Origin of the sequence: Haemophilus parainfluenzae, from assembly GCF_014931395.1 — a bacterium.
Lineage (GTDB): Bacteria > Pseudomonadota > Gammaproteobacteria > Enterobacterales > Pasteurellaceae > Haemophilus_D.
The window spans coordinates 1,800,579-2,177,054 of sequence record NZ_CP063120.1 but is presented as its reverse complement, the minus strand read 5'-3'; the positions used below and the strand labels follow the sequence as shown (position 1 = coordinate 2,177,054).

At 39.1% G+C, this 376,476-nt stretch carries 333 protein-coding genes, 8 tRNA genes, 3 rRNA genes, 1 pseudogene and 3 riboswitches (1 of these 348 cut by a window edge); of the genes and pseudogenes, 223 read left to right on the top strand and 122 right to left on the bottom strand.

What is annotated here, in order from left to right; all coding sequences use genetic code 11:
* The first annotated feature begins 318 nt into the window (after positions 1–318).
* The 11 genes from rpmH to rlmC all read left to right on the top strand — a co-directional run bounded on the left by rpmH (position 319) and on the right by rlmC (position 9,692).
* Positions 319–453: a 50S ribosomal protein L34 gene (rpmH, locus tag INP94_RS10765; RefSeq protein ID WP_005539760.1), complete on the top strand. Its 135-nt coding sequence runs from the start codon at positions 319–321 to the stop codon at positions 451–453.
* A gap of 12 nt (positions 454–465) precedes the next feature.
* Positions 466–834 (top strand): ribonuclease P protein component, encoded by a 369-nt coding sequence (rnpA, locus tag INP94_RS10760; protein ID WP_014064016.1) that lies wholly within the window; start codon positions 466–468, stop codon positions 832–834.
* Positions 789–1,052 (top strand): membrane protein insertion efficiency factor YidD, encoded by a 264-nt coding sequence (yidD, locus tag INP94_RS10755; protein ID WP_005695569.1) that lies wholly within the window; start codon positions 789–791, stop codon positions 1,050–1,052. The genes rnpA and yidD overlap by 46 nt, the downstream gene beginning before the upstream one ends.
* Entirely contained in the window at positions 1,052–2,680 is a 1,629-nt protein-coding gene (gene yidC, locus INP94_RS10750; protein ID WP_197543626.1) for a membrane protein insertase YidC, read from the top strand. Before yidD ends, yidC begins: the two co-directional genes overlap by 1 nt.
* Before the next feature lie 127 nt (positions 2,681–2,807).
* Positions 2,808–4,166 (top strand): tRNA uridine-5-carboxymethylaminomethyl(34) synthesis GTPase MnmE, encoded by a 1,359-nt coding sequence (mnmE, locus tag INP94_RS10745; protein WP_197543625.1) that lies wholly within the window; start codon positions 2,808–2,810, stop codon positions 4,164–4,166.
* Between the two features lie 10 nt (positions 4,167–4,176).
* Positions 4,177–4,734, top strand: coding sequence for a manganese efflux pump MntP (locus INP94_RS10740; protein ID WP_197543624.1), 558 nt, complete (start codon positions 4,177–4,179; stop codon positions 4,732–4,734).
* Between the two features lie 66 nt (positions 4,735–4,800).
* Entirely contained in the window at positions 4,801–6,678 is a 1,878-nt protein-coding gene (gene ppiD / locus INP94_RS10735) for a peptidylprolyl isomerase (protein ID WP_197543623.1), read from the top strand.
* Between the two features lie 100 nt (positions 6,679–6,778).
* Entirely contained in the window at positions 6,779–7,129 is a 351-nt protein-coding gene (hinT, locus tag INP94_RS10730; RefSeq protein WP_005695575.1) for a purine nucleoside phosphoramidase, read from the top strand.
* On the top strand, positions 7,129–7,476 hold the full coding sequence (locus tag INP94_RS10725) for a DUF1425 domain-containing protein (protein WP_005698418.1): 348 nt from the start codon (positions 7,129–7,131) through the stop codon (positions 7,474–7,476). The genes hinT and INP94_RS10725 overlap by 1 nt, the downstream gene beginning before the upstream one ends.
* A gap of 3 nt (positions 7,477–7,479) precedes the next feature.
* A complete protein-coding gene (gene nagZ / locus INP94_RS10720) occupies positions 7,480–8,523 on the top strand; it encodes a beta-N-acetylhexosaminidase (protein WP_197543622.1) in 1,044 nt (347 codons plus the stop codon).
* The gene (gene rlmC / locus INP94_RS10715; RefSeq protein ID WP_197543621.1) at positions 8,520–9,692 is read left to right on the top strand and encodes a 23S rRNA (uracil(747)-C(5))-methyltransferase RlmC; all 1,173 of its coding nucleotides are present in this window, start codon (positions 8,520–8,522) and stop codon (positions 9,690–9,692) included. The genes nagZ and rlmC overlap by 4 nt, the downstream gene beginning before the upstream one ends.
* A gap of 35 nt (positions 9,693–9,727) precedes the next feature.
* Here rlmC and INP94_RS10710 read toward each other — a convergent pair whose 3' ends face one another.
* The 6 genes from INP94_RS10710 to INP94_RS10685 form a co-directional block, all read right to left on the bottom strand.
* A complete protein-coding gene (locus tag INP94_RS10710; RefSeq protein WP_232087402.1) occupies positions 9,728–10,561 on the bottom strand; it encodes a metal ABC transporter permease in 834 nt (277 codons plus the stop codon).
* The gene (locus tag INP94_RS10705) at positions 10,554–11,405 is read right to left on the bottom strand and encodes a metal ABC transporter permease (protein ID WP_197543620.1); all 852 of its coding nucleotides are present in this window, start codon (positions 11,403–11,405) and stop codon (positions 10,554–10,556) included. The genes INP94_RS10710 and INP94_RS10705 overlap by 8 nt, the downstream gene beginning before the upstream one ends.
* 3 nt (positions 11,406–11,408) lie before the next feature.
* A complete protein-coding gene (locus INP94_RS10700) occupies positions 11,409–12,305 on the bottom strand; it encodes a manganese/iron ABC transporter ATP-binding protein (RefSeq protein ID WP_197543619.1) in 897 nt (298 codons plus the stop codon).
* Positions 12,305–13,186 carry a metal ABC transporter substrate-binding protein gene (locus INP94_RS10695; RefSeq protein ID WP_111387504.1) on the bottom strand — a complete coding sequence of 294 codons (882 nt, stop codon included), beginning with the start codon at positions 13,184–13,186 and terminating at the stop codon, positions 12,305–12,307. Before INP94_RS10695 ends, INP94_RS10700 begins: the two co-directional genes overlap by 1 nt.
* A 153-nt stretch (positions 13,187–13,339) precedes the next feature.
* Positions 13,340–14,215: a D-alanyl-D-alanine carboxypeptidase family protein gene (locus INP94_RS10690; RefSeq protein ID WP_197543618.1), complete on the bottom strand. Its 876-nt coding sequence runs from the start codon at positions 14,213–14,215 to the stop codon at positions 13,340–13,342.
* Between the two features lie 5 nt (positions 14,216–14,220).
* Positions 14,221–14,490 (bottom strand): hypothetical protein, encoded by a 270-nt coding sequence (locus tag INP94_RS10685; RefSeq protein ID WP_197544308.1) that lies wholly within the window; start codon positions 14,488–14,490, stop codon positions 14,221–14,223.
* Positions 14,491–14,517: 27 nt separating this feature from the next.
* On the opposite strand from INP94_RS10685, the gene rlmN reads away from it, so the two are divergent.
* From rlmN to INP94_RS10650, 7 genes are all read left to right on the top strand, one after another.
* On the top strand, positions 14,518–15,666 hold the full coding sequence (rlmN, locus tag INP94_RS10680) for a dual-specificity RNA methyltransferase RlmN (RefSeq protein WP_049363743.1): 1,149 nt from the start codon (positions 14,518–14,520) through the stop codon (positions 15,664–15,666).
* Positions 15,667–15,735: 69 nt separating this feature from the next.
* Positions 15,736–16,278 (top strand): type IV pilus biogenesis/stability protein PilW, encoded by a 543-nt coding sequence (gene pilW, locus INP94_RS10675; protein ID WP_197543617.1) that lies wholly within the window; start codon positions 15,736–15,738, stop codon positions 16,276–16,278.
* Positions 16,279–16,353: 75 nt separating this feature from the next.
* Complete coding sequence (locus INP94_RS10670) at positions 16,354–17,382, top strand: RodZ domain-containing protein (protein ID WP_197543616.1); 1,029 nt, start codon at positions 16,354–16,356, stop codon at positions 17,380–17,382.
* A gap of 18 nt (positions 17,383–17,400) precedes the next feature.
* Positions 17,401–18,507, top strand: coding sequence for a flavodoxin-dependent (E)-4-hydroxy-3-methylbut-2-enyl-diphosphate synthase (gene ispG / locus INP94_RS10665; protein WP_065243889.1), 1,107 nt, complete (start codon positions 17,401–17,403; stop codon positions 18,505–18,507).
* A 9-nt stretch (positions 18,508–18,516) separates the two neighbouring features.
* Positions 18,517–19,788, top strand: a complete 1,272-nt coding sequence (gene hisS / locus INP94_RS10660; RefSeq protein ID WP_197543615.1) for a histidine--tRNA ligase — start codon at positions 18,517–18,519, stop codon at positions 19,786–19,788.
* An 18-nt stretch (positions 19,789–19,806) separates the two neighbouring features.
* Positions 19,807–20,421 carry a YfgM family protein gene (locus tag INP94_RS10655; protein ID WP_197543614.1) on the top strand — a complete coding sequence of 205 codons (615 nt, stop codon included), beginning with the start codon at positions 19,807–19,809 and terminating at the stop codon, positions 20,419–20,421.
* Between the two features lie 51 nt (positions 20,422–20,472).
* Positions 20,473–20,916 (top strand): methyltransferase family protein, encoded by a 444-nt coding sequence (locus tag INP94_RS10650; RefSeq protein ID WP_197543613.1) that lies wholly within the window; start codon positions 20,473–20,475, stop codon positions 20,914–20,916.
* A gap of 52 nt (positions 20,917–20,968) precedes the next feature.
* Here INP94_RS10650 and sodA read toward each other — a convergent pair whose 3' ends face one another.
* Entirely contained in the window at positions 20,969–21,613 is a 645-nt protein-coding gene (gene sodA, locus INP94_RS10645; protein WP_005695594.1) for a superoxide dismutase [Mn], read from the bottom strand.
* A gap of 283 nt (positions 21,614–21,896) precedes the next feature.
* Here sodA and ccmA point away from each other — a divergent pair, with 283 nt between their 5' ends.
* The 12 genes from ccmA to INP94_RS10585 all read left to right on the top strand — a co-directional run bounded on the left by ccmA (position 21,897) and on the right by INP94_RS10585 (position 30,026).
* Positions 21,897–22,538, top strand: coding sequence for a cytochrome c biogenesis heme-transporting ATPase CcmA (gene ccmA, locus INP94_RS10640; protein WP_197543612.1), 642 nt, complete (start codon positions 21,897–21,899; stop codon positions 22,536–22,538).
* Between the two features lie 6 nt (positions 22,539–22,544).
* Positions 22,545–23,210, top strand: coding sequence for a heme exporter protein CcmB (gene ccmB / locus INP94_RS10635; protein ID WP_049372896.1), 666 nt, complete (start codon positions 22,545–22,547; stop codon positions 23,208–23,210).
* Between the two features lie 67 nt (positions 23,211–23,277).
* Positions 23,278–24,018: a heme ABC transporter permease gene (locus INP94_RS10630; protein ID WP_049374621.1), complete on the top strand. Its 741-nt coding sequence runs from the start codon at positions 23,278–23,280 to the stop codon at positions 24,016–24,018.
* 29 nt (positions 24,019–24,047) lie between these two features.
* Positions 24,048–24,251, top strand: coding sequence for a heme exporter protein CcmD (gene ccmD / locus INP94_RS10625; protein WP_197543611.1), 204 nt, complete (start codon positions 24,048–24,050; stop codon positions 24,249–24,251).
* Positions 24,248–24,778, top strand: a complete 531-nt coding sequence (gene ccmE, locus INP94_RS10620; protein ID WP_049374622.1) for a cytochrome c maturation protein CcmE — start codon at positions 24,248–24,250, stop codon at positions 24,776–24,778. The genes ccmD and ccmE overlap by 4 nt, the downstream gene beginning before the upstream one ends.
* Positions 24,778–26,727, top strand: coding sequence for a heme lyase CcmF/NrfE family subunit (locus INP94_RS10615; RefSeq protein WP_197543610.1), 1,950 nt, complete (start codon positions 24,778–24,780; stop codon positions 26,725–26,727). The genes ccmE and INP94_RS10615 overlap by 1 nt, the downstream gene beginning before the upstream one ends.
* Before the next feature lie 51 nt (positions 26,728–26,778).
* Positions 26,779–27,324: a DsbE family thiol:disulfide interchange protein gene (locus INP94_RS10610; protein ID WP_197543609.1), complete on the top strand. Its 546-nt coding sequence runs from the start codon at positions 26,779–26,781 to the stop codon at positions 27,322–27,324.
* The gene (locus INP94_RS10605; protein WP_041918183.1) at positions 27,324–27,788 is read left to right on the top strand and encodes a cytochrome c-type biogenesis protein; all 465 of its coding nucleotides are present in this window, start codon (positions 27,324–27,326) and stop codon (positions 27,786–27,788) included. Before INP94_RS10610 ends, INP94_RS10605 begins: the two co-directional genes overlap by 1 nt.
* The gene (ccmI, locus tag INP94_RS10600) at positions 27,788–28,705 is read left to right on the top strand and encodes a c-type cytochrome biogenesis protein CcmI (protein ID WP_197543608.1); all 918 of its coding nucleotides are present in this window, start codon (positions 27,788–27,790) and stop codon (positions 28,703–28,705) included. Before INP94_RS10605 ends, ccmI begins: the two co-directional genes overlap by 1 nt.
* Positions 28,705–29,103: an SMU1112c/YaeR family gloxylase I-like metalloprotein gene (gloA2, locus tag INP94_RS10595; RefSeq protein WP_178165112.1), complete on the top strand. Its 399-nt coding sequence runs from the start codon at positions 28,705–28,707 to the stop codon at positions 29,101–29,103. The genes ccmI and gloA2 overlap by 1 nt, the downstream gene beginning before the upstream one ends.
* Before the next feature lie 22 nt (positions 29,104–29,125).
* Positions 29,126–29,719, top strand: coding sequence for a DUF8095 domain-containing protein (locus INP94_RS10590; protein WP_197543607.1), 594 nt, complete (start codon positions 29,126–29,128; stop codon positions 29,717–29,719).
* 4 nt (positions 29,720–29,723) lie between these two features.
* Complete coding sequence (locus INP94_RS10585) at positions 29,724–30,026, top strand: hypothetical protein (protein ID WP_178165114.1); 303 nt, start codon at positions 29,724–29,726, stop codon at positions 30,024–30,026.
* A 56-nt stretch (positions 30,027–30,082) separates the two neighbouring features.
* Here INP94_RS10585 and hda read toward each other — a convergent pair whose 3' ends face one another.
* The 6 genes from hda to ffh form a co-directional block, all read right to left on the bottom strand.
* Entirely contained in the window at positions 30,083–30,778 is a 696-nt protein-coding gene (gene hda / locus INP94_RS10580) for a DnaA regulatory inactivator Hda (RefSeq protein WP_197543606.1), read from the bottom strand.
* 71 nt (positions 30,779–30,849) lie between these two features.
* Positions 30,850–32,097, bottom strand: a complete 1,248-nt coding sequence (locus INP94_RS10575) for a nucleobase:cation symporter-2 family protein (protein WP_197543605.1) — start codon at positions 32,095–32,097, stop codon at positions 30,850–30,852.
* A 120-nt stretch (positions 32,098–32,217) separates the two neighbouring features.
* Positions 32,218–32,844 (bottom strand): uracil phosphoribosyltransferase, encoded by a 627-nt coding sequence (upp, locus tag INP94_RS10570; RefSeq protein ID WP_005695610.1) that lies wholly within the window; start codon positions 32,842–32,844, stop codon positions 32,218–32,220.
* A gap of 121 nt (positions 32,845–32,965) precedes the next feature.
* Positions 32,966–33,304, bottom strand: a complete 339-nt coding sequence (locus INP94_RS10565; RefSeq protein ID WP_193451353.1) for a PM0253 family protein — start codon at positions 33,302–33,304, stop codon at positions 32,966–32,968.
* 182 nt (positions 33,305–33,486) lie between these two features.
* On the bottom strand, positions 33,487–35,730 hold the full coding sequence (locus INP94_RS10560) for a nitric-oxide reductase large subunit (RefSeq protein WP_197543604.1): 2,244 nt from the start codon (positions 35,728–35,730) through the stop codon (positions 33,487–33,489).
* A 242-nt stretch (positions 35,731–35,972) separates the two neighbouring features.
* The gene (gene ffh, locus INP94_RS10555) at positions 35,973–37,364 is read right to left on the bottom strand and encodes a signal recognition particle protein (RefSeq protein ID WP_197543603.1); all 1,392 of its coding nucleotides are present in this window, start codon (positions 37,362–37,364) and stop codon (positions 35,973–35,975) included.
* A gap of 139 nt (positions 37,365–37,503) precedes the next feature.
* Between ffh and INP94_RS10550 the strand changes: the two genes are divergently transcribed.
* The 3 genes from INP94_RS10550 to selD all read left to right on the top strand — a co-directional run bounded on the left by INP94_RS10550 (position 37,504) and on the right by selD (position 40,736).
* Complete coding sequence (locus INP94_RS10550; RefSeq protein WP_197543602.1) at positions 37,504–38,289, top strand: cytochrome C assembly family protein; 786 nt, start codon at positions 37,504–37,506, stop codon at positions 38,287–38,289.
* 78 nt (positions 38,290–38,367) lie between these two features.
* On the top strand, positions 38,368–39,636 hold the full coding sequence (locus INP94_RS10545; protein WP_197544306.1) for an HlyC/CorC family transporter: 1,269 nt from the start codon (positions 38,368–38,370) through the stop codon (positions 39,634–39,636).
* 62 nt (positions 39,637–39,698) lie between these two features.
* A complete protein-coding gene (selD, locus tag INP94_RS10540; RefSeq protein WP_197543601.1) occupies positions 39,699–40,736 on the top strand; it encodes a selenide, water dikinase SelD in 1,038 nt (345 codons plus the stop codon).
* A gap of 47 nt (positions 40,737–40,783) precedes the next feature.
* On the opposite strand, the gene INP94_RS10535 is transcribed toward selD, so the two are convergent.
* Positions 40,784–42,601, bottom strand: coding sequence for an AMP-dependent synthetase/ligase (locus INP94_RS10535; protein WP_197543600.1), 1,818 nt, complete (start codon positions 42,599–42,601; stop codon positions 40,784–40,786).
* Positions 42,602–42,862: 261 nt separating this feature from the next.
* On the opposite strand from INP94_RS10535, the gene INP94_RS10530 reads away from it, so the two are divergent.
* Complete coding sequence (locus INP94_RS10530) at positions 42,863–43,417, top strand: flavin reductase family protein (RefSeq protein WP_005698447.1); 555 nt, start codon at positions 42,863–42,865, stop codon at positions 43,415–43,417.
* A gap of 65 nt (positions 43,418–43,482) precedes the next feature.
* Here the strand turns inward: INP94_RS10530 and gap are convergent, their stop codons facing one another.
* Positions 43,483–44,502: a type I glyceraldehyde-3-phosphate dehydrogenase gene (gene gap / locus INP94_RS10525; RefSeq protein WP_005698362.1), complete on the bottom strand. Its 1,020-nt coding sequence runs from the start codon at positions 44,500–44,502 to the stop codon at positions 43,483–43,485.
* A 217-nt stretch (positions 44,503–44,719) separates the two neighbouring features.
* On the opposite strand from gap, the gene gmk reads away from it, so the two are divergent.
* From gmk to rrf, 9 genes are all read left to right on the top strand, one after another.
* Positions 44,720–45,346: a guanylate kinase gene (gene gmk / locus INP94_RS10520; RefSeq protein ID WP_049371920.1), complete on the top strand. Its 627-nt coding sequence runs from the start codon at positions 44,720–44,722 to the stop codon at positions 45,344–45,346.
* Positions 45,347–45,405: 59 nt separating this feature from the next.
* A complete protein-coding gene (gene rpoZ / locus INP94_RS10515; RefSeq protein WP_049372912.1) occupies positions 45,406–45,672 on the top strand; it encodes a DNA-directed RNA polymerase subunit omega in 267 nt (88 codons plus the stop codon).
* 75 nt (positions 45,673–45,747) lie between these two features.
* Positions 45,748–47,868 carry a bifunctional GTP diphosphokinase/guanosine-3',5'-bis pyrophosphate 3'-pyrophosphohydrolase gene (gene spoT, locus INP94_RS10510; protein WP_197543599.1) on the top strand — a complete coding sequence of 707 codons (2,121 nt, stop codon included), beginning with the start codon at positions 45,748–45,750 and terminating at the stop codon, positions 47,866–47,868.
* A complete protein-coding gene (recG, locus tag INP94_RS10505) occupies positions 47,868–49,949 on the top strand; it encodes an ATP-dependent DNA helicase RecG (RefSeq protein WP_197543598.1) in 2,082 nt (693 codons plus the stop codon). The genes spoT and recG overlap by 1 nt, the downstream gene beginning before the upstream one ends.
* Positions 49,950–49,979: 30 nt before the next feature.
* On the top strand, positions 49,980–50,771 hold the full coding sequence (murI, locus tag INP94_RS10500; RefSeq protein WP_197543597.1) for a glutamate racemase: 792 nt from the start codon (positions 49,980–49,982) through the stop codon (positions 50,769–50,771).
* Positions 50,772–51,091: 320 nt separating this feature from the next.
* Positions 51,092–52,631, top strand: a 16S ribosomal RNA gene (locus INP94_RS10495).
* Between the two features lie 112 nt (positions 52,632–52,743).
* A tRNA-Glu gene (locus tag INP94_RS10490) sits at positions 52,744–52,819 on the top strand.
* Positions 52,820–53,001: 182 nt separating this feature from the next.
* Positions 53,002–55,899, top strand: a 23S ribosomal RNA gene (locus INP94_RS10485).
* A 143-nt stretch (positions 55,900–56,042) separates the two neighbouring features.
* Positions 56,043–56,158 (top strand): 5S ribosomal RNA (gene rrf / locus INP94_RS10480).
* Together the 16S, 23S and 5S rRNA genes with 1 tRNA gene alongside form the textbook arrangement of a ribosomal RNA operon.
* A gap of 173 nt (positions 56,159–56,331) precedes the next feature.
* Here rrf and glnE read toward each other — a convergent pair.
* The 8 genes from glnE to orn all read right to left on the bottom strand — a co-directional run bounded on the left by glnE (position 56,332) and on the right by orn (position 65,102).
* Positions 56,332–59,265 carry a bifunctional [glutamate--ammonia ligase]-adenylyl-L-tyrosine phosphorylase/[glutamate--ammonia-ligase] adenylyltransferase gene (glnE, locus tag INP94_RS10475; protein WP_420026408.1) on the bottom strand — a complete coding sequence of 978 codons (2,934 nt, stop codon included), beginning with the start codon at positions 59,263–59,265 and terminating at the stop codon, positions 56,332–56,334.
* 3 nt (positions 59,266–59,268) lie between these two features.
* A complete protein-coding gene (miaA, locus tag INP94_RS10470; protein WP_197543596.1) occupies positions 59,269–60,222 on the bottom strand; it encodes a tRNA (adenosine(37)-N6)-dimethylallyltransferase MiaA in 954 nt (317 codons plus the stop codon).
* A 1-nt stretch (position 60,223) separates the two neighbouring features.
* Positions 60,224–62,068 (bottom strand): DNA mismatch repair endonuclease MutL, encoded by a 1,845-nt coding sequence (gene mutL / locus INP94_RS10465; protein WP_197543595.1) that lies wholly within the window; start codon positions 62,066–62,068, stop codon positions 60,224–60,226.
* Positions 62,069–62,076: 8 nt separating this feature from the next.
* Positions 62,077–63,690, bottom strand: coding sequence for an N-acetylmuramoyl-L-alanine amidase (locus tag INP94_RS10460; RefSeq protein ID WP_197543594.1), 1,614 nt, complete (start codon positions 63,688–63,690; stop codon positions 62,077–62,079).
* Positions 63,691–63,701: 11 nt separating this feature from the next.
* The gene (tsaE, locus tag INP94_RS10455) at positions 63,702–64,172 is read right to left on the bottom strand and encodes a tRNA (adenosine(37)-N6)-threonylcarbamoyltransferase complex ATPase subunit type 1 TsaE (RefSeq protein ID WP_197543593.1); all 471 of its coding nucleotides are present in this window, start codon (positions 64,170–64,172) and stop codon (positions 63,702–63,704) included.
* 116 nt (positions 64,173–64,288) lie between these two features.
* Positions 64,289–64,364: transfer RNA gene (locus tag INP94_RS10450), tRNA-Gly, on the bottom strand.
* A 20-nt stretch (positions 64,365–64,384) separates the two neighbouring features.
* Positions 64,385–64,460 (bottom strand) — tRNA-Gly (locus INP94_RS10445).
* A gap of 93 nt (positions 64,461–64,553) precedes the next feature.
* The gene (gene orn / locus INP94_RS10440; protein WP_197543592.1) at positions 64,554–65,102 is read right to left on the bottom strand and encodes an oligoribonuclease; all 549 of its coding nucleotides are present in this window, start codon (positions 65,100–65,102) and stop codon (positions 64,554–64,556) included.
* 76 nt (positions 65,103–65,178) lie between these two features.
* Between orn and rsgA the strand changes: the two genes are divergently transcribed.
* The 6 genes from rsgA (at position 65,179) to INP94_RS10410 (ending at position 73,423) form a co-directional block, all read left to right on the top strand.
* Positions 65,179–66,216, top strand: a complete 1,038-nt coding sequence (gene rsgA / locus INP94_RS10435) for a small ribosomal subunit biogenesis GTPase RsgA (protein ID WP_197543591.1) — start codon at positions 65,179–65,181, stop codon at positions 66,214–66,216.
* Between the two features lie 162 nt (positions 66,217–66,378).
* Positions 66,379–66,636 (top strand): phosphocarrier protein Hpr, encoded by a 258-nt coding sequence (gene ptsH / locus INP94_RS10430; protein ID WP_005695633.1) that lies wholly within the window; start codon positions 66,379–66,381, stop codon positions 66,634–66,636.
* Between the two features lie 78 nt (positions 66,637–66,714).
* A complete protein-coding gene (ptsI, locus tag INP94_RS10425) occupies positions 66,715–68,442 on the top strand; it encodes a phosphoenolpyruvate-protein phosphotransferase PtsI (RefSeq protein ID WP_197543590.1) in 1,728 nt (575 codons plus the stop codon).
* Positions 68,443–68,501: 59 nt separating this feature from the next.
* Positions 68,502–69,002 carry a PTS glucose transporter subunit IIA gene (gene crr, locus INP94_RS10420; RefSeq protein WP_049374055.1) on the top strand — a complete coding sequence of 167 codons (501 nt, stop codon included), beginning with the start codon at positions 68,502–68,504 and terminating at the stop codon, positions 69,000–69,002.
* A 73-nt stretch (positions 69,003–69,075) separates the two neighbouring features.
* Positions 69,076–70,275 carry a mannose-6-phosphate isomerase, class I gene (manA, locus tag INP94_RS10415; protein WP_197543589.1) on the top strand — a complete coding sequence of 400 codons (1,200 nt, stop codon included), beginning with the start codon at positions 69,076–69,078 and terminating at the stop codon, positions 70,273–70,275.
* 121 nt (positions 70,276–70,396) lie between these two features.
* Positions 70,397–73,423, top strand: coding sequence for a glycoside hydrolase family 2 TIM barrel-domain containing protein (locus tag INP94_RS10410; RefSeq protein ID WP_197543588.1), 3,027 nt, complete (start codon positions 70,397–70,399; stop codon positions 73,421–73,423).
* A 49-nt stretch (positions 73,424–73,472) separates the two neighbouring features.
* On the opposite strand, the gene INP94_RS10405 is transcribed toward INP94_RS10410, so the two are convergent.
* The gene (locus INP94_RS10405) at positions 73,473–73,736 is read right to left on the bottom strand and encodes a GrxA family glutaredoxin (protein ID WP_005695639.1); all 264 of its coding nucleotides are present in this window, start codon (positions 73,734–73,736) and stop codon (positions 73,473–73,475) included.
* A 130-nt stretch (positions 73,737–73,866) separates the two neighbouring features.
* Between INP94_RS10405 and INP94_RS10400 the strand changes: the two genes are divergently transcribed.
* The gene (locus tag INP94_RS10400; protein ID WP_197543587.1) at positions 73,867–74,766 is read left to right on the top strand and encodes a RimK family alpha-L-glutamate ligase; all 900 of its coding nucleotides are present in this window, start codon (positions 73,867–73,869) and stop codon (positions 74,764–74,766) included.
* A 37-nt stretch (positions 74,767–74,803) separates the two neighbouring features.
* On the opposite strand, the gene INP94_RS10395 is transcribed toward INP94_RS10400, so the two are convergent.
* Entirely contained in the window at positions 74,804–75,406 is a 603-nt protein-coding gene (locus INP94_RS10395; protein WP_197543586.1) for a chalcone isomerase family protein, read from the bottom strand.
* Between the two features lie 111 nt (positions 75,407–75,517).
* Positions 75,518–76,912, bottom strand: a complete 1,395-nt coding sequence (gene fumC / locus INP94_RS10390) for a class II fumarate hydratase (protein WP_197543585.1) — start codon at positions 76,910–76,912, stop codon at positions 75,518–75,520.
* Positions 76,913–77,150: 238 nt separating this feature from the next.
* On the opposite strand from fumC, the gene INP94_RS10385 reads away from it, so the two are divergent.
* The 8 genes from INP94_RS10385 (at position 77,151) to INP94_RS10350 (ending at position 83,893) form a co-directional block, all read left to right on the top strand.
* The gene (locus tag INP94_RS10385) at positions 77,151–77,582 is read left to right on the top strand and encodes a DNA polymerase III subunit chi (protein ID WP_005695644.1); all 432 of its coding nucleotides are present in this window, start codon (positions 77,151–77,153) and stop codon (positions 77,580–77,582) included.
* A 32-nt stretch (positions 77,583–77,614) separates the two neighbouring features.
* Positions 77,615–78,208, top strand: coding sequence for a hypothetical protein (locus INP94_RS10380; protein ID WP_197543584.1), 594 nt, complete (start codon positions 77,615–77,617; stop codon positions 78,206–78,208).
* A 75-nt stretch (positions 78,209–78,283) separates the two neighbouring features.
* Positions 78,284–78,592: a N(4)-acetylcytidine aminohydrolase gene (gene yqfB / locus INP94_RS10375; RefSeq protein ID WP_197543583.1), complete on the top strand. Its 309-nt coding sequence runs from the start codon at positions 78,284–78,286 to the stop codon at positions 78,590–78,592.
* A gap of 24 nt (positions 78,593–78,616) precedes the next feature.
* Positions 78,617–78,922, top strand: a complete 306-nt coding sequence (locus tag INP94_RS10370; protein WP_197543582.1) for a hypothetical protein — start codon at positions 78,617–78,619, stop codon at positions 78,920–78,922.
* The gene (locus tag INP94_RS10365; RefSeq protein WP_197543581.1) at positions 78,919–79,245 is read left to right on the top strand and encodes a YceK/YidQ family lipoprotein; all 327 of its coding nucleotides are present in this window, start codon (positions 78,919–78,921) and stop codon (positions 79,243–79,245) included. Before INP94_RS10370 ends, INP94_RS10365 begins: the two co-directional genes overlap by 4 nt.
* A gap of 85 nt (positions 79,246–79,330) precedes the next feature.
* The gene (gene valS / locus INP94_RS10360) at positions 79,331–82,195 is read left to right on the top strand and encodes a valine--tRNA ligase (RefSeq protein ID WP_197543580.1); all 2,865 of its coding nucleotides are present in this window, start codon (positions 79,331–79,333) and stop codon (positions 82,193–82,195) included.
* Positions 82,196–82,508: 313 nt separating this feature from the next.
* Positions 82,509–83,585 carry a porin gene (locus tag INP94_RS10355; protein ID WP_197543579.1) on the top strand — a complete coding sequence of 359 codons (1,077 nt, stop codon included), beginning with the start codon at positions 82,509–82,511 and terminating at the stop codon, positions 83,583–83,585.
* A 101-nt stretch (positions 83,586–83,686) separates the two neighbouring features.
* Positions 83,687–83,893, top strand: a complete 207-nt coding sequence (locus INP94_RS10350) for a hypothetical protein (RefSeq protein WP_197543578.1) — start codon at positions 83,687–83,689, stop codon at positions 83,891–83,893.
* A 72-nt stretch (positions 83,894–83,965) separates the two neighbouring features.
* Here the strand turns inward: INP94_RS10350 and hemH are convergent, their stop codons facing one another.
* Genes hemH through ydiJ form a run of 3 tightly spaced genes read right to left on the bottom strand, consistent with a single transcriptional unit; the run spans position 83,966 to position 88,437 of the window.
* Positions 83,966–84,934, bottom strand: coding sequence for a ferrochelatase (gene hemH / locus INP94_RS10345; RefSeq protein ID WP_197543577.1), 969 nt, complete (start codon positions 84,932–84,934; stop codon positions 83,966–83,968).
* The gene (locus INP94_RS10340; RefSeq protein ID WP_197543576.1) at positions 84,931–85,347 is read right to left on the bottom strand and encodes a hotdog fold thioesterase; all 417 of its coding nucleotides are present in this window, start codon (positions 85,345–85,347) and stop codon (positions 84,931–84,933) included. Before INP94_RS10340 ends, hemH begins: the two co-directional genes overlap by 4 nt.
* A 15-nt stretch (positions 85,348–85,362) precedes the next feature.
* Positions 85,363–88,437, bottom strand: coding sequence for a D-2-hydroxyglutarate dehydrogenase YdiJ (gene ydiJ / locus INP94_RS10335; protein WP_197543575.1), 3,075 nt, complete (start codon positions 88,435–88,437; stop codon positions 85,363–85,365).
* Between the two features lie 399 nt (positions 88,438–88,836).
* On the opposite strand from ydiJ, the gene ompA reads away from it, so the two are divergent.
* From ompA to bioB, 9 genes are all read left to right on the top strand, one after another.
* Positions 88,837–89,937 (top strand): porin OmpA, encoded by a 1,101-nt coding sequence (ompA, locus tag INP94_RS10330; RefSeq protein WP_197543574.1) that lies wholly within the window; start codon positions 88,837–88,839, stop codon positions 89,935–89,937.
* Positions 89,938–90,039: 102 nt separating this feature from the next.
* Complete coding sequence (locus INP94_RS10325) at positions 90,040–90,621, top strand: LemA family protein (protein WP_070868113.1); 582 nt, start codon at positions 90,040–90,042, stop codon at positions 90,619–90,621.
* A gap of 9 nt (positions 90,622–90,630) precedes the next feature.
* Entirely contained in the window at positions 90,631–91,080 is a 450-nt protein-coding gene (locus INP94_RS10320) for a TPM domain-containing protein (protein WP_197543573.1), read from the top strand.
* On the top strand, positions 91,073–91,873 hold the full coding sequence (locus INP94_RS10315; RefSeq protein ID WP_070868112.1) for a TPM domain-containing protein: 801 nt from the start codon (positions 91,073–91,075) through the stop codon (positions 91,871–91,873). The genes INP94_RS10320 and INP94_RS10315 overlap by 8 nt, the downstream gene beginning before the upstream one ends.
* Before the next feature lie 75 nt (positions 91,874–91,948).
* Complete coding sequence (gene grxD / locus INP94_RS10310; protein ID WP_005699458.1) at positions 91,949–92,275, top strand: Grx4 family monothiol glutaredoxin; 327 nt, start codon at positions 91,949–91,951, stop codon at positions 92,273–92,275.
* 144 nt (positions 92,276–92,419) lie between these two features.
* Positions 92,420–92,512: riboswitch (TPP riboswitch) on the top strand.
* Positions 92,513–92,547: 35 nt separating this feature from the next.
* Positions 92,548–93,546, top strand: coding sequence for a thiamine ABC transporter substrate binding subunit (gene thiB / locus INP94_RS10305; protein ID WP_197543572.1), 999 nt, complete (start codon positions 92,548–92,550; stop codon positions 93,544–93,546).
* A 5-nt stretch (positions 93,547–93,551) separates the two neighbouring features.
* Positions 93,552–95,156 (top strand): thiamine/thiamine pyrophosphate ABC transporter permease ThiP, encoded by a 1,605-nt coding sequence (gene thiP, locus INP94_RS10300; protein WP_197543571.1) that lies wholly within the window; start codon positions 93,552–93,554, stop codon positions 95,154–95,156.
* Positions 95,149–95,778, top strand: a complete 630-nt coding sequence (gene thiQ, locus INP94_RS10295; protein WP_197543570.1) for a thiamine ABC transporter ATP-binding protein — start codon at positions 95,149–95,151, stop codon at positions 95,776–95,778. The genes thiP and thiQ overlap by 8 nt, the downstream gene beginning before the upstream one ends.
* 73 nt (positions 95,779–95,851) lie before the next feature.
* On the top strand, positions 95,852–96,868 hold the full coding sequence (gene bioB, locus INP94_RS10290) for a biotin synthase BioB (RefSeq protein WP_197543569.1): 1,017 nt from the start codon (positions 95,852–95,854) through the stop codon (positions 96,866–96,868).
* Between the two features lie 44 nt (positions 96,869–96,912).
* On the opposite strand, the gene suhB is transcribed toward bioB, so the two are convergent.
* Complete coding sequence (suhB, locus tag INP94_RS10285; protein WP_197543568.1) at positions 96,913–97,713, bottom strand: inositol-1-monophosphatase; 801 nt, start codon at positions 97,711–97,713, stop codon at positions 96,913–96,915.
* Between the two features lie 199 nt (positions 97,714–97,912).
* Here suhB and INP94_RS10280 point away from each other — a divergent pair, with 199 nt between their 5' ends.
* From INP94_RS10280 to yfbR, 9 genes are all read left to right on the top strand, one after another.
* Entirely contained in the window at positions 97,913–98,431 is a 519-nt protein-coding gene (locus INP94_RS10280) for a prepilin-type N-terminal cleavage/methylation domain-containing protein (protein ID WP_197543567.1), read from the top strand.
* Positions 98,428–99,144 carry a PulJ/GspJ family protein gene (locus INP94_RS10275; protein WP_197544304.1) on the top strand — a complete coding sequence of 239 codons (717 nt, stop codon included), beginning with the start codon at positions 98,428–98,430 and terminating at the stop codon, positions 99,142–99,144. The genes INP94_RS10280 and INP94_RS10275 overlap by 4 nt, the downstream gene beginning before the upstream one ends.
* Positions 99,141–99,827 carry a DUF2572 family protein gene (locus INP94_RS10270; RefSeq protein WP_197543566.1) on the top strand — a complete coding sequence of 229 codons (687 nt, stop codon included), beginning with the start codon at positions 99,141–99,143 and terminating at the stop codon, positions 99,825–99,827. The genes INP94_RS10275 and INP94_RS10270 overlap by 4 nt, the downstream gene beginning before the upstream one ends.
* On the top strand, positions 99,820–100,107 hold the full coding sequence (locus INP94_RS10265; protein WP_197543565.1) for a DUF5374 domain-containing protein: 288 nt from the start codon (positions 99,820–99,822) through the stop codon (positions 100,105–100,107). Before INP94_RS10270 ends, INP94_RS10265 begins: the two co-directional genes overlap by 8 nt.
* Positions 100,108–100,144: 37 nt before the next feature.
* Positions 100,145–103,504, top strand: coding sequence for an exodeoxyribonuclease V subunit gamma (gene recC, locus INP94_RS10260; RefSeq protein ID WP_197543564.1), 3,360 nt, complete (start codon positions 100,145–100,147; stop codon positions 103,502–103,504).
* Positions 103,505–103,581: 77 nt separating this feature from the next.
* Positions 103,582–104,031 (top strand): transcriptional regulator NrdR, encoded by a 450-nt coding sequence (gene nrdR / locus INP94_RS10255; protein WP_005695670.1) that lies wholly within the window; start codon positions 103,582–103,584, stop codon positions 104,029–104,031.
* Between the two features lies 1 nt (position 104,032).
* A complete protein-coding gene (gene ribD / locus INP94_RS10250) occupies positions 104,033–105,163 on the top strand; it encodes a bifunctional diaminohydroxyphosphoribosylaminopyrimidine deaminase/5-amino-6-(5-phosphoribosylamino)uracil reductase RibD (RefSeq protein ID WP_197543563.1) in 1,131 nt (376 codons plus the stop codon).
* A gap of 3 nt (positions 105,164–105,166) precedes the next feature.
* Positions 105,167–106,189, top strand: a complete 1,023-nt coding sequence (gene degS / locus INP94_RS10245) for an outer membrane-stress sensor serine endopeptidase DegS (protein ID WP_197543562.1) — start codon at positions 105,167–105,169, stop codon at positions 106,187–106,189.
* A gap of 9 nt (positions 106,190–106,198) precedes the next feature.
* A complete protein-coding gene (gene yfbR, locus INP94_RS10240) occupies positions 106,199–106,792 on the top strand; it encodes a 5'-deoxynucleotidase (protein ID WP_197543561.1) in 594 nt (197 codons plus the stop codon).
* A gap of 52 nt (positions 106,793–106,844) precedes the next feature.
* Here the strand turns inward: yfbR and modE are convergent, their stop codons facing one another.
* A complete protein-coding gene (modE, locus tag INP94_RS10235) occupies positions 106,845–107,612 on the bottom strand; it encodes a molybdenum-dependent transcriptional regulator ModE (RefSeq protein ID WP_197544303.1) in 768 nt (255 codons plus the stop codon).
* Between the two features lie 134 nt (positions 107,613–107,746).
* Here modE and modA (INP94_RS10230) point away from each other — a divergent pair, with 134 nt between their 5' ends.
* From modA (INP94_RS10230) to modC, 3 genes are all read left to right on the top strand, one after another.
* Positions 107,747–108,511, top strand: a complete 765-nt coding sequence (modA, locus tag INP94_RS10230; RefSeq protein WP_197544302.1) for a molybdate ABC transporter substrate-binding protein — start codon at positions 107,747–107,749, stop codon at positions 108,509–108,511.
* 121 nt (positions 108,512–108,632) lie between these two features.
* Positions 108,633–109,322, top strand: a complete 690-nt coding sequence (gene modB / locus INP94_RS10225; protein ID WP_070775575.1) for a molybdate ABC transporter permease subunit — start codon at positions 108,633–108,635, stop codon at positions 109,320–109,322.
* Complete coding sequence (modC, locus tag INP94_RS10220) at positions 109,309–110,364, top strand: molybdenum ABC transporter ATP-binding protein ModC (protein ID WP_049366088.1); 1,056 nt, start codon at positions 109,309–109,311, stop codon at positions 110,362–110,364. The genes modB and modC overlap by 14 nt, the downstream gene beginning before the upstream one ends.
* 59 nt (positions 110,365–110,423) lie before the next feature.
* Here the strand turns inward: modC and dnaJ are convergent, their stop codons facing one another.
* The 4 genes from dnaJ to dnaK form a co-directional block, all read right to left on the bottom strand.
* Positions 110,424–111,560, bottom strand: a complete 1,137-nt coding sequence (gene dnaJ, locus INP94_RS10215) for a molecular chaperone DnaJ (RefSeq protein ID WP_014065657.1) — start codon at positions 111,558–111,560, stop codon at positions 110,424–110,426.
* Between the two features lie 251 nt (positions 111,561–111,811).
* The gene (locus INP94_RS10210; protein WP_178165374.1) at positions 111,812–113,080 is read right to left on the bottom strand and encodes an O-acetylhomoserine aminocarboxypropyltransferase/cysteine synthase family protein; all 1,269 of its coding nucleotides are present in this window, start codon (positions 113,078–113,080) and stop codon (positions 111,812–111,814) included.
* Between the two features lie 73 nt (positions 113,081–113,153).
* Positions 113,154–113,552, bottom strand: coding sequence for a GyrI-like domain-containing protein (locus INP94_RS10205; RefSeq protein ID WP_178165372.1), 399 nt, complete (start codon positions 113,550–113,552; stop codon positions 113,154–113,156).
* 120 nt (positions 113,553–113,672) lie between these two features.
* A complete protein-coding gene (dnaK, locus tag INP94_RS10200) occupies positions 113,673–115,574 on the bottom strand; it encodes a molecular chaperone DnaK (protein ID WP_197543560.1) in 1,902 nt (633 codons plus the stop codon).
* 269 nt (positions 115,575–115,843) lie between these two features.
* On the opposite strand from dnaK, the gene INP94_RS10195 reads away from it, so the two are divergent.
* Complete coding sequence (locus INP94_RS10195) at positions 115,844–117,343, top strand: YdgA family protein (protein WP_197543559.1); 1,500 nt, start codon at positions 115,844–115,846, stop codon at positions 117,341–117,343.
* A gap of 73 nt (positions 117,344–117,416) precedes the next feature.
* Here INP94_RS10195 and mgsA read toward each other — a convergent pair whose 3' ends face one another.
* Positions 117,417–117,875, bottom strand: a complete 459-nt coding sequence (gene mgsA, locus INP94_RS10190) for a methylglyoxal synthase (protein WP_197543558.1) — start codon at positions 117,873–117,875, stop codon at positions 117,417–117,419.
* A 307-nt stretch (positions 117,876–118,182) separates the two neighbouring features.
* On the opposite strand from mgsA, the gene aceE reads away from it, so the two are divergent.
* The 4 genes from aceE to INP94_RS10170 all read left to right on the top strand — a co-directional run bounded on the left by aceE (position 118,183) and on the right by INP94_RS10170 (position 125,071).
* Complete coding sequence (gene aceE / locus INP94_RS10185) at positions 118,183–120,849, top strand: pyruvate dehydrogenase (acetyl-transferring), homodimeric type (RefSeq protein ID WP_197543557.1); 2,667 nt, start codon at positions 118,183–118,185, stop codon at positions 120,847–120,849.
* A gap of 87 nt (positions 120,850–120,936) precedes the next feature.
* Positions 120,937–122,841 carry a pyruvate dehydrogenase complex dihydrolipoyllysine-residue acetyltransferase gene (aceF, locus tag INP94_RS10180; protein ID WP_197543556.1) on the top strand — a complete coding sequence of 635 codons (1,905 nt, stop codon included), beginning with the start codon at positions 120,937–120,939 and terminating at the stop codon, positions 122,839–122,841.
* 91 nt (positions 122,842–122,932) lie between these two features.
* Positions 122,933–124,357 carry a dihydrolipoyl dehydrogenase gene (gene lpdA, locus INP94_RS10175; RefSeq protein WP_197543555.1) on the top strand — a complete coding sequence of 475 codons (1,425 nt, stop codon included), beginning with the start codon at positions 122,933–122,935 and terminating at the stop codon, positions 124,355–124,357.
* A gap of 162 nt (positions 124,358–124,519) precedes the next feature.
* Complete coding sequence (locus INP94_RS10170) at positions 124,520–125,071, top strand: NlpC/P60 family protein (protein ID WP_005695690.1); 552 nt, start codon at positions 124,520–124,522, stop codon at positions 125,069–125,071.
* 78 nt (positions 125,072–125,149) lie between these two features.
* Here INP94_RS10170 and INP94_RS10165 read toward each other — a convergent pair whose 3' ends face one another.
* Positions 125,150–125,599 carry a LexA family protein gene (locus INP94_RS10165; RefSeq protein ID WP_075875252.1) on the bottom strand — a complete coding sequence of 150 codons (450 nt, stop codon included), beginning with the start codon at positions 125,597–125,599 and terminating at the stop codon, positions 125,150–125,152.
* Between the two features lie 273 nt (positions 125,600–125,872).
* Here INP94_RS10165 and sstT point away from each other — a divergent pair, with 273 nt between their 5' ends.
* From sstT to INP94_RS10135, 6 genes are read left to right on the top strand one after another with little or no spacing between them, the layout of a single operon-like run.
* Positions 125,873–127,114, top strand: a complete 1,242-nt coding sequence (sstT, locus tag INP94_RS10160) for a serine/threonine transporter SstT (RefSeq protein WP_197543554.1) — start codon at positions 125,873–125,875, stop codon at positions 127,112–127,114.
* Positions 127,115–127,171: 57 nt separating this feature from the next.
* On the top strand, positions 127,172–128,620 hold the full coding sequence (gene modF / locus INP94_RS10155) for a molybdate ABC transporter ATP-binding protein ModF (protein ID WP_197543553.1): 1,449 nt from the start codon (positions 127,172–127,174) through the stop codon (positions 128,618–128,620).
* Between the two features lie 45 nt (positions 128,621–128,665).
* Positions 128,666–129,580 carry an SPFH domain-containing protein gene (locus tag INP94_RS10150; protein WP_049366068.1) on the top strand — a complete coding sequence of 305 codons (915 nt, stop codon included), beginning with the start codon at positions 128,666–128,668 and terminating at the stop codon, positions 129,578–129,580.
* Positions 129,581–129,632: 52 nt separating this feature from the next.
* The gene (locus tag INP94_RS10145) at positions 129,633–130,088 is read left to right on the top strand and encodes an NfeD family protein (RefSeq protein WP_197543552.1); all 456 of its coding nucleotides are present in this window, start codon (positions 129,633–129,635) and stop codon (positions 130,086–130,088) included.
* Positions 130,085–130,687: an NAD(P)H-dependent oxidoreductase gene (locus INP94_RS10140; RefSeq protein ID WP_197543551.1), complete on the top strand. Its 603-nt coding sequence runs from the start codon at positions 130,085–130,087 to the stop codon at positions 130,685–130,687. The genes INP94_RS10145 and INP94_RS10140 overlap by 4 nt, the downstream gene beginning before the upstream one ends.
* Positions 130,688–130,713: 26 nt before the next feature.
* Complete coding sequence (locus INP94_RS10135; RefSeq protein ID WP_197543550.1) at positions 130,714–131,271, top strand: TorD/DmsD family molecular chaperone; 558 nt, start codon at positions 130,714–130,716, stop codon at positions 131,269–131,271.
* Between the two features lie 99 nt (positions 131,272–131,370).
* Here the strand turns inward: INP94_RS10135 and gyrA are convergent, their stop codons facing one another.
* Together gyrA and ycaO are read right to left on the bottom strand one after the other, a co-directional pair.
* Positions 131,371–134,016, bottom strand: a complete 2,646-nt coding sequence (gyrA, locus tag INP94_RS10130; RefSeq protein WP_197543549.1) for a DNA topoisomerase (ATP-hydrolyzing) subunit A — start codon at positions 134,014–134,016, stop codon at positions 131,371–131,373.
* A gap of 153 nt (positions 134,017–134,169) precedes the next feature.
* Entirely contained in the window at positions 134,170–135,933 is a 1,764-nt protein-coding gene (gene ycaO / locus INP94_RS10125) for a 30S ribosomal protein S12 methylthiotransferase accessory factor YcaO (RefSeq protein ID WP_197543548.1), read from the bottom strand.
* 179 nt (positions 135,934–136,112) lie between these two features.
* Here ycaO and INP94_RS10120 point away from each other — a divergent pair, with 179 nt between their 5' ends.
* The gene (locus tag INP94_RS10120; RefSeq protein WP_005695704.1) at positions 136,113–136,451 is read left to right on the top strand and encodes a YegP family protein; all 339 of its coding nucleotides are present in this window, start codon (positions 136,113–136,115) and stop codon (positions 136,449–136,451) included.
* On the opposite strand, the gene INP94_RS10115 is transcribed toward INP94_RS10120, so the two are convergent.
* On the bottom strand, positions 136,452–137,168 hold the full coding sequence (locus INP94_RS10115) for a class I SAM-dependent methyltransferase (RefSeq protein ID WP_197543547.1): 717 nt from the start codon (positions 137,166–137,168) through the stop codon (positions 136,452–136,454). It abuts the gene before it with no gap.
* A 10-nt stretch (positions 137,169–137,178) separates the two neighbouring features.
* Here INP94_RS10115 and gloB point away from each other — a divergent pair, with 10 nt between their 5' ends.
* From gloB to INP94_RS10080, 7 genes are all read left to right on the top strand, one after another.
* Positions 137,179–137,880 (top strand): hydroxyacylglutathione hydrolase, encoded by a 702-nt coding sequence (gene gloB / locus INP94_RS10110; protein ID WP_197543546.1) that lies wholly within the window; start codon positions 137,179–137,181, stop codon positions 137,878–137,880.
* 135 nt (positions 137,881–138,015) lie between these two features.
* Positions 138,016–139,338, top strand: a complete 1,323-nt coding sequence (hemA, locus tag INP94_RS10105) for a glutamyl-tRNA reductase (protein ID WP_197543545.1) — start codon at positions 138,016–138,018, stop codon at positions 139,336–139,338.
* On the top strand, positions 139,322–140,065 hold the full coding sequence (locus INP94_RS10100) for a phosphodiester glycosidase family protein (protein WP_197543544.1): 744 nt from the start codon (positions 139,322–139,324) through the stop codon (positions 140,063–140,065). The genes hemA and INP94_RS10100 overlap by 17 nt, the downstream gene beginning before the upstream one ends.
* Positions 140,066–140,188: 123 nt before the next feature.
* Positions 140,189–140,265, top strand: a tRNA-Met gene (locus tag INP94_RS10095).
* A 5-nt stretch (positions 140,266–140,270) separates the two neighbouring features.
* Positions 140,271–140,355, top strand: a tRNA-Leu gene (locus INP94_RS10090).
* 27 nt (positions 140,356–140,382) lie between these two features.
* Positions 140,383–140,457: transfer RNA gene (locus INP94_RS10085), tRNA-Gln, on the top strand.
* A gap of 47 nt (positions 140,458–140,504) precedes the next feature.
* A tRNA-Gln gene (locus INP94_RS10080) sits at positions 140,505–140,579 on the top strand.
* An 86-nt stretch (positions 140,580–140,665) separates the two neighbouring features.
* Here INP94_RS10080 and INP94_RS10075 read toward each other — a convergent pair.
* Together INP94_RS10075 and prfC are read right to left on the bottom strand one after the other, a co-directional pair.
* Positions 140,666–141,097 carry a hypothetical protein gene (locus INP94_RS10075; RefSeq protein ID WP_197543543.1) on the bottom strand — a complete coding sequence of 144 codons (432 nt, stop codon included), beginning with the start codon at positions 141,095–141,097 and terminating at the stop codon, positions 140,666–140,668.
* A 51-nt stretch (positions 141,098–141,148) separates the two neighbouring features.
* Entirely contained in the window at positions 141,149–142,732 is a 1,584-nt protein-coding gene (prfC, locus tag INP94_RS10070; RefSeq protein WP_197543542.1) for a peptide chain release factor 3, read from the bottom strand.
* 219 nt (positions 142,733–142,951) lie between these two features.
* On the opposite strand from prfC, the gene INP94_RS10065 reads away from it, so the two are divergent.
* From INP94_RS10065 to argG, 3 genes are all read left to right on the top strand, one after another.
* Complete coding sequence (locus INP94_RS10065; protein ID WP_197543541.1) at positions 142,952–143,812, top strand: phosphoribosylaminoimidazolesuccinocarboxamide synthase; 861 nt, start codon at positions 142,952–142,954, stop codon at positions 143,810–143,812.
* Between the two features lie 72 nt (positions 143,813–143,884).
* Positions 143,885–144,715 (top strand): Rossmann-fold NAD(P)-binding domain-containing protein, encoded by an 831-nt coding sequence (locus INP94_RS10060; protein WP_197543540.1) that lies wholly within the window; start codon positions 143,885–143,887, stop codon positions 144,713–144,715.
* 51 nt (positions 144,716–144,766) lie between these two features.
* On the top strand, positions 144,767–146,101 hold the full coding sequence (argG, locus tag INP94_RS10055; protein WP_197543539.1) for an argininosuccinate synthase: 1,335 nt from the start codon (positions 144,767–144,769) through the stop codon (positions 146,099–146,101).
* A 55-nt stretch (positions 146,102–146,156) separates the two neighbouring features.
* On the opposite strand, the gene INP94_RS10050 is transcribed toward argG, so the two are convergent.
* Genes INP94_RS10050 through cysT form a run of 3 tightly spaced genes read right to left on the bottom strand, consistent with a single transcriptional unit; the run spans position 146,157 to position 148,897 of the window.
* Positions 146,157–147,233, bottom strand: a complete 1,077-nt coding sequence (locus tag INP94_RS10050; RefSeq protein ID WP_197543538.1) for a sulfate/molybdate ABC transporter ATP-binding protein — start codon at positions 147,231–147,233, stop codon at positions 146,157–146,159.
* Between the two features lie 17 nt (positions 147,234–147,250).
* Positions 147,251–148,066 carry a sulfate ABC transporter permease subunit CysW gene (gene cysW / locus INP94_RS10045; protein ID WP_178161287.1) on the bottom strand — a complete coding sequence of 272 codons (816 nt, stop codon included), beginning with the start codon at positions 148,064–148,066 and terminating at the stop codon, positions 147,251–147,253.
* Between the two features lie 9 nt (positions 148,067–148,075).
* A complete protein-coding gene (gene cysT, locus INP94_RS10040) occupies positions 148,076–148,897 on the bottom strand; it encodes a sulfate ABC transporter permease subunit CysT (protein ID WP_197543537.1) in 822 nt (273 codons plus the stop codon).
* Between the two features lie 257 nt (positions 148,898–149,154).
* Here cysT and INP94_RS10035 point away from each other — a divergent pair, with 257 nt between their 5' ends.
* The 7 genes from INP94_RS10035 to cysI all read left to right on the top strand — a co-directional run bounded on the left by INP94_RS10035 (position 149,155) and on the right by cysI (position 158,459).
* Positions 149,155–150,162, top strand: coding sequence for a sulfate ABC transporter substrate-binding protein (locus INP94_RS10035; protein WP_197543536.1), 1,008 nt, complete (start codon positions 149,155–149,157; stop codon positions 150,160–150,162).
* 11 nt (positions 150,163–150,173) lie between these two features.
* Positions 150,174–151,604, top strand: a complete 1,431-nt coding sequence (cysG, locus tag INP94_RS10030) for a siroheme synthase CysG (RefSeq protein ID WP_197543535.1) — start codon at positions 150,174–150,176, stop codon at positions 151,602–151,604.
* Between the two features lie 10 nt (positions 151,605–151,614).
* Positions 151,615–152,349, top strand: coding sequence for a phosphoadenylyl-sulfate reductase (locus INP94_RS10025; RefSeq protein ID WP_197544301.1), 735 nt, complete (start codon positions 151,615–151,617; stop codon positions 152,347–152,349).
* A gap of 20 nt (positions 152,350–152,369) precedes the next feature.
* Entirely contained in the window at positions 152,370–153,293 is a 924-nt protein-coding gene (gene cysD / locus INP94_RS10020) for a sulfate adenylyltransferase subunit CysD (protein ID WP_049362808.1), read from the top strand.
* Positions 153,294–153,540: 247 nt separating this feature from the next.
* A complete protein-coding gene (gene cysN, locus INP94_RS10015) occupies positions 153,541–154,824 on the top strand; it encodes a sulfate adenylyltransferase subunit CysN (RefSeq protein ID WP_197543534.1) in 1,284 nt (427 codons plus the stop codon).
* 57 nt (positions 154,825–154,881) lie between these two features.
* Positions 154,882–156,675 (top strand): assimilatory sulfite reductase (NADPH) flavoprotein subunit, encoded by a 1,794-nt coding sequence (locus INP94_RS10010; RefSeq protein WP_197543533.1) that lies wholly within the window; start codon positions 154,882–154,884, stop codon positions 156,673–156,675.
* Between the two features lie 17 nt (positions 156,676–156,692).
* The gene (cysI, locus tag INP94_RS10005; protein ID WP_197543532.1) at positions 156,693–158,459 is read left to right on the top strand and encodes an assimilatory sulfite reductase (NADPH) hemoprotein subunit; all 1,767 of its coding nucleotides are present in this window, start codon (positions 156,693–156,695) and stop codon (positions 158,457–158,459) included.
* Between the two features lie 93 nt (positions 158,460–158,552).
* Here cysI and fur read toward each other — a convergent pair whose 3' ends face one another.
* The 3 genes from fur to INP94_RS09990 form a co-directional block, all read right to left on the bottom strand.
* Positions 158,553–158,987, bottom strand: a complete 435-nt coding sequence (fur, locus tag INP94_RS10000; RefSeq protein WP_049366031.1) for a ferric iron uptake transcriptional regulator — start codon at positions 158,985–158,987, stop codon at positions 158,553–158,555.
* 33 nt (positions 158,988–159,020) lie between these two features.
* Positions 159,021–159,545: a flavodoxin FldA gene (gene fldA / locus INP94_RS09995; protein WP_049362803.1), complete on the bottom strand. Its 525-nt coding sequence runs from the start codon at positions 159,543–159,545 to the stop codon at positions 159,021–159,023.
* Positions 159,546–159,671: 126 nt separating this feature from the next.
* Entirely contained in the window at positions 159,672–160,457 is a 786-nt protein-coding gene (locus INP94_RS09990; RefSeq protein WP_197543531.1) for an alpha/beta fold hydrolase, read from the bottom strand.
* Positions 160,458–160,527: 70 nt separating this feature from the next.
* Here INP94_RS09990 and seqA point away from each other — a divergent pair, with 70 nt between their 5' ends.
* The 10 genes from seqA (at position 160,528) to INP94_RS09940 (ending at position 173,362) form a co-directional block, all read left to right on the top strand.
* On the top strand, positions 160,528–161,169 hold the full coding sequence (seqA, locus tag INP94_RS09985; protein ID WP_197543530.1) for a replication initiation negative regulator SeqA: 642 nt from the start codon (positions 160,528–160,530) through the stop codon (positions 161,167–161,169).
* Positions 161,170–161,173: 4 nt separating this feature from the next.
* A complete protein-coding gene (menE, locus tag INP94_RS09980; RefSeq protein ID WP_197543529.1) occupies positions 161,174–162,526 on the top strand; it encodes an o-succinylbenzoate--CoA ligase in 1,353 nt (450 codons plus the stop codon).
* A 13-nt stretch (positions 162,527–162,539) separates the two neighbouring features.
* A complete protein-coding gene (gene mscK, locus INP94_RS09975) occupies positions 162,540–165,884 on the top strand; it encodes a mechanosensitive channel MscK (RefSeq protein WP_197543528.1) in 3,345 nt (1,114 codons plus the stop codon).
* 15 nt (positions 165,885–165,899) lie between these two features.
* A complete protein-coding gene (gene aroC / locus INP94_RS09970) occupies positions 165,900–166,973 on the top strand; it encodes a chorismate synthase (RefSeq protein WP_197543527.1) in 1,074 nt (357 codons plus the stop codon).
* A gap of 63 nt (positions 166,974–167,036) precedes the next feature.
* Positions 167,037–167,909: a penicillin-insensitive murein endopeptidase gene (mepA, locus tag INP94_RS09965; protein ID WP_197543526.1), complete on the top strand. Its 873-nt coding sequence runs from the start codon at positions 167,037–167,039 to the stop codon at positions 167,907–167,909.
* 10 nt (positions 167,910–167,919) lie between these two features.
* Positions 167,920–168,687: a TSUP family transporter gene (locus tag INP94_RS09960; RefSeq protein ID WP_005699456.1), complete on the top strand. Its 768-nt coding sequence runs from the start codon at positions 167,920–167,922 to the stop codon at positions 168,685–168,687.
* A gap of 9 nt (positions 168,688–168,696) precedes the next feature.
* A complete protein-coding gene (lpxM, locus tag INP94_RS09955; RefSeq protein WP_197543525.1) occupies positions 168,697–169,656 on the top strand; it encodes a lauroyl-Kdo(2)-lipid IV(A) myristoyltransferase in 960 nt (319 codons plus the stop codon).
* Positions 169,657–169,769: 113 nt separating this feature from the next.
* Positions 169,770–170,312 carry an adenine phosphoribosyltransferase gene (gene apt / locus INP94_RS09950; protein ID WP_197543524.1) on the top strand — a complete coding sequence of 181 codons (543 nt, stop codon included), beginning with the start codon at positions 169,770–169,772 and terminating at the stop codon, positions 170,310–170,312.
* Between the two features lie 16 nt (positions 170,313–170,328).
* A complete protein-coding gene (dnaX, locus tag INP94_RS09945; protein WP_197543523.1) occupies positions 170,329–172,473 on the top strand; it encodes a DNA polymerase III subunit gamma/tau in 2,145 nt (714 codons plus the stop codon).
* Positions 172,474–172,513: 40 nt separating this feature from the next.
* The gene (locus INP94_RS09940; RefSeq protein ID WP_005695749.1) at positions 172,514–173,362 is read left to right on the top strand and encodes a DUF808 domain-containing protein; all 849 of its coding nucleotides are present in this window, start codon (positions 172,514–172,516) and stop codon (positions 173,360–173,362) included.
* 66 nt (positions 173,363–173,428) lie between these two features.
* Here the strand turns inward: INP94_RS09940 and proA are convergent, their stop codons facing one another.
* Both proA and INP94_RS09930 read right to left on the bottom strand, forming a co-directional pair.
* The gene (gene proA, locus INP94_RS09935) at positions 173,429–174,682 is read right to left on the bottom strand and encodes a glutamate-5-semialdehyde dehydrogenase (RefSeq protein ID WP_197543522.1); all 1,254 of its coding nucleotides are present in this window, start codon (positions 174,680–174,682) and stop codon (positions 173,429–173,431) included.
* A gap of 15 nt (positions 174,683–174,697) precedes the next feature.
* The gene (locus INP94_RS09930; protein ID WP_111315437.1) at positions 174,698–175,360 is read right to left on the bottom strand and encodes a trimeric intracellular cation channel family protein; all 663 of its coding nucleotides are present in this window, start codon (positions 175,358–175,360) and stop codon (positions 174,698–174,700) included.
* A gap of 133 nt (positions 175,361–175,493) precedes the next feature.
* Here INP94_RS09930 and INP94_RS09925 point away from each other — a divergent pair, with 133 nt between their 5' ends.
* Together INP94_RS09925 and INP94_RS09920 are read left to right on the top strand one after the other, a co-directional pair.
* Entirely contained in the window at positions 175,494–176,294 is an 801-nt protein-coding gene (locus tag INP94_RS09925; protein ID WP_014065614.1) for an HI_1241 family integral membrane domain, read from the top strand.
* A complete protein-coding gene (locus INP94_RS09920; RefSeq protein WP_197543521.1) occupies positions 176,294–177,172 on the top strand; it encodes a DMT family transporter in 879 nt (292 codons plus the stop codon). The genes INP94_RS09925 and INP94_RS09920 overlap by 1 nt, the downstream gene beginning before the upstream one ends.
* Positions 177,173–177,224: 52 nt before the next feature.
* Here the strand turns inward: INP94_RS09920 and INP94_RS09915 are convergent, their stop codons facing one another.
* Positions 177,225–177,443, bottom strand: a complete 219-nt coding sequence (locus tag INP94_RS09915) for an HP1242/YdcH family protein (protein WP_005698801.1) — start codon at positions 177,441–177,443, stop codon at positions 177,225–177,227.
* A 239-nt stretch (positions 177,444–177,682) separates the two neighbouring features.
* Here INP94_RS09915 and serS point away from each other — a divergent pair, with 239 nt between their 5' ends.
* Positions 177,683–178,972: a serine--tRNA ligase gene (serS, locus tag INP94_RS09910; protein WP_197543520.1), complete on the top strand. Its 1,290-nt coding sequence runs from the start codon at positions 177,683–177,685 to the stop codon at positions 178,970–178,972.
* Positions 178,973–179,129: 157 nt separating this feature from the next.
* The gene (gene tehA / locus INP94_RS09905; protein WP_197543519.1) at positions 179,130–180,074 is read left to right on the top strand and encodes a dicarboxylate transporter/tellurite-resistance protein TehA; all 945 of its coding nucleotides are present in this window, start codon (positions 179,130–179,132) and stop codon (positions 180,072–180,074) included.
* 78 nt (positions 180,075–180,152) lie between these two features.
* Here the strand turns inward: tehA and INP94_RS09900 are convergent, their stop codons facing one another.
* Positions 180,153–180,866 (bottom strand): GntR family transcriptional regulator, encoded by a 714-nt coding sequence (locus tag INP94_RS09900; protein ID WP_178410566.1) that lies wholly within the window; start codon positions 180,864–180,866, stop codon positions 180,153–180,155.
* 192 nt (positions 180,867–181,058) lie between these two features.
* Between INP94_RS09900 and malQ the strand changes: the two genes are divergently transcribed.
* Genes malQ through INP94_RS09880 form a run of 4 tightly spaced genes read left to right on the top strand, consistent with a single transcriptional unit; the run spans position 181,059 to position 187,309 of the window.
* Complete coding sequence (gene malQ / locus INP94_RS09895; protein WP_197543518.1) at positions 181,059–182,564, top strand: 4-alpha-glucanotransferase; 1,506 nt, start codon at positions 181,059–181,061, stop codon at positions 182,562–182,564.
* Positions 182,564–184,831 (top strand): glycogen/starch/alpha-glucan family phosphorylase, encoded by a 2,268-nt coding sequence (gene glgP, locus INP94_RS09890; protein ID WP_197543517.1) that lies wholly within the window; start codon positions 182,564–182,566, stop codon positions 184,829–184,831. Before malQ ends, glgP begins: the two co-directional genes overlap by 1 nt.
* 11 nt (positions 184,832–184,842) lie before the next feature.
* Positions 184,843–185,634, top strand: coding sequence for an endonuclease/exonuclease/phosphatase family protein (locus tag INP94_RS09885; RefSeq protein WP_197543516.1), 792 nt, complete (start codon positions 184,843–184,845; stop codon positions 185,632–185,634).
* 10 nt (positions 185,635–185,644) lie between these two features.
* Positions 185,645–187,309: a PTS transporter subunit IIBC gene (locus INP94_RS09880; RefSeq protein ID WP_197543515.1), complete on the top strand. Its 1,665-nt coding sequence runs from the start codon at positions 185,645–185,647 to the stop codon at positions 187,307–187,309.
* 210 nt (positions 187,310–187,519) lie between these two features.
* Here INP94_RS09880 and rnb read toward each other — a convergent pair whose 3' ends face one another.
* The 3 genes from rnb to INP94_RS09865 form a co-directional block, all read right to left on the bottom strand.
* Positions 187,520–189,499 carry an exoribonuclease II gene (gene rnb / locus INP94_RS09875; RefSeq protein ID WP_197543514.1) on the bottom strand — a complete coding sequence of 660 codons (1,980 nt, stop codon included), beginning with the start codon at positions 189,497–189,499 and terminating at the stop codon, positions 187,520–187,522.
* A gap of 66 nt (positions 189,500–189,565) precedes the next feature.
* Complete coding sequence (locus tag INP94_RS09870; RefSeq protein ID WP_007242104.1) at positions 189,566–190,354, bottom strand: enoyl-ACP reductase FabI; 789 nt, start codon at positions 190,352–190,354, stop codon at positions 189,566–189,568.
* A gap of 85 nt (positions 190,355–190,439) precedes the next feature.
* Positions 190,440–191,195 (bottom strand): Nif3-like dinuclear metal center hexameric protein, encoded by a 756-nt coding sequence (locus INP94_RS09865; RefSeq protein ID WP_197543513.1) that lies wholly within the window; start codon positions 191,193–191,195, stop codon positions 190,440–190,442.
* Between the two features lie 451 nt (positions 191,196–191,646).
* Between INP94_RS09865 and INP94_RS09860 the strand changes: the two genes are divergently transcribed.
* The 3 genes from INP94_RS09860 to dag1 all read left to right on the top strand — a co-directional run bounded on the left by INP94_RS09860 (position 191,647) and on the right by dag1 (position 193,913).
* A complete protein-coding gene (locus INP94_RS09860) occupies positions 191,647–191,964 on the top strand; it encodes a hypothetical protein (RefSeq protein WP_197543512.1) in 318 nt (105 codons plus the stop codon).
* A 13-nt stretch (positions 191,965–191,977) separates the two neighbouring features.
* Positions 191,978–193,150, top strand: a complete 1,173-nt coding sequence (locus INP94_RS09855; protein WP_197543511.1) for a leucine-rich repeat domain-containing protein — start codon at positions 191,978–191,980, stop codon at positions 193,148–193,150.
* 160 nt (positions 193,151–193,310) lie between these two features.
* Positions 193,311–193,913, top strand: a complete 603-nt coding sequence (gene dag1 / locus INP94_RS09850) for a Dag1 family anti-phage DNA glycosylase (protein WP_197543510.1) — start codon at positions 193,311–193,313, stop codon at positions 193,911–193,913.
* A 62-nt stretch (positions 193,914–193,975) separates the two neighbouring features.
* Here the strand turns inward: dag1 and INP94_RS09845 are convergent, their stop codons facing one another.
* The gene (locus INP94_RS09845) at positions 193,976–194,911 is read right to left on the bottom strand and encodes a Kdo(2)-lipid IV(A) acyltransferase (RefSeq protein ID WP_178164552.1); all 936 of its coding nucleotides are present in this window, start codon (positions 194,909–194,911) and stop codon (positions 193,976–193,978) included.
* A 97-nt stretch (positions 194,912–195,008) separates the two neighbouring features.
* Between INP94_RS09845 and hldE the strand changes: the two genes are divergently transcribed.
* Positions 195,009–196,439 carry a bifunctional D-glycero-beta-D-manno-heptose-7-phosphate kinase/D-glycero-beta-D-manno-heptose 1-phosphate adenylyltransferase HldE gene (gene hldE, locus INP94_RS09840; protein WP_197543509.1) on the top strand — a complete coding sequence of 477 codons (1,431 nt, stop codon included), beginning with the start codon at positions 195,009–195,011 and terminating at the stop codon, positions 196,437–196,439.
* A gap of 51 nt (positions 196,440–196,490) precedes the next feature.
* Here hldE and INP94_RS09835 read toward each other — a convergent pair whose 3' ends face one another.
* Both INP94_RS09835 and INP94_RS09830 read right to left on the bottom strand, forming a co-directional pair.
* A complete protein-coding gene (locus INP94_RS09835) occupies positions 196,491–198,479 on the bottom strand; it encodes a TonB-dependent receptor plug domain-containing protein (RefSeq protein WP_197543508.1) in 1,989 nt (662 codons plus the stop codon).
* Complete coding sequence (locus INP94_RS09830) at positions 198,448–198,963, bottom strand: hypothetical protein (protein WP_111386449.1); 516 nt, start codon at positions 198,961–198,963, stop codon at positions 198,448–198,450. The genes INP94_RS09835 and INP94_RS09830 overlap by 32 nt, the downstream gene beginning before the upstream one ends.
* 145 nt (positions 198,964–199,108) lie before the next feature.
* On the opposite strand from INP94_RS09830, the gene INP94_RS09825 reads away from it, so the two are divergent.
* The 12 genes from INP94_RS09825 to rpsO all read left to right on the top strand — a co-directional run bounded on the left by INP94_RS09825 (position 199,109) and on the right by rpsO (position 208,933).
* The gene (locus INP94_RS09825) at positions 199,109–200,107 is read left to right on the top strand and encodes an iron ABC transporter substrate-binding protein (protein ID WP_197543507.1); all 999 of its coding nucleotides are present in this window, start codon (positions 199,109–199,111) and stop codon (positions 200,105–200,107) included.
* A gap of 2 nt (positions 200,108–200,109) precedes the next feature.
* A complete protein-coding gene (locus INP94_RS09820; RefSeq protein ID WP_160222398.1) occupies positions 200,110–201,123 on the top strand; it encodes a FecCD family ABC transporter permease in 1,014 nt (337 codons plus the stop codon).
* Entirely contained in the window at positions 201,120–201,869 is a 750-nt protein-coding gene (locus INP94_RS09815) for an ABC transporter ATP-binding protein (RefSeq protein WP_197543506.1), read from the top strand. The genes INP94_RS09820 and INP94_RS09815 overlap by 4 nt, the downstream gene beginning before the upstream one ends.
* 88 nt (positions 201,870–201,957) lie before the next feature.
* On the top strand, positions 201,958–202,692 hold the full coding sequence (modA, locus tag INP94_RS09810) for a molybdate ABC transporter substrate-binding protein (RefSeq protein WP_197543505.1): 735 nt from the start codon (positions 201,958–201,960) through the stop codon (positions 202,690–202,692).
* Positions 202,667–203,464 carry an ABC transporter permease gene (locus INP94_RS09805; protein ID WP_049376327.1) on the top strand — a complete coding sequence of 266 codons (798 nt, stop codon included), beginning with the start codon at positions 202,667–202,669 and terminating at the stop codon, positions 203,462–203,464. The genes modA (INP94_RS09810) and INP94_RS09805 overlap by 26 nt, the downstream gene beginning before the upstream one ends.
* Position 203,465: 1 nt before the next feature.
* Complete coding sequence (locus INP94_RS09800; protein ID WP_197543504.1) at positions 203,466–204,065, top strand: ABC transporter ATP-binding protein; 600 nt, start codon at positions 203,466–203,468, stop codon at positions 204,063–204,065.
* Between the two features lie 9 nt (positions 204,066–204,074).
* On the top strand, positions 204,075–204,920 hold the full coding sequence (modD, locus tag INP94_RS09795) for a ModD protein (protein WP_197543503.1): 846 nt from the start codon (positions 204,075–204,077) through the stop codon (positions 204,918–204,920).
* An 89-nt stretch (positions 204,921–205,009) separates the two neighbouring features.
* Positions 205,010–206,050 (top strand): ABC transporter substrate-binding protein, encoded by a 1,041-nt coding sequence (locus INP94_RS09790; protein ID WP_197543502.1) that lies wholly within the window; start codon positions 205,010–205,012, stop codon positions 206,048–206,050.
* Positions 206,040–207,053, top strand: a complete 1,014-nt coding sequence (locus INP94_RS09785; protein WP_197543501.1) for a FecCD family ABC transporter permease — start codon at positions 206,040–206,042, stop codon at positions 207,051–207,053. Before INP94_RS09790 ends, INP94_RS09785 begins: the two co-directional genes overlap by 11 nt.
* Positions 207,046–207,822 carry an ABC transporter ATP-binding protein gene (locus INP94_RS09780; RefSeq protein WP_197543500.1) on the top strand — a complete coding sequence of 259 codons (777 nt, stop codon included), beginning with the start codon at positions 207,046–207,048 and terminating at the stop codon, positions 207,820–207,822. Before INP94_RS09785 ends, INP94_RS09780 begins: the two co-directional genes overlap by 8 nt.
* Positions 207,815–208,531, top strand: a complete 717-nt coding sequence (modA, locus tag INP94_RS09775; protein WP_197543499.1) for a molybdate ABC transporter substrate-binding protein — start codon at positions 207,815–207,817, stop codon at positions 208,529–208,531. Before INP94_RS09780 ends, modA (INP94_RS09775) begins: the two co-directional genes overlap by 8 nt.
* Before the next feature lie 132 nt (positions 208,532–208,663).
* Positions 208,664–208,933, top strand: coding sequence for a 30S ribosomal protein S15 (rpsO, locus tag INP94_RS09770; protein WP_005628925.1), 270 nt, complete (start codon positions 208,664–208,666; stop codon positions 208,931–208,933).
* A 112-nt stretch (positions 208,934–209,045) separates the two neighbouring features.
* Here rpsO and prlC read toward each other — a convergent pair whose 3' ends face one another.
* Complete coding sequence (gene prlC, locus INP94_RS09765) at positions 209,046–211,085, bottom strand: oligopeptidase A (RefSeq protein WP_197543498.1); 2,040 nt, start codon at positions 211,083–211,085, stop codon at positions 209,046–209,048.
* A gap of 230 nt (positions 211,086–211,315) precedes the next feature.
* On the opposite strand from prlC, the gene INP94_RS09760 reads away from it, so the two are divergent.
* The 4 genes from INP94_RS09760 to INP94_RS09745 all read left to right on the top strand — a co-directional run bounded on the left by INP94_RS09760 (position 211,316) and on the right by INP94_RS09745 (position 217,457).
* Positions 211,316–211,678 carry a YbaN family protein gene (locus tag INP94_RS09760; RefSeq protein ID WP_049370318.1) on the top strand — a complete coding sequence of 121 codons (363 nt, stop codon included), beginning with the start codon at positions 211,316–211,318 and terminating at the stop codon, positions 211,676–211,678.
* Positions 211,671–213,233: a peptide ABC transporter substrate-binding protein gene (locus tag INP94_RS09755; protein WP_197543497.1), complete on the top strand. Its 1,563-nt coding sequence runs from the start codon at positions 211,671–211,673 to the stop codon at positions 213,231–213,233. Before INP94_RS09760 ends, INP94_RS09755 begins: the two co-directional genes overlap by 8 nt.
* A 136-nt stretch (positions 213,234–213,369) precedes the next feature.
* Positions 213,370–214,011: a MerR family transcriptional regulator gene (locus tag INP94_RS09750; protein ID WP_197543496.1), complete on the top strand. Its 642-nt coding sequence runs from the start codon at positions 213,370–213,372 to the stop codon at positions 214,009–214,011.
* A complete protein-coding gene (locus tag INP94_RS09745) occupies positions 214,008–217,457 on the top strand; it encodes an acyl-[ACP]--phospholipid O-acyltransferase (protein WP_197543495.1) in 3,450 nt (1,149 codons plus the stop codon). The genes INP94_RS09750 and INP94_RS09745 overlap by 4 nt, the downstream gene beginning before the upstream one ends.
* A gap of 64 nt (positions 217,458–217,521) precedes the next feature.
* Here INP94_RS09745 and INP94_RS09740 read toward each other — a convergent pair whose 3' ends face one another.
* Positions 217,522–218,553, bottom strand: a complete 1,032-nt coding sequence (locus INP94_RS09740) for a branched-chain amino acid aminotransferase (protein WP_070775505.1) — start codon at positions 218,551–218,553, stop codon at positions 217,522–217,524.
* A 482-nt stretch (positions 218,554–219,035) separates the two neighbouring features.
* Between INP94_RS09740 and INP94_RS09735 the strand changes: the two genes are divergently transcribed.
* Together INP94_RS09735 and rlmM are read left to right on the top strand one after the other, a co-directional pair.
* On the top strand, positions 219,036–219,926 hold the full coding sequence (locus INP94_RS09735; RefSeq protein ID WP_049367416.1) for a transcriptional regulator GcvA: 891 nt from the start codon (positions 219,036–219,038) through the stop codon (positions 219,924–219,926).
* Entirely contained in the window at positions 219,923–221,011 is a 1,089-nt protein-coding gene (rlmM, locus tag INP94_RS09730) for a 23S rRNA (cytidine(2498)-2'-O)-methyltransferase RlmM (RefSeq protein ID WP_197543494.1), read from the top strand. Before INP94_RS09735 ends, rlmM begins: the two co-directional genes overlap by 4 nt.
* A 59-nt stretch (positions 221,012–221,070) precedes the next feature.
* Here rlmM and cmoB read toward each other — a convergent pair whose 3' ends face one another.
* Positions 221,071–222,036, bottom strand: coding sequence for a tRNA 5-methoxyuridine(34)/uridine 5-oxyacetic acid(34) synthase CmoB (gene cmoB, locus INP94_RS09725; protein ID WP_197543493.1), 966 nt, complete (start codon positions 222,034–222,036; stop codon positions 221,071–221,073).
* Entirely contained in the window at positions 222,036–223,550 is a 1,515-nt protein-coding gene (putP, locus tag INP94_RS09720) for a sodium/proline symporter PutP (RefSeq protein ID WP_197543492.1), read from the bottom strand. Before putP ends, cmoB begins: the two co-directional genes overlap by 1 nt.
* A gap of 117 nt (positions 223,551–223,667) precedes the next feature.
* Between putP and rng the strand changes: the two genes are divergently transcribed.
* A complete protein-coding gene (gene rng, locus INP94_RS09715) occupies positions 223,668–225,143 on the top strand; it encodes a ribonuclease G (RefSeq protein ID WP_197543491.1) in 1,476 nt (491 codons plus the stop codon).
* Positions 225,144–225,179: 36 nt separating this feature from the next.
* On the opposite strand, the gene mnmC is transcribed toward rng, so the two are convergent.
* Complete coding sequence (gene mnmC / locus INP94_RS09710; protein ID WP_197543490.1) at positions 225,180–227,189, bottom strand: bifunctional tRNA (5-methylaminomethyl-2-thiouridine)(34)-methyltransferase MnmC2/FAD-dependent 5-carboxymethylaminomethyl-2-thiouridine(34) oxidoreductase MnmC1; 2,010 nt, start codon at positions 227,187–227,189, stop codon at positions 225,180–225,182.
* Between the two features lie 182 nt (positions 227,190–227,371).
* Here mnmC and fabB point away from each other — a divergent pair, with 182 nt between their 5' ends.
* The 3 genes from fabB to ilvN all read left to right on the top strand — a co-directional run bounded on the left by fabB (position 227,372) and on the right by ilvN (position 231,178).
* A complete protein-coding gene (fabB, locus tag INP94_RS09705; protein WP_005698496.1) occupies positions 227,372–228,592 on the top strand; it encodes a beta-ketoacyl-ACP synthase I in 1,221 nt (406 codons plus the stop codon).
* 370 nt (positions 228,593–228,962) lie between these two features.
* Positions 228,963–230,687, top strand: coding sequence for an acetolactate synthase 3 large subunit (locus INP94_RS09700; protein WP_197543489.1), 1,725 nt, complete (start codon positions 228,963–228,965; stop codon positions 230,685–230,687).
* Positions 230,687–231,178 (top strand): acetolactate synthase small subunit, encoded by a 492-nt coding sequence (gene ilvN / locus INP94_RS09695; RefSeq protein ID WP_014065217.1) that lies wholly within the window; start codon positions 230,687–230,689, stop codon positions 231,176–231,178. Before INP94_RS09700 ends, ilvN begins: the two co-directional genes overlap by 1 nt.
* Positions 231,179–231,271: 93 nt before the next feature.
* On the opposite strand, the gene yedE (INP94_RS09690) is transcribed toward ilvN, so the two are convergent.
* Complete coding sequence (gene yedE / locus INP94_RS09690) at positions 231,272–232,333, bottom strand: YedE family putative selenium transporter (protein WP_197543488.1); 1,062 nt, start codon at positions 232,331–232,333, stop codon at positions 231,272–231,274.
* Positions 232,334–232,703: 370 nt separating this feature from the next.
* On the opposite strand from yedE (INP94_RS09690), the gene INP94_RS09685 reads away from it, so the two are divergent.
* Positions 232,704–233,207 (top strand): hypothetical protein, encoded by a 504-nt coding sequence (locus INP94_RS09685; protein WP_049365917.1) that lies wholly within the window; start codon positions 232,704–232,706, stop codon positions 233,205–233,207.
* A gap of 43 nt (positions 233,208–233,250) precedes the next feature.
* On the opposite strand, the pseudogene INP94_RS09680 reads toward INP94_RS09685, so the two are convergent.
* The 9 genes and pseudogenes from INP94_RS09680 to INP94_RS09640 form a co-directional block, all read right to left on the bottom strand.
* A pseudogene (locus INP94_RS09680) lies at positions 233,251–233,367 on the bottom strand (DUF484 family protein); the annotation flags it as partial.
* Positions 233,368–233,392: 25 nt separating this feature from the next.
* Entirely contained in the window at positions 233,393–234,451 is a 1,059-nt protein-coding gene (locus INP94_RS09675; RefSeq protein ID WP_049365916.1) for an ABC transporter ATP-binding protein, read from the bottom strand.
* 17 nt (positions 234,452–234,468) lie between these two features.
* Positions 234,469–236,163 (bottom strand): ABC transporter permease, encoded by a 1,695-nt coding sequence (locus INP94_RS09670; protein ID WP_014065220.1) that lies wholly within the window; start codon positions 236,161–236,163, stop codon positions 234,469–234,471.
* An 11-nt stretch (positions 236,164–236,174) separates the two neighbouring features.
* Positions 236,175–237,245, bottom strand: coding sequence for an ABC transporter ATP-binding protein (locus INP94_RS09665; RefSeq protein ID WP_197543487.1), 1,071 nt, complete (start codon positions 237,243–237,245; stop codon positions 236,175–236,177).
* Between the two features lie 19 nt (positions 237,246–237,264).
* A complete protein-coding gene (locus INP94_RS09660; RefSeq protein ID WP_178410842.1) occupies positions 237,265–238,260 on the bottom strand; it encodes an ABC transporter substrate-binding protein in 996 nt (331 codons plus the stop codon).
* Positions 238,261–238,423: 163 nt separating this feature from the next.
* A complete protein-coding gene (locus INP94_RS09655) occupies positions 238,424–239,089 on the bottom strand; it encodes a DUF484 family protein (protein ID WP_197543486.1) in 666 nt (221 codons plus the stop codon).
* Positions 239,090–239,153: 64 nt separating this feature from the next.
* Entirely contained in the window at positions 239,154–240,452 is a 1,299-nt protein-coding gene (gene purA / locus INP94_RS09650; RefSeq protein ID WP_049372489.1) for an adenylosuccinate synthase, read from the bottom strand.
* 129 nt (positions 240,453–240,581) lie between these two features.
* Positions 240,582–241,934 carry a lysine-sensitive aspartokinase 3 gene (lysC, locus tag INP94_RS09645; RefSeq protein WP_197543485.1) on the bottom strand — a complete coding sequence of 451 codons (1,353 nt, stop codon included), beginning with the start codon at positions 241,932–241,934 and terminating at the stop codon, positions 240,582–240,584.
* 167 nt (positions 241,935–242,101) lie between these two features.
* A complete protein-coding gene (locus tag INP94_RS09640) occupies positions 242,102–242,800 on the bottom strand; it encodes a SanA/YdcF family protein (RefSeq protein ID WP_197543484.1) in 699 nt (232 codons plus the stop codon).
* Positions 242,801–242,957: 157 nt separating this feature from the next.
* Here INP94_RS09640 and metX point away from each other — a divergent pair, with 157 nt between their 5' ends.
* Positions 242,958–244,043 (top strand): homoserine O-acetyltransferase MetX, encoded by a 1,086-nt coding sequence (gene metX, locus INP94_RS09635; protein WP_197543483.1) that lies wholly within the window; start codon positions 242,958–242,960, stop codon positions 244,041–244,043.
* 40 nt (positions 244,044–244,083) lie between these two features.
* Here metX and INP94_RS09630 read toward each other — a convergent pair whose 3' ends face one another.
* A complete protein-coding gene (locus INP94_RS09630; RefSeq protein WP_197543482.1) occupies positions 244,084–244,638 on the bottom strand; it encodes a nitroreductase family protein in 555 nt (184 codons plus the stop codon).
* Positions 244,639–244,748: 110 nt separating this feature from the next.
* Between INP94_RS09630 and sppA the strand changes: the two genes are divergently transcribed.
* Positions 244,749–246,611: a signal peptide peptidase SppA gene (gene sppA / locus INP94_RS09625; RefSeq protein ID WP_232087400.1), complete on the top strand. Its 1,863-nt coding sequence runs from the start codon at positions 244,749–244,751 to the stop codon at positions 246,609–246,611.
* 166 nt (positions 246,612–246,777) lie between these two features.
* A complete protein-coding gene (locus tag INP94_RS09620) occupies positions 246,778–247,473 on the top strand; it encodes a hypothetical protein (protein WP_197543481.1) in 696 nt (231 codons plus the stop codon).
* A gap of 45 nt (positions 247,474–247,518) precedes the next feature.
* On the opposite strand, the gene INP94_RS09615 is transcribed toward INP94_RS09620, so the two are convergent.
* Genes INP94_RS09615 through INP94_RS09595 form a run of 5 tightly spaced genes read right to left on the bottom strand, consistent with a single transcriptional unit; the run spans position 247,519 to position 252,923 of the window.
* Positions 247,519–248,322: a peptide ABC transporter ATP-binding protein gene (locus tag INP94_RS09615; RefSeq protein ID WP_197543480.1), complete on the bottom strand. Its 804-nt coding sequence runs from the start codon at positions 248,320–248,322 to the stop codon at positions 247,519–247,521.
* The gene (locus INP94_RS09610; RefSeq protein WP_178165347.1) at positions 248,322–249,377 is read right to left on the bottom strand and encodes a peptide ABC transporter ATP-binding protein; all 1,056 of its coding nucleotides are present in this window, start codon (positions 249,375–249,377) and stop codon (positions 248,322–248,324) included. The genes INP94_RS09615 and INP94_RS09610 overlap by 1 nt, the downstream gene beginning before the upstream one ends.
* A 3-nt stretch (positions 249,378–249,380) precedes the next feature.
* Positions 249,381–250,268 carry an ABC transporter permease subunit gene (locus INP94_RS09605; protein ID WP_197543479.1) on the bottom strand — a complete coding sequence of 296 codons (888 nt, stop codon included), beginning with the start codon at positions 250,266–250,268 and terminating at the stop codon, positions 249,381–249,383.
* Positions 250,258–251,223 carry an ABC transporter permease gene (locus INP94_RS09600; RefSeq protein ID WP_197543478.1) on the bottom strand — a complete coding sequence of 322 codons (966 nt, stop codon included), beginning with the start codon at positions 251,221–251,223 and terminating at the stop codon, positions 250,258–250,260. Before INP94_RS09600 ends, INP94_RS09605 begins: the two co-directional genes overlap by 11 nt.
* Positions 251,223–252,923 carry an ABC transporter substrate-binding protein gene (locus tag INP94_RS09595; RefSeq protein WP_197543477.1) on the bottom strand — a complete coding sequence of 567 codons (1,701 nt, stop codon included), beginning with the start codon at positions 252,921–252,923 and terminating at the stop codon, positions 251,223–251,225. The genes INP94_RS09600 and INP94_RS09595 overlap by 1 nt, the downstream gene beginning before the upstream one ends.
* A gap of 88 nt (positions 252,924–253,011) precedes the next feature.
* Here INP94_RS09595 and INP94_RS09590 point away from each other — a divergent pair, with 88 nt between their 5' ends.
* The 3 genes from INP94_RS09590 to INP94_RS10850 all read left to right on the top strand — a co-directional run bounded on the left by INP94_RS09590 (position 253,012) and on the right by INP94_RS10850 (position 255,464).
* A complete protein-coding gene (locus tag INP94_RS09590) occupies positions 253,012–254,421 on the top strand; it encodes a YcjX family GTP-binding protein (RefSeq protein WP_197543476.1) in 1,410 nt (469 codons plus the stop codon).
* 109 nt (positions 254,422–254,530) lie between these two features.
* A complete protein-coding gene (sodC, locus tag INP94_RS09585) occupies positions 254,531–255,091 on the top strand; it encodes a superoxide dismutase family protein (RefSeq protein ID WP_005695896.1) in 561 nt (186 codons plus the stop codon).
* A 151-nt stretch (positions 255,092–255,242) separates the two neighbouring features.
* Positions 255,243–255,464 (top strand): hypothetical protein, encoded by a 222-nt coding sequence (locus INP94_RS10850; protein ID WP_193451065.1) that lies wholly within the window; start codon positions 255,243–255,245, stop codon positions 255,462–255,464.
* Positions 255,465–255,617: 153 nt separating this feature from the next.
* Here the strand turns inward: INP94_RS10850 and INP94_RS09580 are convergent, their stop codons facing one another.
* From INP94_RS09580 to INP94_RS09570, 3 genes are read right to left on the bottom strand one after another with little or no spacing between them, the layout of a single operon-like run.
* Positions 255,618–255,896: a heavy-metal-associated domain-containing protein gene (locus tag INP94_RS09580; protein WP_049384933.1), complete on the bottom strand. Its 279-nt coding sequence runs from the start codon at positions 255,894–255,896 to the stop codon at positions 255,618–255,620.
* A gap of 9 nt (positions 255,897–255,905) precedes the next feature.
* The gene (locus tag INP94_RS09575) at positions 255,906–256,268 is read right to left on the bottom strand and encodes a mercuric transporter MerT family protein (RefSeq protein ID WP_197543475.1); all 363 of its coding nucleotides are present in this window, start codon (positions 256,266–256,268) and stop codon (positions 255,906–255,908) included.
* The gene (locus INP94_RS09570) at positions 256,243–257,349 is read right to left on the bottom strand and encodes a transglutaminase-like domain-containing protein (protein ID WP_197543474.1); all 1,107 of its coding nucleotides are present in this window, start codon (positions 257,347–257,349) and stop codon (positions 256,243–256,245) included. The genes INP94_RS09575 and INP94_RS09570 overlap by 26 nt, the downstream gene beginning before the upstream one ends.
* A gap of 181 nt (positions 257,350–257,530) precedes the next feature.
* Between INP94_RS09570 and INP94_RS09565 the strand changes: the two genes are divergently transcribed.
* Positions 257,531–258,598, top strand: coding sequence for a TIGR01620 family protein (locus tag INP94_RS09565; RefSeq protein WP_197543473.1), 1,068 nt, complete (start codon positions 257,531–257,533; stop codon positions 258,596–258,598).
* Between the two features lie 96 nt (positions 258,599–258,694).
* Here the strand turns inward: INP94_RS09565 and INP94_RS09560 are convergent, their stop codons facing one another.
* Positions 258,695–260,092: an MATE family efflux transporter gene (locus tag INP94_RS09560; protein ID WP_197543472.1), complete on the bottom strand. Its 1,398-nt coding sequence runs from the start codon at positions 260,090–260,092 to the stop codon at positions 258,695–258,697.
* A gap of 44 nt (positions 260,093–260,136) precedes the next feature.
* Between INP94_RS09560 and INP94_RS09555 the strand changes: the two genes are divergently transcribed.
* The gene (locus tag INP94_RS09555; RefSeq protein WP_197543471.1) at positions 260,137–260,748 is read left to right on the top strand and encodes a riboflavin synthase subunit alpha; all 612 of its coding nucleotides are present in this window, start codon (positions 260,137–260,139) and stop codon (positions 260,746–260,748) included.
* 69 nt (positions 260,749–260,817) lie between these two features.
* Here the strand turns inward: INP94_RS09555 and INP94_RS09550 are convergent, their stop codons facing one another.
* Positions 260,818–261,426, bottom strand: coding sequence for a DedA family protein (locus INP94_RS09550; RefSeq protein WP_197543470.1), 609 nt, complete (start codon positions 261,424–261,426; stop codon positions 260,818–260,820).
* A gap of 226 nt (positions 261,427–261,652) precedes the next feature.
* Between INP94_RS09550 and rplY the strand changes: the two genes are divergently transcribed.
* From rplY to folC, 4 genes are all read left to right on the top strand, one after another.
* A complete protein-coding gene (rplY, locus tag INP94_RS09545) occupies positions 261,653–261,940 on the top strand; it encodes a 50S ribosomal protein L25 (protein WP_005698823.1) in 288 nt (95 codons plus the stop codon).
* A 103-nt stretch (positions 261,941–262,043) separates the two neighbouring features.
* On the top strand, positions 262,044–262,838 hold the full coding sequence (truA, locus tag INP94_RS09540; RefSeq protein WP_197542169.1) for a tRNA pseudouridine(38-40) synthase TruA: 795 nt from the start codon (positions 262,044–262,046) through the stop codon (positions 262,836–262,838).
* Between the two features lie 65 nt (positions 262,839–262,903).
* Entirely contained in the window at positions 262,904–263,794 is an 891-nt protein-coding gene (gene accD / locus INP94_RS09535) for an acetyl-CoA carboxylase, carboxyltransferase subunit beta (RefSeq protein ID WP_197542168.1), read from the top strand.
* 4 nt (positions 263,795–263,798) lie between these two features.
* Positions 263,799–265,103, top strand: a complete 1,305-nt coding sequence (folC, locus tag INP94_RS09530; RefSeq protein ID WP_197544299.1) for a bifunctional tetrahydrofolate synthase/dihydrofolate synthase — start codon at positions 263,799–263,801, stop codon at positions 265,101–265,103.
* Positions 265,104–265,159: 56 nt separating this feature from the next.
* Here the strand turns inward: folC and gltS are convergent, their stop codons facing one another.
* The 5 genes from gltS to queC all read right to left on the bottom strand — a co-directional run bounded on the left by gltS (position 265,160) and on the right by queC (position 272,660).
* Positions 265,160–266,374: a sodium/glutamate symporter gene (gene gltS / locus INP94_RS09525; protein WP_178165327.1), complete on the bottom strand. Its 1,215-nt coding sequence runs from the start codon at positions 266,372–266,374 to the stop codon at positions 265,160–265,162.
* Between the two features lie 36 nt (positions 266,375–266,410).
* Complete coding sequence (gene parC / locus INP94_RS09520; protein WP_197542167.1) at positions 266,411–268,666, bottom strand: DNA topoisomerase IV subunit A; 2,256 nt, start codon at positions 268,664–268,666, stop codon at positions 266,411–266,413.
* A gap of 11 nt (positions 268,667–268,677) precedes the next feature.
* Positions 268,678–269,871, bottom strand: coding sequence for a copper-containing nitrite reductase (gene nirK, locus INP94_RS09515; RefSeq protein ID WP_197543469.1), 1,194 nt, complete (start codon positions 269,869–269,871; stop codon positions 268,678–268,680).
* Between the two features lie 16 nt (positions 269,872–269,887).
* Complete coding sequence (gene parE, locus INP94_RS09510) at positions 269,888–271,786, bottom strand: DNA topoisomerase IV subunit B (protein ID WP_197543468.1); 1,899 nt, start codon at positions 271,784–271,786, stop codon at positions 269,888–269,890.
* A 196-nt stretch (positions 271,787–271,982) separates the two neighbouring features.
* Positions 271,983–272,660, bottom strand: a complete 678-nt coding sequence (gene queC, locus INP94_RS09505; RefSeq protein WP_197543467.1) for a 7-cyano-7-deazaguanine synthase QueC — start codon at positions 272,658–272,660, stop codon at positions 271,983–271,985.
* A gap of 1 nt (position 272,661) precedes the next feature.
* A riboswitch (PreQ1 riboswitch) is annotated at positions 272,662–272,706 on the bottom strand.
* A gap of 124 nt (positions 272,707–272,830) precedes the next feature.
* On the opposite strand from queC, the gene INP94_RS09500 reads away from it, so the two are divergent.
* Complete coding sequence (locus INP94_RS09500; RefSeq protein WP_014065561.1) at positions 272,831–272,974, top strand: hypothetical protein; 144 nt, start codon at positions 272,831–272,833, stop codon at positions 272,972–272,974.
* Positions 272,975–273,019: 45 nt separating this feature from the next.
* Here the strand turns inward: INP94_RS09500 and ribA are convergent, their stop codons facing one another.
* Entirely contained in the window at positions 273,020–273,667 is a 648-nt protein-coding gene (ribA, locus tag INP94_RS09495) for a GTP cyclohydrolase II (protein ID WP_049365785.1), read from the bottom strand.
* A 67-nt stretch (positions 273,668–273,734) separates the two neighbouring features.
* Here ribA and INP94_RS09490 point away from each other — a divergent pair, with 67 nt between their 5' ends.
* From INP94_RS09490 to INP94_RS09480, 3 genes are all read left to right on the top strand, one after another.
* Positions 273,735–274,460 (top strand): phosphatase PAP2 family protein, encoded by a 726-nt coding sequence (locus tag INP94_RS09490; RefSeq protein ID WP_049365786.1) that lies wholly within the window; start codon positions 273,735–273,737, stop codon positions 274,458–274,460.
* A 143-nt stretch (positions 274,461–274,603) separates the two neighbouring features.
* Positions 274,604–275,521 carry an N-acetylglucosamine kinase gene (nagK, locus tag INP94_RS09485; protein WP_197543466.1) on the top strand — a complete coding sequence of 306 codons (918 nt, stop codon included), beginning with the start codon at positions 274,604–274,606 and terminating at the stop codon, positions 275,519–275,521.
* Between the two features lie 136 nt (positions 275,522–275,657).
* A complete protein-coding gene (locus INP94_RS09480) occupies positions 275,658–277,097 on the top strand; it encodes an alanine/glycine:cation symporter family protein (protein ID WP_197544298.1) in 1,440 nt (479 codons plus the stop codon).
* A gap of 73 nt (positions 277,098–277,170) precedes the next feature.
* Here the strand turns inward: INP94_RS09480 and INP94_RS09475 are convergent, their stop codons facing one another.
* Genes INP94_RS09475 through INP94_RS09465 form a run of 3 tightly spaced genes read right to left on the bottom strand, consistent with a single transcriptional unit; the run spans position 277,171 to position 279,700 of the window.
* The gene (locus tag INP94_RS09475) at positions 277,171–278,361 is read right to left on the bottom strand and encodes a Bcr/CflA family multidrug efflux MFS transporter (protein WP_041918277.1); all 1,191 of its coding nucleotides are present in this window, start codon (positions 278,359–278,361) and stop codon (positions 277,171–277,173) included.
* A 1-nt stretch (position 278,362) separates the two neighbouring features.
* Complete coding sequence (gene rsuA / locus INP94_RS09470; protein WP_197543465.1) at positions 278,363–279,061, bottom strand: 16S rRNA pseudouridine(516) synthase RsuA; 699 nt, start codon at positions 279,059–279,061, stop codon at positions 278,363–278,365.
* Positions 279,062–279,070: 9 nt separating this feature from the next.
* The gene (locus tag INP94_RS09465; protein ID WP_197543464.1) at positions 279,071–279,700 is read right to left on the bottom strand and encodes a DUF1919 domain-containing protein; all 630 of its coding nucleotides are present in this window, start codon (positions 279,698–279,700) and stop codon (positions 279,071–279,073) included.
* Positions 279,701–279,900: 200 nt separating this feature from the next.
* On the opposite strand from INP94_RS09465, the gene INP94_RS09460 reads away from it, so the two are divergent.
* The gene (locus INP94_RS09460) at positions 279,901–281,175 is read left to right on the top strand and encodes a malic enzyme-like NAD(P)-binding protein (protein WP_197543463.1); all 1,275 of its coding nucleotides are present in this window, start codon (positions 279,901–279,903) and stop codon (positions 281,173–281,175) included.
* Between the two features lie 146 nt (positions 281,176–281,321).
* A complete protein-coding gene (locus INP94_RS09455; protein ID WP_197543462.1) occupies positions 281,322–283,247 on the top strand; it encodes an LTA synthase family protein in 1,926 nt (641 codons plus the stop codon).
* A gap of 66 nt (positions 283,248–283,313) precedes the next feature.
* On the opposite strand, the gene ytfE is transcribed toward INP94_RS09455, so the two are convergent.
* Positions 283,314–283,988 (bottom strand): iron-sulfur cluster repair protein YtfE, encoded by a 675-nt coding sequence (ytfE, locus tag INP94_RS09450; RefSeq protein WP_197543461.1) that lies wholly within the window; start codon positions 283,986–283,988, stop codon positions 283,314–283,316.
* A gap of 221 nt (positions 283,989–284,209) precedes the next feature.
* Here ytfE and INP94_RS09445 point away from each other — a divergent pair, with 221 nt between their 5' ends.
* Positions 284,210–285,061 carry an endonuclease/exonuclease/phosphatase family protein gene (locus INP94_RS09445; RefSeq protein ID WP_197543460.1) on the top strand — a complete coding sequence of 284 codons (852 nt, stop codon included), beginning with the start codon at positions 284,210–284,212 and terminating at the stop codon, positions 285,059–285,061.
* A 59-nt stretch (positions 285,062–285,120) separates the two neighbouring features.
* On the opposite strand, the gene INP94_RS09440 is transcribed toward INP94_RS09445, so the two are convergent.
* Positions 285,121–286,596: a leucyl aminopeptidase gene (locus tag INP94_RS09440; RefSeq protein ID WP_197543459.1), complete on the bottom strand. Its 1,476-nt coding sequence runs from the start codon at positions 286,594–286,596 to the stop codon at positions 285,121–285,123.
* Positions 286,597–286,700: 104 nt separating this feature from the next.
* Between INP94_RS09440 and lptF the strand changes: the two genes are divergently transcribed.
* Both lptF and lptG read left to right on the top strand, forming a co-directional pair.
* The gene (lptF, locus tag INP94_RS09435; protein ID WP_197543458.1) at positions 286,701–287,792 is read left to right on the top strand and encodes an LPS export ABC transporter permease LptF; all 1,092 of its coding nucleotides are present in this window, start codon (positions 286,701–286,703) and stop codon (positions 287,790–287,792) included.
* 11 nt (positions 287,793–287,803) lie between these two features.
* The gene (lptG, locus tag INP94_RS09430; protein ID WP_374042032.1) at positions 287,804–288,877 is read left to right on the top strand and encodes an LPS export ABC transporter permease LptG; all 1,074 of its coding nucleotides are present in this window, start codon (positions 287,804–287,806) and stop codon (positions 288,875–288,877) included.
* An 86-nt stretch (positions 288,878–288,963) separates the two neighbouring features.
* Here the strand turns inward: lptG and fbp are convergent, their stop codons facing one another.
* Complete coding sequence (gene fbp / locus INP94_RS09425) at positions 288,964–289,968, bottom strand: class 1 fructose-bisphosphatase (protein WP_014065548.1); 1,005 nt, start codon at positions 289,966–289,968, stop codon at positions 288,964–288,966.
* A 212-nt stretch (positions 289,969–290,180) separates the two neighbouring features.
* On the opposite strand from fbp, the gene pxpB reads away from it, so the two are divergent.
* From pxpB to INP94_RS09400, 5 genes are all read left to right on the top strand, one after another.
* On the top strand, positions 290,181–290,822 hold the full coding sequence (gene pxpB / locus INP94_RS09420) for a 5-oxoprolinase subunit PxpB (protein WP_197543457.1): 642 nt from the start codon (positions 290,181–290,183) through the stop codon (positions 290,820–290,822).
* The gene (locus INP94_RS09415) at positions 290,819–291,748 is read left to right on the top strand and encodes a 5-oxoprolinase subunit C family protein (RefSeq protein ID WP_197543456.1); all 930 of its coding nucleotides are present in this window, start codon (positions 290,819–290,821) and stop codon (positions 291,746–291,748) included. Before pxpB ends, INP94_RS09415 begins: the two co-directional genes overlap by 4 nt.
* Positions 291,735–292,472 (top strand): 5-oxoprolinase subunit PxpA, encoded by a 738-nt coding sequence (gene pxpA, locus INP94_RS09410; protein WP_197543455.1) that lies wholly within the window; start codon positions 291,735–291,737, stop codon positions 292,470–292,472. Before INP94_RS09415 ends, pxpA begins: the two co-directional genes overlap by 14 nt.
* Before the next feature lie 48 nt (positions 292,473–292,520).
* Entirely contained in the window at positions 292,521–293,714 is a 1,194-nt protein-coding gene (locus INP94_RS09405) for an NRAMP family divalent metal transporter (protein ID WP_197543454.1), read from the top strand.
* A gap of 178 nt (positions 293,715–293,892) precedes the next feature.
* Complete coding sequence (locus INP94_RS09400) at positions 293,893–295,038, top strand: 5-methyltetrahydropteroyltriglutamate--homocysteine S-methyltransferase (RefSeq protein WP_197543453.1); 1,146 nt, start codon at positions 293,893–293,895, stop codon at positions 295,036–295,038.
* A gap of 136 nt (positions 295,039–295,174) precedes the next feature.
* Here the strand turns inward: INP94_RS09400 and lysS are convergent, their stop codons facing one another.
* The 8 genes from lysS to INP94_RS09360 all read right to left on the bottom strand — a co-directional run bounded on the left by lysS (position 295,175) and on the right by INP94_RS09360 (position 304,325).
* Complete coding sequence (lysS, locus tag INP94_RS09395; RefSeq protein ID WP_197543452.1) at positions 295,175–296,683, bottom strand: lysine--tRNA ligase; 1,509 nt, start codon at positions 296,681–296,683, stop codon at positions 295,175–295,177.
* A gap of 299 nt (positions 296,684–296,982) precedes the next feature.
* Positions 296,983–298,113 carry a class Ia ribonucleoside-diphosphate reductase subunit beta gene (nrdB, locus tag INP94_RS09390; protein WP_014065539.1) on the bottom strand — a complete coding sequence of 377 codons (1,131 nt, stop codon included), beginning with the start codon at positions 298,111–298,113 and terminating at the stop codon, positions 296,983–296,985.
* Between the two features lie 11 nt (positions 298,114–298,124).
* The gene (locus INP94_RS09385; RefSeq protein WP_070590844.1) at positions 298,125–298,322 is read right to left on the bottom strand and encodes a hypothetical protein; all 198 of its coding nucleotides are present in this window, start codon (positions 298,320–298,322) and stop codon (positions 298,125–298,127) included.
* A gap of 110 nt (positions 298,323–298,432) precedes the next feature.
* Positions 298,433–300,703, bottom strand: a complete 2,271-nt coding sequence (gene nrdA / locus INP94_RS09380; protein WP_197543451.1) for a class 1a ribonucleoside-diphosphate reductase subunit alpha — start codon at positions 300,701–300,703, stop codon at positions 298,433–298,435.
* A gap of 274 nt (positions 300,704–300,977) precedes the next feature.
* Entirely contained in the window at positions 300,978–301,559 is a 582-nt protein-coding gene (gene dolP, locus INP94_RS09375; RefSeq protein ID WP_197543450.1) for a division/outer membrane stress-associated lipid-binding lipoprotein, read from the bottom strand.
* An 84-nt stretch (positions 301,560–301,643) separates the two neighbouring features.
* Positions 301,644–302,228, bottom strand: a complete 585-nt coding sequence (locus tag INP94_RS09370; protein ID WP_049365806.1) for a D-sedoheptulose-7-phosphate isomerase — start codon at positions 302,226–302,228, stop codon at positions 301,644–301,646.
* A 12-nt stretch (positions 302,229–302,240) separates the two neighbouring features.
* A complete protein-coding gene (locus INP94_RS09365) occupies positions 302,241–302,600 on the bottom strand; it encodes a YraN family protein (RefSeq protein ID WP_197543449.1) in 360 nt (119 codons plus the stop codon).
* A gap of 3 nt (positions 302,601–302,603) precedes the next feature.
* Positions 302,604–304,325: a penicillin-binding protein activator gene (locus tag INP94_RS09360; RefSeq protein WP_197543448.1), complete on the bottom strand. Its 1,722-nt coding sequence runs from the start codon at positions 304,323–304,325 to the stop codon at positions 302,604–302,606.
* A 69-nt stretch (positions 304,326–304,394) separates the two neighbouring features.
* Here INP94_RS09360 and rsmI point away from each other — a divergent pair, with 69 nt between their 5' ends.
* From rsmI to INP94_RS09335, 5 genes are all read left to right on the top strand, one after another.
* A complete protein-coding gene (gene rsmI / locus INP94_RS09355) occupies positions 304,395–305,243 on the top strand; it encodes a 16S rRNA (cytidine(1402)-2'-O)-methyltransferase (protein WP_197543447.1) in 849 nt (282 codons plus the stop codon).
* 79 nt (positions 305,244–305,322) lie between these two features.
* Complete coding sequence (tldD, locus tag INP94_RS09350) at positions 305,323–306,771, top strand: metalloprotease TldD (protein ID WP_197543446.1); 1,449 nt, start codon at positions 305,323–305,325, stop codon at positions 306,769–306,771.
* A 307-nt stretch (positions 306,772–307,078) separates the two neighbouring features.
* Positions 307,079–308,620: a Re/Si-specific NAD(P)(+) transhydrogenase subunit alpha gene (gene pntA, locus INP94_RS09345; protein WP_197543445.1), complete on the top strand. Its 1,542-nt coding sequence runs from the start codon at positions 307,079–307,081 to the stop codon at positions 308,618–308,620.
* A 10-nt stretch (positions 308,621–308,630) separates the two neighbouring features.
* Positions 308,631–310,010, top strand: a complete 1,380-nt coding sequence (gene pntB / locus INP94_RS09340; RefSeq protein ID WP_197543444.1) for a Re/Si-specific NAD(P)(+) transhydrogenase subunit beta — start codon at positions 308,631–308,633, stop codon at positions 310,008–310,010.
* Positions 310,011–310,129: 119 nt separating this feature from the next.
* A complete protein-coding gene (locus tag INP94_RS09335; protein ID WP_197543443.1) occupies positions 310,130–310,969 on the top strand; it encodes a hypothetical protein in 840 nt (279 codons plus the stop codon).
* A gap of 103 nt (positions 310,970–311,072) precedes the next feature.
* Here the strand turns inward: INP94_RS09335 and yedF are convergent, their stop codons facing one another.
* The 4 genes from yedF to moeA all read right to left on the bottom strand — a co-directional run bounded on the left by yedF (position 311,073) and on the right by moeA (position 315,117).
* Positions 311,073–311,342 (bottom strand): sulfurtransferase-like selenium metabolism protein YedF, encoded by a 270-nt coding sequence (yedF, locus tag INP94_RS09330; RefSeq protein ID WP_005696304.1) that lies wholly within the window; start codon positions 311,340–311,342, stop codon positions 311,073–311,075.
* 42 nt (positions 311,343–311,384) lie between these two features.
* Positions 311,385–312,608, bottom strand: a complete 1,224-nt coding sequence (yedE, locus tag INP94_RS09325) for a selenium metabolism membrane protein YedE/FdhT (RefSeq protein WP_197544296.1) — start codon at positions 312,606–312,608, stop codon at positions 311,385–311,387.
* Between the two features lie 569 nt (positions 312,609–313,177).
* Positions 313,178–313,900 (bottom strand): molybdopterin-synthase adenylyltransferase MoeB, encoded by a 723-nt coding sequence (gene moeB / locus INP94_RS09320; protein ID WP_197543442.1) that lies wholly within the window; start codon positions 313,898–313,900, stop codon positions 313,178–313,180.
* Complete coding sequence (gene moeA, locus INP94_RS09315) at positions 313,900–315,117, bottom strand: molybdopterin molybdotransferase MoeA (RefSeq protein ID WP_197543441.1); 1,218 nt, start codon at positions 315,115–315,117, stop codon at positions 313,900–313,902. Before moeA ends, moeB begins: the two co-directional genes overlap by 1 nt.
* 155 nt (positions 315,118–315,272) lie before the next feature.
* Here moeA and folE point away from each other — a divergent pair, with 155 nt between their 5' ends.
* Together folE and INP94_RS09305 are read left to right on the top strand one after the other, a co-directional pair.
* A complete protein-coding gene (gene folE, locus INP94_RS09310) occupies positions 315,273–315,929 on the top strand; it encodes a GTP cyclohydrolase I FolE (protein WP_197543440.1) in 657 nt (218 codons plus the stop codon).
* 110 nt (positions 315,930–316,039) lie between these two features.
* A complete protein-coding gene (locus INP94_RS09305; RefSeq protein ID WP_197543439.1) occupies positions 316,040–317,212 on the top strand; it encodes a multidrug effflux MFS transporter in 1,173 nt (390 codons plus the stop codon).
* 84 nt (positions 317,213–317,296) lie between these two features.
* Here INP94_RS09305 and aroA read toward each other — a convergent pair whose 3' ends face one another.
* The 3 genes from aroA to INP94_RS09290 all read right to left on the bottom strand — a co-directional run bounded on the left by aroA (position 317,297) and on the right by INP94_RS09290 (position 319,907).
* Positions 317,297–318,595, bottom strand: coding sequence for a 3-phosphoshikimate 1-carboxyvinyltransferase (gene aroA / locus INP94_RS09300; protein WP_197543438.1), 1,299 nt, complete (start codon positions 318,593–318,595; stop codon positions 317,297–317,299).
* Complete coding sequence (gene purU / locus INP94_RS09295) at positions 318,595–319,431, bottom strand: formyltetrahydrofolate deformylase (protein ID WP_197543437.1); 837 nt, start codon at positions 319,429–319,431, stop codon at positions 318,595–318,597. Before purU ends, aroA begins: the two co-directional genes overlap by 1 nt.
* A gap of 71 nt (positions 319,432–319,502) precedes the next feature.
* Positions 319,503–319,907: an H-NS family histone-like protein gene (locus INP94_RS09290; RefSeq protein WP_049365820.1), complete on the bottom strand. Its 405-nt coding sequence runs from the start codon at positions 319,905–319,907 to the stop codon at positions 319,503–319,505.
* A 298-nt stretch (positions 319,908–320,205) separates the two neighbouring features.
* A riboswitch (Lysine riboswitch) is annotated at positions 320,206–320,383 on the top strand.
* Between the two features lie 59 nt (positions 320,384–320,442).
* Here INP94_RS09290 and INP94_RS09285 point away from each other — a divergent pair.
* The gene (locus INP94_RS09285; protein WP_197543436.1) at positions 320,443–321,963 is read left to right on the top strand and encodes a Na+/H+ antiporter NhaC family protein; all 1,521 of its coding nucleotides are present in this window, start codon (positions 320,443–320,445) and stop codon (positions 321,961–321,963) included.
* A 63-nt stretch (positions 321,964–322,026) separates the two neighbouring features.
* Here INP94_RS09285 and cls read toward each other — a convergent pair whose 3' ends face one another.
* Positions 322,027–323,487 (bottom strand): cardiolipin synthase, encoded by a 1,461-nt coding sequence (gene cls / locus INP94_RS09280; RefSeq protein ID WP_197543435.1) that lies wholly within the window; start codon positions 323,485–323,487, stop codon positions 322,027–322,029.
* Positions 323,488–323,505: 18 nt separating this feature from the next.
* On the opposite strand from cls, the gene INP94_RS09275 reads away from it, so the two are divergent.
* On the top strand, positions 323,506–324,183 hold the full coding sequence (locus tag INP94_RS09275; RefSeq protein WP_197543434.1) for a TIGR01621 family pseudouridine synthase: 678 nt from the start codon (positions 323,506–323,508) through the stop codon (positions 324,181–324,183).
* Positions 324,184–324,193: 10 nt separating this feature from the next.
* Here INP94_RS09275 and INP94_RS09270 read toward each other — a convergent pair whose 3' ends face one another.
* Positions 324,194–325,504: a cation:proton antiporter gene (locus INP94_RS09270; RefSeq protein ID WP_070712647.1), complete on the bottom strand. Its 1,311-nt coding sequence runs from the start codon at positions 325,502–325,504 to the stop codon at positions 324,194–324,196.
* A 232-nt stretch (positions 325,505–325,736) separates the two neighbouring features.
* On the opposite strand from INP94_RS09270, the gene xthA reads away from it, so the two are divergent.
* Entirely contained in the window at positions 325,737–326,540 is an 804-nt protein-coding gene (xthA, locus tag INP94_RS09265; protein ID WP_049365824.1) for an exodeoxyribonuclease III, read from the top strand.
* 9 nt (positions 326,541–326,549) lie between these two features.
* On the top strand, positions 326,550–327,323 hold the full coding sequence (locus INP94_RS09260) for a TIGR01619 family protein (RefSeq protein WP_049373387.1): 774 nt from the start codon (positions 326,550–326,552) through the stop codon (positions 327,321–327,323).
* Positions 327,324–327,455: 132 nt separating this feature from the next.
* Here the strand turns inward: INP94_RS09260 and INP94_RS09255 are convergent.
* Positions 327,456–327,531: transfer RNA gene (locus INP94_RS09255), tRNA-Asn, on the bottom strand.
* A gap of 400 nt (positions 327,532–327,931) precedes the next feature.
* On the opposite strand from INP94_RS09255, the gene uvrB reads away from it, so the two are divergent.
* A complete protein-coding gene (uvrB, locus tag INP94_RS09250) occupies positions 327,932–329,968 on the top strand; it encodes an excinuclease ABC subunit UvrB (protein WP_197543433.1) in 2,037 nt (678 codons plus the stop codon).
* Positions 329,969–330,258: 290 nt separating this feature from the next.
* Here uvrB and INP94_RS09245 read toward each other — a convergent pair whose 3' ends face one another.
* Positions 330,259–330,777 carry an Hcp family type VI secretion system effector gene (locus INP94_RS09245; protein ID WP_197543432.1) on the bottom strand — a complete coding sequence of 173 codons (519 nt, stop codon included), beginning with the start codon at positions 330,775–330,777 and terminating at the stop codon, positions 330,259–330,261.
* A gap of 227 nt (positions 330,778–331,004) precedes the next feature.
* On the opposite strand from INP94_RS09245, the gene tssB reads away from it, so the two are divergent.
* From tssB to INP94_RS09160, 17 genes are all read left to right on the top strand, one after another.
* A complete protein-coding gene (tssB, locus tag INP94_RS09240) occupies positions 331,005–331,505 on the top strand; it encodes a type VI secretion system contractile sheath small subunit (protein WP_197543431.1) in 501 nt (166 codons plus the stop codon).
* A gap of 34 nt (positions 331,506–331,539) precedes the next feature.
* Positions 331,540–333,021 carry a type VI secretion system contractile sheath large subunit gene (tssC, locus tag INP94_RS09235; RefSeq protein ID WP_197543430.1) on the top strand — a complete coding sequence of 494 codons (1,482 nt, stop codon included), beginning with the start codon at positions 331,540–331,542 and terminating at the stop codon, positions 333,019–333,021.
* Between the two features lie 8 nt (positions 333,022–333,029).
* A complete protein-coding gene (tssE, locus tag INP94_RS09230; protein ID WP_197543429.1) occupies positions 333,030–333,470 on the top strand; it encodes a type VI secretion system baseplate subunit TssE in 441 nt (146 codons plus the stop codon).
* Between the two features lie 5 nt (positions 333,471–333,475).
* Positions 333,476–335,293, top strand: coding sequence for a type VI secretion system baseplate subunit TssF (tssF, locus tag INP94_RS09225; protein ID WP_197543428.1), 1,818 nt, complete (start codon positions 333,476–333,478; stop codon positions 335,291–335,293).
* Positions 335,257–336,297 carry a type VI secretion system baseplate subunit TssG gene (tssG, locus tag INP94_RS09220; protein WP_197543427.1) on the top strand — a complete coding sequence of 347 codons (1,041 nt, stop codon included), beginning with the start codon at positions 335,257–335,259 and terminating at the stop codon, positions 336,295–336,297. Before tssF ends, tssG begins: the two co-directional genes overlap by 37 nt.
* A gap of 2 nt (positions 336,298–336,299) precedes the next feature.
* Positions 336,300–337,541: a type VI secretion system-associated FHA domain protein TagH gene (gene tagH, locus INP94_RS09215; protein ID WP_197543426.1), complete on the top strand. Its 1,242-nt coding sequence runs from the start codon at positions 336,300–336,302 to the stop codon at positions 337,539–337,541.
* On the top strand, positions 337,542–338,096 hold the full coding sequence (gene tssJ, locus INP94_RS09210; protein WP_197543425.1) for a type VI secretion system lipoprotein TssJ: 555 nt from the start codon (positions 337,542–337,544) through the stop codon (positions 338,094–338,096).
* Between the two features lie 4 nt (positions 338,097–338,100).
* Positions 338,101–339,450, top strand: a complete 1,350-nt coding sequence (gene tssK, locus INP94_RS09205) for a type VI secretion system baseplate subunit TssK (RefSeq protein ID WP_197543424.1) — start codon at positions 338,101–338,103, stop codon at positions 339,448–339,450.
* A 1-nt stretch (position 339,451) separates the two neighbouring features.
* On the top strand, positions 339,452–340,198 hold the full coding sequence (icmH, locus tag INP94_RS09200) for a type IVB secretion system protein IcmH/DotU (protein WP_197543423.1): 747 nt from the start codon (positions 339,452–339,454) through the stop codon (positions 340,196–340,198).
* A 9-nt stretch (positions 340,199–340,207) separates the two neighbouring features.
* The gene (gene tssH / locus INP94_RS09195; RefSeq protein ID WP_197543422.1) at positions 340,208–342,871 is read left to right on the top strand and encodes a type VI secretion system ATPase TssH; all 2,664 of its coding nucleotides are present in this window, start codon (positions 340,208–340,210) and stop codon (positions 342,869–342,871) included.
* The gene (vasI, locus tag INP94_RS09190) at positions 342,856–343,527 is read left to right on the top strand and encodes a type VI secretion system-associated protein VasI (protein WP_197543421.1); all 672 of its coding nucleotides are present in this window, start codon (positions 342,856–342,858) and stop codon (positions 343,525–343,527) included. Before tssH ends, vasI begins: the two co-directional genes overlap by 16 nt.
* 3 nt (positions 343,528–343,530) lie before the next feature.
* A complete protein-coding gene (gene tssA / locus INP94_RS09185) occupies positions 343,531–344,973 on the top strand; it encodes a type VI secretion system protein TssA (protein WP_197543420.1) in 1,443 nt (480 codons plus the stop codon).
* A gap of 17 nt (positions 344,974–344,990) precedes the next feature.
* Entirely contained in the window at positions 344,991–348,503 is a 3,513-nt protein-coding gene (gene tssM, locus INP94_RS09180) for a type VI secretion system membrane subunit TssM (RefSeq protein ID WP_197543419.1), read from the top strand.
* 73 nt (positions 348,504–348,576) lie between these two features.
* Positions 348,577–351,567, top strand: a complete 2,991-nt coding sequence (locus tag INP94_RS09175; RefSeq protein ID WP_197543418.1) for a type VI secretion system Vgr family protein — start codon at positions 348,577–348,579, stop codon at positions 351,565–351,567.
* Positions 351,568–351,606: 39 nt separating this feature from the next.
* Positions 351,607–351,927 carry a DUF4176 domain-containing protein gene (locus INP94_RS09170; RefSeq protein WP_197543417.1) on the top strand — a complete coding sequence of 107 codons (321 nt, stop codon included), beginning with the start codon at positions 351,607–351,609 and terminating at the stop codon, positions 351,925–351,927.
* A complete protein-coding gene (locus tag INP94_RS09165; RefSeq protein WP_197543416.1) occupies positions 351,924–352,223 on the top strand; it encodes a DUF4176 domain-containing protein in 300 nt (99 codons plus the stop codon). The genes INP94_RS09170 and INP94_RS09165 overlap by 4 nt, the downstream gene beginning before the upstream one ends.
* Before the next feature lie 66 nt (positions 352,224–352,289).
* Entirely contained in the window at positions 352,290–352,658 is a 369-nt protein-coding gene (locus INP94_RS09160) for a hypothetical protein (RefSeq protein ID WP_197543415.1), read from the top strand.
* Between the two features lie 785 nt (positions 352,659–353,443).
* On the opposite strand, the gene INP94_RS09155 is transcribed toward INP94_RS09160, so the two are convergent.
* On the bottom strand, positions 353,444–353,779 hold the full coding sequence (locus INP94_RS09155) for a hypothetical protein (RefSeq protein WP_197543414.1): 336 nt from the start codon (positions 353,777–353,779) through the stop codon (positions 353,444–353,446).
* Between the two features lie 173 nt (positions 353,780–353,952).
* Between INP94_RS09155 and INP94_RS09150 the strand changes: the two genes are divergently transcribed.
* The 9 genes from INP94_RS09150 (at position 353,953) to cysB (ending at position 364,626) form a co-directional block, all read left to right on the top strand.
* The gene (locus INP94_RS09150; RefSeq protein WP_005699490.1) at positions 353,953–354,615 is read left to right on the top strand and encodes a Bax inhibitor-1/YccA family protein; all 663 of its coding nucleotides are present in this window, start codon (positions 353,953–353,955) and stop codon (positions 354,613–354,615) included.
* A gap of 124 nt (positions 354,616–354,739) precedes the next feature.
* Positions 354,740–355,444: a ComEA family DNA-binding protein gene (locus INP94_RS09145; protein ID WP_197543413.1), complete on the top strand. Its 705-nt coding sequence runs from the start codon at positions 354,740–354,742 to the stop codon at positions 355,442–355,444.
* A gap of 149 nt (positions 355,445–355,593) precedes the next feature.
* Positions 355,594–358,401 (top strand): 2-oxoglutarate dehydrogenase E1 component, encoded by a 2,808-nt coding sequence (gene sucA / locus INP94_RS09140; protein WP_197544295.1) that lies wholly within the window; start codon positions 355,594–355,596, stop codon positions 358,399–358,401.
* 56 nt (positions 358,402–358,457) lie between these two features.
* Positions 358,458–359,684 (top strand): 2-oxoglutarate dehydrogenase complex dihydrolipoyllysine-residue succinyltransferase, encoded by a 1,227-nt coding sequence (odhB, locus tag INP94_RS09135; RefSeq protein ID WP_197543412.1) that lies wholly within the window; start codon positions 358,458–358,460, stop codon positions 359,682–359,684.
* A 123-nt stretch (positions 359,685–359,807) separates the two neighbouring features.
* Complete coding sequence (gene sucC / locus INP94_RS09130; RefSeq protein WP_197543411.1) at positions 359,808–360,974, top strand: ADP-forming succinate--CoA ligase subunit beta; 1,167 nt, start codon at positions 359,808–359,810, stop codon at positions 360,972–360,974.
* Between the two features lie 2 nt (positions 360,975–360,976).
* Positions 360,977–361,846 carry a succinate--CoA ligase subunit alpha gene (gene sucD, locus INP94_RS09125; protein WP_197543410.1) on the top strand — a complete coding sequence of 290 codons (870 nt, stop codon included), beginning with the start codon at positions 360,977–360,979 and terminating at the stop codon, positions 361,844–361,846.
* 122 nt (positions 361,847–361,968) lie between these two features.
* On the top strand, positions 361,969–362,592 hold the full coding sequence (locus tag INP94_RS09120; RefSeq protein WP_070592197.1) for an L-threonylcarbamoyladenylate synthase: 624 nt from the start codon (positions 361,969–361,971) through the stop codon (positions 362,590–362,592).
* 39 nt (positions 362,593–362,631) lie between these two features.
* Positions 362,632–363,642, top strand: a complete 1,011-nt coding sequence (rluB, locus tag INP94_RS09115; protein WP_080970263.1) for a 23S rRNA pseudouridine(2605) synthase RluB — start codon at positions 362,632–362,634, stop codon at positions 363,640–363,642.
* Positions 363,643–363,654: 12 nt separating this feature from the next.
* Entirely contained in the window at positions 363,655–364,626 is a 972-nt protein-coding gene (gene cysB / locus INP94_RS09110) for an HTH-type transcriptional regulator CysB (protein WP_197543409.1), read from the top strand.
* Positions 364,627–364,685: 59 nt separating this feature from the next.
* Here cysB and INP94_RS09105 read toward each other — a convergent pair whose 3' ends face one another.
* Both INP94_RS09105 and prmB read right to left on the bottom strand, forming a co-directional pair.
* Positions 364,686–365,750, bottom strand: a complete 1,065-nt coding sequence (locus INP94_RS09105) for an MFS transporter (protein WP_197543408.1) — start codon at positions 365,748–365,750, stop codon at positions 364,686–364,688.
* 97 nt (positions 365,751–365,847) lie between these two features.
* Positions 365,848–366,792: a 50S ribosomal protein L3 N(5)-glutamine methyltransferase gene (gene prmB / locus INP94_RS09100; protein WP_197543407.1), complete on the bottom strand. Its 945-nt coding sequence runs from the start codon at positions 366,790–366,792 to the stop codon at positions 365,848–365,850.
* An 84-nt stretch (positions 366,793–366,876) separates the two neighbouring features.
* Between prmB and smrB the strand changes: the two genes are divergently transcribed.
* Positions 366,877–367,386 (top strand): endonuclease SmrB, encoded by a 510-nt coding sequence (gene smrB / locus INP94_RS09095; RefSeq protein WP_049384268.1) that lies wholly within the window; start codon positions 366,877–366,879, stop codon positions 367,384–367,386.
* 34 nt (positions 367,387–367,420) lie between these two features.
* Here smrB and argS read toward each other — a convergent pair whose 3' ends face one another.
* Entirely contained in the window at positions 367,421–369,154 is a 1,734-nt protein-coding gene (gene argS, locus INP94_RS09090; protein ID WP_197543406.1) for an arginine--tRNA ligase, read from the bottom strand.
* Between the two features lie 88 nt (positions 369,155–369,242).
* Here argS and INP94_RS09085 point away from each other — a divergent pair, with 88 nt between their 5' ends.
* From INP94_RS09085 to dapD, 4 genes are all read left to right on the top strand, one after another.
* Positions 369,243–369,812, top strand: a complete 570-nt coding sequence (locus INP94_RS09085; RefSeq protein WP_197543405.1) for a VOC family protein — start codon at positions 369,243–369,245, stop codon at positions 369,810–369,812.
* Positions 369,813–369,816: 4 nt separating this feature from the next.
* Positions 369,817–370,116, top strand: a complete 300-nt coding sequence (locus INP94_RS09080; protein ID WP_005695975.1) for a hypothetical protein — start codon at positions 369,817–369,819, stop codon at positions 370,114–370,116.
* Positions 370,117–370,139: 23 nt separating this feature from the next.
* Positions 370,140–370,604, top strand: coding sequence for an outer membrane lipoprotein (locus tag INP94_RS09075; protein WP_049365852.1), 465 nt, complete (start codon positions 370,140–370,142; stop codon positions 370,602–370,604).
* A 151-nt stretch (positions 370,605–370,755) separates the two neighbouring features.
* Entirely contained in the window at positions 370,756–371,583 is an 828-nt protein-coding gene (gene dapD / locus INP94_RS09070) for a 2,3,4,5-tetrahydropyridine-2,6-dicarboxylate N-succinyltransferase (RefSeq protein WP_005695977.1), read from the top strand.
* Positions 371,584–371,653: 70 nt separating this feature from the next.
* Here the strand turns inward: dapD and tehB are convergent, their stop codons facing one another.
* Both tehB and metG read right to left on the bottom strand, forming a co-directional pair.
* Positions 371,654–372,514: an SAM-dependent methyltransferase TehB gene (gene tehB / locus INP94_RS09065; RefSeq protein ID WP_197543404.1), complete on the bottom strand. Its 861-nt coding sequence runs from the start codon at positions 372,512–372,514 to the stop codon at positions 371,654–371,656.
* Between the two features lie 104 nt (positions 372,515–372,618).
* On the bottom strand, positions 372,619–374,667 hold the full coding sequence (metG, locus tag INP94_RS09060) for a methionine--tRNA ligase (protein WP_197543403.1): 2,049 nt from the start codon (positions 374,665–374,667) through the stop codon (positions 372,619–372,621).
* A 161-nt stretch (positions 374,668–374,828) separates the two neighbouring features.
* Here metG and apbC point away from each other — a divergent pair, with 161 nt between their 5' ends.
* A complete protein-coding gene (gene apbC, locus INP94_RS09055; RefSeq protein ID WP_197543400.1) occupies positions 374,829–375,941 on the top strand; it encodes an iron-sulfur cluster carrier protein ApbC in 1,113 nt (370 codons plus the stop codon).
* A gap of 75 nt (positions 375,942–376,016) precedes the next feature.
* Here apbC and INP94_RS09050 read toward each other — a convergent pair whose 3' ends face one another.
* On the bottom strand, positions 376,017–376,476 hold the 3' portion of the coding sequence (locus tag INP94_RS09050) for a histidine phosphatase family protein (RefSeq protein ID WP_197543399.1). It continues 170 nt past the right edge of the window; only the last 460 of its 630 coding nucleotides appear in the window; the start codon falls outside the window, past its right edge; it ends in the stop codon at positions 376,017–376,019.

Below are 376,476 nucleotides of genomic sequence, written 5' to 3'. Positions count from 1 at the left end.
GATAAATTATCCTTATGTTATATGCGTATAAAATAAAAGCCGCAAAAGTGCGGTTAAAAATCGAAGAGAATTTTACAATAATTTAGGCAAAAGATCTTCTGTTGGTCGTCAAAAAAAGACAAAAAGGTTGCTTGAGATTTTGTCCAAAATCCGTATAATCCCCACGATTTTAGAAGAAACGGAAGATTATTTCGGAATTTTCTCTTTTCTTATTTGACGAAAGCCCAATTTATGATTAAAATTGCGGTCTATTTTTTATAACCCTTGTTGTGTTTTGAATATCAAAACAGTAAACCATTTTGATTTAGGTAGATTACAATGAAACGTACATTTCAACCTTCTGTATTAAAACGTAGCCGTACTCACGGTTTCCGTGCTCGTATGGCAACTAAAAACGGCCGTCAAGTTTTAGCTCGTCGTCGTGCTAAAGGTCGTAAGAGTTTATCTGCATAATCACCGTTTTTAGTGATTAAGCTAAACTTTTCTCGGGAGTTACGATTGCTAACTCCCACTCAATTCAAAAATGTCTTCGAACAACCGTTTCGAGCAAGCACCCCTGAAATTACCATTCTCGCACGCAAAAATAATCTTGAGCATCCACGCTTAGGTTTAACTGTGGCTAAAAAACATCTTAAACGAGCGCATGATCGTAATCGTATTAAACGTTTAGTTCGTGAAAGTTTTCGTTTATCTCAACATAATTTGCCTTCTTGTGACTTTGTCTTTGTGGCGAAACGTGGCATTGGTCAGCTTGATAATCAAACGTTTTTACAAACTTTGGATAAATTATGGGCACGTCACATTCGTTTGGCACAAAAATCCTCATCGCTTTAATTAAGTTTTATCAAGTAGCGATTAGCCCTTTAATCGGGCCACGTTGTCGTTTTGTGCCAACCTGTTCTTGTTATGGTATTGAGGCGTTAAAAACACATGGATTGTTAAAAGGTAGTTGGCTTACGCTAAAACGTGTATTAAAATGTCACCCCTTAAGCGCCGGTGGATTCGATCCTGTTCCGCCGAAAAAGATTAATAATAACGATGAGAAAAAATAATGGACTCAAGACGTAGCCTATTAGTGCTTGCACTACTCTTTATTTCTTTCCTTGTTTATCAGCAATGGCAACTTGATAAAAATCCACCTGTTCAACAACAGACCACTGAACAAACAACAGCCGCCTCTTCTGATGTCCCGGCAAGTTCTTCTTCATCTGCTGAAGTAGTGGCAGATTCACAAACAAAAGGTCAAATTATCACATTAGAAAATGATGTACTCCGTTTGAAAGTGGATACATTAGGTGGTGATGTAATCAGTTCTGAACTATTAAAATATGATGCAGAATTAGGTTCAAAAGAACCTTTCGTCTTGTTAAAAGATACAAACGAGCATGTTTACATTGCACAAAGCGGTTTAATTGGTAAAAACGGGATCGATACAAAAGCAGGTCGCGCGCAATATCAAGTTACTGGCGATAATTTCAAATTAGCAGAAGGTCAAAATGAACTTTCAGTGCCATTAACATTTGAAAAAGATGGTGTGACTTATCGTAAAATCTTTGTGTTAAAACGTGATAGTTACGATGTCGGTGTTAACTTTGAAATTGTGAACCAAAGTGGTAGTGCAATTGAAGTTGAACCTTACGGCCAATTAAAACACACATTAGTTGAAAGCAGCGGTAACGTGGCAATGCCTACTTATACCGGTGGTGCGTATTCTTCTTCAGAAACCAATTACAAAAAATACAGCTTCAGCGATATGAAAGATAAAAATCTTTCTATCGATACCAAAGCAGGTTGGGTTGCTATTTTACAACACTATTTCGTATCAGCTTGGATCCCAAATCAAGATGTAAATAACCAACTTTATAGTATTACAGACAGTAAAAATAACGTTGCGTCTATTGGTTATCGTGGTCCAGTCGTTTCTATTCCAGCAGGTGCAACAGAGACTATTGCCAGCTCATTATGGACAGGTCCGAAATTACAAAACAAAATGGCTGAAGTGGCTAACCACTTAGACTTAACTGTCGATTATGGTTGGGCATGGTTCATCGCGAAACCATTATTCTGGTTATTAACTTTCATTCAAAGTATTGTATCTAACTGGGGTGTGGCAATTATTTGTGTCACCTTAGTGGTTAAAGCGATTTTATATCCGCTTACAAAAGCACAATACACTTCTATGGCGAAAATGCGTATGTTGCAACCGAAAATGCAAGAAATGCGCGAACGTTTTGGTGATGATCGCCAACGTATGAGCCAAGAAATGATGAAACTTTACAAAGAAGAAAAAGTAAATCCACTTGGTGGTTGCTTACCATTAATCCTTCAAATGCCAATTTTCATTGCATTATACTGGACGTTTATGGAAGCAGTTGAACTTCGTCATGCGCCATTCTTTGGTTGGATTCAAGATTTATCGGCACAAGACCCTTACTACATTCTCCCAATCTTAATGGGTGGATCAATGTTCTTGTTACAAAAAATGTCACCTACACCAGTTGCCGATCCAATGCAACAAAAAGTGATGAATTTCATGCCGTTGATCTTCATGTTCTTCTTCCTCTGGTTCCCGGCAGGTCTAGTACTTTACTGGTTAGTGTCTAACTTAATCACTATCGTACAACAACAAATGATCTACCGTGGTTTAGAGAAAAAAGGGTTACATACCCGTAAAAAATAACAGATAGAAGGCATCGAAAGATGCCTTTTTTCTATCATTGATTGATATATAATCACATGGGCGTATTAATGCGCCCTCTCATTTTTTTATCGCAGATAAAAGTGCGGTCAATTTTTAGTGAGTTTTTATGAAAGAAACAATCGTCGCACAAGCGACAGCACCAGGACGTGGCGGTATTGGTATTTTGCGTGTATCAGGCCCCAAAGCGGTTGAAGTTGCACAAGCAGTACTAGGTAAATGTCCTAAACCTCGAATGGCAGACTATTTACCTTTTAAAGATGCTGATGGCACAGTTTTAGATCAAGGTATTGCACTTTATTTTAAATCACCGAATTCCTTTACTGGTGAAGATGTATTGGAATTGCAAGGTCATGGCGGACAAGTGGTATTAGATTTGTTGCTAAAACGAATTTTACAACTTGATGGTGTTCGTCTTGCACGTCCAGGTGAATTTTCTGAACAAGCTTTTTTAAACGATAAATTAGATTTAGCTCAAGCAGAAGCCATTGCCGATTTGATTGATGCGACTTCGGAGCAAGCCGCTCGTTCTGCATTAAAATCATTACAAGGTGAATTTTCTAATAAAGTGAATCAGTTAGTAGATTCTGTGATTTATCTTCGTACTTATGTGGAAGCCTCGATTGATTTTCCCGATGAAGAAATTGACTTTTTGGCAGACGGTAAAATCGAAGCAAAATTACGAGAAATTATCAATCAACTTGATTTAGTCCGTAGCGAAGCAAAACAAGGCTCGATTTTACGTGAAGGGATGAAAGTGGTGATTGCCGGTCGTCCAAATGCAGGTAAATCTAGTTTGCTGAATGCTTTAGCGGGCAGAGAAGCGGCCATTGTGACAGATATTGCAGGAACAACGCGTGATGTATTGCGTGAGCATATTCATATTGATGGCATGCCTTTACATATTATTGATACCGCAGGGCTTCGTGAAGCGACAGATGAAGTTGAACGTATCGGGATCTCGCGTGCTTGGACTGAAATTGAGCAAGCCGATCGTATTATTTTAATGTTAGATAGCAGCGATCCTGATAGCCAAAATATTGAAAAAGTGCGGTCAGAATTTTTATCAAAATTGCCAAATAATATGCCGGTAACCATTGTTCGCAATAAAGTAGATTTAAGCGGCGAGGCAGTTGGAATAAAAGAAGAAAATGGAACAACAACCGTTTGTTTATCTGCTCAAACACATCAGGGTGTAGATTTGTTGCGAGAGCATTTAAAACAGGCAATGGGCTTCCAAACCGGGATGGAGGGCGGTTTCTTAGCACGCCGTCGCCATCTTGATGCCTTAGAAAAAGCGGCCGAACATTTGCAAATTGGGTTAGTCCAATTAACTGAGTTTCATGCAGGTGAATTATTGGCTGAAGAACTTCGTTTAGTTCAAGCTAACCTGAGTGAAATTACGGGGCAATTTACTTCGGATGATTTACTCGGCAATATTTTCAGTTCTTTCTGTATTGGAAAATAAACTTTAGTTTATGACTTTTCATATGTTGTGGGTCATTGCTCTTGGTCTTTCGATGGATGCCTTTGCAGTTTCCATCTCAAAAGGCTTAGCAATGCGAGCTTTTCGATGGCAACAAGCATTAGCTATTGCATGCTGCTTTGGGTTATTCCAAGGCATCATGCCGGCAATCGGCTATGTTGTCGGGCTACAATTTAGTCAGATGATTCAAAATTGGGATCATTGGATTGCCTTTGTTTTGCTCGCTCTCATCGGTGTGAATATGATTCGAGAAGGACTTAGCTCGGATGATGAACCCGCTCCCTCATTGATTAGTTTAAAACACTTGCTAACACTTGGTGTGGCAATGAGTATTGATGCGTTAGCCATCGGTGTCTCTTTTGCTTTTCTTTCCGTGGATATTTTATTGGCCGTCTTCATCATCGGTTTAACAACCTTTGTCATCTCTTTTATTGGTGTAAAGAGCGGTCATTTTTTAGGGAAAAAATTCAAAAGCAAAGCAGAAATTTTTGGCGGTTTAGTGTTACTCGTTATGGCTATAAAAATCCTACACGAACACGGTGTTTTTTAAGTGCGAATTTTCGCCTTTTAGATTATAATCTCATGAACTTTGTCTTTTTAAAAGGGTAATAATTGAATGTTAATTGAAAAAATGCATGGCATCGCCCATAGCTTTATCGGAAAAGCGATCTTTGCTTTACTTCCAGTTTCATTTTTAGTTGGTGGGATGTCAGGTTATTTGTATGGCGGCAGTGAGAGTTTTGCCGCAAAAGTAAATGGCGAGACCATCTCTCAACAAGATTTCTTAAATCGTTATAACCAAGAGTTTGAAGCGCGAGCTCAACAAGAAGGCGAGAGTTTCTTAGCGAAAACTGACTCTGTGGAATTTGTGACTGCACTTCGTCAAAATTTAATTCAACGTTTGGTGGATCAAGAATTAATCCGTCAATATGCGAAAGAATTAAAATTAGGTGTCAGTGATGAGATGATCAAACGTGCGATTGTGAGCGATCCTAACTTACAATCTAACGGTAAATTTGATAACGCGCGTTATCAACAATTATTGGCTCAAAATGGTTTAACATCCGATACTTATGCGGCTATTTTACGTAATGCATTAACACTTGAACAAATGCAAAATGGTTTGGCAGACAGTGAATTTGTTGTACCAGCCCAAGTAAAAGATAACGCACAAGTCTTTTTCCAAAAACGTATCGCTCGTCTTGCAACACTTCCATTAGCTGATGAAATTGCAAAACAAAAAGTAACGGACGAAGAAATTAAAGCGTATTACGATGCGAATGCGAAATCACTTGTTCAACCTGAACAAGCGAAAGTGCAATATATTAGCGTTTCAGCAAATGCATTAGGTAAATTACAACCTGTAACAGAAACTCAAATTGCGCAATATTATCAAGAAAATAAAGCGCAATTCATTAGCCAAAAATTAGCACATATTCAATTATCAACTGAGAAAGAAGCGGATGCCGTTTATCAAGAATTGCAAAAGGGCGCTGATTTTGCTGAGTTAGCAAAATCAAAATCTCTAGATAAACTTTCTGGTGCTCAAGGCGGTGAACTAGGTTGGGTAAAAGACAACGAATTACCGAAAAACTTTGAAGATGCAGCATTATTATTAAATGTAGGCCAATACAGCACACCGGTTAATGTGGATGGGGCTTACCATATTATTTTAGTACAAGATCGTAAAGAACGTACTTTAGAAGAAGTGAAAGAACAAATCGCAGAGACTGTACGTAAAAACTTAGCAGAAAGCCGTTTCCAAGCGGTAGAAAAAGCGGTTCGTGAAAAAGCAGCAGAAAGTAGTGATTCTTTAGCTGCGGTAGCTGAAGCTGCTGGTGTGAAAATGGAAGAAACGGATTACTTTGGTAAAAATAATGTCCCTGCGGCATTAAATTTCCCAAATGTGACTTCTGCTATTTTTGAATCTGATATTGCAAACGGCGGTGCAAATTCTGAGCCATTAACGGTAGGTGAAAATGAATTTGTAGTGGTACGTGTCGTAGATCACAAAGATGAAGGTTTACAAAGCCTTGATGAAGCAAAATCAACGATTGAGCAATTCTTAAAACGTGAAAAAGCCGATAAAGTATTAGCTGAAAAAGCAGAGCAAGCGGTTAAAGCACTATCAACTGATCCTACCAAATTACCAGCAGGTATTAGTTTTAGTGAACCACAAACCTTTACATTAATGGATAATAAAGATCCAATGCTTTATGAAGGTATATTTGCTATTGCTAAACCACAAGATGGTAAGGTAGCTTATCAAGTTGCTCGCAACAGCAAAGGTGACGTAGTTGTGGTTGCTCTTGAACGTGTAGAAGAACCTACTTTAACTGAGCAAGAATTAGCGAAATTTAGCACTCAACTTCTTCTTGCACGTCAAGGTGAATTGCAAGGACAGTTAATGCAAGCATTACGTGAAAAAGCACAAATTGAGATTAATAATACCTTTATTAATCAAGATGATTCAGAAGAAGGTGCGGCTCACTAAGCCGATTGAAATGTCATTCATCATCAATTTCTGATGGAAAATAAAAGCAAAGTGCGGTAAATTTTGACCGCACTTTTTTATATAAAACAAGGAGAAGACTATGGCTCAAGAAACCATTTTCAGCAAAATTATTCGCAAAGAAATCCCTGCCAATATTGTTTATCAAGATGAATTAGTGACCGCATTCCGAGATATTTCACCGCAAGCGAAAACCCATATTTTGATTATCCCAAATAAAGTCATTCCAACGGTTAATGATGTGACAGAACAAGATGAAGTTACTTTGGGTCGCTTATTTACTGTCGCGGCTAAAATTGCTAAAGAAGAAGGCATTGCCGAAGATGGTTATCGTTTAATTGTGAACTGTAATAAACACGGTGGACAAGAAGTATTCCATATTCATATGCATCTTGTTGGTGGTGAACCTTTAGGTAGAATGTTGGCGAAATAATGAAAAAGATCCTCATTACAGCAACGGTATTATTTTTAACGGCTTGTTCATCTGCACCAAATATTGTGGGAACCAATAAGCCAATTTTAAATATGGCGGCAAATTTAGCACCCGCTTTAGATGTTGATTTGTCTGATAATACGGCAGCTTTAAAAAATAAAACCACGCAACAACTCAATGTGCTTTACCATCTTTATTGGTATAACACACAAGGTGTGACACAGGTTTGGCCGAATCAGCAAGAAAGCCAATCAGGCAATATTTTATTGCAACCACAAGAAAAGAAAGTGTTTGAACTACCAAAACCAAGCACAGAAAGTACTAATTATCGTCTTTATTTACAATAGTTTATGTCCACACTATTAATTGACCTTGAAGGTCATGAGCTCAAACAAGAAGAAGTTGAATTACTGGAACATCCTTTAGTTGCTGGTTTGATTTTATTTACCCGCAATTTTTATGATCGTCAGCAAGTTCAAGCGCTAATTAAATCCATTCGTCAACGAGTGAAAAAGCCTTTATTGATTACGGTCGATCAAGAAGGTGGTCGCGTGCAACGTTTCCGTGAAGGTTTCACTCAGCTCCCCGCGATGCAAGCTTTTGCGGCATTAGTTAAGGATTCAACTCAGCAACAACAAATAGCAAAAGAAGCGGGCTGGCAAATGGCGGCTGAAATGGTGGCGCTAGATATTGATTTGAGTTTTGCTCCCGTGTTGGATTTAGGGCATGAATGTCGTGCGATTGGCGATCGTAGTTTTGGCTGTGATGTAAAAAGTGCGGTCAATTTGGCGGCGGCTTTTATTGATGGTATGCACCAAGCAGGCATGGCAACAACAGGAAAACATTTCCCAGGACACGGCCATGTTTTAGCCGATTCTCATCTTGAAACCCCTTATGATGAGCGAGCAAAAGAAGTGATTTTTAATCATGATATTTTGCCATTTCAGCAATTAATTCAACAAAGTAAGCTTGATGCGATTATGCCGGCTCACGTTATTTATACGCAATGTGATAGCCAGCCAGCAAGCGGTTCGCGTTATTGGTTAAAAGAAATTTTGCGTAAACAGTTGGGTTTCCAAGGGGCGATTTTCTCTGATGATTTAGGCATGAAGGGAGCTGGTTTTATGGGAGATTTTGTGGCCCGTAGTGAAAAAGCCTTGAATGCTGGTTGTGACTTATTATTGCTTTGTAATGAACGTGAAGGTGTTATTCAAGTGCTTGATAATCTCAAGTTAGAGGAAACAACGGAGCATTTTGCAGCACGCCAAGATCGCTTGAAATCGCTCTTTAAACAAAAATCCTTTGATTGGTCAGAACTCACAAAAACTTCGCGTTGGATTGAAAATCATCAAAAACTGACCGCACTTCAACAAGAGTGGCTTGCTTCTAAATGATTGATTGCCATCATTATCAAAAAGGCGATTGCCGTTCTTGTCAATGGCTTGAAATGCCTTATGAACAGCAACTCGCCAAGAAAGAAGAGCATCTTAAACAACAACTTGCCAAATTAGATTGTGATAATTTAATTTGGCATCCGCCTTTTTATTCCTCCGAGTATGCCTTTCGTAATAAAGCGAAAATGGTGGTAAGTGGCGCGGTGGAACGTCCTATTTTAGGTATTTTACAAGACCCGAATGATCCACAAAGTGCGGTGGATTTATGTGATTGCCCGCTTTATCCGCAACGCTTTGTAGAGCTATTCCCAATTCTAAAAGATTTTATTGGGCGCGCGGGTTTAGTCCCTTATAACGTGGCTAAGCAAAAAGGTGAGCTCAAATATATTCTGCTCACAGAAAGCCAACATACAAAAAAATTGATGTTGCGTTTTGTATTGCGTTCAGAAACTAAATTGCCGTTAATTCAACGTGAGTTTACAGGGTTATTGGAAAAATTACCACAACTTGAAGTGGTGAGTGTGAATATCCAACCTCAACACGCTGCGATCTTAGAAGGTGAGAAAGAAATCTTTTTGACGGATCAACATACTTTATCGGAAAGTTTTAATGGTATTCCGTTGTTTATTCGTCCTCAAGGTTTCTTCCAAACAAATCCACTTGTAGCGCAAGGATTATATGCAACAGCACAAGATTGGGTACAAGATTTGCCGATTACTAAACTTTGGGATCTCTTTTGTGGCGTTGGAGGCTTTGGACTTCATTGTGCTAAAGCTTTGCAGGATAAACATCAACAAGAAGTGGAATTAACGGGAATTGAAATTTCGCCATCCGCTATCCAAGCGGCGGCTCAATCCGCTCAAGTGTTAGGGCTAAGTAACGTTAAATTTCAATCTTTGGATGCCGCTAATTTTGCTTTAGCACAAGATGAAAATAAACCGGATTTGGTGATCGTCAACCCGCCTCGTCGAGGTATCGGAAAGGAACTAGCTGAATTTCTCAATGAAATGCAACCGCACTTTATTCTTTATTCCAGCTGTAATGCTATTTCCATGGGAAAAGATTTGCAGCATCTAATCAATTATAAACTTACTCAAATTCAATTATTTGATATGTTCCCGCATACAGCGCATTATGAAGCGCTGACATTGTTGGAGCTCAATCCTTAATAAAAAAAGCTAACATCTCTGTTAGCTTTTTTTATTTAGAAATTTAACCGCACTTTTATTTTGCTATAAATTAGCGCAATCAAGAAAAATACGGCCTGTAATAAAATAATGCATGCACCAGTGGATGCATCAAAATGATAGCTAAGTAGCACGCCTAATAGACTTGCAGTTACAGCGCTGATGATTGCGATAACCAGCATTTTATCGAAGCGATTTGTTAGGGTTAGCGCAGTGATCCCTGGTGCAATGAGCATCGCTACAACCAAAATAACTCCAACGACTTGCATTGTACTCACAATGGTGAGTGCGAGTAATGTGAGCAAGCCATAATGCAATAATTTAGGCGAAAGACCTGCAACACGGGCATGGCTCGGATCAAAGCAGTAAAGAAGGAAATCACGACGCTTTAATCCAAGCAAAATAAAAATGATCAAGGCGATGATAGCCGTTTGAATCAGCTCTTGTCGGCTTACACCCAGTACGTTACCGAATAAGATGTGTGTGAGATGTTGTGAGGTTTGGATTTTAGTGAACAGCACTAAACCAATGGCAAACATTCCCGAAAATACAATCCCCATCGCGGTATCTTCTTTGATACGACTGTTTTCTTTTAAATAACCTACCCCTAAGGCGCAGGCAATACCTGAGACAAAGGCGCCAAGCACTAATGGAATACCCGCTAGAAAAGCTAATACAATGCCAGGTAGGACAGCATGAGAAATGGCATCCCCCATCAATGACCATCCTTTCAACACCAAATAGCAAGAGAGTAGTGCACAGATGACGGCAACCACTAATGCCGTGAGTAGCGCATTTTGCATGAAGGCAAATTGAAATGGCTCAACGAAAATGGCGAACATCTCAGTCATAATCCACCACCTTACGTCGTTTTTGACTGATTAATCCGTATTTGGGTGAGAATAGAAAAGCCAATAAAAATAACAAGGTTTGTAATGTTACGATGACACCACCTGTTGCGCCATCCAGATAATAGCTTAAATAGACACCGACGAAACCAGTGATTGCGCCTAATGCTACGGCAATTTTGATAAGAGTTTTGAACTTGTCAGTAAGTAAATAGGCGGTTGCGCCTGGTGTGATTACCATCGCAATCACTAAAATCGCCCCGACAGTTTGTAATGCCGCAACGACACAAGCACTCAAGAGTGTAAAAAAGAGAACTTTGTAAAACAGTGGTGAAAGTCCAACTGTAATTGCTTGTGTTTCATCAAAGAAAATCAGTAACAGATCCTTCCAAAAAATAAGCAATAAGACCAAGCAAATCAACATAATGATGGCTACTTGATAAATATCTTCATCGGCAATCCCGAGGATATTACCGAGAATAATATTTTGCACGTTTATTGAGGTTGGATTAAGGGAAATAATTAACAATCCCAAAGCAAAAAAGGTACTGAAAATAAACCCGATAACGGCATCTTCTTTGAGTTTAGAAATAGATTTGATCCATAAAATGGAAAGTGCGGCCAAAATGCCGGCAAAAAAAGCACCTAAAGCATAGGGGAGTGAAAAGGCATAAGCTATCGCTACACCAGGTACCACGGAATGAGAAAGCGCATCACCAATTAATGACCAACCTTTCAACATTAAATAGGCAGAAAGGAAGGCACAAATGCCGCCGACTGCAGCACTTATCGACATGGCTTTTTGCATATATTCATAGGAGAAAGGTTCCAGTAAATATTCAAGCATAGCTTATTCCTTGTCAGACGGAGGCAGACGACAAGATTTTACAGCCGTTGCTGGCGGATCATTTTTGGTTTCGCCATAGAAGATAACCGGGCGTTCATCATCGGTAAGCACGGTGACAGCACGTTTATCTTCATCATTATGCAGATCTTCACCCAATAATTTGATGTGTCGTAATACACCACCAAAGACTTTTTCCAAATTATGCTGATTAAATGTATCTTCCGTTTTACCAGCGGCAATCACAGTACGGTTAATCATCACCACTTGATCACAGAAATCGGGTACAGAGCCTAAGTTATGAGTAGAAACTAAAATTAAATGGCCTTCAGAACGTAATTGGCGAAGGAGTTCCACAATGGCATTTTCGGTTTTAACATCCACACCTGTAAAAGGTTCATCGAGCAAGATAATTTTACTTTGTTGTGCTAATGCACGAGCCAAAAATACGCGTTTTTTCTGCCCACCAGAAAGCTCGCCGATTTGCCGTTCAGCTAAATGCTCAATGTTTACCCGCTGCATCGCTTCTAGCACTTTTTGTTTGTCTTCAGCCTTTGGAATGCGTAGGAAATTCATGTAGCCGTAACGCCCCATCATGACAACATCATAAACGGAGACTGGAAATTGCCAATCGACTTCTTCCGCTTGCGGCACATAGGCAACCAAATTTTGTTTCAATGCTCGATTAATTGGTAAACCACAAAGCGCAATATTGCCTTGCTGTGGCTTGATTAAGCCCATGATGCTTTTGAATAGCGTTGATTTTCCGCTCCCATTTACGCCGACAAGAGCACAGATTGTCCCCCCTTGTAATGCAAAGGCAACATCATAAATTGCAGTGTGCCCGTTGTTGTAACGCACGGTTACATCATTAACGGAAATAGAAGCGGAAAGTTCAGTCATTATTTTTCAAATCCTTTGACTATGGTGGATACAGTGACATTCAGTAAGTCAATATAAGTTGGTACAGGACCGTCAGCGGCAGAAAGAGAATCGACATAAAGTACGCCGCCGTACTTAGCACCGCTTTCTTTCGCTACCTGTTGAGCAGGTTTGGCTGACACGGTACTTTCACTAAATACCACTGGAATGTGATTTTTTTTCACTAAATCGATAAGTTTACGCACTTGTTGAGGCGTACCTTGTTGTTCAGCGTTAATTGGCCATAAATAGCCTTCTTTGAGATCGTAATCTTTCGCTAAATAACTAAAAGCGCCTTCACTGGTGACTAACCAACGTTGGTCAGCAGGAATTTGTGCGAGTTTTTCACGTAAAGGTTTATCGAGTTGTTTAATTTTTTCTGCATACGCCGCTGCATTTTTTTGATAAGTATCAGCATTTTGCGGATCGTATTTAACTAATGCATTTTTAATATTTTCGACATAAATCAACGCATTAGATGGCGACATCCAAGCGTGTGGGTTAGGGGCATCTTTATAAGGACCTTCATAAATAGAAAGTGGCGTGATGCCTTCGGTTACCACAACGGCTGGTTTATCTTTGATATTTTGGAAGAAACGCTCAAACCAACGCTCTAAATTTAATCCGTTCCATAAAATTAAATCAGCAGATTGAGCTTTTACAATATCTTTAGGGGTCGGTTCATACTCGTGAATTTCTGCACCAGGTTTGGTGATAGATTCCACCGTCGCGGCATCGCCCGCAACATTTTGTGCGATATCCTGAATCACAGTAAATGTGGTCACCACTTTAAATTTCGCTTCGGCTTGTAAAGCTGCTAAACCTAGAGCGATAACAGATAGGCTTTTAAATAAATGCTTCATGAGATGTCCTTAAAAATAATGATTGATTAGCATTCTGCAGAATAATATCATTTTTTATAAGGTTTTCAAGTGAAAATAATTATCAAATCGATAGGTGATTAAAATTAAAAAGCGGAAAATTTTGTGCAAAATTGACCGCTCTTTTTGAAATGATTAACCACCAACTTGTTGGATTAGGCGATCCATACCCGCTTCATCATAGCCTTCTTCATATTGGGCTTCATCAACGGTAAAGTTGTGCATGCTACGTCCTGCGATACAACCGTATTGTTCTAATTTTCCTTTAGTAAAGTTAGTACGAAACGCAGATGAATGGTTATTTAAACTGATCACCCCAATGGTCGCGCGATTACATGGATTTTTATTCACAAAGACTAAATTATAGCCAGATTCGCGAATGTAACCGGTTTTATTAATTGCTGCATCAAACACTTCTTCACGCACTAATTTATTGGTGTTTTTAACAAAAACACTGCGTCCGCCTGCTTGAATGAAAGCACTTGGCATATTCGAGATGTTTTTGATTTGTGCTTTGTTAAGAGAGTATTTAGCCAATTTAACCAGATCCATCACACTTGAAATGTTACTGTCAGATAAACCTGAGCTATCTGAAAAGCGGGTAGAGCGCATACCTAATTCTCTCGCTTTCTCATTCATTTTTTGGATAAATTGCAAACGACTCATGCCCGCAGAGCGAGAAAGGGCATGAGCAGCATAGTTGTCAGAATGGACAAGCATCGCTTTTAATAATTCATTACAAGAAATCGGCGTGTATTTTGGTAATTTTGTATGTGTGCCTTTAATGTAATCGTAATCGTCGTCAGTAATCGATGCAGTACAATTTGCGTTTCGATTATTTTCAAGAAACACATTTGCAGTCATTAACTTGGTGACGGATGCGATAGGTTGAACGTGATTCGGTGAGCTACTTTCGAGCACGCGATCATGGGTGAAATCATACACGACATAAGATTGTGCTGTTGCCATTGCTGGCACTAAACACAATACAGAAAGCACTTTTTTTAACATATCTTTTAATATAGCCAACTTAGAGAATAAAACAAAGCTTGTATTCTATCAGTTTTTGTAAGGGTTTGGGATGTGTGAAAGAGAAAAAATTTAAAGTTTTTTAACCGCACTTTTTTCTTTTGTTTTTTTGATTTTTGCGATAGCGATCGCAAAGAAGTGCGGTCAAATTTTTCTTTGTTTTTCAAATCTGCTAGCTTATCCGTCGGTAAATCTGTAAAATCTCGGCTCATTTTTAATATGCGAATTTTTTGTTGCTCAATTCTGAGTAACATCATCGCCGTAATGTGTAATAACGAGGCTTTATGTTAGAACAACCCCTTTCATCCGAAACGAATACAAAAAAGATTAACTTAATGGATTTAACGCGTCAGCAGATGCGTGAGTTTTTTGCTGAATTAGGCGAGAAACCATTTCGTGCGGATCAATTAGTAAAATGGATTTATCATTTTGGCGAAGATAACTTCGACAATATGACCAATATTAATAAAAAATTACGAGAAAAATTAAAAGCGGTCGCGGAAATTAAAGCGCCAGAAGTAGCGGTTGAACAACGCTCTGCGGATGGCACCATTAAATGGGCGATGCAGGTAGGTGAACAGCAAGTTGAAACGGTCTATATTCCTGAAGCAGATCGTGCGACACTTTGTGTCTCTTCTCAAGTAGGCTGTGCCTTAGCTTGTACCTTCTGTTCAACAGCACAACAAGGCTTTAACCGTAATTTAACGGTGTCTGAAATTATTGGTCAGGTTTGGCGTGCATCAAAAATTATTGGTAATTTTGGTGTGACGGGTGTTCGTCCGATTACCAATGTGGTGATGATGGGCATGGGTGAGCCATTACTGAATGTTGCCAATGTTGTACCTGCGATGGAAATTATGCTAGATGATTTCGCGTATGGATTATCTAAACGACGCGTGACGTTATCCACTTCAGGTGTTGTGCCAGCGCTCGATATGTTACGTGATAAGATTGATGTAGCATTAGCGATTTCACTTCACGCACCGAACGATGAATTGCGTGATGAAATTATGCCGATCAATAAAAAATATAACATCAAAATGTTGATGGATTCGGTACACAGATACTTAGAAGTATCAAATGCTAACCATGGTAAAGTGACTATTGAATATGTGTTATTAGATCATGTGAATGATGGTACAGAGCATGCGCATCAATTAGCTCAAGTATTAAAAAATACGCCATGTAAAATCAACTTAATCCCATGGAATCCGTTCCCGGAGGCGCCTTATGGTAAAAGCTCAAATAGCCGTGTCGATCGTTTCCAAAAAACCTTAATGGAATACGGCTTTACTGTTATTGTGCGCAAAACCCGTGGTGATGATATTGATGCCGCTTGTGGTCAGTTGGCGGGCGATGTAATCGACCGAACCAAACGTACAGCAATGAAGCGTAAGTTTGGCGAAGGTATTGACGTAAAAGCTGTTAACTAAGCTAAACATAGCAATACTTGTAAAGGGAAAATGGCCTGGAGAAGAGTGATAAGATAGAGGAGTGATAAGATGAAATTAATCCCAATTAACATTCTAAGTGCGGTCATTTTTCCTTTTGTTTTTTCTGCTTGCGTTTCTCAATCTTCAGTCGATTTTAATAAACAACAAGCAGCCAAAGCGCGCGTTGAGTTGGCATTAGGCTATCTGCAACAAGAGGATTTTGTTCAAGCAAAACTGAATTTAGATAAAGCCTTTGAACATGATGAACGCTATTATCTTGTGCACTCGGCACTTGCGCATTTTTATCAATTACAAGGAGATACGGAAAAAGCGAAGCAAGCTTATTTACAGTCGATTAAATTAGACGATAAGCAAGGTGATGTGTATAACAACTTTGGTGCATTTTTATGTGGGCAAGGTGAGTTTGAACAAGCTTATTCACAATTTAATGCGGCACTTGCAGCACCGAATTATTATCATCAAGCTGATACTTACGAAAACATAGCACTTTGTGCTTTTGCTGGAAAACAAACCGACGTTTATCAACAAGCGTTGGATAAATTACGCCAAGTTGATCCTTCTAGAGCAGAAAAGCTCCACACGCTCAAATAATCATTGCCAAAAGCCCCTTTCGACTTTAAAATTTGGTATTTAGTTTTTTATTTCTATTTCTCTATTTTTATACCTATGAATACAATCGTCGAACAAACTGAAACAACTAAAATCTCCTTTGGGGATAAACTTCGCCAAACACGCGAAGCATTAAATCTTTCTTTAGAAGATGTGGCAAAAGCCATTTCTTTACGTCCAAACATTTTGGCAAAATTAGAAAATAATGAATTTGTCCAAAAAGATGTACCATCAACCTTTTTGAGAGGTTACGTTCGCAGTTATGCGAAATTTTTACGTATTCCTGATGCTGAATGGGCTCATTTAACTTTTGGTGAAGCACATAAAAATGATTTAAGTAAAAATACACGTGCGACGCGTTCAGTTAACCAATATTCTTCTCACAGCCGTTGGGTAGGCACACTCACAACAATTATTTTACTCGCTGCTGTTGGAATGACTGGCTTATGGTGGTGGCAAAATTATCAAAAATCAAACGAAGAACGTGATAATTTAGTGCAAACCTACGTTGAAAAAGAAAAAACAGCAGAGCTACCGGCTACTCATTCGAATGAAATTCCAGTAACAGTAAATAGTCAGCCTGCGGTGTCAAGCAATGAAACTACGTCTGTAGCGGAAAAAACAAATAATGCTGCTGAACCCGCTGTTTCAACGACTCAAGAAAATCAAGCTCAAACAGGAAACACAGAAGTTTCAACCTCAGCAACTTCAGCACCTACCGTTGAACAAGCGCAAGCACCTGTTGTGGAACAAACGTTACCTAACACAGAACCAACAACAGAGAAAACCGTGCCAGATACACAAAGTGCGGTTGAAAACCCCGCTATTTCTGAAGCACCAACTACAGTGAAAGGCGATCTCGTTATTGAGATCACGAAAAATTCAAGCTGGATTAGTGTAAAAGACAAAAACCGTAAAGTATTAGCGCAAAAAGAATATAAACAAGGTGAAACCTTAACCTTTAATGGTGATGAATATGCCTTGATTATCGGTGCGCCAGGTAACGTTCGCATTACTTATAAAGGCGAAGCGTATCCGCTTACAGTTGATGGCCGTGTGGCTAAATTTAAATTACCAAAACCTTAACGAATAATTTACGAAAGAATGTCAGCAGTAAAACCTACTATCAAACGTCGTGAATCGACAAAAATTTATGTGGGCAATGTACCAATCGGTGGTGATGCACCGATTGCCGTACAATCCATGACAAATACTCGCACAACTGATGTTGAAGCGACCGTTGCACAGATTAAATCTTTGGAGCGTGTCGGTGCAGATATTGTGCGTGTTTCTGTACCTACCATGGATGCCGCCGAAGCCTTTAAAATCATTAAACAGCAAGTGAATGTGCCATTAGTGGCGGATATTCATTTTGACTATCGCATTGCGTTAAAAGTGGCTGAATATGGGGTGGATTGCTTACGTATTAATCCAGGCAATATCGGTCGTGAAGATCGTATTCGAGCAGTGGTGGATTGCGCGCGTGATAAAAATATCCCGATTCGCATCGGTGTCAATGCTGGCTCATTAGAAAAAGATATTCAAGAGAAATATGGTGAACCAACACCAGAAGCCTTGTTAGAATCAGCGTTACGCCACGTTGAGATCTTGGATCGTTTAAACTTCGATCAATTTAAAGTGAGCGTAAAAGCATCAGATGTCTTCCTTGCGGTGGAATCTTACCGTTTATTGGCAAAAGCCATTAAACAGCCGTTGCATTTAGGCATTACGGAAGCCGGTGGCGCGCGAGCGGGCTCAGTGAAATCTGCAATTGGTTTAGGTATGCTGTTGGCGGAAGGTATTGGTGATACCTTACGTGTCTCTTTAGCCGCCGATCCTGTAGAAGAAATCAAAGTTGGTTTTGATATTTTGAAATCGTTACGTATTCGTTCTCGCGGGATTAACTTTATTGCTTGTCCAACTTGCTCTCGTCAAGAGTTTGATGTGATCGGCACGGTGAATGCACTGGAACAACGTTTAGAAGATATTATTACCCCAATGGATGTGTCTATTATTGGTTGTGTGGTAAATGGCCCAGGTGAAGCATTAGTGTCTGATCTTGGCGTGACCGGTGGTAATAAGAAAAGTGGCTATTATTTAGATGGCGAGCGTCAAAAAGAACGTTTTGATAACGATGCGATTATTGACCAATTAGAAGCTAAAATTCGTGCGAAAGTTGCACAACAAGATCCAAAAAATCGAATTATTTAAGGAAAACTCGTGGCAAAAAATATTCAAGCAATTCGTGGGATGAATGACTGTTCCCCAACTGAATCTCCACTTTGGCAATGGATTGAAGGACAGGTTCGCCAAATTTTAAGTAGCTACGGCTATTCAGAAGTGCGTATGCCAATCGTGGAAAGTACGCCATTATTTGCTCGTGCAATTGGTGAAGTCACAGATGTTGTCTCAAAAGAAATGTACACATTCTGGGATAATGATGAACAATTAACACTTCGTCCAGAAGGTACAGCAGGATGCGTGCGTGCTGCGATTGAACACGGTTGGATTTACAACAATGAACAACGTTTATGGTATATGGGGCCGATGTTCCGTCATGAACGTCCACAAAAAGGTCGTTACCGTCAATTCCATCAAGCGGGTGTCGAAGTATTTGGTATCGCAACCCCTGAAATTGATGCGGAGTTAATTATTTTAACGGCACGTTTATGGAAAGCGTTAGGTATTGATCAACATGTTTCACTTCAATTAAATTCGATTGGTTCACTAGAAGCACGTGCAAACTATCGTTCTGCATTAGTGGCCTTCTTAGAAAATCACCAAGATTTAATGAGCGAAGAAGAGAAAGAACGTCTTGTAAAAAATCCATTACGTATTTTGGATACTAAAAATCAAGCATTACAAGATGTATTGGACGGTGCGCCAAAATTATTGGATTATTTAGACGATGAAAGTCGCGAGCATTTTGCGCAGTTATGCGGTCTATTAGATACGGTTGGTATTCAATATGAAATTAATCCAAAATTGGTTCGTGGTTTAGACTATTATAATAAAACCGTATTTGAATGGGTGACATCAGCATTAGGTGCGCAAGGGACCGTATGTGGTGGTGGACGCTATGACGGCTTAGTTGAACAACTTGGTGGCCACGCAACAAGTGGTGTTGGTTTCGCAATGGGCTTAGAGCGTTTAGTGCTACTCGTTCAAGAAGTAAATAAATCGATTCCAGTAAAAAGTGCGGTAGATATTTACGTTGTTTATCAAGGTGAAGGTACTACATTAGCCGCATTCCAGCTCGCGGAAAAACTTCGCTCAGAATTACCGCACTTAAGCACAATGTTGCATTGCAGCGGCGGTAACTTTAAAAAACAATTTAAACGCGCAGATAAGTCTGGTGCGACTTTAGCCCTTGTACTTGGCGAAAGTGAAGTGCAAAATAATCAAGTGGTGGTAAAACACTTACTTGGCGCAGCTGAGCAACAAACCATTGATGTGGCCAATTTAATTGAATACGTGAAAGCTCAATTTTAATTTTAGAAGGATAGGAAAATGGCATATACCATTGAAGAAGAACAAGAACTGAATCAGTTAAAAGAGTGGTGGAAAGACAATGGCAAAGCCATTATTGCTGCTTTCATCCTTGGCGTAGGCGGGATGTTGGGCTGGCGTTATTGGCAGTCTTATCAAGCTAATCAAATCATGCAGGCGTCTGCTGAATATGATGCTCTAGTTTATACTGCAAACAAAGATGCCACAGCACAACAAGCTAAAGTGGCTGAATTTGTGAAAGCACATGATAAAACCAGCTATGCGGTATTTAGCTTATTAGATGAAGCAAAAGGTTTTGTTGCAAAACAAGATTACGCCTCTGCTGAAAACAGTTTGAAACAAGCGATTGCTCAATCACAAGATGATATCTTAACGTCTCTTGCTGCACTTCGTTTGTCTGCCGTGCAATTCCAACAAGGTCAATTTGATGCAGCATTAGCAAGTCTAAATCAAGTGAAAAGCCAAGGCTTTAGTGCGCGTAAAGATCTTTTAGCGGGCGATATTAAAGTCGCAAAAGGCGATGTGAATGGTGCTAAATCAAGCTTTGAGAATGCACAGAAAAACGGTAACCCGTTAGAGAAACAAATGGCGCAGATGAAATTAAATAATCTGTAATATTTTAATTAGCCCGAATTGCTCGGGCTTTTTTATTGGATTTTTGATCTGATGATTCAGAAACCGATTGTGCCGCCTCCCGTCATTTTTCTTGGTTGTGCACTTATCATGGCATATTTGCCCAATCCTTATCCGTTATCAACCAATGTGCTTTTTGTTTATTTGCTCGTATTGATTTCTTCCTTTGCTGCTTTTTTCAGCCTTTGGCAATTCTATAAAAGTAAAGCAAATATTAATCCAATTCACTTGGAAAAAAGTGATGTGTTTGTGGCAAATGGTATTTATCGTTTGAGCCGTAACCCAATGTATTTAAGCTTAGCAGGTTTGTTAGTGGCATGGGCAGTTTATTTGCAAAGTGCGGTCAGTTTTCTCGGTATTTTTCTGTTTATTTATCTCATCACACAATGGCAAATTAAGCCTGAAGAATACTGGTTAGAGAAGAAGTTTGGAGAGTCTTATTTAGCTTATAAGAAAAAAGTCAGACGTTGGATTTAACCAATAAAAAAAATCGCCCAATATAGGCGATTTTTTACATTTTGAGAAGCGATTATTTAGCTGCACAGCAGTCTGCGACTTTTTTCGCAAAACGATCTGCAACGAAGTCCCAGTTTACGACATTCCAGAATTCTTTGATGTAGTCTGGACGACGGTTTTGGAATTTCAAGTAGTAAGCGTGTTCCCAAACGTCTAAACCTAAAAGTGGGAAACCTTCACAACCTGCGATTTCTTTACCCATTAATGGCGAATCTTGGTTTGCGGTAGACACAACAGATAATTTACCTTGATTAATCACTAACCATGCCCAACCAGAACCGAAACGAGTTGCCGCTGCTTTTTCAAATTCAGCTTTGAAGTTTTCTACAGAACCGAAATCACGTTCGATAGCGGCTTTTAAATCACCTTGTAAAGTAGTGCCTTTTTTCAATGATTTCCAGAATAAGCTGTGGTTTGCGTGACCGCCTGCGTTGTTACGTAATGCAGTACGTTTTTCAGCTGGGATTTTATCTAATTGGCTGATTAATTGACCTGCACACATTTCAGAAAATTCAGCGGGTAAAGTTTCTAATACCGCGTTTGCATTATTTACATAGGCTTGGTGGTGTTTAGAGTGGTGAATTTCCATTGTTTGCGCATCAAAATGTGGTTCTAGCGCATCATAAGCGTAGCCTAATTCAGGTAGAGTATAAGACATAATATGTTCCTTTTTAAAATGAAGTTAAGGTAATGTTTTTGATAAAACAACATCAAAAAGTAACTAAATAGTAGCAGAAAATTTGATTTAGATCATTAAATCTTTTAATTATTTGATTATCCGATGAAAAAGCTAGGAAAATTTAGTTTGTTTTAAATCAATAAATACACCGATCTACTCCTAAATAGTTATGCCTTTGAGTCCTTAAAATCTCGTCAAAATTTCCTCTTGTGGTAGAATACCTGCTGATTTTTCACAAGATTTTATTTTTAAGGCTGAGACTATGTTTCCTGCTCATCAACTTCAATTAGAACAATTAGCGTGTCAACGTGGCGATCGCGTATTGTTCACTGATCTTTCACTGCAATTTCAAAGTGGTGATTTCGTGCAAATTGAAGGGCACAATGGTATCGGTAAAACAAGTTTATTGCGGATTTTAGCCGGCCTTGCACAACCTGTAGAAGGTAAAGTGCGGTGGAATTCAGACGAGATTACAAAACAACGCGAAGAATACCATCATCAGCTACTTTATCTCGGCCACCATTCTGGTGTGAAACCTGAATTAACGGCATGGGAAAATTTAAAATTTTATCAGCAGATTAGTCAAAGCCAGCAAGGCACCGATATTTTATGGGATGTGCTGGAAAAAGTGGGCTTACTCGGTCGCGAAGATTTACCGGCTGCCCAACTTTCAGCTGGTCAGCAAAAGCGAATTGCCTTGGCGAGATTATGGATCTCTGAAGCGCCACTTTGGATTTTGGATGAACCTTTTACAGCAATAGACAAAAAAGGGGTTGAAGTTTTGACCGCACTTTTTGAAAATCATGCTAAAAAAGGTGGAATGGTCATTTTAACGAGCCACCAAGAAGTGCCGAGTACATTATTGAAAAAAATCAATCTTGCTGATTATAAATATAACTCTTAGATTTTTATGATATTTTTACAGATTATAAAGCGTGAGCTGAAGATTGCGACCCGTAAACAAGCGGAAATATTGAACCCGCTTTGGTTCTTTTTAATCGTGATCACGCTGTTTCCATTGGTAATTGGGCCGGATCCTAAACTACTTTCTCGCATTGCACCCGGGGTTGCTTGGGTGGCGGCATTGCTTTCTGCGTTGCTATCTTTTGAACGTTTATTCCGAGATGATTTTATTGATGGCTCTTTAGAACAATTGATGCTTACGGCTCAGCCTTTAGCCCTAACGGCGCTTGCAAAAGTTGTTGCGCACTGGTTATTAACAGGTTTGCCGTTGATTCTGCTTTCTCCTATTGCCGCTTTATTGCTCTCATTAGAAGTGAATATTTGGTGGGCATTGGTGCTTACACTCTTAGTGGGCACGCCGATTTTAAGCTGCATTGGTGCAATTGGTGTGGCATTAACGGTGGGGTTGCGTAAAGGTGGCGTATTGCTTAGTTTACTTGTGGTACCATTATTCATTCCGGTTTTAATTTTTGCTTCAGCAATTTTAGATGCCGCTACGTTAAATCTCCCTTATGGTGGACAGCTTGCTATTTTAGGTGCAATTTTGGCTGGCGCAATAACCTTATCGCCTTTTGCTATTGCCGCGGCACTACGAATTAGTTTAGATAATTAATCATCATGACGGTGAAAGTGCGGTCAGATTTTTAACTGTTTTTTATTTTTTGAATTAAGGATCTTTTATGTGGAAGTGGTTACATCCTTACGCAAAACATGAAACCCAATATCATTTATGTGGCAAATTAAGTCCATTTTTTGGTGTGATTGCGGTTCTATTATTGGCTGTTGGCATCGTTTGGGGCTTAGCTTATGCTCCGGCAGATTATCAGCAAGGCAATAGTTTCCGAATTATGTATGTGCATGTGCCGGCAGCGATTTGGTCAATGGGTGTCTATGGTTCGATGGCTGTTGCTGCCATTATTGCGTTAGTTTGGCAAATTAAAGCCGCTCATCTTTCAATGATAGCCATGGCGCCGATTGGTGCAATGTTTACCTTTATTGCTTTGGTAACGGGTGCAATTTGGGGTAAACCAATGTGGGGAACTTGGTGGGTATGGGATGCACGTTTAACTGCTGAACTCATTCTTTTCTTCTTATATATCGGTGTATTAGCGCTTTATTCTGCATTTTCTGATCGTGCCGTGGGCGCAAAATCAGCGGGTATCTTGTGTATTGTTGGTGTGGTGAATTTACCAATCATTCACTTTTCCGTAGAGTGGTGGAATACCTTACATCAAGGCGCAAGTATCACGAAGTTTGAAAAACCGTCGATTGCAACGCCGATGTTAATTCCACTGATTTTATGTATTTTTGGATTTTTATTTTTATCCATTTGGTTTACGCTTGTGCGTTACCGCGTTGAATTGCTAAAAGAAGACAGTAAACGTCCATGGGTAAAAGCGTTAGCAAGTAAGCTGAAATAGTTTTTTATTTTTATTTTAGGGAGCGGAAAATGTTTTTCCAAAGTTGGAGTGATTTTATCAATATGGGAGGCTACGGTTTTTATGTGTGGCTTTCCTATGGCATTAGCCTCGTGGCAATGATCATTTTGGCGATACAAAGCGTCAAGGGGCGTAAAGCAGTATTAAAAGAAGTGTTACGCGAGCAACAACGTGAAGCCCGTTTAAACCAAGCAAATAAAGGAAATATGCTATGAATCCAAGACGTAAATCAAGACTTTCGATCATCATCTTTGTGATTTTAGGTATTTCGATTGCGACAGGTTTGGTGCTTTATGCACTTCGCCAAAATATTGATTTATTTTATACCCCTTCGGAAGTTGTAGAAGGGAAAGACGGAAATCCTGATCAAAAACCTGAAGTTGGGCAACGTATTCGTGTTGGTGGTATGGTGGTTGAAGGCTCTGTTAGTCGAGATCCGAAAAGTCTCAAAGTTCGCTTTGATGTGAATGATATTGGTCCATCCATTACAGTAGAGTACGAAGGTATTCTGCCGGATCTTTTCCGCGAGGGACAGGGTATTGTTGCGCAAGGTGTGTTAAAAGAACCAACCTTATTAGAAGCAACAGAAGTGCTTGCTAAGCATGATGAAAACTATGTGCCGCCAGAATTAGGTGAGAAAATGCAGAAAATGCATAAACCAATGGGGGCAGAACTAAAAGGCGAGAGTGAAGCCGATCGTCGTTATAAAGAAACCCAGCAAAAATCGCAAGAAGGTCGCTAATGATTGCTGAATTAGGAAATTATGCGCTTGCTTTAAGCCTTGCCGTTTCATTCTTTTTAGCCATTCTACCATTATGGGGAGCTGAAAAAGGTCATACTCAACTTATGTCATTGGCTCGTCCAATGACTTATGGTTTATTTTTTACTTTAACCATTGCGTTTGCAGCATTGTTCTATCTGTTTGCTGTAAATGATTTCAGTGTGCAATATGTGGTGAATAACTCTAACAGCAGCTTGCCGATTTATTATCGTTTATCTGCAGTTTGGGGTTCACATGAGGGCTCATTATTACTTTGGATTTGGTTATTAACACTTTGGGGTGCTGCGGTAGCCTTATTTAGCAAACACTTGCCACAGGAAGCGGTGGCTCGTGTTTTAGGTATTATGGGGATTATTAGCATCGGCTTTTTACTCTTCGTATTATTTACTTCGAATCCATTTACCCGTACATTCCCTGATTTCCCAGTAGATGGCAGAGAACTCAACCCAATGTTGCAAGATGTGGGCTTAATTTTCCATCCACCATTACTTTATATGGGATATGTTGGTTTTTCTGTGGCTTTTGCCTTTGCGATCGCCTCATTAATGACGGGAAAATTAGACTCAGCTTGGGCTAGATGGTCACGTCCTTGGACGATTGCTGCTTGGGTGTTTTTAACACTCGGGATCGTGCTTGGTTCTTGGTGGGCATATTATGAGCTCGGCTGGGGCGGCTGGTGGTTCTGGGATCCAGTAGAAAACTCTTCTTTAATGCCTTGGCTTGCAGGCACCGCATTAATCCACTCCTTAGCGGTGACTGAAAAACGTGGCTCTTTTAAAGCTTGGACTGTGCTTTTAGCGATCCTTGCTTTCTCACTTTGCTTACTGGGTACGTTCTTAGTTCGTTCCGGTATCTTAGTGTCAGTACACGCCTTTGCTTCAGATCCAACACGAGGTTTATATATTCTTGCTTATTTGGTTGTAGTGATTGGTGGCTCGTTAACCTTGTATGCTTACAAAGGCAACCAAATTCGTTCACGTGATAATGCGGAACGTTATTCTCGTGAAACCTTATTATTATTAAATAACATCCTATTAATGACCGCACTTTGTGTGGTGTTTTTAGGAACGTTATTGCCGTTAGTTCACAAACAATTAGGTTTGGGATCTATTTCGATCGGTGCGCCATTCTTTGATCAAATGTTCTTGATTATTATGACTCCATTTGCCTTATTACTGGGTATTGGACCGTTAGTCAAATGGCGTCGTGATCAGTTCTCTGAAATTCGTACACCGGTTGTTGTGAGTGTCATTGTGATGGCGATTGCAGGTTTTGCTTTACCGTATTTCTTACAAAATAAACTCACCGTCAGTGCTGTGCTTGGTACCATGATGTCTGTCATTATTGTGTTACTCAGTCTCTACGAAATGAAACAACGGGCAACACACCGCGAATCTTTCTTTAAAGGTATTACCAAACTTTCTCGTTCCCATTGGGGGATGATTTTGGCTCACCTTGGTGTAGCGATGACCGTTTGGGGAATTGCCTTTAGTCAAAACTTCAGTGTAGAACGTGATGTGCGAATGGCTGTGGGTGATACGGTACAGATTGCTAACTATGACTTCAAATTTGCAGGCGTGAGTGATGCAAATGGTCCTAACTATATGGGCGGTAAAGCACAAATCGACATTTCAAAAGCAGGTAAACCGGAAGCAACATTATTTGCCGAAAAACGTTTTTATACCGTCAGTAAAATGCCAATGACGGAAGCAGCAATTAATTGGGGCTTTACTCGCGATCTTTATGTCGCCTTGGGTGAAAAGATAGATGATAACTCATGGGCGCTGCGCCTTTACTATAAACCATTTATCCGTTGGATTTGGATTGGCGGATTGTTTATGGCATTAGGTGGCTTGCTCTGTATGTTTGACCGTCGTTATCGTTTTAGTCGATTAGTTAAACAGTCTTAATTGTAATAAGGGGCGCATGCCCCTAGAAATAGATGTGAAATTGATAGTGTTATGAATAAAAAACTACTTATCCCACTTATTATTTTTCTTGCCGTGGCTGCAGCTTTTTTAGTTCAGTTAGGACGTAACGCACAAGGAGATGATCCAAAAGCGTTAGAATCTGCGCTTGTGGGAAAACCTGTGCCACAGAAAACATTAACGGATTTATTGGAAAATAAAACCTACGGTAATGAAATTTTCCAACAAGGCAAACCGATTCTCTTAAATGTGTGGGCAACTTGGTGTCCAACTTGTTATGCCGAGCATCAATACTTGAATCAATTGGCTAAACAAGGCGTAACAATCATTGGTATCGACTATAAAGATGAATCACCAAAAGCTGTAAAATGGCTAAAAGATTTAGGCAATCCTTATAGTCTTGTGCTTAAAGATGAAAAAGGTTCTTTTGCATTAGATTTGGGTGTTTACGGCGCACCAGAAACATTTATCGTTGATGGCAAAGGTGTGATTCATTATCGCTTAGCGGGTGATGTGAATGAACGCGTTTGGACTGAGACCTTAAAACCGATTTATGACAAACTCGCGGAGAAACCATAATGAAAAAATCATGGCTTTTTTTAACCGCACTTTTGGTGAGTATCTCGGCGACGGCTTCTATTGATGCATTGAATTTTGCCTCACCAGAACAAGAAAAGGACTATCATCAATTAACACAAGAATTACGTTGTCCACAATGTCAAAATAACAATATTGCCGATTCGAATGCAACTATTGCTGTAGATATGCGTGGCAAAGTGTTTGAATTATTGCAAGAAGGCAAAAAACGAAGTGAAGTTGTCGATTATATGATTCAACGTTATGGCAATTTTGTGACTTATGATCCACCAATGACGACGTCAACAATCGTATTATGGATTGCCCCAATTTTATTAGTGTTGATTGGCATTTTATTTGTATTTAAACGTAAATCGAAAAGCCCAAGTGCGGTCAATTCTGACGCGATTTTAGATGACGAAGAGAATGCGCGTTTATCGGCTTTACTCAAAGAAAAGGATAAATAATGAATTTTGCATTAAGTATTATTGTGCTCACTTTAGTGGTGGCATTGATTTGTTTTTATCCCTTGTTGCGTTCTGTTAAAGCAAAAGAAGATAAAAAGCGTGATGAGTTAAATAAAGCCCTGTATTTTTCTCGCTTAAAAGAGATAGAGCAAGATAATCAGCAAGGCTTAGTAGAGAACGTTGAACAACTTAAACAAGAGCTACAAAAGACATTATTAGAAGATATTCCTCAACAAGAAACACAAACGATCGATAATAATGCCAAAAATTACGGTAAGTTATGGTTTGTTTCTGGTTTATTAGGTTTGTCCATTATTGCAGCAGGAGCTTATTTTCCTTTGGGATCTTGGAAAGCCGAGGATATGATGGAAAAAACATTGGCAAAATTACCTTACTTCTTTGAACGAATTAAAGAAGAAGACACAAACCCAATGACGGATGCAGAAATGCAGCAATTTTCGACCGCACTTCGTTTGGATTTACAAAAAACACCAAAGGATGCTAAAAAATGGTGGTTATTAGGTCAGGTAGGGATGAATTTAGGTAATGGAAAATTAGCCTTTGATAGTTACCAACAAGCGAATAAACTTGAGCCGGATAATTTAGATTATAAGCTTTCTTATGCGCGTATGTTAATGTCTTCTGAAGATCAAACGGATAAACTGAAAGGTAATCAACTTTTACGTGAAATTATTCGTCAAGATCATTCTAATCCAGAAGCATTAAGTTTACTAGCTTTCAGTTATTTTGAGGGTGAGGATTATAAAATGGCTGCCGTCACCTGGGCTATGATGCTACGTTTATTGGAGCCAGATGATCCTCGCGTGCCAATGCTTGAGAAAAGTATTCGTGCAGCACGTGATGCACTCGCTTTACAGGAAGAAGAAAAAGCAAAAAGTATCACACCGGAGAAATAATGAAACCTCAATTATTAGGTTTTCACCATATTGCGATTATTGCTTCGAACTATGCACGTTCGAAGTATTTTTATATGGAGATTTTAGGGGCGAAACAGCTAAATGAAACTTATCGGGCAGAACGAGATAGTTATAAATTAGATTTAAGTTTTCCTGATGGGAGTCTAATTGAGTTATTTTCATTTCCAAATCCGCCTCAAAGAGTAACAAATCCTGAAGCTTGTGGTTTACGGCATTTAGCATTCAAAGTAGAAAGTATTGATGAATATGTCGCTTATCTTTTAGAAAAAGGCGTCTCTTGTGAGTCAATTCGGGTTGATGAATTAACCGGAATGAAGTACACTTTCTTCCGAGACCCGGATTATTTACCAATTGAATTATACGAAAACAATTATTAACTTAGGGAATCGCATTAGTATTATGAGTCATATTAAGAAAAAAATTGGGATTTACTCATTTTGTATTTTGGCATCATCAGCTGTTTTAGCCGAAGGTAGTAGTGTTGTATATGCAACGAAAATGAAGACACCTGAAAATAATGTTTCAGTTAATGTTTCTGAAAGTAATATTTCTGAAACAGTGAAATATATTGATGGGAAAGGACAGCGAAGTTTAGATCCTAAATCTGAAAAAGATATGGAAGAACTGGCTAATAGTGTTGAATTTGAGGTATATAAATTTAATGAAGCTGCGGCATCAAAAACAACGTTTCTTTCACCCGCGGGGATTTGTAGCGGTTTTAAAAGTGATGATGGCGTAGATGTCACTAATACCAGTAATTATTACATCAAACCTAATGATGCCAGTGAGTATTATGGTAGTGTGTTAGGGGCAACGATTTATAAAAAAGGTGAGACAAAACATTCACAGTATGTGCCTGTTTATGCAATCCGAAATGCGAATGTAGCGAAATACATTGAGCAAAATGAAGATCCAAACATTAGAAAAAAAGCAAATGCGCGGATTAAAGAAGGCAGAGAAACACTCAATAAAGTAGTTTGTGATAAAAGGTAGTATTATGAAAAAATTAATTTCTATTGCAGCACTATCTGTTTTAACAGCTTGTACAGCTCCTCAAGAGGCATCAACTATTGGAAATGGGGCTGCAGCGTATGATATGAATACCGTGCAGGATTACAATGCTCGAGTAATAAGTGGTAATACGGTAAGTGCTCGAGAAAAAGCGAAAGTTGCACAAAGAGACAGTATCCCAAATGAAATGAACGCGAGTGATCATCGCTCTAAACAGAGAGGGTATTCTCGTGTCCCTGTTGCGATAATGCCGAGTGTCGGCGTAGGCTATTGTCGTCACTGTTGGTAATTAAATTGATAAAAATTAACCGCCCTTGAAAAAGTGCGGTTATTTTTTTTGCTTGTTTATAAGCCTAAAATCGATTTCACAAAAGGAATCGTCAGATTTCGTTTGGCTTGTAGTGAGGCTTCATCAAGTTTCACTAATGCTTCTTTTAGTGTCGCCATATCACGATCTAAACGCGTGAATATAAAATTGGCAGTATCATCTGAAAGTATGATACCTCGTTGATGGGCATTCTGCTTCAATACTGCAAATTTCTGTTCATCGCTGAGTGGGATCAATTGATAACTTTCTCCCCATTTTAAGCGAGAAGCAAGATCCGGTAATTTAACGGGTAGGGCAGTTGGAGATTGATCTGCACTGACAACTAATAAGGTTTTGCTATTAGCCTTAATACGATTAAAGAGATCAAATAAGGCAATTTCCCATTCTGAATTTCCAATAATTGTTTGCAAATCGTCTAAGCAAACCAGTTCTTGCTGTTCTAAATTCTCAAAAACTGCAGTGGAAAAATATTGTGATTTGCTCAACGGGACATAAATGGCGCTCCGTTGTTGCTGAATATATTCATTACAGAGTGCACGTAACAGATGGGTTTTCCCTACGCTTTGGCAGCCCCAGAGGTAGAAAAATTGCTGTTGTAAATCAGTCATATTTTGACGTAAAGAATTGAGCAATAATGCATTATTATCGCTATAAAAATTCTCAAGCGTTTCATCATCAATTTGATGAATAGGTAAAGAAAGTTGCTGATTCACGGATTAACGAGTTGATTTAAAATAAAAAAGAAAGGGCTAAACTTTCATTTAACCCTTTTATTTGGGAAGTTTTATTCTACTTCATTTTTTGCTTTTGGCAAAATCAAGTTCAGTACAATGGCAACGATGGCACAAAGGCTAATCCCTTTTAGGGAAACGACATCACCGACGTTGACAAACATATTCCCGATCCCAAAAGTCATTACCACGGAAATGATGCAAAGGTTACGTGGTTCAGTTACATCTACTTTACCTTTAATTAAAGTGCTCATCCCAACAACGGCAATCGAGCCGAATACCAACATCATAATGCCACCCATTACGATGGTTGGGATAGTAGAAAGGAATGCGCCAACTTTACCACAGAAAGAAATTGCAATTGCCCATATCGCTGCCCAGGTCATAATGTTTGGATTGAAGTTGCGAGTGAGCATGACAGCTCCGGTTACTTCAGCATAAGTGGTATTTGGTGGACCACCTACTAATGAAGCAGCGGCCGTTGCCACACCATCACCTAATAAGGTGCGATGTAAGCCTGGTTTTTTTAGGAAATCTTTACCAGTTACAGAACTGATTGCCATAATACCACCCACGTGTTCAACGGCTGGTGCGATAGCAATTGGTAGCATATAAAGAATCGCTTCTAAATTAAATTCTGGTTTGGTTAACTCAGGTAATTCAAACCATTTTGCGTCTAAAACAGGTTGGAAATTAATTAATCCTAGGAATAAACAAACCGCATAGCCAGCAACGATACCAAACATAATTGGAATCAGTTTCATCATACCTTTAGCAAATACCGCAACAGAAAGGGTAGTGACCAAGGTAATCATCGAAACCAATACAGAGTGCTCATAGCTGTATGCACTGTTTTTACCTAATGCCATATCCACAGCAACTGGTGCAAGCCCCATACCAATAATAATAATTACTGGACCTACAACAACAGGCGGGAAGATACGCTCAAGTGCAGCACTACCACGTAATTTCACTAAGGTTGATAGCGCGAAATAGACGAAGCCTGCGCAAGCAAGTCCACCCATTGTGGTTGGAATGCCCCAAGTTTGTACGCCATATTGAATAGGCGCAATAAAGGCAAAAGAGGAGGCTAAGAAAATAGGAACCTGTTTACCGGTACAAAGTTGGAAAAGTAGTGTACCAATACCTGCGGTAAGAAGGGCTGTATTAGAATTTAATCCGGTGATTAAGGGAACTAATACCAAGGCACCAAAGGCCACAAATAACATCTGTAAACCGACAAACGCTTGTTTGCCCATGCTTTGCACCTCAACAGGTGCGGTTGTAGTTTGATTACTCATTTAGTTTCAACTCTCGGTTTGAATTAACTGAAAGTGCGGTCGGTTTTAATGCTTTTTTAGCTTTTGTGTTTTCACGCACGGAAAAAAGACGGCCATAAATGCCGTCTTATTAAAAGGGAATTATTTCGTCCCAAAAATCTTATCGCCCGCATCACCCAAGCCTGGAATGATGTAGCCTTGTTCATTTAAGTGATCATCAATCGATGCACAATAAAGTTCGATATCTGGATGCGCTTTTTCTAATGCTTTGATCCCTTCAGGTGCCGCCACTAATACTAATACTTTGATATGTTGGCAACCTTTTGCTTTTAATAAATCAATTGTAGAGATCATTGAACCACCGGTTGCAAGCATTGGGTCCACAACGATAGCTAAACGTTCTTCTAAATCGCTCGCGAGTTTTTGGAAATAAGGGACAGGCTCAAGGGTTTCTTCATTACGATAAATCCCAACCACACTGATACGAGCACTTGGAACATGTTCTAATACACCGTCCATCATACCAAGGCCTGCGCGTAAAATTGGCACAACAGTGACCTTTTTGCCTTTGATACGTTCAATTTCAACTGGGCCATTCCAACCTTCAATAATCACTTTTTCTGTTTCAAGGTCAGCAGTGGCTTCATAGGTGAGTAAGCTACCTACTTCAGTGGCGAGTTCACGGAATTTTTTGGTATCAATATCAGCTTCGCGCATCACGCCTAATTTATGTTTAACAAGCGGATGTTTAACTTCAACAAGTTTCATCTTTTTTCTCCCTTTTAAAAAACAAATCGGAGAATTCTATATCAGAAATATTGAATTTCCTAGTGTTTTTATTATGACAGTTCGGTATAAAAACGGTGATAAAATTGACCGCACTTTGCTATTAAATACATCCACCACAGCTACCACAGCGCCAATCTTCCTTATTCACCGCTTGATAGAATGCTCGCATGGTTTCTTCTTCTAAGGGAATGTTATGCTCAATAAAGACATCGGAAAGCCAATCGATATTTTCCACAATCCAATCATCTTCCATTAATCCTTCTCGATAGAGCTCATCTTCAGGGTCGATAAAATTATAAATATTATTTGTTCCCATATCTTTATCACGGCGTTCAATCGGTAGTACCACAGGTAAACCAAGATAAGTAATATCCCAGTGACCAAGACATAGCGTATTGCCTTTTGATGACCAACTAGCGTTGAATGGATTGTTGCTCATGTTGAAATGTTATAAGAAAAGTTGAAAAGTGTAGAAAGTATAGATCTAAAGACGAATTTAATCATACTTAAAAGAAGGTAAATGATTTGATAGAGATCAAAGTGCGGTTAGAAATTTAACGAATTTTTCACAAATAAAAAGCGGCTAATTACTTAGCCGCTTTTGCATGAGCATAAATTTAATTATGCTGCTTTTTTCGGTTTAAAGAATACCATCGTAAAGATTTGCCAGAAGAAAGCGAGTGCACCGAAGATGAAGACAATGTCGCCACCGAAACGAACCCAACGTAGGGTATCGAATAGAGGTTGTTGCATAAATTCTTCACTACGTGCATACCATAAGCCTTCAGAGATACTTGCATAACCTTGAATAACACCGATTGGTAGTAAGCTTGATACGATCATTAATACTAAACCGCCATTTAATAACCAGAAGCCCCATTTCATTAACTTGTCATTAAATGGTGTATCTGGGCGTAAGTAACGCGCGATTAAGAAAACGAAGCCTAATGCTAAGAAACCGTATACACCGAATAATGCAGCGTGAGCATGAACGGCAGTGGTGTTCAAGCCTTGGATATAGTAAAGCGAAATTGGTGGATTGATTAAGAAACCAAATACGCCAGCACCTAACATATTCCAGAACGCTACAGCTACGAAGCAGTAAAGAGGCCATTTTAAACGGTCCATCCAAGGTGTTTTTTGTTGCATTGCCCAGTGTTCCCAAGCTTCATGACCTAATAACACTAATGGAACCACTTCAAGCGCAGAGAATGATGCACCTACTGCGATAATTGGAGTGGTTGCACCTGCGAAGTATAAGTGGTGGAAAGTACCAGGGATACCACCGATTAAGAATAACGCCGCTTCAGTAATGGTTGCCACAGTTGCAGTACGACGTGAAACTAAACCTAAACTTACAAAAATGAATGAGAGTGCCGCTACAGAGAATACTTCAAAGAAGCCTTCTACCCATAGGTGAACTACCCACCAACGCCAGTATTCCATCACAGAAATGTGAGTGTGCTCGCCATAGAATAATGCTGGGCCATAGAATAAACCGATCGCAATTACTGAGGCGAAGAATAATGCCAATAAGTTTTTATCACCAGGTTGTTTGAATGCATTCACTGTGCCGCGAAGCATTAAGACTAACCAGAATAAGATGCCTGCGAATTTCACTGCTTGCCAGAAACGACCTAAGTCAATGAATTCATAGCCTTGGTGACCAAACATGAAGCTCCATTCTTCAGGGAGAATATGCGCAATCGCTAAGTAGCTACCTGTGAATGAACCGACGACTAATACCACTAATGCCCAGTAAAGAACATCCACACCCAATTTTTGGAATTTCGGATCTTTACCGCCATTAATGATTGGTGCAAGGAATAAACCACCGGCTAAGAATGCCATTGCAATCCAGAATAAGGCTGCTTGAATATGCCATGTACGCACTAATGAATATGGGAAGTATTGCGAAATATCAATACCATAGAATTCCTGCCCCTCAACTGTGTAGTGTGCTACAACCGCACCTAATGTGACTTGCAATACGAAAAGAGCAAGCACAGTAAAGAGGTATTTACCTAACGCACGTTGAGAAGGAGTAAGTTGTAATTTTGTGAGTGGATCGAACTCTGGCATTGGTGGTTCTTTTTCGTCTTCACGTTTTTTGAATGACCAAATCCATACCACGAAACCAATACCCGCAATGAGGAATACCACACTCGCAATAGACCAAATGACGTTTTCTGGTGTTGGCACGTTATTAATTAACGGCTCGTGTGGCCAGTTGTTGGTGTAACTTGCGTGAGTATTTGGACGTTCAGCAGATGCAGTCCATGCGGTCCAGAAGAAGAATTTAGCTAAGTCTTTACGAGCTTGTAAATCAGGAAGAGTATTATCCTTCATCGCAAAGTGTTCACGAGTCACTTTGGTTGCAGGATCATCACCGTATAAAGAGATGTAGTATTGTGCTGTTTTTTCCATTGCCGCTAAACGGGTGTTTGAAAGCACAACGGTACCGTTTTCAACTTTGCTACCACGATATTCTTTGGTTAGACGCGCTTTTAATAACGTTTGTTGTTCATCATTTAAATCAGCGAAGTTTTTACCAAATTCTTGATTCGCGGTAATATCCAACCAGTTAGTTAATTCACGGTGAAGCCAATCTGCCGTCCAGTCTGGTGCTTGGTATGCACCGTGGCCCCAAACAGAACCCACTTGCATACCACCAGTGGTTTGCCAAGCGGTTTGACCATGTAAAATATCATCGTGAGTAATCACTTTTTCGCCAGATTCAGAAACATATTGTTGCGGAATTGGTGGTGCTTCACGATAAACCTCGAACCCGTAGTAGCCGAGAATGGAGAATGCCCCAATCAATACGGCGACTAATAGGTACCAGAACTTTTTATACTGTCCCATTTTATCACTCCTAGATTATTAGAAAATACGATGCCTTGATGGTTAGTTATTCCGAGAATAGCCATCAAGAGCTAGATTTTACGCTAAGTAAAATACTTGAGCAATTATATCGACTATCGATTGATGAAAATATTACCTAAAACTGAGTAATTTAATCGGGTAATAGGAAATGCTGAATAAAAAGATAAAAAATATGGTCAAAAACCTATTGATTTTTGACCGCACTTTATTTGAAGAAGGGATTAACGTTTAAACATACCACCTAAACCACCAAGGCCACCTAAGCCGCCTCCACCCATTAAGCCTTGCATACCGCGCATCATCTTCGCCATGCCACCTTTGCGCATTTTCTTCATCATACGCTGCATTTCGTCAAATTGTTTCAGCAGCTTATTCACATCTTGAACTTGAGTGCCAGAACCTAATGCAATACGACGACGGCGAGCTCCTTTGATAATATCTGGATTGGCACGCTCTTTTAAGGTCATGGAATTAATGATGGCTTCCATTTTGATAAACATTTTGTCATCCACTTGATTTTTGACATGATCCGGTAAGTTTTTCGCACCCGGTAATTTTTCAAGCATTGACATCATGCCGCCCATTTTTTTCATCTCACGGAGCTGTTCACGGAAATCGTCTAAGGTGAAATCATCACCTTTCTTGAATTTCTGTGCCATTTTTTCCGCTTTTTCGCGATCCACAGAACGTTCCAGATCCTCGATAAGGGAAAGTACATCGCCCATACCTAAAATACGCGACGCTACGCGATCAGGATGGAATGGCTCAAGGGCTTCTGTTTTTTCGCCCACACCAAGGAATTTAATCGGTTTGCCGGTGATTTGACGAATAGATAAAGCCGCACCGCCACGCGCATCACCATCCACTTTGGTTAAGATAACCCCGGTAAGTGGCAAGGCTTCGTTGAAGGCTTTAGCTGTATTTGCCGCATCTTGACCGGTCATTGCATCAACGGTGAAAAGCGTTTCAATTGGATTTAATGTCGCATGAACTTGCTTGATTTCATCCATCATCTCGCTATCAACGTGTAAGCGACCCGCGGTATCCACGATTAATACATCGTAGAATTTGAGTTTCGCGTCAGCAAGTGCCGCTTTTGCAATCTCTACCGGTTTTTGTTTGACATCAGATGGGAAGAAATTCACGCCAACAGATTGTGCTAAGGTTTCAAGCTGTTTGATCGCTGCAGGACGATATACGTCGGCAGAGACCACAAGCACTTTCTTTTTATGACGTTCGCGTAAGAATTTTGCTAATTTACCCACGCTGGTGGTTTTACCCGCACCTTGCAAACCCGCCATTAAAATAACTGCGGGTGGCTGCGTTGCTAAGTTTAAGCTTTCATTGGCTTCACCCATGGCTTTTTCGAGTTCACGTTGAACAATTTTTAAGAACTCTTGGCCTGGTGTTAAGCTTTTATTGACTTCTTCGCCTAATGCGCTTTCTTTTACTTTGGCGATAAATTCACGTACGACAGGCAACGCAACGTCAGCTTCTAATAAAGCCATACGTACTTCGCGTAGGGTTTCTTTAATATTATCTTCAGTTAAGCGACCTTTACCGCTAATGTTGCGTAGCGTTTTGGAAAGGCGATCCGATAAATTCTCAAACATTTTAAATCCTGTTTTTTCTTAAAAAATTGCCGTGATTATACCGAAATTTGGGCGTTTTTCATCATTTCAAATAAAATTATGGCGATCTAGAGAAAAGATCCGTTAAAATAAGAATAATTCCTAGTAAAGAGAACGCATTATGTGGTTTGCCCTTTTTTCGATTATTTTTTACATTCTTAGTCTATTGCTGATCGCTCCATTTTTGATGAACTCATCGGAAGGGAAGTTAAGTCAAAGTAAAATCCCGTTTTTTCTGACCGCACTTGCAGCCATTATTCTGCATGCTGTCAGCACCTTCCCTTTGCTAGAGGATCTTGCTTCAGGACAACGTTTTACATTAATGGGAATCGCGTCCTTAATGAGCGCAGTTATTGCCGGATTGGCGACGCTTTCCATGTTTCTCGTTTCCACAATGTGGTTTGTTTTACCAATCGTGTATGCGTTTTCGATCATTAGCTTGATCTTTGCGACATTCTTATCAAGCCACATCATCCAAATGTTGAATCAGAACACATTGATGTTGTTCCATATTGGCTTATCACTGTTTACCTATGCCGTGTGTTTTATTGCAACGCTTTATGTGATTCAGTTGGTCTGGTTAGATCGCAATTTGAAAAAACGTAAAATTCAATTTTCGCCCGCAATTCCACCATTAATGGCGGTAGAACGTCATTTCTTCTGTTTATTTGCCATGGGTGAAGCATTATTGACGCTAACTTTAATTTCGGGGACTTATCATGTATTACAAGCGGTGACGCCAGAAAATCTGCACAAAGCGATTTTCTCTTTCCTTGCTTGGATTAGTTTTGGTATTGCTTGTTTTGGTCATTGGCGACTGGGATGGCGCGGAAAAAGGATGATTATTTACGCAATTTCAGGTATCATTCTGCTCACAATTGGCTATTTTGGCAGCCGTTTGATTTAATCGAAATCAAAGAACAGGTAAAAAGTGCGGTGAAAATAACCGCACTTTTTGTTGATTAACGAACAAAAGGATTTACCCTTGGACAGTATCCCCCTTAGTACTTTATTTATTACACTCATTATTTGTTTAGTTTTATCAGCCTATTTCTCCGGCTCAGAAACCGGATTACTCTCTCTTAATAAATATCGCCTTCGTTTTATGGCGGAACAAGGTAATAAAGGCGCGCAAAAAGCAGAAAAACTGCTCGAAAAGCCTGATACCTTATTAAGTTTTATTCTGATCTTTAATAACCTTGTTAACATCAGTGCTTCAGCTATTGCAACCATGATTGGTATGCGTTTATATGGCGATGCGGGTGTGGCTATTGCAACAGGTTTATTAACCTTTGTGATGCTTGTTTTTTCTGAAATTTTCCCTAAAACCGTCGCGGCAATGCATCCAGAAAAGGTGGGATTATTTTCAAGCCATATTTTAGTCTTGCTATTAAAAATATTTTATCCGTTGGTTTGGTTAATGAATCTTTTCACGAAGACATTAATGCGAATGGTGGGTTTAAAACCCGATATGCAAAAACAAGTGATTAGTCGTGAAGAACTTCGTAGTATCGTATCGGAAGCAGGAGAAGCTACACCGGATGAACAGCATCCACAAATGTTGCTCTCTATTTTAGATATGGAAACCGTGACGGTTGACGATATCATGGTGCCACGTAATGAAATTGCTGGGATTGATATTGATGACGATTGGAAAGCCATTATGCGCCAGCTTAATCATGCACCACATAACCGAATTGTGTTGTATAAAGGCAGCCTTGATGAGCAAGTATTAGGGATTTTGCGCGTGCGTGAAGCGTTTCGTTTGTTATTAGAAAAAAATGAATTCACCAAAGAAACTTTACTACGTGCCGTCGATGAAGTGTACTTCATTCCAGAAGGGACACCACTGAAAACACAATTAGCGAATTTCCGTACGAAAAAAGAACGTATCGGTTTAGTGGTGGACGAATATGGTGACATTAAAGGATTAGTCACGCTTGAAGATATTTTAGAAGAAATTGTGGGTGATTTTACAACCACTACTGCACCGACTATTGAACAAGAAGTCGTTCAGCAATCTGATGGTTCGATGATTATTGAAGGCTCGGCAAATCTTCGTGATTTGAATAAAATGTTTGGTTGGGAATTAGATACAGAGGATGCACGCACCTTTAATGGTTTGATTCTCGAACATCTTGAGGATATTCCTGATGAAGGAACCGTTTGTGAAATCGATGGCTTACGAATTACTATTTTAGAAGTCAGCGATAATATGATTAAACAAGCAAAAGTAGAGAAATTGGCCTCTTAAATGTGGCTTTTTCTAACCGCTCTTTTGTTTAAGAAGTACGTTATTTTTACAAAGGATTGAATATGACAGATGAGATTCGTTTAACACAATACAGCCACGGCGCAGGTTGAGGTTGTAAAATTTCGCCTAAGGTGTTAGGGACAATTTTACAGACTAAACTCGAAAAATTTGCTGATCCCAATTTATTGGTCGGTAACGAAACAGCGGATGATGCTGCGGTTTATGATCTTGGTAATGGTACTGCAATTATCAGTACCACGGATTTCTTCATGCCGATTGTGGATGATCCTTTTGATTTTGGTCGCATTGCAGCAACCAATGCCATTAGTGATATTTTTGCAATGGGCGGTAAGCCGATTATGGCGATTGCCATTCTAGGCTTCCCGATTAATAAATTGCCGGCAGAAGTGGCACAGAAGATTGTTGATGGTGGCCGTTTTGCTTGTCATCAAGCGGGGATTTCACTGGCTGGTGGACACTCGATTGATGCGCCAGAACCCATTTTTGGTTTAGCGGTAACAGGCGTTATTGCAACGGATCGTGTAAAACGTAATGCCTCAGCAGAAGCAGGGTGTAAGCTTTATTTAACCAAACCATTAGGTATCGGTGTGCTGACTACTGCAGAGAAAAAAGGCAAATTAAAACCAGAACATCAAGGCTTGGCAACGGCAGCCATGTGTCAAATGAACCTGATTGGCAGCCAATTTGCAGAAGTTGCAGGTGTAACCGCCATGACAGATGTAACTGGTTTTGGTTTATTAGGGCACTTAGCTGAAATCTGTGAAGGCTCAAATCTTAATGCGGTTGTGCATTTTGATAAAATCAAATTATTAGATGGCGTAGCAGATTACATTGCAGAAGGTTGTGTACCAGGTGGAACCAACCGTAATTTTGAAAGCTATGGTCATAAAATCGGCCCTCTTACCGATTATCAAAGGGCGGTACTTTGCGATCCACAAACTTCAGGTGGTTTGTTGATTGCGGTTAAACCAGAAAGTGAAGCGGAAATTTTAGAGATTGCGAAAAAAGCCGGTATTGAGCTTAGTGAGGTAGGCGTATTGAAACCTCGTCAAGCAGGCGTACTAGTAGAAGTCGAATAAATGGCTTTAGTGAAAATAAAAAGTGCGGTGAAAATTCACCGCCTTTTTTATTCTTTATTTTCCTTATTTTCTTTGTTGTTGGAATACATTGAGTCAATAATATGACGATAGCGTTCCATAATCACTTTTCGACGTAATTTGAGCGTAGGGGTGATTTCACCAAGTTTTACACTAAATGCTTGAGAGAGTAGCGTAAATTTCTTCACTTGTTCGAAGTGCGCCAATTCTTTTTGGAGGCTTTCGATGCGCTTCTCAAACATTTTAATAATTTCAGAGTGTTTGAGTAATTCCATGCGATCTTGATACTTAATATTCAGTTTTTTCGCATATTCTTCTACGCTATCAAAACAAGGCACGATTAGGGCTGAAACATATTTTTTGGCATCGGCAATAATCGCAATTTGTTCGATAAATTTATCTTTACCGATTTTACCTTCGATATATTGTGGAGCAATGTATTTGCCGTTAGAGGTTTTCATCAATTCTTTAATACGATCGGTAATAAATAAATTACCTTCAGCATCAAACTCACCGGCATCTCCCGTTTTCAAGAAACCATCTTCGGTGAAGGCTTGGGCAGTTTCTTCAGGCTTTTTATAGTAACCCTTCATTACCATACCGCCACGAACCAGAATTTCGTTATTTTCCCCAATTTTAACTTCGGCATTTGGCATTAATTTACCAATAGAATTCGGATTAAAATGATGGTCATCCCAGCAAGAAATGGTGGCCGTGGTTTCAGTCATACCATAACCGAGTTTGATGTTAATCCCAATGCTGTGGAAGAAAAGACCAATGGTTGGTTCTAATTTTGCGCCACCGCAGGGCATCATTTTAATGCGTCCGCCTAATAATGAACGTAATTTAGAAAGTACCAGTTTATCGGCAAGCGCATAACGTTTTTGCAAGAAGAACGGGACTTTTTTATTTTGAGAGAGAAGATCAAAACGTTTTTGCCCCACTGCAATCGCCCAATGGAAAATCATCTGACGAATAAAAGGGGCTTTTTGTACTTTATCAAGCACAGCAGAATAAATTTTTTCATAGAAACGCGGTACCGCACACATAAAGGTCGGGCGTACTTCTGTCAATGTTTCACGTACTTGATTGGTATCTTCGAGATAACAAAGGATTGCTCCACGATGTAACACATAGGCAACCCAAGCTCGCTCAAAAATATGGCTAAATGGTAAAAAAGAAAGTGAAACCTCATCTTGATTAACATCTAATGCAATATCATGGGCTTCAAGTTGATGCGCTAAGTTACTGTAATCAAGCATTACGCCTTTCGGTTCACCTGTTGTGCCTGATGTGTAGATGATTGTGAATAAATCATCCATCGTTTTACTTGCTAAACGAGTTTCAAATTCAGTTTGGAATTCTTCTGTACCTAATTGAATTAAATCGTCCCAATGGCAAGAAAGTGTAGTTTCAGTCAATTGAATCTGTTCTTTCATGGCCACAATTTTTTGTAATTGTGGACACTGATGTGCAATTTCTAACGCTTGATCATATTGTTCTTGATCACCAACAAACAGAATTTTAACATCGGCATGATTTAAAATAAATTCGGCTTGTTGTGCCGTATTGGTTGCATAAATGGGAACGGTAATAGCACGGACTTGAAGGGCTGCAATATCTGCGATTGTCCAGCGTGACATATTGTGCGCAAAAATCGCAATTTTATCTTGTACTTGAATATTGCAAGCAAGAAAAGCTAATGAAAGCTGATCAAGCTGTTGTTGGAATGCGTTCCATGAAATATCTTTCCACAAGCCATTAATTTTATGGCGAAGTGCGGTTGCATTTTGACGAGTTTTTGCCTGCTGGCGAATTCGATTGACGAAATGACGTTCTAAATTCATATAAGCCTTATTTGAGCGAACAAGTGTGCGCTAATATAAACGAAATAAATTTAAAAGCTAGAGAAATGTTGTTATTTTGTCGATATAGAATAAATAATAGACATTTTGATTTTTCTATTTTTATTCTATATTCTGCCATTAAATTATTAGTCGTAGAGCCTTGTTATATCTAGGTTCTCTATGTTTTACTTATATCTCGGTATCTACTTTGTGAATCTATTTTTTATAGACTAACTAAAACATTAAAAGAAGGAGAATGTTATGCATAGAGAAATCAATCCCGGCGCATTTTATTATGGCTTTCCAGTTATTTTATTATCGACAGCCGATAAAGCTAACCATACCAATATTACGCCAATTTCATCGAGTTGGAGCTTAGGGAAAAATATTGTTATTGGTTTAGTATTAGGAGGAAAAGCGCTTGAGAATCTGAAATCAACAGGGGAGGCGGTGATTAATTTAGTACCTGAGAATTTGATTGATAATATTAGCCGTATTGAAAAACTTTCAGGGAAAACAACACCAAACAAGTTTGAAATAGCAGGTTTAACACCGCAGGAGTCGACTACAGTTGCACCGAAACGAGTATTAGAATGTCCTTTACAAGCTGAAGTAAAAGTTAGTCATATAACAGAGCGTACAGAAGAGAATTATGCGATTGTAGAATTTACGGTGGTGGCATTTCATGGGCAAGATGATGTGCTATTTGATAAGGATCGTATTGATCCAACAAAATGGAAGCCACTTATTTATAATTTCCGTCATTATCAAGGATTAACAGAAACAAAAGGAAAGAATTTTAAAGCCTATTCTTAAAATCCATTACTGGCGATATAAAAAAACCGCTCTAAAAAGAGCGGTTAATTTTTTAGCTATTTTGATTAGCCTTTGTAGTTGTATACGTGTGCAACTAAGTCTAATACTTTGTTTGAGTAACCAGTTTCGTTATCGTACCAAGATACTAATTTAACGAAAGAGTCAGTTAATGCGATACCCGCATCAGCATCAAATACAGAAGTTAAAGCACAACCATTGAAGTCTGTAGAAACTACTGCATCTTCAGTGTAACCTAAAACGCCTTTTAATTCGCCGTTGAAAGTTTTACCTTCAGCTGCATCTTTGATTGCTTGTTTGATTTGTTCGTAAGTTGCTGGTTTTTCTAAGTTTACAGTTAAGTCAACTACAGAAACGTTTGGAGTAGGAACACGGAACGCCATACCAGTTAATTTACCGTTTAATGCTGGTAATACTTTACCTACTGCTTTTGCTGCACCGGTAGATGAAGGGATGATGTTTTGTGATGCACCACGACCACCGCGCCAGTCTTTAGCTGATGGGCCATCAACAGTTTTTTGAGTTGCTGTGGTTGCGTGAACAGTAGTCATTAAACCATCTTTGATACCGAAGGTTTCGTGAACAACACGTGCTAAAGGTGCTAAACAGTTTGTTGTACAAGATGCGTTAGACACAATATCTTGACCTGCGTATGCACCGAAGTTTACACCACGTACGAACATTGGTGTGCTATCTTTAGAAGGACCTGTTAATACGACTTTTTTCGCACCAGCAGTGATGTGTTTGCGTGCTGTTTCATCAGTTAAGAATAAACCTGTTGCTTCAACTGCAACATCAACGCCGATCGCACCCCAGTTAAGGTTTGCAGGATCACGTTCAGAAGTAACACGGATAGTTTTACCGTTTACAACTAAGTTACCGTCTTTAACTTCAACAGTACCGTCAAAACGACCGTGAGTTGAATCGTATTTCAACATGTAAGCCATGTATTCAACGTCGATTAAGTCGTTAATACCTACAACTTCGATGTCATCACGTTGTTGTGCTGCACGGAATACGATACGACCGATACGGCCGAAACCGTTGATACCAATTTTAATAGCCATAAGATTTTCACCTTCTATTTTTAAGTTAAACAAAATCGTTGCTCTAACGAGTTCTTTCGGATTATAGCACGGGCATTTTGATAAAAAAAAGGGTATATACCACTTTTTTGTGATCTCGATCACTTTTTAACGAGGAGGAAAAACAAATGAAATTTTGACCGCACTTTTCATTTTCTTTTTGTATAATAAAAACAAACAACAAGAAGAGGTTTGAATTATGTCTCAAGGTAATTTATATATTCTTTCTGCACCAAGTGGGGCGGGCAAGTCATCATTAATTTCAGCATTATTAGAGAAAAATCAAGGCACGAAAAAAATGGTGTCGATTTCACATACAACACGTTCACCTCGCCCAGGCGAAAGTCATGGTGTGCATTATTATTTTGTTTCCGTAGAAGAATTTGAGCGTTTAATTGAAAAAGGCCATTTCTTAGAATATGCAAAAGTGTTTGGTGGCAATTATTACGGCACTTCATTACCAGCAATTGAAGAAAACTTAGCAAAAGGCATTGATGTGTTTTTAGATATTGATTGGCAAGGTGCGCAGCAAATTCGTCAAAAGGTACCTTCTGTAAAAAGTATTTTTATTTTGCCACCGTCATTGCCTGAATTAGAACGTCGTTTGATTGGACGCGGACAGGATAGTAAAGAGGTGATTGCTGAACGAATGTCAAAAGCAATCAGTGAAATTTCCCATTATAATGAATATGATTACGTTATTGTGAATGATAATTTTGAGCAGGCATTGGCAGATTTGCAAAGTATTTTACAGGCAGAGCGCTTGACCAAAGCTTATCAACAAACAGAAAATGCAGACTTAATTCACCAGCTACTAGCAAAATAACCTTGAATTGAGTACAATATTTCCCCTTATAGACATTATTTTTAACATCGGAGTAAAACATGGCTCGAGTGACTGTGCAAGATGCAGTAGAAAAAATTGGTAACCGTTTTGATTTAATTTTAACCGCCGCTCGTCGTGCGAGACAATTAGAGCTACATCAAAGTGAGCCGTTAGTGCCAGAAGATAACGATAAACCAACTGTCATTGCATTACGTGAAATTGAAAAAGGGTTAATCAACCAAGAAATCATGGATGCAAAAGAGTATTTAGATGCAGCAGCTTCTCAACGTAATGAAGAAGTGGCAGTGGCGTTAATCACAGAATAATCTCATTAAAGTGCGGTCAAAATTAAGCTTATTTTGGCCGCCTAGTCTTTCTCTCTACAAAAAGTCAGGTGTCCTTTGGAATTGTTTGCCAATTTAGATCGAATTATTCAGGGGTATTTGCCCGCCGATAAAATTGAATTAATCAAACGTGCATTCGTCATTGCGCGAGATGCTCACGAAGGACAATTTCGCTCAAGTGGCGAACCTTACATTACGCACCCAGTTGCAGTGGCTTCAATCATTGCGGAAATGCATTTAGACCATGAAGCTGTCATGGCTGCATTATTGCATGATGTTATCGAAGATACCCCTTATACCGAATCCCAATTAAAAGATGAGTTTGGCGCTAGCGTAGCCGAAATTGTAGATGGCGTATCTAAACTGGATAAATTGAAATTCCGTACCCGCCAAGAAGCACAGGTTGAAAACTTCCGTAAAATGATTTTAGCGATGACTCGAGATATTCGTGTCGTCTTAATCAAACTGGCTGACCGTACCCATAATATGCGAACACTGGGCTCATTACGTCCAGATAAACGTCGTCGCATTGCAAAAGAGACCCTAGAGATTTACTGTCCATTAGCCCATCGTTTAGGCATTGAGCATATCAAAAATGAATTAGAAGATTTATCTTTTGAAGCCATGCATCCTCGCCGTTATGAAGTGCTTAAAAAATTCGTCGAACAGGCACGTGGTTCTCGTCAGGAGTTGATCCAACGTATTTCTAATGATATCTCACAACGTCTTGAAAATGCGGGTATTCCAAGTCGTATTTGGGGTCGAGAAAAACATCTCTATAAAATCTACCAAAAAATGCGCATGAAAGATCAGAAATTCCATTCAATTATGGATATCTATGCTTTCCGTGTCATTGTGAATTCAGTTGATGATTGCTATCGCGGATTGGGACAAATGCATAGTTTGTATAAGCCTCGCCCAGGCAAGGTGAAAGATTATATTGCTGTGCCACGTGCAAATGGCTACCAAGCGCTACAAACCTCAATGATTGGTCCTCATGGAGTGCCTGTGGAAGTTCACTTGCAAACTGAAGAGATGGAACAGGTTGCTGAAATGGGAATTACCGCCCATTGGGTGTATAAAGAAGGTGGTAAAAACGATAGCACCACCGCTCAAGTCCGCGCACAACGTTGGTTACAAAGCCTGGTGGATATTCAACAAAACGTGGGTAACTCCTTCGAGTTTATTGAGAATGTCAAATCAGAGTTTTTCCCGAAAGAAATTTATGTCTTTACGCCGAAAGGTCGCATCGTGGAATTGCCAATGGGCGCAACAGCTGTCGATTTTGCTTATGCCGTGCATTCTGATGTGGGAAATCATTGTGTTGCGGCAGTAGTAGAGCATAAACCTTATCCATTATCGCAAGCCTTAGAATCTGGTCAAACTGTTGAGATTGTGACCAGTGAAAACGCTCACCCAAGCGTTAGTTGGTTAAACTTTGTGGTGACCGCTCGAGCAAGAACCCGTATTCGTCATTTCTTAAAATTATTGCGTGCAGATGATGCGGTTCAAACAGGCAAAAAACAGTTAGAAATGGCGTTGAAACCACATTATCTCTCAGAGGTTTCTGAAGATAAAATCCAAGCAGTACTGAATGAATTAAATCTCTCAAGCCTCAATGAGCTTTTTGTAGAAATTGGTGTCGGCAATCAAATGTCAAGTGTCATTGCCCATCAATTAATGGATGAAGCCATTGAAATTGATGTGGATGGCGTTTCTGAAAATACGCAAAGCACACTAACATTGAGCCGAGATGGTGAAATGAAAGCGTCTTTCGCTCAATGTTGTCATCCAATTCCGGGTGATCCGATCGTGGCATTAAGCACAGCGAAGAAAGGTGTGGTTGTTCATCATCAAGCTTGTTCTAATTTAACGTCAAGCAATACCAAAGATTTCACTGCTGCGAAATGGGAAGAGTCTGAAAGTGCGGTCAATTTTGATGCCGAATTACACATTGAAATGCTTAATGAACAAAATGTATTAGGTAGTCTTATGACAGCAGTCACGACTTGCGAAAGTAATATTCAAAGTATTTGGACTGAAGAATTAGAGAATAATGTGCTATTGGTCATTATCCAAGTCGGCGCAAGAGATATCTATCATTTAGAAAACATTATGCGAAAAATCAAACAAATTACCAGTGTGATTCGTTTGAAGCGCAATATTAATGAAGCATAATGAGCACACAACTTCTCGATGCCGTTCCTTTAACCACTTTATCGGGTGTAGGTGCGGCAATCTCCGATAAATTAAGCCGTATTGGAATTCATAATCTCCAAGACTTGCTTTTTCATTTACCTATCCGTTATGAAGATCGCACGAGAATTACGCCTATTGCCGATCTTCGCCCTGAACAATATGCCACCATTGAAGGTATTGTCCAAACCTGTGAAGTTGCCTTTGGGCGCCGTCCTATTTTAACCGTAAGTCTCTCTGATGGAACAAGCAAAATTATGCTTCGTTTCTTCAATTTTAATGCAGGGATGAAAAATAGTTTTCAGATTGGTACGCGCGTCAAAGCATTTGGTGAAATTAAACGCGGGCGTTTTATGGCGGAAATTCATCATCCTGAGTATCAAATTATACGGGATAATGCGCCATTGGTTTTAGAGGAAACGCTCACACCAATTTATTCCACAACAGAAGGTTTAAAACAAAATTCATTACGTAAGCTAACCGATCAAGCATTGGCTTTACTCGATAAAATCCAATTGACGGAAATTTTACCTAATGAATTTAATCCACATCCTTTTAGCCTAAAGGATGCGATTCGATTTTTGCATCGTCCACCGCCAGATATCTCATTAGATATTTTGGAGAAAGGACAGCATCCGGCACAACAACGACTTATCTTTGAAGAACTTTTAGCACACAATCTTGCAATGCAAAAAGTGCGCTTGGGTACGCAGCAGTTTTTAGCGTTGCCATTGCATTATCAAACTGATTTGAAACAACGTTTTCTTGCATCTTTGCCGTTTCAACCAACAAATGCTCAAAATAGAGTGGTGGCAGATATTGAACAGGATTTAGCGAAAGATTATCCAATGATGCGACTTGTTCAAGGTGATGTGGGTTCAGGGAAAACGTTAGTTGCAGCCTTAGCTGCCTTATTAGCGATTGATAATGGCAAACAAGTGGCTTTAATGGCACCAACAGAGATTTTAGCGGAACAGCATGCGAATAATTTCCGCCGTTGGTTAGAGCCTTTCGGTATTGAAGTTGGCTGGTTAGCGGGTAAGGTGAAAGGGAAAGCTCGCCAAGCCGAACTGGAAAAAATTAAGTCCGGTGCGGTACAAATGGTGGTGGGTACGCATGCTTTGTTCCAAGAAGAAGTAGAATTTGCCGATTTAGCCTTGGTAATTATTGATGAACAACATCGCTTTGGCGTACATCAACGTTTAATGTTGCGAGAAAAAGGCGAAAAAGCAGGATTTTATCCCCATCAACTGATTATGACAGCAACACCAATCCCGAGAACGTTAGCGATGACGGTTTATGCCGATCTCGATACGTCGATTATTGACGAATTGCCACCAGGTAGAATGCCGATTACGACAGTTGTTATTTCAGAAGAGCGTCGTGATGAAATCGTTGCTCGAGTAAAAAATGCCTGTATTAATGAAAAACGCCAGGCTTATTGGGTTTGTACGTTAATTGATGAATCTGAAGTGTTAGAGGCGCAAGCAGCAGAGGCTATTTGGGAAGATTTAACGAAAGCGTTGCCGATGCTTAAAATTGGTCTTGTACATGGGCGAATGAAACCGCAAGAAAAACAAGATATTATGGCTGCCTTTAAAAATGCAGAACTCGATTTGCTTGTGGCCACAACCGTGATTGAAGTGGGCGTGGATGTACCGAATGCCAGTCTCATGATTATTGAAAATGCTGAGCGTTTGGGCTTATCACAACTCCATCAGTTACGTGGACGAGTAGGGCGTGGCAGTACGGCTTCTTTTTGTGTCTTAATGTATAAACCGCCGTTGGGTAAAGTTTCGCAAAAACGTTTACAGGTATTGCGTGATAGCCAAGATGGCTTTGTGATTTCAGAGAAAGATTTAGAAATTCGCGGACCTGGTGAAGTGTTGGGCACTAAACAGACGGGTATCGCCGAATTTAAGGTGGCGAATTTAATGCGCGATCGTAAAATGATCCCAACCGTTCAACATTATGCTAAAGCATTAATAGTGAAATATCCGGATGTGGCAGAAAGTTTAATCCGTCGTTGGCTAAATAATCGAGAAATTTATTCGAATGCCTAAAGTGCGGTTATTTTTGAAAGAGTTTTATAAATGAATAAATCAACGGTACTTTTCTTTGATTCTGGAATGGGGGGCTTGAGCGTTTATCGGGAAGCGAAAAAGCTGATGCCCGATAACCATTATTTGTATTGCTTTGACAATGCAGGTTTTCCTTATTCAGAAAAATCAGAAGAAACAATCATTCAGCGAACATTGGATATTTGTAAAAAAATTAATCAGGATTATCCACTTGATGCTATTGTGATTGCTTGTAATACCGCGAGTACTGTGGTGTTACCGCCTTTGCGTGAACAATTTTCTATTCCGATTGTAGGTACTGTGCCAGCTATTAAGCCAGCGGCAGAAATCTCACAAACGAAACATATTGGGCTGTTGGCAACAAAGGGCACGGTTAAACGCCCTTATGTTAGTGATCTTATCCATCAGTTTGCCGCTCATTGTGTCGTTGAACGATTAGGCTCAACTAAACTGGTTGAAATCGCAGAGCATAAAATCCAAGGGAAATCGGTTGATTTGATTGCATTGAAAAATGAATTAAGTCCTTGGGCCTCAATAGAGAATTTGGATACGATTTGTTTAGGTTGTACGCATTTCCCTTTAATTAAAGATGAAATTCAAATTTGCTTACCTCAAGTGAAGAATTTTATGGACCCTGGATTCGCTATTGCCAAGCGGTTGCAGTTCTTACTTGATAAATTAGAAGTGCGGTCAAAATCTGAGGTGAAAAATCAGGTTTTTTGCACGCAAGATGTAGAAAATAAACACCAATTAGAACAAGCATTGGCTCTCTGGGGATTTGATGGCATTATCGTTTTAAAATGATTTTTTCTCGTCATGTTGGTGCGTTTGTAAGCAAATAGCAAAAAAATTTACACTTTTTTACAAAAAGATCTTGCAAAGGCATCTGAAATGCCTATAATACGCCCCACACAACGACGCGCTGTTGTGAGTCTTAAGAAAAACCAGTGCGTCGTTCTTTTTTGCTCTTTAACAATATATCAGACAATCTGTGTGGGCACTTGTTGATTGACTTGTTTTAAAAATATTTTTAATTTTGAAGTCTTAATAGGTGCTAACTAGAAATTCATAATACTTTTTTAAGTAGTGACATTTTATGTCAGCAGTATTGAGCGATTGAACTTGAATTGAAGAGTTTGATCATGGCTCAGATTGAACGCTGGCGGCAGGCTTAACACATGCAAGTCGAACGGTAACATAAAGAAGCTTGCTTCTTTGATGACGAGTGGCGGACGGGTGAGTAATGCTTGGGAATCTAGCTTATGGAGGGGGATAACTACGGGAAACTGTAGCTAATACCGCGTAGAATCGAGAGATGAAAGTGTGGGACCTTCGGGCCACATGCCATAGGATGAGCCCAAGTGGGATTAGGTAGTTGGTGAGGTAAAGGCTCACCAAGCCGACGATCTCTAGCTGGTCTGAGAGGATGACCAGCCACACTGGGACTGAGACACGGCCCAGACTCCTACGGGAGGCAGCAGTGGGGAATATTGCGCAATGGGGGCAACCCTGACGCAGCCATGCCGCGTGAATGAAGAAGGCCTTCGGGTTGTAAAGTTCTTTCGGTAGCGAGGAAGGCATTTAGTTTAATAGACTAGGTGATTGACGTTAACTACAGAAGAAGCACCGGCTAACTCCGTGCCAGCAGCCGCGGTAATACGGAGGGTGCGAGCGTTAATCGGAATAACTGGGCGTAAAGGGCACGCAGGCGGTGACTTAAGTGAGGTGTGAAAGCCCCGGGCTTAACCTGGGAATTGCATTTCATACTGGGTCGCTAGAGTACTTTAGGGAGGGGTAGAATTCCACGTGTAGCGGTGAAATGCGTAGAGATGTGGAGGAATACCGAAGGCGAAGGCAGCCCCTTGGGAATGTACTGACGCTCATGTGCGAAAGCGTGGGGAGCAAACAGGATTAGATACCCTGGTAGTCCACGCTGTAAACGATGTCGATTTGGGGGTTGAGCTTTGAGCTTGGCGCCCGTAGCTAACGTGATAAATCGACCGCCTGGGGAGTACGGCCGCAAGGTTAAAACTCAAATGAATTGACGGGGGCCCGCACAAGCGGTGGAGCATGTGGTTTAATTCGATGCAACGCGAAGAACCTTACCTACTCTTGACATCCAGAGAACTTTCCAGAGATGGATTGGTGCCTTCGGGAACTCTGAGACAGGTGCTGCATGGCTGTCGTCAGCTCGTGTTGTGAAATGTTGGGTTAAGTCCCGCAACGAGCGCAACCCTTATCCTTTGTTGCCAGCGATTTGGTCGGGAACTCAAAGGAGACTGCCGGTGATAAACCGGAGGAAGGTGGGGATGACGTCAAGTCATCATGGCCCTTACGAGTAGGGCTACACACGTGCTACAATGGCGTATACAGAGGGAAGCGATAGTGCGAGCTGGAGCGAATCTCACAAAGTACGTCTAAGTCCGGATTGGAGTCTGCAACTCGACTCCATGAAGTCGGAATCGCTAGTAATCGCAAATCAGAATGTTGCGGTGAATACGTTCCCGGGCCTTGTACACACCGCCCGTCACACCATGGGAGTGGGTTGTACCAGAAGTAGATAGCTTAACCTTCGGGGGGGCGTTTACCACGGTATGATTCATGACTGGGGTGAAGTCGTAACAAGGTAACCGTAGGGGAACCTGCGGTTGGATCACCTCCTTACCAAAAACGAGAGACAATAAGTGTCCACACAGATTGATTGATATATTGTAGAAAATGAATGAAGAGAGAAAAGTGCGTAAGCAAAGTGTAAGATAGAGTATCTTTATTTGTTGTCCCCATCGTCTAGAGGCCTAGGACATCGCCCTTTCACGGCGGTAACCGGGGTTCGAATCCCCGTGGGGACGCCAAATAAAGATAACTTTATTATCTTCTGTTCTTTAACAACCAGGAAACAAGCTGAAAAACTGAAGAGACTTTCAAGTCCTTTTAAGGGATAAGAAAAAGTCTGAGTAAGAAGAAAATCTTGATTGAACAAAAGCAATCAAGTGTTTAGTTGAAAACACAACATCAAGAATTTTTGAGGTTGTATAGTTAAGTGACTAAGCGTACAAGGTGGATGCCTTGGCAATCAGAGGCGAGGAAGGACGTGCTAATCTGCGAAAAGCTTGGATGAGTCGATAAGAGGCGTTTAATCCAAGATGTCCGAATGGGGAAACCCAGTAGATGAAGAATCTACTATCACTTACTGAATTCATAGGTAAGTGAGGCAAACCGGGAGAACTGAAACATCTAAGTACCCCGAGGAAAAGAAATCAACCGAGATTTCGTTAGTAGCGGCGAGCGAACGCGAAGGAGCCTGTTAGTGATAATGACAGAGACAGAGGAACAAGCTGGGAAGCTTGGCGATACAGGGTGATAGCCCCGTACTCGAAGTCCAGGTCATGGTACTAAGCTAACGACAAGTAGGGCGGGACACGTGATATCCTGTTTGAAGATGGGGGGACCATCCTCCAAGGCTAAATACTCCTGATTGACCGATAGTGAACCAGTACTGTGAAGGAAAGGCGAAAAGAACCCCGGTGAGGGGAGTGAAATAGAACCTGAAACCTTGTACGTACAAGCAGTGGGAGCCCTTTAAGGGTGACTGCGTACCTTTTGTATAATGGGTCAGCGACTTATATTTTGTAGCGAGGTTAACCGAATAGGGGAGCCGAAGGGAAACCGAGTCTTAACTGGGCGTCTAGTTGCAAGGTATAGACCCGAAACCCGGTGATCTAGCCATGGGCAGGTTGAAGGTTGGGTAACACTAACTGGAGGACCGAACCGACTAATGTTGAAAAATTAGCGGATGACTTGTGGCTGGGGGTGAAAGGCCAATCAAACCGGGAGATAGCTGGTTCTCCCCGAAATCTATTTAGGTAGAGCCTTGAGCGGACACCTTCGGGGGTAGAGCACTGTTTCGGCTAGGGGTCCATCCCGGATTACCAACCCGATGCAAACTACGAATACCGAAGAGTGATACTCAGGAGACACACGGCGGGTGCTAACGTCCGTCGTGGAGAGGGAAACAACCCAGACCGCCAGCTAAGGTCCCAAAGTCTATATTAAGTGGGAAACGAAGTGGGAAGGCTTAGACAGCTAGGATGTTGGCTTAGAAGCAGCCATCATTTAAAGAAAGCGTAATAGCTCACTAGTCGAGTCGGCCTGCGCGGAAGATGTAACGGGGCTCAAATATAGCACCGAAGCTGCGGCATCAGACGTAAGTCTGTTGGGTAGGGGAGCGTTCTGTAAGCGGATGAAGGTGAATCGAGAGGTTTGCTGGACGTATCAGAAGTGCGAATGCTGACATAAGTAACGATAAAACGGGTGAAAAACCCGTTCGCCGGAAGACCAAGGGTTCCTGTCCAACGTTAATCGGGGCAGGGTGAGTCGGCCCCTAAGGCGAGGCTGAAAAGCGTAGTCGATGGGAAACGGGTTAATATTCCCGTACTTGGATAAACTGCGATGTGGGGACGGAGCAGGTTAGGTTATCGCACTGTTGGATATGTGCGTTTAAGTTGGTAGGTGAGAAGTTTAGGCAAATCCGGACTTCTTTAACACTGAGAGATGATGACGAGGCTCTACGGAGCTGAAGTAACCGATACCACACTTCCAGGAAAAGCCACTAAGCTTCAGGTTTATCTAAACCGTACTGAAAACCGACACAGGTGGTCAGGTAGAGAATACTCAGGCGCTTGAGAGAACTCGGGTGAAGGAACTAGGCAAAATAGCACCGTAACTTCGGGAGAAGGTGCGCCGGCGTAGATTGTAGTCCCTCGCGGGCGAAGGTTGAACCGGTCGAAGATACCAGCTGGCTGCAACTGTTTATTAAAAACACAGCACTCTGCAAACACGAAAGTGGACGTATAGGGTGTGATGCCTGCCCGGTGCTGGAAGGTTAATTGATGGTGTAATCGAAAGAGAAGCTCCTGATCGAAGCCCCAGTAAACGGCGGCCGTAACTATAACGGTCCTAAGGTAGCGAAATTCCTTGTCGGGTAAGTTCCGACCTGCACGAATGGCATAATGATGGCCAGGCTGTCTCCACCCGAGACTCAGTGAAATTGAAATCGCCGTGAAGATGCGGTGTACCCGCGGCTAGACGGAAAGACCCCGTGAACCTTTACTATAGCTTGACACTGAACATTGAATTTTGATGTGTAGGATAGGTGGGAGACTATGAAGATGATACGCCAGTATTGTTGGAGTCGACCTTGAAATACCACCCTTTAACGTTTGATGTTCTAACGAAGATTACGAAACGTGGTCTCGGACAGTGTCTGGTGGGTAGTTTGACTGGGGCGGTCTCCTCCCAAAGAGTAACGGAGGAGCACGAAGGTTTGCTAATGACGGTCGGACATCGTCAGGTTAGTGCAATGGTATAAGCAAGCTTAACTGCGAGACAGACAAGTCGAGCAGGTACGAAAGTAGGTCATAGTGATCCGGTGGTTCTGAATGGAAGGGCCATCGCTCAACGGATAAAAGGTACTCCGGGGATAACAGGCTGATACCGCCCAAGAGTTCATATCGACGGCGGTGTTTGGCACCTCGATGTCGGCTCATCACATCCTGGGGCTGAAGTAGGTCCCAAGGGTATGGCTGTTCGCCATTTAAAGTGGTACGCGAGCTGGGTTTAGAACGTCGTGAGACAGTTCGGTCCCTATCTGCCGTGGGCGTTGGAGAATTGATTGGGGCTGCTCCTAGTACGAGAGGACCGGAGTGGACGCACCACTGGTGTTCCGGTTGTGTCGCCAGACGCATTGCCGGGTAGCTAAGTGCGGAAGAGATAAGTGCTGAAAGCATCTAAGCACGAAACTTGCCAAGAGATGAGTTCTCCCTGTCTTTAAGACAGTAAGGGTTGTTTAAGACTAAGACGTAGATAGGCATGGTGTGTAAGCGGTGCGAGCCGTTGAGCTAACATGTACTAATTGCCCGAGAGGCTTAACTATACAACGCTCAAGGGTTTTGGGTGTTGGGTAAGACGAAGAAACTCAGAGAAGAAAGAGAAAGTTTTGAAGTTGAATCAGCTTGTTTGGTTGTGAGCACTAGAGATAGTGAGAGCAGAGTAGAGAAAAGTTATTAAAGGAATAATCCTGGCGGCGATAGAGCGGTGGTCCCACCTGACCCCATACCGAACTCAGAAGTGAAACGCCGATGCGCCGATGGTAGTGTGGGGCTTCCCCATGTGAGAGTAGGACACCGCCAGGTACTGAATGTGAACCCCGAGCTGAATGGCTTGGGGTTTTTGTTTATGGATTTTTATTATATTTGAATTTGATAAGTTAAAGTGCGGTAGAAAGTTAGTCTATTTTTACGTAAAGAATAAATATATAAAAAAGGAGTTTATCCCCATTATCTGGGGGATAGACTCCTTTAATCTTTTAAGAAAAGAGTTTATTCCAGAAAGAACAAACAAATTCTCTTTCTTCTACAAACGCTGAATCATCAACAATGACAGGCTTTCCTAACAAGTTCAGGTGATGGATTTTATTACGCAGTGTCACGTAACAGGATTTGAGCTTTTCACATTCTGTTAGAGAAATAATGTGATATTCTGCCATTGAATCAAAGATACGGACGTTATCAGACCATTTGGTTAATATTGGATTAGCTGGGGCATTCGCGAGCATCAGATACTGGGCAATAAATTCAATATCAGTAATGCCGCCACGATCTGTTTTGATATTAAAAAAGCCTTCTTTTGTGTGAGATAAATGGTCGTACATTTTTTCACGCATTTCTCTTACTTCAATTTTTAGCTGATTAATATCTCTTTGAGCAGAAAGTACATTACAACGAATTTTTTCAAATTCTGCTTTTAATTCTGTTTCACCAAAAATAGCACGACTGCGGACAAGAGCTTGTTTTTCCCATGTCCAAGCTTCATTGAGTTGGTAGTTTTCAAATGCTTGAAGTGAACAGCCTAATAAGCCTGCATCGCCTGAAGGCCGTAAGCGCATATCAACATCGTAGAGTATACCTGCACTCGTATTCATGCTAAAAATGCTGACAATTTTTTGAGCCAATCTTAAATAGAATTGATTGCTATCAATGGATTTTTTCCTTCCAATAGTTTGGCCTTCAACCGCTTGGTATAAAAAGACTAAATCCAAATCGGATTTATATCCGAGTTCAATTCCGCCTAATTTACCGTAGCCAATGACTAAAAAGCCTTTTTCTGTTTTGCCTACTAGATGTTCCGGTACACCAAAGCGTTGACTGACTTGTTGCCAGGCAAAATTGACAACGGCATCAATAATTGCTTCAGCTAGATAAGTGAGATGATCGCTCACTTTCATAACAGGCAATACGTCGAGAATATCGGCGGCTGCAACGCGTAATAAAATAGACTGTTTGAATTGGCGTAAACCGTCAATAAATTGTTCTTCATCATCTTGCGGTAATCGCAGCATATATTGCTTCAATTCATCAGGGTACTGCGTGAACGGCAATGGATTACGCAGCGCTTCAGTATTTAATAATTCATCGAGTAGAATAGGGTAACGAGCGACTTGCTCGGCAATCATCTGTGATTGCGCACATAGTTCAATAAGCTGCTCAATGGCTTGAGGATTTTCTAAGAGTAATTCTAAATACGTCGTTCTACTTGCAATTTTATCGATAATATTGAGAATGCGTGGCAATAAAGTGCGGTAATTTTTTTGTTCAAATATTTGAGTGAAGATATTTGGTAATAAGTGAGCTAGAACTTCTCGACCTCTAGAGCCAATAACACGGCGCGCAAGTCCCTCTTTGAATTGAATAAGTTTATCTAAGATATCGGAAATTGCGTCATCATCAATGTGATTATCAATCAGCATTTGTTCAATGTCATCAAGATCACTTTCTAAAAAATCAATCCACTGATTATTGTCATCGGTACGTTCATCTTTTTCTTCACCAATTAATGCATCAAAAACTGACCGCACTTTTTGTTGGTGTGCCTGTAATGTTTGATAGAAATCATCCCAGTTTTCAATTGGATAAGATTTTATCGTAGTTTGATTGTTCTCATCTAAGTAAGTGTATTCTCGACAAGCGACCATTAATCTAAGGCGATTTTCTTCATCAGTTGGGAGAAGTTGCGTTTGTTGATCATCAATAGCTTGTAGTACGTTTTCAGTACGACGAAGGAAGATATAAGCGTCTCTTAATTCATAATATTGTTGAGGCGTAATTAAACCAAGATCTCGTATTTCAGGGAGAAGTTTAAGCAATTCATGTTGTTGGAGCTTAATTTCACGTCCACCACGAATCAGTTGAAAAACTTGCACAATAAATTCGATTTCTCGAATCCCACCTGCACCTAGTTTAATATTGTCTTTTAAGCCACGACGACGCACTTCACGCTCAATTTTTCCTTTCATTTCACGTAAAGCTTGAATCACACTAAAATCAATATAGCGTCGATACACAAAAGGACGAAGTAATTGTTGTAAGGTTTTTACATTGGGATCTTGCGCATCTGCACCTAAAATACGCCCTTTAATCATGGCATAGCGTTCCCAGTCTCGCCCTTGATCTTGGTAATATTGTTCCATCGCAGAAAAACTTAAGGCAAGCGCACCGCTGTCACCAAAAGGTCGAAGGCGCATATCCGTACGATAGACAAAGCCATCTGGCGTAAATTGATCCAACGCATTAATCAGGCGTTGTCCTAAACGGGTAAAAAATTTAGCGTTATCAACGGCTCGTCTTGCACCAACAGTTTCACCCTGTGAAGGGTAAGTAAAAATTAAATCAATATCAGAGGAAAAATTTAGCTCAAAACCACCTAATTTTCCCATACCAAGAATATAGAGTTGCTGAGGCTTGCCATTTTCATCACAAGGTGTGCCCATTTCTTCGCAAGCTTGTTTATACAGCCAATCTCTCGCACCGATGATAAGACTCTCAGCAAGTTTAGAAAGACGAATAAAAATTTCTTCTACGGTAGCAAGATTTAAACTTTGGCAGAAACTGAGTTTTGCCATTTCTTGATTACGAAAATTTCGTAGCGTTTTGTAAAGCTGTTCTTCGTTTTGGATAGTAGAGAGTTGGTCAGTTAAACGGCTAGCGTAATGTTGACAATCAGAAAATTGAGGAGGTGTTTGCCACCATTGGGCTAAAAAGTGCGGTTGTTTTTTTAAGACTTTTTCCAAGAAATCAGACAGACTGATGGCATAGTTTATTTGTCCGATTGCTGTCGTGAGATCTGTTTCGTCCCGCTCGATTTGTTGGGTTATTTTATCAAGATTCATTTCAGGGAAATGTTGGCAAAGCACTTCGCCAAGTTGAATGAGTTTTTCAGTCGAAAGCGGAAGTGAAAGCGCCATAATTTACCCCTTAAAATGTTCGTCAATCTTGCGTAGTACGATTTCTTTGGCTTGTTGCGGTTGCAGACTATCTAGCCAATTTAATGGTGTTTTCCAGCCGCGCAGCCAGGTGATTTGTCGTTTTGCTAATTGGCGAGTCGCACAAATGCCACGGAAGACCATTTCTTCATGATCATAGTCACCACGTAAATATTCCCACATTTGTCGATAGCCCACACAGCGGATAGAAGGCAAATCAGGATGGAGATCTTCTCGTTGATAGAGTTTTTCAACCTCTTCTTGGAAACCTAATTCGATCATTTTATGGAAACGTTGTTCGATACGTTGATGTAACACCGCACGATCTTCTGGAGCAATAGCAAATTGTAAAAATTTATAAGGCAATTCTTCGCCTTTTTGTTCAGTTAATTCCGTTAATGATTTGCCCGTTAAATAGAATACTTCTAATGCACGATTAATTCGCTGAGAATCATTTGGATTGATACGCTCTGCAGAAATAGGATCAATTTTTTGTAATTCTTGATGAAGAGCAGGCCAGCCAAGTTTTTGCGCTTTTTCTTCAATTTCTAATCGTAACTTTTCATCAGCAGATGGAAGGGGGGAAAGTCCTTCAATCAATGCTTTGTAATACAACATGGTGCCGCCAACCAAAAGCGGAATTTTACCTTGCGCGGTAATATCGGCCATTTCTCTGAGCGCATCGTCACGAAAATTCATCGCAGAATAACTTTCAGCGGGATCTAAAATATCAATTAAGCGGTGAGGGGCAAGGGCTAGTTCTTCTTTAGAAGGCTTTGCCGTGCCAATATCCATGCCTTTATAAATTAATGCAGAATCAACACTGATCACTTCCACTGGCAGGCTTTGACGTAATTGAATAGCAAGATCCGTTTTTCCGGAGGCCGTCGGCCCCATCAGAAAAAGTGCGGTTGGTTTGGAGTAAGTTTTTTGTGTCATATTACAAATCAGTTAAAAAAGGCTGCCAGTTAATTGGTTTCAGTAATGTATTAAATTTTTCTTGATGAGCTTTATTCAGTAAGCGTTCCGTTTCACTTAATAAGCTGACTGCATCCGCTAACACCTCAATCGGTTTCATCTCTAGCGTCTGACAAAGTGCGGTCAGAAAATCAGGCATATTTTCTACATGTTCAGCAAGCAGGCTCACCACACATTTTTGTAAGTTTTGTGTACGTAAAATTGCAGGCACTTTATTTAATGTAAGACGTAGCTGAGCTTCATTTTCAATAAATTCAAAACCACTTTGTTGGAAAAAAGCTTTTTGTTTTTGCCATTGTTCAAATTGTTTTTCATCTAAGCGGAAAATAATCGGAATGAGCAATGGTTGTTGTGGAATTTCACCTTGTTGTAAGGTTAATTCATAATTTAAGGCTTGCAATTTAGCTAATGACATCAAATAAAACTGCTGATTTTGTTGTAAAAGCAATGCTTTATTTTCAATTAATGCCAATGCGCGTAAATAGCCTGCATCACTTGTCTGTGGGAATTGTTCAACGACAGATTTTGTTAAAACTTGAGATGCTTCTGTTGGACGTACTAATTCACCATATAAGCGTTGTTCGGTCTTTGTAGGTTGTTCACGATAACCATACGACGGAACGTACTCAATACGGTTTGAAAAGTGCGGTCGATTTTCTGATTGTTTTTCACGAGGCTGATGATAATGCGAGGCAAAAATATTTTGCCCAGCCGCCGCACGATTGGGTTTCGGTTCATAGTGGGTTTGATATGAAGTCGAAGGCTCTCTTGCCTCATTCATCGCTGGCACTAAATCCAATTCAGCTTGAGGAATGGCATTGAGCGCATTTGTTACGCCTTGGCAGATAAAATCATGAATTAAACGTGCTTGATGGAAACGTACTTCGTGTTTTGTTGGGTGCACGTTGACATCGACATCATGTGGATTGAGGTCGATAAATAGCACAAATGCAGGGTATTGCTCAGTATGCAAATGCTCCGCATAAGCTTGACGAATGGCGTGGGTGATCACTTTATCGCGCACCATTCGCCCATTGATATAACAATAGCTTAAATCATTCTGAGAACGGGTAAACTCGGGTGTCGCAACCCAACCAGAAAGATGTAAATCATCATGTTTCCAATCAATACGTAAGGCATGTTGAACAAAATCATCGCCACAAATAGCGGCAACACGTTTTAGTTGTTGTTCTTCATTTGTTGCAGGGCGATATTGTCGAACAATTTTGCCGTTATGTGTGAGCGTAAAAGCGATATTAAATTTTGCTAAAGCAATGCGACGAATGACTTCATCAATATGAGCAAATTCTGTTTTATCAGTGCGTAAGAATTTACGACGAGCAGGCGTGTTAAAAAAGAGATTCGCCACTTCAACTGTCGTACCGACTGGATGAGACGCAGGCTTGATTGTGGTTTCCATCTCTCGTCCTTGTGCATAGACTTGCCACGCTTCATTTTGCTCTGCAGTGCGAGAGGTAAGTGTGAGGCGAGAAACCGAGCTGATACTGGCAAGGGCTTCACCGCGGAAACCTAAACTTAAAATGGCTTCGAGATCATCAAGATCGGCAATTTTACTGGTTGCGTGTCGAGCCAATGCGAGGCTTAATTCTTCTTTAGGAATGCCACTACCATTATCTCGAATACGAATCAGGCTGGCGCCGCCGTTTTCAATATCAATATGAATTTTATTGGCGCCCGCATCAAGGCTGTTTTCCACCAATTCTTTCACCACTGAGGCAGGGCGTTCGACCACTTCACCGGCGGCAATCTGATTAGCCAGCTGTGGAGAAAGAATTTTGATTGCCATAGTATTCCTTATTTTTCTTTAAGTTTGATTTTTTGCCCAGTCACGACTTTGCCGTTTTTCAATGTAGGGTTAAGTTTTAAAAGACGATTAACCGGTACATTGTATTCACGAGAGATAGCATAGAGAGTTTGATCGGCTTTCACTGTATGGTAAAGCGGGGTTTCTTTCTTGCCATCATCTTTCTTCTCATTTCCTTTTGAAGAAGTGTCTTTTTTATCGTTACCTTTTTTCTCAGGCTCTTTTTTATTCTCGGTTTTTTCTTGTTTTTTATCTTTTTTAGAAACGGCTTTTTCAGCTTCAACAATTTTGCTGTTTTTTCCTTTGTTATCGGCTTTGGCTTTATCATCTGCTTTAGGTTTTTCTTCTACCTTTTTGCCTTTGCCGTTATCCGGAATTTTAATAGTTTCATTTAACCAAAGTTCTTTACGTTTTAGTTTATTTAATTCAATGATTTCGCTGACTTTTACATCGTATTTGTTCGCCAGGCTACCAATGCTTTCACCTGGTTTCACTTTATGACGTACGCCGCTGTCTTTGACATCGGAAGTGCGGTCAGATTTTTCGATGTTTTTCTCTTCTTTTTTAGTTGGTTCTTCCGCTTTTTTGCCTTTGCCATTATCTGGAACCTTAATGGTTTCATTTAACCAAAGTTCTTTGCGTTTCAGTTTGTTTAACTCAATGATTTCGCTGACTTTGACATCATATTTATTTGCTAGGCTACCAATGCTTTCACCTGGTTTCACTTTATGTCGAATACCGCTGTCTTTCACATCAGAAGTGCGGTCAGATTTTTCATTGTTTTTATCGTTTGATTTTGTAGATTTGCTGTCTTGCTCATCACTAGGTGGAACGGCAATTGCTTTTAAATTACCGTTGCGATAAGCAACCAAACCTTCGTAAATCATATAAGCAATACGACGACGATAAGCAATGGTATTCAGTTTCTGTTCTTCTTCCATATTGGAAAGGAATCCCGTTTCCACCAGAACTGAAGGAATATCGGGTGAACGCAATACGCCAAGGCTTGCATGTTGTGGGGTACTGCGGCTTAATGAGGTCACGCGAGCAAAACGACGTAAAATGCTGTTACCAAGTTCATAGCCTGTACGTTGGCTATGACCAAATTGTAGATCGAGTACGGTTTGATCTAAATATTTGTCATTGTTATTGGAAAGTACTTTTCCTGCACCACCTAAAAGCTCAGAGCGTTTTTCATCATCTTCTAACCATTGACCCATTTCATCGTTGGCACGGCGATTGGATAGCACCCAAACAGATGCGCCACGTTGGTCTGCATTGAGAGAGGAGTCAGCATGGATAGACACAAGGAAATTTGCTTTATATTTACGTGCGATTTCAGAACGTTCTGGCACGGAAATGTAGTAATCGCTACTGCGTGTTAAAACACCTTTGAAATTAGGATCTTTATCTAATAAGGCTTTTAATTCTCGCGCGATAGAAAGGGTGACATTTTTTTCATAAATGCCTAAATTTTTTCCGATAGCACCGGGATCTTTACCGCCATGACCAGGATCAATGGCAATTGTCCATTGTGGCGCGGCAAATACGGTAGTAGAAATTAGAGAAAATATTCCAAAAAGAAACGAAAATTTTGCTTTCATGTAAATCAATTTTATAGTTGTGTCAAAATATGCTCGCCCACTGAGTTTTGAGCAATTAGCGTAATGTTGCGAGCATCGTCGTAATAATCAATATTTACCAATAAATCAGCTTCAGGCAAGATGCCCTCACCTTTTTCTGCCCATTCGATTAAGCAGATACAATTTTGGCTGAAATAATCACGAATGCCCATAAATTCCAATTCTTCAGGATCGGCAAGACGATATAAATCAAAGTGATAAATCATTTTCCCTGCAATGCTATATTCTTCTACTAACGTGTAAGTAGGACTTTTGACATTGCCTTGGTAGCCTAAACCTTGCACCATTCCACGAGTCAGGGTGGTTTTCCCTGCACCAAGATCACCATTAAAATAAAGCACAATGGCGTTATCTTGCGGTTGTTTTACAAGCACTTCTGCGAGTTTTTTACCAAAACGGAGCATTGTGCCTTCATCAGGAATGTATTGGGTTAATTCGGTCATTCTTAGAGTGATTTTTTAGGTTAAAGTTTCTGGGGGATTTTATCGTATTTTGAAGGGAATATGTAGGGAAAATACAATAAAAAAATCCGCTACTTTTCAGCAACGGATTGAGAATTTGGAGCGGGAAACGAGGCTCGAACTCGCGACCCCGACCTTGGCAAGGTCGTGCTCTACCAACTGAGCTATTCCCGCAGGGCATTCATGTGAAAATTTGGAGCGGGAAACGAGGCTCGAACTCGCGACCCCGACCTTGGCAAGGTCGTGCTCTACCAACTGAGCTATTCCCGCATTTCACATTGGTGAATGAGGCAACATTATACGAAAAAATTTATTCAACGCAAGTGCAGATTTTGCAAATGATTGAGTTTGCCTAAGTTTTCATCAACCCAGATTAATAAAGTGATCACGGTAGTAAGCTAACTCTTTTATTGACTCTCGAATATCATCAAGGGCTAAATGAGTATTGCCTTTTTTGAACCCGTCTAAAATTTCGGGTTTCCAGCGAGCGGCTAATTCTTTTAATGTGCTGACATCCACATGGCGATAATGGAAATAATCCGCTAAATCAGGCATATATTTATAAAGAAAGCGTTTATCTTGTGCGATGCTATTGCCACAAATCGGTGAAGCACCTTTTGGTACCCATCGTTTTAAAAAATCTAATGTTTGTAATTCAGCCGCACGTTCGGTGAGTTTGCTCGCTTTGACACGGTCAACTAAGCCATTTGCTGTGTGTGTTTTTACGCACCATTCCGACATTTTGTTTAATAATTCATCACTTTGATGCACCGCAATCACAGGTCCTTCAGCTAAAATATTGAGATCTTTATCTGTCACGATGGTTGCGATTTCAATAATGCGTTCTTTTTCAGGATCTAATCCGGTCATTTCTAAATCGATCCAAATCAGATTTTGTTTATCTAATTGCATAATATAAGGTATCCTATGAACATTTTGTAATCCCGTTTATTTTAACGAAAAACATCGGAAAAAACGACCGCACTTTATGAGCAAACGTAAACTCACGCAAAATCAAACTCGTCGAATTCAATCAAATAACGCGAAAGCCTTGCATCGCCACAAGAAGAAAGAAGCGGAATGGCAAGATGATATGCTAGGCGAAAGCCAAGATGGGGTAGTGGTCACGCGTTATTCGGTTCATGCCGATGTAGAAAACGCACAAGGCGAAATTTTCCGTTGTAATTTACGTCGTACACTTTCTAGTCTCGTGGTTGGAGACAAAGTGATTTGGCGACAAGGCAATGAGCAACTCCAAGGTGTGAGTGGCGTGATTGAAGCTATTCACCCAAGACAAAATGAAATTGCTCGTCCAGATTATTATGATGGGTTGAAACCCATCGCGGCGAATATCGATCGTATTATTATTGTTTCTGCGGTAGTGCCGGTACTGTCACTCAATATTATCGATCGTTATTTAGTGGTGTGTGAAAATGCGGGGATCGAACCTGTCATTGTGGTGAATAAAGGCGATTTACTGGATGCCGAGCAAGAGCAGGAAGTGGAAAGCCAGTTACAGATCTACCGTGATATTGGTTATCAGACCATCATCATTTCTGCTGAAACCGGAAAAAATATGGAAAAATTGACCGCACTTTTAAGTGATGGAACGTCCATTTTTGTGGGGCAATCAGGGGTAGGTAAATCCAGTTTAATTAACCATATTTTACCAACCGTCAATGCGCAAGTCGGTGGCATCAGTGAAACCTCAGGCTTGGGACAACATACCACAACTTCTTCTCGTTTATATCATTTGCCACAAGGCGGTAATTTGATTGATTCACCAGGTATTCGTGAGTTTGGTTTATGGCATTTGGAGCCAGAGCAGATCACCAAAGGCTATCGTGAATTTCAATATGTCTTAGGGACGTGTAAGTTCCGTGATTGTAAACATTTGAATGATCCAGGTTGTGCATTACGTGAGGCTGTTGAAGCAGGTCGGATTTCACCGATACGCTATGAGAATTATCATCGCCTCATTGAAAGCTTGAGTGAGACAAAATCACAACGTCATTTTTCTGCGTAGTATATCTTTTACTCAAATTAGGTATGCAAAGGTTTAAATTTTGTGATGTAGCTCAATTTTTTTTGTGTTTTGCCTTGATTATTGGACATTTAATAGCGATACTACCAACGATTTATAGATTAAATTGCTTAAATTTTACTATTATTAAATAGAGGTAACATTATGTTCTCAAAAGATGTAGAAATTACAGCCCCTAATGGTTTACACACCCGTCCAGCGGCGCAATTTGTTAAAGAAGCTAAAGCGTTTGCTTCTGATGTAACAGTCACTTCTGGTGGAAAAAGTGCAAGTGCGAAAAGCTTATTTAAGCTACAAACCTTAGGTTTGACGCAAGGAACTGTAATCACCATCTCGGCTGAAGGTGAAGACGAACAACAAGCCGTTGAACATTTAGTAGCATTAATTCCTACTTTAGAATAATTGACGATAGCCACAGGATTCCTATTCTGTGGCTATTGTTTATTTAGCCTTTAATAAATTATTTCGGAATGTAAAATTATGATTACAGGTATCCCAGCATCGCCAGGTATCGTTTTTGGTAAAGCTTTAGTATTAAAAGAAGAAAAAATTGTTCTTGATACGCAAAAAATTTCAGAAGATCAAGTTGAGGCAGAAGTAGCCCGTTTTTATGCGGGCCGTGAAGCTGCTGTTGAGCAACTTAATTCTATTCATCAACGTGCATTAAAATCCTTAGGTGAAGAAAAAGCGGCCATCTTTGAAGGCCATTTAATGATCCTTGAAGATGAAGAGTTAGAAGAGGAAATTATTGATTATCTTCGTTCAAACAAAGTGAATGCGAGTGTGGCAGCAAGTAAAATCATCGATCAACAAGTTGAAATGTTGTCTGAAATTGATGATGAATACTTAAAAGAACGTGCGGGTGATATTCGCGATATCGGTAATCGTTTAATCAAAAATATTTTAGGCATGCATATTGTGGATCTTGGTGATATTACTGAAGAATCCATCCTTGTGGCTTACGATTTAACTCCATCAGAAACTGCTCAATTAAACTTAGAAAAAGTATTAGGTTTTATCACTGATATTGGTGGTAGAACATCTCACACTTCAATTATGGCTCGTTCACTTGAATTGCCGGCCATTGTAGGGACGAATGATGTCACAGCTCGAGTGAATACAGGTGATTATCTTATTTTAGATGCCGTGAACAACCGTGTTTACGTGAATCCGACTCAAGCTGAAATTGATGAATTAAAAACACTAGAAGCAAAACTTGCTGAAGAAAAAGCAGAATTAGCGAAATTAAAAGATTTGCCTGCAGTTACCCTTGACGGTCATAAAGTGGAAGTGGTTGCAAATATTGGTACGATTCGTGATTGCGAAGGCGCACACCGTAATGGTGCAGAAGGGGTGGGTTTATACCGTACTGAATTCCTCTTTATGGATCGTGATCAATTGCCAAGCGAAGAAGAGCAGTTCATTGCTTATAAAGAAGTGGTTGAAGCAATGGAAGGTCGCCTAGTGGTATTACGTACCATGGATATCGGTGGAGACAAAGAGCTTCCATATTTAAATTTACCAAAAGAAATGAATCCATTCTTAGGATGGCGTGCGGTACGTATTGCCCTTGATCGTCGTGAGATTTTACACGCACAATTAAGAGCCGTATTACGTGCTTCTGCGTTTGGTAAACTTGCCGTGATGTTCCCGATGATTATTTCGGTAGAAGAAATTCGCGAATTAAAATCTGTGCTTGAAACCTTAAAAGCAGAATTACGTGCAGAAGGTAAAGCTTTTGATGAAAACATCCAAGTGGGTGTCATGGTTGAAACCCCATCTGCAGCAGTCAATGCAAAATTCTTAGCGAAAGAAGTGGATTTCTTCAGTATTGGTACAAACGATTTAACCCAATATACCTTAGCTGTTGACCGTGGTAACGAATTAATTTCTCACTTATACAATCCAATGTCACCTTCAGTGCTAGGCTTGATTAAACAAGTGATTGATGCCTCTCATGCAGAAGGCAAGTGGACTGGTATGTGTGGTGAGTTAGCCGGTGATGAACGAGCAACCTTATTGTTACTCGGTATGGGCTTAGATGAATTTAGTATGAGTGCAATTTCTGTGCCACGTATTAAAAAATTAATTCGTCATGTGAATTATCAAGAGGTGAAAGCCTTAGCTGATGAAGCATTACAAAAACCAACCGCTGCTGAAATTGAGCAATTAATTCAAGCTTTTTTAGCAGAAAAATCGTTAAACTAGATACAAAAACAGAGTTTTACGTTAAAATACTAGCCATCTTTAATAGATAGGAGATTAAAATGGGCTTATTTGACAAATTATTTGGTTCAAAAGAAAACAAAACAGTGGAAGTCGAAATTTATGCGCCACTTTCTGGTGAGATTGTGAACATCGAAGATGTACCAGATGTTGTTTTCTCTGAAAAAATCGTAGGTGATGGTATCGCGATTCGCCCAACAGGTAACAAAATTGTTGCGCCTGTTGATGGTGTAATTGGTAAAATTTTTGAAACCAACCATGCGTTTTCAATGGAATCAAAAGAGGGTGTTGAATTATTCGTTCACTTCGGTATTGATACCGTTGAATTGAAAGGTGAAGGATTCACTCGCATCGCACACGAAGGTCAAAGCGTAAAACGCGGCGACACAGTAATCGAATTTGATTTAGCAACATTAGAATCAAAAGCAAAATCAGTTTTAACACCAGTGGTTATCTCTAACATGGATGAAATTTCATCTATCGAGAAAAAATCGGGTGAAGTGATTGCTGGAGAATCGGTTGTTTTAAGTTTAACAAAATAAGATTTATAGACTAAAAGATCCGCTTTAAATAAGCGGATTTTTTTATCCTTATTCTTTTTTAAAGAAGGTAAAGATGATTTATCGATTAACTGGCCAAGTACAGCATTATGCATGGGGCGGAAAAAACTATATTGCATCATTGATTGGATTACATTCAGCGAAAGATCAACCTTGTGCAGAGTGGTGGTTAGGTGCTCATCCATCAGCACCTTCTGAAATTGAGGATGTAACAGGTAAGCAATCCCTTATTGAATTTTTATTGCAAAATCCGACCGCACTTGGGCAAGCAAGTCGTCAGCAATTTGGCGATGAACTCCCTTATTTGTTAAAGATTTTAGATGTTGAAAAGCCGTTATCGATTCAATTGCATCCGACTAAGTCTCAAGCTGAAAAGGGCTTTGAGGCTGAAAATGCAAAAGGCGTGGCATTAACAGACAGCACTCGGACTTATAAAGATAGAAATCACAAACCAGAAATGATGATTGCTTTATCTGATTTCTGGCTTTTACATGGTTTTAAAACAAAATCTCAAATTCTTGCCACATTAAATGCGCGCCCCTCTTTGCAACCTTTGGCTGAAAAACTAAGCACACAAAGCCTTGCTGAATTTTATGCGGATGTGATGTTAGCGGATCAATCAACGCTCGCAAATTGGCTATTGCCCATTATTGAAGCCAACCAACAGCCTTATAAAAATAGCGAGTTAGCGCTAGATAACCCTGATTATTGGGTGCTTTATACGATGGAAGCCATGGCGATTTCGCCTGAAAAATTAGATGCAGGCTTGGTGTGTTTTTATCTCTTTAATATCGTGCATTTAAAAGAAGGAGAGGGAATTTTCCAAGATGCAGGCATTCCTCATGCTTACCTTCGCGGACAAAACGTGGAGTTAATGGCCTGTTCTGATAATGTGATTCGTGGTGGATTAACACCAAAATATGTCGATATTGTCGAATTATTAAAAATTGTGGATTGTCGCGAAGTAACACCTAAAATTATCTCAGCCGCGCCTCAAAATCAGTCAGAATTTACTTATAAAACGCCAGTAAACGATTTTGCTTTAGCTCAAATTCGTGTCGAATCCGAAAAGCATACTAAAGTAAATCTTCAAAGTGCGGGTATTTTGTTGGTGATGCAAGGTGAGCTGAAAATACAAGAAAAATCAACTGCACTTACCTTGAAACAAGGTGAGTCAGCATTCATTACAGCGAATTCTAATGTTGAGATAATGAGTGAAAAAGGCGGTTATGCCTTCTTAGCAAAATTGCCATAAAAATTAATGTGATAAGTATCACGATTTGTGAACTTATTGGTAGATTAGTCGAAGATTTTAGGTATAGTGGGCGTCATTCTGGCGCCCTTTTTTATGTGTCTAAATTGCATTAGGAGTTTTTATGCCGTTGCCTCGTTATTTTGAAGATCCGCAAACCTTGCACGTGAATACCACACCACATCATGCTTATTTTATTCCTTTTTCTTCAACAGAAAGTGCGGTCAAAAAGACACGAGAATTTTCCCATTACTTTACCTTACTAAATAGTGAATGGGATTTTGCTTATTTTGAAAGCTATACTCACTTGCCTCAAGATTTTCTTCATTTTTCATTTACAGATAAAATCCCTGTTCCTTCCAATTGGCAAAATCATGGTTACGATAATCATCAATATACTAATGTAAATTATCCTTTCCCTTTTGATCCGCCTTATGTGCCCATTGAAAATCCTTGCGGTTTGTATCACCGCGTTTTTAATGTTGAAATCAATCCAGAAAAACGATATCTCTTAAATTTTGAAGGGGTAGATAGCTGCTTATTTGTGTATGTGAATCAACAGTTTGTGGGCTACAGCCAAATTAGTCATTGCACTAGCGAATTTGATATCACTGATTTTTTACAACAAGGGGAAAATCACTTACATGTTTTAGTATTGAAATGGTGTGATGGTAGTTATTTGGAAGACCAAGACAAATTCCGAATGTCCGGTATTTTCCGAGATGTTTATCTGTTAGCGCGAGAAAGAAATTACTTACAAGATTTCTTTATTCAAATGCAATTGAATAAAGACCTTACCAAGGCTCAATTACATGTGGCCTGTCAGTTTGTAGAATGCGAACAATCCATTTCTTGGCAATTATTTGATCCTCAAGGCGAATTGATAATTGAACAAAAAGGGCATGCATTTCATGCTGAAATTGAAAATGCACAATTATGGCATGCGGAGAACCCTCGTTTATACACGTTGATTTTGCAATATGGATCAGAAGTAATTTGCCAAAAGGTTGGTTTGCGTCATATCGAAGTAAAGAATGGTGTAATGTTATTTAACGGACAAGTGATAAAGTTTAAAGGCGTTAATCGTCACGATAGCGATCCTAACACTGGTTATGTCATTAGTCGCGAACAAGCGTTGCAAGATTTACGCTTAATGAAACAGCATAATTTTAATGCCATTCGCACAGCGCATTATCCTAATGCACCTTGGTTTACTGAATTGTGTGATGAATATGGTTTTTATGTGATTGCGGAAAGTGATATTGAATCACACGGCACGAATGCAGTCTATGTAGAGTCGCCAGAAACAAGCATTTTATTAGGGGTAAAAACAGAGATTGATCATGACGCAATTCGTCAAAAAACAATCGACAATTATTGTTATATGGCTCGAAGCTCCGAATTTAATCAAGCCATTTTAGACCGCACTTATGCCAATGTTGAGCGAGATAAAAATCGTCCTTCTGTTGTGATTTGGTCATTGGGAAATGAAAGTGGTTACGGTGAGAACTTTGAGCAAGCTGCCGCTTGGGTGAAACAGCGCGATCCAAGTCGCTTAGTGCATTATGAAAATGCGATCTTTCAACATTCAGCGCATCAAAATGACACATCCAATTTAGATTTTCATAGCGAAATGTACACCAGTACGGAAGAATTGGATGCTTATTTTGCCGATGCCAAAAATCAAAAGCCGTATCTTTTCTGTGAATATTTGCATGCGATGGGGAATTCTTGCGGAGATACGGAAGATTATTTTAAAGTCATGGAACGACATGCAGGCGCTTGTGGTGGCTTTGTGTGGGAGTGGTGCAATCATTCGCCTTATTTGCCAAACTCAAGCAAGATGGGCTATGGCGGGGATTTTAATGACAAACCGAATGACGGTAATTTTTGTGCCGATGGATTAGTGACGGCTGACCGTCAAATTCAAAGCAATTTGTTGGAATACAAAAATGTGTATCGTCCACTTCGTGCTACCTTAAAAAATGGTCATGTTGAACTCAAAAATTATTTGGATTTTACGGATGCGGCAGAGGCCATTTCGATTCATTATCAAATCACCGAAGATTTTGCTGTTATACAAGAAGGCCAAATAGATGGTTTAAACATTGCACCAAAATCAACTTCACTTTTGCCTTTAACATTGCCGGCAAGTAACGGTTCATTACAAACATTGACATTGACCTATTATCAAAAAATAGAAGCTGGTTTAATTCCTCAAGGGCATTGTTTAGGATTTGATCAGATTATTTTGTCGGAGCAACCACATTTATTCGCTAATGAGCCTAAATCAAATCTCCAACCGATTTCTGTTTCAAAACATACTAATTTAATTTCAGTTAAAGTGGCAGATATTGAATATCAGTTTGATCAATATAAAGGCACTATTCATCAAATTCGCAAAGCGGTCGAGTCTTGGCTGAATCAACCAACAGACTTTAATATTTGGCGAGCGCCTTTAGATAATGATAGTTTAATTAAAGCACATTGGCTTGCTGCAGGTTACGATCGTGCGACGAGTCGAGCCTATGATTATCGCTTAACCAAGCAGGAAAGTGCGGTTGAAATTACCTTTAAATTAGGATTGGTTGCCGTATCAAAAGCGCGAATTTTGACATTGAATGTAGAGTATCGTATTGAACAAAATGGGTTGCTTCAGATTAATATTCATGCTGAAAAACAACCGCACTTGCCATTCTTACCACGTTTTGGCTTGCGTTTCTTCCTTAATCAAGGATTTAATCAAGTGGAGTATGTGGGCTATGGCCCAACGGAAAGTTATCTAGATAAACATCACGCCACGGCTTTCGGTCGTTATAAGACAACGCGAGAAAGTAATCATGTGCCTTATTTAAAACCACAAGAAAATGGCAGTCATTATGGTTGTCGTGAAGTGAAGGTGGCGAATTCGGCTGATTGCTTTACCGTGCAAAGTCATACGCCTTTTAGCATGAATGTTTCTCCTTATTCTCAAGAAGAATTGGGCAGTAAAAAGCACCAATATGATTTGGAAAAAAGTGGCAGTACGATCTTGTGTGTGGATTACAAAATGAGTGGGGTTGGCTCCAATTCTTGTGGACCTGCGTTAAAAGAACAATATCGTTTAAGTGAAACGGAATGGGATTGGTCGATTTTGTTGCAAATTAAATAATAAAAAAGTGCGGTTGAAATTAACCGCACTTTTATATTTTTAGCAATAATTAAGCAACAACGTTAAATTGTTCTTTCATTAATGCTTCGAAATCAGTGCAACCACCGATTGGTTTTTCATCGATAAAGATTTGTGGCACAGTCTCCACTTCTTTACCGACAGATTTTGATAAATCTGCTTTAGAAATGCCTTCAGCGATAATATCTACATAGCGATAATCAAAATCCGCTACTTCACCTTTTAATTTTTCAGCAAGGTTTTTTGCACGTACACAATAAGGGCAGCCTGGACGACCAAAAATAACTACGAACATAAAATTTTCCTTTTATTTAAACAAAATTCCTAATGATTTTACTCTATTTCCACAAAAGCAGAAATCATTTTTCAGGATTATTGTGATTGGTGTAATATATCAACTCCTCTTTTCCTAAGGATATAACTGAATGAAATTATTGATGCTTTGCCGTGAGCCTCGCCTTTATAGCTGCCAGCGTTTAAAAGAAGCAGCAGAAAGTTGCGGGCATCAAATGGATATTTTGGATCCGAATCGTTGCATTTTAAAACTCGACAAAAATCAACCGCACTTTTCTTTGTATTATCAACAAAATGCAGAAAGTGAGCCTTATTTATTGCCTGATTATGATGCGGTGTTACCACGCTTTGGGACGACAAGCACCCAAATGGGCTGTTCGGTATTACGTCATTTCCAAGGGAAGAGTGTCTATTGCCTTAATAAAGAACAGGCATTTTTAGCTGCTCGCGATAAATGGCGCAGTTTGCAGATGTTATTGGAGCAAGGCATTGCGGTTCCAACTTCAGTCTTATCGGGTTGTGAAGTTGCGCCGAAACAAGCGATTAAGCAAACAACCGCCCCAATGATTATTAAAACCTTAAAAGGATCACAGGGTATTGGCGTGATCTTGGCCGAACGTACACAAAGTGCGGTCAGTATTTTAGAAACATTAAAAGATGCGAATGTCCCTGTTTTGTTACAAGATTTTGTAGAAGAAGCAAAAGGGACAGATATTCGCTGTTTTGTGATCGGTGATAAAGTCGTCGCCACAATGCAGCGTATTGGACAAGACGGCGAGTTTCGTGCGAATTTTCACCGTGGTGGCACAGCAGAAAAAGTTAAGCTCAATGAAGACGAAAAAGCTATCGCCATTCGTGCGACTAAAGCTTTAGGGCTTGCGGTAGCAGGTGTTGATTTGATTTGTTCAAAAGAAGGTTTGTTGGTGCTTGAAGTAAATGCCAGTCCAGGATTAGAAATGATTGAGAAAACCAGTGGCATTGATATTGCATTGCAGATGATCTTGTTTTTAGAACAGCAAGTGAAACAATAAAAGAAAAGGGCGAACCATATTATGTTCGCCCTTGTTTTTATCCTTTTGTGTCTTGTTTAAAATCGTAATTTGGTGGTAGTTCCGGCATCGTATTTTCTTCATCAAAAGGCTCGCTCGCCGGTTGATGTTGAAATTCTTTGCTATCGTGAGCCGGTTTTTCTTTACCTAATAATTGCGGTTGTAATTTGATAAAACTACTTTTATCTGAAAGCCACACATCAATAAACGCTTGTGTAAATTTTTGATCGAATTCGTGATCTAACACGGTGTCATTTAACACAAAATAGCCTCTATCCGCTAAGGCAACAAAATTTAAGATGTCGTTTGGTGAAAAATCAGGGAAGATTTCCTGCATTTTTTTGAGCCATGCGGTGGTGTCATCTTTACTTAAATTTTGTGATTCCATTTCTTTGGTTAAAGCAATGGCGAAGTTTTTTCCTTCTACTGGTTTTTCATATTTAATCGAAAACATTAACGGACGTTCATTTTTTTCATAGGAACCCGTTTCAGAATATAAGCCGACAGTATAAACATGGAATGGCCCCCATGTATATTCAGCATTGCCGACCGGTTGCCATTGGGCAAAAAGTGCGGTAGAAAATAAGGCTGAAATGGCAACAATAATAAATTTCAGTTTCATAGTTTTTTTTCATGTCAAAAATATTGCCGTGATTATAACAAAAAAGCCCTTTAAAAAAACAAATAAAAAGGCAGGATATACCTGCCTTTGACACCAAATTATTGGGTGAGTTTATTTTAAGCTACCCACCATATCTTCTGGACGAACCCATTTGTCGAAATCTTCGGCTGAAACTAAGCCTAAGTTAATCGCTTCTTCACGTAGGGTTGTACCGTTTTTGTGTGCAGTTTTCGCAATTTTCGCTGCATTTTCGTAACCGATATGGGTATTAAGTGCGGTTACTAACATCAATGAATTTTCCAATTGTTGTTTAATGCGTGGGTAGTTTGGTTGAATACCGATTGCACAGTGTTCATCAAATGATACGCAAGCATCACCCAATAATTGTGCAGATTGTAAGAAATTCGCCACCATGACAGGATTAAATACGTTTAATTGGAAGTGACCTTGTGAGCCAACGAAAGAGATAGTGGTATCGTTACCGAATACTTGTGCACATACCATGGTTAATGCTTCACATTGAGTTGGGTTTACTTTACCCGGCATGATTGAAGAGCCTGGTTCATTTTCAGGAATTAAAATTTCACCGATACCAGAACGAGGACCAGACGCTAATAAACGAATGTCGTTTGCAATTTTGAATAAGCTCATCGCTAATTGTTTAATTGCACCGTGAGTTTCCACAATCGCATCGTGTGCGGCTAACGCTTCAAATTTGTTTTCTGCAGTCACAAATGGTAAGCCAGTGAATTTTGCAATGTAATCTGCTACTTTCACATCATAGCCTTTTGGTGTGTTCAAACCAGTACCCACAGCAGTACCACCAAGTGCTAATTGACTTAAGTGTGGAAGGGTATTTCTTAGTGCACGTAAACCAAAATCTAATTGTGCGGCATAAGCAGAGAACTCTTGGCCTAATGTTAATGGGGTGGCATCCATTAAGTGAGTACGACCAATTTTTACTACATCTTTAAATTCTGCTGATTTTTTAGCGAAAGTTTTTTGTAAACGTTCTACACAAGGAATAGTGTGTTCAACCACTTTTTTGTATGCCGCAATGTGCATTGCAGTTGGGAAAGTATCATTTGAAGATTGGGATTTGTTCACATCATCATTTGGATGGATGAATGATTTTTCACCTAATTTACCACCATGTAAAACGTGAGCACGGTTTGCCACCACTTCGTTCACGTTCATGTTTGATTGTGTACCTGAACCGGTTTGCCAAATGACTAATGGGAATTGGTCGTCTAATTTTCCTGCCAGGATTTCATCACAGGCGGTTGCGATTAAATCACGTTTCTCAGCAGGTAATACACCTAAATCACAGTTTGCGAAAGCAGCGGCTTTTTTCAAATAACCGAAAGCTTCAATAATTTCGTGCGGCATAGAGGCAGCCGGACCAATTTTGAAGTTGTTGCGAGAACGTTCGGTTTGTGCTGCCCAGTATTTATCTGCAGGAACTTGAACTTCGCCCATAGTGTCTTTTTCAATACGAAATGCCATGTGATACTCCTATCATCGAAAATAAAAATAAATCTTGAAAATTCTAACACCTACGAGTTATGAATGGAATGTAACATAAAGGTTAAAAGTTAGTTTTGTGATGTAGATCATAAAAGTGCGGTAAAAAATTTCCGTGTTTTTTCTATTTACGTTAATCGCCTTGTTGATGATTTATTTTTTGCTGCTTTTTTGATAAAATCCGCCAGTTTACAAAACGATAAATGGAGAAGTCGCAATCATGGCAAAAAACGCACAATTTTATCTCTTAAATCCAGAAAAGAAGATAACAGTTGAGCAACTTGCCTGTGATCTTGCCGCTCAAGCGTGGCGTTTAGGCAAGCGAGTTTTAATCGCGTGCGAAACAGAAGAGCAAGCATTTTTAATTGATGAAGCATTATGGCAACGGGATCCAAATGAGTTTGTTCCTCATAATCTTTCAGGCGAAGCAACACAATATGCACCGCCAATTGAGATTAGTTGGAAAGGCAAACGCAATGCCCAACGCCGAGACTTGCTGATCAATTTACAAATGGAAGTGCCGGATTTTAGCCACAGCTTCACACAATTAATTGATTTTGTACCGGTAGAAGAAACGCAAAAAGCTCAAGCGCGTGAACGTTATAAGGTCCTTCGCTCGCAAGGTTGGACGCTTTCTACTGAAAATACTTAATATTTTTTAACTTTAAAACCTAGGAAATTAACATGAATTTAAACGCTAAAGTGGCTTTAAGCCTGATTCTTGGCGCAAGCACCTTATTATCTGCTTGTGACAATAAAGAAAACACATCAACCCAAGTTGAGAAAGCAGTAAGAATACCTGCACCAACAGAAAAAGCAGAAAGTGCGGTTGAAAAATCAAAAGAATTAGTGGCTGAAACTAAATCAGCCGAAAAAGTCGCTGAGAAAACAGAAAGCACAGAAGTTAAAGCAGATGCTAACAAAGACGCTAAAAAAGCAGATGTAAAACCTGACGCAGTGAAAGCCGAAGTTAAAAAAGAGGCGAAAGCGGATGATGCGGCAGAAAAAGTATCTGAGAAAAAGGAAACGGTTGTAGCACAACAAGCGGCAACGGCTCAGAAACCTCGCGTAATTCCTGCTGAAAAAACATCGAAAGAAAGTGCTAAATATAAACAGAAAGAAGCGGTATTGAATGTGTTAGAAAAACAATATAAACAAGTTCGTTGTTCTGCCGATGCGAAAAACGTAAGCGGTGATAGTTTCTGCCGTCAAGAAGAACGCCGTTTATTCTTAGAAATTCAACGTATTAAAGATGAATTAAGAGGGATTGAGGCATAATCTCATTCTTACCAATATGAGGGCATGATCAAATCGCCCTCAAAATAAAAAATAGATTTTTTGTGACCGCACTTTATGAACGATATTACCTTTTATCAACGCTTTGAAGCCGATATTCTCGCAGGGCGTAAAACCATCACCATTCGAGATAAATCCGAAAGCCATTTTAAAGCAGGTGATATTTTGCGTGTTGGTCGATTTGAGGATAATCAATATTTCTGCACGATTGAAGTGTTAGGTGTATCACCGATTACTCTTGATGAACTAACGGAACAGCATGCAGCTCAGGAAAATATGAGTTTGGTTGAATTGCGAGAAGTGATTAAAACAATTTATCCCAATGAAAGTGAGTTTTGGGTGATTGAGTTTGGCCTAATTAAGTAACCAAAATATCCGAGAGTGTTTCTTATGATTATTGTATTGTCCGCCATATTAGCATTTATTTCTTTTCCTTTTTTAATGAGTTTTGCTTGTATGGATGCTGGCATGGGGCCTGGCGGTCTAGGTTGTCTTGGTGTGGGAATAGGTTATACCGTTGTTGCGTTTATTGTTTTTGTTATTTTGGGTGTAATGCTGAATTCACGTTTTAAAAATAAAGTGAAACAAGAGAATGATGACAAGCCTTTTGATTTAAGCCAAATTAAAGAAGATAAATATCACGATATTATTCGTTACTATACGGAATCTGATGAAGAACATAAGGCTCGAAAATGAAAAAAATCGTTTTTATATTATTAAGTATGTTTCTCTATGGATGTGGCACCTTAACGACATTGAAAGATCCTTGTCCTTATATTGGAACTCGATACGACTACAATATGGTAGCTGGTAATTTTTATGATGGTGTTGGCTTTAAGCATATGACCAGACCATTATATTTTATCGATTGGCCTTTATCTGTTGTGGCTGATACAGCATTGTTACCGATCAATATTTCTCGTTACTATCTATCAGATGATGAAGCAAGAAAATCGTGTGGGCAATATGGTGACCCAAATAATAAACATCCTTGGATAAAAGATAAAAAAGAAAATTAATTATTTGTTGGGTGCGTATATTACGTGCCAAGTATTTAATATAACGGTGTGTTTATACTCACCCTACTAAGCAAGAGAAAAATAAATGACACAAAAATTCGAAATGGCAGACCGTTTTAATCCGTCTGCGGTAGAGCAAGCCCTTTATCAACATTGGGAAGAGGGTGGTTATTTTAAACCGTCTGAAAATGAAAATGCGCCGAGCTATTGCATAGCGATTCCGCCGCCGAACGTAACCGGTTCCCTACACATGGGGCATGCTTTCCAACAAACCTTAATGGATACCTTAATCCGTTTTAACCGTATGGAAGGGCATAATACATTATGGCAAGCGGGGACAGACCACGCGGGTATTGCAACCCAAATGGTGGTGGAACGTAAAATTGCCGCAGAAGAAGGCAAAACTCGCCACGATTATGGTCGTGAAGCATTCATCAACAAAATTTGGGATTGGAAAGCCTATTCAGGTGGCACAATCAGCCAACAAATGCGTCGTTTAGGAAACTCTATCGACTGGGAGCGTGAACGTTTCACGATGGACGATGGCTTATCGAATGCGGTAAAAGAAGTGTTTGTGCGCTTGCACGAAGAAGGGTTGATTTATCGTGGCAAACGCTTGGTAAACTGGGATCCAAAACTTCACACCGCAATTTCTGATTTAGAAGTAGAAAACAAAGAGAGCAAAGGTTCCCTTTGGCATTTCCGTTATCCGTTAGCCAACGGTGCGAAAACGGCAGATGGTAAAGATTATTTGGTGGTGGCAACCACACGTCCGGAAACCATGTTAGGCGATACGGCGGTGGCGGTACATCCAGAAGATGAGCGTTATCAATCTTTAATCGGTAAAACAGTGGTTCTGCCATTGGCAAACCGTGAAATTCCAATCATTGCTGATGAATATGTCGATCGTGAATTCGGTACTGGTGTGGTAAAAATTACTCCTGCGCATGACTTCAACGACTACGAAGTGGGTAAACGTCACAGCTTGCCGATGGTTAACGTATTAACCTTAAATGCAGATATTCGTGATGAAGCGGAAATTATCGGAACTGATGGTAAACCACTTGCAGGCTATGAAGCAACTATTCCTGCGGATTACCGTGGTTTAGAGCGTTTCGCTGCACGTAAGAAAATCGTGGCAGATTTTGAAGCGCTTGGTTTATTAGACGAAATCAAACCACACGATCTCAAAGTGCCTTATGGCGACCGTGGCGGCGTGCCGATTGAGCCGATGTTAACCGACCAATGGTATGTGAGCGTGAAACCGCTTGCTGATGTAGCGATTAAAGCGGTGGAAGACGGCGAAATCCAATTCGTGCCAAAACAATATGAAAACCTTTACTTCTCTTGGATGCGTGATATTCAAGATTGGTGTATTTCTCGCCAACTTTGGTGGGGACACCGTATTCCAGCGTGGTATGACGCAGAGGGCAACGTTTATGTCGCGCGTAACGAAGAAGAAGTGCGGTCAAAATATAACTTAGATTCTGCGGTTGAACTTAAACAAGATGAAGATGTGTTAGACACGTGGTTCTCATCAGGCTTATGGACGTTCTCTACCTTAGGTTGGCCAGAGCAAACTAAAGAGCTCAAAATGTTCCACCCAACGGATGTGTTAATCACGGGCTTTGACATCATCTTCTTCTGGGTTGCGCGTATGATTATGTTTACGATGCACTTTGTGAAAGACGAAAACGGCAAACCACAAGTACCATTCAAAACGGTGTATGTAACGGGCTTAATCCGTGATGAGCAAGGTCAAAAAATGTCGAAATCAAAAGGTAACGTACTTGATCCAATCGATATGATTGACGGTATCAGCCTTGACGACTTACTTGAAAAACGTACTGGCAATATGATGCAGCCGCAATTAGCAGAGAAAATTGCTAAAGCGACTCGCAAAGAATTTGCGGAAGGTATTGCTGCTCACGGTACAGATGCATTACGATTCACGTTAGCTGCGTTGGCTTCAAACGGCCGTGATATCAACTGGGATATGAAACGTTTAGAAGGCTATCGCAATTTCTGTAACAAATTGTGGAATGCAAGCCGTTTCGTATTAACGAATGACAAATTAGATTTAAGCGAAGGCGAGATCGAATTCTCATTAGCGGATCGTTGGATTCAATCGGAATTCAATCGCACAGTCGAAACTTTCCGTAATTCATTAAGCCAATATCGTTTTGACCTGTGTGCCAATGCGATTTATGAATTTACCTGGAACCAATTCTGCGACTGGTATTTAGAATTAACTAAACCAGTATTTGCCAACGGCAACGCCGCACAAATCCGTGCGGCAAGCCAAACCTTGGTTCACGTGTTAGAAAAATTATTACGTTTAGCACACCCGCTTATTCCATTTATTACCGAAGAAATTTGGCAAAAAGTGAAAGGATTTGTGGGCATTACAGCTGACAGCATTATGTTACAACCTTTCCCACAAGTGGAAGAGAACGGCTTTGATCCAGAAGCAGAAGCTGAAATTGAGTGGTTAAAAGAAGTGATCGTTGCGGTACGTAATATCCGTGCAGAAAGCAACATTGCACCAAGTAAAGGCTTAGATCTGTTATTCCGTAATTTAAGCGCAGAAAACGCAAAAATTCTCGAAAAACAGACCGCTCTTTTAAAAGCTATGGCGAAGTTAGACAACGTTCAAGTGTTAGCCGCAAACGAAACAGCTCCACTTGCGGTAGCGAAACTCGTCGGCAATGCGGAATTACTCGTGCCAATGGCTGGCTTTATCAATAAAGAAGCCGAGCTTGCCCGTTTAACCAAAGAGATTGAAAAATATCAAAACGAAGTTAAACGTATCGAAAACAAACTCAGCAACGAAGCTTTCGTGGCTAAAGCGCCTGAAGCGGTGATTGCGAAAGAACGCGAAAAACAAGCGGAATACCAATCTGGATTAGAAAAAATCCAAGAGCAGTATAAAGCGATTGAAGCGTTGTAGTTTTTAAATAAAGAAAGCGGTCAGATTTAAAATCTGGCCGCTTTTTTCTTTGCAATATGCCGAAATTCTGTACAGCGTTTTATCTTATCTTTGTGAGAATAATGTTAAACATTTGATTGTTTAGTTCAAAAAACAATCTTTTTTACTCAAAAAATGTGATCTTGATCTGATTTTATGAATTTGATGGATATAGCCCCATTGACAGGCTAGGTTTATTTTGTAATATTTGCGACGTCTATTTCGGAGATTGAACTTTTTATGAAAAATTGCTTCAATCAAAAATCATAGGTAACAACCAAAAGGAATAACAATTATGAAAAAGACACTAGCAGCATTAATCGTTACTGCATTTGCCGCTTCAGCAGCAAACGCAGCAGTTGTTTATGACAATGAAGGTACAAAAGTTGAATTAAAAGGTTCTCTTCGTCTTGTATTAGAGAAAACTAATAAAGGTGGTGACGCAGCACACAATAAACATACCCATTCTGGTTTAAGAAATGATGGTTCTCGTGTTGCTGTTAAAGTTACACATGATTTAGCTGATGGTTTCTACGCCTTAGGTAATTTAGAAGTTCGCTTTGATGGTAAACAAGGTGGTACAGTTCGTGATGATGGCTTTGGTAACGTAAATACTAAACGTGCTTATGTTGGTTTCGGTAAAAAAGAGTTAGGCGAATTAACATTTGGTCGTCAGTTAACAATTGCTGATAATTTAAGTACATCTAAAGATTATACTTATGGTATTGTAGAGAAAGGTGACTATATCCCAACAGATGGTAATTCTGTAGTAGCATATAACTATAAAGGTGTTGAGCATCTACAATTAGGAGCAAACTACATCTTTGCTGATAATCGTGGTATTACCAAAAATGCTAAAGGAAAAGCACTTGATAATGAAGTTCTTCCAGGTACAGTAGAAAACGGTTATCAAGTAGGTGCTGTATATGAAGATGGTTTCATCGCTAAATTTGGTTATGGACGTACTAACTATAAAGTGACAGGTAGCCAAAAACATCATCAAGATGGCTTCTTGCTCAGCTTAGGTTATGATTTCAATGGTGTTACTGGTTATGTTGATGGTGGCTATGCTCGTATTAAAGAATCAGGCGAGAGAACAAATAAATTCTTTGTAGCTCCAGGCTTTATTGCTCCTGTATCTGAAGCTGCTAGCATTTATGGTAACTACAAATATGAACATGCAAAAACAGGTGATGAAAAAACTAAATTACATGGTTTCTTGTTAGGTGTTGATTATAAACTTCATAAACAAGTTGTAACTTTCATTGAAGGTAAATATACCGTGTCTAAAGACTACGATGCTAATGGTTATGTAAATAACTCTAAAGTTAAAGACAAAGCTATCGGTGTAGGTATGCGTGTATTCTTCTAATCTTTGATTAGAAAAAATTTGAAAAGGCGAATCGAAAGGTTCGCCTTTTTGTTTATTTTTTAAATCTCCCCAACCCCTCTTTACAAAAGAGGGGCTTTTTTATGATGTTTCTTTTAGTGATTTTATTGGGAATGTTTTTGAGAGGGATTAAGAACGGAAAGCATTTATTGGCATTAAAATACCCCCTCTTTTGTAAAGAGGGGGGAGGGGGAGATTTAACTACTGCAACTTATTTAAAATTAATTTCCCTCATCCCATTTTGCAAAAGAGGATTTTTTAATTTTATTAGAAATATCTTTAAGGGATAGTTAAGAACGGAGAGCATTCATTTGCTATTAAGCGCCCCCTCTTTCGCAAAGAGGGGGCTAGGGGGAGATTCACTATTTCAACTTCAAAACCAATTTCCCCATCATTTCAATATGTGCTTTTTCAGCATTCAAGGCAGGGATATAGTGATAAGACACACCACCATGATTTAAGAATGTTTCTTTATTTTCAACCTCGATTTCTTCTAAGGTTTCTAAGCAATCTACCGAAAAACCTGGGCAAATTACCGCTATTTTTTGAATGCCCTGAGAAGCCGCTTCTTCTAAAAAGTGATCGGTATAAGGTTGTAACCATTCTTCACGACCAAAGCGAGATTGGAAGGTCATATTCCATTGGTTTTCGGTTAAACCCAATTTATCCACAATGGCAATCGTGGTTTGTTTACAATGCTGACGATAATAATCGCCCATGTTTTCATAACGCAATGGAATGCCATGATAAGAGAAAAGCAAAAACTCATCAGGTTTTAACCGCACTTTAATCGAATCCACCAAAGCATTAATGTAGTTTTCATCAAGATGATAAGAATGAATAAACTCAAAAGGCACAATATTACGTTCTTGCGCGATGGCACGATTGAAGGCATCGATTAATGCACCCGTTGTGGTGCTGGAATATTGTGGATAAAGCGGCAACACAATCATGTGCTCCACCTCATTTTTAAGTAAATTTTTGACCGCATTTTGCATTGAAGGATTGCCATAAGTCATGGCAATTTCGACGTGTGCATTGATGCCTTGTTCATTTAAATAAGCTTGTAAACCCGCTTGTTGTTGCTTTGTAATGGAAAGCAGGGGAGAACCTTGTTCTGTCCAAATAGCTTGATAATTTTGAGCAATGCGTTTAGAACGCATTGGTAAAATAATGGCTTTTAAAAGGGGATACCATTTCCAACGAGGCAAATCGACCACGCGGGGATCCATTAAAAAATCTGCTAGATAACGGGAGATCGCCGCGGGTTGAGGGGCATCAGGCGTACCAAGGTTCGATAAAATGATGCCAATTTTTTGAGTTGTAGTCATAAATGTTTGATATAAAGCGTTAATCGAGAAACGCAGCAAAGTTTATCTTGTTCATCGCGAATGTCAATTTGCCAAACATGGGTATTTTGACTTAAAGCAATTGGTGTTGCTTTTGCGGTAACAAAACCTTGTCTCACTGGTCGAAGATGATTGGCATTGATGTCTAATCCCAAGGCAACTTGACCTTCTTCTATGCTGAGAAATCCCGCCAGCGAGCCAATGGTTTCAGCCAATGCGACAGATACGCCACCATGTAATAAACCGAAAGGTTGAGTGGTGCGATGATCAACAGGCATTTTTGCCTCAATCCAGTTTTCACCATAAGCTGAGATCTCAATGCCTAAATGCCCAACAGCACAATGTTTCCCCATTTCATTAAGCTGCTCAAGGGTAAAGTGTTTTTTCCAAATCATATATTCTTCCTAGGTCTAATTTAAAATCTCAAGCAATGCTTGAACAGGGTGCTTCAAGATGGCTTTTTCATATCGTTTCACTTGGCTTCGGCAGGAATAGCCGGTTGCGAGACAATGATTCGGATCTTTACCTTGTAATTTTTTACCCCATGATACGTCATAAATGTCTTTTGACATGGTTTGATTTTGAACCTCATGACCAAATACGCCCGCCATACCACAACAGCCGACTTTCTCAACGTTCAAGGTTTGTCCAAATTGCGCAAAAATATACTGCCATTCTTTTGGGCTGTTTGGCATAAAGGTGGATTCAGTACAATGAGGGAATAAATGCCACTCAAAAGTGCGGTCAGATTTTGCAATATTTTTCACCGCACTTTGTAATGTGCTACTTTCTAACTGATTGGTCAGCCATTCATGTGCGGTGAGTACATGGAAATCACCGCGAGAATCACCTAAGGCCTCTTTATATTCATCTCGATAAGAAAGCACAATGGCGGAATCAACACCGACTAAAGGTACATTTAATTTGGCGACGCGATTTAAAAATTCTGCTTGTGTTTTTGCGGTTTTACTAAAGCGAGCTAAAAAACCTTTAATATGCATGGCTTTGCCATTCGGTTTAAAAGGCAGAAGGATTGGTGAGAACCCTAATTTTTGTGTGAGAGCGACAAAGTCTCGTACCACTTTAGCATCGTAATAAGAGGTATAAGGATCTTGTACGATAAAGAGCATATTGGCTTTTTCTGTTGCACTGAGACCTTCCAACTCTTCTAGTTTTTTGCCTTGGTAGCCAATTTCCACTAATTGTTGTTGAAGGTTTGGCTCAGAAAGGAGAGGCAAATCAGTCATGCCAAGCGTTTTTTCAACCAAGCTTTGAGTGACTTTCAGCTTGGTGAAATAATTGAATAATGCCGGTTTTTTCGCCATATAAGGTGCAGCAACTTCTAAATTTGCCACAATATGATCTTTGACTGGGCGCAAATAACGACTGTGGTAGAAATGGAAAAATTTCGCACGGAAACTTGGTACATCAATTTTAATCGGGCATTGGCTTGCGCAGGCTTTACAAGCCAGACAAGTATCCATTGCCGCTTTTACTTCATGTGAGAAGTCATATTCACCACGCCATTTCTGCACGCTATTGCGAAAACGTTCCACAAGTGCGGTCAGTTTCACTTGTGTTTTATGAAAATCTAATTGATCAGGCGATACGTTTTCATTCGCCATCAATCGCAGCCACTCACGCACCATAGCGGCTCGTCCTTTTGGCGAGAATACGCGATTTTTACTCACTTTCATGGAAGGACACATAATGCTGTGCTCATCAAAGTTAAAGCAAAGTCCGTTACCGTTACAATTCATCGCACCTTTGAATTCATCTCGCATCTGAATCGGGATTTGGCGATCATTATCCGCACGCATCGGCGAGAGAATCGAATAGAGTTCCGCATCGCTATTAAGTGGCGTACAGATTTTGCCTGGATTCAGACGATTATTTGGGTCAAATAAAAATTTCACATAACGCAATTCTTGCCAAAGTTCGGGAGTAAAGAATTTCTCGCCATAATGAGAACGTACACCTTTACCGTGTTCCCCCCATAGTAAACCGCCGTATTTCACGGTGAGTTCAGCCACTTCATCTGAAATTTGTTTAAAGAGTTTGACTTGTTCTTTATCGCATAAGTCTAAAGCGGGGCGAACATGCAATACACCGGCATCCACATGGCCAAACATCCCATATTGCAGATTATGACTATCTAATAAGGCTCTAAATTCCGCAATGTAATCCGCGAGATGTTCTGGTGGCACACAGGTATCTTCCACAAAAGGAATCGGTTTGGCCGCACCTTTTGCATTACCTAATAGCCCCACCGCTTTTTTACGCATGGCGTAAATACGTTCAATAGAAGGCAAGTCAGAACAAAGTTGATAGCCGATAATATGATCTTTGCCTTGTGCAATTTTTTCATCTAATTGCTGACAAAGTGCGGTCACTTGGCTGTCGATTTTAGCTTGATTGTTGCCCGCATATTCAACAATGTTTAAACCAAGAATTGGATTTTGTTCTTCTTCTGTTAAAAGTTCTTTCACTGAATGCCAAATAATATCTTGCTTAGCAAGGTTCAGCACTTTGGAATCGACGGTTTCAACTGAAAGGGCATTGGCTTTCACCATAAAAGGCGCATTGCGAAGTGCGGCATCAAATGAGCTATACTTCACATTAATTAAGGTACGATATTTCGGAATCGGCAATAAATTGAGTTTAGCTTCGCAGATAAATGCAAGTGAACCTTCTGACCCCGTTAAAATTCGGGTGAGATTAAATTCACTTTCATCGTTATTAAAGACATTCTTAAGATCGTAACCGGTGAGAAAGCGATTGAGTTGTGGTAAATCTTGAATGATTGAGGCGCGCTTTTCTTTACAACGTTGGAAAATCGTTTGATGTAGTGTTTTTCCATTTTCTGCTAGTGGATAGTTTTCTAAAACATCGTCGGATTTGACCGCACTTGTATCTAATATTTCACCATTCATCAAAACAGAACGTAATGCTAAAACGTGATCAGAGGTTTTTCCGTATTGCAGTGAGCCCTGACCAGATGCATCGGTATTAATCATGCCACCGAGGGTTGCTCGATTACTGGTGGAGAGTTCTGGCGCAAAGAATAAACCGTGAGGTTTTAAAAATTGGTTTAGTTGGTCTTTTACTACACCTGCTTGAACGCGAACCCAACGTTTTTCTATATTAAGCTCTAAAATGCCTGTCATGTGGCGAGAGAGATCGACAATAATGTTGTTATTAATAGATTGTCCATTGGTACCCGTGCCACCACCGCGAGGTGTAAAGGTTAGATGAAGGTATTTCTCTTGATTAGCTAATTTGGTAATGCGTACCACATCGGCAACAGATTTAGGGAACAAAATAGCCTGAGGAAGTTGTTGATAGACGCTGTTATCTGTCGCAAGACTTAAACGGTCAGCATAATTTGAGGCAATATCACCTTCAAAATGCTGTTTTTGGAGTTCGCTAAGATAATCACTTACCACGTTATTAAGTTGTGGCACATTAGAAAGACGGGGCAACATAAAATCACTTACCTATATAAAGAGAAGAAAGTGAATTTGATGATATATGAAGCTCAAAAAAAAGTCGATTTCAACAAAAGATATTTTTTGTTAGAATAGAAATCGGGTTAAAAATTAACCCGATTTTTGTGAACAAACGTTCATTTTAGGGGTTGTTTGTCTATAAAGTAACCAAAAAGGGCAAAAAAAGTTTGATCTTTGGTGTTTTTATAGGATAATAACCATACTTTTGAACGTTCCTTTGGCTATGGCAAAGGAATTGAATTTGTCAAAAGGATAAGTTAGGGCAAATTCAAAACCCTAGTTAAGCAACGTTTAGAGTGTTTCTTTTTTATAAAGTTCACAATAAACAAGGAAACTTTTCTTATTAATAACGATGACTAAATAGAGGACATCAAAATGAAAAAAACTGCAATCGCATTAGTCGTTGCTGGTTTAGCAGCAGCTTCAGTAGCTCAAGCAGCTCCACAAGCAAACACCTTCTATGCAGGTGCTAAAGCTGGTCAAGCGTCTTTCCACGATGGTATCAAAGCTAACACTGATGTTACTAATCCACGTAGCTTAGGTTTCGGTACTGGTTACAATCGTAACTCTGTTACTTACGGTGTGTTTGGTGGTTACCAAATTTTAAACCAAGATAACTTTGGTTTAGCAGTGGAATTAGGTTACGATGATTTTGGTCGTGCTAAATTCAAACACAATGGTATTACTCGTTTCAAACATACTAACCATGGTGCACACTTAAGCGTTAAAGGTAGCTATGATTTAGGTGGTTTAACTTCTGCTTTAGAAGGTTTAGACTTCTACGGTCGTGCAGGCGCAGCATTAGTTCGTTCTGACTATAAAGTGTACAATGCAAAAGGTGCACGCGTTCACGGTGCTGGTGAGCACAGCTTACGTGTATCTCCAGTATTCGCAGCTGGTTTTGAATACGCATTACCATCTTTACCAGAGTTAGCATTACGTCTTGAATATCAATGGTTAGCTCGCGTAGGTAAATTACGTACTGGCGCTACTGAGAACAGCTCTGTAGATTACAACCCATGGATCGGTTCTATCAACGCTGGTTTATCTTACCGTTTCGGTCAAGGTGCTGCTCCAGTTGTTGCACCTGAAGTTGTAAGCAAAACTTTCAACTTAAGCTCTGATGTAACTTTCGCTTTCGGTAAAGCTAACTTAAAACCACAAGCTAAAGCAACTTTAGACGGTATCTACGGTGAAATCGCTCAAATCAACAACGCTAACGTAGCTGTTGCTGGTTATACAGACCGTATCGGTAAAGATGCACCAAACGTGAAATTATCACAACGTCGTGCAGACTCTGTAGCTAACTACTTAGTAGCTAAAGGTGTTCCAGCTCAAAGCATCTCTGCAGTTGGTCACGGTAAAGCTAACCCAGTTACAGGTTCTACTTGTGACGCGGTTAAAGGTCGTAAAGCGCTTATCGCTTGTTTAGCACCAGACCGTCGTGTAGAAATCGCAGTTAACGGTACTAAATAATTTTATTTAGTTATCCATTAACGGATTAGCATTAGAAGACCTAAACTTCGGTTTAGGTCTTTTCTTATATAAATTAAACTTACAAATTAAAGGAATTTTTGAATGAAAAAGTGGATTATCTTGATTATTATCGCCGTTGCTGCAGGTTTAGGCTTAATGTCTAGCTACAATGGCTTAGTTAAAGCAGAAACTGAAATTGATTCTGTTTGGGCGAATGTTGAATCATCTTATCAACGTCGTGCTGATTTAATTCCAAACTTAGTGAATACTGTAAAAGGTCAAGCTAATTTTGAACAACAAACATTAACCAATGTAATCGAAGCGCGTGCAAAAGCGACACAAACTAAAATTGATCCGTCTAATTTAACGGAAGAACAATTAAACGAATTCCAACAAAACCAAAATCAAGTAGGCTCAGCATTATCTCGTTTACTTGTAACTGTAGAACAATACCCACAATTAAAAGCGAACGAAGGCTTTATGAACTTACAAGCGCAACTTGAAGGTACAGAAAACCGTATCAATGTCGCTCGTAATAAATTTAATGAAGCAGCACGTATTTATAATGAAAAAGTACGTCAATTCCCAACTAAATTAGCTGCAATGATTTTTGGTTTTAAAGCTAAACCTTACTTTAAATCAGCTACTGGCGCAGAAAACGCACCAACTGTAAACTTTAACTAAGGTTTATCTATGCCATTCTTTTCCAGAATTCCGGTAGATAAAAAGCAAATCGAGGCGGCGATTAGTCGCCTCGAAAGCTTAAGTTCGGCTGAGTTACGTGTTTATATTGAACGCAAAGTACCAAAGGCTTCTGCACAACTGTCTGCAATGGAACGTGCTTTAGAAGTGTTTGATGAACTGGAAATGCATAAAACAGCGGCACAAAATGCCGTGTTGATTTATGTGGGATATAAAAATCATCTCTGTGCAATCGTAGGTGATAAAGGCATTCATCAATTTGTTGATGTGGCTTATTGGCAGTTACAATGTGATTTAATGATTGAGCAGTTTAAACAAAAAGCTTATACACAAGGCATTGTGGATGCGATTGATCGTATCAGTGATATTTTATCTCGCCATTTTCCCATTCAGCCTGATGATGCGAATGAATTATCTAATGAGGTAATTATTAATGGCTAAGCTTTTATCTTTTATGAAAAGTGCGGTTATTTTTAGCCTTGTTTTTTTTGCTCAAGTGGTTGCTGCGGCAGAGTTTCCGCCTGCACCAAATCCTTTCCATTACATTAACGATTACACTAATACGCTTTCTACAGAACATAAGCAAATTTTAGAAAATAAATTGATTGCTTATAGTAAAGAAACGAGTTCACAAATCGCTGTCGTTTTAGTTCCGACAACCGGTGAATATGAAATTGCTGATTATACCTTTGCTTTAGGTGATAAATGGGGCATTGGACGAAAAAATCTGAACAATGGCGTGTTGATGCTGATTGCGAAGGATGATCGTAAAGTCTTTATCGCAACAGGGCAAGGTTTAGAAGGTGTATTACCGGATGCTTTTTTATCGCAAGTCATCCGTTCAGCCATTTTGCCACAATTTAAACAAGGCCAATATGCGCAAGGTATTAATGACGGCTTAAACCAAATTATTGCGGCAAGTAAAGGCGAGTTTGATGCAGCACAAGTTGAAGAAGATGCGTTCGATAAGTATATCCCATTCTTAATGGTATTGGCGTTTATTGCCATTGTATTATTTGGTGAATTCCAATATCACAAAGATGAAGTCTATATTAGCCCGAATCAACGCGACCAACTGAATAAAATCATTCGTCAAAGTACGATTTCTCGTCGTCGTGGTGGTGGTTCCGGTTTCGGTGGCGGATTTGGAGGTGGCTTCGGCGGAGGCGGTTCTTCCGGTGGTGGCTTTGGTGGCGGCGGCTTCGGTGGCGGTGGAGCAGGTGGAAGTTGGTAAGACCAAGTCTTTCACTCAGGTTCTATCTTATGCTAGAATAGCGCCCTATTCAGACTTATTTGAACAAGGAACATTATGGAAACGTTAGACAAAATCAAAAAACAAATCGCTGAAAATCCAATTTTAATTTACATGAAAGGTTCACCAAAATTACCTTCTTGTGGTTTCTCTGCGCGTGCATCTGAAGCATTAATGAATTGCAAAGTGCCTTTCGGCTATGTTGATATTCTTCAACACCCAGATATTCGTGCTGAATTGCCGGCTTATGCAAACTGGCCAACTTTCCCACAATTATGGGTAGAAGGTGAGTTAATTGGTGGTTGTGATATTATTTTAGAAATGTATCAAGCTGGCGAACTTCAAACTTTATTAAGCGAAGTAGCGGCTAAACATCAAGCTTAATTGGCGTTAGATTACCAAGATAAACCTGCTTTTTAGCAGGTTTTCTTTTGCTCAAAAAATGATAAACCAGATATAAAAGTGTGATCAGATTAACATTTTTAAATGAAATAACTTGTTGATTAAATTTCCTTAAGATAGACTACGTCGCGTTAGTCGGGGTGCCTATATTAATGGCTGAGAAATACCCGTGAACCTGAAACAGATAATGCTGGCGTAGGAAACTAATCATCTCATTATGCTGTTTCGTTATGCAAAAATAAGGAGAACGCATAATGAACAAAACGCTTTCCATTTTAACCGCACTTTTTACCGCTTCCGCTTTCGCACAAGCAGCTCCTCAAACATTAGATGTTTATACTTATGATTCATTTAGTGCTGATTGGAGCGCTGGACCAAAAGTTAAAGCAGCTTTTGAACAACAATTCCCGCAATGTAAGCTGAATTATGTGGCTTTTGATAATAATGGCACCTTGTTTAACCGTGTCCGTCTAGAAGGTAAAAAAATTAAGGCGGATGTAGTGCTCGGTTTAGATAGTTATCAAATTGAGGATGCACAAAAACTCAATATTTTTGAGCCAAATAAAGTGGATTTAAGCCAGTTACGTTTACCAATTAAATGGGAAAATCACACGTTCTTACCATTCGATTATGCACAATATGCGTTTATTTATGATAAGAATAAACTGACTAATCCACCAAAGAGCTTAAAAGAATTAGTTGAGCGTCAAGATCTTAAAGTGTTATATCAAGATCCGCGTACAAGCAGTATTGGACGTGGTTTATTACTTTGGATGAATGTAGTTTATCCAGAAGCAGATGTCGCAAATGCCTGGAAGACCCTTTCTAAACATACGGTCACGGTCACCAAAGGTTGGACTGAGTCTTATGGGGCCTTCTTAAAAGGCGAAGGTGATCTGGTTTTAAGCGTCAATACTTCACCGATTTACCATATTCTTTCTGAACAAAAAGACAATTATGTGGCAACGGAATTTGCAGAGGGGAGCGTATTACAAGTTGAAGTCACGGCAAAAGTCGCTAACCGCAATAATGCCTGTGCTGATGAATTTTTAGGATTCTTACTTTCACCGCAAGCTCAAGCGGATATTGCTAAAAATAATGTGATGTTACCCGTGGTAGAGACCAATATCGAAAGTCATATTGATGAGCTTAATTCTCGCGCAAAATCAATGCGTATTTTAGATACCACAACGGTAACAAGTGAGCAGCTGAAAGGCTGGATCAATCAATGGCAAAAAGCCTTATCTAAATAGTATTAATGCGCTTATTGCAACATCCGCATTTTCGTCCTCGCCATTATTTGGGCGGAAGTGCGGTCATTTTTTTCATTGTTTTACTCTATGGTTTTTCCCTTTCTGCGGTTTTTTCAGTAGGAAGTGATTATGCCTTATCTGATTTCTTAAAAGACGATTATTTGCATCAAGTCATCGCCTTTAGCTTCGGGCAGGCATTCTTGTCAGCCTTGCTTTCTAGCATAATTGGTACTTTATTTGCACGCGCTTTTTTCTATTTAGATTTCAAAGGCAAATCGCTCATTTTACGCATTTTTTCACTTACCTTTGTCTTGCCTGCATTACTGGCTATTTTCGGTCTAATTGGTATTTATGGCACTGCCGGTTGGCTAACACAACTGCTGCAAACCCTAGGTATTTCATGGAAACCCTCCATTTATGGTTTAAGCGGCATTCTCATTGCCCATTTATTTTTTAATATTCCCTTAGCAGCCCGAATGAGTTTACAGGCTTTGCAAAGTGTACCGACCGAACAGCACCAACTTGCGGCACAATTGAATATCAAAGGTTTCACATTTTTCCGTTTAATTGAATGGCCTTATTTGAAAAGCCAAATCGTGTCAGCCTTTGTATTGATTTTTATGCTGTGCTTCACCAGTTTTACGATTGTCTTGGCACTGGGTGGCGGGCCACAAAACAGCACATTAGAAGTTGCCATTTACCAAGCCATTTTCTTTGAATTTGATTTACCCAAAGCCGCACTTTTTGCGCTTGTACAATTTGCGTTTTGTTTTGCGTTATTTTCACTTTCACAATATTGGGCAACAGCACCCGAAACCCAGATTTCACAGCGTTATCGCTGGGTTTTGCCTTCTTCAAGTGCGGTCAAATTTGGACATGTTTTTGTTTTATTCTCGGTGTGCTTATTTATTTTAAGTCCCTTATTCAATATTGTTTTTCAAGGTTTATCTGCAACTCAATTATTTGGCTATTGGCAAAATCCACAATTATGGAAAGCACTCGCTTATTCATTAACCATGGCTCCGACAGCCGGGATTTTATCGGTCTTATCTGGATTTTTCTTATTATTGCTTTCAAGACAGCTGCAATGGTTATATCACCCCAAATTAGCCCACTTAATTTTAACGGGGGGCATGATGATTTTAGCCATTCCGACGATTGTCTTAGCAGTTGGCTTATTCCTTTGGTTGCAAGATATTGATTTTTCAGCAGGGCATTTGTTTGTTGTGGTATCTGTTTGTAACGCCTTGGCTGCCTTGCCATTTGTCATCAAAATTCTTAATACGCCAATGAATCAATCGATGCAATATTATGAAAAACTTTGTTTATCGCTGAATATTACAGGTTGGCAGCGTTTTCGTTTAATTGAATATCCGCTGCTAAAAGCCCCATTGAAATATGCCTTGGCGCTTGCAACGACCTTATCACTCGGCGATTTTACAGCGATAGCCTTATTTGGTAGCCCTGACTTCACTTCGTTGCCTCATTTGCTTTATCAACAAATCGGGCAATATCGAAGCCAAGAAGCGGCATTGACGGCATTGATTTTATGGGGCTTATGTTTAGGCTTATTTATGTTTATTGAAGGGCAGAAGGAACAACATGATTAAATTAGATAATGTAGTCTTCAATTATCAATCCATGCCGATGGTGTTTGATTTACAGATTCAAGCGCAAGAAAAAGTTGCCATCATTGGGGAAAGTGGTGCAGGAAAAAGTACCTTGCTGAATTTAATTGCCGGATTTGAATATGCTGATAGTGGCGAGATTTGGCTTAATGATGAAAATCATACCAAAACGGCACCTTTTGAACGCCCCGTTTCCATGCTATTTCAGGAAAACAATCTCTTTACTCATCTTTCCGTAGAAGAGAATATCGCCTTAGGTTTAAAACCGAATTTAGCCTTAAATGCAGAAGAAAAAGCACTTGTAGAACAAGCTGCAAGTGCGGTCAATTTACAGGATTTTTTAACGAGAAAACCGACCGCACTTTCAGGTGGACAAAAACAGCGAGTGGCGTTGGCACGCTGTTTGCTACGAGATAAACCCATTTTATTATTGGATGAGCCTTTTTCAGCGCTTGATCCTAAACTACGCATTGAAATGCAGGATTTAATGGATCAATTATGTGAAGAAAAAAAACTTACCATGTTACTGGTAACGCATCAACCTAAAGAAATTGAACGGCATATTGATCGAGTGATCGAAATTCATCAAGGAAAAGTGATCTGATCTCTTTTTATCTTATTGCAGAGTAATATGCTCAACTTAATAAAAGCAACGTTGCTTAAACGAGGAAAATATAATGACAACCACAAATGTAGTACAGCTTTCATCCGTTACACCTCATCCTTCAGCAGAATATTGGTCTGTTTGTAAAGTGGAAGCGTTATTTGAGACACCTTTTTTAGAATTAATCTATCGTGCGGCTCAAGTGCATCGAGAGCATTTCAATCCAGGCGCGATACAGTTATCGACGTTGATGTCGATTAAAACGGGTGGTTGTCCAGAGGATTGTGGCTATTGTCCTCAATCAGCGCGTTATCAAACAGGTGTACAAAATCAGCAGATCTTGGATATTGATGAAATTGTCGAAAAAGCCAAAATTGCGAAAGCACGTGGTGCAGGACGTTTTTGTATGGGCGCAGCATGGCGTGGTCCTAAGCCTAAAGATATGGAAAAAGTGACGGCGATTATTCGTGCGGTAAAAGATATTGGCTTAGAAACTTGCGGTACCTTTGGGTTGTTGCAAGATGGTATGGCGGAAGAGTTAAAAGATGCAGGATTGGATTATTACAACCACAATCTAGATACCGCGCCAGAGAATTATCACAATGTCATTGGCACACGCCGTTTTGATGATCGTTTAAGTACACTAGGAAAAGTGCGTCATGCTGGTTTGAAAGTTTGCTGTGGCGGTATTGTGGGCATGAATGAAACCCGTAAAGAGCGAGCAGGCCTAATCGCAAGTTTGGCAAATCTTGATCCTCAGCCGGAGTCAGTGCCGATTAACCAATTAGTGAAAGTGGAAGGCACGCCAATGGCTGATGCAGCTGATTTAGATTGGACAGAGTTTGTTCGCACCATTGCTGTAGCGCGTATTACCATGCCAAAAAGTTATGTTCGCCTTTCTGCTGGTCGTCAAGGCATGAGTGAAGAAATGCAAGCCATGTGCTTTATGGCTGGCGCGAATTCCATTTTCTATGGGGATAAATTATTAGTAACAGGTAACCCAGAAGAAGATGGCGATCAACTTCTTATGGCAAAATTGGATCTGGAGCCGGAAACGGAAGAAAACAGAAAGCCACTCGAAAGAAATTAGTCATAAAAAAGTGCGGTGAAATCCACCGCACTTTTTATTGAGGCTTACTTCACTTGTTCGGTTAAGCAAGGCTGAATTTTATTTAGCATTTCTTTTAAAATACGTGCTGGTGCAGCCAGGATATTGCCTGAGCGTAAATAGCCGTGACCCGCATTGAAATCACACACTAAACCGCCGGCCTCACGCACGATTAAATCACCTGCTGCGCAATCCCAAGGTTTTAAGCCCATTTCGAAATAACCGTCAACGCGACCAGAAGCCACATAGCAAAGGTCTAATGCGGCAGAACCTGTACGACGGAAATCAGCTGCTTCATCAATTAAGTTATTCATAATGGCAAATTGAGTTGGCATCAAACTTGGTTGTTTGAATGGGAAACCGGTGGCTAAAATTGCCCCGTTAAGTTCATTTTGGCTATCTACACGTAAACGCACTTCATTTAATTTTGCGCCTTCACCACGCACAGCAGTGAATAATTCATTACGAATAGGATCGTAAACCACACCCACTTCGGTACGGTTTTTTACACGGATAGCAATAGAAACGGAGAAATGTGGCAAACCTTTTACGAAGTTGGTTGTGCCATCTAGTGGATCAATTACCCATTGAATATCACTGTCTTTGCCTTCTAATGCACCACGTTCTTCACTGATAATTGTGTGATCAGGATAAGATTTTTGAATGATTTCAATGATCTCTGCTTCAGCGGCTTTATCGACGCTGGTCACATAATCATTAATACCTTTTTTACTTGTTTGGATGTCATCACGGCGTTCATAGTTTTTAGCAATCACGTTGCCCGCTCTTCGTGCCGCACGAATAGCGATATTTAACATTGGATTCATATTTCCACCAGATTTTAAAGAACAGATAATAGGTCGCCTATTATAAGGGAGTTTTAGTAAATAGCCAGTTGAAAATGTTTAATTCACGGTTTTTCCCGTTTTTTAAAGCAAATTTGCGATCAGTATCGCAAAAATAAAGTAGTAAATTTGGCTTTCTTCTGAAGGACTTTTAAAGTGCGGTCAAAAAAGAAGGCATTTTATGTATAAAGGGATAACCTTATTAGAAACCTTGATTGCATTATTTATTTTAAGCGTAACGTTGGCGTTTGCATTGCCTAAATGGCAGAAAAACGATCCCAAATATTTTCTCGAAAAAGAGCAACAACGGCTTTATTTTTTCTTACGTAATATCCAAGCGAGGGCAGAAAACTCATCGGCAATTTGGTTTATTTTAGCCAATCAAGATAGGGCGAATCAACGTTGGTGTATCACCGCTCAAGTAAAAAGCGATCATTTTTGTGATTGTTTTCATCCCCAGGATTGTCCTAAAAACCTTTATGCACATTTTTACTATCCTTATTTTGAAGGAAAAACGATGCTTATAGGCCCTAAATTATATCCGTCAGAAGTGGCGGTGAAATTTAATGGAGCAAGAAATACCATGGAAACGAATTGTTTTATGTTACAGGCTGAAGAGCATCGTACATTGTTCTCTTTTTTCAATGTAGGCAGTATTAAATTAAAGTCTGATCAAGCGGCGAGTGCATGTACAAGATGAAACCATTAAAAGGCGAAACATTGGTGAGTTTGTTGATTTCACTTGGCTTATCCGCTTTATTATTGCTATTGGTTGCACAATTTTATGCCCAAACTCAACAGCAGAATCAGCGTTTAATGTTACAACTCAAACTACAAACGGAATTACAACGTACAATTCAACTCATCGGGAAAGATTTGCGTCGCGTAGGCTTTCGGAGCGCAAACCAAAAACTCATCGAGGATAATCTGGCTTTATTTGAATTGGATGAAAAGGGCACTGCAATAACCATTGCTCAAGCTGATAATGCCCCGTCAAATAGTTGTGTTTTGTTTTTTTATGATTTGAATAGCAATGGTTGTATTGGTGAAAAATACACAAAAAATACCTGCGTAAATGGCGTTAAAAATGTGGCGAAAAATATCGAAAAAGAGCTATTTGGTTACAAACTTAACGGCAAAATGATCGAAACCAAACAAACCTACAAAAATGCAGTAAATACAGATTGTCGCTCAGCAGAGTGTCAGCGAGCCTTAGCGCAATCTACTTGTAACGCTGGTGGTGGATGGACTGATTTATTGGATGAAAAAGAGTTTGAGATTTCTCAATTACGTTTTGATTGGTTAAAGGCAGGGAAAGGGATTGAAATTAAACTCACTGGGCATCTTGCCGCATATAAGCATATTCAATATGAAACTTCGCTTGTAGTGCCTTTATTAAATCAAGAAGAATGATCATGAAAAAAGGGATTGTGACACTGACGGCACTGATTTTACTTTCAGGCTTATTGGCGCTGATCTTATTATTTGATGAACAGATCTTTGCATTTTTTCGAGCTCAAATGAGTCAGCGAAAATATTATGTAGAACAAGGCCTGGCGTTACAGAAAATCAGTCAGCAGCAACAAAAACATATTTGCCAAAACTTGCCTTTAAATGGTGCTGAAAAAGTGAAACAAGTCTTTTTCGAGTCTAATGGGGCAGAGGATAAAGTAGCCTATTCTGTTTGGTGTAAACGAGCAGAGTTATTTAAGAAATCGCCCACAAAAGGCATTAATGAAAATATGCTGCAAGATTTTATTTCCAGCGAAAAACAAGCTGATTTTCAACCGCACTTTGTGAAAGTAGATACTACTTTAACTGCTCAAAAAACACTACAAGTGTATTGGATAACGCAAAACCAATTAGAGGTTAAAGGGAATGTGAGTGGCATTTTGTTAGCAGAAGGGGATTTAACTTTAACCGGCAAAGGGCGAATAAGTGGTGCAGTGATTACAGGTGGTTCGCTTAAGTTAGAGGAGGGCGTGACGGTGGCTTACGGTAAAGCCGTGGTAACAAAACTCGTACAAGAATATAGCCAATGGCGTTTGGTGGATAAAAGTTGGAGTGACTTAAGTGCGCAAGATCAACATGAATAAAGGTATGTCGTTAATGTCACTTTTATTAGCCTTATCAATTTTCAGCGGGTTATTTTTGATCTTTAACCGATGGACGACCGAGCAACGGAAAAGTGCGGTCAAAATTTTTCAAGAATTTCAGGCGATTCAAATTGCTGAGAATCAGGTTCAACGCCAGTTTCTAGGCTTGTCTTGTGAAAATAGCGTACAACAAAATGGCATTCAATTTGCAATTCAATGCAGCCATCATCAAGTGAATATACGCTATCCTCAAGGTGAATTTTTATTGAAAACCGAGTAAAATAACGCATTGTTTTTGCTTTCAAAAGGGCGTTACTTTGTTCGTTACTTATTATTCAAACCAACCAGAAATTCAAAAGGATATTTTAGTTTCGCTGTTAGAAAATCTACCTCAGCATGATCCATTTCAATCTGACATTGTGTTGGTGCAAAGTCCGGGTATGGCACAATGGTTGCAAATGGAAATTGCTAAAAAACGCGGCGTTGCAGCGAATTTCCAATTCCCCATGCCTTCCAGTTTTATTTGGAAAATTTACGCCGATAATTTACCCAATGTTTCCACGCAAAACCCTTTTGAAAAAGATTCAACGTTATGGCGATTAATGCGATTAATCCCCACCTTTTTACAGCAAAAAGAATTTGAACCGTTAAAAAAATATTTAGCGTCCTCACCGGCATCAGAACAGCAAAAACTTTATCAATTAAGCCTAAAAGTTGCCGATTTATTTGACCAATATCTCGTCTATCGTCCCGAATGGATTACCGCATGGGAAGAAAATAACGATGAAAAGATCTTGGCTCAAATTAATCAGCAAAAGCAGGGGCTTTCGGCGTTAAATCCTACCTTTCTTTCTCAAATTAAAGGCAATATTCACTGGCAGGGAATTTTATGGCGAGCCTTGGTGGATGATGTCCAACGTGATTTCGGTGGAAAAGCAAAACATCGTGCTGCACTCAATCAACAATTTTTAGCATTATGTCGTGATCCCAATGCGACACTCAACTTGCCGGAACGTATTTTTATTTTTGGTATTCCAGCATTGCCAATAGTTTATCTCAATATTTTCCAAGGTATTTCAGCTAAAACAGACGTGCATTTATTCTTTAATAACCCATGCCAAGAATATTGGGGAGATTTGCGAGATCTGAGTAAATCTTATTTATTAGAAAGACAGCGTTTCGTGCAAGCCAGTGATGATGTGAAGCCTTTAATTTCAGTCGAGCAAGTGTCATGGGAACCTGTCGACCTTGATTACACCAATCAACAAGAAGAATTGTTCAGCGGAAATCCGCTTTTAGCCTCTTGGGGAAAAATGGGACGGGATTTTCTCTATCAATTAGTGCGTGATGAAGAAAATATTCAAGCTATTTCCCGTGATTATTATGCCGAACTTCCCGAAAAAACGTTGTTAGGGCAGATCCAAAATCAAATTTTGACGTTAAGCCATGGTGCATTAAATGTCGCGAAAAATGACCGCTCTTTGGTGATGAAATCTTGTCATAGCGCGATGCGCGAAGTTGAAGTGCTACATGATTATTTGTTGGATTTATTCAATCAGAATCAGCATAAACCAAAAGAAGAACAGATTACACCAAAAGATGTGGTGGTCATGGTGGCCGATGTTAATCAATACACGCCTTATATTCAGGCTGTCTTTGGGGCGAATAGTGCGGACGCACCTGTTATTCCGTTCTCAATTTCTGACAGTAAATTGTCTGAAAGTGATGTGATCGTGTCGAGCTATCTTTCCCTGTTAAATTTAAAAGAAAGTCAGTTTGGCGCGGAAGAGGTGTTGGCTTTATTGGATATCCCCGCTATCCGTGAACGTTTTAATATTGCCCTTGCCGATCTCGAACAAATTCGTGAATGGGTGAAAGAGTCGGGTATCCGCTTTGGTTTGGAAAAACGGCAGAATACACTGAATTTTAATGCGTGGCAGGCGGGACTTGAACGTATGACTTTAGGCTATGCGATGCGTGAAGAGCAAGGCGTTTGGCAAGACAGTCTAGGGCTTGATAGTAGCTATGGATTGAAAGGGCAGTTAGTCGGTGCGGTGAATCAATTTTTTACGGCCTTAAATAAATGGCATCAAGATTTGCAAAAGGCACACAATATTGAAAAATGGCGTGAAAAATTGACCGCACTTTTGACGGATTTCTTTGTGCAAAATGAAGAAACGGCGGATACTTTATTTTATATTCAAGATTGTATCAATGCCTTTGCCGATGATTTGCAGGCCGTCAATTTTGAAGAAACCTTGCAAGCGGATGTGATTGCGGAAGTGATGTCTGCGCGTTTAGAAGAAACACCAAATAGCCTTCGCTTCTTAGCGGGGAAAGTGAATTTCTGTACACTTTTACCAATGCGCTCCATTCCTTTCAAAGTGGTGTGTTTGCTCGGAATGAATGAAGCGGATTACCCACGTAGTCATACGCCAAATAGTTTTGACTTGATGCAATATCATCATCAAAAAGGCGATCGTGTTCGTCGAGATGATGATCGTTACTTATTCCTTGAAGCCTTACTGGCTGCAAGAACTCATTTTTATGTCAGTTATGTGGGCTCTTCAATTATTGATAATCAACCTAAAGAGCCTTCAGTATTGGTGAGCCAATTGGTTGATTATATTAATCATTATTCAGACGATGGCTTGAGGATTGAACAACATCCAATGACGGTATTTAGCCCAAGCAATTTCCAACATGAAGGGAAAATTAACCGCTCTTTTGCGAAAAAATGGTTGCCGATTGCTCAATTCCAAGAACGAAAATGTCATGAATTTGTTGTGCCGATGAGCGAAAATCAAGAGCCAATAACAGAAATTGAGCTCGATCGTTTTGTGAGTTTTGTTGAAAATCCAGTGAAATTCTTTTTTGAAAAGCAGCTTGGTGTGTATTTCCGAGATGAAGACGATCGCATTGAAGAAAGTGAAAACTTCACGTTAAATGGTTTGGATCGTTATCGCATTAATAATGAGTTATTGCATTTAGAGGAAGCGCAATTTAACGATTATTTTGCGAAACAGCGAGTGAAAGGCATCATGCCACGCGGCGAGTTTGCGGAAGTCTGCGCGCAATCCATTCGTGCTGATGTATTGGCTTTTAAAGAGAAAATTAAGGATTATTCTTCACCACACAGTGAGAGTGTCGATTTTATGGTGGAAACGGCACAAGGCAATATTCGCTTATTTGGCTATATGGAGCCATTATTTGGTGATGAAAATCAGATAATCGAATGGCGATTTGCAAAATATAAAGATCGTTATCGCATTCGTCCATGGCTTTATTATCTCATTCAACTAGCGACAAAAGAGAACGCTCAGCCACCACGCATTATCGCTAAAGATAAGGATTTAACATTAAAAACAATAGAAAAATCAACCGCACTTGAGAAACTGAAAATGTATGTCGAGGCTTATTTACAAAGCCAGCAACAAATTCAGCTCATTCCAACGGAAAATATAGCGAAGTTTATTGAAAAAGATGAAAGTGCGGTCAATTTTGACAATGTTTTAACGAATATCGAATCTCTTGCGAAAGACGATAACTATAGTTATAGAAAAGCCGATCCTTATTGGGCGAGGGTATTGGGTCAAACAGAACAATTTAAATCGCAGGAAGGTATTTCGCAGTTGGTGAAACAAACCACATCTTGGTTTGGAGAAATGTTGTCTTAACGCAGATCTTCAGATCGAAAAGATCTTGGATTTTTGATAAGATGTTGCCTTAAGAATAATTTTGAAAAGGATCTAAAATGCGTTGTCCGTTTTGTTCAACCGAAGAAACTAAGGTGATTGACAGCCGTTTGGTTTCTGATGGGTATCAAGTACGTCGTCGTCGGGAATGCGGGAATTGTCATGAACGCTTTACCACCTTTGAAACGGCCGAATTAGTGGTGCCAAAAATTATTAAAAATGACGGGTCACGCGAGCCGTTTAACGAAGATAAATTGCGTAGCGGTATTCAACATGCGTTAGAAAAACGCCCTGTAAGTTCGGATGATGTGGAAAAAGCTATCAGCCATATTATTATCCAATTACGTGCGACAGGTGAGCGCGAAGTGCCAAGTCATCTCGTGGGTAAATTAGCCATGAATGAGCTGAAAGAATTAGATAAAGTGGCGTATATCCGTTTTGCATCCGTTTACCTGAGCTTTGATAATATCAATGAATTTACTAAAGAAATTGAAAGCTTAAAGGATTAATATGAGTGACACCTTTTCCCCTGATGATGTGAAATTTATGCAACTAGCTCTTGAGCTTGCGGCTAAAGGGCAGTACACCACCGCGCCGAATCCATCGGTGGGATGTGTGTTAGTTAAAAACGGTGAAATTGTCGGGAAAGGGTTTCATTTTAAGACTGGTCAGCCTCATGCAGAACGTGTAGCGTTGGCAGATGCCGGTGAGAAAGCGAAAGGCGCAACCGCGTATGTGACACTTGAACCTTGTTCTCATTATGGCCGAACACCACCTTGTGCATTAGGTTTAATTGAAGCGGGAGTCAGTCGAGTTGTAGCGGCTATGGCGGATCCTAATCCTCAAGTGGCAGGCAGGGGCTTAAAAATGTTAGCCGATGCAGGCATACCAAGTGCGGTCAATTTATTGAATGAACAAGCGGAAGCCTTAAATAAAGGTTTTCTCAAACGTATGCGAACCGGTAAGCCTTATGTGCAGCTGAAATTAGCCATGAGTTTAGATGGTCGAACAGCCATGGCAAGCGGTGAAAGTAAGTGGATTACAGGTGAAGAAGCCCGTGCAGATGTACAAAAAATGCGAGCCAAAGCGACCGCACTTTTATCCACAAGTGCCACCGTGTTAGCCGATGATCCAAGCTTGAATGTGCGTTGGAATCAATTCCCCGATGATTTAAAAGCGGAATATGCCGAAGAAACCGTGCGTCAGCCTATTCGTATAATTTTAGATTCTAAAAATCGAGTTCAGCCAAGCCATCAATTATTCCGTACCCATTCGCCAGTTTGGCTTGTGGGTTCAATTCCACGAGATATGTCTGTATTCCCTGATTTCTGTGAGCAAATTTTACTGCCAGAAAACTATGAGTTTGATCTATTGATGACAGAATTAGGCAAGCGACAAGTGAATTCTGTTTGGGTTGAAGCCGGCGCCAATTTAGCGGGTAGCTTGATTGAACAACATGCTGTAGATGAATTAATCATTTATGTCGCTCCGAAACTCTTGGGAGATAACGCTCGTGGATTATGCCAACTTCCGCATTTGGAAAAACTTGCTGATGCCCCATTGTGGCAACTGCAAGAATGTGAAAGAATTGGGGGTGATTTAAAGCTCAGTTATTTACCTAACTTATTAATAAAAGAATAAAAAATGTTTAAAAAACTTTTCCACTCCGCCCTTTGGGGGCTTGCTGCGGCAGGTGTTATTTTATTTGCCGTTCCTAAGCTCAATAACAGCAGCCTTTTCTCTGCTGATGATATTGTTTCGTTTAATCGTGCCGTGAGAATTGCTTCTCCTGCTGTGGTGAATGTGTACAACCGATCTTTTTCTTCTGCCAGCATTAATGATAGCGATCAATTACAGGTAAATAACTTGGGTTCTGGCGTGATTATGACCAAAGACGGTTATATTCTTACCAATAAACACGTTATTCAAAATGCCGATCAAATTGTGGTGGCACTGCAAAACGGTAATATTTATGAAGCGAATTTAATCGGTTCGGATAATTTGACAGATCTTGCGGTATTAAAAATCAAAGCAACCGATCTTTCCACGATTCCACAAAATAAAGAGCGCCAAGTACGTGTTGGTGATATTGCTCTGGCTATTGGTAACCCGTATAACCTCGGTCAAAGTGTATCCCAAGGGATTATCAGTGCGGTAGGACGTAGTGCTGTAGGGGATTCTTTAGGTCGTCAAAACTTTATTCAAACTGATGCATCAATTAACCGTGGTAACTCTGGTGGCGCGTTGATTAACTCTGCGGGCGAATTAGTAGGTATCAGCACGTTAAGTATTGGTAAAACAGCGAATGAAATTGCAGAAGGCCTGAATTTTGCGATTCCAATCAGTATTGCAAACGATGTATTGTATAAAATTATTCGCGATGGTCGTGTGATTCGTGGTTATTTTGGTGTTCAAAGTGAAATTTCTTCTAACTCAAACGGTGGTATTGTCATTACCGGCGTGACAGCCAATAGTCCCGCAGCGAAAGCAGGTATTCAAGTGGGGGATGTGATTTTACGTTTAAATAAACAAGATAATCTGTCTATTCGTGAAATGATGCAGATTATCAGTGATACTAAACCGAATACAGAAGTTATTGTCACAATTTCTCGCTTAGGTAACGTCATCGATCTTCCCGTGATTATTGAAGAGCTACCATCTAACTAAGGATATTTTGTGGAAGTTAAAACGAGTCACTTTTTTGCCTGTTTAGATCGTCTTCGTTTAATTCAGCGTTGGTCATTGATGCGCAATATTGAAAAGGAAAACTTAGCAGAGCATAGTCTGCAAGTTGCTTTTGTGGCACAGGCTTTAGCCATTATTAAAAATCGCTTTTTTGGTGGTGAAGTCAATCCTGAACGTATTGCAGTGATGGCGATGTATCATGATACTTCTGAAATTTTTACCGGAGATTTACCGACGCCAATTAAATATTTTAATTCTGAAATTACACATGCTTATAAAGACATTGAGACAGCCGCAGAATTACATTTAATTAGTTTGCTTCCGACTGAATTGCAAGACAGTTTCGCGCCATATTTAGACAGTGAACAATTTAGCCCAGAAGAAAAGCATTTAGTAAAACAAGCGGATTTGATTTGTGCTTACATTAAAGCTCAATTTGAATTAGAGCATGGTAACCACGAATTTAAAACAGCCAAAAAACGTTTAGAAAATTTAATGGAACAATGGCATAGCCAAGAAATGGATTATTTTTTACAGGTCTTTTTGCCAAGTTTTGGGTGCTCGATTGATGAGATTGCGTTGTAAGCTAAAATAAAAAAGTGCGGTTAATTTTGACCGCACTTTGAGTTTATAAGGATTATTTCAATGTTGCCAAGATAATTTGTTCTGGCTCCACATGTAACCACACTTCTTGTCCCACTTTCCAGCCATCTTTACTATGAATACTCGCACAAAATTCAATTGAGCTGTCTTTTATTTGCAAAATCGCTTCTTCATTTTGCATAGAAAGAATGGTTGCTTGGAAAAGGTTGTTTTTTTCTTCTAATGGAGTAGCACTCACCTTCACCCAAGGCGCTTTAAACATCACCATCACTTCTTTTTCAGTAATGAGTTTTAGACGTTCAGCACTGCGTAGCGTGATCGAAACGTGTAATGGATGGGCTAAATCCTGAATATTGACCGCAACGATGCAGCGGGAATCCACAATATGTTGGCTTGCTACCTTACCGAAAAATTGATTGCGCGCGCTACTTTGTAAGGAGAATTTTGCTGTTGCTGAAAGCAAGCTGTTAAGTGGGATCGTCTCATCTTGCAGAATATGAAAGGCATGCTCTTGTGTTTGTTCGAGCAAATCATAAAGCTGCAGTAAACGCTCAGCATAAGTGGTTAATGATGTACCGCCACCATTTTTTCCACCGATATTACGTTCTAAAAGTGGTTTGGGGCTGATTTTATTCATCGCCTCAAGGTGATCCCACGCACTTTTATAGCTTACTTTGGCATTTTTGGCCGCTTGATTAATTGAGCCACATTCTTTAATTTCTTTTAAGAGGCGAACACGTTTTGGATCGATAAATAATTCTTGATGAAGTTTGATCGTCAGTAAAATTTCAGTTTGTTTCATCATCTCCTCCTAATACATAATTCTACTTATTTTACTTGATTTTTGTTTTTTTCTGTATGCTTATTTTAAAATTCAAGTTATAATTTTTACGCAGTATATTTTTTTACATATAGTTTCATTTATATAGGAGATAAATAATGAAATTAACTAAATTTGCAACCGCACTTTTAATTGCGGGCATGGGCGTATCTTTTGCTGCATCAGCAAAAGTGACAGTGTTTGCAGCAGCTTCAATGACTGATGCGTTACAACAAATTGCGGATCAATACCAAACTGAAAAGCCAAATAATACCGTCGTTTTCTCTTTTGCTTCTTCTTCAACCCTTGCCAAACAAGTTGAAGAAGGTGCACCTGCAGACTTATTTATTTCAGCTAGCAACAAATGGATGAAATATTTATCAGATAAAAATCTCACTGTAAAAGAAACTGAAAAAGTATTAGCGGGTAATGAATTAGTGTTAATTGCACCAGCCAAAAGTGCAGCTAATTCAGTGGATATTGCCAAAGGTGAATGGATTAAAGGCTTAAAAGACAACTATTTATCTGTGGGTGATCCTGCACATGTTCCGGCAGGACAATATGCTGAAGAGTCATTAACCAAATTAAATTTATGGGATCAAGTCAAAGATAAATTAGCGCGAGCGAAAGACGTACGTGGTGCGTTAGCCTTAGTTGAACGTGCTGAAGCGCCTTACGGTATTGTGTATAGCACCGATGCGAAAGTGAGTAAAGACGTGAAAGCAGTCGGCGTATTCCCGAAAGACAGCTATAAACCAGTTGAATATCCGGTTGCGATTTTAAAAGATCATGACAATGCGGATACCCGTGATTTCCTTAATTACTTAGAATCAAGTGCAGCGAAAAAAATATTTGTTGAATATGGTTTCTCTGTGAAATAATGAGCTCAGACTTTATAAAGAAAGGACAGGAAACTGTCCTTTTTATTATCTCTAAAGAAATTTCGTCATATCGATATATACACAAGGAAATATTTTGCTCTCTTGGTTTCAATTAAGCCCGATGGAATGGGATGCGATTCACTTAAGCATGAGTGTCGCATTGAGTTCTATGCTTTGGAGTTTGCCCTTAGCAATTTTTATTGCTTGGTTACTGGCTCGTAAAGAATTTTACGGTAAGTCTTTGATTACAGGAATTATCCATCTACCTTTGGTGTTACCGCCGGTGGTAATCGGCTATTTATTATTAGTTGCCATGGGGCGTAATGGCTTTATTGGCAAGTATTTATATCAATGGTTTGGCTTATCCTTCGGCTTTAGCTGGAAGGGGGCAGTATTAGCTTCAGCTGTGGTGGCATTTCCATTGGTTGTGCGGGCGATTCGTCTTTCCTTGGAAAGCATTGATTTTAAATTAGAGCAAGCCGCACAAACGCTTGGCGCTTCGCCTTGGCGAGTCTTTTTTACAATCACGCTACCTCTTTCTCTTCCAGGTGTACTGGCGGGTTTAGTATTAGGTTTTGCACGCTCTTTAGGGGAGTTTGGTGCAACCATTACCTTCGTATCTAATATTGCGGGGGAAACTCAAACCATTCCTTTGGCGATGTATTCATTTATCCAAACACCTGGCGCAGAAGCACAAACTGCACGACTTTGCTTGTTTGCAGTGATCCTTTCATTAATTTCCTTATTGCTTTCCGAAGCCTTAAGTAAACGGATGCAGAAAAAATTGGGGCAAGGCGATGCTACACATTAATGTACAACAACAATTAGGTCGCCTGACCTTACGTGCGGATCTGCAGTTGCCAACTCAAGGTGTGACAGCTATTTTTGGTTTGTCAGGTTCGGGTAAAACCTCATTGATTAATTTAGTGAGTGGTTTAACTCATCCTGATCAGGGATTTATTCGTTTAAATGACCGCACTTTGGTGGATGTGGAGAACGGTGAGAATCTCCCCGTGCATCAGCGCAAAATTGGCTATGTATTCCAAGATGCCCGTTTATTTCCGCATTACAATGTCAAAGGCAATTTACGTTATGGCATGAAGCATGTCAGCCGTGAAGATTTTGACTATATCGTTCAGCTCCTTGGTATCGAACCGTTACTCAAACGCTATCCGCTTACTTTATCAGGTGGCGAAAAACAACGTGTGGCGATTGGACGAGCCTTATTAACGGATCCTGATATTTTGTTAATGGATGAACCGCTTTCAGCTTTAGATGTGCCTCGTAAACGTGAGCTTATGCAATATTTAGAAAGTCTATCCAAAGAAATTAATGTGCCGATTTTATATGTGACGCACAGTTTGGACGAATTATTACGTTTGGCAGATCGCGTGGTGCTGATGGAAAATGGCAAAGTGAAAGCCTATGACACCTTAGAAAATGTGTGGAACAGTCCGTTATTTGCCCCTTGGAAAGGTGAATCGGAGCAGAGCAGTGTATTGGCGTTGCCAGTATATTTACATAATCCAACCTATAAAATGACCGCTCTTTCTTTGGGCGAACAACAGCTTTGGATTAATGAAGTACATCATCAAGCGAATGAAAAAGTACGCGTCTGTATTTATAGTTCCGATGTGTCACTCACCCTCAGCAAGCCAGAGCAAACGAGCATTCGTAATATCTTACGTGGGCAAATTGTACAAATTGTTCCGCAAGAGAATCGTATTGATATTGCGGTGTTGGTGGAAGGACATAAAGTTTGGGCAAGTATCAGTAAATGGGCATTTAACGAATTGCATTTTGCTCAAGGCATGGATGTTTATGTACAAATAAAAGCTATTTCAGTCGTATAAAGTAAAAGTGCGGTCAATTTCAAAATAGTTTTAAAATTGACCGCACTTTCTGTTTAGGCTTACTTACCTAAGTTATCAAAGAATTTCTTCACACCGTCTAAAAAGCTTGAAGATTTCGGGCTATGAGATTTTTGCCCTTTCAAACTTTCTTCCAGTTTTTCTAATAATTCTTTTTGTTCTTTATTTAAGTTTACCGGTGTTTCAATCACCACGCGGCAAATGAGATCGCCTGCGTAGCCGCTACGTGTAGAGCTCACCCCTTTACCACGCATACGGAACAGTTTGCCTGTTTGGGTTTCCGCAGGAATTTTGAGTTTCACTTTACCGTCTAAGGTTGGGACTTCAATTTCACCACCTAACGCAGCCATTGAGAAACTGATTGGCACTTCGCAGTAGAGGTTGTTTCCATCACGTTCGAAGATATGATGTTCTTTAACGTGAATCACCACATATAAATCGCCTGCTGGTGCACCATTTTCGCCAGCCGCACCTTCACCACTTAAACGTAATTGATTGCCGGTATCCACACCCGCTGGGATTTTAACGGAAAGGTTTTTCTTCTTGTGAACACGACCTTCGCCATGGCAGCTTTTACATGGTTTTTCAATTTTCTTACCAGAACCATGACAAGTAGGACAAACCGCTTCAGTTACGAAGAAACCTTGTTGACGACGAACACGACCAGAACCATGACAGCTTGGACATGTTTCAACTTTTGATCCTTTTTCTGCACCAGAGCCATCACAGCTATCACAGTGAGCAAGTGTATTGATTTGGATATCTTTGGTTGTACCTTTTACAGCTTCTTCTAACGTAATTTGGATGTCATAACGTAAATCTTCACCACGTACTACGCGCTGACGACCACGTCCGCCACCGCCGAAGATATCGCCGAACATATCACCAAAAATATCACCGAAATCAGCACCGCTGAATCCGCCACCGAAGCCGCCGCCTCCCATGCCGCCTTGTTCAAAGGCTGCGTGACCGTATTGATCGTAAGCCGCACGCTTCTCTTTATCACCTAAAATTTCATAGGCTTCTTGGATTTCTTTAAATTTTTCTTCTTTGGCTTTATCACCTTTGGTTCTATCAGGGTGATATTGCATGGCGAGTTTTTTGTAAGCACGTTTAATTGCTTTTTCATCTGCGCCACGTTCAACACCAAGAACGTCGTAATAATCTTTCTTTGCCATAATGTTTTCGTTTTCCGTTTAAAAATATAAATTTAAAAAATTTTATTTTGTTATTGTGTGGTACTGCATAACAACATACCTAACAATAAAAATGATGCCGAAGGCAGAAATATCAAGGGTAAATACGTTAATTTATACTTGTTTTTGTTTGCTTACTATTAAGATAAGTAAACAAATAAAAATAAGCGATAAGCTGAACGCTTTTATCTCTCGTTATTTAAAGTGGCAGGCATTTGCCTGCCTTATAACACTTATTTCGCTGCAGCGAATGCTTGCTCTAAGTCAGCTAAAATATCTTGAATATTTTCAATACCACAAGAAAGACGAATAAGTCCTGCAGAAATACCGGCTTTTTCTAACTCAGCTTCACTTAATTGGCGATGCGTTGAAGTTGCTGGATGTAACGCACAAGTACGAATATCAGCTACGTGTACTTCACGTGAAGTCATTTGTAACGCGTTTAACCATTTTGCCGCGGTTTCTTTGCCACCTTTAATCTCAAAGGAAATGACACCACATAAACCGTTAGGTAAATATTTTTGTTTGAGCGCGTAATCTGGTGAGCTTGGTAAGCCAGGATAATTCACTTTAGCGACTTGCGGATGTTTTTCTAAAAACTCGGCTACAGCCTGTGCATTTTCATAATGACGTTGCATACGAAGCGCAAGGGTTTCCATACCTACATTCAATAAGAAACTATTTTGTGGCGCTGGGGTTGCGCCTAAATCACGCATTAATTGCACGCGTGCTTTGACAATATAAGCCGCAGGGCCAAAGGTTTCGGTATAAACCAAACCATGATAAGTTTGGTCAGGTGTGCTTAGTTGCGGATATTTACCGTTATTCCAATTAAAGTTACCACCGTCTGTAATTGCACCACCAAGGGCAATAGCATGACCATCTAAGTATTTAGATGTACTGTGAATGACCACATTTGCGCCAAATTCGATTGGGCGACAAAAATAGGGCGTTGCAAAGGTGTTATCAACTAATAATGGTGCCTCCGCAGCTTTTGCTAAGGCAGCAAATTTTTCAATATCCAACACGCGTAAAGCGGGGTTCGCAATGGTTTCAGCAAAGACAGCTTTTGTATTTGGACGGATTGCTTTTTTGAGCTCTTCAAGTGGTAAATCTTGATCTACAAAAGTCACTTCGATACCCATTTTTTTGAATGTATGGGCAAATAAATTGTAAGTACCGCCATACACATAAGAAGATGAAATGAAATGATCGCCGGCTTCTAAAATATTCAACATCGCATAGAAAACCGCAGATTGACCTGAGGCAGTACACATTGTTGCGACGCCACCTTCAAGTGCGGTAATTTTTTCTTCCGCTGCATTAGTTGTAGGGTTTGCTAGGCGAGTATAAAAATAGCCAGCAGCTTGTAAATCAAATAACTTGCCAATTTCTTCTGCAGAATCGTAGGTATAAGTCGTGCTTTGTACGATAGGTTGAACACGTGGCTCACCATTTTTAGGGTTATAGCCAGCATGGAGGCATTTCGTTTCGAATTTCATTGTTTTTTCCTTTGCTGTGTTTGTTTTGGGGTAAAGTGCGGTCGTTTTTTATAAAGTTTTACGCGCTTTGAGCTTAGCAATGTGGTACAACGGCGATATAAATTTCTACCAAACCATCAGGATGGTATTTTTCAAAATCCACCGAATAAGCCCGCTTAAGTAAACCTTGTTGTTCTTTTCTCCAGATTAGTTGCCATGTTTGATAAATTTCATCTATTTTGCAACGAAAAACTTCGTAGAAACTCAAATCTTCAATTTCAATCACCGGAATATCTGTCTCTAATATTACTTCACTTGCAATCGCAAAATCATAGTCTGCTAGGTGATTCGTAGCATAATTAAAATAGATGCCATAACAACAGTGACCTTGTGGTAGTTTATCAAGATTGTTTTGCCAAAGGGTTGAGATTATCTCATTTGCTATGTTGTTATCTAAGCGTTGTTGTACGATTGGGTAGAGTTTTAACGCCATTTATCCTCCGGGTTTACTTTTCCTGACTTCACTTTTTTAAATAAAGTCAGGAAAAACGGCATTTAATGAATATGCCAAAAGGGCGTATTGCTACGCCCTTTAATTTTGGTTCAAGTGAAATTATTTGTTATCTTTCACTTCTTCAAACTCTGCATCAACAACATCATCATTTGGTTTGCTGTTGCTTTGAGCTTGTTGTGTATCACCTTGTGGTTGAGCCGCTTGAGCAAGTTTTTGAGCAACTTCTGCAAGCGCTTGAAGTTTAGCTTCGATTACTGCTTTATCTTCGCCTTTCGCTGCAGTTTCTAAATCGCTTAATGCGCTTTCAATTGCTGCACGATCTTCAGCTGGAACTTTATCACCCGCTTCTTCTAATTGTTTACGTGTAGCGTGTACAAGATGATCTGCTTGGTTGCGAGCTTGTACTAATTCTTCAAATTTACGGTCAGCTTCAGCGTTTGCTTCTGCATCACGAACCATTTGTTGAATTTCTTCATCACTTAAACCAGAAGAGGCTTTGATGGTGATTTGTTGTTCTTTACCCGTACCTTTATCTTTCGCAGAAACGTGGATAATACCGTCAGCGTCGATGTCGAAGGTTACTTCAATTTGTGGCATACCGCGTGGAGCAGGGTTGATGCCTTCAAGGTTGAATTGACCTAAAGATTTATTCGCTGATGCTTGTTTACGTTCACCTTGTAACACGTGAATGGTTACTGCACTTTGGTTATCTTCTGCTGTTGAGAAAACTTGTGATTTCTTAGTTGGAATCGTCGTGTTTTTCTCAATTAAGGTAGTCATCACACCACCCATGGTTTCGATACCTAAAGATAACGGCGTTACGTCTAACAATAATACATCAGTTACATCACCCGCTAATACACCACCTTGAACTGCTGCACCGATAGCAACGGCTTCATCCGGGTTCACATCTTTACGAGGTGCTTTACCGAAGAATTCTTCTACTTTTTGTTGTACTAATGGCATACGGGTTTGACCGCCCACTAAGATAACATCATCAATTTGTGATGCACTTAAGCCAGCATCGCTTAATGCCACTTTTACAGGTTCAAGTGATTTTGCCACTAAATCTTCTACTAAAGATTCTAATTTAGCACGAGTTAATTTAATGTTTAAGTGTTTAGGACCTGTAGCATCTGCAGTGATGTAAGGTAAGTTCACATCAGTTTGTTGTGCAGAAGAAAGTTCAATTTTCGCTTTTTCGCCAGCTTCTTTTAAACGTTGCATTGCAAGTGGATCATTACGTAAATCCACGCCTTGTTCTTTTTTGAATTCATCTACTAAGTAGTTGATTACACGGTTATCGAAGTCTTCACCACCTAAGTGAGTATCACCGTTGGTTGCTAATACTTCGAAGGTTTTTTCGCCACCTACTTCATCAATTTCGATGATAGATAAGTCGAATGTACCACCACCTAAGTCATAAACAGCGATAGTTTTGTTGCCTTGACCTTTATCTAAACCGTAAGCTAATGCTGCAGCTGTAGGTTCGTTGATAATACGTTTAACTTCTAAGCCTGCGATACGACCTGCATCTTTTGTTGCTTGACGTTGAGCGTCGTTAAAGTATGCTGGAACAGTGATTACTGCTTCAGTTACTGGCTCACCCAAGAAGTCTTCTGCAGTTTTCTTCATTTTTTTCAATACTTCTGCAGAAATTTGTGGTGGTGCAAGTTTGTCACCTTTTACATTTACCCATGCATCACCATTGTCTGCTTTGGTGATTTCAAATGGCATAATGTCGATATCACGTTTTACTTCAGCATCGTCAAAACGACGACCGATTAAACGTTTAATTGCAAATAATGTATTTTTCGGGTTGGTCACTGCTTGGCGTTTTGCCGGTTGACCCACTAAAATTTCGTTATCATTTGTATAAGCAATAATTGACGGAGTAGTGCGATCACCTTCTGCGTTTTCAATTACGCGTGGTTTATCACCATCCATTACTGCCACACAAGAGTTTGTTGTACCTAAGTCAATACCAATAATTTTTCCCATTTTGTTACTCCTAAGTAAATTTTAAATTCGTTGTAAATCATTACGATGAATAAGATGTGGATACTTTTCCGCATTTCAAGAGGCAAGATTTAAATTTTTTCTTCCTTTTAAAGTGCGGTCATTTCCGTTCTTGTTTCACAAAATAAGTCCAGCTGAACAAAGTTCAAGGGGGAAATATAAAATTATTTTGAAAAAATAAGAAAAAATTTGTGTTTTGTGGTAAATTGTCGACAATTTTAATCATCTATTAATTTAACAAAGGAATCGAAATGAAAAAATCAGTCGTAGCATTAGGTGTGATTGTGGCTCTCGGTGCGGTAGGTGTCGGTGGGGCTTGGTTTACCGGGGAGAAAGCACAAGCTGAATATTTACGTCAAATTGAATTAGCAAATAAAGAAGCTCAGGCTTTAGGCTTATCTGATTCATTTAAGGTTGTTTATAAAAATAAACAGTTTGATCGTGGTTTATTTACCTCTCAAGTGGAAGATGAACTCGTGATTTCCTTACCTGAAGAAGGTGAGACTTTCACTATTCCATTTTCAACGAAACTTTATCATGGTCCATTCCCACTCGATCAATTAACCAAATTTAATTTCATGCCAGTAATGTTTTCAGCACAAGGTGTGATTGGTAAAAATGAAACCACCCAACCTTTATTTGATTTGCTTAAATCGGATAAACCTGTTCAATATCAAGCAACTACTGGCTATAACTTATCGACAAAGGGTAAAGTTGAATTAGCGGGTGGAGAGCTAACTGATCCAGAGTCACCAGGAACGAAAGTCACTTGGTCAAATATCAATATGGGCTTTGATGTCGATAAAGATCTCGCTGGCAAATATGATATGACCTTAAATGAAGTGAGTGCTACCGTCTTGCCAGAAGTTATGGAGGAGCAAGATGGCGAAGATATGCCTAAATCAATCACAATGAAAATGAAAGGCATGAAAGTCGAAGGTTCATATAATCCAACTAAGTGGGCTTACATTTATACGGGAAAAAGCACTTCTTTAGTTGACAGTTTTGAAATGGCTACGCTCTATCATGCGGGAAAAGAGAGCACTGTAGTCCAAAAGGGTTTTAAAGCAAAATCTGATATTTCACTCGATGGTGATTTCGTGAGTGCCAAAAGTGAAAATACGGTAGACTCGATAGCTATTGATGGGAAAGATTTTGGTAAATTAACTTACAACGTTGAGTTAAACCATATTGAAGCAAATGCGATTAATGCATTGATTGAAGCACTTTTTACTGTCTTTGAATCAATAAGTGATGAGGAAAATTCTTCTAATGAGGAAATGGTCTCTGAAATTTTAAGTTCATGGGCTGAAAATCATGGTATGGCTATTTTTAATAATCAGCCTCAAATTAAACTCAACCCTATTTCAATTTCAAATAGCCAGGGTAAAGTCTCATTAGATTTAAATGTGGCGTTAGCGAAAGATCCGAAATTTGATTTAATGGCGGGGAGTTTATATAAACAATTTACGGATTTTGCGTTAAATATTCACGTAGATAAAGAAATGGTTGAAAAAAATCTTGCACAATTTGTACCAGAAGAAGAGAGAGCTTTGATTAAAGCACAAATTGAAGAGCAAGCTAAACAAGCGGCAGCACAAAATATTGTGGTGAATAATGATAAAAATGTGACGCTTAACTTAGTGCTTGAAAAGGGTGAACTCAAACTTAATGGTCAAGTGATTCCTGAAGAGCAAGTTCAAGGCGTGTTGTTTATGTTAATGATGGGAATGGCGGCACAGGGCCAGTAATTAACAACGGAATAATTAGAAAGGAGATAAAGTGATTTATCTCCTTTTTTATTAGGTTGAGCTTATTTAACTTTTAATCCAAGCGAGCTTTTAAATACCCGTCATAATCGGGGATATCAATATTGATTTCTTGCTCAAATAAGCTTGATGTTAATAGAAAATCGGCGGTGCTTTGATTAATCGCAACGGGAATATTCCAGACGGTTGCAATACGCATTAAGGCTTTTACATCGGGATCATGTGGCGCGGCATTCATCGGATCCCAAAAGAAAATCATCATATCAATTTTTTTCTCAGCAATCAGTCCGCCAAGTTGCTGATCTCCGCCCATCGGTCCACTTAATAGTGAGGCTATTTTGAGTCCCGTTTCTCTTTCTAATAGATGGCCAGTTGTACCCGTCGCATAAAGTTGATGGGGAGCTAGTGCTTCTTTGTGTTTCTTTACCCAATTGAGCAGATTTTGTTTGCAGCTATCATGTGCAACGAGCGCTATTCGTTTATGAGAAAAGATTAGGCGAGTTGTCGTGTTCATATTTTGTCCTCTAAAAAGCTCAAAAGCATGCGAACACTTTAGATCAAAGCGGGTAAGAAATGCAATATATAAAGTATAGTTTAATTTAAGCTCAAAAATCCTTTAAAAATGACCGCACTTTTAGTGAAGAGTATTGCAATAACACGAAGAAATGCGTGAGAACAGTGAAAATCTACTATCTTTCTTGCAAAAAATCTTCTAAAATTTACAAGATTTGTTAAATGTTTGTAACATAGATTAACAAGCTTGATTTTCGTGTTTGGTCATAACCAAACTTCATTTTCACTCAGTAAAATAAGGAAAGACTATGTCAGATACCTTAGTAAACGATATTGACCCAATTGAAACACAGGATTGGTTGTCAGCTGTTGATTCATTAATTCGTGCTGAAGGCGCAGAGCGTGCGCATTACATCATCAATCAAGTGATTGATCAGGCACGTAATGGTGGTGTGAACATTGCAAAAGGTGGCGTAACAACCCCTTATGTTAATACCATCCCTGTTTCTGAACAGCCAGCATACCCAGGTGATAAAGCTATTGAGCGTCGTATTCGTAGTGCTGTACGTTGGAATGCGATCATGGCGGTATTACGTGGTCAGAAAAAAGATCTTGAATTAGGAGGTCACATTTCAACTTATCAATCTGCAGCAAGCATGTATGAAGTCTGTTTTAACCACTTCTTCAAAGCTGCTACAGATAAAAACGGCGGTGACTTAGTCTTCTTCCAAGGCCATGCCGCGCCAGGTATGTATGCGCGTGCATTTGTTGAAGGCCGTATTACTGAAGAACAAATGAATAACTTCCGTCAGGAATGTGAACCGGGTAAAGGTCTTTCTTCTTATCCTCACCCGAAATTAATGCCTGAATTCTGGCAATTCTCGACCGTATCTATGGGTTTAGGTCCAGTAAATGCAATCCGTACTGCTCGTTTCTTAAAATACTTAGATAACCGTGGCTTAAAAGACACCAAAGATCAAAAAGTGTATGCTTTCCTTGGTGACGGTGAGATGGATGAAATCGAAGCAAAAGGTGATTTAACCTTCGCAGCACGTGAAGGCTTAGATAACTTAATCTTCGTTGTAAGCTGTAACTTGCAACGTTTAGATGGCCCTGTAACGGGTAACGGTAAAATCGTTCAAGAATTAGAAGGTTTATTTGCTGGTGCTGGTTGGGAAGTGATCAAAGTCATGTGGGGCTCTAACTGGGACAAATTATTTGCCAAAGACACCTCAGGTAAGTTAACTCAATTGATGATGGAAGTGCTTGATGGCGACTATTTAACCTTCAAATCTAAAGATGGTGCTTATGTTCGTGAACACTTCTTTGGTCGTTATCCAGAAACTGCTGCATTAGTAGCGGATATGACAGATGATGAAATCTGGGCATTAAGACGTGGTGGTCACGATTCTGAAAAACTTTATGCGGCATTCCATAAAGCGCAAACAGCAGGTAAACCTGTAGTAATCCTTGCACACATGGTTAAAGGTTATAAAATTCCTGAAGCAGAAAGTAAAAATACTGCTCACCAATCTAAAAAAATGTCGATCGAAAGTCTTAAATACTTCCGTGATCATTTCCACCTAGATATTAAAGATGAAGATATCCCTAACTATCCGTATATCACCTTCCCAGAAGGTTCGGAAGAGTACAATTATCTTCACGGCAGACGTAAAGCGTTAAACGGTTACTTACCAAAACGTTTACCAAAATTCACCACTGAATTTAAAGTGCCATCTTTAGAAGAATTTGCCCCATTATTGGAAGCTCAAGCTCGTCCTATTTCAACTACAATGGCATTTGTACGTTTCTTAAATACCTTATTGAAAGATAAAAATATTGGTAAACAAATTGTGCCAATTGTTGCTGACGAAGCGCGTACTTTCGGTATGGAAGGTTTATTCCGTCAAATCGGTATTTACAACCCACATGGTCAAAACTATGTGCCTTCTGACCGTGACTTAGTGGCTTACTACCGTGAAGCGAAAGATGGTCAAGTATTACAAGAAGGGATCAATGAATTAGGTGCTGCATCATCTTGGTTAGCGGCAGCAAACTCATACTCTGTCAATAACCTGCCAATGATTCCATTCTTCATCTACTACTCAATGTTTGGTTTCCAACGTGTGGGTGACTTAATGTGGGCAGCAGGTGACCAATTAGCGCGTGGTTTCATGATCGGTGGTACTTCTGGCCGTACAACATTAAATGGTGAAGGCTTACAACACGAAGATGGTCATAGCCATATTCAATCTCTTGTTATTCCTAACTGTGTGTCTTATGACCCAGCTTATGTTTATGAAGTGGCAGTTATCCTACAAGACGGTATCAACCGTATGTACGGTGAAAAACAAGAAGATGTGTTCTACTACATCACCACATTAAACGAAACTTATGAACAACCAGCAATGCCAAAAGGTGCAGAAGAAGGTATTCGTAAAGGTCTTTATAAATTTGAAACCGTTGAAGCGAAAGGCAACAAAGGTCATGTTCAATTATTAGGTTCTGGTGCGATCTTCCGTCATGTTCGTGAAGCAGCACAAATCCTTGCAAATGAATATGGTGTAAGCTCAGATGTTTATAGCGTGCCTTCATTCACTGAAGTCGCTCGTGAAGGTGCAGATGCTGTACGTTGGAATATGTTACATCCAACTGAAAAACAACGTGTACCTTACATTGCACAAGTCATGAATGATGCACCGGCTGTTGCGGCAACTGACTACATGAAATTATTCGCAGAACAAGTTCGTGCATTTATTCCTGCACAAAGCTATCACGTATTAGGTACCGATGGTTTCGGTCGTTCAGACAGCCGTGCAAACTTACGTGAACACTTCGAAGTGGATGCGCGTTATGTTGTGGTTGCAGCATTACATGAGCTTGCAAAACAAGGCAAATTTGATGCGAAAGTGGTGGCTGATGCAATCGCGAAATTTGGTTTAAAAACTGAAGTTTTAAACCCGCTTTACGCTTAATAAAAACATCCTGTGCGAAAAACGCACAGGATCATCTACAAATAAAGTGCGGTTGATTTTAACTGCGTTTTTTAAAGGTAAGATAACATGTCAAAACAAATTCAAATTCCTGATATCGGTAGTGATGAAGTTACCGTAACAGAAGTGATGGTGAAAGTAGGTGATACCATTACCGCTGATCAAAGTATTATCAATGTTGAAGGTGATAAAGCCTCAATGGAAGTACCCGCACCAGAAGCCGGTGTGGTAAAAGAAGTATTAGTGAAAGTGGGTGATAAAGTCACAACTGGCACACCAATGCTTGTTTTAGAGTCAGCGGAGGCGGCAGCACCTGCTCCAGCCGCTGCAGCACCAGCGCCGGCAGCCGCACCAGCAGCTGCAAGTGTAGTTGAAGTTAATGTACCCGATATCGGCTCAGACGAAGTAAACGTAACAGATATTATGGTGAAAGTTGGTGATACTGTTGAAGTTGATCAATCAATCATCAATGTTGAAGGTGATAAAGCGTCAATGGAAGTACCTGCTCCTGTTGCTGGCGTGGTAAAAGAAATTTTAATCAACGTAGGCGATAAAGTTGTTACAGGCAAATTAATCATGAAATTTGAAGTGGCGGGTGCAGCACCAGCCGCAGCGCCAGCTCAACAGGCGGCAGCACCTGCAGCAGCACCAACACCAACAGCTTCAGCCATTAAAGAAGTGAATGTACCTGATATTGGTGGTGATGAAGTTAACGTAACTGAAATCATGGTTGCAGTTGGCGACAGCGTTTCTGAAGAGCAATCTTTAATTACCGTTGAAGGCGATAAAGCCTCAATGGAAGTACCAGCTCCATTCGCGGGTGTGGTAAAAGAAATTTTAGTGAAATCAGGTGATAAAGTTTCAACTGGTTCATTAATTATGAAATTTGAAGTGGTGGGTGCAGCACCTGCTCCTGCAGCGGCTCCTGTAGCGGCAGCTCCAGCGCCTCAAGCAGCACCTGCAGCAGCGCCGGCAGCACAATCAGGTAATGTATCTGGCTTAAGCCAAGAACAAGTTGTAGCAAGCGCTGGCTATGCACACGCAACTCCAGTGATTCGCCGTTTAGCACGTGAATACGGTATCAACCTTGATCGCGTAAAAGGTACGGGTCGTAAAGGTCGCGTAGTAAAAGAAGATATCCAAGCTTACGTGAAAACCGCTGTTAAAGCATTTGAAACCGGCACGGTTTCTTCTGCAGCCGCAGGTAATGGTGTGGCAAATGGCGCAGGCTTAGGCTTATTACCATGGCCGAAAGTTGACTTCAGCAAATTTGGTGAAGTAGAAGAAGTTGAATTAAGCCGTATCAACAAAATCTCTGGTGCAAACTTACATCGTAACTGGGTAATGATTCCACATGTTACTCACTTCGATCGCACAGATATCACAGATTTAGAAGCATTCCGTAAAGAACAGAACAAGATTGTTGAAAAACAAAAATTGGATGTGAAAATTACACCTGTTGTGTTCATTATGAAAGCGGTAGCGAAAGCATTAGAAGCGTTCCCACGTTTCAATAGCTCTATCTCTGAAGACGGTCAAAAATTAACACTTAAAAAATACATCAACATTGGCGTAGCGGTAGATACACCAAACGGCCTTGTTGTACCTGTATTTAAAAATGTGAACAAAAAAGGTATTATCGAACTTTCTCGTGAATTAATGGAAGTCTCCAAAAAAGCACGTGACGGTAAACTTTCAGGTTCTGATATGCAAGGTGGTTGTTTCACTATTTCAAGCTTAGGCGGTATTGGTACAACTCACTTTACGCCAATCGTAAATGCACCTGAAGTGGCAATTTTAGGTGTATCTAAATCAGAAATGCAACCGGTTTGGAATGGTAAAGAATTTGAGCCACGCTTAATGCTTCCATTATCATTATCTTTCGACCACCGTGTGATCGATGGTGCTGATGGTGCTCGTTTCTTAAGCTATATCAATGGCGTATTAGCTGACTTACGTCGCTTAGTGATGTAATTAACATGGTAAGATGTGAGTGATTAGGCTCACATCTTACAGAAAGGACTGCAAGTGCGGTCAAAAATTTGAACGTTTTTACGAGGTAAAAATGAGTAAAGAAATTAAAACCCAAGTTGTGGTACTTGGTGCTGGTCCTGCAGGTTATTCAGCGGCATTCCGTTGTGCGGACTTAGGTTTAGAAACAGTACTTGTTGAACGTTATTCAACATTAGGTGGGGTATGTTTAAACGTAGGTTGTATCCCTTCTAAAGCATTACTTCATGTTGCTAAAGTAATTGAAGAAGCAAAACACGCAAGCAAAAACGGTGTGTATTTCGCTGAGCCTCGCATTGATTTAGATGAAGTGCGCGCAGGTAAAGAAGCAGTTGTAGCAAAATTAACAGGTGGTCTTGCTGGCATGGCTAAACAACGTAAAGTCACCGTTGTTGAAGGTTTAGCGGCGTTTACCGATCCACATACATTAGTAGCACGTGATCGTGATGGTAAACCAACAACAATCAAATTCGATAATGCGATTATCGCAGCGGGTTCTCGCCCAATTCAATTACCATTCATTCCACATGAAGATCCACGTGTTTGGGATTCAACGGATGCACTTAAATTAAAAGAAGTACCGAAAAAACTGTTAATCATGGGTGGTGGTATCATCGGTTTAGAGATGGGTACCGTATATCATGCATTAGGTTCTGAAGTTGAAGTCGTTGAAATGTTTGATCAAGTGATTCCAGCAGCAGATAAAGATGTTGTTGCAATCTACACCAAACAAGTAGAGAAAAAATTCAAGTTAATGCTTGAAACTAAAGTGACAGCAGTTGAAGCAAAAGACGATGGTATCTATGTTTCAATGGAAGGCAAAGCATGTAACGATACTAAACGTTATGATGCAGTGTTAGTGGCAATCGGTCGTACACCAAACGGTAAATTGATCGAGGCAGGTAAAGCAGGCGTTGAAGTGGATGAGCGTGGTTTCATTCATGTTGATAAACAAATGCGTACCAATGTTCCTCATATCTTTGCAATCGGTGATATCGTTGGTCAACCAATGTTAGCCCACAAAGGTGTTCATGAAGGTCACGTTGCAGCAGAAGTGATTGCGGGACAAAAACATTACTTCGATCCAAAAGTCATTCCTTCTATTGCTTATACTGAACCAGAAGTGGCTTGGGTAGGTAAAACTGAGAAAGAATGTAAACAAGAAGGCTTAAATTACGAAGTCGCGAAATTCCCTTGGGCTGCTTCTGGTCGTGCGATTGCATCTGAATGTGCAGAAGGTATGACCAAATTAATCTTCGATAAAGATACTCACCGTGTACTTGGTGGGGCTATCGTAGGTGCTAACGGTGGTGAATTATTAGGTGAAATCGGTCTTGCGATCGAAATGGGTTGTGATGCAGAAGATATCGCATTAACGATTCATGCTCACCCGACACTTCATGAATCTGTAGGTCTTGCGGCTGAAGTATTTGAAGGTTCAATTACCGATCTTCCAAATGCAAAAGCGAAGAAAAAATAATCAATTCTAATCCTTTTAAGGGCTACTCATTGAGTAGTCCTTATTTTTTTGAGATCTCACTCACAAAATTGCATAAAAATTCAATAAAAACTGGCGGGCATAATGACTTTTTGATAAAATCCGAGCAGTTTTGTTTTTATATTTTTTTATTATTTAAAAGCTATGTTAAAGAAGATTTTGATTATTGTAGGTTTGGCTGTTTTGACAACAGCCTGCTCTAACAACTCGGGGCAGGCACAAAACGGCATGATTAGTGAAAGTGATGATGCTGAGTTAACGGGTTTGATTGCTGGTTTAGATGGGAAAAAAGGGGGCGTTTACCCTAAATTAAGAACTAACCGTCCTAAATCAGGTTTAATTGGTGATAAAGCGCTTGCTCAAGTTTATAACGAATGGGTTGGTACTCGTTACAGAATGGGGGGCACTTCAAAACATGGTATTGATTGCTCTGCATTTATGCAAACTGCTTTTCTCGATGCTTACGGCATGGAGCTTCCACGTTCAACCTCAGAACAACGCTATTTAGGTCGCCAAATCCAAAAACATGAATTACGTAAAGGTGATTTAGTGTTCTTCCGTCGCAACAATCATGTTGGCGTTTATATTGGTAATAACCAATTTATGCATGCAAGTACAAGTCAAGGTGTAACAATTAGTTCATTGGATGAAGATTATTGGTCAAGAACTTATACACAATCTCGTCGTGTGATGTAATGACAATTTTATTTCAATAAAAAAGTGCGGTTAATTTTAACCGCACTTTTTCTTTATTTAGATTATCTGATTATTGGCTTAAGCCGCAAATTTCATTAAGTCTCTTCTTGGTTTCATTTGATGGATAGTATTCGTCACCGTGCCAACTAACGGAAGGTTTGTCCATTGTGTTGTTTTAATATTTTCCACTTTAGAATCTAATGCCATGAATACAAATTCATTACCGCTTACGCCGGCAAATTCATAAATATGAAATTCATCTTGTTTTTCTAATACCACAAGATCACCAATGAAAAGGCTGTCATTTTTTTCAACCACTAACATATCGCCCATTTCAATCCCCCAAGCAAGCATATTCGGATTGGTAACACGAATAAAACAAGTTTGTTGTGGACGTTTGATGCAATAAAGGTTGAGATCTAATTTTTTATTAAATGTCGATTTGCTTTCAACATCATTGAAAAATGGCATAGGATGATAAGAAAACGTCATATCATTTTGTGCAACTGTATTTGCGTAGTTCATCATCTTGTGTTCCTTTTAGTTTGTGTGTTTTTAATCAGTGGTTGTTTATACAGTTGTAATATACTGGTATTAGATACAGTATGTCAATAGGGCATAGAAAAAATTTTTTTATAGGCGAAAATTTTAGAAAAAATTCATTCCTTACTGAAAAAGTTCAATTTTTTAACAAAATAATAAAGAAAAAATTTTCTTTTAAATAAAATTTGAGCTATCTTTATCTTGTTTCGGTGGATCGTAACGATCTGAAGTTCAACTCAATCTTCATTTAAAACTATTATGAATACAACACGTTTATTTCATTTTTTGTTCCAAGGTAATTTGGTAAAACGAATTGCCGTTGGTTTGGTACTCGGGATCCTTGTTGCCTTGGTGAATGAGAGTGTAAAAAATTCAGCAGGTATTGATCTTGCATCTAGCTTTGGAGTGCTCGGTCAAATCTTTGTTAAAGCATTGCGTGCTGTTGCACCAATTTTGATTTTCTTCCTTGTTATGGCTGCGCTCGCTAATAAGAAAGTGGGCTCTAAAAGTAACATGAAAGAAATTGTCATGCTTTATCTTTTGGGTACGTTCTTAGCGGCTGTGGCTGCAGTAATTGCAAGTATGGCATTCCCATCAGATGTGGCTCTTGCAGTAAAAGAGGATGCGAGTTCAGCACCTCAATCTGTTGGTCAAGTCATGTTAACGTTAGTATTGAATGTGGTGGATAACCCATTAAATGCAATTTTCAAAGCAAACTTTATCGGTGTTTTAGCGTGGTCTATCGGTTTAGGTTTAGCCCTTCGTCATGCATCAGATGCAACTAAACAGGTTGTGGCTGATTTTGCAGAAGGCATTTCTAAAATTGTTCACGTGATTATTTCATTTGCACCTTTCGGTGTATTCGGTTTAGTGGCTGAAACATTATCTGACAAAGGCTTATCTGCGTTAGGTGGATATGTTCACTTATTATTCGTGTTAATCGGTACAATGCTATTTACTGCCTTTGTGCTTAATCCGATTCTCGTTTATTGGAAAATTCGTCGTAACCCATATCCATTAGTTTGGACTTGTGTGCGTGAAAGTGGTGTAACGGCATTCTTTACTCGTAGTTCTGCAGCAAACATTCCTGTAAACATTGAATTAGCAAAACGCTTAAATCTTGATGAAGAAACCTATTCTGTGGCAATTCCATTGGGTGCGAATATCAATATGGCGGGTGCGGCAATTACCATTACCGTATTAACGTTAGCAGCAGTTCATACATTAGGTATTGAAGTTTCTTTTGTTAGTGCGGTGTTATTAAGTATTGTTGCGGCGCTTTGTGCGTGTGGCGCTTCTGGTGTTGCTGGTGGCTCATTATTGTTAATTCCATTAGCTTGTAGCTTATTCGGTATTAATGATGACATCGCTGCTCAAATGATTGGTGTAGGTTTCGTGATTGGTATCTTACAAGACTCAACAGAAACAGCACTTAACTCTTCAACTGACGTACTATTTACTGCGGCAGTATGTATCGAAGAAGAGCGTAAAAACGGTTAATTAAATTCATCTAACAAGGCGGGCAATTGCTCGCCTTTTGTTTTTAAAGGAAAGAGAATGACACTTTTAATTCAGCAAGCAAAATTTAAACTTCATCAAAAACAGAACTTAAATTTACCGCACTTTGCGATTGAGCCACAACAATATTGGGTTGTGGTAGGCGGTAATGGGAGTGGAAAATCAGCGTTTGCGTTAGCTTTGCAAAATGAGTTGCCTTTACAGGAAGGGGAGTATCATAATTCTTTTAAACGTGTTCACTCCTTTTCTTTTGAAAAACAACGAGAAATTCTTGAAGCCACGTTAAAGAATTTAAACAACGATGATACTGATCCAGATTTTTTTGGTAAAACGGCAAGAGAAACCATTTTAAATGGCAGTACGGAGCTGGCTTTTTGTGAACAAATTGCAGAAAAATTAGGGATTACTTATCTCTTAGATCGTTTCTTTATCAAGCTTTCCACCGGGGAAACACGTAAAGTGCTATTGGCACAAGCGTTATTAAAAAAGCCCGATCTATTAATTTTAGATGAGCCTTTTGAAGGACTAGATCAACAATCTGTGCAAGATTGGATGGCGATGTTAAACGAACTGAAAAAAGAATGTGCAATCGTTCTAATCGTTAATCGTTTGGCCGATATTCCTGCTGAAGCGACTCATTTAGCGATGTTGGAAAATTTAGAGTTAGTATTAGAAGGTGTACGTCAATCCATTGAGCAACAAAGTATTTATCAACAATTAGTGTATGCGGAGCAGTCTGTTGATGTAGCGTTGCCTGAGCCAGCCTCACCATTACTAAAATTGCCTGAAAATCAACCGCACTTTGAACTTAAAAATGTCACGGTTCAGTATGGCGATAAAGTGATTTTGGATCATTTAAATTGGGTTGTTCAGCCAAATCAAAATTGGTGGATTAAAGGACCAAATGGCGCAGGGAAGTCAACCTTACTTTCGTTAATTACAGGTGATCATCCTCAAGCCTTTGCGAATCATGTGGTGATCTTTGGCAGACAACGTGGTTCAGGTGAAACCATTTGGGATATCAAACAAAAAATTGGTTACGTAAGCAGCCAACTGCATTTAGATTATCGTGTGAATTGTTCCGTGCTAGATGTGATCATTTCAGGCTTTTTTGACAGTATTGGGATTTATCAACACGTACCAGAGGCAATTCGTTTGAAAGCTATGCAATGGTTAGCTCGTTTAAATCTGACTCATTTAGCAAAAAAGCCATTTCGTTCACTTTCTTGGGGACAGCAACGTTTATTGCTCATTACTCGTGCGATGGTGAAATATCCGCCTGTTTTGATTTTAGATGAGCCTTTTCAAGGGCTTGATGGATTAAATCGCAAGCTCGTGAAACATTTTATTGAGCAACTGGTTAATAATAGTAAAACCCAACTTTTGTTTGTCTCTCATCAAGATTTAGATGCCCCGAATTGCATTACGCATCTTTTTGAATTTATAAGAGAAAACGATAAATATATTTATATACAAAGTGCGGTCTAATTTGATAGACTTTTCTTATATTTCTTCATCATTAAGGAGCAATCAATGGAAGGCTTATCTATTGCCGCAATCGTCTTTATTGTATTAGTCGTCGTCGTACTTTTTTCAGCACTCAAAACCGTACCGCAAGGTTATAACTGGACGATTGAGCGTTTTGGGCGTTATACCCACACTTTAATGCCTGGCTTAAACTTCGTTGTACCATTTGTGGATCGTGTTGGCCGTAAGATCAATATGATGGAACAAGTATTAGATATTCCGTCACAAGAAGTCATTTCTAAGGATAACGCCAACGTATCCATTGATGCGGTCTGTTTCGTTCAGGTGATTGATGCCCGTAGCGCGGCTTATGAGGTGAATCATTTAGAACAGGCGATTATCAATTTAACCATGACTAACATTCGTACTGTATTAGGTTCGATGGAATTGGATGAAATGCTTTCCCAACGTGACTCCATTAACGGTCGTTTGTTGGCAATTGTGGATGAAGCGACCAATCCTTGGGGGATTAAAGTTACCCGTATTGAAATTCGTGATGTGCGTCCACCGCGTGAATTGATTGATTCCATGAATGCCCAAATGAAAGCAGAACGTAATAAACGTGCGGAAGTCTTAGAAGCGGAAGGTATTCGTCAGGCGGAAATCCTACGTGCAGAAGGGGAAAAACAAGCCCGTATTCTGAAAGCGGAAGGGGAACGTCAAGAAGCCTTCTTACAAGCAGAAGCGCGTGAACGTGCAGCAGAAGCGGAAGCGAAAGCAACCCAAATGGTGTCAGAAGCAATTGCTAGTGGTGATACCAAAGCGATCAATTACTTTATCGCCCAAAAATACACGGAAGCCTTAAAACAAATCGGTGGTTCACCGAACAGCAAAGTGGTGATGATGCCGCTTGAAGCCGGCAATTTAATCGGCTCGGTAGCGGGTATTGCCGAACTGTTAAAAGGCGACAAAAAAGCGTAATTTCTTAAAGTGCGGTTAAAAATGACCGCACTTTTTCTCTCAAGGAGTTGATATGGCAGATTGGTTAACAACTTGGTCAGTATGGCATTGGTTGGTATTAGGTTTTGTATTATTAATCGCTGAAACTCTCGTACCTGGCGTATTTTTATTGTGGTGGGGCTTAGCCGCGATTGTGACGGCAGGCGTAATGGCATTGGTGCCAAGTTTATCCTTAACCGCGTTAGCCGTTTTTTATGCGATTTTAGCGATTATTCTCTCATTGCTTTGGTGGAAATACCAACATAGCAAAGATAATCAGGATCAATCACGTACAACCTTAAATCAACGGGATCATACTCTGTTAGGTAAAAAAGGCACGGTGTTAGAAATTGGTTCTAACGGTATTGGTCGCGGTGCCTTTGGCGACACTACATGGCGTATTCAAGGTGAGCATTTAACGGTGAATGATCTTGTAGTGGTCGAACGCGTTGAAGGCATCACATTGTTAGTTAAAAAGGTAGCAGAATGAATCATTTAATTATTTTTGCACATCCTAATAGCCAAAAAAGTTTTGGTCGTGCCATCGTGGAGCGCATTGTAAAAGCAAGCCAACAACTTGGTGTTGAAACCTATTTGCGTGATCTGTACACGATGGAATTTAACCCGATTATTTCCTTTGAAGAATTACAATCGGCCAATAAGGGTATTATCCCCGCAGAAATTCAGCAGGAACATGATTTTATTCGCCAAGCGGATTTGATTACGATGGTTTATCCTTTATGGTGGATGGGGTTTCCGGCGATGCTAAAAGGCTATTTAGACCGCGTACTCACGCATGGTTTTGCCTATAAAACGGAGAATGGTGAGTCCAAAGGCCTTATTCATGGTAAAGCAATGCAGCAATTTATCACAATTGGTAGCAGCGTGGCACAATATCAAGAATTTGGCGTAGATAAATCCCTTAATCATTGTTTGGTTAATGGTTTATTTAATTATTGCGGTATTGAAAATGTGGATTACACGCTGTTCGGAGATATTCACATTATCGATGATGCAGCCCGCCAGGCGATGCTTGATGAAGCTGCTGAAAAAACAACGGCAAAATTGACCGCACTTTTAGCTCAATAGTGAGCACAATTATAGGAAAGCAACGGATGTCAGAAACTCAAGTCAATAATTTCTCTTTAATTAGCCGCTTATTCGGCAATTTATTTTATCGTAGCCCCACGGATCCAATTTTAAGTGGGGTATTTGGTTGGTTACAACAACAAGGTTTAAGTCAAGTTTGGGCACTTTCTACAGATAAGGAAAGCGAAGCGGCCATTGATAATTTACAAATGAAAATTGATTTAACGTTGCTTGATCAAGAATATCAAAAATTGTTTGGTCCAAATGGTAATGTGCCGACAGCTATCTCAAGCTACGATATAGATGTGCAACGTTTTGTGGATTTTCGTAATACCCGTAATGTACCGGAAGCAGAAAACGTGGATCATTTCGCTTTGCTATTGCTTACAGCTTCTTGGTTAGAAGACAACACGGAATCGCTATCCGCTCAACAAGATTTATTCGGTGATTTCTTATTGCCTTGTGCAGCGAAATTCTTAACCCAAGTGGAAACTTATGCCACACTTCCTTTCTATCGTTCATTGGCGTATTTAACCCGTGAAATCTTGGCTGCAATGGCTGATGAATTAGAAGAAGGCGAGTAGTTTTAATCAATAGACATAGATCTCTAAAAGAGATTTTTAGATACCAATAAAAAAGCCCCGCGAATCAAAACGTGGGGCTTTTATTTAATGGAAGATAATTTATTCTTCAGAAGTCACATCTTCAGTGCCTTCGTCTTCATCATCCACATCACAAACACGTTCAAGACTAACTACGTGTTCATCTTCTGCGGTACGAATTAAACGAACCCCTTGGGTGTTACGGCCAACGATGCTCACTTCACTTACACGAGTACGTACAAGAGTACCCGCATCGGTGATAAGCATAATTTGGTCGGTTTCTTCTACTTGTGTCGCGGCAACGACTTTACCGTTACGTTCGCTCACTTTAATCGAAATCACCCCTTTGGTATTACGGGATTTAGTTGGGTACTCGCTTAATTGTGTACGTTTACCATAACCGTTTTGCGTCGCCGTAAGGATTGCACCGTCATTTTTCGGTACAACTAAGGAAACGACTTTATCGATGTTGAGATCAAGTGTTTCCTCTGCATTATCATCAGAAATATCTTCAATTTCGACCGCACTTTCATCGTCAGCGATGTCATTAGTAAGGGCTAGTTTAATACCGCGTACACCTGTTGCTAAACGACCCATTGCACGGACTGCACTTTCAGCGAAACGCACTACGCGACCTTGAGAAGAGAACAACATGATTTCGTTAGAACCATCAGTGATATCCACACCGATTAATTCATCTTCATCACGTAAGTTCAAGGCGATGATACCGCTTGAACGCGGACGACTGAATTCGGTTAGCGCAATTTTCTTCACAATACCGCCAGCTGTTGCCATGATGACGAATTTATCTTCTTCATAAGCAGAGATTGGTAGGATTGCGGTGATACGTTCATTTTCTTGTAACGGTAGAATATTTACAATTGGACGACCACGTGCGCCACGGCTAGCTTGTGGTAATTGATAGACTTTCAACCAATATAAGCGACCACGGCTAGAGAAGCAGAGAATCGTATCGTGAGTATTCGCCACTAAGAGTTTTTCGATGAAGTCTTCATCTTTCATCTTCGTTGCAGATTTACCTTTACCGCCACGACGTTGTGCTTCGTAGTCGGTAAGCGGTTGATATTTCACATAACCTTCGTGAGAAAGGGTCACTACAACATCTTCTTGGGCAATTAAATCTTCTAAATCGATATCACCGGAAGCCGCAGTAATTTCGGTACGACGTTCATCGGCAAATTGTGCGCGTACTTGTTCAAGCTCTTCACGAATCACTTCCATCAAGCGTTCAGGGCTGTTGATGATGTGAAGAAGTTCTGCAATTTTAACCAATAACTCTTTGTATTCATTGATCACTTCTTCGGTAGCAAGACCGGTTAAGCGATGTAAGCGAAGTTCTAAGATTGCATCAACTTGTTCTGGAGAAAGGTAGTAATCCGAACCTTTAATACCAAATTCAGCCGCTAATTCAGCTGGACGTGCCGCGGCATCAAGCAAGCCTAAAATTTCGTTGTTTAGTTTCCAAGGACGAGAAATTAATTTTTCCGCCGCTTCTTTACGCTCTTTCGATTGACGGATGATATCGATGATTTCATCGATATTTGAGGTTGCAACCGCTAACCCTTCTAAAATATGGGTACGTTCGCGGGCTTTACGCAATTCAAATAAAGAACGGCGAATCACCACTTCGCGACGGTGCATCACAAAGGCTTCAATGATTTGTTTTAAGTTGAATAAACGTGGTTGACCATGATCTAAGGCCACCATGTTGATCCCGAAGGTCACCTGCATTTGGGTAAGCGCATAGAGGTGATTTAATACTACTTCGCCTACGGCATCACGTTTGATGTCGATTTCAATGCGGATCCCTTCTTTGTTCGAAAGGTCGATAATATTGCTGATGCCTTCGATTTTTTTATCTTTGATGAGCTCAGCAATTTTTTCTACCAATTTGGCTTTGTTCACTTGATAAGGCAATTCGGTCACAATGATTTGCTCTTTGCCTTTATCTGTGGTTTCTACGCTAGCGCGAGCGCGAACATACACTTTGCCGCGGCCAGTGCGATAAGCTTCTTCAATCCCTTTACGGCCATTAATTAATGCCGCTGTTGGAAAGTCTGGACCTGGAATATATTGCATTAACTCATCAATGGTGATGTTTTCGTTATCAATATAAGCCAAGCAGCCATCTAAAACTTCATTTAAGTTGTGTGGAGGAATATTCGTTGCCATCCCCACCGCAATACCGGAAGAACCGTTTGCTAAAAGTGCAGGAATACGGGTTGGTAATACATCCGGAATCATTAATTCGCCATCATAGTTTGGCGAGAAATTTACGGTTTCTTTATCCAAGTCAGTTAATAACGCTTGGGTGATTTTTTGCATACGGACTTCGGTATAACGCATTGCCGCTGGCGCGTCACCGTCGATTGAACCGAAGTTACCTTGCCCATCTACCAACATGTAGCGCAATGAGAACGGCTGTGCCATACGCACAATGGTGTCATACACCGCAGAATCACCGTGCGGGTGATATTTACCGATTACATCACCTACCACACGGGCAGATTTTACGTATTTTTTGCCGGCAGTGATACCAGATTGATCCATGGAGAAAAGCACACGTCGATGCACCGGTTTTAAACCGTCGCGCACATCGGGCAAAGCACGCCCAACAATCACCGACATGGCGTAGTCAAGGTAAGAAGATTTTAGTTCTTCTTCAATATTGACTGGGGTAATAGAGGAATGGATTGAATCCGTCATTTTTATTCCTTTTTTGATCAAAAAATTGCGACGAATTATAGCATAAATTTAAGCGTTTTTGTGTGAAAAGTGCGGTTGATTTTAAAGCAGTTTTTTAATGCGGAAATAAATAAGGCAGACATTAAGTCCGCCTTATGATTGAGAGAAAATCAACTATTTCCAATTTTCTCGTTTAGCTTTTTGTAATTTCGCATAAGCGCCAAGTAAAGCTTGGTGTTCTTTGAAGTTTTCAAGCGTTTCATCGCTGGCTGGCAAGTTATAGAATGGGTTATCTTTTTCTGCCACTGCAGCCCAAGCTTGTTGAACGGCTTCTTTGCCATACATTCTTTCAAATACAGTACGATATTCTTGTGGATCGCGAGTATTGTCTAAATGCAATTCAATGATACTGATTAAAGCACGATAGTAATTTGTACGCTCTGGTGTAAACACAGAGCTGTTCATATTCATCGTCCAGTTTGCCCAATCTAAGGCTAATTCTAATTCACCTAATGCTAAGTAAAGCATGGATTTGAGCTCACCAACACGTAATGTTGTCCAACCGCTTGCTTTTGGTGCCACGATACCGATAAATTCTCGAACACGTGTGGCATCGTCAATATCTTGCTCATCTAATTCTGCTAATAACTCTTCATAAGTTTCAGCATCATGATGATGGTGTGGTAAATCTAATAAGATCTCGCGCCAGTCCATCCCCATGTTGTTATTGGCATAAATGAGATCATCAGCAGGGTAGATATCAGACATTCCAGGCACGATAATGCGGCAAGCGTAAACGTCTAAATGGTTGTAATCCATGATGTAGACTTCTTTTTCTTCCGCCTTAAAGATTGACATCAAGTTTTCATATTCTTCTTGTGTTGAACCTGAGAAATCCCAATCTACAAACTCATAATCTGGCGTATTTTTGAATAAATCCCAAGAAATTAAACCGCTAGAATCAATGAAGTGTGTTTCAAGGTTGGCGTGCTCCGCCACATCATCATTATTGAATGATGGAGGAGAGAATACATCGAGATCTTTTAAACTGCGACCTTGTAAAAGCTCTGTTACGGTACGCTCTAATGCCACTTGGAAGTTCGGATGCGCACCAAAAGAGGCAAAGCACGTGCCGTTATTTGGGTTGAGCAATACCACGCAAATGACAGGATATTTGCCACCTAATGAGGCATCGAAAGCATAAATTGGGAAGCCTTCCTCCTCTAATTTCGCAATAGAAGCTTGAATAGATGGATAACGATCCATCACGGATTTTGGAATTTCAGGAAGACTGATGGCTTCTGCAATAATGCGATTTTTTACATAGCGCTCAAAGACTTCTGAAAGCCCTTGCACACGTGCTTCATTTTTTGTGTTGCCAGCTGACATCCCATTAGAAACATATAAATTCGCAATGATACTTTGTGGAATATAGACGGTTTGTTGATCGGATTGGCGCACATAAGGCATCGCGACAATACCGCGATCGTAATTGCCGGATTGCAGATCCACGAGTAATTCAGGCGTTAGTTCTTGGTTAGGATCGAAATAATCCCATAAATAATCGTCTAAAATCCCTTGTGGTAAAAGGGAATCGTCTTCAATTGGAAACCATTTCTCAGTGGGGTAATGAACGAAATCATCGTTAGCAATTTCTTGTCCCAAATAGAAATCCGCAAAGAAATAGTTGGTGGAAAGACGTTCGAAATATTCACCTAATGCAGACGCTAATGCGGCTTTTTTGCTTGCGCCTTTGCCGTTAGAAAAACATTGTGGGCAATCTTTATCACGAATGTGTACCGACCATACATTTGGCACAGGATTAAGCCAAGAGGCTTCTTCAATATTGAAACCAAGTGCGGTCAATTTTTGTTGAAATTTTGAAATACTGTCTTCAAGTGCGGCATCTTTGCCGGGAATAAATGTTTGTTCGGTCATAATTGTTCCTGTTATAAAAAGCCCCAGCATCATAGGGGAGTTTAGTGAGCTAATCAAGCATAAAATTTATGCACTTCTGCTCTTGTTTTCCTTGATTTTTAAGGGTAAATTAGCTTGGCGCAGAAAGGCATTTTCTGCGTGGGTAAAATTATAAACAAATCAACCAATTGGGAGATATCATGGCTCAAGGATTTTATGAATTAAAAGTGGCTAAAGACGGACAATTTATGTTCAACTTAAAAGCAGCAAACGGACAAGTGATTTTAACTAGCGAACTTTATAAAACTAAAGCATCAGCTGAAAACGGTATTGCTTCAGTGCAAAAAAATGGCGTGGATGCGAAAAACTTTGAATATCGCGTAGCGAAAAATGATAAACCTTATTTCGTATTAAAAGCAGCTAACCACCAAGAAATTGGCCGTAGCCAATATTATTCTTCTCAAGCTGCAGCAGAAAAAGGCGTTGAGTCAGTGATCAATAACGCATCTTCTGCAGTAATCAAAGAAGTAACAGAATAATCATTCTGTTCTTATTTCTTTAAATGCACCTGCCGGCTCTAAAAATGCCGGCATTTTTGACCGCGCTTTCTCCGGATTCAGTGTTAATGGATAGGTTCGTTTTTGAGCAACGATGACCGTGAGCGGAGAGCAGAGCGTGGTCTTTTCTTGTTTTATGGATAGTCTTTCTTCTGCAATCACATCAAAATTTAATAATGATAGCCAGTCAATGACTCGCCAAGTAGCATATTGTCGGAATTTGAAGTTACCTAACTTTGGTTTGAAAAGTAATGGACTCATCGGGTTAAATAACGTGATGAAAATCCAGCCATCATCCTTTAAAACACGATGAGCTTCACGCAATATTTGGTGAGGATCTTGCGCAAAATTTAAGGTGTTTGCCAACAAGCAGGCATCCATTTCTTTTTCAATAAAAGGCAAGGCTAATGGCGATGCTTGGAGTAAGCTATCACTTTCATTTAAAAGTGCGGTAGGAAAATACGCTGTTTTTTCAGCTAATACAATTTGGTGACGTAAAGGCAAGTCAAAGGCGATTTCACCACTTAAAGCCCCGATTTTCAGAATTTGATAGCCTAAAATTTTTGGTGTCCATTGGGCAAAATAATCGGTTAATACGTTACAATAGGCTTCACCTTGTGGTAACGCTTGCCAACTTTCAGGTGAAAGAAGTGGTTTGTGCCATTTGGCTTTCCAATTCAATGTTAATCCCATTTTCATAAGGTAATTTATGCTAGTTCCTATTCCTGCGCTCAATGATAACTATATTTGGCTTTATAGACGAGAAAATTTCCCCGTAATTGTGATCGATATCCCAGAAATAACCCGTTTAATTCCGTATTTAGAATCGAATAAGTTAGACGTAGAGGCGGTGTTATTAACCCATAATCACGATGATCATGTGCAAGGTGTCGCGGCGTTTAAGCAATATTATCCCAATGTGCCAGTTTTCGGTCCAACAGAATGTGCAAATAAAGGGGCTACCAACATTATGGATAGTGGCGTGATTAATACGGCACATTATCATATTGAAGTTTTGCCAAGTGGTGGTCATACGGCAGGGCATGTCAGCTATTTGGTGGATGGGCATTTATTTTGCGGTGATGCGTTATTCTCTGCGGGCTGTGGTCGCGTATTTACGGGAAATTTTGCACAAATGTTTGAATCTATGCAACGTTTTAATCAATTACCGAATGAAACCGTTGTTTGCCCCGCTCATGAATATACGCTGGGTAATTTAGCTTTTGCGGAAACCGTATTGGCAGATAAAAGTGCGGTCAAAAATCAACGTGTTTTAGTGGAACGTTATCGAGCAGAGGGTAAGCCGAGCTTGCCGACAACAATTGAATTAGAGAAACAAATTAATCCGTTTTTACAAGCAAAAAATTTAGACGAATTTACACAATGGCGTTTAGCAAAAGATAAGTTTTAACTCATTTTAGTTATTTGCTTGAGTTTTTTCTCTTGAAATTTGCTCAATTCTCAACAATTCATTAAAATAGCGAAACTTTTTATTTTCTACTTAGCCGCATGTTCATAAAAGTGCGGTTGTTTTTATTAGGTTTTTATGACCCTTCTTGTTTTAGGCATTAATCATAAAACGGCTTCTGTTGCTGTTCGTGAGAAAGTCGCTTTTTCTGAAGAAAAGCGGCAGCTTGCCTTACAACAAATTCACCAACAAGATTTGGCAGAAAGTGCAGTTATTCTTTCTACCTGTAACCGTACAGAGATTTATCTTCACCATCGTCAAATTTCACCCCAAGAGTGTAAGCAATGGCAAACGAACTGTATAAATTGGTTTGCTAACATTCATCAGCTTTCTGTCGATGAATTAAATAAAAGTATTTACGCACATCAAAATCAACAAGCCGCAAATCATTTAATGCGCGTGGCATGTGGTTTGGATTCATTAATTTTGGGGGAGCCGCAAATTCTAGGACAGGTGAAGCAAGCTTTTCAAATCAGTGAAGATTATTATCAAGCGGCGAATATTCCGCTTTCGAGTACGCTTTCTCGCTTGTTCCAAAAAACCTTTGCAACAGCAAAACGTGTGCGCACTGAAACCAATATTGGTGAAAGCGCTGTGTCGGTGGCCTATGCAGCTTGTAGCTTGGCACGCCAGATTTTTGAATCTTTACGTGAATTACAAATTTTGCTTGTTGGGGCAGGGGAAACCATTGAATTGGTAAGCCGTCATTTATTACGCCACGGGGTAAAAAAATTGATGATTGCTAACCGCACTTTATCTCGTGCTGAGCAGTTGGTGGAAAAATTAGCGTCTAATACACCGATTGATGTGTATTCGCTTGATGAATTGCAAATACCGCTAAATCAAGCCGATATTGTCATCAGCTCTACAGGCAGTCCGACTATTTTAATCACTAAAGCGATGGCTGAAATTGCGGAGAAAGCACGCCAATTTAGACCGACTTTAATGGTTGATATCGCCGTGCCGCGCGATATTGATGAAAATGTCTCTGAATTAGAAAGTGTGTATCATTACACCGTGGATGATTTGCAAGATATTATCCAACGTAATCTTTCTCAACGTGAGCAAGCATCAGAGCAAGCACAAGATATCATTACACAAGAATGTAATGCCTTCTTTGAATGGTTGAAAGTTCAACAGTTCTCTAATTTAATTCGTCATTATCGTGATGAGGCAGAGAATACTCGCCAAGAATTACTCGAAAAAGCGTTACACCAAATTCAACAAGGTGAGAATACTGAAAAAATTCTGCAAGAATTAAGTTATAAATTAACAAATAAACTTATTCATGCTCCAACCCAAACCATGCAATCCATGATGAGATCGGGTAATGCAGAAGGGTTGCATGCCTTTTCAAATGCGTTGCATTTAACCCATCCCTTAAATGAAAAAAACGATTAAATTTTTGACCGCACTTTTCAGTGGCGCATCGTTACTGATGAGTGTGCCAGCCCTAGCGGAATACCGAACTTTTGATGATGGCAATATTACTTATGGAATTTTTCAAGCAAAGCCAGAAGAAGTACAGCTACATTGGAAAGATGCTGAAGGTAACGATTATCAAAGTTTAACGCGTCTCAAAAATGCCTTAGAGCCTAGCTATAACGTGAAAATGATCATGAATGCAGGCATTTATAGCATGGATAATACGCCAGCGGGATTATGGATTGAGCATGGAAAAGAGCTCAATGCGTTAAATACAAAATCAGGCAAAGGTAACTTTCATGTACAACCCAATGGTGTGTTTGCCATTGCAGGAAATAAGCCCTACATTTTAACTACAGTCGCTTATCAGAAAAGCAAACTCAAGCCGGATTTTGCGCTGCAATCGGGCCCGATGTTGATTATTCATGGCAAAATAAATCCGCAATTTAGAGCAAGCCTAGAAAGCTATCATAAGCGTAATGCAGTGTGTTTGACGAAGCAGAACGAATTACTGTTCTTGATGACGATAAAAGGTGAGCCTAATCTTTATACATTGAGCCAAGGTTTGCTGAAAATAGGTTGTCATGATGCCTTATATCTTGATGGAACAATATCTAATTGGTATATTCCAGGGCAATTTAACACCTTGCATTGGAAGCGTTTTGTTGGAATGATCTCCGTTCTTGATGTGAACAAAAAATAGCAAAAGCGTTTTATTTATAATCAACTAAATCAAAAAATCCGTTTTTTGCAAAAAAATGATTGACGAGAATAGGTCAAATCAGGATAATACGCCCCGCAAAGCCGATAAGGTAAAGCAAATGATGGCTACATAGCTCAGTTGGTTAGAGCACAACACTCATAATGTTGGGGTCGCAAGTTCGAATCTCGCTGTAGCCACCAAGTTTGCGGGACTGGCGAAATTGGTAGACGCACCAGATTTAGGTTCTGGCGCCGAGAGGTGTGTGGGTTCAAGTCCCTCGTCCCGCACCATTTATCAGCTTTCAGTCAAATAGTAGTTGGGGTATCGCCAAGCGGTAAGGCACCGGGTTTTGATCTCGGCATCCCTAGGTTCGAATCCTAGTACCCCAGCCATACTATCTAAATAAAATCTTCTTTATTTCCAATCAAAGAATTCCAGTTGGGGTATCGCCAAGCGGTAAGGCACCGGGTTTTGATCTCGGCATCCCTAGGTTCGAATCCTAGTACCCCAGCCATCTTATTTTCTCTATTGCTTTTATATAAAAAAATGCGATTAAATTTAACCGCACTTTGTTTATTTCATTTTTGTTTAAGGTAGTATTTATTTTTTACACATTCTCTCGATAAGTTTTGCTTCTAATCGGCGATGAAACCATGGTGTCGTATCAAATTCACTACCTTGCCCCAGTAAGCCAAGATCAAAAGTGTCTTCATCGACGTATGGACCAGACTTATCTCCTATTCCATCCATGTATTCTTCGCCAAGATCGTAAAAGCCAAGCAAATTCTTATTAAGATCAAACACAAAAACTGTGGCACGATAACCCAAATTAAGTGAAAAACCATTAGGAATGAAACCTGCACAAACAGAAATATTACGCTTGAATTCTGGAAAACTGTGGTTTACACAATGATTAGTCGAGTTCATCGAATATTCTATATCTCGACAAACATTACGCCATCGCCAGCTTAATGCGGCAACTAGTATAAGAACGATACAGATGAAGTGTCGTTTTTTCATTTTATTTCTCATAAAGTGCGGTACCAAATTCACTATAAATTTTGACCGCACTTCGTATTGCAATTAATGTTCCCTTGTCTTAAAGAAGGTCACATCAGGATAACGTTCTTGTGCAAGATTTAAATTAACCATAGTTGGTGCAATGTAAGTAAGATTATCGCCACCATCTAATGCTAGATTTTGCTCATTTTTGCGTTTGAACTCTTCAAATTTTTTGTTATCCGCACATTCCACCCAACGAGCCGTTGCGACATTGACCGTTTCGTAAATGGCTTCAACGTTATATTCAGATTTCAAACGCGAAACAACCACGTCAAACTGTAATACACCGACCGCGCCAACAATCAAATCATTATTGCTTAATGGACGGAATACTTGCACAGCTCCTTCTTCAGAAAGTTGTACTAAGCCTTTCAACAATTGTTTTTGTTTAAGAGGATCTTTCAAACGAATGCGACGGAATAATTCAGGCGCAAAGTTTGGAATACCGGTAAATTTCAGATCTTCACCTTGTGTGAAGGTATCACCAATCTGAATTGTGCCGTGATTGTGCAAGCCGATAATATCGCCAGCATAGGCCTCATCGGCATGGGTACGGTCCCCCGCCATAAAGGTGAGCGCATCGGAAATAACCACATCTTTACCAATACGCACATGTTTAAGTTTCATCCCTTTTTCGTATTTACCAGAAACTACGCGTAGGAAAGCCACACGGTCGCGGTGTTTTGGATCCATATTGGCTTGGATTTTAAACACGAAACCAGTGAATTTTTCTTCTTCTGCTGAAACCTTGCGGGTATCTGCTTGACGAGCTTGTGGAGCAGGTGCCCATTCAGTTAAACCATCTAAGAAATGATCAACACCGAAGTTACCTAATGCAGTACCGAAAAAGACAGGTGTTAATTCACCACTTAGGAATAAATCCAAATCAAATTCATTACTTGCACCTTTTACAAGCTCTAATTCATCACGCAGTTGTTGGGCTAAGTCATCACCTACGGCGGCATCTAATTCTGGGCTATTTAGACCTTTCACAATGCGTACTTCTTGAATGGTCGAGCCTTGCCCACTTTGATAAAGATAGGTTTCATGTTTATATAAATGATAAACCCCTTTAAACAATTTGCCGCAACCAATTGGCCAAGTAATCGGTGCACAATGGATTTTTAATACGCTTTCCACTTCATCTAATAATTCCATCGGATCTCGAATATCACGGTCAAGTTTATTCATGAAAGTGATAATTGGTGTATCGCGCAAACGGGTGACTTCCATTAATTTAATGGTACGTTCCTCAACCCCTTTTGCCGAGTCGATAACCATTAAGCAACTATCCACAGCCGTCAAAGTGCGGTAGGTATCTTCCGAGAAATCCTCATGCCCCGGCGTATCTAATAAATTCACCAAGCATTCATTGTAAGGGAATTGCATCACGGAAGTCGTAATGGAAATACCACGTTGTTTTTCCATTTCCATCCAGTCAGATTTTGCATGCTGTGCAGAGCCTTTACCTTTTACTGAGCCTGCTTTTTGAATGGCATTGCCGTATAACAATACTTTTTCGGTGATGGTGGTTTTACCCGCATCAGGGTGGGAAATAATTGCAAATGTGCGACGTTTATTAACTTCTTCTAATGGATAACTCATTGTCTTGTTTCTTCTGTTTTAAATAATGCTGTATTGTCGCTGATTTTCAGATTGAGCTCAAATTAAATTGTTTTTCTTTTATTATCTATTGATTATTTTTGGGTATAACTCTGTAATTTCTTTTCTTTAAAATTTTAATAAAAAAAAAGCAAACGTTTGCGCCAAAAGTGCGGTACAATATCTACCGATTTTTTATTCTTATAATTAAAGGTGCAAGCAATGACACAACTTAGTCTAAAAAAAATCTATTCGGGAAAAGTGCGTGATCTTTATGAGATCGATGATAAACGGATGTTAATGGTAGCCAGTGACCGTTTGTCCGCATTTGATGTGATTTTAGATGATCCTATCCCACGTAAAGGTGAAATTCTGACTCAAATTTCCAATTTCTGGTTCAATAAGTTAGCCCATATTATGCCGAATCATTTTACGGGTGATTCAGTTTATGATGTGTTACCAAAAGAAGAGGCTGATTTAGTAAAAGATCGCGCAGTGGTTTGTAAACGTTTGATTCCAATTAAGATTGAGTCTATCGTGCGTGGTTATTTAACGGGTAGCGGGCTAAAAGATTATAAGCAAACAGGGACCATTTGTGGTTTGAAATTACCGGAAGGATTAGTTGAGGCAAGTAAATTACCTGAACCGATTTTTACGCCATCAAGTAAAGAAGAAGTGGGCAACCACGATATTAATATTAGCTATGAACAATGTGAAAAAGCCATTGGTTCAGAGTTAGCGGCACAAGTGAGAGAAAAAGCGATTGCACTTTATACTGAGGCAGCAAAATATGCGCTAACTAAAGGTATTATTATTTGTGATACCAAATTTGAATTTGGTTTAGATGAAAATGGCACGCTCACTTTAATGGATGAGGTATTAACACCGGATTCTAGCCGTTTTTGGTCAGTTGATACTTATAAAGAAGGAACAAATCCACCGTCATTTGATAAGCAATTTGTACGAGATTGGTTAGAACAAAGTGGTTGGAATAAACAACCGCCAGCACCGAAAGTACCAAAAGAAGTGATTGAAAAAACAGTGGCTAAATATCAAGAGGCGTTGGATTTATTAACAAAATAACATTAACAAACTCCCTGCTATGCTTTAGAATAGCAGGGATTTTTATGGATAAAATATTGTGAATAAAAGAGTATGAAATCTGTTGCGATAGTTGGTTTAGGTTGGCTAGGCTTACCGCTGGCGCTGCACTTAAAAGAGCTTGGTTGGTGTGTAAAAGGCTCAAAACAATCCCCTGATGATGCTCAGAAATTGCATCAGCTAGGCATTGAAACTTATCCTTTTTCGCTTTCTGACGAAATGAAACGTTTACCAGACCATATTCGCCCTCTTTTTAATGTAGATGCTCTCATTATCACCCTACCACCTAGCAGTTTTTCTTCTCAACAGTATTGTGAATATCTTGTTTTTTTAGCCAATCAAGCCAAGAAACAAGGTGTACAACATGTACTTTTTACCAGTTCAACTTCTGTTTTTCCTGATATTTCGGGGCAATTTGATGAAAGTTCTCAACTTTCAGCTGAAACAGAAATGGGTAAAACACTGATACAAGCAGAACAGTGCTTGTTCCAATCAGGAATATCGCATTGCGATATTCTTCGACTTGCAGGATTAATTGGTAAACAACGCCATCCGGTTAAATTCTTAGTAGGAAAACACAATTTAAAACAGGGCTATTCACCTGTTAATTTGGTGCATCTAGAGGATTGCATTCAAGCTATTACAGCCTTACTCATGAATCCAAATGGATTGCGAACTTACCATCTTTGCGCGCCAATTCATCCTACTCGAGCAGAATATTACACAAAAGCAGCGGCATTTTATGATTTATCCATACCACAATTTGAATGTAGTGATTCGGATCCGAAACGAATCATTATGGCAGATAAAATTTGTCGAGATTTAGGCTTCGCTTATCGTTATCCAAATCCCGATGATATGTTAGAAAAGCGCAGTGATTTTTGACCGCACTTTTTAAAGACTCACTCACCATAACCACAATGAAGGAAATAAAATATGTCAAATACGATTCTGCAGCATTTACCTAAAGGCCAAAAAGTGGGCATTGCCTTTTCTGGCGGGCTAGATACCAGTGCGGCATTACTTTGGATGCGCCAAAAAGGTGCGGTGCCTTATGCTTATACTGCAAACTTAGGCCAGCCAGATGAAGATGATTACGAAGCTATTCCGAAAAAAGCGATGGAATATGGTGCGGAAAATGCGCGTTTAATTGATTGTCGTGCGCAGTTAGCTTATGAAGGGATTGTTGCTGTTCAATGTGGTGCATTCCATATTACAACTGGCGGTGCAACCTATTTTAACACCACACCACTTGGTCGTGCGGTAACAGGAACCATGCTTGTTGCAACGATGAAAGAGGATGATGTGAATATCTGGGGTGATGGTTCAACTTTCAAAGGTAACGATATTGAGCGTTTTTATCGTTATGGCTTATTAACCAACCCAAATTTAAAAATTTACAAACCATGGTTAGATCAACAATTCATCGATGAGTTGGGCGGTCGCTTTGAAATGTCACAATTCTTAATCGCAAATGGTTTTGACTACAAAATGTCGGTAGAAAAAGCCTATTCAACTGACTCTAATATGTTAGGTGCAACTCATGAAGCGAAAGACTTAGAAGAATTAAGCACTGGCATTAAAATTGTGAAACCAATTATGGGCGTGGCATTCTGGGATGAAAATGTTCAAGTGAAACCAGAGGTGGTGACGGTTCGTTTTGAAGAAGGTGTGCCGGTTGCATTAAACGGTAAAACATTTGATAACGTGGTGGAGCTTTTCTTAGAAGCCAATCGCATTGGTGGTCGTCACGGTTTAGGCATGTCAGACCAAATTGAAAACCGTATTATTGAAGCAAAATCACGTGGTATTTATGAAGCACCAGGAATGGCATTATTCCACATTGCTTATGAGCGTTTAGTCACCGGTATTCACAATGAAGATACTATTGAACAATATCGTATCAACGGTTTACGTTTAGGCCGTTTGTTATACCAAGGTCGTTGGTTTGATCCACAAGCGTTAATGTTACGTGAAACAGCACAACGTTGGGTCGCTCGTGCGGTGACTGGTGAAGTGACATTAGAACTTCGTCGTGGTAATGACTACTCAATCTTAAATACTGAATCACCAAACTTAACTTATGCGGCTGAACGTTTAAGTATGGAAAAAGTGGAAAATGCGCCATTTGATCCAATCGATCGTATTGGTCAATTAACCATGCGCAACTTAGACGTAGCAGATACGCGCGGAAAATTAAGTATCTACTCTCAAGTAGGTTTATTAACTGCGGGTAAAGATTCCGTTTTACCACAATTAGGTAAAAAATAATTTTCTCCTTTAAATGTAAAAAAGTGCGGTTGATTTTGACCGCACTTTTGCTTTTCTAAATATTCATTTCTTGAAATAGATTTAATTTATCTGGCACGAGATAAACATGCTCACCTATTTTATACTGCGCATTGAGATAGTTTTCTTTGGTAAGAATGACTTCAATAGGTTGTTCAGTTTGCGAACTTTCTACTTCAATTCTCACGATAAAACCAATAGCATTAATATGACGAATCGTACCACTCGCTAAGGCATTATGAGATTCACGCGAAAGCGTTAGTTCGTAAGGGCGAATATAAGCCGTTGCAGATTGGTTATTAACAGCATGAGTCGCATTGCTATGTGTTTGTAAATTATGAGCAAATTCACCAATGACTAAATTGCCTTGATCAATGTGTCCGTGGAACACATTAACATCCCCAACAAATTGTGTGACGAAAGGGGTTTGTGGTGCATGATAGATTTGGCTAGGCTCATCAATTTGCTCCACTTGACCTTTATTCATCACCACAATGCGATCAGACATATCTAATGCTTCATCTTGATCATGGGTAACGAAAATGCTGGTCACATTAAGTTCATGTTGTAATTCTCGCAGCCAACGGCGTAATTCTTTACGAACTTGAGCATCCAATGCACCAAAGGGTTCATCAAGTAGTAAGACTTTCGGTTGAACAGCAAGGGAGCGAGCTAATGCTATACGTTGTTTTTGTCCACCAGAAAGTTGATTAGGATAGCGATCGGCTAGCCATTCAAGTTTTACTAGCTTTAAAAGTGCGGTGACTTTTTCGCGAATTTCTTCTGCAGAGGGACGTTCTCTACGAGGTTTCACCGTTAAGCCAAAAGCGACATTGTCAAAGACGGTCATATTTTGAAATAGTGCATAATGCTGAAACACAAAGCCGACACCGCGTTCAGTAGCTGAAAGTTGAGTCACCTCTTTTTCACCAAACCAAATGTGTCCATTATCAGCAAATTCTAATCCGGCAATGATCCTTAATAGCGTTGTTTTTCCACAACCACTAGGTCCAAGCAAGGCGGTTAGCTGATTTTCCGGAAAGCTTAGGTTGATATCTTTCAACGCATGAAACTGTCCAAAGTGTTTGTTTAGTTGCTGGATTTTGATTGTCATGTATTGTGTTCCTGTTGTTATTCTTGGATTTTTTTCTTTTCCACATATCTCACTACGTTTTGCAATCCCAGTGTTCCCACTGCGATTAATGCTAATAAACTGGCGCAAGCAAATGCGGCAACAAATTGATATTCGTTGTAACTAATTTCTACATAAAGCGGAATGGTATTAGTCAAACCGCGAATATGCCCAGATACAACACTTACGGCACCGAATTCACCCATTGCACGAGCGTTACTTAAAATCACCCCATAAATTAATGCCCATTTTATTTTTGGTAGCGTTACGTGCCAGAAAAGTTGCCAAGTGGATGCACCTAAGATTAACGCAGCTTGTTCCTCACTTGTGCCTTGTGCTGACATGGTTGGAATTAATGATTTTGCAATAAGTGGAAAGGTGACGAATAAGGTCACGATAACAATGCTTGGCGTAGCAAACATAAAACGAATATGGTGTTCAGCAAGCCATGCGCCCCAAAGTCCATCTAACCCAAACAACAGTAAGAACATTAATCCTACCACCACTGGTGAAATGGAAAAGGGGAGATCGAGTAGTGCGGTTAATAAGCTTTTCCCCTTAAAGTCAAAATAAGCAATAGCCCAAGCCATAACCACACCGATAAAAATGTTAATAGGTAATACAATTAACGAGACTTTGATCGTAAGCCAAATAGCTGCTAAGGCTTCTGGTTCTTTTAATGCAGCAAAAAATAGCCCAATCCCTTGTTCAAGGGCTGAATAGAATACGGTAAATAATGGGAGCAATAAGATGATCGTAAAAAAACTGAGTGCGGTCAGAATTAAGATCCATTTTTGCCACAATTGGGTTTTCATAAATACCTCTTATCGAATTGGACTAATGCGTTTGGCAACAGACCATTGCGCTAAGTTAATGAATAAAATCAACAGAAATGAAATGGCAAGCATTAATAATGCAACCACAGATGCGCCTTGCACGTCATATAAATCAAGTTTTGACATAATAATCAATGGTGCAATTTCTGAGACGAGTGGCACATTACCCGCAATAAAAATGACGGAGCCATATTCACCAAGCGATCGCGCAAATCCCATACCTGCACCGCCTATTAATGCAGGCAATACAGCTGGGATAATGACTTTTCGCAATGTTGTTAATCTGGATGCACCTAAAATTTGGGCTGCTTCTTCATAGCTAGGATCGAGATTTGCTAATACGGGTTGAATCGCTCGAACGGTAAAAGGCAAGCTGACAAAAATCAACGCAATCGCAATACCACTTGGAGTATAAGCGAGTTGAATCCCTAAATGGCTTAGCCATTGCCCAATCAGTCCAGTCGGAGCATAAAGCGAGGCAAGTGCGATACCTGCAACGGCAGTGGGTAAAGCAAAAGGTAAATCCACTAACGCATTGACGAGATTCTTACCTGGAAAGTCATAACGCACTAAAACCCATGCCAATAAAAAGCCAAAAACGATATTAATTAACGTCGCGATTGCCGCCATTTCAAAGGATAGTGTTAAGGATGAGATCACTCGTTCACTCGTGATGATTTGAACAATATCAGCCCATTTTAACTGCCAGGCAGTGAGCACAAGTAATGTTAATGGCAACAATACCATTGAGCCGAGCCAGGCTAATGTAATCAATATACTTCGTTTAAATCCTGGTAATACGGTTTTCATTATCCCACCTTCACAACAGATAAATACCTAAGCTTTGTAAGCGTTTTGAAATGTTCAAAAAAATAATCGCTCTTTTCCATAATGGCAAAGAACGGAAATTTATTTAATATTCCAAAGTGAAATAAGGAAACGTTTGGTTTTCTATTTTATATTTCATTTTGTTCTATAGAATGCTTTTTTGTTATTTTTTGTACTTAACATTTTGCGATATAAATTTAGCCACACGAAATTGAGGGTAATAACGGAGGAGAGTAAAAATGAAAAAAATTGCTTTATTTTCAGTGCTTTCTTTCGGCTTAGCAGCTTGTTTATGGAATACCAGTACGGAACAAAAAACGGTACTACTGAATGTGTCCTATGACGTGATTCGTGATTTCTATAAGGAATATAACATCGCGTTTCAACGTGAATTTCCCTCAGATGTGATGATTTCACAATCGCATGGTGGCGCCAGTAAACAGGTGCTCGGCGTGTTAAATGGCTTGCCTGCAGATGTGGTGACATTGACACAAAGTAATGATATCGAGGCTTTAGTTAAAAAAGGCTTAGTGGATGCGGATTGGCAGCAAGTATTACCGAATGGTGCCGTTCCTTTTGGGTCAGTGATGGTGCTTTTGGTGAAAAAAGGAAATCCAAAGCATATTCAAGACTGGTCGGATTTGATTCGGGATGATGTCAAAGTGGTCTTTGCTAATCCCAAAACGTCAGCAAATGGACGCTTTGCTTATTTATCGGTTTTAGCTTATGCCGAACAGCATAGTGATAAACCACAAGATTTTATGTTACGCCTGCTAAGAAATGTGCCGGTTTTAGAGGCGGGGGCGCGCAGTGCCAGTATTTCTTTTACGCAGCGTAATATCGGTGATGTTTTAATTGCCCCGGAAAATGAAGCGGCGCTAGCGGCTAAAACACTGGGCGAAAATAGCGTTGAAGTGGTGTATCCGAGTATAACAGCCTATACCCCAATTTATGTGGCGGAAGTGAATAAAAATACGCAGGCAGATGGTTTGCATCAACTTTCCCATGATTATTTGAGCTATTTATGGTCACCTCAAGCACAGGAACTGGCTGCCCAAAATTATTTCCGTCCGACAGATAAAAAAATTATTGCTAAAACGACCGCACTTTTTCCCGAAGTGAATCAATTTGATGTGAACCAACGTTTTGGTTCGTGGGAGGCGATTAATACTAAACATTTTGTCGATAACAGCTTATTTGATCGTCTATATATCAGTGCACAACGTGCTGATAAAGTGAATAAATAGGAGTGATACCCATGAATTATTTTCCACTTTTTGCTGATTTAACTGGTCGTCCGGTACTTGTTGTCGGCGGTGGTTCAGTGGCTGCTCGTAAAGTTGGGTTGTTGCTCAAAGCAAATGCTCAAGTCCGTATTGTTGCTCGCCAATTAAATGAGGAATTAAGCGAGCTTGAACGTCAAAATAAAGTGCTATGGATTGCGAAAGAGTTTAATGCCGAACAAATGAGAACGGTGATGTTAGTGATCGCGGCAACAAATGATGAGGTATTAAATCACCGTATTTTCCATTTAGCCGAAAGCCAACATAAATTAGTCAATGTGGTAGATGATCAACCTCATTGTAGCTTTATCTTCCCTTCTATTATTGATCGTAATCCGATCCAAATCGCGATTTCGAGTGGTGGAAAGGCACCGGTATTAGCCCGTTTATTACGTGAGAAACTGGAAGCATTATTGCCACAACATTTAGGCAAAATCGCTGAGATTTCTGGTAAATGGCGTGATCAAGTAAAAGCAAAATTGGCATCGGTCACCGAACGTCGCCGTTTTTGGGAAAAAATGTTTAGTGGACGTTTTGCAAGTCTCGTTAAGAATCAACAAGAGGCACAAGCTGAAGAGGAATTGGCTGAGCAACTCGAAAATAACTATCAAGGTGGTTTTGTCTCTTTAGTTGGTGCCGGTCCTGGCGATGCTGGCTTACTAACTCTTAACGGTTTACAGGAAATTCAACAAGCTGATGTGGTGCTTTATGATGCATTGGTTTCTGATGAGATTCTTTCTTTGATTCGTCGTGATGCAGAACGTATTTTTGTAGGGAAACGTGCCAATGGCCGTTCTGTCGCACAAGAAGAAACCAACCAATTGTTATTAACTCTTGCCCAACAAGGCAAGCGAGTAGTGCGCTTAAAAGGCGGCGATCCTTTCGTTTTTGGACGCGGTGGCGAAGAATTAGAAGTATTAGCTCAACATCAAATTCCATTTTCGGTTGTACCCGGTATTACAGCGGGTATTGGCGCAACAGCCTATGCTGGTATTCCATTAACTCACCGTGATTATGCACAAAGCGCCATTTTTGTGACCGGTCATCGTAAAGCTGATGCCTCTGATATTGAATGGCAAACCTTAGCAAGAAGTCATCAAACCTTAGTCATTTATATGGGGACGTTAAAAGCTCAAGTCATTGCTGAACGTTTACAACAATATGGTCGAGCTGCGAATACGCCTGTTGCGATTATCAGCCAAGGTACTCAACTTACTCAAAAAACAGCGATTGGCACACTTGCAAATTTAGCTGAATTAGCTGAAAAAGCAGAGACACCAGCCTTAATTGTGGTAGGTGAAGTCGTGAAATTACACGAACAATTAGCGTGGTTTGGCGAAGAAAAACAACGTCAAAAACAACCGCACTTTACCTTAGAAAGTTTAACCATCAGTCAAGTGGCGTAAGGAGTGGATGATGAGTTTATTTAAACCGACTTTTTGGCAAATTCCACTTGTTAGCCTTGATGCTAAAGATCGTTTGGCAGAAAAAACAGCCACATTGAAGCAACGTTTACATCAAATTGCTGATAGCCATAAGGATGCACGCTTTGCTAGCAGTTTAGCTGTGGAAGATATGGTTATTACCGATGTCATTGCGCGTGAAAACTTAGATATTGGTATTTTTACTTTAGATACCGGTTTACTCCATCAAGATACGTTAAATTTATTAGACAACCTTGAGAAAGTCTATCCACATCTTCAAATAGAACGCTTTCAGCCGATTGCTGATGAAGTGACTCGCTACGAGGAAGAAAAAGGGAAATTTGCTTTTTATGAAAGCGTGGAATTACGTCGCGAGTGTTGCCATATCCGTAAAATCGAACCGTTAAATCGCGCGATTCAAGGTGCAGATGCATGGCTGACCGGACAACGTCGAGAACAATCGGCTACACGTACTGCGCTCCCTTTTGCTGAGCAAGATCAGTCTCGTGGTATTGATAAATACAATCCTATTTTTGATTGGTCAGAAACAGATGTGTGGGCTTATATCTTAGCGAACAATGTGCCTTATAACGATCTTTACCATCAAGGTTTTCCAAGCATTGGCTGTGAACCTTGTACCCGCCAAGTTAAACAGGGCGAAGATATTCGCGCCGGCCGCTGGTGGTGGGAGAGTAAAGATAGTAAGGAATGTGGATTACATAAGTAGAAAAATATAGGAAGCAAAACATGACAAAAACTGAACTCAACAACCAACATCTAGACTGGCTCGAGGCTGAGTCGATTCATATTATTCGTGAAGTCGTTGCGGAATGTGAAAACCCGGCGTTGCTTTTTTCCGGTGGAAAGGATTCGGTGGTATTGCTGGCATTAGCCCGTAAAGCATTCCAGTTAGGTGATCGTCCGGTACATTTGCCGTTTCCATTGGTGCATATTGATACCGGCCATAACTATCCAGAAGTGATCCAATTTCGAGATGAACAAGTGGCAAAACTTAACGCGCGCTTAGTCGTTGGGCATGTGGAAGATTCCATTGCCAAAGGCACGGTGGTATTACGCAAAGAAACGGATTCGCGTAATGCGGCACAGGCGGTCACTTTATTAGAAACCATTGCAGAGAATGGATTTGATGCCTTGATGGGCGGTGCACGTCGTGATGAGGAAAAAGCTCGTGCTAAAGAACGAATTTTCTCGTTCCGTGATGAGTTCGGTCAATGGGATCCTAAGGCACAACGTCCGGAATTATGGTCTCTGTACAATGCTAAATTGCATAAAGGCGAAAATATGCGAGTGTTTCCGATTTCCAACTGGACGGAATTAGACATTTGGCAATATATCGCTCGTGAGAATTTGGAATTGCCTCCGATCTATTACAGCCATAAACGCGAAGTTGTACGTCGAAAAGGTTTATTAGTGCCAGTGACACCATTAACCCCTAAATTGCCGAATGAAGTCAGCGAAGTATTAGATGTTCGTTTCCGCACCGTGGGTGATATTAGCTGTACCTGTCCGGTAGCGAGCACTGCATCAACACCATTAGAAATTATTGAAGAAACAGCTATTGCCGACATTTCCGAACGCAGTGCCACTCGTCTAGATGACCAAGCCAGTGAAGCCGCCATGGAGAAACGGAAAAAAGAGGGATATTTTTGATCGGATAGATTCCTTTCTTTGCCGCCTTTGTTTCATTGAATTTTTAGAAAATTTTTGTCTGTTTGAGCCGAAGGCGAGTTCAGAAAATTTTCGTGAAGAAAATTCAATGAAACAAAGGATGTAAAGGCAAAGTAGGGTCGCTTTTCTTTTGCCTTCTTTTCTTTGGCGAGGCAAAGAAAAGAAGGTCGCCATCGGCGAAACCCGATGGGAATGTATAGATAAAATATAAAAAAATTAAGGAAGAAATATGACACAGCATTCAACTCCACTTCGTTTTATTACTGCCGGTAGTGTAGATGACGGGAAAAGTACCTTAATCGGCCGTTTACTTTACGATAGCAAAGCGTTATTGACCGACCAAATCAAAACCCTTAACGCAGGAAAAGAGAAAGGTAATAAAGAAGCCATTGATTTTTCTATTTTGACAGATGGTTTGGAAGCAGAACGTGAACAGGGCATTACCATTGATGTGGCGTATCGCTATTTCTCTACGGCAAAACGTAAATTCATCATCGCAGATACCCCGGGACATGAGCAATACACACGTAACATGGTGACAGGAGCAAGCACGGCATCTGCTGCAATCGTCTTAATCGATGCTTCTCAGCTGAATTTTAATGAGAAACCGTTACAACTCTTACCACAAACTAAACGTCATTCAGCGATTTTACGTCAATTAAATTGCCCACACATTTTAGTGGCAGTAAATAAAATGGATTTATTGGATTACAGCGAAGAAAAATTCAATGCCATTGTGGAGGCATATCGTCAATTGGCGGCACAACTCGGATTAAAAGAGGTACATTTTGTACCAGTATCTGCATTGCTTGGCGATAACCTGGTATATGCAAGTGAAAGCACCCCTTGGTATCAAGGCGAACCTTTACTCACTATTTTAGAAAATTTACCAAGTGTAGATGAAGTGAGCCATTCTAATGCTGATTTCTATTTCCCCGTGCAATTAGTCGTACGTCAGGATGCAGATAAAGCCGATGATTTTCGTGGTTATCAAGGTCGAATCGAACGTGGCTCAGTGCAACTGGGGCAGACTATTCGAATTGAGCCGAATGGATTAACCGCTAAAGTGACTGAGATTATTACGCCAAAAGGTGAAGTGACACAGGCAGTGGCCGGGGAAGTGATTACCTTACGTTTAGATCGCGATATTGATATTTCCCGTGGTGATTTATTTGTAGATGAAAGTTCACCACTTACACCACAAAAGCAACTTGAAGCAACGATTTGTTGGTTTGATGAACGCTCATTAAATACCGCCCGTAAATATTTACTTAAACATGGTACGCAAACCGTATTTGCCAAAATCAGTGAAATTGAAAGCGTGTTAAATGTTCATACACTCGAACAAGAAAGTGGTGCTACAGCCTTAAAGATGAATGATATTGCTAGAGTGCGTTTAAGTTTGCAGAAACCGATTGTTGCCACAACTTATGAAGAAAATATTGCTGGTGGTGCCTTTATTTTGGTTGATGAAGCAACTTATAACACAGTAGCAGCCGGTATGATTCTCTAACTCGCGCTTTCTTAATGTGAATTTACTGATATTACTCATTTTCTTGTGGGGAAACTTATGCAACACAACAATCCATTACCAACAGAAATAATAAATCTCTTACCAACGCTAACGCCTCTTCAATTGGCATGGCTTTCCGGTTATGCATGGTCGCAAGCTTCCGGTGTAGAACAACAGGTCGCAGGGCAACATTTGGCAGCAAATTTGACCGCACTTTCGGCAGAACCTTTTTCAATTACAGTGCTTTCAGGCTCACAAACCGGCAATGCCAAATCGGTTGCGGATAAAGTGGCTGCAGAGCTTACTGAAGCCGGTATTGCCGTGAAACGTGTCGCTTTAAAAGATTACAAAGCGAAAACCATTGCAGATGAAAAATACCTGCTCTTAGTGACTTCCACGCAAGGTGAAGGCGAGCCACCAGAAGAAGGCGTGGTATTGCATAAGTTATTAAACGGTAAAAAAGCACCAAAACTCACCGAACTGCAATTTGCTGTGTTGGGATTAGGGGATAGTTCTTATCCAAATTTCTGTCAAGCAGGCAAGGATTTTGATCAGCGTTTTGCCGAATTAGGCGCGACGCGTTTATTTGAACGAGTGGATGCAGATTTGGATTACAGTGCAACCGCGGAACAATGGATCCGAGATATTGTGGCTATCGTAAAAGAAAAGGCTGCGCAGGCTTCACCGGTTGTGCAAAGTATTGCTACAGCTACAACCGCACTGGTAGCCAAAGAAAGCCAATATAATAAAGCCAATCCATTTCCTGCAACGTTAATCACTAACCAGAAAATTACCGGTCGTCAGTCGGATAAAGATGTGCGTCATTTAGAATTTGATTTAGCAGGTTCGGATCTTCATTATCAAGCGGGGGATGCACTCGGTGTATGGTTTGACAATGATCCTAAGTTAGTCGATGAAATTTTATCGCTCGCGCAGATTGATCCTACTACAGAAGTGACAATTGAGGGAAAAACGCAAACTATTTCGACCGCACTTTTATCGCATTTAGAGCTTACTCAAAACACACCTGCTTTTGTGAAAGGCTATGCAGCTTTGGCGAATAACGAACAGTTAAATGATTTGGTTGCAGATAATCAAGCATTGCAAGAATTGGTTCAACGTACACCGATTGTGGATGTATTACATAAATTTCCTGCAAAATTAACCGCTGAACAACTGGTTTCATTATTGCGTCCTTTAACGCCTCGTTTGTATTCCATTTCATCTTCTCCTGCAGAGGTAGGGGAGGAAGTGCATCTAACTGTTGGCGTGGTACGTTTTGAACATGAAGGTCGAGCACGTAGTGGCGCAGCTTCAAGCTTTTTAGCGGATCGCGTAGAGGAAGATGGCGCTGTGCGTGTATTTGTAGAGCATAACGATAATTTTCGTCTGCCAAATGATACGACTAAGCCAATTATTATGGTGGGTTCCGGTACCGGCGTGGCACCATTCCGTGCCTTTATGCAGCAACGCGTAGCCGATGAGGCGAGTGGTAAAAACTGGCTGATTTTTGGTAATCCGCATTTTGCCAGCGATTTCCTTTATCAAACCGAATGGCAACAATTTGCCAAAGAGGGCTTCTTGCATAAATACGATTTTGCTTGGTCACGCGATCAAGAGAAGAAGATCTATGTGCAAGATAAAATTCGTGAAAATTCGACCGCACTTTGGCAATGGTTACAAGAGGGCGCTTATTTTTATGTGTGTGGTGATGCAGCCAAAATGGCAAAAGATGTGGAGCAAGCATTACTTGAAGTCATTGCTAAAGAAGGCAATTTAAGTCCGGATGAAGCAGAAGATTATTTAAATGAACTGCGTGAAGAAAAACGTTATCAACGCGATGTGTACTAGATTTGTGGGGTGAAAAAATGACAGAGCAAAACAAACAAAAAGGCTTGGAATGGCAAGAAAAACCGCTTTCTGACAATGAACGCTTAAAAACCGACAGTAACTTTTTACGCGGTACGATTTTAGATGATTTAGAAGATTCCTTAACCGGTGGTTTCCGTGGGGATAACTTTCAATTAATCCGTTTCCACGGTATGTATGAACAAGACGATCGTGATATTCGCGCCGAACGTGCAGAGGAAAAACTCGAACCGTTGAAATTTATGCTGTTACGTTGCCGTTTACCGGGAGGGATCATTAAACCATTTCAATGGATTGAATTGGATAAATTCGCCCGTGAACACAGCTATTATCGTTCGATCCGTTTGACTAACCGTCAAACTTTCCAATATCACGGTGTGGCGAAAAGCCAATTACAAACCATGCATCGTTTATTGCATAGTTTGGGATTAGACTCCATTGCAACGGCTTCAGATATGAACCGTAATGTGTTGTGTACCTCGAACCCAATTGAATCGAAACTGCATCAGCAGGCATATGAATATGCGAAGAAAATTTCAGAACATCTGTTACCACGTACACGAGGGTATTTAGATGTATGGATTGATGGTAAGAAAGTCCAAAGTAGCGATGATTTTTTACAGGAAGAACCGATTCTTGGTAAAACTTATTTGCCACGTAAATTTAAAACAGCCGTGGTGATTCCACCACTCAATGACGTGGATTGTTACGGGAATGACTTAGATTTTGTCGCCATTGCAGACGAGAACGGCAATTTGGTTGGCTTTAATGTCTTGGCGGGCGGTGGCTTATCCCTTGAGCATGGCAACACCAAAACCTATCCGCATATTTCCCTTGAATTGGGGTATGTGCCGTTGGAGTACACCTTAAAAGCAGCGGAAGCGGTGGTGACAACTCAACGGGATTTTGGTAACCGTAGCGATCGTAAAAATGCACGTAGTCGTTATACCATTCAAAACATGGGATTAGATAATTTCCGCGCCGAAGTAGAACGCCGAATGGGTATTCCATTTGAACCGATTCGTCCGTTTAAATTTACTGAACGTGGCGATCGTATCGGTTGGGTAAAAGGCATTGATAACAACTGGCACTTGACCCTATTTATCGAAAGCGGTCGTTTGGTGGATAACGATGAGAAAAAATTACTGAGTGGCGTGTTGGAAATTGCCAAAATTCACAAAGGTGATTTTCGTATCACTGCCAACCAAAATCTGATCGTGGCAAATGTAGCGGAAGAGGATAAAGCAAAAATTGAGCAAATTGCGCGTGATTACGGTTTGATTCGTGATGATGTGAGTAAATTACGTGAAAACTCAATGTCCTGCGTTTCTTTCCCAACTTGTCCATTGGCGATGGCAGAATCAGAGCGAATTCTTCCAAGCTTTATTGATGAACTGGATAAAGTGATGGCGAAACATCACGTGGCTGATGATTATATCGTTACACGTATTACCGGTTGCCCAAATGGATGTGGTCGCGCGATGTTAGCGGAAATCGGCTTGGTAGGCAAAGCAATTGGTCGTTACAATTTGCATATCGGTGGGGATCGTGAAGGTGTGCGTATTCCACGTCTTTACAAAGAAAATATCACGATTCCAGAAATTATCAGTGAACTTGATACTCTGATTGGCCGTTGGGCAAGTGAGCGTCATGCAAACGAAGGCTTTGGTGATTTCACCATTCGTGCGGGTATCATTAAACCAGTGGTAAATGCACCAGTTGATTTCTGGGATGACTCAAAAGTGATTATTAAATCAGCGGCTTAATGTACAAAAGTGCGGTTGATTTTGACCGCACTTTTAGTAGAAATAATAAAAAACCTTAGGTTTTAACCTAAGGTTTTTGCTTTTTAGCAAGCATTATTTTTTCTCTTCACATTTGTTGATATCGCTACATTTGCCGTAGAGATATAAACTGTGTGCTTTTAATTTGATGCCATGTTGTTCACTGATTTCTTTTTGACGTTGTTCAATAATGTTATCAGTAAACTCAAACACTTTGCCACAATCTTCACAGATAATGTGATCATGGTGTTCTGTTGGTGCAAGCTCAAAGACAGATTTGTTGCCTTCAAAATTATGGCGAATCAAGATATGCGCTTCATCAAATTGGTTAAGCACACGATATACGGTTGCAAGACCAATATCACTGCCTTGCTCTAACAAGATTTTATACACTTCTTCAGCAGAGAAATGTTCATGTTTATGCTCTTGCATTAATGCAAGGATAGTGAGCCGAGGTTCAGTAATTTTTAATCCTGCTTTTTTGAGTAATTTGATGTTTTCTTCAGACATAATGTTCCCTTAAATTTGCTAAATTAGAGATGGTTAAGCTAATTCTGCTAAACACATTTCATCGTAGATTTGTTTTGTCCATTTCTCTACGCGTTCTGCAGTAAGTTCAGGTTGACGATCTTCATCAATACATAAACCGATAAAGTTTCCATCATCTAATAATGCCTTTGATGATTCAAAGGTATAACCATCCGTTGGCCAGTTCCCTACAATAATCGCACCGCGTGGTTCAACGATATCTCGTACTGTACCGATCGCATCACAGAAATAATCGGCGTAGTCTTCCTGATCGCCACAGCCAAAAATACCGACTAATTTGTCAGTAAAATCAATTTCTTCTAGAGTTGGGAAAAAATCATCCCAGTCAGCTTGTGCTTCACCGTAATACCAAGTTGGAATACCGAAAAGTAAAAAATCATAACCTTCGATATCTTCTTTAGAGCTTTTTGCAATGTCACGAATATCAACGAGTTCGTTGCCTAATTGCTTTTGAATCATTTTTGCAATGTTTTCTGTATTACCTGTGTCACTACCGTAAAATAAACCGACAACTGCCATTGTTCTTTCCTTTTGAAATAAAATTAGGTGAGTAGAAAAAAGATGAGGGATCAAAGCCCCACAATTTGTGCGAACTATAACATAAATGAATTCTCATTTGAATAGAATAATTCTCATTTAAAACGATTAATTCTTATTTAGAAACCTATCAATCGCACGTATCACAAAATCAGGTTTTTCGGCATGAACCCAGTGCCCACAACCATTGATGGTAAAGGAGGTTGCATTCGGGAATTGTTTTAGAATGGTTTCGGTATATTCAGGTTTAATATAAGATGAAAGGCCACCTTTGATGAAGAGTGTAGGCGTATTAGCGAAGACCTGTTGCCAATCCATTAGCTCCGAATAATGTTCAAAAAGTGCGGTCAAATTGAAACGAAAATATTCACTTGAAGTCGGCTCAAAAGATTTCAACATAAATTGCACCACACTCGGATCGGCAATTTCAGTTTCTAAAATAGGCTTCGCTTGTTGGCGAGTTTGTGGCTGCGCTTTTTTCACCGCAAACAAACCGCGAAACACATCATCATGTCCAGCACTGCTATTTGCGACTGGGGCAATATCAATGACAACTAATTTTTCCACGCGCTGTGGTTGAAGAGCGGTCATTTTCATGGACGTTTTTCCACCCATTGAATGACCAATTAAGATAACCTTATCTAATTGAAGATGATCGATAAGTTGCCATACATCATCAGCCATGACATCGTAATTCATTGTTTCTGAATGAAAACTATGCCCATGATTACGTAAATCTACGCGCAAAATATTATAGTTATCGCTAAATGCACGCGCGATGACACCAAGATTATTCATATCCCCAAACAAGCCGTGAATGAAAACTAAAGTAGGCGAATTAATTGATTGTTTTGCTTGGTGAAATTGATGGTTTAATAATTGGGAAGATGACATATATTTTGCGTGAGAATTTGGTTAGAAATCGTTATAATGGACGAAAATTTTAACAAACGGAGAGAAAAAAATGAAGATAATTGAAGTCGATGAAGAATTATATCAATACATTGCGGCACAAACTCAATCTATTGGAGAAAGTGCGTCTGATATTCTTCGCCGTTTGTTGAATTTACCCACTCACGCAACAAGCTCGGTTGATTTCTTTGAATCAGTCGCGTCAGCTGAAACGCCAAAAAGTGCGGTGCATTCTGAGCCTGTTTTAACGGAAAAAGCAACCGAAGCATCTCAACCAAAAGTTGAACCTGTCGAACCGCCAAAAGCAGTGAAAAAACAATCGGATGAAGCAATAAATCACATTGTTGATAAAGTGCGAGCACTCTTGAATTCTGCTGAATTTAAAGAAGAGCCAAAAGCGGTTGTGCGTTTTTTAAGTATATTACGTACGCTTTATCGTACCAATCCAGAAAGCTTTGCACAGGCAACCGAAAGCTTGCAAGGCCGTACTCGCGTGTATTTTGCTCGTGATGAAGGGACGTTGCTTGTGGCAGGGAATCATACTAAACCAAAACAAATTCCAGATACACCATATTGGGTGATTACCAATACCAATAGTGGCCGTAAAATGTTGATGTTAGAAGGGGCGATGCAGTCTATGCATTTGCCGGAATATTTAATCGACGAAGTTCGCCCTTATTTCGTTAGCAACTAAGTCAATGCAAAAATTCCCTTGGCAAGCATTTGCCCAAAATTCAGCATATGCAGATCAGGTCGCGTTGCGAAATTCGCAGGGCGATCCTTTTACTTGGGCAGAACTTGCTGAGAAAATTAACCAGGTGGAAGCCTTTCTTTTACAACAAGGTGTGACAGCGCAAAGTGCGGTTGCTTTTTGTGGTAAAAATTCAGAACAGATCTTATTTCTTTATTTAGCCGTTATTCAGCTAGGCGCAAAAATTTTAGGTATCAACCCTGCATTTCCTCAAGAAAAAAGAGAAGAATTGTGCCACGTGTATGGGGTGGATTTTTGTTATCAAACCGAAGATATTCATTATTTAGCTACTAAAGCATTACCCGAACATAACGCTGACTTTACAAAAGCGGCAACGATGACATTAACATCGGGTTCAACTGGTTTGCCTAAAGCAGTGGTGCATAATGTGTCTGCTCATTTATCTAATGCGGAAGGCGTTTGTACCTTAATGAATTTTGGCAAAGATCAATTATGGCTACTTTCTTTGCCGCTTTATCATGTTTCTGGACAAGGCATTGTGTGGCGCTGGCTTTACGCTGGGGCAACCTTAGTTTTACCGAAAGAAGATTTTTATCTATCTATTGGTGAGGTTTCCCATGTTTCTCTCGTGCCAACGCAATTACAGCGTTGGTTTGATTATTTGGTAGAACATCCACAACCTATCCAAACTCAAGCGGTATTATTGGGTGGTACACAAATCCCCGTAAAATTAACCCAAGCGTTAAGTGAATTAGGAATTCGCAGTTATTCAGGTTATGGTATGACCGAAATGGCTTCTACCGCATTCGCTAAACAATCGGATGGAAAAATAGGTGTGGGGCAGCCTTTGCTTGGTCGAGAGTTCAAGTTAGTGAATGAAGAAGTTTGGCTAAAAGGTGCAGGACTTGCCATGGGATATTGGCGCAATGGGTATGTTGATCCGCTTACTAATGCTGAAGGTTGGTTCCAAACCAAAGATAAAGGCCAATGGCTCGATAACGAATTAGTCATTCAAGGCCGATTAGATAATATGTTTATTTCCGGTGGTGAAAATATTCAGCCGGAAGAAATTGAAAAAGTGATTGCACAATCAGATTTAGTGAAGCAAGTCTTTGTTTTGCCTAAATATGATGAGGAATTTGGCCATCGCCCTGTCGCGATTATTGAATTTCATACATCCTTTAATGAAAGTGCGGTTGAATCTCTCAACGTTTTTTTACAAGGGCTACTGGAACGATTTAAGCAACCTGTTGCCTACTATGAACTCCCGCAGGATTTAATCCAAGGGGCAATAAAGATTTCTCGCAAAGCACTCGCCGATTGGCTGTCGCAACAATAGGAAAGTTAGTTTAATGAAAAAAATCTCTCGTGTTTTGACCGCACTTGGTCTTTCATTTGTTTTTACGCTGGCACTTTCTCAGCCTGTTTGGGCAGAGAATAGTAATGCTGATTTACCGTCGGAAAAAACGCTAAAAAGTGAATTAGCCGAGGCACAAAAATTACCGGATGGTGATGAAAAGACAAATAATATTGCGACAATCCAGGCTTCGCTTGATTTCTTGCAACAAATTCAAACACAGCAAAAAAATAATAACGATTTGCAAGATACGCTTATTGATGCTGATTCTGAAATTCAGAAGAATAGCGCTGATCTTCAAAATCTTAAAAAACAGCTAAGCACGCCAAGTAACACCGATTATGCTTCACAAAGCTTAGCCAATCTACAGGCTCAGGTTGAGAAACTGACCAATCAACAACAAGATGCACAATCTGCCTTAAGTGCCGTGAATACGCAACTTGCAGGACAGAGCTCAGTGTCTGAACGAGCTCAAACCGCCTTGACAGATAATGTGAAACGTACGCAAGAGTTGAATCAGAAATTAGCTGATCCAACGACAAGTGCACTGTTAAAACAACAAATTCAGCTGGAATTGCAATTGATTGAGCTAAAAAATACCTATAATCAAGTGCTATTAAAAAATAGTGATCAGTTGACGGTACTTTATCAAAGTCGATATGAGCTATTGAATGCGCGTGTTCAAGCGCTACAGAAACAAATTGCCGCCATTCAAGACGTGATTAATCAAAAGAATTTGGCTAAAACACAAAACCAAGTTGAGCAAGCACAACAACAAAGCCAAAATGTTGAGCAAAATCCGTTGATTCAGAAAGAATTGAATTTGAATGCGCAGCTTAGCCAATATTTACTTGAGCAAACAGAGAAAACCAATACATTAACGCAAGATGAATTACGCATGCGAAATGTGTTGGATAACTTAACGCAGACACAACGTACCATTGATGAGCAAATCAGTGCGTTACAAGGCACGTTGGTGCTTTCTCGCATTATTCAGCAACAAAAACAAAAATTACCGACCAATTTAAATATTCAAGGTCTTTCAAAGCAAATTGCGGATTTGCGTGTACAGATCTTTGATATCACTCAAAAACGTAATGAGCTTTATGATATTGATGCCTACATCAGTAAAATTGAGCAGGATGAAAACAAATCGTTTACACCGGCAGAAAAAACACAATTAACCAATTTACTAACTGAACGTCGTAAAGTGGGGTCTAATTTAATTAAGTCGTTGAATAATCAATTAAATTTGGCGATTTCCTTAGAGCTAACCCAACAACAAATTACACAAATCAGTGATCAGATCCAGTCTAAACTTGATCAACAAAGTTTCTGGGTAAAAAGTAATAACCCAATTAATCTAGATTGGTTCAAGAAATTACCGATGTCACTCAAAGCGCAATTTGATGGTATTGGTAAAAAATTAGGTTTCCCAACAAACTTTGATAATTTGCCGTATTTACTCACTTACGTCTTTATTTTGTTTGTGATTGGTGGATTGATTTTCAAATTTAAAGAGTCGATTAAACAACGCTTAGCCGTGATTAATGGCGAAATTAATACACTTCGTTCTGATAGCCAATGGCATACGCCGCTTGCGTTATTTTATACCGCACTTTTATCTTTATCCGGTACCCTTTGGTTCTTAGCGGCTTGCCAACTTTTAGGCTTTTTCTTTGTAAAAAATCCACAAGAGTTTTGGGAGTGGTCGCTCAGTATGGCGGGCTATTGGTGGTTCTTTAGTTTTGTTTTAGCTATTCTTCGTCCGAATGGTATTTTAGTGCGCCATTTTGGTTTTGCTAAAGAGAGTGCAGCTAGCCTACAAGATGTTACGAAACGTATTATTGTTTCTGTTGTGTTATTACTGAATACATCAATTTTCAGTAATGTAATGGATACAGGCTTAGCAAATGACGTATTGGGTGAAATAAATACCATTGTTGCGTTGCTTTTCTGCATTGTAATTATTGCACCACGTTTTATTCGTACTGAAAAATCACTGAGTTCAACGACAACAGATAAGCGTGATAGAACCATTTTCAAGATTGTGCGAATCTTATTGCAATTAGTCCCTGTTGTTTTAATTGCGTTAATTGCTTTAGGGTATTACTACACCGCCTTAAACTTAATTACACATATTATTAATACTTATATTGCATGGGTTGTGTGGTCGTTGGTGCGTCATACAATTTATCGTGGTGTCACAGTAGCATCAAGACGTTTAGCTTATCGTCGTTTACAAGAGAAACGCCAGCAAAAACAACAAGATTTAAATGATGGCTCACCATCTGATGATGTGGTCGTAATTACCGAACAAGAAGAGGGATTGGCCTTAAATGAAGTGCGTAGCCAGTTACTACGCTTTGCCGATCTCTTTATTTGGACCGCACTTTTTGCCATCTTCTATTATGTATGGTCAGATTTAGTGACCGTTGTAAGTTATTTGCGTGATATTACCTTGTGGCAACAAACTTCAACAACTGAAGCGGGCGTGGTGACAGAAACGATTTCACTCTTTAACTTGATTGTTGCATTAATCATTGTCGTGATTACCTATATTTTGGTGCGTAACATTCAGGGTATTTTAGAAGTATTAATCTTCTCTCGAGTGAAACTTTCACAAGGTACACCTTATACCATTACCACCTTATTAACCTACATCTTTGTTGCAGTTGGTGGAGCATGGGCATTCTCAACACTCGGGATGTCTTGGTCGAAATTACAATGGTTGTTTGCCGCCCTTTCGGTTGGTCTCGGTTTTGGTATGCAAGAAATCTTTGCAAACTTTGTTTCGGGTATCATTTTATTATTTGAACGTCCAATTCGTGTGGGCGATACCGTGACAATTAATGGCGTGACAGGTACGGTGGCGAAAATCCGCATTCGTGCGATTACTATGATTGATCCTGATCGAAAAGAAGTGATTGTGCCAAATAAATCTTTTGTAACAGGTCAAGTGATAAACTGGGCATTGTCTAATACCGTGACTCGTTTAGTGGTGTCAGTTGGTGTGGCGTATGGTTCAGATTTAGACTTAGTGAAACGCTTATTATTGCAAGCCGCGCATGAGCAACCAAGTGTCTTAAAAGATCCAGAACCAAGAGCATTATTCTTGACCTTTGGGGCAAGTACATTAGATCACGAATTACGTGTTTATGTAGGGCAAGTATCTGAGCGAAATGATACGCTTGATGCACTCAATCGCCGTGTGAATGAGTTATTTGCAGAAAATAATATTGATATTGCATTCAATCAATTAGATATCTTTATTAAGAATAAAGATACAGGCGAAGAAATTCCATTTATTGATGTGGCAAAATTAGCCCAAAATCATTAATTAAAGAGAGAAAATATGGCAGGGAATACTATCGGACAACTTTTTCGTGTGACAACCTTTGGGGAGTCACATGGTATTGCATTAGGCTGCATCGTTGATGGTGTGCCACCGAATCTTGAATTATCGGAAGCCGATATTCAACCTGATTTAGATCGTCGTAAACCCGGTACATCACGCTATACCACACCGCGTCGTGAAAACGATGAAGTACAGATTTTATCTGGGGTATTTGAAGGTAAAACAACCGGTACCAGCATTGGAATGATCATTAAAAATGGTGATCAACGTTCACAAGATTATGGCGATATTAAAGATCGTTTCCGTCCAGGGCATGCGGATTTTACCTATCAACAAAAATACGGTATTCGTGATTATCGCGGTGGTGGACGTTCTTCTGCACGTGAAACTGCCATGCGTGTCGCTGCGGGAGCGATTGCAAAGAAATATTTACGTGAGCAGTTTGGCATTGAAGTGCGTGGCTTTTTGAGTCAAATTGGCGAAGTGAAGATCGCACCACAGACTGTCGGCAAAATTGATTGGGATAAAGTCAACAGCAATCCATTTTTCTGTCCAGATGAAAGTGCGGTCGAAAAATTTGATGAATTAATCCGTGAATTAAAAAAAGAAGGCGATTCGATTGGGGCAAAACTAACGGTGATTGCAGAGAATGTCCCTGTTGGTTTAGGAGAGCCTGTTTTTGATCGACTTGACGCAGATTTAGCCCATGCTTTAATGGGGATTAATGCTGTTAAAGGTGTAGAAATTGGCGATGGTTTTGCCGTGGTTGAACAGCGTGGAAGTGAACATCGTGATGAAATGACACCAAATGGTTTTGAAAGCAACCATGCTGGCGGTATTTTAGGTGGCATTAGCACTGGTCAGCCAATTATTGCGACCATTGCACTAAAACCAACATCCAGTATTACCATTCCTGGACGCTCGATTAATTTAGAAGGTGAGCCCGTTGAAGTCGTGACAAAAGGCCGTCATGATCCTTGTGTCGGTATTCGAGCAGTACCCATCGCAGAGGCAATGGTCGCGATTGTGTTACTCGACCATTTATTGCGTTTTAAGGCGCAATGCAGATAACTCTTTTAAATTAAGCTTATTTTTTCTTTTATTGAAGATAAGGTCATTCGTTTAGGAAATCTTATGAATAAATCTTTAGCAAAATTACTTTCAAGTGCGGTTGTTTTAGGGAGTGTTTTTTTCTCGCTACAAACAACGGCCTCGCCACAAGACTGGCAACGAATTAAACGTCCAATTCCAGCAACAGACGGTAAAGCGAATCCAATTGGTAGCTATTCGAATGGTTGTATTATCGGCGCGGAGCCATTGCCTTATAAAGGTGAGGGCTATCAAGTTATTCGTATGAATAAAAATCGCTATTATGGTCATCCAGATATGATTGCTTACTTACAGCGTCTTGGGCAAAAAGCGAAGTCAGCAGGCTTACCAACGATGTTAGTTGGGGATATTGCTATGCCAGGTGGTGGTCGCTTTTTAACGGGGCATGCAAGCCATCAAATGGGGTTAGATGCGGATATTTGGTTGCGTATGGGCACAATGACAGACAGTGAAGCACTAAATTCAGATGGAAAAGGCTTACTTGTGGTGAATCGTCAAACACAACGTGTTGATGAAAATGTGTGGAATAACAATCATGCAACGCTAATTAAATTGGCTGCGCAAGATCCAAAAGTCACCCGTATTTTTGTGAACCCCGCGATTAAATTAAAACTTTGTCAAACTGCGGGAGACGATCGTGCTTGGTTACACAAAATTCGTCCATGGTTTGGGCATGATTCACATTTCCATGTGCGTATCGCTTGTCCTAAAGATGCCGCTTATTGTGAGGATCAAGCACCGGTACCCGCAGGTGATGGATGTGGCGATGAGCTTTATTCTTGGTTTGAACCGGCAAAACCAGGTTCAGGATCACCGAAACCAAAAGTGACACCACCAGAACCGTTTTTATGCCAACAAGTGTTGAGTTCGCCAAATAGTAGCGAATGGTTAGAGTAGGAGTGAAATCATGGAGTTGGGGATTGATATATTAGCTATGCTTTTTGCTGCTGCCTTTATTGCCGCATTTATTGATGCGATAGCGGGTGGCGGAGGCTTAATTACAATCCCTGCCTTATTAATGACAGGTATGCCACCTGCAATGGCATTAGGCACAAATAAATTACAAGCATTTGGCGGTGCGTTGTCGGCAAGTATTTACTTTCTGCGTAAAAGAGCGGTCAATTTATCGGAGTTTTCTTTCATCTTACTGGTGATTTTTATCGGCTCGGTGATTGGTACCTTGCTTATTCAAAGTTTAGATGCGTCATTAATTAAAAAAGGGCTTCCATTTCTCATTTTAGCGATCGGCTTATACTTTTTATTTACGCCTAAATTGGGCGAAAGTGATCGCAAACAACGCATTTCTTACGCCGTTTTTGCGTTATGTTTTGGCTCACTCCTGGGGTTTTATGACGGTTTTTTCGGGCCTGGAACAGGTTCATTGATGAATCTGGCGTGTGTGACGTTACTTGGATTTAACCTCACTAAAGCGACGGCGCATGCCAAAGTGATGAATTTAACTTCAAATTTAGCCTCATTAATTTTTTTCCTAATTGGTGGTCATGTGATTTGGACTGTCGGTTTAGTGATGATGGCCGGAAGTCTGATAGGTGCCAATTTAGGGGCTAAAATGGTGATGGCAAAAGGCAAACAACTGATTAGACCGATGGTGGTGATTATGTCATTTATCATGACGATAAAAATGGCGTATGATCAAGGTTGGTTTCATTTTTAACAATTGATTATGACAGATTCTCAAAAAAAATTACGTATTACGGCTCGAACAGGTTATGAACCACATTTTTCATGGTCATATTTGCACCCGAAAAATTGGGGGATTTGGCTCGGTATTTTTGTGCTTTTGTTATTGGCTTTTGTGCCATTTCGTTTACGCGATAAATTAGCTGAGAAATTGGCACGAGCACTGACGAAAAAAATCGGTAAACCACGTATTCGTGCCGAGATTAATTTGAAACTCTGTTTTCCAGATTGGACGGATGAGCAACGTAACAAAGTGATTGAAGAGATGTTTGTGACGGTTGCACAAGTGATGCTCGGTATTGGTGAAATTGCTATTCGCTCTAAAAAGCATTTACAAAAACGCAGCGAATTTATTGGTCTTGAGCATATTAAGCAAGCAAAAGCCGAAGGTCATAACATCATTTTGATGGTGCCACATGGTTGGGCGATTGATGCCTCTGGCATTATTTTGCATACACACGGTATGCCGATGACCTCAATGTATAATCCTCACCGAAATCCATTGGTGGATTGGCTATGGACTTTAGCGCGTCAACGTTTTGGTGGAAAAATGCATGCGCGCCAAAATGGTATTAAGCCATTTTTAGCACATATCAAACAAGGTCAAATGGGATACTATCTTCCTGATGAAGATTTTGGTGCCGAGCAAAGTGTCTTTGTGGATTTCTTTGCTACTTATAAAGCGACGCTTCCTGGGTTAAACAAAATGGCGAAATTAGCAAAAGCGGTGGTTATTCCAATGTTCCCACGCTATAACGCTAAGAGTGGCAAGTATGAAATGGAAATTCGCCCACCGATGCAATTAAGCGAAGATCCTGAGCAATCAGCCCGTGCGATGAACGAGGAAATTGAATATTTTGTTACACCAACCCCCGAACAATATGTCTGGATTTTACAGCTTCTTCGTACCCGAAAAGACGGGGAAGATATTTACCCAGATTAATTCATTTTATTTACAAAAGTGCGGTCAAAATTCACCGCACTTTTGTATTTTTCTATGCTAGAATGCGAGCCTAAAAACAGGATTTATTCTTACTCTTTTTTGAGCAATTATTTATGAACAAACAACTTGAATTAATCAAATCTTCTATCAAATCTATCCCAAATCATCCGAAAGAAGGCATTATTTTCCGTGATATCACGAGCTTGCTTGAAGTGCCTGTAGCTTTCAAAGCCACAATCGATTTGATCGTTGAAAAGTATAAAGATCAAGGTCTCACAAAAGTAATTGGTACCGAGTCTCGTGGATTTATTTTTGGTGCGCCAGTTGCATTAGCATTAGGCTTGCCATTTATCCCCGTTCGTAAACCGGGCAAATTACCGCGTGAAGTGATTGCACAGTCTTATCAATTAGAATACGGTCAAGACACCCTTGAATTGCATACAGATGCGATTTCACAAGGTGATAATGTATTAATCATTGATGACTTGTTAGCAACGGGTGGTACAGTTGAAGCTACCGTGAAATTAGTTCAACGTTTAGGTGGTGAAGTGAAACATGCTGCCTTTGTGATTAATTTGCCAGAATTAGGGGGCGAAAAACGCTTACGTGATTTAGGCATTGATTGCTACACCCTAGTGAATTTTGAAGGCCATTAATTTTTAAAGGGATGCGATGAGCTACCAAGTTTTAGCCAGAAAATGGCGACCAAAAAACTTTTCTGAAGTAGTGGGGCAAAGCCATGTGCTCACTGCTTTGGAAAACGGTTTAAAAGAAAACCGTTTACATCATGCTTATTTATTTTCCGGCACCCGTGGCGTGGGTAAAACCTCCATTGCTCGTTTATTTGCGAAAGGCTTGAATTGTGTAAACGGTATTACTGCCGATCCTTGCGGTGAATGTGAAAACTGTAAAGCGATCGAAGCGGGCAACTTTATTGATTTAATTGAAATCGATGCGGCTTCTCGTACTAAAGTAGAAGATACCCGTGAGCTATTAGACAACGTGCAATATAAGCCGGTAGTGGGGCGTTATAAAGTCTATCTTATCGATGAAGTCCATATGCTTTCTCGCCATTCTTTCAATGCGTTATTAAAAACCTTGGAAGAGCCGCCTGAATATGTGAAATTCCTACTCGCTACAACGGATCCACAAAAATTGCCAATTACGATTTTATCCCGTTGTATGCAATTTCATCTTAAAGCATTAGATGAACCGCAAATTTCAGCACATCTTAATCGCGTCCTTACTGCCGAAAATATTCCTTTTGATGCGCCAGCATTAGATAAATTAGCCAAAGCTGCACAAGGTAGTATTCGTGATAGCTTAAGTTTAACGGATCAAGCGATTGCCATGGGCAACGGTAAAGTGTCCACCGATGTGGTGAATACCATGCTTGGGCTATTAGATGAAGACCAACCGATTGAAATCATTTACGCCTTACATCAAGGTAACGGTGAGCGTTTAATGAAAACTATCCAAACGGTGGCAGAAAAAGCGGGCGATTGGGATGAATTATTGGCAGAGACGGCTGAAAAATTGCATCAAATTGCGTTAATGCAGTTGCTCGCTAAAAGAGCGACAGATGAAAACGATCATCTCGGTTTTTTGGCTAAACATATTTCACCGGAAGACGTACAATTTTTCTATCAAGTGATTGTATCGGGTCGAAAAGAATTGGCTTCTGCGCCTAATCGTCGAATTGGTGCAGAAATGACATTATTGAGGGCATTGGCATTCCACCCAAAGTTCTTTACGGCAGCACAAACGCCTAAACAAGGCGGGCTATCCCCTGAACAAAATACACAGAAAAGTGCGGTTGAAAATCAGCCTGTTTCTGGTTATGTGGATATGCCGGTGCTGTCGCAAAACATCAAAGCAAATTATTCTGCACAAGCGCAAAAGCCGATGGCTCAATCAGCGGTTGTGCATTCTTCACCTTCTCAACCTGTTTCCACTCAAACCACATCTTCATTGAATTTAGCCAGTCTTGCGGCATTAGAGGCATTGAATCAATTAACGCAAATTGAGCAATCAGAGCGCCAGCATCATCATGATGAACAACAAGCTGCAGTGGAAGAAACTTTGCATCATCTCCAAGCGTTAGATGAGCAAAAAAATTCACCAAAAATGACCGCACTTCCTGTGCGAGAGATGACACCACCAAAAGCTACGCAAACGAAAGCAACGGTGTCAAATCCAATTACTCAACAAGCAGAAGCGTTAAAGCAAAGTGTTGAAACGGTTGAGAATACCATTGATGACAATGCTGAAATGGACGCGGAAGAGCAGGAAATTCTGGATGCGGAAACCTATCGTTGGGAGTGGAGCAATCCGGATTTAGCCAAAGTGGATAACGGTGTGCGTCCTTCTGATATTAAACAGGCGATGTTGAAAGATGTGACACCAGAATTGCGTGAGAAAATTATTCAAATTACGCAAAAACAAGATCCTTGGACGGATATTGTCGAACGCTCTGGCGTGATTGGCTTTTCAAAAGAGTTAGCATTAAATTGCTTCATTAAGTCGCAAACAGAAGATGAGATTCAACTCGGGCTTCATTCTGAAAAAGCCCATTTAAAACAAGATCGCAATATTAAAAATTTAGTGGAACATCTTGAACGTTTATATGAAAAACCAGTCAAATTGTCGATTTTTGTTGAAGATTCCGATGTTTTAACGCCAATGGATTACCGCAAAAAAGTTTATCAAGACTTGCGTGAACAGGCACGTACGGATTTACAGCAAGATAAAAAATTGCTTTTATTACAAAAAGAGTTTGATGCGAAGTTGGATGTCGAAAGCATTCGACCAGTTTAAAACTCATTTCTCTAAATTTTAACTTTATAAAGGAAAAAATATGGCGTTTAGCTCTCTTTTTACTCTTATTGATGACATAGCATCGATTCTTGATGATGTCGCCTTGATGACCAAAATAGCAGCCAAGAAAACCGTTGGTGTAGTAGGTGATGACTTAGCCTTAAATGCTAATCAGGTAACAGGGGCATCTTCCGATCGTGAATTACCCATTGTTTGGGCTGTCACCAAAGGATCCTTAGTCAATAAAGTCATTTTAATTCCAATTGCTTTACTGCTTTCTGCATTTTTACCTTGGTTGATCGTGCCACTTTTGATGATAGGTGGGGCATATTTGTGTTTTGAAGGTGTAGAGAAAATTCTGCATAAATTTATTGCCCATGAAGAGCACGAAGAAAAAACAACCTTTAATGAAGCCGCTAAAATTAAAGGGGCAATTCGTACGGATTTTATTCTTTCTGCTGAAATTATTATTATTGCATTGGGCGAATTAACCGAAGCGAGCTTGCTCACTCGCATCATTTCTCTTTCAATAGTGGGTATCGGAATTACTATTTTTGTTTATGGCTTGGTCGCATTGATTGTTAGAGCGGATGATTTCGGTTTATACCTTATCAAAAAAGGTGGTGTGGCGAAGTCAATCGGTAATGCAATTTTAGTGATTATGCCAAAATTTATGCGTTCACTTAGTTTTATCGGTACGCTTGCGATGTTCTTAGTCGGTGGCGGTATTTTCGTACATAATGTGGATTTCATTCATCATTTGCTCGCTGATTATCAATTAGCTGATGGCTTATTAGGTAATGTAGCGACGTTAGTCGTGGGTGTGATCGTAGGCGCGATTGCTTGTGCGATTGTATTACCCGCGATGAAATTATTTGGCAAACACTAAAAACGAGATAAAAAATAACCGCACTTTGATTGTTTCAAGGTGCGGTTTTTTTATGGGCGAAATAGATTATTTACGAGAAGTGTAATCGCCGACACAGACCCATTTATAACTGGTTAAGGCTTCTAATCCCATTGGGCCACGTGCGTGAAGTTTTTGGGTACTTACCGCCACTTCTGCACCTAAACCAAATTGTCCGCCATCGGTGAATCGAGTACTTGCATTAACATACACGGCTGCCGCATCTACTTGATTGATAAATTGCGTGGCTAGTCGTTGATTTTCCGTCAAGATACTTTCTGAATGTTGTGTGCCATATTCACGAATGTGAGCAATTGCCGCATCCATATCTTCAACCACCACGACATTGAGATCGAGTGAGCCCCATTCTTGGCGTAGCGCTTGTTCAGTCACTTCTTGCACATCGACATTTGCAGCTTGAAGAATAGAAAGTGCGGTCGATTTTGCATGGAATTTTACTTTTTTCTCGGCTAAATATTTCACGAGTTTTGGTAGGAAAGCATCAGCAATCGAGCGCTGAACTAAAAGTGTTTCCAGCGTATTACATGTGCTTGGACGCTGGCATTTTGCATTAGCAATTACCGTTAGGGCTTTTTCTTGGTCAGCACTTTCTTCCACAAAAAGATGACAAACGCCCACACCACCGACAATCACTGGAATGGTTGAATGTTGTTTACAAAGTTCATGTAAACCTGCACCGCCACGAGGAATAATCATATCCACATAACGATCCAATTTAAGCAGTTGCATCACAAGTTCACGATTCGGATCGGTAATGGCTTGGACTGCATGGCGTGGTAGTCCAGCTTGTTCAAGGGCATTTTGTACCACTTCTACTAAAATTTGGTTGGAATGTTGCGTTTCTTTTCCACCACGTAAAATCACGGCATTACCGGTTTTTAAGCAAAGGCTCGCCACATCAATGGTGACATTTGGACGCGCTTCGTAAATGGTACCAATCACGCCAAGTGGAGTACGGACTCGTTCGATCTTTAATCCGCTATCTAAGGTGCCACCATCAATAATTTTCCCCACTGGATCGGCGAGCGAAATCACATGGCGCACATCATTCGCAATGCCTTTTAGGCGATCTTTGGTTAATAAGAGACGGTCAATTAAGGCTTCAGATAAGCCATTTAGTTTCGCAATTTCGATATCTTTTTGGTTTGCAGCAAGAATACGATCCGCTTGTTGTTCTAATTGATCTGCAATAATACTGAGCGCATGATTTTTTTCAGTGGTGTTTAACTGCGCTAAAATAAAGGCCGCATCTTTGGCCTGTTTGCCCATTTGTTCTAACATAATTATTCCTTTTAATTATTTCGTTTTCTTCGGTAATTTATCATGAGTTTCATCTTCTTGCTCTTGGAAATCGAAAACGGGTAGTCCCCAGCCAAATCGAACAGCAAGTAAACGCAATGAAAAACCGCTGAATAAAGTCAGTAAAATTGTAAATGTATGATCTAATTGAATGTGTTGGAATGCCATATACATAGCCGCGGAGAAGAATGACACGCTAGCATAAAGTTCTTTTTGGAATACAAGGGGAATGCGGTTACAAAGTAAATCACGTAATACACCACCAAATGCACCTGTCACGGTTGCAGCAATGGATGTCACGGTAAAGCCATAACCCATATCAATGGCAATCTGCGCACCGATAATGGAATACACGATTAATCCTAAGGCATCTAACACCAAGAAAATCGTGCGGAAGTAGCGCATGAAATGTTTGATGAAAGGTGCGATAAAAACCGTTAATACAGCTGCACCAGCCACCATAATGAAATATTCAGGATGTTTAACCCAGCCAACAGGGTAGTGACCTAGTAATACATCGCGTACTGTACCACCGCCAATCGCCGTTACACAGGCAATAATAATTACCCCGAAAATATCCATTTTTTCTCGTCCAGCGGCTAATGCGCCAGTAATTCCTTCGGCGGTAATTCCAATAATATAAAGTACGCTTAATAGCATTTTTTTGTGGTTCCTAAAGTGCGGTTATCATTTTGCTTATTTTAAAAGGGAATGAGCCAAAATGCACGAAAGCCATTAAAAAAAGCCATAAATTTTGGCATAATGACGTCTTCTTTTTCTAATCGAGAATTTTATGTCAGAAGAACAATCCAAACCCTTGGCCGCATTTCTTGCACTATTACCAATTGGGTTGCTATTAATGATCGAGTTTTTTGTAGAAGCTTTGCAACTTGCTGAAAAACTGATTCCCCATTTAGCCTTTGGTGTGCTGATTGCCCAATTGCTTTGTTTGGTTGCTTTTATTAAAGGGGAAATTTGCCCTGGGCAGCGTGGACGTTTAATCAAAGCAAATGTCTGTTTTGCGCTTTATTGGTTCATTTGGTTAGGGATGAGCCTGGCCTCACCACATCATTACGTGATAACTGATATTGTTAGCTTATCTGGATTATCTGCCGTATATGCAGTATGGAAACAACCTAAAGATGAAGTCGCTCGCCGCGGTTTTCTCTTAATGTCATCTTTGGTGAGTGGATTTGGTGTAATTGCTTATTTGATGATTTTCTTCGGCAATCCAACACCCAATTTCATGCAATATAACCCACTGGCACAAGCTTTAATGGGCGTATTGTTAGCGAATTTATGTTTGTCTGTTTCTCGTAATCGTTTACAAGGTTTTATAGCATTACTGCCATTATTGATGATTTTACTGCTTGCACTGAATGCGTTGGCAGTACTGATTTTTATTATTTATCAAGGTGTAAGTGCGGTCAGTTCTGCCGTTGTTTTTGCATATGGCATTTATTTTCTGCTTCACTTAGTGATAGCGGGCATTCTGCTTTTACATAGTGTGAATAAATGGAAACTCAGCTATAACAGCTTACTCATTTTGTTCTTTATGGCGGCGAGTTTGGCTGTCTGGGCGATGTTTATTTAATGGATAAAATAAAATCTTACGCCGCTCCGATGCTAGTCTTGGGCTGCGTGCTATTCGGTTTGGGAAGCCTAATTGTTAAGTTTGTGCCAGTGGGTGGTTATGCCATTGCGTTCTGGCGCTTACTCATTGCCTCTTTTATTTTCTGGTTCTTAATGAAATTAAAAAGACAGCGTTTTCCGAGAAGTCGTAAAGCAATGATATATGCCGCATTAGCCGGAATTTTTTTAGCCTTTGATTTATCCTTTTGGCATGAAAGTGTATATGCGGTAGGGCCGGGCATTTCAACGTTGCTGAATAGCTTGCAGATTTTCTTTTTGGCCGCAATTGGCTATTTTTTCTTTGGTGAACGCCAAACGAAATTACAAATGTTAAGCCTTTTCTTAGCTGTTGCAGGTGTTGTCTTAATCTCTGGGGAAGAGTTACAACATAATTTTGACGGTATGTACGGCATTATCATTGGGCTCATTTCTGCAAGCATGCTTGCCGCTTCAATGATTATGATTAAAAAAGTACACGAAGAAGAACCCACCGCTTTATTTTCGTTAATGTTTATTTTGAGTTTAAGTGGTGCGCTTGTCTTAATTATTCCTTCTCTAATTTTTAATTCTGATAATCTTTATCCAACCACCTTCAGAGATTGGGGATTGGTGTTCATTTATGGTGCAGTGATGCAATGTGTCGCCTGGGGCATGATTGCGTATACAATCCCTTATTTATCGTTAGGTTTAACCGGTTTATTGCTTCTTTCTGAGCCGGTGGTGGCACTTGTGATTGATTATTTTGGCTTGGATAAGCCCATCAATCATTGGCAATGGGCGGGGGCAGTGCTGACATTAGTGGCGATTTATCTTGGCTCTCAAAAAAACAAAACCGCTTAAAACAAAAAAGTGCGGTAAATTTCACCGCACTTTGTCTTCACATTAAACCAAATTACTCAGCTGCTTTCTTTTTCAAGTATTGATAGAGCTCGTCTTTAATCCGTAATTTTTCTTTTTTCAAGTTCTCAATTTCCGTATGAGTAGCGAGTTCTATGTTATCAATCTTATTTTTGATCTCTTGGTCTAATGCATTGTGCTTTTCAAACAAGCGATCGAAATAAGCATCTTTATTTTTGAGATTAGTGATTAAATCGCGAAATTCAGGAAACATAGGTTACTCCTCTTGGTTAACGTTCATTTTCATTATAGAACTTTTTTTTGCTGTTTCTAGTGCCTCATTCTCAGAATTTGACAGAGATCACAAAATTAAATTATGGCAAAGTGCGGTCACAAAATTGAATGTTTTTTGAAGTGGTTAATTAAAGAAAAATCAGGGTTTTAACTGGTTTATTTGCTCAAAGCACGCTAGAATAAAGGTATCTGTTTCATAATGAAAAATAGGGAATTCCAATGATCGATCCAAATTTACTCCGTAATAATCTGGCTGAAGTAGCAGAAAAATTAAAAGTAAAACGTAACTTTATTCTTGATACGGAAAAACTTACCGCATTAGAAGAGCAACGCAAAGATTTACAAGTAAAAACTGAAACATTACAAGCAGAGCGTAATGCGCGTTCTAAAGCTATTGGTGCGGCAAAAGCACGTGGTGAGGACATTGCACCATTATTGGCTGAAGTAGATAATATGGGCGAACAGCTTAATGAAGCGAAAACCCAACTTGATGCGGTGTTAGCCGAAATCAATCAAATCGCATTAAGCATTCCAAACCTTCCAGCAGATGAAGTGCCATTAGGTAAAGATGATACTGAAAATAAAGAAATTTTACGTTGGGGTACACCGCGTACCTTTGATTTTGAGATCAAAGATCACGTGTCATTAGGTGAAGATGCCAATGGATTAGATTTTGCTGCAGGGGCTAAATTAGCGGGTGCGCGTTTTGCGGTAATGAAAGGTCAAATTGCTAAAATGCACCGCGCATTAGCACAATTCATGTTAGATCTTCATACCGAACAACATGGCTATTTGGAAGCCTATGTGCCTTATTTAGTTAACCATGCGACCCTTTATGGTACAGGCCAATTACCCAAATTTGGTGAAGATTTATTCCATACTTTAGCGTTAGAAGGTGAGCAACCTTACGCATTAATTCCAACAGCGGAAGTGCCAGTGACTAACCTTGTACGTGATGTGATTATTGATGAAGCAGAATTGCCAATCAAAATGACCGCACATACACCATGTTTCCGTTCTGAAGCAGGATCTTATGGTCGTGATACCCGTGGTTTAATTCGTATGCACCAATTCGATAAAGTCGAAATGGTACAGATCGTGGATCCAGATAAATCTATGGAAGCGCTTGAAGAATTAACCGGTCATGCAGAAAAAGTATTACAACTTTTAAATCTACCATATCGTAAAGTCTTACTTTGTACCGGTGATATGGGCTTTGGTTCTTGCAAAACTTACGACTTAGAAGTGTGGGTGCCTGCACAAAATACTTATCGTGAGATTTCTTCTTGCTCAAATATGTGGGATTTCCAAGCTCGTCGTATGCAAGCACGTTGCAAAGCGAAAGGGGATAAAAAAACTCGCTTAGTACACACATTAAATGGTTCTGGTTTAGCAGTCGGTCGTACTTTAGTGGCCGTGCTTGAGAACTATCAAAATGCAGACGGCTCAATTACGGTGCCAGAAGTATTACGTCCTTACATGGGCGGATTAGAAGTGATTTGCAAATAATCAAAAATATATAAATTCAATTTAGGGCTAATGTTTATTAGCCCTTTCTTTCATTTTGAGAAATGAGATTTTTATTCTAGTCTTTGAGATAAATCCACATCAATATTCATGCATTTAGAGGTAATCTTATAAAGTATCAATTTTTAGGAGAATAATAATGACTGATAAACGACCATTTCCGTTACCAACAGGGTATTTTGCGATTCCATTAGGTTTAAGCGCTTTATCTTTAGCCTGGTTGCATATGGGCGATACGCTCTCTTTTTCTCGAAATGTGAGTGATATTATTGGCATAACGTCTGTTTCAGTATGGGCACTTTTCGTCTTGCTCTATATTTATAAAATGATTTATTTCTCTCACGAAGTACGAGATGAATATTGTTGTCCGATACGTTTTTCGTTTATTGCCTTAATACCGATTACAACGATGTTAAGCGGTGATGTTCTGTATCGTTGGTTTCCTCTTATTGGTGAGGGATTAATTTGGATCGGGACAATTGGGCAATTATTGTTTGCTTCAGTGCGAATTAGTGCGTTATGGAAAGATGGCACATTTGAGGAAAAATCGACACTGCCACCTTTTTATTTGCCCTCTGTGGCCACTAACTTTACCAGTGCCTCATCATTAGCCTTGTTAGGCTATCAAGATTTAGGCTATTTGTTCTTAGGTGCAGGGATGATTGCTTGGATTATTTATGAACCGGTGTTATTCCAACGTTTACGCGTGTTGCAGATAGAACCACAATTTCGTCCAACAATGGGGATCATTCTTGCACCAGCATTTGTAGGCTCGTCGGCTTACTTATCGCTTAATGGGGGAGAGATCGATCTTTTCGTTAAACTCTTATGGGGATACGGTTTTTTACAAATGTTCTTTTTAATTCGTCTGTTCCCTTGGATTAGTGAAAAAGGGCTGAATATCAGCTTCTGGGCTTTTTCATTCGGATTAGCTTCTTTAGCGAATGGGGCCGCTTCTTTTGTTCATCATAACGTACTGAGCGGATTGGCAAACGGAGCATTTATCTTTGCTAACTTGATGATGAGCGGTTTGGTGCTGATGACATTAGGAAAAATTTTAAAAGGACAATTTTTGTTAAAGTAATTTAATAAAGAAGTGCGGTTAAAAATGACCGCACTTTTTTTATGAATTTTTTAAATAACAACCTATCATTTACAAAAACTAGACATGTCGTTTTGCTGTTGATGTAAATGCAATTTTATCTGGTCGATAGCTAATACTCCCATATTGAAACGGTCGACCATCCGCCAAATAAGTGGTACTCGTCACATTCACAACCATGTCATACTCACCAAGATCAATTGCCTTTTTTTCTTCTTCGTTTGCATAGCGAAAGACAATTTTTCGTTGTGAGTGACTAATTTTTAATTTTAATTCGTTTTCCAAATAGTGATAAATAGAGTGTTCAGCGATTTCTCGGCTAATAAAAGGCACGATGCGGCGATCAAAATAAGAAACCTCATATTCAACGGCTTCGCCATCAATTTCACGGAGGCGAGCAATACGGTAGAAATCGATCTGATCGTCGACATTAAAAATATGCATCAGCTCTTCTTCACCTTGCACAATATACAAGCTGGTTAATGTGGTTTTTACTTGATGTGTTGAGGCACTATTTAATTCGCTGACGGTTTTAATTTCGGAAAGCATTTGTGGTTTAGATAAATCATGTTTTAAAACAATCGAATTTCTGCCTTGTTGCTTTTGAATATAACCATCGATTTCAAGTAAAGAAAGCGCTTTTCGAATAGTATCTTTGGAAAAACCATAGCTTTGCATGAGTTCATTTTCACTCGGGAGTTCTTGCAATGGTGCTAAATTACCATTATTAATTTGGCTTTTTATCTCGTTATAGACCTGCTTGTACTTGCTCATTTCTTATCCTTTTATCAGCCGCTCCATAAATGTGTTAATAGCATATCATAAAATCCTTAATGTTATACGTATAAATTTTAATAAAAACCAATCTTTTACGAAAATGTTTTAAACTTTTACGTATATGTTGTTGCATTAAAATATGTTTAGGTTAGAATAAGCGAAAAATGATGACGTCCTAAAGGAGATATTATGCTTACTCGTTCAAGTGGTGTTCTTATGCACATTACCTCACTACCAAATGCATTTGGGATTGGTAGTTTTGGGCAATCCGCTTATGATTTTGTCGATTTTTTAGTTGAAACCAAACAAACTTATTGGCAAATTCTTCCACTCACTACCACCAGTTATGGTGATTCTCCTTATCAATCTTTCTCTGCGGTTGCAGGTAATACTCATCTTATTGATTTTGATTTATTAACCCAAATGGGCTTGTTGAAAGAATCGGATTATGCTTCGGTCAATTTTGGTGATGATCCAACTAGCGTGGATTATGAACGTATCTTCTACGCGCGCCGTCCGATTTTAGAAACAGCCGTGAAAAATTTTTTAGAGAATCAATCATTCCAAACTGATTTCAAACACTTCGAGAAAAGCAATCGTTTATGGTTGGATGATTTTGCTGAGTTTATGGCAATTAAAGAGCATTTTGGCAATCAAGCATTGCAAAAATGGGATGATAAAAAAGCTGTGGCTCGAGATCCAAGTGCATTGGAAAAATATCGCACCATGTTAGCGGAGCAAATTCAGTACTTTAAAGTGACGCAATATTTCTTCTTCAAACAATGGACTGAATTAAAAAATTACGCAAATCAAAAAGGCATTCAGATCATCGGTGATATGCCGATTTACGTGGCTGCAGATAGCGTAGAGGTTTGGACAAAACCAGAACTCTTCCAATTAGATGAAGAACGCAATCCGCTTTTTGTCGCGGGGGTCCCAGCCGATCAATTCAGTGCAACAGGACAACTTTGGGGCAATCCGCTTTACGCTTGGGAAGAACATAAAAAACAAGGCTACGCTTGGTGGATTCACCGCATTGAAGAAAGCTTCAAAATTTATGATGTACTACGTATCGACCATTTCAAAGGTTTCTCTGATTATTGGCAAGTAGACGGAAAAGCAGAGGTGGCTAAAGATGGTAGCTGGCAGCCAGGTCCAGGTTATGACTTATTTAAAGCCGTTAAAGAGCAACTAGGCGATTTACCGATTATTGCCGAAGATTTAGGTAATATTGATGACAAAGCCAGAAAATTGCTTACAGACTGTAACTATCCTGGCATGAAGATTCTGCAATTTGGCTTTGAAGATGTTAGCGGAGAAAGCTTAGATAGCCCGCATTATTGCATCCCGCATTCCATTGTTTATACCGGTACACATGATAACGATGTGACCAATGGTTGGTATAACAGCCTGACTGAACAACAGCAGCAATATATCAATGATTATACGCATCGCCATGAGGATGAATCGATTTGCCAAGCGATGATTCGTCAGCTTTTTGCAACCGTTAGCAATACCGCGATAGCCACAATGCAAGATGTTTTAGATTTGCCAGCCAGTTCAAGAATGAACGTGCCTTCAACAATTGGTGGAAACTGGCAATGGAGAATGCAGCAATCAGATTTAACGCAAGATAAAAAAGACTTTTTAGCAAAAATGACCACGTTATATCAACGTGCGAATCAGGAAAAATAATGATGAAATTTAGTACCTTTGTAAAAAACGAAACCAATAAATCGCTTGAACAATTAAGCGATAAAGAAACTTATATTCAATTATTAAATTACGTAAAAACACTCTCAGCAGATAAACCTAAAAATACAGGTAAACGTAAGGTTTACTATATCTCTGCTGAGTTTTTAATCGGCAAATTACTTTCTAATAACTTGATTAACCTTGGTGTGTATCAAGATATCAAAGCGGAATTAGAAAGTGTGGGTAAATCATTAAGCCATATTGAAGATATTGAGCCAGAACCGTCTTTAGGAAATGGTGGTTTAGGGCGTTTGGCTTCTTGTTTTATTGATTCAATGTCTACCCTTGGCTTAAATGCAGAAGGGGTGGGTTTAAATTATCATTATGGGTTGTTCAAACAAGTCTTTAAAAAGAATGAACAACATGCCGAGCCTAATGATTGGATTGAGGATAACTCTTGGTTAATTCCAACAGATATTAGCTATGAAGTACCATTTAAGAAATTTACATTAACCTCTAAATTAGATCGTATTGATATTTTAGGTTATAAGAAAGATACGAAGAACTATCTCAATTTGTTTGATATTCAATCAGTGAATCCTAAACTGATTAAAAAAGGTATCGAGTTTGATAAAACTGCGATTGAAGAAAATCTGACTTTATTCCTTTACCCAGATGATTCAGATAAAAACGGGGAATTATTACGTATTTATCAACAATACTTCATGGTATCAAATGCGGCACAATTATTAATTGATGAAGCGATTGCGCGTGGTAGTAACTTACATGATTTAGCCGATTATGCGTATGTACAGATCAATGATACACACCCTTCAATGGTGATTCCTGAATTAATTCGCTTATTAACCAAAAAACATAAAATTAAGTTTGCTGAAGCGGTTGAAATCGTACGTAATATGGTGGGCTATACCAACCATACCATTTTGGCTGAAGCATTAGAAAAATGGCCGCTAGATTATTTAGATGAAGTGGTGCCACATTTAGTGGTGATCATTAAGAAATTAGATAAATTAGTGCGTGCAGAATATAAAGATCCAGCAGTACAAATTATTGATAAACAAAAACGAGTGCATATGGCACATATGGATATTCACTTTTCAAATTCTGTGAATGGTGTGGCGGCGTTACATACGGAGATTTTGAAAAATTCAGAACTTAAAACGTTCTATGCGTTGTATCCTGAAAAATTCAATAATAAGACAAACGGCATTACTTTCCGTCGTTGGTTAGAGTTTTCTAACCAACCATTAGCGGCTTATATTAAAGAATTGATTGGCGATGAATATTTGCATGATGCAACGAAATTAGAGAAATTGTTAGCCTTTAAAGATGACAAAAAGGTTCATCAACAATTAGCGAAAATTAAGTTTGAAAACAAATTAGCACTAAAAGCATACCTTAAAGAAAATAAAGGTATTGAGTTAGATGAAAATTCTATCATTGATACGCAAATTAAGCGTTTCCATGAATACAAACGCCAACAAATGAATGCGCTTTATGTAATTCACAAATACTTAGAAATTAAAGCCGGTAAATTACCAAAACGTAAAATTACCGTGATTTTCGGTGGAAAAGCAGCACCTGCTTATATTATTGCTCAGGATATTATTCACTTAATTCTTTGTTTATCTGAGTTAATCAATAATGATCCTGAAGTGAATAAGTATTTAAACGTACATTTGGTGGAAAACTATAATGTGAGCGTAGCAGAAAAACTCATTCCAGCAACCGATATTTCTGAGCAGATTTCACTTGCCTCTAAAGAAGCTTCTGGTACAGGTAATATGAAATTTATGCTTAATGGTGCATTAACCTTAGGCACAATGGATGGGGCTAATGTTGAAATTGCAGAATTAGCCGGTGCTGAAAATATCTATACATTCGGTAAAGATTCAGAAAGCATTATTAAACTTTATGAAACAGCAGGTTATGTTTCAAAAGAGTATTATGAAAACGACAAAGAGATTAAAAGAGCGGTCGATTTTATTCTGAATCCTGCAGTAGTGAAATTAGGCAATAAAACACGTTTAGAACGTCTTTATAACGAATTATTGAATAAAGACTGGTTTATGACGTTAATTGACTTTAATGCTTATGTTGAAGCGAAAGAACAAATCTTAGCCGATTATGAAGATCAAGATAGTTGGAATGAGAAAGTCGTTCACAATATCGCAAAAGCGGGCTTCTTCTCATCTGACCGCACGATCGCTCAATATAATGCAGACATTTGGCATTGTGAGGGCTAAGGGGGGAAGCAATGAAACTACTTACCCTGAATGTACACGCTTGGTTAGAAGCTAACCAAGCGGAAAAAATAGAGATTCTTGCGGAGACTATTATCGAAAAGGGCTATGACATCATTGCCTTACAAGAGGTTAATCAATTGATGTCGTCTCCTGCTATTTCGCCAACGTTAAAGCAAGATAACTATGGTGTCATTCTGTTAAATAAAATCAATCAACGCGTTGCACAGAAATACTCGCTTTTTTGGAGCAATTCGCATATTGGTTACGATAAATATGATGAGGGCATTGCGTTTTTAACGCGCTTGCCCGTTTATGATATTGATGCGTTTTATTGTAGCCAACATCAACGTCTTGACTCGATTCTCTCGCGTAAAATCATTGGCTTGACGGTAGAATATCAGGGCCAGTTAATTGAATGTTATTCTTGCCATATCAATTTGCCAAATTGTGATGGAGAAAACCAACTTGATAATGTTCGTTATATTGTAGAGCGAAGTCAAAGTGCGAATCTTAAAATCCTGATGGGTGATTTCAATACTGATGCAATAAGCGATCAGCAAGCTTACCAGCAGATTAAATCCTTAGGCTTATTTGATACATTTGAAATGGCAGAGCAGAAGGATAGCGGCATCACCGTAGAGAAAGCGATTGACGGCTGGAAAGGCCATAGTGAAGAAAAGCGATTAGATTATATTTTTTTAAACCAAGCAAAAAGGGTTTTATCCAGTCAGGTTATTTTTAATGGAAAAAATAAACCGATTGTTTCCGACCATTTTGGCGTAGAAGTAGCTCTCATCTTGTAGGAGAATCAATATGAAAAAAATGCTTAGTTTTGAATTTTGGCAAAAATTCGGTAAGTGCCTAATGGTTGTGATTGCCGTGATGCCAGCCGCGGGTTTAATGGTGAGTATTGGTAACTCACTGCCTTTGATTAGCGATGCTGAATGGCTAGCGCTTGTCGGAAACATTATCGCCCAAATTGGTTGGGGGATTATCGGTAACCTCCATCTATTATTTGCGTTAGCGATTGGTGGTAGCTGGGCAAATGAGCGTGCAGGCGGTGCATTTGCAGCTGGCCTTGCTTTCATTTTAATTAACTTAATTACCGGTAACTTTTTCGGTGTGAAACTTGAAATGCTAGCCGATCCAAATGCTCACGTAAGTACCATATTGGCCGGTGAAATTCCTGTGGCGAATTACTTTGTGAATGTGCTTGGGCAACCTGCGTTAAATATGGGCGTGTTCGTTGGTATTATTGCGGGTTTTGTGGGGGCAACAACCTTCAATCGTTACTACAATTTCCGTAAATTACCTGAAGTATTAACGTTCTTTAATGGTAAACGTTTTGTTCCTTTCGTTGTCATTTATCGTTCCGTATTAGTGGCGATCTTCCTATCATTATTCTGGCCTTTAGTTCAAACAGGAATTAATCATTTCGGTCAATGGATTGCGAACTCACAAAACTCAGCACCAATTTTAGCACCATTTATTTATGGTACCTTAGAACGTCTATTGCTTCCATTTGGTTTACACCACATGTTGACTATCCCAATGAACTACACTTCATTAGGCGGTACTTATGAGTTCTTAACTGGTGCACAACAAGGCAAACAAGTATTTGGTCAAGATCCACTTTGGCTTGCCTGGGTGACTGACTTAATCAACCTTAAAGATGCAGGTAATTTAGCGCAATATAACGAACTTCTTTCAACTGTGACACCTGCTCGCTTCAAAGTAGGACAAATGATTGGTTCAACCGGTATCTTAATGGGCTTGACTCTCGCAATGTATATCAATGTGGATGAAGACAAGAAAAAACTCTATAAAGGGATTTTCCTTTCTTCTGCACTTGCGGTGTTCTTAACAGGCGTAACAGAGCCAATCGAATACATGTTTATGTTTGTCGCTTTACCGCTTTATATTGTTTATGCGTTAGTACAAGGTTGTGCTTTCGCCATGGCAGATATTGTGGACTTACGTGTGCATTCATTCGGTAACATTGAGTTCTTAACTCGTACACCAATGGCGATTAAAGCCGGCATTGGTATGGATGTGATCAACTTTATTTGGGTATCCATCCTGTTTGCAGTGGCCATGTTCTTTATCGCGAATTTTATGATTAAGAAATTTAATCTTGCCACAGCAGGCCGTAATGGTAACTATGATGCAAAAGGTTCAGATGAAACTTCTAGCGATGAACCGAAAGTTGCGAATGCTAGCGCACAAGTTATCCAAATCATCAACTTACTTGGTGGACGTAATAATATTGCAGATGTGGATGCTTGTATGACACGTTTACGTATCACCGTACATAATCCAGAGTTAGTGGGGGATGAAGCAAGTTGGAAACAAGCAGGTGCAATGGGCTTTATCGTGAAAGGCTCTGGTATCCAAGCGATTTATGGACCAAAAGCAGATGTCTTAAAATCCGATATTCAAGACGTGCTTTCATCGGGCGTAGAAATTCCTAAAATGTAATTCTACCTAAATATCTACTTTATCCCCGCCTTCAAGGCGGGGATATTATATCAATAACTCATTTCTATATTGCTCATCTTCAATCTACCCTAAAAATCTTTTTATTTGATACTATCAACGTAGAAAAAATTTCCACAATTTTAGCTCTATAAAAAAATACCGTCCGTTATATAACGAGCGGTATTTCTAGTGTTAGAATGGAAGTGGTCATTAAATGATTAATTGGCCGATAATACTACGAGTTTCTTCTCGTACTTCGGTAAGTTTCACTTTCACCAAATCACCGATTTTGTAACGGCGTTCCCCTTGAATATACAGTGCTAATTCATCAGCATTCACTTGCATTTCATCTTTATTTGGATGCAACGTGGAAGCTGGTACGAACATGGATGCACCATTTTCTAATAATTGAACACGTAAACCACCACGCATCACATCTTGCACTTCTGCATCAAATTCAGCATTTTCAGCGACTTTGTCAGCAAGATAGCGACAATATAACCAGTCTGCGATATCGCGTTCAACCAAGCGATTTTGGCGACGGGCTTCTTGCAAGCGAGCAAGGACTTCATCTTGTGGTTTTTCACAAGCTTGCTGTGTGAGCACGGCTTTAATTAAACGATGGTTCACCATATCGGAATATTTACGGATAGGCGATGTCCAGGTCGCATAACCTTCTAATCCAAGCCCAAAATGTGGAGCAAGTTCGGATTTAAACTCCGCAAAGGTTAAATAACGACGTAAACGGAATTCTAAATAGTCACCTTCAATCGGTTCAATATCATGACGCATTTGGCAATAACCTTTTAAGGTTGCCAAATTTTCCACCGAATAACGTTCAGCAAGTTCAGCTTGATTTTCTTCATTGGCTAAATTTGCCATTAAGAAATTATGGGCATTTTCTAAGAATTTCTTATCAAAACCAGTGTGTGTATTGAAAATACCAGCTTTAGCATGCTCCGCTAAGAATTGAGCGGCACAAATGTTGGCAATGATCATGGATTCTTCCACGATTTGATTTGCAATACGACGATATTCCGCTTTAATTTCTTGCACTTTGCCATTCTCAGCGAGAATAAAGGAGTAATCTGGTTTCTCTTTAAATAACAATGAATGGGTTTTACGCCATTGAATACGCGCTTGAGTAAATTGATGTAACCAATCAATTTGCTGGGCAATTTCAGGTGTTTCCGGTTGCCATGCATCCGGTACTTGTTCTAAATAATCTGAAATCTTGTTATAGGCTAATTTTGCTTTAGATTGTACATAAGCCGATACAAAATGCGGTTTAGCCGTGATGTTACCAGCAAGATCCGTTTCAATGTAACATACTAAAGCAGGACGAGTTTCATTTGCCATTAATGAGCATAATTCATCAGACAATTCACGCGGCAACATTGGGATGTTGAAGCCAGGCAAATAATTGGTGAAACAACGCTGTTTCGCATCTTTTTCAATTTGTGAATCTAATGCAATGTAAGCTGTGGGATCCGCAATGGCGACGACTAATCGCCAGCCGATTTGTGTACCATTTTGCTCGATAGGTTCGATGTAAAGGGCATCGTCCATATCCTGTGTGCTTTCAGAGTCAATGGTGACAAAATGAAGTACGGTCAGATCTTCACGTGTTTGTTGATCTAACATCTCATAGCTTTCTGCACCTTGTACCGGATGACGAGATTGCTCATGACGTGCCAATGTCACCCACCAAGGAGCTAATTCATCATCAGCACGGCAGATAAATTGATTGATAGTGGCATAGAAAAAGCGATCATCACGTAATGGGTGCGTTTTCAAATTTGCGACGACCCAGTCGCCCTCTTGTAATTCTTCTTTTACGGATTTAGCTTGTTGCGCACTAATGGGTTGGTTGATACTTGGATGATCAACCAAAACTTGCAATTTCTTGTCTTTATTGAACCGCACTTTGGCAATAAAGCGAGTGAGCATTGGCTCAATTAATTCTTCAGGTTCAGCTTGCTCTTTATCGCCTTGCTTTTCAATGGTGGCTTTGATTTTGTCACCGTGCATCACTTTTTTCATTGCAGGTGGGGCAATAAAGTAGCTTTTTTTATCGCACTCTAAAAAACCATAAGCTTTATCAGTACTTTTTACCACGCCTTCAACGTGTTCTTTGCTGTCGTGGATTTGTTGCTTAAGTTGTGCGAGTAATGGATTATCTTGGAACATAGTTATATTTAAAAAAAGAGAAAAGGCAGACTGAAAAGCCTGCCTAAAAATAGATTGTACGAAAAATTATTCTTCGCCTAATTCGCCCATTGCAGTGATGCTGAAACCTGCATCTACGTGAACGATTTCACCGGTAATACCCGATGCTAAATCAGAGCATAAGAATGCTGCTGAGTTACCCACATCTTCGATAGTAACTGTGCGGCGTAATGCGGCAGTTTTCTCAAATGCAGAAAGCATTTTCTTGAAGTTTTTAATACCTGATGCTGCTAAGGTACGGATTGGACCTGCAGAAATTGCATTCACACGAATACCTTCTTTACCTAAATCAGCTGCCATTACGCGAGTTGCCGCTTCAAGAGATGCTTTCGCTAAACACATGACGTTGTAGTTAGGAATTGCGCGCTCTGCACCTAAGTAAGAAAGGGTTAATAACGCTGCATTTGGATTTAAGTAAGGACGAGCCGCTTGTGCCATAGCAACGAAACTGAATGCACTAATATCGTGAGCGATACGGTAACCTTCACGAGTTGCCGCATTTACGTAATCGCCATCTAATTGGTCACCTGGTGCGAATGCGATAGCGTGTACGAAACCATCAAATTTTTCCCAACGTTTGCTTAATTCAGCAAAGCAGTTTTGGATGCTTTCATCGGTCGCTACGTCTAAAGGAAGTACGATGTCAGAACCAAATTCTTTTGCAAATTCTTCTACGCGCGGTTGTAATTTATCGTTTAAATAAGTGAAAGCAAGTTCAGCACCTTGTTCTTTCATTGCTTTTGCGATCCCGTAAGCGATAGAACGGTTGCTTGCAAGACCTGTTACTAAAATACGTTTACCAGTTAAGAAACCCATATTTTTTCCTATGTTTGAGTTAAAAAAATCGACAAGATTATACTTGTTTTGTATGCTTTCGGCAATCAATCACACTTTGTACCAGTTAGGCTGGATTATCAATATCTTTAAATTCTACATCCAGACCATATTCCGTTACCAACCATTCACCTAATGCTTTGATACCGTAGCGTTCAGTCGCATGATGACCAGCCGCAAAGAAATGAATACCTTGCTCACGCGCAGAGTGAATTGTTTGCTCCGAAACCTCACCGGTAATGAAGGCATCACAACCTTGTGCTGCCGCTAAATCAATATAGCCTTGTCCGCCACCGGTACAAATGCCTACTTTACGGATTAAGTGCGGTCCGTTTTCCTTGCAAATTAACGGTTTACGATGAAGCACTTGTTCAATACGTTGCGCAAATTCTTCAGCAGTAACGGGATCTTTTAACGTTCCCCAAACAGGAATGCTGGTTGAGCTATTTTCTAAAGGTTGAAGATCGCCAATCCCTAATAACTGAGCAAGTTTTGCGTTGTTGCCTAATTCTGGATGAACATCCAAAGGCAAGTGGTAGCCGTATAAATTAATGTCATTCACAAGCAAGGTTTTGATACGTTTTCCTTTCATGCCGCGAATACAAGGATTTTCACTTTTCCAAAAATAGCCATGGTGGACAAGTACCGCATCAGCTTGTTGTGCAACGGCATAATCAATCAAAGCTTGGCTTGCGGTGACGCCTGTAATGATTTTTTGGATTTCTGCTTTACCTTCCACTTGTAAACCGTTAGGCGCGTAATCATTGATTCTATCTGTGCTAAGTTTTTCGTTTAGTAAACGTTCAAGTTCTAGATTGTTCATTATTTTTGAGAGAAAAGAAAAAGGTGAGATATGGTAAGGGATTTAAAAAAAAATGGCTAGTGCAAAAGGAGTGAGTGGGGGGAATGCACTAGCCAGTAGTGTGTCTGTCATAACACAAGTTTACTATCTAAAACCTTAAAACGACTTCATTATATATTTAATTATATAAAGATCAAGAAAAATTTTAGATATTTTTTAAAAATTGAATCATTGACAGATTTATCAGTCCTCAATGGCAGTTTTTTTTACAAAATTTTATAGGGAGAATTTGCTGAGTTAGTCGCGTAATCGAGTAATTGGCTCTAGGTATAATTAAAGGCATAACTAATTGTTTTAAATATATTTTATACCAAGAAGTATACTTCTTTTAGTTGGTATTGACATACCAACTAAACAAACACTGATAAAAATATTTTTAATTAACATTTAACATAAGGAATCGGAGTAAAACATGCCAAAAATTGAATTATCAAGTAAATGGTCTTGTGATGGGCGTGAGTTAAAACCTAAATCAGGAGCAACTTCACAAAATACTTGGGTATATGACAGTCGTTATCTAAAACCTAAATTTTCTGCAACATCAAAAAATACTTGGGTGTATGACGGACGTGAATTAAAACCTCAATTTTCAGCTAATTCACAAAATAGTTGGGTAATTGAAGGGAATAAAATTAAACCTCAATTTAGTTCAAATTCGAGTAATACTTATGAGTTTAATGGGCACTCAATTTTAGTTGCTTTTGGTCAAGTTGTTTTAAAACTTTGGTAAGAGAGAGGTAGTTATGTCTAAAAAAATTAGAAGCTGTGCAATTTATAAAGATTTAATTATCGAATCTGCTGAAGATTATACCGTTACTATCAGATGCCGTGACAGAAAAACACGGAGCATGTTAAGAGAAATTTCTGAAGATCTTGGTTTTGAATATTCTGATGACTGGAATACTCGTTATTTTGGCCATCGATTAATTAATTTCATCAACGGCGTTGATACCCGTAGAGAAACTACAAAACTAGCAGAGGATAAATTCCCAGAAGAACTTATCACTGATACTACAGAGTATATTTCTGATGAGGATTGGGAATGGTGGTGTGGATTATCAGACACACTAAAATATATTGTGTTATGGAATATTAAAGATGAATTTCTTGATGAAGACCATGGACTAACTCCGGAATATGATGATTTAAGTGAGGAAATTTCTACAGAACTAGATCTTTATGATAGAAATGGGGCAATCGCTTTCTATTTGAAAGATTATATTGTAGGTGTGCATTTCTCTGATGGTAATTTTGAACCTGGAATAACTCATAAATTTGTCATTCCAGATAATGTTTTTAATATTAGAGAGTTACCTAAATTATCACATATTAAGCAATTGTCTTCATTATCGTTTCATGGTTGGGGGGGCGGTTTTGGTTCGGAGGAAATTGATTTGCTTGCTCAAATTCCTCAACTAAAAGAACTGGATCTTACTACTAATAGTGTTTCTGGGGATGCTCTAGAAAAATTATCCTCGTTGACTAATTTAAGAACTCTTTCTGTACCATATTCGGGTGATTGGAGTGCTGATGAGTGTAGTATGTTAGCCTCATTAGGTGATAAATTACCAAATTGTGTAATTAATCTACATGTTGGTACTTACGAAGATATTAGTAATCTTGCTACATTAAAAAGCCTTAATGTATCATCACTTTCATTCAGGGATTGGGATGAGTCTGTAAAAGAAGATGTAATAGATTTGATAATTTCATTCTCTAGTATTAAAGAATTAGACCTTTCAGGTAATAAAGTAGATATTCAATTATTAGCTAAATTAGCGTCTTTGCCTAATTTAGACACCCTTTATTTAGAAGATACTAAGAATTTTGATTACTACAGTATAGAGCCTGACAGTGATGAGTATCATCAACTTCAAAGTGCATTACCAAATTGTAAAATTAGGTATAGCATGTAACAAGTTGGATTTACGATTGACTGACTTTATAAATAACACCGTGTGTAATACATGCGGTGTTTATTATTTTTATTGTGGGATGGCAAGTATATAGAAGTAAATATTACTTATTCGTTTTTGTGTTCCCATATTTATATTAATTTCAAGTATTGGAGAAAATGTGGAAAAGTCTTTACCTCCTAAACCAAGTGTTTCAGAAGTTAATAAATATCTAGATGAATGGATAAATCTTGAAGGTTATACTTCACAAGAAAGGGCATTAAATAAACTTTTTCTAGAGTTATTACCTGGAAATTCTGAAATAACTGATATTTTATTAAAGGCATCATGTTTAAATGATTTTTATAGCACAAGAATATTTGCTATTTATCCTGTGGCAAAACGTATTTTAAGTATTAAAGATCTAGATAAACGTTTAAAGGCTGGTGATATCAAATTAGTTCGTGAGTTAGGAAATGTAAAAATTGGTGATAACAAGAGGTATTTTTATTCTTTTGCGACTAAATATTGTAGTCATCATAATCCAATTGCTTTTCCAATTTATGATAGCTATGTGGAGAAAGTTCTCCTTTATTTTAATAAAGTAGATAAATTTTCACCCTTTAAAAAGGAAGATTTAAAAAATTACAGAAAATTTAAAGGAATTTTGTTAAATTTTCAAAGATATTATAAATTAGAGGGATTTAACTTAAAAGAAATTGATCGATATCTCTGGTTATTAGGTAAGGAGTATTTTTCCAAAAAAATAGTCTATTTAATATAAAATAAAAGGCTAGATTTTTTATAGTATCTCGCCTTTTCAGTTTTTTTAGTAGACCATCTTTTTTACGAATACAAACTTGGCTCATCTTCAGTTGGACGTGTTTTAAATCGGCGGTGGAGCCACATGTATTGTTCCACACCTTTTAAAATTTCTTTTTCCACGACTTTATTCATTCTTGCAGCGATCGCCGTTTCATCTGAAAGATCGGAAAAATCCACTGGAGGAGAAATACTGACCGTATAGCCTGAACCATCTTTATTACGCAATGGGGCAAAAGGCACAACTTTACAATTTGGCGCGGACTTAAGTAGATAATAACTGCCCGTAGTAGTTGCCGCTTCTTTTACAGCAAAGAAAGGCACAAATACGGCATTTTTTCGCCCGTAGTCATGATCGGGCGCATACCAAATGGTTTCACCTTTGCGTAAAGCTTTGAACATTCCACGTAGATCTTTTCGGTTCAGCATATCTTTATTTGAACGTAAGCGACCTTTAATTTGTAACCAATCCAATACAGGATTGTCATTGGGACGATAAACACCTATGCCAGGATGATGTAAGCCCACAATACGCGCACCTAACTCAAGAGTGAGGAAATGAACACCCACAAAGATAATGCCGTCTTGAGCATTTTCTTTTAAATAATTTAAGCCTTCAATTTTTGACCATTTTTTAATTCGGGCATCAGACCAAAACCATGCCATGCCGGTTTCAATAATCGCCATCCCAACGGCGCGTAAGTTTTCTTGCAAAATGGCTTCACGTTCTTGCTCAGACATTTCTGGGAAGCAGAGTTCAAGGTTTCGACGGGCAATGGCCGCACGACGTTTTCCCACTTTTAATTTTGAGAAAAGCCAGCCTAATCCGTTGCCGATGTGACGTAAAATTGGGTAGGGAAGTAACAAAAGGCTTCGCCAAATCGCCACACCAAGCCAAAAGCCCCAGTATTTAGGGGCAAGAAAGTGCGGTTGAAATTGAGGGAGTTTTTCGTTTTTCATAATTCTTTTCTGGTTAGTTCGGCGTGTAGTTTATCGCAAATTTGAGTTGTGGTAAAATTACACCAAATTTTTATTATTCCAACAGAGAGATTTCAAAATGGCTCAATATTCTGCCAATTTTAATCAAGCGAAAGTATTAGTGTTAGGCGATGTGATGCTTGACCGTTACTGGTTTGGTGCAACTAATCGTATTTCGCCAGAAGCACCGGTTCCTGTGGTTCGCGTGCAAAATAACGAAGAACGAGCAGGTGGTGCAGCAAACGTGGCGATGAATATTGCTTCTCTTAATGTGCCCGTGCAAATTTTGGGTTTAATTGGTCAGGATGAAACAGGTTCAGCCTTAACGAATTTATTACAGCATCAAAAAATTGATTGTAATTTTGTGGCATTGGATACTCACCCAACCATTACGAAATTACGTATTTTATCTCGCCATCAACAGTTGCTTCGTTTGGATTTTGAAGAAGATTTCCAAAACGTAGAATGCCAAGAGTTGCTAGCGAAATTGGAAGCTGAAGTGAAAAATTTCGGTGCGTTAGTGCTTTCGGATTATGGTAAAGGCACGTTAAAAGATGTGCAAAAGATGATCCAAATTGCACGTAAAGCGAACGTGCCGGTGTTAATCGATCCAAAAGGCACAGATTTTGAGCGTTATCGTGGTGCGACTTTATTGACACCAAATATGTCAGAGTTCGAAGCGGTGGTTGGTAAGTGTGATTCAGAAGAAGAAATTATTGAGAAAGGTTTAAAATTAATTTCTGACATTGAATTGACCGCACTTTTAGTGACGCGCTCTGAAAAAGGTATGACATTACTTCGTCCAAATCAAGAGCCATTCCATTTACCAACGCTTGCAAAAGAAGTATTTGATGTAACGGGGGCAGGCGATACCGTAATCAGCGTATTAGCAACCGCACTTGCAGATGGCCGTTCTTTTGAAGAATCTTGCTACTTAGCCAATGTGGCAGCAGGTATTGTGGTCGGTAAATTAGGTACATCAACCGTTTCTACTGTGGAATTAGAGAATGCAATCCATGGCCGTTCTGAAACAGGCTTCGGTATTATGTCAGAAAACCAATTAAAAATTGCCGTAGCTCATGCTAAAGCGCGCGGTGAGAAAATCGTGATGACAAACGGTTGTTTCGATATTCTTCATCCAGGACATGTGTCTTACTTAGAAAATGCTCGCAAACTTGGCGATCGTTTAATTGTTGCGGTGAATACAGATGATTCAGTTAAACGCTTAAAAGGTGAAAACCGTCCAATTAATAATCTGAATGCACGTATGGCAGTATTGGCTGGTTTAGCATCAGTGGATTGGGTGGTTTCTTTTGATGAAGATACACCACAACGTTTAATCGGTGAGATTTTACCGGATTTATTGGTGAAAGGCGGCGATTACAAACCAGAAGAGATTGCAGGCAGCAAAGAAGTGTGGGCGAATGGTGGCGATGTTCGTGTATTGAATTTCGAAAATGGCTGTTCAACTACAAATGTGATTGAAAAAATCAAAGCGCTGAAAGATTAATAACTTTATAAAAAACGGGCAACCTTTTTTACAAGTTGCCCGTTTTTTATTTTAGAATTTATATCGGATATTGCCGAAATAAACACGTCCTTCTTCTGGGTAACCAGCTTGGTAAGCGTAGTTTTTATCAAAGAGGTTTGATACCCCAGCTTCTACACTTAATCCTGAAACCGGTTCATAGATCAATTTCGCATTGCTGTTTCCAAAACCAGAGAGCTTCACGGTTTCACCGCCATCTAAATAATAACGGCCATGTTCCGCTTCTTGGCTCACATAAAGTGAAAGGTTTGGTAATATTTTCCAATCAACAAATGCAAAGAATTTATGTTTTGGCACATTCTTCACAATGGTATCTTGGGTTTTATTTTTTGCATGAGTATAGGTGTAATTTGCCCCTAACGTTAAATTATCTGTTGCAAAAAGATTCACGGCTAATTCAGCACCTTTAAAGGCTTCTTTGCCTACATTTTGATATTGATTGAGTTTTTTGCTAATCGCGACTTCTTCAATGGCATCTTTTACTTCAGAATAGAAAAGTGCGCTATCCACTCTTAACCAATCGCTAAAGGTATGCATATAACTAGCTTCGTAATGGTAAGCGGTTTCTGGGCTTAAGAATGGATTCGGCTCAGTACGACCAAATCGGCGAGAATAACGTTCTTTCATGGTGGCAAAACGTGTTTTCTTCGCAAAACTTAGCGTAAATTCATCATGTTCAGAGAAATGATGGGCAAGTTTGATTTGATAATTAAAGGCGTGTTTATTACCGATATCAAACGGGCAAATCGCATTTTTTTGGTGAGTTGAAACACATTGTTTTTCAAATTTCTCTGCACGGCTGGCATCGCGTTTATCGTAGCTGATACCAGTAATCAGTGAGGTTTGCTCATTAAAACGATGAGTATTTTCTAAACCAAAGCTGTAGGTACGATCTTTATCGACTTCGGTAGGTTCATCATCATTATGTTCGCGATGCACGTCATATTTAATGAGGGTAGAGAATTTTAAGCGGTCTTTGGAGGTTAAATCGCCACCTAAATCAAAGCCTGCACCGTAGGAATAATCACGGTAATAGCTATTAAAGCTTGATTTTTTCTTTTGAGTGCTGAATGTGGCATCATCAAAAGCACGTAGGTCATTTTTAAAGGTATCGTAAAATGCTTTCGTGTTTAGCGTGAGATTGTGGGCGCCAAATTCAGTATGGGAAAGGAAATAGATACTGTCTTTATCCCACATCGGCCAGCGCCAATAGCGTTCAAAACTATCAGATCCAGAATAGAAAGGTGATTCTTTGGTGCCTTTTTGTGTGGAGAACGCCAGTGCGTATTCGTCATGCTCATTTGGTGTATAAGCAACTTTCAAACTTAATTTTTTATCACGTTGTTTAGAATTTTCGGCTCGACCGCCATCATCGCCTTTTGGATTGATTTGTTGATAATGATGAGAGAGTTGTAAGCCTTGTTTTTCAATAAAAGAACCACTTATTTGCGCATAGAATAGTTCTTGTTTAGTGCTTAAATTAAAATCTGTTTTATTGGTTGCTGTGCCACCACTTTTACCGTGTGAAAAGCCATAGCCAATAGAACCTTCGAAAGGTTGAGTTGGTTTTTTAGAAATTAAATTCACGGCACCACCCATCGTATTTGCGCCATAAAGCACAGAGCTTGCGCCCTTAGAAATATCAATACGAGATAAATCAAAGGTGGTAAAACGCCCCAAGTCCATTTCACCATCATAAGGAACATAAACCGGAATACCATCCATAAATACCGGTACGCGGCGAGCATTAAAACCACGTACTAGTAAGTTGTATTCGTTGCGTGCGCCGCCATGTTCGACAAACACACCCGGTGTGCTTTTTGCTACATCAGACACACGATCTTGGTTATTTTTTTGTAATTCAGCCTGGTCAATACGAGCGGTGCTGAGATCACTTGATTTTTCACCGATGACTTCAATTTGACCAAGGGTAAATACATTTTCGGCATAAGCAGGCAAGCAAGCCAAACTAATGGCGATGCAAAGCAGTTTCTTTTCCATTGGAACATCCTTTTAGGTTAGGGTTGAAGCGTAACTTCAATGCAATGGTGATCGCGGCGAAAATTTTTTCATCATTATGAGGGAAATTTTCTCGTAAAGTGCGGTTAGCATCGCTGAAGTTTATTTTTCCGTTAGCTAATTCGGAGAATAAAATCGAAGGGTTGAGCTGAAGTTGCTCCGCAATTTGCAGAATTGAAAAGTGTTCAAACGTCATAATCAAACGATCTAAATTGCAATAGGTGGGATAGCGATTATGTGTTACTAAATCGGTAAATTGTTGTACAATTTTGACCGCTTTATTTTTTCGATTGAAGAAGTGTAAAGCCACGCCCAAAATAAGCAGTAACGCCGAACCTAAATGCAACTGAAAGATGCCTTGAATGGGCCACTGAAAGTAGATCCCTAAGCCGCTGAACAAGATGCCTACCAATCCTGCAATGAGCATAGAAAGCAAGCAAAACTTATAAATCACATCCCATTTCATTTTTTCACCTTTAGCTATGAATAATAAATGTTATATAATAAAAAACATAACGATGACATTCTACCAAAATTTATTTACTATGTTAAAAAATATATAGCGTTAAAATAAAGTCATCTCATTTTAAATCGCTAAAAGAGGGAAGAATATGAAAAAATGGATAGGTATTGCACTTGTGCTTTGTGTATCAACCAGTGCATTTGCAACAGAAGAAATCGCTTATTTGGCGGGGGAATTACCTCCGTCAGCTAAAATTGAAAAAGTATTAAGTGCGGGTAATCCGGCTGATGTATTGCTCCTTTCAAGCGCGCCCAATAAATTACTAGGATTAGCGGGATTTAATATGGAAAAACGCGGAAAACTGTTCCCTGCAGCACAACAATCTTTACCAACCTTAGGAAAAATTGCCGGAAAAGGCAGCACGCTCTCGCCAGAGAAAATTGTGGCATTACAACCGAATTTAATTATTGATGTAGGTAATGTCACCCCAAATTATATCGATCAAGCAAAACGAACTTTTGAACAAACGGGCGTGCCTTATTTGTTGCTAGATGGCAAACTCAGTGAAACACCGACGAGTTTGCGTTATTTGGGGAAAGTGCTAGGTGTAGAAAATCTTACAGAACCCCAAGCGAAGTATGCCGAAGAAACCCTTAAACAAGCGGTCGAAAATGCCTCTAAATTGACCAAAACCTTCTATTTAGCTCGTAGTGCAGATGGCCTACAAACAGGGCAAAAAGGCTCTATTCATACAGAAGCCATTGAAATCGTGGGTTTAAAAAATGTGGTAGAAGGCGATCATAAAGGGCTTACGCAGGTTTCGATGGAGCAGCTTTTATTATGGAATCCTGATGTAATTTTTAGCCAATACCCAGAGTTTTTGCAAACCTTAAAAGAGAATCCGCAATGGCAACAGTTAAGTGCGGTCAAAAATGGACAAGTTTTTTTAATCCCGAATAATCCATTTGGTTGGTTAGATTCGCCACCTAGTGTGAACCGTTTGCTTGGGGTGCGTTGGGTCTCGCATTTAGTTAGCGGTAAACCTATGACTGAATTTACAAAAGAAGTGCAAACGTTTTATCACGTGTTCTATCAGATTGAATTAACCCCAGAGCAAGCGACTCAATTGCTACATGATGTGAAATAGTTATGCCGTATTTTGTTCAACGTAATCCCAAACTCTTTTTCACTTCGTTAGTGATTTTATTAGTCGGCACCATTTTGCTTTCGTTGAATGTAGGGCGATTTCCGATTTCTCCCCTTCAACTGGGACAAGCGATTCGCTGTGTATTTGAAACGGAATGCCGAACGCCTTCTTCTGTTGAAACGGTGCTTTGGCATATTCGTACCCCACGTATTTTTGTCGCCTGTTTAGTGGGGGCCGCATTAGCCGCCGCAGGTGCGACTTATCAAGGGATGTTTAAAAATCCGTTGGTTTCTCCTGATATCTTAGGGGTTTCAAGCGGTGCGGGGCTTGGTGCGTCATTGGCGATTTTCTACAATTTACCGATGTTTTACGTGCAGCTTTTTGCCTTTAGTGGCGGTATCTTGGCGGTGTTATGTGTTTCGATGGTCGCATCCAGAAGCCGCAATCAAGATCCGATTTTGGTCTTAGTTCTTTCGGGGATTGCGATCGGTTCATTACTTGGCGCGGGCATTTCACTGTTAAAAATTTTAGCTGATCCTTTCACCCAATTACCTTCGATTACCTTTTGGTTATTAGGCAGTTTCACGGCTGTTGGCGTAAAAGAATTAAGTCAACTTACCCCTATTTTAATACTCGGTATTCTGCCGCTTTTCTTATTGCGTTGGCGCTTAAATCTGCTCGCTTTAGAAGAAGATGAGGCTAAAAGCCTCGGTATTCCTATCCAACGTACGCGTTATATTTTGATTATTTTCACTACGCTTTGTACCGCAAGTGCGGTCTCCATTACGGGGATTATTGGCTGGGTTGGTTTGCTTGTGCCCCATATCGCGCGATTATTAGTGGGTGCCAATTTTATTTTATTGCTGCCGACATCCTTGTTGCTTGGCGCGAGTTTTTTACTTCTCACTGACACACTCGCCCGCACGGTTGCAAGCATTGAACTTCCCATCGGGATTTTAACTTCTGCTTGTGGCGCCCCATTTTTCCTCTATTTATTGTTGAGAGGGCGAAAATGAATTTAATTGAAACGCAACAACTGACGATTGGTTATGGCAATAAACCTCTGTTAGACAAGATCAATTTTGCATTAAAACCTCAGCAAATTTGCTGTTTGCTTGGCGCCAATGGGGCAGGGAAAAGCACTTTCTTAAAAACTTTGCTTGGGTTGCAACCTGCACTCAATGGGCTAATTCTCTTTCAAAATCGACCGCTTGCCACATATTCTGCCGCCGAATTAGCTCGCGAAATTGCTTATGTGCCGCAAGCACACGCGCAACTTTTTCCTTTTCTGGTGCAAGATATGGTGTTGATGGGGCGATCTGCATATCTAAAATGGTATCAACCCCCAAGAGCCGAAGATAAAGATCTTGCCCTTGCGGCTTTAGCGGAATTACAAATTTCCCATCTTGCTAAACGCTATTATCATGAACTCAGTGGTGGCGAAAAACAACTCGTACTCATCGCTCGAGCCATTGCACAACAGGCGAAATTGTTGATTATGGACGAACCAACAGCCAGTCTTGATTTCGGTAACCAAATTCGGGTGTTGGAAAAAATTAAACAGTTACAACATCAAAATATCGCCTTACTGATTACGACTCACAATCCACAACAAGCGGTCTATTTAGCTGAAAATATTGCGATGCTCGATCAAGAATTTGGCTTCCAGCAAGGTGAAAAAAGTGAACTGATGACCTTTGAAAACCTCGCCAAAATTTACCGCACTTCAGTTCAGGAATTGCAAAAACATCTCAATTTATAAAAAGATAAATTGGTTTGCATAAATCCGTTATAATTTAACTTATATAAAGATTATGCTATATTCCATTCGATTCAAATAAGGAGTTTAAATGAAAAAATTAGCCACTTTAGCCACCTTAATGGCGATCACACTCTCCAGCCAAGCTGCTGATCTTTATCTTTATGCTGGTGCGGGTTTAAAAGAGCCGGTAGAGAAAATTGTAAAACAATTTGAGCAAAATACGGGCAATAAGGTCACTGTGGAATATGGCGGTTCAGGTCAAATTTTGGCACGTTATAACCAAGTAAAAACCGGCGACTTATTTTTATCCGGTTCGGCAGATTATGTCGAGAAATTGGCTCAAGACAATCAAGTTAAAGCTGTTGAACCGCTGGTTTTACACATTCCAGTAATGGCGGTACGCAAAGATAAAAGTACGAATATTCATTCTTTTAAAGATCTTGCTGAAAGTAACTTACGTTTGGGAATTGGCGATGCCAAGGCAATGGCGTTAGGTAAAGGGGCCGAGAAAATTTTTGAGCTATCGGGTTATCAACAGGCGTTGAATGAAAAAGTGGTTGTGAAAGCGGCTACCGTAAAACAGTTGATGATGTATCTATTGAATGGTGATGTGGATGCGGCAGTTGTCGGTCGTTCTGGTGCGTGGAAAGTACGCGATAAAGTGGAAATCTTGCCAAACCCACAAGGCACACCGCAAGAAAAAGTCACCTTAGCGTTACTTTCATCTTCGGCACATCCAACGGAAGCTAAACAGCTATTTGATTTTTTCCATACAGAAGGTGTGAAGTATTTTACCGATGAAGGCTTCTTACCGGTTAAATAAAAGCCTCAGTTTAAAGTTAGCACTGCTCCCCTTAATGTTATTATTTTTAACGGTATTGGGAACGGTGCTTGCTTTAATTGGGCAATTAAATTGGCATTTTTTCAAACAGGTGTTGTTTGATCATGAACTGCACTTTGCCTTAATGCTTTCTTTAGGGACTTCGCTTTTTTCGCTAGTTGTTGCATTGTTAATTGCATTACCTGCCGCTTGGGTGATGAGTCAAATTCGCCTACCGCTACAAAAGCTCATTGATACTGTGCTGGACTTACCGATGGTTTTGCCACCCTTAGTCACGGGTTTAAGTTTACTTTTGTTGTTCGGTTCACAAGGTTGGCTGAGTTCGCTGATTCCAGAGATTAGTCGTTGGATTTTTAGCCCGATTGGTATTGTAGTGGCGCAAAGTTATATTGCCACCTCAATTATGTTGCGTAATGCTCGCGGGGTTTTCAGTCATTTTGATGATGGTTATCGGCTTGCCGCCTATAACTTAGGTTTAACACCTTGGCAAAGCCTGCTTAAAGTTGAGCTGCCTATGTGTTGGAAGCCTTTGCTGTGTGGCGCAATTTTAGCCTGGGCTCGCGCCATTGGTGAATTTGGTGCGACTTTAATGCTGGCTGGCGCCACTCGTTTTAAAACAGAAACCTTGCCGGTGGCCGTGTACCTTAATATTTCCAGCGGTGATTTTGAAATTGCGATTGGGGCAGCCTTATGGCTTTTAATGATTTCAGCCTGTTTGCTTTTTTTATTACGCGTGCTTAATCGGGAACTTTAGGATGTTACAGATTCAATATTTACAGGTTGGTATTTTAAAGGATATTAGCCTAACGGTTGCTAACGGTGAATCGGTGGCGATTGTTGGGCAGTCGGGCAGCGGAAAAACTACGCTTCTCAATGCCATTGCCGGTTATTTGGATTATCAAGGCAGTATTACCTTTAACCAATGTGCTTGGGATAACCTCGCCTCTTGGGAAAGACGTTGTCGTTATTTAAATCAACGTTTATATCTTTTCCCCCATAAAACTGTAGGGGGAAACTTAAGTTTAGCGAAACCAGAGAGCACGAGACAGGAGCAAAGTGATTTATTGGCGAAGTTAAATATTGAAGCGTTGATCGATCGTTATCCGCATCAATTATCGGGCGGTGAGCAACAGCGCGCAGCATTGGCACGAGCGCTAATCAATCCACCGGATGTGATGCTATTAGATGAGCCATTTTCATCATTGGATTGGCAAACCCGTCAACAGATTTGGCAAAACGTAAAAAGCTTGCTCAAAGCCTTCAATCTCACCACATTATTAGTGACCCACGAACCTAAAGAAGCTGATTTTCTAGCTGATAGACAAATTCATTTACATTTAGGGCGATTAATTTAAGGATAAACTATGATTTATTTTTCAGACAAAGAACTCGATGATTTTTTATTGGAAGATATTTATCGCGGTGACTTAACCACGCATGCGTTGGGGCTGGAGAAAGTCCCTGCAAAAATTGAATTCAAACGTAAAAATGCCGGTGTAGTGGCGGGGATTTCAGTGGCAGAACGATTACTGAAAAAATTAGGCATTACGCCTCAGGTTTATGTGAATGAAGGGGAATCTGTTGAGGCGGGGGCTTTATTGCTAAGTGCGGTCGATTCTGCGGACAAATTACAGCAGGCATGGAAGGTGGTGCAGCTTGTATTGGAATGGTCTTGTGGCGTAGCGCAATACACGGCGGAGATGATTGCTAATGCCAAAGCCATTAACCCGCATGCGGTGGTGGCGTGTACCCGTAAAAGTATCCCAAATACCCGTAAACTGGCGACCAATGCAGTGCTGGCTGCAGGCGGGCATATTCATCGTCAAGGGGTGAGTGAAACCTTACTGGTTTTCACTAACCATCGTAATTTATTGGCTGAACCGAATAACTGGACGCATATTGTAGAAACCTTGAAGCGTGAAGCGCCAGAAAATAAGGTCACCCTTGAAGCAGACAATTTTGCACAATTTGAACAAATGATTAGTGCCTTTCCCGATATTATTCAGTTAGATAAATGGTCAGTTGAAGATGTGAAAGCGGCTTTAGATCTCATCAAAGCACAAAGTAGAAATATTACGCTTTCTGTTGCAGGTGGGGTGAATAAAAATAATGTGGCAGATTATGCCAAGTTAGGCATTAATTTGTTTATTACCTCTGCGCCTTATTATGCGGCACCAGAGGATATTAAGGTGGTGATTAGCAAAGCATAGTTGTTTTGTTTAGATCATCAATTGTTTTGCATATCTCGCTATATATTTTATTGTATAATTTAACTCCATTTTCATTTTAAGGATAACTTATGAAATTTAACCGCTTGTTTGTTGCTGCTTTGTTCGGCATTTTTTCTACATCGGCGTTGGCTGATCGTATTGTTACTGACCAATTAGATCGTCAAGTGACGATTCCCGATCATATTCAACGTGCTGTGGTATTACAGCATCAAACCCTCAATATTGCCGTGCAATTAGATGCCACCAAACAAATTGTTGGGGTGTTATCAAATTGGAAAAAACAACTGGGGCAAAATTATGTGCGTTTAGCGCCAGAATTAGAAAAAATGGCCATGCCGGGAGATTTAAATTCAGTCAATATTGAAAGCTTGTTGGAATTAAAACCGGATGTGGTATTTGTTACCAACTATGCACCACCGGAAATGATTAAACAAATTGCGGATACCGGTATTCCAGTGATTGCTATTTCGCTACGAACTGGCAGTGATAAAGATAAACTTAATCCAACCTTAGCTGATGAAGATAAAGCCTATAATGAAGGCTTAACTCAAGGTATTGAGTTGATTGCTCAAGTGTTTGAAAAAGAACAACAAGGCAAAGAATTAGTTAAAGCCGCATTTGCGAATCGTAAAATGTTGGCGGAACGTTTGGGAGACATTCCTGCGGAGAAACGAGTGCGCACCTATATGGCTAACCCAGATTTAAATACCTATGGTTCGGGTAAATATACTGGTTTAATGTTAGAACATGCTGGCGCGTATAATGTCGCAGCGGCAACGGTGAAAGGTTTTAAACAGGTTTCCATGGAAAATGTGCTTGAGTGGAATCCAGCAGTGATTTTGGTGCAGGATCGTTATCCTAAAGTGGTATCACAAATTAAAGAAGATGCGGCTTGGGCTAATATTGATGCAGTGAAAAATAACCAAGTATTTTTAATGCCGGAATACGCGAAAGCTTGGGGTTATCCGATGCCGGAAGCCTTAGCATTAGGCGAAGTTTGGTTAGCAAAATCGCTATATCCGCAAAAATTCCAAGATATCGATTTAGATAAAATGGTGAATGACTACTATTTGAAATTCTATCGTCAGCCGTATAACAATGGTAAATAAACATTCCAAATTGATGGGCTTATTGCTCATTGTCTTGGTTGCTAGCGCCCTGATTTCTTTAGGAATCGGGCGTTATGCTTTATCCTTAGAGCAGATTTTGCAAATTTTAACGGCAAAATTGACCGCACTTCCTATTGACCCAATCCATCAGCAGGTTATTTTCCAAGTTCGTTTACCGCGTATTTTATCTGCTCTTTGTGTGGGGGCTGGATTAGCCTTAAGTGGCGCGGCATTGCAGGGTATTTTTCGTAATCCGTTGGTGGATCCGCATATTATTGGCGTGACCTCTGGTTCTGCGTTTGGCGGCACACTAGCCATCTTTTTTAGTTTGAGTCTGTATGGCTTATTTGCCAGTACGATTTTTTTCGGTTTAAGTACGCTAGTGCTCGTTTTTTTATTTAGCGTAAAGTTTGACCGAAGAAGTTTGCTGATGCTGATTTTAATCGGGATGATTTTGAGCGGGCTGTTTTCTGCATTAGTGAGCCTGTTGCAGTACGTTTCTGATACCGAAGAAAAATTACCAAGTATTGTGTTTTGGTTGATGGGCAGCTTCGCCACGGCTAATACGGAAAAATGGCTGTTTTTCTTCGTGCCTTTTGTGTGTTGTTCAACATTGTTGCTGAAACTGAGCTGGCGTTTAAATTTGCTTTCTTTAGAGGATAAAGAAGCGAAAGCGTTAGGGGTAAAAGTCGGACGATTACGCTGGTTGGTGATTGCCCTTAGCGGAACCTTAGTTGCTTGTCAGGTGGCTATTAGCGGCAGTATCGGCTGGGTTGGTTTGATCATTCCACATATTAGTCGCATGTTGGTTGGTGCTAATCACCAACGTTTATTGCCTTGTACGATGCTAGTGGGGGCGATTTATATGCTGTGGGTGGACAATGCGGCTCGAGCATTGACTGACAATGAAATTCCGATCAGTATTTTAACCGCACTTATTGGCGCGCCTTTATTTGGCATCTTGGTTTATCGTTTGAAACGAAATGGAGCGATGCGTGACTGATTTAATTAAAGTAAATGATCTTGCATTTGCTTATGAAAAAAACAACCTGCTTTTTCAATATCTCAATTTTGCTTTACAGGCAGGAGAGATTCTCGCGATTTTAGGACAAAATGGTTGTGGCAAAAGTACCTTGTTAGATCTGTTACTTGGCATTCATCGCCCCTTACAAGGCAATATTCAGCTGAATGATTCGATAGGTTTTGTCCCGCAATTTTTCAGTGCACCTTTTGCCTATTCGGTATTGGATATTGTGCTAATGGGGCGTTCAAACCATATTGCCACCTTTAGTAAGCCTAAACCACAAGATATTGAAGTGGCGTTACAAGCGTTAGCTGATTTACAGTTGCAGCATTTAGCAGAGCAAGATTTTGCTTCACTTTCAGGAGGACAACGCCAGTTGATCTTGATTGCGCGCGCCATTGCATCTGAATGCCGTTTAATGCTGTTGGATGAACCTACTTCCGCGCTTGATTTAGCCAACCAAGATGCGGTGTTATCACTTTTAAGACAATTAGCGAAAAAGCATGGCTTAGGAATTATTTTCACCACGCATCAACCTAATCATGCGCAAGCGATTGCGAATAAAACACTTTTAATCAATCGAAATTTTATTCGCTTTGGGCAAACGGATGAGATATTAACCTCTGAAAATCTGACCGCACTTTTTCATTTACCGATGATTGTTGAACGATCACAATATCAGCAGCAACAGTTTAGCCATTTCGTGCCGGTTTATGAGGTGTTGTTAGAAGGAAAAAGAGATGAATAAACTCGCAATTTATAGCGCTGGAAGCTTTCGATATGCCTTATTGGAGCTTGCTCGAGCATTTAAGCAACGTAATGGCGTGGAAATTGAATGCGTATTTGGTCCCGCTGGTTTGTTGAAAACGCGTATAATGCAAGGGGCGTTAGCTGATCTTTTTATTAGTGCGAATTCAGAAAATGTATCGGCACTAGGGAGTCGAGTTTTTCAGCAGCAGGTGCTAACTTATAATCAACTTATGCTGACAACAAAGAATAAGCCAGAATTTCAACGAGATACCCTTGAGCTACTTTTGGATGATCAATATCGATTAGCCACGTCAACGCCAATTTGTGATCCTTGTGGTGATTATACTTGGCAGCTTTTTGACCTCATTGAAAAAGATTATCCCGAACAAGGTAAAAGGTTAAAATCGAAAGCATTGAAATTGGTTGGTGGAACAGAAAATCAAGTTGTCATACCGCCAGGTGAAATGGCTGCGCATTATCTCTTGAAAAATGATTATGCGGATATGATGTTAGGCTATGCGCATTACCAGACAAGATTAGAAAATGAGGGAATGCTTTGTCATGTACTACCATCCAAATACAATATTCGAGCAGAGTATGTCCTTGCTATGCTGAATGATGCCGAATTGACGCAACGATTTTATCAATTTTTATTGAGCGAGTATGCGCAAGACATTATTCGTAAGAACGGATTTAAAAGTGATTAAACATTTAAGAGGAACAGTACAATAATTCCTTGCTTTTATTGGCTTCAATCGTTAAAATTCAGGCTCCTTGTCATCGCTGAGTTAGAGATCGGCGAATGATGTATTAATAACACTACCTTTTAGGAGTAAAAAATGTCTCTAAGTACTGAAAAAAAAGCAGCTATCGTTGCTGAATTTGGTCGCGATGCGAAAGATACTGGTTCTTCTGAAGTTCAAATCGCATTATTAACTGCACAAATCAACCACTTACAAGCTCACTTCGCTGAGCACAAAAAAGACCACCATGGTCGTCGTGGTTTATTACGTATGGTTTCTCGTCGTCGTAAACTTTTAGACTACTTAAAACGTACTGATCTTGCTTTATACCAAAGCACTATCGCTCGTTTAGGTTTACGTCGCTAATTTTTATTACGATAGTAAAAATAAAAGCCTTCGGATTACCGAGGGCTTTTTTATTTTCTGCATATTGGAAGATAAAAAACGGTCAAAAATTTGACCGCTCTTTTTTTAGTTATTAGTTCGCAATGCCTTTATGACGAAGTAATGCGTCTAATTGAGGTTCACGTCCACGGAAGCGTTTGAATAAGACCATTGGCTCTTCAGAGCCGCCGCGAGTGAGAATTTCATCCAAGAAGGATTTACCCGTAACTGGATTGAAAATTCCTTCTTCTTCAAAACGAGAGAAGGCATCAGCAGATAGCACTTCAGCCCATAAATAGCTGTAATAACCGGCCGCATAACCGCCCGCAAAAATATGGCTAAAGCTATGTGGTGCTCTTGCCCATTCAACACCTTTAATCACGGCAACTTTATCTTTCACTGCTTTTAAGGTATCAAGTACTTGGTTAGCTTTACCCACTTCAAAAGTATGATGAAGGGTAAAATCAAACAAGCCAAATTCAAGCTGACGTAAAACAAACATCGCTGCTTGGTAGTTTTTCGCTTTGAGAAGTTGATTTAATTTTTCTTCTGGTAACGGTTCGTGCGTTTCAAAGTGACCAGAGATAAAATCAAGGGCTTCTTTTTCCCAACACCAGTTTTCCATAAATTGACTTGGAAGTTCTACGGCATCCCAAGGAACCCCATTGATACCCGCAACATCTGGTACGTCAACTTTGGTGAGCATATGGTGAATGCCGTGACCAAACTCGTGGAAGAGAGTAGTAACTTCATCATGGGTGAATAACGCAGGTTTATCACCAATAGGTGCATTGAAGTTACAGGTTAAATAGGTAACAGGTTTTTGAATTGAACCGTCAGCATTACGTTTTCTGCCGATACAATCATCCATCCATGCGCCGCCACGTTTATTTTCGCGCGCATAAAGGTCGAGATAGAAACTGCCGCGTACTTCTCCCGTTTCATCAATTAAATCAAAGAAACGCACATCTTTATGCCAAGTATCTACGCCAAAACGTTCAACTGCACGAATATTAAAAATACGTTTAATTAATTCAAATAAGCCCGAAATAACGCGATCTTCAGGGAAATAAGGACGAAGTTCTTCATCATTGATCGCATATAAATGTTGTTTTTGTTTTTCAGAGTAGAAACTGATATCCCAAGGGGCAAGTTCCGTTATACCAAATTCTTTTTCACAATAAGCTTTGAGTTCCGCTAATTCTTTCTCTCCTTGTGCTTTTGAACGATCCGCAAGATTATTTAAGAAATCTAACACTTGTTGTGGATTTTCTGCCATTTTGGTCGCAAGTGAGCGTTCAGTATAGGTATTGAAACCTAATAGTTTGGCTAGTTCTACGCGTAACGTCATGATTTCTTCAATGATCGCTGTGTTATCCCATTTGCCTGCGTTTGGACCTTGATCAGAAGCGCGAGTCGCATAAGCACGATACATTTCTTCGCGTAATGCTGCATTTTCACAATAGGTCATGATAGGCAAATAACTTGGGATTTCCAACGTAAAGCGATAGCCTTTTAAGCCTTTGCTTTCAGCAGATTGTCTTGCTGCAAGTAATGCAGATTCAGGAAGACTCGCTAATTCACTTTCATCTTCAATGACTTTTTCCCAACCCATGGTAGCGTCAAGAACATTATTGCTAAATTGTGCGCTTAATTCTGATAAGCGAGCAACAATCTCACCATAACGTTTTTGTTTTTCTTCGGATAAACCGATACCTGAAAGCTCAAAATCACGCAGTGCATTTTCAATGGCTTTCTTTTGTGCTACTGAATAAGTGGCAAATTCAGGACTATTTTTTAAGGCTACATAAGCGTTGTATAAGCCTTTGTGTTGACCTACCCAGGTGCTGTATTCAGAGAGTAGTGGCAAGCAGGCTTGGTACGCATCACGTAATTCAGGGCTGTTTTTAACTGAATTTAAATGGGAGATCGGTGACCAAGCACGACTTAAGTGTTCTCCTGCTTCAGAAAGTGGTTCAATAAAGTTTTCCCAAGTAAAGTGAGGTTGTTTTAAAACTTGTTCAATGGCTTGACGATTTTCTTCGATGAGTTTTTGGATTGCCGGTTGAATATGTTCTGGTTTGATTTGAGAAAACGGCGGTAAGCCTTCAATATGAAGTAATGGATTAGACATAAATATTCCTTTTGCTAACTGTTTCTTTAGTAAATTGCGATAAATTCTATAATATCAAGGTTGAAAAATCTAAAAAATCAGTAATAATTGCGTATCACTTTTATTTAGGGTTTATGATGAACGGCGCTTCCTTTTTTTCTATTATCATTTTTTCTGGCATCATTGCTCTTACGATTGTTATAGGTGTTGTTTCACTTAAGTTTTTCCCAAAAACTTCTTTAACCAAGGCTATGTATGTTGTTCTTGGATTCATTTCTTTAATATTAGGTGTTATTGGTATTTTTTTACCTATTCTTCCGACAACACCTTTTTTACTGCTTACACTTTATTCTTTTGCGAAAGGTTCTTCTCGTTTAGAACAATGGTTTTTAGGGACGAAGCTTTATCAAAAGCACCTAAAATCCTTTAATGAACGTCGTGCATTAACAAAAAAAGCAAAAATTTCTATTCTAACCTTTTCAACTACGATGCTTTTAATTGGCTTTTACTTTACTCCAAGTGTAGTGGGGCGAACGATCATTGCTATTTTAATTGCGGTAAAATATTGGTTCTTTTTCTTTTGGATTAAAACAGAAGACGTTGAAAATGGATAATGCTTTACTTACTTGGCTTAAAAGTGCGGTCATTTTAGGTGTCGTTTTGGGATTAAGCGGTTGTGACAAATTAAATAGCCCGAAATCTACAAACACGGTATCAGAAGAGCAACCAACACAAAGCCAGTCTATTGAACAAGAAAATACTTCAAAACCGAGTAGGACTTTACTGACTCGGGCGTTTACTCATTCTCCTTCTTTTGAGCCTTGGTTTGTGCGTTATCCTGAACAAGAAAACTTATTGCGCGATTTATATGAAGGCTTAACGGCTTATGATCAGGAAGGACGAATCGTGCCAGGTATCGCAGAAAGTTGGCAAACAAAAGACAACAAAACCTGGATCTTTACCTTACGTGAAGGGCTTCGTTGGTCAAACGGTGAACCTTTAGTCGCTCAAGATGTGATGCTTTCTTGGCAAGCTCTGTCTCAATCCAATAGTCCATTAAGATCTTATTTGGCTTATCTTAATCTAAAAAATGCGAAAGGCGTTTTAGAAAAAAATAAACCTTTTAAGAGTTTAGGCATTTATGCGGAAAATGACCGCACTTTACGCATTGAGCTTGATAAACCAACACCGTATTTGCCGGAAATGTTGGCGCATATTAGCCTCGTGCCACAATATAGCGATCCTGATTCCCCTGTGACTAATGGGGCTTATATGATCGAAAGTGAAAATGTGAGAGGCATACACTTAACGAAAAACCCCTATTATTGGCAGAAAAATAATGTCGCTTTTGAACGCGTAGCTTATCTACCTTTTGTTGCGCCTAAATTGGCTGAATTTGATGTAGTGGTTGATGTGCCTGAAGTTCATTCAGATCTTCAGCATTTTCCTAAGCTTTGTGAATATTTTTATGAATTTAATTTAAACGATCCTAAAGTTGCTAAGGCAGATGTGCGTAAGGCGATTGCTTCGTTGGTTTCGGTTACGAATATTGTGAATAATGAGATTCCAGCGGCAATTCCAAGTTCTTATTTTTTACCGAAAGCTATGCTAAATGGACAAGATTCAAGATGGGAGCCTGTTGTTGCCGAGCAGTTATTAGCTCAAAATAAAATTGATGAAAAACATCCGCTACATTTAAATGTGCTCTATGATGATGCACCCTTGCATGTGAATATCGCGCAACGTGTAGTAGGGCAATTAACGCAGTCCGATATGTTGCGCGTGGATGCCCAACTCGTCAATTGGCAAACATTACAGACTAAACGTCAAAAAGGGGATTTCCAAATCATTCGTTCTGGCTGGTGTGCGGACTTTAATCATCCGATGGCATTTTTAGGCTTATTCTATTCTAAAAGCCCCGATAATAAAAATGGCTATGCCAATGCAGAATACGATCAACTTTTTGAGCAAGCACTGAAAAGCTTGAATGAAAAAGAGCGGTCAGAAATTTACTTAAAATTAAGTGAGAAGATCCAACAGGAAAACCTTGCTTTACCGCTTTTCCAATACACTACACCGGTTTATATTTCTCCAACTATTATGGGGGCGAAGAAAAATCCAGTAGGGGTCATTTATAGCAAAGATCTATGGCGAAAAGTGGAAAGCTAAAGCTGATTAAGAAAGTTGTTTATCATGCGATGAACAACTTTTTTATTAAATTTTATTAAAAGTGTAAAGTAACACTATTTACTTTTTGTTTTTATCCGCTACAATACACAACAAATCAACTTAGAGGGAAATCCTGATGTTAAAAATGAATGATTTAGTTAAGCTTAGTCAGACACCAAAATCCACGGTGCTGTACTATGTGAAAGAAGGTTTGTTGCCAGAGCCGGTGAAAGATAAACCGAATTTTCATCTCTATGATGAACATTGTGTGAAGTTGCTTAGTTTTATTAAATATCTACAAAGCAATTTCAATGCGACAATTTCACAAATTAAAGCACTTTTTGCTCATCCTCATTTTGATTGGAATAACCCTTATGAAAGCCTTATTGGATTATTGGATATCATCATGGGGGCAGAAAATGAAGTGTTCACAATTGAGCAATTATGTGCAGAATTTCATCTTTCTACTCAGCAAATCGAAGACATGGTAGTGGAAGGCTTATTGAATCCTCGCGAAGGCATTTTTACCGCAAAAGAACGTGATATTTTGGCGATCTTGACTCGTTGTGATGAAGCTGAAATGGATGTGGTGAAAGCTTATTTAGCTGCAGCAAAAATGTTAGCAGAAAAAGAGGTGAATGTGACTTTAGCGGCATTAGCCAATAGTGAACAAAAAGATGAAAAATTAAAACACTTATTTGATTTATTGTTGGTGTTGAAACCTTATCTCTTGAATATGAAAACCTTTAATCTTTATCAAGCGGAGAGTGCGAAATGAAACTCTTAAAATACGCCGGCTTTGTGCCTTATTTAGCCATTGCCTTTATTAATGCCAGTGTGGATTTGGCACATAAAATTACCATTCAAAATGTGTTACTGAAAAGCTTTTCAGGGGAGAGTTTGGTTGTGTTAACGGCATTAATTAATGCCATGATTTTATTGCCGTTTATTTTCTTATTTTCCCCTTCGGCATTTATTAACGATAAATTTTCCCGCACCAATGTGATTCGTTATAGCAGTTTAGCGGCGGTGGTGATCAGTGCGGGGATTTTATTGAGTTATATGACGGGCATGTTTGCGCTTTCCTTTGTACTCACATTGATTTTGGCAGCGCAAAGTGCGGTCTATTCTCCCGCCAAATATAGCATTATTAAATCGATTGTGGGTACTGAAAATATCGGTATGGCAAATGGTGTCATTCAAGCATTCACCATTGTGGCCATTCTATTTAGTTCTTTTGCCTTTTCTTTCTTCTTTGAAGCGCATTATGTGGCATCAGATGATCCGAATGAAGTATTACAAAGTGTTTGGGTGATAGGTGTAGCATTAGTATTATTGAGTGCACTAGAAGCCTATTTTGCGTTTAAAATCCCATTCTTTAAGCAAGAAGCTGAGAATACAGATGGTCAGTTTGATATGAGAAAATACCTTTCTTTAGGGTATTTAAAAGATAACGTTCGCACATTAAAAGCAGATCAAAATATTTGGTTGAGTGTCATTGGATTAAGTCTCTTTTGGGGTGTGTCACAAATTATTGTGGCAGCGTTCCCTGCACATTATAAAGCGATGTTCAATGAAGATAATGCGGTTGTCATTCAAGCGATTTTAGCGGTGAGTGGAGTCGGACTAGTGTTAGGTTCATATCTTGCAGGACGTGCTTCTCGTTTGCATATCGAGTTAGGTATTGTGCCGCTTGGTGCATTGGGTATTTGTGCATCATTATTCTTCTTAACCCTAGCCCAAAGTGGGGTGGTATTAGCACTTTGTTCTTTTGTCTTTGGTTTCTCTGGCGGTTTATTGATCGTGCCATTGAATGCAACTATTCAGTATTTCGCACCGGAGAAAATCAGCGGCAAAATTATGGCGGGTAACAACTTTGTGCAAAACGTATTCATGGTGGTCTTTTTGCTATTAAGTATTGTTTTTGTACAACTTAATGTTTCGACTCAAGGTTTATTCTTAGTGACTTCTGCTGCATGTTTTGCTGCAAGTTTATATACCATGTCGAAAGTGCCCCATTTATTTACGCGTTTATTCTTGCTCTTTGCGTTAAAAGCGAATTACCGTTTTCATGTGGATGGGTTAAAAAATCTTCCACAAAGTGGTGGCGTGTTGTTATTAGGTAACCATATTAGCTGGATTGACTGGTTGGTGTTACAAGCGGCTAGCCCTCGTGCGATTAAATTTGTGATGTATCGTCCAATTTACAACAAATGGTATCTCACTTGGTTCTTCCGTATTTTCAAAGTCATCCCAATTGGTGGAGGCTCAAGTCGTGAATCTATTGAAACTATTCGTGAATATTTAGCGCGTGGTGAAGTGGTGGCGTTATTCCCAGAAGGTCATATCAGCTATAACGGCCAAATCAATGAGTTCCAAAAAGGCTTTGAGCACGTATTAAAAGATTTAGAGAATGTGACGACTGTACCTTTCTATTTACGTGGATTGTGGGGTAGCAGCTTCTCTCGTGCGGATTCTTTCTATAAGAATTTAACTAAACGCCAAGGCAAACGTGAAATTTTAGTAGCATTTGGTAAACCCATTCATGGCTTTATTGATGCGACAGCGATGAAGCAAAAAGTACTCGAACTTTCTTTCTCTGTATGGGAAAAAGTCATGAGTAAACGTAAACCGCTGATGCATCATTGGTTGAATTCAGCAAAATCGAATTTATTCAAAGAAGCCGCGGTGGATGCACAAGGTACCAAACTGAATAACCTGAAATTTATTGCTGCAGTATTGATGTTTGTGAAAACCTTGAAAGCCGCTTTAGGGAATGAAAAAAATGTTGGTGTGTTATTACCAAGTTCATCAATTGGGGCAATTATTAATATGACCTTAATGGTGATGGGCAAAGTACCGGTAAATTTAAACTACACGCTAAGCCCTGAAGTGATGGAAAAAGCGTTGAAAAAAGCCAACATTTCGCAAGTCATTACCTCTGAAAAATTCTTGGATAAATTGAACGCAAAAGGTTTTGACTTTAGCCAAGTGGTGGCTGATAAAGCCCTCTTTATGGAAAATTTAGGAAAATCGATTACTAAAGTGAATAAAGTGCGGTCATTTTTAACGGCGTTTTTAGCGCCACAATGGTGGATTAAATTACGTTACTTTGCAGACGTAAGCTTGGAAGATAATGCAACCATCTTATTCAGTAGTGGTAGTGAAGGTGATCCGAAAGGCATTGAATTAAGCCATAAAAATTTACTGACGAACATTAAACAGATCGGTGAATTATTAAATTTCCATAAAGATGATGTGATTTTGAATTCCTTACCAATTTTCCACTCATTTGGCTTAACCGTGACAACCTTATTGCCATTGTGTGAAGGGATTAAAATGGTGAGTGTGGCGGACCCAACAGATGGGGCGACAGTCGGAAAAATGTGTGCTCGACATCGGGTGAGTATTTTATTTGGTACTTCAACTTTCTTTAGATTGTATGTACGCAATAAGAAATTCCATCCGTTAATGCTACAAAACGTGCGCATGGTTATTGCGGGTGCCGAAAAATTGAAAGCAGATGTAAAAGAAGCCTTCAAACTTAAATTTGGCTTGGAAATTTACGAAGGTTATGGCGCAACTGAAACAGCACCTGTAGCTAGTGTCAATATGCCTAATTTACTGGATCCGGAAACCTTACAGGAATTTACCTTCAATCAAGCCGGTACAGTTGGTATGCCATTACCGGGTACCATTATCAAAATTGTGGATCCAGAAAGCTTGCAAGAATTACCAGTCGGTGAAGACGGTTTGATCTTGATTGGTGGTGGACAAGTCATGAAAGGTTATTTGGATGCCCCTGAAAAAACAGCAGAAGTGATTGTTGAAATTGACGGTGTACGTTATTACAAAACCGGCGATAAAGGTCATATCGATCATAACGGCTTTATTACCATTGTGGATCGTTATTCTCGATTTGCCAAAGTTGGCGGCGAAATGATCAGTCTCGGTAGCGTGGAAGAGAAACTTTCACAAGTATTTGATGAAGAAAATCAATTTGTTGCCGTCGCCTTGAGTGATGATAAAAAAGGCGAGAGCATTGTGCTTTTAATTAAGTCTGCATTTTCTTTAGATGAAATCAATGAACGCATTAAAGGATTAAATGTTCCGCCAATTATGCTACCAAGCCAAATCTTCTTAGTGGATGAAATTCCAATGCTTGGAAGTGGTAAAGTGGATTTCAAAGGCGCGAAGAATCTGGCAATGAGTTTGGTTAAGTAACGAAAATTGTCATAAATAAAAGAGCGGTCAATTTGACCGCTCTTTTTGTTGATAGATAAATAAATTATTCTACTTTTACAATCCAACCCTCAGGGGCTTCCACATCACCGAATTGGATACCGGTTAATTCGTTGTAAAGTTTGCGTGTAATAGGGCCAACTTCCGTTTCTGAATAGAACACGTGGAATTTACCTTTATGTTGAATACCACCTACTGGCGTAATCACTGCAGCAGTACCACAAGCCCCCGCTTCGGCAAATTGATCAAGTTGATCGATATACACATCACCTTCAATGGCTTCCATACCTAAACGTTCTTTTGCAATGTGAAGTAATGAGTATTTCGTGATACTTGGTAAAATAGATTCAGATGCAGGCGTGATAAATTTGTTATCTTTGGTGATACCAAAGAAGTTTGCCGCACCCACTTCTTCAATTTTAGTGTGAGTTTTAGGATCAAGGTAAATCGCGTCTGCAAATTTACGTTCTGGTGTACCTTGTTCTGCGGCTAGTTCATGTGGAAGCAAGCTTGCCGCATAGTTCCCCCCCACTTTTACGCCACCGGTTCCCATCGGAGCAGCACGGTCGTAATCAGTCGTAATGAAGTTAGATGGTGCTAAACCACCTTTGAAATATGCGCCTACTGGACAGCAGAATACAGAGAAAATAAATTCAGGTGCGGTTTTCACGCCGATATTCGCCCCCGTGCCAAAGAGGAATGGACGTAAATATAATGTCGCGCCAGAGCCGTAAGGACCTAACCATTCTTGGTTTGCTTTCACCACTTCTTTACAAGCACGGATAAATAATTCTGTTGGCACTTGAGGCATCAATAAACGATCTGCGGTATGTTGCATACGTTTTGCATTTTGATCAGGACGGAATAAGTTGATTGAACCATCTTTACAACGATAGGCTTTTAAGCCTTCAAAGCATTGTTGACCGTAGTGAATTGCCGTTGAACCTTCGTGGATATGTAGCATATTATCAGTGGTAAGTTTTCCTTCATCCCATTTACCATCTTTCCAATGTGCGATAAAGCGATAATCTGTTTTGATATAACTAAATCCAAGATTGTTCCAGTCTAAGTCTTTCATTTTGCTTCCTTAATTTGTATAAATAATTTTATGAATGGAAATGCAGTTAATCTACACCATAACGGCAACTATGAAAACCTTTAAACACAAAAATATTGTGATTTCTCAAAATTTTTATTGGATTCTCAAATTTGTGAAGTAGGTCAGGAAATAAAATTTTGCTTATGTTAGAATGGCTGAAATAAAAAAACGCCGCTCGAAACGAGCAGCGCTTAACCAGAATGGTTTAATATATACAGGAAGTAAATGAGTAACTTAATTGTTACTCCAGTTCGGAGAACCGAACTATATGCAAACACAACATCATACTTAAGTCTGAAACTCATTAACTTGTAAGGAATTACCAATCATTAAGTATGTGTGTATTGTAGGTAGAAGGTAATGGAAGGACAAATGATGTTTTTTTATTTGATGCATAAAAAAAACTAATCCGAATTGAATCTTTTTCATTATAAACTAAAATTTAGCCGTTGGGAAGAATTATGTATAAACGTTTGCCTCCCCTGAATTCATTGAAGTCTTTCGAATCAGCTGCTCGACATTTAAGTTTTACAAAGGCTGCTGATGAACTTTTTGTGACACAAGCCGCAGTGAGCCATCAAATAAAATTATTAGAAGATTTTTTAGGTGTCGAGCTTTTTATACGCAAAAATCGTTCGCTCGAATTGACTGAATTTGGGAAAGCCTATTTTGTTGATATCAATAAAATTTTACGAAAATTAAATGAAGCGACCGAACGTTTATTAACACTTAAAGCAGAGCCACATTTGGCAATTAGTGTGCCACAAACCTTTGGTATTCAATGGCTTGTGCCACATTTGAGCGATTTTAATAAACAACACCCTGAAATTGAAGTACGCTTGAAGGGCGTCGATCAAGATGAAGGTTTATTGAATAAAGAAATTGATATCGCCATTTATTATGGCAAAGGCGATTGGGAAAACTTACAAGTCGATCGGTTAGGTGAAGAAAATTTGGTGATTTTGGCAGCACCTTCATTGCTTGAGAAAATCCCCGTTCGTCGTCCTGATGATTTAAAAAAGCACACGCTGATTCACACACATACTCGAGATAACTGGCAAGCGATGGCCGATTATCTCAAATTAGAGGATTTGAATATTCAGCAAGGCCCGTTATTTAGTCATACCTTTATGGCATTGCAAGCAGCGGTTCATGGGCAGGGGATTGCACTCGCTAATCGCATTTTGGCTCAGCAAGAAATTGAAAATGGCCATTTGCAAATTGTGTTACCAACGGAATTACGGGATCCGAAATCATTCTATGTAGTCAATCATTTAGATCGTTTAGATGATGAACAGATTCAAGCCTTTAGAACATGGATTAAAGATTCAATAAAATTAGGGAAAATATGAATAAATTAGCCTTATATTGTCGAATTAGCTTTGAAAAAGAAGTGGCCGCAGAAATTACCGATCGAGCTTCTGAGCGTGGTGTATTTGGTTTTGCTCGCGTAGTAGAAAACAGCGGCTATGTCATTTTTGAATGCTATCAACCAGGTGATGCAGATCGTTTAGCGAGAGAAATCCCATTTAATCGTTTGATTTTTGCACGTCAAATGATCGTTGTGTCAGAGCTCTTAGAAAATCTGGATCCTCAAGATCGTATTTCGCCAATTCTGGCTCAATATGAACGCATTGCAGAAGACATTAATCTTAAGCAAGCGGTAGAGCTATTTGTTGAAACAGCAGATACTAATGAAGCGAAAGAGCTTTCGACATTTTGCCGAAAATTTACCGTGCCGTTGCGCCAAGCGTTGAAAAAGAAAGGCTGGTTACAAGGCAAAACGAATGCAAAGCGCGGTCAGATTTTGCATTGTTTTTTCACGCAGCCGAATTGTTGCTATGTGGGGTATTCCTATCTTGGTAATAACTCCACCCACTTTATGGGAATCCCACGTTTAAAATTCCCAGCGGATGCACCAAGCCGTTCAACTTTAAAATTGGAAGAGGCGATTTTAACCTTTATTCCTCGAAATGAAGAAAGTAAACGCTTGAATGAAAATATGGTTGGAGTCGATCTTGGTGCTTGCCCTGGCGGCTGGACCTATCAATTAGTGAAACGTGGTTTATTTGTGTATGCGGTTGATCACGGCAAAATGGCAGCAAGTTTGCATGATACCGGCAGAATTGAGCACTGTCCGGAAGATGGATTTAAATTCCAACCACCAAAACGTAAGCATATTGATTGGCTTGTGTGTGATATGGTGGAGCAACCAAGTCGAATTGCGAATTTAATTGGAAAATGGCTAATTAACGGCTGGTGCAGAGAAACCATTTTCAATTTGAAATTGCCAATGAAAAAACGTTATCAAGAAGTGATGTTCTGCTTAGAAAATCTTGCGGTGATGTTAGCAGAAAAAGAACTGGAATTTGATATTCAGGCGAAGCATTTGTATCACGATCGTGAAGAGATTACGGTACATATTGCTTTAAAATAAAAAAGTAAAGTGCGGTCAAAAAACATGGAATTTTTTGACCGCACTTTTTATTTAAACCATTATTTATTCGCTAAAATCACTGCACGAGTTGGGGCTTGATAGCCTTCGATGGTTTTACTGTGATCGTTTTGATCTAAGAAATCAATCAAACTTTCATTTTCTAACCAATCCGTTTTACGCTGTTCTTCTAATGTTGTAGTGGCGACATCCACACAACGCACATTAGTAAAGCCGACTTTTTCCAACCAATTAATGAGCGCTGCAACGGAAGGAATAAAATACACGTTCTTCATTTTTGCATAGCGATCTGAAGGCACTAAGACCGTATTGGCATCACCATCAACCACTAAGGTTTCTAACACCAATTCGCCACCTTTTACTAATTGATTTTTTAGTTGAGTGAGATGATCAAGCGGTGATTTACGATGATAAAGCACGCCCATTGAGAATACGGTATCAAATGCCGCAAGTGGTTGCATTTCTTCAATACCTAATGGGATTAAGTTCGCTCGACGATCGTTATTTAATAATTTTCGAACGGCTTCAAATTGGCAAAGGAAAAGTTCGGTTGGATCAATACCCACCACCATTTTTGCGCCTTCACCAACCATTCGCCACATATGGTAGCCGCTACCGCAGCCCACATCTAAAATGGTACGATCTTTTAATGGTGCAAGATGAGGTAAAACTCGATCCCATTTGAAATCAGAACGCCATTCGCAATCCACGTGAATATCAAATAAATGATAAGGTCCTTTTCGCCATGGCATCAATTGTTTTAAATGATGGACAATGCGTTGTTTTTCGCCCTCTGAAAGTGGGGAAGTGCGGTCAGATTTCACGGCATTTTTTAAATCGATAGTATCTGCCTGCAAATCAGGGAGAAAGTCCACGATTTTTGACCATTTTGCATAATCACCATGGGTTTGTTTTTCCCATTCTTTTAACTGCACAGGCAATGTTTCTAGCCAAGCAGATAAATTTGTGGTGGCAATTTGTTGATAAAAAGGACGAAAATCAATCATTATTTTGCTTCCTTATAGGCTCTTTCTGCTTTTTCAAAGGTTTCTTTAACTTCATTTTCAGGTTCTGCAGAAAGGAGAGAAACCACAATAATCGCCAGGCTAGCAAGGATGAATCCAGGGATCATTTCATAGACATTAAACCATTCACTGGTTTCAGGAATCACCGATTTCCAAGCAAAGACAACCACTGCGCCGACAACCATACCAGCCATCGCCGATGATGAAGTCATACGTTTCCAGAATAAGGAGAAAAGCACAACAGGACCAAATGCAGAACCAAAGCCAGCCCAGGCAAATTCAACGAGTTTTAATACTTTGCTGTTTTCATCTTGTGCAATCCAAATCGCAATACCTGCGATAACTAAAACCATTGCGCGACCTAACCAGACGAGTTCTTTTTCAGAAGCGTTTGGACGAATAAAACCTTTATAAAAATCCTCAGTGATAGAACTTGAAGAAATTAATAATTGAGCGGAAAGTGTACTCATTACAGCTGCTAAGATCGCAGAGAGTAGAATACCAGCAATCCATGGATTAAAGAGTAATTTAGCCAGTTCAATAAATACTTGTTCTGGTTCATTATTTACCAAGCCAGCCACATTGGGGTTAGCAAAGAAATAAGGAATCCCGGAGAAACCGATACCAATCGCACCGGCGAGGCAAATCACCATCCATGTCATACTGATGCGGCGTGCTTTAATGAGAGATTTCACCGAGTAAGCGGCCATAAAACGCGCAAGAATATGCGGTTGACCAAAATAACCTAATCCCCAAGCCGCCAAACTTAATAAACCTAATGGCGTGGTAGAACTAAATAAATCGGTAAAGTCTTTATTCGCTGCGATTTCAGCTTGATGTAGCACCTCTGTAAATTGTGATGTATCACCCAAACTTAAACAGATGAAGAGCGGCGTTAAAATCAGTGCAAAAATCATCAATGTAGCTTGAATGGTATCTGTCCAACTTACGGCTAAAAAACCACCGATAAAAGTATAAATAATCGTTGCTAATGCACCGTACCAAATGGCGGTGGAGTAGTCGACAGAGAATAGATTTTGGAATAATTTCGCCCCAGCAACCACGCCTGAACCACAATAAATAGTAAAGAAGACTAAGATGATTGTTGCAGATACAATTTTTAAGAGATTATGTGTTGTGCCAAAGCGATGGTGGAAATATTCCGGTAATGTGAGTGCATTGTTGTTAAATTCGGTATAGATCCGTAAACGACCCGCCACGAGCAACCAGTTAAAATAAGCCCCGAGGATTAAACCAATGGCGATCCAACCTTCAACCATGCCAGACACATACACCGCACCTGGCAAGCCCATTAATAACCAGCCGGACATATCAGATGCACCAGCAGACATGGCTGTCACAAAACTTCCGAGTTTACGGCCGCCTAAAATATAATCGGATAAGTTATTTGTATAATAATAGGCAAGGACACCGATTAAAATCATGCCGAAAATATAAATACTAAAAGTAATAAGTGTTGGGTCTAAACCAAACATTAAATACCCCAAAAAAAATCATGAAAATTTGAGAAAGGTCACATTTTACCTTATTTGGGTCTATTATTCTATTTTCCTTTTCGATAGACTTATACCATTAAAACTAAGGTCGAAAAAATGGATTCTGTTGAATTATTAATGAATGTTACGCCCAATGAAACCCGCGTTGCGCTGGTGGAAACGGGTGTTTTAAAAGAGGTTCATATTGAACGTCAAGCCAAATGTGGCATCGTGGGGAATATTTATAAAGGGCGAGTAACCCGTGTTTTACCGGGGATGCAGTCCGCATTTGTGGATATCGGTTTAGAAAAAGCCGCATTTTTGCATGCTTCCGATATTGTTTCACATACGGAGTGTGTGGATGTGAACGAACAAAAGCAATTCCGAGCAAAAAGCATTTCTGAACTCGTACGCGAAGGGCAGGATATCGTAGTACAAGTGGTAAAAGATCCTTTGGGCACTAAAGGTGCAAGATTAACTACCGATATTACGTTGCCTTCTCGTTATCTCGTCTTTATGCCTGAAAATAGCCATGTTGGTGTCTCACAACGTATTGAAAGTGAAGAAGAGCGAGCAAGATTAAAAGCGTTAGTTGAGCCTTTTTGTGATGAGTTAGGCGGCTTTATTATTCGTACCGCCACCGAAGGCGCAACGGAGGAAGAGTTACGCCAAGATGCGGAATTTTTAAAACGTTTATGGCGTAAAGTGCTTGAGCGTAAAGGCAAATATCCAACCCGTTCTAAAATTTATGGTGAGCCCGCATTGCCACAACGTATTTTGCGAGATTTTATCGGTGCTAATTTAGAGAAAATTCATATCGATTCCAAACTTTGTTTTAACGAAGTGAAAGAATTTACCGATGAATTTATGCCGGAATTAAGTGAAAAATTAATGCTTTATACGGGCAGTCAGCCGATTTTTGATATTTATGGTGTAGAACGTGGTATTCAAAATGCACTTGAAAAACGCGTGAATTTAAAATCAGGTGGCTATCTCATTATTGAGCAGACCGAAGCCATGACGACCATTGATATCAATACAGGCGCTTTCGTTGGCCATCGAAATTTAGATGAAACCATTTTTAACACCAATATTGAAGCGACTAAAGCCATTGCACAGCAGCTACAACTGCGTAATCTAGGCGGTATTATCATTATTGATTTTATTGATATGCAAACCGATGATCATCGCAATCGCGTGATTGAATCCTTGGAAGAAGCCCTATCAAAAGATCGCGTCAAAACGAATGTGAATGGGTTTACTCAACTTGGTTTAGTTGAAATGACCCGTAAACGTACTCGTGAAAGTTTAGAACACGTATTGTGTGATGAATGTCCAACTTGCCAAGGACGTGGACGAGTGAAAACCGTCGAAACAGTATGTTATGAAATTATGCGTGAGATCATTCGCGTTAACCACTTATTCTCGAGCGAACAATTTGTGGTTTATGCCTCTCCAGCTGTGGCGGATTACTTAATCAAAGAAGAATCGCACGGTTTATTGCCAGAGATCGAAATGTTCATCAGCAAACAGGTTCAAGTTAAAACAGAACAGTACTACAACCAAGAACAGTTTGATGTAGTGGTGATGTAAAAGATAAAAGTGCGGTTAAATTTAACCGCACTTTTTTTATTTTACCTCCGCACCTTTCAACCAGCGTCTGACCCAACTGCGGTTTGGCATTAAGTTATGAATCAGATCTTCACTCATCGGTAAGGGCTCGCCATAAATTAAGGAAGCCAGTGTTTCACCTAAAAGTGGCGCAGAAGTTAATCCTCTAGAGCCTAATGCACCGATTAAATAGAGATTAGGGTAGTTTGCGGCTTGTTCTATTGGTTGTTTACGACGTCGTAAATTAAACAAATTCTGATATTGTGTTTGCTGAGCTGAAAAGTGCGGAACCGCGCCCATCATTGGGGTGAGATCTCGTACTGAACAACGCACCCCGATTCGAGCAAGGTTACCCGATGTATCCACTTCTTTTGTCCACTCTTCAGGAATATTTTGCTGAATTTTTTGTTGGTTTTCTTGTTGTTCAGTTAGACTAAATTCACGAGTCGCATTATCACGAACATGACTTGCACCGATACAATGACTGGATTTCGCTTGATCGACTGGCGTAAGGTAGCCGTCATAGCACAACACCGTTTTGAGTTTAAGCAAGTTTGCGGATGTCGGAATTTGGCTCACTTGCCCGCGAACAGGGTAGAGCGGCAGTTTTTGTGTTTGTTCAAACTCAGTGAGTTTATGCCCATTTGCTAAAGCAACCACTTCATGGCAGAAAGTTTCATTTTCAGCAGTTTTGATTTGCCAACCATTTTCTGTTTGCGAAAGTGCGGTTACTTTTTGTGATGTTTTAATCTGGACGCCTTGTTTCTCCAAAAAGGCAAAAGCATGTTGAACTAACTGACGTGGTGCAAGCCAAGCGCCTTGAGGAATAAAACCTCCACTAAAAGGCAACGGTAAACCGACTTTTTCGCTTAATTCAGTTTGATTTAATGACTGATATAAATCAGAAGGTAAATTCAGCGCAGCGATTTTATTTAATTTACTTTCAGCTTTCTCATTGTAAGCACAAAGCGCGACTCCACAGAATTCGTGTTCAAATTCGATTTTGTGCTGAATTGCCCATTGTAGGAATTGATGGCCATAGGCAAAGGCATGAATATAAAAACGAATATTGCGCTCGTTATCATCACTCAGTTGCGGATAAAATGCGCCTTGTTTATTGCCGGATGCATTGAGGGCAGTTTGCTCATCTTCGCAATAAATCGTAATTTTGGCGCCGCGTTTAAGCAAGGAGATAGCCGTACAAAGAGAAGCAATTCCTCCACCAATAATGGCAATATCTTGCTCGTTTAGATTAGCGGGCTGACTATGAAACCAGGGAACTGAAAGTGCGGTCAGTTTTTCATGCGTTTTTTGACCAGAGAGACATTCTCGTTTTTTACCAAATCCTTTGCGCTTCGTAATATCAAAGCCTGCATTTTCTAAGCCTTTTCTGACCGCACTTGCTGCAGTAAAGGTCGCAAAGGTGCCTTGTGGTTTGGTAAAACGAAACATTTGCTGATAAAGCTGCTCGTTCCACATGTCTGGATTTTTACTTGGCGCAAAACCATCTAAAAACCACGCATCAATTTTATCATTCATATAATCGCCAAGCTGTGGCAGATTTTCAGCCACATCACCAAACCAAAGATCTAACGTAGTTTCATCAAAATGAAAACGATAGCAACCTTGAATAGGATTAAGCCAATGCTGTTGTAGATGTTGAGCGAGGTGAGAAAATTGCGGATAGGCTAAATGGGCTTGTTGTAATGCATCAAGTGGCAAAGGGTATTTTTCAAAAGAGATAAAATAAAGGCGTTTTAAAGGCGAATTGGGGTACTTTTGACGAAATTCACGGAATAGCGTGGTCACTGCAAAGAAATTTAATCCTGTGCCAAACCCGGTCTCAGCAATAACAAAATGGGCTTCTTGATAATTAACCCAACGTTTCCACAACTGATTGCCTTCTAAAAACACATAATGGGTTTCCGCTAAACCATCTTGATTAGAAAAATACACATCATCGAATTTATCCGAAACAGGCGTATTCTCTTGGTTAAAATGAATTTTTGCATGCTGAATGGTGAACATGTGTTAGCCCTTTTTTACCTTATCAAATTCTTTTATAATAGCACGGAAATTTTGAGACGGTTAAAACTTAACTGGTCGAACAAATGAATTATTGCTTGCAATATTTTCATTTCATAGTAAATTGCGTTCAGCTAACAACTGTAAGTTGAATTAAATTTCCCCTAAATCATAAGGAATAAAGAATGAAAAGAGCTGTAATTACTGGTTTTGGTATTATTTCAAGTATCGGTAACAACAAAGAAGAAGTTTTAGCTTCATTAAAAGCAGGTAAATCTGGTATTGAAGTCGTGCCTGAGTTTGTTGAAATGAAAATGCGTAGCCATGTTGCCGGCACAATCAAACTTGATCCAAGCGAGCATATCGATCGTAAAGTGTATCGTTTTATGGGTGATGCGGCAGCTTATGCATACCTTTCTATGCGTGAAGCGATTGAAGATTCAGGTTTAACAGAAGATCAAGTTTCAAATGACCGTACAGGTCTTGTAATCGGTGCAGGTACTGGTTCAGCTCACAACCAATTAGTCGCTTGTGATGCAGTGCGTGGTCCACGCGGTGTGAAAGCGATTGGTCCTTATGCGGTAACTAAAACCATGGCATCAAGTGTGTCAGCTTGTTTAGCAACCCCTTACAAAATCCGTGGTGTGAACTACTCAATCAGTTCTGCTTGTGCAACGTCTGCACACTGTATTGGCCACGCAGTTGAATTAATCCAATTAGGTAAACAAGATGTGGTTTTCGCGGGTGGTGCGGAAGAATTATCTTGGGAATGTGCAACTGAATTCGATGCAATGGGTGCGGTTTCAACTAAATACAATGATACCCCAGAAAAAGCTTCTCGTGCTTACGATGCAAACCGTGATGGTTTTGTTATTGCAGGTGGTGGTGCTGTTGTAGTGGTTGAAGAATTAGAACACGCATTAGCACGTGGCGCAAAAATCTACGCAGAAATCGTGGGTTATGGTGCAACTTCTGATGGTTACGACATGGTAGCACCAAGTGGTGAAGGTGCAGAGCGTTGTATGAAACAAGCAATGGCAACGGTAGATACTCCAATTGATTACATCAACGTACACGGTACATCAACACCAGTTGGTGATGTGAAAGAATTAGGTGCAATCAAAAATGTATTTGGTGACAAAATCCCTGCGATTTCTTCAACCAAATCAATGACCGGTCACTCTTTAGGTGCAGCAGGTGCACACGAAGCAATCTATACCTTATTAATGTTACACAATGACTTTATTGCACCAAGCATTAATATCGAAACATTAGACGAAGCGGCAGAAGGCTGCAATATCGTGACTGAAACAAAAGAAAATGCAGGCTTACAAACTGTGATGTCAAACAGCTTTGGTTTCGGTGGTACAAACGCAACTTTAGTGTTCAAACGCTATAACGGCTAATTAAAAATCTCTTAAAATTTAACCGCACTTTGGAGCTTCCAAGTGCGGTTTTTTCTTATAATCCCTCCCTTTCTCCTTACTCAGCAGAAAAATCAACACTTAAAATGTGATCCAGCTCAAAATTTTGAACAAAAGAATAAAAAATTTTTATTTTTATAAAACTCCATATAAAACTACGATTTTCTGCTTTTTATATTAATTATCTTTATTTAAATCTTAATATTTAGATTTTGTTGGTTTTTAATGCTTTTTAATTCATTTTTTTAGACTTTTCTCATGCTGGACAAGCCGTTTTCTTTCAGTATGATGTTTCCATTGTTTTGACAAAGAATCGTAGTAATAAAAGTACGGTCAGTTTTAGGAGTAAAATATGAAGAAATTATCCGGTGCGGAAATGGTGGTTCAGTCTTTGCGTGACGAAGGCGTTGAGTATTTATTTGGTTATCCAGGCGGTGCCGTATTGGATATTTATGATGCAATCCATACCCTTGGTGGGATTGAACATATTTTAGTCCGTCATGAGCAAGCAGCGGTGCATATGGCTGATGGTTACGCACGTGCGACCGGTAAAGTGGGTTGTGTGTTAGTAACATCAGGACCAGGTGCAACCAATGCGATTACGGGGATTTTGACTGCTTATACTGATTCGGTACCAATGGTGATCATTTCAGGTCAGGTAATGAGTAGCTTAATCGGTCGTGATGCGTTCCAAGAATGTGATATGGTGGGGATTTCTCGCCCAGTGGTTAAACACAGCTTTATCGTTAAAAAAGCAGAAGACATTCCAGGTATCTTGAAAAAAGCCTTTTATATCGCTTCAACAGGCCGTCCAGGTCCCGTTGTTGTAGATATTCCAAAAGATACCGTAAATCCAACTTTAAAATATCCTTACGAATATCCAAAATCTGTTGAGCTTCGTTCTTATAATCCAACGGTAAATGGTCATAAAGGCCAAATTAAGAAAGCATTAAAAGCATTATTAGTGGCTAAAAAACCGGTTTTATTCGTGGGTGGTGGTGCAATTGCTGCAGGCTGTCATAAAGAATTAACACAATTCGCACAACGTTTAAATTTACCGGTCACCTCATCGTTAATGGGTTTAGGCGTGTACCCAAGTACGGACAAACAATTTTTAGGCATGCTTGGGATGCACGGGACTTATGAAGCCAATACCGCGATGCATGAAAGTGATTTAATTCTTGGTGTTGGTGTGCGTTTTGATGACCGAACCACTAACAACTTAGATAAATATTGCCCGAATGCCAAAGTGATTCAGATTGATATTGACCCAACCTCTATTTCTAAAAACGTACCTGCGGCTATTCCAATTGTAGGTAACGCGAAAAATGTATTGGATGAATTCTTAAGTTTATTAGGTGAAGAAATCGGTTCGCGTCCGCAAAATCACTTGGAAGATTGGTGGAAACAAATCGATGAATGGAAAGCGAAAAAATGCTTGGATTTCGACCGCACTTCAGGCGTCATCAAACCACAGCAAGTCATGGAAGCGGTGTATCGTATTACAAAAGGCCAAGCTTATGTGGCATCGGATGTAGGGCAACACCAAATGTTTGCTGCATTACATTATCCGTTTGATTTACCGCGTCGTTGGATCAATTCAGGTGGTGCGGGTACGATGGGCTTTGGTTTACCTGCTGCATTAGGGGTGAAACTTGCACATCCTGACGCAACCGTGGTTTGTGTAACAGGTGATGGCAGTATTCAAATGAATATCCAAGAGCTTTCAACGGCAACACAATATGGTATTCCAGTTGTAGTGATTTGTTTGAACAACCACTTCTTAGGCATGGTGAAACAATGGCAAGATTTGATTTACTCTGGCCGCCATTCTCAAACTTATATGAATTCTTTACCAGATTTCGTGAAGTTAGCAGAATCTTATGGTCATGTGGGGATTCAAATTTCGACACCAGATGAATTAGAAAGCAAATTACAAGAAGCCTTCAGCATTAAAAATAAATTGGTCTTTGTTGATATTAACGTTGATGAAACCGAACACGTTTACCCAATGCAAGTTCGCGGCGGGGCAATGAATGAGATGATTTTAAGCAAACCACAAGAGGAGAACGAATAATGCGTAGAATTTTATCTGTTTTATTAGAAAATGAATCCGGTGCATTATCTCGAGTAGTCGGCTTATTTTCCCAACGTGCATTTAACATTGAAAGCTTAACTGTGGCCCCTACGGACGACCCAACCCTTTCTCGTATGACGATTGAAGCGGTAGGGGATGAACAAGTGCTTGAGCAAATTGAAAAGCAACTCCACAAATTAGTGGACGTGTTTAAAGTTATAAATTTGAGTGAGCATGACCACGTAGAGCGTGAAGTGTTATTAGTGAAAGTGCGTGCAACGGGTTCATCACGTGATGAGTTAAAACGTTTAGCCGATATCTTCCGTGGTCAGATTGTAGATGTCACAACAAAATCCTACACCATTCAATTGACGGGTACAAAAGATAAATTAGATGCTTTTGTTGAGGCGGTGAAAGAAGAAAGTACATTACTTGAGATTGTTCGTTCAGGCTTAATTAGTCTTTCCCGTGGCGAGAAAAATATTCTCTAATGATGTGGAAAGTGCGGTTAAAAATGACCGCACTTTTAAAAACGAAAAAAGGAAGTCATAATGGACTTCCTTTTTGTTTATTCTGAATGGATGTTAGGCTTCCGATTTATTGGTTAATGCGATATATAAGCAAACTGCAAAGCCGGCAACTAAAAGATGAGGCGTAAAGGCTGCAACGCCAGAAGGAGCCGCTGCTAAGCCAAAGTTATGTGCCGCAGCTGCGCCAAGTAGCATACCGAGCACAAATAATGCAGAGTCATTGTTCCCTTCACCAATATTAACTAATTGCTTACCAGGGCAACCGCCGCCTAATGCAAAGCAAAGACCACAAAGCACCATAGAAAGGAAATTGTAGAGATAGTCATTATGCGCGATAGGTTGTTTTTCAAAGCCTAAATGGAATTGACCTAATAAGGCATTGGTTATTGCCGCAAAGACAATCAATGCAATCACACCGTTTAATAAGTGTGCATCACGGAAGAGGACAAAGTTTCGGAATGCCCCAATGGTGCAAAAACGCGATTTTTGCATCAGCACACCGAGAAGTAATCCGCCAGCTAGTGACATCCAAATAGCCGCATGTTGTGCACCCGGGCCTTTTTCAGAGGTGTAAATTGCTAGATTTTCACCAAATTTAAATTGGGTTAAGGCTAAAACAAGCAAAATTACGGCAAAGATTGGACCGATTAAGCCCGAAGATTGGCTTTGTTCCTTCGATTTACCTAATGAGAATCCTCGATTAGCGAAGAAAATGCCACCCAATACGCCAGCAAATAATCCTACGATACCTGCAATTGCAGTGAGATCACCGCCACCTAATCGTAAATAAGCACGCCATGGACAACCTAAGAAAATCAGCGCACCAAGCATCGCAAAAAAGCCTAAGCTAATACGAGCGAGTGGGGCAGAGCCACCACGAGGTTTGAATTCCTTAGATAAGAATGCACTGGCGAGTGCTCCTAAAACTAATCCAATGAGTTCTGGGCGAAGGTATTGTAATGGGGCTGCGTGGTGTAATCCAAGCGATCCTGCTGTATCGCGTAAGAAACAAGCCGCACAAAATCCCATATTACCAGGATTGCCATTGTAAGAGAGAAGTGGCGCAACGATACCAAGTGCAGCACCTGCAACCACAGGCCAAGTTAAAATTTTCATAATTAGACCCTTGTGATATCTGAAGTTAAATTGAATTGTGTGTTTTTAATAATAAAAACAAAGGTATTGTAGAAAGAGTTGAAAAATAAAGAAAGTTTATTTTTTTGAAATTGTGAGCAGGATCAAAGATTTATTTTAGGTCGCATGAACTTTTCAATATATCCCCTAACGAATTGATAAATAGGTATTATTTGGCAGTTGTGTTAGTATGTAGATTAGCCTTAATTTCTTGTGTTATAGGCTAAGAAAAGTGAAAATAATCAAAGCTTATTTAGTGAGAATTCTCATCAGATATAAAGGTAACTCTTTCTGGAAGGAGCAACACTAATGCTTATAAAAAATAAGAGTTGAATTAAAGGAAAAAGTATTTATGAGTAAGTTTATTAAATTAACTTTGAAGTTTGTAAGCTTTCTATGTATTACTATATTTTTAGTGTTTTTAATATTCACTTTTAACTATAGATCTTATAATGATTATCACTACAACTCACCAGAAGAGTTCTTTAACTCAGAGTCATTTTCATGGTACGTGAATATTTTTCCTAAAAGTGCTAATAATATATTCTTGAGGGCTTTTATAGAAACCAATGAAATGATTGTTGTTTTTGATGTTAATAAGACTGATGAAATACCTATTTCTCAATTTTACAAGGTAGCCTCTATCGATAGAGGTATGGCTTTCTTAAAAGATGTAAATATTCCAGGTTCTAAAAAACAATATTTTTTAGAAGGTGGTAATTTAAATTTATATTGTTATATTTATCAAAACCAATTTCCTTATCTAGTGAGTCGATCTGATTCAGAGAATAATGATATAGCACATTATATATTTATATCACTCAGAACAGATGAGGTTCCAGAGCTTTGTCAATAAATTTGAATCTTATAAAGTATTTTTACCACTTAAAATGTTTTGTTTACGCATATCTCCCCAAGTGCAATTCCACAATATCGACTAAATGTCGAAGAAATGTGGTGTCTTGGTCGTTGTGGAAACGGTCAGTATCTCGAGATTTAAAGAGTAAAAGTGCGGTTAAATTTAACCGCACTTGGGATATGTTATTCAGCAGGGTACCAATGCAAATGTTCAAAGGCTATCTGACATGTTTCCCCTTCTTTCGGACCAGAATCTCGTCGTCCAATTTGAACACGAATATCTTGATCTCCAACTTGGATATTATAATCCGTCACTTCACCAAGATAAGAGCGACGTTTTACGACACCAGGGATTCCACCTTGTTGAACAAATTCAATGTCAGATGGACGGCTTGCTAATATGGCTTTACCTTGTGAAAGTAAGTCATTATTTGGCATTTCTGGAAGATTGAAAATACCATCAACTTTATCAATATGAATACCTTGCGATGATAGGTTTACATTTAATTGATTTGATAACCCGATAAAATTGAAGACAAACTTGTTAGCTGGGTTATTATAAATATTTAATGGGGTATCAATTTGTTGTACTGCCCCTTTTTTCATGACCATAATACGATCTGAAAGTGCCATCGCTTCAGATTGGTCATGAGTCACATAAATAATTGAGAACCCAAATTTTTTCTGTAATGCCTTAATTTCAAAACGCATTTCTTCGCGAAGATGGGGATCTAAGCTTGATAATGGTTCGTCTAGTAACATGACGTCTGGGTTGATTGCTAATGCTCTAGCAAGAGCCACACGTTGTTTTCCGCCACCAGATAAATCATCAGGGCTTTTCTTGGCAACACTAAGTAAATTAGTGTGTCTTAAGGCATCAGTTGTTCGTTTTTCAATTTCTTGGGCTGAAATATTTTTGAGTTTTAACGGAAAGGCAACGTTATCATATACCGTCATATGCGGCCATACTGCAAAGGCCTGAAAGACCATACCAAAATTGCGTTTCTCTGGTGGAAGATAGAAATTGTTTTTCTTCGATGACAGTAATTTATCACCGACTTTAATTTCCCCTCCGTCTAAGTCTTCAAAGCCTGCAATCATTCGTAGAGTAGTTGTTTTTCCACAACCTGATGGTCCTAGCATAGAGAAACATTCGCCTTTTTCGATAGAAAGGTTAAGATCTTCAATGGCAATAACATCACCAAATTTTTTCATGACATGATTTAATTGAATATAGCTCATCTTTTACTCCTAACCTTCTATTTTTGAGTTTTCTTTTCAGCATAACGTTTAATAACGGTTTGACCTAATACAATGATTATTAGGGCGATACCCGCTAATGCCGCAGAATAAACGGTTTCACCGTCTTCATTTAGAGTATAAATTGCTACCCCGATGGTTCGTGTAGAAGGACCATATAACATAACAGAAACGGTCAATTCACGTAGTGCTGGAAGGAAAATAAGGAAGAAAGCAGCAATCATCCCTGGTCTTACGAGTGGGATAACAATATCTTTTAAGGATTGCCACATACTTGCTCCACATGCTCGAGAAGCTTCAACTAATGAATCATGTACTTGCTCAAGTGCTGCAGAGTTAGCTTTGAGTGAGAAAGCCATATAACGTGCAATGTAAGCAATTAAAATAATCCAAACTGTGTTGTAGAGATTGATACCAAATTTACCACTCCAGGCAAGGATCACCCCAAGAGCAATTACAGAGCCTGGTACGGAGAATGGCAACATACCTAAGAACTCAAGAATGCCTTTTCCGCGAACACGCATTTTAACGATAACATAAGAAATCATTACCCCTGCGAACATGGTAATCAGTGCTGCAGCAAGACCGAGAGTCACACTATTGCGAATTGCATCTTTTGTTAACTGCCATTCAAATAAGATGAATTTATAGTTATCTAATGTGAGATTTTCCCATGTAATTGGTAATCCATAGGTTTTTAATCCACCAACAAGGAAAATCGTGACTGTAGGCAATACGATTGTAAAGGCGATGTAGAGTAAGCAAATAACAAGCAACGGTTTTCTCAAACCACGAAGTTTTACTTCGATAGGTCTAAAGCTTTTACCTGCAATAATTTGGAAGCGACCTTTATTTAAGATTTTGTTTTGTAACCAAATAATCAGTGCCGCAGTGAATACTAAAACAGTTGCAAGTACAGTACCGGTACGAATGGCTTCAAAACTCCCCGCACTTTGGTGAATACGTTCATAAATGAGGGTTGGAATGTTGAAAATACCATTTTCTACGCCCAGTACGGCAACTGTACCAAAGTGAGCCATAGAATAGAGCATAATGAGTAATGCACCAGAAAGGATACTTGGCATGACGAGTGGAATGGTAATTTTACGTGTAATAGTAAAGAGGCTTGCGCCTGAGATTCTCGCTGATTCTTCTAATGTAGGGTCCATGCGCTCTAATGCACCACAGACTTGGATAAAGACGAATGGGAAAAGATACATCGTTTCTACCGCCATAATACCAGCATAGCTATAGATATTAAAAATAGGACCATCAAATCCTAAATCCATGAAGAATTGGTTAATGTAACCAGAACGTGGTGAAAGTAACATTTTCCAAGCTAATGCCCCAATGAAAGAAGGAAGCATAAAAGGTACAAGAAACATCACTTTCATAAAACCTTTGTAAGGTAGATCTGTTCGAGTTACTAACCAAGCAAAAAATGTACCAATGATCGTACTCATCACAGTTACGCCAGATGCGATGAAAAGTGAATTGAGTAATGCTTCATAGGTTTCTTCTTGCTTAAGAATATTCACCACGTCGGTGATATTAAATTGTCCATCAACCCAAAAAGAATTGAGGAAAATAAGTAAAACAGGAACCGCAACAACGATAACTAAGATACCGATAGATAAGGCTAGAATAACGTTAGCAATATTGAATGGATGATTATTTTGAATAGTTGTAGCCATAATAAACCCCTCTAGATTTCTTTAGCAGAATCAAACCAAAGCAAATCATGAAAACTGATAAAGCAATTTTCACCTTCATTGAACATTAAATTATTACGTAATGCTTTATTAGTTGGGATTTCTGTTCGTAGTGTTACACCATCAATCTCTACCATATAATCCATTACCGCGCCAAGAAAGCTGGCTCTTGATATTTTTCCTAGTAAACCTTCATTGTCTTTGCTGAGTATGATATCGGAAGGTCGACATCCTAATTTCCCTGAGTTAGGTGGCAAGTTTTTCCAGTTTAAAATTTGATTACCTTCTCCAATATAATGATGATTATTTTGGTATCTCACAGGAATGAAATTTGCGAGCCCCATAAATTTAAATACCATCTCATTTTCTGAACGCTCATAAATGTCCCATGGTGTTCCAATTTGTTGGATATCACCATGCTCATTCATAATGGCCAAACGATCTGATATTGCTAGGGCAATTTCTTGGTCATGTGTTACGTACAGAATAGTAATACCGAGTTTTTTCTGTAATTCTTTAATTTCAAAACGCATTTCTTCTCGAAGATTGGCATCCAAATTATTGAGAGGTTCGTCTAAGAGCATTAAAGATGGTTTAGCAACTAATGCCCTTGCGAGAGCAACGCGCTGTTGTTGCCCCCCTGACAATTGAGAAGGTAAACGTTCTTCTAAACCAGTTAAATTAACTAATTCGACCACTTCCATCACTTGTTTATGGAGAGCTTCTTTTTCAATATTCTTTAATTTTAGAGGGTAGGCGATATTGTCAAAGACAGTCATATGTGGCCAAACAGCATAATCTTGGAAGACCACACCTAGACCGCGTTGATCTGGCGGAATATCCGTGTTTGTAGCGGGATCGGCAACAACCACATCATCAATTAAAATACGGCCACTATCTGGCACATCAAATCCTGCAAGCAGGCGTAATAAGACAGTTTTCCCACAGCCGGATGGGCCAAGAAGCGTAAAACATTCTCCATCTTGTACAACTAAGGACAGATTTTTTAACACTTCATTTGAGCCGAATTTTTTGGATACATTTTCAAATGTAATTGTTGCCATAATCACTACTCCTTACTAATTAACGACCTTGAAGAATTTGAGTGAAATGTTTAATTGTTTCTTCTTTTTCTGACATTAATTTTTCATAGTCAATAGGAATCGCTCTTGATACGGCATCTTCTAGAGATGGCATACCAAATTTAGCATCAAGTTCAATACCTTTTCTAACTGGTAATGTGCCTTCATTTGCAATGATTTTTTGCCCATCTTCAGAAAGTAAGAAGTCAATAAATTTTTGTGAAGCAGCAAGGTGTTCAGTGCCTTTTAAGATCGCTGCAGGGCTAGGGATGACGAGTGTTTCTTTTGGATAAACCAATTTTAATTGCGCGCCTTTTTTAATTTTATCGTTGGTAATATAGTCAACAGCGAGAGAGGCTAATAAATCACCAGATGCGGTATCGTCGATAACTTGTCCTGCACCTTTACCTACTTTAGCTTTATTTGCTTTTAATTTTTCAAAGAATTCCCAACCAAATTTATCTTTTAATAAAGATACACTCATATATGACGTACCCGATAATGCAGGGTTTGCAATACCAAATGCACCTTTATATTCAGGTTTTAAGATATCAGCCCATTCAGCAGGTGGGTTATCTTTAACGAAGCGGGTATTGTAGGCGATTGCTAGTGTACCGAGGCGGACTGGGGTAAAAGAACCATCAAAGTTAGGGATAGGGTTAACAATATTGGCAGTTTCAGGAGAAACATAAGCTTCAAGCATGCCGTTTTTTTTCATTTGGAAGAAGTCAGGTACTTCACTTGTCCAAATCACATCGGCCATAATTTTCCCGGATTCTTTTTCTGTTGCAATTTTAGCCATCAATTTTCCGGCGCCGGCAGACTGATAATCCATTTCAACATCTGGATGTTTTTCAGTAAATTTTGCTTTTAATGCACCAATTAATGATTCTTTCATTGATGTGTACACAATTAATTTTTCTTGTGCCGCAGCCATATTACTAAGTGACATACCTAGTCCAATGGCAATCAATGTTAAAGACATTTTTTTATTCATAATGAAACCTCACTGAGATAGGGATAAAATCAGTAAATGAGATCAAACTACGATCGACATTTATACCAAAACATCTAACCTACAAAATACGCTTAAATATTTGAATATAAAAGTCTAAATTTAAATAATTTTTAGATTTGTGACAGAGATCACTTAATAATGTTTAAAGCCATCTTCCCAAATGCAATTCCACAATATCGACTAAATGTCGAAGAAATGTGGTGTCTTGGTCGTTGTGGAAACGGTCTGTGTCTCGAGATTTGAAGAGTAAAAGTGCGGTTGGTTTTTGAGGTGTTCCACCTAAACGGCAAATCGCAACAGAGCCGATAGGGAGCTCTTCAGGAAGGAACATGAGGGCTTTTTCTTTATTGGAGAGATCGCCTAAATAGAATTGGCGTAAGCCCATGCGCTCTAGGCGAATGAGTTCAAAGGCTTTTCGGTCTAACCAATGTTGTTCAGGAATAGAATTATTTTTTTGCCAGTTGTCAGTGAAAAGTAAGATTTTAGCACCTTCTAGTTCATAGCCTTTTGCCCAGTCATCAAGCTTTTCATTGATGGCAATAAAGTCTTCTGTCTGAAATAGTTTTTTCTGCAAAGGCAAAAGAGCAAAGAAGATATCGGCTTCTTGATGAGCAAGCTGATGAAATTTTTCAAGGAGTTGAGTAAGTGTTTTGATTTGTTCTCGTTGCCGAGCAAGCTGTGCTTCGACTAACGAAATCGTCCCTTCTTCATGGCCATGCGGAATACTAATCTGTTGAAGTAGTTCTGGGCGATGGGTAAAAAAATCAGGATGATTTTTTAGGTAGTCAGCAATATCTTGTTCAGTCATCAAAAACTCCTTAAAAAATAACCGCACTTGGTTGTGCCAAAGTGCGGTTTATTTTTATGCTGTTTTAGGCCGCAAATGGATCGCGTAAAATCATTGTTTGAACACGATCAGGACCCGTTGAAAGGATAGCGACAGGTACGCCAGTTACTTCTTCGATACGTTTGATGTAATTACGGCAAGTTTGCGGTAATTTATTTACATCAGTCACACCGAAGGTGTTTTCTTTCCAGCCTGGTAAGGTTTCGTAAATTGGCTCTACGCCTTCCCAATCTTTCGCTGCTAATGGGGCATATTCAACGATTTCGCCATTTGGCATTTTGTAAGCCGTACAGATTTTCACTTCGTCAAAGCCATCTAATACGTCTAATTTAGTCATACAGAAACCAGAAATCGAGTTAAGTTGAATTGCACGGCGAATCGCGACAGCATCAAACCAACCACAACGACGTGGACGACCAGTTACAGCACCAAATTCATTACCTTTACGTGCAATTTCAGCACCAGTTTCATCGAATAATTCTGTGGTGAATGGACCGCCACCAACACGAGTACAGTATGCTTTGATGATACCTAACACATAGTCAAGGTTGCGAGGACCGAAACCAGAACCTGTTGCTACGCCACCTGCTGTGGTGTTAGAACTGGTTACATACGGATAGGTGCCGTGGTCGATATCAAGCATCGTACCTTGTGCACCTTCGAATAGGATGTTGTCACCATTTTTACGTGCGGTATCTAAGATGGTTGTGATATCTGCCACCATACCAGTAATAATATCAGCTACTGCGAACACATCGTCTAATGTTTTTTGATAATCAACAGGTTCTACTTTGTAGTAGTTCACCAATTGGAAATTATAGTATTCAAGGATATTTTTTAATTTTTCAGCAAAGGCTTCGCGATTGAATAAATCGCCCACGCGTAAACCACGACGAGCCACTTTATCTTCATAAGCTGGGCCGATACCACGACCGGTTGTACCAATGGCTTTTTTGCCTAACGCGGCTTCACGAGCGTGATCCATTGCAACGTGATAAGGTAGGATTAATGGACAAGCTTCTGAAATTAATAAACGTTCACGTACTTTTACGCCACGGCTTTCTAATTCGCCCATTTCTTGCATTAATGCAGCAGGAGAGAGTACCACGCCGTTACCGATTAAACAGGTCACGTTATCACGTAAAATACCTGATGGAATTAAGCGTAATACAGTTTTTTCACCATTAATAATTAAAGTGTGACCTGCGTTGTGACCACCTTGGTAACGCACTACATATTTAACGCGATCTGTTAATAAATCAACGATCTTGCCTTTCCCTTCATCGCCCCACTGAGCGCCAAGAACAACAACACTTTTTCCCATAATTTCCGCCTTAAGTTTGCGTAAGTTTATAAATCAGACAAACGATTACTTTACTCTTTTTTGGTCGTAATCTCAAATTTTAAACGTAAAAAAGTGCGGTTATTTTTAACCGCACTTTTCTTAAATTTATTATTCAAACAACGATTTATGTAATGAACGTACTACGTCATCCGCTTTGTCACTATGTGCTAGCATACAAATGTTATTCGTGCTTGCGCCATAGCTAATCATGCGAATGTTATAGCCTTCAAGCGTGTCAAAAATACGTTTTGCCACACCTGAAGCTAGGTGTAAATCATTTCCAATTAATGCGACAAGCGATAAGCCTGTATCAACTTTCACGGTGCAGTATTGGCTTAATTCTTCTAATAATTCAGGAGAAAGTAATTCTACACCAGATGAAGCTGAGCCAGTTTTATCTAACGTTAATGCAATGCTCACTTCAGAAGTGGTAATGGTGTCCACCGAAATTTTATATTTGGCTAAGATATTGAATACATTCGCAAGGAATCCTTGAGCGTGTAGCATGCTTAAGCTTGAAAGCGTCAATAAAGTTTGATCACGACGAACTGCAATAGCACGGAATGTCGGACGTGGTTGAGGATCGCGTGTTACCCAAGTACCGCCTGCATCAGGTGCTTTACTTGAACCTACATAAACAGGAATATTACTGCGTACAGCTGGAAGTAATGTTGCAGGGTGTAATACTTTAGCGCCGAAAGTTGCCATTTCAGCTGCTTCAGCAAAGCTCATGGTATCAATACGTTTTGCTTCAGGGACGACACGAGGGTCAGTAGTGTAAATTCCCGCTACATCCGTCCAAATTAATACATCTTTTGCGTTTAATACTTCCGCTAAAAGTGCAGCAGAGTAGTCACTACCACCACGGCCTAAAGTAGTCGTTTTACCGCCTGGTTCACGACCAATAAAACCTTGGGTGATGACTAATTCACCTCGGTCGATTAATGGTTTTAATAAATTATCGCAATTTGCTTGAGTTTGTGCATCATCTGGTGCCGCTTTACCAAAGTTATCATTGGTTGCGACTAAAGTACGCACATCGACCCAAGTTGCGGTAGTTTGTAATTCTCTTAATACTTCAATGAAAATTTGTGTCGACATCATTTCACCTTGACTGATGATTTCGTCAGTTAAAGCTTTTGACGTCGCAAGGCTTGCTGCTTCAGAAAGTGCAGTAATATTTTCCAAGTATTTTTCGATGACAGGGCGCACACGGCTGTCGTCTTGTAATTCATTTAAAATATTTTCTTGAATTTGACGGGCTTCACCGATTAATTTTGCACGTTCTTCTGCTTCTAAACCATTGGCTAGGGCAACTAATAAGTTAGTAACACCTGCCGATGCAGAAAGCACTACAACTCGAGTATTAGGATCTGCAATGATGATTTTGGCACAAGCTTGCATCGCGGAATAGTTCGCAACGGATGTACCACCAAATTTTGCTACCGATAAATGAGACATAAGATAATCCTCTAAAATGAAAAAAGTAAGATGTTGTGTTTTATGATGGCTATTAGAAATAGCGATTTAAGCAAAAATTGTCAAATAAATATGATAAAAAATCGTATAAAAATCTTTTTATTTAGATGTTTTTTGATTAAACAGGGTAAAAATTAAAGAATAGTTAACTATTCAGCAGGCATTGGTAGCGGTTCTGGTGTACCAAGAAAGTAGGGTTTTACCCCGATAATTAAGTCTAATACGGCTTTCACGCGAGCAAACATTTCGCGGACACGCGTCCCAAAATAAACTTCAGGCTGTTTTGCGGTGAAACAAATGGCATCAATATTGTAATGTTTAGCAATAAGTAGCGCACGTTCACAATGGAATTTTTGACTGATGATCGTAAAGGAAGGAACTTGGAAAACTTTATTGGCTCGCACAACAGAGTCTAAGGTGCGGAATCCTGCAAAATCTTTAAACATGACGCTTTCAGACACACCCATTTTACGTAGGTCCAAAAACATGGTACGAGGCTCGTTATATTGAAGCGTACGGTTATCGCCACTTAGCAGTAAATAATCAACTTTATTTTGATCGATTAAGTATTTTGATGCTTCTAAACGGTAGTCGTAATATTTGTTGGTTTTACCTTTGGCAACATATTTGGATGTGCCCAATACTAATGCATAGTGACGATGTGGGAGTGTTTCAACGTCTTCATAAACGCGATCCTGTACATAGAAACTCACAGCGCGATCAATGGTGAAGCAACCAATCAAGACGAGTAAACCTAACCCCAAAGCGTAGCCGAGGAGTTTTTTCAGCGGAAGGCGAGAGAGCCATGAAAGTGCAGTCATTTTTAACCGCATTTTGGATAGTTGCATATGGCTAACATACTGAAAAAGCAAAATAATTTCAAGTGTAATTTGTTTACTAAATTGATAAGGAAATATTTAGACGTCTAAACGTCTAAAATTTCTTGACAAAAAACATGAGCTGTTGATAATTGGTAAATCATCAACGTAAAAGGTTATCATTTTAATGGCTGTGCAAAATGTCGAGTTGTTTCAAGACAATCCCCTCCAATTAACATTGGGTGGGCAGCTTTCGCCTATTAATGTCGCGTATCAAACTTACGGGACTTTAAATGCAGATAAAAGCAATGCTGTATTGATTTGTCATGCCTTAACAGGAGATGCCGAACCTTATTTTGATGAACCGAATAAAGATGGCTGGTGGCAAAACTTTATGGGCGAAGGTCTAGCCTTTGATACATCTAAGTACTTTTTTATTTGCTCAAATGTATTAGGCGGTTGTAAAGGAACAACGGGACCAAGCTCAATTAATCCCACTACAGGAAAACCTTACGGTAGCCAGTTCCCCAATATTATTGTTCAAGATATTATCAAAGTACAAAAAGCGTTACTTGACTATCTCGGTATAACACATCTAAAAGCGATAGTGGGCGGCTCTTTTGGCGGTATGCAAGCTACACAATGGGCAATTGATTATCCGGATTTTATGGATAATATTGTGAATCTTTGCTCTTCGATTTTCTTCAGTGCGGAAGCTATTGGGTTTAATCATGTGATGCGTCAGGCTGTCATTAATGATCCGAATTTTAATAATGGTGATTATTATGAGGGGACACCGCCTAATCAAGGGCTTTCCATTGCTCGTATGTTGGGAATGTTGACCTATCGGACCGATGTGCAGTTAGCCAAGGCATTTGGGCGAGCGACTAAATCTGAAGGACAATTTTGGGGAGATCACTTTCAAGTGGAATCCTATTTGAGTTATCAAGGTAAAAAATTTTTAGAGCGTTTTGATGCCAACACCTATTTGCATTTATTGCGTGCGCTCGATCTGTATGATCCTAGTGTAGGGTATACAGACGTAAAAGAAGCCTTATCTCGAATTAAAGCCTGTTATACATTAGTTTCAGTGACGACAGATCAACTATTTAAATCCATTGATTTGCATAAAAGTAAACAGCTTTTAGAGCAAGCCGGCATAGATTTAAGATTTTATGAATTCCCATCAGATTATGGTCACGATGCGTTTTTAGTGGACTATACAGCGTTTGAAAATAAAATCCGAAGTGGATTAGAAGGCGAGTTTGAATAAGAACAATAGAAAAGGCGGAAATCTCCGCCTTTTTTGATTGTTATAGATGGGTCACGAAACGTGATAAATCTTTTGGTTTACAGTCTCTTTCTAATTTTTCAGCGGCCGTACCAATTTGTAATAAGGCAACGATCTTATCATTTTTGTCGCAACCAAACGTTTCACGTAATTCATGCCCTTCAACGAGAGGACCAGTTGCCCAAAAACTTTCAAAACCCAGTGCGTTGCCCGCAAGTTGAATCGCATAAGTTGCTGCACCTGCAGTAAGCATTTGTTCCCAACCTGGTACTTTTTTCACTTCATGATTAATTTTAGCAATTACCGCAATGACCATCGGTGCACGGCGTGCAAAATTCTCTGCTTTTTTTAATCGCTCTTCACCTAACTCAAATTCAGCCACTGCCGCTTTGAGCAAGCTTTCCAATTTACTTAAACCTGTGCCTTGAATTACCACGAAATGATAAGGCTCAAGCTTACCATGATCAGGTGCATGTAAAGCGGCTTGAAACATTTGTTCTAATTGTACTTGGCTAGGGGCTGGTGCCGTTAATTTTTTATTGGATTTACGTTGTGTTAAAAGAGTTAATGCATCCATAGTATTTTCCTTCTTCTAATTAAGTGCGGTTGATTATAGCATAGTTTTTCATAGGACTTTATGATAGGCTACGCACAATTTTTATTTCTATTTTAAAGGTTTAATTTCGCATGAATAACATCTTAAGCGTATTGAAATTTTGTTGTAAAGCGCTCAATTTTATCCGAAATCTTGTGATGAATTTTGTGTTTTTATTATTTGTTTTAGCGTTGATTTTTCTTGTCGGCCTTTTGGGGGATGGTAAGAAAAGCCAAGTCTTATCAGGTGATCAAGGTGCATTATATTTAAATTTAACGGGCTATCTTGCGGATAACACGGAAGATATGTTGAGTTGGGAAAAGGAACTCCAACGTTTAAATAATGAAAAAGTCTCTTATAAATATTCAACCTTTGATGTGGTGCAAAGTATTTTATCTGCGAAAGATGATGAACGAATTCGTGGTTTAGTGTTGAATTTAAATGACTTTGAAGGGGGGGATCTTCCATCATTAGAGTATGTAGGAAAGGCCATTCAAAGTTTTAAAGAATCAGAAAAGCCAGTTATTGCTTATGCTGACAATTACACACAATCACAATATTTTCTTGCGAGTTTTGCGGACGAAATTTATCTCAATCCGATTGGACAAGTCGGTATTCAAGGTTTACGTTATGAAAATCTTTACTTCAAATCCATGCTCGAAAAACTTGAAATTACGCCGCATATTTTCCGAGTGGGGACATATAAGTCTGCTGTAGAACCTTTCTTGCGTGATGATATGTCACCAGAAGCACGAGCGAATATGCAGAAATGGCTTGGGGGTATGTGGCAAAACTACATGCAAACGTTAATGGTTAATCGTCATATTACCGCTAATGATGTATTACCGAATGCACAAAAATATATTAGTGATTTAAAAGCCTTAAAGGGTGATGAAACGGCTTATGTGAAAAAACGTCAGTTAGTGACACATTTTGCGACAAGATTGGATTTAGATAAAAAATTGACTGCATTTTTTGGTCAAGATGCAGAGGGAAATACTAAATTATTAGATTTTGAAGATTATTTATCTGATTTAGGTGATCGTTTCTCTGTTGATCCAAATGAAAAAAATATCGTTGCTGTAGTTAATGTCGAAGGGACAATTATTGATGGGGAAAGTGATGAAGAGTCTGCTGGTGGTGATACCATTGCGAGATTATTAAGACAGGCTCACGATAATGAGAAAGTGAAGGCAGTTGTTCTCCGTGTTAATTCTCCGGGCGGTAGCGCTTTTGCATCTGAAATTATTCGCCAGGAAACTGAAAATCTTCAAAAAGCAGGTAAGCCTGTTGTGGTATCTATGGGCGGTATGGCTGCATCTGGTGGTTATTGGATTTCATCTACTGCAGATTATATTGTGGCAGATAAAAATACGATTACGGGTTCTATCGGGATTTTTGCGTTATTCCCAACCTTTGAAAATGCAATCAAAAAAATGGGAATGAGTACTGATAGTGTGGCGACAACAGATCTCGCGGAAACGTCAGCTTTAAGCCCATTGAGTAAAAATACTCAAGATATCTATCAACTTGGTATCGAAAATGGTTATGACCGCTTCTTAGATGTTGTAAGCCGTGGTCGTCAGTTATCAAAAGATAAAGTAGATAAAATTGCTCAAGGCCAAGTTTGGTTAGGGCAAGATGCACATAAAAATGGTTTGGTGGATGAATTAGGTGATATAGATGTAGCCATTGAGAAAGCTGGTGCTCTAGTAAACCAAAATCCGGATAAATATATGGATAGCTTTATTGTGCAATGGTTAGTTGATGAAGATGATAGCTTCTTAGCAAAATTAGATCGCAAGCTTAAGCAAAAAGGGCAAGTATTATTGACAAATTGGTTGGGATTGCCACAGGAAGTGCATCAAATGAAAAAACAACTGAATGTGTTAACCAAATTTAATGATCCAAAAGGGCAGTATTTGTATTGTTTAAATTGTATTACTACGAAGTAATATTATGAAATTAAATTAAGGATAATATTAATATGTTTGATTTTTTAGTGAAATTATTAGAGTTATTTGCGGATAAAGTTCCTGATAATGATTCAAATAAAGTTTTTTTATTATATTTGGAATTGTAATTGCTTTATTTTTGTTACGATATTTCTATAAGTTATGGTTGGGTGTTGATGAGTTTTTTATAAAGAAAGCAGATAGAAAACTGAAAGAGCTTGATGCGGTTGAGCTGATTTTATGTAGGCTAAAACAAAATGATAATAGTATTTTTCGTCATAAGGCATATGAAATTTTGTTTAAAAAATCAGTTTCATATATTGAAATAGAATATTTAGATTTAATAATGAAAAAATACAAAGATAAAAATAAGGCTTTTAGATGCCTTATTTCATCTTATCCTTATATAGATAGAAATGTAAAGGATGAGATAAAAGAGAAAGTTGGTAATAATTGCTTTAATAAATTAAAGCCTAAATGCTACTATAATTCGATGTATTTTATTTTTTCTCTCGTTTCTTTAACCATCTTTTGTTTTTTTCCGCAGTATTTATATCAGGAATTATTCATAAAAGTTTTCTCTTCTAAGGGCTTATGTTTATTAATTTCTTATTCTCTTTCTAGTATTATTGCTATTCCGCTTTTTTGTATAGCCAAAGATATGGTAGATAAGTTATCTGCAATTTCTAATTTAGAATGGCTATCGAATAAGAGTAATAAGATAGAAGATTTAGATAGTTTAAAGTTTAATGATTATAGTGATAATAATGAGTCACCTTGCTACATGAGAAAAGAAGAAATCAATACCTCAAGTTTTATGGATAAGTTTAAGCAATTTTGTAGTAAAGTAATCCATTTTTAAAGACGTTTTTTTGAGATGTCTATGCCTAACTTATTTTAAAGAGAATTAGGAAGTCGTTGTTTGCCAAGCATTTTCATCAAGCAATTGACCAAAATGGCTTTCTACAAGTAGGCGAGTAATATTATTTTGAGGATTAGAAAAGATCTCTCTTGGTGTACCAGATTCGATAATTTCACCATCATCCATCACCAAAACTTGATCTGCAATATGTTTGATAATGCCTAAATGTTGTCCAATATAAATATAGGAAATGCCTAAATGTTCTTGTAAATCTAAAATCAGATTAAGCAATTGAATACGCACAGAGGCATCTAATGTACTCAATGCATCATCAATAATAATGATCTCGGGTTGAAGAATCAGTGCACGAGCCAAGGCGATCCGTTGTTTTTGACTGACAGATAAATGCTTGATTTTAAGATTCGTATAATCAGGATAAAGTCCGACTAATGAAAGCGTTTCAAAGATTTTTTCATTACGCGTTTCTTCATCCCAATCGGTAATTAATCGTAGTGGTGCATCTAAGGCTTGCCCAATGTTTAAGCGAGGGTTAAACGCGGAATTCGCATCTTGGAAAACCATTCGAATATGCTGTGCACGATAGTGAAAATCTTCAAATTGTAATGGTAAACCATTAAATAAGATTTTCCCTGATGTAGGAGGGGTAATTCCCGCAATCATTTTCACTAATGTTGATTTACCCGAACCATTTTTACCAATAATCGCAAGGGTTTCTTTACGGTTAAGTGTAAAGCTGACGTCTTTTACCGCATAAAATTGCTCTGAGCCCAAAAGTTTGGTGGGTTCATCAAAGGTTTTACTGAGATTTTCCACTTGTAATAATGGCATTATTCGTTTCCTTTTGAGTCGGTATTGAGCGTAAGCGGTGAAGTTTCAATTTTATCTTTAAACTGCCGTTCTCGAAGATTAATCGGATGATGGCAGGAAAACTCATGCTGTTTAATACGATATCGGCTTGGCTTTTGAATGCATTCCCGTTGCGCAAAAGGGCATCGAGGTCCTAAACGACAACCAATCGGCATTTGTTCTAAAATCGGCACTGTGCCTTCTAGTGTGCCTAATTTGCTTTTAAAACCTAAGGGGTGACTAAAATCCGGCACAGAGTAAAGTAATGCTTGTGTATAAGGATGATGAGGCATATCCAATATTTGGTCAGTTGGTCCTGATTCCGTATTTTGCCCACAATAAAGGACGGAAATGCTATCACACCATTCACTGATACTTTTAAGATCGTTACTGGCTAATAAAATTGTCGTCCCTTGGTTTTGGTTCATACTTGAAAGCAAGCGGAAAATCTGCAAAGCCGTAATGGATTCCAAAGAATTAGTGGGTTCATCCGCAATTAAGAGACGAGGTTGATTCGCCACCGCTATCGCAATCATCACTTTTTGGCCTTCACCTTCAGTGATCTCAGTAGGATAACTTGCCATAATGTCTTGGTGGTTTTTAATCCCTACACGGTGTAGCAACTCAATTGCACGGCGCTTTTTCCAGCCAAACCATTGCCACCAGCGACCTTTAAAGGTCCAGTTCGGAATACTTTGAATAAGCTGTTTACCAATTTTTCGGCTTGGATCAAGGCAACTTAATGGATTTTGGAAGATCATTGAAATTTCTTTTCCAACGATTTTTCGACGTTGATTCGGTGTCAGTTTAAGCAATTCAATATCGTTAAAACGAAAACGGTCAGCCGTGACAATCCAGTTGTCTTTAATGGAATTACTGATTACTTTAGCGATTAAACTTTTACCGGAACCTGATTCACCGACGAGCCCTAGAATTTCCCCTTCATTAAGCGAAAGATTGACACCGTCCACAATTTTCATGCGACCGTTTGGTGTTTGAATTTCAATATTAAGATTGCGAATATCTAACAGCGCCATGGGTTACTCGTAATATTTATTGATTGCTTGACACAATCCGTTAGTAAAAATAATGCTTAATAAAATGGTGAAAATAATAGCAAAGCCCGGTAATAAAACCGTCCAAGGGGCAAGATAAATCAGCTCTAACGAATCTTTAATCATTGCGCCCCATTCTGGCATTGGACGTTGTGCACCTAGAGAAATAAAGCTGAGAGCCGTAATATCTAAAATAGCGACCACAAATGCTCGAGAAATTTCTTGTGTATAGACGACACTAATATTCGGCAAGATTGTAGTTTTTAATAATTCCCAATTTGAAATACCATCTAATTTAAGTAAGAGAACGTAATCTTTCTTTAGTTCTTGCTGAATTGCTTGATAAATGGCATGTACAAAATACGGCAAAATAGCCAACAGAGTGGCAAACATGGCATTCATTAAGCTCGGTTCCATTAATGTAGAAATGATAATGGCAATCAGCAAAATGGGGATAGATAAAAACGCATCAAAAATATGACCTAAGAAACGGGATTTAATCCCTTCTGACATACCAGCAAGAATACCTAATGCGCCGCCAATAATTGCCACAGCAATGACTACTAAAAGAGAGGAACCGAGGGTATATTGTGTACCCATAATTAATCGACTGAGTACATCACGACCAAGATCATCGGTACCAAAGAAAAAAGCAATACGACCTTTTTCTACCCAAGATGGCGGTATTAATTCTTCTCCCACAAACTCCATGCTTTCGCTATAAGGCATGATGAGCTTAGGAAAAAGTGCGGTCAGAATCAGAAGACAAAATAAATAGAAACAGAATAATGCCACACGATTCTGGCGGAAAAGCAGCCAAATCTGAAAGAAGGAGGTGCTTTCGCGAAATTCATCAGGTTCTCTATCTTGCATACCAGCCCTTCTTATTCAATGGATCTAATACAAACATGAGCAACTTGGTAAAGGTATCAATAATAATGATACAAATACCAATTACTACCACACCAGCAGAAATACTGTTGTAATCTTGTTGGGTTACGGCATCAATGAGCCAACGCCCGATTCCCGGCCAACCTAAAACGTTTTCTACCAACATACATTGTGTTAATACTAAGGTAAATACGCGAGTAAGCTGTGGAATCAATAATGGAAATGTATTACGAAAAACGTAACGTTTTAAAATCGTCCATTTCGACCATCCACGTGTTACAGCGGCTTTGGCATATTCTTGTTGAAGTAAATAATCAGCCCGTTGCTGAATGATTCGGATAAATTCCATTGTCGGCAGAATACAAAGCACTAATGTCGGCAAGGCTAAATGCTGTAAAACATTTTGTACGATTTTGGTTCTGTAAGGAACATCAACAAACCACATATCAATGGTAGGGAAGCCTGTGATAGGTTTGATTTCATACAGTAAATTATACTGCCCGATGGCTGCAATCTCCCAGCTTTGAATCGCTGCAACATAAAGCAAAATTGGTGCAAACCAGAAAATCGGAATAGACAAACCAACATTGGATATACTCTGCAATGTACGTGAAAAAACACGTTGATTATAGACCGCACTTAATACACCGAGAGGAATACCTAAGATACAAGCTAATAAGAGCGCAGTAAAACAGAGTTCTAATGTGGGTGGTAATACCGTAAAAATTAAATCTTTTAAGGATTCTCCGCCGTTATAGGTAATTCCTAAATCGCCCTGTAACAATGATGTAAGGTAATGATAATAAGCACTATAAATGTTATTTGTGACAAGATCGGCGTTGAGAGGATCTCGCATTAAAATCACAAAACTTAATACGGATAAAATCAATAATAAAATGCTTACCCAAATCACATGACGGATCGCTGAAACGAGCATTATTTATTCTCCTTATTTTTCATGAAATACAAGGTAGAAAAATTGATGCTACCAAATGGGGTCATCTCAATTCCTTTAACATTGCCGCGAGCGACCAAAAGTCGTTTGACGTTTGCAATTGGCACAATAGGCAATTCGTTTAAGATGAGGTCTTGTGCATTGTTATATGCTTTAGAGCGCTCATATAAATGATTGGTCGCCAGTGCACGATTCATCATCTTATCAAATTCAGGATTACACCAATTTGATAAATTCGTGATTTCATTTTGCGTATCACAACTTAAAATCGGACGCATAAAACCGTCAGGATCAAGGTTTCCAGCAAGCCAACCCGTTAAGATTAAATCGTAATCTTCTGTGCCTTTGCGTAATTGTTCGATTAAATATGTACGTGTGACTGACCGCACTTTAACATCCACTCCAGCTTTGGCTAAATCCCATTTAATGAGCTCCGCCATTTTAATTGGGGCTGGGTTATACACTTGCTCTTCATTCATCACCCACATATTCAACGTGAGTTTTTTATTGCGTAATGCTTTCTCTGCTTCAGCTGGCTGATAATCATAAGGAAAATCAGGCGTATTAATTGCCGAAGCCCAAGAAATTTCAGGAATAATGTTATTCGCTACAGTTGCTGTGTTGTGGTAAATATTTCGCACAATTCTAAAACGGTTTAAGCTTTGTGAAATGGCTTGGCGAATGGTTTTATCCTGCATTAATGGCTTTTGGAAATTGAAAGCCAAATAGGCCAAGTTCATTCCATCTGTAGATTGCAGATAATAGCGGTCATCCTTTTCGCTTAATAAACCGAGTTGGCTAACTTCAGGATAAGAGGCAATTTGGCATTCATTATTAAAGAATTTTATTAAACGCCCCGTACGATCCGTAGAAAGATCCACGATGATATTTTTAATTTTGGCTTCTTTTTTCCAATAATCCTCATTACGAACCAAGCGAACATATTGGTTATAAACGTAATCTTTCACTTGATAAGGGCCCGTGCCAACAGGATGCGTATCCAATTGGGTGAGATTATCATCGGCACTTAATTGATATGCGTATTCTTGCGAGAAAATAATAGAGTATTGGCTGGCAAGATGGGAAAGAATAGAGGCATCGGGTTCAAACAGGTCAATTTTGACCTGATAAGGATTCGTTGCCGTGATACTTTTAATTTTTTGATTCAGCTTAATACTTTCAAAATACGGAAAGTGTACCTTCTTGGCCTGTTCGTGAAAGATTTTATATTGCGGATTTTTGTAGGTGACTACATCATCTGAGAGTGTTGGCAAGTAAGTATCATGACCTAAAACGCGATTAATCGAAAAGACCACATCTTCTGCATTAAAGTCACGCGTAGGCGTAAACCAAGGGGTATGATGGAATTTCACCCCTTTACGAAGATTAATAAGAATTTGTTTGCCATCAGATGAAATAGAATAAGATTGAGCTAATACAGGAACGAGTGCTGCACTATGATCTTTAATATCAAACAATTTGTTATAAATTTGCTCCGTCACCACATTCATACTGGTGCCGGCGTCTGCAGTTTGCGGGTTAAAGGAAAAACCCGATGCATTTGTGCAGTATGTTAAGCCGTTTTCTGTCAGCATTTTGGGTATGCTTGGCGCGGCTTGTGCCAGATTAATTTGGCTCAACCCACACAATAAAAAACAAAAAGTGACATTTCGACGTAACATAGCTTTATTATTAAAGACCGTTTTGTGATAAATTGAGTGAATTGTAAAATATCTTGGCAAAAATGGCTAGTTATTGGATTTTTAGGATATGTTTAAATCAATTAATCGGGAAATTAATCAAATAATCAATCGTGGATTTGACCGCACTTTACGTTTGGCTGTGACAGGGCTAAGTCGAAGTGGTAAAACAGCCTTTATTACGAGTTTGATTAATCAATTGTTACATATTAATCAAGAGGAAAATGCGCATCTTCCTTTATTTGAGGCTGCTCGAAATCAATCTATTTTAGCAGTGAAACGAGTGCCTCAGCAGGATTTAAGTATTCCACGTTTTGATTATGAAGCGAATCTCAATGATTTAATGAATAATCCACCACAATGGTGCCAATCTACTCGAGGAGTGAGTGAAACACGCCTTGCTATTCGTTTTGAACGCCAATCGGGTTTACTCCGTCATTTCAAAGAACGCGGCACATTATATTTAGATATTTTTGATTACCCTGGTGAATGGCTATTGGATTTACCTTTGCTGAATTTAGATTTTCAACAATGGTCACTTGAACAAGCTAAAATTACATCGGGTGTTCGTCAACAGTTTGCGCAAGAGTGGTTGGATAAACTGAAAAAACTCGACCTAAGTGCGGTCGTCAATGAAGATGTTTTAGCGCAGATTGCAAAATCTTATACTGATTATTTACTTGCCTGCAAAGCAGAAGGAATGCAATTTATTCAACCAGGTAGATTTGTCTTGCCTGGGGAATTAGAAGGCGCACCTGTTTTACAATTTTTCCCGTTATTGCATTTGTCGGAAGAACAATGGTCAAAACTGAAAAGAGAGGCGAAATCCAATAGCTATTTTGCCGTGTTGAATAAGCGATATGATTATTATCGTAATAAGGTGGTGAAAGGCTTTTATGAAAATTATTTTTCTACTTTTGATCGCCAAGTGATTTTAGCCGATTGCTTAACACCACTAAATCATAGCCAACAAGCTTTTATTGATATGCAAACAGGGCTTAATCAGCTTTTCAAAAATTTCCATTATGGGAAGCGCAATTTACTTAATCGTTTGTTTTCCCCGAATATTGATAAGTTAATGTTTGTGGCAACAAAAGCCGATCATATCACAACAGATCAAATTCAAAACTTAATTAGTCTGATGCGCCAATTGGTGCAAGAGGGCGGTCGTCATGTTGAATTTGAAGGGATTGATACAGAATACACGGCAATTGCTGCGATTCGAGCGACAAAACAAGTTTTAGTTAATCAAAACGGTAAACAAATCAAAGCTATTCAAGGAGTGCGTTCTGTAGATAAGCAACTTATTACGCTTTATCCGGGGTCTGTACCAAGTAAACTACCTAGTGCAGAGTTCTGGTCAAAACAATCTTTTGATTTTGATTCCTTTGAACCTCAAGTTTTACAACAAGGTGAAAGCATTCCGCATTTAAGAATGGATGCAGTTTTACAGTTTTTATTGGCGGATGGGTTTGATTGATAGAAAAGTCAAATCAATTTAATTGTCAAATATTTAATATAAACCACTATTTTTTTATTGGTATTTAGGTAGAATTAATTTGAGTCTTTCTAAAGTAAAGGAGCTTATAATGAAAATGAAAACTCTCTTAGCATTAGCAATCAGCGGAATTTGTGCTGCTGGCGTGGCAAATGCACATGACCATATGGCAAAACCAGCAGGTCCTTCAATCGAAGTAAAAGTACAACAATTAGATCCTGCAAATGGTAACAAGGATGTAGGGACTGTAACTATTACTGAATCAAATTATGGTTTAGTGTTTACACCAAATCTACAAGGTTTAGCTGAAGGTTTACATGGTTTCCACATTCATGAAAATCCAAGCTGTGATCCAAAAGAAAAAGACGGTAAATTAACCGCAGGTTTAGCGGCTGGCGGTCACTGGGATCCTAAAGGCGCAAAACAACACGGTTACCCATGGCAAGATGATGCTCACTTAGGTGACTTACCAGCTTTAACTGTATTACATGATGGTACAGCAACTAACCCTGTTTTAGCGCCACGTCTTAAAAAATTAGATGAAGTTCGTGGTCATTCTATTATGATTCACGCAGGTGGCGATAACCACTCAGATCATCCAGCTCCACTTGGCGGTGGCGGCCCACGTATGGCATGTGGCGTAATTAAATAAGTCGATTCTTAAAGACAAAAAAGTGCGGTCAATTTTGACCGCACTTTGTATTTAAACTCAATGCAACATCATATCTAGTCATTAGAGGTGGCTTGGAACATAGCTAAAGTAGTAATATATTTAATAATGAGCCTATGTATCAGGAGGAGTATTGAAAACTAAGCTATTACTTCAATATCTTATATTTTGGGTAATTATATTTATTATTTGTTTTACATTTTCTACGTTAGCGTTTAGTTTATTTGAGCTGCTTATAAAGCTTGATAATTATTCTTTTTCTGATTTTAAGAAAATGGCATCTTTTTGGTTAAATGGCTCTGCTGCAATGGCGACTTTAGTTTTGATAATTGAAGCTAGAAATAAGCGGTGGTAATCTCGTCAATCTTTCAACAAGTACGAGTTTAAAAGTATTGGATAGATTGATATTTGAGTAGAATGTAATTTTAAATGTCCAGATATAAAGTGCGGTCAATTTTAATGAGTTTTAAAACTTCACAAAATTGACCGCACTTTTATTTTTACCGCTTTACTTAACTACTTCCGCCGTATATTCCAATTTATGAATTGCATTAATCAATTGCTCATCAGAAACTTTCGGATCTTCTACAACAGTCACAGTTCTATCTTTAATGGAGGCTTTAGTGGAAATCACGCCATCAATATTACGTAACTCTTTATTCACCAAATAAGCACAAAGTTGGCAATTCATTTCATTTACTTTTAGCACAACTTGCTTTGTTTCTTCTGCCTGTGCAACAGAGAAGGTGAACAATGAGAGCAAAAGTGCGGTCGTTAATTTTTTCATTTTTTGTTCCTAATTAGAAAGCTCTAAAATCCACGGTAAAATGGTTGGATAAGTTAAGAAAAAGAGCATGACGATAAATACAATCCAATACAAAACAATGAGCTTTTTACGGGAAATGTATTTGCTGCAAATGATTTTTTTGGAAAACATCAGCAACCAAAAACCGTAGGCAAAGGCGCATAATGAAATGATAAGCATCGGAATGCGTAAATAGTCATATTCACCCAAACCGATCAACCATGTGGATGACACGCCAAATACTAAATAGATTAAAGGCGCAATACAGCACAAAGTTGATGCCACCGCAGCACTTAGCGCGGTGGCAATCGCAACCCAAAAAGATTTATTAGAGCTTTTTAGAGACGTAGTCATACTTAAATTCTTTCGGATCAAAGGAATTTAGCGGGTCACCACCGACTTCGGCATACGGATACCCAAAGTTGTTGAGTGGAGCAAGTTCTGGTTGCGGATATAAATCGAAGTCACGAGCATGGTTAAAGCCAACCCAGTTAGCTTCCCAGTTACCGAATAAGTATTTGGTAACGGCTTGAGTATCCTTATCGTCAACAGATTTTTTCTCCGCTAAACGCATTTTTGCCACGTCTGCAGAATCAACAGGCACCCAGCCGAATCCAGCAAGATAGAATTCAGCACGACAATGCTGGCCACCACTTACGTTTGCTACGCCATGTTCGTCCGCACTACCGAATGCACCTTTGGAATATTTGCCCATTTTATCCGCTGCACCTAAACGAATACCGAAAATTTCACGAGCTGGGATACCGCTGGCACGAGCTAGTGCAACGAAAACAGAGTTAATATCGGTACATTTACCTTTTAATACCCCAGTGGTTAGAATTTTTTCTACATCACCATCGCCACAGCCTAAAACAGAATTATCACGTTCCATATTGTTGACGATCCATTGGTGAATCAATTCGGCTTTTTTCAATGGATTTGTTTCAGTGCCTACGATTTTATCGGCGAACTGTTTCACAATACCATCTGTTTTAATATGTTGAGTCGGTTTTAAATATTCTTGTACATCGACAGAATAGTGAACATCTTTTGGTGGCTTGTAATTTGTTAATGCACCTTTAACCATTGGTTCACGATCTTTGGTTTCAATCACCATAGTGATTTTTAAATCGCGTTTTTGCGCATCTTTATCCCAAGTCGCAAAGAGCGTTTTCGCACCATATTTGTTGTTTTCTGTCACATAGGCATCCAAATAGTTACCTTCAAAATGGATATATTTTACCTGTTGATACTCGCCATTAAACGGTAAAGGCACCCACAGATTCGCTTGTCCTTGCGAGCCTTTTGGTGCAACTAAGTCATAAGTTTGAGTAAATTCATACAGATGAGAGTCGGTATTGTAGTTTGGAATGTCGGTATTGGCATAAGCCATGGAACATGCGGAGAGCACCGCAGTGGCGATAAGTTTCTTCATGAAAAGATCCTTCTAGTTAGTTAACAGTTAAAACTTAACACATTAGATAAACTAATTGTGGACAATGACTATAGTAGCTTATTTTATTTTCTAGTCAATATTGCTTTTTTATTTCAGCCATTTAAGATTTGCTAAAGATATTTGAAGTAAAATACCGTTTCTATTTTTATTGGAAAGAATAATGACAAAACAAATTTTCACACAATCTCAACAACCAGAAGAGGAAGAAATTCTGCCTAAGCAGGAATTTTATAATGTTGAAACAACCATCGATAATGAACTTTTAGAAGGAGAGTTGTTGGACGAGCAATTTGAGCAAATTGTGAAGCCTAAATCGAGTGGTTGGAAAACAGCGTTGAAATTGACTGCATTTTTATTTTTAGGGGCGACGGTTGCACAATCTGTTCAATGGATTTGGGACAGTTATCAAAACCAACAATGGATTTACCTTGCTTTTGCCTTGGGGAGTTTTATTGTGGTGTTGTTTGGTTTATCTCAAATCATCGCAGAATGGCGACGTTTAGTGAAACTCAAAAAGCGTTTGAATCTACAAGAACAAAGTCAGCGATTAATAGGTGAAAGTGCGGTTAAAAATCATCAAGTTTTTTCTGAACAGGATAGCGAGAAAGGAAAAGCCTTGTGTTTATCGATTGCCGATACCTTAAAATTGGATTCGCAACATCCCTCAATTATCCAATGGGAAAAACAGCTAAATGAAAGTTATTCTGCTCGCGAAGTTACTCATTTATTTAGTAAAACGGTGTTACAGTCTTTTGATAAAAAAGCGAAAAAACTGATTACAAAAATGGCAGCAGAATCCGCTGTGATTGTGGCAATTAGTCCTTTGGGCGTTATTGATATGTTTTTTATTGCATGGCGCAATATTAGTTTAATCAATAAAATTGCAGCAATTTATGGGATTGAGCTTGGGTATTTTACCCGTCTTCGTTTGCTCAGAATGGTATTGGTGAATCTTGCTTTTGCCGGTGCGACTGAAATCGTGCAAGACTTAGGGATGGATTGGCTTTCGCAAGATATTACCGCAAAACTTTCTGCACGAGCTGCACAGGGGATCGGCGTGGGATTATTGACGGCTCGATTGGGTATTAAGGCTATGGAGTTTTGTCGCCCACTGGCATTTGAAAAGTCAGAAAAACCAAAACTTTCTCATGTACAAAAAGAATTGCTGACGGTGATGAAAGATGCAGTGTTAGGCAAGAATAAACTGAAAGAAAAAGAAGAGGTGTAATAAAAAAGTGCGGTTATTTTAATTTGCTCCAAAAAAGTTGGACTAAGTAACTAACAATTAAGGTGCAGATTAAAATAACCGCACTTTTTACTTTAACTACTTCAATCTTTCTAACTGTTGAATAATGGCTTCATCAGGTTGTGATTGGATTTTTCGCATACGTATAAAGAGTAAAGCGGCAGCAATGGTTAATGCAATGATAAACGCTACCCAGAAACCTTTTGCGCCGATGCTTGGTACGATCCAATCCGTGCGGGAAAAAATATAACCAACAGGGATACCTACGCCCCAATAGGCAAGTAATGTGATGTAGAGAATAATTTTAGTGTCTTTATAGCCACGTAAAATACCGCTCACGACGACTTGCACTGAATCTGAAAATTGATAAATCGCTGCCATCGCTAATAAGCTGCCTGAAAGGGCAATAACGGTAGCATTATCGCCTACAATTAATGCAGCGATTTCTGCACTAAATACCCAAATCACCAACGCCAATACACTTGCCGCAATCAAGCCAAGAATAATAGCGGCGTGAGCCATGATTTTGGCTTTTTGTGGTGCATGATTCCCCAGTTCTTGCGCCACTAAAATGGTGGCAGCCATTGCAATAGACATTGGGAACATAAAGGCTACGGCACTAGTATTTAAGGCAATTTGGTGGCTGGCGACCACATCTGCACCTAATGGGGAAAGTAATAAACTACTTAAGGCAAACAGTGAGACTTCACTGCACAGCGCAATAGCAATAGGCAAGCCAAGTGCGGTCAATTTTTTCAGTGTTTTGATATCTGGCTTTTCAATAATCTTTTCAAAGACTTTCAAACTACGTTCATTATAGTTTTTGGCAGAATAGGTAATCATCAAGATTGCCATTGCCCAGTTGACAATAGCCGTTGCTACACCACAACCGACACCGCCTAATGCAGGCGCACCAAATTTGCCGTAAATAAACATATAATTCAGCGGAATGTTTAGCATTAACCCCATGAAGGTAATCACCATGGCAGGTTTTGTTTTAGCAATGCCATCATTCAAACAGCGGAAATTAATCAGCAATAAATAGGCAGGTAAGCCCCACACCATCGCACGCAAATAATTCATCGTCACATCTGCCATGTGGGCATCCATATTCATAAACTGTAATATGAAATCATTATGATAGATGATGAATGCAAGGGGAATCATCACTAAAAATGAAATCCAAAGGCCTTGTTTCACTTGGTGAGCAATGCGATGGCGTTGTCCAGAACCATTTAAATAGGAAATTGTTGGTGGCAAGGCGAGTAATAAGCCTTGACCGAAAAGCACCAAAGGTAGCCAAATAGAGGCACCAATACCGACACCGCCTACATCAGCCGAGCTCACACGCCCTGCCATAATCACATCCACGGTACCCATGCCAGTTTGAGCTAACTGGGCAAGCCCGATAGGTGTCGCAATTCGGATAAGTTTTTGAATATCAATACGGTATTGAGAAAAAAGACGAGAATTCATAAATTTGCTATAATATTGGAAAAATTTTTAATGAAGGAATAATAATGTTTACGGGTATTGTACAGGGCATCGCCCAAATTCATGAAATTAAAGACAGCAATAATTTTAGAACACAGATCGTAAAATTACCAGCTGAAATGCGAAAAGGCTTGGAAATCGGTGCATCAGTGGCGAATAACGGCGTGTGCTTAACGGTGACTGAAATTCATGATGATCTTGTCAGCTTTGACTTAATGCAGGAAACCTTGCGTATCACCAACCTAGGCAGCTTAAAAGCAGGGGATTTTGTGAATATCGAACGTGCGATGCAAATGGGCGCAGAGATTGGTGGACATATTTTATCGGGCCACGTTTATTGTACCGCAAGTGTTTCACAAATTATCGAAAGCGAAAACAATCGTCAGGTTTGGTTTAAATTACCTAATAAAGATGTGATGAAATATATCCTTACCAAAGGATTTATCGCGATTGACGGCATCAGTCTTACTATCGGAGAAGTAAAAGACGATGAATTCTGCGTGAATTTAATTCCTGAAACCTTACATAGAACTCTAATCGGTAAACGCCAAATTGGTGATTTAGTAAATATCGAAATCGATCCACAAACACAAGCGATTGTGGATACGGTGGAACGGTATTTAGCCGCTAAAGCTTAGTTGGAATGAAAAAAGTGCGGTAGAAAACGATGTTGTTTTTTACCGCACTTTTTATTGAATTATATGATATTAGTTAGCTTTGGATTTCTTCGCTTTTCTCCATTTCCAAAATAGGAATAGGGCTAGAATACCGATTAGGATATAAATCACGAGTTGGCCTTTTTTAATTTGTTCGTGTAACCAATCTAAATTTTTCGCACCAAATTCACCAAGGTAAACCCAAATTGGTACAGAAATAATCGCGGCGCAGAAATCAATTAATACAAAGCGGGTATAGCTGACGCGGCGGGTGATACCTGAAACCATATAAATTGGCGCGCGTAATCCTGGAAGGAAACGAGCAACAAATAATACTCGGTTGCCATATTGGTCAAATTTTTCACGTACCATTTTAAGACGTTCTAAGGTGACTAGTTTACGCATTGGACGGAAACGTAAGATACGCGTGCCGTAAATACGACCAAGCCAGTACATGGTTGAATCACCGGCAAGTACACCAATCATACTGACGACTAACATTAAGTGGGAATTGACGCTTTCAGGATAGAGACCAGCAATCACACCGCCGGAAACAAGCGTGATATCTTCTGGAATAGGTACACCAAAGCCACAAATAATCAGAACAAATAGCACCGCCCAATAACCGTAATCGGTAAAAAAGCTGATAAGAAATTCCATTTGAAACCCACTTACAATCAGTTAGTTAAAATTAATTAAAAATTGGGATTTATTTTAATCGCTTTGCCTTGAAAAGCCTAGAAAAAATTTGCTGTGTAAATTTGCATTGTGGGGCTGAATATTTTATAATCCGTCGCTCTCAAAGTTTGTCTTTGAGCAAATTTAGGAAAATTGCTGGGTCGCCTGCAATTTTTTATTTTAAACTTTTAATCAAGAGAACATTAAAATGGCATTTAAATTTAACGCTGAAGTTCGTCAAGCGCAAGGTAAGGGTGCGAGCCGCCGCCTGCGTCACAACGGTCAAATCCCTGCAATCATTTATGGTGGCAGCGAAGCACCTGTTTCAATCATCTTAAATCACGATGAATTAAACAACGCACAAGCTCACGATTCTTTCTATAGCGATGTAATCACTTTAGTGGTTGAAGGTAAAGAAGTTGCAGTGAAAGTTCAAGCAATGCAACGTCACCCATTCAAACCAAAATTGGTTCACATTGACTTCAAACGTGCTTAATTTTTAGCTTGTGATAAGAACACCAATAATGTTGAGTTATTGGTGTTTTTTCTTTTCGGGCAAAGTGCGGTCAAATTTGAAATCGTTTTAGGAGTATTTTCCAATGAAGATAGCCTTAGGTATTGAATATAACGGAAAACAATATTGTGGCTGGCAGCGACAAGAGAAAGTGCGTAGCGTACAAGAAGAATTAGAAAAAGCGTTATCTTTCGTGGCAAATGAAAAAATTGAAGTGTTTTGTGCGGGCAGAACAGACTCTGGTGTGCATGGCACGGGACAAGTGGTGCATTTTGAAACCACAGCGGTTCGTCCAGAAAAAGCTTGGGCATTTGGCACGAATGCGAATTTGCCTGATGATATTTCAGTAAGTTGGGCAAAAGTGGTGGATGATGAATTTCATGCCCGTTTTTCGGCAACCGCGCGTCGCTATCGTTATATTTTGTATTGTAATAAATTGCGTTCAGCCATTTTGCCGGAAGGAATTACCCATTGCCATTTAGATTTAGACGAAAAGAAAATGCACCAAGCGGGGCAGTTTTTATTAGGCGAAAATGATTTTTCCTCTTTCCGTGCGGCACAATGTCAATCAAATACCCCTTGGCGAAATGTGCATCATTTAAATGCGGTGCGAAAAGGGCAGTACATTATTGTGGATATTCAAGCCAATGCTTTTGTGCATCATATGGTACGCAACATTGTGGGAAGCTTGATTGAAGTCGGTGCCGGTAATCAACCTGTTGAGTGGATGAAATGGTTGTTAGAGCAAAAAGATCGTAAATTAGCCGCTCCAACAGCAAAACCCCAAGGTTTATATTTAGTGAATGTGATTTACCCTGAAAAATTTGAAATTCCACAGAAAAATTTAGGCCCATTGTTTTTAGAAGATAATCTCATCTGACTAGCAAATTTCGCTAAATTATGATTAAATACACAGACTTTTCTAGTTAATAAAAAAGGTAAAAAATGAGCTGGATTGATAAAATTTTTAGTAAAGGAACCTCTTCCTCTACATCACGTAAAGCAAACGTGCCAGAAGGGGTTTGGACGAAATGTACCTCTTGTGAACAAGTCCTTTACGGCGAAGAAGTAAAACGTAATTTACATGTTTGCCCAAAATGCGGCCATCATATGCGCATTGATGCTCGTGAGCGCCTTTTAGCCTTATTAGATGAAGGTTCAAGCCAAGAATTGTCGGCTGATTTAGAACCAAAAGATATTCTTAAATTTAAAGATTTAAAAAAATATAAAGATCGTATTACTGCTGCACAAAAAGAAACCGGTGAAAAAGATGCGTTAATCACAATGACGGGTACACTTTACAACATGCCTGTAGTTGTTGCAGCATCTAACTTTAGTTTCATGGGCGGTTCAATGGGCTCTGTTGTGGGTTCAAAATTTGTAAAAGCGGCAGAAAAAGCAATTGAATTAAACTGTCCATTTGTATGTTTCTCCGCAAGTGGTGGTGCACGTATGCAAGAAGCGCTTTTCTCATTAATGCAAATGGCAAAAACCAGTGCGGTATTAGCGCAAATGCGTGAAAAAGGCGTACCGTTTATTTCTGTATTAACGGATCCAACATTAGGTGGTGTATCTGCAAGTTTTGCGATGTTAGGTGATGTGAACATCGCTGAACCAAAAGCATTAATTGGTTTTGCAGGCCCACGTGTTATCGAACAAACTGTACGTGAAAAATTACCGGAAGGATTCCAACGTAGTGAATTCTTACTCGAGAAAGGGGCGATTGATATGATCGTGAAACGTTCAGAAATGCGTTCAACCCTTGGAAACCTTTTAAGCAAACTCACCAATCAACCTTCACCTTTTGTTGAAGTAGAAGTTGTTGAACATGAGTAATACAATGAATTTAAAAGCCACTTCGCCACTCGCTGAGTGGCTTTCTTATTTGGAAAACAGTCACTTTAAAGCTATTGATTTAGGGCTGGATCGTATTAAATCCGTGGCAGAAGAATTGGATCTTTTGAATCCCGCACCTTATGTGATCACGGTGGGGGGCACAAATGGTAAAGGCACAACGTGCCGTTTGCTTGAAACCATTTTGTTAAATCACGGTTTGCGTGTGGGTGTGTATTCCTCACCTCATTTATTGCGTTATAACGAACGTGTTCGTATTCAAAATCAAGACTTACTGGATGAAATACATACCGCTTCTTTTGATTTTATCGAAAAGCATAAAACGCAGTCTCTCACTTATTTTGAATTTAGCACCTTATCAGCTTTACATTTATTCAAACAAGCGAAGCTTGATGTCGTCATTCTTGAAGTAGGGCTTGGTGGACGCTTAGATGCAACCAATATTGTTGATAATGATCTGGCGGTTATCACCAGTATTGATATTGATCATACGGATTTTCTTGGGTCAACTAGAGAAGAAATTGGCTTTGAAAAAGCGGGTATTTTCCGTGCGAATAAACCGGTTGTGATTGGCGAACCCAATGTTCCGCAACCTATGCTAGAACAAGCGGAGAAATTACATTGCCACGTTTCACGCCGAGATGTCACTTGGTCGTTTAAAGCCAATGAGCAAACTTGGATGTGGCAGAGCAACAAAGTGCGGTTAGAAAATCTACCGTTTTGCCACATTCCATTAGCCAATGCAGCAACCGCTTTGGCAGCCGTTGAACAGCTGCCTTTTGATATTTCTGTCGATACCATTAAACGTTCATTAATTGAAGTGGAATTGGTAGGTCGTTTCCAACAATTGAAAGGTAACCAATTAGAAAAATTGGCAGATCGCTTGAATCTACCTTATTCACAGTTGCCAAAAGTGATCATCGATGTGGGGCATAATCCTCATGCGGCAAAATATTTAGCCGAAAAATTGACCGCACTTAAAGCACAAATATCAGGTCGTATCATTGCCGTTTGTGGTATGTTGAAAGATAAAGATGCAGAGTCGGTGTTTACCCAACTTACTTCCGTTATTGACCAATGGTATTGTGTAACATTAGGCGGTTACCGCGGTCAATCGGGTGATGACTTAAATGCAAAATTAACATCAGTTTACCCATCAGCAAAAAGTGTTTCTGAAGATTCTGTAGCTGAAGGTGTGCAAAGTGCGGTTAAAAATGCCGATAAAAATGACATTGTGCTGGTATTTGGATCCTTCCACACTGTAGGGGAATTTTTAGAATATTTAGCATAGTAGGTTTGCAAAGTAAAAAGGCTGACAAAATGTCAGCCTTTCTTTTTTACATTTTATTAGTGAAGGTATTTAACAAGGTTTAAGAACATTTTTAAAATACCATTATTTAATAAGTCGATAAAGAATGCCCCTACCATTGGTACGATTAAGAACGCTTTGTGAGAAGGTCCGAAACGACTAGTAATCGCTTGCATGTTAGCAACGGCTGTTGGTGTTGCACCGAGACCGAAACCACAGTGACCCGCACTTAATACAATCGCATCATAATCTTTACCCATCATACGGTATGTGACGTAGATGGCGAAGAAAGCCATGAAGGCAACTTGAACCGCTAAGATAATGAGTACATCTGCTGCAAGACCTACCAATTCCCAAAGTTTGAGAGACATTAAGGCAATGGCTAAGAAGATAGATAAACCTACACTACCTAATATGTCAATCGCTGAATCAGCCACTTGGAATTTGAATAAATTGGTTAAGCTGTTACGAATAATTACACCAGTAAACAAACACCATACGAATGTTGGTAATTGCATTTGTGTACCTTTTGTTAAGCCATCTAAGTATTGACCGATGAGTAAACATAAAGAAAGCATTGCGATGGTCTCAATGATTGAGCGCGCATTCACTTTACGTTTATAAGTAGGGTGTTCAAATGCTTCTTCTACATCATCTACGTCATCATTCTCAGGGTTTTCACCTTGTTTTTGATGATTTAATAAATAACGAGATACTGGACCACCTAAGATACCACCGAAGACTAAACCAAATGTGGCACATGCCATGGCAATTTCTGTTGCAGCAGGTAGGTTAAATTCTTTGGTGAATGTTTCTGCCCAAGCTGCACCCGTACCATGCCCCCCCGTTAAGGTAACAGAACCTGCAAGTAAACCGTAAGCAGGATCAATGCCTAATAATTGAGTCCCTAAAATCCCGATGAGATTTTGGAAAACAATGAGAAGGGCAGCGACAAGTAGGAAGATAACTAATGGTTTTCCGCCTTTAACTAAGCGGGCAAAGTTTGCACTTAAACCGATAGAGGAGAAGAATACTAACATCATAGATGTTTGTAAGCTTTTCTCAAAGGTAAATGAGGTGCCGTTTACTTTGTATAAAATGGTTAATGCAATAGCCACAATAAAGCCACCAACAACAGGCTCAGGGATATTGAATGTTTGTAAAACGCGAATACGTTTTACTAGAAAATAACCAAGTAATAATACAAAGCTTGCTAAAGCAAGAGTTTGATAGGTATCAAAAACAATATTCACGAAATATCCTCCTATTTAGTTTGGTTTCGAGAATCCTTATGAGTTGTGTTCGGGTTCAACTACCACAATATCAACATTGCTATGTAATCCACGTGGTAATTGGGAGCCTTTTCTGCCGCGTTCCGCTCGGAATTTTTGCAGATCTTCCGGTTTTAATGTGATTTTTCGTTTACCGGAATGGAACTCAAGGCTAGCTTGTTCTGAAATTAAGAACAATTTCACTAATAATTCTGACCGCGCTTTTGCATTCGCTGCTGGAATACTGATGATTTTGTTGCCTTTCCCTTTTGATAATGCCGGTAAATCCCGTACCGGAAAAATCAGCATTCGCCCCGCTGAAGTGAGGGACACAAGAAGTGAGGCCGACTCGGAAAGTGTTTCAGGTTTCAAGACTTTCGCATTTTCTGGCAAAGAAATCAAGGCTTTTCCAGCTTTATTACGCGCAATTAAATCTTCAAATTTGCAAATAAAACCGTATCCCGCATCTGATGCCATCAATAACTCTTGTTTTTCAGGTTCCATAATAACCTGTTCAATGGTCGCACCGGCCGGTAATGTGAGTTTACCGGTGAGCGGTTCACCTTGTGAACGCGCAGAAGGTAAGCTTAATGGATCTAAAGCGTAGCTACGACCCGTACTATCAATAAAGATCACAGGTTGATTACTTTTACCGCAAGCGTGCGCCAGATATTTATCACCGGCTTTATAGCTTAATCCTTCCGGATCAATATCATGACCTTTCGCACAACGAACCCAGCCCATTTCAGATAAGATGACGGTAACAGGTTCAGCCGGAGTCATTTCACTTTCAGAAATCGCTTTCGCTTCTTCACGCTCAACTAATTGAGACATTCTAGGGCTGGCGTATTTTTTCGCATCTTCTTGAATTTCTTTTTTGATCAAGGTATTTAAGCGACGTTCAGATCCTAAAATTAACTCTAAATTTGACCGCTCTTCTTCGAGTTTATCTTTTTCAGCTTGTAATTGATGTTCTTCTAATTTGGCTAAATGACGCAAACGTAAGTTTAAAATGGCTTCAGCCTGTTCATCACTTAAGTTAAAACGAGCCATTAAAACTTGTTTAGGTTCGTCTTCAGTGCGAATAATCTCAATCACTTCATCAATATTGAGGAAGGCAATCATCAAACCATCTAAAATGTGTAAACGAGCGAGTACTTTATCTAAACGATGTTGTAAACGACGCGTTACTGTTGTACGACGGAATGTCAGCCATTCGGTAAGAACTTGAAGTAAGCCTTTCACGGCGGGTTTATGATCAAGTCCGATCATATTCATATTCACACGATAGCTTTTTTCAAGATCCGTCGTCGCAAATAAATGTGCCATTAAGGCATCCGTGTCAACGCGATTTGAACGAGGCACAAGCACGATACGCACAGGGTTTTCATAATCTGCTTCATCACGAATATCTTCCACCATTGGCAATTTTTTCGCCGTCATTTGCTCAGCAATTTGTGCAATGATTTTAGAGGGTGAAGATTGATGAGGAAGTGCGCTAATGATGATTTCACCGTCTTCTTTATGCCATGTTGCTCGCATCTTGATGGAGCCACGACCGGTTTCGTACATTTTGCGAATATCATCTTTTGGCGAAATAATTTCCGCTTCAGTTGGGAAATCTGGGCCTTGAATGATATTGAGTACATCATCTAATCCTGCTTTGGGATTATCTAATAGCAAGACAGCAGCATCTGCCACTTCATTAATATTGTGTGGTGGAATATCGGTTGCCATCCCAACGGCAATCCCCGTGGTACCGTTTAACAGAATATGAGGTAAACGAGCAGGCAAATATTGTGGTTCTTCTAAAGTACCATCAAAGTTCGGTTGGAAATCAACAGTGCCTTGGCCTAATTCAGATAATAGAATTTCAGAGATTTTGGACAGGCGAGATTCTGTATAACGCATTGCCGCGAATGATTTAGGATCATCTGGCGCCCCCCAGTTTCCTTGCCCATCTACCAAAGGATAACGGTAAGAAAAAGGCTGAGCCATTAAAACCATGGCTTCATAACAAGCGGAGTCACCATGTGGATGGAATTTACCTAACACATCACCGACGGTACGTGCGGATTTTTTAAATTTTGCCGCAGCATTTAAACCCAGTTCAGACATCGCATAGACAATACGACGTTGAACAGGCTTTAAGCCATCGCCAATAAAAGGCAATGCGCGATCCATGATGACGTACATTGAATAATTAAGATAAGCCTTTTCTGTAAAGGTGCGAAGTGGCATCTGCTCGATGCCTTCGTAGTTAATATTGCTCATATTCTTCTAATCTATTTTCTGGTTGCACCGGAATTCCCATCGGAATGTTCGTGAGGAGAATGTCCCATATCTATTCCTTTGTGACTGTCAATTTCGTAAGGAACAGGTTGCGGTTTTTGTGGATTGGCTTCTTTAAAGGCTTCGTCTTTTAATTTGCCAGAATAAATAGTCGGATTTTTTTCGCCTTCAACCACGATTTGTCCCATCGTACCTTTATTCACTGCGCGGAAAATAGAGTGATCCATAAAGACATAAGTGCCAGGTACATCAATTCGTGTTTCCACCATGGTGGCACTGCCGGATGGAATCAGGGTAGTTTGAACATTGTGATTAACAAGCGTACCACCTTCCACATACACATTGTCAAATACTGCACCGATTAAGTGGAAAGAAGAGCATAAATTCGGCCCCGCATTTCCTACAAATAGACGAATGGTTTCACCTGTCTTCGCTTTTAAGGCATTTCCATCCATGGTAGCACCGACTTTACCGTTGAAGAGGACGTATTCAGGGCGTTCATCAATGGCTTTTTGCATACTGAATGGTTGCAAACCAGGATCGCCAAATTCACCTTTGGTATAGAATTCACTTTGCATAATGTAAAATTCGCGATCCACTTTTGGTAAACCTTCTTTGGGCTCAACTAAAACTAAACCATACATCCCCTTGGCAAGGTGAATATCCACAGGCTGACTGCCACAGTGGTATAGATAAATCCCCGAACGTAATGCTCTAAATTGGAAGGTAGATGTGCGTGTTGGTGCGGTTTCGCTTGCGAGTGCGCCGCCCATTGGCACGGCTGCCGCATGGAAGTCTAGACTATGTGGCATCATTGAACTCGCTGAGTTGGAAAGTTGTACTTCCACCATATCGCCTTCGCGTACTCGAATAAATGGCGCAGGCACACTGCCATTTAATGTCCAGAATTTAAATTGTACGCCATCCATTAAATCCATAATTTGCTCAAGTGCGGTTAGTTTCACCACGACTTTTGCTGGATAGTTACGTTCAAGAGGTTTTGGTACATTGGGTGCGAGCGTCAATTCAGCTTCAATCTCAGGTAAATTTTCAACTGCAGTCGTCGCAGTATTTGAGGCTTTTTCTTCTGCTTGAGCAGAAGGAATAAGGCTTAAACCTGCACCTAATGTAATCGTTGCTAAGCCTAATGCGCTGTTTCTAAAAAAATCTCGACGTTGTTCGTTCATGATTGACCTCAAATAATTAAACGGTTAAATCCACTTGATCGCCATTAGTTTGTAACCAATTTTTGCGATCTTCCGCTCGTTTTTTGGCAAGTAACATATCCATTAATTCTAATGTTTCCGCGCCTTGATCTTCGCCTAGCTCATAGGTTAATTGAACTAAACGACGTGTATTCGGATCCATGGTGGTTTCACGTAATTGTGATGGATCCATTTCACCTAAACCTTTGAATCGTTGTACGTTTAAAGTGCCTTTTTTACCTTTTAAGCGTTCTAAAATTGCTTCTTTTTCGTTTTCATCGAGGGCATAAAAGACTTCTTTACCTAAGTCGATACGATAGAGTGGTGGCATTGCCACATAAACGTGTCCATCTTGAACCAATTTAGGGAAGTGACGTAAAAAGAGTGCACAGAGTAGGGTGGCGATATGCAAACCATCAGAGTCCGCATCGGCTAAAATACAGACTTTCCCGTAACGAAGTTGAGATAAGTCTTCATTATCAGGATCGATACCAAGCGCCACAGCAATATCATGAATTTCCGTTGAGCCAAGCACTTGATCACTGGCGACTTCCCAAGTATTTAAGATTTTTCCGCGTAACGGTAGGATCGCTTGATATTCACGGTCTCGTGCCTGTTTGGCTGAGCCGCCCGCAGAGTCACCCTCGACTAAGAATAATTCAGTTTTTTCTAAATTTTGTGATGCACAATCGGCTAATTTACCCGGTAGAGCAGGACCACTCACTAATTTTTTACGCACAACTTTTTTGGCCGCATTCAGACGACGTTGTGCAGAACTGATCGCCATTTCAGCTAAGCGATCTGCATCTTGTACGTTTTGATTTAACCATAAACTGAAGGCATCTTTTAAAACACCCGCAACAAAGACCGCACTTTGACGGGAAGATAAACGTTCTTTTGTTTGGCCGGCAAATTGAGCATCTTGCATTTTCAGTGAAAGAATATAAGCGCAGCGATCCCAAATATCGTCTGCAGTTAATTTCACGCCACGTGGTAATTTATTGCGGAATTCACAATATTCAGTCATGGCATTGAGCAAACCTTGGCGAAGACCATTTACGTGTGTTCCGCCTTGTACCGTTGGAATCAAGTTTACATAGCTTTCTGCAATAAGCTCACCACCTTCTGGTAACCATAATAATGCCCAGCTTACCGCTTCGGTAGAACCTTTAAATTCACCCACAAAAGGTTTTTCAGGTAAGGTTTCAAAACCATTCACTGCTTCGGTTAAGTAATCCGATAAACCATCTTGATAGCACCACACATCTTCGGTGTTATTCACTTTATCGACAAATTTAATCTCTAAGCCTGAACAAAGCACGGCTTTAGCACGTAATAAGTGACGTAAACGACTAACAGAAAAATTTTTGCTATCGAAATATTTTGGATTCGGTTTGAAGTGAACGGTAGTGCCGGTTGTACGTCTTCCACAAGTCCCGATGACTTCTAATTCTTCTACTTTCACCCCATTTTCAAAGGCAATTTTATACACTTCGCCGTTACGCTTAACTTGAATATCAACACGTTCAGAAAGGGCATTCACGACAGAAATCCCTACCCCGTGTAAGCCACCTGCAAATTCATAGTTTTTATTCGAGAATTTACCGCCTGCATGAAGCTTAGTTAAGATCACTTCCACACCTGAAACCCCTTCCGTTGGGTGAATATCCACTGGCATCCCGCGGCCATTATCAATGACTTCAAGCGATTGATCAGCGTGTAAAATCACTTCAACTTTGGTGGCAAAACCCGCAAGAGCTTCATCCACACTGTTATCAATAACTTCTTGTGCAAGGTGATTTGGACGGGTGGTGTCCGTGTACATGCCGGGGCGAATTTGCACCGGTTCGAGATCTTTCAGAACTGTAATTTCTTGAGCAGAATAATTTGTAGTCATTTTTAAAATTAGTTACTTATTTATAAAAAAATTAGCATGATTTTATCAAAAAATAACGCATTTATAAAATCAAAGATGAGAAAAGGGAAGGATACTACATTAATTAAAAGTGCGGTCAAAATTTGACGTGAATTTTGACCGCACTTTGGATTCATTTGAACCTATTTAACTTGCTATAGATTGAGTTATCTCGATACTAAGCTTTTGCTTTTGTGGCTAAATATTCCTGTAAGCCTTTATCTCTCAATTTGCAACTCGGGCATTCCCCGCAATCGCCTTCAACACCTTCGTAGCAAGTGTGAGTGTGCTGACGAATATAATCTAACGCACCTAATTCATCGGCTAATGCCCAAGTTTGTGCTTTGGTAAGATACATTAACGGTGTTTTTAAATTGAACGGATAATCCATGGCTAAATTAAGGGTGACATTCATGGATTTGATAAACACATCGCGACAATCCGGATAGCCGCTGAAATCCGTTTCACATACTCCTGTAATGATGTCATTAATACCTTGGCCTTTTGCATAAATCGCCGCATACAATAAGAAGAGTGCATTTCGACCGTCCACAAAGGTATTCGGTAATTCCCCGTCTTTTTGCTCAATGTTAGCGTTTGCATCCATTAAAGCATTGTGCGTGATGGATTTAATAACGGACGTATCAATCAACGTTTGTTTTACGCCGACATCTTTGGCGATCCAACGGGCTTTTTCTAATTCAATGGCATGTCGTTGGCCGTATTGAAAGGTGACGGTTTCGACATTTTCCACGCCATATTCGGCAATGGCTTGAATTAAACAGGTTGTGGAATCTTGTCCACCTGAGAAGATCACAAGGGCTTTACGATTGTGATTAGGATTTGAAATATTCATAGAATACCTAGTTTTTTTATGTAGGAGGTTTGCGAACTACAAGTTAAAAATGAGGCGGTATTGTAGAAGTCAAAGATAAATTTTGCAAGAAAAGGACTAATTTAAGCAGGAAAATACGGAGAGAATTGTGATACAATTTTGGCAACTTAGTTTTAAAAAAGGTAAACACAATGAAAAAATTAATTCTTATTGTTATCGGTGCATTAGTAATTTCAGCTTGCGCAAATAAAGACGTTTATTTTAATGGTTCAGAAGGCTCCCATTCAGGCATGAAATTTGATAAAGACACTCGTCATTGGGGCGTTAATCAATAATTGTTTTGATAAAAGAAAAGCCATACAGTTGTATGGCTTTTTTATTTAAATTACTTCTTCTTGGCAATGTGGGCAAGTCATTAAATGCTCTTCATTATTATGCACAATATAATGACCCATTTTTTTTGCTTTGGTATCAAGATATTTCGTATTGTAACGATTTTCACCCACATTTAATGGCACGCGTTCTACAATATTAATGCCCGCTTTTTTCATCGTTTCTACTTTTTGCGGGTTGTTTGTCATCAAGCGAACTTGCTTCACACCTAATAATTCAAACATATCGGCACACACATTAAAGTTACGTTCATCGGCTTTAAAACCTAATGCAAGGTTGGCTTCAATAGTATCCATGCCTTGATCTTGTAATGAATAAGCACGAATTTTATTAATTAGACCGATGCCACGGCCTTCTTCACGATGATAGATCAACACACCTCGACCCGCTTCGCTAATTTGACGTAATGCGGCGGCAAGCTGGAAACCACAATCGCATTTTAAACTGTGTAATGCATCACCCGTTAAGCATTCAGAATGAATGCGGGCGAGCACTGGCTCATCTGGGTTTGAAATATCACCCATCACTAACGCGACATGTTCTTTTTTGGTATCGGGAAATTCAAATCCGACCATTTTAAATATGCCATATTCGGTAGGCAAATTGGCTTGGGCAACCAATTGGATTTTTGACATAACTTATCCTTTTTTCAACTTTATTCTGCTAAAATATGCACTTTATTTTTATTATCAAGAGGCAACAATGTTTAAAAGGCTGTCATTATATACGTTATTCCTTTGTCTTGTACCATTTTTTGTTTGGGGTTTTGCTTATCATTGGCATGGAAACAACCAATTAATGGAATGGGATTATTGGCTTTATCTTTTAACCGAAACCGGTAGTGTGCCTTACGCTTTAATTACCTGTGGTGTATTTGCTTTACTTTTCCGTTTTCTTTTTGAAAATCGTAAACAATGGATTATGGGCGTGATTGTAATGGGGCTGTCGGTATTATCCACACAAGTAATTAAAACAGGTTTAAAAACGGTTTTTGCCGAGCCACGTCCTTTTACCGTCTATTTAGCGGAAAAAACAGAAAGTACTACGGATGCCTTTTATCATCAAGATCGTTCAGAACGTGCGAAATTAGTGGATAAATTTTATTCGACCCAAGCCGATACGCCAGCATGGCTAAAAGCCCATTATGAAGATGAAACCGGTTATTCTTTCCCATCTGGTCATTCTATTTTTGCCGCTACTTGGCTTATGTTAGCCGTTGGATTTAGCCAATTATTAGGGAAGCGTTCTTTTAAAGCAGAATTGCTTATTGGTGCGATGACCATTTGGGGCGTATTAATGTTGATTAGCCGCGTACGCCTTGGAATGCATTATCCAATCGATTTATTTGTGGCGATAATTTCGGCGTGGATTGTTCATTTGATTATTTTTGGTTTCTTGCAGAAGAAAGGCTTGTTTAACAATAAATAGCATCAAAGACTGGTTTGAGTGATAAAGCCGGTCTTTTTATTGCTTGTAGAAAATATGATTTTTATCATGGATTTTCATTTTGATTTCAAGGAAAATACAGTCCAGACATTCCAACAATTTTGACCGCTCTTTGAGGAGACAATATGTATTACGGTATTGATATCGGTGGCACAAAGATTGAATTGGCTGCTTTTAATGAAAAATTAGAAAAACTTTATACCGAGCGCGTGCCAACGCCACAAACAGATTATCAAGATTGGTTACAGGCGATCAAAACGCTAGTAGAACGTGCTGATGCCCACTTTAGTGAAAAAGGCAAAGTAGGTTTAGGTTTGCCTGGATTTGTTAATTTAACAACTGGGCTTGCTGAAGTGACGAATATTCGTGTTGCAGATAATAAGCCCATTTTAGCCGATCTTGAACGCGTTTTAGATCGTGAAGTGCGGGCAGAAAATGATGCAAATTGTTTTGCTCTCTCTGAAGCCTGTGATGAAGAAAATACCCAATATCCTTCTGTATTAGGGCTTATTTTGGGGACGGGCTTCGGTGGTGGTTTTGTAATTAATGGCAAAATTCACTCAGGACAAGTCGGGATGGCTGGGGAGTTAGGCCACCTTCAATTAAATTATCATGCCTTAAAGCTATTAGGCTGGGATAAAGCGCCAATTTACCAATGTGGTTGTGGCAATCAGGCCTGTTTAGATACGTATATTTCCGGTCGCGGCTTTGAAATGTTGTACCGTGATTTAAAAGGGGAAGAGTTATCAGCCAAAGAGATTATCGATCGCTTTTATGCGAAAGAGGAAAGTGCGGTTGATTTTGTTCGTATTTTTGTTGAATTAGCGGCGATTTCTATTGGCAATATTATCACGGCATTTGATCCGCATATGATTGTGCTCGGTGGTGGTTTATCGAATTTTGATTATCTTTATGAAGCCTTACCAAAAGCATTACCTGCTCATTTAATGCGTAGTGCAAAAGTGCCTCCAATCAAAAAAGCAAAACATGGTGATTCCGGTGGTGTTCGTGGTGCTGCCGCATTATTTTTAAACTGTGAATAGATTTAATCTAAAAATACAGTGAAAATTTGAATAAATTTTATATTATAGGATGAGAATCCAGTTTTTCTTTAAGAAAACTGGATTTTTTCTTTTGTCTATTTACAATCAGAATATGGATTTTTTAAGTGAGGTTTTTATGCTGACAGAATTTGGGAACTGGATTGAACAGGGATTGACATGGGTTATCGAAAATTTTGATGAACCATTATGGAATATCACCATTGTTATTTTATTAGGTGTAGGTCTATTTTTTACCATTACTACAGGGGTAGTGCAGTTACGTCTTTTCCCTACAAGTATACGTGAAATGTGGTTTGGACGTGCAGCAGAGGGAAATTCTTTAACGCCATTCCAAGCGTTTGCAACCGGGCTCGCCAGTCGAGTTGGCGTAGGTAATATCAGTGGTGTGGCAACAGCCATTGCACTTGGTGGCGAAGGGGCAGTATTCTGGATGTGGCTAACGGCATTTATTGGGATGTCGAGTGCTTTTGCAGAATCGACTTTAGCACAGGTATTCAAAATTCAAGATAAAGATGGTTCTTTCCGTGGTGGCCCCGCTTACTATATTACACAAGGTTTAAAATCTCGTTGGCTAGCAGTAGCGTTTGCCCTATCATTGATTTTCACCTTTGGTTTTGCATTTAATTCAGTTCAAGCAAACTCAATTGTGGAAGCAACTAAAAATGCTTGGGATTGGCAAGGTGAATATGTAGGTCTGGTTTTAGTGGTATTAACTGCTACAATTATTTTCGGTGGTGTGAAACGTATTGCGACTATTTCTAGTAGCGTAGTACCGATGATGGCACTCTTTTATTTAATCATGGCGGTAATTATCTTAGGTATGCATATTGATATGATTCCGACGGTAATCGCCAATATTTATAAAAGTGCTTTTACTTTCCAATCAGCCGCAGGTGGTATGTTTGGTGCTTTAGTCTCCAAAGCCATGATGATGGGGATTAAACGTGGATTATTCTCTAATGAAGCGGGGATGGGCTCTGCCCCAAATGCCGCAGCAGCTGCTCATGTAAAACATCCAGTTAGCCAAGGCTTAGTGCAAATGCTTGGTGTGTTTGTGGATACCATGATCGTTTGTACTTGTACGGCAGTAATTATTCTGCTTTCTGATAACTATGGCAGTGAAACACTGAAAAGTATTTCCTTAACACAAAACGCATTGCGTTATCATGTTGGGGAGTTTGGCGTACACTTCTTAGCTTTTATTTTATTGCTTTTCGCTTATTCCTCTATTATCGGTAACTATGCTTACGCAGAAAGTAACATTCGCTTTATTAAAAATAAACCGTGGTTTGTATGGATATTCCGTTTATCGGTATTATTCTTCGTTTATTTCGGCTCGGTAAAATCAGGTAATGTTGTGTGGAATTTTGCGGATACCGTGATGGCTGTGATGGCAATTATTAACTTAGTCGCGATTGTTTTACTTTCCCCAATTGTGTGGAAGTTAATGAAAGACTATCAGCATCAATTAAAAGCAGGAAAAGAGCCTGAATTTAAAATTGACCTCTATCCTGAAATTAAAAAACGAGTATTAGAACATCGAATTTGGAAATAAATGTTGATGGGCATAAAAAAGGCGGGAGTTCCCGCCTTTATTGTTTTAAATTGACTCGAAAATTGACCGCACTTTATCGTTCATTTCGATAAGTCAGGAAGTAATAAGAGAGGGCTGAAATGACCACGCAAGCTGTCATTGTATAGAGCATTGGTGCAGCGGTTTCCATTTTAAAGCTCGCTACCAAGGAGCCCATCACCGCACCGACACCAAAACGTACACTTCCCATTAATGAATTTGCGGTACCCGCCATCGTTGGGAATTTCTCTAGAATAGAGGCTGTGGCATTGGAGGAGATTAATGGATTTTGTCCAACAAAAAAGGCCACACCAATTGCCATTGGCCAAAAACCGAAATCAAAAAGCGCGGTTAAAAATAACCAAATTCCGGATATGAATTGTACTGCAATACCAATTCGTAACATGGTTTCAGCACCTAATTTCAATACAAATTTCCCATTGAGGTAAGAAGCCGTTGTCATGATGGCAATATTGATCATAAAGAAATAACCGAATTCATCGACAGGGATGCCATAAATACCGATATAGACAATAGAGCCTGCTGTGACGAAAGCAAATAAACCGCCAAATCCAAAAGAGGCGGCCGCCATATAACCTAACACTTCTTTTTGTTTTGAAAGCATCATAAAGTTACGAGCAATGATATTTAGGCGAAGTGGAATACGATTTTCTTGCTTATGGGTTTCAGGAATAATGAAAAAGACGAGTAATGCTGCAAGAAATCCCATCGTACCAATCACATAAAAAATCATGTGCCAGTGGAAATACTTCACAATATATCCGCCAATCACAGGTGCAACAAGCGGCGCGATCATAAAGACAAGCGTGATGGTGGACATGACTCGAGAGAGTTGATCCTTGCTAAATAAATCCCGTAATAACGCCCCAGAAAGCACAACGGGTGCTGCACCAAAGAAACCTTGAATGAAACGCAGAGCAGTGAAACTACCAATAGAATGGATACCGGTTAAAATAATAGCGGTGATAGCACCAATAATGACACCTAACAGAATAATTGGTTTACGACCAAAACTATCGCCAAAGGGCCCCCAGAATAATTGTCCTGCAGCCATGCCGTAAGCAAAGAATGTCAGCGTGTGCTGAACTTGCTCGGAGTTGATATTTAGGTCTTCAGCAATATTTAAAAAGGACGGAATATACATATCCACGCCCAAAGGCGGTAGCATCGAGAGGATGCCGAGCGTGGCGATAAAAATAAAGGTAGGTTTAATATTTTGGCTCATATTATTTCACTAAATTGTCGATTTCTTCCTGAGTGAGTGGACGAAATTCGCCTTCTTCTAAGCTTTCATCTAATTCAACGTTACCTATTCTCCAACGGTGTAGCGCAACGACTTTATTACCAAGTGCAGCAAACATTCGTTTCACCTGATGATAGCGCCCTTCAGAGATAGTCAAATTAACGTTGTAATCATCTAATACTTCTAATTTCGCTGGCTTAGTGGGTTCTTTTTCACCACGTAACAAAATGCCTTCTTCACAGGCTGAAGCATAATGGTTTTCAACCGGATCGGCTAAAGTGACTAAATAGGTTTTCTCACATTGATGCTTTGGTGAGGTAATACGATGTGACCATTGACCATCATCTGTTAATAGCACGAGCCCAGTGGTATCCACATCTAATCGTCCAGCGCTGTGTAATTTGCCAGAAAGCGGCGGTTCAAAGAATTGATAAATGGTTGGGTAGTCACCGTCATCGTGCGAGCAAACGTAGCCCTGTGGCTTATGTAACATAAAATATTGCCCTTCTTCTACCCAAGGTAACAATTCATCTTCAAAATAAATTTCATCTTCTTGGGTAACTTTAGTCGCACCATTTTTCACTATTTCACCATTAATTTTGACCGCACTTTGGCGAATGGCCTTGGTAGCTTGTGAACGGGTTAAACCTGTATTCTCGGCAATAAATTTATCTAGTCGCATCGTAAACTCTTATTCTTGATTGAACCAGCTGACGTAATCAAACTGATCATAATATTTTTCGCCATTCCAGCCGGAAAAAGTAAATAAATCGCCCACTTCGCCTTCGTTTTCAAAGCCTTTAATGTAGAAAGCGGATTTTAATTCAGGATATGGCTTGTGGGTAAAGACGACTTTGTTTGGATAAGGCAAGTTATCGAAGGCTTGCAAGTCTTCATATTTTGCACCTTTTCCACCATCTTTATCGGTCATCATAATAAACAAGTTATCGAGGTTTAAACGCTGTGAGCGAGCTTCCCATTTTTCCTGAGCTTCTTGTTCAGAGTGGTAGTGCATAAAGTGTACTTTAAGATCACCTAATAGACCAACGGGATATGGTTTTTCTGTTTGTATAAATTGAAGCCGTTGTGCTTGATAGAATGCGATGTTCTGTAGATAGCGAACAAAATCGCTTGGATCTAAATAAAGGTTAACAAACGGAGAATTAAAAGGCTGATTGAGGTCGTGCAAAATAAATGCACCGACACAGTTAGCAGAAATCACTGACATGCCTTGGTTGGTTAACCGTTTTTGGAAGGTTTTGTTAATCGCTTTCCGTTGTAATTTATTGATGGCACTTCTAAATTTAGAAAACAAACTCATTATTTACATCCTGCATGTTTTTTTGCGACATAGTAACGTTTTTGGCTCTAAATGTGAAGAAAAGACAAAAAGTGCGGTCGATTTCACTCATATTTTGTAATAAATTTGTAAAATTTTTGCGGTATGTCACAAAATTCTCTTAAAAAGAGAGTATAATGGCGCAAATTTTATTTAACCTAAGTGAAAATGGAGTATTTTATATGAGCGAACAATTACGCCAAGCCGCATTAGATTTTCATGAGTTTCCAATTCCAGGAAAAATTGCCGTTACCCCAACCAAATCGCTAGAAACTCAACATGATTTAGCCCTTGCTTATTCTCCAGGTGTTGCAGAGCCTTGTCTCGAAATTGAAAAAGATCCGTCAGCGGCAAGCCGTTATACTGCTCGTGCTAACTTAGTTGCTGTAATTTCAAATGGTACTGCAGTATTGGGTTTAGGAAATATTGGTGCACTTGCCTCAAAACCTGTTATGGAAGGGAAAGGTGTATTGTTCAAAAAATTTGCGGGCATCAATGTATTCGATATTGAAATCAATGAACATGATCCAGATAAATTAATCGATATTATTGCTTCATTAGAACCTACTTTTGGTGGCATTAACCTTGAAGATATCAAAGCACCAGAATGTTTCCACATTGAAAAAGCATTGCGTGAACGAATGGGAATTCCGGTATTCCATGATGACCAACATGGTACTGCCATTATCGTCGGTGCAGCGGCATTAAATGGTTTAGAAATTATTGGTAAAAATATTGCTGATGTTCGCTTAGTGGTTAATGGGGCTGGTGCTTCTGCTATTGCTTGTACTAACTTGCTTCGTGCATTGGGTTTTAAAAAAGAAAATATCACTATGTGTGACTCTAAAGGTGTGATTTTCAAAGGCCGTGGCGATAACATGGATGAAACCAAACAATTCTACGCCATTGAAGATAATGGTTGGCGCACATTAGCGGATGCCGTTAAGGGAGCCGATGTGTTCTTAGGTTGCTCTAAAGCCGGTGCATTAAAACCTGAAATGGTGAAAACCATGGCGGAGAATCCATTGATTCTTGCATTAGCTAACCCTGTACCCGAAATTAACCCAGATGAAGCGAAAGCAGTGCGTCCAGATGCGATTGTTTGTACTGGTCGTTCCGACTATCCAAACCAAGTAAATAATGTGCTTTGTTTCCCATTCTTATTCCGTGGTGCTTTAGACGTAGGCGCAACCGCGATTAATGAGGAAATGAAATTAGCGGCTTCTCATGCAATTGCAAGTCTTGCGAAAGAACCGGTTCCATTAGAAATTATTGCTAATTATGGTGCGTTATCTTTTGGACCTGATTATGTGATTCCAACACCATTTGATCCACGCTTATTGTTTACTGTCTCTTCTGCGGTAGCGAAAAAAGCGATGGAAACAGGTGTAGCAACACGTCCAATTACCGATTGGGCAGCTTATGAAAAACAATTGAAAGCATTAGTTGCAGCTTAATCTTTCTCTTCCAAAGTGCGGTCAAAAATGATGATATTTTTAACCGCACTTTGTGTTTTTTTATCTGTCTATGGAAGGAATGGCACATTCACGTGCTTTAAATTAATCAAAGGGTAGCGATTCCCTTAGGACTTATGAGTGTCAAAATGAAACAAATACGTTCTCCTTTATATCCAATTTTTCTCTTCGTCATCATTAATCTGATCATTTTCACCTTGTCTCGTCTTGGGCTTGCGATTTGGCAGGCAGACCGTGTCTCTGCGGTAGCGGGCTGGGGACAATTATTCTTACAAGGCTTGCGTATGGACATCGTGGCTTTGTGTTATCTATTTGGTGTGCCAGCATTATTTACGGTGTTATTTCATCATAGCCGTATTTGGAAAATGATTTTACGCATTTGGCTCACCCTAGGTAGTGTGTTTATTCTGTTTATGGAATTGGCTACACCGGCATTTATCGAAACCTATGATTTCCGTCCAAACCGTCTTTTTATCGAATATCTAATTTATCCGAAAGAAGTCTTTTCAATGTTGATGGAAGGCCATTTAACTGCGGTCATTTTTAGCCTTATTTTTACCGTTACGGCTTTCTTCTGTTATTGGAAACTCTCGGGTTATGCGGTGAAAAACTTACGCCCAATGAGCTGGAAATTACGTCCTGTTGTCGCATTGCTTGTTGTTGCAGTTGCCTTTTTAGGGGCGCGTTCTAGTTTTCAGCACCGTGGTGTTAACCCTGCGATGGTGGCTTTCTCTTCCGATGGTTTAGTCAATTCGCTTGTGTTGAATTCAGGTTACTCCGTTCTTTATGCTGCACAACAATTTAAAGACGAAGGGGCTTCTTCTGAAGCCTATGGCAAAATGGATACCGATGAAATGTTGCGTATTGTCAAAGCAAGCCGTGGCCGTCCTGAAAGTGATTATATTTCAGAGAAGATTCCAACATTAACGAAAAACCAAGCCACTTACCAAGGTAAACCGAAAAATATCGTCATTATTTTGGAAGAAAGTTTTGGCGCGCAATTTGTTGGTACGTTAGGCGGAAAACCACTTTCACCGGAATTTGATAAATTAGCCAAAGAAGGCTGGTTATTTGAAAATCTTTATGCTACGGGAACGCGTTCTGTGCGAGGCATTGAAGCTACAACTGCAGGTTTCACACCCACTCCAGCACGTGCAGTGGTGAAATTAAATAACAGTCAAAGTGGTTTCTTTACCATTGCAGATTTACTTGCTAAACAAGGTTATAACACTTCCTTCATTTATGGTGGTGAAAAACACTTTGATAACATGGCAAGCTTCTTCTATGGCAACGGCTTCCAAACTATTATCGATCAAAAGGATTATCAAAATCCGAAATTTACCGCAACTTGGGGCGTGAGTGATGAGGATTTATTCGATAAAGCGAACGAAACCTTTACCCAATTACAGAATGAAGGAAAACCATTCTTTAGCTTAGTGTTCAGTTCAAGCAATCACGATCCTTTTGAATTTCCTGATGGCAAAATTGAGCTTTACGAACAACCGAAAGCAACCCGTAATAACAGTGCAAAATATGCGGATTATGCCATTGGTTATTTCTTCAAATTAGCGAAACAATCTAATTATTGGAAGGATACTGTATTCTTGGTGATTGCAGACCATGATTCCCGTGCGGCGGGCGCAAGCTTAGTACCAATTAAGCATTTCCATATTCCAGCGTTAATTTTAGGTGATCATGTTGAGCCTCGCCGAGACAGTCGTTTAGTGAGTCAAATTGATATGCCAACAACCTTGCTTTCTATTGCGGGCGTAAGCGGTAATTATCCGATGATTGGTTTTGATTTAACGCAAGACGTTAATCCAAATCGTGCCTTTATGCAGTTTGATCAAACCCAAGCGTTAATGAAAGGCAATCATGATGTCGTTATCCAAACACCAAATAGCAAAGCAAAAGGCTATGTCTATGATAAGGAAAAAGACACATTAACTGAAAAAGAAGTGCCGGAAGAAATGAAAAAAGAAGCCTTGGCACATGCTTTACTTGGCAGCTATTTGTATAAAAATCGTTTATATAAAGGCAGTGAAGAGAAATAAAGTGCGGTCAGTTTTAGGCTAATTTTAAAGGGCGAATGATTTCGCCCTTTTTTATATGATTTGAATTTAGTGATTTTCAGCAATAACACGTGGGAATAAAATATTATTTTCACGGTGAATATGCATCATTAAATCATCAGCAAACTCTTGGATGCCACTATAAAGCGCACGCCATGTATTGCAAGCATCTGCTGGAGGTGTCATATTGTTTGTTAATGATTTCAATACTTCCAAATGTTCGCCGTGTTCGGTGTGTTCCATTTCCATCATACGAATTGGCATTTGTGCCATCATATAGTTGCCAGCTTTGATCATCGGGAAAAGTACATGCTCTTCTTTCATCATATGATTGCTTAAATCTTCATAGACATTGCGTAATTCAGCCGCAACGCCCATTGGACAATCTTCACGATCGCCATGAACACTTTCTACACGATCCGCTAAGACGATTAATTCTTGAAGTTGTTCACGGTGACGTTGATGGTAGCGAACTAAAATATGATCGATAATTTCAGGATAAGTTGCATTAACCCAATATTCTTCAGGGTTTTCTGCTTTGCTGTTTTGAAGCTCGGTTAAACGGGTTTCAATTTCGGCTAAATTTAATCCTTTTTCTGCCGCTGCGTTTGCAAGCGTGTCAGAACCTCCGCAGCAGAAATCCAAATCGTATTTACGAAGTAGGGAAGTTGAGCCGGGTACGCTGACAGCGATTTCACTTAATTTTTTATCTCCAAAAGACATAATGAATCTCCTTATTAATGGTAGAGTTAGAAGTTGAGTAAAATACTAAGATAACAAGAGAAAAATGCAAAGGTTTTTTTAACAAAGTATGATTTAAATCAAAGAGAAAATTTAAACTTACCATGTTGTAGGTAGATGTCGATGAGTATTTAGGTGGAAGTTGCATTGCTTTGATGAGCTGTTATCATTCGTGCGTAGAAGATAGCTGAGAAGGGGAGAGGATGAAGCAAATTAACCGATTTTTAAAGATTAGCTTAGTATTAGCCATTTTAGGTGCTGGATATTTTTTTACGAATTTAACAATTTTTGATCGTACATTAATTCAATTAAATACGTCACAAAAAACAAGTTATATTCCTTTTGAAAACAAGTTAAATATGCAATGTGACAAGGCTGATAATTTAGTGCCTCAATTAGCCGCTTCTCGTTTTCATTTGATAACTTGGAATGTGCATAAGGGGCAAGATACAGGATGGCAAGAGGATTTAGCGCGCCTCTCTAAACAAGCGGATTTTGTGTTATTACAAGAGGCGACGCAGCATCAAAATTTAAGTACATTTTCGACCGCACTTTTTGTGTCTTCTTTTTCCTTTAAAGATCTCTTATCGGGTGTTAAGACATTTACTCAAACACAACCAGAATGGTATTGCGGTGGTGGCGTAGCTGAACCATTAATACAAATTCCCAAAGTGGCAAGTGTGATGAGTTTTCCATTAGAAAAAGGCAATAGTTTGCTACTTATTAATGTGCATTTAATTAATTTTGAATGGGGTATTTCCACTTATCAAACCCAGTTAGAGCAACTATTTTCCTTTGTTGAAAATCATCAAGGTCCTATCATCATGTCTGGTGATTTTAATGCGTGGAATGAACGTCGTCTGAATTTAGTCAATAATTTGATACAAAAATATGGCTTAGATTCTGTGGCGCTCACTCAAGATGAGCGGGTTAGATTTTTAGGGTATCCACTGGATTATATTTTTACGCGAGACGTAAAAGTGGTAAGCGCGACATCAGAAGTGGTTACTTCGTCAGATCATAATCCATTACTGATGGAGTTCGAATTGGAATAAAGAGCGGTCAGATTTTTAGAAAAATTTAGGGCTAACGTAATGTTAGCCCTAGGCATTAATTATTTAGTTTGGTTAATTAAGAATTGCGTTAATAAAGATACAGGACGACCTGTTGCACCTTTATTGGCACCTTGAAGCCAAGCTGTCCCCGCAATATCTAAATGCGCCCAAGTATATTTTTTCGTAAAGTTAGAGAGGAATGCGCCCGCAGTAATTGCACCGCCCCAACGACCGCCAATATTAGCTAAATCAGCAAATGGTGACTTTAATTGCTCTTGATATTCTTCACTTAACGGCAAACGCCAAGCTTTATCAGTAGTTTGCTGTGCGGCTTGTAATAACTGTTCAGCCAAGGCATCATCAGTTGAAACTAAGCCGCTGTTATGTTGGCCTAACGCCACCACGCAAGCACCTGTTAGGGTTGCGACATCAATCACATATTGCGGTTCAAAACGTTCTACATAGGTGAGCGCATCACAAAGTACTAAACGTCCTTCTGCATCGGTATTTAATACTTCTACGGTTAAACCGTTCATTGTGGTGAGAATATCACCTGGGCGATAAGCATTGCCATCAGGCAAGTTTTCACAACCCGCTAATACACCAATGACATTTAATGGCAGATTTAATTCAGCAATGGCTTTCATCGTACCGAATACAGAAGCCGCACCGCACATATCGTATTTCATTTCATCCATATCAGCGGCAGGTTTTAAAGAAATACCGCCCGCATCAAAGGTTAAGCCTTTACCTACTAACACGATTGGTTTCGCGTTTTTATCAGGCGCATTGTTGAAATGTAAAATAGACATATAAGCTGGGTTTTGTGAACCGCGAGATACGGCTAAATACGCATTCATGCCAAGTTTTGTCATGTCTTCTTCATCAATCACATCGAGGGAAAGTGCGGTTGATGTTTCAGCTAATTTTTTAGCTTGTTCTGCTAAATAAGCCGGTGTACAAATATTAGGTGGCATATTCGCGATATTACGCGCAGCTTTTACACCATTTGCAATGGCTTGCGCTTCTGCAATGGCTTGCTGAGCTTGTGAATCATCGGTATTAAAAATGATTTCTTGAAGCGAGATAGTATCCGCTTTTTTACTTTTAAATTCATCAAATTGATAAAGGCTATGTTCGATGGTTTCAACGGTAAAACGCACATTCCAAAAGAGATCGCGATCTTTAATTTCCACATCCGTTAAATTATTTACTGCTTGTTGAATAGTTAATTCTTTTAATGTTTGGGTAACACGTTGAATGATTTGTTTAAATTGGCGTTCAGTCGTTTCACCTTTTTTGCCGCAACCTGCTACTAATACGCGTTTAGCGACAAGATTTGGTAACGAATGAAGCAGAGTCGCTTGGCCAATTTTACCTGAAAGATCTCGGCTTTGGGCTAACTGACTGAGGTAGCCTTTTGTGATTTGGTCGATTTCATTGAAACTTTTTGTAAATTCGTTGTTCTCATAAATGCCGATGATAAGGCAATCGGTTGATTGAGAAAGTGCGGTTGAGTTTGCTTGATATTTCATGTTATTTCCTTATGTTGCTAATTTGCTATTTAAATCAGTGAAAATAAGGTATCATACGCCATCTAAATTAGCCAGTTTCCCGTGTTTTTTAGTTAGAAAAAAGAATGATATTAACCCGATATTTAACAAAAGAAGTCTTTAAAAGCCAGATTGCGATTTTGTTTATTTTGCTTTTAATTTTCTTCAGTCAACAACTTGTTCGCGTACTTGGTTCAGCGGCAAATGGTAAAGTGCCAGCCGATCTTGTCTTCTCTTTACTCGGATTAGGGATGCCAACCATGGCGCAATTAATGTTGCCATTATGTTTGTTTATCGCCATTTTGCTGACTTTCGGTCGACTCTACGCAGAAAGTGAGATTACGGTAATGCGGGCTTGTGGTGTGGGACAACGTATCCTTGTTCGTGTGGCGTTAATTCTTTCTTTGTTCACAGCTGGCTTGGCTGCTTACAACGCATTGTGGCTTTCCCCATGGGCGATTCAAAAACAAGCGGCGATTGTCGAAGATGCTAAAGCAAACCCAACAATGGGGGCATTGGCTTCTGGTCAATTCATGTCCACAAGCAACAATAATTTCGTCTTATTCATTGATAAGATTAACGGTAATCAAATCAGTGATGTTTATCTTTTCCAAATGAAAGTCAAAGGTCAAACGAAACCGTCAGTGGTTACCGCTGAAAAAGGTGAGTTAAAAGCGTTACCAAATGGCGACCAAGTCTTGAATTTACAGAATACCTTGCGTGTAGAAGGCACATCCGTGCTTCCTGATTTCCGTATTACACATTTTGATGATTACCAAGCGTATTTAGGCCATCAAGAGACAAACTCGGCAAGTGATGAAGCTGCTGAGTTATCTTTTGAGCAATTATTAAAAGATAAAAGTGCAGCCGCAAAAGCAGAGTTGCATTGGCGCATTACCTTAATTTTAGCGGTTCCTTTAATGGCGCTCATCGCCGTACCAATGAGTAAAGTAAATCCTCGCCAAGGCCGTTTTGCGAAAATCTTACCAGCATTATTGCTTTATTTAATTTACTTCTTGTTACAAAGCTCATTTAAATCTGCGGGTGGCGCAGGTAAGCTTGATGCAGGTTTATTAATGCCGCTGGTAAATATCGCCTTTTTAATTTTAGGAATTGTACTGAATAGTTGGGATAGCACTGCTATGCATAAATTCCGTCGTGTATTCAGAAAAGGGTAATAACAATGTTGATGAATACTCTTGATCGTTATATCGGTAAAAGCATCTTAGGGGCAATTTTTGCCACGTTATTTACGTTGGTTGGCCTTTCGGCAATTATCAAATTTGTAGAACAATTTCGTAGCGTAGGTAAAGGTTCTTATGATATTTGGCAAGCGGTGGCTTATACAGGATTAACCATTCCTAAAGATGTGGAAACCTTTTTCCCAATGGCGGCCTTGTTAGGTGCCTTAATTGCTTTAGGTAATTTAGCCAGTCGTAGTGAATTAGTGGTCATGCAATCCGCAGGTTTTTCTCGTTTTAAAATTGGATTAGCTGTCATGAAAACGGCACTTCCACTGGTGCTTTTTACCATGATTATTGGTGAGTGGGGGATTCCACAAACTGAACAGTTTGCCCGTGATATGCGTACTCGTGCACTTTCTGGTGGTTCAATGCTTTCGGTAAAAAATGGTGTATGGGCAAAAGATGGTAATAATTTCGTGTATGTTCGTCGTATTACCGATGATGCACAATTAGAAGATATTTATATTTATACCTTTGATGAACAGCGTAATCTCACTCATTTGAAGCATGCAAATCAAGCACAATATTCTGCTGAAAATAATCAATGGCAGTTGCGTCAAGTGAATAATTCAGCGGTATCAAAAGAACAAATTACCACAACAAACCGTTTAACAGAAGATTGGGCAACAAGCTTAACGCCAGATAAATTAGGCGCAGTTTCATTACGTCCAACATCATTATCCATTTCCGGTTTGTATGAATATATTGCGTTCTTAAAACAAACAGGACAAGATTCTCGCCGTTTTGAATTAACCTATTGGCGTAAAATTTTACAGCCCCTTTCTGTAGGTGTGATGATGATGCTTGCGTTATCTTTCATCTTCGGTTCATTACGTAGTGTCACTGCAGGGGCGAGAATCGTAACGGGGATTTGCTTTGGTTTCTTATTCTATGTCGTCAATGAAATTTTTGGACAAATGAGTGTGGTATTTAATGCGCCAGCTTTTTTAGGTGCACTAATGCCAAGCCTCTTGTTTATGGCGATTATTTGGTGGCTACTTGCAAGAAAACGAGATTAATACAAAAAATGAAAAAGGCGAACATATAAAGTTCGCTTTTTTGTTCGCTAAAAAAGTGCGGTTAAAATTGACCGCACTTTAGGAATTTAATCTTCTTTAAATTCTCTCATCATTTCTTCGGCTTTTTTCACCATTTCTGCGGAACCGATGAAAAGTGGTACACGTTGGTGAAGTTCACTTGGTTGAATATCTAAAATTCGATTGTAACCATCAGATGCAATACCCCCCGCTTGTTCTGCTAAGAATGCCATTGGATTGCCTTCATAAAGCAAACGAAGCTTACCATTTGGATAGTTAGTTGCACTTGGATAAATGTAGATACCGCCTTTTAATAAGTTACGGTGGAAGTCTGCCACTAATGAACCAATATAACGTGACGCATAAGGTCGGTTAGTTGCTTTATCTTCCTCTTGGCAATATTTAATGTATTTTTTTACCCCTTGTGGGAATTTAAGATATTGTCCTTCGTTGATAGAGTAAATTTTACCGTCTTTTGGCATTTGCATATTTTCATGAGAAAGACAGAATGTACCGATAGATGGATCATAAGTGAAACCATTTACACCATGACCAGTGGTATAGACTAACATGGTTGAAGAACCATATACGATATAACCCGCAGCCACTTGTTTATTACCTGGTTGCATAAAGTCTTCTAAGGTAACAGGTGAGCCAATAGGGGATACACGACGGTAAATAGAGAAGATTGTCCCAACCGAAACGTTCACATCAATATTGGATGAACCATCAAGAGGATCAGTCAAAATAATATATTTAGCATTGCGAGCACGTTCAGTATCAAAAGCGATAAAGCTTTCTTCTTCCTCTGAAGCAAAACCCGCTACCTCTTCACGCGACATAAGGGCCGCATTCATGGTGTTATGGGCGAATAAGTCCAATTTCATTTGGCTTTCACCTTGCACGTTTTCGACACCAGACTGGCCAAGGATATTGGTTAAACCTGCTTTGTTGATATCACGATGAATGATTTTTGCTAATAAACGAATAGAAGACAAAATACCACTAAGTTCCCCTTTTGCATTTGGGTACTCTGCTTGGCGTTCAACAATAAATTCACTCAATGTTTTCATGTTTATTCCTTTTTTATAATTGTTAAATAAATAATAGACCCTTTTATTATATGTTATTTGGCACTTTTGATTGAGATCAAAATGTGAAGAATGAGATCTTTGTCACATTTTATTTTTGATACAAAACCTTGACAAAAGCTATCAATATCCTTTAAAAGAGAGGTGTAACAAAAAAATAACAAACAACACAACATCACAATAAAGGGTATCCTATGAATATAACCCCGATCAGCGAGTCGGCGGTGGTTTGCTCTTTACCGCCACCGGCTTCACTTCAACAACAACGCCAACTCTGGGCGTTTGCCAATCAACTACAGTCTGAGCAAGATATTGTAGAAGTTGTCGTGGGAATGAATAATCTCACAGTCTTCACGGATTTTTATGTGGATTTTGCACCGCTTATTCAACGTTTGGAACAATATTGGGCAGAATTGAAAGTCTCTACGTTTCAAGGTCGTCATATCGAAATTCCGTTAATTTATGGCGGTGAATTAGGTCAAGATTTATCTGAGGTCGCCAAATTACATAACACGACTCCCCAAAAGATCGTTCAAATGCACAGTGAACCTATTTATACCGTGTATATGATTGGTTTCCAACCTGGCTTTCCGTATTTGGGCGGTTTACCCGAATGCTTACATACACCTCGTCGTGCTACGCCAAGAACAGTTGTTCCTGCTGGTTCTGTCGGTATTGGTGGATCTCAAACCGGTATTTATCCCTTTTCCTCTCCAGGTGGATGGCAATTAATCGGCCATACCAAGCAAGCGCTCTTTGACAAAAATCAAGCAAAACCCACTTTATTACAAGCTGGCGATACGGTGAAATTTGTTGTGGAGGGCATTGAATTATGATTCATGTTATTGATGTGCAATCCCGTGCCACAATGCAGGATTTAGGCCGTTTTGGTTTACGTCGATTTGGCATTAGTCATTGTGGAGCAATGGACAAACTAGCATTACGTGCAGGCAATATTCTACTAGGGAATGCAGAAGGATCCCCAGCAATCGAAGTGCCTTTAGGTGGCATTACATTACAATTTCAGCAAGATATAAATTTTTGTGTCACAGGGGCATTTTATGAAATGACCTTAGATGACAAACCGATTTTTGCCTATTGGCGTTATCAGGCGAGAGCGGGGCAAGTGCTGAAAATGGTACGTGCAAAAATTGGTATGTATGGCTATTTATGTGTTCAAGGTGGTTTTATCTTACCCCAAGAATTGAACTCTTGTAGTACGGATCTTCGCGCTCAAATAGGTGGCATAGAAGGGCGTTGTCTACAAGCGGGTGATCAACTGCAAACGGCAAATGATCCCATTTTGCGTAGTGAAATTGGGATTGCTCCCATTCCACTTAAACATACGATTCATGCGTTACCGTCCTCTGAATATCAGGCATTTAAACGAAAATCTCAATATTATTGGTGGCGAAGTAAATGGACATTGCAAAGTAGCAGTGACCGCATGGGCTATCGTTTTCAAGGGCAAAAATTAGAATTAAAGCAACCGCTGGAAATGCTGTCTCACGCGATTCAATTTGGTAGTGTACAAGTTCCACCAAGTGGTCAACCAATTATTTTGATGGCGGATGCACAAACTACGGGTGGTTATCCCAAAATCGCCAATGTGATTGAAGCAGATCTTGGGGCTTTAGCACAGGTACGTTTAGGCTCAACCATTCAATTCGAGGCAGTTAGTTTAGAACAGGCCGCAAAATTACGTCGTAAAAATGAGATATACCTCGATCAAATAAGGAGAATTGTCGATGAAAAAAATTGATTTAAATGCCGATATTGCCGAAGGCTTTCCTTTTGATGAGGCATTATTGAAATTACTTTCTTCTGCCAATATAGCTTGCGGTTTACATGCTGGTGGAGCAAAAGAAATGCAAAGTGCGGTCAGATTTGCGAAAGAAAATCAGGTACGCATTGGTGCTCATCCAGGCTTTCCAGATCGGGAAAACTTTGGGCGTACTCAAATGGATTTACCTGAACAGGAATTAATTGCGCATTTGCGTTATCAGCTTGGCGCATTAAAAGCGATTTGTGATGGGGAAGGCACGGAAATTAGTTATGTTAAGCCGCACGGTGCTTTATATAACCAAGCGGCAAAAGATGAAAAGCTTGCTCGTTTGATTGCTCAAACTGTTCATCAATTTGATCCACATTTAAAATTAATGGGATTAGCGGGCAGCTTAATGCTACTTATAGCCGAGGAAGAAGGTTTACAAACCATTTCTGAAGTATTTGCGGATCGTCATTATATGGCTGATGGGAGTTTAGTGCCTCGTTCGCAACCGAATGCCATGGTGGAGTCTGATGAGGAAGCCATTCAACAAGTGTTACAAATGGTAACAGAAGGCCAAGTCAAAGCCATTGATGGAAGCCTTGTGCCAGTAAAAGCAGAAAGTATCTGTTTACATGGCGATAATCAACATTCTCTACAATTTGCGGCACGCATTGTGGAAGAATTAGAAAAAAATCATATAACAATAACGGCATAAGCCGAATAAGCATAACACACAACATCAACTTAACAAGGGAGGTGCTTTATGGCATCAATCACTCACCGCCGAAATGCGGTGCTGGGGGCGGCATTTTTAATGGCGACTTCAGCAATAGGTCCGGGCTTTTTAACTCAAACGGCAACGTTTACAAATACCTTATTAGCCAGTTTTGGCTTTGTAATTTTATTATCAATTTTGTTAGATATTGGTGCTCAACTTAATATTTGGCGAATTGTGGTGGTATCAGGAAAACGTGCGCAAGATATTTCTAATGCGGTTTTCCCTGGTGCAGGATATTTCCTTGCATCACTTATTGTGATGGGCGGACTCGCGTTTAACATTGGTAATGTGGGGGGGGCAGGTCTTGGTCTAAACTCGATGTTTGGTATTGCACCAGAAACAGGGGCGATCATTAGTGGTATTATTGCCATTTTAATTTTCTTGCGTAAAGAAGCGGGATTATTAATGGATCGTTTTGCCCAATTAATGGGTTTTATCATGATTGCACTGACATTTTATGTCATGTTTAAAACGGAACCACCTGTTGTTGAGGCGGCATATCGCACCTTTATTCCAGAACAAATTGATCCTATTGCTATTGTGACATTAGTTGGAGGGACCGTAGGGGGCTATATTACCTTTGCAGGAGCGCATCGTTTATTAGATGCAGGTGTTCAAGGTGAAAAAGCCATGGCAGAAGTGAGTCGCAGTTCTGTATCGGCTATTTTGATCGCCTCAACTATGCGAATTGTGCTATTCCTCGCGGTACTGGGCATCGTGGTAAAAGGCGTTCCCCTTAATCCTAAAAACCCTGCTGAAACACCTTTTGAATATGTGGCAGGCAATTTCGGTCAAGTGTTATTTGGCGTCGTGATTTGGGCGGCTTCGATTACATCAGTGATTGGTGCGGCTTATACTTCAGTTTCCTTCCTAACCAGCCTTTGTCCAACTATTGAACGTAACCGTAATCGTTGGATTATCGCCTTTATCGTGATTTCTACGGTTGTTTTGGTGACTGTCGGAAAACCTGCAGCGGTATTAGTCTTTGTGGGTACATTGAATGGTTTAATTCTCCCAATTGCACTCGCATTAATTCTGCTAGCTGCTTACCGAAGTGACATTGTTGGAAGCTATAAACATCCAATTTGCTTAGCTTTTGCGGGCTGGTTTGTGGTGATTATCATGGCGATATTAAGTGGAAAAACCATAATTTCTTATGTGTCTAGTTTTATAAGTTAGTTTTTATTTCAAACTAAAGTGCGGTTAGAAATGACCGCACTTTTCTTTTTATATCAATTCCATTCATATAAAATGACAATAAAATTCACATCCATCTAGACGTCTAAATCTTTAATGAAGACGTTAATTTTGTTACACTCAGTCTATCATTAGAATGAATTAAATATAGGAAAGCAAAATGAGTAAACTTTTTCCCAATGCTACTATTCGTACTTCTGCGCCATATCGTTTTGATATTGTAGGCAGTTTTTTACGTCCAGAGAATTTAAAACAGGCTCGTCATCAATGCAGTTGTGGTGATATTTCTTGTGCTGATTTAACACAAGTTGAAGATGCAGAAATTGCTAAATTGGTTGAACATCAAAAAAATGTTGGATTACATGCGGTGACTGATGGTGAATTTCGTCGTACTTTTTGGCATTTAGATTTTTTAGCCGCATTAGATGGCGTGAAAGAAGTGGATGCGGAGAAATTCTCAGTGCAATTTAAGCACGATAATGTCCGTCCGAAAACATTAAAAATTGTAGATAAGATCGGTTTCTCAGAGAACCATCCTTTCGTTGAACATTACCGCGCATTGCAAAAAATGGCAGGGGAGACTGAAGTTAAATTAACGATTCCTTCTCCGTCAATGCTTCATTTAATTTGTACAGTACGTGCTACAGATTATCAGCCGATTGAACGTTATAAAGATAACAATCAGTTGCTATTAGATGATATTGCTGATGCTTATATTGATGCGATGAATATCTTCTATAAATTAGGCTGCCGTAACTTACAGTTGGATGATACCAGTTGGGGCGAGTTCTGTGCGGAAGATAAACGTAAAACCTATACTGAACGTGGTTTAGATTTAGATCAAATTGCCAAAGATTATGTGTATATGTTAAACAAAATCGTGGCAGCGAAACCGGCTGATTTAGCAATTACAATGCATATTTGCCGTGGTAACTTCCGTTCAACTTGGTTCTCAGCGGGGGGGTATGAGCCTATCGCAGAAACCTTATTTGGTCATTGTAATGTAGATGGTTTCTTCTTAGAGTACGACAGTGATCGTGCGGGAGATTTTAAACCTTTACGCTTTATTAAAAATCAACAAGTAGTGTTAGGATTAATCACTTCTAAATCGGGCGAATTAGAAAACCGTGATGAAATTATTGCTCGTATTAAAGAAGCGGCACAATATGTGGATATCAATCAACTTTGCTTAAGTCCACAATGTGGTTTTGCTTCAACAGAAGAAGGCAATATTCTGACAGAAGAACAACAATGGAAAAAACTCGAATTTATCCGTAGTATCGCGGAAGAAGTTTGGGGTAAATAATTTCAATTAGAATGTAAAAGGGATAACGGTGAAAGCGGTTATCTCTTTTTTTATGAAAGTGCGGTTAAAAATGACCGCACTTTTACACAATAAAAAAGGAAGTCCGTAGACTTCCTTTTATGTTATTTCAACTTAATTATTTTTGACGCATCGCAGGGAATAGGATCACATCACGGATAGATGGTGCATTAGCATAAAGCATTGCTAAGCGGTCGATACCTAAACCTTCACCTGCTGTTGGTGGCAAGCCGTGTTCAAGTGCAACAACGAAGTCATCATCTTTAAACATCGCTTCATCATCACCCGCTTCTTTTGCTGCAACTTGTGCATCAAAACGTTCGTTTTGGTCTTCGGCATCGTTTAATTCTGAGAAACCGTTACCAATTTCACGTCCGCCGATGAATAATTCAAAACGGTCAGTCACTTCAGGATTTTCATCGTTACGACGTGCAAGTGGTGAAATTTCTGCTGGATGCGCCATTAAGAAGGTCGGTTGAATTAAGTGATGTTCAGCTACTTCTTCAAAGATTGCATTCACAATAGAACCTAAGCCCCAAGATTTTTGTACTTCGATACCTAAGCGTTCAGCAGTTGCTTTTGCACGATCGAAATCATAAAGATCTTCTTTTACGATACCTTTATCTGCACCGTATTTAATAGTTGCATCATGTAATGTAATACGTTCAAATGGTTTACCGAAGTCAAATTCTAAATCACCGTATTTCACAATGGTGGTACCAAGAATATCAATCGCGAGTTTACGCAATAATTCTTCGGTGTTATCCATTAAATCGTGATAATCAGCATAAGCTTGGTAGTATTCAAGCATGGTAAATTCTGGGTTGTGACGAACAGAAACACCCTCGTTACGGAAGTTACGGTTTAATTCGAATACACGCTCAAAACCACCAACCACTAAACGTTTTAAGTAAAGTTCTGGCGCAATACGAAGATACATATCAACGTCTAATGCATTATGGTGAGTGATAAATGGACGAGCAGATGCACCGCCTGGAATCACTTGTAGCATTGGAGTTTCAACTTCCATGAAACCTTTAGAAATAAAGAATTCACGAATACCTGCCACCACTTTTGAACGAATCACAAAAGTACGACGAGATTCTTCATTAGAAATTAAATCTAAGTAACGTTGACGATAACGCGCTTCCATGTCTGTTAAACCATGGAATTTGTTTGGTAATGGACGAAGTGCTTTGGTTAAAAGTTGTACTTCAGTTGTTTTAACGGTTAATTCATTGGTTTTTGTTTTGAAAAGTGTACCTTTCACCCCAATAATATCGCCTAAATCCCAGCTACCTACATCTTCTGCATAAACGCCTTCAGGAAGATTATCACGAGCAACATATAATTGAATTTTGCCACTCATATCTTGCAAGGTAATAAAGGTGGCTTTACCCATTGCTCGACGAGTCATAATACGACCGGCAACGGTCACTTCAATGGCTTTTTCTTTTAATGTTTCACCATCTTCAGCTTCGTACTTATCATGTAAATCTTGGGCAAGGGCGTCACGACGAAATTGGTTTGGAAACGCATTACCTTTTGCGCGTAATGCAGCTAATTTTTCACGGCGAACGAGCATTTCGCCATGGAGATCTAATTCTTTTACTTCTTGCTCTGACATATCCTTTACCTCGTTAGTTTTTACTTAGAATGTGATTTATTTAATAATAAACAGAATTTTCCTATTCTACCTATAGCATTGTTTTTTGTTAAGCCTTTTTTAATTAAGTTATCCTTTTTATCCAGAAAGTTGTCGGAATTGGAGTGGTAGAGATGGAATGGTACCTCTTTTCCACATAAGATAATTTTATCTTTGGCTCTTGAATCCGGTTTACCGTGTATGCAAACAAAAAGAGCGGTCAATTTTTCAAAGGTTTTAAACGATGAAAATATTGACCGCTCTTTGTATCGCATGATTAATTAAAGATCGAAATCACCGAAATCATTGGTATCGACTTTAGAGTCAATTTGACCAACAAGGTAAGAACTCACTTCGACTTCTTGTGGTGCCACTTGTACGTTGTCAGAAACAAGCCATGCGTTAATCCATGGAATTGGGTTTGAACGTGCACCAAATGGTAATGGAAGCCCAACGGCTTGCATACGGATATTCGTGATATATTCCACGTATTGCACCAAAATGTCTTTGTTCAAACCAATCATTGACCCATCTTTGAACAAGTAATCCGCCCATTCTTTTTCTTGTTCCGCTGCCGCTAAGAATAAATCGTAGGCTTCTTGTTTACATTCTTCTGCAATTTCAGCCATTTCAGGATCATCTTGACCGGCAGCCATAATGTTTAAAATGTGTTGCGTACCGGTTAAGTGTAAGGCTTCATCACGAGCGATAAATTTAATAATTTTCGCATTACCTTCCATTAATTGACGCTCTGCAAAGGCAAACGAACAAGCGAAGGATACATAGAAACGAATCGCTTCAAGTGCGTTTACACTCATCAAGCAAAGGTAAAGTTGTTTTTTCAAGTTGCGTAATGTCACCACACATTCTTTACCATCTACCGTGTAAGTACCTTCACCATACAAGCTGTAAAGTTGGCTATCACGGATTAAATCATCGTAATAAGAAGAAATGTCACGTGCACGTTTGATGATTTCTTCGTTCGTCACGATGTCATCAAACACGATAGAGGGATCGTTCACAATGTTACGAATGATGTGTGTGTAAGAACGAGAGTGGATGGTTTCTGAGAAGGTCCAAGTCTCGATCCAAGTTTCTAATTCAGGAATAGACACTAACGGTAATAATGCGACGTTCGGGCTACGGCCTTGAATAGAATCTAATAGGGTTTGATATTTTAAGTTACTGATGAAAATGTGCTTTTCATGCTCAGGTAACGCGGCATAGTCGATACGGTCTTGCGACACATCCACTTCTTCCGGACGCCAGAAGAAGGAAAGTTGTTTTTCAATGAGCTTTTCAAACGTCTCATATTTTTGTTGATCGTAACGCGCAACGTTAACGTTTTGACCAAAGAACATAGGCTCTTTTAATTGGTCGTTTTTGGTTTGTGAGAAAGTGGTGTATGCCATTTTTGTTTATCCTATAAAAAATACTTAATCACAGAAGAAGCTATAGTAATAACTAAGGCGAGTATACGGTGTTTTAAAATACCTTGTTTTTCTATAACCCTACCTTTTTCTGCACTATTTATTACGACAGAATTCCCCCGGATATAGTACTTATTAATAACATAAGTGTTATTTTCACAATGTGGTTTCTGATGATTATTATTCATCATAATAGTTTTTCCTTTTGATTAAGGATGAATAAACTATCCCACATATTACTGGAGGTAGTAGATCTAATTAATTTACATATCCTACAGTAATAGTAGGATCACAAAATTAATTAAATCTTACAAGCACCGCCTGCACAGCCATCATCTAAATCTTCTTGACTGTCTTCCGCACCATCACGGGTGTTTTGATAGTAGAGGGTTTTTAAGCCGTATTTGTAAGCAGTTAAAAGATCTTTTAACAATACTTTCATCGGCACTTTACCGTCTTCAAAACGTTTTGGATCGTAGTTGGTATTTGCAGAGATCGCTTGATCCACGAATTTTTGCATGATGCCCACTAAGTGTAAGTAACCATCATTGCTTGGAATATCCCAAAGCAACTCGTAGTTGTCACTTAAGTTCTCATAATCTGGTACAACTTGTCTTAAGATACCATCTTTTGAAGCTTTAATACTTACATGACCACGTGGCGGCTCGATACCATTTGTTGCGTTAGAAATCTGTGAAGAGGTTTCTGACGGCATTAATGCGGTTAAGGTTGAGTTACGTAAACCGAATTCTTTGATTTCTTGACGTAACGTTTCCCAATCATAATGCAATGGTTCTTGCGTTAAGTTATCAATATCTTTCTTATAGGTATCGATTGGCAAAATACCTTTCGCGTAATTGGTTTCATTGAAGTATTCGCATGCACCTAATTCTTTTGCTAAGTTCATAGAAGCTTTTAATAGATAGTATTGAATCGCTTCAAACGTACGGTGAGTTAAATCGTTCGCTGAGCCATCAGAATAACGCACGCCATTTTTCGCGAGGTAATAAGCATAGTTAATCACACCGATACCAAGTGAACGACGACCTAATGAAGAGCGTTTCGCCGCAGGAACAGGGTAGTCTTGGTAATCAAGTAATGCATCTAATGCACGTACCGCAAGATCGGCTAGGTTTTCTAGCTCATCTAAATTATCTAATTTACCCAAGTTAAACGCTGAAAGTGTACAAAGGGCAATTTCACCATTTTCATCATGGAAATGTTGTAATGGTTTAGTTGGTAATGCAATTTCTAAACATAAGTTAGATTGGCGCACCGGTGCAACAAGCGGATCAAACGGTGAATGGGTATTACAGTGATCCACGTTTTGGATATAAATACGACCAGTTGATGCACGTTCTTGCATCAATAAAGAGAATAACTCAACCGCTTTTACAGAACGTTTACGAATATTTGGATCCTGTTCGTATTTCACGTAAAGTTCTTCAAATTTATCTTGATCAGCAAAGAAGGCTTCATAAAGTCCAGGTACATCTGAAGGACTAAATAAAGTAATATCTGCGCCTTTAATTAAGCGTTGATACATTAATTTGTTTAACTGTACGCCGTAGTCCATGTGACGAACACGGTTATCTTCCACGCCACGGTTATTTTTCAATACTAATAAGCTTTCAACTTCTAAGTGCCAAATCGGGTAGTAAACTGTCGCCGCACCACCACGTACGCCACCTTGTGAACAAGATTTGACGGCACTTTGGAAGTGTTTATAGAATGGAATACAGCCAGTATGGAAGGCTTCACCACCACGAATAGGGCTACCTAACGCACGAATTGCACCTGCATTCACCCCGATACCTGCACGTTGTGAAACGTATTTTACGATTGCTGCAGAGGTAGCATTGATAGAGTCTAAGCTGTCACCACATTCAATCAATACGCAAGAGCTGAATTGACGCGTAGGCGTACGAACCCCCGCCATAATAGGCGTTGGTAAAGAAATCTTAAAGGTTGAGGTTGCATCGTAGAAACGACGAATGTAATCCAAACGGGTTTCTTGTGGATATTTTGAGAATAAGCTCGCTGCAACTAATAAATAAAGAAATTGTGCAGATTCATAAATCTCACCGGTTACACGGTTTTGAACTAAGTATTTTCCTTCTAATTGTTTTACTGCGGCATAAGAAAAGGTCATATCACGCCAGTGATCAATAAACCCGTCCATTTCATCCCATTCTTCACGAGTATAGTCGGCTAAAAGTGCAGGATCATATTTGCCCATGCGCACTAATTTTTTCACATGATCGTATAAACGAGGCGGATCAAAATGGCCATACGCTTTTTTACGTAAATGGAAAACGGCAAGGCGTGCAGCAAGATATTGATAATCAGGGGTATCTTTGCTGATTAGGTCTGCAGCTGCTTTAATAATCGTTTCGTGAATATCAGACGTGCGAATGCCTTCATAAAATTGAATATGAGAACGCAATTCAACTTGAGAAACAGAGACGTTTTCCAAGCCTTCAGCCGCCCAAGTAATCACACGGTGAATTTTGTCTAAATTGATTTGTTCAAGCGTACCATCGCGCTTCGTAACCATTAATCCTTTGTTCATGGGAGATAAACCTACTAGAGAAATGAATTGAATAAAACACAAGATATAGTGTTATGGAAAATGACGCTGCACAAGATAGAGTGTTTTAAAATTGAATTCAAGCAGTAAATTTTTTACTTAGATTATTGACAAAAGATAAGTCATTTAAAATAAATAACTTATCTTTGAAGTGATGTTTTTTTAGGCGGGATCTTTTTTGTAAATTTTTGTAAAGAAAAAAGTGCGGTCAAAAACGAGATGATTTTTGACCGCACTTCAACGTTCGAAAATTTAATTAATTCAAGTATTTAAATACTTTGACGACTTTTTGAACACCAGAAACTTTACTTGCAATTTCTGCCGCTGAGTCACCTTGTGATTGAGTGACGTTTCCGAGTAAGAATACTTCACCATTTTCGGTGATCACTTTCACATCTGTTGCTTTTACATTATCGCCAACGAAGAGTTTTGATTTGATTTGTGTGGTAATCCAGCTGTCTTTAGTAATTTGACCAAAGTTAATTTTATTGCCCACACGTAATTCATTATAGACGTCATTCACACCGTCCACGCCTTTTGCAAGACTGGTTGCGGTTTCTTTCACGCCTTCACTCGGCACTTGACCAATCAATAATACACGACCACTATAAGAAACGGCATGTACACGACCTTCTGATTTAATTTGTGCATCTTTATCTAATGCATTTTCAACTTTTATTTCTAACGTTTCATCATCGACTTGCGTACCCATTGTGCGAGGATCCGTTGCAACTTTAGCACCAGCAGCCGCGCCACCAAGTACAGCAGCCACACAGCCTTGTAACATAATTGATGCACCAAGTACGAAGGCGAGTTTTTTTAATGGGGTTAATTTCATTATTAATCTCCTTTTTATAAATGAGTGAGTTAACTAGTTAGTCAATTAATTTTAGAAATAGTTTGGTTGGAAAAGCCTTTAATGTCAAGCTCTTGGGAAAAGCGTGCTATCAACAAGCTCACAAAGAGCATTAATGACAAATAAATGATTTTCCAAAATCCGTGCTTCTTTCGTCGCGGGAATCGAGATTTCTAAATCCGCTTCAGCTAACACACCTTGAATCGCATCATTGTTTGCGCCGGTTAAGGCAATGACCTGAATTTCTTTGTTGACGGCATTCGCAATCGTATTCAGTACCGCTTTTTCTGTTCCAAGCGGGGCAAAGGCGATCAATAAGTCACCGGGCTTCGCGATAGCGTTAAATTGATGTTGATAAAGCTGATCGATAGGTTGATCAAAAACCAGTGAAGAACCGACCGCACTTTCAAGGCTAAGATGTACGGATGGCAGGCTAGGGCGCTCGAAATCGTAACGATTAAGCAAATTTGACACTAAGAATTGTGCATTCGCGTAAGAGCGAGCGACGCCACAGGCAATCACTTTATGACCACTTAACAAACATTGCATGACCATTTGTGTGGCAGTGGCAATATTTTCTGATAATAGGCTAGAAGCAGAGATTTGAATCTGAATACTTTCGCTATAAATATCTTTAACTTTTTGTAACATAATCGGAAAAGGTTAATCGAGAAAATTAGGAATCCATTGGATATCACTGGCGTTTTTTCCAAAGGCGATAAGATCAAAACGACAATCCGCATCTTCAAGGCTTAGGTTACGTTTGGCAAGCCATAAATTTGCGGCATCTAGCCATTTTTGTTGCTTTTGCCAATCCACGCTTTCAACAGCGGATCCGAATGCTGAGCTGGATCGTTGACGAACTTCAACAAATACAATGGTTTGCCCGTCTTGCATAATGAGATCTAATTCACCGCATTTGAAATGTTGATTCGCCGCGATGAATTTAAGCCCCTTAGCCTCTAAGAAAAGGCGGGCTTGATGTTCAAAGCCCGCCCCTTGTTGACGTTTTAATGAAAACATGGATTAGTTCGCAACCGCTACCACGTTACCATCTTGTACTTGATACCATGTCATATCGCGATCCACATCACAGTTTGAATCCGCGCTAAGCTGACCGGTTAAACCGCTTAAGGTGTAACCTGGTACTTGGCGTAATTCATTAAAGTGATTGATGAGCAACCATGCATCAGAACCCATTGCATATAAACGCATTAATTGGAATTCACCACCGGTTGAGCCAGCCACTTTTTGATATTGTGAAGAATCGCTTTGTTTAAAGAATGGAATATCACTAAATTGAACGCCATTCATTTTCGCATAGTATTCTGGTGTATTACTTGCCGCGTTAGAACGAGAGCTTGCATAAATACGAACGTTCGGATTGCTGGTATCTAAATAACCTTTGATTTCAGCCAATTCATCTGGTGAAGAGATGACATAAAGTGCACTTGTATCTTGCGGCGCACCTTGGAAGAAGTAGGTAATATCAGCTGGTAAGTTATAGTAACGAATATTCGCATCGGTACCCGCTAAACGTTGCCAACGTACGTTGAACGCATTACCAACACGTTGTCCTAAGTCATTTTGTGGCATTGCAACGATTGGATTGCGAATACCGTCTTTCCACATTTTGTTCGCCGCAGATTCTGCTTCATCTTCCGGCGATAAACCGTAATAACATACTTTGTTAATCGCTTGTGTATTTGCTGTGGCATTTAATGTGAGTACATCCATGCCTTGCACAGCACTTGGATTCGCAATGATGGCATCGACGTTTTGTTTAAGTAATGGACCTACTAACGCTTTAATACCCGATGCTTTTGCTTGTGCAAGAATGTCATTAATCGGGGTAGTTGATGAGTCAAACACTTGTACCGGAATGGTTGAATCACCTTTTGCATCATTGAAACCTGATTGAATCGTTGTACCTAAAATTTGGCCATCACCGCTTAAAGGTAAGACTAAACCAATTTGAGCTAAATTCGTTTGTTGGAAATTCAACAAGCTTTCTAGCTCTTTAGGGAAAAAGGTTGACGCAACGTGATTTGGATAAGCGGATTTCCAGCTTTGCAATACTTGGCTTAATTGTACTGGCTGACGGATGTTGTCGTTATAAGCTTTAATCAAGGTGAGCCAACCACCTAATGCTACGCTACCTTCATCTGAGGCATTATTGATAACAGCAGTATTTGCAGAACGGAGTAACGACCAAGTTTTATCAACATTATCTTTACGACGTTGCATGTCTGTTAAGTTTTCATCCATTTTGATACGCGCTTTCACCGCTTCAATCACGTCTTTACGATTTTCAGCTGTTTGAGCAAAGGTTTCGTAATAACGAGATTTTTGTGATGGACTTAATTTAGTCAGATCGAGTGCACGTAATTTACCTTCAGCAACATCATTATTGCCTTTTGCTGCGGCGATGCGCGCTTCAATTAACGTACGATCTAATTGTTGCGCTTCGTTTAAGTCAACTAACTCCGTTAATAGCTCTTCCGCTTGGGGTACTTTATTTTCAGAAATTAATACACGAGCGGCTAAGAGTTTGTATGTTTGTTGATCTTCTTTATCCTGTGTTTGCCCTAATTTGTTCATATAAAATTCAGAACTTGCATTGGCATCACGCTGTAATGTTTGGGTGAAGCTGCTGCCAAATAAGTTAGAACAACCTGCTAACGCAACAGACAATAAAATCGGCATTAAACGTTTTTTAAAACGACCGCCTTGTAATAGAATAGACATATTCGCTCCATAATGAATAAATCAATAATGGGCGATCTTACTTATCTCACAATGTAAAAGCAAACAAAAATGAATGATTTAACCGGAATTTTATATATTGTCGCTACGCCAATCGGGAATTTACAAGATATTACACAACGTGCTTTAGAGACCTTTTCGCATGTAGATTTAATTGCCGCGGAAGATACGCGCCACAGTGGTTTATTGCTTAGTCATTATGGTATCAAAAAGCCGTTTTTCGCCTTGCATGATCACAACGAACAAGAAAAAGCTCATGTTTTGGTCGAAAAGCTAAAACAAGGCACCAATATTGCATTAATTTCAGATGCGGGAACCCCTTTAATTAGCGATCCGGGTTTTCATTTAGTGCGTCAATGTCGTGAGGCTGGCATTAAAGTGGTGCCATTACCAGGTGCTTGTGCAGCGATTACTGCATTATGCGCATCGGGAATCGCCTCAGACCGTTTTTGTTTTGAAGGCTTTTTACCGGCCAAAACCAAGGCGCGTAAAGATAAGTTAGAAAATATCGCAGAAGAAGACCGCACTTTAATCTTCTATGAATCAACCCACCGCATTTTAGATACCCTTGCCGATATGCAAGATGTATTAGGTGGTGAACGCTATGTAGTACTTGCACGTGAAATTACGAAAACATGGGAAACCATTGCAGGGGATAAATTAAGAGATCTTCGTCAATGGTTAAGTGAAGATCCGAATCGCACGAAAGGTGAGATGGTGTTAATCGTGGAAGGTAAACCAAAATCAGAAGATAGCGACGAATTTGCACCACAAGCAATTAAAGCGCTCACTTTGATAGCTAAAGAATTACCTTTAAAAAAAGCCGCAGCGATTGTGGCTGAACTTTATGGTTATAAGAAAAATGCCTTATACCAATTTGGATTGGATAATTTAGATTAGTCAAAAAACTATCCCTTTTTAGCAAAGAGCGGCGAGGGGAGATTTGGCAGAATTAATTTTTATAAATTTCGGAGAACAAATGTTAAAACAGGTTTCAGATACCTTACTTGCACCAAGCAATTTATCTCATCAATCATTGCTTAATATTTTTGATGTAATGTCGCATCGTCATATTGATTATGCGGATCTTTATTTCCAATTGAGCCAAGATGAAAGCTGGGTATTAGAAGATAGCATTATTAAAGAAGGTGGCTTTCATATTGATCGCGGTGTTGGGGTGCGCGCAGTTTCTGGAGAGAAAACAGGCTTTGCGTATTCCGATCAAATTAACTTAGCGTCATTACAACAATGTGCAGAGGCCGTAAAAGGTATCGCACAAATTAAAGAAGGCAATTTAATTTCGCCTCAAGCATTTAATGCGGTGAATGCGGTTCAGCGTTATGCAGCGATTAACCCGTTAGAAAGTTTAAGCAAAGAGAAAAAGATCGAATTATTACACCTTGTGGATCGAACAGCACGAGCTGAAGATCCTCGAGTTACCCATGTTTCCGCGGCATTAAGTTCGATTTATGAAGAAGTGTTAGTAGTCGCAACAGATGGCACACTTGCTGCAGATATTCGCCCGCTTGTGCGTTTATCCATTTCTGTTCTCGTGGAAGAAGATGGTAAACGTGAGCGGGGTAGTTGTGGTTCAGGTGGACGCTTTGGCTTAGATTGGTTCTTTGAAGTAGTAAATGGGGATATTCGTGCCGTTAATTTTGCAAAAGAAGCCGTTCGTCAAGCCCTTGTGAATCTAAGTGCGGTCGCTGCACCAGCAGGATTAATGCCGGTGGTATTGGGAGCCGGCTGGCCCGGTGTGTTGCTTCATGAAGCAGTAGGACACGGTTTGGAAGGGGATTTCAACCGCAAAGAAAGTTCCTTATTTACGGGTAAAATTGGTGAGTTGGTGACATCGCCATTATGTACGATTGTGGATGACGGTACATTACAAAATCGCCGAGGTTCTTTAACCATTGATGATGAAGGTGTGCCAAGTCAATGTAACGTTTTAATCAAAGATGGGATTTTGCAAGGCTATATGCAAGATAAACTCAATGCACGATTAATGGGCGTGAAACCGACAGGAAATGGTCGTCGTGAATCTTATGCGCATTTGCCAATGCCGCGAATGACGAATACCTATATGTTGGCTGGTCAAAGTAAATTTGATGATTTAATCGCTTCTGTGGATCGCGGTATTTATGCACCGCACTTCGGTGGTGGGCAAGTGGATATCACCTCAGGTAAATTTGTGTTCTCGACATCTGAAGCTTATCTCATTGAAAAAGGTAAAATCACGAAACCGGTTAAAGGGGCGACATTAATTGGCAGCGGTATTGATGTGATGCAAAAAGTCTCTATGGTGGCAGATGAAACCGATTTGGATCTCGGGATCGGCGTTTGTGGCAAAGATGGCCAAAGCGTGCCGGTCAGCGTTGGTCAGCCCGCCTTGAAAATTGATGAAATTACCGTTGGTGGTACAAATTAAGCATGCAGCCCGATAAATCATATCGGGCTTTTTTATCCCTTTTATTTAAGTGCGGTCAATTTTTCCATTATTTTTATTCATCGCTTTCTCAGGAATAATCATTGGGTTAAGTGAGCAATTCTCCATACGACATTTTCATATCCACACTTTTGTGATCCCTATCACAATATCTTGTAAAACCAGTTAAAAAATTTCCCCAAACAATCGCAATAAGTGATACATTTATTGTTGCATGACTTTTTGTCATTTAAGAGACAGGGACAGGCGTGAGTTTGTCTGAAATTTCATCAACCAGAGGGAAACATTTATGTTAATTGGTGTACCTAGAGAACTGCTTGAGAGCGAAAATCGTGTGGCGGCGACGCCAAAAACGGTTCAGCAGATCTTAAAACTGGGCTTTGACGTCATCGTAGAACACGATGCGGGATTCAAAGCGAGTTTTGAAGACCAAGCATTTATCGACGCCGGCGCAAAAATTGGCTCAAGTTCAGAAGTGTGGCATTCGGATGTGATTTTTAAAGTGAATCCACCAACGGATGCAGAAATTGATCAAATGAAGGAAGGTGCAATACTTGTGAGCTTCATTTGGCGTGCACAAAATCCGGATTTAATGAAAAAACTCACGTCGAAAAAAATTAATGTATTAGCGATGGATTCTGTGCCACGTATTTCCCGCGCGCAAGCGCTTGATGCATTAAGCTCTATGGCGAATATTTCTGGTTATCGTGCGGTGATTGAAGCCGCTCATGAATTTGGTAGCTTCTTCACGGGACAAATTACTGCAGCGGGTAAAGTACCACCGGCAAAAGTGTTAGTGATTGGTGCGGGGGTAGCAGGTCTTGCCGCGATTGGTGCTGCGAATAGTCTTGGTGCGATTGTTCGTGCTTTTGACTCTCGTCCAGAAGTAAAAGAACAAGTACAAAGTATGGGCGCGTCTTTCTTAGAAATTGATTTCAAAGAAGAAGGCGGTAGCGGCGATGGTTACGCGAAAGTGATGTCAGAAGAATTTAACCGTCGTGCGATGGAGCTTTATGCGGAACAAGCGAAAGAAGTGGATATTATTATTACCACTGCGGCGATTCCGGGTAAACCAGCTCCTCGCTTGATCACGAAAGAAATGGTTGATTCCATGAAACCAGGTTCTGTGGTGGTGGACTTAGCCGCAGCAACAGGCGGTAACTGTGCTTACACTGAAGCAGGAAAAGTGGTCATCACTGAGAACCAAGTGAAAGTGATTGGTTACACCGATTTCCCAAGCCGTTTACCAACACAATCTTCCCAACTTTACGGTACAAACTTAGTTAATTTATTAAAACTACTTTGTAAAGAAAAAGACGGCAAGATTAATATCGATTTTGACGATGTGGTATTACGCGGTGTGACTGTGGTACGTGATGGGGAAGAAATTCCACCAGCACAAATCCAAGTGTCAGCACAACCAAAACAAGAAGCGAAAGCGGCACAAAGTGCGGTTAAAAAAGAGGAAGAAAAACCAGCAGATCCTCGTATTAAATACGGTGCGATGGCGGGCGTGGGCGTGTTATTCCTCTGGCTTGCGTCTGTGGCGCCAGCAGCCTTCCTTTCTCACTTCACCGTATTCGTATTGGCTTGTGTAGTGGGTTACTACGTGGTTTGGAACGTCAGCCACGCTTTACACACTCCACTTATGGCGGTAACCAATGCGATTTCAGGTATCATCATTGTGGGTGCATTACTGCAAATTAGACAACCAACAGGCAACTTCTTTATTGATGTATTAGCCTTTGTGGCAATCTTGGTGGCTAGCATCAACATCTTTGGTGGTTTCCGTGTAACCCAACGTATGTTGGCGATGTTTAGAAAAGGTTAAGGAGAAGACGATGTCTGAAGGTTTAGTACAAGCAGCCTATATTATCGCTGCATTACTTTTCATTATGAGCTTAGCCGGTCTTTCTAAACATGAAACGGCAAAAGCCGGTTGTTGGTATGGTATTGTCGGTATGACAATTGCCCTTGTTGCAACCATTTTCGGCCCGCAATCAGAAGGTACATTATGGATTATCATTGCGATGATCATCGGTGGCGTGATTGGTGTTCAACGTGCATTAAAAGTTGAAATGACTGAAATGCCTGAACTCGTTGCGATCCTTCATAGCTTTGTAGGTTTAGCAGCAGTGCTCGTAGGCTTTAACAGCTACGGCTTAACACACGAAACTGATCCTGTATTAATGAATATCCATAACGTTGAAGTATTCTTAGGGATCTTCATCGGTGCGGTAACATTCACAGGTTCTATCGTCGCATTCGGTAAATTAAGCGGTAAAATCAATTCAAAAGCATTAATGTTGCCACATCGCCATAAATTAAATTTAGCGGCATTAGTGATTTCTGCTTTCTTGATGGTGGCATTCTTAAACAACCCAGATAATATCTTCCCAGTGTTACTCATGACAGCAATTGCACTTGCATTCGGCTGGCACTTAGTGGCATCTATCGGTGGTGCGGATATGCCGGTTGTGGTTTCAATGCTTAACTCTTATTCTGGTTGGGCAGCAGCTGCAGCGGGTTTCATGTTAAGCAATGACTTGCTTATCGTTACTGGTGCATTAGTGGGTTCTTCTGGTGCGATTCTTTCTTACATTATGTGTAAAGCGATGAACCGCTCATTTATCAGCGTTATCGCAGGTGGTTTTGGTAATGATGTTCAAGTATCTTCTGATGAAGAGCAAGGTGAACACCGTGAAACAACCGCAGAAGAAGTGGCTGAATTACTTAAAAATGCAAGCTCTGTAATCATCACACCAGGATACGGTATGGCGGTAGCACAGGCGCAATATCCTGTAGCTGAAATTACGGCGAAATTGCGTGAGCGTGGCATTAACGTGCGTTTTGGTATTCACCCTGTTGCAGGTCGTTTACCGGGTCATATGAACGTACTTTTAGCGGAAGCGAAAGTGCCTTATGACATCGTGCTTGAAATGGATGAAATCAATGATGATTTCGCAGATACCGATGTGGTATTGGTTATCGGTGCAAACGACACCGTAAACCCAGCTGCAATGGAAGATCCAAACAGCCCAATCGCCGGTATGCCAGTGTTAGAAGTATGGAAAGCACAAAACGTTATCGTATTTAAACGCTCGATGGCGGTGGGATATGCAGGCGTTCAAAACCCATTATTCTTCAAAGAAAACACTCAAATGCTCTTTGGTGATGCAAAAGAACGTGTTGATGACATTCTTACTGCATTAAACAAATAGCAAAAAACTGAAGTAAAACTGACCGCACTTTGAGAGATTAAAGTGCGGTTTTTTGTTTATTGAATTTTTCTCGTAATTATTTAGAATCATTCAGTATTTAATTTTTTTAAGAGATTTTCATGAATAAGCACATCTTTTTTCTATTCCTTTTTTCTTTTTCAACTTCTGCCTTCGCACTATTTCCAATTGAGAATGATTGGGCAAAGCATCACTTACAAGGAAAAGTGAAATCAATTAAATCCAAGGAAGAAGGTAATTCAGCCTTACCAGATAATGGGAGTGTAAGTTATCTGGATGCCTTTTATAATGAACAAGGTTTTTTAATAAAAGAAAAGGAACAGGGCGTTCTTTTTGATAAAGAAAAGATCACAATTCGTTACTATAAGTATGATGATCAGAATCGATTATTAGAAATCCAAGATGACAATTTAACTGAAACCAATCCTGAGCTGAAAACATTTAGTGCATTTTATCGTTATGTAGATAATCCAGATGGTAGTGGTGTCATGCAGTTTGTAGAATATAAGGACACACCGGATTTTTCATCATCATATAAAGAGCATTTTTATGATAAAGCGGGTATTTTGCTCAAAACTCAAGAGTATGATGTAGAGAATAAAACAACATCAGAGATAAAAAAATACGACTATGAGAATGGTAAACTGAGTAAAATATGTCGAATTGAAGATAATGTAGAAAGAGATTGCGATACTTATCATTACGAAAATGATGGTTCATTTACCGAATCTTTAAACATTTTTATCAATAGTGTGAAAAATTATTTTGATAAAAATCATCGCTTATTAAAAAGTGAAATTTTTAGTGTTGGAAAACGCATCAACTGGGTCACTGTATCATATCAATTTGATAAACATGGCAATGTTATTGAAGAGATAATCTATAACAAAGATGGTGTATGGAAGACCAAAAAGACTTATCAATATGAGTATTATGAATAGGATTCAATGTAAGCGCTGACAGTAAAAATGGGGTTGTTTTTTATCCGATGTGTCTTGCTAAAAAATATAAAAGTGCGGTCAAAATTGACCGCACTTTTTTACATTAACGTTGAATCAAATAGCGTAATTTGGTGCCATCTTGTTCTACGCTTAATAGTGTGTAACCGTGGTTTTTAGTATCAACAGGAATGTTGTTGATAGATTGGGCACAGTCACTTAAGAGCTCTAAAATTTCGCCTTTTTGTAATTGTGGCATGGTTTCGAGCATCACGATTGCTGGATACGGGCAAGGTTCACCTAGCGTATCTAACGTGTAATCTGGGGTGATATCTTTTGGATCTTTATCTAATTTTTGAACAACGGTAAATGCCATAATAATGTCCTCTTTTTTTTGAATGAATTCGTTAATATTTAATTAGCAACCACAAGTTTGTGGATTCGCTGCCGCAATTTTTGCTTTGGCTTTTTTCAAGAAGTGGCGTTCCCACCAAACAACAGCGATTAAGCAGAGAATAAGCAAGCCGTAATTCACTAATAAACCGCCAACTGGGCCAAAGGATTTCAATAAGTTAAGTTTTTCGTAATCTAATGCAAGTACAGGGGCAAGATCGTCCCATGCGTAGGCTAAATAGGTTGAACCAACAACATTACCCACGCCTACCCACATAAAGTGAACTTGACCTTCCATTGAACGGTACATCCAACCGGTTTCACATCCGCCGGCTAATACAATACCGAAGCCAAATAATAAACCACCGATAATTGCATTTGGACCTGCCCACATGATTTTAGCTGGTACGCCTAATTGAATGTAGCTGAATACGCCAAGCGTACCCACGATAATACCGAAGATTATGGCTTTTGCCATATAAGCACGACCGGTTACCCATAAATCACGGAAAGCGGAAGTAAAGCAGATTTGAGCACGTTCAATTAATAAGCCGAAAGCTAACCCACAAAGCATCGCAAAACCCAGTTTGACGGAGTTTGTCATCACATAAAGTGAAGCAATCAGGTAAGCAAAAAAGACGACCATACCAATCCAAAAACGACGATTTGCTTGTTTCGGATCCGTTTCTTGTAATTTTGCTGCGCCTTTTTTCAATTCTAATTTCACACGGAATATCGGAAGTAAGGTGACTTTTACGCCTGCGTAAGTACCTACAGCAGTGGCAATAGTGAAGAACCAAGCGTGAACCGAAAATTGTGGAATACCGGTGAAGAGAGAAGCGAGGTTACAGCCCATTGCTAAACGTGCACCGAAACCGGCTAATGCACCACCAATGAGGGCTTGAACAATACGACGTTTGTGCGGTTGATTACGCCATTTTACGTTGTTTGCCCAAAGTGCAGCCGAAATACATCCCGCGAACATACCTAAAATCATCACGCCATCAATACGAGTAAAAATCGTGCCTTGCATGCCGATAATTTTATAGTAGCTCCAGTCGGACACATCGACACCTAGCGCTTGCAAAGCATGACCGCCCCAACGGGTAAATTCCCCCGTAACCGCCCAATAAGTGCCAGTTACCCCAAAGTAATAAGCTGAAATAAGCCCCGCAGCAATAACTGCCGCGACAGGATTCCAGTATTTAATCAGATAATTTTGTTTAAATTGTTGCAAAACCTCTTTCATGAGAGAGTTAATCCTTAAAATGATGAAATGATGATTTGCAAGTGCGGTATAAAATGAAGAGATTTTTGAAGTGTCTACCATTTTCCTATACACAAAACTTGCGATATAGACAAATGAATTGTCGAACAAGATAATAGCATTTGTTTTTGGGTAATGCACGAGGGGATGGATAATTATTTGTGGGTAATTTTGAATTTTAAGATGAGAGAATAAAGTCAATCTATCGCCCTTATTTTTTCCTCAATATCAATTTTTCAATTAAAAAAACGAAGACTAGGGTAATAAGCATTGTTAGTCCACCAGCTAGAATAGCTAATAAACAAATTACCCAAGCAGATTTGTCCATATTAAGGAAAGCAAAGAAATAGAAACCAAATAGTAGGGAAAATGCACACCATAATCCCCAACTTAATTTGGGATATTTATTAAATAGAAATTCAAATAATCCTTCAAAAAATAAACGGAAAAAACATTCAAAGATAATATTACCCATAGGTTGTTTCAATGGTAAGTCATCATAATGATTCGTCTAGATAAACTTTCTGCCAGCCCAAATGTTAAGAGAAAAGTTAAACAGTCAATTTCATTTCTCGGATACGCATGGTTAATCCATCGATCAACAACAAGCGTCCACATAAATTTAAACCGATTTTTAACCGCACTTTGATAGCCTCTAAGGCTTGAATGGAGCCAACAACACCCACAATTGGAGCTAGTACGCCCGCCTCTACACAACTTAAAACATTTTGCCCAAAGAGCTGGCTAAGCTGGCGATAGGTTGGGGTATTGGGTTCATAAGTAAAGACGGATACTTGTCCTTCTAAACGGATTGCAGCACCAGAAACTAGCGGGATCTTCGCTTTCTCACAACCACGGTCGAGTGCATTACGGATATCTACGTTATCGGTACAATCTAATATCACATCAAAGTGCGGTATGATTTCCGCGAGTTTTTCTTCGGAAAGTTGTGCATTGATGGTTTCAATTTCGACATGAGGATTAATCTGTTGTAACGCAATTTTTGCCGATTCCACTTTAGGCATATTTAATCGGCTATCAGTATGTAACACCTGACGTTGTAAATTGGAAAGCGATACGGTGTCGAAATCTAACAAGGTTAAATGACCCACGCCAGCAGCTGCAAGATATTGACTTGCCGCACAACCTAAACCGCCCAGACCGACAATTAACATGCGGCTGTCTTTGAGTTTTTCTTGTCCGTCAAAATCAACCGCTTTTAAGATGATTTGGCGGTTATAACGCAGTTCTTCTTCGTAGCTTAATTCAGCCATTATTGCCCCAATAGGTGATTAAACGGTTCAATGGTGACGATTTCACCCGCAGCGATATTGCCACGATCTTTTTCGAGGCGAATAAAACAGTTACTTTTCACAAAAGAGCTGAATAAATGCGAACCTTGGAAACCCACTGGGTGCACTTCAAGTTGACCATTTTCATTAATTTGATAGAAACCACGTTGGAAATCTAAACGGCCAGGCGCTTTTTTCAAATTAGTTTGGGCAATCGCTTGAAAGTGCGGTTGTTTTTTCGGGTGTTTTTTACCGCTTAATTTAGCGATAGCCGGTTGAACCAATTGATAGAATGTCACTAATGCAGAGACCGGATTGCCGGGTAAACCGCAGAACCAAGCATTTTCTAATTTACCAAATGCAAATGGTTTGCCGGGTTTCATCGCAATTTTCCAGAAATTCACTTGACCCACTTTTTCTAACACAGTTTTCGTGAAGTCTGCTTCACCGACCGAAACGCCGCCACTTGTGATAACCAGATCTGCTTGAGCTTGTGCTTTCACAAAAGCCGCTTCAAATTCTGCTTGGTTATCTGGCAGAATACCGAAATCAAGCACGTCACAATTTAATTTTTCTAGCATTAATTTCACGGTGAAACGGTTGGTATCGTAAATTTGTCCCGCTTGTAACGGTTGGCCGACAGGCACTAATTCATCACCGGTTGAAAGCACGGCCACTTTTAAGCGAGGGTAAGCTTTGACTTCAGCAATACCTAATGACGCGAGTAAAGGTAAAGAAACGGCATTTAACTCATCGCCTTGATGTAATACCACATCACCTTTTTTCACATCTTCACCAATACGGCGAATATTCTGATTGGCTTTAGGCAAGGCAGAAAAGGTAACAGAACCATCTTCATTAACGTTGACCTCTTCTTGCATGACCACCGCATCGGCACCTTCAGGAATCATCGCACCCGTCATAATTCTGACCGCACTTTGTGCTACCCATTCCCCTTGAAATGGATTACCCGCAAAAGATTTTCCTGCGACAGAAAGTGTCATGGATTGCTGTAAATCGGCTAAACGAACCGCATAGCCATCCATCGCTGAGTTATCAAAAGAAGGCACATTAATCGGAGAAATCACATCTTCCGCACAGACACGATCCGCCGCTTCAGTTAAAGCTAGCGTTTCAGTTTTTGTTGGGAAGGGAAGTTGGTGGAGCATTTGCGCCAAGGCATCTTCAAGTGGCAACATAATTAATCCTTTGGGTTAATCAGAATAAAAGTGGATATATTGTAGCCCGAAATACAATATGAAGGAAATTAATAAATTAGGGTGATTTTTCGCATTTTACGAATAATTTATCTTTTGCTAAAATGCCGCATTATTTTTTTATAAATGGAAAGTGAATGAACGCGATTTCACCTGATGCGGAAAATGTTCGCCGAGCCTTGTTAGCCAAAGGCATCGAAACACCAATGATTGATCCGACTAAATGTAAAGATGAGCGCCGTGAGGCGATTGCTTCGCATATGCGTGAAGTGATGAAATTGATTGGGTTAGATCTACGTGATGATAGCCTAGAAGAAACACCAAATCGCTTAGCCAAAATGTTTATTGATGAAATTTTCAGTGGAATGGATTATGCCAATTTCCCGAAAATGACAAAAATCAAAAACCAAATGAAAGTGAGCGAAATGGTGCAAGTGAATGACATCACCTTAACCAGTACTTGTGAGCATCATTTTGTGACAATTGATGGCAATGTTGCTGTGGCATATTATCCAAAAGATTGGGTGATTGGCTTGTCTAAAATCAATCGCATTGTGGCGTTTTTTGCGCAACGTCCACAAGTACAAGAGCGTTTAACCGAACAGCTTTTAACTGCATTTCAAACCATTTTAGAAACGGATGATGTGGCCGTTTATGTGAAAGCGACACATTTCTGTGTGAAAGCGCGTGGGGTAAAAGATACTCATAGTTATACCGTGACATCAGCCTATGGTGGGGTCTTTTTAGAAGATCGCGAAACTCGAAAGGAATTTTTATCTTCCATTCAGAAATAACAAAAAGCACTGAGAATTCGGTGCTTTTTTGTTTATTTATTGTGCGAATATAAGTAAAATTAGCCCCTTTCATTTTTTTATTTCTATTTTGATTTTTATTGAGGATTTTTATGACAAAAGCCAATTCAAAATTGTTTCTTGTATTATTACTCGGTGTCCTTTCAGCCTTTGGCCCATTTGTGGTAGATCTTTATTTACCTTCATTGCCACAACTTGCGAGCTTTTTTGAAACAAGTGCCTCAATGACACAACTTACGCTCACTACAGCCATGATTGGTTTAGCGGTAGGGCAATTACTTCTTGGTCCGCTCAGTGATAAATTTGGTCGAAAAAAACCGCTTATTATTTCATTAGTCATTTATATTATCAGCACGGTTTTAATTGTGTTTTCACCAAATATTGAAACGATGATTGTTTTACGTGTGATTCAAGGACTTTCTTCGGCAGGAAGTGTGGTTATTTCTCGAGCTATCGCAACGGATCTTTATCGTGGGCGTGAAATGACACGTTTCTTTGGTTTATTAATGACAATTAACGGGATCGCGCCAATTATTTCGCCAATTCTTGGTAGTTTATTATTGGAATACATTAGCTGGAAAGGGGTATTTGTTTTCCTGGCTTTGATTGGTGTGGTTGTTTTATTTTTTTGCTTCCGTTTGAAAGAAAGCTTAAGCGTCGAAAATCGCTTACAAGGTTCAATATTTGCCACATTCTCAACCTTTGGTGTGATTATCAAAAACCGTTTATTTATGAGTTATGTTGGTATTGAAAGTTTTTTACTTGGTGCGATGTTTGCTTATATTGCTGCTTCACCATTTATTTTACAAAGTTTCTATGGATTAAGCGCATTTATCTTTAGTTTATGTTTTGGGGCGAATGGTGCTGCGTTAGTCATTGGTTCAAATGTAGGCGGTAAAATGTCAAATGGTAAAGCTTTAGCAATTGGAGTGCTGGGCTTCGTAGTTGTTGCACTTTATACCATTGCGGTATTAATTATTCAGCCGTACTGGTTGTTTGTAGAAATTGGTTTCTTTGCCATGTTGTTATTAATGGGTATTACTTTCCCTGCGATTTCTACTTTAGCGATGGAAAGTGAACGTCAATATGCAGGTAGTGCTTCTGCATTATTAGGTTTTGCCCCCTTCTTCTTAGGCGGTGTAGTCTCTCCACTAGTGGGTATCGGCAATATTTTTTATTCAACCGCTTTAGTGATTTTAGCTTGTGGAGTTTTGGGGCTTGCTATCTATTGGTCGATTCGTCATAAAATCCCAACTTCAGCATAGTAGTGAAAAGTGCGGTCAGTTTTGACGATTTTTTAAAAAAGAAAAAGGCGAACATCCATTTGTTCGCCTTTTGTTATTTCAGTTTTAGCTTCGAACACTTAATTTCTCAAATTCATCGAAGAATGTTGGGAACGTTTTAGCCGTACATTTGGGATCTAAAATCGTGACAGGTGTATCTGATAATGCAATCAACGCAAAGCACATTGCCATACGGTGATCGTTATAGGTCTCAATTTCAGCATGCTTAAATTGGGAGATCGCAAGCGGTTGAATACGAATAAAATCTTCGCCTTCTTCAACATTTGCACCAACTTTTCGTAACTCTGCAGCCATAGCGGCAAGGCGATCGGTTTCTTTTACTCGCCAGTTATAAATATTGCGAATAACGGTTTCCCCCTTAGCAAATAAGGCGGTTGTTGCTATTGTCATGGCTGCATCAGGAATGTGGTTCATATCCATATTAACACCGTGAAGCTCAGCTTGTTCCGCTTGAATAAAATCATCACCCCAAGTGATTTTGGCGCCCATTTTTTCGAGTACATCGGCAAATAGACGGTCGCCTTGAATGGAATGTTTACCAATTCCTGTCACTTTTACATTGCCTTTAATCGCGGCGGCGGCAAGGAAATAAGAGGCAGATGAAGCATCACCTTCCACCATGTATTTACCAGGTGACACATAGGATTGATTACCTTTCACCTTAAACACTTGATAGTTGTGGTTTTCAACCGAAACACCAAAATCTTTCATCATCGCGAGGGTGATATCAATATAAGGTTTTGAGACTAAATCACCCACAATATGGATATCTAAATCGCCCTCAGCAAGCGGAGCAGCCATTAAAAGTGCGGTCAAAAATTGAGAAGAAATTGAACCGTCAATTTTTACTACGCCACCTTTAATCCCTTGATTGCGAATCGCAAGCGGTGGGTAACCGTCATTTTCTAAATAACGAACATTGGCACCCGCTTGAAGAAGCGCATCCACCAAATGTTTGATTGGACGCTCTTTCATACGTGGCTCACCAGTCAAAATGACTTCGCCTTCAGTTTTGCCTTTTAAACAAAGTGCAGCCGTCAAAGGGCGCATGGCCGTACCAGCATTGCCAAGAAAAAGTGATAAGCCATTTTCAACCTGAAATGCACCACCTAAGCCTTCAACTTCGCAGCAAGTTTTATCTTCAGAAAGTTGGTAATTCACACCTAACGCTTTAAGGGCGTTTAACATATGACGAATATCATCACTGTCTAACAGGTTAGTGACCGTTGTGGTACCTTTAGCCAATGCTGCTAATAATAATGCTCGGTTCGATAAGCTTTTCGAACCCGGTAAGTTGATTTCACCTTCAATATGAGAAATCGGCTCTAAGGTGATTGCTTTCATTACAAGACCACCGTTTTGTTTTTATACACAAAAATACGATCATGTAAGGCAAGATCAAGTGCACGGCTTAATACGGTTTTTTCCACATCACGCCCCGCACGCATCATGGCATCTGCAGAATAAGTGTGGTCTACGTTAATCACGTTTTGCATGATGATCGGACCTTGATCTAATTCATTGTTAATGAAGTGAGCCGTTGCACCAATAATTTTTACGCCACGTTCATAGGCTTGTTGATAGGGTTTGGCACCAATAAATGCCGGTAAGAATGAATGGTGAATATTAATCACACGATTTGGATAACGCGCCACGAATTCTGGATTCAATACACGCATGTACTTTGCTAAAACAATGTAATCAGGTGCATATTCATCAATTTTTTCAGCCAGTAATTTATCGTGTTCCACACGAGTGAGCCCTTCATGACTGACACAATGGAATGGAATATCAAAGCGTTTAACCAATTCGCGTAAATTATCGTGATTCCCAATGACAGCCGCAATTTCTACATCTAATGCACCGTAGTAATTTTTCATTAAGATATCACCTAAGCAGTGCGCTTCTTTAGTCACTAAAATCACGATACGTTTACGTTTTGCACTGATTAGGCGGCAATTTGTCCCTGCCGGCAAACTATAATTTAAGTCAGCTAACAAAGTTTCTTCATTAAAAATGCCTTCCAATTCGGTGCGCATAAAGAAATGCTTTGTTTCGAAATCAACGAACTCATTATTGTGAAGGATATTTAATTGATGTTTGTAACAAATGTTGGTGATTTTGGCGATTAAACCTTTATCATCCGGACAGTCGGTCAGTAATATTTTCTTTTCTAACATAATGAATATTTTGCAAGATAAATAAAAAAAGAGAACCCATAAAAATGGGTTCTACATAATCGATAATAGAATTAGATTTCAAAAGAAGCTAAAGAGGCACCTTTATCTAAGGCCTTTTGAATCACACGAGGTGTGCGGCCTTGACCAGTCCATGTTCTTTCTTGACCCGTTTCATCAGTATATTTGTATTTTGCAGGGCGAGGTTCACGTTTTTTACGAATTGAAGAAGGTGCAATACCAATAATTGCCGTTAATTCTTCTGCCGTGATGCCTTCTTGTTTAATTAATTCTTTATATTTTGCAATACGTGCGCGACGCTCTTGTTCCGCTTGTTCAATTTCAGCTGCTTGAGCACGTTTTTCTTCAACAGCAGCTTGTAATTTTAAAAGTGAGCTTTCGGCTTGCTCTAATGTTAAATCTCGTACAGCAGCGCGTAAACTACGAAGGTTCGTTAAACCTTTTGTTAATTCGTTCATGATGTCCTCTTTTTTATGTGTGTGAATGCTTATATTTTAGGGAAAACAATAATAACGAAAATAATATATTTGGTAAATATTAATTCGCCTAAATTAAAGAATTAATTGGTCTGATCTCATCATACTCCATATTATGGAGTGCATATTTCCTATATTATTGCAATCGTTTGCTCGTAAAACCGTATAACAATAAATTAACAATTCAATAAGTGATTTCAAATTAAAGAACAGATTTTAGGGAAAGTGTAAGATTTTATTGGTAATTTTATCCATTTTAATGTAATCTTTTCTCATCCTATACAACAGTAGAGGTGCGGTCATTATAAGTATTTTCCTGGAGTGGATAGCGTTGAAGGGAAAGGAAAGGAATGATTGCCGAAATCGAATAGGCGTCATCTTATTCGGTTGGTCACGTCTTCGAAAGGAACGTGACTGTCATAGTTTTTGTATACTAACTATGGAGTGCTACGGTTAGGTATGATCATACTGTGTCTGTTCTTGCCGTTGTCTCCATTAAATTATTAGGAATAACTTAATGGAACTAGTCGATTATTCTTCATCTATTTATTCAATTATACCCGCATTACTTGCGATTATTTTAGCGATTGCAACTCGTCGGGTTTTGGTGTCTCTCAGTGCAGGGATTATTGTCGGTGCATTAATGTTGGTTGATTTCAACCCATTGAATGCGCTTGTTTATTTAAAAGATAATGTTGTTGCATTAGTTTATAGTAGCGAAGAAGGCATGAATTCAAATATGAATATTGTGTTTTTCTTAGTATTACTAGGGGTATTAACTTCGCTTTTAACCGTTTCTGGTAGTAATCGCGCTTTTGCTGAATGGGCGCAAAGCAAAATTAAAGACCGTCGTGGTGCAAAATTATTAGCAGCATCTTTAGTGTTTGTGACATTTATCGATGATTACTTCCACAGTCTTGCAGTAGGTGCGATTGCTCGTCCGGTCACCGATCGTTTTAAAGTTTCTCGCGCAAAATTAGCGTACATTCTTGATTCTACTGCTGCACCAATGTGTGTCATGATGCCAGTATCAAGCTGGGGGGCATATATTATTACTCTCGTAGCTGGTTTATTGGCGACGTATTCTATTACGTCTTATACTCCAATGGGGGCATTCGTAGCCATGAGTTCAATGAACTACTATGCGATCTTCTCATTATTGATGGTATTCTTTGTTGCCTATTTTTCATTTGATATTGCCTCAATGGCAAATCATGAAAAATTAGTAATGGAAAGTGGCTACGAAGAAGAAATAATTGAAGGAGTAAAAGGAAAAGTTCGTAATTTGATTTTTCCGATTGTCATTTTGATTGTTGTGACTGTGTCTATGATGATTCATACGGGGAGTGAAGCCTTAGCAGCAGATGGAAAACCATTTAGCCTCTTAGGTGCGTTTGAAAATACAACCGTAGGTATTTCGCTTGTTGTAGGTGGTTCAAGTGCGGTTGCGATGTCAACATTATTGATTATTCTTGAGCGTCAAGTTTCTTTGCCTGAATATGGAAAAGCATGGATTGCTGGCATTAAATCGATGTTAGGTGCAATTGCTATTCTGTTCTTTGCGTGGACAATCAATAAAGTGGTTGGGGATGCACAAACCGGTAAATACTTATCCTCTTTAGTGAGTGGCAGTATTCCAGTTCAATTTTTACCTGTAATTTTATTTATCCTTGGTTCAGCAATGGCATTCTCAACGGGGACAAGCTGGGGGACATTTGGTATTATGTTACCAATCGCTGCAGCAATGGCGACCAACTCTGCTCCAGAGTTATTACTTCCTTGTCTGTCTGCAGTTATGGCTGGCGCGGTATGTGGCGACCACTGTTCACCGGTTTCGGATACAACGATTCTGTCATCAACTGGGGCAAAATGTAACCACATGGATCACGTCACCACACAATTACCTTATGCAGCAACTGTTGCGACAGCAAGTGCGGTAGGCTACATTGTGGTAGGCTTTACAGAATCAGGTTTAGCTGGATTTGTAACAACAGCAGTTGTTTTAGTGGCTTTAGTGTTTATCGTGAAAAAACGTTGATTATAAACGTGAAAAAGAAAGGGCGTACTGTGTAGTACGCCCTTTTTGTATTTATTGTGAAATTTAGAGCAATGGACTAAACAAGAAAAATAACCGCTCGATGATTCGATGATAGAAAGGACGATTTATCCATTCTTGCATATCGAGTGCGGAAGAATTTGCTAAATAATTTTCATGGAGTGTGGCCACTTCATTGGCAAAATTACGATCTTCTACGGCAACGGTGATTTCAAAGTTAAGCAGAAAACTTCGTAAATCCATATTTACCGTACCAACGAGTGCAAGCTTGTTATCGATTAACACACTTTTAGTATGTAGAAGTCCTGCTTCAAAATCATAAATTTTGACACCTGCTTCGAGCAAATCATCAAAGAACGTTCGACTCGCCCAACGAACCATCAAGGAATCATTGTTTTTAGGTAAAATGATCGTGATATCAACGCCACGGAATGCGGCAATACGTAATGCTTCAGCAATATTGTGACTTGGCACAAAGTAAGGTGATGTGATCACAATGCTTTCTCTTGCCGCATAAATAACCGTTGCAAGAGATTGCGCAATTAAATCATCCGGAAATGCGGGGCCACTCGCAATAACTTGTACAGAATGGGTGTCATTATCGTCAATTTCAACAAAGGGACAATTTGGTAATAACAGGGGTAATTCTTCTGTCGTTTCAATTTCCCAATCCCAAGCATGTAAGCTGTTTAAAATTGGTGAAACAGGGCCGTTGATTCTCACCATTACGTCGATCCAATTGCCTACGTTGCTATCTTGTTTGAAGAAATTTGGGTCCACCATATTCATACTGCCTGTATAGGCAATTTGATTATCAATGATGATGATTTTACGATGTTGGCGTAAATCAATTCGGCTGAAGAACATCCGGAATAAATTTACATGAAGCGCCTCAGTAATTTCAATGCCTTTCGCTCGCATTTCTTTACAAATCGGGCTTCTCAAAAAAGCATGACTGCCAACGGAATCGAGTAAAAGGCAAACTTTAACCCCACATTGTACGGCTTCTTCTAAGGCTTGTCTCACCTCATCAATTAATCCATCATTACTCCAAATATAAAACACCATATTAATGGAATGACGCGCTTGTTGAATATCACGAATGATACTTCGAATGATGCTTTCTGGTGTATCAAGAATATGTAATTCATTACCTCGAATGTTTGGAATACCTAAGCGTTGGTGGACTAATTTAAATAAGGCATGATAACGAGGATCTTGGGAATGCATGACCAGATCTTTTTGTTCTGAAAGTTGCTGAAGCCATTGCGTATATTTAGGTTTTAATAATTGAAAGGCTTTGGCTCGGCGAGTACCGAGTTTAACTTCACCAAAAATCAAATAGGCAATGACGCCAATCAGCGGCACGAGATAAATAATCATCAGCCATGACAGCGTAGCGGAGACCGCTTGTTTTTTGACGAGTAAACGCAAGGTGATAGAAATAACCGCCATCCAAATTAACACGGGAATAACATAAACCAGTATAATATGTTCAAAATTCATTAATTTTTGACCGCACTTATGAAACTAGACATTATTTATCAGACTGATGATTTTATCATTATTTACAAGCCTTGTGGGCTAAGTGTGCATAAAGATCAAAGTGAAATTGGTTTAACCACTTTGCTTGCTGAGCAGTTTGGCGTGCCACAAGTCTGGCTTGTACATCGGTTAGATAAAGTGACATCTGGTTTACTCATTTTGGCATTGAATGCTGAAACTGCGGCTGAATTTTTCCGACTTTTTTCTGAACATCATATCCAAAAGACTTATCTTGCACTCAGCAATCAAAAGCCAAAAAAGAAGCAAGGATTGATTGTCGGGGATATGCAAAAGACCAGAAACGGAGCCTGGAAACTCTGCCAATCGAAAGAAAATCCCGCGATTACGCGTTTTGAAAGTGTAAGTTGTGAGCCTAATTTACGATTATTTTTTTTAAAGCCGCAAACGGGCAAAACTCATCAATTGCGTGTAGCGATGAAAAGCTTAGGTAGCCCCATTTTAGGCGATGCGCTTTATGGTAAAAACACTGAAAAAATTGACCGCACTTATTTACATGCCGCAAGATTGCAATTTGAATTTAAAGGTCAGGCATTTGATGTGTTTACCCCTCCGAAAGAAGGAGAGTTGTGGCATCGTGATGCTGTTCAATCTCAGATTCAAAAATTTGGCTCAGCAAATGCTGAGCCAAAGATATAAACGTGATTGATTATTTCGCTAATCCGATACCTGTATAGCCACGTTCACGCATGGTTGCTTCTTTTGATTTACGAATTAAGGTTTCAATTGTCATGCCTTGAACGAGAATTGAGAAGGCCACTACCGCATACGTCATACCTAAAATAAGATCGCGAACATCCATTTCTAATCCTTCAATATAAAATTGACCACTTGGAATAGAAAGCGCCATAGCGAGCGCTAATCCGCCTCGTAATGCGCCCCAAGTGAGAACTTTCATGGTGTAAGGGTTGTATTTACGGTAGCGTTTCATGACTTGGAATGGTAGCCAAACACTTGCATAGCGACAGATTAAGCACACTGGAATAGCAAGGAAAATTAAGATTAACCCTTGCCAAGACACATGAATCAATAAAATCGCTAAACCGATCAAGATGAAGAGTAAGGAGTTAAGGAAGTGATCGATCATTTCCCAAAAGTGATCTAAATAGCGTTGGCTTTGTTGAGAAAAGCCTGTGTATCTTGTCCAGTTACCAATTAAAATCCCCGCGACAACCATTGCTAATGCACCTGAGACATGTAAGAGATTAGCAAGCATAAAGCCCGCAGTAGGTACGATTAAGGTCAAAAGAATTTCTAACGAACCATCATCGGTGGCTGAAATCAGATAATGGGCGAAGAGACCTAAAACCAATCCAAATGCAATCCCACCTAAAGCTTCTTTAAAAAATAAATGGAGAATACCGCTTGCTGTCGGTTCATGCCCGCCAAATGCGACAGCAAAAACCGTAGTAAAAATTACCAAGCCAATTCCATCATTAAAAAGTGATTCGCCTTCCACTTGCATAGATAAGCGTTTTGGTGCTTTTAAGTTTTTGATAATGGCAAGTACGGCAATCGGGTCATCAGGCGATATGAGTGCACCAAATAAGATGCAGTAAATTAAATCAATATGCCAACCGAAAAGTAAAGCTACGCCATAAAGTAGAAAACCAATAAAAAAGGTGGAGGCAAGCGTTGAGAACAGAGCGAAAGTGGTAATTTCCCATTTTTGATTGTTTAAGACTGGAAGTTTAATGCCCAAGGCGCCGGCAAAGAGCAAAAAGCCTAAAATCCCGTTCAATAAGAAATCTTTAAAATCAATGCGTTCGATGACGCGTGTTGCAATGTCATCCAAATTAAACCAGCCGAAATATCCCAATAACACTAGGAAAAGTGAGCCTGCCATGGAGGTGGCAGTGATGGCAATGGTATATTGGATATTATCGTTCAGTTTACGCGTGATAAAACTGATAAGAATGGCTATTGTGGTGAGAAAACACAAGTAAGTATAAATATTCATAAAATGATCCGAGTAAAGTAATAAAAGCGCCGCCAGTATAAGCAAGTTAGTTTTATTTATAAAGTGCGTTTTTAGGAAAAATTTTAATGAGAACGAAGGGTAAAATTCATTTGATTGCAACTGAAGCGTAATCACATTAATAGGCGTAACTTCTTCCATTACAGAGGAAAAGTGCGGTTAAGATTTCAATTATTTTGTATAATAGATCCAATTTTTCACATTAGGAACAAAAATGAAATTTATCTCTTTTAATATTAATGGGTTACGTGCCCGTCCTCATCAACTTGAAGCAATTATTGAAAAATACCAACCGGATGTGATTGGTTTACAAGAAATCAAAGTGGCGGATGAGGACTTTCCTTATGCGATTACTGAAAATCTGGGTTATCACGTTTTTCATCACGGGCAAAAAGGCCACTATGGTGTAGCCCTATTAACTAAACAAGAACCAAAAGCGGTACGTCGTGGTTTTCCAACCGATAATGAAGATGCGCAAAAACGCATTATTATGGCAGATTTAGAAACCCCGTTTGGTTTGTTAACGGTAATTAATGGCTATTTCCCACAAGGGGAAAGCCGTGCTCATGAAACGAAGTTTCCGGCAAAAGAAAAATTTTATGCGGATCTTCAACGTTATTTAGAACAAGATCACGATAAAGCCAATCCGGTTTTAATTATGGGCGATATGAATATCAGTCCAAGTGATTTGGATATTGGTATCGGCGATGAAAATCGCAAACGTTGGTTGCGTACTGGTAAATGTTCATTCTTACCCGAAGAGCGTGAATGGTATCAACGCTTATACGATTATGGATTGGAAGATACGTTCCGCAAATTAAATCCAACAGTCAATGACAAGTTCTCGTGGTTTGATTATCGCTCAAAAGGTTTCGATGATAACCGTGGATTACGTATCGATCATATTTTAGTGAATCATCAATTAGCAGAGCGTTGCGTGGACGTCGGCATTGCATTGGATATTCGTGCGATGGAAAAACCGTCAGATCACGCACCAATCTGGGCAGAGTTTAAATAGGAAAGCAGCATGGATATGGCAAATTGGCAGAATTACCGTTCACAAGTGAATGGTATGCCTGCCGTGTTTACCGCAAATATTGAAGATTTAGATGTTTATCATGGTAAACATCTCAGTAAGGTTGTGCAATTTACCGTACCTTATCAGGGAGATGAGGATGGTTTACCGAATGAAGACGAATATGAAAAATTGATTAATCGTCTTTTTAAAATCCTTGCACAATTGACCGCACTTCCAAATGTTTTCTTTGCTGGGCACTTTATTTGCAACCATCAGGCAAAAATGCATTTTTATTGTGAACATGATGCTTTGCTTAAAGAAACCCTTCAACAACTCGATTTTGTCTCAGAAATCAATGTGCAGGATGATCCCAATTGGGATACCTATTTCGATTTCTTATTGGCTTCTCCATTAGAAATGAAATTAAATGCGACGGAAGAGATTTTGAGCATGCTGAACAGCAAAGGGCGTAATTTAAGTGATACTTATTTGATTGAGCATACTTTCCATTTTGATGAAGAAGAAAAAATGTTTCCCTTTATGGATGAACTAACGCTTGGAAAAGTGTCTTTTAGTACGTTGAAATATTCAAGCCAAGCCATCCAGACGGAAGAAGATGAACCGCCTTATTTCATGGTGAAATTGGAGCAAGAGCTTTCATTAGACAGTAATGAGATCTTTGAGTGGGTAGAGCGCTTTGAAAAATTAGCTATGGAGTTTTCAGGCGACTATATTGGCTGGGAATGCGATAACTTAATGGATGATCGTTCATCATTAAATTAGCCTGATAATCTATTCAATCAGTATAGATTAGATAAAAATAAAGCCCATCAACACGATGGGCTTAAATTCTTTTGGCTACAAATTTAGGATTCGTAAAAGGAGACAAACGAAAGCTAAACCAAAAGAGAAAATTGGCTCCTCCTGCGGGACTCGAACCTGCGACATATGGATTAACAGTCCACCGTTCTACCGACTGAACTAAGGAGGAATAAATTTGGTATCACAAAGAATAGGCGCGCATTTTAATGAGCGACCTGTCGCTTGTCAATACTCAAAATGAAAAAAATCATAAAAAAATTTACCGTTTTTGCTATCCACAAAGCCTGTGGATAACTTTGTGGATTGTTTTTGTTTAAAATGGTCAACCACTGGTGCAGACTGGCTTTGTCTCAAATTGTTCATCTATTAGCCATTCGTTTATATTTGTTTAAATATCAATATGTTATATAAAGTCCAGCAAAAAAAATAAAATATTTTTCAATTTTGAAGTGTTTATGACTTGACACGCCTAAGTATGTGTAAAACTTGGATTTTTATCGCTCAATTTGGAGTAATAAATGTGTTAAAATAATCACACTTCTAAAACAGTAAAAAAATTGACCGCACTTATGGCAGAGAAAATTAATACTAAGCCTTTTATCCTTCATTCCGATTTTAAACCTTCCGGTGATCAACCCCAAGCAATCGAAAAATTAATCGAAAATTTAGAGGATGGTTTGGCGCATCAAACCCTTCTCGGGGTAACGGGATCGGGTAAAACCTTTACTATTGCGAATGTTATAGCAACGTTAAACCGTCCAGCAATGTTGCTTGCCCCAAATAAAACGCTTGCCGCTCAGCTTTATGCAGAAATGAAAGCGTTTTTTCCAGAAAATGCGGTGGAATATTTCGTCTCATACTATGATTACTATCAGCCAGAAGCTTATGTGCCGAGTAGTGATACGTTTATTGAGAAAGATGCTTCAATTAATGATCAAATTGAACAGATGCGTCTTTCTGCCACGAAATCGTTCTTAGAACGTCGAGATACTATTGTAGTAGCGTCTGTATCAGCGATTTATGGTTTGGGCGACCCAGATAGCTATCTGCAGATGATGTTGCATTTACAGCAAGGTGCCATTATCGATCAGCGTCAGATTTTAGCGAAGTTAGCAGAATTACAATATACAAGAAACGATCAAGCCTTTCAGCGTGGTACATTCCGTGTGCGCGGTGAAGTGATTGATATTTTCCCTGCTGAATCTGACGATCGAGCGGTACGAATTGAATTATTTGATGATGAAATTGAACGCCTAAGCTTATTTGATCCTTTAACTGGAACAAGTTTTGGCGCTGTTCCGCGTTTTACGGTGTATCCGAAAACCCACTATGTGACGCCAAGAGAGCGTATTTTAGATGCTATTGAAAAAATCAAAGCGGAACTTGTACAACGCCGTGAATATTTCATCAAGGAACATAAATTACTGGAAGAGCAGCGTATTACCCAACGCACGCAATTTGACATTGAGATGATGAATGAGCTCGGCTATTGCTCGGGAATCGAAAACTATTCACGATATCTTTCAGGCCGAAATGAGGGCGAACCGCCTCCGACATTATTTGATTATATGCCGTCTGATGCGATTTTGATTATTGATGAATCACACGTGACTGTGCCGCAAATTGGTGGTATGTATCGTGGAGACCGCTCACGTAAAGAAACTTTGGTAGAATATGGTTTCCGTTTGCCTTCTGCATTGGATAATCGTCCATTACGCTTTGAAGAGTTTGAACGTTTAGCGCCGCAGACGATTTACGTTTCTGCAACACCTGGCCCTTATGAGTTAGAAAAATCAGGCAGTGAAATAGTTGATCAGGTTGTGCGTCCAACAGGCTTACTTGATCCGCAAATTGAAATTCGTCCAGTGTCCATTCAAGTGGATGATTTGCTCTCCGAAGCGCGTCAAAGAGCGGATAAAAATGAGCGTGTTTTAGTGACGACGCTAACGAAGAAAATGGCAGAAGATTTAACGGATTATTTAGACGAACACGGCATTCGTGTACGTTATCTGCATTCAGATATTGATACGGTTGAGCGTGTAGAGATTATTCGTGATTTACGTTTAGGTGAATTTGATGTATTGGTTGGTATCAACTTGTTACGTGAGGGCTTGGATATTCCAGAAGTTTCTCTTGTGGCGATTTTAGATGCCGATAAAGAAGGTTTCTTGCGTTCTGAGCGTTCCTTAATTCAAACCATCGGTCGTGCAGCTAGAAACTTGAATGGTAAAGCGATTTTGTATGCTGATAGCATCACTAAATCTATGGAAAAAGCCATTACCGAAACGAATCGCCGCCGTGCAAAACAAATGAAATACAATGAAGAAAAGGGCATTGTTCCACAGGCATTGAATAAGAAAGTGGGTGAGTTATTAGATATTGGTCAAGGTGCAAATCAAAAAGCCAAATCGAAACAACGTGGAAAAACGGCGGCTGAACCGACCGCACTTTATAATGCGCCTAAATCAGCTAAAGAATTCCAACAACAAATTAAGAAATTGGAACAACAAATGTATAAATTTGCTCAAGATCTCGAATTTGAAAAAGCGGCCGCAGTACGCGATCAGCTTCATCAATTAAGAGAGCAGTTTATGGTATCAGAATAATGCTGCTCTATGTATTTTTATGGCGTTTAAGATGGATAAGTAGCCGTAATTATACTTAATATAGTAAAAGTATAGAAATTTTAGTAATTTTACTAATTAAAAATTAATAAAATCAAATAATTGTTAATTTTCATGATTAAATATTAAGATAAATTTTCTCTTATTTAAGGAAGATTTAATATTAATAGATATTAATGGTTAGAAAAAAGAGTTGATTTTACTATCAATAAAATCAACTCTTCTTTTTTACTATAGTTAGCTAATATTCTTTATTGGAAATATAACGATAACTATGCTTCGATTGGAGATCTCCAGTCATCAGAACCTGATGTGCCCGCAATGCCGTGTTCCCAATTAATTTTACGATAAGCAAGAGAAAGCTCTAATAACTGAGTGAATTCTCTTTTATCTGGGTCCTGGCAATGTGGCATCACTAAGTCAATAGACACAATAGTTGCATCTTCTAATGTTGTTGTAAAGTAATGTTCTTGTTTACCTTCAACAGAAGTACGGTACCATTTTAACTCAACTTTAGGAAGCATTTCACCAGATGCTAGCGCATTATAAAGTAATGGAACAGCTTTATTGAGGGCAACAGTTAATTTTAGTGGTTGGTGAGCACGTTGACCGGATGGTTGGCCTGATTGAGGATCGGTAGGAACTTTAACAATATGCTTAACTTCCTGAACTAACATTTGATCTTCATGACCTTGAACATAAATATTACCGACTGAATCAGCAGTAAATGCGCCAGCTGTAATATTGCCTTGAGTTTTACCTGTAATAGATACATAACATGGAGTTGGCATAATAGTCCTCTGTTGTTTCTTCTGTGATAATTTTTCGTTAAGAAGATCTAATTGACATCTTCCTAAGAATCCAAGTAATTCTAGATTCAATCAAATCTCCTTCTACAAGTATCTAGTAATTTGGCAGAAAAAACAATAATTTTTTTATTTTAAGATAAAGAAATTTATGTTAACTTAAGATAGACAATATGTTTGTCTTTACTAGAAATTTTAAGGTAGGTTTAATTATGTCTAAGACTAAAGATGGCTCAGTTGCACCTAAAGAGCGAATTAATATTAAATATGTTCCTGCAACAGAAGGACAGACCGCAGAGGTTGAACTTCCATTAAATTTGCTTGTTGTTGGTGATATGAAAGGAAGAGCTGATGATTCTTCAATAGAAGAGCGTTCAATGGTCTCTATTAATAAAAATAATTTCTCCTCAGTTATGGGCGAAATGGATATTAAGTTAAATATTAATGTTCCAAATAAATTGTCAGGTAAAGATAATGATGAATTAAATGTTGATTTATCGTTTGGTTCTCTTAATGATTTTTCTCCCGATAGTATTGTTAATAAAGTTCCGGAATTAAAAAAACTTTTAGAGCTTAGAGAGGCACTAACGGCGGTTAAAGGCCCTCTTGGTAATGTTCCAGCATTCCGAGCACGATTGACTGAATTATTAGAAAATGATGAATCAAGAGAGAAGCTATTAGAAGAGCTTAATTTAGTAAGTCCTAAAAAATAATAGATATACTTACTAGAGAAAAAAGGAATAAATCATGACAAAAACAGTAGAACAAGTAATTACAGAATCATCTTCTCAAGAGCAATCATCTTTGTTAGATGAAATTATGTCTCATACGCGTATAGCCTCCGATAGTGAAGGGTATGATGTAGCAAAGCAAGGTGTTGCTGCATTTATCTCAAATATATTATCAACAGATAGTCAAGAAGAACCAATTAATAAACTATTAATTGATAGAATGATTGCTGAGATTGATAGAAAATTAAGTATTCAAGTAGATGAGATTTTACATAATAGTGAATTTCAACAATTAGAATCCTCTTGGAGATCGTTGAAATTACTTGTAGATAAAACAGATTTCCGTGAAAACATTAAAATTAATATTTTGCATGCAACTAAAGATGAATTACTTGATGATTTTGAGTTTGCACCTGAAATTGTTCAATCTGGTTTCTATAAGCATGTTTATTCATCAGGATATGGTCAATTTGGTGGTGAGCCAATAGGGGCCGTGATTGGTAATTATGAATTCACATCTAGAGCGCCAGACATGAAATTACTTCAGTATGTTAGTGCTGTTGGAGCAATGTCTCATGCGCCTTTCCTCTCCTCTGTTGCTCCACAATTCTTTGGAATATCTGATTATACTGAACTACCAGCAATTAAAGACCTTAAATCAGTATTTGAAAGCCCTGTTTACACAAAATGGAGAGCTTTACGTGAATCAGAAGATTCTCGTTGTTTAGGTTTAACTGCTTCACGTTTCTTGGTTCGATTACCATATTCTGTTATGGATAACCCAGTTAAGAGTTTTGGTTATGAAGAAAATGTAAGCGAAAAGCACTCGCATTACTTATGGGGGAATAGTGCATTTTTACTCGCTTCTTGTTTAACAGATAGTTTTGCTAAATATCGTTGGTGCGCTAATATTATTGGACCTCAAAGTGGTGGGGCTGTATATGATTTACCTGTGCATTTATATGAATCTATGGGACAAACAGTCGCAAAAATTCCTACAGAGGTGCTAATTACTGACCGTCGAGAATTTGAGTTGGCTGAAGAAGGATTTATTGCTTTAACAATGAGAAAAGGTAGTGATAATGCTGCATTCTTTTCCGCTAATTCAGTTCAAAAACCTAAAGTATTTCCTAATACGAAAGAGGGCAAAATTGCTGAAACTAATTATAAATTAGGTACTCAGTTACCTTACACGTTTATGATTACTCGAATTGCACATTATATAAAGACTTTACAAAGAGAACAAATTGGTTCTTGGAAAGAGCGTGGTGATTTAGAGAAAGAATTAAACACCTGGTTGAAACAGTATGTAGCTGATCAAGAAAATCCTCCTGCAGATGTTCGTAGTCGTAGACCTTTCCGTAGTGCTTCGATTACTGTTTCTGATGTAGAAGGTGATCCAGGTTGGTTCTTATCTTCAATTAAAGTTAGACCTCATTTTAAATATATGGGTTCTAATTTTGAATTATCACTTGTCGGTCGTTTAGACAAGGAGTAAATTAAAATATGGCAGCATTATTAAACTGGGATAGAGATGGCGCTGCTAGTCTATTTGAACGGATTCAGGGAAATGGAGTTTCGTATAAACACTCCTCTTTGAAAGAGCTAGTTCAATCAATTAAATATAATCTTTTATGTATATTAAATACTCATCCAGGAGCATCTCAGAGTGCTCCTGAGTTGGGTATCGCTGATTTAAATGATGCGACAATTGATACAGTAGATATATCTATAAGGGTAAAATCAATTATAGAAAGATGTATTCTTGATTTTGAACCAAGAATTGTAAATGTAGATGTTCAACCAATGATTAATGAAGATGAACCTTTACGTTTACGTTTTCGAATTAAAGCAATTTTGTCTATTGAATATATTGGACATCCTATAGTGTTTAATTTGCACTTAGATAATGATCGACATTATTATCTAGATTTGGCTGATTTGTAGTTTATATGAGTTTAGAAAAATATTTTAGAGATGAGCTGGATTATTTAAGGGAATTAGGAAAACAAATTTCCATTGAAAAACCGCATATCTCTAACTTTTTATCAGAAAAAAGTTCTGATCCAGACGTAGAACGTTTACTAGAAGGTTTTGCTTTTTTAACAGGAACTTTAAAGGCCAAAATAGAAGATGAGTTTCCTGAATTTACTCATAGTATGATTGATATGCTGTGGCCAGATTATTTGCGCCCAACTCCCAGCATGACAATTATTGAGTTTAATCCTAATGAAGATGTTGCAAAGTCGCAAGAGTTAATTTCTAAAGGGATGTATTTGTTTAGTAAACCAATAGAAACTTCTTATGTGGATGAGCATAGCAATATAATTGATGAAGGTGCTCTTCAATGCACATTTCAAACTTGCAGAGATTTATGGCTTAATCCATTTTCTATTTCAGATATTGAGTTATTTAATACTGATAATAAATCGGTGATTTCCATTGATTTTAGATTAGATCATGAATTATCTGTTAATGAATTAGATTTAAATAAATTACAATTTTTCTTAGGTGCAGATAACTATACGAATCAACAATTATATTTGTGGTTAAATAATTATTTGGATGGGGTTGAACTTGTTGTTGGTGATAAATCTTATCAGCTTCCAACTGTAGGTTTTTCACCGGTAGGATTTAAGCAAGAAGAATCGGTTTTGCCATATTCCCCTAATTCAAGTTTAGCATATAGGGTACTTTATGAATATTTTTGCTATCCAGATAGTTTTTCTTTTTTAGATATTGTAGGTTTTAATAAGTTATCTTCTGACCAGCTATGTAATGAATTCAGTTTACGTTTTTCTTTTTCACGTCCTCTTCCATCTGATATAAAGGTTCGAAAATCAGCGTTACGTTTACATTGTGTTCCAGCTATAAATTTATTTGAACATGATAGCGAAAATATAGTGTTGGATGGCTCTAAATCCGAATATTTAATTAAAGGCAGTCATCAGCATCCAGAATGGTATGAGACCTTTGCAATTAATAAGGTTGCTAGTTTTGTTCAAAATCAATCAAATAAAAGAGGAAAAATTAATAGCAATGAAAGGATTTATGTTCCTTTTGAGAGTTTTCAACATCAATTTGAATATCATAAAGGGCGTACTGTTCTTTATTATAAAACTAAGACAAAGACATCATTATTTTCTCCAGGATTTGATTATTACATATCATTTGTAAGAGGAGATGAAGAGTTAATTCTTGATACTAACGAATGTGTATCTATTAATATGGTGTGTACAAATCGTGATTTACCAACTTCTTTAAAGGTAGGTGATATTTGTATTGGGGGAAGATATGCTCCGTCTTCATTTACCTTTAGTAATATTACTCGACCCTCTTTACCATTACATCCTATTATGGATGGGACACTTACGTGGAAACTTATTTCTAGTTCTTCATTAAATTATTTATCTATATTAAATATTGATACGTTAAGAGAAATTCTAAAAACTTATGATTTACCAGCTTGGCATAGCCATAGACATTCTCGTATATCACAAAAAAAGCTAGATGCAATAAAATCTATTGAAACCAGACCCTTAGATCGATTATTTAAAGGTGTTTCCATCAGAGGGTTACAGTCAACTTTATATGTTAGCCAATCTGGTTTTGAATCTGAGGGAGAATTATTTTTATTAGGAAGTGTTCTTTCTAACTTTTTCTCTCTTTATTCAAGTGTTAATTCATTCCATAAATTAAAAATTGTTAATATTGAAACACAGGAGGTTTTTGAATGGCCTATTCAGCTAGGACAGAAAAGCCTAATGTAGAGATGGATGAATTAAATAAAATAGTATTACGTAAATATAATTTTTTTCAATTGGTAGAAATATTACATAAGCTAGAAAATGTTGATATATGTGATACATTAAATATCCAACCAGATAAAGAAATTATTCGATTTACATCGTATGCAGGACTAGGCTTTCCAACAAGAGATATTATCGATGTATCTGTTGGTGAAAAAGGAAAATATACATTAGAGGTCAGTTTTCTTGGTTTACAAGGAACTCAATCGCCTTTACCTACATATTACTTAGAAAATTTAGCTGCAGAATACTTACATAAAGAAACTAAATTAATTGATTTCATTAATTTGTTTAATCATAGGTTAATATTTTTTCTTCATCATATATGGAGAAAGTATCGTTATTATATTAATTTTAAAGATGGAGCCACAGATTCTTTTTCTAATAAATTATTTTCATTAGTTGGACTTGACCATAAACAAACTCGAGAATTTTTGGGTATTGATGCTAGCAAACTATTAGCTAATTTAGGAGCACTAGTAAACTCTAGTCGTTCAAGAGATGTTATTTGTAGACTAGTATCTCAATGTTTTGAAATTAAAGATGTTTCTTTAGATGAATGGGTTTTTAGATATGTTGATATACCACAAGATCAGCAGAATCGTCTAGGTATAATGTCTAGGATAAATGGGATTGGATTAAAGGGTAGAAGTTGTTTAGGGGAAAACTTCACATTAGGTTCAAGAATACAAGATCGTTCGGGTAAATTTGAATTACAATTAAACAACTTATCTAGGAAGCAATTTTTGTCCTTTTTACCTAATGGCTCTAATTATAAAATTTTATCTAATTTTGTCTCTTTTATCTTAAAGGATCAATTTGCTTGGGATTTAAGATTAAAAATGAAACCTAAACAGGTTACTGGTATAAAGCTAGGAGATGAAAAAAATGCAATGTTGGGCTGGATTAGTTTTTTAGGAAAACCTGAAAATAATCCAAATATAAAGCTCAGTGTAAGGGAGTGATGATGAGTAAAGAATTAGTTTTATTATTAACAATAAAGAATGTATTGGAACTTGAGAGTGGTTTTTCTAGAGAATATTGTTTTAATCAAGACGGTGGGAGCATTGGTTCTGGAGCCAATAATCATTGGGTTATTCAAGATATAAAGAAAAATATTCCTATCAATCAGGCGCACATAGAGTGGAGAGATGGTAGCTATTGTTTACAAGTAATCAATAAACCATTGCTTATTAATGGCGCGTCTTTTACACCTAAGTCTGGTTTTATTAAGCTTGCAAATGAGGATCAAATTAAATTTGGTTCACTTAAGGTGTTTACTGTCGTGGCTGAAAAATCAGCTATAACGAGTGGTAATTATTCAAAATCACTAGAGGATATCGTTACAGGAAATCAAGATCATTTAGACGATATTTTAAGGGTTAAAAAAGGGGGGCTTGATTTGAGTGTAGAAACTAAAAATATTGATGATTCTATTATTCATGACCCTTTGCGTGCATTACAGCCAGATTCAAATAAACTAATTACTTCTGTTGATGATGAGAATTTTATTCCATCAAATAAAAGAAATATTACTTCACGTGGGAGTTCAAACATGAATCAATCCTATATTGATTTACCTATGATTGAAAATGAGGAAAAAAAATTATCACCGTTTTCAGAAAATGCATATGTCACTATATCCCCCTTGATGAGAGAGATGGATACAAAAATTGAGTTAGTTGACACTCAAGAAACACATGATTTTTTACAGGAGGTAGGTAAAACATTAAAGGCTACTATAGAAGGTCTCTTGGCATTACAAAAAGAACAAAGTAGCTTATCAGATAAGCATCTTAGACCAATTGAGGATAATCCTCTTCGTTTAAATTTGGACTATGAGTCTACTATTGATGTTTTATTTGGAGACCAAAAAAGTCCTGTGCACCTCGCTGCACCTGCTGCGGTTCGGGAAAGCCTTCATAATTTGCTGATTCATAATGAGGCAAATAGAATTGCAATCATTAGTGCTTTAAAAGCAATTTTAGATGCTTTTTCGCCAGATGTTTTATTGAAACGCTTTGAAAATTATCGCCGTAGTAATGAAGTTAAGCCCTCAAATAATGCCTGGGCTTGGGATATGTATAAAAATTATTATGAAGAATTAACCTCAAAACGCCAATATGGTTTTGAGAAATTATTTTGGGAGGTTTACTCTCAAGCTTACGATAAAGCATTACGTGATAAACAAACAGAAGGAAACCAATAAATGCTATTAGTAAATCGCTTTTCACCATTAAAATGTTTAGTCCTAGGAATTGTTATTGCATCAACAACAGCCTGTGGAAATACAGGAATGGCGCTATCTAAGATGGGACAAATTATTAAAGATCCTACTATTCCAGTTGGGGGACCTTTAGATCAGCCATCAACATTAAACTTAACTTTATTAGCTGAACCAGATATTAATCGTAACGAAACTAATCAACCGTCACCAATTGAAGTCAAAGTTGTGTATTTAAGCGAGGATTCTAGATTGTTATCTGCTTATTATGAGCAACTGAGCACAGAAGATATTAAAGAGGTGCTAGGTAAAAATTATATCGATCATCAGGATTATACTTTGTTGCCCTCTCAATTTAAGGCTGTACCACCAATTAAATTAGATAAAAATAATAATTATCTAGGCGTAGTTGCATATTATGCTGATTCAGGTGAAACAGAATGGAAAAAAGTTGTTAAACTTAGTGGTGTTGGGCATAAATATAGTGTATTAGTTCATCTGAAAGATAAAGAAGTTGATGTAAGAAAAGACGAAGAGTAATTATATGCGAAATCAAAATAGAGTTCTTTGGAAGGAAGGGTTGTTTATTCAGCCGCAGCACTTTCAACAGCAACAACGTCATATTGATTATTTAATTGGAAATCAGTTAACCAAGTTTAATAATACTTATAATTTCGGTTTTCAAAAGCTAGAGTTAAATCAAGAGATGTTAAATCTTGGGAAAATTTCTTTGCTATCAGCAACGGGCGTTTTTCCAGATGGAACATACTTCGAATTACCTCATCAGGATTTGTTGCCATCAGCATTAGATGTTCAAAACTTAGATAATTTGGGTGCATATGATATTTATTTGGCGCTTCCTAATGCTAGTATGGTTTTTTCAGAAGTGAAAACTGACAATCAAACTGAGTATGACGTTGCAGCGCGATATAGTGAAAATATACAAGATATTAAAGATATTCATACATTCAATGGTAGTAATACAGATGTTTTTCTAGCACATTTATCTCCTAAATTACTTCAGGGACACGAGGATAGAAGTGCGTATACTTGTTTACATATGGCCAGAATTAAAGAAAAGTTGCCCGATGGTCGCTTGGTGTTAGATGAGAAGTTTATTCCTACATGTATGGATATTACTGCTTCAAGTGAACTTAGAGGGTTTGTTACTGAGTTGTCTAGTACATTAGAGCAGAGAGCAGAGACTTTATCATCTCGTCTTGGTTCTCCTTCTCAGCAAGGAATTGCGGATGTGGCTGAGTTTTTAATGTTGCAATTATTAAATCGAGAGTATCCATTTTATAAACATTTAAACATTCATCCTCATATTCATCCGGAGTATATGTATAGATTATTAATTCAACTGTGTGGAGAATTAATGACATTTACAGATGCCTCAAGATTAGCAAAAGATTTTCTCAGATACGATCATTTTGATCTCACTTTATGTTTTCAAAGATTATTTAAACAACTTCGAATTGCATTAAGTACAGTTTTAACACCAAAAGCAGTTTCAATCCAACTTGAATCTCATCCTTATGGTGTTAAAAGTGCGGTTATTAATGATCAAGATTTATTGTATAAAGCAGAGTTTATTCTGGCTGTATCGGCTAGGGTTCCTGAGGAAATTTTGCGTAAACAATTTATTCATCAAATTAAAATTACGACACCAGATAAAATTAGACAGTTAGTTAGTGTTCAATTGCCAGGGATTGAATTGAAACCACTCGTCTCTGCGCCAAGACAATTACCATATCACGCAGGATATACTTATTTCCATCTGGATACAGGGTGTGATGATTGGCTTGATGTACAGCGTAGTCACTCAATCGCATTTCATGTGGCAGGTGATTTCCCTGAATTAGATATGCAGTTATGGGCTATTAGAGGTTAGTATGAGTGAAGTATTAGAACATTTTCAGGATGATTCATTGCCTTCTTATCATCTATCATTAAGAGGAAACAGTATAAACCCTATTGTTGATGCGGCAACACCATTATTGGGAATGGTTATGAGATTGAAGCATATTACTGATCAAGCTATGCCAGAAAATTTATATCAACAAGTTGTAAAGGATATCCAATCTATTGAACAATTATTAAAGGGAAGGAATTATGAGTCAGGAATGATCGTTTCTTTTCGCTATGTATTGTGTACGTTTATTGATGAAGTTGCCTTAAGCCATGGATGGGGAACTAAGAGCACTTGGTTCCAACAATCTCTTTTAACCTATTTTCATAATGAAACTTGGGGGGGAGAAAAAGTTTATATTTTGTTAGATAAATTATTGGCAGAGCCTAAACGTTATATTGATTTATTAGAGTTTATTTATATATGTTTTAGTTTAGGGTTTAGAGGTCGTTATAAGATTGAAACTCAAAACTCCGAAGAGTTTGAACTAATATACAAAAAATTGCACGATGCAATTTTAAACGTGAGAAACTACAATAGTAGTAATATTGTGATTTATCAAGAGCATGACACTAATAAACACTTCTACAAATTGCTCAATAAAAAATCATTAAAGAAAATTTTCTTTATGGGCTTTATTGTTTTGGCATTTATTTATTTTATATATTCATTTGTTTTGGGACGCCAAAGTCAAAGTATTTTAGACCAATTAAATAGCCTATTAGGTTAAGAGTAATATATGATCAGAATTGAATTACCTGTTTTAGTTAGTAAGTTAAATCCAATATCAAAGCAAATTTTAGAGGAGTGTGCAGCTACGTGTATGAATGAGCAGTATGCTGAGATTACGGTACCTAATTTATTGCTTAGCTTTTTATCTTCTCCTCTGAATGATATTCGAATTATATTATCTGAAGCATCAATAGATGTAGATGAGCTGAAAACGTTATTAAAAGAAAATTCAGAACAAACGAGACTATTAGATGTGCAACAAAACTATCCGGTTTTTTCTCCTTTACTTGTTGAATTGCTTCAAGATAGTTGGTTGACTGCTTCAACAGAATTCAATTTAAATACACTAAGAAGTGGTATTATTCTTTATGTTTTATTGGGCTCTGTATATCGATATCTTCCTAATCAGGCTGCAAAAATTTTAATTTCGATTAATCGAGAACTATTAAAACAAGATTTTGTTGCTAAATTAATAAACTCTGCCGAAACAGAAAATACGACTTATAGCAAAGAGTCTAGTCGTGTAGGTACTAAGTCTGATAGTTTGTTAGCTATGTATGCACAAAATGTAACAGAGTTAGCGAGACAGGGAAAAATTGACCCAGTTTTATGTCGAGACAAAGAGATTGATCTAATGATAGATATATTATCTCGTAGACGTAAAAATAATCCAATTGTTGTTGGAGAAGCGGGTGTCGGTAAAAGTGCCTTAATCGAAGGTCTTGCCTTGAGAATTGTATCTGAAAATGTACCTGAAAGTATGTTGAATACCGAATTGATGAATTTGGACCTCGGTGCATTGCAAGCTGGAGCCGCTGTAAAAGGTGAATTTGAAAAACGTTTTAAAGGAATAATGAAAGAGGTTAATGAGTCAATTAAACCAATTATTCTTTTTATTGATGAAGCGCATACTCTTATTGGAGCAGGTAATCAATCAGGTGGATTAGATGTTTCTAACTTATTAAAACCAGCTTTAGCAAGAGGGGAGCTAAAGACTATTGCAGCAACGACATGGAGTGAATATAAAAAATATTTTGAAAAAGATGCAGCACTTTCCAGACGTTTTCAATTGGTTAAACTCGAACCGCCTTCAGTTAATGATGCAATTGTGATTATGAGGGGATTAAGAGCAACTTATGAAGAGGCTCATAAGGTTTTAATTGAAGAGGATGCATTAATTTCTGTGGTTGAGCTGAGCGAGAGATACCTTAGTGGACGTCAATTACCGGATAAAGCTATCGATGTATTAGATACAGCTTGTGCTAGAGTTTCAATTAATTTAACTTCACCTCCTAAGTTAATATCTGAATTGTCAAATAATAGACATAAGATAGAGATGGAGGTAGCTCTACTTGATAGAGAATTATTATTAGGCCTTAGTCAGAATAAAGATCGCTTGTCTGAGCTAAAAAAAGAGCTTAAGAAAATTGATAAGACTGAAACTAAATTAAGAAAAGATTGGCTGAAACAGCAAGAAATTGTTAGACAAATTGTTGAATTACGTCGCTCTTTATTAGAAAAAGCCTCATCTAATTCAGAGATTAATAAAGAGGATAAGAATAATTCATTATCAAGTGAAGAAAATAAACAAATTGCTAAACTTACAAGTTTGAGTAGAGAATTAGAGAGATTACAGAAGACACAAGTTTTAGTTTCTCCTCATGTGACTCAAAAACAAATTGCAACAGTTATTGCTGAGTGGACAGGCGTTCCTCTAGATAAATTATCTCAAAATGAACTTAACGTAATTACAGAATTGCCAAGCTATTTGACGAAGGAAATTAAAGGACAAGAATTAGCAATAAAACATCTTCATAAACATTTGTTGACAGCTAGAGCTGATTTAAGACGTACAGGACGTCCTTTAGGAGCCTTTTTACTTGTCGGGCCCAGCGGTGTGGGTAAGACGGAAACTGTTATTCAAATTGCAGATTTATTATTTGGTGGAAAACAATATTTAACAACAATCAATATGTCTGAATTTCAAGAAAAACATACAGTTTCTCGTTTAATTGGTTCTCCTCCTGGGTATGTAGGATATGGAGAGGGGGGCGTGTTAACAGAGGCAATTAGACGAAAACCATATTCTGTTGTATTACTTGATGAAGTTGAGAAAGCCCATCCTGATGTACTTAATTTATTTTATCAAGCTTTTGATAAAGGTGAACTGGCTGATGGAGAGGGGCGAATAATTGATTGTAAAAACATTGTATTCTTTTTAACATCAAATTTAGGTTATCAAACCATAGTCGATAATGCAGATGTTCCTGAAAAAATAAATGATGAACTTTACCCTGAATTATCAGAGTTCTTTAAACCTGCACTATTAGCGAGAATGGAAGTAATACCTTATCTTCCGTTACCTAGAGAGGTTTTAAAAATCATTATTGATGGTAAGTTAGCAAAACTATCTAATTTATTAGAAAGACGTTTTGAAGCCAAAATTATTATTGATGAGCAAGTTAAGGAAGAAATTCTTAATCGTGCAACAAGAGCTGAGAATGGTGCACGAATATTAGAATCTATTATTGATGGACAAATGTTGCCACCTGTCTCGTTATTGCTATTACAAAAAATGTCACAGAATGAAGAGATTAAAAAAATTCAGTTTATGATTAAAGATAATAAGTTTGTAGCGAAAGTTGGGGAAAATGAATGCGATTTAGCTTAAATATATTATCAATACCTTTATTCTTGACTGCTTTTTCTAATATTTCTTATGCGGATCTAAAAAAACAAGACCAATCAAGTGATATTTTACTTAAAATGGAACAGTGTAGATCTCTGAAATCTGAATTAGAGAGACTTGACTGCTATGATAAAGCTTGGGGAGATAATAGAGTATTTTCTCAAATTAGATCAGTTCAAGGAGGCAAAGCATGGAATAGAGCTATTGAACAAGAAAAAACTCGAACTACAGACTCTTTAAATTTTTTAACAAAAATTACGGAATCGGAAGATAATCCAACCGTAGTGATTACAACACCGTCCTTAGGACATAAGAGTCCTCGTCCAGTATTAATGATTAGTTGTGTTGATAATATTACGCGTTTACAAATAGCAATGCCATCTCCAATTAATGAAAGGGATGTCTATTTAGATGTAATCACCAATAAAACAAGTTTTAAAACTCATTGGTTTTTCCGTGAGAATGGCTTTTTATTAGAAGCAAGTAGAGGACTTGAAGGAATCAGTGAAATTCAGCGTTTATTTAAATCATCAACTCTAAGATTTAATTCTGATGTTCCAGCAATTAATGAATTAGTTTTCAAGATTGAAGATCTTGAAAATGAAATTAAACCACTAAAAACTGCATGTCATTGGTAATTTATGGAAGTATTAATTGATAATCCTTGGAAAGAACAAATTCTTTCTCCTATTCAATCAGAGGTTGATATTGATGAAGATCTAGAATGGCTTGAGCTTGATGGAGACATGGTTAAGTTGGGCTCTCTAGAGCATCAAACTTTAAATATTTCTCACCTTCGACATTTAGCCGCGCGCCTATTATCCACGAAGAGTAAGGATCTTCGTATACTTGCTCATTTTCTAAGAACGTTGCAGCATTCTGGGAAAGTGACTGAGTTACTCATCGGTTTAGTATCATTTGCTGATTATGTGGAACATTACTGGGAAACATCACCGCCATCGCAGAAAATAAGAAAAGAAAGACTAACACAACAAATTCTGAAACGCTTTGAAAATATGGCATCTTACTTTAGCCAAGATTCTTCGCGTTTAGAGAAAGAGCAGGCAAAACAACAGTTTGAGCGTTTAATAGAATATTGGAAAGATAATGCGAAACTTAAGGCGGAACTTGAACAACTTCTACTGCGTTATGCTTTTACAGATAAGCAAGTTCATCAAAATGATACTGTAAGTGGTGCTCCTGAGGTTAAAGAATCAAATTCAGGCAAAAAACCAATAATCGAATCTAAGCATAGTAGTTCTGACTTAGATTTAGGAATGATTTCGAGTGAAAAAGAAGTAAGAAAATCAATCGTTGAACCGGTATCTATTGATGCAAGTAATGATCGAGCTTGGAAAAATACACTGCTTAAAGTAGCTGATTATCTCATTGAAAGGGACTTTTCTAATCCGATTGGTTATCAATTAAGACGTTTTGCTATTTGGAGCCAAATTACAGTTGCACCATTAGCAGAAAATGATCGAACTCAACTGGCTGCAGTTTCTCAAGATAGAGTTAATGATTATAAAGTTTTAATTGAGAAAGCATTGAGTTGTGATGTGTGGAAAGAGATTGAATATAGTTTAACTCTTGCACCGTATTGGATTGAAGGACACTGCTTGTCAGCTAAGGTTGCAGAGAGAATGGAGTGCCCACAGGTGGCAAAAGCAATTAAAGAATCAGTGTTATCGTTTATAGATCGTTTACCTGAATTAAAACAATTAAAATTTAATGATGGAACGCCATTTATTTCTGATGAATGTTCTTCATGGCTGCATGATAAAAATGAAGTTGATCAACTATTAGTGAGTGATATTCAGTTAAATGAGCAGATTGGAGATTATTATCAAAAACAGGGTATTTTAAATACGTTGAAATTTATGAATAATCAATCTTATACAGATCTTCGTTCACAAATATATGCCCAATTATCTAGTATTGAGTTACTAGAAAAAGAAGGTTTACATAATTTAGCTAAACAGCAATATTTTATTTTAGAGCAAGCAATTTCGCCAATAATGGTGAAAGATTGGGAGCCATCACTATTTACTCTTTTGCATGATAAGCAAGAGAAAAATGCTTAATATGGAAGGTATGGATAATGAAATTACCGTTATTTTTTCAAACATTTAGACCATTATTATCAAGATTGAAACTATCAGGTCCAATTTTACTGATTATTTTATGGATTGCTATTCTTGTTTGGATTTGGTGGCAAGGGGCAGATTATTCTATTGATAATTACAAACCATTGGAAACTTTAACTCGTCGTTGGCTTGTAACCGCTGTGATGATTATCATTGCAATTTCTTGGATTGCTTGGCGAATGAGTAAGCGTTTAAATCAACTAGAAAAACGACAACAAGAAGATAAAAAAAATCAACATTCCCCAGTCCAAGAGGATATCGATGCTCAGCGTCGTTATCTAGATCGTTGGGTTGTTCGTTTCAAACGATATTTAGAGGTACCAGAGTACCATTATGCACTACCATGGTATATCTCTTTGGGGGCTGATGAGAGCGGTAATACTAGTTTGTTAACAAAGGGAGCTGATTTTGTTGAGCTTTATGAGACTGATGAAGAGTCAACTTCCCAAGTTGAGTTTTCTATTTTTACTAATGGAGATGCGGTTATTATTTCTCCAAACAGCAATCTTATTTCTCAAGTGTTGGAAGTCGAACATAAACCTAAGTTGTATTCAAAACTGTGGAATAATTTGCTTGATTGGATCGTTGAGCAACGCAAAAGACAACCCCTTAACGGGATCATTTTGGCTGTAGATTTTTATGAGTTATTAACTTCTAGCAAAGAAAAAAGAGATGCATATGTAGAAACGCTACAACAGCGTCTTCAAGATATTTTTAATAAAGTAAATAGTGAGTTACCTATATATGTTGTGATGACTAAGCTAGATAGATTATCTGGCTTCCAAGTTATGTATGACAAATTAACAAAAGAGCAAAGAGAAGCAATTTTAGGTACAACATTCTCAGGGAAAGGAGAACATTGGCAAGATGAATTATCTACATTTTGGGATAATTGGTGTCAACAAATGAATAGTGCTATGCCTGATATGCTTTTAAGTATCCAATCAGAGCAAAGAGGTAATGTTTTTAGCTTTATTCGTCAGGTTAATGGTGCTTATGAAGATGTGTCTAAATTATTAACAAATTTATTGGCAACGATAGGTAAATCAAGCTATTTCCCTAAAGGGATATATTTTACATCAGCCTTACAAAGTGGACGTATTGATGATTTATTTGTTCAGTCATCGTCAGAGCAATTTAATCTTGGACAACAGACTTATTCAACGTGGTCAAATAAAGTTTCTTATTCTTATTTTTGTAAAGAACTATTTGAAAATGTGCTGTTTAGTTATCCGAATATTGCTTCAGAAAGTAGAGCTTGGAAAGTTTCATATGAAAAAACATTTAAAGTTTCACTAATCTTAGGTGGGCTTGCTGCTATAGGGATATTATTTGGCTGGCAGTATTATTACAAACAAAATCACGACGCAGGGGTTGCTGTATTAGAGCAAATAAAAGCATTTAAAAATGTACCCATTTCGACTGAAAAGGACTACTTTGGAGATAAGCAATTGCCGCTATTAAATCCTGTACGTGATGCTGTCTTGAAATATGGTGATTATAAAGATAATTCTACTATATTTACTGATATGGGCTTATATCAGGGAAATAAAATGGGACCTTATATTTCTTCTACTTATTGGAAGTTATTGCAGTTCCGCTTTTTACCTGCAATTATGAATGGATTACAACGTGAATTAGATAATGCACCAGAAAATAGTAATGAAAAACTAGAAATCTTACGTGTTATGAGAATGCTTGATGATAAGAGTGGTCGTTCTGATCAAGTCGTTGAGGATTTTATGCGTAAATATTGGAGCAATGTATTTAGAGGTCAGAGTCAGCTCCAAGCAAATTTACTTTCTCATTTAGATTACGCACTAAAGAATACCGATTGGTATGCAGGACGTAAGCAGGGCAATCAAGAAATGATAGAAGCCTTTAAACCTTATGACTTATCAATTCGTAATGCCCAGAAAGAATTGAGTAATCTTTCTATTTATGAGCGTGTGTATCAAAATTTAAAAAGTAATGCGAAAAGCGTCTATCCTACAGATTTAGATTATCGTGAAGAAATTGGTTCAGGTTATGATGATTTATTTAGCGCAATTGATACTGAATTATTGAGAATTCCTCGTTTCTTTACAACGGAAGGCTTGACTAATTATTTTGTAAAACGAGATTCTCAATTAATTAAATTAACTGCCATTGATAGTTGGGTATTAAATTTATCATCTAATATTGAGTATAGTGATGCTGATCGCCAGGAAATTTCTAATAGGGTATCAGAGCAATACGTCAATGAGTATATTGCAACATGGAATAATGCTTTAGATAACTTAGATATTAAACGGTTTGAGGATATTCCACAGGCAGTTAAAGCAATTGAACGAATAACAGGAAGCTCGCAAAGTATGAAGAGAGCGATTGCTACGGTAAATACTAATACTTCTCCTGCATCAGCTCCAAACGGGGTTGAAGGCAAAGCATTAGAATCATTGTTAGCTTCACCAGAGTTTGTGTTAAGAAATCAAATATCAAATAACTTTGTTAATGAGAAAAATATTTTAACTCAAGATGATGGAAGAGACAGTATATTACAAAATGTATACCCTTCTTTATCTAATTTACATCGCTATCTGCTTGCAATACAGAACTCTCCAGAAAAAGGAAAAGCTGCACTGAGAGCTGTGCAAATGAGATTTGATCAACAATCAACAGATCCGATTATTGAATTACAGCAGTTAGCCAAAACGGTTCCTGAGCCGTTAGGTCGTTGGTTAGAACAGATTGCGGATAATGCATGGAAAGCAGTGTTAAAATCTGCAGTTATTGCTTTAGAAGTTGAATGGAATAATAAAGTTGTGAAACCATATAAAGCGACGATTGAAGGGCGTTATCCATTTGCTCCATCTGCATCACAAGAAGTAGCAATTAGTGATTTTGATCGATTCTTTGCTCCAGATGGAATTATAGATGGATTCTATAATAAATATTTAAGTGCTTTCATTGATAATGACATCATGGATGATTCAGAGGAAGGTAAATCATTCTTAAGAGAAGATGTAATAGAGCAATTTGAGTTAGCTCAACGAATTAGAGATACTTTCTTTAGCAGTGAAAATGGATTAGGAGCGCAATATATTGTTGAGCCAGTTAGTTTAGCTGCCAATAAGAGACGAAGTGTACTTAATTTAGATGGACAAATCATTGATTTTACACATGGTAATAAAAAACGAGTAAATGTGGTTTGGCCTAACTCTATGAATGTTGCAGTGGAAAGTAAACTAACGTTGGTTCCAAATAAAGTGAATACATCACCGCGTAGTATTTCTTTCCGTGGTCCTTGGGCTCAAATTAAATTATTCAATTCGGGTAAAATTATCAGTAATAAAGATGGTGCATTTGATATTCGATATGATGTAGATGGTGGCTATGCAACCTATCGAGTCTATGTCGATTCATCGGATAACCCATTCTCATCGGATATGTTCCGTAGATTTAAGTTACAAGAAACATTGTACTAATAAATCGTAAAAATATGAATAATTATAAGATGGCCAAACGGCCATCTTATTACTATAAAATACGGGATAAACAATGACTAAATCAATACTAGATAAAACCTTAACAAGTGCGGCCGATTTGAGTCAGCAAGTCAGTTCGTTGGGGGAGCTAACTGGAGCCAATAAGGTTGTTCAAAAAACGGAAAAAATACAAAAAAGGCTTTCTCAAATTGAGAAAGCCAAATCTTTAGGTGAAGCTGGCTTAAAAAAAATACAAACATTAAAAACCAGTGCGCATCAACAAGCCATATCATCTCCCGGAATTGTTGAGTCAGACAAAGGATTGTCATCGTCTTCAGCATCTAGTTTAGCTACATCCTTACCAAGTAGTCTTGGAGGAGGACTTGATGCAATATCCTCCTTCCTAAACAAAAGCCCAAGCGGTTTACAATTTACCTTACAAGCAGGCAATTTACCACCCAATACCTTCAAAGTTGTCAGTTTTGAATATCGAGAAGCTTACAGTACTCCATTTGAAATCAACTTATTATTAAGTAGCCCACAAAGTGCGGTTAATTTTAGTGATGTTTTAGATAACCAAGCAACATTAAGCATTTGGCGTAATGGTGAGTTATTACGTAGTGTAAGTGGGATGGTATCTTCTTTTGAACAGGGAGATAGCGGTTTTAGACAAACCTTCTACCGAATGGAAATCAATCCAGAGTTATGGCGTTTAGGCTTAAGACGTAACTCACGAATCTTCCAAAATGAGTCGCCTATTGATATTTTACAAAGCTTACTCACTGAAAATGGGGTGACGCAATATCGTTTTGATTTAAGACACGAACATCCCCCACGAGAGTTTTGTGTTCAATACCGAGAAACCGATTTAGCATTCTTACAACGTTTAAGTGCAGAAGAAGGGTTAACTTATTATTTTGAACAAGATGGTGGTCAAACCAAACTGATATTCAGTGATGATGCCCAAACCTTAAATAATGGTAATGCGGTATCTCTTCCTTATAACCTCAATAAAAAAGCACAATTACAAGAAACGGTGGTGACGGCATTTAACCGAAGTGAACGAGTGCGTCCGTCGGAAGTGAAGTTAAAAGACTATACCTTTAAAAACCCAAGTTGGACGGCGGAGTTTAATAAGGAAGCGGGAGATGCGAATAATCAACGTAGTGGTTATGAGCATTATGACTATCCAGGTCGTTTTAAAGACGAAAACCAAGGTAAAGCTTTTACCCAATATCGTTTGGAAAGTTTAAGAACGGATGCACACCAAGGTTGGGGAAAGAGTAATAGTGCTCAACTGAGTGTAGGTGGCTTATTACAGCTTACTAACCACCCAAATGCGAGTTTAAATACCTTATGGCAAATTAGCCGAATTGTATATCGTGGAAGCCAACCGCAGGCTTTAGAGCAAGAAGGTGGCGATAAAGCGACGACACTAGAAAATGAATTTGAGTTTATCCCAAGACATCAAAGTTGGCGTCCAATGCAATTGACGAAGCCTAGAGTGGAGGGACCACAGATTGCGATAGTGGTCGGTCCAAAAGATGAAGAGATTTACTGTGATAAATTTGGTCGAATTAAACTGCAATTTTTATGGGATAGAGAAGGCCAATACAATGACCACAGTTCTTGCTGGATACGAGTGACTCAACCTTGGGCAGGTAAGAACTGGGGGATGATAGCTATTCCTCGTGTAGGTCAAGAAATCGTTGTAGACTTTTTAGAAGGCGACCCAGACCAACCGATAGTGACAGGTCGAACTTACCATGCAACGAATATGCCACCTGATGCATTACCAGCTGCGAAGACACAAATGAACCTGATGTCTCAGACTTATAAAGGCGGTGGTTATAATGGTTTGATGATGGACGATGCAACGAACAATCAACGTCTTGATTTGCATGCTCAAAAGAACATGAATACGAAGGTGTTGAATGACCAGACTGCTTCGGTGGGGAATAACCGTACTTTAGATGTGACGGGGAATGACTCTACGACAATTGGTAAAAATCGAACTCTTAATGTCAAAGAGACTGAATCAACTACTGTAGGTAAAGGACGTTCAGTTACTATCTCTAAAGGTAACGATGTAAAAGGTGTGAATTCAGGAGACTTAATTGAAACTGTAAGTGGCACACGCTATGCAGATGCTAATGTAGTGGCATTTGATGCAAAAACACAATTATCGTTACAAGTTGGAAAGGATACTTCAATTACCATGGTAGATGGTGCTATTACATTTATGGCAGGCAGTAGCAAAATTATCATGACGAAAGAACAGATAGTTGTTATGTCAAATGATAATATTTTGATGGAGTCTGCTTATATTGGATTGAATGATGGAATATCAGTAGATGGTAGCGATAGTGATAAAGATAAATCGGATCAGGATACTGCTAAGCAAGAGTCAGAAAGTGAAGTTTCTTCGGTAAGTGGTGAGGCAAGTCTAGTTTCTCAGCACGCTTCAGGGGTAATGGCTGCTGACGCAAAGTTAGTGACTGCGCAAGGTAGCGCATCGCTTGATATGAAAAATGAAAGTGCAAAGGCTAAGGGTAGTATGGCATTAACGGATTTACAAATGACTCATCCAAATGGGAGTATTAATAGTAAAGTTGGTGCTGTATCTGCAGAAGGTTCATTTGATCAGTCTTCAATTAGATTAAAAGCAGAGGCAGTTGCAGCCTCTCTTGAAGGGGAGTATAAAGGGGATATAGGAAAAATAAAAGGATCCGCTAAAACTTTTAGCGCTGATGCGGAGTTTATTTCTGCAGCATATCTGGGGGAAAATGGTAAATATGGTTATGAATTTAAAGCAAGTGCACAGGCTGCCGCTATAGCGGGCGAGGTTTCTGGGTGTTTAGGAACAGAGGATTCTGTAATGATGGTATGCGGTAAACTTGGAACCGAGTTTGGAGTTTCACCAGGATCAGTCGCTAGTAAAGTAATCATCGATAGTAATAAGGAAACCGCAGGTTTGGGTGGTAATATAAAACTTCCAACTGGATTATTAAGTGCCGAAGGTGAGGTGCAATTTAACGCGAAAGCATTTAAGGATTTATTTTAATTTTTATATTGTATATGTTTTTTGTTAAAGGAGTTATTTATGATTGATTCACCTAAAAAATTACTTCCTATTGGAAGTGTGATTCGAATGAGGGGAGCTGATTCAGATCATAAAATTCTTATCATTAATAGAGTTGTTTTAGGGAAATGGAACGGAGAGAATGGGTATTTTGAATACTGTGGTTGTCCTCATATTGTAGGAGCTGTAGATGGACAAAAGTTTTATTTTAATTCAGAACAGATTGAAGAAATCTGTTTTCAGGGTTATGTTGATAATGATGAAGTAGAATACCAACTACGTTATCAAGCTTTTGTTGAAAATAATGTTCTAAAAAAATTAGATTTTAAGGAAAGTAAATGAATGTTTTACCATTAGGAAGCATAGTTTTATTAAATAAAGATTATGATAAAAAGGAAACAAAATTAATGATAGTAGTTAGGAATCCGGTTCTAATTAGGGAAAATATAACTGGTTATACTGATTATGCAGCCTGTGTCTACCCTGTTGGTGTAGAGGGAGATTCTTTATATTATTTTAACCATGAACATATTAAAGAAATTTTATTTACTGGATATATTGATGAATTAGAAGAGAAATATCAAAAAATGTATTCGGAAAATCAAGGTAAATATAAATATCCAAGGCTAACCTTCTAAAGATTAATAGATTATATAGCCGTATTATAATATTTCTTGCAAAAAATTATATTCAGAGGTGATACTGTGAAGAGAATGCAAGGATGTATGTGGATTGGTGAATACAAATACGAACTTAAAGAATTGCTGAGAAAAGTACCTGAAAATAATTGGAATTGGTATATTTACGAGTTTAGTGCTGTGGGGACAGCCCCTAATAACTTAGATATGTCATCGTTTGAGGAAATGGTGTTATCTTTAGATAATGGTTATTTAATTTCATGGCGTGATTTACAAGAATTAGCTGATTCATTAGATGATGTTGATAGGTTTTTAGCTGTTGCATCTCCAGGGGTTAATTCATATAAGAGGATTATAGAGAATGATTTTATTGACTTTTTTTGTCAAATTGATCTCTTTGATAGTTCTAGCTGGGAAATTATAATCAACGACTAAGCTATTAAATGTATAGGAATAGTTTAATAAAATGAAGTGCGGTCATAAATTTGGGATCTTTTAAAAAAAACACTTTGAGCAAACAGACCGCACTTTTATCATTTCCAATACTATTATAAATGATATTGATATAAGGGATAAAAACAGAGTTATATTGAAATTTGTAATGCAGATGTATAGTTGTTTTTAATTCGGCACTAGTGGTAAATATTCCTATGAATTTGATGTAAGAGTGTAAACTCTGTACTTTTATTAGGCTACCTTAAGTTGTTTTTTGTAAGATTTGATAAGATAAAAACTGCTCTAAAGCTTAATCTGAAATGGAAATATAGTGATATTGGATGTAGATAGGAGAAAAGAGGGATGGGATTATTTTAATGTTTTTTTTCGTATTAGGTTTTGTTTTAATCATTTTTATTACTTTGCTTTATAAGAAGAAACTAATTATTAGTGTATTGCTTGTTCTTTTGTTTATGGCAATTCATTTGCTCCTAAACTCACCATCTTTCAAAAGTAATTATAAGTATGCTTATGAATTAGGTTTTTTGTTATCTGTTCTATTTATACATACTTTTCAAATGCTATTTTATCCCCTAATGGTTAAATTTGCTTCTTTGGGTGTTAGTAAGAGTGTAAGCGTATATGTGGAGTATGTTACAAAAGGATTTGTCTATTTGGGGACTACTGGTAGTATTTTTATATTATACATGATTTTTGTAAAAGGACTTATTATCTATAATTAATAGCGCTAGGTTATTTTGTAGCAGAATGACTTATATCATTGTTTAGATTTTTATACTTCCATCAAAGTTAGTGTCAAAACCATCAGTATATTTATCTAAACTTAGTTCAAGTTTATTTTGGATTTCTCTAATCCAAAAAACAAAATTGAAGAAAATATGAATGTTTTCAATGTTCACCTCAAATATACCGTTGTCTTGATGCGAAATCTGTAATTGTTCTAATATAGAAATAAACTTATCTATGTTAGATCTTATGTCATCTATATCGGCTTTTCTAAGTTCATTAATAAAATAAATTTCATCATTTATATTAATGATTGTAGGATAGTCTATTAACTTTTTATGCAGTAACTCTATCAACATATATTTTTTAGTCATGAGGTTGTAACCTGGCTAGTGTATTCATCATACCAAAATCAACCGCACTTTTACCTTCCTAAATTTAAACATCAAAATAAATTCTTGATTTACCATTGACTTTTTTACCTGTAGCCCTTACTTTACGAAGTGATGTTTCATCAAATTTATTCTTTGTAAAATAAGGAGCTTTTATGCAATCTCGCATTGTGGTTAATTCACAGGAAGAATCACTACTTAGCACACATAAAGTGCTACGTAATACCTATTTCTTATTGGGATTAACGATGGCATTTTCGGCAGTTGTTGCTTATATCTCTATGAGCTTAAACTTGCCTTATCCAAATCTTATCGTGTTACTTGTAGGTTTTTACGGTTTACTTTTTGTCACAAACCGTTTAGCAAATAGTGCGTGGGGGATCTTAGCTGCATTCGCGTTCACTGGGTTTATGGGCTATACTATTGGGCCAATTTTAAATATGTATGTGGCGAGAGGAATGGAAGATTTAATTATGCTTGCTTTCGCAGGTACTGCTATCGTCTTCTTTGCATGTTCAGCTTACGTGCTGACAACAAAGAAAGACATGTCTTTCCTTTCTACCGCGATTTTCTCATTATTTATCGTGTTATTGTTAGGGATTGTGGCAAGCTTCTTCTTCCAAATTCCAGCACTAGCGGTAGGGATCAGTGCATTGTTTGTGGTGTTCTCAACAATGACAATCCTTTATGAAACCAGCAATATTATTCACGGTGGCGAAACAAACTACATTCGTGCAACAGTGAGTATTTATGTGTCAATTTACAACTTATTCATCAGCTTATTAAGATTACTTTCTATCTTCTCAAGCGATGATTAGTCAGTATTAAATTTAAAGACGCTCCTGATTAGGGGCGTTTTTTGTTTTGAACTAATTTTTTTAAGATAAGTCTTAGCATACAGGTTCGCTTGTCGAGCCTATTAATAACAAAACAGGAGTTTTTATGAAATCTTTAAAATCACTTTTAACATTAACATCACTTGCATTAGCGGTATCAGGTTCTGCATTAGCAACGAATACATCTGTATTACCAACAAAAGAATCAGTCGTAACTAATTCAAAATCAATGGTTGAAAGTACAAAAGCTGACGTGAAAAATGCGGCAAATGATAAGCTTAAATCAATGACTGATAGTGCGAGTTCAACGAAATCAAATGCATTAGATAAAGTAACTGAAGCTAAAGAAAAAGCAACATCTGCGAAAGATGCAATGAAAGATAAAGCGACTTCTGCAAAAGATGCGGTAAAAGAGAAAGCATCTGCTTTAAAAGAAAAAGCGACTGAGAATAATCAACCGTCAATTAAAGACAAAGCCACTGAAAAATTCAATTCAGTGAAAGATAATGCGAAAGAAAAAGCATCTGAAGCAAAAACAAAAGCCGCAGATAAAGTAAAAGAAGTGAAAGAAAAAGCGACTTCAACAAAAGAGTCAGCAAAAGAGAAAGTGTCTTCTTCTGCAAAAGTAAACATCAATAAAGCGGATGCAGAAACATTACAAAAACTTTCTGGTATCGGTGAGAAAAAAGCACAAGCGATTATTGATTACCGTAACAAAGTGGGCAAAATCAAAAGTGCTGCCGAGCTTTCTAATATTGATGGTATCGGTGAAGCTACAATTGAAAAAATTACGCCATTCTTAAGTTTCTAAGAAAACTCAGATAAAATAGACCGCACTTTATGTGCGGTTTTTTTGTTGAAGTAGATCACAAAATTGTAACAAAGTGTGATTTGAGGATTATTTCTTTTTTTATCCTATGTATAATGGGTGGACAACATCATGTAATACAAGGGGTAGATATGCAGCATTACAATGCCTTTGATGAATGGTTGGCTTCAACCGCTTTGGGTGGTTCTAATCAATCGTATATTGAGGAGTTATACGAACGTTATTTAGAAGATCCATCTTCAGTTGATGAAAGCTGGCGTGCCACGTTTGATGCATTGCCGAAAACAACCGCAGTGGAGCAACCACATTCACCAGTCCGTGATTATTTCCGTCGTTTAGCAAGAGAAAATACAACAGAAGCTGTGACGGTTATCGATCCAGAAGCCAGTGCTAAATTAGTCAAAGTCCTCCAATTTATCAATGCTTATCGCTTCCGCGGTCATTTAGAAGCGAAACTTGACCCAATCAATTATTATCGTTGGAAAGTTTCCAGCGTACCTGAGTTGGATTACCGTTATCACGGTTTTACCGAGCAGGATCTCAATGAAACCTTCAATATTAATCACTACGTTTATCATCGCGATAACATCAAATTAGGTGATTTAGCTAAAATGCTGAAAGAGACCTATTGTGGTTCAATTGGTCTTGAGTTTATGCATGTTCAAGATATGGAGCAGAAAAGTTGGCTACAAAGCAAATTAGAAAGCCAATTAAATAAACCGCTCTTTACTAAAGAAGAAAAAATTAATTTATTAAGTGAATTGACCGCTGCGGATGGGTTAGAACGCTATCTTGGTGCGAAATTCCCGGGTGCAAAACGTTTCTCTTTAGAGGGAAGTGATGCCTTTATTCCATTGATGAAAGAAATTATTCGTCATGCGAGCAAACAAGGTGTACAAGATGTCATGTTTGGTATGGCACACCGTGGCCGTTTAAATATGTTAGTGAATGTGCTTGGTAAGAAACCCGAAGATCTTTTCGATGAGTTTGCGGGTAAACATTCAGGCGAACGTACAGGTGACGTGAAATACCACCAAGGTTTCTCTTCTGACTTCGCGGTAGATGATCGTCGTGTGCATTTAACCCTGGCATTTAACCCGTCACACTTAGAAATTGTCAGCCCAGTAGTGATTGGTGCGGTACGTTCTCGTCAAACCAAAAAGAATGATACAGAACGTAATCAAGTATTAGCAGTAACTGTTCATGGGGATTCAGCGGTAGCGGGACAAGGTGTTGTACAAGAAACCTTGAATATGTCTAATGCACGTGGTTATACCGTTGGTGGCACAATCCGCATTGTGATCAATAACCAAATCGGTTTTACTACCTCTAACCCAAATGATACCCGTTCAACAGAATACTGTACGGACATCGCGAAAATGATTCAGGCACCGATTATTCATGTAAACGGTGATGATCCTGAAGCGGTCGCTTTTGCGGCGAGAATGGCGGTGGAATATCGCAATTTATTCAAACGCGATATTTTCATTGATCTGATTTCTTATCGTCGTCATGGTCATAATGAGGCTGATGAGCCATTAGCCACTCAACCAATGATGTATAGCATCATCAAAAAACATCCAACGCCACGCAAAGTCTATGCTGATCGTTTAATTGCTGAAGGGGTGATTACCGAAGAAGAAGCTATCGAGATGATGAATCTTTATCGTGATGCCTTAGATAATGGCAATCGCGTAGTGAAAGAATGGCGAGAAATGGATATCGCCCAAATGGACTGGTTGCAATATCTCAACTATGACTGGACATCTCCTTACGAAAGCAAATTCCCACAAGAACGTTTCCAAACTTTAGCGGAGCGTGTTAGTGAATATCCAGAAACCTTGCGTGCACATCCTCGTGTCGAAAAAATCTATGCTGATCGCCGTGAAATGGCAAAAGGCGAGAAATTGTTCGATTGGGGTATGGCGGAAACTATGGCATACGCAACCTTATTAGATGAAGGTGCTAATGTTCGTTTATCAGGTGAAGATGCAGGACGTGGTACGTTCTTCCACCGCCATGCAGTTGTGCATAACCAAAATGACGGGACAGGCTATGTGCCATTAACACATTTACACGCTAACCAAGGTCGTTTTGAGGTGTGGGATTCTGTATTATCCGAAGAAGCCGTATTGGCTTTTGAATATGGTTATGCCACAACAGATCCAAAAACATTAACCATTTGGGAAGCACAGTTTGGTGACTTCGCAAACGGCGCACAAATCGTAATTGACCAATTTATTAGTTCTGGAGAACAAAAATGGGGCAGAATGTGCGGTTTGGTGATGTTATTACCACATGGTTATGAAGGCCAAGGTCCAGAGCACTCATCTGCTCGTTTAGAGCGTTATTTACAACTTTGTGCTGAACAGAATATGCAAGTGTGTATTCCATCTACACCCGCACAGGTTTATCACATGTTACGCCGCCAAGCGATCCGTAAAATGCGTCGTCCATTAATTGGTATTTCACCAAAATCTTTATTACGTCATCCACTTGCCGTCTCAAGTATGGATGAATTAGTAAATGGCACATTCCAAACTGTCATTGGTGAAATTGATGATATCGATCCAAAACAAGTTAAACGCGTGGTTCTATGCTCAGGTAAAGTGTATTACGATCTCTTAGAAAAACGCCGTGCGAATAACCAAATAGATGTGGCGATTATTCGTATTGAACAGCTTTATCCATATCCACATGAAGATGTGAAGAAAGCGTTAGAGCCTTATGCTCATGTGACGGATTATGTATGGTGTCAAGAAGAGCCATTAAACCAAGGTGCTTGGTATTGCAGTAAACATAACTTTGACAGCTCGCTTCCTGAGCATGTGAAGTTAAAATATGCCGGTCGTCCAGCCTCAGCTTCACCAGCAGTAGGTTATATGTCTTTACACACCAAACAGCAAAAACAATTGGTAGAAGATGCACTGACACTGTAAAAGTGCGGTCGAAATTTTGTAATTTTTAAAGAAAGAATAATTTAAAGGAAAATAAAATGACAATCGAAATTCTTGTTCCAGATTTACCGGAATCCGTTGCGGATGCAACTGTTGCAACATGGCATAAAAAAGTCGGTGAGACGGTAAAACGTGACGAAGTTTTAGTGGAAATCGAAACAGATAAAGTGGTACTTGAAGTGCCAGCATTAAGTGATGGCGTAGTGGCTGAAATTCTTCAAGAAGAAGGCGCAACCGTAGTAAGTAAACAGCTTTTAGGTAAACTTTCTACTCAACAAGCGGGCGATATTTCATCAGAGACAGTGAAAGGCAATGAGCCAACACCAGCAGATCGTCAAAAAGCAGCGATTGAAAATAGCCACAATAATTCAGCGGATCAAGGCCCTGCTATTCGTCGTTTATTAGCTGAACATGATTTAGATGCAGAGAAAATTCAAGGTTCTGGTGTGGGTGGCCGTATTACTCGTGAAGATGTTGCACGTGAAGTAGCAAAACGAGATGCTCAAAAAGCGAAACAAGATGTAGCGACAGAGCAAAATACGATTAGCACTGTGGCATATAGCTCTCGTTCAGAAAAACGTGTACCGATGACTCGTTTACGTAAACGTATTGCAGAACGTTTATTAGAAGCTAAAAATACCACCGCAATGCTCACGACATTCAATGAAGTGGATATGCAGCCGATTATGAAATTACGTAAAACATACGGTGAAAAATTTGAAAAACAACATGGTGTCCGTTTAGGCTTTATGTCTTTCTACATTAAAGCAGTCGTTGAAGCATTAAAACGTTATCCCGAAGTGAATGCTTCAATTGATGGTGATGACATTGTGTATCACAATTATTTTGATATTAGCATTGCCGTTTCAACCCCACGTGGTTTAGTGACACCAGTATTACGCAACTGCGACAAACTCAGCATGGCAGATATTGAGAAACAAATTAAATCTCTAGCAGAAAAAGGCCGTGATGGTAAATTAACGGTTGAAGATTTAACAGGCGGTAACTTCACTATTACTAATGGTGGCGTATTTGGTTCTTTAATGTCTACACCAATTATCAATCCACCGCAAAGTGCAATTTTAGGCATGCATGCCATCAAAGAGCGCCCGGTTGCGGTAGATGGCCAAGTTGTGATTCGTCCGATGATGTATTTGGCATTATCTTATGACCACCGCTTAATTGATGGTCGTGAATCAGTGGGCTTCTTAGTGGCGATTAAAGACTTATTAGAAGATCCAACTCGTTTATTATTAGAAATCTAAGCACATAGGCTTTTCTCTTTTGAGGGGAAAAGCCTTTTTTATTTTTCCGTATTGAAATAAAGTAAGAAGTGCGGTCAAATTTTTGTCTGTTTCGCTAAACAATATCAAAAATAGGAAGGAAATATGAATTTACATGAGTACCAAGCTAAGCAGCTTTTTAAGCAATATGCTCTGCCGGTGAGTGAAGGTGTCGTATGCCAAACGGCAGATGAAGCTGAAATGGCACTCTTTCAGCTGAATGGTGATGTTTGGATAGCGAAATGTCAAGTTCACGCAGGTGGACGTGGAAAGGCTGGTGGTGTGAAGCTTGTGCATAATGCAGAAGAGGTGCGTGCTTTTGCAGATAAATGGCTTGGCCAGCATTTAGTCACCTTCCAAACTGATAAAAAAGGCCAACCCGTTAATAGCATTTATATTGAAGAAACCTGCCAGATTGAGAAAGAACTCTACTTAGGTGCAGTGATTGATCGCGCTTCGCAGAAAGTGGTTTTTATGGCTTCTTCAGCAGGGGGGATGAGCATTGAGGATGTGGCAAGAGAGACGCCTGAATTAATTCATAAAGTGACAATTGATCCTCTCGTGGGTGGAATGCCATATCAAGGCCGTGAATTAGCCTTTAAACTTGGTTTAAGCGGCGAACAAAATAAACAATTTGCCGAGATTTTTGTAAAACTCGCTCAGCTTTTTATCGAAAAAGATTTTTCTCTAGTTGAAGTCAATCCGCTCGTGGTGACAAAAGAAGGCAATTTAATTTGCGTAGATGCAAAAGTGGGCATTGATGATAACTCACTTTATCGACATCCTGATTTATTAGCCTTACGTGATTTAAGTCAAAGTGATGCACGTGAAGCAGAAGCAGAAAAATATCAGCTTAACTATGTTGCTTTGGAAGGTGATATTGGCTGTATGGTCAATGGCGCAGGACTTGCTATGGGTACAATGGATATCGTGAAATTATATGGTGGTAACCCTGCAAACTTCCTTGATGTTGGTGGCGGTGCAACGAAAGAGCGCGTGGCTGAAGCCTTTAAGATTATTCTTACAGATAAAAATGTGAAATCTGTCTTAGTGAATATTTTTGGTGGAATTGTACGCTGTGATCTGATTGCTGAAGGTGTCGTAGCGGCGATTCAAGAGGTCGGTGTAAAAGTTCCTGTTGTGGTTCGATTAGAAGGAACCAATGCCCCACAAGGCAGAGCAATTTTAACCGAAAGTGGTGTGAATTTAATTGCAGCACATAGTTTACAAGAAGCAGCACAAGCGGCAGTGAAAGCGGCAAAAGGAGAATAATCATGGCAATTTTAATTAATAAAGAGACAAAAGTAATTTGCCAAGGTTTCACTGGTGCGCAAGGAACATTTCACAGCGAACAGGCATTGGCTTATGGCACAAAATTAGTGGGGGGCGTTTCACCGAATAAAGGCGGAACAACTCACTTAGGCTTGCCGGTATTTAATACAGTGCGTGAAGCGGTGCAAGCTACAGGGGCTACGGCAACGATGATTTATGTGCCAGCACCATTTTGTAAAGATGCCATTTTAGAAGCTATTGATGCAGGTATTCAGTTGGTAGTCTGTATTACAGAAGGCATTCCAACATTGGACATGTTGTTGGTAAAACAAAAATTAAATGAAACGGGTGTTGTGATGATCGGTCCAAATTGTCCAGGTGTGATTACACCGGATGAGTGTAAGATTGGTATTATGCCGGGGAATATCCATAAAAAAGGCAGAGTAGGCATTGTTTCTCGTTCAGGTACTTTGACTTATGAAGCGGTAAAACAAACAACAGATGAAGGTTTCGGTCAATCCACTTGCGTAGGGATCGGCGGCGATCCTATTCCAGGATCTAACTTCATTGATATTCTTAAACGGTTCCAAGAAGATCCTGAAACTGAAGCCATCGTGATGATTGGTGAAATCGGTGGCTCTGCAGAAGAAGAGGCGGCATTGTTCATTAAATCTCATGTAACGAAACCCGTGGTGGCTTATATCGCTGGTGTAACGGCGCCAAAAGGCAAGCGTATGGGACATGCAGGAGCGATTATCAGCGGTGGAAAAGGAACAGCGGCAGATAAAATTGCTGCACTTGAAGCGGCGGGTGTGAAGACAGTGAGAAGTCTCGCTGAAATCGGTTCAGCCCTCCGTGAATTGTTGAAATAAAAACTTAAAAAATTGACCGCACTTTGGATTCGTTTTCAAAGTGCGGTCGTTTTTTATAACAAATTCTTATAACCTGCCTATAAATCGGTGTATAATCTCATCAGTTTTTTAAGGACAAAATTATGAGCCAATTTTTCTATATCCACCCTGAAAATCCGCAAGCGCGTTTGATTAATCAAGCGGTAGAAATTTTGCGTCAAGGTGGCGTCATTGTGTATCCGACAGATTCGGGCTATGCCTTGGGTTGTATGATCGGCGATAAACATGCGATGGATCGTATCGTAGCGATTCGTAAATTGCCAGACGGGCATAATTTTACGTTAGTATGCAGCGATTTATCCGAGCTTTCAACCTATGCAACGGTCAGTAATGTGGCTTATCGCTTAATTAAAAACAATACACCGGGGCGTTATACCTTTATTTTGACGGCGACGAAAGAGCTTCCTCGTCGATTAATGACGTCAAAACGCAAAACGATTGGCTTGCGTGTACCAGATAATCAAATAGCCTTAGATTTATTGAAGGCATTAGGTGAACCGATTTTATCTTGCTCACTGATGTTGCCAGATAATGAACATATGACTTATTCCGATCCCGAAGAGATTCGCGAATGCTTAGAACGCCAAGTGGATTTAATTATTCATGGTGGTTATTTAGGTCAAGAGCCAACAACGGTGGTGGATTTAACGGAAGAATCGCCAGTAATTTTACGGGAAGGAAGTGGTAGTACCGATCCTTTCATTTAACTTATTTTAGACGCTTGGGAAAGCGACAAAGGAAAACAAATGAAACCTATCCAAAAACCAGTCAGACAAGAACGTGAAAAACAAGCGGGAAAACAACCGCACTTTGAGCGTAAAGATCGTAAAAGTGCGGTCAATTCTGACATCAAATCAACTCCTAAGGCTAAGGTGGCTAAGCCATCTCGTCAATCTACTGTAGAAGGTGAAAAATTACAGAAAGTGCTTGCGCGAGCAGGACAAGGCTCTCGTCGTGAAATTGAAGCAATGATTGCTGAGAACCGTGTGAGTGTTGATGGCAAAATGGCGACTCTTGGTGATCGTATCGATGTACATTCTGGTGTAAAAGTGCGTATTGATGGTCGTATCATCAATCTTCAACAAGCACAAAAAGAAGTATGCCGTGTGTTAATGTATTACAAACCAGAAGGTGAACTTTGTACTCGTAGTGATCCTGAAGGCCGTCCGACCGTATTCGATCGTTTACCACGCCTAAATGGCGCAAGATGGATTGCGGTAGGTCGTTTGGATATTAATACTTCAGGCTTATTGCTTTTTACAACAGATGGCGAATTAGCTAACCGTTTAATGCACCCAAGCCGAGAAGTTGAACGTGAGTATTCTGTGCGTGTATTTGGTCAAGTGGATGACGCCATGTTAGCGCGTTTACGTAAAGGTGTGCAGTTGGAAGATGGTCCAGCCAATTTCAAAGAAATCAAATTTGCAGGTGGTGTGGGGATTAACCAATGGTACGATGTGACTTTAATGGAAGGTCGTAACCGTGAAGTACGCCGTCTGTGGGAATCACAAGGCATTCAAGTGAGCCGCTTGATTCGTATTCGTTATGGCAACATTAAGCTGATGAAAGGTTTACCACGTGGTGGCTGGGAAGAAATGGATCTAGAAAACGTCAACTATTTACGTGAATTAGTAGGCTTACCGCCTGAAACCGAAACTAAATTGGATGTGACAAAACCTCGTCGTCGACCAAAATCAGGTCAAATTCGTAAAGCAGTAAAACGTTATACTGAGTTAAGTAAACGCTATAAAAAATAGGTGGTATTCGCGATGAAAATGCAGCAACTCCGCTACATTGTTGAGATTGTAAACCAAAATTTAAATGTGACTGAAGCCGCGAATGCGCTTTATACCTCTCAACCTGGTATCAGTAAACAGGTTCGCTTGTTAGAAGATGAATTAGGTTTGGAGATTTTTGAGCGTAATGGTAAACACATTAAATCCATTACACCGGCAGGTAAAAAAATCGTCGCTATTGCTCGTGAGCTTCTAGTGAAAGCCCAAAGCATTAAATCAGTGGCCAATGAATATACTTGCCCGAATCATGGCGTGTTACGCATTGCGACAACTAATACGCAAGCGCGTTATATGTTGCCGGCTGTGGTTGAGCGTTTCTCTAAACAATATCCGGATGTGAGTTTACATATTCATCAAGGTTCACCGACGCAAATCCATGATGCATTGATTTCAGGTGAAGTAGATTTAGCGATCACAACAGAAGCACCGTATCTTTTTGATGATTTGATTCAACTGCCTTGCTATTTGTGGAATCGTTCGGTAATTGTTAAACCCGATCATCCTTTAGCAAAAGTGAAAAATCTTACTGTTGAGGAGTTAGGCAAATATCCGTTAGTCACTTATACCTTCGGTTTTACCGGTGTGTCTGATTTGGATTATGCGTTTAACCGCGCGGGGATTCTGCCGAATATTGTGTTTACCGCAACGGATGCTGATGTGATTAAAACTTATGTGCGTTTAGGATTAGGTGTGGGTATTATGGCATCTATGGCACATACACCAGCAGATAAGGATTTAGTGGCAATTGATGCTGGGCATTTATTCCGTGCGAGTATGACGCAAATTGCGTTTAAACACAGCACTTTCTTACGTAACTATATGTATGACTTTATTGAGTTTTTCTCTCCACACTTAACCCGACCAATGGTTGAAAAGGCTGAGAAATTACGTGATAACAGCGCGGTGAAAAAATTGTTTGATAATATTGAATTAGATGTGAAATAAGCATAGAAAAATATAAAAGTGCGGTCAGGATTTAATGTGAATTCTGACCGTTTCTTTTTTTACAATAAAAACAAATGTGGCACTAAGTTCATGACGATAACTGTTGCGATAGAAAGCAATAATCGTGATGAGCCAAAGATAAACCCTCGGTTTGTACCATTATCAAATTTTACTAATAAATTTGCCATTGCGGTTAAAGCATAGACTTCAATCACCGTGAAAATGACCAAGTAAATATAAGCGGAAATTACAGAAATATATTTCAACGTAATAAACCAAGGCAGGATAATACCAATAGCCAAGATTGGTGCCACCCATAGGGTTTGTTTAATCGTTAAATTAATTTTTCGAGAAAAATAACTTTGTAATGACACTGTCAGTAAACCATTCACAAAAAGTGCAATGGGGGAGTGTTCCGGCATGCCTAATTTGTTATCAAATAGGAACGGGAAGATCACAAAGAATGATGTTGCAATGGAAAGGGGAATAAACAACATCAAATGCACTAATAAAAATTCTTTAGTGATGATTTCTTTAATTTGGGCAAAGCGAAATTTCACTAAGGTTTGCAAAGTTTGGATTTGATAAAACGGTTTAACCATTAAGGCAAAGAGAATCGCTTCCATGAGAAAGCAGACCCAAATCAACCATTCAATATGATTGTATTTGATAAATGGAATCACCAACAAAGGCGCAAACATAGAAGACATGGAAGTGACTTTCAAATATTTTCCCTGTAACCGGGTTTTCTCTTTGTATTCTTCACCTGCGAGTACCAATAGGCAGGCTTTCGCATTAGTACCAAACAAACAGCTACCTAAGCCAAAACAGGTGGTGGCAATTAAAAGCAGAATATAATTATCTGCAGAGAGAAAGAAAATGTAGGCGATGACATCTAAAAAGCACCCGAGCAACATCATTTTGGCCAGTCCAAAACGATCGCCCCAAATGCCAGCTAAAATAGCCAATGCTTGATTGCAGAAAAAAAGCAACGAGAGCGAAAAGGCAATTTCACTGTTGCTTAATCCTTTTCCTTGTAAATAGATGAAAAATACCGTTTGCATGGAAAAGAATGCAAGGGTAGAAAAGAAACGACGAGTCAGTAAAAGTTTTTGTAAATTCATTGGTTTTATTTAAAAAAGAAAAGCACGCGTTAAGAACGCGCGCCAGTAATTTGTAAGTGCGGTCAAAATTTACGATGATTTTTAACCGCACTTGAGATTAAAAAGAATCGTGATATTTCACTAAATCTTCGCGGCTAATGGCAAATACACCCAGGCCACCATTTTTTAGTTCAACCCATTCAAATGGCACATCTGGGTATTGCTCGATAAGGCTCACCATGCTGTTACCCACTTCGCAAACGAGCATGCCATTTGGTGTTAAATAATCTGGTGCTTGTTTTAAAATTTGTTTTGTAATTTCTAAACCATCAACACCGGAACCTAAAGCCAACTCTGGCTCATAATGAAATTCTTCCGGCATATCCGCTAAGTCTTCTTCATCCACATAAGGTGGGTTGGTCACGATTAAATCATATTGCTGACCGAAGAGATTTTGGAATAAATCTGATTGAATCGGGAAAACACGGTGTTCTAATTGGTGGCGAGCAATATTGATCTCTGCCACATTTAACGCATCCACAGAAAGATCGACCGCATCCACTTCCGCTTCAGGAAAGGCTTCAGCAGTCGCGATTGCGATACAACCACTACCAGTACAAAGATCTAAAATACGTTTTGGTTCAGATTTTAAAAGCGGAGCAAATTTATCTTGGATTAATGCACTAATTGGCGAGCGAGGAATAATCGTACGCTCATCCACATAAAACTCTAATCCGCAGAACCACGCACTATTCGTTAAATAAGCGACTGGCACACGTTGTTCAATACGACTTAAAACTAATTGTACTAAAGTCTCTTTTTCAGAATGAGTCAGTTTACTGTTAAATAAATCTTGCGGTAAATCGAGCGGTAATTGAAGTCCTGCAAGCACTAATTGAAGGCTTTCATCCCACGCATTGTCATGGCCTTGCCCGTAGTAAATATCAGAACGGTTGAACGTGCTGTATGTCCAGCGTAAAAAATCTTGAATGGTCGTTAATTCATTTGCCACATTATCTTCTAAAATTGTCGCAACAAGTTCTTGATTGTGTAAGGTTTCCATTTTGTGCCTCAATAAAAATTTTGGCTAGTTATACCATAGAATAGATGTGCTATCATTAAGCAAACTAACAAATTGAGAAAAATAATGACAGAACCAGATGATTTTGATCTTTTTCGGGCAGAAACAAAAGGGATCAAACCTATTAAGCAAGATACCTTTGTGGCACCTCGTCAAAAGAGCAGTCAAAAAAAATCCCCTTTACGTGATATTCGAGAAAAAGAGGATACGCTTTTCTATTTTTCTGATGAGTATGAACCATTGCTAAATGAACATGATGGTGTCATCAAATATTTACGCGAAGGGGAAGATAGCCATTTATTAAAACAACTTCGTCGTGGTGATTTTTCACCTGAATTATTTTTGGATTTACATGGTTTAACCCGTGAACAAGCCAAAATGGAATTGGCAGCACTGTTGTTAGCTTGTGAAGATGAGCATGTTTATTGCGCGAGCATCATGACCGGCTATGGCACGTTTACGTTGAAAAAACAAATTCCACGTTGGTTAGTTCAGCATCCTAAAGTCCGAGCGTTACACCAAGCACCTAAAGAATGGGGTGGAGAAGCGGCGATACTCATTTTAGTGGATGTATAAAGAAAAAGTGCGGTCGAAATTGACCGCAATTTTTTTACATTTTTTCGATTGTCTTAATGCCTAATAACGCTAAACCTTGTTTTAAGGTTTTCTCTGTAAGAGAAGCGAGTTTTAAACGGCTTAATTTTACGTTTTCATCTTCTGCATTTAAGATTGGGCAGTGTTCATAGAATGAAGAGAATACACCCGCCAACTCATATAAATAAGCACAGAGCACATGCGGTGTCCCTTCTTTTCCCACCGTTTGAACCGCTTCTTCAAATTGAAGCAATTTGATCGCTAATGCACGTTCTTTTTCATCTGAAAGCTGAATTTTCGCTTCTGCAAGAGCGGTTGGATTCATGTTTGCTTTATTGAAAATTGAACGAATACGCGTATAAGCATATTGCATATAAGGCGCGGTATTACCTTCAAAACTGAGCATATTATCCCAATCGAACACATAGTCAGTTGTGCGGTTTTTGGAAAGATCCGCATATTTCACCGAGCCAATACCTACTGCTTCAATAACCGCAGTTTTTTCTTCATCAGATAAATTGGTATTTTTCTCGTTGATTAATACAGTGGCACGCTCAATCGCTTCGTCTAATAAATCTGCTAATTTTACGGTGCCGCCAGTACGAGTTTTGAATGGTTTACCATCTTTACCCAACATCATACCGAAGTTTTTATGTTCAAGTGAGAAGCTATCTGGTACATAACCGGCTTTACGCGTAATTAACCACGCTTGTTGCATGTGTTGGCTTTGACGTGTATCAGAGAATACTAATGCGCGATCCGCTTTTAAGGTTTCATAACGGTATTTCGCCGCCGCAATATCGGTAGTGGTATAAAGGAAACCGCCATCTTTCTTCTGAACGATAACGCCCATCGGTTCGCCTTCTTTGTTTTTGAATTCATCAAGATAAACGACCAATGCACCTTCATCTTCAACTGCTAAACCTTGTTTTTTCAGATCTTCAACGATAGCAGGTAACATCGGGTTATAAAGACTTTCACCCATCACATCTTTTTCAGTCAATGTGACATTCAAACGATCGTAGTTACGTTGGTTTTGTTGCATGGTGATATCGACTAATTTTTTCCACATTGTACGGCAATATTCATCTCCACCTTGCAATTTCACCACATAGTTACGGGCTTTTTCAGCGAAAGCTTCATCTTCATCATAATGTTTTTTCGCTTCGCGATAGAATGCTTCAAGATCTTGAAGCTCCATCTCGCTCGCATGTTCATTTTCCATTTTTTCAAGATAAGCAATGAGCATACCGAATTGGGTACCCCAGTCACCCACGTGATTCGCACGAATAACGTTGTGGCCTAAAAATTCAAGGGTACGAACAACGGCATCACCGATGATGGTAGAACGTAAGTGACCTACGTGCATTTCTTTCGCAACGTTTGGTGAAGAATAATCAATCACGATGGTTTGTTTTTCATTTGCGTTGACACCAAGATTTTGATCTTTTAATGCTGCAGAAACGTTATCCGCTAACCAAGTAGGATTTAAGAAAATATTAATAAAACCTGGACCAGCAATTTCAGTTTTTTCTGCGACACCAGAAAGATCCGCATGATCTAATACTTTTTGTGCAAATTCACGTGGATTTAAACCTAGTTTTTTAGCAGCAGCCATGATGCCGTTTGCTTGGTAATCGCCAAATTGTGGTTTACCTGATTGGCGAATAAGCGCATCACATTGTTCATCTGCGCCAGCAGCAATCATCGCTTGTTTAATTTTATCGGATAAAATAGATTGAATATTCACGGTTTTTCCTAATCTTGAAATTGAATAATGAAAATAATCGGCTATGATACCGTTGTTTATAGATTTCTCAAAGTAAGAGCTGGAGAAAATGTCAAATTTAATGGAAAAATCGACCGCACTTTATCAAGAGTTGCCTTTATTTCAGGAAAATATTCAGCAATTAGCTGCCGTCATGAAAGTGAACTTAGCGGATTATCAAATTGATCATTTAGCTTTAAGAGCAAATACTGAAGAAAAAGCAAAAAATTGGCTGACAGAGTTATTAAAGTGCGGTAGAATTTTAAGCGATAATATCGTCAATGGGCGTCCTATCTATTTGATTGAATTAGATGAGCCAGTTGATTTTATTGGTCAGCCTGTCGATGTTATTGAATTACCGTTTCCTAAAAATAAACAATATCCCCAAGAAACTTGGGAACATATTGAAATTGTAATGCCGTTTTTATCTCATGAATCTGTTGAGGATTGGGTTAATCGAATTTGCAATACATTTTTATGGAAGGAACTAACTCAATTAACCATGAAGGTGAGCGAACCTAAAGCGGAAGGGGAGCAATTGCCCAATCCATCCATTGCAGTGAGTTTTGTTGATAAAACAGAAAATCACGTTTGCATAAAGGTTCATCCTTATACAATAAAGAAAATACTCGAGGTTTAGTGTAATGAAAAAAATTACCTTAGCATTAACTGTCTTATTAAGTTTAGGTTTATCAGCTTGTTCATCTCAATCACAAAAAGATGAAAGTGCTTATAAAGGTCAAGTTATCTTCACCGAATTCCAAGGTGATGATGTAAAATTAACCGTTCGTAAAAACGACTGCTCATACAAACAAGAAGGTGAAACAGAAGTTATCGTTCACAAATACGATTCAACTTTAGTAACTGGTGCTTGTGTGAAAGTATCTGACAACGGTCAAGGCGTGAAAAACGTTTCTACTTGGTCTCCAAGAAACCCAATCTAATTCATTTTTAGAAGGTTAGTTTTATGAAAAAAGTAACAGTAGCATTAGCACTTATGATGTCTATCGGCTTAACCGGTTGTGCAAACACTGATATTTTTAGCGGTGATGTGTATGAAGCTGGACAAGCAAAAGAAGCGCGTTCAATTAGCTATGGTACTATTGTTTCTGTTCGTCCTGTTAAAATCCAAGCGGATAATCCAGGTGTAATCGGTACAGTTGGTGGTGGTGCTTTAGGTGGTATCGCTGGTAGTACAATTGGCGGTGGTACTGGACAAGCAATTGCAACTGCAGTAGGTGCAATTGGTGGGGCGATTATTGGTAGCAAAGCTGAAGAGAAAATGAGCCAAGTTAATGGTGCAGAGCTTGTTATCAGAAAAGATAATAGAGAAGAGATCGTTGTGGTTCAAAAAGCAGATCCTAGCTTTAAAGCAGGTCGTCGCGTAAGAATCGTTGGCGGTTCATCATTAAATGTTTCTGTTATCAACTAACTTAAACGAAAAAATAGAAAAAAGCGAGCCATAATAAGGTTCGCTTTTTTTTATGTGTTAAATCAAAAGAAAGTGCGGTTGTTTTTTGCTTGAAAGTCAAAAATATGATAAAACTAGCAACCGTTATTTCACATCAACAATAGGAAGCAAAATGTCAAATTTACAACAAGTTATTGAAGCTGCATTTGAAAAACGTGCGGAAATTACCCCTAAAACAGTTGATGCACAAACTCGTGCAGCAATCGAAGAAGTGATCGAAGGATTAGATAGCGGTAAATACCGTGTTGCAGAAAAGATTGATGGTGAATGGGTGACTCACCAATGGTTGAAAAAAGCAGTATTATTATCTTTCCGTATCAATGATAACCAAATCATTGATGGTGCAGAAACCAAATACTACGACAAAGTAGCATTAAAATTTGCTGACTATACCGAAGAGCGTTTTGCTCAAGAAGGTTTCCGTGTCGTACCTTCTGCAACCGTACGTAAAGGCGCATACATTTCTAAAAATTGTGTATTAATGCCATCTTATGTCAATATCGGTGCATACGTGGGTGAAGGTACCATGGTTGATACATGGGCAACGGTTGGTTCATGTGCACAAATTGGTAAAAATGTTCACTTATCTGGTGGTGTGGGTATCGGTGGTGTATTAGAGCCATTACAAGCGAACCCAACCATTATCGGTGATAACTGTTTTATCGGTGCGCGTTCTGAAGTGGTTGAAGGCGTGATTGTTGAAGATGGTTGTGTGATCTCTATGGGCGTATTCATCGGTCAATCAACTAAAATCTATGATCGTGAAACGGGTGAAGTGTTCTATGGTCGTGTACCTGCTGGTTCTGTAGTAGTTTCTGGTAGCCTCCCATCAAAATGTGGTAAATACAGCTTATACTGTGCAGTGATCGTGAAAAAAGTTGATGCAAAAACTTTAGGTAAAGTAGGTATCAACGAGTTATTACGTTCTATTGAAGAGTAATTAAAATCCCATAAAAAATGACCGCACTTGATAGATAAAGTGCGGTCATTTTATTTTCTAAATTAGCGAATTATTTTTTTCTTGCTAATATTGTCGCAAATTTTAATTTGATGCGATTGCCGTTTTCGTCGGTTTTATGTAATTCGCCCATATTTTCGTTATATTCTAAGAATTCCCAATCTTTATAATATTCTTTCAATTCACCTTCAGAGAATGTAAATGAGAAAGGAAGTGGACAAGGTACTTCAGGCGTAGACATCGCGGCTACAATTAAATTATAACCGCCTGGGTTGGTGTGTTCTTGCATATTCTTAATAATGGCAGGAATTCGCTCACGATTTAAGAACATAAATACCACGGTAGATACAATAAAGTCGTAGTTTTCTTGAATATTAGCCGTGTTAATATCATACACAGCCGTTTTAATATTCAAGTTTTCTTTATCTTTGGTTTCGTTTAAGAAGGCAATGCTGTTTTCGTTATGATCCCAAGAGGTCACATCGTAGCCTTTTAAACTTAAATAAAGGGAGTTACGACCTTGTCCGCAGCCTAAATCTAACACCTTACAAGGTTTGATAATTTTAGCTGCATCAACCACATCACCGTGCGTTGCCGTCATATTGTATTTTTTACTGAAGTAATCTTCTTTTTTACAGTAGAAACCAAGTGTACATTCTAAGTCATCAGAAAGGGCTTCAACTCGGTGCCAGGCTTGTGGCTCGACGAACGGAATATTACTTTCAGGCGTGAAAATATGTTCAGCAATAACATCACCATCTTCAGTTAGCTCATAAAACTTAAGTTTACCTTTTAGCACCGTAAGTTTGCCCCAAGTGCTCACTTTAGTATTGTGCTTTTCTTGGAACATTTTAGGTAATTTATCTTTTGTCCAAACTGGCATTTGTTTATAACAGATAAGTTCGTTTGTCATAATGAATTCCTTTTAATTTGCGTAATAAATAGCTGATTGCTATGGTAGGTTATTTGATTCTATTTAGCAATAAAAAAGGCGACCTAAGTCGCCTAAATATTAAATTATTTTACTTGCATACCTGCAGTGACACCGCTATCAGCAGAAAGTAAGAATAAATCACTTCCACCAGTACCAGCGGAGAGAATCATTCCTTCTGATACACCGAATTTCATTTTGCGTGGTGCCAGGTTCGCAACCACAATAACAAAACGACCTTCTAATTCTTCAGGTTTGCTATAAGCCGCTTTAATGCCTGAGAACACTTGACGAGTATGGTCACCTAAATCTAATTCAAAACGTAAGAGTTTATTTGATTCTGGTACGGCTTCGCATTTCAGCACTTTTGCCACACGCATATCGATTTTAGCAAAATCGTCAATGGTAATGGTGTCAGCAATGGGTTCGATGTTTGAAAGTGCGGTTGGTTTTGCCGCAGTTTTTTCTGTCGCTTTATTTGTCTCAGCAAACAGTGCTTTAGTTTCTTCCACGACAGCATCAATTTGTTTTTTCTCTAAACGCGAGAAAAGGGCTTTAAATGGGGTAAGCTGATGACCCAATAATGGCTGTGCAATATTATCCCATGTTAGTTCTGTTTGTAAGAAGGCTTCTGCACGTTCAGCCAGTTTCGGAAGAACCGGTTTTAAGTAAGACATTAATACACGGAAAAGCTCGATACCCATTGAGCAAACTGCTTGTAATTCAGCCTCTTTGCTTTCTTCTTTTGCAATGACCCAAGGGGCTTTTTCATCAATATATTTATTGGCTTTATCGGTTAATGCCATGATTTCACGAATCGCTTTATTGTATTCGCGGCTTTCATAATAAGCAGCGATTTGTTCAGCTTGTGCAGTAAATTCAGCAAAAAGCGCTTCGTCTTCTAATTTATCTGCTAATTTGCCTTCAAAACGTTTTGTGATAAAGCCCGCATTACGAGACGCTAAATTGACTAATTTATTAACGATATCTGTATTGACTCGTTGAACGAAATCTTCCAAATTGAAATCGAGATCTTCGATACGATCGTTTAATTTTGCTGCGTAGTAGTAACGCAAACATTCCGGATCAATGTGATTTAAATAGGTGCTAGCTTGGATAAATGTACCGCGTGATTTTGACATTTTTGCACCATCTACGGTGACATAACCGTGAGCAAACACATTGGTTGGTTTGCGGAATTCGCTCCCTTCTAACATCGCTGGCCAGAATAGACTGTGGAAATACACGATATCTTTACCAATAAAGTGATAAAGTTCTGCATCGCTGTTTTCGCCCCAGAATTCATTAAAATCAATGCCTTCACGATCGCAGAGATTTTTAAAAGAAGCCATGTAGCCAATTGGCGCATCCAACCAAACATAGAAGAATTTATCTTTTGCGCCTGGGATTTCAAAACCAAAATAAGGGGCATCACGAGAAATATCCCATTGTTGTAAACCACTTTCAAACCATTCTTGCATTTTGTTTGCAATTTCAGGCTGAAGTGAGCCTGAGCGTGTCCATTCTTTTAACATGCCTTCAAAAGCGGGTAAGTCAAAGAAGAAATGTTCAGATTCTTTGATGATTGGTGTTGCACCAGATACAGCTGAATGAGGATTAATTAAATCCATCGGGCTATAAGTCGAAGCACAAACTTCGCAGTTATCACCATATTGATCTTCAGCTTTACATTTTGGGCAAGTCCCTTTGACGAAACGATCCGGTAAGAACATGTTCTTTTCAGGATCGAATAACTGAGAAATGACTTTTGTTTTAATGAAGCCTTTTGCTTTTAATTTATTGTAAATATCAGCGGTGAGTTGTTTATTTTCTTCACTGTGAGTAGAGTGATAGTTATCAAAACTGATATTAAAACCTGCAAAATCACGTACGTGATCGGCTTTTGCTTTTGCGATTAATTCTTCTGGTGTGATACCTAATTTATCAGCATTAAGCATAATTGGTGTGCCATGTGCATCATCAGCACACACAAAATAAATTTTATTACCACGCATACGTTGGAAACGCACCCAAATATCCGCTTGAATGTGTTCTAACATATGGCCTAAATGAATGGCACCATTTGCATAAGGTAATGCACATGTGACTAAAATTTTACGAGGTTGAGTTGTCATTATTTTTCTCTTATTCTTTTTGCAAAAATTGCGAGTATGTTACCCGATTAGTGTGATTTTTTCTAGTTTAGTTATACTTTTAGCTTAACATTTGAGGGGAAAAAGGGGTAGAATATCCCTGACAAATTTACTCTACTACCTACTACTATTAAAGGAATATTATGGCAACTGCTTTTTCTGAAAATTTAACAGCAGAACAACAAGCTCAGGTTCTGCAACTTTTCCAACAATTTCAACACCCAAGTTTGCAAAAAGATTTAATCGCATTAAATACTTTGAAGAAAGTCGAAAAAGGTGGCGATGTATTGCGTATTGAATTACAACTGCCTTTTGCATGGAACACTGGCGTGGAGCAAGTGAAACAACAGCTTTCTGATGCATTATTAAAAGCAACGGATAGCAAAGAAATCAAATGGGTAGTGAATTATCAAATCGCAACGTTAAAACGTGCGAATAATCAACCCGCTGTAAAAGGTGTGAAGAACATCATTGCAGTGACTTCAGGTAAAGGCGGGGTAGGGAAATCCTCCGTTTCGGTTAACCTTGCCCTTGCTTTACAAGCTCAAGGTGCTCGCGTAGGGATCTTAGATGCAGATATTTATGGTCCATCTATTCCGCATATGTTAGGTGCACCACATCAACGTCCAACTTCACCGGATAACCAACATATCACCCCAATTAAAGCATATGGTTTATCTGCAAACTCGATTGGTTTCTTAATGGATGAAGATAATGCAACGATTTGGCGTGGTCCAATGGCAAGTAGTGCATTAAGCCAACTTTTAAATGAAACCTTATGGGATAGCTTGGATTACTTAGTGATCGATATGCCTCCGGGTACAGGTGATATCCAATTAACCCTTTCACAACAAATTCCTGTAACAGGAGCTGTAGTGGTTACCACGCCACAAGATATTGCGTTATTAGATGCCGTGAAAGGTGTATCGATGTTTGAACGTGTGTCTGTACCCGTGTTAGGTATTGTGGAAAATATGTCTATGCATATTTGTAGCAATTGTGGACACCACGAAGCAATTTTCGGTACTGGTGGTGCAGAAAAAATGGCACAAAAATACAATGTGAAAGTATTAGGTCAGTTACCGTTGAATATCCAAGTTCGTCAAGATTTGGATGCGGGTAAACCAACCGTAGTTGCCGCACCAGACAGTGAAATTACGAAATCTTTCTTAGATTTAGCAGAGAAAGTGTCAACTGAGCTTTACTGGCAAGGTTCTGTGATTCCAAGCGAGATTTTATTCCGCGAAGTGAAATAATCACAAAAACACTAAAAAAAAATTAACCGCACTTTAGGTCATCTAAAGTGCGGTTATTTTTTTAGGTAAATTTGCTTATTTTAAATGATCCGCATCATTTATTTTCTCAACGCAAAAACCGTTCTCATCGTCATAATGTACAACACTAATTGATGTATTAATGAGCGATACCGATTTATCTTCATCACGGTGGTTTTGCCACGTTGCACCGTTTAATAAGGCAAGCAATAAACGCAAGGTATGGCCATGCGACACAATGAGAATATTGCCTTTATCGTGGATCTTAATAATATCGTGCAATGCTTTCATGGCACGCTTGCCCAGCTGTTCGAATGTTTCTCCACCATTTACTTTAGCTTTGTAATTGGCAGGATCTTTAATAAGTTGTTTAAATTCCGGGTGTTCTCTTAACGTATCAACAACTTTGCCTTCCCAAGAACCAAAATATTGTTCGTTTAAACCTTGGTGATGGAAAAGCGGAATATCTCTTTCACCAATAATATGAGAGGCTGTCGCGATGGTACGTTTTAATACA

What these genes read in the sequence shown, in the direction of transcription:
- rpmH (WP_005539760.1), top strand. Translation starts at nt 319, where the DNA reads ATGAAACGTACATTTCAACCTTCTGTATTAAAACGTAGCCGTACTCAC.
- yidD (WP_005695569.1), top strand. Translation starts at nt 789, where the DNA reads ATGGGCACGTCACATTCGTTTGGCACAAAAATCCTCATCGCTTTAATT.
- yidC (WP_197543626.1), top strand. Translation starts at nt 1,052, where the DNA reads ATGGACTCAAGACGTAGCCTATTAGTGCTTGCACTACTCTTTATTTCT.
- mnmE (WP_197543625.1), top strand. Translation starts at nt 2,808, where the DNA reads ATGAAAGAAACAATCGTCGCACAAGCGACAGCACCAGGACGTGGCGGT.
- INP94_RS10740 (WP_197543624.1), top strand. Translation starts at nt 4,177, where the DNA reads ATGACTTTTCATATGTTGTGGGTCATTGCTCTTGGTCTTTCGATGGAT.
- ppiD (WP_197543623.1), top strand. Translation starts at nt 4,801, where the DNA reads ATGTTAATTGAAAAAATGCATGGCATCGCCCATAGCTTTATCGGAAAA.
- hinT (WP_005695575.1), top strand. Translation starts at nt 6,779, where the DNA reads ATGGCTCAAGAAACCATTTTCAGCAAAATTATTCGCAAAGAAATCCCT.
- INP94_RS10725 (WP_005698418.1), top strand. Translation starts at nt 7,129, where the DNA reads ATGAAAAAGATCCTCATTACAGCAACGGTATTATTTTTAACGGCTTGT.
- nagZ (WP_197543622.1), top strand. Translation starts at nt 7,480, where the DNA reads ATGTCCACACTATTAATTGACCTTGAAGGTCATGAGCTCAAACAAGAA.
- rlmC (WP_197543621.1), top strand. Translation starts at nt 8,520, where the DNA reads ATGATTGATTGCCATCATTATCAAAAAGGCGATTGCCGTTCTTGTCAA.
- INP94_RS10710 (WP_232087402.1), bottom strand. Translation starts at nt 10,561, where the DNA reads ATGACTGAGATGTTCGCCATTTTCGTTGAGCCATTTCAATTTGCCTTC.
- INP94_RS10705 (WP_197543620.1), bottom strand. Translation starts at nt 11,405, where the DNA reads ATGCTTGAATATTTACTGGAACCTTTCTCCTATGAATATATGCAAAAA.
- INP94_RS10700 (WP_197543619.1), bottom strand. Translation starts at nt 12,305, where the DNA reads ATGACTGAACTTTCCGCTTCTATTTCCGTTAATGATGTAACCGTGCGT.
- INP94_RS10695 (WP_111387504.1), bottom strand. Translation starts at nt 13,186, where the DNA reads ATGAAGCATTTATTTAAAAGCCTATCTGTTATCGCTCTAGGTTTAGCA.
- INP94_RS10690 (WP_197543618.1), bottom strand. Translation starts at nt 14,215, where the DNA reads ATGTTAAAAAAAGTGCTTTCTGTATTGTGTTTAGTGCCAGCAATGGCA.
- INP94_RS10685 (WP_197544308.1), bottom strand. Translation starts at nt 14,490, where the DNA reads ATGATGTTACTCAGAATTGAGCAACAAAAAATTCGCATATTAAAAATG.
- rlmN (WP_049363743.1), top strand. Translation starts at nt 14,518, where the DNA reads ATGTTAGAACAACCCCTTTCATCCGAAACGAATACAAAAAAGATTAAC.
- pilW (WP_197543617.1), top strand. Translation starts at nt 15,736, where the DNA reads ATGAAATTAATCCCAATTAACATTCTAAGTGCGGTCATTTTTCCTTTT.
- INP94_RS10670 (WP_197543616.1), top strand. Translation starts at nt 16,354, where the DNA reads ATGAATACAATCGTCGAACAAACTGAAACAACTAAAATCTCCTTTGGG.
- ispG (WP_065243889.1), top strand. Translation starts at nt 17,401, where the DNA reads ATGTCAGCAGTAAAACCTACTATCAAACGTCGTGAATCGACAAAAATT.
- INP94_RS10655 (WP_197543614.1), top strand. Translation starts at nt 19,807, where the DNA reads ATGGCATATACCATTGAAGAAGAACAAGAACTGAATCAGTTAAAAGAG.
- INP94_RS10650 (WP_197543613.1), top strand. Translation starts at nt 20,473, where the DNA reads ATGATTCAGAAACCGATTGTGCCGCCTCCCGTCATTTTTCTTGGTTGT.
- sodA (WP_005695594.1), bottom strand. Translation starts at nt 21,613, where the DNA reads ATGTCTTATACTCTACCTGAATTAGGCTACGCTTATGATGCGCTAGAA.
- ccmA (WP_197543612.1), top strand. Translation starts at nt 21,897, where the DNA reads ATGTTTCCTGCTCATCAACTTCAATTAGAACAATTAGCGTGTCAACGT.
- ccmB (WP_049372896.1), top strand. Translation starts at nt 22,545, where the DNA reads ATGATATTTTTACAGATTATAAAGCGTGAGCTGAAGATTGCGACCCGT.
- INP94_RS10630 (WP_049374621.1), top strand. Translation starts at nt 23,278, where the DNA reads ATGTGGAAGTGGTTACATCCTTACGCAAAACATGAAACCCAATATCAT.
- ccmD (WP_197543611.1), top strand. Translation starts at nt 24,048, where the DNA reads ATGTTTTTCCAAAGTTGGAGTGATTTTATCAATATGGGAGGCTACGGT.
- ccmE (WP_049374622.1), top strand. Translation starts at nt 24,248, where the DNA reads ATGAATCCAAGACGTAAATCAAGACTTTCGATCATCATCTTTGTGATT.
- INP94_RS10615 (WP_197543610.1), top strand. Translation starts at nt 24,778, where the DNA reads ATGATTGCTGAATTAGGAAATTATGCGCTTGCTTTAAGCCTTGCCGTT.
- INP94_RS10610 (WP_197543609.1), top strand. Translation starts at nt 26,779, where the DNA reads ATGAATAAAAAACTACTTATCCCACTTATTATTTTTCTTGCCGTGGCT.
- INP94_RS10605 (WP_041918183.1), top strand. Translation starts at nt 27,324, where the DNA reads ATGAAAAAATCATGGCTTTTTTTAACCGCACTTTTGGTGAGTATCTCG.
- ccmI (WP_197543608.1), top strand. Translation starts at nt 27,788, where the DNA reads ATGAATTTTGCATTAAGTATTATTGTGCTCACTTTAGTGGTGGCATTG.
- gloA2 (WP_178165112.1), top strand. Translation starts at nt 28,705, where the DNA reads ATGAAACCTCAATTATTAGGTTTTCACCATATTGCGATTATTGCTTCG.
- INP94_RS10590 (WP_197543607.1), top strand. Translation starts at nt 29,126, where the DNA reads ATGAGTCATATTAAGAAAAAAATTGGGATTTACTCATTTTGTATTTTG.
- INP94_RS10585 (WP_178165114.1), top strand. Translation starts at nt 29,724, where the DNA reads ATGAAAAAATTAATTTCTATTGCAGCACTATCTGTTTTAACAGCTTGT.
- INP94_RS10575 (WP_197543605.1), bottom strand. Translation starts at nt 32,097, where the DNA reads ATGAGTAATCAAACTACAACCGCACCTGTTGAGGTGCAAAGCATGGGC.
- upp (WP_005695610.1), bottom strand. Translation starts at nt 32,844, where the DNA reads ATGAAACTTGTTGAAGTTAAACATCCGCTTGTTAAACATAAATTAGGC.
- INP94_RS10565 (WP_193451353.1), bottom strand. Translation starts at nt 33,304, where the DNA reads ATGAGCAACAATCCATTCAACGCTAGTTGGTCATCAAAAGGCAATACG.
- INP94_RS10560 (WP_197543604.1), bottom strand. Translation starts at nt 35,730, where the DNA reads ATGGGACAGTATAAAAAGTTCTGGTACCTATTAGTCGCCGTATTGATT.
- ffh (WP_197543603.1), bottom strand. Translation starts at nt 37,364, where the DNA reads ATGTTTGAGAATTTATCGGATCGCCTTTCCAAAACGCTACGCAACATT.
- INP94_RS10550 (WP_197543602.1), top strand. Translation starts at nt 37,504, where the DNA reads ATGTGGTTTGCCCTTTTTTCGATTATTTTTTACATTCTTAGTCTATTG.
- INP94_RS10535 (WP_197543600.1), bottom strand. Translation starts at nt 42,601, where the DNA reads ATGAATTTAGAACGTCATTTCGTCAATCGAATTCGCCAGCAGGCAAAA.
- INP94_RS10530 (WP_005698447.1), top strand. Translation starts at nt 42,863, where the DNA reads ATGCATAGAGAAATCAATCCCGGCGCATTTTATTATGGCTTTCCAGTT.
- gap (WP_005698362.1), bottom strand. Translation starts at nt 44,502, where the DNA reads ATGGCTATTAAAATTGGTATCAACGGTTTCGGCCGTATCGGTCGTATC.
- gmk (WP_049371920.1), top strand. Translation starts at nt 44,720, where the DNA reads ATGTCTCAAGGTAATTTATATATTCTTTCTGCACCAAGTGGGGCGGGC.
- rpoZ (WP_049372912.1), top strand. Translation starts at nt 45,406, where the DNA reads ATGGCTCGAGTGACTGTGCAAGATGCAGTAGAAAAAATTGGTAACCGT.
- recG (WP_197543598.1), top strand. Translation starts at nt 47,868, where the DNA reads ATGAGCACACAACTTCTCGATGCCGTTCCTTTAACCACTTTATCGGGT.
- murI (WP_197543597.1), top strand. Translation starts at nt 49,980, where the DNA reads ATGAATAAATCAACGGTACTTTTCTTTGATTCTGGAATGGGGGGCTTG.
- glnE (WP_420026408.1), bottom strand. Translation starts at nt 59,265, where the DNA reads ATGGCGCTTTCACTTCCGCTTTCGACTGAAAAACTCATTCAACTTGGC.
- miaA (WP_197543596.1), bottom strand. Translation starts at nt 60,222, where the DNA reads ATGACACAAAAAACTTACTCCAAACCAACCGCACTTTTTCTGATGGGG.
- mutL (WP_197543595.1), bottom strand. Translation starts at nt 62,068, where the DNA reads ATGGCAATCAAAATTCTTTCTCCACAGCTGGCTAATCAGATTGCCGCC.
- INP94_RS10460 (WP_197543594.1), bottom strand. Translation starts at nt 63,690, where the DNA reads ATGAAAGCAAAATTTTCGTTTCTTTTTGGAATATTTTCTCTAATTTCT.
- tsaE (WP_197543593.1), bottom strand. Translation starts at nt 64,172, where the DNA reads ATGACCGAATTAACCCAATACATTCCTGATGAAGGCACAATGCTCCGT.
- orn (WP_197543592.1), bottom strand. Translation starts at nt 65,102, where the DNA reads ATGCAATTAGATAAACAAAATCTGATTTGGATCGATTTAGAAATGACC.
- rsgA (WP_197543591.1), top strand. Translation starts at nt 65,179, where the DNA reads ATGAGCAAACGTAAACTCACGCAAAATCAAACTCGTCGAATTCAATCA.
- ptsH (WP_005695633.1), top strand. Translation starts at nt 66,379, where the DNA reads ATGTTCTCAAAAGATGTAGAAATTACAGCCCCTAATGGTTTACACACC.
- ptsI (WP_197543590.1), top strand. Translation starts at nt 66,715, where the DNA reads ATGATTACAGGTATCCCAGCATCGCCAGGTATCGTTTTTGGTAAAGCT.
- crr (WP_049374055.1), top strand. Translation starts at nt 68,502, where the DNA reads ATGGGCTTATTTGACAAATTATTTGGTTCAAAAGAAAACAAAACAGTG.
- manA (WP_197543589.1), top strand. Translation starts at nt 69,076, where the DNA reads ATGATTTATCGATTAACTGGCCAAGTACAGCATTATGCATGGGGCGGA.
- INP94_RS10410 (WP_197543588.1), top strand. Translation starts at nt 70,397, where the DNA reads ATGCCGTTGCCTCGTTATTTTGAAGATCCGCAAACCTTGCACGTGAAT.
- INP94_RS10405 (WP_005695639.1), bottom strand. Translation starts at nt 73,736, where the DNA reads ATGTTCGTAGTTATTTTTGGTCGTCCAGGCTGCCCTTATTGTGTACGT.
- INP94_RS10400 (WP_197543587.1), top strand. Translation starts at nt 73,867, where the DNA reads ATGAAATTATTGATGCTTTGCCGTGAGCCTCGCCTTTATAGCTGCCAG.
- INP94_RS10395 (WP_197543586.1), bottom strand. Translation starts at nt 75,406, where the DNA reads ATGAAACTGAAATTTATTATTGTTGCCATTTCAGCCTTATTTTCTACC.
- fumC (WP_197543585.1), bottom strand. Translation starts at nt 76,912, where the DNA reads ATGGCATTTCGTATTGAAAAAGACACTATGGGCGAAGTTCAAGTTCCT.
- INP94_RS10385 (WP_005695644.1), top strand. Translation starts at nt 77,151, where the DNA reads ATGGCAAAAAACGCACAATTTTATCTCTTAAATCCAGAAAAGAAGATA.
- INP94_RS10380 (WP_197543584.1), top strand. Translation starts at nt 77,615, where the DNA reads ATGAATTTAAACGCTAAAGTGGCTTTAAGCCTGATTCTTGGCGCAAGC.
- yqfB (WP_197543583.1), top strand. Translation starts at nt 78,284, where the DNA reads ATGAACGATATTACCTTTTATCAACGCTTTGAAGCCGATATTCTCGCA.
- INP94_RS10370 (WP_197543582.1), top strand. Translation starts at nt 78,617, where the DNA reads ATGATTATTGTATTGTCCGCCATATTAGCATTTATTTCTTTTCCTTTT.
- INP94_RS10365 (WP_197543581.1), top strand. Translation starts at nt 78,919, where the DNA reads ATGAAAAAAATCGTTTTTATATTATTAAGTATGTTTCTCTATGGATGT.
- valS (WP_197543580.1), top strand. Translation starts at nt 79,331, where the DNA reads ATGACACAAAAATTCGAAATGGCAGACCGTTTTAATCCGTCTGCGGTA.
- INP94_RS10355 (WP_197543579.1), top strand. Translation starts at nt 82,509, where the DNA reads ATGAAAAAGACACTAGCAGCATTAATCGTTACTGCATTTGCCGCTTCA.
- INP94_RS10350 (WP_197543578.1), top strand. Translation starts at nt 83,687, where the DNA reads ATGATGTTTCTTTTAGTGATTTTATTGGGAATGTTTTTGAGAGGGATT.
- hemH (WP_197543577.1), bottom strand. Translation starts at nt 84,934, where the DNA reads ATGACTACAACTCAAAAAATTGGCATCATTTTATCGAACCTTGGTACG.
- INP94_RS10340 (WP_197543576.1), bottom strand. Translation starts at nt 85,347, where the DNA reads ATGATTTGGAAAAAACACTTTACCCTTGAGCAGCTTAATGAAATGGGG.
- ydiJ (WP_197543575.1), bottom strand. Translation starts at nt 88,437, where the DNA reads ATGTTGCCCCGTCTTTCTAATGTGCCACAACTTAATAACGTGGTAAGT.
- ompA (WP_197543574.1), top strand. Translation starts at nt 88,837, where the DNA reads ATGAAAAAAACTGCAATCGCATTAGTCGTTGCTGGTTTAGCAGCAGCT.
- INP94_RS10325 (WP_070868113.1), top strand. Translation starts at nt 90,040, where the DNA reads ATGAAAAAGTGGATTATCTTGATTATTATCGCCGTTGCTGCAGGTTTA.
- INP94_RS10320 (WP_197543573.1), top strand. Translation starts at nt 90,631, where the DNA reads ATGCCATTCTTTTCCAGAATTCCGGTAGATAAAAAGCAAATCGAGGCG.
- INP94_RS10315 (WP_070868112.1), top strand. Translation starts at nt 91,073, where the DNA reads ATGGCTAAGCTTTTATCTTTTATGAAAAGTGCGGTTATTTTTAGCCTT.
- grxD (WP_005699458.1), top strand. Translation starts at nt 91,949, where the DNA reads ATGGAAACGTTAGACAAAATCAAAAAACAAATCGCTGAAAATCCAATT.
- thiB (WP_197543572.1), top strand. Translation starts at nt 92,548, where the DNA reads ATGAACAAAACGCTTTCCATTTTAACCGCACTTTTTACCGCTTCCGCT.
- thiP (WP_197543571.1), top strand. Translation starts at nt 93,552, where the DNA reads ATGCGCTTATTGCAACATCCGCATTTTCGTCCTCGCCATTATTTGGGC.
- thiQ (WP_197543570.1), top strand. Translation starts at nt 95,149, where the DNA reads ATGATTAAATTAGATAATGTAGTCTTCAATTATCAATCCATGCCGATG.
- bioB (WP_197543569.1), top strand. Translation starts at nt 95,852, where the DNA reads ATGACAACCACAAATGTAGTACAGCTTTCATCCGTTACACCTCATCCT.
- suhB (WP_197543568.1), bottom strand. Translation starts at nt 97,713, where the DNA reads ATGAATCCAATGTTAAATATCGCTATTCGTGCGGCACGAAGAGCGGGC.
- INP94_RS10280 (WP_197543567.1), top strand. Translation starts at nt 97,913, where the DNA reads ATGTATAAAGGGATAACCTTATTAGAAACCTTGATTGCATTATTTATT.
- INP94_RS10275 (WP_197544304.1), top strand. Translation starts at nt 98,428, where the DNA reads ATGAAACCATTAAAAGGCGAAACATTGGTGAGTTTGTTGATTTCACTT.
- INP94_RS10270 (WP_197543566.1), top strand. Translation starts at nt 99,141, where the DNA reads ATGATCATGAAAAAAGGGATTGTGACACTGACGGCACTGATTTTACTT.
- INP94_RS10265 (WP_197543565.1), top strand. Translation starts at nt 99,820, where the DNA reads ATGAATAAAGGTATGTCGTTAATGTCACTTTTATTAGCCTTATCAATT.
- nrdR (WP_005695670.1), top strand. Translation starts at nt 103,582, where the DNA reads ATGCGTTGTCCGTTTTGTTCAACCGAAGAAACTAAGGTGATTGACAGC.
- ribD (WP_197543563.1), top strand. Translation starts at nt 104,033, where the DNA reads ATGAGTGACACCTTTTCCCCTGATGATGTGAAATTTATGCAACTAGCT.
- degS (WP_197543562.1), top strand. Translation starts at nt 105,167, where the DNA reads ATGTTTAAAAAACTTTTCCACTCCGCCCTTTGGGGGCTTGCTGCGGCA.
- modE (WP_197544303.1), bottom strand. Translation starts at nt 107,612, where the DNA reads ATGAAACAAACTGAAATTTTACTGACGATCAAACTTCATCAAGAATTA.
- modB (WP_070775575.1), top strand. Translation starts at nt 108,633, where the DNA reads ATGGAATGGGATGCGATTCACTTAAGCATGAGTGTCGCATTGAGTTCT.
- modC (WP_049366088.1), top strand. Translation starts at nt 109,309, where the DNA reads ATGCTACACATTAATGTACAACAACAATTAGGTCGCCTGACCTTACGT.
- dnaJ (WP_014065657.1), bottom strand. Translation starts at nt 111,560, where the DNA reads ATGGCAAAGAAAGATTATTACGACGTTCTTGGTGTTGAACGTGGCGCA.
- INP94_RS10210 (WP_178165374.1), bottom strand. Translation starts at nt 113,080, where the DNA reads ATGAAATTCGAAACGAAATGCCTCCATGCTGGCTATAACCCTAAAAAT.
- INP94_RS10205 (WP_178165372.1), bottom strand. Translation starts at nt 113,552, where the DNA reads ATGGCGTTAAAACTCTACCCAATCGTACAACAACGCTTAGATAACAAC.
- dnaK (WP_197543560.1), bottom strand. Translation starts at nt 115,574, where the DNA reads ATGGGAAAAATTATTGGTATTGACTTAGGTACAACAAACTCTTGTGTG.
- INP94_RS10195 (WP_197543559.1), top strand. Translation starts at nt 115,844, where the DNA reads ATGAAAAAATCAGTCGTAGCATTAGGTGTGATTGTGGCTCTCGGTGCG.
- mgsA (WP_197543558.1), bottom strand. Translation starts at nt 117,875, where the DNA reads ATGAACACGACAACTCGCCTAATCTTTTCTCATAAACGAATAGCGCTC.
- aceE (WP_197543557.1), top strand. Translation starts at nt 118,183, where the DNA reads ATGTCAGATACCTTAGTAAACGATATTGACCCAATTGAAACACAGGAT.
- aceF (WP_197543556.1), top strand. Translation starts at nt 120,937, where the DNA reads ATGTCAAAACAAATTCAAATTCCTGATATCGGTAGTGATGAAGTTACC.
- lpdA (WP_197543555.1), top strand. Translation starts at nt 122,933, where the DNA reads ATGAGTAAAGAAATTAAAACCCAAGTTGTGGTACTTGGTGCTGGTCCT.
- INP94_RS10170 (WP_005695690.1), top strand. Translation starts at nt 124,520, where the DNA reads ATGTTAAAGAAGATTTTGATTATTGTAGGTTTGGCTGTTTTGACAACA.
- INP94_RS10165 (WP_075875252.1), bottom strand. Translation starts at nt 125,599, where the DNA reads ATGATGAACTACGCAAATACAGTTGCACAAAATGATATGACGTTTTCT.
- sstT (WP_197543554.1), top strand. Translation starts at nt 125,873, where the DNA reads ATGAATACAACACGTTTATTTCATTTTTTGTTCCAAGGTAATTTGGTA.
- modF (WP_197543553.1), top strand. Translation starts at nt 127,172, where the DNA reads ATGACACTTTTAATTCAGCAAGCAAAATTTAAACTTCATCAAAAACAG.
- INP94_RS10150 (WP_049366068.1), top strand. Translation starts at nt 128,666, where the DNA reads ATGGAAGGCTTATCTATTGCCGCAATCGTCTTTATTGTATTAGTCGTC.
- INP94_RS10145 (WP_197543552.1), top strand. Translation starts at nt 129,633, where the DNA reads ATGGCAGATTGGTTAACAACTTGGTCAGTATGGCATTGGTTGGTATTA.
- INP94_RS10140 (WP_197543551.1), top strand. Translation starts at nt 130,085, where the DNA reads ATGAATCATTTAATTATTTTTGCACATCCTAATAGCCAAAAAAGTTTT.
- INP94_RS10135 (WP_197543550.1), top strand. Translation starts at nt 130,714, where the DNA reads ATGTCAGAAACTCAAGTCAATAATTTCTCTTTAATTAGCCGCTTATTC.
- gyrA (WP_197543549.1), bottom strand. Translation starts at nt 134,016, where the DNA reads ATGACGGATTCAATCCATTCCTCTATTACCCCAGTCAATATTGAAGAA.
- ycaO (WP_197543548.1), bottom strand. Translation starts at nt 135,933, where the DNA reads ATGACCGAACAAACATTTATTCCCGGCAAAGATGCCGCACTTGAAGAC.
- INP94_RS10120 (WP_005695704.1), top strand. Translation starts at nt 136,113, where the DNA reads ATGGCTCAAGGATTTTATGAATTAAAAGTGGCTAAAGACGGACAATTT.
- INP94_RS10115 (WP_197543547.1), bottom strand. Translation starts at nt 137,168, where the DNA reads ATGAAAATGGGATTAACATTGAATTGGAAAGCCAAATGGCACAAACCA.
- gloB (WP_197543546.1), top strand. Translation starts at nt 137,179, where the DNA reads ATGCTAGTTCCTATTCCTGCGCTCAATGATAACTATATTTGGCTTTAT.
- hemA (WP_197543545.1), top strand. Translation starts at nt 138,016, where the DNA reads ATGACCCTTCTTGTTTTAGGCATTAATCATAAAACGGCTTCTGTTGCT.
- INP94_RS10100 (WP_197543544.1), top strand. Translation starts at nt 139,322, where the DNA reads ATGAAAAAAACGATTAAATTTTTGACCGCACTTTTCAGTGGCGCATCG.
- INP94_RS10075 (WP_197543543.1), bottom strand. Translation starts at nt 141,097, where the DNA reads ATGAGAAATAAAATGAAAAAACGACACTTCATCTGTATCGTTCTTATA.
- prfC (WP_197543542.1), bottom strand. Translation starts at nt 142,732, where the DNA reads ATGAGTTATCCATTAGAAGAAGTTAATAAACGTCGCACATTTGCAATT.
- INP94_RS10065 (WP_197543541.1), top strand. Translation starts at nt 142,952, where the DNA reads ATGACACAACTTAGTCTAAAAAAAATCTATTCGGGAAAAGTGCGTGAT.
- INP94_RS10060 (WP_197543540.1), top strand. Translation starts at nt 143,885, where the DNA reads ATGAAATCTGTTGCGATAGTTGGTTTAGGTTGGCTAGGCTTACCGCTG.
- argG (WP_197543539.1), top strand. Translation starts at nt 144,767, where the DNA reads ATGTCAAATACGATTCTGCAGCATTTACCTAAAGGCCAAAAAGTGGGC.
- INP94_RS10050 (WP_197543538.1), bottom strand. Translation starts at nt 147,233, where the DNA reads ATGACAATCAAAATCCAGCAACTAAACAAACACTTTGGACAGTTTCAT.
- cysW (WP_178161287.1), bottom strand. Translation starts at nt 148,066, where the DNA reads ATGAAAACCCAATTGTGGCAAAAATGGATCTTAATTCTGACCGCACTC.
- cysT (WP_197543537.1), bottom strand. Translation starts at nt 148,897, where the DNA reads ATGAAAACCGTATTACCAGGATTTAAACGAAGTATATTGATTACATTA.
- INP94_RS10035 (WP_197543536.1), top strand. Translation starts at nt 149,155, where the DNA reads ATGAAAAAAATTGCTTTATTTTCAGTGCTTTCTTTCGGCTTAGCAGCT.
- cysG (WP_197543535.1), top strand. Translation starts at nt 150,174, where the DNA reads ATGAATTATTTTCCACTTTTTGCTGATTTAACTGGTCGTCCGGTACTT.
- INP94_RS10025 (WP_197544301.1), top strand. Translation starts at nt 151,615, where the DNA reads ATGAGTTTATTTAAACCGACTTTTTGGCAAATTCCACTTGTTAGCCTT.
- cysD (WP_049362808.1), top strand. Translation starts at nt 152,370, where the DNA reads ATGACAAAAACTGAACTCAACAACCAACATCTAGACTGGCTCGAGGCT.
- cysN (WP_197543534.1), top strand. Translation starts at nt 153,541, where the DNA reads ATGACACAGCATTCAACTCCACTTCGTTTTATTACTGCCGGTAGTGTA.
- INP94_RS10010 (WP_197543533.1), top strand. Translation starts at nt 154,882, where the DNA reads ATGCAACACAACAATCCATTACCAACAGAAATAATAAATCTCTTACCA.
- cysI (WP_197543532.1), top strand. Translation starts at nt 156,693, where the DNA reads ATGACAGAGCAAAACAAACAAAAAGGCTTGGAATGGCAAGAAAAACCG.
- fur (WP_049366031.1), bottom strand. Translation starts at nt 158,987, where the DNA reads ATGTCTGAAGAAAACATCAAATTACTCAAAAAAGCAGGATTAAAAATT.
- fldA (WP_049362803.1), bottom strand. Translation starts at nt 159,545, where the DNA reads ATGGCAGTTGTCGGTTTATTTTACGGTAGTGACACAGGTAATACAGAA.
- INP94_RS09990 (WP_197543531.1), bottom strand. Translation starts at nt 160,457, where the DNA reads ATGTCATCTTCCCAATTATTAAACCATCAATTTCACCAAGCAAAACAA.
- seqA (WP_197543530.1), top strand. Translation starts at nt 160,528, where the DNA reads ATGAAGATAATTGAAGTCGATGAAGAATTATATCAATACATTGCGGCA.
- menE (WP_197543529.1), top strand. Translation starts at nt 161,174, where the DNA reads ATGCAAAAATTCCCTTGGCAAGCATTTGCCCAAAATTCAGCATATGCA.
- mscK (WP_197543528.1), top strand. Translation starts at nt 162,540, where the DNA reads ATGAAAAAAATCTCTCGTGTTTTGACCGCACTTGGTCTTTCATTTGTT.
- aroC (WP_197543527.1), top strand. Translation starts at nt 165,900, where the DNA reads ATGGCAGGGAATACTATCGGACAACTTTTTCGTGTGACAACCTTTGGG.
- mepA (WP_197543526.1), top strand. Translation starts at nt 167,037, where the DNA reads ATGAATAAATCTTTAGCAAAATTACTTTCAAGTGCGGTTGTTTTAGGG.
- INP94_RS09960 (WP_005699456.1), top strand. Translation starts at nt 167,920, where the DNA reads ATGGAGTTGGGGATTGATATATTAGCTATGCTTTTTGCTGCTGCCTTT.
- lpxM (WP_197543525.1), top strand. Translation starts at nt 168,697, where the DNA reads ATGACAGATTCTCAAAAAAAATTACGTATTACGGCTCGAACAGGTTAT.
- apt (WP_197543524.1), top strand. Translation starts at nt 169,770, where the DNA reads ATGAACAAACAACTTGAATTAATCAAATCTTCTATCAAATCTATCCCA.
- dnaX (WP_197543523.1), top strand. Translation starts at nt 170,329, where the DNA reads ATGAGCTACCAAGTTTTAGCCAGAAAATGGCGACCAAAAAACTTTTCT.
- INP94_RS09940 (WP_005695749.1), top strand. Translation starts at nt 172,514, where the DNA reads ATGGCGTTTAGCTCTCTTTTTACTCTTATTGATGACATAGCATCGATT.
- proA (WP_197543522.1), bottom strand. Translation starts at nt 174,682, where the DNA reads ATGTTAGAACAAATGGGCAAACAGGCCAAAGATGCGGCCTTTATTTTA.
- INP94_RS09930 (WP_111315437.1), bottom strand. Translation starts at nt 175,360, where the DNA reads ATGCTATTAAGCGTACTTTATATTATTGGAATTACCGCCGAAGGAATT.
- INP94_RS09925 (WP_014065614.1), top strand. Translation starts at nt 175,494, where the DNA reads ATGTCAGAAGAACAATCCAAACCCTTGGCCGCATTTCTTGCACTATTA.
- INP94_RS09920 (WP_197543521.1), top strand. Translation starts at nt 176,294, where the DNA reads ATGGATAAAATAAAATCTTACGCCGCTCCGATGCTAGTCTTGGGCTGC.
- INP94_RS09915 (WP_005698801.1), bottom strand. Translation starts at nt 177,443, where the DNA reads ATGTTTCCTGAATTTCGCGATTTAATCACTAATCTCAAAAATAAAGAT.
- serS (WP_197543520.1), top strand. Translation starts at nt 177,683, where the DNA reads ATGATCGATCCAAATTTACTCCGTAATAATCTGGCTGAAGTAGCAGAA.
- tehA (WP_197543519.1), top strand. Translation starts at nt 179,130, where the DNA reads ATGACTGATAAACGACCATTTCCGTTACCAACAGGGTATTTTGCGATT.
- INP94_RS09900 (WP_178410566.1), bottom strand. Translation starts at nt 180,866, where the DNA reads ATGAGCAAGTACAAGCAGGTCTATAACGAGATAAAAAGCCAAATTAAT.
- malQ (WP_197543518.1), top strand. Translation starts at nt 181,059, where the DNA reads ATGCTTACTCGTTCAAGTGGTGTTCTTATGCACATTACCTCACTACCA.
- glgP (WP_197543517.1), top strand. Translation starts at nt 182,564, where the DNA reads ATGATGAAATTTAGTACCTTTGTAAAAAACGAAACCAATAAATCGCTT.
- INP94_RS09885 (WP_197543516.1), top strand. Translation starts at nt 184,843, where the DNA reads ATGAAACTACTTACCCTGAATGTACACGCTTGGTTAGAAGCTAACCAA.
- INP94_RS09880 (WP_197543515.1), top strand. Translation starts at nt 185,645, where the DNA reads ATGAAAAAAATGCTTAGTTTTGAATTTTGGCAAAAATTCGGTAAGTGC.
- rnb (WP_197543514.1), bottom strand. Translation starts at nt 189,499, where the DNA reads ATGTTCCAAGATAATCCATTACTCGCACAACTTAAGCAACAAATCCAC.
- INP94_RS09870 (WP_007242104.1), bottom strand. Translation starts at nt 190,354, where the DNA reads ATGGGTTTCTTAACTGGTAAACGTATTTTAGTAACAGGTCTTGCAAGC.
- INP94_RS09865 (WP_197543513.1), bottom strand. Translation starts at nt 191,195, where the DNA reads ATGAACAATCTAGAACTTGAACGTTTACTAAACGAAAAACTTAGCACA.
- INP94_RS09860 (WP_197543512.1), top strand. Translation starts at nt 191,647, where the DNA reads ATGCCAAAAATTGAATTATCAAGTAAATGGTCTTGTGATGGGCGTGAG.
- INP94_RS09855 (WP_197543511.1), top strand. Translation starts at nt 191,978, where the DNA reads ATGTCTAAAAAAATTAGAAGCTGTGCAATTTATAAAGATTTAATTATC.
- INP94_RS09845 (WP_178164552.1), bottom strand. Translation starts at nt 194,911, where the DNA reads ATGAAAAACGAAAAACTCCCTCAATTTCAACCGCACTTTCTTGCCCCT.
- hldE (WP_197543509.1), top strand. Translation starts at nt 195,009, where the DNA reads ATGGCTCAATATTCTGCCAATTTTAATCAAGCGAAAGTATTAGTGTTA.
- INP94_RS09835 (WP_197543508.1), bottom strand. Translation starts at nt 198,479, where the DNA reads ATGGAAAAGAAACTGCTTTGCATCGCCATTAGTTTGGCTTGCTTGCCT.
- INP94_RS09830 (WP_111386449.1), bottom strand. Translation starts at nt 198,963, where the DNA reads ATGAAATGGGATGTGATTTATAAGTTTTGCTTGCTTTCTATGCTCATT.
- INP94_RS09825 (WP_197543507.1), top strand. Translation starts at nt 199,109, where the DNA reads ATGAAAAAATGGATAGGTATTGCACTTGTGCTTTGTGTATCAACCAGT.
- INP94_RS09820 (WP_160222398.1), top strand. Translation starts at nt 200,110, where the DNA reads ATGCCGTATTTTGTTCAACGTAATCCCAAACTCTTTTTCACTTCGTTA.
- INP94_RS09815 (WP_197543506.1), top strand. Translation starts at nt 201,120, where the DNA reads ATGAATTTAATTGAAACGCAACAACTGACGATTGGTTATGGCAATAAA.
- modA (WP_197543505.1), top strand. Translation starts at nt 201,958, where the DNA reads ATGAAAAAATTAGCCACTTTAGCCACCTTAATGGCGATCACACTCTCC.
- INP94_RS09805 (WP_049376327.1), top strand. Translation starts at nt 202,667, where the DNA reads ATGAAGGCTTCTTACCGGTTAAATAAAAGCCTCAGTTTAAAGTTAGCA.
- INP94_RS09800 (WP_197543504.1), top strand. Translation starts at nt 203,466, where the DNA reads ATGTTACAGATTCAATATTTACAGGTTGGTATTTTAAAGGATATTAGC.
- modD (WP_197543503.1), top strand. Translation starts at nt 204,075, where the DNA reads ATGATTTATTTTTCAGACAAAGAACTCGATGATTTTTTATTGGAAGAT.
- INP94_RS09790 (WP_197543502.1), top strand. Translation starts at nt 205,010, where the DNA reads ATGAAATTTAACCGCTTGTTTGTTGCTGCTTTGTTCGGCATTTTTTCT.
- INP94_RS09785 (WP_197543501.1), top strand. Translation starts at nt 206,040, where the DNA reads ATGGTAAATAAACATTCCAAATTGATGGGCTTATTGCTCATTGTCTTG.
- modA (WP_197543499.1), top strand. Translation starts at nt 207,815, where the DNA reads ATGAATAAACTCGCAATTTATAGCGCTGGAAGCTTTCGATATGCCTTA.
- rpsO (WP_005628925.1), top strand. Translation starts at nt 208,664, where the DNA reads ATGTCTCTAAGTACTGAAAAAAAAGCAGCTATCGTTGCTGAATTTGGT.
- prlC (WP_197543498.1), bottom strand. Translation starts at nt 211,085, where the DNA reads ATGTCTAATCCATTACTTCATATTGAAGGCTTACCGCCGTTTTCTCAA.
- INP94_RS09760 (WP_049370318.1), top strand. Translation starts at nt 211,316, where the DNA reads ATGTATGTTGTTCTTGGATTCATTTCTTTAATATTAGGTGTTATTGGT.
- INP94_RS09755 (WP_197543497.1), top strand. Translation starts at nt 211,671, where the DNA reads ATGGATAATGCTTTACTTACTTGGCTTAAAAGTGCGGTCATTTTAGGT.
- INP94_RS09750 (WP_197543496.1), top strand. Translation starts at nt 213,370, where the DNA reads ATGTTAAAAATGAATGATTTAGTTAAGCTTAGTCAGACACCAAAATCC.
- INP94_RS09745 (WP_197543495.1), top strand. Translation starts at nt 214,008, where the DNA reads ATGAAACTCTTAAAATACGCCGGCTTTGTGCCTTATTTAGCCATTGCC.
- INP94_RS09740 (WP_070775505.1), bottom strand. Translation starts at nt 218,553, where the DNA reads ATGAAAGACTTAGACTGGAACAATCTTGGATTTAGTTATATCAAAACA.
- INP94_RS09735 (WP_049367416.1), top strand. Translation starts at nt 219,036, where the DNA reads ATGTATAAACGTTTGCCTCCCCTGAATTCATTGAAGTCTTTCGAATCA.
- rlmM (WP_197543494.1), top strand. Translation starts at nt 219,923, where the DNA reads ATGAATAAATTAGCCTTATATTGTCGAATTAGCTTTGAAAAAGAAGTG.
- cmoB (WP_197543493.1), bottom strand. Translation starts at nt 222,036, where the DNA reads ATGATTGATTTTCGTCCTTTTTATCAACAAATTGCCACCACAAATTTA.
- putP (WP_197543492.1), bottom strand. Translation starts at nt 223,550, where the DNA reads ATGTTTGGTTTAGACCCAACACTTATTACTTTTAGTATTTATATTTTC.
- rng (WP_197543491.1), top strand. Translation starts at nt 223,668, where the DNA reads ATGGATTCTGTTGAATTATTAATGAATGTTACGCCCAATGAAACCCGC.
- mnmC (WP_197543490.1), bottom strand. Translation starts at nt 227,189, where the DNA reads ATGTTCACCATTCAGCATGCAAAAATTCATTTTAACCAAGAGAATACG.
- fabB (WP_005698496.1), top strand. Translation starts at nt 227,372, where the DNA reads ATGAAAAGAGCTGTAATTACTGGTTTTGGTATTATTTCAAGTATCGGT.
- INP94_RS09700 (WP_197543489.1), top strand. Translation starts at nt 228,963, where the DNA reads ATGAAGAAATTATCCGGTGCGGAAATGGTGGTTCAGTCTTTGCGTGAC.
- ilvN (WP_014065217.1), top strand. Translation starts at nt 230,687, where the DNA reads ATGCGTAGAATTTTATCTGTTTTATTAGAAAATGAATCCGGTGCATTA.
- yedE (WP_197543488.1), bottom strand. Translation starts at nt 232,333, where the DNA reads ATGAAAATTTTAACTTGGCCTGTGGTTGCAGGTGCTGCACTTGGTATC.
- INP94_RS09685 (WP_049365917.1), top strand. Translation starts at nt 232,704, where the DNA reads ATGAGTAAGTTTATTAAATTAACTTTGAAGTTTGTAAGCTTTCTATGT.
- INP94_RS09675 (WP_049365916.1), bottom strand. Translation starts at nt 234,451, where the DNA reads ATGAGCTATATTCAATTAAATCATGTCATGAAAAAATTTGGTGATGTT.
- INP94_RS09670 (WP_014065220.1), bottom strand. Translation starts at nt 236,163, where the DNA reads ATGGCTACAACTATTCAAAATAATCATCCATTCAATATTGCTAACGTT.
- INP94_RS09665 (WP_197543487.1), bottom strand. Translation starts at nt 237,245, where the DNA reads ATGGCAACAATTACATTTGAAAATGTATCCAAAAAATTCGGCTCAAAT.
- INP94_RS09660 (WP_178410842.1), bottom strand. Translation starts at nt 238,260, where the DNA reads ATGAATAAAAAAATGTCTTTAACATTGATTGCCATTGGACTAGGTATG.
- INP94_RS09655 (WP_197543486.1), bottom strand. Translation starts at nt 239,089, where the DNA reads ATGACTGAACAAGATATTGCTGACTACCTAAAAAATCATCCTGATTTT.
- purA (WP_049372489.1), bottom strand. Translation starts at nt 240,452, where the DNA reads ATGGGAAAAAGTGTTGTTGTTCTTGGCGCTCAGTGGGGCGATGAAGGG.
- lysC (WP_197543485.1), bottom strand. Translation starts at nt 241,934, where the DNA reads ATGTCTCATTTATCGGTAGCAAAATTTGGTGGTACATCCGTTGCGAAC.
- INP94_RS09640 (WP_197543484.1), bottom strand. Translation starts at nt 242,800, where the DNA reads ATGCAACTATCCAAAATGCGGTTAAAAATGACTGCACTTTCATGGCTC.
- metX (WP_197543483.1), top strand. Translation starts at nt 242,958, where the DNA reads ATGGCTGTGCAAAATGTCGAGTTGTTTCAAGACAATCCCCTCCAATTA.
- INP94_RS09630 (WP_197543482.1), bottom strand. Translation starts at nt 244,638, where the DNA reads ATGGATGCATTAACTCTTTTAACACAACGTAAATCCAATAAAAAATTA.
- sppA (WP_232087400.1), top strand. Translation starts at nt 244,749, where the DNA reads ATGAATAACATCTTAAGCGTATTGAAATTTTGTTGTAAAGCGCTCAAT.
- INP94_RS09615 (WP_197543480.1), bottom strand. Translation starts at nt 248,322, where the DNA reads ATGCCATTATTACAAGTGGAAAATCTCAGTAAAACCTTTGATGAACCC.
- INP94_RS09610 (WP_178165347.1), bottom strand. Translation starts at nt 249,377, where the DNA reads ATGGCGCTGTTAGATATTCGCAATCTTAATATTGAAATTCAAACACCA.
- INP94_RS09605 (WP_197543479.1), bottom strand. Translation starts at nt 250,268, where the DNA reads ATGCAAGATAGAGAACCTGATGAATTTCGCGAAAGCACCTCCTTCTTT.
- INP94_RS09600 (WP_197543478.1), bottom strand. Translation starts at nt 251,223, where the DNA reads ATGCTCGTTTCAGCGATCCGTCATGTGATTTGGGTAAGCATTTTATTA.
- INP94_RS09595 (WP_197543477.1), bottom strand. Translation starts at nt 252,923, where the DNA reads ATGTTACGTCGAAATGTCACTTTTTGTTTTTTATTGTGTGGGTTGAGC.
- INP94_RS09590 (WP_197543476.1), top strand. Translation starts at nt 253,012, where the DNA reads ATGTTTAAATCAATTAATCGGGAAATTAATCAAATAATCAATCGTGGA.
- sodC (WP_005695896.1), top strand. Translation starts at nt 254,531, where the DNA reads ATGAAAATGAAAACTCTCTTAGCATTAGCAATCAGCGGAATTTGTGCT.
- INP94_RS09580 (WP_049384933.1), bottom strand. Translation starts at nt 255,896, where the DNA reads ATGAAAAAATTAACGACCGCACTTTTGCTCTCATTGTTCACCTTCTCT.
- INP94_RS09575 (WP_197543475.1), bottom strand. Translation starts at nt 256,268, where the DNA reads ATGACTACGTCTCTAAAAAGCTCTAATAAATCTTTTTGGGTTGCGATT.
- INP94_RS09570 (WP_197543474.1), bottom strand. Translation starts at nt 257,349, where the DNA reads ATGAAGAAACTTATCGCCACTGCGGTGCTCTCCGCATGTTCCATGGCT.
- INP94_RS09565 (WP_197543473.1), top strand. Translation starts at nt 257,531, where the DNA reads ATGACAAAACAAATTTTCACACAATCTCAACAACCAGAAGAGGAAGAA.
- INP94_RS09560 (WP_197543472.1), bottom strand. Translation starts at nt 260,092, where the DNA reads ATGAATTCTCGTCTTTTTTCTCAATACCGTATTGATATTCAAAAACTT.
- INP94_RS09555 (WP_197543471.1), top strand. Translation starts at nt 260,137, where the DNA reads ATGTTTACGGGTATTGTACAGGGCATCGCCCAAATTCATGAAATTAAA.
- INP94_RS09550 (WP_197543470.1), bottom strand. Translation starts at nt 261,426, where the DNA reads ATGGAATTTCTTATCAGCTTTTTTACCGATTACGGTTATTGGGCGGTG.
- rplY (WP_005698823.1), top strand. Translation starts at nt 261,653, where the DNA reads ATGGCATTTAAATTTAACGCTGAAGTTCGTCAAGCGCAAGGTAAGGGT.
- truA (WP_197542169.1), top strand. Translation starts at nt 262,044, where the DNA reads ATGAAGATAGCCTTAGGTATTGAATATAACGGAAAACAATATTGTGGC.
- accD (WP_197542168.1), top strand. Translation starts at nt 262,904, where the DNA reads ATGAGCTGGATTGATAAAATTTTTAGTAAAGGAACCTCTTCCTCTACA.
- folC (WP_197544299.1), top strand. Translation starts at nt 263,799, where the DNA reads ATGAATTTAAAAGCCACTTCGCCACTCGCTGAGTGGCTTTCTTATTTG.
- parC (WP_197542167.1), bottom strand. Translation starts at nt 268,666, where the DNA reads ATGAGCAATATTAACTACGAAGGCATCGAGCAGATGCCACTTCGCACC.
- nirK (WP_197543469.1), bottom strand. Translation starts at nt 269,871, where the DNA reads ATGAACGAACAACGTCGAGATTTTTTTAGAAACAGCGCATTAGGCTTA.
- parE (WP_197543468.1), bottom strand. Translation starts at nt 271,786, where the DNA reads ATGACTACAAATTATTCTGCTCAAGAAATTACAGTTCTGAAAGATCTC.
- queC (WP_197543467.1), bottom strand. Translation starts at nt 272,660, where the DNA reads ATGAATATTTCAAATCCTAATCACAATCGTAAAGCCCTTGTGATCTTC.
- INP94_RS09500 (WP_014065561.1), top strand. Translation starts at nt 272,831, where the DNA reads ATGAAAAAATTAATTCTTATTGTTATCGGTGCATTAGTAATTTCAGCT.
- ribA (WP_049365785.1), bottom strand. Translation starts at nt 273,667, where the DNA reads ATGTCAAAAATCCAATTGGTTGCCCAAGCCAATTTGCCTACCGAATAT.
- INP94_RS09490 (WP_049365786.1), top strand. Translation starts at nt 273,735, where the DNA reads ATGTTTAAAAGGCTGTCATTATATACGTTATTCCTTTGTCTTGTACCA.
- nagK (WP_197543466.1), top strand. Translation starts at nt 274,604, where the DNA reads ATGTATTACGGTATTGATATCGGTGGCACAAAGATTGAATTGGCTGCT.
- INP94_RS09480 (WP_197544298.1), top strand. Translation starts at nt 275,658, where the DNA reads ATGCTGACAGAATTTGGGAACTGGATTGAACAGGGATTGACATGGGTT.
- INP94_RS09475 (WP_041918277.1), bottom strand. Translation starts at nt 278,361, where the DNA reads ATGAGCCAAAATATTAAACCTACCTTTATTTTTATCGCCACGCTCGGC.
- rsuA (WP_197543465.1), bottom strand. Translation starts at nt 279,061, where the DNA reads ATGCGACTAGATAAATTTATTGCCGAGAATACAGGTTTAACCCGTTCA.
- INP94_RS09465 (WP_197543464.1), bottom strand. Translation starts at nt 279,700, where the DNA reads ATGAGTTTGTTTTCTAAATTTAGAAGTGCCATCAATAAATTACAACGG.
- INP94_RS09460 (WP_197543463.1), top strand. Translation starts at nt 279,901, where the DNA reads ATGAGCGAACAATTACGCCAAGCCGCATTAGATTTTCATGAGTTTCCA.
- INP94_RS09455 (WP_197543462.1), top strand. Translation starts at nt 281,322, where the DNA reads ATGAAACAAATACGTTCTCCTTTATATCCAATTTTTCTCTTCGTCATC.
- ytfE (WP_197543461.1), bottom strand. Translation starts at nt 283,988, where the DNA reads ATGTCTTTTGGAGATAAAAAATTAAGTGAAATCGCTGTCAGCGTACCC.
- INP94_RS09445 (WP_197543460.1), top strand. Translation starts at nt 284,210, where the DNA reads ATGAAGCAAATTAACCGATTTTTAAAGATTAGCTTAGTATTAGCCATT.
- INP94_RS09440 (WP_197543459.1), bottom strand. Translation starts at nt 286,596, where the DNA reads ATGAAATATCAAGCAAACTCAACCGCACTTTCTCAATCAACCGATTGC.
- lptF (WP_197543458.1), top strand. Translation starts at nt 286,701, where the DNA reads ATGATATTAACCCGATATTTAACAAAAGAAGTCTTTAAAAGCCAGATT.
- lptG (WP_374042032.1), top strand. Translation starts at nt 287,804, where the DNA reads ATGAATACTCTTGATCGTTATATCGGTAAAAGCATCTTAGGGGCAATT.
- fbp (WP_014065548.1), bottom strand. Translation starts at nt 289,968, where the DNA reads ATGAAAACATTGAGTGAATTTATTGTTGAACGCCAAGCAGAGTACCCA.
- pxpB (WP_197543457.1), top strand. Translation starts at nt 290,181, where the DNA reads ATGAATATAACCCCGATCAGCGAGTCGGCGGTGGTTTGCTCTTTACCG.
- INP94_RS09415 (WP_197543456.1), top strand. Translation starts at nt 290,819, where the DNA reads ATGATTCATGTTATTGATGTGCAATCCCGTGCCACAATGCAGGATTTA.
- pxpA (WP_197543455.1), top strand. Translation starts at nt 291,735, where the DNA reads ATGAAAAAAATTGATTTAAATGCCGATATTGCCGAAGGCTTTCCTTTT.
- INP94_RS09405 (WP_197543454.1), top strand. Translation starts at nt 292,521, where the DNA reads ATGGCATCAATCACTCACCGCCGAAATGCGGTGCTGGGGGCGGCATTT.
- INP94_RS09400 (WP_197543453.1), top strand. Translation starts at nt 293,893, where the DNA reads ATGAGTAAACTTTTTCCCAATGCTACTATTCGTACTTCTGCGCCATAT.
- lysS (WP_197543452.1), bottom strand. Translation starts at nt 296,683, where the DNA reads ATGTCAGAGCAAGAAGTAAAAGAATTAGATCTCCATGGCGAAATGCTC.
- nrdB (WP_014065539.1), bottom strand. Translation starts at nt 298,113, where the DNA reads ATGGCATACACCACTTTCTCACAAACCAAAAACGACCAATTAAAAGAG.
- INP94_RS09385 (WP_070590844.1), bottom strand. Translation starts at nt 298,322, where the DNA reads ATGATGAATAATAATCATCAGAAACCACATTGTGAAAATAACACTTAT.
- nrdA (WP_197543451.1), bottom strand. Translation starts at nt 300,703, where the DNA reads ATGAACAAAGGATTAATGGTTACGAAGCGCGATGGTACGCTTGAACAA.
- dolP (WP_197543450.1), bottom strand. Translation starts at nt 301,559, where the DNA reads ATGAAATTAACCCCATTAAAAAAACTCGCCTTCGTACTTGGTGCATCA.
- INP94_RS09370 (WP_049365806.1), bottom strand. Translation starts at nt 302,228, where the DNA reads ATGTTACAAAAAGTTAAAGATATTTATAGCGAAAGTATTCAGATTCAA.
- INP94_RS09365 (WP_197543449.1), bottom strand. Translation starts at nt 302,600, where the DNA reads ATGTTTTCATTAAAACGTCAACAAGGGGCGGGCTTTGAACATCAAGCC.
- INP94_RS09360 (WP_197543448.1), bottom strand. Translation starts at nt 304,325, where the DNA reads ATGTCTATTCTATTACAAGGCGGTCGTTTTAAAAAACGTTTAATGCCG.
- rsmI (WP_197543447.1), top strand. Translation starts at nt 304,395, where the DNA reads ATGAATGATTTAACCGGAATTTTATATATTGTCGCTACGCCAATCGGG.
- tldD (WP_197543446.1), top strand. Translation starts at nt 305,323, where the DNA reads ATGTTAAAACAGGTTTCAGATACCTTACTTGCACCAAGCAATTTATCT.
- pntA (WP_197543445.1), top strand. Translation starts at nt 307,079, where the DNA reads ATGTTAATTGGTGTACCTAGAGAACTGCTTGAGAGCGAAAATCGTGTG.
- pntB (WP_197543444.1), top strand. Translation starts at nt 308,631, where the DNA reads ATGTCTGAAGGTTTAGTACAAGCAGCCTATATTATCGCTGCATTACTT.
- INP94_RS09335 (WP_197543443.1), top strand. Translation starts at nt 310,130, where the DNA reads ATGAATAAGCACATCTTTTTTCTATTCCTTTTTTCTTTTTCAACTTCT.
- yedF (WP_005696304.1), bottom strand. Translation starts at nt 311,342, where the DNA reads ATGGCATTTACCGTTGTTCAAAAATTAGATAAAGATCCAAAAGATATC.
- yedE (WP_197544296.1), bottom strand. Translation starts at nt 312,608, where the DNA reads ATGAAAGAGGTTTTGCAACAATTTAAACAAAATTATCTGATTAAATAC.
- moeB (WP_197543442.1), bottom strand. Translation starts at nt 313,900, where the DNA reads ATGGCTGAATTAAGCTACGAAGAAGAACTGCGTTATAACCGCCAAATC.
- moeA (WP_197543441.1), bottom strand. Translation starts at nt 315,117, where the DNA reads ATGTTGCCACTTGAAGATGCCTTGGCGCAAATGCTCCACCAACTTCCC.
- folE (WP_197543440.1), top strand. Translation starts at nt 315,273, where the DNA reads ATGAACGCGATTTCACCTGATGCGGAAAATGTTCGCCGAGCCTTGTTA.
- INP94_RS09305 (WP_197543439.1), top strand. Translation starts at nt 316,040, where the DNA reads ATGACAAAAGCCAATTCAAAATTGTTTCTTGTATTATTACTCGGTGTC.
- aroA (WP_197543438.1), bottom strand. Translation starts at nt 318,595, where the DNA reads ATGAAAGCAATCACCTTAGAGCCGATTTCTCATATTGAAGGTGAAATC.
- purU (WP_197543437.1), bottom strand. Translation starts at nt 319,431, where the DNA reads ATGTTAGAAAAGAAAATATTACTGACCGACTGTCCGGATGATAAAGGT.
- INP94_RS09290 (WP_049365820.1), bottom strand. Translation starts at nt 319,907, where the DNA reads ATGAACGAATTAACAAAAGGTTTAACGAACCTTCGTAGTTTACGCGCT.
- INP94_RS09285 (WP_197543436.1), top strand. Translation starts at nt 320,443, where the DNA reads ATGGAACTAGTCGATTATTCTTCATCTATTTATTCAATTATACCCGCA.
- cls (WP_197543435.1), bottom strand. Translation starts at nt 323,487, where the DNA reads ATGAATTTTGAACATATTATACTGGTTTATGTTATTCCCGTGTTAATT.
- INP94_RS09275 (WP_197543434.1), top strand. Translation starts at nt 323,506, where the DNA reads ATGAAACTAGACATTATTTATCAGACTGATGATTTTATCATTATTTAC.
- INP94_RS09270 (WP_070712647.1), bottom strand. Translation starts at nt 325,504, where the DNA reads ATGAATATTTATACTTACTTGTGTTTTCTCACCACAATAGCCATTCTT.
- xthA (WP_049365824.1), top strand. Translation starts at nt 325,737, where the DNA reads ATGAAATTTATCTCTTTTAATATTAATGGGTTACGTGCCCGTCCTCAT.
- INP94_RS09260 (WP_049373387.1), top strand. Translation starts at nt 326,550, where the DNA reads ATGGATATGGCAAATTGGCAGAATTACCGTTCACAAGTGAATGGTATG.
- uvrB (WP_197543433.1), top strand. Translation starts at nt 327,932, where the DNA reads ATGGCAGAGAAAATTAATACTAAGCCTTTTATCCTTCATTCCGATTTT.
- INP94_RS09245 (WP_197543432.1), bottom strand. Translation starts at nt 330,777, where the DNA reads ATGCCAACTCCATGTTATGTATCTATTACAGGTAAAACTCAAGGCAAT.
- tssB (WP_197543431.1), top strand. Translation starts at nt 331,005, where the DNA reads ATGTCTAAGACTAAAGATGGCTCAGTTGCACCTAAAGAGCGAATTAAT.
- tssC (WP_197543430.1), top strand. Translation starts at nt 331,540, where the DNA reads ATGACAAAAACAGTAGAACAAGTAATTACAGAATCATCTTCTCAAGAG.
- tssE (WP_197543429.1), top strand. Translation starts at nt 333,030, where the DNA reads ATGGCAGCATTATTAAACTGGGATAGAGATGGCGCTGCTAGTCTATTT.
- tssF (WP_197543428.1), top strand. Translation starts at nt 333,476, where the DNA reads ATGAGTTTAGAAAAATATTTTAGAGATGAGCTGGATTATTTAAGGGAA.
- tssG (WP_197543427.1), top strand. Translation starts at nt 335,257, where the DNA reads ATGGCCTATTCAGCTAGGACAGAAAAGCCTAATGTAGAGATGGATGAA.
- tagH (WP_197543426.1), top strand. Translation starts at nt 336,300, where the DNA reads ATGAGTAAAGAATTAGTTTTATTATTAACAATAAAGAATGTATTGGAA.
- tssJ (WP_197543425.1), top strand. Translation starts at nt 337,542, where the DNA reads ATGCTATTAGTAAATCGCTTTTCACCATTAAAATGTTTAGTCCTAGGA.
- tssK (WP_197543424.1), top strand. Translation starts at nt 338,101, where the DNA reads ATGCGAAATCAAAATAGAGTTCTTTGGAAGGAAGGGTTGTTTATTCAG.
- icmH (WP_197543423.1), top strand. Translation starts at nt 339,452, where the DNA reads ATGAGTGAAGTATTAGAACATTTTCAGGATGATTCATTGCCTTCTTAT.
- tssH (WP_197543422.1), top strand. Translation starts at nt 340,208, where the DNA reads ATGATCAGAATTGAATTACCTGTTTTAGTTAGTAAGTTAAATCCAATA.
- vasI (WP_197543421.1), top strand. Translation starts at nt 342,856, where the DNA reads ATGCGATTTAGCTTAAATATATTATCAATACCTTTATTCTTGACTGCT.
- tssA (WP_197543420.1), top strand. Translation starts at nt 343,531, where the DNA reads ATGGAAGTATTAATTGATAATCCTTGGAAAGAACAAATTCTTTCTCCT.
- tssM (WP_197543419.1), top strand. Translation starts at nt 344,991, where the DNA reads ATGAAATTACCGTTATTTTTTCAAACATTTAGACCATTATTATCAAGA.
- INP94_RS09175 (WP_197543418.1), top strand. Translation starts at nt 348,577, where the DNA reads ATGACTAAATCAATACTAGATAAAACCTTAACAAGTGCGGCCGATTTG.
- INP94_RS09170 (WP_197543417.1), top strand. Translation starts at nt 351,607, where the DNA reads ATGATTGATTCACCTAAAAAATTACTTCCTATTGGAAGTGTGATTCGA.
- INP94_RS09165 (WP_197543416.1), top strand. Translation starts at nt 351,924, where the DNA reads ATGAATGTTTTACCATTAGGAAGCATAGTTTTATTAAATAAAGATTAT.
- INP94_RS09155 (WP_197543414.1), bottom strand. Translation starts at nt 353,779, where the DNA reads ATGACTAAAAAATATATGTTGATAGAGTTACTGCATAAAAAGTTAATA.
- INP94_RS09150 (WP_005699490.1), top strand. Translation starts at nt 353,953, where the DNA reads ATGCAATCTCGCATTGTGGTTAATTCACAGGAAGAATCACTACTTAGC.
- INP94_RS09145 (WP_197543413.1), top strand. Translation starts at nt 354,740, where the DNA reads ATGAAATCTTTAAAATCACTTTTAACATTAACATCACTTGCATTAGCG.
- sucA (WP_197544295.1), top strand. Translation starts at nt 355,594, where the DNA reads ATGCAGCATTACAATGCCTTTGATGAATGGTTGGCTTCAACCGCTTTG.
- odhB (WP_197543412.1), top strand. Translation starts at nt 358,458, where the DNA reads ATGACAATCGAAATTCTTGTTCCAGATTTACCGGAATCCGTTGCGGAT.
- sucC (WP_197543411.1), top strand. Translation starts at nt 359,808, where the DNA reads ATGAATTTACATGAGTACCAAGCTAAGCAGCTTTTTAAGCAATATGCT.
- sucD (WP_197543410.1), top strand. Translation starts at nt 360,977, where the DNA reads ATGGCAATTTTAATTAATAAAGAGACAAAAGTAATTTGCCAAGGTTTC.
- INP94_RS09120 (WP_070592197.1), top strand. Translation starts at nt 361,969, where the DNA reads ATGAGCCAATTTTTCTATATCCACCCTGAAAATCCGCAAGCGCGTTTG.
- rluB (WP_080970263.1), top strand. Translation starts at nt 362,632, where the DNA reads ATGAAACCTATCCAAAAACCAGTCAGACAAGAACGTGAAAAACAAGCG.
- cysB (WP_197543409.1), top strand. Translation starts at nt 363,655, where the DNA reads ATGAAAATGCAGCAACTCCGCTACATTGTTGAGATTGTAAACCAAAAT.
- INP94_RS09105 (WP_197543408.1), bottom strand. Translation starts at nt 365,750, where the DNA reads ATGAATTTACAAAAACTTTTACTGACTCGTCGTTTCTTTTCTACCCTT.
- prmB (WP_197543407.1), bottom strand. Translation starts at nt 366,792, where the DNA reads ATGGAAACCTTACACAATCAAGAACTTGTTGCGACAATTTTAGAAGAT.
- smrB (WP_049384268.1), top strand. Translation starts at nt 366,877, where the DNA reads ATGACAGAACCAGATGATTTTGATCTTTTTCGGGCAGAAACAAAAGGG.
- INP94_RS09085 (WP_197543405.1), top strand. Translation starts at nt 369,243, where the DNA reads ATGTCAAATTTAATGGAAAAATCGACCGCACTTTATCAAGAGTTGCCT.
- INP94_RS09080 (WP_005695975.1), top strand. Translation starts at nt 369,817, where the DNA reads ATGAAAAAAATTACCTTAGCATTAACTGTCTTATTAAGTTTAGGTTTA.
- INP94_RS09075 (WP_049365852.1), top strand. Translation starts at nt 370,140, where the DNA reads ATGAAAAAAGTAACAGTAGCATTAGCACTTATGATGTCTATCGGCTTA.
- dapD (WP_005695977.1), top strand. Translation starts at nt 370,756, where the DNA reads ATGTCAAATTTACAACAAGTTATTGAAGCTGCATTTGAAAAACGTGCG.
- tehB (WP_197543404.1), bottom strand. Translation starts at nt 372,514, where the DNA reads ATGACAAACGAACTTATCTGTTATAAACAAATGCCAGTTTGGACAAAA.
- metG (WP_197543403.1), bottom strand. Translation starts at nt 374,667, where the DNA reads ATGACAACTCAACCTCGTAAAATTTTAGTCACATGTGCATTACCTTAT.
- apbC (WP_197543400.1), top strand. Translation starts at nt 374,829, where the DNA reads ATGGCAACTGCTTTTTCTGAAAATTTAACAGCAGAACAACAAGCTCAG.